Annotated in this window: 418 protein-coding genes, 8 tRNA genes, 1 other RNA gene, 7 pseudogenes and 1 riboswitch (2 of these 435 running past the window's edge); of the genes and pseudogenes, 220 read left to right on the plus strand and 214 right to left on the minus strand. The window is 50.6% G+C overall.

Going from position 1 to position 461,373, the window contains the following annotated elements:
* Positions 1–925 carry the 3' portion of a sigma-54-dependent transcriptional regulator gene (locus CEK71_RS07600; RefSeq protein ID WP_088618829.1) on the plus strand. Its footprint begins 467 nt before the window's first position, so the window shows 925 of its 1,392 coding nt (coding positions 468–1,392); its start codon lies beyond the left edge, outside the window; it ends in the stop codon at positions 923–925.
* A gap of 18 nt (positions 926–943) precedes the next feature.
* A complete protein-coding gene (locus CEK71_RS07605) occupies positions 944–1,150 on the plus strand; it encodes a hypothetical protein (RefSeq protein ID WP_088618830.1) in 207 nt (68 codons plus the stop codon).
* Positions 1,151–1,205: 55 nt separating this feature from the next.
* Here the strand turns inward: CEK71_RS07605 and CEK71_RS07610 are convergent, their stop codons facing one another.
* The 3 genes from CEK71_RS07610 to CEK71_RS07620 form a co-directional block, all read right to left on the minus strand.
* On the minus strand, positions 1,206–2,144 hold the full coding sequence (locus CEK71_RS07610) for a 5'-nucleotidase (RefSeq protein WP_088618831.1): 939 nt from the start codon (positions 2,142–2,144) through the stop codon (positions 1,206–1,208).
* A gap of 37 nt (positions 2,145–2,181) precedes the next feature.
* Positions 2,182–2,658: a protoglobin domain-containing protein gene (locus tag CEK71_RS07615; RefSeq protein ID WP_088618832.1), complete on the minus strand. Its 477-nt coding sequence runs from the start codon at positions 2,656–2,658 to the stop codon at positions 2,182–2,184.
* Between the two features lie 135 nt (positions 2,659–2,793).
* Positions 2,794–3,363 (minus strand): protoglobin domain-containing protein, encoded by a 570-nt coding sequence (locus CEK71_RS07620; protein ID WP_088618833.1) that lies wholly within the window; start codon positions 3,361–3,363, stop codon positions 2,794–2,796.
* A gap of 373 nt (positions 3,364–3,736) precedes the next feature.
* Here CEK71_RS07620 and metG point away from each other — a divergent pair, with 373 nt between their 5' ends.
* From metG to CEK71_RS07640, 4 genes are all read left to right on the plus strand, one after another.
* The gene (metG, locus tag CEK71_RS07625) at positions 3,737–5,761 is read left to right on the plus strand and encodes a methionine--tRNA ligase (protein ID WP_088618834.1); all 2,025 of its coding nucleotides are present in this window, start codon (positions 3,737–3,739) and stop codon (positions 5,759–5,761) included.
* A 34-nt stretch (positions 5,762–5,795) separates the two neighbouring features.
* Positions 5,796–6,170 carry a thiol-disulfide oxidoreductase DCC family protein gene (locus CEK71_RS07630; protein WP_088618835.1) on the plus strand — a complete coding sequence of 125 codons (375 nt, stop codon included), beginning with the start codon at positions 5,796–5,798 and terminating at the stop codon, positions 6,168–6,170.
* A gap of 310 nt (positions 6,171–6,480) precedes the next feature.
* A complete protein-coding gene (locus CEK71_RS07635) occupies positions 6,481–8,517 on the plus strand; it encodes an HsdM family class I SAM-dependent methyltransferase (RefSeq protein ID WP_088618836.1) in 2,037 nt (678 codons plus the stop codon).
* A gap of 20 nt (positions 8,518–8,537) precedes the next feature.
* On the plus strand, positions 8,538–9,611 hold the full coding sequence (locus CEK71_RS07640) for a restriction endonuclease subunit S (protein WP_088618837.1): 1,074 nt from the start codon (positions 8,538–8,540) through the stop codon (positions 9,609–9,611).
* A gap of 62 nt (positions 9,612–9,673) precedes the next feature.
* Here the strand turns inward: CEK71_RS07640 and CEK71_RS07645 are convergent, their stop codons facing one another.
* Positions 9,674–9,886 carry a type II toxin-antitoxin system Phd/YefM family antitoxin gene (locus tag CEK71_RS07645; RefSeq protein WP_088618838.1) on the minus strand — a complete coding sequence of 71 codons (213 nt, stop codon included), beginning with the start codon at positions 9,884–9,886 and terminating at the stop codon, positions 9,674–9,676.
* 112 nt (positions 9,887–9,998) lie between these two features.
* On the opposite strand from CEK71_RS07645, the gene rsxB (CEK71_RS07650) reads away from it, so the two are divergent.
* The 3 genes from rsxB (CEK71_RS07650) to CEK71_RS07660 are packed head-to-tail and all read left to right on the plus strand — an operon-like array spanning position 9,999 to position 12,335.
* Complete coding sequence (gene rsxB / locus CEK71_RS07650) at positions 9,999–10,547, plus strand: electron transport complex subunit RsxB (RefSeq protein WP_088618839.1); 549 nt, start codon at positions 9,999–10,001, stop codon at positions 10,545–10,547.
* A 54-nt stretch (positions 10,548–10,601) separates the two neighbouring features.
* Positions 10,602–11,168 carry an elongation factor P-like protein EfpL gene (gene efpL, locus CEK71_RS07655; protein WP_088618840.1) on the plus strand — a complete coding sequence of 189 codons (567 nt, stop codon included), beginning with the start codon at positions 10,602–10,604 and terminating at the stop codon, positions 11,166–11,168.
* A 9-nt stretch (positions 11,169–11,177) separates the two neighbouring features.
* Positions 11,178–12,335, plus strand: coding sequence for a methyltransferase (locus tag CEK71_RS07660; RefSeq protein WP_408630484.1), 1,158 nt, complete (start codon positions 11,178–11,180; stop codon positions 12,333–12,335).
* A 61-nt stretch (positions 12,336–12,396) separates the two neighbouring features.
* Here CEK71_RS07660 and CEK71_RS07665 read toward each other — a convergent pair whose 3' ends face one another.
* The 5 genes from CEK71_RS07665 to nhaD all read right to left on the minus strand — a co-directional run bounded on the left by CEK71_RS07665 (position 12,397) and on the right by nhaD (position 17,126).
* A complete protein-coding gene (locus CEK71_RS07665) occupies positions 12,397–12,606 on the minus strand; it encodes a cold-shock protein (RefSeq protein ID WP_019867332.1) in 210 nt (69 codons plus the stop codon).
* A gap of 198 nt (positions 12,607–12,804) precedes the next feature.
* A complete protein-coding gene (locus tag CEK71_RS07670; RefSeq protein ID WP_088618842.1) occupies positions 12,805–13,191 on the minus strand; it encodes a 4a-hydroxytetrahydrobiopterin dehydratase in 387 nt (128 codons plus the stop codon).
* Positions 13,192–13,288: 97 nt separating this feature from the next.
* On the minus strand, positions 13,289–14,107 hold the full coding sequence (gene dapB / locus CEK71_RS07675; protein WP_198328496.1) for a 4-hydroxy-tetrahydrodipicolinate reductase: 819 nt from the start codon (positions 14,105–14,107) through the stop codon (positions 13,289–13,291).
* Positions 14,108–14,109: 2 nt separating this feature from the next.
* Positions 14,110–15,249, minus strand: a complete 1,140-nt coding sequence (gene dnaJ, locus CEK71_RS07680; RefSeq protein WP_088618844.1) for a molecular chaperone DnaJ — start codon at positions 15,247–15,249, stop codon at positions 14,110–14,112.
* 542 nt (positions 15,250–15,791) lie between these two features.
* Positions 15,792–17,126, minus strand: a complete 1,335-nt coding sequence (gene nhaD, locus CEK71_RS07685; protein WP_408630487.1) for a sodium:proton antiporter NhaD — start codon at positions 17,124–17,126, stop codon at positions 15,792–15,794.
* A gap of 184 nt (positions 17,127–17,310) precedes the next feature.
* On the opposite strand from nhaD, the gene CEK71_RS07690 reads away from it, so the two are divergent.
* Together CEK71_RS07690 and CEK71_RS07695 are read left to right on the plus strand one after the other, a co-directional pair.
* Positions 17,311–18,963 (plus strand): nitrite/sulfite reductase, encoded by a 1,653-nt coding sequence (locus CEK71_RS07690; RefSeq protein WP_088618845.1) that lies wholly within the window; start codon positions 17,311–17,313, stop codon positions 18,961–18,963.
* On the plus strand, positions 18,950–19,402 hold the full coding sequence (locus CEK71_RS07695; RefSeq protein ID WP_088618846.1) for a DUF934 domain-containing protein: 453 nt from the start codon (positions 18,950–18,952) through the stop codon (positions 19,400–19,402). Before CEK71_RS07690 ends, CEK71_RS07695 begins: the two co-directional genes overlap by 14 nt.
* 152 nt (positions 19,403–19,554) lie before the next feature.
* Here CEK71_RS07695 and CEK71_RS07700 read toward each other — a convergent pair whose 3' ends face one another.
* The 7 genes from CEK71_RS07700 to purE form a co-directional block, all read right to left on the minus strand.
* Entirely contained in the window at positions 19,555–19,764 is a 210-nt protein-coding gene (locus tag CEK71_RS07700) for a formate dehydrogenase subunit delta (protein WP_088618847.1), read from the minus strand.
* Positions 19,765–19,782: 18 nt separating this feature from the next.
* Entirely contained in the window at positions 19,783–20,619 is an 837-nt protein-coding gene (gene fdhD / locus CEK71_RS07705) for a formate dehydrogenase accessory sulfurtransferase FdhD (protein WP_088618848.1), read from the minus strand.
* A complete protein-coding gene (gene fdhF, locus CEK71_RS07710; RefSeq protein WP_088618849.1) occupies positions 20,612–23,461 on the minus strand; it encodes a formate dehydrogenase subunit alpha in 2,850 nt (949 codons plus the stop codon). Before fdhF ends, fdhD begins: the two co-directional genes overlap by 8 nt.
* A 400-nt stretch (positions 23,462–23,861) precedes the next feature.
* Positions 23,862–25,400: a formate dehydrogenase beta subunit gene (locus tag CEK71_RS07715; protein ID WP_088618850.1), complete on the minus strand. Its 1,539-nt coding sequence runs from the start codon at positions 25,398–25,400 to the stop codon at positions 23,862–23,864.
* Positions 25,397–25,873, minus strand: coding sequence for a formate dehydrogenase subunit gamma (locus tag CEK71_RS07720; RefSeq protein ID WP_088618851.1), 477 nt, complete (start codon positions 25,871–25,873; stop codon positions 25,397–25,399). The genes CEK71_RS07715 and CEK71_RS07720 overlap by 4 nt, the downstream gene beginning before the upstream one ends.
* A 263-nt stretch (positions 25,874–26,136) precedes the next feature.
* On the minus strand, positions 26,137–27,231 hold the full coding sequence (locus CEK71_RS07725) for a 5-(carboxyamino)imidazole ribonucleotide synthase (RefSeq protein ID WP_088618852.1): 1,095 nt from the start codon (positions 27,229–27,231) through the stop codon (positions 26,137–26,139).
* A gap of 5 nt (positions 27,232–27,236) precedes the next feature.
* Positions 27,237–27,731 (minus strand): 5-(carboxyamino)imidazole ribonucleotide mutase, encoded by a 495-nt coding sequence (purE, locus tag CEK71_RS07730; RefSeq protein ID WP_088618853.1) that lies wholly within the window; start codon positions 27,729–27,731, stop codon positions 27,237–27,239.
* A 298-nt stretch (positions 27,732–28,029) separates the two neighbouring features.
* Between purE and CEK71_RS07735 the strand changes: the two genes are divergently transcribed.
* A tRNA-Asp gene (locus CEK71_RS07735) sits at positions 28,030–28,106 on the plus strand.
* Positions 28,107–28,219: 113 nt separating this feature from the next.
* Positions 28,220–28,765 carry a TetR/AcrR family transcriptional regulator gene (locus CEK71_RS07740; protein ID WP_088618854.1) on the plus strand — a complete coding sequence of 182 codons (546 nt, stop codon included), beginning with the start codon at positions 28,220–28,222 and terminating at the stop codon, positions 28,763–28,765.
* A gap of 36 nt (positions 28,766–28,801) precedes the next feature.
* Here CEK71_RS07740 and lplT read toward each other — a convergent pair whose 3' ends face one another.
* Positions 28,802–29,968 (minus strand): lysophospholipid transporter LplT, encoded by a 1,167-nt coding sequence (lplT, locus tag CEK71_RS07745; protein ID WP_088618855.1) that lies wholly within the window; start codon positions 29,966–29,968, stop codon positions 28,802–28,804.
* Positions 29,969–30,390: 422 nt separating this feature from the next.
* Between lplT and CEK71_RS07750 the strand changes: the two genes are divergently transcribed.
* Positions 30,391–31,152 carry a Stp1/IreP family PP2C-type Ser/Thr phosphatase gene (locus CEK71_RS07750; RefSeq protein ID WP_157679056.1) on the plus strand — a complete coding sequence of 254 codons (762 nt, stop codon included), beginning with the start codon at positions 30,391–30,393 and terminating at the stop codon, positions 31,150–31,152.
* A gap of 12 nt (positions 31,153–31,164) precedes the next feature.
* Positions 31,165–32,796, plus strand: a complete 1,632-nt coding sequence (locus tag CEK71_RS07755; RefSeq protein ID WP_088618857.1) for a serine/threonine protein kinase — start codon at positions 31,165–31,167, stop codon at positions 32,794–32,796.
* A 12-nt stretch (positions 32,797–32,808) separates the two neighbouring features.
* Here the strand turns inward: CEK71_RS07755 and CEK71_RS07760 are convergent, their stop codons facing one another.
* The 6 genes from CEK71_RS07760 to CEK71_RS07785 all read right to left on the minus strand — a co-directional run bounded on the left by CEK71_RS07760 (position 32,809) and on the right by CEK71_RS07785 (position 39,060).
* The gene (locus tag CEK71_RS07760) at positions 32,809–34,947 is read right to left on the minus strand and encodes an AMP-binding protein (protein ID WP_088618858.1); all 2,139 of its coding nucleotides are present in this window, start codon (positions 34,945–34,947) and stop codon (positions 32,809–32,811) included.
* Between the two features lie 211 nt (positions 34,948–35,158).
* Complete coding sequence (locus CEK71_RS07765) at positions 35,159–35,902, minus strand: GlcG/HbpS family heme-binding protein (RefSeq protein ID WP_088618859.1); 744 nt, start codon at positions 35,900–35,902, stop codon at positions 35,159–35,161.
* Between the two features lie 188 nt (positions 35,903–36,090).
* Complete coding sequence (locus CEK71_RS07770; RefSeq protein ID WP_088618860.1) at positions 36,091–36,417, minus strand: HesB/IscA family protein; 327 nt, start codon at positions 36,415–36,417, stop codon at positions 36,091–36,093.
* Positions 36,418–36,426: 9 nt separating this feature from the next.
* Positions 36,427–37,536 (minus strand): cysteine desulfurase family protein, encoded by a 1,110-nt coding sequence (locus CEK71_RS07775; RefSeq protein ID WP_088618861.1) that lies wholly within the window; start codon positions 37,534–37,536, stop codon positions 36,427–36,429.
* Between the two features lie 4 nt (positions 37,537–37,540).
* Positions 37,541–38,020: a Fe-S cluster assembly transcriptional regulator IscR gene (iscR, locus tag CEK71_RS07780; RefSeq protein ID WP_088618862.1), complete on the minus strand. Its 480-nt coding sequence runs from the start codon at positions 38,018–38,020 to the stop codon at positions 37,541–37,543.
* Between the two features lie 173 nt (positions 38,021–38,193).
* Positions 38,194–39,060, minus strand: coding sequence for a polysaccharide pyruvyl transferase family protein (locus tag CEK71_RS07785; protein ID WP_088618863.1), 867 nt, complete (start codon positions 39,058–39,060; stop codon positions 38,194–38,196).
* Between the two features lie 1,074 nt (positions 39,061–40,134).
* Between CEK71_RS07785 and CEK71_RS07790 the strand changes: the two genes are divergently transcribed.
* From CEK71_RS07790 to CEK71_RS07815, 6 genes are all read left to right on the plus strand, one after another.
* Complete coding sequence (locus tag CEK71_RS07790; protein ID WP_088618864.1) at positions 40,135–40,548, plus strand: PilZ domain-containing protein; 414 nt, start codon at positions 40,135–40,137, stop codon at positions 40,546–40,548.
* 126 nt (positions 40,549–40,674) lie between these two features.
* Positions 40,675–41,022 carry a roadblock/LC7 domain-containing protein gene (locus CEK71_RS07795; protein ID WP_088618865.1) on the plus strand — a complete coding sequence of 116 codons (348 nt, stop codon included), beginning with the start codon at positions 40,675–40,677 and terminating at the stop codon, positions 41,020–41,022.
* Between the two features lie 187 nt (positions 41,023–41,209).
* Complete coding sequence (gene cysM / locus CEK71_RS07800; RefSeq protein ID WP_088618866.1) at positions 41,210–42,100, plus strand: cysteine synthase CysM; 891 nt, start codon at positions 41,210–41,212, stop codon at positions 42,098–42,100.
* A 144-nt stretch (positions 42,101–42,244) separates the two neighbouring features.
* Complete coding sequence (gene rlmD / locus CEK71_RS07805) at positions 42,245–43,582, plus strand: 23S rRNA (uracil(1939)-C(5))-methyltransferase RlmD (RefSeq protein WP_088618867.1); 1,338 nt, start codon at positions 42,245–42,247, stop codon at positions 43,580–43,582.
* Positions 43,583–44,299: 717 nt separating this feature from the next.
* Positions 44,300–45,157, plus strand: coding sequence for an FG-GAP repeat domain-containing protein (locus CEK71_RS07810; RefSeq protein ID WP_088618868.1), 858 nt, complete (start codon positions 44,300–44,302; stop codon positions 45,155–45,157).
* Between the two features lie 116 nt (positions 45,158–45,273).
* Complete coding sequence (locus CEK71_RS07815) at positions 45,274–45,780, plus strand: L,D-transpeptidase (RefSeq protein ID WP_088618869.1); 507 nt, start codon at positions 45,274–45,276, stop codon at positions 45,778–45,780.
* Between the two features lie 54 nt (positions 45,781–45,834).
* Here the strand turns inward: CEK71_RS07815 and CEK71_RS07820 are convergent, their stop codons facing one another.
* From CEK71_RS07820 to CEK71_RS07850, 7 genes are all read right to left on the minus strand, one after another.
* Positions 45,835–46,200 (minus strand): hypothetical protein, encoded by a 366-nt coding sequence (locus CEK71_RS07820; protein WP_088618870.1) that lies wholly within the window; start codon positions 46,198–46,200, stop codon positions 45,835–45,837.
* A 296-nt stretch (positions 46,201–46,496) separates the two neighbouring features.
* Complete coding sequence (locus CEK71_RS07825; RefSeq protein ID WP_088618871.1) at positions 46,497–47,618, minus strand: glycoside hydrolase family 5 protein; 1,122 nt, start codon at positions 47,616–47,618, stop codon at positions 46,497–46,499.
* An 80-nt stretch (positions 47,619–47,698) separates the two neighbouring features.
* On the minus strand, positions 47,699–49,393 hold the full coding sequence (locus CEK71_RS07830; protein WP_088618872.1) for an ABC transporter ATP-binding protein/permease: 1,695 nt from the start codon (positions 49,391–49,393) through the stop codon (positions 47,699–47,701).
* Between the two features lie 240 nt (positions 49,394–49,633).
* Positions 49,634–49,804, minus strand: a complete 171-nt coding sequence (locus tag CEK71_RS07835) for a rubredoxin (RefSeq protein ID WP_088618873.1) — start codon at positions 49,802–49,804, stop codon at positions 49,634–49,636.
* An 88-nt stretch (positions 49,805–49,892) separates the two neighbouring features.
* Positions 49,893–51,035 (minus strand): GNAT family N-acetyltransferase, encoded by a 1,143-nt coding sequence (locus CEK71_RS07840; protein WP_088618874.1) that lies wholly within the window; start codon positions 51,033–51,035, stop codon positions 49,893–49,895.
* A gap of 18 nt (positions 51,036–51,053) precedes the next feature.
* Positions 51,054–51,836 (minus strand): ParA family protein, encoded by a 783-nt coding sequence (locus CEK71_RS07845; protein ID WP_088618875.1) that lies wholly within the window; start codon positions 51,834–51,836, stop codon positions 51,054–51,056.
* A 72-nt stretch (positions 51,837–51,908) separates the two neighbouring features.
* A complete protein-coding gene (locus tag CEK71_RS07850; RefSeq protein ID WP_088618876.1) occupies positions 51,909–52,394 on the minus strand; it encodes a zinc ribbon-containing protein in 486 nt (161 codons plus the stop codon).
* Between the two features lie 82 nt (positions 52,395–52,476).
* Here CEK71_RS07850 and leuS point away from each other — a divergent pair, with 82 nt between their 5' ends.
* The 4 genes from leuS (at position 52,477) to CEK71_RS07870 (ending at position 60,232) form a co-directional block, all read left to right on the plus strand.
* Entirely contained in the window at positions 52,477–55,065 is a 2,589-nt protein-coding gene (leuS, locus tag CEK71_RS07855) for a leucine--tRNA ligase (protein ID WP_088618877.1), read from the plus strand.
* An 11-nt stretch (positions 55,066–55,076) separates the two neighbouring features.
* The gene (locus CEK71_RS07860) at positions 55,077–55,571 is read left to right on the plus strand and encodes an LPS-assembly lipoprotein LptE (RefSeq protein ID WP_088618878.1); all 495 of its coding nucleotides are present in this window, start codon (positions 55,077–55,079) and stop codon (positions 55,569–55,571) included.
* A gap of 1 nt (position 55,572) precedes the next feature.
* Positions 55,573–56,595 carry a DNA polymerase III subunit delta gene (gene holA, locus CEK71_RS07865; RefSeq protein WP_088618879.1) on the plus strand — a complete coding sequence of 341 codons (1,023 nt, stop codon included), beginning with the start codon at positions 55,573–55,575 and terminating at the stop codon, positions 56,593–56,595.
* Between the two features lie 67 nt (positions 56,596–56,662).
* Entirely contained in the window at positions 56,663–60,232 is a 3,570-nt protein-coding gene (locus tag CEK71_RS07870; protein WP_088618880.1) for a transglycosylase domain-containing protein, read from the plus strand.
* A 120-nt stretch (positions 60,233–60,352) separates the two neighbouring features.
* Here the strand turns inward: CEK71_RS07870 and CEK71_RS07875 are convergent, their stop codons facing one another.
* Complete coding sequence (locus CEK71_RS07875; RefSeq protein ID WP_088618881.1) at positions 60,353–61,051, minus strand: TSCPD domain-containing protein; 699 nt, start codon at positions 61,049–61,051, stop codon at positions 60,353–60,355.
* A gap of 206 nt (positions 61,052–61,257) precedes the next feature.
* The gene (locus CEK71_RS07880; RefSeq protein WP_088618882.1) at positions 61,258–62,808 is read right to left on the minus strand and encodes a cation:proton antiporter family protein; all 1,551 of its coding nucleotides are present in this window, start codon (positions 62,806–62,808) and stop codon (positions 61,258–61,260) included.
* Positions 62,809–62,964: 156 nt separating this feature from the next.
* Here CEK71_RS07880 and truA point away from each other — a divergent pair, with 156 nt between their 5' ends.
* From truA to CEK71_RS07940, 13 genes and pseudogenes are all read left to right on the plus strand, one after another.
* Positions 62,965–63,789, plus strand: a complete 825-nt coding sequence (truA, locus tag CEK71_RS07885) for a tRNA pseudouridine(38-40) synthase TruA (RefSeq protein ID WP_088618883.1) — start codon at positions 62,965–62,967, stop codon at positions 63,787–63,789.
* 435 nt (positions 63,790–64,224) lie between these two features.
* Positions 64,225–64,344, plus strand: a pseudogene (locus CEK71_RS24290) (IS701 family transposase); the annotation flags it as partial.
* A 379-nt stretch (positions 64,345–64,723) separates the two neighbouring features.
* Complete coding sequence (locus tag CEK71_RS07890; protein WP_088618884.1) at positions 64,724–65,905, plus strand: glycosyltransferase family 2 protein; 1,182 nt, start codon at positions 64,724–64,726, stop codon at positions 65,903–65,905.
* Entirely contained in the window at positions 65,902–66,867 is a 966-nt protein-coding gene (locus CEK71_RS07895; RefSeq protein ID WP_088618885.1) for a glycosyltransferase family 2 protein, read from the plus strand. Before CEK71_RS07890 ends, CEK71_RS07895 begins: the two co-directional genes overlap by 4 nt.
* A gap of 5 nt (positions 66,868–66,872) precedes the next feature.
* A complete protein-coding gene (locus CEK71_RS07900) occupies positions 66,873–67,382 on the plus strand; it encodes a serine O-acetyltransferase (protein ID WP_088618886.1) in 510 nt (169 codons plus the stop codon).
* Between the two features lie 4 nt (positions 67,383–67,386).
* On the plus strand, positions 67,387–68,595 hold the full coding sequence (locus CEK71_RS07905) for a WecB/TagA/CpsF family glycosyltransferase (RefSeq protein ID WP_088618887.1): 1,209 nt from the start codon (positions 67,387–67,389) through the stop codon (positions 68,593–68,595).
* 3 nt (positions 68,596–68,598) lie between these two features.
* A complete protein-coding gene (locus CEK71_RS07910; RefSeq protein ID WP_088618888.1) occupies positions 68,599–69,321 on the plus strand; it encodes a sugar transferase in 723 nt (240 codons plus the stop codon).
* Positions 69,321–70,757, plus strand: coding sequence for a sugar phosphate nucleotidyltransferase (locus tag CEK71_RS07915; RefSeq protein WP_088618889.1), 1,437 nt, complete (start codon positions 69,321–69,323; stop codon positions 70,755–70,757). Before CEK71_RS07910 ends, CEK71_RS07915 begins: the two co-directional genes overlap by 1 nt.
* Positions 70,758–70,990: 233 nt before the next feature.
* Positions 70,991–71,383: a hypothetical protein gene (locus CEK71_RS07920; RefSeq protein WP_088621539.1), complete on the plus strand. Its 393-nt coding sequence runs from the start codon at positions 70,991–70,993 to the stop codon at positions 71,381–71,383.
* A 221-nt stretch (positions 71,384–71,604) separates the two neighbouring features.
* Positions 71,605–72,093, plus strand: coding sequence for an ATP-binding protein (locus CEK71_RS07925; protein WP_088618890.1), 489 nt, complete (start codon positions 71,605–71,607; stop codon positions 72,091–72,093).
* Between the two features lie 116 nt (positions 72,094–72,209).
* Positions 72,210–72,959 (plus strand): ABC transporter ATP-binding protein, encoded by a 750-nt coding sequence (locus CEK71_RS07930; RefSeq protein ID WP_157679060.1) that lies wholly within the window; start codon positions 72,210–72,212, stop codon positions 72,957–72,959.
* A 421-nt stretch (positions 72,960–73,380) separates the two neighbouring features.
* Complete coding sequence (locus tag CEK71_RS07935) at positions 73,381–74,823, plus strand: hypothetical protein (protein WP_198328497.1); 1,443 nt, start codon at positions 73,381–73,383, stop codon at positions 74,821–74,823.
* Complete coding sequence (locus CEK71_RS07940; RefSeq protein WP_088618893.1) at positions 74,820–76,700, plus strand: hypothetical protein; 1,881 nt, start codon at positions 74,820–74,822, stop codon at positions 76,698–76,700. The genes CEK71_RS07935 and CEK71_RS07940 overlap by 4 nt, the downstream gene beginning before the upstream one ends.
* A gap of 51 nt (positions 76,701–76,751) precedes the next feature.
* Here the strand turns inward: CEK71_RS07940 and CEK71_RS07945 are convergent, their stop codons facing one another.
* From CEK71_RS07945 to modA, 8 genes are all read right to left on the minus strand, one after another.
* On the minus strand, positions 76,752–77,900 hold the full coding sequence (locus CEK71_RS07945; RefSeq protein ID WP_088618894.1) for a VWA domain-containing protein: 1,149 nt from the start codon (positions 77,898–77,900) through the stop codon (positions 76,752–76,754).
* A complete protein-coding gene (locus tag CEK71_RS07950; protein WP_088618895.1) occupies positions 77,893–80,169 on the minus strand; it encodes a DUF5682 family protein in 2,277 nt (758 codons plus the stop codon). Before CEK71_RS07950 ends, CEK71_RS07945 begins: the two co-directional genes overlap by 8 nt.
* 3 nt (positions 80,170–80,172) lie before the next feature.
* Positions 80,173–81,252, minus strand: coding sequence for an ATP-binding protein (locus CEK71_RS07955; RefSeq protein WP_088618896.1), 1,080 nt, complete (start codon positions 81,250–81,252; stop codon positions 80,173–80,175).
* Complete coding sequence (locus tag CEK71_RS07960) at positions 81,245–82,777, minus strand: DUF5691 domain-containing protein (RefSeq protein ID WP_088618897.1); 1,533 nt, start codon at positions 82,775–82,777, stop codon at positions 81,245–81,247. The genes CEK71_RS07955 and CEK71_RS07960 overlap by 8 nt, the downstream gene beginning before the upstream one ends.
* Positions 82,774–84,099 carry an SWIM zinc finger family protein gene (locus CEK71_RS07965; protein WP_088618898.1) on the minus strand — a complete coding sequence of 442 codons (1,326 nt, stop codon included), beginning with the start codon at positions 84,097–84,099 and terminating at the stop codon, positions 82,774–82,776. The genes CEK71_RS07960 and CEK71_RS07965 overlap by 4 nt, the downstream gene beginning before the upstream one ends.
* A 180-nt stretch (positions 84,100–84,279) precedes the next feature.
* Complete coding sequence (gene modC, locus CEK71_RS07970) at positions 84,280–84,924, minus strand: molybdenum ABC transporter ATP-binding protein (protein ID WP_088618899.1); 645 nt, start codon at positions 84,922–84,924, stop codon at positions 84,280–84,282.
* A gap of 2 nt (positions 84,925–84,926) precedes the next feature.
* Positions 84,927–85,619: a molybdate ABC transporter permease subunit gene (gene modB, locus CEK71_RS07975; RefSeq protein WP_088618900.1), complete on the minus strand. Its 693-nt coding sequence runs from the start codon at positions 85,617–85,619 to the stop codon at positions 84,927–84,929.
* A gap of 12 nt (positions 85,620–85,631) precedes the next feature.
* The gene (gene modA / locus CEK71_RS07980; protein ID WP_088618901.1) at positions 85,632–86,390 is read right to left on the minus strand and encodes a molybdate ABC transporter substrate-binding protein; all 759 of its coding nucleotides are present in this window, start codon (positions 86,388–86,390) and stop codon (positions 85,632–85,634) included.
* A gap of 152 nt (positions 86,391–86,542) precedes the next feature.
* Between modA and CEK71_RS07985 the strand changes: the two genes are divergently transcribed.
* Positions 86,543–88,072, plus strand: coding sequence for a porin (locus CEK71_RS07985; RefSeq protein ID WP_088618902.1), 1,530 nt, complete (start codon positions 86,543–86,545; stop codon positions 88,070–88,072).
* Between the two features lie 84 nt (positions 88,073–88,156).
* Positions 88,157–89,008, plus strand: a complete 852-nt coding sequence (locus CEK71_RS07990) for a TOBE domain-containing protein (RefSeq protein ID WP_232463783.1) — start codon at positions 88,157–88,159, stop codon at positions 89,006–89,008.
* A gap of 117 nt (positions 89,009–89,125) precedes the next feature.
* Here CEK71_RS07990 and CEK71_RS07995 read toward each other — a convergent pair whose 3' ends face one another.
* From CEK71_RS07995 to CEK71_RS08035, 9 genes are all read right to left on the minus strand, one after another.
* Positions 89,126–91,741, minus strand: coding sequence for a glycoside hydrolase family 15 protein (locus CEK71_RS07995; protein WP_198328498.1), 2,616 nt, complete (start codon positions 91,739–91,741; stop codon positions 89,126–89,128).
* Positions 91,742–91,790: 49 nt separating this feature from the next.
* The gene (locus CEK71_RS08000; protein ID WP_198328499.1) at positions 91,791–93,659 is read right to left on the minus strand and encodes a galactose oxidase early set domain-containing protein; all 1,869 of its coding nucleotides are present in this window, start codon (positions 93,657–93,659) and stop codon (positions 91,791–91,793) included.
* A 93-nt stretch (positions 93,660–93,752) separates the two neighbouring features.
* Positions 93,753–95,165, minus strand: coding sequence for a Dyp-type peroxidase (locus tag CEK71_RS08005; RefSeq protein ID WP_198328500.1), 1,413 nt, complete (start codon positions 95,163–95,165; stop codon positions 93,753–93,755).
* A 201-nt stretch (positions 95,166–95,366) separates the two neighbouring features.
* Positions 95,367–95,762, minus strand: coding sequence for a YybH family protein (locus CEK71_RS08010; RefSeq protein WP_088618904.1), 396 nt, complete (start codon positions 95,760–95,762; stop codon positions 95,367–95,369).
* Between the two features lie 9 nt (positions 95,763–95,771).
* Positions 95,772–96,812, minus strand: a complete 1,041-nt coding sequence (locus CEK71_RS08015) for a sugar phosphate isomerase/epimerase family protein (RefSeq protein ID WP_198328501.1) — start codon at positions 96,810–96,812, stop codon at positions 95,772–95,774.
* Positions 96,813–96,905: 93 nt separating this feature from the next.
* Entirely contained in the window at positions 96,906–97,967 is a 1,062-nt protein-coding gene (gene iolE / locus CEK71_RS08020; RefSeq protein WP_198328502.1) for a myo-inosose-2 dehydratase, read from the minus strand.
* Positions 97,968–98,080: 113 nt separating this feature from the next.
* Positions 98,081–98,536: a hypothetical protein gene (locus CEK71_RS08025; RefSeq protein WP_088618905.1), complete on the minus strand. Its 456-nt coding sequence runs from the start codon at positions 98,534–98,536 to the stop codon at positions 98,081–98,083.
* A 27-nt stretch (positions 98,537–98,563) separates the two neighbouring features.
* Positions 98,564–99,667, minus strand: a complete 1,104-nt coding sequence (locus CEK71_RS08030) for a ferritin-like domain-containing protein (protein ID WP_088618906.1) — start codon at positions 99,665–99,667, stop codon at positions 98,564–98,566.
* A 55-nt stretch (positions 99,668–99,722) separates the two neighbouring features.
* Positions 99,723–101,585, minus strand: a complete 1,863-nt coding sequence (locus tag CEK71_RS08035; RefSeq protein ID WP_088618907.1) for a GMC family oxidoreductase — start codon at positions 101,583–101,585, stop codon at positions 99,723–99,725.
* A 950-nt stretch (positions 101,586–102,535) separates the two neighbouring features.
* On the opposite strand from CEK71_RS08035, the gene CEK71_RS08040 reads away from it, so the two are divergent.
* Both CEK71_RS08040 and CEK71_RS08045 read left to right on the plus strand, forming a co-directional pair.
* Entirely contained in the window at positions 102,536–103,255 is a 720-nt protein-coding gene (locus CEK71_RS08040; RefSeq protein ID WP_157679065.1) for a DUF3142 domain-containing protein, read from the plus strand.
* Between the two features lie 6 nt (positions 103,256–103,261).
* Positions 103,262–105,505 carry a hypothetical protein gene (locus tag CEK71_RS08045; protein ID WP_157679067.1) on the plus strand — a complete coding sequence of 748 codons (2,244 nt, stop codon included), beginning with the start codon at positions 103,262–103,264 and terminating at the stop codon, positions 105,503–105,505.
* Positions 105,506–105,558: 53 nt separating this feature from the next.
* Here CEK71_RS08045 and nifA read toward each other — a convergent pair whose 3' ends face one another.
* Both nifA and nifL read right to left on the minus strand, forming a co-directional pair.
* The gene (gene nifA / locus CEK71_RS08050) at positions 105,559–107,103 is read right to left on the minus strand and encodes a nif-specific transcriptional activator NifA (protein WP_088618910.1); all 1,545 of its coding nucleotides are present in this window, start codon (positions 107,101–107,103) and stop codon (positions 105,559–105,561) included.
* Entirely contained in the window at positions 107,103–108,722 is a 1,620-nt protein-coding gene (nifL, locus tag CEK71_RS08055) for a nitrogen fixation negative regulator NifL (protein WP_088618911.1), read from the minus strand. The genes nifA and nifL overlap by 1 nt, the downstream gene beginning before the upstream one ends.
* Positions 108,723–109,090: 368 nt before the next feature.
* Here nifL and rsxA point away from each other — a divergent pair, with 368 nt between their 5' ends.
* The 8 genes from rsxA (at position 109,091) to CEK71_RS08095 (ending at position 116,580) form a co-directional block, all read left to right on the plus strand.
* A complete protein-coding gene (gene rsxA / locus CEK71_RS08060) occupies positions 109,091–109,672 on the plus strand; it encodes an electron transport complex subunit RsxA (RefSeq protein WP_088618912.1) in 582 nt (193 codons plus the stop codon).
* A gap of 34 nt (positions 109,673–109,706) precedes the next feature.
* A complete protein-coding gene (rsxB, locus tag CEK71_RS08065) occupies positions 109,707–110,261 on the plus strand; it encodes an electron transport complex subunit RsxB (protein WP_088618913.1) in 555 nt (184 codons plus the stop codon).
* Positions 110,255–111,742: an electron transport complex subunit RsxC gene (gene rsxC / locus CEK71_RS08070; protein ID WP_088618914.1), complete on the plus strand. Its 1,488-nt coding sequence runs from the start codon at positions 110,255–110,257 to the stop codon at positions 111,740–111,742. Before rsxB (CEK71_RS08065) ends, rsxC begins: the two co-directional genes overlap by 7 nt.
* Entirely contained in the window at positions 111,742–112,812 is a 1,071-nt protein-coding gene (locus CEK71_RS08075) for an RnfABCDGE type electron transport complex subunit D (RefSeq protein ID WP_408630488.1), read from the plus strand. The genes rsxC and CEK71_RS08075 overlap by 1 nt, the downstream gene beginning before the upstream one ends.
* Before the next feature lie 28 nt (positions 112,813–112,840).
* Positions 112,841–113,551, plus strand: a complete 711-nt coding sequence (gene rsxG, locus CEK71_RS08080; protein ID WP_088618916.1) for an electron transport complex subunit RsxG — start codon at positions 112,841–112,843, stop codon at positions 113,549–113,551.
* A 15-nt stretch (positions 113,552–113,566) separates the two neighbouring features.
* Positions 113,567–114,256, plus strand: coding sequence for an electron transport complex subunit E (locus CEK71_RS08085; RefSeq protein ID WP_088618917.1), 690 nt, complete (start codon positions 113,567–113,569; stop codon positions 114,254–114,256).
* Positions 114,257–114,267: 11 nt separating this feature from the next.
* Positions 114,268–114,528, plus strand: coding sequence for an RnfH family protein (locus CEK71_RS08090; RefSeq protein WP_088618918.1), 261 nt, complete (start codon positions 114,268–114,270; stop codon positions 114,526–114,528).
* 276 nt (positions 114,529–114,804) lie between these two features.
* Positions 114,805–116,580 carry a di-heme-cytochrome C peroxidase gene (locus CEK71_RS08095; protein WP_198328504.1) on the plus strand — a complete coding sequence of 592 codons (1,776 nt, stop codon included), beginning with the start codon at positions 114,805–114,807 and terminating at the stop codon, positions 116,578–116,580.
* 266 nt (positions 116,581–116,846) lie between these two features.
* On the opposite strand, the gene CEK71_RS08100 is transcribed toward CEK71_RS08095, so the two are convergent.
* On the minus strand, positions 116,847–118,856 hold the full coding sequence (locus CEK71_RS08100; protein ID WP_088618919.1) for a multicopper oxidase family protein: 2,010 nt from the start codon (positions 118,854–118,856) through the stop codon (positions 116,847–116,849).
* 76 nt (positions 118,857–118,932) lie between these two features.
* Positions 118,933–120,072, minus strand: coding sequence for a phosphatidylserine decarboxylase (locus tag CEK71_RS08105; protein ID WP_088618920.1), 1,140 nt, complete (start codon positions 120,070–120,072; stop codon positions 118,933–118,935).
* A gap of 494 nt (positions 120,073–120,566) precedes the next feature.
* Between CEK71_RS08105 and CEK71_RS08110 the strand changes: the two genes are divergently transcribed.
* Positions 120,567–120,941, plus strand: coding sequence for a cupredoxin domain-containing protein (locus CEK71_RS08110; protein WP_232463784.1), 375 nt, complete (start codon positions 120,567–120,569; stop codon positions 120,939–120,941).
* An 8-nt stretch (positions 120,942–120,949) separates the two neighbouring features.
* Here the strand turns inward: CEK71_RS08110 and metE are convergent, their stop codons facing one another.
* Positions 120,950–123,220: a 5-methyltetrahydropteroyltriglutamate--homocysteine S-methyltransferase gene (gene metE, locus CEK71_RS08115; protein ID WP_088618921.1), complete on the minus strand. Its 2,271-nt coding sequence runs from the start codon at positions 123,218–123,220 to the stop codon at positions 120,950–120,952.
* Between the two features lie 105 nt (positions 123,221–123,325).
* Here metE and CEK71_RS08120 point away from each other — a divergent pair, with 105 nt between their 5' ends.
* The 5 genes from CEK71_RS08120 (at position 123,326) to CEK71_RS08140 (ending at position 128,515) form a co-directional block, all read left to right on the plus strand.
* Entirely contained in the window at positions 123,326–124,228 is a 903-nt protein-coding gene (locus CEK71_RS08120) for a LysR family transcriptional regulator (protein ID WP_088618922.1), read from the plus strand.
* Between the two features lie 379 nt (positions 124,229–124,607).
* Positions 124,608–125,243 (plus strand): Uma2 family endonuclease, encoded by a 636-nt coding sequence (locus CEK71_RS08125; protein ID WP_198328506.1) that lies wholly within the window; start codon positions 124,608–124,610, stop codon positions 125,241–125,243.
* Positions 125,244–125,571: 328 nt separating this feature from the next.
* On the plus strand, positions 125,572–126,339 hold the full coding sequence (locus CEK71_RS08130) for a hypothetical protein (RefSeq protein WP_088618923.1): 768 nt from the start codon (positions 125,572–125,574) through the stop codon (positions 126,337–126,339).
* 5 nt (positions 126,340–126,344) lie between these two features.
* Entirely contained in the window at positions 126,345–126,989 is a 645-nt protein-coding gene (locus CEK71_RS08135) for a DUF2621 family protein (RefSeq protein WP_088618924.1), read from the plus strand.
* Positions 126,986–128,515 carry an AarF/UbiB family protein gene (locus tag CEK71_RS08140; RefSeq protein ID WP_088618925.1) on the plus strand — a complete coding sequence of 510 codons (1,530 nt, stop codon included), beginning with the start codon at positions 126,986–126,988 and terminating at the stop codon, positions 128,513–128,515. Before CEK71_RS08135 ends, CEK71_RS08140 begins: the two co-directional genes overlap by 4 nt.
* 60 nt (positions 128,516–128,575) lie before the next feature.
* On the opposite strand, the gene CEK71_RS08145 is transcribed toward CEK71_RS08140, so the two are convergent.
* Both CEK71_RS08145 and CEK71_RS08150 read right to left on the minus strand, forming a co-directional pair.
* Positions 128,576–129,646, minus strand: coding sequence for an alkene reductase (locus CEK71_RS08145; protein WP_088618926.1), 1,071 nt, complete (start codon positions 129,644–129,646; stop codon positions 128,576–128,578).
* 69 nt (positions 129,647–129,715) lie between these two features.
* A complete protein-coding gene (locus CEK71_RS08150) occupies positions 129,716–130,648 on the minus strand; it encodes a hypothetical protein (RefSeq protein ID WP_088618927.1) in 933 nt (310 codons plus the stop codon).
* A 583-nt stretch (positions 130,649–131,231) separates the two neighbouring features.
* On the opposite strand from CEK71_RS08150, the gene CEK71_RS08155 reads away from it, so the two are divergent.
* Positions 131,232–132,551 (plus strand): calcium-binding protein, encoded by a 1,320-nt coding sequence (locus CEK71_RS08155; protein WP_088618928.1) that lies wholly within the window; start codon positions 131,232–131,234, stop codon positions 132,549–132,551.
* A 190-nt stretch (positions 132,552–132,741) separates the two neighbouring features.
* Here the strand turns inward: CEK71_RS08155 and nifS are convergent, their stop codons facing one another.
* From nifS to CEK71_RS08170, 3 genes are all read right to left on the minus strand, one after another.
* On the minus strand, positions 132,742–133,950 hold the full coding sequence (gene nifS / locus CEK71_RS08160) for a cysteine desulfurase NifS (protein ID WP_088618929.1): 1,209 nt from the start codon (positions 133,948–133,950) through the stop codon (positions 132,742–132,744).
* A 10-nt stretch (positions 133,951–133,960) separates the two neighbouring features.
* Positions 133,961–134,863, minus strand: coding sequence for a Fe-S cluster assembly protein NifU (nifU, locus tag CEK71_RS08165; protein ID WP_088618930.1), 903 nt, complete (start codon positions 134,861–134,863; stop codon positions 133,961–133,963).
* A 100-nt stretch (positions 134,864–134,963) separates the two neighbouring features.
* On the minus strand, positions 134,964–135,320 hold the full coding sequence (locus CEK71_RS08170) for a HesB/IscA family protein (RefSeq protein WP_088618931.1): 357 nt from the start codon (positions 135,318–135,320) through the stop codon (positions 134,964–134,966).
* Between the two features lie 201 nt (positions 135,321–135,521).
* Between CEK71_RS08170 and CEK71_RS08175 the strand changes: the two genes are divergently transcribed.
* Positions 135,522–135,785 (plus strand): nitrogen fixation protein NifZ, encoded by a 264-nt coding sequence (locus tag CEK71_RS08175; protein ID WP_088618932.1) that lies wholly within the window; start codon positions 135,522–135,524, stop codon positions 135,783–135,785.
* Positions 135,786–135,909: 124 nt separating this feature from the next.
* Here CEK71_RS08175 and CEK71_RS08180 read toward each other — a convergent pair whose 3' ends face one another.
* Entirely contained in the window at positions 135,910–136,800 is an 891-nt protein-coding gene (locus CEK71_RS08180) for a LysR family transcriptional regulator (protein ID WP_088618933.1), read from the minus strand.
* A gap of 420 nt (positions 136,801–137,220) precedes the next feature.
* Between CEK71_RS08180 and CEK71_RS08185 the strand changes: the two genes are divergently transcribed.
* The 13 genes and pseudogenes from CEK71_RS08185 to CEK71_RS23905 form a co-directional block, all read left to right on the plus strand.
* Positions 137,221–138,804 (plus strand): SagB/ThcOx family dehydrogenase, encoded by a 1,584-nt coding sequence (locus CEK71_RS08185; RefSeq protein ID WP_088618934.1) that lies wholly within the window; start codon positions 137,221–137,223, stop codon positions 138,802–138,804.
* 474 nt (positions 138,805–139,278) lie between these two features.
* The gene (locus CEK71_RS08190; RefSeq protein WP_088618935.1) at positions 139,279–139,977 is read left to right on the plus strand and encodes a carbonic anhydrase; all 699 of its coding nucleotides are present in this window, start codon (positions 139,279–139,281) and stop codon (positions 139,975–139,977) included.
* A gap of 25 nt (positions 139,978–140,002) precedes the next feature.
* A complete protein-coding gene (locus tag CEK71_RS08195; protein WP_088618936.1) occupies positions 140,003–141,724 on the plus strand; it encodes a uracil-xanthine permease family protein in 1,722 nt (573 codons plus the stop codon).
* Positions 141,725–141,754: 30 nt separating this feature from the next.
* A complete protein-coding gene (locus CEK71_RS08200) occupies positions 141,755–142,081 on the plus strand; it encodes an STAS domain-containing protein (RefSeq protein ID WP_088618937.1) in 327 nt (108 codons plus the stop codon).
* 4 nt (positions 142,082–142,085) lie between these two features.
* A complete protein-coding gene (locus CEK71_RS08205; RefSeq protein ID WP_088618938.1) occupies positions 142,086–142,883 on the plus strand; it encodes a tRNA-dependent cyclodipeptide synthase in 798 nt (265 codons plus the stop codon).
* Positions 142,861–144,915: a TonB-dependent receptor plug domain-containing protein gene (locus CEK71_RS08210; protein ID WP_232463786.1), complete on the plus strand. Its 2,055-nt coding sequence runs from the start codon at positions 142,861–142,863 to the stop codon at positions 144,913–144,915. Before CEK71_RS08205 ends, CEK71_RS08210 begins: the two co-directional genes overlap by 23 nt.
* Positions 144,916–144,927: 12 nt before the next feature.
* Complete coding sequence (locus CEK71_RS08215; RefSeq protein ID WP_088618939.1) at positions 144,928–145,770, plus strand: PhnD/SsuA/transferrin family substrate-binding protein; 843 nt, start codon at positions 144,928–144,930, stop codon at positions 145,768–145,770.
* Between the two features lie 5 nt (positions 145,771–145,775).
* On the plus strand, positions 145,776–146,747 hold the full coding sequence (locus CEK71_RS08220; RefSeq protein WP_088621548.1) for an ABC transporter substrate-binding protein: 972 nt from the start codon (positions 145,776–145,778) through the stop codon (positions 146,745–146,747).
* Positions 146,748–149,255, plus strand: a complete 2,508-nt coding sequence (locus tag CEK71_RS08225; RefSeq protein WP_088618940.1) for an ATP-binding protein — start codon at positions 146,748–146,750, stop codon at positions 149,253–149,255.
* The gene (locus CEK71_RS08230; RefSeq protein ID WP_088618941.1) at positions 149,245–150,786 is read left to right on the plus strand and encodes a PP2C family protein-serine/threonine phosphatase; all 1,542 of its coding nucleotides are present in this window, start codon (positions 149,245–149,247) and stop codon (positions 150,784–150,786) included. The genes CEK71_RS08225 and CEK71_RS08230 overlap by 11 nt, the downstream gene beginning before the upstream one ends.
* Before the next feature lie 88 nt (positions 150,787–150,874).
* Complete coding sequence (locus tag CEK71_RS08235) at positions 150,875–151,348, plus strand: ATP-binding protein (RefSeq protein ID WP_088618942.1); 474 nt, start codon at positions 150,875–150,877, stop codon at positions 151,346–151,348.
* A 155-nt stretch (positions 151,349–151,503) separates the two neighbouring features.
* A pseudogene (locus CEK71_RS22475) lies at positions 151,504–152,371 on the plus strand (IS1595 family transposase); the annotation flags it as partial.
* 372 nt (positions 152,372–152,743) lie between these two features.
* Positions 152,744–152,863 (plus strand): annotated as a pseudogene (locus CEK71_RS23905) (IS701 family transposase); the annotation flags it as partial.
* Positions 152,864–152,865: 2 nt separating this feature from the next.
* Here the strand turns inward: CEK71_RS23905 and CEK71_RS08250 are convergent.
* Positions 152,866–154,200: an Ig domain-containing protein gene (locus CEK71_RS08250; protein WP_088618945.1), complete on the minus strand. Its 1,335-nt coding sequence runs from the start codon at positions 154,198–154,200 to the stop codon at positions 152,866–152,868.
* 571 nt (positions 154,201–154,771) lie between these two features.
* Between CEK71_RS08250 and CEK71_RS08255 the strand changes: the two genes are divergently transcribed.
* Positions 154,772–156,277 (plus strand): DUF1800 domain-containing protein, encoded by a 1,506-nt coding sequence (locus CEK71_RS08255; RefSeq protein ID WP_088618946.1) that lies wholly within the window; start codon positions 154,772–154,774, stop codon positions 156,275–156,277.
* A gap of 36 nt (positions 156,278–156,313) precedes the next feature.
* On the plus strand, positions 156,314–157,507 hold the full coding sequence (locus CEK71_RS08260) for a DUF1501 domain-containing protein (RefSeq protein ID WP_088618947.1): 1,194 nt from the start codon (positions 156,314–156,316) through the stop codon (positions 157,505–157,507).
* Between the two features lie 166 nt (positions 157,508–157,673).
* Here CEK71_RS08260 and CEK71_RS08265 read toward each other — a convergent pair whose 3' ends face one another.
* From CEK71_RS08265 to CEK71_RS08280, 4 genes are all read right to left on the minus strand, one after another.
* Positions 157,674–158,015, minus strand: a complete 342-nt coding sequence (locus CEK71_RS08265; RefSeq protein WP_088618948.1) for a DUF2782 domain-containing protein — start codon at positions 158,013–158,015, stop codon at positions 157,674–157,676.
* A gap of 270 nt (positions 158,016–158,285) precedes the next feature.
* The gene (locus CEK71_RS08270) at positions 158,286–158,798 is read right to left on the minus strand and encodes a hypothetical protein (protein ID WP_088618949.1); all 513 of its coding nucleotides are present in this window, start codon (positions 158,796–158,798) and stop codon (positions 158,286–158,288) included.
* Between the two features lie 362 nt (positions 158,799–159,160).
* Positions 159,161–159,523, minus strand: coding sequence for a SirB2 family protein (locus CEK71_RS08275; RefSeq protein ID WP_088618950.1), 363 nt, complete (start codon positions 159,521–159,523; stop codon positions 159,161–159,163).
* A 432-nt stretch (positions 159,524–159,955) separates the two neighbouring features.
* Positions 159,956–160,849: a fructosamine kinase family protein gene (locus tag CEK71_RS08280; protein ID WP_088618951.1), complete on the minus strand. Its 894-nt coding sequence runs from the start codon at positions 160,847–160,849 to the stop codon at positions 159,956–159,958.
* A gap of 251 nt (positions 160,850–161,100) precedes the next feature.
* Between CEK71_RS08280 and CEK71_RS22480 the strand changes: the two genes are divergently transcribed.
* Positions 161,101–161,337 (plus strand): hypothetical protein, encoded by a 237-nt coding sequence (locus tag CEK71_RS22480; protein WP_157679070.1) that lies wholly within the window; start codon positions 161,101–161,103, stop codon positions 161,335–161,337.
* A 24-nt stretch (positions 161,338–161,361) separates the two neighbouring features.
* Here CEK71_RS22480 and CEK71_RS08290 read toward each other — a convergent pair whose 3' ends face one another.
* On the minus strand, positions 161,362–162,204 hold the full coding sequence (locus CEK71_RS08290) for a sulfite exporter TauE/SafE family protein (protein ID WP_088618953.1): 843 nt from the start codon (positions 162,202–162,204) through the stop codon (positions 161,362–161,364).
* Between the two features lie 118 nt (positions 162,205–162,322).
* Between CEK71_RS08290 and CEK71_RS08295 the strand changes: the two genes are divergently transcribed.
* Together CEK71_RS08295 and CEK71_RS08300 are read left to right on the plus strand one after the other, a co-directional pair.
* Complete coding sequence (locus tag CEK71_RS08295; protein ID WP_088618954.1) at positions 162,323–163,246, plus strand: CysB family HTH-type transcriptional regulator; 924 nt, start codon at positions 162,323–162,325, stop codon at positions 163,244–163,246.
* A gap of 140 nt (positions 163,247–163,386) precedes the next feature.
* Positions 163,387–163,713, plus strand: a complete 327-nt coding sequence (locus tag CEK71_RS08300) for a hypothetical protein (RefSeq protein WP_088618955.1) — start codon at positions 163,387–163,389, stop codon at positions 163,711–163,713.
* Positions 163,714–163,807: 94 nt separating this feature from the next.
* Here CEK71_RS08300 and CEK71_RS08305 read toward each other — a convergent pair whose 3' ends face one another.
* A complete protein-coding gene (locus CEK71_RS08305) occupies positions 163,808–164,476 on the minus strand; it encodes an alpha/beta hydrolase (RefSeq protein ID WP_088618956.1) in 669 nt (222 codons plus the stop codon).
* A gap of 159 nt (positions 164,477–164,635) precedes the next feature.
* Here CEK71_RS08305 and CEK71_RS08310 point away from each other — a divergent pair, with 159 nt between their 5' ends.
* The 3 genes from CEK71_RS08310 to CEK71_RS08320 all read left to right on the plus strand — a co-directional run bounded on the left by CEK71_RS08310 (position 164,636) and on the right by CEK71_RS08320 (position 166,543).
* A complete protein-coding gene (locus tag CEK71_RS08310) occupies positions 164,636–164,953 on the plus strand; it encodes a DUF3301 domain-containing protein (RefSeq protein ID WP_088618957.1) in 318 nt (105 codons plus the stop codon).
* A gap of 25 nt (positions 164,954–164,978) precedes the next feature.
* Positions 164,979–165,266 carry a hypothetical protein gene (locus tag CEK71_RS08315; protein ID WP_088618958.1) on the plus strand — a complete coding sequence of 96 codons (288 nt, stop codon included), beginning with the start codon at positions 164,979–164,981 and terminating at the stop codon, positions 165,264–165,266.
* A gap of 416 nt (positions 165,267–165,682) precedes the next feature.
* The gene (locus tag CEK71_RS08320; RefSeq protein ID WP_088618959.1) at positions 165,683–166,543 is read left to right on the plus strand and encodes a hypothetical protein; all 861 of its coding nucleotides are present in this window, start codon (positions 165,683–165,685) and stop codon (positions 166,541–166,543) included.
* Positions 166,544–166,651: 108 nt separating this feature from the next.
* On the opposite strand, the gene CEK71_RS08325 is transcribed toward CEK71_RS08320, so the two are convergent.
* Genes CEK71_RS08325 through CEK71_RS08340 form a run of 4 tightly spaced genes read right to left on the minus strand, consistent with a single transcriptional unit; the run spans position 166,652 to position 171,017 of the window.
* Positions 166,652–167,101 carry a hypothetical protein gene (locus CEK71_RS08325; protein WP_088618960.1) on the minus strand — a complete coding sequence of 150 codons (450 nt, stop codon included), beginning with the start codon at positions 167,099–167,101 and terminating at the stop codon, positions 166,652–166,654.
* On the minus strand, positions 167,101–168,006 hold the full coding sequence (locus CEK71_RS08330) for an endonuclease/exonuclease/phosphatase family protein (RefSeq protein WP_088618961.1): 906 nt from the start codon (positions 168,004–168,006) through the stop codon (positions 167,101–167,103). The genes CEK71_RS08325 and CEK71_RS08330 overlap by 1 nt, the downstream gene beginning before the upstream one ends.
* 33 nt (positions 168,007–168,039) lie before the next feature.
* Positions 168,040–170,211 (minus strand): YgiQ family radical SAM protein, encoded by a 2,172-nt coding sequence (locus CEK71_RS08335; protein ID WP_088618962.1) that lies wholly within the window; start codon positions 170,209–170,211, stop codon positions 168,040–168,042.
* Positions 170,208–171,017 (minus strand): spermine/spermidine synthase domain-containing protein, encoded by an 810-nt coding sequence (locus tag CEK71_RS08340; protein ID WP_088618963.1) that lies wholly within the window; start codon positions 171,015–171,017, stop codon positions 170,208–170,210. The genes CEK71_RS08335 and CEK71_RS08340 overlap by 4 nt, the downstream gene beginning before the upstream one ends.
* Before the next feature lie 341 nt (positions 171,018–171,358).
* Here CEK71_RS08340 and CEK71_RS08345 point away from each other — a divergent pair, with 341 nt between their 5' ends.
* The 7 genes from CEK71_RS08345 to CEK71_RS08380 all read left to right on the plus strand — a co-directional run bounded on the left by CEK71_RS08345 (position 171,359) and on the right by CEK71_RS08380 (position 176,618).
* A complete protein-coding gene (locus CEK71_RS08345) occupies positions 171,359–171,568 on the plus strand; it encodes a hypothetical protein (RefSeq protein WP_088618964.1) in 210 nt (69 codons plus the stop codon).
* Positions 171,569–171,881: 313 nt separating this feature from the next.
* Positions 171,882–172,481, plus strand: a complete 600-nt coding sequence (locus tag CEK71_RS08350) for a CPBP family intramembrane glutamic endopeptidase (protein WP_088618965.1) — start codon at positions 171,882–171,884, stop codon at positions 172,479–172,481.
* Between the two features lie 367 nt (positions 172,482–172,848).
* Entirely contained in the window at positions 172,849–173,607 is a 759-nt protein-coding gene (locus CEK71_RS08360) for a ParA family protein (RefSeq protein ID WP_088618966.1), read from the plus strand.
* 80 nt (positions 173,608–173,687) lie between these two features.
* Positions 173,688–175,136 carry a magnesium transporter gene (gene mgtE, locus CEK71_RS08365; protein WP_088618967.1) on the plus strand — a complete coding sequence of 483 codons (1,449 nt, stop codon included), beginning with the start codon at positions 173,688–173,690 and terminating at the stop codon, positions 175,134–175,136.
* A gap of 390 nt (positions 175,137–175,526) precedes the next feature.
* Complete coding sequence (locus CEK71_RS08370; RefSeq protein WP_088621549.1) at positions 175,527–175,811, plus strand: type II toxin-antitoxin system TacA family antitoxin; 285 nt, start codon at positions 175,527–175,529, stop codon at positions 175,809–175,811.
* Entirely contained in the window at positions 175,808–176,314 is a 507-nt protein-coding gene (locus CEK71_RS08375) for a GNAT family N-acetyltransferase (protein ID WP_088618968.1), read from the plus strand. The genes CEK71_RS08370 and CEK71_RS08375 overlap by 4 nt, the downstream gene beginning before the upstream one ends.
* A 130-nt stretch (positions 176,315–176,444) precedes the next feature.
* Positions 176,445–176,618, plus strand: a complete 174-nt coding sequence (locus CEK71_RS08380; RefSeq protein ID WP_198328508.1) for a type II toxin -antitoxin system TacA 1-like antitoxin — start codon at positions 176,445–176,447, stop codon at positions 176,616–176,618.
* A gap of 295 nt (positions 176,619–176,913) precedes the next feature.
* Here the strand turns inward: CEK71_RS08380 and cysC are convergent, their stop codons facing one another.
* Both cysC and CEK71_RS08390 read right to left on the minus strand, forming a co-directional pair.
* Positions 176,914–177,549 carry an adenylyl-sulfate kinase gene (gene cysC / locus CEK71_RS08385; RefSeq protein WP_088618970.1) on the minus strand — a complete coding sequence of 212 codons (636 nt, stop codon included), beginning with the start codon at positions 177,547–177,549 and terminating at the stop codon, positions 176,914–176,916.
* 37 nt (positions 177,550–177,586) lie between these two features.
* Positions 177,587–178,543 carry an acetyltransferase gene (locus tag CEK71_RS08390; protein WP_088618971.1) on the minus strand — a complete coding sequence of 319 codons (957 nt, stop codon included), beginning with the start codon at positions 178,541–178,543 and terminating at the stop codon, positions 177,587–177,589.
* 155 nt (positions 178,544–178,698) lie between these two features.
* On the opposite strand from CEK71_RS08390, the gene CEK71_RS08395 reads away from it, so the two are divergent.
* From CEK71_RS08395 to CEK71_RS08410, 4 genes are all read left to right on the plus strand, one after another.
* On the plus strand, positions 178,699–179,799 hold the full coding sequence (locus tag CEK71_RS08395; protein WP_088618972.1) for an AI-2E family transporter: 1,101 nt from the start codon (positions 178,699–178,701) through the stop codon (positions 179,797–179,799).
* Positions 179,800–179,882: 83 nt separating this feature from the next.
* Positions 179,883–179,958: transfer RNA gene (locus CEK71_RS08400), tRNA-Thr, on the plus strand.
* A gap of 421 nt (positions 179,959–180,379) precedes the next feature.
* Positions 180,380–180,988, plus strand: coding sequence for an NUDIX domain-containing protein (locus CEK71_RS08405; RefSeq protein WP_088618973.1), 609 nt, complete (start codon positions 180,380–180,382; stop codon positions 180,986–180,988).
* Positions 180,989–181,047: 59 nt separating this feature from the next.
* Complete coding sequence (locus CEK71_RS08410; protein ID WP_232463787.1) at positions 181,048–181,521, plus strand: C40 family peptidase; 474 nt, start codon at positions 181,048–181,050, stop codon at positions 181,519–181,521.
* A 131-nt stretch (positions 181,522–181,652) separates the two neighbouring features.
* On the opposite strand, the gene CEK71_RS23135 is transcribed toward CEK71_RS08410, so the two are convergent.
* From CEK71_RS23135 to plsY, 3 genes are all read right to left on the minus strand, one after another.
* On the minus strand, positions 181,653–181,865 hold the full coding sequence (locus tag CEK71_RS23135; RefSeq protein ID WP_198328510.1) for a hypothetical protein: 213 nt from the start codon (positions 181,863–181,865) through the stop codon (positions 181,653–181,655).
* Positions 181,846–182,289 carry a putative toxin-antitoxin system toxin component, PIN family gene (locus CEK71_RS08420; RefSeq protein ID WP_088618976.1) on the minus strand — a complete coding sequence of 148 codons (444 nt, stop codon included), beginning with the start codon at positions 182,287–182,289 and terminating at the stop codon, positions 181,846–181,848. Before CEK71_RS08420 ends, CEK71_RS23135 begins: the two co-directional genes overlap by 20 nt.
* 108 nt (positions 182,290–182,397) lie before the next feature.
* Positions 182,398–182,970, minus strand: a complete 573-nt coding sequence (gene plsY / locus CEK71_RS08425; RefSeq protein ID WP_088618977.1) for a glycerol-3-phosphate 1-O-acyltransferase PlsY — start codon at positions 182,968–182,970, stop codon at positions 182,398–182,400.
* 207 nt (positions 182,971–183,177) lie between these two features.
* On the opposite strand from plsY, the gene CEK71_RS08430 reads away from it, so the two are divergent.
* Genes CEK71_RS08430 through CEK71_RS08440 form a run of 3 tightly spaced genes read left to right on the plus strand, consistent with a single transcriptional unit; the run spans position 183,178 to position 185,716 of the window.
* Positions 183,178–183,927, plus strand: coding sequence for a sulfotransferase domain-containing protein (locus tag CEK71_RS08430; RefSeq protein WP_088618978.1), 750 nt, complete (start codon positions 183,178–183,180; stop codon positions 183,925–183,927).
* A complete protein-coding gene (locus CEK71_RS08435; protein WP_088618979.1) occupies positions 183,920–184,864 on the plus strand; it encodes a glycosyltransferase in 945 nt (314 codons plus the stop codon). The genes CEK71_RS08430 and CEK71_RS08435 overlap by 8 nt, the downstream gene beginning before the upstream one ends.
* Positions 184,865–184,870: 6 nt before the next feature.
* On the plus strand, positions 184,871–185,716 hold the full coding sequence (locus CEK71_RS08440) for a hypothetical protein (protein WP_088618980.1): 846 nt from the start codon (positions 184,871–184,873) through the stop codon (positions 185,714–185,716).
* An 80-nt stretch (positions 185,717–185,796) separates the two neighbouring features.
* On the opposite strand, the gene CEK71_RS08445 is transcribed toward CEK71_RS08440, so the two are convergent.
* Positions 185,797–186,534 carry a hypothetical protein gene (locus CEK71_RS08445; protein WP_088618981.1) on the minus strand — a complete coding sequence of 246 codons (738 nt, stop codon included), beginning with the start codon at positions 186,532–186,534 and terminating at the stop codon, positions 185,797–185,799.
* A 553-nt stretch (positions 186,535–187,087) separates the two neighbouring features.
* On the opposite strand from CEK71_RS08445, the gene CEK71_RS08450 reads away from it, so the two are divergent.
* The gene (locus CEK71_RS08450) at positions 187,088–187,795 is read left to right on the plus strand and encodes a glycosyltransferase family 32 protein (RefSeq protein ID WP_088618982.1); all 708 of its coding nucleotides are present in this window, start codon (positions 187,088–187,090) and stop codon (positions 187,793–187,795) included.
* A 48-nt stretch (positions 187,796–187,843) separates the two neighbouring features.
* Entirely contained in the window at positions 187,844–190,582 is a 2,739-nt protein-coding gene (gene polA / locus CEK71_RS08455) for a DNA polymerase I (RefSeq protein ID WP_088618983.1), read from the plus strand.
* 83 nt (positions 190,583–190,665) lie between these two features.
* Here the strand turns inward: polA and CEK71_RS08460 are convergent, their stop codons facing one another.
* Positions 190,666–191,199, minus strand: coding sequence for a gamma carbonic anhydrase family protein (locus tag CEK71_RS08460; protein WP_088618984.1), 534 nt, complete (start codon positions 191,197–191,199; stop codon positions 190,666–190,668).
* 156 nt (positions 191,200–191,355) lie between these two features.
* On the opposite strand from CEK71_RS08460, the gene CEK71_RS08465 reads away from it, so the two are divergent.
* A complete protein-coding gene (locus tag CEK71_RS08465; protein ID WP_088618985.1) occupies positions 191,356–194,469 on the plus strand; it encodes an efflux RND transporter permease subunit in 3,114 nt (1,037 codons plus the stop codon).
* 55 nt (positions 194,470–194,524) lie between these two features.
* Here CEK71_RS08465 and CEK71_RS08470 read toward each other — a convergent pair whose 3' ends face one another.
* The gene (locus CEK71_RS08470; RefSeq protein ID WP_088618986.1) at positions 194,525–195,058 is read right to left on the minus strand and encodes a copper resistance protein NlpE; all 534 of its coding nucleotides are present in this window, start codon (positions 195,056–195,058) and stop codon (positions 194,525–194,527) included.
* Between the two features lie 273 nt (positions 195,059–195,331).
* On the opposite strand from CEK71_RS08470, the gene CEK71_RS08475 reads away from it, so the two are divergent.
* From CEK71_RS08475 to CEK71_RS08485, 3 genes are all read left to right on the plus strand, one after another.
* On the plus strand, positions 195,332–195,541 hold the full coding sequence (locus CEK71_RS08475) for an antitoxin (protein ID WP_088618987.1): 210 nt from the start codon (positions 195,332–195,334) through the stop codon (positions 195,539–195,541).
* An 85-nt stretch (positions 195,542–195,626) separates the two neighbouring features.
* A complete protein-coding gene (locus CEK71_RS08480; RefSeq protein WP_088618988.1) occupies positions 195,627–196,874 on the plus strand; it encodes an AAA family ATPase in 1,248 nt (415 codons plus the stop codon).
* A gap of 2 nt (positions 196,875–196,876) precedes the next feature.
* The gene (locus CEK71_RS08485) at positions 196,877–197,539 is read left to right on the plus strand and encodes an RloB family protein (RefSeq protein WP_088618989.1); all 663 of its coding nucleotides are present in this window, start codon (positions 196,877–196,879) and stop codon (positions 197,537–197,539) included.
* Between the two features lie 219 nt (positions 197,540–197,758).
* Here the strand turns inward: CEK71_RS08485 and CEK71_RS08490 are convergent, their stop codons facing one another.
* A complete protein-coding gene (locus CEK71_RS08490; RefSeq protein WP_088618990.1) occupies positions 197,759–198,628 on the minus strand; it encodes a CAP domain-containing protein in 870 nt (289 codons plus the stop codon).
* A gap of 199 nt (positions 198,629–198,827) precedes the next feature.
* Here CEK71_RS08490 and CEK71_RS08495 point away from each other — a divergent pair, with 199 nt between their 5' ends.
* From CEK71_RS08495 to CEK71_RS08510, 4 genes are all read left to right on the plus strand, one after another.
* On the plus strand, positions 198,828–200,072 hold the full coding sequence (locus CEK71_RS08495) for a dicarboxylate/amino acid:cation symporter (RefSeq protein WP_088618991.1): 1,245 nt from the start codon (positions 198,828–198,830) through the stop codon (positions 200,070–200,072).
* Between the two features lie 114 nt (positions 200,073–200,186).
* Entirely contained in the window at positions 200,187–201,230 is a 1,044-nt protein-coding gene (gene purM / locus CEK71_RS08500; protein WP_088621550.1) for a phosphoribosylformylglycinamidine cyclo-ligase, read from the plus strand.
* A 60-nt stretch (positions 201,231–201,290) separates the two neighbouring features.
* Positions 201,291–201,755 (plus strand): Uma2 family endonuclease, encoded by a 465-nt coding sequence (locus CEK71_RS08505; RefSeq protein ID WP_088618992.1) that lies wholly within the window; start codon positions 201,291–201,293, stop codon positions 201,753–201,755.
* A gap of 13 nt (positions 201,756–201,768) precedes the next feature.
* Entirely contained in the window at positions 201,769–202,425 is a 657-nt protein-coding gene (locus CEK71_RS08510; RefSeq protein WP_088618993.1) for a class I SAM-dependent methyltransferase, read from the plus strand.
* A gap of 81 nt (positions 202,426–202,506) precedes the next feature.
* Here the strand turns inward: CEK71_RS08510 and CEK71_RS08515 are convergent, their stop codons facing one another.
* The 4 genes from CEK71_RS08515 to coaD are packed head-to-tail and all read right to left on the minus strand — an operon-like array spanning position 202,507 to position 205,495.
* On the minus strand, positions 202,507–203,205 hold the full coding sequence (locus tag CEK71_RS08515) for a 4'-phosphopantetheinyl transferase family protein (protein ID WP_088618994.1): 699 nt from the start codon (positions 203,203–203,205) through the stop codon (positions 202,507–202,509).
* Between the two features lie 4 nt (positions 203,206–203,209).
* Complete coding sequence (gene acpA, locus CEK71_RS08520) at positions 203,210–204,697, minus strand: acid phosphatase (RefSeq protein WP_088618995.1); 1,488 nt, start codon at positions 204,695–204,697, stop codon at positions 203,210–203,212.
* Positions 204,698–204,757: 60 nt separating this feature from the next.
* Positions 204,758–205,006 (minus strand): YfhL family 4Fe-4S dicluster ferredoxin, encoded by a 249-nt coding sequence (locus CEK71_RS08525; RefSeq protein WP_088618996.1) that lies wholly within the window; start codon positions 205,004–205,006, stop codon positions 204,758–204,760.
* A 3-nt stretch (positions 205,007–205,009) separates the two neighbouring features.
* Complete coding sequence (gene coaD / locus CEK71_RS08530) at positions 205,010–205,495, minus strand: pantetheine-phosphate adenylyltransferase (RefSeq protein WP_088618997.1); 486 nt, start codon at positions 205,493–205,495, stop codon at positions 205,010–205,012.
* Positions 205,496–205,719: 224 nt separating this feature from the next.
* On the opposite strand from coaD, the gene CEK71_RS08535 reads away from it, so the two are divergent.
* The 5 genes from CEK71_RS08535 (at position 205,720) to CEK71_RS08555 (ending at position 211,150) form a co-directional block, all read left to right on the plus strand.
* Positions 205,720–206,511 (plus strand): GNAT family N-acetyltransferase, encoded by a 792-nt coding sequence (locus CEK71_RS08535; protein WP_088618998.1) that lies wholly within the window; start codon positions 205,720–205,722, stop codon positions 206,509–206,511.
* Entirely contained in the window at positions 206,483–207,265 is a 783-nt protein-coding gene (locus CEK71_RS08540) for a lysophospholipid acyltransferase family protein (RefSeq protein ID WP_088618999.1), read from the plus strand. The genes CEK71_RS08535 and CEK71_RS08540 overlap by 29 nt, the downstream gene beginning before the upstream one ends.
* 83 nt (positions 207,266–207,348) lie before the next feature.
* Positions 207,349–208,374 carry a M14 family zinc carboxypeptidase gene (locus CEK71_RS08545; protein ID WP_088619000.1) on the plus strand — a complete coding sequence of 342 codons (1,026 nt, stop codon included), beginning with the start codon at positions 207,349–207,351 and terminating at the stop codon, positions 208,372–208,374.
* Positions 208,364–209,134 carry an alpha/beta fold hydrolase gene (locus tag CEK71_RS08550; protein WP_088619001.1) on the plus strand — a complete coding sequence of 257 codons (771 nt, stop codon included), beginning with the start codon at positions 208,364–208,366 and terminating at the stop codon, positions 209,132–209,134. Before CEK71_RS08545 ends, CEK71_RS08550 begins: the two co-directional genes overlap by 11 nt.
* 471 nt (positions 209,135–209,605) lie before the next feature.
* On the plus strand, positions 209,606–211,150 hold the full coding sequence (locus CEK71_RS08555) for a hypothetical protein (protein ID WP_088619002.1): 1,545 nt from the start codon (positions 209,606–209,608) through the stop codon (positions 211,148–211,150).
* A 347-nt stretch (positions 211,151–211,497) separates the two neighbouring features.
* Here CEK71_RS08555 and truD read toward each other — a convergent pair whose 3' ends face one another.
* Positions 211,498–212,532, minus strand: coding sequence for a tRNA pseudouridine(13) synthase TruD (truD, locus tag CEK71_RS08560; protein WP_088619003.1), 1,035 nt, complete (start codon positions 212,530–212,532; stop codon positions 211,498–211,500).
* 162 nt (positions 212,533–212,694) lie between these two features.
* Between truD and CEK71_RS08565 the strand changes: the two genes are divergently transcribed.
* Positions 212,695–212,904, plus strand: coding sequence for a hypothetical protein (locus CEK71_RS08565; protein WP_088619004.1), 210 nt, complete (start codon positions 212,695–212,697; stop codon positions 212,902–212,904).
* A gap of 43 nt (positions 212,905–212,947) precedes the next feature.
* On the opposite strand, the gene ispF is transcribed toward CEK71_RS08565, so the two are convergent.
* The 7 genes from ispF to CEK71_RS08600 all read right to left on the minus strand — a co-directional run bounded on the left by ispF (position 212,948) and on the right by CEK71_RS08600 (position 221,988).
* Positions 212,948–213,424 carry a 2-C-methyl-D-erythritol 2,4-cyclodiphosphate synthase gene (gene ispF, locus CEK71_RS08570; RefSeq protein WP_088619005.1) on the minus strand — a complete coding sequence of 159 codons (477 nt, stop codon included), beginning with the start codon at positions 213,422–213,424 and terminating at the stop codon, positions 212,948–212,950.
* Positions 213,421–214,131: a 2-C-methyl-D-erythritol 4-phosphate cytidylyltransferase gene (ispD, locus tag CEK71_RS08575; protein ID WP_088619006.1), complete on the minus strand. Its 711-nt coding sequence runs from the start codon at positions 214,129–214,131 to the stop codon at positions 213,421–213,423. Before ispD ends, ispF begins: the two co-directional genes overlap by 4 nt.
* Before the next feature lie 30 nt (positions 214,132–214,161).
* On the minus strand, positions 214,162–215,304 hold the full coding sequence (locus CEK71_RS08580) for a glycosyl transferase family 90 (RefSeq protein ID WP_088619007.1): 1,143 nt from the start codon (positions 215,302–215,304) through the stop codon (positions 214,162–214,164).
* A gap of 224 nt (positions 215,305–215,528) precedes the next feature.
* On the minus strand, positions 215,529–218,582 hold the full coding sequence (locus CEK71_RS08585; protein WP_088619008.1) for an efflux RND transporter permease subunit: 3,054 nt from the start codon (positions 218,580–218,582) through the stop codon (positions 215,529–215,531).
* 6 nt (positions 218,583–218,588) lie between these two features.
* Complete coding sequence (locus tag CEK71_RS08590) at positions 218,589–219,716, minus strand: efflux RND transporter periplasmic adaptor subunit (protein WP_088619009.1); 1,128 nt, start codon at positions 219,714–219,716, stop codon at positions 218,589–218,591.
* 1 nt (position 219,717) lies between these two features.
* Positions 219,718–221,268, minus strand: a complete 1,551-nt coding sequence (locus CEK71_RS08595; RefSeq protein WP_088619010.1) for an efflux transporter outer membrane subunit — start codon at positions 221,266–221,268, stop codon at positions 219,718–219,720.
* A 141-nt stretch (positions 221,269–221,409) separates the two neighbouring features.
* Positions 221,410–221,988 (minus strand): TetR/AcrR family transcriptional regulator, encoded by a 579-nt coding sequence (locus CEK71_RS08600; protein ID WP_157679073.1) that lies wholly within the window; start codon positions 221,986–221,988, stop codon positions 221,410–221,412.
* 278 nt (positions 221,989–222,266) lie between these two features.
* On the opposite strand from CEK71_RS08600, the gene yjjJ reads away from it, so the two are divergent.
* Positions 222,267–223,610, plus strand: coding sequence for a type II toxin-antitoxin system HipA family toxin YjjJ (gene yjjJ / locus CEK71_RS08605; protein ID WP_088619012.1), 1,344 nt, complete (start codon positions 222,267–222,269; stop codon positions 223,608–223,610).
* A 33-nt stretch (positions 223,611–223,643) separates the two neighbouring features.
* Here yjjJ and CEK71_RS08610 read toward each other — a convergent pair whose 3' ends face one another.
* The 8 genes from CEK71_RS08610 to CEK71_RS08645 form a co-directional block, all read right to left on the minus strand.
* Complete coding sequence (locus tag CEK71_RS08610; RefSeq protein WP_088619013.1) at positions 223,644–223,931, minus strand: helix-turn-helix domain-containing protein; 288 nt, start codon at positions 223,929–223,931, stop codon at positions 223,644–223,646.
* Between the two features lie 111 nt (positions 223,932–224,042).
* On the minus strand, positions 224,043–225,098 hold the full coding sequence (locus CEK71_RS08615; RefSeq protein WP_088619014.1) for a DUF4917 family protein: 1,056 nt from the start codon (positions 225,096–225,098) through the stop codon (positions 224,043–224,045).
* A 427-nt stretch (positions 225,099–225,525) separates the two neighbouring features.
* On the minus strand, positions 225,526–226,560 hold the full coding sequence (locus tag CEK71_RS08620; protein ID WP_088619015.1) for a glycosyltransferase family 2 protein: 1,035 nt from the start codon (positions 226,558–226,560) through the stop codon (positions 225,526–225,528).
* Complete coding sequence (locus CEK71_RS08625; protein WP_088619016.1) at positions 226,557–227,249, minus strand: WbqC family protein; 693 nt, start codon at positions 227,247–227,249, stop codon at positions 226,557–226,559. Before CEK71_RS08625 ends, CEK71_RS08620 begins: the two co-directional genes overlap by 4 nt.
* A gap of 261 nt (positions 227,250–227,510) precedes the next feature.
* Complete coding sequence (locus CEK71_RS08630) at positions 227,511–228,386, minus strand: class I SAM-dependent methyltransferase (RefSeq protein WP_088619017.1); 876 nt, start codon at positions 228,384–228,386, stop codon at positions 227,511–227,513.
* A 355-nt stretch (positions 228,387–228,741) separates the two neighbouring features.
* Positions 228,742–229,662, minus strand: coding sequence for a glycoside hydrolase family protein (locus CEK71_RS08635; RefSeq protein ID WP_088619018.1), 921 nt, complete (start codon positions 229,660–229,662; stop codon positions 228,742–228,744).
* Between the two features lie 87 nt (positions 229,663–229,749).
* The gene (locus CEK71_RS08640) at positions 229,750–230,418 is read right to left on the minus strand and encodes an acetyltransferase (RefSeq protein WP_088619019.1); all 669 of its coding nucleotides are present in this window, start codon (positions 230,416–230,418) and stop codon (positions 229,750–229,752) included.
* A 3-nt stretch (positions 230,419–230,421) separates the two neighbouring features.
* Positions 230,422–231,057, minus strand: coding sequence for a class I SAM-dependent methyltransferase (locus CEK71_RS08645; protein ID WP_088619020.1), 636 nt, complete (start codon positions 231,055–231,057; stop codon positions 230,422–230,424).
* 338 nt (positions 231,058–231,395) lie between these two features.
* Here CEK71_RS08645 and CEK71_RS08650 point away from each other — a divergent pair, with 338 nt between their 5' ends.
* Positions 231,396–232,544 carry a glycosyltransferase WbsX family protein gene (locus CEK71_RS08650; RefSeq protein WP_088619021.1) on the plus strand — a complete coding sequence of 383 codons (1,149 nt, stop codon included), beginning with the start codon at positions 231,396–231,398 and terminating at the stop codon, positions 232,542–232,544.
* A gap of 8 nt (positions 232,545–232,552) precedes the next feature.
* Here the strand turns inward: CEK71_RS08650 and rsgA are convergent, their stop codons facing one another.
* Entirely contained in the window at positions 232,553–233,425 is an 873-nt protein-coding gene (gene rsgA, locus CEK71_RS08655; protein ID WP_088619022.1) for a ribosome small subunit-dependent GTPase A, read from the minus strand.
* Entirely contained in the window at positions 233,425–234,672 is a 1,248-nt protein-coding gene (locus CEK71_RS08660; RefSeq protein ID WP_088619023.1) for a M48 family metallopeptidase, read from the minus strand. The genes rsgA and CEK71_RS08660 overlap by 1 nt, the downstream gene beginning before the upstream one ends.
* A gap of 408 nt (positions 234,673–235,080) precedes the next feature.
* On the opposite strand from CEK71_RS08660, the gene orn reads away from it, so the two are divergent.
* A complete protein-coding gene (gene orn, locus CEK71_RS08665) occupies positions 235,081–235,626 on the plus strand; it encodes an oligoribonuclease (protein ID WP_088621551.1) in 546 nt (181 codons plus the stop codon).
* A gap of 2 nt (positions 235,627–235,628) precedes the next feature.
* Positions 235,629–236,342, plus strand: coding sequence for a fluoride efflux transporter CrcB (crcB, locus tag CEK71_RS08670; protein WP_088619024.1), 714 nt, complete (start codon positions 235,629–235,631; stop codon positions 236,340–236,342).
* Positions 236,343–236,444: 102 nt separating this feature from the next.
* On the opposite strand, the gene CEK71_RS08675 is transcribed toward crcB, so the two are convergent.
* Complete coding sequence (locus tag CEK71_RS08675) at positions 236,445–237,104, minus strand: TetR/AcrR family transcriptional regulator (protein ID WP_232463788.1); 660 nt, start codon at positions 237,102–237,104, stop codon at positions 236,445–236,447.
* 376 nt (positions 237,105–237,480) lie between these two features.
* On the opposite strand from CEK71_RS08675, the gene CEK71_RS08680 reads away from it, so the two are divergent.
* Genes CEK71_RS08680 through CEK71_RS08690 form a run of 3 tightly spaced genes read left to right on the plus strand, consistent with a single transcriptional unit; the run spans position 237,481 to position 240,766 of the window.
* The gene (locus CEK71_RS08680; protein ID WP_088619026.1) at positions 237,481–239,145 is read left to right on the plus strand and encodes an ATP-binding cassette domain-containing protein; all 1,665 of its coding nucleotides are present in this window, start codon (positions 237,481–237,483) and stop codon (positions 239,143–239,145) included.
* The gene (locus CEK71_RS08685) at positions 239,142–240,509 is read left to right on the plus strand and encodes an HlyD family secretion protein (protein ID WP_088619027.1); all 1,368 of its coding nucleotides are present in this window, start codon (positions 239,142–239,144) and stop codon (positions 240,507–240,509) included. Before CEK71_RS08680 ends, CEK71_RS08685 begins: the two co-directional genes overlap by 4 nt.
* Positions 240,509–240,766: a hypothetical protein gene (locus CEK71_RS08690; protein ID WP_088619028.1), complete on the plus strand. Its 258-nt coding sequence runs from the start codon at positions 240,509–240,511 to the stop codon at positions 240,764–240,766. The genes CEK71_RS08685 and CEK71_RS08690 overlap by 1 nt, the downstream gene beginning before the upstream one ends.
* Here the strand turns inward: CEK71_RS08690 and CEK71_RS24295 are convergent.
* The 4 genes and pseudogenes from CEK71_RS24295 to CEK71_RS08700 form a co-directional block, all read right to left on the minus strand.
* Positions 240,714–240,836: pseudogene (locus tag CEK71_RS24295) on the minus strand (IS701 family transposase); the annotation flags it as partial. The gene CEK71_RS08690 and the pseudogene CEK71_RS24295 overlap by 53 nt on opposite strands.
* A gap of 100 nt (positions 240,837–240,936) precedes the next feature.
* Entirely contained in the window at positions 240,937–241,161 is a 225-nt protein-coding gene (locus CEK71_RS22490; protein WP_157679076.1) for a hypothetical protein, read from the minus strand.
* A gap of 187 nt (positions 241,162–241,348) precedes the next feature.
* Positions 241,349–241,606 (minus strand): hypothetical protein, encoded by a 258-nt coding sequence (locus CEK71_RS08695; protein ID WP_088619029.1) that lies wholly within the window; start codon positions 241,604–241,606, stop codon positions 241,349–241,351.
* A gap of 527 nt (positions 241,607–242,133) precedes the next feature.
* Positions 242,134–242,769 carry an FMN-binding negative transcriptional regulator gene (locus CEK71_RS08700; protein ID WP_088619030.1) on the minus strand — a complete coding sequence of 212 codons (636 nt, stop codon included), beginning with the start codon at positions 242,767–242,769 and terminating at the stop codon, positions 242,134–242,136.
* A gap of 114 nt (positions 242,770–242,883) precedes the next feature.
* Here CEK71_RS08700 and CEK71_RS08705 point away from each other — a divergent pair, with 114 nt between their 5' ends.
* Together CEK71_RS08705 and CEK71_RS08710 are read left to right on the plus strand one after the other, a co-directional pair.
* Positions 242,884–243,714, plus strand: a complete 831-nt coding sequence (locus CEK71_RS08705; RefSeq protein WP_232463789.1) for a nucleotidyltransferase domain-containing protein — start codon at positions 242,884–242,886, stop codon at positions 243,712–243,714.
* Positions 243,711–244,808, plus strand: coding sequence for a DNA polymerase beta superfamily protein (locus CEK71_RS08710; protein ID WP_088619032.1), 1,098 nt, complete (start codon positions 243,711–243,713; stop codon positions 244,806–244,808). Before CEK71_RS08705 ends, CEK71_RS08710 begins: the two co-directional genes overlap by 4 nt.
* Positions 244,809–244,827: 19 nt before the next feature.
* Here CEK71_RS08710 and CEK71_RS08715 read toward each other — a convergent pair whose 3' ends face one another.
* The 4 genes from CEK71_RS08715 to CEK71_RS08730 all read right to left on the minus strand — a co-directional run bounded on the left by CEK71_RS08715 (position 244,828) and on the right by CEK71_RS08730 (position 249,637).
* Positions 244,828–246,987, minus strand: coding sequence for a zeta toxin family protein (locus CEK71_RS08715; RefSeq protein WP_088619033.1), 2,160 nt, complete (start codon positions 246,985–246,987; stop codon positions 244,828–244,830).
* Between the two features lie 38 nt (positions 246,988–247,025).
* A complete protein-coding gene (locus tag CEK71_RS08720; protein WP_198328513.1) occupies positions 247,026–247,670 on the minus strand; it encodes a sialate O-acetylesterase in 645 nt (214 codons plus the stop codon).
* Between the two features lie 176 nt (positions 247,671–247,846).
* Positions 247,847–248,569: a hypothetical protein gene (locus tag CEK71_RS08725; protein ID WP_088619035.1), complete on the minus strand. Its 723-nt coding sequence runs from the start codon at positions 248,567–248,569 to the stop codon at positions 247,847–247,849.
* Positions 248,570–248,572: 3 nt separating this feature from the next.
* Entirely contained in the window at positions 248,573–249,637 is a 1,065-nt protein-coding gene (locus CEK71_RS08730) for a GSCFA domain-containing protein (RefSeq protein ID WP_088619036.1), read from the minus strand.
* A gap of 108 nt (positions 249,638–249,745) precedes the next feature.
* On the opposite strand from CEK71_RS08730, the gene CEK71_RS08735 reads away from it, so the two are divergent.
* The 3 genes from CEK71_RS08735 (at position 249,746) to CEK71_RS08745 (ending at position 251,097) form a co-directional block, all read left to right on the plus strand.
* Positions 249,746–249,937: a hypothetical protein gene (locus tag CEK71_RS08735; RefSeq protein ID WP_157679079.1), complete on the plus strand. Its 192-nt coding sequence runs from the start codon at positions 249,746–249,748 to the stop codon at positions 249,935–249,937.
* Positions 249,938–250,105: 168 nt separating this feature from the next.
* The gene (gene cobO / locus CEK71_RS08740) at positions 250,106–250,642 is read left to right on the plus strand and encodes a cob(I)yrinic acid a,c-diamide adenosyltransferase (protein WP_088619038.1); all 537 of its coding nucleotides are present in this window, start codon (positions 250,106–250,108) and stop codon (positions 250,640–250,642) included.
* Positions 250,643–250,734: 92 nt separating this feature from the next.
* Positions 250,735–251,097, plus strand: a complete 363-nt coding sequence (locus CEK71_RS08745; protein ID WP_088619039.1) for a hypothetical protein — start codon at positions 250,735–250,737, stop codon at positions 251,095–251,097.
* A gap of 73 nt (positions 251,098–251,170) precedes the next feature.
* Here the strand turns inward: CEK71_RS08745 and CEK71_RS08750 are convergent, their stop codons facing one another.
* Complete coding sequence (locus CEK71_RS08750; RefSeq protein ID WP_088619040.1) at positions 251,171–253,387, minus strand: bifunctional SulP family inorganic anion transporter/carbonic anhydrase; 2,217 nt, start codon at positions 253,385–253,387, stop codon at positions 251,171–251,173.
* Positions 253,388–253,416: 29 nt separating this feature from the next.
* The gene (locus tag CEK71_RS08755) at positions 253,417–255,003 is read right to left on the minus strand and encodes a SulP family inorganic anion transporter (RefSeq protein ID WP_088621552.1); all 1,587 of its coding nucleotides are present in this window, start codon (positions 255,001–255,003) and stop codon (positions 253,417–253,419) included.
* 156 nt (positions 255,004–255,159) lie between these two features.
* Between CEK71_RS08755 and CEK71_RS08760 the strand changes: the two genes are divergently transcribed.
* Together CEK71_RS08760 and CEK71_RS08765 are read left to right on the plus strand one after the other, a co-directional pair.
* Positions 255,160–255,837, plus strand: coding sequence for a response regulator (locus tag CEK71_RS08760; protein WP_088619041.1), 678 nt, complete (start codon positions 255,160–255,162; stop codon positions 255,835–255,837).
* The gene (locus CEK71_RS08765; protein WP_232463790.1) at positions 255,824–257,248 is read left to right on the plus strand and encodes a sensor histidine kinase N-terminal domain-containing protein; all 1,425 of its coding nucleotides are present in this window, start codon (positions 255,824–255,826) and stop codon (positions 257,246–257,248) included. The genes CEK71_RS08760 and CEK71_RS08765 overlap by 14 nt, the downstream gene beginning before the upstream one ends.
* Before the next feature lie 16 nt (positions 257,249–257,264).
* On the opposite strand, the gene CEK71_RS08770 is transcribed toward CEK71_RS08765, so the two are convergent.
* Complete coding sequence (locus tag CEK71_RS08770) at positions 257,265–258,575, minus strand: L,D-transpeptidase family protein (RefSeq protein ID WP_088619042.1); 1,311 nt, start codon at positions 258,573–258,575, stop codon at positions 257,265–257,267.
* A 271-nt stretch (positions 258,576–258,846) separates the two neighbouring features.
* On the opposite strand from CEK71_RS08770, the gene CEK71_RS08775 reads away from it, so the two are divergent.
* The 3 genes from CEK71_RS08775 to CEK71_RS08785 all read left to right on the plus strand — a co-directional run bounded on the left by CEK71_RS08775 (position 258,847) and on the right by CEK71_RS08785 (position 262,133).
* On the plus strand, positions 258,847–260,253 hold the full coding sequence (locus tag CEK71_RS08775) for an amino acid permease (protein ID WP_198328515.1): 1,407 nt from the start codon (positions 258,847–258,849) through the stop codon (positions 260,251–260,253).
* A gap of 163 nt (positions 260,254–260,416) precedes the next feature.
* Positions 260,417–260,911 carry a hypothetical protein gene (locus tag CEK71_RS08780; protein WP_088619043.1) on the plus strand — a complete coding sequence of 165 codons (495 nt, stop codon included), beginning with the start codon at positions 260,417–260,419 and terminating at the stop codon, positions 260,909–260,911.
* Positions 260,901–262,133, plus strand: a complete 1,233-nt coding sequence (locus CEK71_RS08785; RefSeq protein WP_232463791.1) for a (Fe-S)-binding protein — start codon at positions 260,901–260,903, stop codon at positions 262,131–262,133. Before CEK71_RS08780 ends, CEK71_RS08785 begins: the two co-directional genes overlap by 11 nt.
* Here the strand turns inward: CEK71_RS08785 and CEK71_RS08790 are convergent.
* Positions 262,122–263,681 carry a fused MFS/spermidine synthase gene (locus tag CEK71_RS08790; RefSeq protein ID WP_088619044.1) on the minus strand — a complete coding sequence of 520 codons (1,560 nt, stop codon included), beginning with the start codon at positions 263,679–263,681 and terminating at the stop codon, positions 262,122–262,124. The two genes, CEK71_RS08785 and CEK71_RS08790, sit on opposite strands and share 12 nt — an antisense overlap.
* Positions 263,682–263,903: 222 nt before the next feature.
* On the opposite strand from CEK71_RS08790, the gene CEK71_RS08795 reads away from it, so the two are divergent.
* On the plus strand, positions 263,904–264,335 hold the full coding sequence (locus CEK71_RS08795; RefSeq protein ID WP_088619045.1) for a hypothetical protein: 432 nt from the start codon (positions 263,904–263,906) through the stop codon (positions 264,333–264,335).
* A 21-nt stretch (positions 264,336–264,356) separates the two neighbouring features.
* On the opposite strand, the gene CEK71_RS08800 is transcribed toward CEK71_RS08795, so the two are convergent.
* The 10 genes from CEK71_RS08800 to CEK71_RS08845 form a co-directional block, all read right to left on the minus strand.
* Positions 264,357–265,256, minus strand: coding sequence for an FAD:protein FMN transferase (locus CEK71_RS08800; protein WP_088619046.1), 900 nt, complete (start codon positions 265,254–265,256; stop codon positions 264,357–264,359).
* Between the two features lie 6 nt (positions 265,257–265,262).
* Positions 265,263–267,941, minus strand: a complete 2,679-nt coding sequence (locus tag CEK71_RS08805) for a DUF3570 domain-containing protein (protein WP_232463792.1) — start codon at positions 267,939–267,941, stop codon at positions 265,263–265,265.
* The gene (locus CEK71_RS08810) at positions 267,928–268,146 is read right to left on the minus strand and encodes a DUF4266 domain-containing protein (protein ID WP_232463793.1); all 219 of its coding nucleotides are present in this window, start codon (positions 268,144–268,146) and stop codon (positions 267,928–267,930) included. Before CEK71_RS08810 ends, CEK71_RS08805 begins: the two co-directional genes overlap by 14 nt.
* 15 nt (positions 268,147–268,161) lie before the next feature.
* Entirely contained in the window at positions 268,162–268,668 is a 507-nt protein-coding gene (locus CEK71_RS08815; protein WP_088619048.1) for a TlpA disulfide reductase family protein, read from the minus strand.
* Positions 268,669–268,710: 42 nt separating this feature from the next.
* Positions 268,711–269,157, minus strand: a complete 447-nt coding sequence (locus CEK71_RS08820; protein WP_088619049.1) for a hypothetical protein — start codon at positions 269,155–269,157, stop codon at positions 268,711–268,713.
* Positions 269,158–269,197: 40 nt separating this feature from the next.
* Positions 269,198–269,644 carry a hypothetical protein gene (locus tag CEK71_RS08825; protein WP_088619050.1) on the minus strand — a complete coding sequence of 149 codons (447 nt, stop codon included), beginning with the start codon at positions 269,642–269,644 and terminating at the stop codon, positions 269,198–269,200.
* 27 nt (positions 269,645–269,671) lie between these two features.
* A complete protein-coding gene (locus CEK71_RS08830) occupies positions 269,672–270,118 on the minus strand; it encodes a hypothetical protein (protein ID WP_088619051.1) in 447 nt (148 codons plus the stop codon).
* 25 nt (positions 270,119–270,143) lie between these two features.
* Positions 270,144–270,581: a hypothetical protein gene (locus CEK71_RS08835; RefSeq protein ID WP_088619052.1), complete on the minus strand. Its 438-nt coding sequence runs from the start codon at positions 270,579–270,581 to the stop codon at positions 270,144–270,146.
* Between the two features lie 45 nt (positions 270,582–270,626).
* Positions 270,627–271,445, minus strand: coding sequence for a HEAT repeat domain-containing protein (locus CEK71_RS08840; protein WP_088619053.1), 819 nt, complete (start codon positions 271,443–271,445; stop codon positions 270,627–270,629).
* A gap of 218 nt (positions 271,446–271,663) precedes the next feature.
* A complete protein-coding gene (locus CEK71_RS08845) occupies positions 271,664–272,584 on the minus strand; it encodes a hypothetical protein (protein ID WP_088619054.1) in 921 nt (306 codons plus the stop codon).
* A gap of 135 nt (positions 272,585–272,719) precedes the next feature.
* On the opposite strand from CEK71_RS08845, the gene CEK71_RS22495 reads away from it, so the two are divergent.
* Complete coding sequence (locus CEK71_RS22495) at positions 272,720–272,929, plus strand: hypothetical protein (protein ID WP_157679082.1); 210 nt, start codon at positions 272,720–272,722, stop codon at positions 272,927–272,929.
* A gap of 199 nt (positions 272,930–273,128) precedes the next feature.
* Here the strand turns inward: CEK71_RS22495 and secA are convergent, their stop codons facing one another.
* Complete coding sequence (gene secA / locus CEK71_RS08850) at positions 273,129–275,849, minus strand: preprotein translocase subunit SecA (RefSeq protein ID WP_088619055.1); 2,721 nt, start codon at positions 275,847–275,849, stop codon at positions 273,129–273,131.
* Positions 275,850–276,181: 332 nt separating this feature from the next.
* Here secA and CEK71_RS08855 point away from each other — a divergent pair, with 332 nt between their 5' ends.
* Together CEK71_RS08855 and CEK71_RS08860 are read left to right on the plus strand one after the other, a co-directional pair.
* Positions 276,182–276,772: a DUF502 domain-containing protein gene (locus CEK71_RS08855; RefSeq protein ID WP_088619056.1), complete on the plus strand. Its 591-nt coding sequence runs from the start codon at positions 276,182–276,184 to the stop codon at positions 276,770–276,772.
* Between the two features lie 45 nt (positions 276,773–276,817).
* Entirely contained in the window at positions 276,818–277,024 is a 207-nt protein-coding gene (locus CEK71_RS08860) for a hypothetical protein (protein WP_088619057.1), read from the plus strand.
* A gap of 107 nt (positions 277,025–277,131) precedes the next feature.
* Here the strand turns inward: CEK71_RS08860 and CEK71_RS08865 are convergent, their stop codons facing one another.
* From CEK71_RS08865 to CEK71_RS08875, 3 genes are all read right to left on the minus strand, one after another.
* The gene (locus CEK71_RS08865; RefSeq protein ID WP_088619058.1) at positions 277,132–278,136 is read right to left on the minus strand and encodes a class 1 fructose-bisphosphatase; all 1,005 of its coding nucleotides are present in this window, start codon (positions 278,134–278,136) and stop codon (positions 277,132–277,134) included.
* A gap of 228 nt (positions 278,137–278,364) precedes the next feature.
* Positions 278,365–278,634 carry a SemiSWEET transporter gene (locus CEK71_RS08870; protein ID WP_088619059.1) on the minus strand — a complete coding sequence of 90 codons (270 nt, stop codon included), beginning with the start codon at positions 278,632–278,634 and terminating at the stop codon, positions 278,365–278,367.
* A 95-nt stretch (positions 278,635–278,729) separates the two neighbouring features.
* Entirely contained in the window at positions 278,730–280,265 is a 1,536-nt protein-coding gene (locus CEK71_RS08875; protein WP_088619060.1) for a hypothetical protein, read from the minus strand.
* A gap of 886 nt (positions 280,266–281,151) precedes the next feature.
* On the opposite strand from CEK71_RS08875, the pseudogene CEK71_RS24135 reads away from it, so the two are divergent.
* Positions 281,152–281,327 (plus strand): annotated as a pseudogene (locus CEK71_RS24135) (response regulator transcription factor).
* Between the two features lie 23 nt (positions 281,328–281,350).
* Here the strand turns inward: CEK71_RS24135 and CEK71_RS08890 are convergent.
* Together CEK71_RS08890 and hemF are read right to left on the minus strand one after the other, a co-directional pair.
* The gene (locus tag CEK71_RS08890) at positions 281,351–281,830 is read right to left on the minus strand and encodes a sterol desaturase family protein (protein WP_088619062.1); all 480 of its coding nucleotides are present in this window, start codon (positions 281,828–281,830) and stop codon (positions 281,351–281,353) included.
* A 7-nt stretch (positions 281,831–281,837) separates the two neighbouring features.
* Positions 281,838–282,752: an oxygen-dependent coproporphyrinogen oxidase gene (gene hemF / locus CEK71_RS08895; RefSeq protein WP_088619063.1), complete on the minus strand. Its 915-nt coding sequence runs from the start codon at positions 282,750–282,752 to the stop codon at positions 281,838–281,840.
* A gap of 253 nt (positions 282,753–283,005) precedes the next feature.
* On the opposite strand from hemF, the gene CEK71_RS08900 reads away from it, so the two are divergent.
* From CEK71_RS08900 to CEK71_RS22500, 10 genes are all read left to right on the plus strand, one after another.
* Positions 283,006–283,686, plus strand: coding sequence for a DUF2231 domain-containing protein (locus tag CEK71_RS08900; protein ID WP_088619064.1), 681 nt, complete (start codon positions 283,006–283,008; stop codon positions 283,684–283,686).
* A 104-nt stretch (positions 283,687–283,790) separates the two neighbouring features.
* Positions 283,791–284,423 (plus strand): phosphoribosylanthranilate isomerase, encoded by a 633-nt coding sequence (locus CEK71_RS08905; RefSeq protein ID WP_088619065.1) that lies wholly within the window; start codon positions 283,791–283,793, stop codon positions 284,421–284,423.
* Entirely contained in the window at positions 284,420–285,622 is a 1,203-nt protein-coding gene (gene trpB / locus CEK71_RS08910; protein ID WP_088619066.1) for a tryptophan synthase subunit beta, read from the plus strand. Before CEK71_RS08905 ends, trpB begins: the two co-directional genes overlap by 4 nt.
* On the plus strand, positions 285,619–286,431 hold the full coding sequence (gene trpA, locus CEK71_RS08915) for a tryptophan synthase subunit alpha (protein ID WP_088619067.1): 813 nt from the start codon (positions 285,619–285,621) through the stop codon (positions 286,429–286,431). Before trpB ends, trpA begins: the two co-directional genes overlap by 4 nt.
* Positions 286,432–286,434: 3 nt before the next feature.
* On the plus strand, positions 286,435–287,364 hold the full coding sequence (gene accD, locus CEK71_RS08920; RefSeq protein ID WP_088619068.1) for an acetyl-CoA carboxylase, carboxyltransferase subunit beta: 930 nt from the start codon (positions 286,435–286,437) through the stop codon (positions 287,362–287,364).
* 29 nt (positions 287,365–287,393) lie between these two features.
* On the plus strand, positions 287,394–288,677 hold the full coding sequence (folC, locus tag CEK71_RS08925; protein WP_198328578.1) for a bifunctional tetrahydrofolate synthase/dihydrofolate synthase: 1,284 nt from the start codon (positions 287,394–287,396) through the stop codon (positions 288,675–288,677).
* Positions 288,674–289,486, plus strand: coding sequence for an SPOR domain-containing protein (locus CEK71_RS08930; RefSeq protein ID WP_088619070.1), 813 nt, complete (start codon positions 288,674–288,676; stop codon positions 289,484–289,486). Before folC ends, CEK71_RS08930 begins: the two co-directional genes overlap by 4 nt.
* A gap of 27 nt (positions 289,487–289,513) precedes the next feature.
* The gene (locus CEK71_RS08935; protein WP_088619071.1) at positions 289,514–290,005 is read left to right on the plus strand and encodes a CvpA family protein; all 492 of its coding nucleotides are present in this window, start codon (positions 289,514–289,516) and stop codon (positions 290,003–290,005) included.
* 25 nt (positions 290,006–290,030) lie between these two features.
* Entirely contained in the window at positions 290,031–291,539 is a 1,509-nt protein-coding gene (gene purF / locus CEK71_RS08940; protein WP_088619072.1) for an amidophosphoribosyltransferase, read from the plus strand.
* Positions 291,536–291,964 (plus strand): hypothetical protein, encoded by a 429-nt coding sequence (locus CEK71_RS22500; protein ID WP_198328517.1) that lies wholly within the window; start codon positions 291,536–291,538, stop codon positions 291,962–291,964. Before purF ends, CEK71_RS22500 begins: the two co-directional genes overlap by 4 nt.
* Here the strand turns inward: CEK71_RS22500 and CEK71_RS08950 are convergent, their stop codons facing one another.
* Positions 291,965–292,423 (minus strand): EVE domain-containing protein, encoded by a 459-nt coding sequence (locus tag CEK71_RS08950; RefSeq protein ID WP_088619074.1) that lies wholly within the window; start codon positions 292,421–292,423, stop codon positions 291,965–291,967. It abuts the gene before it with no gap.
* A gap of 130 nt (positions 292,424–292,553) precedes the next feature.
* On the opposite strand from CEK71_RS08950, the gene ychF reads away from it, so the two are divergent.
* The 12 genes from ychF to CEK71_RS09010 all read left to right on the plus strand — a co-directional run bounded on the left by ychF (position 292,554) and on the right by CEK71_RS09010 (position 304,450).
* Complete coding sequence (gene ychF, locus CEK71_RS08955) at positions 292,554–293,645, plus strand: redox-regulated ATPase YchF (protein ID WP_088619075.1); 1,092 nt, start codon at positions 292,554–292,556, stop codon at positions 293,643–293,645.
* A gap of 58 nt (positions 293,646–293,703) precedes the next feature.
* Positions 293,704–293,780: transfer RNA gene (locus tag CEK71_RS08960), tRNA-Met, on the plus strand.
* Positions 293,781–294,185: 405 nt separating this feature from the next.
* A complete protein-coding gene (locus CEK71_RS08965) occupies positions 294,186–295,757 on the plus strand; it encodes a class I SAM-dependent DNA methyltransferase (protein ID WP_088619076.1) in 1,572 nt (523 codons plus the stop codon).
* A gap of 337 nt (positions 295,758–296,094) precedes the next feature.
* The gene (locus CEK71_RS08970) at positions 296,095–296,331 is read left to right on the plus strand and encodes a hypothetical protein (protein ID WP_088619077.1); all 237 of its coding nucleotides are present in this window, start codon (positions 296,095–296,097) and stop codon (positions 296,329–296,331) included.
* 121 nt (positions 296,332–296,452) lie between these two features.
* On the plus strand, positions 296,453–296,683 hold the full coding sequence (locus CEK71_RS08975; RefSeq protein WP_088619078.1) for a hypothetical protein: 231 nt from the start codon (positions 296,453–296,455) through the stop codon (positions 296,681–296,683).
* Positions 296,656–296,994, plus strand: a complete 339-nt coding sequence (locus CEK71_RS08980; RefSeq protein WP_088619079.1) for a MazF family transcriptional regulator — start codon at positions 296,656–296,658, stop codon at positions 296,992–296,994. Before CEK71_RS08975 ends, CEK71_RS08980 begins: the two co-directional genes overlap by 28 nt.
* Entirely contained in the window at positions 296,991–298,379 is a 1,389-nt protein-coding gene (locus CEK71_RS08985; protein WP_198328519.1) for a restriction endonuclease subunit S, read from the plus strand. Before CEK71_RS08980 ends, CEK71_RS08985 begins: the two co-directional genes overlap by 4 nt.
* The gene (locus CEK71_RS08990; RefSeq protein ID WP_088619080.1) at positions 298,376–298,969 is read left to right on the plus strand and encodes an AAA family ATPase; all 594 of its coding nucleotides are present in this window, start codon (positions 298,376–298,378) and stop codon (positions 298,967–298,969) included. The genes CEK71_RS08985 and CEK71_RS08990 overlap by 4 nt, the downstream gene beginning before the upstream one ends.
* On the plus strand, positions 298,956–299,150 hold the full coding sequence (locus CEK71_RS08995; protein ID WP_088619081.1) for a hypothetical protein: 195 nt from the start codon (positions 298,956–298,958) through the stop codon (positions 299,148–299,150). The genes CEK71_RS08990 and CEK71_RS08995 overlap by 14 nt, the downstream gene beginning before the upstream one ends.
* A 50-nt stretch (positions 299,151–299,200) precedes the next feature.
* Entirely contained in the window at positions 299,201–300,142 is a 942-nt protein-coding gene (locus tag CEK71_RS09000) for a Fic family protein (protein ID WP_088619082.1), read from the plus strand.
* A 130-nt stretch (positions 300,143–300,272) separates the two neighbouring features.
* The gene (locus tag CEK71_RS09005) at positions 300,273–301,229 is read left to right on the plus strand and encodes a COG2958 family protein (protein WP_088619083.1); all 957 of its coding nucleotides are present in this window, start codon (positions 300,273–300,275) and stop codon (positions 301,227–301,229) included.
* A 32-nt stretch (positions 301,230–301,261) separates the two neighbouring features.
* The gene (locus CEK71_RS09010; RefSeq protein ID WP_088619084.1) at positions 301,262–304,450 is read left to right on the plus strand and encodes a type I restriction endonuclease subunit R; all 3,189 of its coding nucleotides are present in this window, start codon (positions 301,262–301,264) and stop codon (positions 304,448–304,450) included.
* A gap of 123 nt (positions 304,451–304,573) precedes the next feature.
* On the opposite strand, the gene CEK71_RS09015 is transcribed toward CEK71_RS09010, so the two are convergent.
* From CEK71_RS09015 to CEK71_RS09035, 5 genes are all read right to left on the minus strand, one after another.
* Positions 304,574–306,538: a glycoside hydrolase family 18 protein gene (locus CEK71_RS09015; RefSeq protein WP_088619085.1), complete on the minus strand. Its 1,965-nt coding sequence runs from the start codon at positions 306,536–306,538 to the stop codon at positions 304,574–304,576.
* A 128-nt stretch (positions 306,539–306,666) separates the two neighbouring features.
* Positions 306,667–307,062 carry a hypothetical protein gene (locus CEK71_RS09020; RefSeq protein WP_088619086.1) on the minus strand — a complete coding sequence of 132 codons (396 nt, stop codon included), beginning with the start codon at positions 307,060–307,062 and terminating at the stop codon, positions 306,667–306,669.
* 88 nt (positions 307,063–307,150) lie between these two features.
* The gene (locus CEK71_RS09025; RefSeq protein ID WP_157679089.1) at positions 307,151–307,432 is read right to left on the minus strand and encodes a hypothetical protein; all 282 of its coding nucleotides are present in this window, start codon (positions 307,430–307,432) and stop codon (positions 307,151–307,153) included.
* The gene (locus tag CEK71_RS09030) at positions 307,401–307,967 is read right to left on the minus strand and encodes a phage portal protein (protein ID WP_088619088.1); all 567 of its coding nucleotides are present in this window, start codon (positions 307,965–307,967) and stop codon (positions 307,401–307,403) included. Before CEK71_RS09030 ends, CEK71_RS09025 begins: the two co-directional genes overlap by 32 nt.
* The gene (locus CEK71_RS09035; RefSeq protein WP_088619089.1) at positions 307,964–308,173 is read right to left on the minus strand and encodes a phage head-tail joining protein; all 210 of its coding nucleotides are present in this window, start codon (positions 308,171–308,173) and stop codon (positions 307,964–307,966) included. Before CEK71_RS09035 ends, CEK71_RS09030 begins: the two co-directional genes overlap by 4 nt.
* A 641-nt stretch (positions 308,174–308,814) precedes the next feature.
* Here CEK71_RS09035 and CEK71_RS23570 point away from each other — a divergent pair.
* Positions 308,815–309,093: a hypothetical protein gene (locus CEK71_RS23570; RefSeq protein ID WP_232463794.1), complete on the plus strand. Its 279-nt coding sequence runs from the start codon at positions 308,815–308,817 to the stop codon at positions 309,091–309,093.
* Between the two features lie 90 nt (positions 309,094–309,183).
* Here the strand turns inward: CEK71_RS23570 and CEK71_RS09045 are convergent, their stop codons facing one another.
* From CEK71_RS09045 to CEK71_RS09065, 5 genes and pseudogenes are all read right to left on the minus strand, one after another.
* Positions 309,184–310,080: an antA/AntB antirepressor family protein gene (locus tag CEK71_RS09045; RefSeq protein ID WP_157679092.1), complete on the minus strand. Its 897-nt coding sequence runs from the start codon at positions 310,078–310,080 to the stop codon at positions 309,184–309,186.
* A 466-nt stretch (positions 310,081–310,546) separates the two neighbouring features.
* Positions 310,547–311,455 (minus strand): HNH endonuclease signature motif containing protein, encoded by a 909-nt coding sequence (locus tag CEK71_RS09050; protein WP_088619092.1) that lies wholly within the window; start codon positions 311,453–311,455, stop codon positions 310,547–310,549.
* Positions 311,456–311,718: 263 nt separating this feature from the next.
* The gene (locus CEK71_RS09055; protein ID WP_088619093.1) at positions 311,719–312,459 is read right to left on the minus strand and encodes a hypothetical protein; all 741 of its coding nucleotides are present in this window, start codon (positions 312,457–312,459) and stop codon (positions 311,719–311,721) included.
* 215 nt (positions 312,460–312,674) lie between these two features.
* A complete protein-coding gene (locus CEK71_RS09060) occupies positions 312,675–312,923 on the minus strand; it encodes a Mor transcription activator family protein (RefSeq protein ID WP_157679095.1) in 249 nt (82 codons plus the stop codon).
* A pseudogene (locus CEK71_RS09065) lies at positions 312,920–313,668 on the minus strand (terminase gpA endonuclease subunit). Before CEK71_RS09065 ends, CEK71_RS09060 begins: the two are co-directional and overlap by 4 nt.
* Before the next feature lie 131 nt (positions 313,669–313,799).
* Between CEK71_RS09065 and CEK71_RS09070 the strand changes: the two are divergent.
* The 3 genes from CEK71_RS09070 to CEK71_RS09080 are packed head-to-tail and all read left to right on the plus strand — an operon-like array spanning position 313,800 to position 315,325.
* The gene (locus tag CEK71_RS09070) at positions 313,800–314,492 is read left to right on the plus strand and encodes an XRE family transcriptional regulator (RefSeq protein WP_088619095.1); all 693 of its coding nucleotides are present in this window, start codon (positions 313,800–313,802) and stop codon (positions 314,490–314,492) included.
* Between the two features lie 18 nt (positions 314,493–314,510).
* Entirely contained in the window at positions 314,511–314,984 is a 474-nt protein-coding gene (locus CEK71_RS09075; RefSeq protein ID WP_088619096.1) for a DUF2846 domain-containing protein, read from the plus strand.
* A complete protein-coding gene (locus tag CEK71_RS09080) occupies positions 314,981–315,325 on the plus strand; it encodes a hypothetical protein (protein WP_088619097.1) in 345 nt (114 codons plus the stop codon). Before CEK71_RS09075 ends, CEK71_RS09080 begins: the two co-directional genes overlap by 4 nt.
* Positions 315,326–315,673: 348 nt before the next feature.
* On the opposite strand, the gene CEK71_RS22505 is transcribed toward CEK71_RS09080, so the two are convergent.
* From CEK71_RS22505 to CEK71_RS22510, 3 genes are all read right to left on the minus strand, one after another.
* Entirely contained in the window at positions 315,674–315,820 is a 147-nt protein-coding gene (locus CEK71_RS22505; protein ID WP_157679098.1) for a hypothetical protein, read from the minus strand.
* Positions 315,821–316,247: 427 nt separating this feature from the next.
* Positions 316,248–316,853, minus strand: a complete 606-nt coding sequence (locus CEK71_RS09085) for an acyltransferase (protein WP_088619098.1) — start codon at positions 316,851–316,853, stop codon at positions 316,248–316,250.
* Between the two features lie 177 nt (positions 316,854–317,030).
* The gene (locus CEK71_RS22510; protein ID WP_157679101.1) at positions 317,031–317,456 is read right to left on the minus strand and encodes a hypothetical protein; all 426 of its coding nucleotides are present in this window, start codon (positions 317,454–317,456) and stop codon (positions 317,031–317,033) included.
* Positions 317,457–317,533: 77 nt separating this feature from the next.
* Between CEK71_RS22510 and CEK71_RS23910 the strand changes: the two genes are divergently transcribed.
* Complete coding sequence (locus tag CEK71_RS23910) at positions 317,534–317,668, plus strand: hypothetical protein (RefSeq protein WP_269766613.1); 135 nt, start codon at positions 317,534–317,536, stop codon at positions 317,666–317,668.
* A gap of 80 nt (positions 317,669–317,748) precedes the next feature.
* On the opposite strand, the gene CEK71_RS09090 is transcribed toward CEK71_RS23910, so the two are convergent.
* From CEK71_RS09090 to CEK71_RS09100, 3 genes are all read right to left on the minus strand, one after another.
* The gene (locus tag CEK71_RS09090) at positions 317,749–318,201 is read right to left on the minus strand and encodes a hypothetical protein (protein ID WP_088619099.1); all 453 of its coding nucleotides are present in this window, start codon (positions 318,199–318,201) and stop codon (positions 317,749–317,751) included.
* Between the two features lie 247 nt (positions 318,202–318,448).
* Entirely contained in the window at positions 318,449–319,582 is a 1,134-nt protein-coding gene (locus tag CEK71_RS09095) for a toll/interleukin-1 receptor domain-containing protein (protein WP_088619100.1), read from the minus strand.
* A gap of 193 nt (positions 319,583–319,775) precedes the next feature.
* The gene (locus tag CEK71_RS09100; protein ID WP_088619101.1) at positions 319,776–321,731 is read right to left on the minus strand and encodes an AAA family ATPase; all 1,956 of its coding nucleotides are present in this window, start codon (positions 321,729–321,731) and stop codon (positions 319,776–319,778) included.
* Between the two features lie 516 nt (positions 321,732–322,247).
* On the opposite strand from CEK71_RS09100, the gene CEK71_RS09105 reads away from it, so the two are divergent.
* Together CEK71_RS09105 and CEK71_RS22515 are read left to right on the plus strand one after the other, a co-directional pair.
* A complete protein-coding gene (locus CEK71_RS09105; protein WP_088619102.1) occupies positions 322,248–322,907 on the plus strand; it encodes a KilA-N domain-containing protein in 660 nt (219 codons plus the stop codon).
* Between the two features lie 130 nt (positions 322,908–323,037).
* On the plus strand, positions 323,038–323,184 hold the full coding sequence (locus CEK71_RS22515; RefSeq protein WP_198328523.1) for a hypothetical protein: 147 nt from the start codon (positions 323,038–323,040) through the stop codon (positions 323,182–323,184).
* Between the two features lie 89 nt (positions 323,185–323,273).
* Here CEK71_RS22515 and CEK71_RS09110 read toward each other — a convergent pair whose 3' ends face one another.
* The 7 genes from CEK71_RS09110 to csrA form a co-directional block, all read right to left on the minus strand.
* On the minus strand, positions 323,274–324,182 hold the full coding sequence (locus CEK71_RS09110) for a hypothetical protein (protein ID WP_088619103.1): 909 nt from the start codon (positions 324,180–324,182) through the stop codon (positions 323,274–323,276).
* Positions 324,183–324,209: 27 nt separating this feature from the next.
* Positions 324,210–324,671: a hypothetical protein gene (locus CEK71_RS09115; protein WP_088619104.1), complete on the minus strand. Its 462-nt coding sequence runs from the start codon at positions 324,669–324,671 to the stop codon at positions 324,210–324,212.
* Positions 324,672–324,758: 87 nt separating this feature from the next.
* Positions 324,759–325,511 carry a hypothetical protein gene (locus CEK71_RS09120; RefSeq protein WP_088619105.1) on the minus strand — a complete coding sequence of 251 codons (753 nt, stop codon included), beginning with the start codon at positions 325,509–325,511 and terminating at the stop codon, positions 324,759–324,761.
* Between the two features lie 326 nt (positions 325,512–325,837).
* Positions 325,838–325,913 (minus strand) — tRNA-Asn (locus CEK71_RS09125).
* A 15-nt stretch (positions 325,914–325,928) separates the two neighbouring features.
* Positions 325,929–326,005 (minus strand) — tRNA-Arg (locus tag CEK71_RS09130).
* A gap of 72 nt (positions 326,006–326,077) precedes the next feature.
* A tRNA-Ser gene (locus CEK71_RS09135) sits at positions 326,078–326,169 on the minus strand.
* A 10-nt stretch (positions 326,170–326,179) separates the two neighbouring features.
* Positions 326,180–326,368: a carbon storage regulator CsrA gene (gene csrA, locus CEK71_RS09140; protein WP_088619106.1), complete on the minus strand. Its 189-nt coding sequence runs from the start codon at positions 326,366–326,368 to the stop codon at positions 326,180–326,182.
* A 271-nt stretch (positions 326,369–326,639) separates the two neighbouring features.
* Between csrA and CEK71_RS09145 the strand changes: the two genes are divergently transcribed.
* Genes CEK71_RS09145 through CEK71_RS09155 form a run of 3 tightly spaced genes read left to right on the plus strand, consistent with a single transcriptional unit; the run spans position 326,640 to position 330,056 of the window.
* A complete protein-coding gene (locus tag CEK71_RS09145) occupies positions 326,640–328,928 on the plus strand; it encodes a Tex family protein (protein WP_088621559.1) in 2,289 nt (762 codons plus the stop codon).
* Between the two features lie 56 nt (positions 328,929–328,984).
* Positions 328,985–329,596, plus strand: coding sequence for an exosortase system-associated protein, TIGR04073 family (locus CEK71_RS09150; protein ID WP_088619107.1), 612 nt, complete (start codon positions 328,985–328,987; stop codon positions 329,594–329,596).
* Positions 329,597–329,648: 52 nt separating this feature from the next.
* Positions 329,649–330,056, plus strand: coding sequence for a hypothetical protein (locus tag CEK71_RS09155; RefSeq protein WP_088619108.1), 408 nt, complete (start codon positions 329,649–329,651; stop codon positions 330,054–330,056).
* A gap of 105 nt (positions 330,057–330,161) precedes the next feature.
* On the opposite strand, the gene CEK71_RS09160 is transcribed toward CEK71_RS09155, so the two are convergent.
* The 4 genes from CEK71_RS09160 to CEK71_RS09175 all read right to left on the minus strand — a co-directional run bounded on the left by CEK71_RS09160 (position 330,162) and on the right by CEK71_RS09175 (position 335,258).
* A complete protein-coding gene (locus CEK71_RS09160; RefSeq protein WP_088619109.1) occupies positions 330,162–330,758 on the minus strand; it encodes a Uma2 family endonuclease in 597 nt (198 codons plus the stop codon).
* Between the two features lie 167 nt (positions 330,759–330,925).
* Complete coding sequence (gene acnB / locus CEK71_RS09165; RefSeq protein ID WP_088619110.1) at positions 330,926–333,481, minus strand: bifunctional aconitate hydratase 2/2-methylisocitrate dehydratase; 2,556 nt, start codon at positions 333,479–333,481, stop codon at positions 330,926–330,928.
* A gap of 69 nt (positions 333,482–333,550) precedes the next feature.
* A complete protein-coding gene (locus CEK71_RS09170) occupies positions 333,551–334,222 on the minus strand; it encodes a DUF3226 domain-containing protein (protein ID WP_198328524.1) in 672 nt (223 codons plus the stop codon).
* Positions 334,215–335,258, minus strand: a complete 1,044-nt coding sequence (locus CEK71_RS09175; protein ID WP_088619112.1) for an AAA family ATPase — start codon at positions 335,256–335,258, stop codon at positions 334,215–334,217. Before CEK71_RS09175 ends, CEK71_RS09170 begins: the two co-directional genes overlap by 8 nt.
* Before the next feature lie 258 nt (positions 335,259–335,516).
* On the opposite strand from CEK71_RS09175, the gene CEK71_RS24140 reads away from it, so the two are divergent.
* Genes CEK71_RS24140 through CEK71_RS23915 form a run of 3 tightly spaced genes read left to right on the plus strand, consistent with a single transcriptional unit; the run spans position 335,517 to position 336,066 of the window.
* The gene (locus tag CEK71_RS24140; RefSeq protein WP_198328525.1) at positions 335,517–335,645 is read left to right on the plus strand and encodes a type II toxin-antitoxin system HigB family toxin; all 129 of its coding nucleotides are present in this window, start codon (positions 335,517–335,519) and stop codon (positions 335,643–335,645) included.
* A gap of 18 nt (positions 335,646–335,663) precedes the next feature.
* Positions 335,664–335,930, plus strand: a complete 267-nt coding sequence (locus CEK71_RS09185) for a hypothetical protein (RefSeq protein ID WP_198328526.1) — start codon at positions 335,664–335,666, stop codon at positions 335,928–335,930.
* Between the two features lies 1 nt (position 335,931).
* The gene (locus CEK71_RS23915) at positions 335,932–336,066 is read left to right on the plus strand and encodes a hypothetical protein (RefSeq protein ID WP_269766614.1); all 135 of its coding nucleotides are present in this window, start codon (positions 335,932–335,934) and stop codon (positions 336,064–336,066) included.
* 58 nt (positions 336,067–336,124) lie between these two features.
* Here CEK71_RS23915 and CEK71_RS09190 read toward each other — a convergent pair whose 3' ends face one another.
* From CEK71_RS09190 to CEK71_RS09205, 4 genes are all read right to left on the minus strand, one after another.
* Positions 336,125–337,150, minus strand: coding sequence for an agmatine deiminase family protein (locus CEK71_RS09190; RefSeq protein WP_088619114.1), 1,026 nt, complete (start codon positions 337,148–337,150; stop codon positions 336,125–336,127).
* Positions 337,151–337,217: 67 nt separating this feature from the next.
* On the minus strand, positions 337,218–338,897 hold the full coding sequence (recN, locus tag CEK71_RS09195) for a DNA repair protein RecN (protein WP_088619115.1): 1,680 nt from the start codon (positions 338,895–338,897) through the stop codon (positions 337,218–337,220).
* A complete protein-coding gene (locus tag CEK71_RS09200) occupies positions 338,891–339,787 on the minus strand; it encodes an NAD(+) kinase (protein WP_088619116.1) in 897 nt (298 codons plus the stop codon). The genes recN and CEK71_RS09200 overlap by 7 nt, the downstream gene beginning before the upstream one ends.
* 85 nt (positions 339,788–339,872) lie before the next feature.
* Positions 339,873–340,643: an exodeoxyribonuclease III gene (locus CEK71_RS09205; protein ID WP_088619117.1), complete on the minus strand. Its 771-nt coding sequence runs from the start codon at positions 340,641–340,643 to the stop codon at positions 339,873–339,875.
* A 96-nt stretch (positions 340,644–340,739) separates the two neighbouring features.
* Between CEK71_RS09205 and rpmE the strand changes: the two genes are divergently transcribed.
* On the plus strand, positions 340,740–340,940 hold the full coding sequence (gene rpmE / locus CEK71_RS09210) for a 50S ribosomal protein L31 (RefSeq protein ID WP_088619118.1): 201 nt from the start codon (positions 340,740–340,742) through the stop codon (positions 340,938–340,940).
* Between the two features lie 129 nt (positions 340,941–341,069).
* On the opposite strand, the gene CEK71_RS09215 is transcribed toward rpmE, so the two are convergent.
* Both CEK71_RS09215 and CEK71_RS09220 read right to left on the minus strand, forming a co-directional pair.
* Entirely contained in the window at positions 341,070–341,735 is a 666-nt protein-coding gene (locus CEK71_RS09215; RefSeq protein ID WP_232463795.1) for a plastocyanin/azurin family copper-binding protein, read from the minus strand.
* A gap of 18 nt (positions 341,736–341,753) precedes the next feature.
* Positions 341,754–343,388, minus strand: a complete 1,635-nt coding sequence (locus tag CEK71_RS09220) for a multicopper oxidase domain-containing protein (protein WP_088619119.1) — start codon at positions 343,386–343,388, stop codon at positions 341,754–341,756.
* Between the two features lie 384 nt (positions 343,389–343,772).
* Here CEK71_RS09220 and ffs point away from each other — a divergent pair.
* The 14 genes from ffs (at position 343,773) to sbcB (ending at position 355,745) form a co-directional block, all read left to right on the plus strand.
* Positions 343,773–343,869: signal recognition particle sRNA small type (gene ffs / locus CEK71_RS09225), an RNA gene on the plus strand.
* A 38-nt stretch (positions 343,870–343,907) separates the two neighbouring features.
* Positions 343,908–345,536, plus strand: a complete 1,629-nt coding sequence (gene dnaX, locus CEK71_RS09230) for a DNA polymerase III subunit gamma/tau (RefSeq protein WP_088619120.1) — start codon at positions 343,908–343,910, stop codon at positions 345,534–345,536.
* Between the two features lie 20 nt (positions 345,537–345,556).
* Entirely contained in the window at positions 345,557–345,880 is a 324-nt protein-coding gene (locus CEK71_RS09235) for a YbaB/EbfC family nucleoid-associated protein (protein WP_088619121.1), read from the plus strand.
* Positions 345,881–345,892: 12 nt separating this feature from the next.
* Positions 345,893–346,489, plus strand: a complete 597-nt coding sequence (recR, locus tag CEK71_RS09240) for a recombination mediator RecR (RefSeq protein WP_088619122.1) — start codon at positions 345,893–345,895, stop codon at positions 346,487–346,489.
* An 18-nt stretch (positions 346,490–346,507) separates the two neighbouring features.
* On the plus strand, positions 346,508–346,846 hold the full coding sequence (locus CEK71_RS09245) for a histidine triad nucleotide-binding protein (RefSeq protein WP_088619123.1): 339 nt from the start codon (positions 346,508–346,510) through the stop codon (positions 346,844–346,846).
* Between the two features lie 395 nt (positions 346,847–347,241).
* Positions 347,242–348,594, plus strand: coding sequence for a Na(+)-translocating NADH-quinone reductase subunit A (locus CEK71_RS09250; protein WP_088619124.1), 1,353 nt, complete (start codon positions 347,242–347,244; stop codon positions 348,592–348,594).
* Positions 348,594–349,796: an NADH:ubiquinone reductase (Na(+)-transporting) subunit B gene (locus tag CEK71_RS09255; RefSeq protein ID WP_088619125.1), complete on the plus strand. Its 1,203-nt coding sequence runs from the start codon at positions 348,594–348,596 to the stop codon at positions 349,794–349,796. Before CEK71_RS09250 ends, CEK71_RS09255 begins: the two co-directional genes overlap by 1 nt.
* Complete coding sequence (locus CEK71_RS09260) at positions 349,789–350,682, plus strand: Na(+)-translocating NADH-quinone reductase subunit C (RefSeq protein WP_088619126.1); 894 nt, start codon at positions 349,789–349,791, stop codon at positions 350,680–350,682. Before CEK71_RS09255 ends, CEK71_RS09260 begins: the two co-directional genes overlap by 8 nt.
* Positions 350,682–351,362 carry an NADH:ubiquinone reductase (Na(+)-transporting) subunit D gene (locus CEK71_RS09265; protein WP_088619127.1) on the plus strand — a complete coding sequence of 227 codons (681 nt, stop codon included), beginning with the start codon at positions 350,682–350,684 and terminating at the stop codon, positions 351,360–351,362. The genes CEK71_RS09260 and CEK71_RS09265 overlap by 1 nt, the downstream gene beginning before the upstream one ends.
* Entirely contained in the window at positions 351,362–351,970 is a 609-nt protein-coding gene (nqrE, locus tag CEK71_RS09270) for an NADH:ubiquinone reductase (Na(+)-transporting) subunit E (protein WP_019867002.1), read from the plus strand. The genes CEK71_RS09265 and nqrE overlap by 1 nt, the downstream gene beginning before the upstream one ends.
* A 12-nt stretch (positions 351,971–351,982) precedes the next feature.
* Positions 351,983–353,203 carry an NADH:ubiquinone reductase (Na(+)-transporting) subunit F gene (nqrF, locus tag CEK71_RS09275; protein ID WP_088619128.1) on the plus strand — a complete coding sequence of 407 codons (1,221 nt, stop codon included), beginning with the start codon at positions 351,983–351,985 and terminating at the stop codon, positions 353,201–353,203.
* A 169-nt stretch (positions 353,204–353,372) separates the two neighbouring features.
* Entirely contained in the window at positions 353,373–353,753 is a 381-nt protein-coding gene (locus tag CEK71_RS09280) for a DUF2845 domain-containing protein (protein WP_088619129.1), read from the plus strand.
* A 364-nt stretch (positions 353,754–354,117) separates the two neighbouring features.
* The gene (gene nqrM, locus CEK71_RS09290) at positions 354,118–354,294 is read left to right on the plus strand and encodes a (Na+)-NQR maturation NqrM (protein ID WP_088619130.1); all 177 of its coding nucleotides are present in this window, start codon (positions 354,118–354,120) and stop codon (positions 354,292–354,294) included.
* On the plus strand, positions 354,291–355,745 hold the full coding sequence (sbcB, locus tag CEK71_RS09295) for an exodeoxyribonuclease I (protein ID WP_088619131.1): 1,455 nt from the start codon (positions 354,291–354,293) through the stop codon (positions 355,743–355,745). Before nqrM ends, sbcB begins: the two co-directional genes overlap by 4 nt.
* Positions 355,746–355,798: 53 nt before the next feature.
* Here the strand turns inward: sbcB and CEK71_RS09300 are convergent, their stop codons facing one another.
* The gene (locus CEK71_RS09300; RefSeq protein WP_088619132.1) at positions 355,799–356,833 is read right to left on the minus strand and encodes a lytic murein transglycosylase; all 1,035 of its coding nucleotides are present in this window, start codon (positions 356,831–356,833) and stop codon (positions 355,799–355,801) included.
* Between the two features lie 689 nt (positions 356,834–357,522).
* Here CEK71_RS09300 and CEK71_RS09305 point away from each other — a divergent pair.
* The 4 genes from CEK71_RS09305 to CEK71_RS09320 all read left to right on the plus strand — a co-directional run bounded on the left by CEK71_RS09305 (position 357,523) and on the right by CEK71_RS09320 (position 362,856).
* Entirely contained in the window at positions 357,523–359,268 is a 1,746-nt protein-coding gene (locus CEK71_RS09305; protein ID WP_088619133.1) for an acetolactate synthase 3 large subunit, read from the plus strand.
* The gene (ilvN, locus tag CEK71_RS09310; RefSeq protein ID WP_088619134.1) at positions 359,268–359,759 is read left to right on the plus strand and encodes an acetolactate synthase small subunit; all 492 of its coding nucleotides are present in this window, start codon (positions 359,268–359,270) and stop codon (positions 359,757–359,759) included. The genes CEK71_RS09305 and ilvN overlap by 1 nt, the downstream gene beginning before the upstream one ends.
* 48 nt (positions 359,760–359,807) lie before the next feature.
* Positions 359,808–360,824 (plus strand): ketol-acid reductoisomerase, encoded by a 1,017-nt coding sequence (gene ilvC, locus CEK71_RS09315; protein ID WP_088619135.1) that lies wholly within the window; start codon positions 359,808–359,810, stop codon positions 360,822–360,824.
* Positions 360,825–361,167: 343 nt separating this feature from the next.
* Positions 361,168–362,856, plus strand: a complete 1,689-nt coding sequence (locus CEK71_RS09320; protein ID WP_088619136.1) for a glycoside hydrolase family 17 protein — start codon at positions 361,168–361,170, stop codon at positions 362,854–362,856.
* Positions 362,857–362,909: 53 nt separating this feature from the next.
* Here the strand turns inward: CEK71_RS09320 and CEK71_RS09325 are convergent, their stop codons facing one another.
* Positions 362,910–363,317, minus strand: coding sequence for a ketosteroid isomerase-related protein (locus tag CEK71_RS09325; RefSeq protein ID WP_088621561.1), 408 nt, complete (start codon positions 363,315–363,317; stop codon positions 362,910–362,912).
* 191 nt (positions 363,318–363,508) lie between these two features.
* Between CEK71_RS09325 and CEK71_RS09330 the strand changes: the two genes are divergently transcribed.
* Genes CEK71_RS09330 through CEK71_RS09360 form a run of 7 tightly spaced genes read left to right on the plus strand, consistent with a single transcriptional unit; the run spans position 363,509 to position 368,295 of the window.
* A complete protein-coding gene (locus CEK71_RS09330; RefSeq protein WP_088619137.1) occupies positions 363,509–364,246 on the plus strand; it encodes a type IV pilus assembly protein FimV in 738 nt (245 codons plus the stop codon).
* A complete protein-coding gene (locus tag CEK71_RS09335; RefSeq protein ID WP_088619138.1) occupies positions 364,239–365,435 on the plus strand; it encodes a hypothetical protein in 1,197 nt (398 codons plus the stop codon). Before CEK71_RS09330 ends, CEK71_RS09335 begins: the two co-directional genes overlap by 8 nt.
* A gap of 18 nt (positions 365,436–365,453) precedes the next feature.
* Complete coding sequence (locus CEK71_RS09340) at positions 365,454–365,990, plus strand: GTP-binding protein (RefSeq protein WP_088619139.1); 537 nt, start codon at positions 365,454–365,456, stop codon at positions 365,988–365,990.
* Between the two features lie 2 nt (positions 365,991–365,992).
* Positions 365,993–366,640: a hypothetical protein gene (locus tag CEK71_RS09345; protein ID WP_088619140.1), complete on the plus strand. Its 648-nt coding sequence runs from the start codon at positions 365,993–365,995 to the stop codon at positions 366,638–366,640.
* 49 nt (positions 366,641–366,689) lie between these two features.
* The gene (locus CEK71_RS09350; RefSeq protein WP_019867017.1) at positions 366,690–367,052 is read left to right on the plus strand and encodes a roadblock/LC7 domain-containing protein; all 363 of its coding nucleotides are present in this window, start codon (positions 366,690–366,692) and stop codon (positions 367,050–367,052) included.
* 11 nt (positions 367,053–367,063) lie between these two features.
* Entirely contained in the window at positions 367,064–367,537 is a 474-nt protein-coding gene (locus tag CEK71_RS09355) for a PAS domain-containing protein (RefSeq protein WP_088619141.1), read from the plus strand.
* An 11-nt stretch (positions 367,538–367,548) separates the two neighbouring features.
* A complete protein-coding gene (locus CEK71_RS09360) occupies positions 367,549–368,295 on the plus strand; it encodes a phosphate/phosphite/phosphonate ABC transporter substrate-binding protein (protein WP_088619142.1) in 747 nt (248 codons plus the stop codon).
* Between the two features lie 79 nt (positions 368,296–368,374).
* Here CEK71_RS09360 and phoR read toward each other — a convergent pair whose 3' ends face one another.
* The 4 genes from phoR to CEK71_RS09380 form a co-directional block, all read right to left on the minus strand.
* Positions 368,375–369,658, minus strand: coding sequence for a phosphate regulon sensor histidine kinase PhoR (gene phoR, locus CEK71_RS09365; protein WP_088619143.1), 1,284 nt, complete (start codon positions 369,656–369,658; stop codon positions 368,375–368,377).
* A 5-nt stretch (positions 369,659–369,663) separates the two neighbouring features.
* Entirely contained in the window at positions 369,664–370,356 is a 693-nt protein-coding gene (gene phoB, locus CEK71_RS09370) for a phosphate regulon transcriptional regulator PhoB (RefSeq protein ID WP_088619144.1), read from the minus strand.
* A gap of 88 nt (positions 370,357–370,444) precedes the next feature.
* Positions 370,445–371,479, minus strand: coding sequence for an FAD:protein FMN transferase (locus tag CEK71_RS09375; RefSeq protein WP_088619145.1), 1,035 nt, complete (start codon positions 371,477–371,479; stop codon positions 370,445–370,447).
* Between the two features lie 82 nt (positions 371,480–371,561).
* The gene (locus CEK71_RS09380) at positions 371,562–372,512 is read right to left on the minus strand and encodes a hypothetical protein (protein WP_088619146.1); all 951 of its coding nucleotides are present in this window, start codon (positions 372,510–372,512) and stop codon (positions 371,562–371,564) included.
* Between the two features lie 112 nt (positions 372,513–372,624).
* Between CEK71_RS09380 and CEK71_RS09385 the strand changes: the two genes are divergently transcribed.
* Both CEK71_RS09385 and queG read left to right on the plus strand, forming a co-directional pair.
* On the plus strand, positions 372,625–373,926 hold the full coding sequence (locus CEK71_RS09385; protein ID WP_088619147.1) for a PepSY-associated TM helix domain-containing protein: 1,302 nt from the start codon (positions 372,625–372,627) through the stop codon (positions 373,924–373,926).
* Positions 373,923–374,996, plus strand: coding sequence for a tRNA epoxyqueuosine(34) reductase QueG (queG, locus tag CEK71_RS09390; protein WP_088619148.1), 1,074 nt, complete (start codon positions 373,923–373,925; stop codon positions 374,994–374,996). Before CEK71_RS09385 ends, queG begins: the two co-directional genes overlap by 4 nt.
* Before the next feature lie 57 nt (positions 374,997–375,053).
* On the opposite strand, the gene CEK71_RS09395 is transcribed toward queG, so the two are convergent.
* The 4 genes from CEK71_RS09395 to CEK71_RS09410 form a co-directional block, all read right to left on the minus strand.
* Positions 375,054–375,944 (minus strand): hypothetical protein, encoded by an 891-nt coding sequence (locus tag CEK71_RS09395; protein WP_088619149.1) that lies wholly within the window; start codon positions 375,942–375,944, stop codon positions 375,054–375,056.
* A 110-nt stretch (positions 375,945–376,054) separates the two neighbouring features.
* Entirely contained in the window at positions 376,055–377,032 is a 978-nt protein-coding gene (locus CEK71_RS09400; protein ID WP_088619150.1) for an ABC transporter permease, read from the minus strand.
* Between the two features lie 76 nt (positions 377,033–377,108).
* Positions 377,109–377,342 (minus strand): hypothetical protein, encoded by a 234-nt coding sequence (locus tag CEK71_RS09405; RefSeq protein WP_088619151.1) that lies wholly within the window; start codon positions 377,340–377,342, stop codon positions 377,109–377,111.
* A 37-nt stretch (positions 377,343–377,379) separates the two neighbouring features.
* Positions 377,380–379,509 (minus strand): ABC transporter substrate-binding protein, encoded by a 2,130-nt coding sequence (locus CEK71_RS09410; protein WP_088619152.1) that lies wholly within the window; start codon positions 379,507–379,509, stop codon positions 377,380–377,382.
* A gap of 73 nt (positions 379,510–379,582) precedes the next feature.
* Here CEK71_RS09410 and CEK71_RS22520 point away from each other — a divergent pair, with 73 nt between their 5' ends.
* From CEK71_RS22520 to CEK71_RS09440, 5 genes are all read left to right on the plus strand, one after another.
* A complete protein-coding gene (locus tag CEK71_RS22520) occupies positions 379,583–379,864 on the plus strand; it encodes a hypothetical protein (RefSeq protein WP_157679107.1) in 282 nt (93 codons plus the stop codon).
* Between the two features lie 186 nt (positions 379,865–380,050).
* On the plus strand, positions 380,051–380,824 hold the full coding sequence (locus CEK71_RS09420) for an enoyl-ACP reductase FabI (protein ID WP_269766615.1): 774 nt from the start codon (positions 380,051–380,053) through the stop codon (positions 380,822–380,824).
* A 74-nt stretch (positions 380,825–380,898) separates the two neighbouring features.
* A tRNA-Thr gene (locus tag CEK71_RS09425) sits at positions 380,899–380,974 on the plus strand.
* A 456-nt stretch (positions 380,975–381,430) separates the two neighbouring features.
* The gene (locus CEK71_RS09435) at positions 381,431–383,569 is read left to right on the plus strand and encodes a tetratricopeptide repeat protein (RefSeq protein ID WP_088619155.1); all 2,139 of its coding nucleotides are present in this window, start codon (positions 381,431–381,433) and stop codon (positions 383,567–383,569) included.
* Between the two features lie 111 nt (positions 383,570–383,680).
* Complete coding sequence (locus CEK71_RS09440) at positions 383,681–383,947, plus strand: hypothetical protein (RefSeq protein WP_088619156.1); 267 nt, start codon at positions 383,681–383,683, stop codon at positions 383,945–383,947.
* A 344-nt stretch (positions 383,948–384,291) separates the two neighbouring features.
* On the opposite strand, the gene CEK71_RS09445 is transcribed toward CEK71_RS09440, so the two are convergent.
* Positions 384,292–384,786: a DUF3368 domain-containing protein gene (locus CEK71_RS09445; RefSeq protein WP_088619157.1), complete on the minus strand. Its 495-nt coding sequence runs from the start codon at positions 384,784–384,786 to the stop codon at positions 384,292–384,294.
* Complete coding sequence (locus tag CEK71_RS09450; protein WP_088619158.1) at positions 384,783–385,031, minus strand: UPF0175 family protein; 249 nt, start codon at positions 385,029–385,031, stop codon at positions 384,783–384,785. Before CEK71_RS09450 ends, CEK71_RS09445 begins: the two co-directional genes overlap by 4 nt.
* A gap of 672 nt (positions 385,032–385,703) precedes the next feature.
* Here CEK71_RS09450 and CEK71_RS09455 point away from each other — a divergent pair.
* Positions 385,704–386,528 (plus strand): hypothetical protein, encoded by an 825-nt coding sequence (locus CEK71_RS09455; RefSeq protein WP_088619159.1) that lies wholly within the window; start codon positions 385,704–385,706, stop codon positions 386,526–386,528.
* Positions 386,525–387,268: a M15 family metallopeptidase gene (locus CEK71_RS09460; protein ID WP_198328528.1), complete on the plus strand. Its 744-nt coding sequence runs from the start codon at positions 386,525–386,527 to the stop codon at positions 387,266–387,268. Before CEK71_RS09455 ends, CEK71_RS09460 begins: the two co-directional genes overlap by 4 nt.
* A gap of 488 nt (positions 387,269–387,756) precedes the next feature.
* On the opposite strand, the gene CEK71_RS09465 is transcribed toward CEK71_RS09460, so the two are convergent.
* The 4 genes from CEK71_RS09465 to CEK71_RS09480 form a co-directional block, all read right to left on the minus strand.
* Positions 387,757–388,452, minus strand: coding sequence for a phytanoyl-CoA dioxygenase family protein (locus CEK71_RS09465; protein WP_198328530.1), 696 nt, complete (start codon positions 388,450–388,452; stop codon positions 387,757–387,759).
* 75 nt (positions 388,453–388,527) lie between these two features.
* On the minus strand, positions 388,528–390,960 hold the full coding sequence (locus CEK71_RS09470) for an SAM-dependent methyltransferase (protein ID WP_088621563.1): 2,433 nt from the start codon (positions 390,958–390,960) through the stop codon (positions 388,528–388,530).
* Positions 390,961–391,033: 73 nt separating this feature from the next.
* The gene (locus tag CEK71_RS09475; protein ID WP_198328531.1) at positions 391,034–392,929 is read right to left on the minus strand and encodes a hypothetical protein; all 1,896 of its coding nucleotides are present in this window, start codon (positions 392,927–392,929) and stop codon (positions 391,034–391,036) included.
* Positions 392,930–393,005: 76 nt separating this feature from the next.
* A complete protein-coding gene (locus tag CEK71_RS09480) occupies positions 393,006–394,742 on the minus strand; it encodes a hypothetical protein (RefSeq protein ID WP_088619161.1) in 1,737 nt (578 codons plus the stop codon).
* Between the two features lie 416 nt (positions 394,743–395,158).
* Here CEK71_RS09480 and rep point away from each other — a divergent pair, with 416 nt between their 5' ends.
* Entirely contained in the window at positions 395,159–397,165 is a 2,007-nt protein-coding gene (gene rep, locus CEK71_RS09485) for a DNA helicase Rep (RefSeq protein ID WP_088619162.1), read from the plus strand.
* A 33-nt stretch (positions 397,166–397,198) separates the two neighbouring features.
* Positions 397,199–397,275 (plus strand) — tRNA-Arg (locus tag CEK71_RS09490).
* Between the two features lie 92 nt (positions 397,276–397,367).
* Here CEK71_RS09490 and CEK71_RS09495 read toward each other — a convergent pair.
* A complete protein-coding gene (locus CEK71_RS09495) occupies positions 397,368–399,485 on the minus strand; it encodes a RelA/SpoT family protein (protein WP_088619163.1) in 2,118 nt (705 codons plus the stop codon).
* 271 nt (positions 399,486–399,756) lie between these two features.
* On the opposite strand from CEK71_RS09495, the gene CEK71_RS09500 reads away from it, so the two are divergent.
* From CEK71_RS09500 to CEK71_RS24300, 3 genes and pseudogenes are all read left to right on the plus strand, one after another.
* Positions 399,757–401,568 (plus strand): asparagine synthetase B family protein, encoded by a 1,812-nt coding sequence (locus tag CEK71_RS09500; protein ID WP_088619164.1) that lies wholly within the window; start codon positions 399,757–399,759, stop codon positions 401,566–401,568.
* Between the two features lie 34 nt (positions 401,569–401,602).
* Positions 401,603–402,958: a PEP-CTERM-box response regulator transcription factor gene (gene prsR, locus CEK71_RS09505; protein ID WP_088619165.1), complete on the plus strand. Its 1,356-nt coding sequence runs from the start codon at positions 401,603–401,605 to the stop codon at positions 402,956–402,958.
* Positions 402,959–403,754: 796 nt separating this feature from the next.
* Positions 403,755–403,874: pseudogene (locus tag CEK71_RS24300) on the plus strand (IS701 family transposase); the annotation flags it as partial.
* Between the two features lie 397 nt (positions 403,875–404,271).
* On the opposite strand, the gene thiC reads toward CEK71_RS24300, so the two are convergent.
* The gene (gene thiC, locus CEK71_RS09515; protein WP_088619167.1) at positions 404,272–406,146 is read right to left on the minus strand and encodes a phosphomethylpyrimidine synthase ThiC; all 1,875 of its coding nucleotides are present in this window, start codon (positions 406,144–406,146) and stop codon (positions 404,272–404,274) included.
* A 29-nt stretch (positions 406,147–406,175) separates the two neighbouring features.
* A riboswitch (TPP riboswitch) is annotated at positions 406,176–406,276 on the minus strand.
* 528 nt (positions 406,277–406,804) lie between these two features.
* On the opposite strand from thiC, the gene CEK71_RS09520 reads away from it, so the two are divergent.
* Together CEK71_RS09520 and CEK71_RS09525 are read left to right on the plus strand one after the other, a co-directional pair.
* Positions 406,805–408,163: a cytochrome C gene (locus tag CEK71_RS09520; protein WP_088619168.1), complete on the plus strand. Its 1,359-nt coding sequence runs from the start codon at positions 406,805–406,807 to the stop codon at positions 408,161–408,163.
* 236 nt (positions 408,164–408,399) lie between these two features.
* Positions 408,400–409,140 (plus strand): hypothetical protein, encoded by a 741-nt coding sequence (locus tag CEK71_RS09525; RefSeq protein ID WP_088619169.1) that lies wholly within the window; start codon positions 408,400–408,402, stop codon positions 409,138–409,140.
* A 212-nt stretch (positions 409,141–409,352) separates the two neighbouring features.
* Here CEK71_RS09525 and CEK71_RS09530 read toward each other — a convergent pair whose 3' ends face one another.
* From CEK71_RS09530 to CEK71_RS09555, 6 genes are all read right to left on the minus strand, one after another.
* The gene (locus CEK71_RS09530; protein WP_088619170.1) at positions 409,353–409,658 is read right to left on the minus strand and encodes a hypothetical protein; all 306 of its coding nucleotides are present in this window, start codon (positions 409,656–409,658) and stop codon (positions 409,353–409,355) included.
* Between the two features lie 95 nt (positions 409,659–409,753).
* Complete coding sequence (locus tag CEK71_RS23145) at positions 409,754–410,497, minus strand: YecA/YgfB family protein (RefSeq protein WP_198328532.1); 744 nt, start codon at positions 410,495–410,497, stop codon at positions 409,754–409,756.
* 61 nt (positions 410,498–410,558) lie between these two features.
* The gene (locus CEK71_RS09540) at positions 410,559–411,101 is read right to left on the minus strand and encodes a hypothetical protein (RefSeq protein WP_103974154.1); all 543 of its coding nucleotides are present in this window, start codon (positions 411,099–411,101) and stop codon (positions 410,559–410,561) included.
* Between the two features lie 116 nt (positions 411,102–411,217).
* Positions 411,218–412,126, minus strand: coding sequence for a DNA cytosine methyltransferase (gene dcm / locus CEK71_RS09545; protein WP_088619172.1), 909 nt, complete (start codon positions 412,124–412,126; stop codon positions 411,218–411,220).
* A gap of 274 nt (positions 412,127–412,400) precedes the next feature.
* Positions 412,401–415,307 carry a beta strand repeat-containing protein gene (locus tag CEK71_RS09550; protein ID WP_088619173.1) on the minus strand — a complete coding sequence of 969 codons (2,907 nt, stop codon included), beginning with the start codon at positions 415,305–415,307 and terminating at the stop codon, positions 412,401–412,403.
* A gap of 254 nt (positions 415,308–415,561) precedes the next feature.
* The gene (locus CEK71_RS09555) at positions 415,562–418,951 is read right to left on the minus strand and encodes a beta strand repeat-containing protein (protein ID WP_088619174.1); all 3,390 of its coding nucleotides are present in this window, start codon (positions 418,949–418,951) and stop codon (positions 415,562–415,564) included.
* A gap of 653 nt (positions 418,952–419,604) precedes the next feature.
* On the opposite strand from CEK71_RS09555, the gene CEK71_RS09565 reads away from it, so the two are divergent.
* Complete coding sequence (locus CEK71_RS09565) at positions 419,605–420,591, plus strand: L-threonylcarbamoyladenylate synthase (RefSeq protein WP_088619176.1); 987 nt, start codon at positions 419,605–419,607, stop codon at positions 420,589–420,591.
* Positions 420,592–420,719: 128 nt separating this feature from the next.
* Here the strand turns inward: CEK71_RS09565 and CEK71_RS09570 are convergent, their stop codons facing one another.
* The 4 genes from CEK71_RS09570 to tpx form a co-directional block, all read right to left on the minus strand.
* Positions 420,720–421,847, minus strand: coding sequence for a sodium ion-translocating decarboxylase subunit beta (locus tag CEK71_RS09570; protein ID WP_088619177.1), 1,128 nt, complete (start codon positions 421,845–421,847; stop codon positions 420,720–420,722).
* 23 nt (positions 421,848–421,870) lie between these two features.
* A complete protein-coding gene (gene oadA, locus CEK71_RS09575; RefSeq protein ID WP_088619178.1) occupies positions 421,871–423,661 on the minus strand; it encodes a sodium-extruding oxaloacetate decarboxylase subunit alpha in 1,791 nt (596 codons plus the stop codon).
* A 445-nt stretch (positions 423,662–424,106) separates the two neighbouring features.
* The gene (locus tag CEK71_RS09580) at positions 424,107–424,343 is read right to left on the minus strand and encodes an OadG family protein (RefSeq protein ID WP_088619179.1); all 237 of its coding nucleotides are present in this window, start codon (positions 424,341–424,343) and stop codon (positions 424,107–424,109) included.
* A gap of 609 nt (positions 424,344–424,952) precedes the next feature.
* Positions 424,953–425,459, minus strand: a complete 507-nt coding sequence (tpx, locus tag CEK71_RS09585) for a thiol peroxidase (RefSeq protein WP_088619180.1) — start codon at positions 425,457–425,459, stop codon at positions 424,953–424,955.
* Positions 425,460–425,707: 248 nt separating this feature from the next.
* Between tpx and CEK71_RS09590 the strand changes: the two genes are divergently transcribed.
* A complete protein-coding gene (locus CEK71_RS09590; protein ID WP_198328533.1) occupies positions 425,708–426,427 on the plus strand; it encodes a hypothetical protein in 720 nt (239 codons plus the stop codon).
* Positions 426,428–426,443: 16 nt separating this feature from the next.
* Here the strand turns inward: CEK71_RS09590 and der are convergent, their stop codons facing one another.
* From der to CEK71_RS09650, 11 genes are all read right to left on the minus strand, one after another.
* Positions 426,444–427,847 (minus strand): ribosome biogenesis GTPase Der, encoded by a 1,404-nt coding sequence (der, locus tag CEK71_RS09595; RefSeq protein ID WP_088619181.1) that lies wholly within the window; start codon positions 427,845–427,847, stop codon positions 426,444–426,446.
* Between the two features lie 3 nt (positions 427,848–427,850).
* Positions 427,851–429,038, minus strand: a complete 1,188-nt coding sequence (gene bamB, locus CEK71_RS09600) for an outer membrane protein assembly factor BamB (RefSeq protein ID WP_088619182.1) — start codon at positions 429,036–429,038, stop codon at positions 427,851–427,853.
* A complete protein-coding gene (locus CEK71_RS09605; protein WP_088619183.1) occupies positions 429,038–429,685 on the minus strand; it encodes a YfgM family protein in 648 nt (215 codons plus the stop codon). The genes bamB and CEK71_RS09605 overlap by 1 nt, the downstream gene beginning before the upstream one ends.
* Before the next feature lie 400 nt (positions 429,686–430,085).
* Positions 430,086–431,369 (minus strand): histidine--tRNA ligase, encoded by a 1,284-nt coding sequence (gene hisS / locus CEK71_RS09615; RefSeq protein ID WP_088619184.1) that lies wholly within the window; start codon positions 431,367–431,369, stop codon positions 430,086–430,088.
* Positions 431,370–431,387: 18 nt separating this feature from the next.
* Positions 431,388–432,137, minus strand: coding sequence for a type IV pilus biogenesis/stability protein PilW (pilW, locus tag CEK71_RS09620; RefSeq protein ID WP_088619185.1), 750 nt, complete (start codon positions 432,135–432,137; stop codon positions 431,388–431,390).
* The gene (gene rlmN / locus CEK71_RS09625; RefSeq protein ID WP_088619186.1) at positions 432,127–433,239 is read right to left on the minus strand and encodes a 23S rRNA (adenine(2503)-C(2))-methyltransferase RlmN; all 1,113 of its coding nucleotides are present in this window, start codon (positions 433,237–433,239) and stop codon (positions 432,127–432,129) included. Before rlmN ends, pilW begins: the two co-directional genes overlap by 11 nt.
* Positions 433,214–433,645 carry a nucleoside-diphosphate kinase gene (gene ndk, locus CEK71_RS09630; protein ID WP_088619187.1) on the minus strand — a complete coding sequence of 144 codons (432 nt, stop codon included), beginning with the start codon at positions 433,643–433,645 and terminating at the stop codon, positions 433,214–433,216. Before ndk ends, rlmN begins: the two co-directional genes overlap by 26 nt.
* Before the next feature lie 120 nt (positions 433,646–433,765).
* The gene (gene secF, locus CEK71_RS09635; RefSeq protein WP_088619188.1) at positions 433,766–434,689 is read right to left on the minus strand and encodes a protein translocase subunit SecF; all 924 of its coding nucleotides are present in this window, start codon (positions 434,687–434,689) and stop codon (positions 433,766–433,768) included.
* Positions 434,690–434,780: 91 nt separating this feature from the next.
* Positions 434,781–436,634, minus strand: coding sequence for a protein translocase subunit SecD (gene secD, locus CEK71_RS09640; protein WP_088619189.1), 1,854 nt, complete (start codon positions 436,632–436,634; stop codon positions 434,781–434,783).
* Positions 436,635–436,698: 64 nt separating this feature from the next.
* Complete coding sequence (gene yajC, locus CEK71_RS09645) at positions 436,699–437,049, minus strand: preprotein translocase subunit YajC (protein ID WP_088619190.1); 351 nt, start codon at positions 437,047–437,049, stop codon at positions 436,699–436,701.
* 257 nt (positions 437,050–437,306) lie between these two features.
* On the minus strand, positions 437,307–438,152 hold the full coding sequence (locus CEK71_RS09650; protein ID WP_088619191.1) for a DUF817 domain-containing protein: 846 nt from the start codon (positions 438,150–438,152) through the stop codon (positions 437,307–437,309).
* Between the two features lie 292 nt (positions 438,153–438,444).
* Here CEK71_RS09650 and CEK71_RS09655 point away from each other — a divergent pair, with 292 nt between their 5' ends.
* Entirely contained in the window at positions 438,445–438,819 is a 375-nt protein-coding gene (locus CEK71_RS09655; protein WP_088619192.1) for a hypothetical protein, read from the plus strand.
* A gap of 188 nt (positions 438,820–439,007) precedes the next feature.
* On the opposite strand, the gene hisD is transcribed toward CEK71_RS09655, so the two are convergent.
* Complete coding sequence (gene hisD, locus CEK71_RS09660; protein WP_088619193.1) at positions 439,008–440,312, minus strand: histidinol dehydrogenase; 1,305 nt, start codon at positions 440,310–440,312, stop codon at positions 439,008–439,010.
* Positions 440,313–440,536: 224 nt separating this feature from the next.
* Here hisD and CEK71_RS09665 point away from each other — a divergent pair, with 224 nt between their 5' ends.
* The 4 genes from CEK71_RS09665 (at position 440,537) to gorA (ending at position 446,101) form a co-directional block, all read left to right on the plus strand.
* Positions 440,537–441,181, plus strand: a complete 645-nt coding sequence (locus CEK71_RS09665) for a TIR domain-containing protein (protein ID WP_088619194.1) — start codon at positions 440,537–440,539, stop codon at positions 441,179–441,181.
* Positions 441,182–441,184: 3 nt separating this feature from the next.
* Positions 441,185–443,725, plus strand: a complete 2,541-nt coding sequence (locus tag CEK71_RS09670; RefSeq protein WP_088619195.1) for an NB-ARC domain-containing protein — start codon at positions 441,185–441,187, stop codon at positions 443,723–443,725.
* Between the two features lie 179 nt (positions 443,726–443,904).
* On the plus strand, positions 443,905–444,426 hold the full coding sequence (locus CEK71_RS09675) for a peroxiredoxin (protein WP_088619196.1): 522 nt from the start codon (positions 443,905–443,907) through the stop codon (positions 444,424–444,426).
* Positions 444,427–444,745: 319 nt separating this feature from the next.
* Complete coding sequence (gene gorA / locus CEK71_RS09680) at positions 444,746–446,101, plus strand: glutathione-disulfide reductase (protein ID WP_088619197.1); 1,356 nt, start codon at positions 444,746–444,748, stop codon at positions 446,099–446,101.
* Between the two features lie 44 nt (positions 446,102–446,145).
* Here gorA and CEK71_RS09685 read toward each other — a convergent pair whose 3' ends face one another.
* From CEK71_RS09685 to CEK71_RS09720, 8 genes are all read right to left on the minus strand, one after another.
* Positions 446,146–446,439, minus strand: coding sequence for a carboxypeptidase regulatory-like domain-containing protein (locus CEK71_RS09685; protein WP_088619198.1), 294 nt, complete (start codon positions 446,437–446,439; stop codon positions 446,146–446,148).
* Between the two features lie 158 nt (positions 446,440–446,597).
* Positions 446,598–447,899, minus strand: coding sequence for a PepSY-associated TM helix domain-containing protein (locus tag CEK71_RS09690; RefSeq protein WP_088619199.1), 1,302 nt, complete (start codon positions 447,897–447,899; stop codon positions 446,598–446,600).
* A 143-nt stretch (positions 447,900–448,042) separates the two neighbouring features.
* On the minus strand, positions 448,043–450,454 hold the full coding sequence (locus tag CEK71_RS09695; RefSeq protein ID WP_088619200.1) for a GNAT family N-acetyltransferase: 2,412 nt from the start codon (positions 450,452–450,454) through the stop codon (positions 448,043–448,045).
* 33 nt (positions 450,455–450,487) lie between these two features.
* Positions 450,488–451,648, minus strand: coding sequence for an MFS transporter (locus CEK71_RS09700; protein ID WP_088619201.1), 1,161 nt, complete (start codon positions 451,646–451,648; stop codon positions 450,488–450,490).
* Between the two features lies 1 nt (position 451,649).
* Positions 451,650–452,951, minus strand: a complete 1,302-nt coding sequence (locus CEK71_RS09705) for a lysine N(6)-hydroxylase/L-ornithine N(5)-oxygenase family protein (protein WP_088619202.1) — start codon at positions 452,949–452,951, stop codon at positions 451,650–451,652.
* Positions 452,944–454,527 carry a pyridoxal phosphate-dependent decarboxylase family protein gene (locus tag CEK71_RS09710; RefSeq protein WP_088619203.1) on the minus strand — a complete coding sequence of 528 codons (1,584 nt, stop codon included), beginning with the start codon at positions 454,525–454,527 and terminating at the stop codon, positions 452,944–452,946. Before CEK71_RS09710 ends, CEK71_RS09705 begins: the two co-directional genes overlap by 8 nt.
* Positions 454,528–454,554: 27 nt before the next feature.
* Entirely contained in the window at positions 454,555–456,768 is a 2,214-nt protein-coding gene (locus CEK71_RS09715) for a TonB-dependent siderophore receptor (protein WP_088619204.1), read from the minus strand.
* Between the two features lie 149 nt (positions 456,769–456,917).
* Positions 456,918–457,403 carry an RNA polymerase sigma factor gene (locus CEK71_RS09720; RefSeq protein WP_088619205.1) on the minus strand — a complete coding sequence of 162 codons (486 nt, stop codon included), beginning with the start codon at positions 457,401–457,403 and terminating at the stop codon, positions 456,918–456,920.
* A gap of 182 nt (positions 457,404–457,585) precedes the next feature.
* Between CEK71_RS09720 and CEK71_RS09725 the strand changes: the two genes are divergently transcribed.
* Positions 457,586–458,827 carry an amidohydrolase family protein gene (locus tag CEK71_RS09725; protein ID WP_088619206.1) on the plus strand — a complete coding sequence of 414 codons (1,242 nt, stop codon included), beginning with the start codon at positions 457,586–457,588 and terminating at the stop codon, positions 458,825–458,827.
* A gap of 39 nt (positions 458,828–458,866) precedes the next feature.
* Here CEK71_RS09725 and CEK71_RS09730 read toward each other — a convergent pair whose 3' ends face one another.
* On the minus strand, positions 458,867–459,208 hold the full coding sequence (locus tag CEK71_RS09730; protein ID WP_088619207.1) for a helix-turn-helix domain-containing protein: 342 nt from the start codon (positions 459,206–459,208) through the stop codon (positions 458,867–458,869).
* A 317-nt stretch (positions 459,209–459,525) separates the two neighbouring features.
* Here CEK71_RS09730 and mlaE point away from each other — a divergent pair, with 317 nt between their 5' ends.
* The 4 genes in view from mlaE to murA are tightly spaced (at most 45 nt apart) and all read left to right on the plus strand, a layout consistent with a single transcriptional unit that may run on beyond the window.
* Positions 459,526–460,308 carry a lipid asymmetry maintenance ABC transporter permease subunit MlaE gene (gene mlaE, locus CEK71_RS09735; protein WP_088619208.1) on the plus strand — a complete coding sequence of 261 codons (783 nt, stop codon included), beginning with the start codon at positions 459,526–459,528 and terminating at the stop codon, positions 460,306–460,308.
* A gap of 1 nt (position 460,309) precedes the next feature.
* On the plus strand, positions 460,310–460,777 hold the full coding sequence (mlaD, locus tag CEK71_RS09740; RefSeq protein ID WP_088619209.1) for an outer membrane lipid asymmetry maintenance protein MlaD: 468 nt from the start codon (positions 460,310–460,312) through the stop codon (positions 460,775–460,777).
* Positions 460,774–461,082, plus strand: a complete 309-nt coding sequence (locus tag CEK71_RS09745; RefSeq protein ID WP_088619210.1) for an STAS domain-containing protein — start codon at positions 460,774–460,776, stop codon at positions 461,080–461,082. Before mlaD ends, CEK71_RS09745 begins: the two co-directional genes overlap by 4 nt.
* Positions 461,083–461,127: 45 nt before the next feature.
* Positions 461,128–461,373, plus strand: the 5' end (the start) of a protein-coding gene (gene murA / locus CEK71_RS09750) for a UDP-N-acetylglucosamine 1-carboxyvinyltransferase (RefSeq protein WP_088619211.1). The gene runs 1,020 nt beyond the window's last position; only the first 246 of its 1,266 coding nucleotides appear in the window; its start codon is at positions 461,128–461,130; its stop codon lies beyond the right edge, outside the window.

Below are 461,373 nucleotides of genomic sequence, written 5' to 3' on the forward strand. Positions count from 1 at the left end.
GCAAATTCTCGGTAAGCTCACCCAAGTGCCGTTCAGTGCCTTAATTATTGGCGGCGAAAGCGGTACGGGTAAGGGCTTGGCGGCGCGTATCCTGCATTATGGCGGCTCCCGCGCCCAGCAACCGATGATTGAAGTCAATTGCGCGGCCTTGCCGCGCGAGTTGTTGGAATCGGAATTGTTCGGCCACGAGCCGGGGGCCTTTACGGGGGCATCTGGCCGGCACCGTGGTTTATTGGAACAAGCCGATGGCGGTACCTTATTCATGGACGAAATTGGCGAAATGCCTCTGGATTTGCAGGCCAAATTATTAAAGGTGATTGAAGACCATAAAGTCCGCCGCTTAGGGGGTGAGAAAGAAATCAGTGTCGATGTGCAAATCGTCGCCGCCAGTAACCGTGATTTGGAACAAATGGCACAGGACAGCACCTTCCGTTCTGACTTATACCACCGCCTGAGTGTGTTTAAGGTCATCTTGCCGCCATTACGCGAAGCGGTTGAAGATTTGGACGAGTTGGTGCCTTTATTTGTTGCCGAATACAACGCCAAAGCGGGTAAGCAAGTGCGGGCGATTCCTGATGAAGTGTGGAAGCAACTTAAAGCCTATCATTGGCCGGGTAATGTCAGGGAATTGCGCAATGTCATCGAACGTTGCGTGTTATTCGCCGACAGCCCGATTTTCCCCGGCCAATGGCTGCAACTGCCCGGGCAACAGCTTAATAAAGTGATCCCGCTTAGCAGCGGCGATAGCCTGAACTTGCCCTTAGACGGCAGTATGGCCTTGGATGATATGGAACGCTTTATTATCAAAACTGTCTTAGACAGGGTTGATAACAATCTGACCGCCGCTGCCCGAATGCTGGGCGCGACCCGCGAGACCTTGCGCTATCGGGTGAAGAAATACAATCTGAAAATGGTCGATGGTTAAGCAGCCAAGAGGTGTGATATGGCGGATGAAGCGTTACTGCTCTGGGGCGTGGTGTTTAGCTCATTAGGCTTGGGCTATTTTATTTACGGCAAAAAACAAGGTGCGCCCGTGCCGCTGGTGTGCGGCTTGGTGCTGATGGTTTACCCTTACTTTATCTCCAGCACCTTGGTTCTGGTTGCGCTGGGTATGGTCTTGGCGGCGATACCTTATTTTATCCGTCTGTGAGGTCTTCACAGACTTGCCGATGGCCTAATGGTGTGTCCTAACCTATAAATGGCCATTATCGGGTGGGTTTATTGGCAATCCCAAACGGAATATGCACCATCGGGATATTGCTGGCGGACGCTTGCAAATGGCTGAGCTGGTCATCAAAAAAGATATGCGGTTTTAGTACCGATAAAATCCGCGCCTTGTCCATGCCGCCTAAGAAAAATGACTCGTCCGCCGACACGCCCCAGCTTTTTAGCGTGGTGACCACCCGCTCATGCGCAGGGGCATTTCTGGCGGTGACAATGGCAATGCGGATGATTTTTTGGTAAGAAGGGTCTTCTTGGCGCTTAGCCTCTTCCAGCCGCTGCATAAATGCGAGATTTTTAAACAAACCCGCCAACGGCCCCGGCTGGTGGGGTATGGCTTGCTTTTCGGTTTCGTGGGCGACAAACTCGGTCAAGGAATGGTTTTTTTTATAAACCGCCTCGGCCTCATCATCGGCAATCACACCGTCAAAGTCGAAAGCCACCCGCAATTCCGCATCTTGCCCATCATCATAAATCACCGAAGGCAATACGACCCCCGCCGGATAACCGGCATTAATCGCTTGTTGCACATCGTTTTTATTGGCGCTTAAAAACAGCGAGGCATTAAAAGCGGGGACATACTTATGCGGCGAATGCCCGGCCATAAAAGCCGCACGCGTAATGTCCAAACCATAATGTTGAATCGAGCGGAAAATCCGCAAGCCCGTTTCAGATGAATTGCGCGACAACATCACCACCTCAACCGGGCATTGCTCAGGAAACGCCTTGTTAATGCCTAAAAACCGCCGGATAAACGGAAACGCCACCCCGGTCGGGAAAGGCTGGTCTATATGTGCCTCCTGATGGCGGCGGTAATCGTTATAGCCTTTATCCAAATAGATTTGGTGCGATTCGGATAAGTCAAACAAGGCACTGGACGACACGCCGATGACAAACTTGCTTTCGATAGCGTAAGCGGACATCAGAAAATCCAAGCCATCTGTTTGGGGCAGGGGCTTATCAAGCCCACAGCCCGTAAGATTTTTGCATAACGATTAAAGAAAACCCCAGCACGGCATTAATGGCTTGCAGGGCTTTGGTGCATTGTTGTTTGTCATCACCAAACTCTTCAATGACAATGGCAAATAATTCTTTGCTCATTAAATACATGGAGCCGGTCATAAATTCAAGTGGCAATTGGATGGCGACATGGGCATCTCCGACATTGCGCATTTTTTCGGTGAAGTCGGCATCGATGTCTTGGGTGAATAAGCTGTTGAGCCAATTCAAATGCGTGGTTTTCAGATGCTCTATCCGCTCACTATGGGCTTTTAAAAAATAAAACGTATCTGATGTGGTGAGCAGTTTAACGTAAAACGCATCGGTCACTTTGGGCAAGTGTGGCGTTATAACAGGTGCTATTTCTTTTAGGCGGCTTTCAAGCTCACTGCTTAAGCCAGAAATGGCTTTACCGCTGGTCATTATTTTGTTTATCATAAAAGTATCGCCTTTGTTTTTATTGTTGTTTTGGCAATGATATAAATTATTATGTCATTTGTTCAGGTTTTATTTATCGGGTATTGTGTGCCGTATAAACCATTAATTCCCGTTTCCATTCGGGGGGAAATCGACTTAATTGGAAGGCGTGTAAGCGGAGCTAAGGTTTGAAAATAGCGTTTCGCTTATGCCGGTCATTTTCAGGAACGGTTCAAGTTCCCGTTGTAAAAAGGATGTCTGATACGATTGTTGCATGATTAAAAGACAGAAGCCTATGGCTGAAATGACCGCGTTAGTCAGTTCCGCTTTTTTTGTGCTGTCGAGGGTTAATGTTTCAATTTCGCTGATGATTAAATTCGACAAGAGCGTCATCGACCCCGCCATAAATTCAACAGGCAAATTAATTTTTACATGCACATCGCCGACTTTATACATGGCTTCGGTGTAATGGCTATCAAAGGCTGAAGAAAATAAGCTTTCAAGCCATTTGCTATGGGTTTTTTTTAATTGTTCTATTCTTCCTTCCAAAAATGGCTTGGTTTTCTCTATGGTTATGAGTTTTGCGTAAAAAGCATCGGTAATGTTAGGGATTCTTTGAAATATTTCGTCTTTTACTGAAGCAAGCACTTCTTCGTGCCCATCCGTCAAGCCGGAAAAACTTTTTGCATATTCTGTTAATGCTTGAAAGTTAATGGTATTTTTCATGGTTTTTATATTCAAAGTAGATGCAGCTTAAAGGGTAGTTGAATAATCCGTTGTTGGTATAGCATAAAGCAATTATGGCCTGCTTAGATGTTACACATCAGGCAGTATAAGGGTTACACAGAACGGACAACAGCCCCTTTTCAAAGTTTACTAATTCTCTTATATTCATTTCATAAGTGCAATCGAAATTAAACGGCTATGAGAGGCTATTATCCTGACTGTGGCGGAGCACTGTCGGGCTTCTGGCCAAAGGCAAGCCTTTGCGTAGCTATTCCATAAAAGCTACGTTTTCCCACTCGACGCACCCTGCGGCCTACGCTGTTTTATGGCATAATGCCATTATTTATTTTCCCTACATCTTGTGCATTTATCCATGTCGAATAGAAAAATTCTTGTCACCAGTGCCTTGCCTTATGCAAATGGCCCGATTCATTTAGGCCATTTGGTTGAATATATCCAGACTGACATTTGGGTGCGTTTCCAAAAGCAACGCGGCCACCAGTGCCATTATGTCTGTGCGGACGATACCCACGGCACGCCGATTATGTTACGCGCCGATAAAGAGGGTATTACGCCGGAGGCATTGATCGGCAAGGTCTGGGAACAGCATTTTGCCGATTTTAACGAGTTTGGCGTGGCTTTTGACAATTATCACAGCACCCATTCCGAAGAGAACAGAGTCTTGTCGGCAATGGTGTATACCCGGCTGCGCGATGCCGGGCATATCAGTTCGCGCACCATTACCCAGGCCTTTGATCCGGTAAAGAATATGTTTTTGCCTGACCGTTTCATTAAGGGCGAATGCCCTAAGTGTGGCGCGGCTGAGCAGTATGGCGACGGTTGCGAAGTGTGCGGGGCGACCTATTCGCCGACGGATTTAAAAAATCCGGTGTCGGCCATTTCCGGCGAAAAGCCGATTGCCAAAGATTCGGTGCATTATTTCTTTGATTTGGCCAACTTTACCGAAATGCTGAGCGCGTGGACAAACGCCGGGCATTTACAACCGGAAGTGAGCAATAAGCTCGCCGAATGGTTGGGCGGCGGTTTGCAGCAATGGGATATTTCGCGCGATGCGCCGTATTTTGGTTTTGAGATTCCTGACGCGCCCGGCAAATATTTTTATGTCTGGTTAGACGCGCCGATTGGCTATATGGCGAGTTTTAAGAATCTGTGCGATAAGCAGGGCTTGGATTTTGATGCGTTTTGGGCTAAGGACAGTACGGCGGAACTGTACCATTTTATCGGTAAGGATATTATTTATTTCCATGCCTTGTTTTGGCCGGCGATGCTGAGTGGTGCGGGTTTGCGCACGCCGTCGGCCATTTTTGCGCATGGCTTTTTAACGGTGAACGGCGAGAAAATGTCCAAATCACGCGGCACGTTTATTACCGCGCGGACGTACCTGGAGCATCTGAACCCTGAATATCTGCGCTATTATTTTGCCGCCAAACTAAGTGCGGGGGTTGATGATCTGGATTTAAATTTTGATGATTTCAGCCAACGGGTCAATGCGGATTTGGTGGGTAAGGTGGTGAATATTGCCAGCCGTTGCAGCGGCTTTATCACTAAGCGTTTTGCTGGGGTATTGTCGGCAAATTGCGCGGAACCTGCGCTGTTCGCCGATTTTCTCAGTGCCAATGCCAGCATCGCCGACTTTTACGAAACCCGCGAGTTTGGTAAGGCAATGCGCGAGATTATGGCCTTGGCGGATAAGGCCAACCAGTATATCGACGAGAAAAAGCCGTGGCTGTTGGCAAAAGCCGAGGGTAAAGAGCAAGAACTGCATGAGGTGTGCTCAATGGGGCTGAATTTGTTCCGGGTGCTGGTGTTGTACTTAAAGCCAGTGCTGCCGGTATTGGCGGCAGAAGCGGAACACTTTTTAAAGCTTGCGCCGCAAGCGTGGACGGAGGCGGTACAGCCGTTGTTAGCCCATGAAATTAATGAATTTAAGCCACTGATGACCCGTGTCGATGCCGATAAAATTACGGCAATTGTCGATGCGTCTAAGGAAAATCTGGAAAAGACGGCGGTGGTGGCCGCACCTGTCGCTAAGCAGTTTGAGCCTATCGCGGAGACGATTGATTTTAATGACTTCGCCAAGCTGGATTTGCGTGTAGCCAAAATTGTTAAGGCCGCTGCGGTCGAGGGTTCTGATAAGCTGTTGCAGTTGACGGTGGATATAGGCGATGAGACCCGGACGATTTTTTCCGGCATTAAGTCGGCCTATCAGCCGGAAGATTTGGAAGGGCGGTTGACGCTGGTGATTGCTAACTTGGCACCGCGCAAAATGCGTTTTGGGGTGTCCGAAGGCATGGTGCTGGCGGCAGGGCCTGGGGATAAGGAAATTTGGCTGCTCAGCCCTGATAGTGGCGCAGTGGCGGGGCTACGGGTTAAGTAGCTTTTTGGGTCATCACGCATTTATTGGGCAGGTTATGGACACTAACGATAAGACAATCAAAGTGTATTACAACTCGGCCTGTCCGGTGTGTAAGGCGGGTATAGAAGCGCAACAAGGCGAGCTGCAAGCTTGTCAGATCGCTTGGCAAGATGTCCATGCCGATAACAGTTTAGCCGCCGAAGTGGGGGCGGAGCTTGAGTTTGTCCGCGAACGCCTGCATGTGGTCGATGCGAAGGGCAGGGTGTTGGTCGGTTTTGCTGCCCTTTTGGAAATTGGGCGGCATTCGCCTAAGCAGCAGAAGTGGGTCAAGGTGCTGGGTTTACCGGGCATCCGCCAGCTTGGTGGGTTAGCTTATAATGGCTTTGCCGCCGTCTTGTACCGTTGGAATAGGCTAAAAAAGCATTGGTAAAGTCCCAGTTTAATGGCTTTTGCTTACCAAGTAGCACAACCCCATCCCCAGCATAACCCCTTAAAATGCAGCCATTTCAAACAGGAAAGTAAATGGCAGAAACCCACGTCATAAGCGCACTGGTGGCGAAGCATTCAGTGCTTGCCGGGCTGGTCGATCACCACAAGAAGGAGGTTCCCGGCTCTTGCAGGACGTTAAGCTTTTGGACGTAACCATCCGACTATCCGAGCCGGATTCAAAGCCAATTGAAAAAAGCTACCAGCATTCTATAAATTCTCTCAAGAAACACAAACAGATAGCAAGGACAAAGATGGCACAATCAATAGAGCCAAATATTGCTGATTTAGCTAATAGCTGGCTTAAATCTTACAAGTTAGATTACAAATTAGAACAAGAATCTTTAAATACAGAAATAGACAAAGCACTGTTTGATTACTTTACTAAAAGTGGTGGAACAGGGGCAAATCGTCCTGATGCAAAACTACTATTGCAAGATAAAAATCTTAGATTTTTTCCAATACTGATTGAATACAAAGGATATAAAGATAAATTGGAAAAACTTGACGCTAACGGACAAGTTGAAAACCGAACTTCCAAAAATGAACCCCATTTCAAAAATATCAAGTCGTTTGCGGTAAACGGCGCGGTACATTATGCAAATGCCCTGCTACATCACACCAGTTATACCGACATAATCGCTATCGGGATGACGGGTTATAAAGATGAAACAGGAAAAATCCAACATGAAATGGGTGTATATTATGTTTCAAAAAGCAATTTTGGCGCAGGGCAAAAAATTGGCGAATATTCAGACCTTTCTTTTTTAGCACCTAAAAATTTCGATGCCTTTATCGAAAAAGTAAAAACCTTGAGTCTGTCGCAAGAAGAAATAGATAAACTTAAGGAACAACGGGAAAGAGAAATTGATGCCAGTTTGGTAAAGCTCAACAACGATATTTACCGAAACGAACAAGGCTTGGGAGAAAATGACCGTGTTTATCTCGTTGCCGCTGCTATTATTGCAACCATTGGCATACCTGGAAAAGTGACACCGCTCGAAAAATCCGACCTAAAATCGTCTACCGAACAAGGCAATACTGACGGTGAAATCATAGTAAGGAAAATAAAAGCCTTTTTGAGTGAAAAAGAACTACCAAAAGAGAAAAAAGAGCTTATTGTAAGGACGTTACAAAATACACTTTTAACCGAAAATATCAACAAAGTTGAAAACGGCGAAAGCCAACTCAAAAGGGTTTTTACAAAAATTGTCGATGACTTGGGCATATATTACAAAATAGGCTTAACCACCGATTTCACAGGAAAGCTCTTTAATGAAATGTATGGCTGGCTCGGTTTTTCGCAAGACACACTCAATGATGTTGTTCTGACACCTGCCTATGTCGCTACACTTCTGGTAAAACTGGCAAGGGTAAATAAAGACTCTTATGTATGGGATTTTGCTACAGGTTCAGCAGGCTTGTTGGTAGCCGCCATGAACGAAATGCTAATCGATGCCAAAAATACCCTTACTTCACCCGAAGAACTTACTCAAAAAGAAATCACAATAAAAGCGGAACAATTGCTAGGTTTAGAGTTGCTATCAAGCGTCTATATGTTGGCAATCTTAAATATGATTTTGATGGGCGATGGCAGCTCCAACATTTTAAACAAAGACTCCATAAAAGATTTTGACGGAAAATACGGTTTTGGCAAAATTGACAATCAATTCCCTGCTGACGCATTTGTACTTAATCCGCCGTATTCTACACAAGGCAACGGGATGATCTTTGTGGAAAAAGCCCTTGGAATGATGAACAAGGGCTATGCGGCTATCATTATTCAAAACTCGGCGGGTTCGGGAAGGGCGAAAGAATACAATAGAAGAATATTAGAAAAGCATACGCTATTAGCAAGTATCAAAATGCCGATTGATTTGTTTATCGGTAAATCTAGCGTACAAACTAATATCTATGTGTTTAAAGTAAACGAAAAACACCATAAAGATGAAATGGTGAAATTTATCGATTTTTCTAATGATGGCTACACCCGCACCAACCGCAAAAAAGCCAGTAATAACCTAAAAGACACCGACCGCGCCAAAGAACGCTATGAAGAGTTAGTAAATTTGGTGCGCTTTGGGAAATCGAAACTAAAAATATTTATCGATAAAGAATATCATGAAGGTGCTATTGATCCCAAAAACGGCGCTGACTGGAACCAAACCGCACAGATAGATACAAAACCAACTTTGCAAGACTTTAAAAAAACGGTAAGCGATTACTTGGCTTGGGAAGTAAGTAGCCTTCTGAAACAGCAAGGCGGAGAGGATGAACGTCTGGGAAAGTAATCACCCCACTTAACGAGAAATTGAAAAAAGTTAAGTGGGGAAAGCATAGAATTGAAAAGTTATTTGGAAAATCTACTCGTGGAAAACGACTAAAAAGTGATGACAGAATTTCTGGAACTTTACCTTTTGTGACAGCGGGAGAAACCGATGAAGGAATTTCTGCATTTATCGGAAACGATGTTACTGTTTTTTCAGAAAACACCACGACAATTGATATGTTTGGTTCTGCAAAATACAGAAATTACAAATATGGCTGTGACGACCATATTGCTGTTGTCCATACCGAGAATTTGCCAAAATTTGCAGCCCTTTTTGTAACAGCGGCCATTCATAAATCGTCGTATACAGGAAAGTTTGATTATGGAAGAAATTTTTATGCGAAAGATGCAGATGAATTAAACATTTTACTACCAACGAAAAATGGCGAAATAGATTTTGAATTTATGGAAAGCTTTATAGCGGAGCTAGAAGCGGAGCGTATAGCGGAATTGGAAGCGTATTTATTGGCTACTGGGCTAAAAGATTACACCTTAACTGCCGAAGAACAACAGGTTTTAGATGATTTTGAAAATGTAAAATGGCAAACCTTTAATCTTGAAAAACTATTTGGAAAATCAACTCGCGGTAAGCGCTTGAAAAGTGCAGACAGAATTTCTGGAACTTTACCTTTTGTGACAGCGGGAGAAGCCGATGAAGGAGTTTCTGCATTTATCGGAAACGATGTTACTGTTTTTTCAGAAAACACCACGACAATTGATATGTTTGGTTCTGCAAAATACAGAAATTACAAATATGGTTGTGACGACCATATTGCGGTTGTCCATACCGAGAATTTGCCAAAATTTGCAGCAATTTTTGTAACAATGGCAATTCATAATTCATCTTATACTGGAAAGTTTAATTATGGAAGAAATTTTTATGCAAAAGATGCGGATGAATTAAATATTTTACTACCAACGCAAACCAACCAACCAACCAACCAACCAAATTATGCCATCATGGAAACTTTTATCTCCGCTATTCAAAAATTAATTATAAAAGAGGTGGTTTTGTATGCCGATAAAAAAATAGCAGCTACTAAAGAAGTCGTATAGACTAATTAAAAGCAGTAAAATGACAAAAATTACAGGCGGGTTGTAAGTTGCAACCCGTTGATTTAATTATTTATGTGCCTGCTACATAATGCCGGATTTTTGAGCAAATAGGCGGTTTCTTCCAATGCCTGATAATCTTCCAGTGAGATCATCACGACAGCATGGACGTGACGGTCACGGTTTTTGGTGATGATGACGGGTTCGTGATTGTCACAAACCTTTTCCATTGTTTCGGCTAAATGCGCCCGTGCAAAAGTATAAGTGGTTGCGTCCATAGAAAAGGCATGAGTGCTTGTATAATAGGCGGCCTAGCTTACTGGAATGTTCGGGCGGATGCAAATGTCCGCCCTCTCTACTAATTGACGATAAATTGAAGCCGATAAGACCGTGATAGAAGACATTAATAATCTCTTGCCGCAAACCCAATGCGGCCAGTGCAGTTTTAAAGGTTGCCGTCCGTATGCCCAGGCGATGGCTGAGGGTAGGGCGGATATTAACCAATGCCCGCCCGGCGGTGACGAAGGCATTGCGGCTTTGGCGGCCTTGTTGGGTGTGCCGCCTAAGCCGCTGAATCCGGCGTTTGGTGAGCATAAGCCGAAACAGGTGGCCTTTATTATTGAGCAGGATTGTATCGGTTGCGTCAAGTGTATCGCCGCTTGTCCGGTCGATGCCATTTTAGGGGCGGCTAAGTTTATGCACACTGTGCTGGCGGCGGAATGTACGGGCTGTGAGTTGTGTGTCGCCCCATGTCCGGTCGATTGTATCGTTATGCAGCCTGTCGCAGCAGATGCGCACAGTTTGGACAAGCGCGGGCAGGCGGCTTTGGCAAAACGCCGTTATGAAGCACGGCAATTGCGTAAGGCGCAAGAGGAAGCCGAGAAGGCGGAACGCGCTAGGCTGAAAAAAGCGGCGTTGTTGAAGGTAAAAGCGGTTTAAGTGACCAGATTTGATATAAACCAAAGTTTGATATAAACCAAAGAGGATTAAAGCGTGGCAAAGGCAAGTGATTTAAAACGGGGTATGGTGGTGGAGATTAACGGTGTGCCGCATATCGTTAAGCATGTGGATGTAAAAAGCCCGTCATCGCGCGGGGCGAACACTTTGTATAAAGTCCGTTTTAATAATATGAAGACCGGCTTGAAGCTGGATGAATCGCTAAAAGGCGATGATATGTTTAAGGATGCGGAATTGGTACGCGCTAAGGTGCAGTATTCCTACAAGGACGGCGATAATTATATTTTTATGAACGCCGAAGATTATAGCCAATACACACTGGCGGCTGAGGATTTGGAAGGGCAGGTCGAGTATTTGACCGAAAGCCTGGAAAGTATCGTCGCATTGTTGATTGACGATGAAATTCTGGGGATTGAGTTGCCTGCCACGGTGGTTTTGGAGGTTATCGAAACGCCGCCGCCGATTAAAGGCTCTTCGGCTTCGGCGCGGACAAAAACGGCGCGGTTAAGCACAGGTTTGGAGGTGCAGGTGCCGGAGTATTTGGAAACGGGTGAGCTGATTAAGGTCAATACCGAAACGGGCAAATATTCGTCCCGCGCCTGATGGGTTGTGATGATGCACGATAACGGGCAGGTGTTAAATGTCCCCCAAGGTCAATTTGAGTTGGGGCGGTTGCCTAAGCGTCCTAAGGAATTGTTACGCGCTTTTGATGCGGCGGACGAGTATCTGCTGGCGCATCTCGCCGCGTCTGCGCCCGCCCAAACCGCCCGGCTATTGGTGCTGAACGATAGTTTCGGTGCGTTGGCGGTGGCGTTGGCGGCATGGTGGCCTTGTGCCCTGTCGGACTCGTATTTGTCGCAACAGGCGACACGGCTGAATCTGGCGGCTAATGGCATGGATGAGGCGCAAGTGGCTTTAATCAGTAGCCTGGCACCTTTAACAGGCCATTTTGATTGGGTGTTGATTAAGGTGCCGAAGACTTTGGCGTTGCTGGAAGACCAGTTGCTGCGTTTACGTCCGCATCTGAGCGAAACCAGCCAAGTGGTGGTGGCCGGCATGATCAAGGCCTTACCGGCTAATGTCTGGAAATTGTTGGAGCGTTTGCTGGGGCCGACCACGACTTCTTTAGCGCAAAAAAAAGCGAGGTTAATTTTTGTCCGGCCTGATGGGGCGAAAGTGTTGCCGCCTAATCCGTATCCGGCTAATCCGTATCCCGTCTATTACACGCTGGAAAATACCGCCTATCGCTTGGCTAACCATGCCAATGTCTTTTCGCGTGACAGCTTGGATATAGGCACACGGTTTTTTCTCCAGCATTTGCCCGCTGCTGCGGATGCTTTGGATATAGTGGATTTAGGTTGCGGTAACGGGGTGGTGGGTTTGTTAGCTGCCGAACGCAATCCGGCCGCTAGGCTGCATTTTATTGACGAGTCTTTTATGGCGGTGGCTTCGGCTGAGGAAAACTTCCGGCGGGCGTTTGGCGGGGGCAGGGCGGCGACGTTTCAGGTGGGAGACGGTTTGACGGCCATGGCTTCCGCCTCGGCTGATATGATTTTATGCAATCCGCCTTTTCATCAGCAAAACACCATCGGCGACCATATTGCTATGGCGATGTTTAAGGAATCGCGCCGCGTATTACGCAAAAATGGCCAACTTTGGGTGATAGGTAATCGCCATTTGGGTTATCACGTTCCGCTTAAACGCTTATTCGGCAAAGTGTCGGCAGTTGCCGGGAATGCCAAATTTGTGATTGTTAAGGCGGTGGTTTAAACGCTTGCGCAACGCTAAAAAGAACCCAAAAATAAGCATTTTTGGGTTCTTTTAAAGATAGTTACGCTGGGGTTACGTTCTCAGCTTGCGGGCCTTTTTGACCTTGAGTCACCTGCATGGTCACTTTTTGGCCTTCGCGCAAGGTTTTGCGGCCGGTGCCGTTAATTGCGCTGTGGTGAACGAAAACATCTTTACCACCTTCTTGTTCAATAAAGCCGAAGCCTTTTTCATCATTGAACCATTTAACGGTACCTACAACTTGATCTGACATATGACACTCTTTACTTAAAAAATCGCCAACATGAATTGGCTTTATAAATCCCAGCCCTGTAAAAAGGCTGGCTCAATCTCGAACTGCAACTCATGTTAGCACTAAAAATACAGCTAGGGCAAAGACATTTTGGTTAAACTCCGATTATTTTTAAGGTAATGAGACTTGCATCACGTCTTTGTTAATTGGACTTGCCTGTTAATCATATTTCAGGTATTTAAAGCGCGGGTCGTCTGGCGTACCCGTTAAGGAGCCGCCTTCCGTTTTGCCGGGTTGCCACTGGATCACGTCTTCGATTTTCCTTGCTAATTCAAAATCTTTGTTAGTGATGCCTTTAGCGGCATGGTTCATTAATTTAACGATGACAAAGGCGTAGGAAACGCTCAGGTCAGGATGGTGGAAAGCGGCTTCCGCCAAATGCCCGATAGTATTGACCACCATTAGGGTGCTTTTCCAGCCGCTGGTTTTATATTTGCGGCGTATCCAACCATTTTCCAGATACCAATGTGGCAATTCTGCCGCCAACCGCGCTTCGGTTTCGGCATCGCTGTAGGTTTCATCGTGCGTGTGTTCTCTCCAGCCCATAACATAACCTCTTTGGTGTGTTGTCAATAACCACCCGGATGGTAACGTCCGGGTGGGTCGGATTTAGTCTGCTTAAACCATTCCGCAAAACCTTGCGTCAGAGCTGTTTTAAATTCAGCACATCCTGCATGTCATACAGGCCATTCGCTTTGTTTTGTAGCCAGATGGCGGCTCTGACCGCCCCGTTGGCAAAGGTCATGCGGCTGCTGGCTTTGTGGGTGATTTCGACGCGCTCACCTTCGTCGGCAAACATGACGGTATGCTCGCCGACAATGTCACCCGCACGGATGGTCGAAAAACCAATGGTTTTCCGGTCGCGTTCGCCGGTATTGCCTTCGCGCCCGTAAATGGCGCAGTCTTCTAAGTTGCGTCCTAAGCTTTGGGCAATGACTTCGCCCATTCTTAAGGCCGTACCTGAGGGTGCGTCAATTTTGTGGCGGTGATGGGCTTCTATGACCTCAATATCGGTATAGTCGCCCATGACTTTGGCGGTGATTTCCAGCAGCTTTAGCGACAGGTTTACCCCGACGCTAAAATTAGGGGCCATGACGATGGCAATCTCCGCTGCGGTGCGGTTAATCAGGTCTTTTTGGCTAGTGTTAAAGCCTGTGGTGCCGATGACCAGTTTTTTTCCGGCACTACGGCACAGGTTCAGGGTTTGTATGGAGTAATCAGGGCGGGTAAAGTCGATCACGACATCAAACTCATCGATCACTTTTACTAAGTCATCGACTATTTTTAGGCCGGATTTACCCATGCCCACCAATAAGGTGGCATCCTGCCCAATATGGCTGCCCGGGCGGGCAATGGCCGCCGTCAGCTTGGCTTGCGCCGTACCGGTTTCGGCCAGTTTGGCGGCTTTTAGCAAGCATAGCCCCATGCGTCCTGAGGCGCCGACAATTGCGATCCGGTTCATGATTATCCTGTCAGTTTATCGAAAAAATTTTTCACCCCATCCAAGAAGGTGTGTTCTTGGGGGCTATGGTGTTTGCCGCCGCCCGTCAAAGATTCACCGAGTTGTTGCACTAGAGCCCGTTGCTCTTTGGTCAGGTTGACTGGTGTTTCTACTTGTACCTTACACAATAAGTCACCGACCGGACCGCCGCGCACGGGCTTAACCCCTTTGCCGCGTAGGCGGAAGGATTTGCCGGTTTGGGTTTCGGGCGGAATTTTCAGCATGACTTTGCCGTCCAGGGTAGGCACTTGTATTTCGTCACCCAAACAGGCAGTGACAAAGCTAATAGGTACTTCGCAATATAAATGGGCACCGTCACGGGTAAAGATTTCATGGTCTTTGACCTTGATTTCGATGTATAAATCACCTGCGGGGCCACCGCGCTCGCCCGCTTCGCCTTCGCCGCCTAAGCGGATGCGGTCGCCGGTATCAACCCCGGCCGGAATTTTCGCCGACAAGGTTTTAGATTCTTGGACACGGCCTTGGCCGTAGCATTTGCCGCACGGGTCTTTAATCTGTTTGCCTGTGCCCCGGCACGTCGGGCAGGTTTGTTGCACCGAGAAAAAGCCTTGCTGCATCCTGACTTGGCCGTGGCCGTGGCAAGTGGAGCAAATCACTGGAGATGAGCCTTTTTTCGCCCCTGAACCGCTACATTCGCTGCACGAGACTAAGACCGGAATGCGGATTTTTTGTTCAGTACCCGCTACAGCTTCTTCAAGGGTTATTTCCAGGTTATAACGCAAATCGGAACCGCGCTGGACACCGCCGCCGCGTTGCTGTCTGCCGCCGCCAAAAATATCGCCGAACACATCGCCGAAAATATCGCTAAAGCCTTCCGCGCCAAAACCGCCGGGCCGGCCACCCATAGACGGGTCAATGCCGGCGTGGCCGAACTGGTCGTAAGCGGCACGTTTTTTAGGGTCTGACAGAATTTCGTAAGCTTCTTTGACTTGCTTAAATTTAGCTTCCGCCGCTTCGGGGTTGTCGGCGTTTCTGTCCGGGTGGAACTTCATCGCCAAGCTGCGGTACTTTTTCTTAATTTCGGCATCGCTGGCATTGCGCTCAATACCCAGTACCTTATAAAAATCTTCTTTATCTGCCATGTGTATATTTGACCTTTATTTTCTGTAAGTTCGATAAATTGGTTGTGAAATTGCTATCCGGTTGCCGCCATAATCCGCTGCAAAGAGTTGCCTAGGGGGCATGAAATAAATTCGGCATTTACCAGATAGACCTTTCAGGATTCTAAAATCAGTAAGGCCTTAATTGACGGGTTTATTTCCTACCCCTGCCTTATTAGGCATTAGGATAATGCGGCGCGGTTTTTAAACAAGATGTAAGGGCGATTATTGAAAATTAAATCTCTGGGTGAAAAAAAATCTGCCTTAACGGGCAGTTTATAGCTATGCGGTGGCCACCACCAGTACGGTGTTTAGGGGTGGGCGAACCGCCATTAAGTTAAGCCGCTCGTCGGCGTTAGGTAGGAAAGGCTTGGCTTAATGGCTAGCGAAGTGGCTAGGCCTTATGGGGCGTTGCCTAATGAAAGGGTGTGCCTTAATGGAAAAGGCCTTATGCCAGTTAGCACCGTCATAAGGCCTTGTTCTAGCAATCGCACCGCGCCACTGGCGCGGTGCAAAGCCGCCTATCAGCCATTAATCAAATAATGGGTGAAAATACTGGCGGCATAACCTGCGGCAATCGCAGGTGTCCATTTCAGATGGCTAAAGAAAGTGTACTTATGGTCAGACTGACCCATTAAGGCAACTCCAGCCGCTGAACCGACCGATAATAACGAACCGCCGACACCAGCGGTTAATGTCACCAATAACCATTGGTACAAGTCCATATCCACGCCCATGTTCAAGACCGCGAACATAACGGGGATATTATCGACGATGGCGGAAATCAAACCGACCATAATGTTGGCGGTGGTAGGGCCTAAGCCTTGGTACATGGCGCTGGACAACAATTCCAGATAACCGATATAACCTAAACCGCCGACCGCGAACACCACACCAAAGAAGAACAATAAGGTGTCCCATTCGGCATGACGGACTTTGTTGAAAATATCAAAGCCTTCTTCGCCTTCTGGTGTGTGTTTGACTTTAATGAAATAGCCATACAGCATCAACGCAGACAAGCCGACCATCATACCCATGAAAGGCGGCAAATGCAGGGCTTGTTTAAAGCTGACCGCAGTCGCGATGGTGAACAGGAACATCACGCAGATTTGGATCGCGCCATATTTCAATTGCACAGCTTCTTCGGTGGTGGCTTTGGGCTGCTCATCAGGTACGGCAAAGTACATGACGGCCGCAGGTACGGCATAGTTAACCAATGAAGGGACGAACAGTCTGAAAAAGTCAAAGAACTCCGCGTATTCCGCTTGCCAAACCATCAGCGTGGTAATGTCGCCGAACGGGCAGAACGCGCCACCCGCGTTAGCGGCAATCACCAAGTTGACAAAGCCGATGCTGACGAATTTAGGATTGTCAGAACCCACTGCCAGAACCACCGCACCGACTAACAAGGCCGCAGTCAGGTTGTCGGCCACTGATGACAAGAAGAACGTGATGATACCGGTGATCAAGAACAATTTACGGTAGCCGAATTGTCTTCTGACCAGCCAAGAACGCAGCGCTTCAAACACGTTACGTTCGGCCATACTGTTGATATAGGTCATAGCGACCAGCAAAAACAGCATCAGCTCGGCATATTCTTTCAAATCATGCTCAAAAGCCGCGTGCATTTCTTCAGCAGGCACACCTTTTTGCTGTGCCAAAATCGCCGCGTGCGCCCAAATGATGCCCGCCGCCAGAATAACTGGCTTGGACTTGCGCAAATGGGTAAATTCTTCTGTCATTACAAAGCCGTAAGCAATGACAAAAATTAATACGGTATAGATGCCGCGCTGCGTGCCGGTCATGTCGAGATTCGCAAATCCCTCCGTTTCCGCCATCGCCAGTTGCGGTACCAGCATAACCAGTAACGTCACTAATAAAAAACGAACCACAAAATCCCCCTCTCTCTTAATATAATTGAACAAATACACAAAATTTAACAGTTAATGGTATCACCATCCAATAAATTTTGTCATTTTATGACGCACAGTATATGATGGACAACTACGAATTTTTGCCTGAAAGGTAGCCCAAACACGCATCATGTATCAGTATAACGAAATAGACCAAACCCTTGTCAATGAACGGGTCGCCCAGTTTAGACGGCAAACCGAAAAATATTTGCAAGGTGAGCTGACTGACGACCAGTTCCGCGCCTTACGTCTTAGAAATGGCCTGTATATCCAAACCCACGCGCCCATGTTGCGGGTCGCCATCCCTTACGGTTTGCTCAGTTCCGCGCAAGTGCGCAAATTCGCGCATATCGCCCGGACGTATGACAAAAACTATTGCCATTTCACCACCCGCCAAAACGTCCAGTATAACTGGCCGAAATTGGAACAAGTACCCGATATTTTGGCGGAGTTGGCGACCGTGCAAATGCATGCCATCCAAACCAGCGGCAACTGTATGCGCAACACGACATCCGACCATTTGGCCGGGGTGGCGGTCGATGAGTTGGAAGATCCGCGCCCGTATTGCGAAATTATCCGCCAATGGACAACGTTACACCCTGAGTTCGATTATTTGCCGCGTAAATTTAAAATCGCCGTCAGCGGCTCTTTAAGCGACCGTGCGGCGACGCAGTTCCACGACATTGGCGTGCATCTGGTCAAAAATGACGCGGGCGAAACGGGTTTTAGGATTTTGGTGGGCGGCGGCTTAGGCCGTACCCCGATTATTGGCCAAGTCATCCGGCCTTTTTTAGAAAGGCAGCATTTGTTGTCTTATCTGGAAGCCATCCTCAGAATTTATAACCTGTTTGGCCGCCGCGACAATAAATATAAGGCGCGTATCAAGATTTTGGTTAAAGAAACCGGTCTGGATACTTTTTCCGCAATGGTGGAAGCGGAGTGGCAACAGATTAAAGACGGTATGGAATTATCCGACGCGCGTATTGAAGCCATTAAAGGCCATTTTACCCTGCCGGATTATGACCAGACCGCTGCGGCAGATGAGACCTTTAACCAAGCCATACAAGAAAATCCGGCCTTTGCGACGTGGTATAAACACAATACCGTCAGCCATAAAGTACCCGGCTACCGCGCGGTGTTCTTGTCGCTCAAAGCCCCTGAAGTGCCGCCCGGCGATATGACCGATGCCCAATTGGATGCTGTCGCCGATTTGGCGGACTGCTACAGCTTTGGCGAATTGCGCACCACCCACCGCCAGAACTTGGTTTTTTCCGATGTCAAGCAAGCAGATTTGTTGGCTTTGTGGCAACAGTTGCAGACGCTGAATTTAGCCACGCCCAATATCGGCACGGCTACCGACATCATTTGCTGCCCAGGTCTGGATTTTTGTTCGCTGGCGAATGCCGGATCTATCGGCATTACCAAAGAAATTAATGACGTGTTAGATGACATGGATTATCTGCATGATATTGGTGATGTCAAAATCAACATATCCGGCTGTATGAACGGCTGTGCGCACCAAAGCGTCGGCCATATCGGCATTTTGGGGGTCGATAAAAAAGGCACCGAATGGTATCAGCTCACCTTGGGTGGCTCTTCCGAAAACGAAGCGGCTATCGGCGAGCGTTTAGGGCCTGCGGTTGCCAAAACCGAAGTTACCCAAGCGGTCACGACGATATTGTCCGTTTACGTCCAGCAACGTCTGGAAGACGAAACCTTTTTGGACATGGTAAAACGGGTAGGCATCGACCCTTTCAAGGAGCAAGTATATGCAACTCATTAAAGACAAACAGATTGTTGACGATAATTGGCAAGATTTGGCGGATGATGCCGAGTTGGCGGCGGGCGATATTAGCGTATCCTTAAGCCGCTGGCAGACCGAAAAGGCGCAACTTTTGGCGCATGAAGGCCAATTGGGTATCCGTATCAGCCCCGCTGACAGTGTCGCCGATTTTGCCGCTGATCTGGACAAAATTGCCTTGGTGGAGCTGGATTTTCCTGACTTTGCCGATGGCCGTCTGTTTTCCCACGCTTGGCTGTTGCGTAGCCGTTATGGTTTCCAAGGCGAAATCCGTGCGACCGGACACTATATGCCCGATCAGGTGTTTTATTTGGCGAGGGTAGGGGTGAATGCCTTCAAACCCGCCACCGCCGAGCAGTTGCCCGTGCAATTGGGCTATTTGCAGGATTTTACTGTGACGTATCAGGCTTCGGTGAATTAGCCGCTAGACTGTTATCGCTGGTCGCTTTAGAGCCCGCTAAGCTGTCCGGCTTAGCGGGTTTTTGCATTTTAAGGTAAGTTATGTAGATTAACCGACGGCTTTTCCTGTCCACATAATACCTGCCATTGTGACTAATGGCAGGCTGTTAATCATTAAGCCAATCTACCCACCGCCACTTTCGCCAGCTCACTCAAACCGTCGCCGCCGTTTTGGTAATGGGCAATAATGGCTTGGCGCATTCTCGGCTCCCATGAGCGCATGAGGTGGTTTTTTACGCCTTCTGCGGCGACTTCCTTATCCGGTTCGGCATTAAAAAAATCGCTGATGTCATTAGCCATTTTGATGAGTCTGTCTGTTTTCATGGTCTGCTGTGTAGTTTTTTAAGTATGATGGGGATGGAGTAAACGTTGCGGATGGGTATAAACGACATGCTGTTGGTCACGCGCGAAACCGATGAGGGTGACTCCGGTATCGTGCGCCAAACGTATCGCTAAGCCGGTCGGGGCGGAAATGGCCGCCAGTAGGGTGATGCCGACAAATGCCGATTTTTGCACCATTTCGTAACTGGCACGGCTCGTGACAATCACAAAACCCGCGCTTAAGTCGCGGTTACTTTTTAGCAATAAACCGATCAGCTTATCTAGGGCGTTATGCCGTCCGACATCTTCACGCAAATCAACAATGCCTTGTCCCGGTACAGCCCAAGCGGCTGCATGGACGGAGCCGGTCAATTTATTGAGTTTTTGCCGCTGTTTGACTTCGGCCAAGGCACTGATCAGCTCTTCGGAAGTGACCGACAGCTTACCCTGCACAGGCGGCGGTTGGCGGATAGCCTGTTTTAAGGTGGTCGCGCCACACAAGCCGCAGCCTGTCCGTCCGGTCAGGTTACGGCCTTTGTCGGACAAACAGGAAAAGCGTTGTTCAGGAATTTTTAGCTGCACTTCAATGCCATTGGCGCGGTTGAAAACCCGGCTGGACAATAACTCTTGCGGGTCGCCAATAATGCCTTCCGTGATGCTAAAGCCTAAGGCGAACTCTTCCAAATTGGTAGGCGTTGCCAGCATGACGACATGCGGCACGCCATTGTAGACCAAGGCGATAGGGACTTCTTCGGCAATATAATCAAGCTCTTCGGAACGCTGGTTGTTATGCCAGCGTTCAACAGTGCTTTGTTGGTAACTGGGCCATCCTAAATCTAAGGACAGTCCGTTAGCCATTGCTCATGCCTTGTGCCAGCAAATCCAGTTGGTTGTCCGAGAAGGCTTGATAGTTTTCTTGCCATTGCGACGTTTGGTTGACTTTGGTGACTTGTACCGCCGTGACTTTATACTCAGGGCAGTTAGTCGCCCAGTCGGAGTTGTCGGTGGTGATGACGTTCGCGCCGGATTCGGGGAAGTGGAAGGTGGTGTAGACCACACCCGGTTGTACCCGGTCGCTGACCAAGGCGCGTAACACGGTTTCACCGGCGCGGCTTTTAATGCCTACCCAGTCGCCGCTGCTCAAGCCACGGTCTTCAGCATCGTGCGGATGGATTTCCAAACGGTCTTCCGAATGCCATTGGTTGTTCTCGGTACGGCGGGTTTGGGCACCGACGTTGTATTGCGACAAGATACGTCCGGTGGTCAGGATTAACGGGAACATCGGCGTGACACGCTCTTGCGTAGCGACATAATCGGTCAGCATGAACAAGCCTTTGCCGTTGTCGCGCATAAACTCTTCAACGTGCATGATCGGTGTGCCTTCTGGAGACTCCTCGTTACAAGGCCATTGGATGCTGCCCAGTTCATCAATTTTTTCATAGCTGACCCCGGCAAAGGTTGGGGTCAGGCTGGCGATTTCCGCCATGATTTCTGACGGGTGGCTGTAGTTCATCGGATAGCCCATTGCATTGGACAGCAATTGGGTGATTTCCCAGTCCTGATAGCCCGCTAATGGGGTCATGACTTTGCGGACGGGAGAAATCCGCCGTTCGGCGTTGGTGAACGTACCGCTTTTTTCTAAGAAAGACGCGCCGGGCAGGAACACATGGGCGAATTTGGCGGTTTCGTTCAAGAACAAATCTTGGACGATGACACATTCCATAGACCGTAAGGCGGCATGGACGTGTTGGATATCAGGATCAGATTGGGCGATGTCTTCACCTTCGACATACAGCCCCATAAAGGTTTTGTCCATGGCCGAATCAAACATATTAGGGATGCGCAAGCCCGGATTCAGGCTGAGTTCGGCATTCCACGCTTGTTCAAACAATTGGTTGGTTTCTGGGTTGCCGACATGGCGGTAGCCAGGGTATTCATGCGGGAATGAACCCATATCACAAGAACCTTGGACGTTGTTTTGGCCGCGTAATGGGTTAACGCCCACGCCGTCGCGGCCTAAGTTCCCGGTCGCCATCGCCAAGTTGGCAATGCCGATAACCATTGTTGAGCCTTGGCTGTGTTCGGTTACGCCCAAGCCGTAATAGATCGCGCCGTTACCTGCTTTGGCATACAATCTGGCGGCTTCCCTGATTTGTGCCGCAGGTACGCCAGTAATGGCTTCTGTGGTTTCTGGGGCGTGTCTAGGATCGGCAATAAAGCTTTTCCATTTGTTATAAGAAGCGACATCACAGCGTTCGGCGGCAAACGCATCGTCAGTCAGGTTTTCGGTGACCACGACATGGGCTAAGGCGTTAATCAAAGCGACATTGGTGCTGGGGCGTAATTTCAGATGGTAAGACGCTTGGACATGTGGGGTTTTGACCAAGTCGATTTCGCGGGGGTCAACTACAATCAGTTTTGCGCCTTGGCGCAAACGTTTCTTCATGAAAGAGCCAAACACGGGGTGGCCGTCAGTCGGGTTGGCACCGATAACCATGATGACATCGGCTTTCATGACCGAGTCAAAATCTTGGGTGCCTGAGGATTCGCCAAAAGTCTGTTTCAGGCCATAGCCGGTCGGGGAGTGGCAAACCCGTGCGCAGGTGTCGACATTGTTGTTGCCGAAGCCGGCGCGGATCAGTTTTTGCACCAGATAGGCCTCTTCGTTGGTGCAGCGTGAGGAGGTTATACCGCCAATGGCATCTTTGCCGTATTGGGCTTGGATACGTTTCATTTCGCTAGCGGCGTAGCTGATCGCTTCATCCCAGCTGACTTCCCGCCAAGCATCTTTAATGCTGGCACGGATCATCGGTTTGGTGATGCGGTCTTTATGGGTTGCATAGCCGAAGGCAAAACGGCCTTTGACGCAAGAATGCCCGTGGTTAGCCTTGCCGTCTTTATTCGGTACCATACGGATGACTTGTTCGCCTTTCATTTCGGCGCGGAACGAGCAACCGACACCGCAATAGGCGCAGGTAGTGACGATGGCGTGTTCTGGCTGGCCGTTGTCGATGACCGATTTTTCCATCAAGGTGGCGGTCGGGCAAGCTTGGACGCAAGCGCCGCAAGATACGCACTCGGATTCCATGAACGGTTGGTTTTGGCTAGGTGAAACCTTAGAATCAAAGCCACGGCCATCAATGGTCAAAGCAAACGTGCCTTGGGTTTCTTCACAGGCCCTAACGCAACGTGAGCAAACGATACATTTGCTGGGGTCGAAAGTAAAGTAAGGGTTGCTGGTGTCTTTAACGGCGTTTAAGTGGGTTTCCACTGGGTTATAGCGCACTTCGCGCAAACCCACCGAGCCTGCCATGTCTTGCAATTCGCAGTCGCCATTGGCGGCGCAGGTCAGGCAATCTAACGGGTGGTCAGAAATGTACAGTTCCATCACGCCACGGCGTACTTCCGCTAAGCGTGGGTTTTGGGTAGTGATTTTTTGGCCTTCGGCAACGGGTGTGGTGCAAGAGGCGGGCATACCGCGGCCGCCTTCTATTTGTACCAGACATAAACGGCAGGAGCCAAACGGCTCGATGCTGTCGGTCGCGCACAGCTTAGGGATGTCTATGCCGATGCTCGATGCGGCACGCATGATAGATGTGCCGGCGGGGACGGTCACCTTAAAGCCATCAATTTCAACGTTGACAGTGGCGGTGGCGGTACTGGCGGGGGTGCCAAAATCTTGTTCTTTATTCATGCTCATGGTGATGTCCTCTCGCTGGGCGTGTGTTCGTTGTTACTGCTTAAGTTAAAGGGGCGCTACAGATAAGCAGCCCGACGCTAGGCTATGGATTATTTGCAGGCAGTGCCTTAATTATAACCCATTACGTTGGGTAATGCGCTGGTCTAGTGGGCCGGTTTTCTGTTCTGGCGTTAAGGCTTTCCCTGCTAGGCAATTCAATGTTATCTACGGCAATATGATGTGCATAAACCTTTTGGGCAGATGCCTTAATCTTCTGTAGCGGTAAATTTCTTATCTGTTTTAAAGACTGTTAGCTAACCGTTCATTAACGCTGACTAAAGCCAAGTCACCTATGCCGCTTTTACAAAAACTTCCCATCGTAATGCGGCGTAGGTGTTACACATAGTATTGCCTTTAATCCTTACGCTTCAACCCCAAAATCTTGCGGGAAATGGTTTAACGCGCTAAGCACAGGGTAGGGGGTCATGCCACCTAAGGCGCACAGCGAGCCGTTCAGCAGGGTGTCGCATAAGGAACGTAACAGCGGTACATTTTTACTCAAATCGTTACCAGCGATAATGTCGTCCATCAGTTCCATGCCACGGGTCGAGCCGATCCGGCAAGGGGTGCATTTGCCGCAGGATTCAATGGCGCAGAATTCCATGCTGTAACGGGCCAGTTCCGCCATGTCGGCAGTGTCGTCAAAGGCTACCACACCGCCGTGGCCGACCACTGCCCATATAGCCGCGAAGGACTCGTAATCTAACGGGGTGTCGAATTGTGATTCGGGCAGGTAAGCGCCCAAGGGGCCGCCGACCTGCACCGCTTTAATAGGCCGTCCGGTAGCGGAGCCGCCGCCGAAGTCATATAGCAATTCGCGCAGGGTCAGGCCGAAGGCCAATTCGACCAGGCCGCCGCGTTTGAGATTGCCCGCCAATTGGATAGGCAAGGTGCCTCGTGAACGCCCCATGCCAAAGTCGCGGTAGTAGTCGCCGCCTTTGTCGAGGATGATCGGTACGGAAGCCAAGGAAATGACGTTGTTGACGACGGTAGGCTGGCCAAATAGGCCTTTAATGGCGGGCAGGGGCGGCTTAAAGCGCACTAAGCCACGTTTGCCTTCCAGACTTTCCATTAAGGAGGTTTCTTCGCCGCAGACATACGCGCCTGCGCCTAAGCGCACTTCAAGGTGGAAGGCTTTGCCGCTACCTAACACGGAGTCGCCCAAATAACCTGCCGCATAGGCTTTGTCAATGGCGGTGGTCAAGGCTTTATGGGCATGGGGATATTCCACGCGCAGGTAAATATAGCCCTGGCTTGCGCCGACCGCTAGCCCGGCGATGGTCATGCCTTCAATTAATACAAACGGGTCGCCTTCCATGACCATACGGTCGGAGAAAGTGCCGGAGTCGCCTTCGTCGGCGTTGCAGATGATGTATTTTTGCTCGGATGGGGTGTTTAGCACCGTATTCCATTTGATGCCGGTCGGGAACGCCGCGCCGCCGCGTCCGCGCAGGCCGGAGTCGGTCACGGCCTTGACGATGTCGGCTTGTGCCATGTTGAGGGCGTTGTTCAGGCCCTGGTAGCCGTTATGGGCTATATAGCTGTCTAGGCAAACCGGATCGGTGATGCCGATACGCGCGAAAGTCAGGCGTTGTTGTCTTTTCAGATACTCCAGCTCTTCGGTTAGGCCTAAGCTTAAGGCATGATCGCCGCCGTTGGCAAAGTCGGCATCGAACAGGCTGGCGACATCTTTCGTTTGCACGGGGCCGTAGGCAATGCGGCCTTGGGCGGTGTCTACTTCAACTAAAGGCTCCAGCCAGAACATGCCGCGTGAGCCGTTGCGGATCAGGTTGACCCTGATGCCGCGTTGCTGGGCTTCGTGCAGGATGGCGGCGGCGACGCGGTCGGCACCGAGGGAAATGGCACTGGAGTCACAAGGGACGTAAAGGGTCTTAATCATGCCGCTGCCTCCGTGTTGGCAATTAATTCATCAAACAGTTCAGGGGACACCCGGCCATAAATGTCCGTGCCGATTTGTAGGGCAGGGGAGCAGGCGCAGTTGCCTAGGCAGTAAACGGGTTCTAAAGAAAACGCGCCGTCAACGGTGGTTTCATGGAAATCAATGCCCAACTTGGCTTTGACGTGGGCTTCCAACTGCTTGCTGCCCATAGATTGGCAGGATTCGGCGCGGCACAGTTGGATGATTTGCTTACCTGGCGGAGTCTCACGGAAATAATGATAAAAACTGATGACACCATGAACTTCTGCCCGCGATAAGTTAAGGGCTTTGGCAATAACCGGGACGCTATCGGCAGGGATATAGCCCAGCGTGTCCTGCACACCATGAAGAATCGGTAAAAGTGCGCCGGGTTTATCTTTAAGGGCAGTAGCGATGGCCTGCACTGTTGATAGCATAGTGCTTGTGTCTGTCATAATTCTCTCACGGTAGTGAATCCCTGCTTAAAGGCAGCATCCGTCCTGATTGCTGCGTAATAAAAAAGCGCTGTAGAAAAGGGCGATGTAACAAGATTGTAATCCCCTAGCATAGCATAAGAAATTTTATGTGTAAAAGTCACAAACATGCTACCTTCGCTGGCTATAAAGTTTTTGGCAACGCCTTGGCGACCTTGATATTTTTGAAAAAAGTCAGGCTATAAAGTTCATTGTTTTTTATCTGCAATGGCTTAAGGTAGGGTTTAGCTGTCATCGGTCTGGTCGGCTAAACGGGCCAGTTGGGCGGTTATCGCCGCCAGGTTTTCCGCCGTTTCGGTGCGTAAGGTGGCATGGGCGATCTTACGGCCTTTGCGCGGCTCTTTGCCATAAAGGTGCAGGTGTACGCCGGGGATGCTTAAAATGTCGGCACTGGCCGGCAGGCCGCCGATAAAGTTGACCATGGCCGCTTTATTGACGGCGGCGGTCGAACCTAAGGGTAAGCCGGTTATTGCGCGGAGATGGTTTTCAAATTGGCTGGTTTGCGCCCCTTCAATTGTCCAATGTCCTGAATTGTGGACGCGCGGGGCAAATTCGTTGGCGATCAGTTGCCCATCCACTTCAAACAATTCCAAAGCCAAAATTCCGACATAATTTAAGGCTTCGAGCAGGCGAGTGACATAAACTTGTGCTGATACCTGTAGGCGGTCATCGGTGGTGCATTCGGAGACCCGTAAAATGCCGCCGCGATGGCGGTTTTCGGACAAGGGGTAGTAGACAATTTCGCCAGCGGCATTGCGGGCGGCAATGACCGACACTTCGCGGCTAAACGGCACGAACGCCTCGACAATGGCGGGTACGCCGTCCAGCACCGTCCAGGCAGCGGCTAAATCGGCGGCAGTCCGCAGTACCGATTGGCCTTTGCCGTCATAACCTTGGGTGCGGCTTTTCAGTACAGCCGGATAGCCTATCGTCGCCATGGCGGCTTGGAGTTCGTCAAGGCTGTTGACGGCGGCATAAGCCGGAGTGGCGATGCCGATGCTATTAAAGAAATTTTTCTCGACCAAACGGTCTTGGGCAACGGCCAAAGCCTTAGGTGAGGGGTGTACTTGGGTGTGCGAGGATAAAAAATCCGCCACGTCGGCGGGGACGTTTTCAAATTCATAAGTGACGACATCGGCGCGTTCCGCCAATTGCGCCAGCAACGCCAAATCGTTGTAGTCACCGTGCAGATGTTCGCCTAATGGATTGGCGCAAGCATCAGCCGAGGGGTCTAAAAAAATAAACTCCAGACCTAGCGGATAACCCGCCAAAGCAATCATGCGGGCGAGTTGTCCTGCGCCCAATATCCCGACTTTCATAAATCTTAAACCTCGTGTCTTGGGTCGTCATGGGCTAACACGGCTTCGGTTTGCTCATGGCGAAAACTCACTAATGCGTCCCGATAATGGGTATGTTTGTTACTGATAATAGCCGCCGCCAGCAGGGCGGCGTTAATGGCCCCGGCTTTGCCGATGGCTAAGGTGCCGACCGGAATGCCCGCCGGCATCTGCACAATCGACAACAGCGAATCCATGCCGTTAAGGGCTTTGGATTGCACGGGTACGCCCAAAACCGGTAAGGTTGTTTTGGCGGCGGTCATGCCGGGTAAATGTGCCGCGCCGCCCGCGCCGGCGATGATGACTTCAAGGCCGCGGGCCTCGGCGGTTTCGGCGTAATGGAACAGCTTATCAGGTGTGCGGTGCGCTGAAACGACGGCCACTTCATAAGGGATACCTAGCTTAATTAAGGTTTCCTCGGTAAAGCACATGGTGTCCCAGTCAGAAGTCGAACCCATGATAATGCCTATTAATGCGGTCATGCTGACTCCTTGTTATTTATTTTTATCATTAAGGGGGGCTGGTCTGGACAAAATTTAAAGTCGCGTAGTATCGCATAAAAGGCCGCTAAATGCGTTCAAAGTTGTCAACAAAATGATGCGATGCAGTGTCAACAAAAAGCATCCTGAAGGGTTGGCAGTACTCTAAAGTGAAGCGTTAACCTGTTTTAATGGGAGGGCAGGATGTCAGGCACAGGCCTAAGGCGCTCTTTTTGGCGCATCAATTGAAAATAGCAGTTGCTTTTATAAAAAATAAAGGTATACTATTCGGCTCTACAGTGGAGCGGTAGTTCAGTTGGTTAGAATACCGGCCTGTCACGCCGGTGGTCGCGGGTTCGAGTCCCGTCCGCTTCGCCATTACGTTTTCTCAGAGTGCCGTGTCGTTTACGGGTGTCGGGAAAAATGTAAATCCCCTTTAGAGCCTTCTGTAATATCCCCCCCTTTTCTTTTGGCCATTCGCTTATATTGACATGGCAAGACGCAACCAGCACAGTTTGGAAACCATTAAGGCAATGGTCTTATCAGCCGCCGAAACTCTGGTTATCGAGCAGGGCAGTTCCGCGTTGACTATCCGCAACATCGCCGCGCAAATCGGCTATACCGTGGGCAGTATCTATATGGCGTTTGACGATAGGGCTGATGTTATTGGCCACATCAACAGTCTGACCTTAGCCGAGCTAAACCGCCATTTACAACCCGTTCCCAAACCGGATGTGCAAGCGCTCTGTCTGGCTTATGTCAGCTATGCCCATAGCCATTACCATCGCTGGCAGTTATGGTCAGAAACCCAAGCCCAAGATCAGGGCAACAAGCCCGTGTGTGTCGGCTATCAGGCGCAGGTTGATGCCTTAGTCGGGCTATTTGCGGCGCATTTGCCGGCAGGCTCTTCCCCATTATCCGCCAGAACCTTATGGGCGGGCATGCAGGGCGTATGCACTGCCTTATTGACGGCACACGCAGACAGCGTTAAAGACACCGAAGCTTGTGCATTGCTGTTAGCCGCCCGTTTTTGCTAACTCTGCGTATGCTTGGGAATTCCTGGGATGGTTTGCTTAAAGTGCCTTTAAAGTGCGGTGGCGCAGGCTGAGCGACACTAGGAACGTCCCGACAAAAACCACCCCGCCCAACACTAACATGGCGGCAACCGGCCCGGTATCACGGGCGGCGGCCAACGAATAGCAGCCGACCCCAAGTAACATGGCGAGATTGTTAAAAAAACCTTGTAAAGCAACTGCACGTCCGCTGCCGATGGTTTCTTTACCCAATTCCTGCAAGATAGCGTTCACAGGCACAATAAACATTCCCCCCATCATACCGATAACCAGCAGGGCCGCCCGTGCCGTCAGCATGGTATCAGTAAAGCTTAAAGCCACCACGCCCAAGGCCATGCAATAAGAAGGGATTCTGGCGCGTTGGATATGGGCCATAGGGATTAGCCGTGGCACTACCGCCGAGCCGATAATAATGCCTATTGCCAAAAATAGGGTGAGGGTAGCGATTTCTGTGGTGTTTTGGGTCAGTAGCACCAACGGTGCCCAGGCAATCAAAATGACGCGCAAGGTCGCCGCTGCCAGCCAAAACAGGCCGCTGCCCAGCACAGCGAACGATGAGCCGGACAGGGTGAAAAACTGGCCGATTTCTTGGCTAAATGCGATGATTTTCGAGCCGGAGACGGATTTTTTAACGTCCCCTTTGGGTAGCAGCACGGTGACTAAGGCAGAAATGATAAATAAGGCCACACAGGCGAGCAATGCCCAATGGACTGAATAATCGGCTAGCTTTGCCCCTGCGAGCATTCCCAGCAAGATCGCCAGTATAGTGGAGCCTTCCATCAGGCTGTTAGCCTTAACTAACTGATCGTAATCCGCCAGTTCGGGTAAGATGCCGTATTTGACGGGGTTATAAATGGCCGCGCCAATGCCGACGACACTATAGGCCAAGATCGGTTCGACATCAAACAACAATAACGCGGCACCGCAGGCCTTCAGTAAATTGGCCAGCAAGAGGATTTTCGGTTTAGCATGGGTGTCGGCAATCTCGCCCGCCCACGGTGCAAGAATGACATAGGCCACCGTGAAGGCGCTTTGCACGGCGGGGATATACCACGTTTCGGTATGGGCGGATTTCATGACAATGGCAATCACGGTGAACAGTACGGCATTGTCGGCCAAGGCCGATAAAAATTGTGCCAGCAATAACGGGTAAATATGTTTATTCATGATGCTTGCTTTAACCTGTTGCGGTAGACTTTCGGTGGGAAGGGGGGTCATGGGTTGCCGGGTATTATGGGCATGGCATTTGCTAGATAGTCTGGCGTTAAGTGGGCGGCGCAACAACGACACAGGCTAACAGCCGACCTTGAAGCCAGATGGGCTTGTGTTGATTAATTGGCGGCGGCATCTATACTTATGGCTAGCTGTAAGATTTTAACGTTTACTTTCATCAGAGCAAATAGTAGCATCAATGGCTGTTTAGATAAGACTGCTATTTTTGTCTTGGCCAAGCCTGGGGCGGCGGTGTCCAAGCAGCGTCTACCGGATGCGGAAACCTGCCAAAAATTAAAAAATTCTTATATTATTTCATGCATTTATTTACACTTCTGGCGAAAACGCTGAAACGCTTTAAAACTACGGATCAACCAATGACGATTATTCAGGACTATGTCATTAGTGTCGCTTTAGCCAGTGATATTGGCTGCCAACGGCAAAATAATGAAGACGCCTTACAGTATCTTGCCTCCTCCACTGACCCGCGCACCGGTTTGGCTATTGTCGCCGACGGTATGGGCGGGCATAAGGCGGGCGAGGTGGCCAGTCAGGAAGCGGTGAGCGTTATTGCCCGGCACTGTCAGGACGGGTATTTTTTGACCCTTCCGCAAACCTTGGTGACGGCTTTCCAAGAAGCCAACCAAAAGATCAACAACTATGCCAATGAGCATTTTGAATGTCGGGGTATGGGTACGACAGCGACGGCGCTGATGATCAGCAATGGCTTGGGTTGCTATGGGCATGTCGGTGATACCCGCCTGTACCGCATTCGGGACGGGCAAATGGAGCAGCTGACCCAAGACCATACTTTGGTCGCACAAATGCAAGAATATGGCATGATTACCAAAGAGCAAGCGCGGATACATCCGAAAAAGAACATTTTGACCAATGCGTTAGGGACTAATCCCGATATTTTGGTGGATACCTCCGATGCGCCGTTCCCGATCCGTATCGGTGACATTTACCTGTTGTGTTCTGATGGCCTGGTCGATAAAGTGACCGATGAGGAGATGATGCTGATGTTAACCGATAACAGCCCCGAACAGGCGTGCAAGCTACTGGTTGATGCCGCTCTTGATAATGGAGGCAATGATAATATTTCGGTCATTGTTCTGGTTATTCAAAATAAGCATTGAGGTTAACCCGGCATGGTTATCAAAGATCTTGATGATTTATGTATGGGCTGCATGTCCATTAATAAAACGGCCTCCGTCTGTCCTGAATGCGGCTTTGACAAAAATACCCCGCCCAGTGCTTTCGTTTTGCCTTACCAGACCATTCTCAACAAAAAATTTTTGATTGGTAGGGTATTAGGCAAAGGCGGTTTTGGCATCACTTATCTGGCTTGGGATTTGGTTTTGCAAACTGCGGTGGCCATTAAGGAGTATATGCCGTCGACACTGGTAGGCCGTGAAAATAAACGGCTGGCAATTGTGGCGCATTCGCCGGAAGACCAAACCGAATTTGAGTATGGCCTTAAGCAGTTTTTGCAAGAAGCGCGTACCTTAGCGCAATTTAGCCATGCCAATGTCGTGCGTGTCAGGGAGTTTTTCCCCGCCAATAACACGGCGTATCTGGTCATGGATTATTATCGGGGCGTATCGTTGCAGCAGTTCTTGCAACAGAAAAACCAAAAACTGACTGAAGAAGAAGCCTTAAAGATTATGTTGCCGGTTTTAAACGGTTTAGGCCAGGTACATAAAAAAGGCTTTTTACACCGCGACATTAAACCCGACAATATCTATCTGGTGGATAAGGAGCATCCGGTGTTATTGGATTTTGGCGCGGCACGGAGCGCTTTTAGCCAAAAAAGCCTGTCGCTTTCGGTGATTCTGACACCGGGTTTTGCGCCATTTGAACAATACCTGTCGCGTAGCCATTTTACGCCTTCAACCGATATTTATTCGGTGGCGGCGACCATTTATTATATGGTCAGCGGTGTCAAGCCGCACGAGGCGACAGCTAGGCTGCAAAATGATCCGATGAAACATTTGGAAGTCTTAGAGCCGGGCTTAAGCCCGCAGTTTACCAAATCGATTATGTTGGCCTTGGAGGTTTATCCCGAAAAAAGGCCGCAAACTATTGAGGAATTCGAAAAACAACTGACCGAAAAAGCCGCCGCGCCGCCGCCGCCATTTGTGATGCCCCACGCCCCCGCTTATAAGCCTGCGCATAAGGCGGCACCGCCGCCGCCTTCTTCTTTAGAATCGGCAGGCTTACAATTGGATTTGGCACCGCTTGACAATACTTATCAGGGGGCGGGTAGCGGCAAGTATGAAACCTACTATTGTCCGCATTGCCAAACTAAAAACCTGATCCGTGAAGGCAAAACGTTTGCTGATGTCAAGTGCATCAAATGCCGTAGGTCGCCTAACGAAAAAACCAAGAAACGCTTGCCGTTGGTGACTTCCCTTAAAATAGGCGCGGTTATTTTGGTGTTATTGGTCGCCTATCGCTTCATTACCAGTGAGGTGTTGACCAATCCGACGGTACAAAGCCTAGTGGGGCCGTTGCTTTCCGATAGTGGCGGCAATTCGCCAGCCCCTTACTATAATCCCCCAGAAACGGTAAGGCCCTCTGCGCCGCCGACTAGAGTCGGGCAACTATTGCCCCCTGTAGAGGGTTTGCCTAGGGTGGCGCCGCAGTTTGCCATCACCGCTTGCGAAGGCAAGTCAGTACATGATAAATGTGTCGCCAATTCCCCCCGGCGGACATTGGCGGGTATCTGCGAAGAAGTTCGGGGCAGGCTGGCGTGTATCCCTAGCGGCCCCGACCATTGATGCTGCTTTTGCTTAGCCCGCTTTTGCCAACGCCGTAACCGCCGGATAGTTGACCTTCCCTGTCGCTAACACCGGTATCGCATCAATTACCCGCACTTGCTTAGGCAGGCAAATTGCCGCCACACCGCTGGACAGCCGCGCCAGTTCATTAGCCGTCGCTTGTTTCTGGGTAGTCAACAAAATAATTTGCTCGCCTTTTTTTGCGTCCGGCAAGCTGACTGCTGCGTGCATGGCATCAGGCCATGCCTTAGCGGCGATTTGTTCAACAACCGACAAAGACACCATTTCTCCGGCGATTTTGGCAAAGCGTTTGCTGCGTCCGCGAATGCTGATAAAGCCATCATCATCGACTTCGACAATATCGCCCGTGTCATGCCAGCCTAAGCCATAAATGGAGGTGGTGGGCTTTAATGTGCCGGGTGTTTCCGCCAACAAATACCCTAACATGATATTGGGGCCACGGACATGGAGCTGGCCGGCGCCGCTAATGCCTTCAATAGGTTCTAGGCGATATTCCATATCGGGCATAAACCGCCCTACCGTACCCGCCTTATAATCCATCGGGGTATTGACCGCCAATACGGGCGCTGTTTCAGTCACGCCATAGCCTTCCAAAATACGGATGCCGAATTTATCGGCCCATAGCGCACGGGTGCTTTCTTGCAATTTTTCCGCCCCGGCCACCACATAACGCAAATTGTAAAAATCATAAGCATGGGCTTTTTTGCCATAAGCCGCAAAAAAAGTATTCGTCCCGAACATAATGGTGGCGCTGATTTCATAAGCAATTTCAGGGATCACGCTAAAATGCAGCGGGGTAGGATAGAAAAATGTTGTCATACCGCTGAGCACCGGCAGTAAAGTGCCGACGGTGAAGCCAAAAGAATGGAACATCGGCAAAAAATTCAGCACCACATCTTGCGGGTTAAAACTGATACGCGCGGCGATTTGCTGGTGGTTTGCCAGGATATTGCTGTGCGATAACACCACGCCTTTAGGCGTGCCTTCCGAACCGGAGGTGAACAGCACCACTGCCGGATCATCCGGGCTAAATTGCTGGTGTTTGTACCAAAGCCCTGCCGTTTTACTTTGCAGCAAGGCTTTAAGCTTAGCCAACTTAGACATTTGTTGGGCGACATCTTCCAGATAAACCAATTTGACGTGGCTTGCCAGCTGCTCGGCCTCGGCAGAAAAATGCCCTAGCTCGATAAACCGCCGTGAAGTCAGCACCGTTTTAACATCGGCGACCGCACATGCCGATACCATGCCTGCCGAACCGGTCGAATAATTCAGCATCGCCGGAATTCGCCCATGTAACTGCAAGCCTAAGACCACACATAAGGTTTTGGTGGAGTTGGGCAGAAAAACCCCGACATGCTCGCCCGTCGCCGTTAAGCCGAGCAGGGCATTGCCTATGGCGATAGTACGCGTAATCAAGGTGTCATAAGATAGCGGTATCCGCTCCAAATCTTCGGCCATGGTATGTTTGCCGCCGTGGATAGTCCGCGCTTCTAACAAACGGGCGAACAGCGTTTGCCGATAAGGGCTAGTCTTAAACATCATGTCGGTCATGATGTCGGCAAGGATATGGCCGCTGTATTTGCGGCGGTTTTTGCCGCTGAGTTCCCGTTGGGCATGGATATGGGTGGGCGGTAAAATGTGCAGGGTGATTTTCGGAAACAGCCGTAAGCGGAAGATATTGCGCAGTTTGGAAAAATGCGTGTACTGTGCGCCTTCAATCCGTATCGGCAAAATCGCTGCGCCTGATTTGTCGGCGACCATACCGGTGCCGTCATAAATTTTCATTAACGATCCGGTGGCGGTAATCCGCCCTTCCGGAAAAATCACGGTTTTGCTGTTGGTTTGCAGGTATTGGATCAGGTTTTTTAAGGATAACGGGTGGGTAGGATCCATGGGAAAGACCTTGGACAACCCTAAAAACGGTTTTAGCCACCAGCGCTGGGAAATATGGGTATTAATGGCAAAGGTAATGTCATCGGGTAAAAATACGCCCAGTAACAACGGGTCTAAAAATGAAGTATGGTTGGCGATAATTAGCACCCGCTCACCCGCTTGGTGATAATGTTCCAAACCGGTTACTTCCACTTGGTAAATCAGGGTCAGTAGCTTATGTAAGAATTTTTTTAGCATTAATGGTCTCCTCCTCGGCACATTCTAGCAGATATTTGGGCTGGAGTTGGGGGAGTGTGTCGGGGTGGGAGGTTGGTGCGGCGTATTTGGGGAGCAGTAATGGGAGGATGGGGGCAGTTGCCAAGTTCCGTAAACAACGCTTAGGCAAAGACCGTAAAGGCTCTGCCTACGCGTTGATAACGTCAGAAAACTCAGCTAAAGCAGAGTGAATTTAGCTGCCGGCTTTAGGGAAGTTGTCGGCAATGTCTTTAGCGGCTTGGCTGCATACCGGGTGGCCCCAGCCGCTGGCGCTGGTGGAACCGGTGATGTCATAAACGATATTGTCATCACTGTGGGTTGGATTGACACCTTTATAAACATGGTCAAGGTTTAATAATTTGCGGGTCTTCCAGGCAATATTGTGATCAGCGCAAGAAGAATCGCCGCTGACGCCGATACCGCCTAAGAGGTTGCCGGTCGCATCATAGAGTGCCAAGCCACCACCAAAAACGTTAACGCCGCCTATTTTCTGCCCAATCAATGGGTCGCTGACCGTGCCATAATTTTTCGAGGGGCCTTGATAAGCGGCAACCACATTCACAGGATTGCTTTCTTGTAAGCCAAACAAGCTGCCGCCGGGTTGGGTGGCGGAGTACAGATTGGCGGTGGAAAGCGCTAAGTGCGCTAAGCTAAACGCATTGGCCGTGTTGGCTTTTTGTGCGGAAATGACACGGCTGCCCGGCCATTGCCCACCTCGGTTAGGTGCGGTCATGGTGACTGCACAGACAATGCCGTCCCTATCGACAATGGTCGCCCACATGTTCAGGGAAAAACCGCCATTGGCTTCTTTTTGTGCCGTTGATAAAGCACTGCTTAAGGTAGTGTAATCAGGTAGGCTATTACAGCCTGCTAGGACGGCATTAGATGTTAAGGCCAACGTGCCGACAAGCAGTAAAGAGCGGATAGTTTTTTTCATGATAGTCCTCGCAATAGGTTAACTTTATTTTTTTTATTAAAACTATGGCCGGAAGTTATGACCAGGCGATAGAGTGAAGCATTTTTGGATGGCTTCACCATTAAGTCTAGTGTCTGGCCGGGCATTTGTCTATCGGCCTTAGCGCAATAAAAAATAACCTGATAACGGGGGAAGAATAGTGGTGCGGCTTATTGCACGGAAAAACTTTCACCGCAGCCGCAAGTGCCGGTGACATTGGGATTGTTAAATTGAAAAGCTTCGTTAATGCCTTCGCGGCGGTAATCCAGTTCGATACCGTCTACCAAAGGCAGATCATCGGCCCCGACGATGACTTTCACGCCAAAACCTTCAAAAATAACATCATTTTCGGCCAGTTGGTCGGCATAGTCGAGCGCGTAGGCGTAACCGGAACAGCCAGATTTTCTGACCCCCAGTTTCAAGCCGATACCTTGGCCGCGTTTCGCCAATTGTTTTTGGATTTGCCGGGCGGCACTTTCGGTGAGGGAAACAGACATAACAAACTCCTATGCTTGGCGAACCAAGTCTTTTAAGACACTAATAAAATGAAAAACTTCCGCGTCGGTATTAGTTTTTCCTAAGCTGATACGCAAGGCACTTTTGGCGAACTGGGGTTCGACCGCCATTGCCAGTAACACCGGGCTGGGTTGGCCGCCACCGCTGGCACAGGCCGAGCCGCTGGAAACAGCGATGCGGTGCTTGTCCAGCTTCATCAGCAGCATTTCCCCATCGCTATCCGGCAGGCCAAATTGGACGGTATTGGGTAGCCGTTCCGCCGCTTGGGCAAATACCGTTAAGCCGGGTATCTCAGCAAGGCCGGCTTCCAGTTGTGTGCGTAACGCGAAAAGCTGGCGGCTACGTTCGGCCAATTCAGCTTTGGCTAATTCGGCGGCTTTGCCAAAGCCGACAATGGCCGCGACATTTTCGCTGCCTGAGCGCAGATTGTATTCTTGGCCACCGCCAACCAGTAAAGGCGTTATGGGGACGGCCTTATCAAAAACCAATGCCCCACAGCCTTTGGGGCCGTAAATTTTATGGCTGGAAAGGGATAGCAGGTGTACGCCCAATTGCCTAAACGATACGGGTATCTTGCCGACGGCTTGTACGGCATCGGTATGGATAATCCGCCCCTGATCACGCCATAATTGGGCATAACGAGCAATATCTTGGATAACGCCCGTCTCGTTATTTGCTAGCATTGCCGAAACCCATTGCGGTTGGCGGGCGGTGGTTAAGGGTAGGGCATGATCAAGCAACAGGCCTTGGCCGTCAACCGCCAAGCGCGTCAGTGCATGGCCTTGGTGGCTGAGCCGTAGGGCCGGTTCGGTGACAGACGGGTGTTCGGTGCTGGCAATTGCCAGTCCGGCACCGTTAGGAAGACTACCCAAAGCCAAGTTATTGGCCTCGGTGCCGCCGCTGGTGAAGATGACCGAAGCGGCCGGCGCGTCGACCAAGGCCGCGACCTGTTCACGGGCCGTATCGATGGCGCTTCTGACCAGCCGCCCTTGACGGTACAAGCTGGAGGGATTACCGTAAAACGTGGTCAAGAACGGCAACATGGCCGCCAGCACCCGTTCGTCCAGCGGGGTGGTGGCGTTATGGTCGAGATAGAGCATTTACTTAGGCGCTGGCGCTTAAGCGGTGGATCTCGATAATATGCTGCACATCTTGGTCTTGGCGTTTGGCAATTTCTTGGACTTGATGTTTATCCAGCAATTCCGCCAAGGTGATGCTTTTTAAATATTCCCTGATTTGCTCGCTCAAGCCCATCCATAAATCATGGGTCAGGCAAGCCTGATGTTGTTGGCAATTTTCTTCACCGCCGCATTTGGTGGCGTCGACTTGCTCATCCACAGCGGCAATAATATCGGCGATATTAATATCGGCGGCTTCCCCGCACAGGGTATAGCCACCACCCGGGCCGCGCACCCCTTTGACCATGCCGGCCCGGCGTAAGCGGGCAAATAATTGCTCCAGATAGGAGAGTGAAATGGTTTGGCGGGCGGCAATTTCCGTCAACGTGACAGGCTTGATTTGGCTGTGAAAAGCCAAATCAAGCATAGCCGTCACTGCATAGCGACCTTTAGTAGTTAAGCGCACAAGACTATCCTTTTATGAATCCAGTTATGATTGGAGTTACTATACTTAACCTAGTGGAATAGTCAACTATTACCCTGCCATAAGTATGTGAATAAATCGCTGTCCGCCACTATTTTCGGGATTGGCATTGCTGTCCCAAGCCAGACCGTTAACATAAAAGACTTGATATACAGTTAATTAACTTTAGATAGCAATGACTTAAGCGCGTCTATATGGTTTTCTATCTGGGCTATTTTTTGGCCGGAAACCCGGTCGTCGCTCAAATAGGCTTGTGGTTGCCGGAGAATTTTTTTGAACGTTTGTAAGGCGAATTGTGTCTTAATCGCATTAATGGCTTTTTTATCGGGGCGGCTTGAGGCATAGAATTCGCCGATACGGATAGGCTTATATTCCAAACCGAGAGACAGGCACCAGTCCGTCCATTTAAAGTTGTTGATATGACGGGAGCAAACAGGCACCCAAGGAACGCGTAAGGTATCGGCAACAATTGCCCCGTGCATGGCTTCGGTAATGAGCAAGTCTGATGCGGCGATCGCTGAAGAGATAGCCGCCACGTCCTGGCCTCTTGGCGAAATATAATGAATATCCAGCTTTTGGCAAACGGTTTGCCAAAAATCACTCGCCGCTACCGAGTCGATATGGGGCATAAAAGACACGCGATGGATCTTATGGGCGGGTTCGATATAATTGCGTAGCAAGATGGCGGGGTCGGTTACCGCATAAGAAGGGTCTATTCTCAGTGCCTTGGCCGTCAACGGGCCGCGGACAAAAGAGATGGCATACTGGCTGTCGATCAGCACTGGAGATCCGTAACCTGTACCTACGCCGAAAATGATTTTTTGCGGCGCCGGAGGGATACGGTCATCAAGAATAGTGCCGATACCATAAAAAAGTCGGGATTCTTGATTGTTAACTTGTTGAAACTCAATCCCATGCAAACAGTAGCCACGGATGAGCCCGGTAAATATTTTTGGCCATAGCCATTTATTTAATTCGTCGCCATAATTGCCATTTAGGGCTTGATAATGAACTATTTTCATCTTTCGCTGCGAGACAGGAGTCGAGTAGTCCCCAGAAGCGATAGTGCCTGAGTTTTCACGAAGCGAAGCGGAAGTGAAAATGCAGGCTATACGAAATCGCGTCGAGTCATTGGAGAGCATGTGAGCCACCCCTTGTTGGGTGGCGAGCGAGTGACCAGGACGGCTGGGGCAGCCGAAGGCATAAGCGGTCGCGTGATTTTTGCTGATTGACCGGCAAGGATGCCGAAGCAATCTTTCGCAAAAATAGCGACTCCCCTTCTGTAATGTACCTTCGGTCGTGTTGTCAATGATAACGGCTAAATGAGGTTTTTTCTTAAGTAACCATTTTGGAAAAGCGCATAAAATAGCAGCAGGCCAGCATTGCTTGTTGCCTGTGCAACAGCGGGTTGTAAAAAAAACGCAATTTCTTTAATAAAGACAAAAAGATAAATTTCGGCCTATAAATTGATTGCTAAAAGTTGTATCATTATTCGATACGGATAAGGCGCGGCCAATTCATAATTTAAGGGCAGAAAAAAACATAAAAGCCGGCCTGTTTTTGTGTCCCTATGTTAAAAGCAGCTTGTTTTTAGTTGATGTTAAACCTCATTGATTATGAAAGCCATAGTTTTAAGTGCCCTAACCATAAAAAATATAGGGCTTATTAAGCTTTAATGCTATTAAATAGAATTATGGCTTTCATATTGGTCTTGATGATGTTGCCCGTTTAGATGTTTTTTTCGTAAAAATAAGGCAGAATCGGCTATTTTGTGAAATATATCACTACTTTTTAGGTGATATTTAATATTTTTTGGCATTTTTTTTTGTTAACATGGCTACGGCTGGATTGAGCCAGAACATGAACATAAGCAGGCTAATTAGGGAGGTGAGCATGAAATGGCAAATTTATTTCATGCGCCGTGCGAAAGTCAAAATGCTTTCAAATGGCCTCTATTGAATGCTGCCTTCAGACTATTTTGACGCTATCTTTAATGGCATTTGCCCTATCTGGCACAATAATGCCCTGTAACTCCCCAATAAAAACAGACTTTGCTGATAAAGCAAAGTTGTCTCTGAATGTATGAGGACAACGTTATGCAAACTCCTACCCATACCCAATCCCAGCCGACTTATCATCCTGACACCGCCGTTATCGGACTGACTTACCAAATGGTCATACAGGGCCGCAGTTATACAGGGACAGTCGAAAATATCAGCCTAAACGGCGCATTTTTAACACACCCCGGCGTTGAGCTGACGCTTAGGGAGATTGCTGATGTCGGCGATATTGAAATTGTGTTTAACGTAGAAAGATTAGCGTTGAAATGTGAAGCGGTTTACACCTCACCTTTAAGCAATAAAACGTTTCCGGCAGGTATCGCCGTGGTTTTTTGTGATCTTGACGCGGCAACTAACCATGCGGTGGCAAAATTAACTGCTTTAGTGGGTCGCTTTAATATTAAAGAATACCTGTGTTCATTGGAGAAAATCCCCCCTGAAGATTTCTGATGAGCCATGTTGACTCTATTTTCGTCTGAAAATTAATAGTATTATTTGATTTTATTGGTATTATGTAATAGCGGCCAATAATATTGGCCGTATCCCCGCCTTTCCTTAACTGCCCAGGATACTGTCATGTACTCTATACTCGAAGATTTGAACAATGCCTGTAGTAATATTGAAGCGTCTGCCCTGATCTCAACTGATGGTATGGTGATTGCCTCGGTTTTGCCTAAGGGTATGAATGAGGATACCTTTGGTGCGGTGAGCGCCGCGCTCAATTCGGTGGGCATCCAAAGTATCCGTGACCTTGCCGATGGCGTTTTGGAGCAAATTATGGTGAAAAGCTCCAGAAATTACATCCTGATGACTCAAGCGGGTGAAGAATCGGTATTGACCGTTATCATGAAGTCACATACTGAATTGGAGCATGTTATATCAAATGTTAAAAATGCCGTTGAAAAAATGCTGCTCGTTGCCTAATCACACTTTGGAAAACGTTTTATTATGATCGGTTCGGTTTGGACGGCAACTTCGGGCCTTTCGGCTTGAGGTTGCTTTTTTTTGCCTGTTGCCCAGGAAATACTCTCTTGCCTTAAGAAAACACAACTTTTATCCCGCGCTTTTATGGGATAATCTGGGCTTTCCATTTTTTACGTTGTGACCAGCCATGAATTATCCTACCATCGAATCTTTTGTCGGCAATACGCCTTTAGTCAGGCTGCAACGGTTGCCGGGTCTCACCTCCAACACTATCCTTGTTAAACTCGAAGGCAATAACCCCGCCGGCTCCATTAAAGACCGTGCCGCTCTGAGCATGATTAAATATGCCGAGGCGAGGGGTGACATCAAACCAGGCGACCGCCTTATCGAAGCGACCAGCGGCAATACCGGTATTGCCTTGGCGATGGCGGCGGCAATCAAAGGCTATAAGATGACCTTAATTATGCCCGATAATATGAGCGAAGAGCGCAGGGCCTCAATGAAGGCTTATGGGGCGGAGATTATTCTGACGCCTGCGGCGGGCAGTATGGAAGCGGCAATTGATTTGGCCAACAGCATGGAAGCGCAAGGTCTGGGTAAAATTCTTAACCAATTCGCTAATCCCGACAATCCGCGTGCCCATTATGAAAGCACAGGCCCTGAAATTTGGCGCGATACCCAAGGGCAGATTACCCATTTTGTCAGTGCCATGGGCACGACAGGTACTATTATGGGCAATTCACGTTTTCTTAAAGAGCAAAACCCCGCTATTCAAATCATCGGTGTGCAGCCAGAGGGCGATGCGAAAATCCCCGGCATCCGCCGTTGGCCGCAAGCGTATTTGCCCAAAATTTACCAAGCCGATAGGGTTGACCGTATTATTGGTATGGGACAAGCGTTGGCCGAACAAACTACCCGCGCTTTGGCCGCTGAAGAAGGTATATTTGCGGGCATCTCTTCGGGTGGGGCGGTCGCGGCCGCGTTACAATTGTCCGCCGGGCTTGAAAATGCGGTGATTGTGGCGATTGTTTGCGACCGTGGTGACCGCTACCTATCGACAGGCGTGTTTCCTGGTTGACGGTTGCCCATCTTTTGCATGGTATTGCCTCCCGCTATGGCTACTTGTAGGCACAGCGGGTATCCTCAGAAGCCCTTCTTCCTAAAACTTCCCTAAAGACTTCTAAAATCGCTTTTCCCACTAACCTATCCGTAAAACTTAAGCATGGCCCGTACCCGAAACAAAACCCGTAAATTACCCGATCAGCCCGTTACCGTCACTATCGAATCGTTAGCCCATGATGGCCGTGGGGTCGCCCATGTCGATGGCAAAGTGATTTTTATTGATGAGGCTTTGCCTGGCGAAGCCGTAGAGTTTATCTATACCGACAGCCGTAAAGACTATGCCGAAGGCAAGGTGGTTACGTTATTAAGCCGTGCCGCTGACCGTGTCGAGCCTCTTTGTGCGCATTATGGCACTTGCGGCGGCTGTAGTTTCCAGCATGTCGAATCGGCGGCGCAAATCCGTATTAAGCAGGATTTGCTGCTGGAGCAATTCAAACGGATCGGTAAAGTGACCATCCCCGAATTATGGGAGCCTTTGCAAGGCCCGCATTGGGGTTATCGGCGTAAGGCACGGATGGGGGTTAAATATGTTGCCAAGAAAGGTCGGGTATTGGTCGGCTTTCGGGAAAGGCGGCATCAGTATTTGGCGGAACTTGACAGTTGTGTAGTTATGCACCCCTTAGTAGGGACGCGCTTGCTGGCTTTAGGCGAGATGATAGCGGGGCTGTCGATACGCGAGCACATTCCGCAAATAGAAGTCGCTATCGGTGATGACAGTTGTGTTTTGGCGGTACGCGTACTTACCCCGCCCAGTGCGGAAGATATTGAAAAAATGCGCCGCTTTGCCCATGCCGAAGGCATTAGCCTGTGTTTGCAAAGTAAAGGCCCCGATACCATAACGCCTCTGCCGGGAGAGCCGGAAATCCCTTTAAGCTATCGGCTTCCTGATCAAGGGTTGGAGTTTCTCTTTCGCCCGGCCATGTTTACCCAAGTGAACTATGACATTAACCGGCAAATGATTAACTGTGTTTTGGCGGCATTGGATTTAAATGCCAACGATCAGGTGTTGGATTTATTCTGTGGGTTGGGTAACTTTACGCTGCCAATGGCGACCTTGGCAGGGCATGTGGTCGGCATTGAAGGCGACCAGCCCTTAGTTAATCATGCCAAAGCCAATGCTGCCCATAATGGCATTGCTAATGTGGAGTTTTATGCTGCCGACTTAAGCAAAGACGTTAGCGACCAGCCGTGGGCAATGCGCAAATACAATAAGATCCTGCTGGACCCTTCGCGGGCGGGTGCGTCTGAGGTGTTGCCTAATATTGCCAGATGGCAACCGGAGCAAATTGTTTACGTCTCTTGCAACCCATCAACGCTGGCCCGCGATGCCGGTATTTTAGTTAATGAGCTGGGTTATCGGTTAATTAGGGCCGGGGTTATGGATATGTTCCCGCAGACGGGACATGTCGAGTCTATGGCATTGTTTAAAAAGGCCTAGTTGTTTTTAGAAAACCGAAAACGCTCTGCGTATCCTGACGGAGACGCAGATTTTAGCCAATAAAGGCTTTTTTTGACCATTCTTAGTGCGCTTAGTGCGCCAATATAAAGCGTATGCGTGTTTAATGCCTATTTGTCTAAAAATGGCGACGAAATGAATTTGGCATTTATCCGGCTCAGCCTTGCAAGCTTCCGATGTGTTTTATGCCCGTTCCTTGCGGTAACTTACCATAGGAACATTGGCCATAGTTGCTTAAGTGTTGGTCGGGTGTTTGTTAATATGCAGTTGCATGAAATAGCGCGGAATAATCTTTTTAGAGTTTCGCCTAATTAGTCGCCAAAATAATAACGTTAGGTTGCTTGGCGGCTTTTTTGCCGATTTTCTATGCTTGTAAAGGAATTGTCATACTTAACAAGTAGTCTATAACGCTAAAAGATGAGGGAAACGCTAAGGTAAATCGTTTGGTTTGAGGTTTTTATGGCCTAAATTTGGTTAGGCTGTTGGTTTTGCCATTCCATAACATGATGGAATGTATATTGCTTTGTCATTTACGCGCATCCTAATTTTCACAATTACCTCCCATTCAAGTCACCGGGCTTTTTTGATGCTAACCTCGCTTGCGACATCTCCCCCTCGTCAAGGATACTGCTAGTTTTAGTGCCATTGGGATGCCCTTAACATGCTTCGTTTTCTATTTTTTGTAATTCACGATATTTTATGGCTGCAAATTTTCAAAATTATCTTCTCCAAACGGGTACCGCTTTACATGAAACTGATGATACGTTTGCCTTTGCCTTAGCCGATTGGAATGGCGATGGTCGGCCTGATTTGTTTAATATCAAAAAAAGTAATACGGGTACGGGCATGACCGAAGTCAGTATTTTATCGGGCGCTTCCGGTTTTCAGGAGTATCTGCTGCAAACCGCGACAGATTTACATCAAACCGACCATACCTTTGCCTTTGCCGTTGCCGATTGGAATAACGATGGCTGGCCAGATCTGTTTATCATTAAAAAAAGCAACACGGGTACGGGCAGTACCGAAGTGAGCATTTTATCTGGTGCCAGCAATTTTCAGCGGTATTTATTGCAAACTGGTACACCTTTGCACCAAACCGATGACACGTTTACTTTCGCTGTGGCGGACTATACGGGTGACGGCAAACCAGATTTGTTTATTATCAAAAAAAGCGGGACGGGTACGGGCCGCACCGAAGTGAGCATTTTGTCCGGCGCATCCAACTATCAGGAGTATTTGCTGCAAACCGGTACTCCCCTGCATCAGACCGATGCTAATTTTGATTTTGCGGTGGCCGACTGGAACGGCGACGGCTGGCCAGACTTGATTATCATCAAAAAAAGCCATACGGGTACGGGCAGCACCGAAGTGAGTGTTTTGTCCGGTGCCAGCAATTTCCAACAGTATTTACTGCAAACCGGTACGCCCCAGCATGAGACCGACCATAAGTTTGCTTTTGCCGTGGCGGCTTGGGATAGGCAAGGCAACACCGATTTGGCGGTGATCAAGAAAAACCAAACCGGTACCGGCAGGACAGAGATTAGCATAATGCGCTAAGCGTACAGAAAGCGGAAAGGGCAGGTGGTGTCGGCGCATGGCCTGATGAAAAGGTTTCGGTCGCGCCACGGATGGGTGATAATAGCCACCTTCCACCACTTCCCAGACCGAGCGTTATGGCTTATCTTTCGTCATCCCCGCCCGATAGCTTTATTGATATCGCTATTACCAGCCAGCAACTACGGCTGATCGAAAACCAGCAAATCATCCGAACGTATCCGGTCTCCACCGCCCAAAAAGGCCTGGGGGAACTCAAGGGCAGTTATTGTACGCCTAGAGGGTGGCATAAGATCCGCGCCAAAATTGGTGCCGGGCAACCGCTGAACGCCGTTTTTATCGGCAGACGCGCCACTGGCGAAATCTATAACGATATACTTAAACAACAGCACCCGGAACGCGACTGGATACTCACCCGCATTTTGTGGTTAGGCGGTTTGGAACCTGGACGTAACCGCTATGGCAATGTCGATACCGCTTGGCGGTACATTTACCTACACGGTACCCCTGATGAACGGATGAACGGCTTACCGGAATCTCACGGCTGTATCCGTATGTACAATGCCGATATCGTCGATTTATTCGATTGTGTCGAAGCTGGCATTTACGTTTATATTCATGAATAAGCCGCTAGGGTTTAGGCGGGTAAGGCCATCCGCACCGTGTGGGTAGCGTGGTTTTTAATGCCTGGACGATAAGTTGCTGGGCAACCAGTTTGATGAGGGTTGATGGCCTGTGCCGATGGCTGTTTTTATATGGTTTTTTACCTTGCTGATTGCCTTGGAAACGGCTTCGCCCTCTGACATTGACCACACTTTTGAAGGCATGCAAGGGCCTGCTTCGGTAGGTATATGGGCATGATGGCTGACCTCAAAACCGTAGGGGGTGTTGATGCGGACAGAACTTTTATAGAGTTTGATTTTAACGATGGGCTGTAAATGATTTTTACCCACATCCAGAACCACCACCATTTCTTTTAGAAAGCGGCAAGAATCTGTTACAGTTTCATTTTTGTCGGTTATCGTCAGCACTTTATAACCTGCCATAATGGCCTCCCGAATACTGATGGTATTCTCTTAATGCCAGCATTTAGCTAGCTACAAATGTCTCCCCATTAGGTTAACAATAAAATAGCCGAAAAAATATTAAGTAGTACCTATAAAAAAAGTAATTTTTCACAAAATTGTATTAAAAAAATCGAAAAATAACGTCATATAGCTGTTTTTAAAAGAAAAATTTAATTTTTTGGCATAAAAAAAAGAACCCTAAAAATAAGCTTTTCGGGTTCTTTTTTATGAATTTATGCTTGTTTTTTCAAATAACGCCTTACTTAGCGGTTTAATCAGGCAAATTTGTCGGGTAGCCAGCCGCGTTCCACGCTATCCCGAAAACACCACGCCGGCGTCGTTTCAGTTTTGTAGCTCCAGAAAAACCAGCCCAGATATTTTTCAAAGGTGATCAGTTGGGCGCTGGCGTGGGCGCGGTAGGCGACATCGCTTTGGAAGCTGTCAAGACCTTCTAATGCATGGTTAAAAGGCCCGGTTGCCCATAATGACACCACCCGCAAATCGATGCCTAAGCTCCATTCGCCGACCACCGTCGATATGCCACGGTCACGGTTAATCGCGTCGGCTTCATTGTTCCATTCGACCACGGACTTTTCGATATGGCCTTGCACGTCCAGGTCAATGTCTTCACGGACAAAGCATTGGTAACGGTGGATGTCGAAAATCACGTTGGAAAACGTCGGCTCGGCCATAAAGCCGCTGTACTCGGTATAAGACCGGAAACCGTCATGGAACATCACCGCCACCTGTTCGGGCGGGCAATGGCTGCGGATGCGCCGGTAGGCTTCGGTGTTGTAGTGTTGCAAAAATGCGGTAGGAATGTCCCAACGCGGCTCATTTAACACTTCAATGGCATGGAGGGCAGGGCTGTGATGGTAACGTGCCGCCAGCCGTTCCAAAACGCTTAAAGAATGGTCTATATAAGCGGTTTGGGTATGCCATTCGCACACATCTTTGATGCCGCCATTGTCAAAGCCATTTTGGCAACCTGGGGCGGCATGTAGATCCAAGACAATATGCAGGCCAAGTTCTTCGGCCCAAACAAATGCCTGATCCAGTATGGCAATGCCGCCTTGTACAAAGGGGTATGGCTTATCGCCGTAAGCGGGATGGTACGGGTAGTCGGGGCCAAAAATCCAATGCCCCACCGGAATACGCACGGCGTTAAGACCCCGCGCGGCTATCCAGGCAAAATCGTCACGGGTGATGAAGGTGTTCCAGTGCCGGGTCAGTGCGGCTTCGGCCTTATCGCCTAATTCAACACAATACGAGGTTTCGTCGGTAGCGGCTAGTCCCTCAAAGAGGCTGGGTACCATCCATTTTTCAATGACCAGCCAACTGCCAAGATTAACCCCGCGCAATTTTTTGCCCAATGGGTTGGTGAAAGTGGTGTGCATGTTAACTCTCCTCATCATTTAGGGCGGCTATGCCCAAGGCTTCGCCGCATTATTCACCGCCGTTGCCGGCTTTAAGAAGGCTATAAAGTGATCCGCCGCTGATGGAACGCGTGGGCGGTCGGCTGGTTGCTGATGGTCAGCAGGGTCGCGTCCGGCAGTTGCTGGCTGATGAGGCGGTACATATCGGTTTCGCCATCAGGCGGCAAAGAATCAAAAGCTTCTTGTAACAAAATCCATTTGGGTTTTTTTAGCAACAGCCGCACCACGCCTAGGCGTTGCTGCTGTTCGCGTGCCAAAGCGTTATACCAAATGTCGGTTTTTTCGAGTTGTTCGGTCAGGTTTTTAAGGCCGACCCACTCCATGAGCTGTTCCAATTCACCCGTTTTCAGGGTGTCCGCTTCATCGGGGTAGCAAATGGCATCACGCAAGCTGCCCGTGGGCAAATACGGGCGGGGCGGCATAAAAAACATCGGTTCGTCATCGGGCAGTTCAATACGGCCTTCACCCCACGGCCATAAACCGGCGACCGCTTTAAACAGTTTCGCGCCGGTCGCGGTATCGCCGGTAATCAGCAGGTGTTCGCCAGGGCGAATGAATTCATCAAAGACCGACATGCAAACCATGCGGTCGAGTTTGCCTATGCACAGCTTGTGGAAGCGCAGGATGGGTTGCTCGGATTTTTCCAGGACAATGCGGTAAGGGTCGGGGCGGGCGAGCTCTTGCTCCAAGTCCTCCAAGGCTTGCATCAGGCTGAGTACCCGCTCGACCGAAGCCCGCCATTGTGCGACCGCCGACATATTGTCAACAGGCCAGGACAGGGCTGAGGTGGTTTGTTGGAAGGCTTGCACCGCTTGCATCAGGCTACCCAAGCTAATGTTGCCCAAGATGTAACGTGGCGCGGAGACCAGTACCGGGAAGGCCATCGACAGTACCGAGTAGCCGGACGAGAACAGGATGATGTTCGCCATGGCTTGGGTTTGCCGATGATAGGCACGGATAATGTCGTCGAACAAATGCCGTAGCCGTTTGCGCTCTTGGGCTTCGCCTTTAATCAAGGCAATCGCTTGGGAGTTTTCGCGGACGGTGACCAAATCGAAACGGAAGTCGGCTTCGACCGTCTGCCGCGCATCGGTTGCTTTCGTTAACGGGCGGCCAATCCGCCAACCCAAGAAAGACGCACTGACGGCATAAATGATCGCCACCCATACCAGATAGCCGTGGATGGTGAAGGTGAACAGGCCAAAATCCAAGGTAACAGTGCCGGAAATGCCCCAAAGTATGACCGAAAAACTGGCCAAGGACAGCAGGCTGTAAAACAGCGTATGGCATAGGGTAATGGCATCTTCGGTGGCGATGCGGATATCCTCGGCAATGCGCCCGTCCGGGTTGTCGTGTCGGGCGGTTTTGATGTGGGTAACCTGATAATGCCGCCCTTGGTGCATCCAGCGTTCGGTGACTTGTCCGGTCAGCCATTCCCGCCAGCCGATTTGCAACTGCCGTTTGATTTTCAGGTGCTTGACGGTAACGGTCATATTGGCGATAAAAATCAGCACCAATAAAGCCATTTCTTGCAGTAGGCCCGACATGGAATGCTGCTCTAGGGCATTAAACAGAGCCGCGCTCCATTCGGTAATCAGGACAGCGATGACCATTTGCAAAATGGTCAGGCCAATCAGAAACAGGGTTTGCCGACGGACTTCGGTGCGGTTTTCCCCAGACCAGAACGGCCCTGCCAGGTGTAAAAATTGCGTGAAAAATCCATTTTTAAACTGCATAAGCCTTACTCCAAGTAAAGGTAGCATCTGCACAGGCTTGCTTGTCGGTTATTATTGATCCTGTGCGGTGCTGAATGAAGGTAAAAACGTAGCGTGTGCTGGTTGGCGTTTATTTATTGTTGTCAAGGCCGCATCTGCACTGCGTTTAGCTATTTTTATCAAGGTGTCGTCTTTTAAATTAGTAGGCTATGGGTTTGCATTTTTTTTGCAGGATGGCGGCAAACCCATGCCGTTAGCACGTTAAGCCATTAACACAAAATCTTCTTTGCCGACCCGGCAGTCTGGGCAACGCCAGTCTTCTGGCACATCTTCCCAGCGTGTGCCGGGGGCAATATCAGAATCTGGATCGCCTTCGGCTTCGTCATAAATATGGCCGCAGACTTCACATTCGTATTTTTTATAATCAGACATGTTGTTTCCTCATTATGGTTTAAAGAACAGGCCACCGCAACGGTGGTGGGCTTATTTGAATGTAACATTTCCTGTGTGATTTTCAATGTTAATCTGTGCCGCACTTTTTGAAAGGCAAGTAAGTGCTTGCCTCGGCTTTATAAACCTGTACTGCCGCCTGCTCGCGCCGGACAAAATCGTCGACGGCTTCGGCAAAGGCTGCGTCTTGTAGCCAATGGGCGGAGGTGGTGGTGACGGGGGTAAAGCCACGGGCGATTTTGTGTTCGCCTTGCGCCCCTGAATCGAAGCGGGCGAGTTGGTGTGCTATGCAGTAGTCTATGCCTTGGTAGTAACAGGCTTCAAAATGCAGGGAATTGTATTCTTCGTAACAGCCCCAATAGCGGCCATACAGGGTGTCGGCACCGATAAAGCTTAAGGCCGTGCCGACGGGGTTACCGTCTTTAAGCGCGATTACCATTAGGAGCTGTTCGGGCATGGTCTGGGCGATTTGTTGGAAGAACGCCAAGTTCAGGTAGGGTTGCGAGGCTTTTTTCAGGTAGGTGAGGGCGTAGAATTGAAAAAACACCCGCCATTGCGCGTCGCTAATGTCGGCCCCAGCTAGTTGTTGCAGCACCACGCCTTGTTCGCCGACCCGGCGGCGTTCGCGTTTGAGCATTTTGCGTTTACTGGCATTAAGGGTTTGTAAAAATGCCTCAAAGTCAGCGTAACCAGGGTTAAACCATTGGAATTGTACGCCGGTACGGATACTGACGGGCAGGCGTTGCAGTTGCGCCAGTTGTCCCGCTTCGGGAAACAGGCAGTGCCACGAAGAAATGCCCTGTTGTTGGGCTTGTTGTTGGCACGCGGCCAAGAGCAGTTGCAGGGCGCGGTCTGGGTCAATATCCGGCCTGACCGCAAAGCGCGGCCCTGGGCAGGGCGTGAAGGGGATCGCGGCCAGTAATTTCGGATAATAGTTCAGGCCGTGTTGGCGGTAGGCATTCGCCCATTGTTGGTCGAAAACAAATTCACCCCGCGAATGGTTTTTCAGGTACAAGGGCATAATGGCGCACAGCCCGTCCGCGTCGCTGAGCAATAAGTGTTGGGGCTGCCAGCCGGTGCTGTCGGACACGGCTCCCGACTGTTCTAGGGCGAGCAGAAACTCATGGCGCAGGAACGGATAGGCCGTGCCCGCCAGGCAGTTCCAGGCGGCGGCTTCGACGTGGGCTAGGCTATCTAGCTGCTGTATCCGCATGGCTTGGCCAACAAGAACTTACAGGCTATGCAGTTCGGCATAGAGGGCGCGGAATTCGTCGCTGAGTTTATGGGCAGGCGCGTAATGGATGAGCGGTTGCGAGGCGGAATGCGATTCCCTGACTTTCACCGATGGTGAGATCATCGCCGCCAAGACGGGTAGGCCTTCGGCGATCAGCTCTTCGACCAATTGCCGTGGCAAGTTCGCTTGTTTTTGGTATTGGTTGACGACTATGCCCTCTACTGACAAGTTTTGGTTATGGTCGGCCTTGACTTCGGCGACCGATTGCATCAACGTGTACAACGCTTCTCTGGCAAAACTGTCGCAATCAAACGGAATCAGGCATTTTTCGGCGGCAATCAATGCCGATTGGCTATAGAAATTTAAAATCGGCGGGGTGTCGATAAAAATATTGTCGAAGCCTTGGAGTTTTTCCAGAGCTTCTTTGAGTTTAAAGATTTTAAACCGGGCTTCTAAGCGGCTTTGTAGGGGATCAAGCTCAGGGTGCGAGGGGATAACGAACAGGTTAGGGAAGGGGGTCTCATGGATGATGGTTTCCAAACCCGAATCGTTATTGCCGCCGCCGAATAGGGATAAGCTTAGGCAGTTTTTAAAGAACAGGGCGATGGTTTTGTCGCTCTCGCTGACTTTCGCCCCTAACAGGTATTGCGTAGAGTTGCCTTGTACGTCTAAATCAATCACTAAAGTCCGTTTGCCTTCAACGGCGCTGATTGCCGCCAGATTACAGGTGATGGTGGATTTGCCGACCCCGCCTTTTTGATTGAAAATCACTCTACGCATGGTTGTTCCTGTTTTAAATTAATAATTTGTGCTTTAAAGCCCCCGCTGGAGGGGGCTTGCTAAGGGTTTAGGTCAGATTCTGACAAAGGTATTGCTATGGCAAGCCGGGCATTCGGGGATTTCGCTGGCGGCCTTAAAGGCGATTTCTTTGCCGCACGCGTCACAGATAAAAGTGCCCGGGCTGGTGATGTCACCGCTATGGTAAATGTGTTTGGTCGCTAACTGCTCCAGCTTGGCCAGTTCGATGCGGGTTTTGTCGGCCAAACCTAGAAACGCATCCAAGGTGAAGTTTTCCAACAGTTGCACGTCAAATTTAAACCACTCGCTTAAGGATTCGTTATCCGCATCGCCCGCTAAGCCTTGTGCGGCATGTTCCACGTCGCGCTTGAGGAAATGCCCGACCTTGTCCAGCTCTTCATTAGTCAAGTCGCTGACTTTGCTTATCTTTTCTTTGGCAATATCCAAGCTGTCGGCAAACGAATGCAAGGTATCGTCCATGACTTCGTAAAGATGTCCCATTAAATCGAGATATGCATTGATAAGATTATTTTTATTCATAGTCCAACTCCTGAAAATGACGCTTTAGATTTAAGCAACTGTACGGTATTCTAACGCTTTTGATCGGTAAAAGACGAGAAGGATGCAAGAAAATTATCAACCGCTCATCATTGAGCAAGACGCACAAAATGTCTGGGCCGCCTCAGGCGTATTTAAAGCTTCGGAATCTTCGCCTGCGGATAAGTATTACTGCCTATCCATGTTCCCGTATCCTAGCGGCAAACTGCACATGGGCCATGTCCGTAATTACACGATAGGCGATGTGATTAGCCGCTATCAACGGATGCTCGGCAAAAACGTCTTGCAGCCTATGGGCTGGGATGCCTTTGGTTTGCCTGCCGAAAATGCCGCTATGCAAAACGGCGTACATCCTGCCGATTGGACGTACAGCAATATCGACTATATGCGCGACCAGCTCAAACGCTTAGGCTTCGGTTATGATTGGGATAGGGAAGTCGCCACTTGTGACCCTGAATACTATAAATGGGAACAATGGCTGTTCTTGAAATTGCTGGCGAAAGGGCTGGTCTATAAAAAGACCGCTCCGGTTAACTGGTGTCCTAACGATTTGACGGTCTTGGCGAACGAGCAGGTGATAGACGGCTGTTGCTGGCGTTGCGACACTCAGGTCGAGCGTAAAGAAATTGCCCAATGGTTTTTAAAGATCACCGATTATGCGCAAGAGCTGTTATCGGCGTTAGAGACGCTGGATGGCTGGCCTGAGCAGGTCAAGACCATGCAGGCGAATTGGATAGGCCGTTCGGAAGGCGTGGAAATGGATTTTGCCTTGCCGGACAGTGATCAGGCGGTGCGGATTTACACCACCCGCCCCGATACCTTAATGGGGGTGACGTATCTCGCCATTGCTGCCGAACACCCGCTGGCGTTGGCGGCGGCTGCCGATAATGCGGACATCCAGGCGTTTATCGACGAATGCAAGCTGATGGAAACGTCAGAAGCGGCCATGGAGACCATGGAAAAACGCGGTATCGCTTCCGGCCTCTACGCCCTGCATCCCATCACTGGCGAACAAGTGCCGGTATGGATTGCCAATTTCGTCCTGATGGGCTACGGCACAGGTGCGGTGATGGCCGTACCCGCGCACGACCAACGCGATTATGAATTTGCGCAAAAATACGGTATTGCCATCAAACAAGTGATTTTCGCCAAGCCGGGTGACGACGAGGCCGATTGTGCACAGCAGGCCTATACCGCCAAAGGTGTGTTAAAAAATTCCGGCCCGTTTGACGGTTTAAGCTCTGAACAGGCCTTTGTCGGTATTGCCGAAACCCTTGAGCAAGCGGGTAAGGGCTTGCGTAAGGTCAATTTCCGTCTGCGTGATTGGGGCGTGTCGCGGCAACGTTATTGGGGTGCGCCGATTCCGGTCATCTATTGTGACGGCTGTGGCACTGTGCCTGTGCCTGAGCAAGACTTGCCTGTCACTTTACCGCGCGATGTGGTGTTGGACGGTTCGCAATCGCCGCTGGTGGCGCATCCGACCTTTTCCAAGACCACTTGCCCGACCTGCGGCCAGCCCGCACGGCGCGAAACCGATACCTTTGACACGTTTATGGAGTCGTCTTGGTATTTTGCCCGTTTTGCCAGCCAGCCGGATACGGCCATGCTGGATGCTAAGGTTAACCATTGGTTGCCGGTCGATTATTATATCGGCGGTATCGAACATGCGATCTTACATCTGCTGTATGCGCGGTTTTATACCAAGTTGCTGCGTGACGAAGGCTTGGTGGCCTGTGATGAGCCATTTAAAAAATTGCTGACCCAAGGCATGGTGGTGGCGGAAACTTTTTATCAAATCAACAGCCACGGCCATAAACAGTATTATAATTTGACTCAGGTTGAGGTCGAATGCGATAAGAAGGGCAAGATCATCAGCGCCAAATTGGCGGCGGACGGTTCGGAAGTCACGGTGGGCAATATTGAAAAAATGTCCAAATCGAAAAATAACGGTGTTGACCCGCAAGTGCTGATTGACCAATACGGGGCCGATACCGTGCGCCTGTTCATCATGTTTGCCGCGCCGCCGGAACAGTCGTTAGCGTGGTCTGATAGTGGTGTCGAAGGCGCATCACGGTTTTTGAAACGGCTGTGGCGGCAGGTTTACCTGCATGTGAGCGCTGGCTTAAGCCAGGTAGTGGTCGATAAAGCCGCCTTAACCGCCGAGCAACGCGCCGTTCGGCGGCAATTGCACCAAACTATCCAAAAAGTCAGCCATGATGTCGGTGTGCGTACCATCTTCAACACCGCCATTGCCGCGAATATGGAACTGATTAACACGCTGGCGAAATTTACCGACGATTCGGCCAATGGCAAAGCGATTAGCCAAGAAGTCTTGGAAGCGATCGTCTTGATGCTGTCGCCTATCGTGCCGCATATTTGCCACCACTTATGGCAGGCTTTGGGCCATGACGGGGCGGTGGTGACACAAGCGTGGCCGCAAGCGGACGAATCGGCGTTGGTGCAGGATGAGTTGGAGATTATGGTGCAAGTTAATGGTAAGCTGCGTGGTAAAGTCACCGTGTCGGCCAATGCCGCTAACGACGAAGTGCAGGCCAAAGCCCTTGCCGATGAGCATATAGTGCGTTTTATTGACAATGCCCCGATTAAAAAGGTGATTGTCGTGCCTAAAAAACTGGTGAATATCGTTATTTAAAGGATAAAGTGATGGCACCTAAAGCCTTTATTGTGGTCGTAGCCTTACTGTTGGCCGCCTGTGGCTATCATTTGCGCGGTGCGGTCGATTTGCCGGACAGCCTGAAAAAAGTCTATCTGAACGGTGCGTCCATGCAGTTGCGTGAGCAATTCAGAAAAGTCTTGCGTGGGGTTTCCGGTGAACTGACCACAAGCCCAGAAGCTGCCGGTGTCGTCATTAATGTGGCTAATGAAATTAGCGACCAACGGGTGTTGTCGCTCAGTGCCAGAGGCCGCTCTAATGAGCTGGAATTGTACTATCGCCTGCAATATACCCTGGTTAAAGCCGATGGGGCGGTCGTGCTGGAAGGCTTGCCTGTGGAGATTAAGCGCGAATATTTTAATAATCAGCAAGATATTGTCGCCAAGGATAACGAGCAGCAGGTTATCCGTAACGAAATGCTCCAGCAAGCGGTGCGGATAATGCTAGACCGTATCCGGCTCAGTTTGGCTACCGACAAAAAATAAGATGCAGTTACGGCTTGAACAACTGAACCCCGCCTTACAAAAAAGTTTGGCGGCGGTGTATTTTATCAGTGGTGACGAACCTCTCCAGATAGGCGAAGCGGCCGATGCCATCAGGGCGGCGGCCCGGCAGGCCGGATTTACCTCACGCGAAGTCTTTTCTGTTGATGCGGGTTTTGCTTGGGGACAGCTCAGCTTGGCGGCGGATTCCATGTCCATTTTTGCCGATAAACAAATTATCGAGTTACGGTTGTCCGCCAGTACCCCTGGCATGGAAGGTGCGAAGGCGTTAATGGCCTATTGTGAGCGTTTGCCTGACACCTCGTTATTACTGATAACCGCCGGTAAACTCAATAAGGAATCGGTGAAAACAAAATGGTTTCAGGCGTTAGATAAAGCGGGTGTGGTCATGCAAATATGGCCTTTAGAAGGCCAGGATTTATTGCGCTGGCTGCAACAGCGCTTGGCACAGCGGGGCTTACAGGTTGAGGCGGCGGGCCTGCGCTTATTGGCTTCGCGCATTGAAGGCAATTTACTGGCGGCGGCGCAAGAAATTGAAAAATTGTATGTGCTGTATGGCAATGGTGCGCTGACCGTCCAACAAGTTGAAGCCGCTGTCGCGGACAGTTCCCGTTATGATGTCTTTAAGTTGATGGACAGCATTTTGGCGGGTAAGGCCAACCGGATTTTAAAAATGTTGGCAGGCCTGCACGCCGAAGGGGTCGCCCCTCAAGTGGTGTTATGGGCTATCCTGCGCGAAGCCAGGACACTGATGAAAATAAAATGGGCGTTGGCGCAGGGGCAGAGTTTGGAGACGGCGTTTAAAAACAATCAAATCTGGGATAAACGCAAGGCCTTAGTGGGCGAAGCCTTGCACAGGGTGGCTGAAAATGAGTTAAGCCAAGTGCTGGTGTTAAGCGCCAGGGCAGATCGGCAAAGCAAGGGCCAGCAAGCGGGCGATGTCTGGGAAACGTTGCGGGCGTTAGCGCTGATGTTAGCGTCAATCCCCGTTATCCAGCAACAATAGGATGGGTTTATGGGGGGTTATGGCAAGTGAAAAAGAACCTGTTCTTTCGTTGTAACGGAAAAGGCGCGTGAAGCAAAAAAAACACTCATTAGTTAAGCGGGTTCTGACAATTTACATTGTCGTTGTGTTGGTCGTTGTGATAGCGGTTATCGCCCGGTTGGTGCAGCAGGAAGTGAAAACGTCAAAATATCAGGCGCAGTATCTTTCCCAGATCAGCAAACAACTCAGTTTTAAACTCGTCAACGGATCGAGTAATTCCGTGCGCTATCCGAAATCTGGCCCTTATGACCAACGGCTAGGTTACACCTTGTTACCTGAAACCATTGATGGCTTAAAAAAAGCCGGTTATGACATCACCGCCCAGGCAGATTTTTCGCCCATGATGGCGGAACTGGTCGACTATGGCTTGTTCACCATTTATCATGAAAAAACCCAAGCAGGCCTGCGCATTCTTGACCGCCGTAACCAATTGGTGTTCAAAGCGATGTATCCGGCTTATGGGTATCCGAATTTCGACGCGGTGCCGCCTGTCATCCTCAATACCTTATTATTTATTGAAAACCGTGAGTTGCTCAATGAGCAGAACGTTCAAGTCAATCCGGCCATTGAGTGGGATCGGTTGGGTTTTGCCAGTTTGCAACTGATGGCGCATAAGCTAGGGGCGAGCAGTACCGTGCCGGGCGGCAGTACCTTGGCGACACAAATCGAAAAATACCGCCATTCCCCAAACGGCTATACCAATTCTATTGTCGATAAATTCCGGCAAATGGGCACGGCTTCGGTACGCGCTTATCTTAAAGGCCCTGATACCCGCGCCATGCGCCAAGAAATCGCCTTATCTTACCTAAACTCCATGCCGCTGGCGGCAACACCAAAATCCGGCGAAATCCATGGCTTAGGTGATGGTTTGGCGGCTTGGTTTGGGGCGGATTTTAACGAAATTAATAAATTGCTGTCGCCTAGGGCTTTAGCGGCAAAACGTGTCAGCCCACAACAGGCGCAAGCGTATCGGCAAGTGTTGGGGATTTTGTTGTCGCAACGGCGGCCTACTTATTTATTGGGGCCAGGTTTTGATGCCCTGCAAAACCTAACCAACAGCTATTTGCGGATTTTGGCGGAACAAGGCCTAATTTCCAATGCCCTGCGCGATGCGGCATTGCGTGAGACGACGCTGCGTCCGAGTAAAGCCGCCATCATTCCCAGCAAATTTGCCGCCGAGAAAAAAACCCAAGCGGTGTTGCGTAGCCGCTTGGGGAAAATGTTAAGCGTCAAATCCAATTATGATTTGGACAGGTTGGATTTGACCGTGCAAACCACGCTGGATTTTAATACCCAACAGGCGGTCAATCAGGAGTTGCGGCGCTTGGGCGAGCCGGAATATGCCCAAGCGGCCGGGTTGTTAGGCAAGCGGATGCTGAACGAAAATACCAAGCTGGCCCCGATCGTCTATAGCTTGATGCTGTTTGAGCGCGGGCAAAGCGGCAATCTGTTGCGCGTCCAAACCGACAACTACGACCAAGCTTTGGACATTAACGAAGGTATCCGCATAGATTTAGGCTCCACCGCCAAATTGCGCACCATGGTGCATTATCTGGAATTGCTGGCCGACATTTACGAAAATTATAAAAACCGGCCCGCTGCCGCCTTACGCCAAATTCCCTTACATCCGCGTGACTACCTCTCCCAATGGGTTATCGAGCAACTGACCGCTAACCCGCAAATTGACCTACAGACTTTGTTGGATAAAGCCTTAGACAGGCGTTACTCATCCAGCCCTGGGGAGAGCTTTTTTACTGGCGGCGGGCTGCATACCTTCAGCAATTTCAGCAACACCGACAACGGTAAAATCATGTCCATCCGCGACGCGTTGCGGGATTCGGTCAATTTAGTGTTTATCCGGCTGATGCGCGACGAAGTGTACCATCACCTCTATAAGCCCGACGGTTTGGCGCGTTGGCTGGAAAGCCCTGACGACACGCGCCGCAAAGAATACCTGCACCGCTTTGCCGATAATGAGGGCAGCGTCTACTTGCAGCGTTTTTATAATAAATATCAGGACAAAACCCCGGAAGAGGCTTTCGGAATTTTGGCCAATAGGGTGCTTGCCAAACCGTCGCGGCTGGCCATGCTGTTCCGTGCGGTTTACCCTGATGCCGATGAGCAGGCGTTAAAAAAGTTCTTGCTCCAGCGGCTTGAAGGCAGCCAGTTATCCGATGACGATATTTATAGCCTGTATGACAAATATACGGTTAAGCACTTCGATTTGCAGGATCAAGGCTACATCACCAAAATCCATCCGCTGGAATTGTGGTTGGTCGGTTATTTGGTGCAAAACGCTAAAATTGACCGTGATGACATGATGGCGGCCAGTGCCCAACAACGCCAGGATGTCTACCGTTGGTTATTTAAAAATGGCCGCAAAAACGCCCAGCAACGGCGTATTATGACCTTATTGGAAATTGAGGCGTTTCGGGAGATCCACAAGGCGTGGCAAAAAGTCGGTTATCCTTTTGAAGAACTGACCCCCTCTTATGCGACTTCCATCGGTGCGTCCGGCGACCGTCCCGTCGCGTTGGCGGAACTGATGGGCATTCTGCGCAATGACGGCAGAAAATTGCCGATAGTGCGTTTTGACAGCCTGCACTTTGCCCAAGGCACACCGTATGAAACGGTTTTGCATAAAACCCTTGGCCAAGGCCAGCAGGTGTTTGCCCCAGAAATCGCCATTGCCGCACGAAAAGCCCTCATCGGTGTAGTGGATGGCGGTACGGCTTCGCGCTTGAGGGGTGTTTATACTAATCTCGCCGGACAACCTTTAGCGGTGGGCGGTAAAACGGGTACGGGCGACCACCGTAAAGAAGTATGGGGGGCAGGCGGGCGCTTAATCGAATCGAAGTTTGTCAGCCGCGCGGCGGTGTTTACGTTCTTTATTGGCGAGCGTTTCTTCGGGGTCATTACCGCTTATGTGGCCGGAGAAAATGCGGGTAGCTATCATTTTACCAGTTCCTTGCCCGTGCAGATCATGCGCCACCTTAAGCCGACTTTATCGCCACTGATTAATACCTCCCCTGGAGGTGAAGGCCTGAAAACTGAAGAGGGGATGAGCGTACCTGTGGTGTCTGAGGATATGGATGCTAAAACTATCACCGAAGCGGCCAAACCCGCCGCCGTGAAAACCGTGCAGCCCGTGGAAGCCACCAAACCGATACATAAACCGACAAAGCCTAAGCCGGTAAAAGTATCGCCACCTAAGGCATCCTTAACGCCTTCCGCCACTCCGGCGGCAGTTAAGGCGAGCCCTAAGCCAGTGACAGCCAAGCCTAAAACCGTTAAACCCTCTGTACCGGAAGTTGATGCTAACGGTGAAAATAAGCCGCCTGTAGTCAAGCCTAAAGTGGTGAAACCGACAATCCCGGCCACACCAGCGGCGACTAAACCCGTGGTGAAACCGTTGCCCAAACCACCCAAGCCCAGCCCGACGGTTAACATCCCTGTGATTGTGCCTAGCCGTCCGGCAGTGAAGCCCGCCCCTAAACCTGTTAAGCCGCCAGCAGCCACACCAGCCCCGGCCAAACCTGTCGTTAAGCCACCTAAGCCGCAGCCAGCGGCAGTGCCGCCCGCTGCACCAGCGCCTTAGGGCGGCAGGGGCGGTTAGCGTTTATGGTCAAGAGACCGCAAACCGAACCGCCGTTGACCTTTCAGGTTGCTAAAACCTGAAAGGTCAGGCTGCTTAGTTAACGCGTTTTGTAGCCTGTCTTTAACCGCATTTGCTCTCGCCGCAATTCAGGCAGGTCATGCAGCCGTCCATCAGCACCACGGCTTTGGTTTGGCATTTGCCGCATAATAAGGCTTTAGCAGGAAAGCTGGAATCGTCCTGGTTAGCGGTTTCGGCATGGAGTGTGTTAAATTCGCGGCGTTTTTCCGCCAAAAACTGTTTTTGGTGGGCATCTAGCTCGGTGTCTTTTAACATGCCGATATTTTTTAAATGCGACTCGATGGCGCAACCGATTTCCGCGACCAGCGACGGCATAAACACGCCGCCTTTTTTAAAATAGCCGCCGCGCGGGTCGAACACGGCTTTAAGTTCGTCCACCAAGAAACAGGCATCGCCGCCTTTGCGGAACACCGCCGAGATGACCCGTGTCAAGGCCAATACCCATTGGAAATGCTCCATATTTTTCGAGTTAATGAACACCTCATAAGGGCGGCGCTCTTCATGTTCGCTGCCTAAGTTGAGAATCATATCGTTAATGGTGATATACAGCGCGTGTTCCGACTGCGGGGTTTTGATTTTGTAGGTCGAGCCGTACAAAATCTCTGGCCGCGCCATGTTTTCGTGCATACTTTCCAGCCCGGGTATGGATTCTTGGACCGGATTCTCGTCTTCGTTGCTTGCCGGTGTGTTAGGGGTTAAGACTTTATAACCGGTGATTTTTTTATTAATTTGCTGGATCATAATATTGTCGGGATCAGTTATTAGGGTTTAGCGGGCTATTGATAAGCGGACTTGCTGGTCTTTAGGCCAAGCTAACACTGCATATAGTTAAAAAAACAAAGATTAACACAAAATATAGATTATATAGAGTAAATTTCAAGGCAAAGCCTAAATTATGCCTATTATTTTGCTGTTATGGCGGGCGGTTTTATAGCGTAAACCAAGGTTTAGGTTTTGTCCGCCGCCGGACTGCTTAACAGTTGCGCCGCCAGTTGCGTACCCGCTTCAATAAAAGGGTGTATCACAAAGTCAGCGCCTAAGGCGCGTAACTTTGCCTCTTCATCATCTAGGAGACACACGGTGCCGATATGGCCTTGGAACTGGCGTAATTGCAGTTGGGTAATTGCTAAGGCGCGTAGCTCAAAATCGGGGACAGCAAGGATAATCCCCCTGATTTTGTTTAGGGGTAGGCTCTCCCAGAGCGCGTTATCCTCCGCATCGCCATAAATGACCCGGCGGCCCTCCGCTAATAAGGCTTCCAAAACGGTCGGGTCGGCATCCAAACCCAAAACCCGCTTGTCTTGTTGGCAAAAGGCCTGATATGCCGATAACCCGGTGCGCCCCATGCCGATAATTAGCCATTCGGCAATGCCGACACTGCCCGGTAAGCGGTCGGGGTGGTTGGTTTGGCGCTCAAAGCGCGTTAAAAAAGGCGCGAGCAGGGCAAATAAGCGATGGGAAACGCGGTTTAAGGGCGCAGCGACCGCCAGCGACAACGCGACCGCCAAACCAATGGTTGCTTCCCAAACCGGCGGCAACCAATGGGCATCAACCACTGCCGAGGCGGTGATTAAGGCAAACTCGCTGTACGTCATCAAAGCCAGCGAAGAAATGAAGGCGGTGCGGGCGCGTAGCCCGACCAGCAAAAATAAGGTGAAGAACAGCAAGCCTTGTAAAGGCAAGGCCGCCAACAGCCATAAAGCTTGTATCAGTTCGTCATAACCGGGCAAGTCGGTCAAACCGATTTGCAGGAAAAACGCCACCAGAAAGGCCTCTTTTAAGCCCCATAATTTAGCGGCCAGCTCATCGGTTTTAGGATGTCCCGCCAACATAACCCCCATCAGTAACGCGCCAATATCGCTGGAAATGCTGACTTTTTCCGCCAACATGCCGCCCGCCAACGCTAAGGAAAACCCCAGCAACAATTTCAGTTCGGCGGCGCGGCTGGCATTCAGGAAGCGGTAAGCAACAGGCCGCAATAAGGGCAGCAGCAACAGCCCCAATGCCCACGGGGTCGGTTGTTTGCCGCTGGTGACAGCCAGCAGGCCAATGGCGACAATATCTTGCAAAATCAAAATGCTCAGCACATCCCGCCCGTACAGGGTGGACAATTCGCCGTTGTCTTCCAGCACTTTAATCGCCAACACCGTGCTGGAAAATGCCAAACTAATCCCCAGCACCAGCCCGCCGGACAAATGGCCGCCTAAGGCAAAGAAAATGCCCACCGACACCGCCGTTACGATCAGCAAATGCAAACCGCCGACACTCAGCACTTCGCGCCTTAATAATGAATGTAGCTTCAGTTTCAGGCCAACGGTAAACAGCAGCAGTTGGATACCAATATCTGCCAGATGCGCCAAGGTAGCGTCGGGGTGGATGCCTAGGGCGTGTAAAACATAGCCGGCGATAAGGTAGCCGACCAAGGGCGGGAAATATAAGCGGCTGGTGATTAAGCCTGCCAGATACGCCGTACCTACCAAAATTAACTCTAATTCCATAGTGACTGCTCCTGATTCGGGTAAGTGATACGGTGATTATAGCGTGAAGCCACAGATTTGGCTGGCACTAAAAAGCGCGGCTGAATTCATCGTCACTGCTAGGCTTGGGTGGTTTAAAATAGACGGTTTTAACTTTCCCCTCTGATTATCTGATTAATGCGTATTATCCTCGGCATAGAATACAACGGCAGCGCTTACTACGGTTGGCAGGCGCAAGCCCATGCGTGTAGCGTCCAACAAGTGTTGGAGCAGGCGTTAAGCAACATCGCCCAGCATCCGGTCACGGTGTTATGCGCCGGACGCACCGACTCCGGCGTACACGCCTTAGAGCAGGTAGTGCATTTTGACAGCTCGGCGGAACGGCCTTTGCAGGCTTGGCATTTGGGCGGTAACAGCCATTTGCCGAATGATGTCAGGATTCTTTGGGCGCAACCCGCCCCGGCAGATTTTCATGCCCGTTACAGCGCCATCGCCCGCTATTACCGCTACATTATCAGTAACCGCGCCACCCAATCGGCCTTACTGTATCAGCAGACGACATGGTGTCCGCAACCTTTAGATGCGGAAAAAATGCACCAAGCGGCACAAGCCCTACTGGGCGAGCATGATTTTACGTCCTTCCGGGCGCAAGGTTGCCAATCGAAAAGCCCTAGGCGGATGCTGTATTTTATTACGGTTTATCGGCAGGGCGACCAAGTGATTATGGATATTTCCGCCAATGCTTTTTTGCACCACATGGTCAGGAATATTGCCGGGGTGCTGATGGAAATAGGCATGGGCAAGCAACCCGTCACTTGGACGCAGTTTTTACTGGCCGCCAAAGACCGCAAACTGGCCGCCCGCACCGCACCGCCCCAAGGCTTATATTTGGGTGGGGTGTATTACCCGGAACAGTTTGGTTTGGTAAAAAATCCGGTGTTCGCACAGTTACCCGACGATGCCAAACGCTTTGATGACGGTTGGGCTAACAAATCTCTTTAAGGAACGTGCACGAAATAAAGCCTGTTGTAGAGATGAAGGGCTGTTCCCTGAGCGGAGCCGAAGGGAGCGGCCCTTCGGCTCCGCTCAGGGACTGAAAGGTAGAATCGGACACGCTAAGGTGTCATGAACGCCTACTTAATTTTATGCACGTTCCTAAAGAGGGCTGGTACAAGCCAGCCCATCCCTAAATTGTAAAAAGTGCTTTAAAATTATGGAAAATGTGAAGCAGTTAACAGCTTTTATCGCTTAAAGACAGTAGAATCACGGCTATTTGTTAATCTAGGGCGTAAAAATGGCAAAATTCTTAACTGATGTTACGCACCCCATCCCAAAAAGAGTATCATTGACGGATGGAAAAAGAAAAAATAGAACTCTACACAGACTACCTGATCTGCAATCAAGGCTTTGCAACGGCGACGGGCTTGTCGGCGATGCTTCAAGCTCGAATGCCTGAAGATAAAACATAAAACCAATCATTTCGCTATGCGGGCCAAGCTGTTCGTCAAGGCCAACCAAATGGCTTATGAAGAGTTGCAAAAACTAAGGGCTGCGTAACATCAGTTATTTAAGAAGCTGTCATAACAAAATGAAAGAGCTGGGTGCATGATGTAATTAATAAATAATCGCGACAGACGTAACGGTGTAGAGGATAATGCCTTTCGGATAGGCGGTACACTGTCAACACTTAAGCTTTTAGTCCTTACCGCGTTCCTTTACGATACGCGTACCCATTTGGATATAAAGCGTATATTAAAAATAATAATAAGATCAATAAAGCAGGTAGGCTTTTATGCCTAATTTAGGTGCGGCGTACCCTTAGGAATGTAGCAAAGTGCAGATAAGGGGATGTTTGCAGGGCAAACCCGTTAAACGGCATAAGCAACACCTGTTTATTGGCTATCAAATCCACTCCTTAAAGGCTTATTGAGGTTTTATGATCCAGGCATTACTTTCACTGCTGGCATGGCTCCTGTTCCTTTTAACATTACCCGGTACGTTGGAGTTGTTGGTCTTAACGGGTGCCGCTATTGGGTATAGATCCCGACCGCAAAGCCTTTCTGAGTCTCCTGCGGAGTTGCCGCGTCTGGCTGTGGTCATGCCGGCCCACAATGAAGCTGACGGTATTAGTGCGTGTATCGCCAATCTGAATGCCAGCCTTCAATACGCCCCCGGTTGCCAACTGGTCGTCATCGCCGATAATTGCCAAGACGATACCGCCACGCTTGCCGCCGCTGCGGGGGCAAGGGTATTGGTGCGGCATAATGAGACGGAACGCGGTAAGGGCTATGCTCTCGATTATGCGTTTAAAACCTTGTTGGCGGAAAGTCTTGCCGGTTTTATTGTGGTTGATGCCGACAGCCGTGTCGATACCGCTTTTGTTCATACCTTTCAACTCGCTTTTGCCCAAGGCAAGCAAGCCCTACAATGCCGTTACCGTATCGCCAATCCCCAAGCCTCACGCCGCGCCCGCCTGCAATATATCGCGTGGTTGGCATTTAATGAATTACGGTTGGTAGGCCGCGAAAAGCTGGCCGTTTCGGTCGGGATTTTAGGTAACGGTTTTGCCCTTAGCCGTACTGTGCTCGAAGCCGTGCCTTATGAAGCGGGTTCTATAGCGGAAGACATGGAATATCATTTGCGCCTTGTCGACGCGGGTTTTCAGGTGCGGTTTCTTGATGCCGTAACGGTATTGTCCGACGCGCCTAACCAAGGGGCTAATGCCGCCGTGCAACGTAGCCGTTGGGAAGGCGGACGCTTCCGGCTCATGGCCGAACATATCCCTCTCTTATTTATGGGGGTGTTACAAGGCAAATGGCGTTTGTTGGAACCGTTGGCGGAATTGTTGTTGTTGCCGCTGGCTTATCATGTGCTGTTGCTGGCGGCGGCTTTATTGCTACCATTGCCTATTGTGCAGTATTATGCCTTGGCTGGATTACTGCTGGTTGTTGGGCATGTGCTGCTGGCAATCCGATGCGGCGGTGGCGGCCTTGCGGAAATCAAAGCCTTAGCGATGGTACCGTTTTATATTTTCTGGAAACTGACCTTAATGCCAAAATTGTGGCGTAATGCCCGGCGCAACGCCCAATGGCAACGGACAGATAGGGAGGGATTATGAGTGAATTATCGGTGCTGATCGTCACTTACAACAGTGCGCCGTTGTTACGGTTGTGCTTAGATAGCTTAATGGCGCAAACGTTAGCCGATTTTGACATTATCGTTGTCGATAACGCCTCGCGGGACGGTACGGCGGATATTGTCCGCAGCGACTATCCGCAGATCCGCTTGCTTGCCAATGACACCAATTTAGGCTTTGGCAACGCCAACAACCTGGCGTTAGCACAAGCACAAGGCCGCTATTTGGTGCTGCTCAACCCCGACGCGGTATTACCGCCCGATACCCTGGCAAAGGCTTTGCAACATAGTGAAGCAACCGCCGATGCGGGCATGGGCGGTGGGTTATTGCAAGGTACGCAGGGCGAATGGCAACCGTCGGCACGGCAATTTCCGTCTTTATTGAATGATGGCCTGACGCTGTCCGGTTTGGCAAACCGTTATCCGGGCTCGCGTTTTTTCGGCAAATTCGACCGCTCTTGGGCCGACCCGTTGCAAGCCGCCGATGTGGATTGGGTGCCTGGGGCGTTTGCGATTATACCGCGTAGCTTGGTGGCTCAAATCGGTCTGTTCGATCCGCGTTTTTTCCTTTATTATGAAGAAGTTGACTTGTGCCAGCGCATCCGTAAAGCGGGTTTTAAAGTCTACTACTGGCCGGATTTGCTGATTACCCATGTTGGCGGTGCATCGTCGGAAACGGTTGATGAACTGGTGTTTTCCAGTGCCGGTAAACAATTGACCTTATGGCGTATGCGTAGCCAACTGCTTTATTACCGTAAATGGCATGGCTGGGTTTATAGTTGGCTTGCTAAAAGTCTGGAACAAAATTGGCATCGGCTGCGGGCTTGGCGCAATGCCCACCGCACCCCCGAAAAAGCCGCCGAATCCCGGCATATTGTGCAACTATGGGCGCAAGCTTGGGTGGAAACCCAAGGCGGTTTGGTGTCCCCACCCCAACCTTGGTGAAGCGTATGTTTGAACTGATTAGAGAAGATTGGCGGGCTTATGAGGGTGACATTTGCCGCCAAGGCCTATGGGTGATGGTGGTCTACCGTTTTGGCCGCTGGCGTTATAGCATTCGGCAACGTTGGCTGCGCTTGCCGTTTTCCTTGTTGTACCGTCTCTTAAAATTAGCGTCGCAAATTCTGACGGGCATTGATTTGCCCTGTGAAACCCAAGTCGGACGGCGTTTGGTCATTGAGCATTTTGGCGGCATCATCATCAGCGGCGACACAGTCATCGGTGATGATGTGGTGATCCGCAACGGCGTGACTATCGGTCTGAAACACACTGGGATAGCTGGGGCACCGGTGATCGGCAACCGTGTCGACATCGGCACAGGTGCGAAAATATTGGGCGCAATCCGCATCGGCGACGATGTCGCCATCGGTGCGAATGCCGTAGTGCTGAAGGATGTGCCTGCCAACTCGTTGGCGGTGGGGGTTCCCGCCGTGATTAAGCCGCGCAAACTTCAGGAATAAGGCCATGACCCGTTTATTCGATGTGCTGGTCAGCGGTGTGTTGCTGCTGTTGCTGTCGCCTTTTTTGCTTTACCGTGCCGTGGCCGGGCAGATAAGTACGCATCAGGTCTTTATCCGTATGCCGCAACTGGGTTATCGGCAACGCCCGTTTAACCGCCTCAGTTTCGCTAGTGCCGCTAGTGGCAAAAATTTAGCGGTGCTGATCAATGTGTTGGCAGGTGATTTGGCTTGGGCAGGAGTCCGCGCCTTATCGCCCGCCGAAGCCGAACAGTTAGGCGCTAAGGCCAGCGACCATTTTAATTTTCGGCCCGGTGTCCTGTCTGCCTACAGCCTTAAGCGGCAAGTAGGCTTGGCTTATGATGGCGAATTTGCCACTGACCATGCGTTTTTCACTCATCTGTCGATTAAAAGCTATATTGGCTTGTGCTTGCGCGGACTCATTGCTTGGGTCTTAGAGGGTGATGCCGACCGGCCTACTGCGCCCTTGCTGCATTTTTGGGGGGTCGATATTCTCAATACTACCATGACCGAAGCCTTAGATTGGCTTGAGGCTTGCCTCGACAAGCCACACACTTCGCTGCTGGCTTTCGTCAATCCCGCTTGCCTGAATATCGCTTATACCCATGAAGACTACCGCCAAGTCCTGCAAAATGCCGAATGCGTGTTGCCGGACGGCATCGGCATTAAAATCGCCTGCCGTTTGCTGGGGCAGCACTTACGCGAAAATGTCAACGGCACGGATATGTTCCCGCGTTTGTGCGACCGCGCCGCCAAAGCAGGCTACAGCCTGTTTTTGTTGGGCGGTTTGCCGGGTATTGCCGAACAGGCGGCAACCGCCATGCAGCAACGCTTTCCTGGCTTAAAAATCGCCGGTGTCCAAGACGGTTTTTTTTCTGATGCGCAAGAACCGCAAGTGCTTGCCGCCATCAATGCCTCTGGGGCGGCCGTTTTGCTGGTCGGTTTTGGTGTACCTAAACAGGAGTTATGGTTGGCGCGTTACCGTGAGCAATTGCGGGTGCCTGTGTGTATGGGGGTGGGTGGCCTGTTCGACTATTATTCTGGGCGTATTCCTCGCGCCCCGGTTTGGATGCGCGAAATCGGCATCGAATGGACGTGGCGTTTGCTGCAAGAACCTGGACGTATGTGGCGGCGTTATTTGATCGGCAACCCTTTGTTTCTCTATCGTGTTTGGCGACAACGCCAACAAGGATGAACTATGAACGACGATGAATTGCAGCATGAATTGCTGCACCGCTATAGCCGCCTGCGGTATCTGAACAGCGGCATTTCTCCCCGGATGTTGCTTAAACGTTGGTTATGGCATGGCGTTATTAGCGGCACTTATTTTGTCAAGCGTCTGATCGACGTGCTGGCTTCGGTCATATTAATGATTTTACTGATACCGCTGTTTGCAGTGATTATGGCGTTGATTTACAAAAGCTCGCCAGGCCCGGTATTTTATAAGCAGACCCGCGTCGGACGTTGGGGCAAGTTGTTCACAATGTGGAAATTCCGCTCCATGTATCTTGATGCCGACCAACGCCTAAAAGAAATCAAGGCGCAAAATGAGATGGCTGGCGGGGTGCTGTTTAAAATGAAAAACGACCCGCGCATCTTTCCGGTCGGTAAGTTCATCCGCAAAGCCTCAATAGACGAACTGCCGCAATTATGGAATGTTTTTAAGGGCGATATGTCTTTAGTCGGTCCGCGTCCGGCTTTGCCGTCCGAAGTGAACCAATATTCCCTGCAAGACCGCCAACGTTTGGAAGTTATTCCAGGGATTACTTGTATCTGGCAAGTGTCGGGGCGTTCTAATATCCCCTTCCCGCAACAAGTTCAGTTGGATGTACAATATATCCAATCGCAATCGGTGTGGCTGGATATCAAGCTGTTGCTGAAAACCATTCCGGCGGTGCTGTTAAGCCGAGGAGCTTACTGATGGACGTTATTATTTTAGCGGACAGAAAAGGCCAAGAATTATTGCCGCTGACCGATAATACCTGTATCCCGTTATTGCCGTTGGCTGGCAAAAGCGTTTTGGAACATACCTTGGAAGCTTTAGTACAAGCTGGCTTACGCCAAGCCCACATTGTGCTTTCGCCCCATGCCGAAGCCGTGAAAGATTTTTTTTGTACTGGCGAACGCTGGGGTATGGCGTTGACTTTTAGCACCAGCCGTGGCGAAGAGACTCCGCAGCAAGTGTTGGCAAGCTTAAGCATAGCACCTGAACCGCCATTTCTGCTCTTACGCGGCGACGTGGTGCGTAGCAGTATGGTCGGTGATTTTGTCGCGCAAGCACAAGTGCTGGCCGCCCCTTGCGTACAGGCCCGATGCGGCGGAGACAATGGTTTTATGTTGTTTTGCCGCGAACTGCGTCCTAACGTTTTAGCCAATGCCGACTGGACATTGGCCGAGGAAGCCATCCCTTCGGTTGACGTGGTGGGAGGTGTGGCCAAACTGGATTCCTTGGCTGGTTTCCATCAAGCGAATCTGGATGCCGCCGCAGGCCGCATCCCGCTGTTATTGCCCGGCTTGCAAACCGCTTTGGGCATGACGCAAGGCCGTAACAGCCAAGCTTACCCACAAAACATCAAACAGGGTATTGCCCTGATTGGCGCTTATTGTAGCTTGCATCCGTCTGTGGAATTGAGCGGTGAGGTCGTGATAGGCGATCATGTCATCATTGATCGCCGTGCCAGCATTGCCGATAGTGTTATCCTGCCGCATAGCTATGTCGGCGAATTGGTGGAAGTCCGTAACGCCATTGTGCGCGGTAATGAACTGATTCGCGTGGACAGTGGGGCGATACTTAAGATAACCGATACGTTTTTGCTGGCTGATTTGACCACCAATCCCCTGCACCAAGGCTTAGGCGATGCCTATAACCGTAGCGCAGGTGTGGTGTTATTGGTGCTCAGTTTACCGTTGTGGCTATTGGCGGCGGTTTTGCTTGCCGGACAAAAAAACGCCACACCCCTAGCCTGTCGCTTGCGCGGTAACAAAATAAAATTGGATGATTTCGGTTTGCCGCAACGGGCGGAATTTGCGGCATGGGAATTGCCGCTGGGTTTTCCGGTGTTGCGTTATCTGCCGCGTCTATGGGCGGTTATCAGCGGTGATTTGCGTCTAGTGGGGGCATTGCCTGTCAGTCTTGAAACCTCGGCGCAACGCACCGAAAATTGGGAGCAATTTGCTGACCAAGCTCCAGCCGGATTATTAGGCCCTACCCAATTGCTTATCCCCGCCGATGCGCCCGAAGAGGAAAAATTGCTCAGCGATTCGTTTTACTGGGCAAATTTCAGTATCCGGCAAGATTTCCGCTATCTGGCCCTCGCGTTACGCGGCCTGCTATCGGCCAAAGCATGGCGCGGCTAAGTCCTTAAGTGCACAAAAATAATCATCGGGGTCACGCAATATACTGGCGACTACTATACAATAGAAAGGCAGTGCTTGCAGTATCCGATCTATACGGTTGGAAGCTTAGCCTTTACCGATGCCCTAAAGCGGTACATCCCTTAAAGACTTATGTTTGTCCTGTAAGCCAAACATAACAACATCTATAAACGGTGTTCTTATCTATTTTCAACCACTATAAAAATGAGCGAACCGTGAGCTACAAAACCCGTTTAATAAAAATGGCCATAAAATGGACACCCACAAAATTGATTTTATGGGTCGCCAATATCAACCTCAAAGGCATTGCAGAGTTGACCGATTTTAGTGTCGACCTAGATGCGCAAACAGCCTTCGTTCAACTAAAATTGGCGGGTGAAGACGAAGCGATTGAAATCTGTTTGGAAGGTTTTGGTGTCGTAAGTGATGGGCAATCTTGCCAAGTTACCCTCCGGTACGCCCAAGCTAATCGGCTCTGGCTGGATAATATACTTGCGCGTATCGTCGGTAAAACGTGGACAATTCCTGTGCCGCCCCAACTTGCCCCCCATATAGGTTTAGTCACTGACTTATTTAAGGTTGAGGAACCCAAGCCCGAACAAGATTAATTGGCGTAGGGCAAGGGACTGGGCGTTTTGCTTAAGCCATTTGCAGGTGCTTTGCCCTACAAAAGCATAAAAAGCCGCTGTTATGCTTAAGTAGTTTAAGCCGTTCCCATAATCCGTTACAATCATCATAAAAAATGCACATGCTCGCTGTGCCTTCTGTCATGCAGGCGTTTTTCTATGCCGCGCCCACGGTTTCTTTGGTAACTTAAGGACTTTTTTCCATGTTGGCAACATTCAAACCCGGCAATGGCATAACCTTGACTATTAGCAGTAATGCCGAGAAAATCTCTTTGGTTTGCGAAGCCTTGCACGCGCTATGCCTGTATGCCAGCGGTAGCCCGGCTTGTGCGCTTGAAGTCCAACATGCCGCCGTTGAAGCTTTAAACAACGTTATCATCCATGCCTACCACAACCAGCCAAATCATGAAATTATCGTGCGCTGGAGTCAGGAGGAACGGCTATTGCGCATTGAAATTATCGATACCGGCACCTCCATGACGTTTTTGCCCGAACCGCTATTGCCCGACTTTGCCAAGGAAGGCAGTCGGGGCTGGTGGATTATCAATGCCTGTGTCGATGATTATTACTACCAAACCATCGGGCAAAACGAACAAGCCCCGCTTTTACGTCCGGGTGAAAAATACCCCGCTATTGCCGCACTGACGGCCCAACCGCATCAAAATATTTTGACTTTTATGAAGCGTTTTTAAGCGTTAAAAAAATGGCAGTTTACCCTTAGCCAGCAATGTCGCAAATAATTAAAAAATTGGCGATTGGTTTTTTGCGGTCACTCGCCACCTCCCTAATTTATATAGCACAGGTTTTCATGGAAGCGATTGAATATGTGATGAAATTGGAATCGGTCTCTTTGTTATATGAAAAAAATATTGGTATAAAAAACCTGACTATCAAGCTTCCTAGGGGTTGTGTGTATGGCTTTCTTGGACGCAATGGCGCGGGCAAATCGACCACTTTACAAATCCTCAGCGGGGTTATACAGCCGCATAAAGGCCAAATTTCCTTCCACAATGAGCAATCACCTTTCGTTAAAACGTCTTGGAAAAAACGCATTGGTTATGTAGCCCAAGACCCGGTTTTTCCGCACAACGTTAATGGTGTGCAAACGGCATGGTTTTTGTCCCAACTATACCCTAAATGGAGTAATAGCCGATTTATTGAAATGGTCTCAGCCTTTCAACTGCCGCTGACGCGAAAAACAGAAACTTATTCGTTTGGTATGAGAACGATGTTATCAATGGCTTTGGCTTATGCTTGCGACCCCGAAGTCTATATTTTGGACGAACCGACCGCTGGTCTTGACCCTGTTTCACGAAGGATTGTGCTGGATCTGCTTAAACAAGAAACGGCATTGGGCAAATCGGTTATTTTTTCGACACATATCGTTGATGACTTGTTCGATAATTGCCATTATCTAGGCATTATTGATTACGGGCAGATGCTTGATGAGGGGGCTATAGTGAAATTTGGCGAGAGTAAAAATAGCCTGGAGGAGGCGTATTTTCAATTGATTAAACACAATAAACCATCAGGACATGTTGCTATTAACAGTCGTTAAGTATCTATGGGCCAGCAACCGTTCTTCCATAATCGGGTATTGCCTGGTATCAATTGCCTTGACGGCAATTATTTTTTACCGTGGGCATGAGAGCTCGGAAGATTTCAATGCAATTGCGCTGGTTAGTTTTTTAAACATTACTTTTTTCATTTGCGGTACTTTCCTGTGCCGACAAGTTATCTACAAAAATTTCCAAAATGGCGGGCGGTACTTTTTTGCGCCGTTACCTATCGCGCCTTTGAGGATGCGCCTTTACGAACAGGCTTCCTTTTTTCTTATCGCCTTACTGCCCTATATTTTGGTGTTGCCGACGCTCTTATTTGCCGTCTATTACGCCGGACTCTGGAGTTCTGCCCAAACCGTAAATTTCTTGGGGTTTCAGGTATTTTTCTGGATAGTGTTTGCTAATTTCGCGCTTTGCTTGGCGATGACAGGCCGCCTTTGCTGGTATCTGTATTCGGGCGCCATTATTGGCTGTAATCTTTACACGCATTACAACGGGAACCACGCTTTACTGTTTTTAAATTTCTTTGACGTTGACAAAATACTCTACAAATCCGAAGCCATAAATAGCGGGCTGATAGTCAATTATGGAGGGCTTTGCGTAATCTTGTATGCAATCGCTCTTGCATTGAGTTATTCGGCCAATAAAAACGGCTTTGCATGGCTCCATGCTAAAGAAACAAGCCTATCCGGCGGGCTTTTTGGGCTATTTTTGGTGTTTGCGCTTATCGGCAATTTTTATTTTACTAATAAGCTAGACGCGTCTGAGGCTGAATTCAACGGGCTGCATTTAAGCAAGCTTGGCGGTGCGGACAAGGCAAAAGGTTCTGCCAACAGCCGCCAACAGCCCGATTCATTTTGGAGTTCATCAATCCCTTTAAAAGATGCCGAAATAGCGGTTTACCAGCAGGCAATCAGCCAACTTCATGGCGATGTCTTGATGTTTGCCGACACCTATCAATTGCGCCTGCCAGCCATCCATTACCAAAACAAACCGGGGCAATATTCTGTAAAGCCCCTAAAAATTCATGCCGATGGGGATAATGCGCTTGAAATCGAATTTGATTTTAAGCAATTACAGGTGCATTTTGCCGATACTGAACGTGACATTCTTGTCGAAAACTTGATTAATCTCTCGCGGGGTTGGCTTCTGAAAGAAAACCAATTCATTTTTTTGCGCGGCTTAGCCGCACATTGGAGTCAACGGCATTTAGACAAAGCTTTGAGCCACAAAAGGCTGGTGGCATTAACCAAAAGCCCGGCATTCAATAAACACTATGCCGCTCGGGCATGGCTTAGCCTTTATCAAGATAGTGGGTCTTGCTTGTTTGATACACTGGCGGCAAACACGGTTGACGGTATCAGCGCAACGCTCCCAAAAGACGAGTGGATAACTCATATCCAGACCGGACTTAATCTGGATAATTCTTGGGTGCCGTTCCATCTGTTCCGTTCGCTGTTCAAATGGTCTTCTAACGTTGAGATGGGCATCTCAGTGTGGGTTTTGCCTGAGCTTGCCAACAGACCCTACCAGGCTACAGGGACTGCAAGCCAGTCAGAACCAGTGAGTTATGAATTAGCCTCAACAGAAATTTTTCCTAAAGTCTTCCAACCGACTTATAGCATCCATTACCCAGGCTCTGGGTATAGCGACGTACAAGTCCATATTTATGAACATCAAACCCCCGGACGTTTAGTTGATCTTTTGACGATGGAGTCGGAGATTCTTGCCCCCAATAAGACGGCGTATACCGCACAGTCACTTATGCTTGAGAAAGACAGATTTTCGACCACGTTATCTTGGTATGACAAAGACTTAGATTGTCGGGTCAATTTGCCTTGGCGCTATGTCGAATTATGAAAGCCATTATTCAGTCGCTGCTATTAGAAACTAAAATAGGCTTAATACGGAATCTGCTGTTTGTCGTCATTAGTGCCTTATTGGTTTTTTTTGAGGCATTTACGGATTTCCCATTTAGCCCTCATGCCCAAGCCCAAGAGTATACTTCCAAGGATGAGCAATTACTGGATATTTTGATTTACTGGATTCTTTTGCTCGCTATTTTTCGGCAATGCGTACTGAGGGATCTGGATAGCCGCATCTATTTCGCCCAACATCCCCTGAATTATAAAAGCCATTTTATTGGCAAATGTATTTTTCTTTGCTTGATATTCGTCCTGGTTGATCTGCTTGTTTTTGCGGTGCGCGGGTTTTGCGGGTTTTACTATAGTTATTCGCTAGGAGCGTTTACGTTAAATCCTTATACAGATAGATTAGTGGCCGATATAGCCGGCAGCTTGTTTTCTGGCGGATTTATTTTGTTAATAAGCTTGTTTAGGCCGCTGCATTTTGCACTGCTGATTGTCATTGTGACAGGTGCTTTTCTTCTGGTTGATGCCCAGCCCAACTCAGCAAGTTATGTCCCTTTGTTTGCAGAAAGTTTCCGGCCCAGTTTATTTTGGGCGCCCGTGCCTTGGTTGTTGGGTATGTACCTTTACGAATGGAAAATGACCCGAACGCCTGTTGCAATAGTAGGGTTTGTTCTGCAACGTTATCCTCGGTTACAGAAACTACATCTCACTAAAATTGTGCCCGTGTTGATTACGTCAGGGTGTTTAGGGTTTGCCATCTACTTAAATTGGCCGGAGCAGAAATTGTCACCCATCCAGAAAGTCAGGCAGGAATTGCTCGGTGCTATACGCCAACTCAGGCATCAAGACAGTACCGAAACTAACTATTTTTCTTTCAAGTTTCAACAAGAGCATCAATGGATAGCAGACGAATTGACCCCATTTGCAGACCAGGAATGGCAGCATCTGCATAAGGAATTTGGTATTCCTTTCAAGGAAAAGCCACGCGTAGAAGTGTTCATAAAACCCTCTGACGAACATACTCTGGGCTCAACACGGGGAACTTTCATTATCATTAATTCGGCAACTACCCATTCTGCTGATGACCAAGGCGAAAACCTAAAAAAGACGTTTCGGCACGAACTGACACATGTCATAATTAATCGCTTATCTGATTTTCAATTTATAGAAAATGCCGATATTCTTGGCGGCTTTTTCCATGAAGGTTTGGCCGAGTTAGCCGAACACAACTGGAATACCGACGACCCCGTCTTGTTAGGCGAAGCTGCCCTACACTATAAAGCCTATGATGAAGGCTTAATGAGCCTCTTACCCAAACTGGGCCAGTTCAGCGACTATGATTATGATGTCAATTACAGTTTGGGTTATGTTTTTTGGGGCGAGTTCGTCAAAATATATGGCCGTGGCAAAGTCAAAGATTTTCTTTATGCAATAGGAGACATAGATGCGCAAGATGGTGAATATAAAGGCATCCAATTTTTGTTTCATCAGGCCAATTTAGCTAAAATCGACTTGTACAAAGTTTTTCAGGCCAGCGAGTTGACAATGGCGAACGTTTTGAAAGGCTTAGATCCTCAGCTTTTAGCCCAAGTACAGGCGCTAAAACATTTTAAGGCAGCCCGGTTTGAAACCGATAAAATACTGATCCCTTATCTGTTTGAATCCCCTGCCCACGCGCTATGCAAATTTAGGCAAAATGATTCCCTACATACGCAAACCGAACGCATTGTAAAATGGAGTTACCAGGGAAATACCGGGGGCTTATGCAATCTACCCAAACATAACGGGGATGAGCTGCAATTGCTCATTTATTTTGATAGTGGCATCGTTTTCCGTTCACGATGGATAGAAACGCCAAAAATATAGTGTGGGGCTAAAGCCGAGGCCATAAAACGGGGTTTAAGGTGAACCTAAACATCAGCCCTGCCGCTGCATCACCACCTCTTCCTTAGCCGCCCACAGTCCTATGTCGCCGCCATTTAACGCTGTCGCCATCAGGTCAGGGAATTTGTCCGGCGTACAGGCAAAAGTGGGTACACCTAAGTTGGCGAAGGCTTGTGCCAGATGTGGGTCGTAACTGGGCGCACCGTCGTCATTGAGGGCTAACAGGGTAATGACTTGGACACCGTTGTTTTTCAGCTCGGCGATACGGGCGACTAAGGCTTTGGCATCGCCGCCTTCGTATAAGTCAGTGATGAGGATAAGCGAGGTGGCGCGGGGATTGCCGATGCGTTGCTGGCAGTAAGTGACGGCGCGGTTAATGTCGGTGCCGCCGCCGAGTTGGACACCGAACAGCACTTCTACAGGGTCGGCAAGTTGTTCGGTCAAGTCGACGACGGCGGTGTCGAAGACCACTAATTGGGTTTTTAAGGCCGGAATGGAGGCCATGACGGCGGCGAAGATGCTGGCGTAAATGACGCTGGTCGCCATAGAGCCGGATTGGTCTACGCACAGCAGCACTTCTTTCAGGTTTTGGGGCTTTTTGCGCCCGTAACCTATCAGCCGTTCGGGGATGATGCTTTTATAGTCGGGCTGGTAATGTTTCAGGTTGGCGCGTATCGTCCGCCCCCAATCAATATCGCCGGGTAAGGGGCGGTTACGCCGCGCCGCCCGGTTAAGGCTACCGCGCAAAGCCTGTTCGGTTTTACTGCGCAAGCGTTGCAACAGTTCGTCCACCAATTTTTTGACCAATTGCCGGGCGGTGTCTCTGGATTGTGCCGGCACTAAATGCTTGAGGCTGATAAGGGTGGCGACTAAGTGGATATCCGCTTCGACCCCCGCCAACATTTCCGGTTGCAGCAACATGGCCCGCATGTTCAGACGCTCAAACGCATCCTTTTGTAAGACCCGTACGACATTGGCGGGGAAACGCTTACGGATGTCGCCCAACCAACGCGACACTTTTGGGGCGGAAGCGCCCAAGCCTGCCGAACGCGGTTCGGAGCCGTCCTGGTATAGTGCGTTCAGCAAGTTATCTAGCTGAATGTCATCCTTTCCTAAGCCGGTTTGGCTATCACCGCCCAGCAATAACCGCCAGCGTTTTTGTCTTTCGTCCAGTTCAGCCATGATTGTGCGTAACCCCCAAAATGCAGTCCAGCAACGGCAACACTAAAGCCGCCTGGGTGTGGTCAAAATCCGGCTCAGCAAGGCTTAGGCCAGTGGCAGGCGCGTCATACAACACCTTATCCAGCAAAGACCGCCGTTCGCCGAAAGCAAACGTAGCAAACGTGCGACGTAATAATGGCGTAATGGCTTCAAAACGCTCCCGCGTCAAACCGCAAATATAAGTGTCCAACACTTGCCGCAAACTGTCATCATGCAACAAGGCCAAACCGGCTCCGCTCAATAAGCCTTCCAGCCAGCCAGCGGCTTGCGTCGGTTCTTCCGCACGGGATAACGCTAAGGATAGAGCCTCGGCGACCGCCTCAGCATTAATGACGTGGGCATTTTCCAGCAAACGGTAGCATTTGCCGCACAACACCCCTTGGATGCCGTCCGTCGCCGCTAAGCGCACTAGCACTTGCTGCCAAGCCGTGTTCAGTTCCGCCTCGTCCAACAGTTGCAGGGCACTATTGACGGTCGCCAAAGCGTCGGCCATAGTCCGCGCGGTGTCTTCGTCGAGTTGGCGGCATTGGTTGATCAGGCCGATATTGATGCGCACCGTCAGGCTGACTACCAATTGTTTGAGGGCGGCGGTATCGGTGGCTCTGACATCACCATAACGGACGATCCGCACCAAGCCCGGCAGGGCTAACATCAGTTCGTCAATTTGGTTGGTTGTGGCGGCGCGGGCTTGTAACACACCCATTGCCGAACTGACGGCGGCGGGCAAATCGGCTAGCAACAGTTGCTGCAAACCTTCCAATAACAACGCCAAGGAACCGGCTTGGCTTAGCTCGGCAAGCGCGAAGGTGGCGGCGGCACTGGCGATAGCCGTACCCCAGAGATTACGCTCAATCAGTGATAATTCAAATTCAGGCCGCCATTGGAGCTGCCACGTTTCTTTAAATGTCCCTTTGCTGCGGCTGTCTTTACTGACGCTTCCCCAAGCGATGCCCAGCAATTGCAAGCGGTACAGCAGCACCGAGCGGTTACGCCCGCTATCGGTACGCAAATCCAATTCCAAAAGCTTTTCCACCGCTTCTTTCTGTAAACGCAAGCTTTTCAATTGGTGTTGGAAGTCCTGTTGCAGAGGGGTTTGCGGCATATCATCCGGCACTTGCCCTAAGCGTTCGCTGACCCATAAGCGTTCATCCAAGAGCTTTAAGGCGGTAGGGTCGCCCAAGCCGAACAGGGTTTGCATGGCTTCCGTCATGTCGCTAGGATTGGGTGGGTGGCGGTCGCGTAACGTCGCCAAGGCTTCCGCCAAACGCACGGCATCAATGACGCTGGCGGGCGAAATGTCCAAGCCTTGTGTCCGCAGCAGGCGGGCGGCGCGGGTAATCCAGCCGCTACTGACCGCATAATGGCTAGCGCCAGTTTGGTTACGTTCCCAAAGATAATCATACCAACCGGGCGAAGCCACACCCGCCCCATAGCCGCTGTGCCTGCTGATGCGGCTATATGTCCACGGTATCCAAGTGGCGTTGATTTTAGTTTTGGGCAGGCCTTTTAATAAAGCGGTATCCTGCTTGGCGGTTATCGGTTGCACTAAGGCGGGTACATGCCAAGCCCCGCACACTACGGCGATCTTTTGGTAGCCGTCTTTACGCGCTTGGCGTATGCAGCGCCGCATCCAAGCTTCGCGGTATTGTTCGCGCAGACTTAAGGGGCGTTCGGCTTCAATGGCGGTACGCACGACGCTCATGGCTTCGGCAATGGCGGTAAAAATCTCCCCTTCCTGAGGGTTTTGCTCGACCATTTGTTCCCACCATTGCTCGCCGTCTTCAAATCCGGCCGCATGGGCGAGCAAATCCAAAGGGTCAAAATCCAGCGTTAAGCTGTCTATATCATCAAGGGGTGATTGCCCTTCTTCCGCTTCCGTTTCTTGGACGGATCCGTTACGCTTTAAAGCGAGGGCGTGGGTTTGCGGTAAGTCGAAAAATTCCAGCGGCGTTTGCGACGCTTGCGCATAACACAGCGTCTGCCATTCCGGTGAAAAGCGCGTATAAGGATAAAACACCGCCTCAGCGGGCTGGTCGGTAGCGTAGAACAGTTGCGCGACGGGCGGCTGTAATTGCGGATGGTTAATTTGCGCCAGCAAGGGGGCGGCTTCTGCCGGGCCTTCCAGCAAAATTTTATCCGCCGCAAAGCTGGCTAACGCCCGCAGGACACTGTTCGCCGAGCCGGGGCCGTGGTGGCGTATGCCCAGGTAAAAGACCTTGTCGACTAACATCGCTCAACTAAGTTCGCGGCAAGCACGGTAAAGGTCTTGCCATCCGGCACGCTCTTTAACGACGGTTTCCAAGTATTCGCGCCAAACGATAGGGTCTTGCACGGGATCTTTGATGACCGCCCCGATCAGGCTGGAGGCCAAGTCGGCGACATTCAACTCGCCGTCACCAAAATGCACCGATAGGCTAATGCCGCTGTTCATAACGGAAATGGCTTCGGCAGTGCTTAAGGTGCCTGACGGTATTTTCAATTTTTCTTTATTGTCTAAGGTCACGCCCATGCGTAATTCGCGGAAAATGGTCACGACCCGTTGGATTTCCCGCACCGCACTTTTTTCCAATGGCAGTTCCAAAGCCCGCCCCAATTCGCGTACCCGCTGTTCGACAATTTCCACTTCTTTGGCCAAGCTGGCGGGGGTCGGCAAGATTACCGTGTTAAAACGCCGTTGCAAGGCGCTGGACAGTTCGTTAACGCCTTTATCGCGGTTATTGGCGGTGGCGATGATGTTAAAGCCTTTCCGCGCTGAGACTTCGGTGTTGAGTTCGGGGATAGGCAAGTGCTTTTCCGACAGCACCGTGATTAACGTGTCTTGGACATCGGAGGGGATGCGGGTCAGTTCCTCAATGCGGGCGATTTTGCCGACTTGCATGGCGTGCATCATCGGACTGACCACCAGCGCTTCCATGCTCGGCCCTTTCGCCAGCAATTGCGCGTAATTCCAACCATAACGGATTGCCTCTTCGCTAATCCCCGCCGTGCCTTGGATGACTAAGGTGGAGTCGCCGCAAATTGCCGCCGCCAAATGTTCGGATACCCAAGATTTTGCCGTGCCCGGTACGCCGTAGAGCAATAAGGCGCGGTCAGTGGTTAACGTGGCGACGGCGATCTCCATCAGGCGTTGGTCGCCGATGTATTTTGCCGACACTTCATAACCGTTGCTTAAGGTGCCGCCCATCAGGTACTGTACCACGGCCCACGGCGATAATGCCCAATTGGTAGGCTTTTGGCGGGTATCGACGGCTTGCATGGCCGCCAATTCTTCGGCATATTGCTGTTCGGCGTGCCGTCTTAACACCTCATTCATGAGCAAACTCCTGATGTAGCGCCTGGCGCTGGGAAAAATGGGTTAATAAGTCAAAAAACTGCGGGTTGTCATCTTGTTGTAAGCGTCGGCTCAAATGGTCATAATTCGCCAGCGGCAATTTAAAGGCCAATTGCGCTAAGCTTTTACGTTCGTAACCGTAAAAGACGGGCGGGGTAGCCTTGGCGGCTGCCAGCAAAACGTCGATGACGGCTTCTGCGAAAGGTTCGGATAAAGTGTCTTGCTGGGCGGTAAAATTGTAGATAAACCCCAGCGCTTGGCCGGCATCCAGTTGCTGGAAATGGGCAATGGCTACGGGTTCGATGCACGCGGGCGGATATGATGGGGCAAAGTGCTGTAGCCAAAAACCCTGCTCCCTCGTATTCAGTAAAGGCATACGCAGCGGCACAAATTCCGCGCAGCTATGCAGGGCCGCGCCAAAATCAAAACCTGATAATAAAGCCGCCGAAAAATCCGAGCGCAGAGCGGCATCAACTAGCGTTGCCAAGCTTAAACCAAGTTGTTCGGCGAGTTTAAGAGGATTGCTTAAGCTTAGCCATTGATAAAGCCAGCCCGCCTTATTGCCGATTTTAGCAGAGCCAGTCAGGACAGGCAGGTATTCCAGTTTTTCTTGCAAACCGCGTTTTTTCCAAATTTCGGCGAGCGCATCGGGTAAATTGACCCGTAGTTGCTCGTGACCCAATAAAGGCTTATGTATTTCCAGCACGGCTAAAAGACTGTCCTGCACTAAACGGGTCAGCTCAGGGTCTTGCAATTGTGCGAGCAGGCGGGTGGTTCTCTCGCGCACCCCTTGGCTACGGTCTTCGGTGATAGTTTGCAAAAAGGGCAACATATCCGCCGTGGGTTGCCCGGCTAACACATCTAAAAAGGCTTGCCGGTCTTTAGCGTTGTTTACAGGCCATTGAGCGGCCAATTGGCTTAAGGCTTGGTGGCGGTCTGCCGTTAAGGCTTCGGCAAATAGGGCGAACCGCGCCGATCCGATGGCCTCCAGCCAAGTATCGGTGGTTTCCACTGCGGTGGCTAAATTGCCCGGCAATTTCTGCCAAGCGGGATTGAGTCCGCATAACCATAAGCCACGGTTACCGATCACAGTCCTTAGCTGGGCGGCGTTAGGACGTTGGCTTTCACTCCATGTTAAAAACGCCGCTAACAATTCAGGGGGTAACAGTTGTTGCCGCTGACTGAGTAGGCCGAGGGCTTCTTTCACCAAAGCATGGTTTTCTTCGTGCAAGTAACGGTGCAGGCATTGGCTGATATGGGCGCTGCAATAGGCCGCTGTTTCAGGGACGGCGGCGGATAAGGGTGCAGGGCTAGCCGCCGCCCAGATTTTACCTACCGCCTGATAAGATTCGACCAAGGCCAGCGCGTTAAGCAATTGCTGTTCGGTGCTTAAATCTTGCCAATGGTGCTGGCGGCTTTGTAAGTCCGGTGGTGCTAACACGGGCAGTTGGCTGTGGCGCTGAGTGCCGACAATGGCGTGTTTGACTAAGTCTTGCCAGATCTTCATGTTACTGCCCTAGCCGTTAAATTGGCGTAAGTCTGTCCGTACCAAACCCCTAAGGCCTGGAGGCGTTCACCATCCCATTCGCCAAAGACACTGACGGTTTGCCCACCGCTCATTGCCAATAACGGCCACGGCGCAGTGCCACGCGTATCGACTGGAATGGCGGGGCCGCCAGGCAGTTGCAAGTATAAAAAAGGTTCTTGGTATATCGGTATAGCGGGCGGTGTCAGCACCGGATAAGCGCCTAGCCACGGGTTGCGGATTTTTAATTGGCTGTAATCCTGCCAAAAAGTGCTATGTTGCGGGGCAGGGCCGATGCCCGCTTGTTGTGGGCTGTTTTGATAGTCGCCTAATACGGCGCGTAATGGGGTCGCTGACGGGTAGAAATGCGCATTGCCCCGCAAACGGTTGCCGGTCAGCCATAGCGTTTGTAAAGTTTGCCGCTGGCTGGCATGGGCGAAATGCAGTAATTTGGCGAACTGCCCGCTAGTGGTGCCTAATAACCACACTTCGCGGGTCACTAAGGCGTTTTCTTCGCTAAAACGGGTTGCTAACACCAGCCATTCGTCATTGACCGCCGGGGCTTGTAATACCTCGTCTTCACGCATTGCCAAGCCCAGCACTTGGTTAATGTCGGCACACAGTCCGGCGGGTAACTGGTGGCGTTGCGGATACGCCTTGACCAACAAATGCAGGCGGGCGATTTCTTGCGCGAACAGGTGCAGGTTGTCGCCTTTTTGCAGCAACACCGCGCTTAACTTTCTGATCCGCCCTGCGAGGCCGGGTATTTTGGCATCGACCATCCGCGCCGCCCATTCATCCCAATAGCGCAAAGGTTTGGCGGGCAATTCTGCGAAGCCGATACGGACAATATCCTCCAGCCATAGCCCCAATTCCGCCAGCCCTTGCGCCATTTCCCCATCCCGCTGTTGTTGGCGTTTGGCTTGGGCTTTGGGGTCTACAGGTTTGGCGGCGGCGGGTGCTTTTTTGGCTTCTGCCCGTTGCCCGCGGCTTGCCAACCATTCCGCCACCCAAGGCGGCTCCGCATCGGTCTGGGTAAAATGCTGCAATTCCTCGGCATATAATAAAAACAACGCCAAGCCGTGTTTACAAGGAAACTTACGGCTGGGGCAGGAACATTTAAAGGCATTGCCGCTTAAATCAATCCGCGCTTGGTAAGGGTTGGCGCCACTGCCTTTACACTCGCCCCACACCGCCCGGCCACTATAGCCCAACACACCCCAAACTTTGGGGTTACCCAAGCTTTTGGCGGCACTGATGGATGCGGTATCTGGAGCTAGCGCGAGGATTTGTTCCCTGTTCATACAGGTATGGCCTGTTATTGTTGTTGTATGGACGTACCTTAATTATATATCACAATTAATTTCTGTTAAGTAGGCGAATAAGAAATAATTTTAACCTCGGAGTATTCAATAAGCAGATAGGCAATTAAATGTTGGGAAATATGGTTTTTTTGGCTATAGAGAAACCACAGATCCCTACCCTTATTGCGCCGAAACAATCTGCCCTTTATCAAGAAAGGCCACGCTATCGGTCAAGTAATGGATTTCCGCTAAAGCGTGGCTGACGTAAAGCATGGGCAGGCGCAATTCGTCACGGGTTTTCAGCAAAAACGGCAGGATCTGTTGTTTGAGGCGCTCATCAAGGGCGGCCAGTGGCTCATCAAGCAGCAGCAGGCGGGGACTGGTAAGCAAGGCGCGGCCTAGGCCGACGCGTTGTTTTTCGCCGCCGGAGAGTTTTTGCACGGACTGCCCTAACAAATGGCCGATTTCCAACAGCCCCACTACCATATCGAGATGAATTTGCCGTTGGTCGGGTTTAAGCAAGTGGTAGCCGTATAATAGGTTATGGCGTACCGATAGGTGCGGGAACAGCCGCGCATCTTGAAACACCAGGCCGATCCGGCGCCGGTGTGCGGGTAAGTTTATGCCTTGGCGGGAATCGAATAAGGGCGTACCGTCGACAATGATATGCCCTTGTTGGGGGGTAAGCAGTCCGGCAATCAGGTTCAAGACACTGGATTTGCCTGCGCCGGAGGGGCCAAATAAGCCGGTGACCAAGTGGCTGCTTTGAAATTGGGCGTGCAGTTGAAAGCTGCCGTGGTTCAGTTGTACATCAATATCTAACATAATTAACGCCCTGCATTACGGTATAGCTTACGGTTGAGCAGGTCACTGATGACTAAGGCAAGCAAGGCCAACAGCACCGACAAAATCACCAACCGCGCCGCCGGGCCGTCGCCGCCCGGCACTTGGGTGGCGGTGTAAATGGCTAAAGGCAAGGTGCGGGTTTCGCCTTCGATATTGCCGACAAAGGTGATGGTCGCGCCGAATTCACCCAGGCTGCGGCTAAAGCCCAACACCGCCCCGACCAGAATGCCGGGGGCCGCCAATGGCAGGGTGATGGTAAAAAACACCCGCAACGGGGATGCCCCCAAGGTGCGGGCGGCATTTTCCAGCCCCCGGTCTATCGCGGTGATTGACAAACGCACCGAGCGGACGATTAACGGCAAGGCCATGACCATTGAGGCCAATACCGCGCCTTTCCAATTAAACGCCAGACTGATGCCAAAGCTTTGGTACAGCCATTTGCCGATAAAGCCATTATGCCCGAAACACAGCAACAATAAATAGCCTGGGACAATCGGCGGTAATACTAAAGGCAGATGCACTAAGCCATCCACCAAGGCTTTGCCGAAAAATTCGTAACGGGCCAACCACCAACCGATGATAATCGCCAAGGGGCAGCTTAACAAGGTGCTCCACCCGGCGATTTTTAACGATAACAACAAAGCCGCTATTTCTTGTTCACTCAGTTCCAGCATACGTTACCAGGGTTAGGGTTGCAGACGGGTAAAGCCATAATGGGCAAACACCTTGCCCGCTTCGGCTTGGCTTAAATAATCGAGAAAAGCCCGGGCTTCTTGGGATTGGCTAATCAAGGCCATTGGGTAAACTATCGGCGCGTGGCTGCTCTCAGGAAAAGTGCTGACCACTTCGACCTTAGTGCTGATCAGGGCATCGGTGGCATAGACAATGCCAGCGGCACATTCGCCACGCTCGACAAACGCCAACGCGGCCCGGACATCTTCGGTACCGACGATACGGGTTTTAATGGTGTCCCACATCGCCAAATTTTGCAAGGCTTCTTTCGCATATTTGCCTGCGGGTACGGTGCTGGTTTCGCCAGTGCATAATTTGCCGTCAAACGCGTTAGCTAAGGCTTCGCCTTTCGCCAACTTAACAGCAAAGCCTTGGCCTTTTGGTGCGATCAGCACCAAGCTATTGCCCAAAATCTCCTTACGCGAGGTCGCGTCGATCTTACCTTGCTCATACAAGGTATCCATCCATTGCTTATCGGCGGAAATGAAAATGTCCGCCAGTAAGCCGTTTTCGATTTGTTTGGCCAGTACCGACGATGAGGCAAACGAGGTTTTTATCGTTACGCCCTGTTGTTTTTGGTAGTGTTTGATAATGTCGGTGAGCGCGTTGGTCAGGCTGGCGGCGGCCAGCACGGTTATTTCCGCTTGCGCGGCGGGCATAAAAACGCTGCAAATTAAAAAAATCAATAATAAACGTAAGGGTTTAAAAGTCATTGGCGGCTCCTTGGAAGCGAAGAAAATAGATGTATTGGCAAAACGCTATTACGGTTGCTATACTGCGCTTGCGGTGTTTTCTTGTCAAGCGGTGGTCATTAGCGAATTAATGATGATAGAATTTAGTTTTTATCATTTTTGGAGATATTCAGATGGTTAACAAATCGGCATTATGGTTGGCAATGACGACCATCGGTTTTGCTAATACCAGCCAAGCCATGAGTGTGGAACAACGGATGGCGGCGATGGAAAAGAAAATGGCGCAGATGGAGAGCCAATTAAAACACGCCGCAGCCGAAAACCGACAACTGAAAAGCTATCTGGCCGGACAAGCCCAATCTGTCCAAGCCGCCCCTGTCAAACAGCTGGAAGACAAGCTGTCCGTCATTAGCCAACGTCTTGAAACCGACAAAAAAGCCGCCGACGAACAAGCCAAAAAAGCCCCTAAAATTGACGTGTCCAATAAAGGCGTGGTCTTGAAGTCCGCCGATGACAATTACAAGCTGAACATTCGTGGTTATGCACAAGCAGACAGCAATTTTTATGCCGATGATGCGCCGTTGTCTTCGGGCGAATTTGATAAGTTTTTGATCCGTAGGGCGCGATTAACGTTTGACGGCACGTTGTTTAAAAATGTCGATTTTCGCATCGCGCCTGATTTTGGCGGCGGGCAAGTACGCCTGTTTGATGCCTTTGTCGATTTGCACTATTTTACTGCCGCCAGCTTGACGGCGGGAAAATTCCGCCAACCCGTCAGCTTGGAACGGATGCAAACGGCGACTAATCTGACCTTTATTGAACGCGCCTACCCTGCTCAGTTAGCACCTAACCGTGACATAGGTTTTATGCTGCACGGTGCAATTGCTTATCCTGGCTATAAAGCGCAATATACACTGCGGCCAGTTTTTAAGGAGTTTATCGGTTACGAGGTCGGGGTATTTAACGGTGTCCGCGATAACCAAGCGGTACAAAATGCGGATAGGGACACCGATAACAATAAAGAAGTCGCCGCGCGGTTGTTCTCGCACCCTTTTATGCACAGCGGTACCGCTTTGGCAGGTTTAGGTTTGGGCGTGGCGGGTACTTGGGGGCAACCACAACAAAATGCCTTAGTCTCCTTGGTCAGTGCCGGGCAGCAAGCCATCGTGACCTATAATAGCGCCGCCACTTCATCCGGCGAACAGTATCGGATTTACCCGCAAATGTATTGGTATTGGAAAACCGTTGGCATAATGGGGGAATATTTAGTATCATCACAAAACCTATATAATGCAGGGTTGAATAAACATGCCCTACAAAACAACGAGGCTTGGCATTTCAATGTGTCTTATATGCTGACCGGTGAAAATAATAGCTTTTTTGCCATTAAACCTAACAAACGCTTTGATCCGGCAGCGGGTTCTTGGGGGGCATGGCAACTTGCCGCACGGTGGTCTGAACTGAATATCGACAAGTCGACGTTCCAAAACATCGGCTCGGTGGCAAACCCTTATTCTTTCGCCAGCTTAAGCAATTCCATCAGAAACGCCCAATCGTGGGCATTAGGGGTCAACTGGTACTTAAACGACAACCTGAAGCTGATGACCGATTACGAAGAGACGGTGTTTGTCGGTGGTGCTGCCGGCAATACTGACCGGACGACCGAGCAGGCGGTATTCTCGCGGGTTCAGGTGGCATTTTAAAGCGGCGCTTAGCAAGGTTAGCGTCTGGGCCACTTATTTTGTCAGGCGCTAATCCGGCTTGGCTTATTATTAAGGAGACTTATTTTGTCTAATCTGCCTATTAAGGCCGAGCTTTGCGAAACGGCAGACAGCGCGGCAACACCCGCTGAGCCTGTCGCTTTGGTCAGCGGCCAAATCCATTTGTTAAGTAGCCTAGGAGAGCGGCTATTCGGCCTACTTTCTGCCATCGGGCAAACGGGTTCCATTAATCAAGCCGCGCGGGCTGTGGGCTTAACCTATAAAGGTGCGTGGGAAATGATAGAACGCGCCAATAACCTGTCGCCCAATATTTTGGTGACAACGGCTATCGGCGGCAAACAGGGCGGCGGAACCCAACTGACGCTGGCGGGTAAAGCGTTCTTGGCGGTCTTTCAGCAACTGCAAAGCGAACATGCTATTTTTTTGCAACAACTCAACCAGCGTTTAAACACCCATCAAGATATTGTTTTCTTACTCAAGAGGTTAATTATGAAAGCCAGTGCGCGTAACCAATTTTTTGGCAAAGTGACCGATGTTGCCGTCGGTGCCGTCAATGCCACCGTTACTCTCGATCTGAAAGGCGGCGACGTGATTGTCGCTTCTGTGACGAAAGAATCTGTGGAAAGCTTAGGCATTAAAAGCGGCCTTGATGCCATTGCCCTGATTAAAGTCTCGCAAGTTACGCTCGTGACCGATTTCGGTGGTTATCGCCTGTCGGCGCGTAACCAACTGAAAGGTACAGTGACCCGTATCCAAAAAGGCTCGGTCAATACTGAAGTCGTGATTGCCTTACAAGGCGGCAATGCCATCGCTGCGACCATTACCAACGAAAGCGTCGACACCTTAGGCCTGACCGAAGGCAGCGAAGCGACTGCGGTCTTTAAGGCAGGTGCGGTATTGTTAGGGGTGGCTTCTTAATTTGCCGATAAAGCACAAAGGAGGTGGAGGACACGGTTGCGTGTCCTCCGTGGTGAAGTGCTGTTTAGATAAGCTTTACGGTGCAGGCTGGTGGCTAATTAGCCTTGGTTTGTCGTCCTAAGGTTGCCAGCCCTGTACACTATCTGTCCGCACGATAGGCGTATTATTCGCCGCCGTTGTAAATGTATGGTCGGCATTTTGCTCCCATAGCGTATTGCCTTTGCTGTCACGTTTGACATATTTATACTTAAACGCGGTATTCGTCGGTAAGGAAATGCGCGTACTCCAAACTGGATAGCCTTTTGCCGATAGTTTGATGCCCGAAGCGGGTATCCAGTTGCTCAGTAAAGGGCTGTCGCCTACCAGATAAATATTTTCTCCCCACTGGGTTTGCGCAGTGGCATTAAAACTGACGGTCACTTGCGGTTTATCGCAGGCATAACGGTCACACACCACTTTAGGGGCATCGCCTTTCCCAGACTTAATCGCAGCGGTCAGGTTGATATACTCGCCCATCGCCCAACTTAAAGGCTGCATGGAACGGGTCGCCGTGCCGGGGACATAAGGGGCTGGCGTGATGGTTTCCCAGCCCGTAATGGTTGCGGTCTGATTCCAGATTTGTTCGGGGATAAAGCCCGCAGGTGATGAGAAGGCTTTCAGGGCACTCAGATACGCCGTGCCTTTACTGCCGTCGCCGCTTTTGGCGATTTCGTAAATACCCCGTTCCGCCGTAAAAATAGGCCATAAACGTCCGCGCCCCGTGCCATTGTAACTGCCGCCTTGGTTATTTTCGCCATAGCCGTCATTGTTATAACGGAAAAAAGCATCACCTTTGCCAGGGAACGTTTGCTTCAGAAGTTCATCATATTCGGGCAGGGTGTCCAAAATCGTCCAATCGTTCGGACTCATCGCCCCCATACGCACCAATTCTAAGAAGCCGCCGTCAATAATCGACTTTTCTTTATGGTTGCCGCCACCGTTACCGAAAGTCAGGCTATCTTCGTCGTCAGGGTTTTGGTTGCTGTCGATACGGACATAATATTGTTTATTGCCATAATAGCCTGTGGTGGTAAATGTCCAATTGGCGATATTGTTGCGCCATTCGTCAGCTTTTTGCAGATAATACGCCGCCGCACCCGGATCGCCCGCCGCCGTCGCCAAATCGGCGGCACAGACTAGTCCGGCAATTTCGGCGGCAATGGTCGAAGGTGAGTACCCGCCCATTTCTTCCCAGCGCTCTTGCCCAGTATGCGGGCCGGTTTTGGCGACAAATTCCGCCGCCAATTTTATTTTCGGCCAAAGATCGGTGCGGTTAAGTTTCCACGCCAAAATGATCGGCATCGCCGCTTCGTCCATTTGGGTGCCGTTCCAATAAGGTTTGCCGTCGACAAAACTGTTTTGCGGAAAACGGCCAGCTGTAGCCCCCGTGGTTTCCATTTGTACATTGAACAAAAATTCGACCGATTTATTGGCGGTGTCTTTATCGCCCGCTGTGATTAAGGCGCTGGCAAATTTGAACAAATCTCGCGCCCAGACTAAATGGTAGCCGCCTTGGTTGCTGTCGTTGCTGGTATCGCCCCACGGCGTACCGGGACCTGCCACCATTGCGCCGCTACTTTTGTCTTGGATGCTTTTTAAGGTCATTGCCGCCAGATAATACTGGTTATCCGCCGTACCGCCTTGGTTGTCAAGGCCTTGGGTATAGGTTTTCCATTGGTCAGCATAGGTTTTTTCGATTGCCGCCAGATCGTTTTTCAGGGCGGCGTTGGCGGTGTTCATCGCTTCGTTTTCGCTGGCGCCAAAGCCCAGCACCACATCAAAACTGACTGAACTGCCGGTTGCGGCGGAAAAATCCAGCCAGCCCATTTGCGCGACGTTACCGCCTAAAGCATTGGCATAATGCCAGTCCATGGTTCTGTCATGAACGCCTGCGAACAAATCGGTATAACCGTCGTTAGTGCCGACAAAGCCGTTAGATACCATTGGGTCGCTGCCCGTTACCCGCCAAGGTAAGGAGACCGCTAAGGCGGATACTGCCGAATTGGCTTTGCTTTCCGAAGCGACCAAGAAAGTGCGCCCCGATGTGCTTAAGGTTTTCGAGTTATCGGCGCCATCAGTGGTGCTTTGTTTGCCGCTACATTGTGCCTTACCCGCCCCGGAATTGTTAATGGCGGGGTTGTTCAGCAAATAGACGTTATAATCTTTCACACTTTTGCCCGCTTCCAAGGTTTGGAAAGTCACGCGCTGAATGACCACATTACTGTTCGGGTCGGTAAATATTTTTTTGCTGATTTTCCATTTGCCGTTATCGGCGGTAGTCGCCGCATTCCAAATCATCGCGCGTGGATCGGTTTGGCTGATTTCATGCTTGGCTTGTTTGCGCTCTTCATCGCCCCAGGTTTTGGCGGCATCGGTGACCAAAAACTGCATATCGACATTTTGCACGGTGTCGATGGTCGGATAGAACACTTCGGTTAGGATACCTTCCGCCCCCGTAAAATAAACCCGTGATGTAGCACCTAATGATGTGCCGAGAAAGTCTTTAGCGGCAGGTCCCCACGTTGAGGAATAGCCGGGCGGGCAAGGGGCATCTTCGGCATGAAGGGTCGCGGACAAAGGCATTAACAGTAACAGCGGCCAGCTTTTTTTGATCTGGCGGGTAAAGGGTTGCGGTAATGCCAAGCCGATTAATTGGGCAATGGCGGCGGCTAGGGTACGGTTTTTTTGTGGCATGGTATATTCCTCAGAAACTGAACAGTGGTGGTTTGGGGATAACATCACATCAGGATTCCAACCTGACCATTTTGGCATGTGAAGGCTTACCTGCGGCATTCAAATAAAACATCATGTAGTAACCGGGCGGATACAGATTGGCATTGCTGGGGGCATTGAATTTAATAAGGGCGCTACCTGCCTTATGCTCTTTAATCGCTATAGGCAAATCCACCAGACGTTGCCCGTAATCAAAAGAATGCGTGACCGAACCGAGCTTGACCAGCACCAGATCGCTTGCCGCCTCTGCTGCACTAACGGTGACTAGGCCAGTTTGACCATATTTGATAAACTCCGGCGCTTGGATGATTTCGGGGCGCGCACCCGGCTTAAACAAATAAGGTGGGCTGAAAATTTCCGCTTGCCAAATCTCTGCCGGCACGAAAGGTTGGGTATCGCCCTCGGCATAATAGCTTTGCGGATGCTGATAAAACTCGTCCAGATCAAAGGCCTTGGGTTGTCCCGCTTGGTCGGTCAGTTTGGCGAAGACGTTAAATTCTTTCGCATCGCGGATGGTGTCCACGCGGACGTTGCCGACACTGTCACGGGCAGCCCTGTTGGCATTGCCGCCGATGATTAATACCCGTGCGTCGGGCAATAGCAACGCACCGTTATGGTACAGCCTAGGCAAATGGGCGGCTTTCATGCGTTTTATATCGTAACCGCCGTTAGCTTGCGGGTTAGGCGACAGTAATAAAGGCTCATAGACGGGGCGGTATTCGGGATACACGCCGCCACTCACGACCAGGACTTCTTTATCCGGCAAAATGACCGCTTGCAGATTGGCCCTAGGCTCCGCAAGAAACGCGGGGGTTTGCGACCATTGGCCTGATGGGGTGTCGGTTTTGCCTGGCGCTTGCCAACGTTGTAAACTGGAGGCGACGCTAGCGCCCGGAATATCCGGCTTATTAGGCAGGCCAAAGCCAATATCATTGGTCCCCGTCAAACCGCCCAGCAACACCACGTCTTCGGAATTGGGCACTTGAAACGCAGTACCGTAAGCTTTTGAGGTTTCGGCTTTATCCGCACCGACCTCAAAACTGACCGACAGCTTACCGCCCGTGTCTTTCGCCACCGCCATCAGATACGATTTTTTGCTGCTATGCGGCGTCAAGACATTGGCGATGCCCGCCTCGTCGCCAGTAATCAGCAATTTGCCTGTGGCAGTAGGGAAAACGCGTGGATACAAGTCGATGCTGTCATAAACCGAACTGCCTTCCAGTTTGGTGTTAAACGGGCTATCGGCAATTTGTGCCAAGTCAAAATAATCTAACTTGTTCAGTAAGGGGTCGTAAATTTCTAAGCCCTGATTGATTTGATTGGGTTCATTTAATTTCAGGCCAGAAAAAATGGCGATTTTGCCGTCGGCCAGCGGCACTAAGCTCGGATACCAACGTCCTTCTTTAAGCTGCCCTTTATCCGACCAAGTATTGTCACGCCAATTATATAGGTTGAGCTGCCTGGAACCTGTAAAGCGTCCACCCGGATAATAGCGGCCAGTACCGCCGACAAACAGGACATTGCCGTCAGCTTGCTGTAAATGGCCCGCGCAAAACAAGTCATTGTTCTCTTGGTGCTGTACCGCTGGTGGCGACGGAATTTTGACAAATTCAGCGGTTTGGGGGTCAAATAGGACGGTATTGTTAACGGAATCATAGTCGCCTGAATCCACGCCTTCTTGGATTTTTTGGGTGTCGCCTTCGGTGACAATGGTATTACGGAAGCTGCTGCCGTTCGCTATCAGTACCTTACCGTTAGGTAACAACACCGAATGTACAGCTTGGGCTAGGGTTTGCTGGCTGGGCATAGGAACACTCTCCCATGCTCCCGCCGTTTGCGGATCTTCTTCAGCCGTGGCGGCATTAACGTTCGCGCTCATAATGACAGCGCTTAGCATTAACGATAAGGCCGTTTGATATATAGGTTGTTGGGTCAGTACGGGCATTAGGTCAACCTCTTAAAAATGAGTGGCTTAGCTTAACAGGCTAGTCAGGTTGGCTAAGAAACTGATGCTGGGGGCAAAAAAGTATTCGCCGCCTTGCAGAGTGATACACAGCGGCATCGACACCGCTTCCCTAGTGGGTGCGCCCCATTGGCTAGGCCATTGTTGGGTGCCTTGGGGTTGCCCGATCACAGGGTCGGGGCCGACAGCGACTTTGACAAAATTCGCCGAATTCGACCAACTGGCTTGAATAAAATTGAATTGGTTTTCGATATTTGCCTGAAAGCATAAGAACAGCAAACCGGAACCGGTTTCGGGAGCGGCAGTCAGGTCGGCATTACCGTAACTGACGGCCCGCCGGGCGATACGGTGCTTTTTTTCCATCGCTAACGCTTGCGCGACATCATCCGATGACACAACCCTGCCGGTATCGCCACGCGGGTTGGTTTTACGCAAATGGGAATGGAACGGGCATTTGTTCGCTGCCGTATCGGCATCGTAATTAAAGTTATTGGTCGTCGGGTTATCGGGTATCGGCGTGTCGGATAAAACCACAGGACTGCCGTCTTGGAAGCGACCCATCATCATCGCCCCCGCCAAACCGTTATCCACTCCCAAGGTTTGCGCTAAGGCTTGTTGCGAGGTATGGAACTTTTTGACATTTTGTTCCAGTTTCCGGTATACCAGATAACTGCCAAAACTGTCTTCGGTTAGGCCATTAGGGTCTTTGGTGACGATAATATCTAACGAAGCCCTAGGATCCCATTGATCGAATCCACCATCTTTTTCTTTAGCGGCATCAATATCGCTTTTCATGAACAGGGGTTGGCTGATGCCATCGACAAAGCCAAAATGCTCTATCACTTGGCCAGCGGCGTTTCTTAAGATGAAGCCGTCATCCCGCTGGACAATATCGGCTATTTGCTCTAAGGTGTCGGCAATACCGCTGACCACATTCTGTAAGTGTTGGCTATCATCATCTGCCAACAGTAACAACGCGTGAATGTCGCCTTGAAAACCGTTTTCCCATTGGGAAGCGGACGGATCGCCTAACGTTTGGGCGATATCCGGATTTTTTATCCCTAGACGGAACGGCTTGTCGGTAGGGATTTTAAACGGCGGGATACCCAGATATTCATAACCTTGGCAGGACAGCAAGCAGTTTGCCCACACCCCGCCAGATAGCCGTTCGGCTTTATAACGCGCAGTCTCCTGCCATTGTTGGGCGGCGGATTTGACATATTGTTTGGTAAAGCCCTCCAGCCATGCCGCCACTTCAGCGGGTGTGGCCTTAAAGCGCAGTAACAGGTGGACGCTATAATCGCGGCCATGGCCTTTGAGGATATTGCCTTGCAGATCGTCAAGAAAAATCTTGAAAATATCAGGATTACCCGGGTCAATCCCCGTCTCTAACGTAGTTGATAAAATGTCGTCTGTTAACATCACGTCTCCGGCAAATGCCATTACACTGTTTGAAAAAATCCGCTACAAAAACATAGCTAGCCAAATTGATGGCTTTGCTTTATTACATATAAAGGGTGCGAAGCGTTTGCTGGTACGCGTCTTCGTACCCTTCGCGGCTAACCGCTTTCATAATAGCGGGCCACTTGGGGCCGTGGCTTTATCCCAGCGGCAAGTCCTTTCCTAAGGCTTGTTATTCCATAATTGTCTGGAAATGAGCCATTCGCCGTTGTCAGGGCTGCATTCGACAATCCACAAGGCCGTATATTTGGCGACCCGTATCGCTCTTGTGCTGTGGTCAGTGATTTGGGCAACCGAGTTGCCTAAAACATAAGCCGTAGCGCCAAATAATCGGATTTCCTCGGCAGTAAATACGGGATCGATATCGGCATTGGCGATTTGTCTGGCAAAACCTTCGGCTATTTCGGCTTGGCCACGGCAATCTGCCGCATTGGGCGGAGACCAAAAGGCATCGGCGGTGTACATAGCAATATAAGCCTCAATATCCCTACCCCTAACCCTATCGGCATACGTTTGCTCAAACAGGGTCTGTATCGCTTCATAATCTGACATGCTCATAAGTAAACCCTATTGGTTGGCGGCGGGAGGCTGATGCCCTCTTAATACAGATGCGGGCACATTAGCGTGGATGGCCGCCAGTGCCTCGGCGGCAATAGTGTAAGCACTGGGATAAGGTGGTTTAGCGGGATCTTCTCCAGGTATCCAAAATTTCCGTCTGGATAAGCGTAGTGAATCTAAAAACGCCGGAATGGCATTAAAAATCTCCACCGCAATAGGGCCTTGATGGGCGTTTAACAGTGGTTCGACCAAGGTTTGCCAAGGTATCCAACTGTCTTGGACATTACCCCGATCCGGTGGGGAAATTTGCGCATAATGCAGACGGCCTTCCTGTACCAGCCAGTCGAGCTGTTCTTTAAACAGTAAGGGGCCGGCACCGTCGAGGGTTTCGTGGGCCGTGTCGAGGCATACCCCGACCTGCTGACAAGGTACCCCTTCTAAAAAGCCGATCAGTTGCGCCAAAGTGTTAGGGCCTGGCGTTTCCCAATGCGTGATCGGTTCTATCGCCAATTTGACGGCCTTGTCTTGTGCATACAGGCCTAATTCGTTCAGTACGGGCTGGGCGTTCAGATAACGTTGGGCCATATAATCTTGCAGCGCGTCGCTCCAGATGCCTTGATTGTCGGCGGTTACCGGAAAGCGCCCATAAGGGTAGACAATCGGCCCCATCATAATAGTTCCCCGTAACGCGGCGGTGATGTCCACCCGCGACTTTAAATACACCAAAGCGGCGTCGCGTTGCGCCTGATCTTCGGAACTGGGGTCAAACGTGGGCGTAGCCCCGACATTGGTAGCGACTTTCATATCCTGCAAGCCGCTGGCATCCATCGCTTGCCGCAATTGTGCATAGTCGGCAATTTGCTGGGCATAATCGGTGTCTTCAGTAACGGCCAGCGGGAATTCGAAACCCGAATAGCCCAGCTCTTTTAAAGCCTGCATGTGGGTGATGATGACGTTTCTATAGGCTTCGTCGCTGGGCTTCATATCTGTGGTAAACATGAAAAAGCTGATGTAAATGTCTCTGGCAGTCTTATCAGTGTGGTGATTCATTAGCTATCCTTTGTGTCCGATAGGGTTAAAAATACGGGTAACCATAAGGGTTATAGTTACCCCTACATGAACCTCAGTTATCTGAGGTTGGCTTTAAAACCCTATGGTTTCACGAAGATATTGGCGGGCCATTTGGGCATAGACTAAAGGATTGGCTTTTTTGGGGTCTTGCTCGGCTTCGACGACCAGCCAGCCTTGATAATTGGCGGCCGCTAAGGTTTCTAAGATTGGTTTAAAATTAATCGCTCCCGCACTGTCACCGGGTACGGTAAACACCCCGGCACGGATGGAGTCTAAGAAACTGCTGTTACTGGCAACCGAACTGTCCAACACGGATTTGCGGATGTTTTTCAGATGGACATGCTTAATCCGGCTAGCATATTTTGTCGCAATCGCTAAAGGGTCAACGCCGGCATAAAACAAATGCCCGGTATCTAACAATAAATGGACATATTTAGGGTCAGTACCCGCCATCAGACGGTCAATATCCGGCGCTTTTTCCACACCCGTGCCGACATGGGGGTGATAGCACAAACGCATCCCTTCTTTTTCCGCCAAGGCACCCAACATATTCAAGCCGTCCAGCAACGCTTTCCATTGTGCGTCGGTAAATTCCGGCTTATTTGGCAATACCGCCACCGGTTGCTGATGTACGGCATTGCCTAATTCCGCGACCACGATATCGGTACCACCCATGGTTTTGATAAAGGCCATTTGCTTTTTGAAGGTTTCTAGGGTCTGCTCATCCATGGCCTTAATGGTGTAATAAGTACCTACCCAAGGCTCGGAAATTTTCAAGCCGCGTAAGTTCAGCTCGTCAGTCAGCACTTTGGTGTCGGTCGGATATTTATGGCCGACACTGGAGCCTTGAAAGCCCGCCAAAGCCATTTCGCTGACGATTTGCTTAAAGCCAATATCATCATCAATGGTCGGATCGTCATCATTAACCCAACCCGTTGGGGTAATACCCAAAAAAACTTTGCTGGGGTCAAACAGGGTTTTGGTGGTGGGGGCGGTTATTTTGGCTTTAGCATAAGCGCTTTCGGCGACCGCAGCAGGACTCGCCAATACCATGCCTCCGACCATAGCGGCCAGCAAACAATGGGCAATGGCACGGCGAAGCGTAATGTTTGCAAAATAGTTACTATTGTTCATATCAATACCTTTTACTGAGATAAAATCATGTGATGTATCGTTAGGAAAACGGCGCAGCTTTGGGTCTTGCTGACATGAAATCCAGCAAGGCCTCCAGCCGCCGCTAGATTTGCTTAGGAAAATACCGGGGCGTTAACCCAACTGTCATATCCGGGGGCTTTGGCACCGGCGGGGGTTACCCCGACAGTAGGCCATAGCAAACCTTCAGTATAGGCGGCTGGACTGACGACAAAGCTGTCGCCCTGTTCTCCGGTTCCGTAAGCGCCCCACCAGTCTTTTGGTAATTGATACCAAGTGCCGACAAACCAGAGCTTAATGATATTGCGGGTGACCGGGCCGAATTTCGGATCGTTGAAAATGGTATTGCGCAACAGGTTATCCAGCGTTGCGGCATCACCGTTTGCGGTGGCAACAATGGCTTGATATTGCAACAGCAGCTCATCTAAAGTGGCCGGGCCGATAATCTTTTGCACGGTCTCAAAATAAGGTGCCGCCATGCCAGTACCTTGTAGCCTAAAGGTACTGAAACCTGTCAGTGTCACGGAAAAATCGATAAATAAATCAAACATGTAGGTAGCTCCCGTTAATTCTTTAGGTTATGCCGCTCTCGAACCAAAGGTAGGGCCGGCATTAGTGCTCTCACCTTGGATAGGATTAGGGTTTCTGACTAATTGGCTGGCCAGTTCTTTTAAGCGGAACATACCGCCCACCGCCGGGATCAGGTATTCTGGTTTACCGTTATAAGCGTCAGTGATGTGGCGTAAAAAGTCATAATAAGCCGCTTCAAAGTCGCTGGCCGCCTGATAGACTTCAGTGCCTTGCGGATAATCCGTCAAATGCGCATTGCTTTTCAGGTCATAGACGGCATCCCAATCGACCGTGAAAAAGTCGCCGCTCGGTTGGTTAACTGGGTCACCGTGGACGTAATAGCGCCCTTTTTGGATTTGTTGGAAACGGTAATAGTGGCCAATTTCGCCGCTGCTGCTATAAACAGAGTCTGCGTAACCCTCGCCCTGTTCGATAATCAAGTTAAGGGCCGCTTTGGCTGTTTCTAAGTTGTTGACGACGATGATGTCGCCGCCCCCTGAATAGTAATATTTGGGGCCGATTTGTAAGGCTTCATCGCCAGAAAACAACGCCTCGCCGAGTTGCGCATAAACGGTATCCAAACCGTCAATAATGGCTTCATAAAACTCGCCGATACTGTAAAAGTGCATATCCGCAGATTTGCCGCAAGCGATCAGAGCCTTATCAAGGATGCAATGGCAATGCCGGTCTTTATGTTTATGGACTATATGGCCGCGTAAGCCGTGCGGGAGATGCACAGGCCTTAAGGCTGGGCGCTCGATATTCAAAAAAGTTTCGATAGCTTGGAGGGAAAACTTTTCCGTACTGACCTGAAAATCCGTTTCCCCACTAGGTAAATAGGTCGGGTAGAGAGGGATAAAATCGGCTGCGGCCAAATCTGGTTTGCCGCCAATCGCATTTAAGACATTGGCCGCCAAGGTCAGATGCAACATCTCTTCAACCAGAGCGGCGCGGAGAATCAATGTGGCATCCAGGTTAGTACCCGGATGGATGGAATAAAGCGCGGTCAGGTATACGGGTATAGTGGAGTGTTCAAGCTGTAATGCCGTTTGCAGATAATGCTGCAACTCTTCTTTGCTGTTAATTTTGGCGCAGGCTGTGGTATGGTTCATGTATGTCCTCTTCAAATAAAAGTAGGGTTATCAATAGCGCGTGGATATATCCGGCCTAAGCCGTTTGTAAATCCCGCAAAATTTGCTCGACGCTCATATAGCACATAGCGGCTAAGGTGAGGGTGGTATTTGAGGTTGCGATGCTTGGCAAACTGCCGCTGCCTACCAGATAAAGGTTGTCGTGGTCCCAAGAACGTTGGTTGCGGTCTACCACAGAATCGGCGGAACTGCTGCCCATGATATGGGTGCCTGAAAAATGGTTACCGCCCCGTGCGATCATCTCTTGGCCGTTATAGATCAAGTAGCCGAAAGAACTGGGGTCGTAATAGGTGTGATCTTCAACGCCGATCTGCGCGAAAATTTCCTTGGACAATTTACGCCCATACGCCATCCCCGCTAAGCTATAATCGGACAGGCTATAAGTGATGACCGGACGGTAATTGCCGATTTGGTCGGTGTAGCTTGGATCAATAGTGATGCGGTTATTGGGATCAGGCAATTGCTCGACCATGAATGCCAGCAACAATTGGCGCGAGACGTTATTAACCAGTCCGTTGCGTAGGTCAGTCCCATATTGCTGCTGATTATCGACCAGATCCAGCAAGTCCGTTGTCGGTGAGCCGGTTGCCCAGCCCCAGCCTTCGTTATGGATGTCGATACGGAAGCCTGCATGTTGGCTGCGGAACTGCCCGCTACGGATCTCTTCGATACCCGATGTGCCTTGAGGGCCGCGCATTGTGCCGGAAATTTCCGGCATCAGGCCCCAGGCATGGATATACGGATGATCCATTAGATTTCTGCCAACCATATCGCTGCTGCTGTTTAAGCCGGAGGCCAGCATCAGCTTGGCGTTTTCTATAGGGTTGGCGGCCAAGACAAATACCCGCCCTTGTACCGTGCCTTCGGTATATTCGGGTAAAGCGGGGTCTTGGTAGGATTTATAATGGATACGCGTGACCCGTTGGCTATCAGGATCTATGTCTATTTTGTGGGCGACCGCTTGGGAAATGATCTCGGTATTGCCGGTTTGTAAGGCTTTATACAGGGTTTTTCTGGCATCATATTTGGCTTGTACCGGACAAATGGGCACACAGTTGCCGTTACCTTGGCAACGCTCGCCCATTTCTTCTTGGTTAGTGCCTAGTGCGCCAACGGGTACATAGCCCTTGCCGCCATCATAGTTTGGGTTGGGGACACCGTTACGCGCTTGGGGGATACTGCGCACCAACAAACTCCGCGCTTCGCCGCTTTCGAGTGTGATGGTCATGCCATCGACATGTTTAGCGACCATCTTGTCCAGATAGGAAACCGGAATCCTTTCCATAGGAAACACATAATTGGGGTCAAAGGTAATATCAAAATAGCGTTGGTCGTCAACATCGGCAGCTACGCCCAATTCCCGTTCCGCTATATTGTAATAAGGGTTAAGGGTTTCATAATCGTAAGGCCAGTCGCGGCCTTGTCCGAATAAGGTTTGCATTTTAAAGTCTTCCGGCAACATACGCAGGCAAGTGGCTTGCCAATGCAAGGTCGTACCGCCCAAGACGCGGGTATAAGTGCTTTCTAAAGGCAAGGTGCCCAATTGCACAAAATAGCCTTTGGTGTCAGGTACGCCGGGAGTGAGCTTGTCGACATCCAGGCTACTGGGGCTTTGCGCGTTGGCGTTAAAGGGGTAAGGGGCGTTGTTGTCTTTGTTGATATTGCCATAAAAGGTTTCGATATACTTGTTGTAACCGTTCATGGTGTAAATGTTTTCCGGACCGGCTTCCAAGATCAGCACCGACTTGCCTTGGCTGCTGAGTTCTTTGGCAATAATTGCGCCGCTAACTCCCGACCCTACGATAACGACATCATAGATTTTTTCCGCAAAGCGGGCATGATCGCTTTGGCAGCGGCATACATGTGAATACTTCGGCATTGCATGACTCCTTAAGGTTTATTAATGGACATCTAAAAGAAAAGGGTGGTACTCATGTTAGGCTGCCAAAACAGCTGGCCACCCTAAAAAAACAACAACGGATACTAACTTTTATATTGAGTTGACCCGTCAAGCTGAAAGCCCTTAAACTAAGAGCTTTGCCCGAAAAATTAATCTGTTCAACAGAAAATAAATTGGGGTATAAGCACTTTTTTCTGCATAAAAGCCAAGCGCCTATTACCCATGATAAAGTTATTAACGTTTAAGCATCACAAATAGATAAAAATTAACGCATAAAATAATAAGACACTAATAGTTAGTTGCCTCGATTTTTTAAATCCTGAGAATTTATAACAAAATAAAAAAATAAATGAAATTAATTATTACCTATAAAAAAGTGAATATTCCACAAAAATTGTTTAACAACAAAAAAGTGCTTGATTTGAAAAAGAAAAACATTTGTGTACTGAAATAAATTTTTGCCTGTTTTTATTATGTGGCGCCAATATTAGCTTATCTGCTTGGCAAGCAGTACCCCGTTGGGGCTACCCATTAAGTACCTCCTCATCGTGATAGCAGACAACGCTTTTATGGTTGCTTGGCGGTAACTAACTGAACAAAGCCCACCGGTATGGATACTATTTGTCGGCAAACTATTTTGCCTATACTAAAGGGTGCTATGATTTTTATAGATGCGGCGCATCGGTGTAAGTAGTGGTTCATAAGTCTTTTAACATTTTTATCTCCGACTTGCTCCTAAGCGAAGCCCCGTTCCCTGAGCGAAGCAGAAGGGAGCGGGGTAAAATTCACAAATGTTAAAAAATATATGAACACCTACTTATTGATTAACATGAAACCCGTACTATCCAGAGGTATCCCATTTGCGCCATACTACTATGCTAAACCCTTACACCTCTTTGATAATTTTGGCTTCATTGGCCTGTTTGCTAATGCCAAAACCTGTTTGGGCGGCGCGGATGGACGGTTTTCCCGCTATTATCTTATGGGCATGGGAGCGGGCAGAAGATTTGCGTTTTTTGCCTAGCGAACGTTTTGGGGTGGCTTTTTTGGCGCAAACCCTGCGCTTACAAGAAGACACACTGCTGGTGAACCCCCGCCGCCAAGCTTTGAAAGTGTCGCCCACCACCCGTTTGATAGCGGTAACACGCATCGAAACCCATAAAAAAAGCCACCAGCGGGCGGCTTTGTCAGCGGCACAACGTGAAGCGATCATCCAAAGGGTGTTGCAGACCGCCGCCCTTAAAAATATTTCGGCAGTACAAATAGATTTTGATGCCAAAGTCTCGGAACGGGAATTTTACCGCCAATTTCTCATTACCCTGCGTAGCCGCTTAGCGGCGGATATTGCCTTATCCATAACGGCGTTGGCTTCTTTCTGTCTCGGTGATGGTTGGATTAATGGCTTGCCCGTAGATGAAGCGGTGCCGATGATTTTCCGTATGGGAATTGACGCGAAGAAAGTGCAGCACTTTTTGGCTGAAGGCAACGATTTTTCTGTGCCGTTATGCCAACAAAGTTACGGCATCGCTACCGACGAAGCCGAACCGCCACAGCATTTCGTTAAGCTTCGGCAACGCCGTTTGTATGTATTTAAGGGACGGCATGATGGCTGGAAACTCTCTGACCTAGATTTTTTAATACACCGCTAACCCTTCATGCCCCCCGATCACCAAGAATCCGCCATGCACATCTTATCAAGACCCACTGTTAAACTAGCCTGGAGCATCGTCCTGCTCATGTCGGTTAGCTTACCGATACGAGCTGGCTCGTCATTGCCGCTGCCCATTTTTACTATAGCGGAACGCCCCGAAAATTTTGAGGAATTCAGCCAAGGTAAGCTGGGCATTATCCATGGCCAGTTATACCGTCCGGCGTTATTCGCGGCTTATCGGTCGTTAAGCAGTCAGCCCTTTTCGGCCACCGAACAACAAGCGTTGCTCCGCAGTTGGCAAAATATTTATGAGAGGACAGACGTAAAGCAAGACCAAAACACCACCGCGCTCAACAATTGGTTGGCGGCGCGGCAAGCCGTGTCAGCCGACGCGCCCAAGCCGGATATTAATGCGTTCAGACAAGGCAAAGACTATGCGTCTTATGCCAATTGCACCCCCGGCGCATTCGATAACGCCCGCAAAATATTAGCGGCTAGAATAAGCCGCTACACTGCCGCCAACGCCTTTGTTAAAGAGTGGCTGCAAGGCCAAGACCAAGTGTTTGCCAATTGCGCAAAAAACCAAGCCCTGCCCAACCCCGCACCCGCCGACGCACCTGCTTGGCTAAAGCAGGATCGGGCTTACCAAATAGCTGCCGCGCATTTTTACGCCGAGGATTATACCGCCGCCCAAGCAGACTTTAGCCACATCGCCCAAGACCCCCATTCCGAATGGCAACCGTTAGCGGCGTATCTATTGGCCAGGGTCGCGGTGCGCAAAGCCGCTGACCAAGCCGCCATCGATCAGATTAATGCCGTCTTGGCCAATAGCCAATTGGCGGCTTACCACAACGCCGCCAAGCAATTGGCAAACTACGTCAATTTCCGCTTGCAGCCCCGGCAACGGCACGCCGAACTGGCGAAACTACTGGTGCAGGCCAAAGACAACCCCCAGTTTTACCAAGACCTGACCGACTATCGGCGCTTACTGGACAAAGCTGAGCTACACGATGATGAAGACAATACTGAAGCGTTAAAACGCCAGAACGAATTTCGCCAAGACAGTGACTTAAGCGACTGGATTTTTACCGTACAGGCTAAAGATGACGACAAAACCGCCTTCAGCCATGCCTTAGTGCGTTGGCAAAGCGGCCGCACTCTGCCTTGGTTAGTGGCCAGCTTGCTCAAAGCCCCCGCTAAGGCCGCCGCTGCCGCCGCCCTGATCGCCGCCAGCGCCAGCGTCGGCCGCGAATCGCCCGCCTATCTGACCGTCAATTACCACGCCGTCCGCCTGCTGATGGCGCAAGGTAAAAATGCACAGGCACGGGCAAAACTCGATGCCTTACTCGCCAAGCCGTTGCCGGGTCACGCCAAACTAGCAGCCAACCAATTTTATGGCCAACGCTTGCTATTGGCGCAAACCCCCGACGAATTTGTCAAATACGCCCAACGGCAAACGCCGTTTTTGGCGTTAGAAGACAGTTATGAACTGGTTGACCCTAAAACTGACGGTGGCGCGATGTTCGATGCCGATGCCACCAGTATTTTCAATGTGCTAATGCCGCTATCGGTATTAAAAACCTTCGCCTTACACCCTGCCCTGCCCAAAGACCTGAAAAGCCGTCTGCTGATTTCGGTATGGACCCGCGCCGTGTTACTGGGTGATGATGCCAGCGCCGTAGCATTTGCCCCGCACCTAGGCAAATATCTGCCGACACTAAAACCGTTTCTCAAGCAATACCAACAGGCCAACACCCCGGAGCAACGCCATACCAGTGCGCTGTGGTTAATACTCAACAACCCTGCCATGCGCCCGCTGGTGAACAAAGCTGAGGGCCGTTGGGTGGAGATTAACGAAATTGACGATTTTCGTGATAACTGGTGGTGCGACAACCAGGCCGACCAATACCCTTCAGGTAGCGCCGATAACCTGCCTGTCGGGCCGCCCCCGGCTTTTCTGACCGCCGCCGAGCTTAAGCAAGCCGCCAAAGAAAACGCCCAAATCACCGCCTTGACCGGAGCAGCCAATTATTTGACCGCCCAGACCCTACAATGGGCCAAAGCCTCCGCTACCGACCCGCGTATACCCGAAGCCCTGTATCTGGCAGTACGGACAACCCGCTACGGCTGCACAGATTGCGCCACCAAAAACTATTCCAAAGCCGCATTTGAGCTATTGGCGCACCATTATCGGGGTTCGGTATGGCAACGCAAAACTCCTTACTGGTTTGGCCGATGCGATCAATAAACGGATGCTAACCCTAAAATTTAGAATGTGGCATCCAAAGAGGAACCGCTTTTTTAAATCTGCTTCATCGTAATATCCAAAGTGGAAATCCGGTAGGCGATTTGGCGGGGGGTCATGTTCAGCAAACGGGCGGCTTTGGCTTGTACCCAACCGCTTTGCTCCAACGCGGCGATGACCCGTTCGCGGTCATCAAGGTTTTCATCATTAAAATCAACGGATGGCAGTTTTTGCGGCTTGGCGTTCAGTCCGGCTTGTGCGACTACATTTTCCAAGCCGGTATTGACCATCACATCACGGTCGATGCTACCGTTAGGGCTCATAATCGCCGCCCGCTCCAAGCAGTTGGCCAGTTCCCTGACGTTACCAGGCCAATCATGCTTCATCAGAATACGGATGGCGCTTTCTTTGATCTCCAAAGGCCGCCCGCCCTGTTGCTCGGAAATGCGGCGCAGCAAAAACTCCGACAGTTCGGGGATATCTTCGCTACGGTCACGCAAAGCCGGCATGTGAATAGGCATGACGTTAAGACGGTAATATAAATCCTCACGGAATTTGCCTTGGGTTACCTCTTCTTCAAGATTACGGTTGGTCGCGGCAATAATGCGCACATTGACCTTAATGGTTTGCGACCCGCCGACCCGCTCAAACTCGCCTTCCTGCAGGACCCGCAGTAACTTGGCTTGGAAAGAAGCCGATATTTCGCCAATTTCATCCAAGAATAAAGTGCCGTTATTGGCCAGTTCAAAGCGGCCTTTGCGTTGGCTGATCGCCCCGCTGAACGCACCTTTCTCATGACCGAACAGTTCCGATTCCAACAAGGTGTCCGGCAAGGCGGCACAATTGAGTTTGAGGAATGGCCCGCTGGCGCAACCGGAATTGAAATGGATGGCGTTGGCGACCACTTCCTTACCCGTGCCGGATTCGCCGCGCACTAAGACAGTGGTATTCCATTTGGCGACTTGCCGGATCAGGTCGAACACTTTCAGCATCGGTGGCGAATGGCCGATAATATTCTCAAAGCGGTAGTTTTTTATCAGTGCCTGTTTAAGCTGGTCGCGCTCGCTTTGCAGATGCAGTTGCTTGCGTTCGATAACCCGCAAGACTTTGACGCTTTGCGCAATCAGGTTAGCGATCATCTCCAAAAAGCGGGCGCGTTCGCCTAAAAACAAACTGTTATCGGGCTGGGCCGCCAACACGCCAATCGTGTCGCCTTGTTCGATGTAAATAGGCGAGCCGATAAACGGCAGTTCCGGGTCATATAAGCCTAAACGGCCTAAGAAACGCGGCTCGTCTGCGACTTTCTCTACCACCAGGGTACTGCCAGCATCCAGTATTGCCCCCATTAGGCCTTCACCAGACTGATAACGGATAGGCTGCTTAAGCGGGCTGCTCGCATCGGTGTGTACCACACTGACAATCAGGCTGTTACTTTCTATTTCCTTAAGGGTGATCATGCCAGAACGCATCCCCGAGCGTTTATGCAACAATTCCAGCACGGCTTGTAATTTGGCGTGCAGATCATGGGTGCTATTGAGGATTTGGCTGATCAGATACAAGGTATCCAGCTCCGCTTCAATCAGTTGGGTGCGATCAAGCATCAGATTAGTCCTCCAAGCTCCTGTCTATGTAAAGGGAAGCTGATTTTGAAGCGGCAGCCTTGCTCATAATTAGGGTCTATATCAATAAACCCCTGATGTTGGCTGACAATTTCCTTCGCTATCACCAAGCCCATGCCCGCTTTTTGTCCGCCCATTGCCCGGGTCGTGTAAAAAGGCTCAAAGACTTTACTGCGTTTTTCTACAGGAATGCCCGGCCCTGTATCCTCAATATGTACATAGATCAGATCGGCATCGGCATAGGTGCTGATTTTTATACGTTGTTCGGTGGAGTTTCCAAAACCGACCGCCTCAATGGCGTTATCTAATAATTGGTTGAATAATACCCGCAAACGGCTTTCAGAACCTAAAATATTCGGCAGTTCCGCCAGCGGTTGCCAATGCACGTCAATGCCGTTACTCCAGATACGTTGGTCGCTGAGCAATAATACTTCATGAAGAATCTGGTTAAGGTTGACCGGAATGATAGCGGTTTGGAGGATTTCAGGGATACAGTTTTGCATGGTCGCAATCGCTTCTTCACCCGATTGCTGGATTTGTTGCAAAATTTGCAGCAGTCCAGGATTTTGCCCATCACCTTTGTGCCGTAAAATTTGCTCAGCGGCTTTGATTTGATTCATCGGCATGTGGATTTGATGGATAGCCCCCAATAACGTTTCACGGATGCTGCGTACCCGTTCATCTTCGGACATTAAGGTTTTTAAGGTTTGGATATTCAATTCCTCCATTTGTCGCCGTTGCCGGGTAATGTCGGTAATAGTCAGGATAAGATATTGCTTAGAAGCGTTTTCAAAAAAACTGTCGGCATGGACTTCGTTTTCCTTAAACCAATTGCCCGCGCAGGAAAACCAGCGCGACCTACGCCCAGCTTTGCCTTCCACCCTGAATTCACGGTTATTAAAACCTTTCTCGTTCGCTTGCAGGTCTGTCCATAAGCCGCCCATTTCCTCACGCAATAACTGTAAAAAATAGGCGGCAGGCTCACCTTTGTCCAGGTCGCTGACTAGTATTTTATAATTGTGATTGTCCAGTATCACCTTGTCTTGATCATCAATGACCACCATGGCAATCGGAGAAGAATTAATCACCGATTCTATCAGTAATTTTTGGTTAATGACTTTTTTATCCGCTTCATGAGCCTGGGTAATATCATGGTGCATCCCGATATAATGGCTGACCGCACCTTGGGCATTGAGCATAGGCGCGATGGTCAGGTTGGCTATATAGCGATGCCCTGACTTATGGCGGTTACATAAAGTGCCACGCCAGACTTTTTTGCTGCGGATGGTATGCCATAAGTCGTAGTACACCGTTCTGGGTGTGCGTTTGTCGGAGAGTATAGATTCGTTTTTGCCGAGAATATCTTCTGGCTGGTAGCCCGTGACTCTGGAAAACTCTTCATTGACGTAAAGGATTTTGGCTTTTTTGTCGGTGATGGAAATGGCGATGGGCACTTGCTCCACCGTCTCGACAAACAAGCTGTAAGGCATGGTGCCACCATTAAGGCCATCCGCATCGGTAAACAAATCAGGGATCAGTTCGCCAATGACGTTTGCCATATTGGTATGCGCCTGTAAAAACAGTAAAGAGGATTTTTTCATATGACGGCCTAGTCTGAAGAAGCTATAGATAATTATTAAGCAATTTTAACGCCAGTAACGGCATGGTGATGGCCATAGCGTAAGCTAGATGGATGACTTTTGGGTGTTTGTCAAGCAGATAAGCTTGCCAGTCTTGCCCCCTATTACTCTGCCCTTACTTGCACAATTATTCAAGCACTACTTATAGTTTGTCGGGTTTGCGACAAAAACTTTCTTTCCGTCTTGTCCGGTGTCCTACTTAGAACAGCTGAACCCTGCCCATTATCAGGCTTATGTAGCTGTTTAGCGGAGCAAATGGAGTTTTAACCCTATTGGCATGGTTACTGCTTTTAATTAAGCAAAGCCCTATCAATCGTCTGGACACTACAGTGAGTGAATATCTGCTTCTTCTATTAGGCACAGCATTGGTGAACAACGTCGTGCTGGTCAAATTTCTAGGTTTATGCCCGTTTATGGGGGTGTCGAAAAAACTCGATTCCGCTTTAAGCATGGGGTTGGCGACGACTTTTGTGCTGACCTTGGCGGCCATGACCAGTTGGTTATTGGAACATTTTATCTTAGCGCCGCTGCATATTGAATTTTTGCGCATCTTAGCCTTTATTTTGGTGATCGCCGCCGTCGTACAGTTTACCGAAATGGTTGTGCATAAGACTTCACCCGTACTCTATCAGATTTTAGGCATTTTTTTGCCGCTGATCACCACTAATTGTGCGGTATTGGGCGTGGCGTTACTGAATGTGCAAGAGCAATACGGTTTTATGCAAAGCCTGATTTTCGGTTTCGGCTCCGCCCTAGGCTTTACCTTGGTGATGGTGTTGTTTGCAGGCTTACGCGAGCGTCTGGCTGTGATGGCCGTTCCGGTATTGTTTGCCGGCACCCCTATCGCCTTTATCACCGCCGGGATCTTATCTTTGGCTTTTATGGGCTTTGCAGGGCTTTATACTAAATGAGTACACCGTCAACAAAAAGCGACAGGAAAACAGCATGTATGTGTTATACGCCATTGTCAGTTTGACTTTATTGGGGCTGGTGTTAGGCCTTGCGTTGGGGATTGCCGGCAAATATTTAAAAGTTGAGAGCAGTCCGCTGGTGGATGAGCTGGAAGCCATGTTGCCCGGTTCGCAATGCGGGCAATGCGGCTTCCCTGGTTGCCGTCCCGCTGCCGAAGCCTTGGCGGAAGGTAATGCGCCGGCGACCATTTGCCCGCCCGGCGGCAGTACCTTAGCGGAACAGATTGCGGCACTTTTGGGCTTGGATCTGGATTTAAGCGCGGTCAAAGAACCGGAATTGCTGGTCGCTAGAGTCAGTGAAGCCACCTGCACGGGCTGTACCCGTTGCTTTAAGGTTTGCCCCACCGATGCCATTGTCGGTGCCCCGAAACAAATCCATGCCGTGGTTGCCGATGCCTGCATAGGCTGTAAAAAATGTGTTGAGGTCTGTCCAACCGAATGCCTGCAAATGCACCCGATCGAAATCACGTTGCGTAATTGGCGCTGGGCCAAGCCCACCATCAACCCTGCGGGTAACGCCTTATGTTAAGCTTCTTTACCAAACCGCGTATCCGTGGTGGTGTCCATGCCGAAGAACACAAAGCCATTACGGCGACCCAAGCTATCGTCACTGGTTTCCCGTTGCCGAAAACACTGTATATTCCCCTCCAGCAACACGTCGGCAAACCTGCCGAACCGCTGATTAGGGTAGGCGAACAGGTTTTGAAAGGGCAATTGCTTGCCTACAGCCAAGGCTTGATCTCTGCCCCTGTCCACGCGCCCAGTTCCGGGGTGATTCTGGATGTCAATGACTACCCTGCCCCGCACCCGTCCGCTCTGCCTATCCGCATGATTGTACTGGAAACCGATGGCAAGGATCAATGGCTGGAGCTACCTGCCGTGGCTGACCCGTTCCAGTTAGCCCCCGAAGACATCAGCTTGCGGGTGGGGGCGGCCGGCATTGTCGGCTTGGGCGGGGCAACGTTCCCGACTGCCGTCAAGCTGAATATGGGGCGGGAAAACCATATCGACACATTGATTATCAACGGTGCGGAATGCGAACCCTATTTAAGCTGTGATGACCGTTTGATGCAGGAGCGTAGTGACCAGATCATTGACGGGGTGCGGCTGATGCTGCACGGCATGGAAACCGGGCAGGCCATAGTGGCGATTGAAGATAATAAACCGCAAGCTTTTAATGCTATGCTGGCATCGGCGCAGGCTTATCCTAAAATTACCGTGATACAAATCCCTACCCGTTATCCTATGGGCTGGGATAGGCAACTAATCGGTTATGTGACAGGCCGCGAAGTGCCGGTAGGTTCACGTTCTTCAGAAGTCGGCGTAACCATCCATAATGTCGGCACCGCTTATGCTACGCATAAAGCGATACGCTATGGCCAGCCTTTGGTTAGCCGGGTGCTGACCGTCTCCGGCGGCGCGGTGGGGCGGCCTATGAATGTGGAAGTGCCTTTGGGGACATTAATCTCCGAAGTGTTTGACTTTTGCGGTGTCGATGCCGGGCAAACTGCCCGTATCATTATGGGTGGCCCCATGATGGGCGACGCCTTGCCGCATACTGGCTTGCCGACCGTCAAAGCCACCAGCGGCCTGTTGGCCCTAACTGCCAGCGAGCTTAAAAATACCGATGAACAACCGTGTATCCGTTGCGCCAGTTGCGTCAGCGTCTGTCCTGCTGGATTGCGGCCTTTAGATATGGCGAATAATATCCGCGTCAACCAACTGGATGCCGCTGTTGATATAGGCCTGAAAGACTGTATCAGTTGCGGTTGCTGCTCCTATATTTGCCCGTCCAATATCCCTTTGGTGCAGTATTTTAAATATGCGTCCGGCGAAGTCGCCGCCCGGCAACAAGCCCAACACAAGTCTGAACAAACTAAACGCCTGATGGAAGCGCGTAACACCCGTCTGGAGCGTATCGCCGAGAAACAGCGCGAAGAAGAACAGGCGCGTATCGCCGCCAAATTGGAACGGGAACGCCTGAAAGCCGAGCAGGAGGCCAGCGTATGATGATACTCAGCAAACCTAACAGCGGTGCCCACATTGGCGCTAACAGAAGTGTCCGCCAGATTATGTGGCAAGTCATCTTGGCCTTATCGCCCGCCACCGTCTTTGGGCTGTGGTGTTTTGGCTGGCCTGCCCTCAACCTGTTTATCATTACCGTCACCTCAGCACTATTTTTTGAAGCGTTCTGTATCCGCTTGCAAGGCCGGGCGGCTAAGCCCGTGCTGATGGACGGCTCGGCATTACTGACCGGATGGCTGTTGGCGATGACCTTGCCGCCGTGGGCGCCGTGGTGGATAGGTGTGGTCGGTTCCGGGCTCGCCATCATTTTAGGCAAGCAAGTCTATGGCGGCTTGGGGCAGAATTTGTTTAATCCGGCGATGTTGGCGCGGGTGGCCCTGTTAATTTCCTTCCCTATTGAAATGACCACTTGGGCGAACGTTTCGCCGCTGTTCTTTAGTCATTCGCCGGGGCTGGCCGAGAGCTGGCATATCACTTTTTCAGGGTTGGATAATCTGGACGCTTACACCGGGGCGACCACCCTAGGCTATATTAAAACGGAATTTTCGCAAAACCGCGTTTTAGCGGACATTATGCAAGATTATTCGCCGATTCTGAGCTTTATTGGCTGGAGCCGTGGCAGCTTGGGCGAAGCCTCAACGCTATTGCTGGCTTTAGGCGGTATCTGGTTGATCCGCGCCAAAATCATCACTTGGCATATTCCGGTGGCCTTACTGGCGACTGTCACCGTCTTGGCCAGTATTTTCCATTTGGCCGATAGCCAACATTATATCAGCCCCTTTGTGCATCTGAATTCGGGGGCAATGATGTGTGTGGCTTTTTTCATCGCCACCGATTATGTCACCTCTCCTAACACCGCTACCGGGCAATTGGTGTTTGGCGCGGGTTGCGGCTTATTGATTTTCGTTATCCGCACTTGGGGCGCGTATCCCGAAGGCGCCGGTTTTGCGGTGTTGCTGATGAATTCGGCGACCCCGCTGATCGACCACTATATCCGCCCGCGCATTTACGGACGTGACCGCAAAGGCAAGCCGCTGGAAATCCCCAAACCGTAACGTCCCCCTTGCTGACAGAGCGCACACCATGAAACCAGAACCCTCCCTGACCGAACGCCTCACCGTGCAAGCCGCTTACTATTGGGAGTGGCTAAAGCGTTGGCTGGAACCTGCGCACTTGGCACAGTTACGGCCTTTGCTGACTTTTCAAACCGGCATCTTGGCAGGTTTTGCCTTGCTTGCCAGTGTGTTGTTGGGTTTGACCAATTGCAGCACCCAAGACTTGATCCAACAGCGCTTGGACGATGATTTAAAAGCCTCGTTGGCCGAAGTGCTGCCTGCCGACATGTACGATAATAACCTGCTGCAAGACACCAAGACCATCCCGTCCGACACCTACAATATCGCCGCGAATGAGACTTTGGTGTATCTGGCGAAAAAATCCGGCAAAGTCACCGCCGTTTGTTTCAAGCTGACCGCCCCCGACGGTTATTCAGGGGCAATCAACATGATTATGGGCATAGACCGCGACGGCGCTGTCTTAGGGGTGCGTGTCTTAAGCCATAAAGAAACGCCGGGCTTAGGCGATAAAATAGAAGTCGGCAAATCCAATTGGATACTCGACTTTGTCGGGCGTTCTTTAGAAAACCTGAACGCCGCACAATGGGCTGTAAAAAAAGATGGTGGCGTGTTCGATCAATTTGCCGGTGCCACCATCACCCCGCGCAAATCCGTCCAAGCTATTTATCGTGGCCTGCAATTGTTTAAAGCCCACCAAGCAGAACTTATTAACCCTTAAGTCGAGGACTAGGCCATGTTTCTATCAGAAAACTACCGAAAAATCGCCAGCGACGGTATATGGAACAATAATATCGTCTTCGGGCAAAACTTGGCCTTATGTCCGCTGTTGGCGGTCACAGGAACGGCAACGAATGGCTTAGGCATGGGGTTGGCGACTCTGGTGGTCATTACCGCCTCGAACGGGCTGATTTCCCTGACCCGCCATTTAATTCCCAGCGAAATCCGCATCCCGATTTTTGTCTTGCTGATTGCCGCCTTAGTGACGCTGGTGGATATTTTAATGAACGCCTGGGCGCATGAGTTGTATAAGGTGCTAGGCTTATTTATTGCCTTGATCGTTACCAACTGCGCCCTATTAGGCCGTGCCGAGGCCTTTGCTTCCAAACAACCTGTCAAAGAGTCCTTATGGGATGGCCTAATGATGGGCTTAGGTTTCACGCTGGTGTTGGTCGCCTTAGGGGCGGTGCGGGAAATCAGTTCGGCAGGTACTTTATTCGCCCATGCCTCGGTTTTGCTGGGCGAATCGTTCCGGTTTTTGGAAGTGACGGTCATCTCCGACTATAAAGGTTTTTTACTGATGGCCTTACCGCCCGGCGGCTTTATTATGCTGGCGTTTTTAATTGTCGGCAAGCGCCTGATTGACCAAAAGCTTGCGCAAAGAAAAGTGCCTGCCGAGGTGTTAACCCCAGCGATTATTGATTAAGAGGTGCCATTATGAATGTCGGAGTCTGTTACGCCGAAGTGGATAGGCAATTATGGATGCGTTTGGAAGTACCCGAACACAGTACCGTTGAAGAAGCCATTAACTTGTCGGGCGTATTAAAACTTTATCCAGAAATAAACTTAGCCACCCAAAAAGTCGGCATCTTCGGCAAAATCGCCACCCTGAGTACGCCTGTACAAGATGGTGACCGTGTAGAAATCTATCGGCCTATCACCGCCGACCCGCAACAAGTGCAGCGGCGGCGACGTTAGTTTTTGCTTACTTTAAGCGAAAAATATGATAACTAGCCCGCAAAAGTAAAAAAAATTATCTTAAACCGCTAATAAAAAGATACAATCCTCTTTAGCGACTCAAAATAAACCGTAAGTTGTTAATTATTAACATGAAAAATGGTATTAATCCACAAGATGCCAAACTTGTTTTTTAGCGTCTGCCCGGAATTAGTTGAGTCTGCTTAAGCGCATATCCAGGATAAGGCCCTGCCGCTTTGTCCTAGAGTGCCCATAATAATTAGAGGAGTATAAGCGATGAAAGATAAGCGATTTGATTTTAAGGCCTTATCCAAGGCGACAGCTGTGGCCGCACTCATGGCCGCACCATGGTCTGCCGACGCAACCGTCACCACCTTCCCGCAAGGTTGGTCGGTCAGCGACAAAACCCAGTTTTATAGCCTAGACCAAGGTTCCGAACTGATGCCGTTAAACTGGATGGTCGCGTTAAAGCAAGCCGATGGCCGCCCATTTATGGCGGACAGCCTTAGCCGTTACGGGTATTTGCCTAATGAAGCCAGCGTCCAACATTTACCAATAGGCTTTACCGTAGCCCACGCGGGTGACCAAGGCCAAATGTTGGGCATGACCTGCGCCGCTTGCCATACCCGGCAGATAGAGGTTAAAGACAGTACCTACCGTATTGACGGTGGTCCGGCTATTGTTGACTTCCAAAGCTTCGCCGCCGATTTGGACACTGCGGTCGGCGTGGTGGTCAATGATGACAAGGCCTTTGCCGAATTTTCTCTGACGGTGTTAGGCCCTGATGCCGACCAGGTTGAACAGCTACAGCTAAAAGCCGATGTCGCGGCGTGGTATCAGCGTTATCATACCTTAATGGATAGGGCTTTGCCTAAAGACAAGCCTTGGGGGCCATCGCGTTTAGATGCCGTGTCCATGATTTTTAACCGCCTGACCGGTTTGGATATCGGCACATCCGCCAACCATATTATCCCCGAAAACATTTATCGTGCCGATGCCCCGGTACGCTACCCTTTCTTATGGAACGCCCCTATCCAAGACATGACCCAATGGCCGGGCTTTGCTGATAACGGCAATAATATTCTAGGCCTAGCGCGTAATTTGGGCGAAGTGTATGGCGTGTTTGGCAGCTTTTATCCGAAAAAATCCAGTTGGCGCTTATTAGGTGTGGATTATCTGCACAAAAACTCTGCCGACTTTAACGGCTTGGATAATGCCGAAAGCTTGATCCGCAAATTGCAGCCGCCTAAATGGCCGTGGGCAGTCGATAAAGACTTGGCAGCGGCGGGTAAAAAAGTATTTGATTTGACTAACGATCAAGGCGGCTGCGTCGGGTGCCACGGCATTACCAAAGGTAAGACCCGCTTTTTGTTACAACAAACGTGGGCGACACCTATCTTAGATGTAGGCACCGATACCAGAGAATATGCCGTCCTTGCGCGTACAGTTAACACAGGCGTGTTGGTCGGTGCGAAAATCCCCGCCCTGACCCCACCGCTCCAGCAAACTGATACCGCCTTTAATGTCCTCGGCCTGTCGGTGATAGGGGCTATTTTGCAACATTATGAATCAGTGGCGGTCACCCCGGCGGTACAAGCGCACCTGACAAAGGATGTGACAAAAGTGGAAGGGCTACTTAACCATATAGAGGCCGACATTTCACCGTTCACGCCGATGACTGCTGATCTTAAAGGCGCGTTCCATCAGTCCGCACCGCAAGCCACCGCCGCCGCTGCGCCTTCTTATGCGTATGAATCACGCGTCTTGCAAGGGATTTGGGCGACCGCGCCGTATCTGCATAACGGTTCGGTACAAAGCTTGGCCGATTTGCTAAAACCTGCTACCGACCGTACGGCGGCATTTGCCATAGGGCCTGAGTATGATCCGGTCAATGTCGGTTTGGCCAGCAAACAAACCAAGTTCGGCTATACCTTGCAAACTACCGATTGCAGCCACCGCGATTCCGGCGACAGCCGTTGCGGACATGAGTTCGGTACCCAACTGTCAGACAGTGATAAAAAAGCCTTATTGGAATATTTGAAAACGCTGTAGGTTTTATCGTCCCAGACTGGCGGATGTCATCTGCCAGTCTGGTTTAAGGTGTTGTTACAAAAATGAGAAATTACGCAGTGAGATAGGCCGAAATTTTGGCTTGAGATGTGTGCGATGGTTGGTATCTATCACTGAAGTTAAGCTTGAGCGGTAAATTAATTCGTAATCTGTATAATTAATGCTTTAAATTCATATGGTTTTGTCTGGCTAAAATAGCTAACAGCCGGATGGAGCTAGAAATTCCGGCTGTTATTTTCCACCCCTAATTAATGATGACTGGTGGCCGTACCGCCTTTGCCATCAGGAATACCGATACTGACGTTTTGCATCATGCCTTGGTCTTCGTGGTCAAGAATATGGCAATGCAGGACGAATTCGCCGATATAACGCTGATAACGGGTACGCACAACAATCGTGTATAGGCCGTTTTGTGCGGTATCAGGCGGAATCAGGCTCTTTATCCACAGCGTATCTTTCCATACACCTTTCAGGCCGGGATATTGTGGGTCTACCGTACCGCCCCCGTTATCGACCGACCCCAAAGCGCTGACATCTTTACCGCTAGGATCAAGGATTTTAACGATTTGGAATGGATTGACATGGATATGGAACGGATGGCTGACAAAATTGGACTGCAATGTCCATTCATCAACACCGCCCAATATCAGGTTACGGTCAATCCGGACCGGATCATAAGGTTTAGGATCAAATTGCGCACCAATGCCATTGCTAACCTCAAATTTAGTCGGGGTAGCGGATGTGTCGATGAAAAATGACAAATCTTGTTTGCCGGTCACTTCGCTATCTTTAATGTCAGGATGAGGGATGAAGCTAGTCAGTTGCAGATTGTTTTTAAGATCGGCGATGATTTTAGGTTTAACGGATGCGGGCATGGTGTATTCGGCGGCGGCCACTAAGGCTGTCGTCAGGTAGTCATGGATGTTAGTAACTGGAATGCCAGAACCTGCCAACACGATACCCAACAATTGTCGGCTTTCTGCGATTTGGCCGGGGCTGCTGCTTGCCGGTGCCGAAGCATCGACCACGCAATAAGAACCGGCTTCTGGAAATACGACCAGCGCATCGTTACGGTAACCGGGCTGTAAGGTGGCCAGGGTCGTTTGTTGGGCGCCTGCCATAGTCAGGCCGTCGGCGGCGATGACGTGATAAGGCACCGGGTCGCCTACGCAATAATCACTGATATAGCGGTCAGCATCGGCAGCTTTTAGGCGATTGGCAGAAGGTGCGCCGACTTTCAGTTTACGGAATTCTAAGCTGATGGTATTGCGTACCCCGGCATGGATAAGCCGCCAGCGTTCGATTTCTCCGGCTTTAGCGTTAAACAAAGGCAAGACCTTGCCGTTAATGCTGGTGTAGCGTCCTGAGTCCGTCCATGAACTTGGGCCGAAATTAGCATAAGACTCAATCACTCCCGTGCTGTTTGTGCAGTCCCAAATATTGCTGGTATTATCGGGGCAGTAATACTGGATTTGTTGTAAAACCAGAATGCGTTCGCTTAAGGAAGCGCCATCCGGTTTTTTCAGCAAGGTATCAATATCGCCGTTAGTTTGTTCGCTAGGTAAACGGTTGCCGCGCACGATCAGTGCCCCGGCCATACCGCTGGAGACTTGCAGGGCAGTAGAGCCATGCCGATGGCTGTGATACCAGAACGTGCCCGACGGGTGGTCAGGGGGGATGTTGTATTCATATTGGAAGCTAACCCCTGGATTGATAGACAGCAGTACGTTATCGCTATTGCCGGTTGGGCTGACCCATAAGCCATGCGAATGCAGGTTAGTGCCGTTGAAGCAATGTGGCGTGTTAACATCGCCCTGTGCATCGGTACAGCTTGGATCGTTAGGCAATTGGTTATTTAAGTTGACACGCACTGTGTCGCCTGGGGAAACTTCTATCGTTGGAGCGACAAACGGGACGTTCGGATTAGTATCCGTCCCCCGGTAGCTGCGCAAATGCACCTTATCGTTGGTGCCGGTCGCCGGATTGTAAAGCATACCATCCGTATAGACGATATTGAGGTCAAGCTGCTTTTCCGTTATGGCGGATCCGGCGGCTTGCGGCACAGCCATTAAACCGAGGCGCGGCGGGGCTTTTCTAAACTTAAGTAAGGGCGGGTTTTCTATAACCCGCTCCCCGTCGGCCCATGAAGGCAAGGCGGATAGGGTAAGATAAGCGGCCATGACCGCAATCATCGCTTTAACTGGCAGCGGTCTGTCAGTTAACGTACTGTTGGGGTTTTTCTTCAGTGTTCTCGACATGTTAATAACCTTTTTATTATGGCCTTTAAAACCATGGCGTTACCACGGCATAAGGCTCTATTAATTATGGAGCCGTTTATAGGACGGGGTAAGCTTGGGCAATTTTTGCCCCCTGTTTATAATGGACATTCGGTTGGGCGGTAAAGCTAACATTACTGGCAGACTCAAACAGGACGATAATGTCAGAACCGCCAAATTGAAAATATGACAGTTCTTCGCCTTTGCGTAAGGTCACGCCCACTTCGGCGGTAATGATGACGGAGGACACTTGCGCCATGCCTATCGGCAGTACCGCCACTAGACCAATCGGGGTATCCAGTACTACTAAGCCACGGGCTTGGGCAAACTGATAGCCGGCATTATCGGGGGCATCGAAGGCACGCTTTCCCACCAAACTACTGCAACCTTCCGGATCATCTTGTATAGGCACTGCCTGCACCTCCAGATAAACCTGCCCTGGAATAACCCGCGCTTCCACAACTTTACCGCCGACTGGGGCATGTTGGCGATGGTAATCGCTCGTGTTAAGAAAGCTGTGCATAAACATACCGTTGGTAAAGCGGTCTTTATAGGGGCTACCTTCCAGCAATTCTTCTATGCGCCAATGCAAATTTTTCACAGTGACTTGTGAATCGGTACGGATTTCCCATTGCCCTGCAAAAGTGGCATCGGCAGGCGAGACAATGACGTGATGGTCGCACAGGGCGGCAACAGGGCGGTAGCCTGGCTTGTAATTGCGGGCAAAAAATTGGTTAAAAGTTTTCCAATCACCGTGCGGACGGAGATAATCGCCCATATTGTAGTTAGGCGACTTATAAAACGAGGCGAGAGACTCGGGGGTCAGCGAGTCTGGGGTATCTAAGAATTCGCCCATGGCTTTGGCATAGTTGACCATCCATGCCGACAAATCCGTCAGAGGAGGCGCTGTATCATGCGGCAGGACTTTATTTTGCAGCCCTAGCACAGGTGGCTGATCAAGAATGAAATAGAATTCGCACAGGCGGTTATAGATTTCTTTGCCAGGGTAGTTTTCGCTTGGGACCCAATAGAGTAATTCGTTCATCCAAGCCAAATAATCTTCGAGGTTTTTTATGTCTCTAATTTGCCTGACGTTTTGTTTATGGGCATTGTTAATAGCTTCATTGAACTGGTCGGCCCACTGGTGGGTGGCGATGAGTTCGGCTAGTTCTTTAACCACTGGGTGTATGGGCTGCATTGCCATATTCTCCTAATAGAAGTAAAAGTTACCAGAACCTTAATAACGAATGCCGAATGGTCAAGGTATTAAGCGTATTAAGGTAGAGGCACAGTTGCCAAAATGACAACTGTCTTTTACATTAGCAATTTATTTTTATAAACTCTATTAGTTATTACCGAATAAAAAGGGAATATTCAACACAATTGTTTTTATTGTCTATATCTTATTGATTTTTATTGTTTGTTCTGTTCGCAATAAAAGCAAAAATAGGTAAGCTTTAGTCAGAGAGTAAAAAAATATTTTGTAACCATTCACCTACCCCCACCTTTCGAAAGATGGCAATCTTCCGAAAAGCACCGTAACCTATTGATATTTTCTTTCATAACCACAAAAAAGAGTCAAAATCCGATTCAAATTTTGAAAATTACGCTCAAATAGGAGATGGGAGTAGGTGAACGGTTACGGCATAATTACTGTCTCCAAGAATGCTCCATGGCCGCAATGGTGACATCATGAACAGATTGCTGAGAAACGGGCCGTTAAGCTTACTTTTGCTCGCCCCACTACTGACTAATGCCGCCGCCAGTACGGATGCTGCTACCCAGATTATTGTCATCAAAGCCAGCCGTTTTGCCTTCCAACCCGCCAAAATCGCGTTAAAAAAAGGCCAGACCGTCATTTTAGAGCTGAGCAGCACCGATAAGCGACACGGATTTTTCCTGCCTGATTTTGGTATCCGTGCTGATGTGATGTCAGGCAAAACAGTCCGTATTCGCTTTACGCCCGACAAAATAGGGACATTTATCTCCGTTGCGATATTTTTTGCGGCGATGGCCATGAAGAGATGGTGGGGGAAATTATCGTCCGGCAAGAGCTGTAGGCAGTAATTTAGGCCTTACGTTCCCACGCGGCTTCTTAGCACTTTGGCGGCTTCAACCATACGCGTTAAAGAGGTTCTGACATCCTGCCACTGCCGGGTTTTTAGCCCACAATCGGGATTTATCCATAACTTATCCGCCCCGATCCGCTCCCCGGCTTTTTCCAGTAGGGCGATCATGTCTTCGGTGCTGGGTATATTGGGGCTATGGATGTCATAAACCCCCGGGCCTATTTCGTTTGGGTAGTCAAAACCGATAAAAGCTTCCAATAATTCCATATTAGAACGGGACGTTTCAATGGTAATCACGTCGGCATCCATATCGGCAATGGCGGCAATAATGTCGTTAAACGCCGAATAGCACATGTGGGTATGAATTTGGGTACTGTCGCTGACCCCGCTGGAGCAAATGCGGAACGCCTGCACAGCCCATTCCAGATACGCTGGCCAGCGCGATTGCTTAGGCGGCAAACCTTCCCGGAAGGCTGCTTCGTCGATTTGGATAATTGGAATACCGGCCCGTTCCAAATCGGCCACTTCCTCGCGCAATGCTAAAGCCAATTGGTAGGCGGTAGCCGAGCGCGGCTGGTCGTCACGCACGAAAGACCAGTTCAGCAGGGTCACGGGGCCGGTCAACATGCCTTTCATGGGTTTGTCGGTCAACGCTTGGGCGTATTGGCTCCACCGTACGGTCATCGCCCGTGGACGGCTGACATCACCGTAGATAATCGGCGGTTTGACGCAACGGGAACCGTAAGACTGCACCCAACCATGGGCAGTAAACAAAAATCCCGCCAATTGCTCGCCGAAATATTCCACCATGTCATTACGTTCCGCTTCGCCATGCACCAAGACATCCAGGCCTAAAGCCTCCTGCTCGCGCACACAGAATGCAATGGCTTGCTCCATCTGGTCGATGTAATCAGCCTCGCTAAGCAAGCCGCGCTTAAAATCGGCGCGGGCCTTGCGGATTTCCGGCGTTTGCGGGAAAGAGCCGATGGTGGTGGTCGGATAATCGGGTAATTTAAGCTTAAGGCGTTGTTGCCCGCGCCGGATTGCGAACGGTTGCGCCCGTTGTGCCAAGCTACCATTAAGCGCCGCGACGGCGGCCTGTACGGCGGGATTATGGATAAGCACCGATGCGCGGCGGGTTTGCTGGGCGTTAGCCGCAACCGCCAATTCGGCTTCTGCCGCCTCCGGTTTTGTTAAGGCCAAGCGTAAGGTCGCCAATTCGGCCAGTTTCTGCCGGGCAAAAGCCAACCACGCCTTAATGCCCGGCTCTAAAGCCGTTTCGGCTTCCAGATCAATCGGCACATGCAGCAAAGAGCAGGATGGTGCCAGCCATAGCTCGCCGTGAAAACGTTCCCTAACCGCCGTAATGGTGTTAAGGGCGGCGTTTAAGTCGGTGCGCCAGATATTGCGCCCGTCGATCAGCCCTAAGGACAACACTTTATGGCTGGCGATATTGTCTAGCACCGCCGTTAACTGTTCAGGAGCCCGTACCAAATCAATATGCAGCCCGGCAACAGGCAATTTGCAGACGAATGAAGTCTGCGCCCCCAAGTCGCCGAAATACGTCGCCAACAGCACTTTGACGGGAGCGCTTTGCAGACGGTGGTACACGGTTTCAAAGGCATTGATCCAAGCAGGTGGCAAATCCAGCACCAGAATCGGCTCGTCGATCTGCACCCATGTTACGCCTTGCCCGGCCAGACGGCGCAAAATGTCGCCATAAACGGGTAGCAAGCGGTCGATTAAGTCCAGCTTATCAAAATCGCTGGTGGTTTTTGCCAGCCATAACCAAGTCAATGGTCCTAATACAACGGGTTTCGGTGAATAACCCAAACCTTGCAATTCGGCAGTTTCGACAAACAATTTATCGCTGGACAAGGTGAAGCGTTGCTCCGGCTGCACTTCCGGGACCAGATAATGGTAGTTGCTGTCAAACCATTTGGTCATTTCGCAAGCGCGATAAGGCTTGCCGTCCGCCGCCTGCCCGCGGGCCATCCTGAAATAAGTGTCCAAGCCGCTGGCTGTACCGAAACGTTCAGGAATGACCCCCAACATGACGCTGGTGTCTAAAACTTGGTCATAATAGGAAAAATCCCCCACGGGGATAAAATCCAGGCTGCTCTCGGCTTGCAGATGCCAATGCCGTTCACGGATGGCGGCGGCGACCCGGCTTAATTCCTCCTGACCGCATTCGCCACGCCAATAGCTTTCCAAGGTGAATTTTAACTCACGGTCCGCGCCCAATCGCGGGAAACCGAGGTTGTGAATAGTAACCATCAATAATGCTCCACTTAGTATTTACAAGGAAACACTATTCTAGGACTTGTCATCTGTGAAAAATATTGATAGTTTCTCACTATTTCATGAGGAATATTCATCGGTATGGAATTAATCCATTTGCGCATTTTATTGGCCTTGAAACGGCGCGGCACTTTGAATGCCGCAGCCGAAGAGCTGCACTTGACCCAATCAGCCTTATCCCACCAGATGAAAAATTTGGAGCAACGCCTAAAGGTTGTGCTGTGGCGTAAACAAGGACGTACTTTAGTGCTGACCCAAGCAGGCAGATACCTGTCCGAGGTAGCCGAATCAGTCATTGCCACCGTGACTTCCGCCGAACAGCACCTGAATTTGTTGGCGGTGGGCAAAACCGGGCAACTGACTATCGGCATCGATTGCCATGCCTGTTATGAATGGTTCCGCACCATACTCCAACCGTACCTGCAAGCTTGGCCAGATTTGGCGATTGAAGTGACTTCCCGTTACCGTTTCAATGCCTTCGAAGCTATCCGGCAGTACAAGCTGGATGCGGTGTTGACTTCTGATCCTTTATTTAACGGTGGCCTGCATTACCAGCCTTTGTTTGACTTCGAGCTGGTGCTTATCGTCGCTAAAACCCACCAGTTCGCCGGACTTGGCGAGATTGAGCCGGCCGATCTGCAACAGGAGACCATTTTGACGTATCCGGTCGCCCGTGAGCGCTTGGATATGTTCAGAAAAGTCCTGCAACCTGCCGGTATTGAAGCGCTTGCCCATGTCACCGTCGAAGAAACCGATATTATGCTGCTGCTGGCCGCCAGCCAGCGTGGCGTTTGCCTGTTGCCGGATTGGCTGCTCGCCGATCAGGCCAAACATCCCGATGTGGTGAGTTTACGATTTAAAAACCTACCCTTAACCAAAACCATGTATTTGGCAACACGTCATGAAGACGTGCAACTGGACTATATCCAATGGCTGATTGGCCATGCTGCCCGGACTAGCGCGACGGTCAGGCCAGTGGCCTAAGGAAAGTAAGGGCGGCACTGTGTCAAAATGGCTATTTCATCCCTCACCTATTCGTGACATGATAGCCACTTTTACTGTAACCAATGGGCGTACTGCTTTGCTTCGTCGGCGAACGCAAACATACCCGTTATGTGCTTAAGCTTGAAATATAGATGCCGTCACTCATGAAGCGACATAGAGCGGAGTGCAAAGGTCTTTAGCCTTTTTTGTGAAAAATACAGACTAGCCATGATTTAAAGGAAACCTATAAATTTAAATTTTCAATATATTGATTTTAAAAAGTAAAAATTTTTACATCACTCCATATTGGCATGGTTTTCAAAAAGTCTTTTCTGTCAATGCGTAACTTCTATAATGGTACATTCTTAAAGAGGCCTTTATGATTACCTCAACCGCGACTAAAAATAAAAACTCGACTCTGTTGATCTATCCTTCAGAGCCGTTGGAAATTGATTTCGGCGATCTGCTGAAACCAATGAATGGCGATGATTTTTTCTATTTTTGTCAGCGGCACAAAGATTTGCGGATTGAAATGGATCAGTTTGGAGAAATAACCATTATGTCACCCACAGGCAGTGAAACTGGCGGAATAAACTTTGAGTTAAGTGTAGATTTTGGCGTTTGGGTACGAACAGACGGCACAGGCAAAGGCTTTGATTCTTCAACAGGCTTTATTCTGCCCAACGGAGCCAAGCGTTCGCCAGATTTGTCCTGGATAAAACTGGAAAAATGGCTTGCCATACCCGCCGAAAAACGCAAAAAATTTGCGCCGATTTGCCCTGATTTTGTCGTCGAAATCCGCTCCGAATCCGATTCGCTAACCAAATTGCAAGGAAAAATGGCGGAATATATCGAAAACGGCTCAACGCTTGGCTGGCTGCTCGACGTGAATGATAAAAAAGTCTACATCTACCAACAAAATGTACCCATTCAGATACTGGACAACCCAAGCGAAATATCCGGCGAACCGTTGCTAAAAGGCTTTAATTTGCAGATGAAAGGTATTTTAGGTTAGAAAAACAAACGGACAGAAAAGCATTGCCCGCTTTGCATTATTACAATTTTCTGATTGAACCGGATTATGAGGTATGCTCAATGTTTTATATCCAATTGAGTTGGTATCAACGAGTTTTTGACCACCCATAATCCGGTACAATCAGTTTTTATCGATGCCCTAACTTATTGAGAAGTTACTTTTTATGCTTGTATAAAATTGATTTTAAAAGCTTTTAATTTATATGCGTTTGCCCTGGGGGCAGCGCCAATCCGCTGCAATGACACTATCTTAAACTAGGCTAAATATTGTCTGGACAATGGGGTCTCACTTAACTGAGCGAATATGGATGACAAAAATAATTCTTACCACTGAACAAGATTACCAAACAATTCAAGCTGAGCTCAACGCCGGCAAAAAACCTTCCAAAACCTTGCGGTTTATGGTGCAGGCCTTAGAAAATTACCGCCAAGCCAGAAAATACGGTTGGTCAAGACCTTGGAACAAGTACGGTGTGGTCAATTTCCAAAGCTTTCGCCTAAATGATAGTGATGCTGAACTCCGTCAGTTGGCGGTGCAGGTGATTATGGCCGAATGGCCGCAATTGCCCGATGCTCCGCGCCACTTTATTGATGAACTGTTAAACAGCGCAACAAAGCCTTTAGGATTTATTTTTTTCCAGGAATACACCGACAACGGCCAGCACTTTGAAGGGGTAGTAGTGAGTTATGGGCGCATCAATAAAGACAGTCGCAGACACCGCGACCGCTTGGATCTGATACTAGAATCCCCTGTCAGTCAGGGTATCAGTACCGGCTTAGCCAGATTGAGGATTTATGTCGATCCCTTTAATGACGAGGGCAAAGAACCGTTATGGCAAGGGCATATTGATAAGCCAATACAGCCGGACACTCAGAGGTTGTTTGCCTATCTGGCGGATTTGTCTTGGGTTTGGGCGGAGGATAAGAGCCGTATCTGGCAACATTGGATAACCGATTATATTGATTACTTCGGCCCTAGGCAGTGGGTGATGCAAAAAAGTTATTTCCATATTCCGGGCAATTCTGCGGCACGGGCGGTTTTTGCCGATACGCCTTACGAAAACGAGGCGGCATAACCGGTATGGATTTTGTTATTTCGGTCATCCATCCGGTGGCAGACTTTGCCGAAGCCACGGCGTTTCTCTGCGACACTCTAGGTTTCCAATGCCAACAGGCAACGGCGGAAGCGGTTATTGTTGATAATGGTAGCCTTGCCGTCAGGTTAGTGCCTGCTAAGGATGCTGTACAAAGTAGCTTGCATCTGGAATTGCACAGCCAAAATCTGGCGCTAACCACCGACGCGTTGCTGTCCTTGCCAAATGTCAGCCTGATAACGCGCGACATTACTATCAGCCCGCAACGGCTTGAGAGCCGTATCCAAGGTCCGCAGGGCATTGTCATCATTGTCGCCCAAGCGTTTAACGAAGACGAATTGGAGATTATGCCGCCCTTGCCCATGTCGTTGCTATGGGATGACGATGCGGAACAGTGTGTCAAACAGATGTTACGGCTGACACCGCTGGGTTTCCGCGAAGCGGCAAGAACCCGTATAACCGAGCAAGCGGAAATGTTGGCAGGCGAAGAGGCAGCCATTACTGTCACTATCGCTAACGCCGTCCGGGCTTTGGCGGAGGTCACGCCAGCGTTCCAGCATCCTGCTTTGGTGTCGGCATTGCAACAACACGGCATTGAGCCAGCCCCGCATTTTAATGGGATGGCACAATGATACCGCGTTTATTAAACAAAACCTTACACTGGTACCGTATAGCGTTAGCGATGCGGCGGCTAAAGCGGGTGGACTCACCCACCCGCAGACATGCCCAGCAAACGTTAGCCTTACTCCTTGCCGATTCGCGTGGCTTGGCGATGAAAATAGGCCAAGTCATGGCAGGCAGTGCCGACAACAATGCTTTTCAAACACTGGTCACCAGCATCGAGCCTTTGCCTTTAACCGCCGTACAAAATAGCTTGGGAAAGCCTTTGGCACAAGCCCTACAAGCGATAGAGGAATCGGTAGCGGCGGCTTCCTTAGGGCAAGTCCATCGTGCCCTACTTCATAATGGCACGGAGGTCGCCATAAAAATCCGTTATCCGGGTATTGTCGGCAGTATCAAAGCGGAACTCAAACTCAGTGCTTGGCTACCTAGTGTCGGCCCCCTCAAACGTTGGCAATTTAATGTCAACGATTACAAAACCATCCTACACCGCCAACTCCTGCGCGAAACCGATTACCGCCTTGAAATGCACACCCAGCAGCGTTTTCAACAAACGCTCAGCGTGCCGGGCTTGTTTATTCCGCCAATCTATCCTGAGTTCTGCTCGGAGGCGGTGCTGGTGCAAGCCTGGGCAACAGGCAGCCGTTTCAGCGAGGCGTGTACTTGGTCAAAACAACATAGGCTGGAAATTGGCCGAACCTTATTGATGCTGTTGTGGCAAAGCCTGTTTGTCCATGGCGAAGTGCATGGCGACCCGCATCCGGGCAATTATCTGTTTCGGCTGAATCCGCAGGGCAACGCCGAAACGGTCTTATTGGATTATGGTTGTACGGTAGTGGTCGCCCCGCCACGGCGGCTGGCGTTATTGAAGCTGATGGATGCCTATCATAGCGGCCAGCCGATTGATGCCTTCCGCTGTTTTGTCGCAATGGGCTTTAACGCCGAAAAACTGGCACATTTACAGGTAAAAATGCCCGGACTCTGCCAGATTCTATTGCGGCCCTTCTTATCGCCACGGCCTTTTCAGATGCAAGAATGGCAGTTAAGCACGTCTTTACAGGCTTTGCTGGGCGAACAGCGTTGGTGGTTTAGGGCGGCGGGCCCGGCTGACCTGATGCTGTTGTTACGCGCGTTTCACGGTGTCAGCCAACAATTAGCGCAACTGGATGTCGCCCTGCCGTGGTGGCCGTTGTTGCAAAACGTGGTCGGGCAAGAGCTGTTGGCACAAGCCCGCGCTTTCGAACTGCCTCCCGTTAGTGCGGACAGCCGTTTAAGCGCTAATAGCCACAGCCATGCGCAACGCTTATGTATACGGATGACGGAACACGGAAACACGGTTATCGCTATGGATTTACCCGCCGAAACCGCCGCCGATCTGGAGTCGATTATCCCGTTGTCGGTGCGGGAACAGATAGCGGCTACGACAACCGTTGACGTTGCCGGACTGAGCCGCCGTTTGCAACGTGAAGGCATTGTGCCGCAAGAGCTGTTTAGTGTAAGGCTTGGTCAGCAACATTGCCGGGTTTGGCTGGAGTAAAGGCTAAAAGCCGTTCGGTTCGGCCATAAACGGCTTTAGCCCCCTTAGATTACTAGTGGCTTAACCGCCTAATGCCGGATAATCGGTGTAGCCTGGCGCACCCGGTGTATAAAAAGTCGCGGGGTTGGCCGCATTCAACGCTGCACCCGCTTGGATGCGGGCCGGTAAATCGGGGTTCGCCAAGAAAGCTCCGCCAAACGCCACGGCATCGAGCTTCCGGTCAGTAATCGCGGCGGCGGCTTCGGCGGCATCATAGCCCATATTGCCGATCAGCGTACCTTGATAATGGGTGCGCACCGGGGTCATGACATCGCCGCTTTGTTGTTGGAAAAAATCCCCGCGCATGACATGCAGATAGGCCAGGTCAAACGCATTCAGACGTTGCGCCAACCACGTCACTAAACCCACCGGATCACTGTCGATCATGCTGTTATAGCTGTTCAACGGGGAAATGCGCAAACCTACCCGGTCGCTGCCCCAAACCTCACACACTTGCGCCAGTACTTCCAATAACAAGCGGGCACGGTTTTCCAGTGGGCCACCATAAGAGCCGCTACGTTTGTTCGCCCCGTCGCGCAAAAACTCATCAAGCAAATAACCGTTCGCCCCATGTACTTCAACCCCGTCAAAACCCGCCGCTTGGGCATTTTGCGCCGCCTGCTTAAAGCCTGCGATGATGGCGGGCAACTCATCATCATGCAGTTCGCGTGGCAGCACATAAGGCTGTTTCCCTTCGGGGGTGTGGACTTCGTCACCCGTAATGGCAATGGCGCTGGGTGCGACCGGTTGCGCTCCGGCATTTAATAAGGGATGGCAAGCCCGTCCGCCATGCCAAATTTGCAGGAATATCCGCCCGCCAGCGGCATGGACGGTATCGGTCACATTACGCCAGCCGTCAATTTGGGCGGGGGAATAAATGCCCGGCTCATGCCAGAATGACGAATTACCCGCCATTGTCATGGTCGCCTCGGCAATGATCAGTCCGGCACTGGCCCGTTGGCTATAATAGGTCGCCATCAATTCGCCGGGGATATGTTCGTCTTCGGCGCGGCAACGGGTTAATGGTGCCATCAAGATACGGTTAGGTAGCGTCAGGCTACCGACTTGCAAAGGCTCAAACAAAGTGTGCATAGTTTACATCCCGATTGTGGTGAAAAGTTGGGTAAGAATACGGCGGGTAAATCCCTGTAACCCACGGCCTTAGCTTTTGCTGCTTAAATTCTTGATGATTTCTTCCAATGGCACTAGGTTAAGCTTAATCCTAAACAGCACCTCTTTGTTCTCCAGCAAACCAAAACACTCATAAGTGCGCAGGAGGATGCGGGTATGGTTAAGGGTATTGTCTTTAGATTCGGGTAACTGTTTGACCAACACATGGACTTTATCATTATTTTTTAATTGCTTGACCAGCAGACGGTCAACTGAAATGTCGTGCGAGGTGTACACCATCGGATTGGCTTTAAAATCATGCCGCTCCAACCGGGCTTTTTCCAGCAAAACCCCCGAAGTCAAACTGCACGGAAAAATTTCCGGATAATGGGTAAACTGGGTCAACTCGTCAAAATAATCCGATTGCTCGGCTAAAGAGCCGGACAAAAAGTTTTTGACGTTACCGTTGTGCAGCCATTTACGCTTTAGAAAGAACTCGCTATCCGGTACAAAGGTTTTGTCGGGTAGGCTATTCAAATCCGGCAAGGCACTTAAATCAGTATCGGTCAAAAACAATGGCTCTTGGGTTTCTTTTTTATAACCCAGTAAAATGGTTTTGCCTTGCGATTTTATGCTCACCCGATTGGTCAAGGTCAGCTTAGGGATAGTGCTGATGAGGGTTTTTTTAATGTCTAACGACATTTCTTGCCTAGGTCTTAGGGCATTAACAAAAATGGTCTGGTAATTACTGAAACGTAATTGTTTGTCGGCGATAATCTCATCTTCATGATGCGCTTCACGGTACAAGCGCATTTGGTATTCGATCAGGGTGTTCAACTGAAACCCCAACACTATCGGGCCTTTAAAGGGATTATGGGTAATCTCCAACCATTTATGCTTGTCGTGGAAGAGGTTAAAATCGTCAGAAGCGTTACGGGCCACTTCGATGTGTATTTGTTCAAACGTAAACAAGTTTTCTTTCATCGTCTAATTGTTATTAATTATGGTGCCGCTACGGCTAGGTTGAATTTAGTGGACACTCGGCAAGTTTTGCTTCATCAGGAAGCTATAAAATCACCAGAATTTGGGATTGGCCAGCTAATCTAAATAGTAGCTACCTTAAGGTTTTATAGGATGGAATTATAGCGTGATAAGGTGTTCTGGCATAGGTCATGCCTAAGCAAACCAATCTCTTTAGGCGAAATAACCTTATTTTCTACTCAGTGAAAAGGCTATGGGGGGTAAGAGGTATGTTTTTAGGCCTTACGCTAAGTGCGCAGCTTTTCAGTATTGCATCCACTGTTATACTTTACTTTGCCATTTGCAATGGGCTTCCACGCTACAATAATAGGCGTTTTTTCTACTCTGCAATAATTGTTACCCCGCTACCGCATTACCTCACAGAAATTGCAGCACATCCTGCTGTCATCCGTTAATAAAATAATAGTTTAAATAAAAACAACTGCTTGCAAATAAAATAAACTTGGTATGTTTAGTGCTTTACTACGGATAAGCGGAAACTACCGCCTGCAACAGACGTAAATATTAAAATAAACGGAGCATCAAAATGACTTACTATACGACTAATAGTACACAGGACAGCATTGGCAGCAATGAGGATTTCCACGGTAACGATGGCAATGATGAGCATCATGGTGGTTCAGGCAATGATCATCTGGATGGCGGCACTGGCGATGACAGGTTAAGCGGCGGGGATGGCAATGATGATCTGATCGGTGGCTTAGGTCTCGACTATCTGTATGGTGACAATGGTGACGATACCTTGTCAGGTGGCGATGGCAATGATGCCTTGGTCGGCGGACTGGGTACTGACAAGCTCTATGGCGGCAACGGTGACGATGGCTTGGCTGGTGGGGATGGTAATGACATATTGTCCGGTGATATGGGAGCCGACAAACTTTATGGTGGTAACGGCGATGACGTCTTGGTAGGCGGCGACAACAATGACATTTTACTAGGAGAATTGGGTATTGATAAGCTCTATGGCGATAATGGCGATGATACACTGTCAGGTGGCGAGGGTAATGATGCGTTGATCGGTGGGATTGGTCTCGACAAGCTTTATGGCGGCAACGGTGACGATGGTTTGGCTGGTGGGGATGGTAATGACATATTATCCGGTGATATGGGAGCCGACAAGCTTTATGGTGGTAATGGTGATGATGTCTTGGCAGGCGGCGGCGACAACGATTTTTTACTAGGAGAATTGGGTGTTGATAAGCTCTATGGCGATAATGGCGATGACATTCTGTCTGGTGGTGAGGGTAATGATACGTTGATCGGTGGGGTTGGTCTCGACAAGCTTTATGGCGGCAACGGTAATGACGGCTTGGCAGGTGGGGATGGTAATGACATATTGTCCGGTGATATGGGTGCCGACAAGCTTTATGGTGGCAACGGCGATGATGTCTTAGCAGGTGGGAGTGATAATGATCTGCTGTTAGGGGATTCAGGTAACGACAAGATCGTTGGCGGCTACGGCGATGACCAATTGCTGGGAGGTGATGGTAATGATTTGCTGATAAGTGATGCAGGACATGACCAGTTAGTCGGCGGCACTGGCTCAGACACGTTCAAATTTCTTAGCGAGAGCATCTATCTTGACGATATTATTAAAGATTTTACCAAAGGCCAAGATAAAATCGACTTGTCGGCAATAGATGCCAAAACAGCTACCCTTACCGTCAATGAAGGCTTTACTTTTATAGGTTCACAAGCCTTTAGTAGTGCCAATGCAAGCGGTCAACTACATTTTGATGCCCTTACCCATACTTTATCAGGCAGCACCGATGCCGATAGCCAAGCTGAATTTTCTATCCAATTAACAGGCATAAGCAGCCTATCTGCTAGCGATTTTATTTTGTAACCTACCCAAAAATAAACTCAGTGGACAGCCTGTTGCAGGCTCTCTGCGGAACTCTGGCACTTAAAGCTTTTCGGATCTGCAAATAGATAAGGCCAGCCCATTCTTAAATGAATTCTTACCTTACAAACAACTTGCCAACTGGTGGTTTCCGGTAACATCGTACCGGAAACCACCTTTAGCCTTACCTTACCTACGCATACGTCGGCTTAAACGCCTGTTCTGGATTAGCCACAGGACCGTTACCATCCCAGTACGGTGACAATTTACGCAAGGTGGCGACCACACCTGGCATGACTTTCAGCACTTCGTCGACTTCGTGCATGGAATTATAGCGGGAAAACGAGAAGCGTATTGTGCCGTGAGCGGCTGTGTAAGGAATATCCATCGCCCGCATAACGTGCGAAGGTTCCAAAGAACCGGACGTACAGGCCGAGCCGCTGGAAGCGGCAATACCCGCTTTATTCAGCAACATCAAAATCGCTTCGCCTTCGATGTACTCAAAAGCAATGTCGGTGGTGTTGGGCAATCGGTTATTCATATCCCCGGTGACGAAACAATGTGGGATCTGTTCGGTAATGCCGCGCTCCAAACGGTCACGCATGGCTTTGACATGGGTATTTTCGTATTCGATATGCTCTAAAGCCAGCTCGCAGGCCTTGCCTAAACCGACAATAGAGGCGGTATTCTCTGTACCCGCCCGTCGGCCACGCTCCTGATGGCCACCCCGTAACAGTGGACGGTAACGGGTGCCACGGCGCAGATATAATACGCCAATACCTTTAGGGGCATGCAGTTTATGGCCGGACAGCGACAGCATGTCGATTTTAGTGTCCTGTAACATCATCGGGATTTTGCCGACTGCCTGCACGGCATCGGTATGGAACATCACGCCTGCCGCATTAGCCAGTTCCGCCATCTCCACGACCGGAAACAGCGTTCCCGTTTCGTTGTTGGCCCACATGACCGAGACAATGGCGACTTGCTCGGACAACAGTTTTTTGTAGGCTTCCAAGTTTAGGCGGCCCGCTTTATCCACAGGCATCCGATGGATGGTGTAACCTTCTTTTTCCAGTGCTTCGCACAGGCTTAAAATCGCCGGATGCTCAACGGTGGTGGTAATGATTTCTTTTTTGTTCGGTTGGGCTTTAATGGCGGACAAAATCGCGGTGGAATTGGATTCCGTGCCGCAAGACGTGAAGATAATTTCCGAATCATGCTCACAGCCGATCAGGTTTTGCACTTGTTGGCGGGCCTGTTTAAGGCCACGCGCCACACCGTCGGCAAATTTATGGATGGATGAGGGGTTGCCGTATTGCTCCAGAAAATAAGGGATCATCACATCAACCACAGCATGATCCACTTTGGTGGTGGCATTGTTGTCCAGATAAATATCGGTCATGACAGTTGTCCTATGCTGTTGCTATGTTGACAAGTTTGGCCATTTCCGAAGCAGGGACGACTTTAATAAACTCGCCCATCACTTCCATCAGCCGTTGTTGGATACCCGCTATGGTCATTGCCGCCATTTGGCAACCGCTACACGCACCTGTCATATTGACGTAGGCGGTATTGCCTATCACTTCGACCAATTCGACATCACCGCCGTCGGCCATTAGCGAAGGCCGTAACGATTCCAGCACTTGTTCGATTTTTTTGATGCGTTGCAGATTAGTCAGCGGGCCTTTGACCTCGGCGACTACCGGTTTGCTGACCGGCGCGGCTTCGGGGTCAAATTTCTCGCCTTTTTCCGCCAAGACTTTTTCCAGAATCGCTTCAATGTCTTCATGGCAAGCCGCGCAACCGCCGCCCGCTTTCGTAAAGTTAGTCACATCTTGGACGGTACGCAATTTATTGGCCCAGACCATTTCCTCAATCATAACGGCATCGATGGCGAAACATTTGCAGATTAACGCGCCTTCCGCATGGTCATCCGCCCATTCTTCACCCCGATAATTGGCGATCGCCGCTTGTAAGGCTTCCCTTCCCATGACCGAACAGTGCATTTTTTCTGGCGGCAGACCTTCCAGATGGTCGGCGATGTCTTGGTTAGTGACTTTTAAGGCTTCGTCCAGCGTCATGCCCTTAACGATTTCGGTTAGCACCGAGGACGAGGCGATTGCCGAACCGCAGCCGAAGGTTTGGAAACCGGCATCAAGAATCACTTCCGTCGAATCATCGACTTTTAAGGTCAGGCGCAAGGCATCGCCGCAACTGATGGAACCGACTTCACCTATGGCATTGGCATCCGCCACCGCTCCGGCATTTTTAGGGTTAAAAAAGTGTTCTTTTACTTTGTCTGAATAGTCCCACATGGTGTTATTCCTCGAATTGGGTAGGGCGGACAACGCTGTTTTGTCCGCCTTGGGTCGGGTTCCGGTGGGCAAAACAGCGCTGCCCGACCTGCCTTAAGGGTTAAGAACAGGTTTTGGTTCCCGTACCGCTAGCACTGGTGTTGAATGAAGAACCGCAAGCGCAACTTTTTGCCGCATTGGGGTTAATAAATTTGAAACCGGAACCTTCTATACTGTCTAGGAAGTCCACGGACATGCCATCCAGCATCGTCATACTGGTGGGGGCGACAAACACCTTGACTGTGCCGCAATCAATCACGGTATCTTCGGGGGTATTTTCAGTCTCTAGCTTCAGCCCGTATTGGTAGCCGGAACAGCCCCCATCAGTGACTTCGATACGAAGCCCTGCTGTGGGTGTTTCCGAACTGGCGATAAAGCGACCGACAGCGTTAATAGCTTTTTCTGTTAAGGTAATCACAACAAGTCTCCTGAAAGGGTTGGCATCGTTCTTGTAAGAACATAAAGCAACCTATGTGCCAGACTATTTTTATTTTTATAACAATATGATTTTTATAAAATAATATTTTTTATAGCCCCTGTAAAAAAGATTACAAACAAACAATCCAGCGGGTTTTGTCAGGTTTCCTACAAAATCCCCAGCCACTAAAGAGGAGATGCCATGAGAGTAGAAGACTTGGATATAGGCGATATTGTCTATGCCGCCACCACGATTATTGATGACGGTTCAATGCCTGAGGGTATGGAAGGCGAAATATTGGCGGAAGCCGGTACGCGCGGCGTTATCACTATGATAGGCCATGTCGAAGAACAGCCGGAACGTAGCGTTTTCTTAGTACGTTTTGAAGACAAAGAGATGAATCTGGGCAACCCGATAGGCTGTTGGGTTGACGATCTGATGGTAGAGCCGAAACTGATTAATTAGCCATAATTTCCGTTGATTTAAAAATCGGATTATTTGCCACGGAGTACGCGAAGCGGCTTGTTGGTAAAGGCTTCGTGGCCTTTGTGGCAAATGCTGGTTAAGGTTAAGCGGAGGCTGCCGTGCCTTATTGTAAAGCCGGGGTTGTTCTGAGCCGCACCGCAAGCAAGTCAATAAATGCCCTGACTTTGGCATTTGCATGACGGCTCTCACGGTGTAGGATATGGATAGGCATCGCAGCGGGTTCATAGCCGCTTAATAACGTTGCCAATTCATTGGCGGCCAAATAAGGGGCGCACTGGTAGGACAGCAAGCGGGTAATGCCAAAACCTTGGATTGCCGCCGCAATAGCCGCATCATTGGTGGTGACGGTAAGCCGGGGAGCGGTCTTAACCGTCAAAACCTCAGGGTCCTGGCCGAACTTCCATTCCACAGCCGTACCGACTGAGATAAGGGTGTGTGCAGGCAATTCCAACGGTGTTTTAGGGCAGCCATGGTGGGCCAAATACGCGGGTGAGGCGCATACTACACGCCGCACTGAGCCGACCCGCAAGGCCTTCATGCTAGAATCGGGCAATACGCCGATACGCACCCCAATATCCAAACCCTCTTCCAATAAATTCACTACCCGATCCAGAAATACCGCCGACACACAAATTCCGGGATAACTCTGCAAAAACTCCACAATGACAGGCAAGACATAGAGCTTACCAAACAGTACGGGGGCGGTAATCGCCAAATGTCCGCAAGGCGTACCGTTAATCCCCATAGCCGCTTCATCGGCCGCGTCCGCTTCGGCAATAATACGGCGGGCATCTTCCACATAACGCTGACCTGCCTCGGTTACCCGTACATAGCGCGTCGTCCGGTTTAGCAGCTTTACCCCTAAGCGCTCTTCTAACATGGCAACGGCACGGGTTACGGCCGGAGGGGACATCGCCAAACGCCGCGCCCCACCCGCAAAGCTTTCTTCTTCGGCCACGGCGACCAACACCGCCATTAAATGTAACCTGTCCATCTTGTTTCCTATGGGTGTTAATAATTTGCCAACGCCTACACAACCCGCTTCCGCTTCATAGCCTATGAGCCATCGGCAAAACCTTGAATATCTTGGCTATGCCAAAAATCGGCTGCGAAAGCCGCCATCAAATACACCATGAATCTGCGCATCCGTATCTGTCCGGCCATTATTCCAATAAGATTAGGCTATTTCAAGTTAACTGAGGCATGAGATTTATTAATGGGTGGGGGTTAATATAATTTATGGCACTATTTTTGATGAGAATTTAGGGCAATAAGCTTGGCCTGTTCTAAAATAAGGCCATATCAGCAAAAATGGGCAGCTTAACACCTTAAAAAAGCCCGAAAAATAAGGATAAACGTCAACACCCGGTAAACAACCCAGTCCACCATTTCTATAAGCAACCCGACAATCTTTATGACACCATTAGCTGAAACCTTACTAAATTATCATCACCGCACTAAGCACACCCTACAGCGTTATGCTAAAGGCCCAGAAACTTTAGATTGGGATGACCAGCCCGACCCATTCCGGCATTTTTCCGGTTGCCAGATAGTGGCTTTACCTAAGCCTGGGCGCGAACTGGATGTGTTGTTTAGCGACTTGGACAAGCCGGACACCGTGCCTATACAGCCGTTGGATTTGGCGAATATCGGCCTGTTGTTGGAATTGGCCTTTGGCTTGTCGGCATGGAAGCAATATGGCCCAAACCGTTGGTCTTTGCGTTGCAACCCTTCCAGCGGCAACCTGCATCCTACCGAAGCTTATTTGCTCTGTGCGGATGCCAACATTGTACCTGCTGGGGTATACCACTATGTCAGTTATGACCACCATCTGGAGCAGCGTTGCCAATTTACCGAAGCCTTGCCTGAAGGGGAGGTGCTGATAGGTTTGTCATCTGTGCATTGGCGGGAGGCGTGGAAATACGGTGAGAGGGCATTTAGATATTGCCAGCATGACATAGGTCACGCGTTGGGGGCGTTACGTTATGCCGCCGCTACGTTAGGCTGGAAAATAGAGCTATGTTCAGGGCTGGCCGATGCCGACCTTGCCCAATTGCTAGGGTTGGATCGGGCGGCGGATTTTAAGGCCAAAGAGCAGGAAAGCCCGGATGTGCTGTGCCGTATCCTTACCTCCGTCACGCCAGCAGCCTGTACGGATACGGCATTAATGGCGTTATTGCCGAGCGCGGTGTGGGTAGGTGCTGCCATGAGTTTAGGCGCGTACCATTTATACCATTGGCCAGTGATTGACCAAGCCAGTGCTGCTGCCATCAAGCCCCGCACCGAAGCGTCAAGCCGTCCGGTGGTCGCGCCCGTAGTGCCGTCCCCTAGTTCTGGCCAGCACCTTGCTACCCGACTCATTCGGCAACGGCGCAGTGCACAGCAGTTTGACGGTAAAATGCCCCCGCTGCCCATCACAGATTTTTACCGCTTGTTAAACGCAGTATTGCCCGATACCGCTACGTTTGGCTTTTGGCAGTCGCCGCCGAAAGTACATTTATTTATTTTTGTCCATCGTGTCGAGGGCTTAACACCCGGTTTATATGCCCTGCTCAGGGACGAATCGGCATTACCTGCTTTACAAGCGGCAATGTTAAGCTCATTCACTTGGCAAAAACAACCTGGGGGATTGCCTTTTTATCATCTGTATGCCGGCGATTTGAAGCAGATTGCAAAAACTTTATCTTGCCACCAGCCAATTGCCAGCGATAGCGCCTTTAGTTTGGCGATGGTGGCGGAATTTATGGCCACGATCGAAGAGCAGCCGTGGCGTTATCGGCAGTTGTTTTGGGAATGCGGCCTGATTGGTCAGGTTTTGTATCTGGAAGCGGAAGCGGCGGGTGTCCGTGGCACGGGTATAGGCTGTTATTTTGATGACAGCGTCCATGAAATTTTAGGGCTTAAAGATGACGCTTTTCAGAGCCTATACCATTTTACTGTCGGTAAACCGTTGGAAGACAGCCGGTTACAGACTTTTCCGGCGTATGGGCATTTATAGCCTTAAACCGTTTGCAAATCTAATCATCTGCTTTCCGTATCTTTTATCCCAGCTATAAACCCTCTATTATATTGAAGGTTGTCAGCCTATTATTTTGCTGCAAAGAACACAAAAAAACGGATTGAAAAACGATTGTGTTCTTGGCAGTAAATAAGGTTAAAACGATGGATTCTAATGTCGCCGACGTTTATGTGTGCTGTTGAGTGAAAAAAGACGGCCACAACTTATCCTTAACTAAAAAATTACAAACACTGCTGCGTAATTACCTCTCATATACAGTGTTTGCAACCTCATCTGCCCGCAAGAAATTTTACAGCTGCCGCAGGGCCAATCCGTCGAAGCCTGCATTTCCTGTCAGGTTGGTACGGCCTGTGTAGCAAAGGCTTTATTTAGGGATTTGTTTCGCATAGAATGGAGCCGTAACAAACTGGCCTTTTCTTAAAGCATTATAACCTTTCACATTGGCACTATAACATGGAAGCGTTTATCCACCCGACCTTAGTCAAACTTTCCAAAGGCATCAAAAGTTTTCAGCAACGCGCTTATGCCTCTGATGATGTCAAAATGAAACGCCTGATCGATTATGGGCAACAGCCGAAGATTTTGGTCATTTGCTGTAGCGATTCACGGGTAGACCCCGCTTTGCTAATGGATGCGGAGGCAGGCGATTTATTTATGTTGCGCCATGTCGCCAACTTGGTGCCGCCGTATGCTTTGGAAGGCAAATATGATGGAGGGCGGGCGAGCATTGAGTATGCTGTCCGTGATTTGCTGGTCGAACATATCATAATTTTAGGCCATGCCCATTGCGGTGGCATTAAAGCTTTGCTCAAAAGCCTAAAAGGCCACAAACCCCCGCGTGATTTTTTGGCTGATTGGGTGTCTATCGCTATGGATGGCTGCTACCGTTATGTGCTTGGGCCCTTGGCCGAACCCAAGGATGACTGCGGCTGTGCGGTACGCGAGCTTGATCTGGATGGCTTGTGCGACCATCAGCATCTGGTTGAGCGGGCGGCGATCCGGGGGTCTTTAGATAACCTTAAAACCTATCCTTGGTTAAACGAACGCCTTGAGGCCGGAACCCTCCATCTGCATGGCTGGTGGTTCGACTTGGAAAACGGTGATTTATGGGCGACCAGTGCTGACCATAGCGCCTTTTTGCCCGTCCTTTGATTAAGCCCCGTTAACGGTCAGGCCTATGCGTACCCCCGCCACGATTATTTACGGTACTGATGATAAGCCGCCCTTACGCATTTTGTTGGGTCTTGCCTTGCAACAAATGTCCTTTTTGGGTGTGTATTTGGTCATATCGCCGTTATTTGCCCGCGAATTAGGCTTAAATCCCGAACAATCCCTGCAATTGGTTTCGGCGACCCTACTGGCTTCGGCACTCGGTGTCGTCTTGCAAACCGCAAGAGTTTATGGCATAGGTTCGGGCTATTTCTGCCCGTTGCAGGCAACCTCATCAACATTTGCCGGACTGCTCTTAGTCAAGACCCATAGCGGTCTGGAAGCGGTTTTTGGTATGGTCGGGGTCGTGGGGGCTGCGCAAATGGCTTTTGCTTGGCTGTTCCAGCGGCTTAGAAGCGTCCTGACTGTGCAGGTGGCGGGTTTGGCCGTGCTGTTGATCGGTCTAGGTTTAGGGCATTACGCGCTAAAGCAGATGTTGGATACCGGCACAGGTATGGCCGGACAGCAACAAGGACTCTTATGCGCACTGACCTTAGGCACAATGGTGGCTTTTAACGTTTGGTCGTCGGGTGTGCTACGCTTATTCTCGGCGTTTTTGGGGCTGTTGGCAGGTTTTATCAGCAGTTGGCTGATGGATGCCATACCCGCGTCTGCTTGGGCGACTTTTTATGACGCGCCGCTGTTTTATTGGCCCAGACCGATGAATATCGGCTGGTCGTTTGACCGCCAAGCCTTATGGCCCGCCATTATCACGGGCTTATTTCTCGCCCTGCATGGTTTTGGCGCCTTGGTGGCGGCACAACGCTTTAATGATGCCGACTGGAAACGCCCTGACCTGCAATTGGTCAAACAAGGCATCCTCGCCGAAGGTCTTACCAATATCTGTAACTCGTTCCTGAACGGCTTGCCGCTTACTTCCAGTGGCGGTGCGGTCAGTCTGGCGGCTTCCACAGGCTGCACTAGCCGTTATTTGGCCTATTGGCTGGCGGTCATTATGGCGGTTATTGCCTTTATGCCCAAAGCGATGGTCTTTTGGCAGATTTTGCCCTTGCCTGTGATGGGGGCGGCACTGATTTTTCTGGCCTCGTTCACGGCCTTATCAGGTTTGCAAATGGTCGCGTCAAGGCTATTGGACAACCGTAAAATTCTGGCCTTGGGTATCGGCTTAATTTTTGGGGTCAGCTATGAGGCTATATTGAAGCCCTTACACCATGATGCGTGGATTCCCCTAAAAGCCTTGTTATTTTCAGGGGTAAGTCTGGGCATTTTTGTCGCGGTGCTGCTGTCGGCGGTGTTCCAAATCAAAAACCATACCCATAAACAACGCCGCTTTGATCCTTTGCACAGTTCGCTCAATGAAGTCATTGCTTTTTTGGAGGAACAAGGTGAAAGTTGGGGCGCACGCCCGGAAATTGTCCGCCGAGCCGAACATGCGACTTGGCAAGCCTTTGAAATTTTGACCGAATACGGATTATTGGAGATAATCGACGGTAAAGCGGATAAAATTCATCTGCAAACTATCTTTAATGAGTATACTTTTACCGTCATTGTAAACTACACTGGTAAACCCTTTGCGCTGCTGACCCAACCGCCCAGCCACGATGATATGCTCTCGGATACCGACGCAGTATTGGAAATGGCGGGCTATATGCTGTACCGTTTGGCCGACCAGGCCAAACTCCGCGTTGATGGTGCAGAGTGCGAACTACGGTTGATATTTAACGATTAACTAATTAAAAAATAGAGGAAACTATACGTTATGCTAACCATTTCATCGGCACCTCAGGGCAACTCTCTGGTCATTGCTCTGGCAGGGCGTATTGATGCCGCCAATGCCAAAAATCTTGAGCAATACTGTCTGGAGCAGATAGACGGCGGGGCGATTCGCCTAATATTTGATTTTACTGCCGTCAACTATATCAGCAGCGCCGCATTGCGGGTCTTTTTGGTCATTGCCAAACGCCTTAATAGCTTGCAAGGCTCGGTGAAACTGTGCGCCCTCAACACCCTATTGCGGGATGTCTTTGACATCAGCGGTTTTGCCAAATTGTTTGTGATTACCGCAACCGTACAAGAGGCGCTCTAATCCCATGAAAGCGTACCTTGCCGAGCAACAGGATGGGGAGAGCCATAGCGTTGTGGCAAACCCACGTTACCGGCCTTTTATCGGCATTAGTGTCAGTAAGCGTGTCTTGCCGCTGGAACAGACGGTAAAGATCTTGTCTTGGCTGTTGCATAGCCCGTCACCAGTTTTGCCTATTCTGATCGCTGACGAAATCGCTGTTATCAATTATAAAGCCTTTAAGCGTTATAGTGGCGGTAGTTGTGTCAAAAAAGTCCAGCAAGACAGTGATTTGCAAATTAGCCACTGGCAACAAGCAGCCGACTGCCTGCCGCCGGAACAAAGCCGCCGTATACGTTTTGTGCGCTGGTCTGAAATAGTTACCGATTTATATGGGCGGCAAGTCGCGCTGGTACGCAGCGAGTTTGAACAAAACCCCTTGTTGCAGGATACTATTTTGGCCTTGGTGACCAGTTTTATCCGTTCTACCGGCAAAACCGTCACTACGCAACGCTGTTGGGCTTTGGCCGAGTATATTATCCAAGAATTGCCTTCGCTATTGTTTGGTATCGAAGTAGATACGATACAATATCAACTGTTGGTATACCCGACCCATTATCCGACTGAAATGTACCGCTTGGTTATCGCCATTCGCCGCCATCCGGCTTTTGCTGAGTTTTTTACCCAGTTGCAAAATCCGCCTTTAGAAAATAATAAAATAATCCAGCTCATTATTACCGGGCAACGGTTTGATAAGCCATCACAACCTCTAGTAACACCTAGCCATTATGACCGGGCGGCACATGAACTTACTATTACCGCATAAGCTGATGGATTTTAGCGGCCTTATTGGCCGTCGGCAACGCTTGCGCAATGCCATAGGCTTGTGTTTGGCATTAGGTACGCCGCAATTGGCACAAGCAGGCGGCTCTGATGCCGAATTGGAAAGTGAATTGCAATTTCTCGCCGCCGAACGGCACATTGTCGTCACTGCATCGAAATTGCAAGAAAGCGTTGACAAGACGGTGGCAACAACTTCCGTCATCACCCAAGACGACATCCAGCATATCGGAGCCCGCAACTTATTGGACGTGCTACGTTTAGTGCCTGGTCTTGGCGTTACCCAGACTATGCTAGGGGTGCGGGAAATCGAAGTGCGCGGGGTCAAGACCTTATTCTCCGATAAGGTTTTGTTTATGCTCAACGGCCACCCCTTAGACCATAACTTGCAAAATGCCGGCAGCACTTGGGTCTACGATGACCTGCCCGTCGACACCATCAAACGGGTGGAAGTCGTGCGCGGTCCAGGTTCCGCCTTGTATGGTGCAAACGCGTTTATGGCGGTCATCAATATCATTACCCAAAACGCCAAAGATTTAAACGGCCTACATGCCTCGGTAGGAGCCGGCAGTTTTGGTGCCCAACAATACCGCGCCTCTTGGGGCAAGCAATATGACAACACTGCTGAGGCGGCGCTGCATTTTAACCATACCGATACGGACGGCATCGGCTCACCGGTTCCGCAAGACAGCATGAGCATACAAGGCTTGGAATCGTTGGCTCCCGGCAAAAGTCAGCTTAACGAAGGCCGTAATGATATGGAATGGCAATTGGGCTATCAAGGCTTTAAGCTCGACGGGCGGTATATCAGCAAGCGCACCGGCACGTTTGTCGGCGCGGCGTTCGCGCTCAGCAACCGCACCGTGCAGAATTATGAAGATTACTTTATCCGCCTAAGCCGCAATTGGCGGCTCTCAGAAAGTTTCACCGTCGATACGCAAGTCTATCATGACAGTTTTAGTTTCGACAATCTCCTGCAACTAGCGCCGCATAGCTTTGGTCATGTTGGCTTACAAAATATGCGCAATGGCGGCGAGGTGCAAGGCAATTACCAGCTCAGCGCCAACCAAACCATCATCAGTGGCGTGTCATATAACGAAGACGAACAAAGCGACGTGACCGCCGAAAATGGCAGCGACCCCAGCCAACTGGAACCCACCCTACCCTATGGTAAGTCCAGAAAGCGCACCCGTTGGGGCGTTTATGCCCAAGACGTTTGGGATCTTTGGCCTAACTTGCGTATGACCCTAGGCGCACGCTACGACAGGTATAATGATTTTGGCGGCACATTCAACCCGCGCCTAGGCTTTAACTGGGAGTTTATCAAAGACTATTCGCTGAAATTTTCCTACGGCACAGCCTACCGTGCGCCTGCGTTCGGCGAGTTGGATTTGATTAACAATCCGATATTGTCAGGGAACCCGAACCTCTCCCCAGAACAGGCGGAAACCTTTGAAAGTGGTATCGTCACCCATCCTGTGCAGGGTCTGACCGCCCAAGCGACTTACTACCACACCCATATCAGCGAGCTGATCAGTCAAGTGCCCGCACAGACGACCTTTGTGCAATATGCCAATAGCGGCAGTATGCTTTCGGAAGGGGTCGAGTTAGAAAACCGCTACGATTTCAGCGGTAGTTTACAAGGCTCTTTTATTGCCGCCAATATCGTCTATCAACATACTATCCAAAACAATCTGGCTGTCGCTGATGTCCCAAAAGCCCGTGCCAACCTATTGTTAAACTGGGCTTTTAATAGCCATTGGAGCCTGTATGGTCATGTTCTCATAAAAGATGCCACCGGGCGCGGCGTAGGTGACAGCCGCCCTGATGTACCCGGTTACGCCGTCTTAGATATGAGTATGCTGGGTCAGCACTTTTTCTCCAAACGGCTGGATGTTAGCTTTACTGTCTACAATTTACTTGATAAAACTTATTTTGACCCCGCCCCGACCAGCGTTCCTGGCGACTACCAACAGGCAGGCCGGGCTTTTTTTGGACATGTCAATGTCCGCTATTAATCCTTTAATGCCATGATGATTAAGCATCCAACTATTTTTCGGCAGTGGCGGGCCTGGATTTCGGTCGTTTTATGGGCATTGCTGTCTATCCCCATAGCCCCCGCCGGTACGCCCGAAACGGTGTTTTTTTATAACCCGGAAAGCAGTGTCGACAATTTTGCCGCCTTAAAAGCCGAATTTGACGATTACTTGTCCAAGCAGGGAGCTTACAGTTTTCAACCGTTTAGCGAACGTAATACCTTTGAAGTCATGTTGGCAGGCAAGCCCCAGGGGGTCTATCTGTTATCCAGTTGGCATTATCTACAGCTCAATGCCAAAACTCCCTTAGAAGCTAAGCTGGTCGGCACAGCGAAAGGCGAACCGCAACAGCGGAAAATCTTAACCGCCAAAGATATCGATAATATCCCGGCCTTAGCGGGGGCGACTATCGCCGGAGCGGGCAGCGAAGATTATCTGCGTAGCCAATTACAGCAAATGCTTGGTGCCAGTTATGCGGCACTGATGCCCAAAATAAAACTGCTCAGCGTCCCTAAAGATATTGATGCGCTGATGGCGGTCAGTTTCGGCATGGCCAGTGCGGCCCTCTCTTCGGAAAACAGCCTGAATAAACTGGCGCTGATCAACCCGAAACAACATGCTCAACTGAAAACCTTGGCTAGTGGCGAAAAAAGCTTTTTGTTGATTGCTGCCGTCGCCAAACCATCGCAAAGTGATGCACAGCCGCTACTGAAGATCATTGAAACCATGCAGCAACAACCCGATGGCGAAAAAAACCTCAAAATGTTGGGTCTGGACGGATGGAAACGGATTGATGCCTTGGACACCTCGCTTGTCAAACAATTGCGCTTACCCTAATGCCTATGTCATATCCTAGCCTTTTGCAAACCCTGTCCACCCCGCTCCTTAAGTCGGTCGCTCCCTTATTGTTTGGGGTTTTATGCGGGCTGTTAGCGGACACCGTCCAGGCCCAAAGCCCGGCGAAAATATTAATTGTCAATTCTGATGCCACCGTCAATAAATACCGGCAAGTAAAAGAGGCGTTCACCCTGCAAATCGGGACTTATGCCGGGCGTATCATTAATTTTGACGTACAGCAATCGGGTCATCCTGAATTATTGGAAAAATTGATTAAAGACGAAAGCCCTGACCTTATCTACAGCATCGGCTCACAAGCCTATCAGCTTGCCAGCCAATTTGGCGGCAGTAAGCCCGTGCTGTTCTCTTCGGTCATCAATTGGCAACGTTTTGAGCGGCGCGACAACAGCTACGGTATTGCCAATGAGTTATCGTTGACTCAAGAGCTGTCGCTGCTCCGCTTCCTTTTACCCGGTTTACCGCGTATCGGAGTCATTTATGACCCCCACTTCAGTGCCGAACGCATCAACGAAGCGCGGGCGCAAGCCAAGGAACTTGGCTTGGTGCTAGTCGAACAAACCGTGGACGACGAGCATCCGTTGGCACAGCATTTGGATAGCCTGTTGGATAAAATTGACATTTTATGGCTGATTGCCGACCCAGGTGTGTTGGCCGACCGGGTTACGGTCGAAACTATCTTCAGCTATAGCAGCCGCCATAAAAAACCAGTTTACACCTACAGCGATGCCTTTATGAACTATGGTGCAAGCTTGGTAGTGGCAGCGGACACCCCAACAATGGGACGCCAAGCCGCCAATATGGCACAAGCCATATTGTTGCGCGAACCGCTGAAAGAAACCGTGCAGTCTCCTGCTGGTTCGCACATTACCCTTAATGCCTGTCAACTCGGTAAGCTGGACACCCGTTACAATGCCGATGCCTTGGATGCGGTTAACCAATTGCTCGAATGCCATTAAATGATAAAGTTCAGGCGTACCGCGACGATAAAAAAATCGGCTAAACCGCAGCCTGAATCTAAACTATCGCGCCACAATAAAACGGAACGCACGGCGGCGACCCGCCGTCGTGCCCGCAACAGCATCCGCTGGCAATTGCTGACCACTATGATCGGGCTGATAATCGGGCTGGTAGTCACGTTGACTGTCATTGAGCTGGTGCTGCAAAAACAGTCATTGGAAAATGAGCTGTCTAAACGGGTTGACCTGATGAAGGCCAATTTGCTGGAGCGTGGTTCCACCATGTCAAATTTGATGCTCACCCAAGTTGAAAATGATGTCGCCGCCTTCAATTTTTCCCATATCACCGAAAATTTGCACAACACCATCAAGGAATCGCCGTTACTGGCCTACGGGATATTGACAAACAACGATGGTGTGGCCTTTGTCCATAGCAGCCACCCCGAACTGCAACAGGAAACCTTAACGGACGAAGCCAGCCGTTACGCCTTGACGCAACAGCATCTGGCGCATGTCGAGTACCCTGCCCTCAATGTCACTGAATTTATCTTACCGATACATTTCGGCAACAAACCCTGGGGGGTCTTACGCCTAGGCTTTACTATGCAGGAGTTGAATAAGGAAATCGCCCGCTCCCAAGCGGATATTGCCACCAAAACCCGCGACCTGATTATCTCCACGGCTCTGATTGCTTTGGTGTTTGTCTTGATAGGCTCGGCTGTCGTGCTAGTCATTTCCACCACTTTATCCAAACCGCTCATGCGTTTGACCGAATCGGTCAAAGAACTTGCGCGGGGCAATTTTGAATTGGCGACCGAATTATTGGACGAAAATGCGCAGGGACAAAAAGTGCGTTTCAAAGCCCAAGGCGAAATAGGCCAATTAGCTTATTCTTTTATCGAAATGGCGAATGAAATCCGTCGGTCACAAGATAAATTGGCGGACTATAACCGCACCCTAGAAGCCAAAGTCAAAGAGCGTACTCAAGAACTGGAACGGGCTAACGAAAAACTACAAGAGTTGGATCAAATGAAGACCAACTTTCTGTCCACGGTTTCCCATGAGTTGCGTACGCCCTTAACGTCGGTCATGGGGTTCGCACGTATTCTCCAGAAGAAATTTGAAAGTACCTTGTTTCCGCCCTTATCGCAAAGTGAAGACAAAAAAGTCCAAAAAGCCATGCGCCAAGTGATGGAGAACGCGCAAATCATCGTTGATGAAGGCGAACGGCTGACGACGCTGATTAATGATGTGCTAGATTTGGCTAAAATGGAGGCGGGTCGGGTCGATTGGAATATGCGCGAACTTTCTGTTGAAGAGGTTATTGACCGTGCGATTGCTGCCACTTCGGCACTGGTCGCCAACAAACCAGTACAGCTTTGCAAGGCTATCGGTGAGGCATTGCCGCTGTGTGAGGGTGACCGCGACCGCCTGATCCAAGTGGTCATCAACCTGATATCGAATGCCGTCAAATTTACCGACCGGGGCAAAGTGATTTGTCGGGCGCAGCTTAAGGACGGCGAGTTAGTGGTCAGCGTCACCGACAGCGGCTGCGGCATCAAACCGGAAGACCAGCCGCTGGTATTTGAAAAGTTTAAACAAGTTGGCGACACCCTGACTGACAAGCCCAAGGGCACAGGCTTAGGCTTGCCTATCTGTAAGGAGATTATCGAACATCATGGCGGACATTTATGGCTGGAAAGCGAACTGGATGTGGGCAGCACGTTCTTGTTTTCATTGCCGTTACCGCAACAATACGACCCCGATGCCACCCTAATGACCCAAGACGGCGAAGCCATCAGCTTAGTTTGGCAGAGTAACCGCCAAGCGTTGGTGGCGGCACTGCAAGCCGGGCTTAAAGTTACCGCCGACCCTTTGCAAAGCCCAAGCTACAGTATTTTAATTATTGATGATGATGTTAATATCCGTGAATTTTTGCAGCAAGAATTAAGTGCCGAAAACTATGCCGTCCGCGAAGCCAGCAGCGGCAGTGAAGGCTTGGCGATTATTGCCGGGCAACAGCCCGATTTGATTTTGCTGGATGTCAAAATGCCGCATTTGAACGGTTTTGCTGTCGCGGCGCGGCTGCACAGCAACCCTGCTACCCTGCATATCCCGATTATTTTACATACCGTTGCCGAAGACAAATTTTTGGCGGAACAATTGGGGATCGATTACTATTTGACCAAACCCGCTAAAGAGATGGACTTATTGGCTACCGTGCGGCAAGTCTTGGCGACCGTGCCGCCACGCAAAAAAATCTTGCTGTTTTCTGGCGGTGATGCCCAACAGGACAGTTGGGCCGTCGGTTTGGAAAGCTACGGCTATCAAGTCCGTATCGCCGCGACGGTCGAAGAAGGTGTGGCTTTGGCAGTAAGCCTACAACCACACCTAGTGGTCGCCGACGCAACACTGGCTACCGAACACCAGCTTATCAAACGTCTGCGGGTCGAATTGGGGCTGGACAGAACCTTTTTCACCCTTTTGGACAGCCCGGATGAACCCTGAAATCAAACTGAAACGCCTTTGCCAGAAAGGCCATGCCGCCAAACTGATCCAGCACTTTCTGGCCGACCGGAAACAACCATTAACGATACTTGACCTGAACGGCGACTGCTTACTGGGCGACAGTAACACGGGCGAGCGCCATGCCATTACTGTTGAAGGTAATCCTTTGGGCTGGGTGTGCGGTTCGTCTGAGGATGCGGCGCTATTGGCGGCTTTTGTCAGCTATATGGCGCAAAAAGAGTTGGAAAGCAAGCTGCTCGCTCAAGAAACACTCAGTAAATACAAAGAATTGACGTTGTTATATGAGCTGGGTGAAAAAATCGCCGCCTGTTTGGACATTGACGAACTCGCCCATTTAACGCTGGCCGAAGCGCGGCGGTTTCTGCCTGACGGTCAGGACATCCATCTGGGCATACTACTGGAAGGGACGGAAGCAGGGCAATTGACGGTCTGTGCGGGACAAGGCGAATTATTCCCGACTGGAGCAAAATTATTGGGTATCGACGGTATCACCCAGCAAGTTTTGGCTTCAGGCAATACCGAAATTGTCAACGAAGTTTGGCAAGACCCGCGTTACCAAGCCTGTGCCGGGGTCTTAAGCGATATTAGCGCCATGTTATGCGCCCCACTGAAAACCCGTGACAAAACCTTTGGTGTCCTTAGTGTCATCAGCCGCGAGGCGGTTTCTTTTAGTGCCGCTGAAGCTAAGGTACTGAACTTATTGGCTACCCAGGTCGCCCTGGCGATCGCCAGGGTACACCTGATCCACGAGCGGGTCGCCCAAGAACGCTTGCAAGAATCGCTCAAACTCTCCCATAGTATCCAAATGGGCATGTTATCGACAGCCTTCCCGCGTTTTAGCGATGGCCAGCCGATTGACTTGTTTGCCTTTATGGAGCCGGCCCGCGAAGTCAGTGGCGACTTTTATGATTTTTTCCATCTGGATAATAAAACCTTACTGTTAGTGATTGGCGACGTGTCCGATAAGGGTGTGCCGGCCGCTCTGTTTATGGTCATGGTCAAAACCCTGATCCGCGCCATCGCCAAACAATATACCCAGCCCCACCAAATTTTGGCGGCACTCAATCCCGAATTATGCCGCGATAACGAAGCGTCAATGTTTGTCACCCTGTTTTTGGCCACTCTGGATCTGGATACTTATAGCCTGAACTATAGTTTTGGCGGCCATAACCCGCCGCTGCATTTGTCGCGCTATGGCATTGTTACCATGCTGACGGGTGATTCGGGTACGGCCTTGGGCATTATCGACGGCATCAGCTTTAGTAGCCAAACTCTTCAGCTTAGCTTAGGCGATAGCCTCTTGCTGTATACCGACGGCATTAGCGAAGCGATGGACAAAGATTACAACGCTTATGGCGAAATACGCCTGTGCGGCCTTTTGACCGGGCTGGCCTATAGTAATGCCCAGGAACTCATCGGCACCATCATGACCGATGTCCTTGCCTTTACTGCCGGAGCCGAGCAATCTGACGATATTACCCTGATGGCACTGCAAATAGGCCGGCCTTAAACCATCCGGGTACGTTTGGCGGTGACTGTTACAAGCATCCATAAAACAAGGCTATTTAATCCGCTTTTATTCTGAATGGGCAGAACGCATGAACACAAATATGGCACACAAATATACCGATATACCCGCCCCTAACGGGTATTTTGCCAAACAATTGCCTAATAATATTGACTCACTAGCGCTGTTGACGGAAGCCTTGGAAATATTTGCCGAACAAGAGGGTTGGAATGATGCCACAGTTATGCAAATTAATTTGGTGCTGGAAGAATTATTGGTCAACGTCATTGACAATGGCTATGCCGACGGACGGTACGGTACGATAGACATCCAAATCCACAGCGATGCGCAGACCATCACCATTTGCATTAGCGATGATGGCGATGCCTTCGACCCTTTTGTCATGGCGGATCCGGATCTTTCTTTAGCTGTTGAAGATCGTCCTATTGGCGGCTTGGGAATCTATCTGGTACGCAGCTATATGGACGGTTACGCATATTGTTATAGCCAACAACACAACCAGGTGACCCTAACCAAGCATTTGCCGTTATCGACTGCACCATAATATGTACCAATACTTTTCCGGACACAAGGTTAAGCAGCTTTCACTGCAATTCGTAGTCTACGGGTGACAAATAGCCGTCCTGATTAGCAAGCTGCTTCAGCCAAACCCAGTATTACGCGAAAGGACGGCGTATACTAAAGGCCATATCATTTAAGGAGGCCGAACTTGAGCAAGCCCGCTGGCCTGAGGGTTTTGTCTGCCCCTGTTGTGGTGAAACCGGCCATAGCGTGCTTAACCACAAAACTTTCCAGTGCAAAGCCTGCCGCCGCCAAACGGCACTGACCGCCGGGACGCTCTTCCAAAGCACCCGCCTACCGCTGACGGTTTGGTTTCTGGCGATCTATTTCACCCGTGCCTGTGCGGGTATCAGCCAAGCTAAGACCGGGCTGTCCGCATTGGCTTTAAAGCGGCTGATTGGCGTCAGCTATCCCACGGCTTGGCAAGCTGATGGCGGCGATGTCCAAGCGTGACGCGGACTACACACCTTCAGCGGCAAGGTCGACATTGATGATGCTTATCTTGGCGGCGGCAAGCGAGCCGGGGTCTGAAAACAAAGTGCCTTTTGTGGCCGCACTGTCGCTTGACGGCGACGAGCATCCTTTATACATCAAGTTGTCCCTCATTCCGGGCTTCACCTGCGAGGCAATTTCCGACTGGGCGAAAATCAACTTGGAACCCGGCAGCACCGCCTTATCTGACGGGCTGGCCTGCTTCGCGGCGGTGACCCGGACGGATTGCCGACACGGGGCGATCATTGTCGGCGGGCGAAAACCTAAAGACATGCTTGAATTCCTATGGCTCAATACTATACTCGGCAACCTCAAGACCAGCCTTGGCGGCGCTTATCATGCGTTTGGGTTCGCAAAATAGGCATCGCGTTATCTGAGGGCGTTTGCCTATCGTTTCAACCGTCGGTTCCAACTCGACAAACTTCCCATACGCCTGCTCGTTGCCGCCACCGCCGTTGGGCCTTGTTCAGAGGTTTGGTTCCGCTCGGCTAAAGCATCTTGCCAATCAGGATAAATTTTGGGCGACTTTATGAAAAACTTGATGATCGAGTTATAGTTATCCGGCGGGGATGTTACGGTAGGGATGATCGTGGTTTTTTTGCTAATGTTGTTGTTTATGAGGTTGGCGGTGCTGACATTAAAGTTAATATATTTATATTAAAAACTAAAATGTTATATTATGCAGAATAATGGTCAGGAAAGTCATTCTTCCCGACCATTTTGCTTATTTTAGAAATATCAAATAGATTGCAATTTTTTTAACCAATTATAGGAAATCCCCCGGCTCTGCCGGGGAGACAGCAAAAGTTTGACATTAAGAGGAGTCCATCAGGACACTTGAAATCGTGAACCGCCAAGTACACGATTGAGGAGAATCCTGATGAACTTCAAGCTCGAATGCCTGAAGATAAAACATAAAACCAATCATTTCGCTATGCGGGCCAAGCTGTTCGTCAAGGCCAACCAAATGGCTTATGAAGAGTTGCAAAAACTAAGGGCTGCGTAACATCAGTTAATCACTAAGCTCTTGGCTAAGACAATGCCGGTGGCCTTGTCGCGTAGCCCTTTCCACTCGGCTATCATGCCGACTTTGATTTGTGCGGCATTTAAGGTGTAGCTGGAGGTGCTGTTCCAGATGATTTTTTTAGTGCCGACAAACACATAATGGTCGCCAAACGCGGTGATTTTTTTGCGGCCTTCATCCTTAACGGTATAGTTACCCACTGTGGGGGCTGGTTTGACGGTCATGCTGGTGGCATAACAGCCTGCTACTGGATCTAACGTGCCAGTAAAGTCAACCAGTTCGCCGGTCAAGAATCCGGTGGTGCCGCCCGTAAAGGTGGTGCCTGCCGCTGATGGTGTGTACCAGACATGGTCGGCCAGGTTCAGGCCACCATTCACGACAATAAAGTTGCGTCCTACCGAGGTGATGACGGCATCTTTGTTAGAACAAGTGGCGACGGCGGGGTTAATCACTACCGAGTAAGTATGGCTGGCACTCGCTTGGGTGCTGTCGCTTAGGCCAATATTGACGCTATAAGTGCCGGGGGTGGTGGGTGTGCCGGAGATGCTGCCATTACTGAAAGTCAGGCCGTTGGGCAAGCCGGTTGCTGTCCATACATAAGGCGGTGTACCGTTGGTGACGGTCAGGCTGGTGCTGTACGCCGTTCCGACGGTTCCGGCAGGGAATGTGCCGTTAAAGTTGATGGTGGCGGGCGGCGGGTTGGAGTTGTCTTGGCTGATTTGCCACCATGAACCGTTGGTGTGGGCGGGGTTGATGATGCCGCTGTAGGAATAGCCATAAGGTTGCCCGTTACCCGCTAGCGTACAGTTAGTGCCTGCGGGTGCGTTGGCACAGCTGCTATAAAAGTTAACAATGGTGGCTTGTTCGTAATTGTACGCGCCCGTGACCAAGCCGACCGCGCCGGGAATGTCCGAGCCGGGGATGAAGACTAGCGTGTTCATGGAGTACGCTTGGGTGTCCGTGCCTTGCATGGTCGGCGCTAACCCGGTTAAGGTGCTGATGCCGCCGAAGATGTTCCACGCGTCGATATTGCCGGCGCTGTCGGTATGCACTTGTAGCGATTCGATAGGCGTGTTCAGGCCGGGGACGATGCCGTTAGTGTTCATGACCGTGACATAGCCGCTGACGAAATTGGCCGAGGGTAGGGTGATGTAGCTTTTCGAGGGCGCTAAGGGGGTGGTCGTGGTAAAGCTGATGGACAAATGGTCGCCTGTGCCCGTCAGATTCGGGCCATTATAAGTATAAATGGTATTGCTATAGGCCAATGCTGACATGCACAACAGTACAGGGGCAAGGCAGAGGGTCGTGGTTTTTTTCATGGCAAATCCTCGTGTTATGGAACCGTTGTTAGCGGTAGAGCAGCAACTATGCCAAGGCCTGTGACGCTAGGGAATACGCGGGGTTAAGATAAAGCCCGCCTGTCTTTTCCCGCAAAATTGGTAGGGTTTATGGTGGTGGCATACTTATTTTGCAGGCATGGTTTTGAGGGATAGGGGATGGTGCACTGCTAAAGGTTAAAAAGACGCGGCTGGCCTGTCTTCGGTCAGGCTATCAGCAGAAAGTGTCTGTAAATCAGCAATGGCCTATGGGTAATTTGGCTGGCCTGTTGGGGGTATGATTGGCTTTAAGCCCTGTTCCAACAGGTTTGGCGGCACTTTACCCGTGTTGCGGAGGCGGCAGTTAATGCTTGTCCAGACAAGGCTTGCAACTTGCTTGTCATTTGTTAGGCGCGTGTGCACCTATGATGAGGTGATTTTCTGGGAGTGCGGACATCTTACCCGCAAGTGGCGGATAAGATGCCCGCGCTCCTAAGGGTTTTAGGGGCGGTCGGCCTGCAACTATCTTGGACGGCAAAGGTCATAAAGGCCAGGACACTATTTTGGGGACGTTATGATAAAGCCGTTAACACTAATCGGGTTACTGTGGATTTTGTTCAGTTCGACAGGGCGGGCTGCGCCGTTGTCAGGGGAGGATGTCAAATGGCTTAACCGGGTGACTTACGGTATAGACAATGCGACGGTCACTGCTTATTTGGCGCAGGGCAGGGCGCAGTATTTGAACCGGCAATTGCAAAAATATGTTGATGACCATGTACCCGCCCCAGTGGCTGATCTTATCGCGGCGATGCGCATTTCCCAAGAGCCGCCAAAAATGGCGGCGCTGGCGATGCAGGACGAGAACCGCCGTGTGAATAAACTGCCGATTGAGGAGCGCCAGCCCGCCAAATTACTGCTTAACCAGCAGGTCGGCGGCAAAATGCTGGAGGCCATGCAGCGGCATTTGTTACGCGCGGTGTATTCACCCGCGCAACTGAAAGAGCAGATGGTGTGGTTTTGGTTTAACCATTTTAATGTCGCGAAGGACAAAGCGCCGATGGTGAAAATTCTGCTTGCCGATTATGAAGACCGCGCCTTGCGCCCGAATGCCCTAGGCCGTTTCCGTGATTTGGTCATGGCGACCTTACAGCATCCGGCCATGCTGGTGTATTTGGACAATACCCAAAATGCCGCCAATAAGATTAACGAAAATTATGCGCGGGAGTTGATGGAACTGCACACCCTAGGGGTGGACGGCGGTTATGTGCAACAGGACGTGCAGGCCTTGGCGCATATCTTAACGGGTGTGGGTATGAACTGGAGCGACCATTTCCCGCATTTGAGCGAACAGATGCAGCCTTATTACCGCCATGACGGCGGTTTTGAGTTTAACCCGAACCGCCATGATTTTTCGGACAAGGTGTTTCTGGGCAAGACCATTAAAGGCAACGGTTTCGCCGAGGTGGAGCAGGCCGTGGATATGTTGGTGCGCCACCCTGCCACGGCGCGGTTTATCTGCCACAAGTTGGCGGTCTATTGGGTTGCCGATGCGCCGCCGCCCGATTTGGAAGTGCGGATGGTAAAGGTCTTTAGCGCCACCGACGGCGACATTGCCGCGACCTTGCGGGTGTTGTTCGAGTCGCCGGCATTTACCGCTTCTTTAGGCACCAAGGTGAAAGATCCGATGCACTATGTGGTCTCGGCGTTGCGCTTTGCTTATGAAGACCGCCCCATGAGCTATATGCAGCCTGCCGCCAATTGGCTGAACGATTTGGGCGAGCCGTTGTTCGGCCATGACACGCCGGACGGTTACGGCATGACCGAAAAAGACTGGCTCAGCCCAGGGCAATTGACGCGGCGGTTTGAGATTGCCCAGCGTATCGGCGGTGGCAAAGCCCCGCTGACCGGACAGGGCGTTGACCCGAAAACCTTAACCGCGCCCGTACTGACCAACCGCTTGTATTATCAGGCCTTTGAGCCGTATTGGTCGGCACAAACCAAAGCCGCCTTGGCAAAAGCGACCTCACAACCGGAATGGAACGGGTTTTTCCTGTCTGCACCTGAGTTTATGTATCATTGATGGGCGGGTCACTACCCCCTGAGATTGGAGATTATTATGCACCGTCGGTTATTTCTTAAATCTGTCGCGGCGGCAGCGGGGGCTTTGTCTTGGCGTTCCGGGCTGTATGCCGCACCCGCCACCGATACGCGGTTTTTGCTGGTGTTTTTGCGCGGCGGCTACGATGCCGCCAATATTTTAGTGCCGTACAGCAGCAGCTTTTATTACGAATCCCGCCCCACCTTGGCGATTGCCAAACCCGACCCCGCCGACAGCAAAGCGGTGTTGCCGCTCACCGCCGACTGGGGTCTACATCCGGCCTTAAAAGACAGCCTGTTGCCGCTGTATAACCAAGGCCAAGCCGCGTTTATCCCGTTTGCCGGGACGGATGACCTGACCCGTAGCCATTTTGAAACCCAAGACAGTATCGAATTTGCACCGCCGTTAGGGGGGCATAGCAATTATAGCTCCGGCTTTTTAAACCGCTTGGCGGGGGTGTTGACGGGGGCGCATCCGGTGGCCTTCACTAATGCCTTGCCGATCAGTTGCAAAGGCGATGTGATTATCCCTAACGTATCTTTAAAAGGGGTGGCGAAGAAAAACTTCGCCGACCGTCAGGCGGCGATTTTGGCGGAAATGTACCAGAACCACCCGTTGCAAAAATATGTCCAGGAAGGCATGGAAACCCGTCAGGATGTGGTGCAAAACTTGGCGCAAGAAATGGAAATGGCCAGCCGGGGGGCGATTGCTTCGCAAGGCTTCGCCAGCGAGGCGCAGCGCATGGGCTTGCTGATGCGCGATAAGTTTAATTTGGGCTTTGTCGATGTCGGCGGCTGGGACACGCACTTTAACGAAGGTGGCGCGGAAGGCCAGTTGGCGAATAAAATGGCGAAGCTGGGCGAAGGCTTGAACGTGTTCGCCACCACCCTGGGCGGGGCGTTGTGGCAAAAGACCGTGGTGTTGGTGATTTCTGAATTTGGCCGCACCTTTCGGGAAAATGGCGACAAAGGCACCGACCATGGGCATGGTACGGTGTATTGGCTGTTAGGCGGCGGCATCAAAGGCAAGCAAATCGTCGGCGAACAACTGCGGGTCGAGCAGAAAATGCTCTTGGAAAACCGCGATTATCCGGTGCTCAATGATTATCGGAATATTATGGGCGGGTTGTTCCAGACTCAGTTTGGTTTGTCTGCCGGGCAAGTACAGACGGTGTTTCCTAATGCCAAGCCTGTGCAGTTAGGGTTGTTGTAGGCTAAGGTCTAATTTTTTCAGCCTTTGCGCCGATGGCTTAGGGGAGTGGTGCACCGCCAAACCATCGCCGTTTTTAAAAGCAAGCATACGCTGCTTGGAGGCCTTCGGCAAAAGCTAATCGCTTTCGCGCTCTTGTCTGGTAGGTATTCCCTTTATCTGCCTGCCGTTACCACTCAAACAATTTCCACATATTAACATGGCTGCCCCGGTCTAAGTCGCTGTTGCGGCTGTCGAACAGGCCGTCGCCATTGTTGTCGAGAAAATAGTAGGCAGGACCTATATCGGGGACAATTTTGATCATATATAAGCGGCCACCGCGACGGTATTCTTGGATGATCTTTTTGCCGCTGCGCAGGATGGTGATTTCCGGTTCCATGTTTTCGCCGCTTTCTACCTGTGCGGGCGGTTCGGGTACGTCCGGCACGTTTTCGGGTGTGGGCGGTGGGGTATCTTCCGCCAGCGTGTAGAGCGGGTAAACGGTCAGGAACAGTAGAATAAGACGGCGCATAAGGTAAGCCTCCAGCAGGGTTAATCAGGCTTATCTTAGTACAGTTTTTAGTTATTTGCTGAACTAAACCCTAATTAACCGCAATGCACTGGGTTAAGCGACGGTTTTTTGGTCGCCCGCTAGTCAGGATGGGCAGAAAATCAGCGTGTTAGGTTGGGTTGCTGGCGATATTTAAGCGTGTGGATAAAATGGCCTCGGCGCGGGTGGTTTCGCTGGAGCGCGGGCATCTTGCCCGCTACTTGCGGGCAAGATGCCCGCGCTCCGGTTTTGTTATAAGCAATCGCCGTATTGCATGATGAGCAGGCGGCAATCGAATAGGGTGTTCGGGTGTTGGCTGCTGAGGTAAATCCGTAAGGCTAAGTCCAGATACAGGGCGATGGTCATTGTCCGTGCCAGTGCACCATACACTTTATAGCGGCTGTGGCGGGTGCACTGCCAGACCGATACAGTCCACCAAATAATCGGCAGGAACAGCATACCCTGCACGGTTTTCCAACTGGCGATGGTGTAGGTGACGGCGGCGATGCGGTAGTCGGCGTAATAGAGTACACCGTTAACGAATAGGAAAAATGGCCAGAACGCCCGCCAGAGGCGCAATTCGCCCAGCCAGGCGGCTTTGAGGAATTGGTACCAGTTTTTGCCGGGTTTTTCTTGCCAAGTGCGTTGCGGTTCGGGCGTATACACATACACCAAGCCGCCGATTGCCGCCAAGAACACGACAGCTTCTATGGCACTGAAGAGGTGGATGTAGGTAAAAATAATCGGTAATGTGGTGATAAACATGGTTTGCCATCCTCCTTGGATTAGTGGGTCTACTAAGGGTGTTTGATTTATTGTCAAGTGAATGGCTTGTTTGGTGTCGGTCTTGGCCGGAGCTGTTCGGTTTGCCGCCGCTTTTAAGCGGTAAATCTTAAAGCGGGTCTGTTGAAGCGGACGATAGTGGGAAATGTCGGGCAGAAAAGCGTGCCCGACCTACCAAGCAGGTCGGCTTCTATTGTTATTAAGAGATTGATTTTTTAGTAACTATTTTTATGGCAGTTTGGCAAAGCCACCGATTTTTTGCTTACCACGAAGGACACGCCGTCCGCTTCTTCTAAGCTTAGTGTCCTTCGTAGTTAAGGTTTGTCAATGCCGCTGTTTTGGGGTTACAGGAAAAAGAACGGGTTTTTGGTGACGGCGACAATGCCGATATAGACAAAACAGGCCATTGCTCCGGCAAAGGCCAGCCAGCGGTCGCGGCCACGGGTTTTCAGGGTGATGATACCTAAGCCGATGTAACCCAGCAGGGCGATGACTTTCGCGATTAACCAGCCTGTTTCGCCTGCTAACCAAGGTCCTTGGAACACTAAGATAATGCCGCTGAGCAGCAGTAGGGTATTGATGACGTGCGGGGCGATTTTTAAGAACGGTTGTTTGAGGAAAGCCGGGTGGGTTTCCGATAAGATGACCCGTCCGACAAAGCTGACAATCGACAGCAAGATAAAAGTAAGGTGGATAGTTTTAATCATGGGGTTCTCGGTTTGGAAGCATAAGCGCTTCGGTTAAAGGGTGCGCTAGGGCCGCGTCGTCGGCGGTATAGTGCGGCTTAATGTTAGTTATCAGTAACAGCGTTCACCTATAGGTGCGCCTGGCTTTTGTTCTTTCCCCCCTTTGGCAATGCCATCACAAAGGTGGTTTAGCGACAGATGAGCGGGATGTTAGGTTTATTATCCGTTTGGGCTTGGTACAGGAGCGGTGTATTGCCATTATACAGCTTACTGCCTGTCTTATAGGTCTGCACTTATCTTAAGCCTTCGGCAAAGGCCGCCCAGCGCCAGGGCTGTTAGGCGTTACGGATGCTGGCTTTCTATCTGCCAGTAGCGGCTGTTTATCCCCAAGGTGTTTTTATTTTCTCTAAATCAATCGCTATCGGTAAGTTTATCCCTTTCGCTTGCGGTTTGTCACTTGATTTCCGCTAATAGTTTTGCCGCCATTTGTTCGGCTTGCCGGGCGTAGCCGCCGCCGAACAGGTTCAGATGGTTGAGGATGTGGTAGAGATTGTAGAGGGTTTTGCGGGTGCTAAAACCGGGGTCTAGGGGCCAAGCGGCTTGGTAGGCGGCGTAAAAATCGCGGTCGAAGCCGCCGAACAATTCGGTCATGGCCAAATCGGTTTCGCGGTCGCCGTAATAACAAGCGGGGTCGAAAATGACGGGCTGGCCGTGACTGTCCACCGCGCTGTTGCCGCCCCATAAGTCGCCGTGCAGGAGGGATGCTTGGGGTTGGTAGGTGCTAAAGAACGCGTCCAGCCCCAGACACAGTTGCTCGCCCAGTTGTTGCAGGCGGCCGCCGTAGCCATTGGTTTGGGCTAGCCGCAATTGGTGGCCTAGGCGTTGGTCGCGCCAGAAGTTGACCCAGTCGGTGTAAACGGGGTTGGGTTGCGGGGTGCTGCCGATGGTGTTGTCGCAGATCCAACCAAAATGGTTTTGGCGTTGCCGATGCAGTGCGGCTAGGCCTTGCCCCAGCAAACGGCTGGCGGCGGGGCTGGCGCTGCCCCAATCGATATGCTCTAGGACTAAAAACGCCTGTTCGGCGGTGACGCCACAGACAATGGGGCGGGGGACGCGCAGGGTGCGGGTTGCCGCTAGGGCCTGTAAGCCCGTTTGTTCGGCGTTGAACATGGGCAATAGGGCAGGGTGGTTGAGTTTGACAAAATAGCGCTGGGATTTGCCGTGCAGGCAGTATGCGGCGTTGATGTCGCCGCCAGACAGCGGTTGGGCAGAGAGAAGGGTGAAGGATTCGCCTGTGCAGGCACTGATTTGTCCGGCGATGTGCCGGAAGGTGTCGGTGTGGTTCACAGTGGGAAGTCCGCTGGCAGTAAAGGGGTGCGGATAGTATAAAGCGGTTGGCGGCGGATAACAGCCTTGTGGGCGTTGTTATCCACAATGAGTCGCTGTCGCGACGGTTTTTTTAATCGGGTTCTCGCACCCGAAGGCGAGATACTTTCTTTTGCTCCGCCTCGGCAATTGCTCCTGCATTGCTCTACCTCCTGCATCCTTGCAGTCGAAAAGAAAGTATCCAAAGACAAATCCGCCGGGAGCGGATTTGGATGCACCGCACACGAAGTGCGAGTGCCAGGACGGCACGAGTCAGAAGGCGGCCCGATTGCCGCTTGATCCTGCGCTTCTCGGTTTTGTCGGGGGTCGGCAGAGAGGGCTTCCTGCCTTTATGCCCTTTGGGTACTCCTGCCGACGCGCGGCATCCCTGCCGCGCCCCTTTATGCCCTATGGGTATTCGGGCTAATCCCGACAAAACCTGCGATGCTCGGCGCGGCAAACGGGAGTAAAACGGCGTTACTGCGTAACGCCAGTTAGGAAGCGAAGACGAATTTCACGCCGATCAGCAATAACACGGTTGCCAAAACGGGCCGCAGGAAGCGTTCGGGGATTTTCGCGCTCAGGTGGCTACCGACCCAGATGCCGGGGATGGAGCCGACCAGCAAGCTGCCTAACAGCACCACGTCAACGTTGCCTAAAGCCCAATGGCCTGTACCCGCCACGGCGGTTAACGGGATGGCGTGTGCCAAGTCAGTACCGACAATTTTGACGGTTTTCATTTTTGGGTATAAGAACAATAAGGCGACCGTACCCAAAGCCCCTGCACCGACTGACGACAAGGTGACTAAAATCCCTAAGACCGCTCCTGTTAAAATAGTGGCGGGGATTTGCATCCGTTTAAAACGGCCTATAGCTTGCAGGTCTTCGTCTTGCGGTTCGTCGTCGGCGATTTTGTCTTCAATGCCCGCCGCCTCTTTAAGCTGTTTGGCGCGACGCATCATGATGCTGCGCACCAGCAAGGACGTGGCGGTCAGTAACAAGGCAATGCCTAAGGTAAAGGTAATCGCGCCAGTGATTTCTTTGCCGATTTCCATCAGATGCTTAAGCACCAGCAAGGTGGCGATGGCAAACGGTAAGCTGCCTGCGGCCAACCATCTGACCACTTTCCAATCGACTGAGCTGTGTTTGGTATGGTGTACCCACACGCCGCCGGTTTTGGTGATGGCGGCGAACATCAAGTCGGTGCCGACCGCTACCGAGGGCTTAAAGCCGAACAAGAACACCAATAAAGGGGTCATTAAGGAGCCGCCGCCCACACCCGTGATACCGACCAGCAGGCCGACCAGCAAGCCAGAAAGAGAATATGCCAGATTCATAAAAAATAGTCCATGCCATGATTAAAAATGATATGGCTGCATATTAACAGGGCTTGGCTATAACAATTAATGATATGTTATTCTATGTTTATCTTATTTGATTATATAGAATGGGTTTATGAAGTTGCATCAGTTGCGGTATGTGCGGGAGATTGTCCGCCAGAATTTGAATGTTTCCCATGCTGCCGAGACCTTGCATACCTCGCAATCGGGGGTCAGCAAACAAGTCCAGTTGTTGGAAGAAGAGCTGAACCTGCATATTTTTGAGCGTCACGGCAAGCGCCTGACCGGGGTGACCGAATCCGGCGGGCTTATTGTAGCACTGGCGGAGCGGGCGTTGCGGGAAATTGAAAATATTAAGCGCGTCAGCGAAGAATTTAGCCAGAAAGAAACCGGGATTTTGACTTTAGCGACCACCCATACCCAAGCCCGGTATCGCTTGCCGTCGGCGGTGCAGGCGTTCATCCGGCGCTATCCTGATGTTAAGCTGCATATCCACCAAGGCACGCCCACCCAAGTCGCCGAGCAAGTCGCCAGAGGCGAGGCGGACATCGGCATCGCCACGGAAGTGATTAATGGTTTTGAGAAGCTGCTGTGCTTCCCCTGTTATGAATGGAACCGCTGCATCATTGCCCCGCACGCGCATCCCTTATTTGACGGTGAGCCGTTGACCTTAGCAAAAATAGCCCTTTATCCGTTGGTGACGTATGATTTTACCTTTACGGGCGGGTCGTTGGTTAACCGGGTTTTTTCCGAAGCGGGGCTGACCCCCAATGTGGTGTTGACCGCGATTGATGCCGATGTGATTAAGACGTATGTCAATCTGGGGTTGGGTATCGGCCTGCTGGCGAATATCGCTTATGACCCTGAACGCGACAGTGGTTTGGGGATGGTCGATGCCAGCCATTTGTTTCCGGCCAGCACCACTTACTTAGGCATCCGCCGCGACACTTACTTGCGCGGCTATATGTACGGGCTTATCCACCTGCTCGCCCCGCAATTTGACCGCAAGGCGATAGATGCGGCCTTGTTGGCGGGGTAGGGGGGATTATCCATAGTCCGCGTAAGAAAAATAAAGAATTATCGCTTCATTAAGGTATAATCGCCCACTTAAAAAAGGGGGCATTTAAGCAAGAATAACCACCCCCCGGGCATCTTAAAGTTATTCGGAAATTGAGAGTTATGAAAAAAGTTAACGTTGCGTTAGTCAGAGTGCTACAGTTCGTGGTGTTTGTGTCGTTCACCTTTATGGTAATCGCCTATTTTGGGGCAATGGTGTTGTTGCCGCTGGACATTATTGTCCTGTTGACCAAACTGATGGGTGTTTTCGGCCTGAATGGCTTTATCGCCGCCTTTATCGCGGTGCCAGCCGTCGGTTATTTGTGCATGATGGTGTACAAAACCCCCGGTTTAAGCCAAATGATTGTTGATACGGGTATTGATCTGGTGCAAACCGGCAAAACTCGTGTCGAAGCGTTTAACGGTATTGTTGAAGCCGTTAAAGCCTAAGGGCGGACGCGGGTAGCCCGCTGTAAAGCGGGTGGGCAATAAAAAAGGGCGTGCCTTGGGGTACGCCCTTTTTTATTGCTTGGCGTTTGGGCGTTTACTGGAAACGCGCGTTAATAAATGCGGCAATGTGCTGGATTTCTTCGATACACACCGAATGTTCCATCAGGTAATCGTGCCATTTGACGTGGTAGGCTAGGGCATTGAGCGCGTCATAAGCGGCTTTGGCGGTTTCAATGGCGACGACGTTATCGAGGATGCCGTGCGCCATAAAAATGGGGGTGTTGTAATTGGCGGCGCTGCCTTCGGTTTTTAATTGCCCGACGGTGGGCAGGTAGGTGGACAGGGCGACGATGCCGGCCAGTTTGTGCGGATAGCGCAGGCCGGTATGCAGGGCGATGACCCCACCTTGCGAGAAGCCCGCCAGCAAGATATGGTCGGCGGGAATACCCTTGTCGATTTCTTTCTGGATCAGCGAATTGATGGCGGCGGCGGATTGGTAAATGCCGTCGGTGTCGACTTTTCTGTCTAAGGTCGCTTCGAGGATGTCGTACCACGAGCGCATTTTCGCGCCGCCATTGATGGTCACGGCCTGGATAGGGGCGTTAGGGAAGATAAAATGGATATGGGCGGCGGCGTGCAGGTGCAGTTCTGGGACTATCCCTTCAAAATCGTGGCCATCTGCCCCTAAGCCATGCAGCCAGATCACAGAATAGGTATGCGCCGCTGTCGGCAGTATTTCAATACAGGTGAGTTCAGAAGCCATAGCAAAGTCAGGTAAGTGGGTGAAAGATGGGCTTAATTTACCATGCCTGTTAGGCAAAGCAATACGCCAGCGGTGCTTGTGTTAAGGCGGCTGCGGCTTTTGTGAAAAAATCTGGGTACAATAGCCGCTTAACCTCCGTTTATTTTTTGTCATTCTGCCATGATAGACCATTTTATTTTCATTATGTTGCTGTTGTCGGGTTTCTTTTATTGGTATCACGGGCAAAAAGTCAAAGAACTGGCCTATAAGGCGACCCGCGAGCATTGCCAAGCGGTGCAGGTGCAAATGCTCGACGAGTATGTCGCCGGGCACAGTTTATGGTTTAAGCGCGATAAGTACGGCAAAATGCAGCTGCGGCGTACGTTTACCTTTGAATTTGCCTCAACGGGGGAGCAGCGCTATAACGGCAAGATCATCATGCTCGGCGAGCAGGTCGAGTCCATCGTCATGGAGCCGTATCGGGTCGATTGGGGGTAAGGTTATGGCTAAACAGGAGACTATCATGCAACATTGCCCTTCATGCGGTCACGAACGGGATTTGACCGCCATGCGCTGCCCGGAATGCGGCAGCTTTTATTCCAAAGTCATCGAACTGATCGAGCAGGAAGCCGCCGCCGAAGAGCAGGCCAGCTTAAAAGGGCGGTGGTGGCGGATCATCGGCGCGGCGGACAAACGCCATGCTATTGCTGAGGAGTATCGGCAATTTAAGGCGGGCTTGACCTTAACGGCTAAATTTACCTTGTGGGTGATTGTGGCGTTTGTGTTTGCGCTGGTGGTGACGGTGTTGTGAGTGGGGTAGGGGTAATCGGTTAGCTTAGGTTGTCTTACTATGGCGGGTGTTGCGGGCAAGATGCCCGCGCTCCAGCCCTATCCATTCTATGTTACTGGCCTTATGACCTAAGCTTCTTAAGCTCAGGGGCTAATTTTGCCATTAAGGCCAGCATATAATGTTGGCGGTTAGCATTAGGAATGACTTGGCCGTTCGTTTCATTGAATTTTATCAAGTCGGCGTAAGCAAAATGATCGCCTTTTTGTGGCTTCTCAAAATCATGACCATCTGGCTTAAAAAGTTGCAGCAAGCCAAGTGATGCCCAGAAACCTTTATGCTAACCGGATTACAAAAGTTTTTTATCGGCTATACTCTTTAAGGGTGGCGGCATAAAACCATCCGTTAACGATTTTTCAACCCACTTAAAGAGTCTGATTATGAAACTGTCCCACGTTTGGCCGTTGTTCTTGTTACCGCTATCAGGCATTGCCCTTGCCACCCCCGATCCTTTGTTAAGAGTCGTGGTCGCCTCACCCGCCATGCCCACGAACAGCAACAGCAATAGCTGCACCATAGATGGCAACGGCAAAGTGATTGTCCAACACACGGTCAATATCTCCACCTCAGGCCCTAGCCTGACATCCAGAGAAGTAAGGGCCGCCAAGTTAAGCGTGGCTGAGATAAAAGCCGTCATTGCCACCGCCGCACAAGGCACGATAACCGGCAAGGCCACCACTGGCGGCTATACCCATCAGTATTTCGCCTACCAAACCCAAAATAGCCACACCCAGAAAATTTTCCTATTGGATAAAGTGGGCGGCGGCTTAATCAACGACTCGCTGGCGGTAACGCCATTGACTAAATTTATGGACAGCGTCTGCGGTGACTTATCGTTCGTGCCGTACCAAGACACGGCCAAAGCCAAATTCTCCGAAGTGGTTTTTGACACATACGGTGTTAAAGCGGCCGCTGAAGTGTGCGGCCAGGCCAATAACGGCTTTGGCACACCCGGTTCGGCGGGCGCGTGTGACGGCACACCAACAGGCGACTACTACATGCATATCACCCTAGATCAAATAGCCCAAAAAATTGCCGCAACCCCACCCGCTGACGCGACCACAGCGTCCGTCACCGTTGTCCAACTCGATAACAATCATATGACCATTACGGCCACTGCCGCTACCACCAATGGCCTGAATGGCGAAACCTATATCCTTAACGGCACGTATTACAACAGCGGTTTCCTTATTTGGAGTGTAGATCCCGTCTCTACCTGCAAAGGTGTGGGTATTTGCTGATGGCCTGTTGCATAAAATAACCGCGTCGCTTGGCAAACGGCAAAAAATTGTAGAGACGTTGCAGTGCAACGTCTCTACAACGGGTTATATTTCATGCACCATCCTAACCTAAGCCGATGCTTTCGACATGGCCATCAGCTCGGCCAAGTTTTCGCCAACAATGGGATCTTGTAACATCAGGGCTAAGGCGTTTTCCAAAGCGACTTTGTCTTCACAATAATGCTCTTTAGTGCCAAAGCTGATTTTACAGGGATAGCCCGTCCGGTCTTGGCTCCAGGTAGCAATTTCTTTTGTTGGTGACACGGGGAATGGGAATAGTGGATTTATGGCGCAGATAGCCTGATATTTTATGTTTCGAAAATCTATGCGGCTACCACCGAGTGGATTAAAATCAGGTGCTTTTTCACATTCTCTTATTTGAATGTTTACATTCCCCTTGGTCGCGTTAGCAAGCTGTTTGTTCAACTCATCGAAAACCGAGTTTATTTCACGTTTATTTTTTTCGGCTATTTGGGCCGCATCCAAGCCTTTATTAAAGGCGGCAATAAAATCTACCATTATGGTTTCCTCGCAAATGTGGCTATGACGGGAAGATGGTCAAAAATTGACTTATTTTTTACCATCTGTAAATAACCAGGAATATCTATAATCCCCGTTGATGCTTCATTCAAAGCCCATCCTATCTCACCCAAAAACGCCGATGACACCATGATTTGGTCGAAAGTGTGCCATTTTGTCGTAGATCCCTTTTTGTAATAATAGGTTCCGGCATAATCTAAGGCTTGCAGGTTTGGATAACTTAAATGCCGCCAAAAGGGATTATAAAGCAGTTGCTTTTTTCTTTGCTTGATGACCCATGCTTTATCGCGGGTCGCCATCAGTTGGCGGCTTAACGGAACATCAAAAGGTTCGTCATTATAATCACCCAGCAAAATAATATACGGGGCGGATTCAGAGTTATCGATAATATCATCCACGGCATCACGCAAACGTATTCCCAGCAAATGGCGGTCTGCATCACTTTCGGGACAATAACGCCGACTTTGCCAATGTGACACCAATAGATAAAACCAAGTGCCATCGATTAGTTGCACGCCGATTTTTTGGGCGATTTTCATCCTCTTACCACCTCTTGCATAGTCGATGTCTATAGGGGTGCTAATTTGTAATCTATCAGGCCGATAAATAAAACAAGTATCAAAGATGACCTTACCTGATTGCGACACACCGCTTTCAATGCGGTAGCCCTCTAATCCATCTAGCGATCTTAATAGGGTAACATCATCTTTTGATATTTCCCCTAAGGCTAGAAAATCAATGGCAAAATCGAGTAACAGGCAATAAATCACTTTAATGGCGATTTGTTTTTCTTCATCACTGGCGCGGCGTACCTTCCTCAGTGTTGGTGGTGACAGGCTGGTGTTCCACCAAGCAAACGTTAACGGCTCAACAGTAATGTTCAACGGACAAACCCCTTAGCATAAAGCAGATAAAAATTACCGCGCTTTGCCCCGATTCCCGCCATAAACTTTCCCCTTGCTAACCCCCGGTTTCTGCTTATCCAACCCCGTATATTTAGTCTTAAACGCTTGGGTCTTGCCCGTCTCCGGTACGGTGCCTTTGGGTTGGAACGAGGGGATGAGGTGGTGTTTGCCGTTGCCGATCAAATCCGCACGGCCCATGTCTTTTAAAGCTTCGCGCAGCATCGGCCAGTTTTTGGGGTCGTGGTAGCGTAAAAAGGCTTTGTGCAGGCGGCGTTGTTTGACGCTTTTGGGGATGTAGATGTCGGGGGCTTTGTGGTTGACTTTGTGCAGGGTGTCTTTGCCGGAATGGTACATGGCGGTGGCGGTGGCCATCGGCGAGGGCAGGAAGGCTTGCACTTGGTCGGCACGGAAACCGTTGCGTTTTAGCCAGAGGGCCAGGTTGAGCATGTCGGTGTCGGTGGTGCCGGGGTGGGCGGCGATAAAGTAGGGGATCAGGTATTGTTCTTTGCCCGCTTCTTTGGAGTATTGGTCGAACATTTCCTTAAAGCGGTCGTAAGTGCCCATGCCGGGCTTCATCATTTTTGACAGCGGGCCTTGTTCGGTGTGTTCGGGGGCGATTTTTAGGTAGCCGCCGACATGGTGGGTGACCAGTTCTTTGACGTATTCGGGCGACTCGACCGCCAAATCGTAGCGCAGGCCGGAGGCGATGAATATCCGTTTGATGCCGGGTAAGGCGCGGGCGCGGCGGTACAATTTGATGAGCGGGGTATGGTCGGTGTTAAGATTCGGGCAGATGCCAGGGTAGACGCAGGAGGGCTTGCGGCAGGCGGCTTCGATTTTTTCATCCTTACAGGCCAAGCGGTACATGTTGGCGGTGGGGCCGCCCAAGTCGGAGATGTGGCCGGTGAAGTTGGGCGAGGTGTCGCGGATGGCTTCAATCTCGCGGATGATGGAGTCTTCCGAGCGGCTCTGGATGATGCGGCCTTCGTGTTCGGTGATGGAGCAGAAGGTGCAGCCGCCGAAGCAGCCGCGCATGATGTTGACCGAATGTTGGATCATTTCAAACGCGGGGACGTTCGCGCCGCCGTAAGCTTTGTGCGGCAGGCGGGAGTAGGGCAGGTCGAACACGCCGTCCATTTCTTTGGTGGTCAGCGGGATGGGCGGCGGGTTGAGCCAGACTTGGCGGTTGCCGTGCTGTTGGATCAGCGGGCGGGCGTTGCCGGGGTTGGTTTCGGCGTGCATCACCCGCGAGGCGTGGGCGTATAAAATTGGGTCGTCTTTGACGGCCTCAAAAGCGGGCAAGCGCAACACGGTCTTGGCGCGTTGGCTGCGCATCAGCAGTTTGTCGAAGCGGATGGCGTGTTCGCCCGCGTCGAGGAGGCTGCTAGGCGCGTCGGGTTTTAGGTCGCAGGCGGGCTCTTCTTGGTAGGGGTTGACGGGCGGCATTAATGCCCCGGGCTTGTCGATGTCGGTGGAGTCTTTGACGGCGTAGCCTTCGGGGATGGTTTTGACGAAGTGCGCGGTGCCACGGATGCCGACCAGGTCGCCGATGGCTTCGCCGTTGGCGAGGCGGTGGGCGATTTCGACGACTTGCCGCTCGGCGTTGCCGTAAACCAGCAGGTCGGCTTTGGCATCGAGCAGCACTGATTTGCGCACGGTGTCTGACCAATAGTCATAATGGGCGATGCGGCGCAGGCTGGCTTCAATGCCGCCGATGATGATCGGCACGTCTTTAAAGGCTTCGCGGCAGCGGTGCGAGTAGACGTTAACGGCGCGGTCGGGGCGTTTGCCCGCTGCACCGTCGGGGGTGTAGGCATCGTTGGAGCGGATTTTTTTGTCGGAGGTGTAGCGGTTGACCATCGAGTCCATATTGCCCCCGGTGACGCCAAAAAACAGGTTAGGGCGGCCTAGGGCTTTAAAGTCGGCGGCGGATGTCCAATCGGGTTGCGAGAGGATGCCGACGCGGAAGCCGTGCGACTCTAATAAGCGGCCTATCAGCGCCATGCCGAAGCTGGGGTGGTCGATGTAGGCATCCCCAGTGACGAGGATGATGTCGCAACTGTCCCAGCCCAGTTCGTCCATTTCGGCGCGGGTCATCGGCAGTAAGGGGGCGGTGCCAAAGCGTTGCGCCCAATATTTGCGGTAGCCGAACAGGTAGGGGGCGGCTTGAGTGGTGTCGGTCATGGTTTTATCACTTGTTTAAGGGTGCTGGCGTTATGCTTGTTTAAATCCCGCAAAAACGCCGGAAAATCGATGTGTAATTGCTGCTCCAGCGCGACGGCGCGGGCACGCAGGCTTTTTAAGGAGATGCCCGGCACGGCCTGCTTAAAGGCCAAGCCGATGATGTTGCCGCGCCCGACCACGGGCAGGAATAATAACTTCCAGTCGAAGGCTTTGCCCAGCCACAGTGCGGCGGCTTGGAACAAGGGGTTGCTGGTGCCACCCCAGAGGTTAATGACCAAGATGCCGTCGTCTTTTAATAGGGCTTGACAGGCATCAAAAAACGCTTGGTTGCTGATCGAAGCCGCCATGCCTTCGTGGTCGAACGCGTCCACCACCAGGAGGCCATAGCGTCCGTGGTGGCTGTCGGCACGCTGGCGGACATAATCGCCGCCGTCGCCGATAATGATTTTTAGGCGCGGGTCTTGCGGCAGGCCGAAATGGCTGCGGGCGACCCGCACCACGCTTTTGCGGCTTTCTATGACGGTCAGGCGGCAATCGGGGTGGTGGTGGAGCAGATGCCGGGTGATGGAGCCGCCGCCTAGGCCGATGAGCAGCACGGGGTCGGCCAGCGTCTCCTTAAAGAGCTGCCAACTGGTCATGCTGCGCACATAAGCTAAGGCCAAGTGTTCTGGGTCAGTTAACAGTATCGCGCTTTGGATGGAGGATGAGCCAAAGTGCAACGATCTTACGCCTGCCGCTTCCACCACTTCGATGATGCCGTCGTCATCGTGGCTTTCGTGGATCAGCAAACCATCATATTTTTGCATAGGGGGCCGTGTCAAAAAACTAACCCGTTATTATACAGGCAAAAAGTGTTTTTGCAGGCGTTAATCGCTTGACTTTTTAACGGTTTGCCTAAATTTGGGCAGTTGCTGCCAGCACTTGCCCATTAATGGCTTCAAAAATCTTGGGCTATGTCGGCAAGGCTTGGCTTTAGTGCGCTATTTCCTTGTTTTTTGTGGCAAAATAAAATTGATGGGCAATGTTATGTTTTGGTGCATGGCATGGTGCATCGTTTAACGTTTGCTGTATAATTGGCCGTTTACCCAGTATGCCCTTATTAAGACGGTAACGGGGCTGTTGGCCTTTTTCTACAATAGAGATAAATATGATTGAAATCACTGCGTTAGGTTTATTGGCTTTAGCGGTTGTCGCCATTATTTTTGCACCTTCCCAAAAGTCTGCCGCCGCTAAGTTGGCGGCTAAATTGCACATCCCGGAAGATTCAATGTTAAGACGGCATTTCCTTACCCATGTGCGCCACCAAGAGCCTTTGCTGGCTGATGCGTTGGAAAAACGCTTGGCTAAAGCCCGATAAGCCGCCGCCCGATTTTGCCTTCATGCCGTAGGCCGTAGCGTTGGCCTACCGAAGGCCGGATAAGGTTTTACCGCCTTATCCGCGCATCCCTTGATTTCCCCTGCCGCTGCTTGCGCGGCTTTTGCCTGTTTTTGCCCGCATTAGCCATTTTTCTCCCACCGCCCATCCCGTTTGGCGGAAATGTCCTACGTTTAGGTTTTTCAAGGCTAAAAAAGCCTGCCGTAAAGGTATTTTCCTGTCTTATACTATTTTTAAGCATTTTTTTTACAGGGTGGTTTAGAATGTCTGTTTTAAATAGATTCTAGCTGTGCCGATGACTAAAGTGCCCTTAAGATCCGATAATTTTTTTAAAAAAGCCTGTTACTTTGAGGCCTCGCTAATTCTGGTGGCGATGCTGTTAGGCTGGATCGCCCACCTCAACCCGTTCGCCAACATTCACTTTACTTTCGGCAGCTTGCTGTATGGTGGGGTGGGGACGTTGCCGCTGTTTATGATGTTTTTGGCGATGGAGAAAGTGCAGGGGCATTCGGTGGCGCAAATCCGCCAGTTTTTGCTCAGAACCTTAGGCCCCAGCCTGCACCGTTATGATTGGGTTGGGCTGTTGGTTTTGGCGGCGGTGGCGGGGATTTCCGAAGAAATTCTCTTCCGTGGCGTTATTCAGCCTTGGCTGGAAGTATCGTGGGGGCTGACGGCGGGGTTGTTGCTCAGTAATGTGTTATTTGGTTTGGTACATTCGGTTACGCCGCTGTATTCGGTACTGGCGGGGTTGGTCGGCATTTATTTGGGGGTGATGATGGATATTCAGGGCGACCGTAACTTGCTCACGCCCATCATTATTCATGCCTTGTATGATTTTTTGGCCTTTCTCGCCCTGATGCGGGCGTATCGGTCGGGGTTGGCGACACAGGTTTAAATATCTGATATTAAGCGGATATTTTCTGATAATGAAAAAAATAATGAGTCGCTGTCGCGACGGTTTTTTTTAATCGGGTTCTCGCACCCGAAGGCGAGATACTTTCTTTTGCTCCGCCAAAAGAAAGTATCCAAAGAAAAGGCGGCCCGATTGCCGCTTCTTCCTGCGCTTCTCGGTTTTGTCGGGGGTCGGCAGAGTGGGCTCCTGCCCACCTGCCGACGCGCGGCATCCCTGCCGCGCCCCTTCGGGCTGATCCCGACAAACCCTGCGATGCTCGGCGCGGCAAACGGGGGTAAAGCGACGTTACTGCGTAACGTCAGTTAACTATGGCTTAAGGTCAGGATGCGCTTAGCGCAGGGAGGGGGGGATGAAAATAGTCGCGCTGTATAGCATTAAAGGTGGGGTGGGTAAAACGGCCAGCGCGGTGAATTTGGCTTTTCTCGCCGCACAGGGCGGCTACCGTACTTTAGTGTGGGATCTTGACCCGCAAGCCGCCAGCAGCTTTTATTTCCGCATTAAGCCGAAGCTGAAAGGCGGTGGCAAGCAATTGTTCGCTGGTGACAGCGAGTTGGAAGACTTGATTAAGGCCACTGATTTTCCGGGTCTGGACTTATTGCCCGCCGATTTTGCCTTCCGCAACCATGATTTTTTATTGGATGCCAAGAAAAAACCCACCCGCCAACTGAAAAAACGCCTCAAACCCTTGGCGGAAGCCTACGATTTTGTGTTTCTGGATTGCCCGCCGAACCTGTCTTTGTTGTCGGAGGCGGTGTTTGTCGCCGCCGATGTGATCTTATTGCCGCTGATCCCCACCACTTTATCGCTGCGCACCTTAACGCAGTTACAAGACTTTATGGCCGGACATGAGTTGGCTAAACTGCCTTTGCTGCCTTTTTGTACTATGGTTGACCGGCGCAAATCTCTGCACAAGGATATGATGCGGCAATTGTCGGCGACTGTACCCGAACTGTTGCAGACGGTTATCCCTTACGCCAGCGATATTGAGCGCATGGGCTTGGAGCGGCGGCCCTTGGGGGCTTTTTGTAAGTCCGGCCCATCAGTAAGGGCCTATAATGAACTCTGGCAAGAACTATTGGCTCGAATCGGCGTAGTGCCTAGACCCTAAAGCCTGCTGTTAAGGCACTATTCAGGCGATTAACGATAGGATGCAGATGCACCGCATCCCTAGACCCCGGACAAACTACGATGGAAGCCACTGAAAAACTACATACTGCGCAGTTTTTGCAGCACCAATTGCACGAAATCGTTACCTTACTGGCCAAACAGCAATTGGAAATGTCGCTGGTGCAGCGCGGCCCCGCCACTAACCATGAGTTGGTGGAGACGGTGCTGCATAAACAGCATCATACGCGCTTGCGGGAAAAATTCGCGCTGTTGCATCCGGCGGACATCGCCTTTATCCTCGAATCGTTGCCGTTAGACCAACGTAAGGCCGCCTGGGATGCCATTAAGGCCGACCAAGACGGGCAAGTTTTGTTGGAAGTGTCGGATGCGGTCAGGCATAGCCTAATTTCTGGTATGGCGGCGGACGAATTGGCTTCGGTGGCGGGTAATCTGGACGCGGACGAACTGGCCGATCTGGCCGCCGATTTGCCGAAACGGGCGATGTTGCGCATTTTGCGTTCGCTGAACAGTACCGAACGCACCCATCTGAACGCCATTTTGTCTTACGAGGACGATGAGGTGGGGGCGTTGATGGATTTTGGCATGATCACCATCCGCGATGATATGAGCCTGAAAGCCATTTCCTCGTATATCCGCAAGCTGGGCAAATTGCCCAGCCATACCGATAAGCTGTTTGTGGTGGACGGCCATAACCGGGTTAAGGGGGTGTTGCCGTTGCAGCGCTTGCTGACCCATGCCCCATCTTTGCATGTCGCCGAGGTGATGGTCACGGATTTTGTGGTGTTCCAGACTGACCAAGATACCGGCGAAGCGTCCCGCGCGTTTGAGCGTTACGATTTGATTTCCGCGCCCGTAGTCGACCAAAACGGCGAGTTGCAGGGGCGGTTATGCGTCGATAGCATTATGGATTTTATCCGCGAAAAATCCGATGAGGATTTGCTTAGCCAAGCGGGGGTGACGGAAGAGGAGGACTTGTTCGCCAGTGTCTGGAAAAGCGCGAAAAACCGTTGGGGCTGGCTGTTGATTAATGTCGCCACCGCCTTCGCCTCGACGCGCATCATCGGCCTGTATGAGGATGTGATTTTGCAGTTGGTGGCGTTGGCCTCGTTAATGCCGATTGTCGCGGCGATGGGCGGCAATACGGGTAATCAGACCAGTATGCTGATTATCCGCTCTTTGGCCTTAGGGCAGATTACTGCCGCCAATGTGCAGCGGCTTATTAGGAAAGAATTGACCCTGGCGGCACTGAACGGGACGTTCATCGGCCTGATTATGGGCTTGCTGGGGTTTTTGCTGTATCACGACCTTGCTTTGGCGGGGGTGATGGCGACGGCGATGTTCATCAATTTGCTGGTGGCGGTCATCGTCGGTTTGAGCATCCCGTTGCTGCGCTATAAGTTTGGCAAAGACCCGGCAGTCGGCACCAGTGTGATTTTGACTTCCATCACCGATTCGATGGGGTTTTTTATTGTCTTGGGCTTGGCTAGTTTGTTTTTGTTGGGGAAGTGAGTGGGCTTAAGTGGCAATTATCAGTCAAGAGGCTAAAATTTGCACGGTAACGTCTTGAAGCCTCTAGGTCCCACCATCGCTTGGAAAATAGAAATATAAGCCAAAATAATACAGGAATTAAAGACCAATGAGGAAAACTTGCGCTAAAAATCAATACTTTTAACGCGGTAAGGTGCAATAGGAGAAGCCGTATGGCACCGTATGTTAAGTTGCAATCATTCGGCGCATTACGGCTATCGTCTAATAAGCCATTATAAGTTTAATAAAATTCTTAAACTTATAACCTATTGTTTTTGCTTGTGTCGCTATTTGTCTAAAACCCCTTCGTTTGTTAGGCAATCCGTGATTTACCTGTTGACACCATACGGCATATTGCCGTATATTCATTACATGAAAGAATCAAAACCACCAACAGCCCGTCTTGAAGCCCGCTTGCCCCCTCATATCCACGCGATGCTGAAACGCGCCGCCGAGATAGAAGGGCGGACGTTGACAGATTTCGTTATCGCGGCCTCCAGTGAGGCGGCGCGGCAGACAATAGAGACCACCGACATCATCCGCCTTTCCGTAGATGATCAGCGTCTTTTTGCCGAAAGCATCCTTAATCCCCCTGAACCGACAGACGCTTTACGCCGGGCTTTTGAGAAACGCCGTGAATTGTTCGGTGTTGAGTGACCGCTCTTTTCCGCCTCGAAGCCTTAGCCAGCCAGCATGACCGATCCGCTTTTACCAGCGGGGACAGCAGGCTTGACCTCTATCTCCAAACACAAGCCACGCAGGATAGTCGCCGCCGCATAGCCAATTGCTTTGTGGCCGTCGAAACAGCGACCCAGCAGGTAGTGGCCTACTACACTATTGCGTCCGCCAGCGTATCCACAGCGGATTTGCCCCCTGAAGATGCCAAACGCCTGCCCCGTTATCCCACCATGCCAGCCGTCCGCATTGGGCGTTTAGCCGTAGACAGGCGGTATCAGGGGCGTGGTTTGGGGAAATCCTTGCTGGCCGATGCCGCCGTAAAGGCGATTGCCGCCGCTCCCGCTTCGTTTGCCCTGCTCGTGGATGCCAAAGACGATCAGGCCGTGAATTTCTATAAGCATCACGGATTCCGCCAGCTTGTCGGTATGCCCAGAGTTCTGTTTTTGCCTTTAGCCACGGCTGAAAAACTGTTGCTTGCTTAACGTCTACTTGCCCACGTCAGGCCTTTTCGCGTACCGCACCAGACAAAATTGGACAATTGCAAACAGTCCTTTACCGTCCTGACAATGTGTGTCATATATTGCTTTCAGATTTAACTGGCCGGAAGAGCCAATGATGCACCTTGAACAAGAACCGAAATCCGAGCGGATCGACATCCGCACCACACCGCGCGTAAAACGCGCCCTGCAAGACGCGGCGACCGTCACCAGCAAGACGGTTTCCGAATGCCTGCTTGACAGTGCCTTGACCCGCGCCGCCGAGGTCTGTATAGCCAATACGATATAAATTGATGATGCCAAAAAGGCGACAGGAAGGACTGTACGTCCTTGAAGGACGGGCAGTCCTTATCGGCTTATATTGGATTAGCTATATTGATTAAGATGAACATGGACTTAGCCCCTCTATCAATAATGGAATTACACGGCACCGGACAAAGGCTAAAAAACAGCCCATTCCCCGTTATTCAAGGCAGAAAAAAGCCGCCATCCGGTCAAAGATACAGCGGCTTTTCATCACATCGCCCAGCCTACTCAACACCACCGCTTAGTCATAACCTAAGCGGTGGCTTAGCCGTTTACCCTCAATCCGCGTCATCAGGTAACGGGGTATCCTTAATGATACCCCGGTCTATCAACAGGTTAATCACGCAACGTACGCTTTCGGCTAAGGATTGGTCGTGGGTGTTGACTGCTAGCTCCGGCTTTTCAGGGGCTTCGTAAGGCGAGTCGATACCGGTAAAAAATGGGATTTCCCCGGCGCGGGCTTTTTTGTATAAGCCTTTCACATCACGTTTTTCACAGGTTTCAATCGGGCATTGGCAATAAATTTCTATAAAATCACCGTGTGGGACTAAGCTCCGTGCCGCATTACGGTCGGATTTGAACGGTGAGATGAATGCGGTCAAGGTGATTACGCCCGATTCGATAATCAGCTTGGCGACTTCGCCTATCCGCCTGATATTTTCCACACGGTCGTCATCGCTGAAGGTCAGGTCGCTGCATAAGCCATGACGGACGTTATCGCCATCCAAAACAAACGTGGAGATGCCCATCTTATGCAAATAGTCTTCCACCGCATGGGCCAGGGTGGATTTGCCGGAACCTGACAAACCGGTAAACCAGATAATCACACTTTTGTGTTGATGGAGTTTTTCCCTGTCAGCGCGGGTGATAGTGGCATGATGCCAGACAGTATTGGTGCTTTTTGTGGTAGTCATACTCTTTATCAGGTCTAATGGAGGATAGGGAATAATCTTAACGGTATTTTTCGGCAAATGCTGTGATAAATGCACCTAGCTGGTCTAAGGGCAAATGGTTGATACCCGCCGCGCTTTTGCGGCCACCGCCCGTCGGGAATGATGAGCATAATTCATCCGCACCCGTTTTGTTGGTTAAGGGTGCACGGACGCTGATTTGGTAATCGCCTTTTTCGGTGAAGCTAAACACGGCATGGGCGCGGCCGGGGTTACGGTTAGCCAGCTCATTGCCGAACACGCCGCTGATGCGCCGTGCCCAAGCGACATCCGGTAAAATGTACACGCCGATGGCGGCGGTCTCATGCTCTGGTTTAATCTGCAAAGCTTGTGCCATATCTTCCGCGTAACCGCCCAGCAGTTGTTGGTAGCTGGCGCTGTTGTCGCTCATGAAATCGAACGGCGAGGCATAAGGGGCCAGTTCCCGGAACAGTACATCAGGGGCAAAATGCAAATCTTCCAAGCTGCCGCCGTAGCCGTTATAGTTGATACACACACCTAAATCGTTGAGCTTGTCGAGTTGGGCTTGTGACAAACCTAAGGGTTTGGCGGCGGCTTCGGCACTGGCGATGAGATTGTCGCCAAAGGCGGCGGTGACTGCCCATGCACGGTATTTGCCTTGCAGGTGTTGGTCTACTAGCAGGCTGGTGCAGATATTGGCATCGGTATTGATCAGCGTGGTCAGGTTGGGGTGTTCTGGGATAATGCCGGGTTGGTGGTGGTCAACATAAAACACCCGCGCCCCTAGGCTTAAAATGCGTTCCAAAGCGGTGCAGTTTTTTTCTAAGGAAATGTCCAAAACGGTCACTTGGTCGCCTTCTGCGGCGGTGACTTGGTTAAGCAACTGAATGTCCCGTTTGATACCCGTGACTAATTTTGCGTCGGCGGGCTGGGCAAGGCGCAGTTGCACCAACGCACATATACCATCGGCATCACCATTAAATACATCAATTTGCATCTGTTTATCCTGCTGTGGTTGTGGACTTGTATTGTAGGGGAAGGCCGCCAATAATTCAAAAGCCTGTTATTGGCATTTGTAAATCAGATGGGGCGAAAAAGGCTATTGGATGTAGAATATCGCTAACACCACATAATAAAAATAGCCGATTCTGCATGATAAACCAAGATAAATCCGCCAATCTCCGCTTTTTGAGCAACGCACTACGGCATGTTTTGCCCAATAATCAAGCGGTTTCGCTGGCCGTTTTGCTGGTGGCGATTTTTTTGCTGGTTTATTTTTTGTCCGACCTGCTGATGCCGGTATTCGCCTCCATCGTCATTGCTTACTTGTTGGAAGGTTTGGCAAGCAATGCCGAAAAATTCCGCTTGCCGAGGTTGTTGGCGGTATATCTGGTGTTTTCGGGGTTTATGGCGTGCCTGATTTTTTTGCTGTTTTATCTGATGCCTATTGTCTCGCAACAGTCGGTCGAATTGGTGCAGCATATCCCCGAAATCATCAGCCGCGCCCAGCACGGTATCATGCGCCTGCCGGACATGTATCCGAAGTTCATTTCCGAAAACCGTATTCTTCAGATTATGAACGCCGTGCAAAAAGAGTTGCTCACTTATGGGCAGAACGTGCTGTCGTTGTCCGCCGCATCAGTGATAGGTTTGGTCAGTGTCATGGTCTATCTGTTTTTGGTGCCGATGATGGTGTTTTTCTTTTTGAAAGACAAAAGCGTTTTTATCAATTGGTTTTTGCAGTTTATGCCCACAGACCGTTACTTGACCGTGCGGGTTTGGACAGAAGTGGACACCCAAATCGGCAATTATGTGCGCGGTAAGTTTTCCGAGGTGTTTGTGCTCTGGGCCATCAGTTACATCACGTTTGCCGCGCTGAACTTAAATTACGCCATGCTGTTGGCGGTGCTGATGGGCTTATCGGTTATCATACCTTATATCGGTGCGACGTTGGTGACGTTTCCGGTGCTGATTGTCGCTTATTTCCAATGGGGTTTGGAAGGCGACGAGTTTATGTATATTGTCATCGCCTATTCGATTATTCAAGCCCTGGACGGCGTGGTGTTGGTGCCGCTGTTATTTTCCGAGGCGGTTAACCTGCATCCTGTCGCCATTATCATCGCCATCTTGTTTTTTGGTGGCTTATGGGGTTTTTGGGGGGTGTTTTTGGCGATTCCCTTGGCCACGGTGGTCAAGGCGGTTTTGAGTGCGTGGCCGCGCCTTGGTGATGCGGAAACCACCATTTGTCCTTAGGGCGGGTTAAGGTGATTTACAAGCGTATGCGGACTCCTTTATAATCGTCGGCTTTACCGTTATTTCCCTCTCCCACAGTTCCAGCCGGTGTAGCTCAGCAGGTAGAGCAGCGCACTCGTAACGCGAAGGTCGTAGGTTCGATTCCTATCATCGGCACCATTAATCAATCAGTTGCAAAGCCTTACGCTTTGTTGTTTTGCCCTTCATGGTAAATTTTCCCCATCCGAAATAGGCTAGTTTTCTGGTTTCTCAACTGCTGTACGCCGCCCGGTATTTCGGTACACGCACCAATCTCTAAATGGTGGGGGTTGCCGTACTTTCGCCTCTACAACAGATTTTATTTCATGCACGTTCCTAAGGTCTTTGCGCTCTGCTTGAACAGGCCGTATTCTATGAAAGGTTGCTTATCACGGAAACACGGCGTGATTTTTTACAACGCGCTACAATGTGCGATAGTGAGGGGCTGCCATGGAAGCAATGCCGTCAAGCCTGTCAGGTTTTAACAAGCCAGAAGGTTTAGTCTGTAAATGTCGGTGCTAACCTTTAACTATAAACTTTTCCATTCCTTATCCGTCCTATTATGAGCCAAGCCTTCAGTATCTTAAATCATGAGATCCTTTATAACGGTTTTTTTCGTTTGGAAAAGTATCGCCTTAAACATACCTTATATGCAGGGGGATGGAGCGCTGAGCTAGACCGGGAGCTGTTTATACGCGGCGAATGTGTGGGGGTGCTGTTATATGACCCCAACACAGATCAAGTGGTGCTGATCGAGCAGTTTCGGGTCGGGGCATTAGTGCAGCCGGACCGTGCTTGGCTGGTGGAGATTGTCGCCGGGGCGATTGAAGAGGGCGAAACCGCCGCCGAAGTCGCCTATCGTGAGGCCTTGGAAGAGGCGGGTTGCGCCATTGAAGAATTGCTGGAAATCAGCCGCTTTTACACCAGCCCAGGCGGCACGGCGGAACGCCTGACCCTATTTTGCGGCAAAGTGGACAGCACGGCGGTGGGCGGCGTTTATGGCTTGGCGGAAGAACATGAAGATATTTTGGTACGCGCCGTAGACTTTGCCGATGCTTACCGGATGCTGGAAACCCGCGAGATAGAATCGGCGATACCCATTATTGCTATCCAATGGTTGGCGCTTAACCGGACAATGCTCAGGCAACGCTGGGCGGCCACACCCTTTTAACAGCACGCCCCCTTATGACGAGCTATCCGAGAGTATTATCCTGTTTGCGGCTACTCAGCGTGAGTTTACCCATTCTGCTGGTTGGCTGCGCCGGTACGCCAGAAAACCAAGCTCAGCCGCCCCAGGCGGTCGCCCCTTCTGGCCGTCGCCCGCCTGCCGTCAATTATGCCCTAAGCCTGCAAGGTGCACCTTACCGTTACGGTAAGGAATCACCCGAAGAGGGCTTTGATTGCAGTGGCTTTGTCCGCCACGTCTATCGGCGGCACGGTATCGTTCTGCCCCGCACCACCCGGCAAATGGCGGCGGCCTTACCGCCCATTTCCAAACATGCCGTACAATCGGGCGACTTGGTGTTTTTTAATACTGACGGCAATGCCTTCTCGCATGTCGGTATCTATATCGATGATAGCCAATTTATCCACGCGCCTAGCGAACGCACGGGTTCAGTTATAGTGTCTAACCTGAAAAACCATTATTGGAAAAAACATTTTACCGGTGTCCGAAGGCCATCTTTACACCGCGCCGCCAATTGACGCGAGCCATTAGGGTTTCTAGTCCTTAACGGACAGGTGCTTAGGTCTCTTTCCCCACTAACAGGCGTTCGATATTGGCTTTATGCCGCCAGAGCAATAATGGCCAACATCCGGTGCAATCAGAATTTATCCTAACGATGCGCAACTTTATCCAGCAATGCCAAGCCCCGTTCTGGGTTGCCCCGTGCAGCACGTTCCCTAAAATGCTGTTCGGCTTTTATTTGCTGGATGTTATGCCGTGCCATTTCGACCAACAGCGATTCGGTCGAAATGTGGTTCTGGGTTGCGGCTTGCTGCAATTCGGCAAACAGCGAGTCGGGTAACTCAACAGTCATTGTGGTCATGGTAAAGCTCCTCTAGCCAGTCTTTAGGGTGCAAAATTTTTAAATGGGGAAACCGCAACTCACCGCGCTGAAAATCACGGACGTTTTGGGTAACAATCGTTGTGGCTCCACCAGCCAGCGCAAGTTCCAATACATGGTTGTCGGCCTCGTCCGGCAAGTTGGGCCGGAAGGTGAAATAAACCGATTGCCAGCGGCAAACCGCCAAGAAGTCATCTAACAGAGCTTCCCGGTCTTCTGGGGCAAGCAGGTATCTAGGCTCCAATTCTGGGCGGTGCAGCAAGGATTCGTATTCGGCTAACAAAGCGGAACCCACCAAAGGCGTAGCCTGCCGCTTAAAGCAAGCGGCTAAAGCCTGATGTGCCGAGCCGGTTTCCATCATAGCCGAAACCAGAATATTGGTGTCCAAAACAATTAAGGCCGACATTTAAAACGCATCCGGTGAATGCTCCAACTGGCGCAGCACAGTGAAGGGCAAAATAACCTTACCATGATGGACGGGGTTTAGCATTCCCAGCCCTTAACGGGCAGGGTTTTAGGTTTCTTCCCCTGTTAACAAGCGTTCGATATTGGTTTTGTGCCGCCAGAGCAAAAAGACCGTCATCACCGCTGTGGCGCTGACAATAGCGGGATCGCCAATCAGGAACCACGCATACAGCGACGACAAGACCGAGGCGACCAAGGCCGACAGCGAGGAAATTTTACCGATTTTATACATCAGCAGCCAAGTCGCCATAACCGCGCCCCCCAACAGCCAAGAAAAGCCCAGTAACACCCCAACCGAGGTAGCGACACCTTTACCACCTTTAAAGCCAAAAAACACCGGGTACAAATGTCCCATAAATGCCGCCAAGCCAATAATGGCCAGCAACTCCGTCGGTACGCCCAACATTTTTCCGGCATAGACCGGCAGCAGGCCTTTGAGCGAATCGCCCAGCAGGGTAATCCCCGCCGCCTTCTTACCGCCAAAGCGCATGACATTAGTCGCCCCCGGATTACCCGAACCCTGCTCACGCGGGTCAGGCAGACCCATTAAGCGACAGACAACAATCGCACTACAAACAGAACCCACGCTATAGGCGAGCGGCACCAACAACCATTCCATCATTCTTTACCTTTACCCTTAAAGACCCGTAAGCCGGAAGCACCTCCGCCGCTTACTGTTTAAAAAAAGGTAATCATACCGGAAATTGGCTGGGCGTATTATTTTTTGGCTTTGGTGTTGGCGGGAGGATAGGCTTATTGTTATCATGGCCGAATCGGCCAGATGCCACCCAATCCCCATGAAGCCCCATAAAAATGTCTAAATGATTGCATGGAAATAAAAGTTAATTTTTTAATCGCCGGCACCCAAAAATCAGGCACAACCGCATTAGATGCCTATCTTAGATTACACCCTAATCTCGGTATGGCCAGTGAAAAAGAGGTGCATTTTTTCGATAACGAAACCTACTTTACTAATGACCCGATAGACTATTCTCCATATCACCAAGCCTTTGCCCCAAAGCCAGAACATCGGTTATTTGGCGAATCCACCCCCATCTATATGTATTGGCGCACAGCCTCCGAAAGGATTTGGCACTATAACCCCGACATGAAACTCATCCTTATTTTAAGAAACCCCATCGAGCGGGCATTTTCACATTGGAATATGGAGTGCAGCAGAGGTGCCGAGCAACTGAGTTTTTGGGAAGCGATCACTAACGAACAGCAACGTTGCCAAGCAGCTTGGCCTTTACAGCACCGGGTCTATTCGTATATTGACCGGGGATTTTATAGTAAGCAGTTGGCCGACATCTGGCGTTATTTCCCCCGCCAAAATACCCTACTGCTCAAACATGAAGAGCTAAAGGCGAGCCCTCAAAAAATTGTCAATCAAGTGTTTGATTTTTTAGGGGTTGATAGGCTGATTGACATCAAGCCCCATGAAATATTTGCCATACCTTATGGACAAACAATAAGCCCGAAAGAAAAAGCCTTTCTTCTGGAGCGTTTCGCCGAGGAAATCAACACGCTCGAACAACAATTAAATTGGGACTGCACTGACTGGAAGAACAATGGCTGAACAAAAAAAGGTTTTATTTTTTAGGGATTATGAAGGCTTTAGCGGCGGACATCTAAAAGTCTGGAATTATTTCAACCATTTTATTGCAAGGGATTATGCCCCCTCTATCTCTTTTTCAGAACAGAGCTTATGGGATAGCAACAATCCGTGGTTTGCGGCAAAAGACAAGGTTTTATCTGACATCGGTGCGATCACACCTGATATTGTGTTTCTTGCGGGTATGGATTGGCTAAGAAAGCCTGAGATTAAAAACTGTCCGGCCACAACTCCTATCATTAATTTAGTGCAAGGCATCCGGCATAGGGAACCCAGCACGCCGCTATATTCATTTTTAAAAAATAAAGCCATCCGCATTTGTGTCAGCGAACAGGTGGCGGAGGCCATTCGCCAAACCCAACAAGTTAACGGGCCGGTTTATACGATACCTAACGGCATTGATTTGCCGCCGTTACCGCAAGCCATGCCCTTTGCAGACCGCCCCATAGACATCTTAATTTCCGGTTTAAAACACGGCCTATTGGCGCAGCAGCTGGCTGAAAGCTTAAGGCCGTTACATAAAAACGTCACGGTCTTAACGGGCTATCAGTCGCGTGCAGACTATCTAAAACAAATTAGCCAAGCCAAAATAGCCGTTTTTTTACCGCTGCATGAGGAAGGTTTTTATTTGCCCCCGTTAGAAGCGATGGCTATGGAAACACTAGTTATTTGCCCCGACTGTATCGGTAACCGTTCTTTTTGTCTGCCGGATTACAATTGCTTCCGTCCCCAACATGATTTTGTCGCCATTTTAGATTCAGTTCATCAAGCTGTCTCGCTTTCAATGCATAAAAGACAACAATTATTATCTAATGCGAAACAGACAGCGCTTAAGCATAACCTTCATACTGAACAACAAGCATTTTTTGAAATTTTAGACAATCTACCTAACATTTGGTGAGACAAAATGAACCATTCAAACATTATCTTAACAGGCCTGCCCCGATCAGGTTCCACATTAGTTTGCCATTTATTAAATAAGGTCAATAACACGATTGCCCTTAATGAACCCATGGCGGGCAATTTTCCTGAAGGCGCAACACAGCAGGAAATTTGCGGTGAAATAGCAGAATTTTTTGCCAGTAGCCGCCAATCAATTTTAGAAAAAAAACAAGTATTAACCAAGCATATCAAAGGCAAGGTTCCAGATAATTCATTTGGGCCTGAAAAAAACAGCAGCGGCTTAAGAACAAACCATCAGATGGAAAGGTCTTTTATTGACATAGAAAATGAGGTCTCTGATAATTTTACACTGTGCGTCAAGCACAATGGCTTATTTGCATTGCTTTTAGGTGAGTTAACTTCATTTTTTCCCTGTTATGCCATTATCCGAAATCCATTGGCCGTGTTAGCCTCATGGAATAGTGTTGATATCCCTGTAAATTATGGGCATATCCCCGTTGCCGAAAATGCAGACCGAGAGCTTTTCCAGGCATTAAGCGCGATACCGGACAGGTTAGACCGGCAGTTTCACATCTTATCTTGGTTTTTTGGCCAATATAAAAACACCCTTCCTAAAGAAAAAATAATCCGTTATGAAGAGGTGATTGAGTCAGGGGGGTCGTCGCTAAAAATGGTAACTTCTGGTGCAAGCAAGCTTGCCGAGCCCTTGGTTAATAGAAATGTAAATGATTTATACGACAAAGCACTGATGCTTTCATTGGGGGAGAGGTTGCTAAATACGGAAGGAGAGTATTGGCAATTTTATACCCCTGAAGATGTAAAAAGCCTGCTGTCTAAAATTATCGGGTAGAATCGACAGCATTTCAGCGGAACTGGAAATGATCCATTCCGCTGAAATGCTTTTATTCTGTAAAGAATACTGACGGGGGGTTAGTTTTTACGGCGACGTGTCGCAGTCAAAGCTAACATGCCAAGGCCTAAAAGTGCGATAGTCTCTGGCGCATCTATGGGTGAAGCGTCTGAAGTAAATTCAACACGAAGACCCGTAGGATTAGATGAAGGATCAGTTTGGCCTGCCAGCAAGGCATTATTGACAACAAAATCAATATAATTAGAGCCGCTAGTAAAATAGGCGCTTAATGAAGCGAGCGTAAACGCATGTAAGACACTTCTTTGGGTCGCCGCTGTGGCATAAGTTGCCGTTAAAGCGTCGCCTGCTATAGTGTGTCCATTTAAGCTTATGCTTTGTAATTGGTTGTCACTTGCCCACATCCCAGTAATGCTCGCGCTATTCGCGTGATAGCCACTTAAATCAAATGTGACACGGTAGGTATAGTTAGCAACTGCTACGCCCATGTGATCGGCTGCCGATGAGATCCAAGAAGAAGTCTGACCGCTAGGATTGGTACTGCCTACCCAGTAAGTTGTGCCGCTAGGAGGGTTGGACAGGACACCCGAACCGCCAGCAGACGCACCATAAGCCGTGCCTCCGCTATTGACTGTCCAATGGCTGTCGGCAACGCCATTAGCAACCAATGTCGTGCCGGACACTACACCCGTATTGAACAATGTTGAGATGCTGGCCGCTTGTGCACCATCCGCCCAAAGGGAAAAAGCGACAACCGCTAAGGCCGAACAGCCAAATATGCTTTTATTTATTTTTTTCATTACTTATTTCCTCGTATTCATCAGAAAAATAAAATTCAGTGGCTGCTAAGAAATCACGATTTATAACAACAACACACAAGCGAACCAAGCATATTTCATACCACTCAAAAATAAATATTAATTGCTTTATTTTTTAATATATTAGGGGTGTGTGAAAAAAGACATTCATTAGCTATGTAAATTTATTTGACGCTATAACCGTCATTTCTCCGCGTCCATTCATTTTGGAATTACATGCCTCCCCAGTCAGATTGGGATCCGTGGCTTTGGTTTTTGCCCTTTTTTTGCCTCTTTTAGAGGAAGGGGCAAAATGCCTATAGCACAGACATATAAAATAAGGCCTAAACCGCGTAGTGATGATTTGTTAAGACCGTACCCCATAAATACACCGCCGTACTATGGTTATGATACCAAACTATAAGGCGGTTTGCCTACTGAGACGGGAAAGCATAGACAATATAGGCTATTATCAAATAGCCATAAGCAAGCACAACGCATTATAATTATTTACATATTTTCTTTATGGCTATGACCAAAATACACTACAACGCCAGTGAATACGCCCATTATCCCCAAAAAAATCATTCAGTTTTGGCATAGCTTCCCTGTGCTTCCTGACGTTTACCAGCAGGCAATGGCTGCTAATAAAGCGAATAATCCTGATTTTGAAACACTGTATGTAAATGACGAATTTATGCTTAATCTAATAAAAGATAAGTTTACCCCCTGTTTATTAGACTTATATAAAGCCAATAAAATTGCCGCATCAAGATCGGATATGGCAAGGCTTATCCTATTATATGAATACGGCGGCTTTTATTTAGATGCGGCGCTGCAATTAAACGCCTCGCTGAACGCCTTTATCGGCTTGCAAGCAGAAATCCTTTTGTTACAACGCGATGATATGCCAAGATACCAAGACTGTCCCGATAAAGCCCATGTCTGGAATGGCATGATCGGTGCCAAACCCCAATCCGAGTTTATTAAACGGTGCATAGAAACACAAATCCGCAACTTGCTGGGTGGCGATTATAACTATGATGTCCGCGCCGCTACAGGCCCTGTTGTCCTCAATAGAATGATAGATGCGAGCCCCGATTTTCCGCTTAAAAAACTTAGCTTTAAAACACTCAAGAATGGCTTTCTTAGTCATATTAGGATAGCAGGCTTAGCTAATTCTTGGATTCCGTTGCAAGAAAAGGGGATTATTGACGGCGGGCAATTAACATTATTAAAAACAATGTATCCTGATTTTAGGTAACATAAAAAATACAGAATAATTTCACTTTTCCTTATCTTAACGCCACTCATGTCCACCCCCCAACGCCACATTCTCGTAGACGGTTCATCCTTTCTGTTCCGCGCCTACCATGCCGTACCGCCGCTAAACAGCCCTGACGGCAAACCGACCAACGCCATTTACGGGGTCAGTAACATGTTGCGTAAGCTTATGGCCGACTATGCGGGTGATGTGGTGTCGGTCATTTTCGACGCGCCGGGCAAAACGTTCCGCAATGACCTGTACAGTGAGTACAAGGCCCACCGTCCGCCGATGCCGGATGATTTGCGGGTGCAGATTGAACCGTTGCACCAATTGGTCAAGGCGATGGGTTTGCCTTTGTTGATGGAGTCGGGCGTGGAGGCCGATGATGTGATGGGCACCTTGGCTTGCCGCGCCCAAGCCTGCGGCCATCAGGTCATTATCGTCACGGGCGACAAAGATATGGCGCAACTGGTCAACGCCGACATTATCCTAGAAAACACCATGTCCAATACCCGCATGGATATTCAAGGGGTTGTCGATAAATTTGGCGTAAGGCCAGAGCAAATTATCGATTATCTGGCTTTAATGGGCGATAGCGTCGATAACATCCCTGGTGTGCCGAAAGTCGGCCCAAAAACCGCCGCCAAATGGCTGGAGCAATACGGCACACTGGAAAATCTGATTAGCCATGCCGCCGAGATTAAAGGCAAAATTGGCGAGAACCTGCGCAATGCCTTAGCGCAATTACCGCTGGCCAAGCAACTGACGACCATCCGTTGTGATCTGGAACTGCCTTTTGGCGTCGATGATTTAAAACCACAGCCCATGGATAAGGCGGCGTTACGGGCGTTACTGACAGAATTGGGGTTTCTATCGTGGCTAAAAACCTTAGATAACACGGTTACCGATACTCCCGCCACACTTGACCCCGAACCCGAACCCGAACCCGAAACCGAAACCGAAACCGAAACGGCTCCAGCCCTTTACGAAACCATTTTCACCGAAACCCAGCTTGACGATTGGCTTAAACGCTTGGAAGCCGCCGACCTGTTCGCGTTTGACACCGAAACCACCAGCCTGGACTACCGCCAAGCGCAAATTGTCGGCGTGTCTTTTGCCGTCACCGCCGGCCATGCCGCGTATCTGCCTTTAGCGCACAACTACCCGGAAGCCCCTGCCCAGCTAGACCGCACGGCAACGCTGGCAAAACTCCGCCCGCTGTTAGAAAACCCTAACGTAGCCAAGCTGGGGCAAAACCTGAAATACGATAGCCATGTTTTGGCTAACCACGGCATTTGCTTACGCGGCATTGCCCATGACACCATGCTGGCTTCTTATGTGCTGAACAGCACGGCAACCCGCCATAATATGGACGATTTGGCGAAAGTGTATCTGGGGGTGGATACCATCCATTACGAAGCTGTCGCGGGCAAAGGTGCGAAACAAATCGGTTTTGAACAGGTGGCGATTGACCAAGCCACGCCTTACGCCGCCGAAGATGCCGATATTACCCTGCGCCTATATCAAGTGCTGGTAGCCAAGCTGCAAGCGTTGCCGAGTTTATGGCAGTTATATAAGGACTTAGAAGTGCCGTTGCTGAGCGTCTTAGAACGTATTGAAGCCAACGGCGTGTTAATCGACACCGCCATGCTTGCCCAGCAAAGCTTGGAGCTGTCCAGCCAGATTATTTCGCTGGAACAACATGCCCACGATTTGGCCGGACGCGCTTTTAACCTGGGCTCACCCAAGCAAATTCAGGATATTATTTACACCCAGCTAAAGCTGCCCGTGCTTAAGAAAACCCCCAAAGGCCAGCCGTCCACGGATGAGTCGGTTTTGCAGGAATTGGCGGAAGACTATCCCCTACCGAAAGTGATTTTAGAATACCGCAGCCTCAGCAAGCTGAAATCGACGTATATCGACAAACTGCCGCAACAGGTGGATGCAAAGACCGGGCGTGTCCATACCTCTTACCATCAGGCGGTCGCCGCGACCGGACGGCTGTCCTCATCCGACCCGAACCTGCAAAATATCCCGATCCGCAGCGCCGAAGGCCGAAAAATCCGCCAAGCTTTTATCGCCTCACCCGGCCATAAAATCGTCGCCGCCGATTACTCGCAAATTGAGTTGCGCATTATGGCGCATTTGTCGGCTGACGAAGGTTTGTTACGCGCGTTCAGCCAAGGCGAGGACATCCACAAAGCCACCGCCGCCGAAGTGTTTGGAGTTGAACTAGGGCAAGTCACCCAAGAGTTGCGCCGTTCCGCCAAAGCCATTAATTTTGGCCTGATTTATGGCATGTCGTCATTTGGTTTAGCCAAACAACTGGGCTTGGGGCGTAACCAAGCGCAAGACTATATCGACCTGTATTTTGCCCGTTATCCAGGGGTGAAACAGTATATGGATAACATCCGCGCCCAAGCGCGGGAGCAGGGCTATGTCGAAACGTTATTTGGCCGCCGTTTGTATTTGCCGGACATCAACGCCCGCAACGCTAATATCCGCCAATACGCCGAGCGTACGGCGATTAACGCCCCCATGCAAGGCACTGCCGCCGATATTATCAAACGCGCCATGCTCGCCACTGACACTTGGCTATGCCAAGACCAGCCTGCGGCAAAAATGATTATGCAGGTACATGATGAACTGGTGTTTGAAATCGCCGAAACCGAGCTGGAAGCCTGCACGGCGAAAATTAGGGAACTGATGAATGCCGCCGCCACCCTTAAAGTGCCGTTGGTGGTGGATATTGGTATTGGCGACAATTGGGATGAGGCGCATTAGGGCGGGCCGTATTGGAGCGAGGGCATCTTGCCCGCTACTTGCCGGCAAGATGCCCGCGCTCCAATCCCCATACCTTAACGAGGCTATGCCTTCGGCAAATGGCGGTTTTTCAGCAGCACATAATGCGCGGCGGAATATTCTAAAAACTCTTTTTCCGTCGCGCTTAACGGGCGTGCTTGTTTGGCGGGGGAGCCGACATACAAAAAACCAGAAACCAAACGCTTGCCGGGCGGTACTAACGACCCGGCCCCCAGCATGACATAATCTTCCAGCACTGCGTCATCCATAATGATGGCACCGATTCCGATCAGGCAATAATCGCCGACCGTACAGGCATGGACGACCGCCCGATGGCCGATGGTCACGCCTTTACCGATGGTCAAAGGATGCCCCAGCGGGGAAAACTTACCCGCATGGGAAACGTGCAGCACTGCGCCGTCTTGCACATTGGTTCCCGCACCGATGCGGATACGCTCGACATCGCCACGGATGACCGTCATCGGCCATACTGACACATCATCCCCCAAACTGACATCCCCAATCACCACGGCGCTGTCATCAATGTAAACCGCCGCTCCTAACTGCGGATAGTGGTCTTCAAACGCCCTTATTGGCACAACTCTCTTTGGCACAATCCTCTCCTTCGCTTATGCTAGTACGCACCTTTTATAAACGCCCAGCATACTGGCATAGCCCTGTACAGGACAATAGCCATACCTAAAAATGCTGGTGTCTGAAAATTAACACTCTGACTTGTAAACCTTTTTTCCGCTATGCTCGCAACCCTAGTCCGCTTTTCCCTCCGCTTTCACGGCATTGTCATTGCCTTAGCCTTGCTGATTTTAGTCTATGGCGGCTACCGTTTTGCCAATGCGGGCTTGGATATTTTCCCTGAATTCTCGCCCAAGCGGGTGATTATCCAAACCGAAGCCTCTGGCTTGGCGGCGGAACAGGTGGAGGTGCTGGTGACGCGCACCATTGAAACCGCGATTAGCGGCCTGGCAGGCATGGAATCGGTACGCTCGGAATCCATCCAAGGCCTTTCGGTCGTGACCGCGACTTTCCACGAAGACAGCGACATTTACCGCAACCGCCAATTGGTCAGCGAACGCCTCAGCACCCTAATTACCCAATTGCCCGCCGGGATAACCCCCATTGCAATACCGTTATCGTCCTCGTCAGCAACGGTGCTGACTTTGGGGCTACATTCCGACCATAAAGACTTGATGGCGGTGCGCAGTCTGGTAGATTGGACGGTCGTGCCGCGTTTGCTGGCGGTGCCGGGGGTGGCGGATGTCAATGTCTTTGGCGGCGAAATCGCCCAGTTACAAATCCAAGTTGATCCGGTACAGTTGCAGCGCTTTAACCTGACCTTGGACGAGGTGATCCAAGCCACCACGCTGGCCACGCAACATCTGGGCAGCGGCTTTATCGAAAACAGCAACCAGCGTTTAACCCTGCAAGTGGCAGGCTTGCCGTTAAGCCCCGAACAATTTGCCGCCATCCCATTGCCACGGGTGGGGGCAGGGCGTAGCGTCACCTTGGGCGAAATCGCCGCTATCCGTTACGCGCCAGAGCCGCCTATCGGCGCGGCACAAATCAAAGGCAAAACCGGGGTGGTGCTGATGGTCATCGGCCAATACGGCGCGAATACCTTAACGGTGTCGCGGCAAGTCGAGCAAGCTTTGCAAGAATTGCAGCCGATGTTTGCGCATGAGGAAGTGACTTTTTACCAGCACCTATTCCGTCCCGCCGATTACATCGAGCGGTCGCTGTCGAACTTGTCCGGGCATTTATTGATCGGCGGCCTGTTCGTTTTGATAGTGCTGTATCTGTTCCTGTTCAATATCCGCACCGCCCTGATTGCCGCCGTAGCGATTCCGGTGTCGCTGGCGGGCGCGGTACTGGTGTTGTTGGCCTTGGATGTGCATCTGAATATTATGGTGCTGGGCGGTTTGGCGATTGCCTTGGGCGAAGTAGTGGATGATGCCATTATTGATACCGAAAACATTTTCCGCCGCCTCCGCGAATACCGCGCGGACCCGGCGCAGGCCGAACCACCCGCTCCAGCATCCGGCCTGCCGTCAACCATTGCCAACATTATCTATAAGGCTTCGCTAGAAGTGCGCAGTTCGGTGGTCTATGCCAGCTTTATCGTCGCCTTGGTGTTTGTCCCTCTGCTCACCCTCGACGGCGTGGCCGGGCGTTTGTTCGCTCCGCTGGGTTATGCTTATATTTTGGCAATTTTGGCCTCATTACTGGTCGCGTTGACTCTAACGCCTGCGCTATGTTATGCCTTGCTCGGCAGTAACACCGGACGCGCCGCCGAACCGCCGCTGCTTAAGTATCTGACTCCGTTATATCAAGGCCTGTTAAGGTGGGTACACCGACATTTTAAAGCGGTTTTGGCGGTCAGTATTGTGCTGTGTGCATACAGCTTTAGCGCCTTCTCGCAATTGCACAGCCAATTTTTGCCGGAATTGCGCGAAGGCCATTATATGGTCCACACCACCAGCCTGCCAGGTACGTCGCTGCAAGAATCGCTGCGCATCGGCAGCCGCCTCACCGAGCAGTTTTTACAGATTCCCGGTGTGGAATCGGTATCGCAATGGGCCGGACGGGCGCAACGCGGTGCTGACACCTATGGTAGCCATTACAGCGAATACGAAGTGCGCTTAGAGCCGCTGTCCGGCACGGGGCAACAGCACATTATGGATCAGCTCCGCGCCATCTTGGCAGAATTTCCGGGCATTTCCTTCGAGGCCAACACCTTTTTGACCGAACGTATTGATGAAACCCTGTCGGGCTATACCGCCGCCGTTGTGGTCAATTTATACGGCAACGATTTGGACATGCTAGACAGCAAAGCCCAGACTATCGCCGACATCATGCGCGGCATGGCTGGGGCGACAGATGTGCAATTGCGCTCGCCCCCCGCCACACCGCTGTTACAAGTCCAGCTCAACCTCGACCAACTGGCTTTTTACGGGCTGTTGCCCGCGACCGTCGCCGAGACCTTGCAAGCCGCTTATGAGACCCGCATTGTCGGCAAAAACGTGCAAGGCAATAAAGTCCTTAATGTCGCCGTCACCGTTACGCCAGAACTGCGCCAACAACCCGACGCCATCGGCGATTTGCCGTTACGCGCCAAAGACGGCAGCTTCATCAAACTGCACCAAGTCGCCGATATTCGCCACACCACCAGCCGCTATTCCATTTTGCACCAAAACGCCAGACGGCGGCAAAGCGTCACCTGTAATGTCTTAGACCGGGATTTGGATGCCTTTATGCAGGAACTGAAAACCCGCGTCCACCAAGCCGTTCCGGTCACGCAAGACGGCTACCCGGAATTTACCGGGGCGGCGGTCGAACAGGCCACGGCGCGGCAAGCCTTAATTATCCATGCCTTACTGGCGGGTACGGGGGTGCTGATGTTCATTTATGTGGCTATCGGCAGTGTGCGCCTGATGCTGTTGACCTTATGCAACTTGCCTTTTGCCTTAATTGGCGGCGTAGTGGCGGTACTGCTCACCCATGCCAGCTTATCGGTCGGTTCGGTGGTCGGCTTCGTGACCCTATTCGGCATCACCGTCCGCAACAGCATCATGCTGCTGTCGCATTACCGTTATCTGGTCGAAACGGAAGGCCGGGCGTGGGATTTGGATACCGCGCTGTTAGGTGCCCAAGAGCGCTTGCCGTCCATTTTAATGACCGCCTTAGTCACCGCCCTGGCCATGTTCCCCATCGCCTTTAACAGCGACAACCCAGGCCGCGAGATTATGGGGCCGATGGCGGCGATTATTGTCGGCGGCTTGGCATCGTCTACGGTGTTGAATTTGCTGTTGTTGCCGGGGATATTGTTGCGCTATGGGCGGTTTGGTAAGTAGCCAAGTCCCTTAAGCCGTTTATTAGCCGCCACGGACGGCTTAAGGGATTTTAAGCCTAGTGGATATGGACTTCGCGGGATTTGACCGTGTCACTTCTGCGCAACATGTAGCGGTCTGCCCGTCCGTCCGCTATCTGCGAGCCGTCGCTATTGAGCTGGATCAGCGTGCCTTCATCTTCAATGCGGTACTGGCGGGTGCTGGCATCTTTACGCGCGGTCAACACCACGATGCGGGTGTCTTCGTTCCAGGTGTATTTGCCTTTTTCATAATACTCGCGCGAAGATTCTTTCGCAGGCTGGGTCACTAACAGATAATTGTTGTTTTGCTTCAATGCCAAGGTGGCTTTAATCCCGTCACAATCCTTGCAAGGCAGGTAGCCATAAAACACCCCATGAAACTCCAGAGCTTTTTCGACGGGTTTAAGATGGGCGGAGTGGTCGCCTTTTTTCTCATTATTGAGCACCCGCGCCTCTAGCAAGCGTTGTTGGGAAGCAAAATCAGTTTCCGCCAGCACTTGCTGGGTTAAAAGCAAACTGCCGAAGCAAAGCAAAGCCATTTTTTGTTTTAATTGTTGTGTTAATGCGTGCATATCGAGTATCTCTTAATAGGTCGGACAAGTTGTTTCGTCTGTCTGGTAGACGGCATCATAAAAGATTAACAGCATTATCTGTTACGTCAACCATAAGTCAGCCAAAAACCAAGACCACTTAAGTGTCTGCCGTTATCCAGGCAATATTTATCCCCATTTTAAGGTAAACCATCGTAAGCCTTACCGCCCTAGTTTCAGGATAAACCTTTAGCCAGTTTGAAATTTAGCGTATACCCTATGGCTGTACATTTCAGGCCAGCCGAGGAGAGTGTTATGCAAACTGCCCGTATTTTTACCGATGGTAATAGCCAAGCGGTTAGCCTACCTAAAGGTTTCCGTTTCGAAGATGACGAAGTCATCATCAAGAAACTGGGTGACATCGTCGTGCTTTTGCCCAAACGCTACCGGGCAGAAAGCCTAATGGCTATGTTAGAGGAAATTGGGTCGATGGATGTTGAGCGTCAACAGCCGACCGGAACTTAGGATTAGAAATGCAGAAAAACTGCAACTCAGCCTAAAAAAGGTTATAGTAAACTATTAAAATGCCGTTTTAATACGAGTTTTCTGCATGTTAATAGAATTTTCCGTCAGCAACTTCCGGTCTTTCCGTGACAAACAAACCTTTTCTATGGTTGCCGCCCCGCGCCTGAAAAAGCGTGGGAATGTTTTTAAGCCTGATGTAAAAGGCGAAAAATTGCCGGATTTGTTAAAAGTTGCCGCTATTTATGGCCCTAATGCTTCGGGTAAGAGCAATTTAATTAAGGCGCTTAATATTGTTAGGAAAATTGTCTATAGAGAACCTAGTAGCCAATTTAATCCATTTCCGGTTGCCCCTTTCCGTTTTGACCCAGAATTGGCAGACCAACCCAGCTGTATCGAACTACATTTTATATTTGCGGGACTGCGTTATCAGTTTGAGCTAGGTTTAACCGAACAACGGATAGTCCATGAACGCTTACTGATGTTTCCGCAAGGCAAAGAAACGCTTTTATACGAACGCCGGCATTTATCTACTGGAGATCATTACACTTTTGGCGAGCAACTGGAAGGCGGTGATGATTTGCATAAGCTATGGCAAAAGGCCACCAGCCCACAAGTGCTATTTCTTGCGCAAGCGGCAGCCAACAGCAGCGAAAAACTCAAGCAACTGACACCTCCATTGACATGGTTGCAATCTGGTTTTTTGGTTATTGATGGCAAAGGATTAGAAAATCTTAAGCACTATAGTCAGCAACAGGTAGAAAAATTCCCTGCTTTCTCGGAAGGGCTTGCGGCTTTTCTGCAAGAAGTGGATGTTCCTATTGCCAATATCCGTACCGATAAGATCAGTATTTCTTCAGCCAGCTTAGAATTAATAGACACTAAAAACATCAAGAGCAAAACCCTATTAACCCATTGGACAGAATTAGGAGAAGCAGAATTTAATTTTGAAGAGGAGTCAGAAGGCACTAAAAACCTGATCGGCTTCTGGTCTGCATGGGATTTTCATGCACTGGCAAAACGTATATCCCCTAGCGTAGGAGCTCTCATTGTAGATGAACTCGACACCAGCCTACACCCTGAAATTGTTGTGTCTCTGGTAGAAAAACACATTAACGCCGCTTCACCCGCACAATTGATCTTCACGACCCACAACACCCACTTAATGGACTCGAAACTCTTACGCCGCGACCAATTCTGGCTAACCGAACGCGACGCTAACGGTGCGACGCAATTGCGTTCTATCCACGATTTTGCCGGACGGGAAAGCGAAGATTTAGAGAAACGCTATTACGAAGGCCGCTACCGCAGCCTGCCTTTTATCCGCCGAGGCTAAGCATGGCGCGTACTGCCAAATCATTCAGCCGCGCCAAACCCAGCCTTTTGCCGCAACCTACGGTATTGGTGATTTGCGAAGACAGCAAGTCCGGCAAGCGTTATCTGGAAGATGCCAGCGTCCATTTTAAGGTTAAAGTGCAAGTCGAAATTTGTCATTGCGGCAAAACCGACCCGCTGAATATCGTTAAAGAAGCCATTCGCCGCCAAAGCAAATTCGACCGGGTTTTTTGTGCGATAGACCGCGACAGCCACGAAACGTTTACCGCCGCGCTCGGTTTGGCGCGTGACCACAAGAAAATCCACCTGATTATCTCCTATCCCTGTTTTGAATTTTGGCTCTTGTTACACTTTGGCTATCACCGCAAGCCTTATAACGCCACGGAAAAACAGTCGGCGGCGGCATTGCTGATTAAAGACTTACGCGGCAAGCCAGGGTTTGAGAATTACGAGAAAGGTGATACCCAAAGCATAAAAAGCGATACCAAAAGCCTCTTTAAGTCACTTTTGCCGCAACTTGCCACAGCACAACACATCGCCCCGAAAATCCTCGCCGAAGCCCAAGCCAGCGGTGAGTTAAATCCCAGTACCCAGTTACATGAGTTGCTGAATGATTTTGCAGAACTGGCTAAACCGCAAAAAATTGCCCGTAGCAATCAACATTAGGAAGGTGCATAAAATTAAGTAGGCGTTCCATTGCATCTCTGCGTATTAAACCCCACCCCAGCCCTCCCCTTAGCAGGGGAGGGAGCAAATGACTTTCCCGTCGTACAGGCGAAAATCAGGGGGAAAAACGCTCCTCCCCCTGCCAAGGGGGAGGCTGGGAGGGGGTTGCCGTACTTTCGCCTGTTCAACAGATTTTATTTTATGCTCGCTCCATAACGATTAGCGCACCGTCACAAAAGGCCCCGGAATAATCCAAAACCGTTGCGCATTCGCTGTATCCGGCACTTCCACCTGCATACGGTACTGGGCGGGTGGCCCTTGGAGGATTAAGCGGCCTACTGCCGCGCCATTTTGGGGTTGTAGCACCACGGATGCCATTTCCCAGCCCCGTGCGTCGACTTGCAGCAAGCGGGTGGGCAGAGGTTGGTGGTTATGGGGGCTTAGCCACACTTCTACGGTTTGTCCGGCGTTGACGGTGGCGGGGAGTGGCTGTGCCAAGCTGGCGTAGACGTTCATGAATAATTGGGTGCAATAAAACGTCTGCATCCCGCCTTCGACGGTTTGGGCGCAACCTACCCCCAAGTCGGTGCTGTCGGGGCGTAGCAGATTGGCCTTATGGCCGGGGCTGTGCATCCAGCCTTGGATAAATTCCTCGGCCAAATTCGGGCGGTCGCTCATCATCGCCAGATTTTCTGAAACTAGGCCAAACAGGGTACGTACATAAAGGCCTGTGCGCTCGGCGGAACCGAGGCCATCGGGATTATCATGGGCGAAGAACCGACGCGCCACCATATCGCGGCTATGGGCGGCCGCCACTTCGGCCAAGGTTTCATTGCCCAGTAACGGTGTTTGCCCTGTTTGGCGGCGTTCACGGTTACTGGCGACTAAAATGTTTTGTTCAAGCCCAGACAGGTTGGTATCGCGCATTGTCCCCGCTACGGCTAATGCGGCGGGCAACTGCGGCGGCGGGTTGGCGTTTAACGGTTCGGCGATGGCCAGATCCGTCCCCCAAAGCCATGCCAGCAATGACAAAAAGGTTAACGCCAAGAACCAAAGGCTTGGCGAATATCTGGCATAAATTCGGAACATAAGGTTCTATCCTGCGATAAGTGTTAGGTATAACTAACAGTAAACCGAAAAGCGGCCAAATACAAACAATGGCGTTTTTTTCTTCGACATAAGCCAACTCTCAAATACTAGGCGTACAATGGCCTATAGATACGCCATACATACCCCTTCTTACCACAACCATTAGCCATTGCGCCGTTAATGCTGACCAGGATGACTTATGACCCCACATACCCAAGCGCCTAACCGCCAAACCCTTTATGTCGGCATTGCCCTGTTGCTGGGCATTGCCTTCGGCGAAGCCTTGAATGTGAGTCTGGGCGCGGCGGATCCGTTGCTCAGCCAAATTGTCGCGGTGCTGTCTGTCCTGACGGATATTTTTCTGCGTTTGGTGAAAATGATTATCGCCCCGCTGGTGTTTGCGACGCTGGTGGTCGGCATGGCGAAAATGGGCGACATCCAGACGGTCGGGCGCATCGGCCTGAAAGCCATGCTGTGGTTTTTTTCGGCCTCCTTGCTTAGCCTGCTCTTAGGGATGCTGCTGGTTAACCTGTTCGAGCCGGGCCACGCGCTGCATATCGCTTTACCGCCTGTTGAAGCCAGCAGCGGCTTGCCGAACGTTAAGCCGACACTCAGCAATTTTGTCGCGCATATTTTCCCCAAAAGCATTGCCGAAGCCATGGCCGCTAACGAAATCCTGCAAATTGTGGTGTTTTCGATGTTTTTTGGTATCGCTTGTGCGTCCTTAGGCGAATTGGCGCATCCGGTCGTTAAATTGCTCGATTCGCTGGCGCATATCATGCTGAAAGTCACCAGCTATGTCATGCACTATGCCCCGGTGGCGGTGTTTGCGGCAATGGCGGCGGTCATTTCCCAGCAAGGGATTGGCGTGTTGCTGTCTTACGGCAAGTTTATCGGCGAGTTTTACTTTGGCCTGTTTGTGCTCTGCGGCTTGCTGGGCGGCTTTGCCTGCCTATTTTTGGGGCGGCGGGTGCTGTCGCTGTTGCGCCATATCCGTGAGCCGATGTTATTGGCTTTCGGCACTGCCAGTAGCGAAAGCGCCTACCCGAAATTATTGCAGCAATTGGAACGTTTCGGTTGCGATGAAAAAGTCTGCGGTTTGGTTTTGCCGTTGGGCTATTCGTTCAACTTGGACGGCAGTATGATGTATATGACCTTTGCCGTGCTGTTCATTGCCCAAGCTTACGGTATCGACATGCCATTACCCGACCAATTGCTGATGCTGCTGGTGTTGCTGTTCACCAGCAAAGGTGTGGCGGGCGTGCCTAGAGCGTCGTTAATTGTGATTGCCGCGACCTTATCGCTGTTCAAAATCCCTGAGGCGGGTTTATTGTTATTATTGGGCATTGACCAAATTCTGGATATGGGGCGGAGTGCGACTAATGTGTTTGGCAACAGTATCGCTTCGGCGTTGGTGAGCCGTTGGGAAAAGGCCTTGCGCTGATCGTAAAGGGAAAACAGCGGCAAAATGGCCGATACCTTAGCCAAGCATACACACAAAAGCAACGTTGTCTTGTACAATAGCCCTATTTTATTTTTCCCAAGAGAGAACACGATAGTGAGCGCGAAAAACCCAGAGAGCCTGAATTATAAAAGTGCAGGCGTTGATATTGCCGCCGGCAATGAATTAGTCGAACGCATTAAGCCGATTGCTGCCAAGACCCGCACGGCGGGGGTTATGGCGGGGTTGGGCGGGTTCGGCTCCTTGTTTGAGTTGCCGCTGGACCGCTATCAACAGCCTGTGCTGGTATCGGGTACGGATGGGGTCGGCACTAAGCTGAAACTCGCCATCGACCTGAATATCCACAATACCGTTGGCATTGATTTGGTGGCGATGTGCGTTAACGACATTATCGTCCAAGGTGCCGAGCCGCTGTTCTTTTTAGATTATTTTGCCACGGGCAAGCTGGATGTGGACACGGCCGCGCAAGTCATTGAAGGCATAGGCACAGGCTGTACCCAAGCCGGTGCGGCGTTGGTGGGCGGCGAAACCGCCGAAATGCCTGGCATGTATGCCGATGGCGAATATGATTTGGCGGGGTTTTGTGTCGGTATTGCCGAAAAAAGCAAAGTCTTGGACGGCAGCCAAGTCAAGTTGGGCGACAAGCTGATTGCCATTGCGTCGTCCGGGCCGCATTCCAACGGCTATTCTTTAATCCGTAAAATCATCAGCCATAGCGGTGCGGATCTGGCCGACCCGTTTGCCGACACGACCTTAGGCGAAGCCTTACTGACCCCGACGCGCATTTATGTTAAGCCGCTATTGGCCTTGTTGGCACAAGTGCCTGTCCACGCCTTAGCGCACATTACGGGTGGCGGTATTACCGAAAACCTGCCGCGTGTCCTACAACCGGGCCTTAATGCCGAAATAGACCTGCAAAGCTGGACGTTCCCGGCGGTGTTCCAATGGTTGCAAACCCAAGGCAATGTGCCTTTGGCGGATATGCTGACCACCTTCAATTGCGGTGTCGGCATGATTGTCTGCGTAGCCCCCGAAGATGAAGCGGCAACTTTGGCGGCGTTGACCGCTTTAGGGGAAACGGTGTTCAGCATCGGCGAGTTGGTTGCAGGCGAAGGCAAGCCGATGGTCATTTACCGTTAGATAGTGCAGTCCGGCTAGCCGCCCTAGTAGGGCGGCTAGCCCTTTAGCGGAGCAGCAATTATGCAATGGTCAGATGTAGTCGATAACCCGTATTTACAAAACTTACCCTTTAAAATTGAGCTGAACCGTTACGGAAAAATTGAAATGCCCCCGGCTTCTAATAAACACGGGCGTTTACAAATAAAAATTGGGGCTTTATTAGAACGGAAACTGAAACAAGGGGAAGCGCTCAGTGAGTGTTCCATCCAAACCGGCGAAGGCGTAAAGGTCGCTGATGTCGCGTGGTGTTCTAAAGCTTTTCTCAAGCTCTATGGTTATGCCACACCCTACCCACGCGCCCCTGAGATTTGTGTCGACATTGTTTCGCCAGCCAATTCGACATTAGAAATGGCCGAAAAAGTGCAACTCTATTTACAAGCAGGTGCCAAAGAAGTCTGGATCGTCTGGGAAAATGGCGCGGTGGATTATTACGGCAACACGGGTAAGCTGATGCAATCGGCTTATAACATCAGCGTTATAACGTAACAAGAAGGCGTTTATGGACACCGATTTATACGAAAGCAAAACCTGCGCAACTTATTTTTCTGACCCCAGAAAGGAGATGTTGGCATTTTTGCCGCAACAATGCGCCCGTTTATTGGATGTCGGTTGTGGCGGCGGTCATTTTGGCGCTTTAGTGAAAGCGGAAAAAGGCACCGAAGTCTGGGGTGTCGATCTCAGTATCCGGGGCATAGACAGCGCCAAAGGCAAGCTGGATCACGCCATCTTAGGGGAATTTTCGCCCGCCACACCCTTACCTGACGGCTATTTTGATGTCATTACCTTTAATGACAGCCTTGAGCATTTCGCCGACCCGAAACCGGCTTTGGAATTATGCAAAAGCAAATTGGCTCCAGGCGGGCGTATCATCTGTTCTTTGCCCAATGTCCGCTATATTGATAATATTCTCCATTTATTGGTCGATATGGACTGGCAATACTGTGATGCGGGTATTTTGGACTATACCCATCTACGGTTTTTTACTAAAAAAAGCATGGAACGCTTGTTTATCGAAGCGGGTTATAAAGTCGAATCCATCACGGGTATCAGGCCGCACTATTGGACGGGTAAGAAAATATTTCTCCTGCGTTTACTGTTCGGCAAGTATGTTGCGGACATGAAATACCTGAACTATGTCGTGGTTGCCACGTTGTAGCTTATTGCTTATAGGCCTATTGGGGCTAACACAAACCTGCTAGTGTGGGGTTGGACTGTTTAAATGGCTGGATAAAGCGATTTAGTCTTTAACCAGCCGTTCCCAAGACACTTGCGCCAAGCTATCCACCACCACCGCCCCGCACAGCCCGTGTCCCTCCAACTGTTCCGTAGCCGTCAAATCAATAATCCGCCATGTTGTTGCCTCGCCATAACCGTCGGGCAGCCTTAAAAAAGTCTCCGGTTGTTCGGGATTGATGACGCAATGCTTTAAGCCTAAGGCAATGCCGCGTCCGGTGGCTTTGACAAACGCTTCCTTCTTGGTCCAGAAGCGATAAAACTCAAGGGTCTGTCGTGTTGGCGGCAAGCCATGCCAGTAGGCGGCCTCTTCGTCGGCAAAGCATTTTTTCACTAAGGCGGCAAGATTGGGGCGGGGGGAGGGCAGTTCAATATCGACACCTAACTGGCAGTGTCCGGCAATGGCGACGATTAAATGCCGGGCGGTATGCGAGATATTGAAAACAGTTTGCGGATGTGCCGGCAAGTAAGGCTTGCCCGTTTCGGTACGCGCAATGCCGATGGCGGCGGGGGCTTGTTGGAGATAATCCGCCAGCAACAGGCGTAGATTGCCGCGTACCGCTAAGTAACGTTGCCGTATCAGCGGGTGGCTGAGGGTATGGGCGTGTGCCAGTTCGGTGTCATCCAGCAACGGCAGGTAACGGTCAGCATCTGCATCTTTCGCCAGTTCGACATGCCATAAGTGGATATTAGGGTCAGGCACGGTGTTAAGGCGGGAAGCTAAACGCGTTGCTTAAATCGCCGACATCGGCGCGAACACCGGGCAATGCCGTCAGGCCATGGCGGCGGGTTAGGAATTTGATAATGGAGGTGGTGTCATAGAGGCTATGGTCAACTGTGCCGCGTTTGGCGAACGGTGAAATAATCAGGGCCGGAATCCGTGAACCGGGTCCCCAGCGGTCGCCCTTAGGTGGGGCGACATGATCCCAGAAACCGCCGTTTTCATCGTAAGTGACGATAATCGCCATGTTAGGCCATTGTTTGCTGGCGCGTAGGCGGGTCAGTAAATCGGCGATGTGGGCATCGCCGTTCAGCACGTCGGTATAGCCGGGATGTTCGTTAAATTGGCCGGGTGGTTTGTAAAACGCCACTTGCGGTAAAGTGCCATCGGCGATGGCTTGCAGGAAGTCGCTGCCGTCTTTTAAATGTTCGGCACGGTCTGGGCTATCCGGTGCAAAGCGGGCGTAATAGTTAAAAGGCTGGTGATGGGCTTGGAAATTGACTGATCCTGGGGATTCGGCATAAATCACTTGGCGTTGCGGTTTTTGCAGCCTACCATCGGCGACAGCTTGGTGCCAGCCGCCCGCATACCACGCCCAGCTAATGTTTTTCTCAGACAGGGTGTCGCCGACAGTCTTTTGGGTTTGCGGCGGCAAATGGTAAGCGTGTGTACCCGCTAAACGTGGGTCGCCGTTCGGATCGGGGGAAATGCCGGACGGTTGGTAGAGCGGTTGGGCCGTGTTGACGGAATAGCCGTCGGGGCTGAAGGCACCGTCAAAAAACGTTGGCGGGCCTTGTAGTGCCGAGGCAGGGCTGTCAGGTTTGCGTTTTAAGTGTCCTTGTCCGTCTAATTGGGCGCGAAGGGTGGGTGGGGCATTTTCATCGCGTGGGGTACAGGCACACACTAGCCATTGATGGTTAAGGTAAGAGCCGCCGAACGCGCCCATAAAAAAATGGTCGGCCAAGACATAGTCCTGCGCCCAACGCCACAAGGCCAGTTTGCTGCCGTCATAATGGCCCATGGTCAGGCCGCCTGCATCGGACAGGGCGGCGAAACGGTTATTCAGACCACCGTTGATTTGTTCGATTTGCTGATAATAACGGTGGGTAAGGTCACGGGTCTCTACCGACAGCGGCAGGTTAATGGGGGCTTGGTCGATGGCGAAAGGCCGGTTAGGCAGTTTAGCGGCAATGAGCGGGGTGGTTTTGCCCGCCCAGATCGGCGGCAGTTGTGCCAAGGGCTTACCGTCATGGTCAAGTTGGGTAGTTTGTTCGGCGGTCGCTTGGGCGATGCCGTCCGCGCCGGGGAATAAACCATATAAATTATCGAAGCTGCGGTTTTCCGCATAAATCACGACGACAGTTTGGATGGCTTGGAGCGGGTCAGGCGGTGGGGTTTGCGCCGATGCCGCGCAACCCGACAAAATGAAGGCGGCGATTAATCCGTTAGCACAAGGGATGAAGGGAGTATTCATGGAGATGGTCGCCAGCGTCAGGGTGTCGGTTGCGGGAATGGCGGGCTTTGCCGTTCCGGCCTATGGTTGGGTCAGTTTTAGATATTTTTGGTATAAGGCCTCTTGGTTTTCGACAAATAAGGCATCTTTGTCGATACATTCGACCGGACACACTTCCACGCATTGCGGGGTATTATGGTGGCCGACGCATTCGGTGCACAGGGCGGGGTCGATGACATAAATGTCTTCACCTTGCGAAATCGCCCCATTCGGGCATTCGGGTTCGCAGACATCGCAGTTGATGCAGGCATCATGGATAATCAGTGCCATAACTTACTCCTTAGAAAATTTGTCAATTAAAGTTTGCCGTACCAGTTCGGGGACAAAGCTGGACACGTCACCGTGCAGCATGGCGATTTCCCTAATCATGCTGGAAGAAATAAACTCATATTGTTCGGCGGGGGTTAAAAACATGGTCTCCAATTGCGGGGCCAGACGGCGGTTCATACCGGCCAATTGGAACTCATACTCAAAATCGGACACCGCGCGTAAGCCGCGCAGGATGACATTAGCGCCCTGTTCGCGGGCGCAATCGACCAATAAATTGTCAAAGCCGATCACTTCGACATTAGGGAATTCAGGGGTGACCGCCTGGGTTAAGGCCACCCGTTCGGCCAAGGTAAATAAGGGAGCTTTATTGCGGTTAACCGCTACGGCGACGATGACTTTATGGTACAGTCTGGAGGCTCTGGCGATCAAGTCCAGATGCCCGTTGGTAATCGGATCAAATGTACCCGGATAAATAGCGATGATTTGCATAATGTATGGGTTGAAAAAAGCGGTACGCGACCGAAAACACAAATAAAGGCCTATTATAACGGCATTTGGCAGCAAGGGCGCGTCCGTTGTGCCTGGACATGACGCTTTTGTTAAAAAGCCAGTCATGTACGCCGTTTGTCATTTAACTTTAATCTACCTGTCATTAAGCTGACACGTTCCTTAATTATTCTGTGCCGAAGATACTCTTCAACACATGGATACTTATGATAAAAAACACTGCTGAGGTAAACGTCAAACCGACTAAACGGCTGGAATGTTTTGTTGCCCATTCGGAAGCCTTGATTAAGGAGGCACAAGTATTACGGTACCGTGTTTTCGCGAAAGAAATGGGCGCTAAGCTAAAGTCGGAATCGGAAGGCCTAGATTACGATGACGTTGACCAATATTGCGATCATTTAGTGGTTTATGACAACGTTAGCCAAAAAGTGGTCGGTTATACCCGTTTATTGACCCAATACCAAGCGGATCAGTTGGGGCATTTTTATTCGCAAAGCGAATTTAAGCTGGATCAAGTGTTGGCATTGCCTGGGCGTTTTCTGGAAATTGGCCGTACCTGTGTTGACCCGGATTTTCGCGGCAGCGCGGTCTTAACCACCTTGTGGTCGGCTTTGGTCGAATATGCCTTAAAAGGCCAGTTCAACTATTTATTGGGCTGTGCCAGCATCACCCCAGGCCCTAGCGGCTTTGCGGTCGATGCCGTATACCGTAATATCGACGCGAAAAACATCGCCCCGTCAGCATTGGACGTAACCCCGACTATTCCGGTGCCGCAGGCTTTGCGTTGTAACCGCGACGAATCCGGCATTCCGCCGTTGCTGAAAGCCTATTTGCGTTTCGGTGCCTTAATCTGCGGCGAACCGTGCTGGGATGAAGACTTCAATTGTATGGACTTGTTCGTATTATTGCCTTTAGATCAATTACAAGAACGTTACAGCAAGCATTATATGCGGGATTATCAGGCCAGTAATGAAATCGAAAAGTCGGCTGTATTATAAGCTGTTGAGTGTCGCGCTGTTGGCGGTTGCCGGGTGCTTTATCTCTGGGGTCATTTTCCCCACATTAAACCTTGTGTGTCCGCCCAACACGGCCAGAGACTACCGCGATGCCCTGAAAAAACGCTGGCTGTGCTGGTTCAGCGCCATCGTCAAACTGGATGTCACCTTAGAAGGCGCATGGCCTGAACAGCCCGGCCTGATTGTCAGCAACCATGTGTCATGGCTGGACATTATCCTGCTCGGCCAATACCTGCCCGCTTATTTTGTCGCCAAAAGCGACATCGCCAGTTGGCCTATCTTCGGCTTTATGGCGAGGCAGTCCGGCACTATCTTTATCCGGCGCGGCGAAAAGAAGCATGTTTTTGAGACCGCCGAACAGATGGTCTGGCTGTTAAAGCAACACCGTAACATCTTCGCCTTTCCCGAAGGCACCACCACGCGTGGCGACGATGTCGCGCATTTCCACGCGTCGCTGTTCCAAGCTGCCTTGTTGACCAAAGTCGCGGTGCAGCCCGTCGCCATCCAGTACCTAGGCGCGGCCAAAGACCTTGCCCCGTTTGTCGATGACGATGATTTGTTGCCGCATCTGATCAATATGCTGAAACTGGAGCGCGTAGAAGTCCGTCTCAGCATCCTGCCACTGCTCGACACCAACGGCAAAACCCGCCAAGCGGTGAGCCAAGAGGCGCGTGGCCTGATTCGCGGCGCGTTCATTGATAATCTGACGGCTGCTAGCCAGTCTGCACATTCTTAAAATAGCGGCATCTGTGTTATTGTTGCGCTTTTCTCATCCAGAAAAGCGTACCTATCTTGCAACATCAACTTCTTAGCCCCGCCATGACTGGCTTTAAATTCCCCGAACTTGCACAACTCGAAGGCCTGATCGAGAAGTTTGGTACGCGTGCGCGTACCGAAGTGATCGACCGTGTCCGCTATAAACATTTGGAATTCCCCATCTATAGCCTAACGCTAGGCACGACTAAGCCTGATGTGCCGGTACTGGCGTTTTTTGGCGGGGTGCATGGTTTGGAAAAAATCGGTTCGGAAGTGATTTTGTCGTATCTGCAAACCATACTGCACTTGCTGGATTGGGACGAGGAGTTGCAGCAACGGCTGGAAAATTCGCGGCTGGTGTTTGTGCCTATCGTCAATCCGGTCGGGGTGTATCTGGGGCGGCGCTCCAACGGCAATTGTGTGGATTTGATGCGCAACTCGCCTATTGAGGGCGAGGGTGAGGGGGCGAAGAAAATTTATAGCGGCCAGCAATTGACGCGCTATCTGCCGTGGTATCGCGGTGATGTCACGCAGATGGAACAAGAGTCCTTGGCCTTATGTAAGGTGGTGCAGGAGCAGTTATTTACCGCACCGCTATCGATGGCGTTGGATTTGCATTCCGGGTTCGGCATTAAAGACCGTTTATGGTTTCCTTATGCCTCACGGCAAGTGCCGTTTGCCTATATCCCGCAAGCGATGGCGTTAAAAGATTTGTTTGACCGTTGTTATCAGAACCATGTCTATAAAATTGAGCCGATGTCGCAGGAATATGTGATTAACGGCGATTTATGGGATTATTTGTTCGACCAGTTTGTCGGCCAGTTTGGCCAGCAGAAGTTTTTTCTGCCCTTGACCTTAGAAATGGGCTCGTGGCTATGGTTGCGGAAAAACCCGCTGCACTTGTTTTATCGGCACGGCTTGTTCCACCCTATGCTGCCGCACCGCCAACAGCGGGTGTTGCGCCGCCATTTCGTCCTGTTTGATTTTCTGCACCGGAGTTTGTTGTATCCGGCGCCGTGGGCGCGGCTCACCCCGGAACAACAGGCCGCTAACCAAGCGAAGGCCGAAGGCTTGTGGTATGGCCGATAAGCGTGGGCAGCAATGGGTGTTATTGCGCGGTCTGGCGCGTGAATCGGCACATTGGGGGGATTTTCTCCCGCAACTTCAGGCGCAGTTTCCCGCCGCGACGATAACCGCTTTGGATTTGCCGGGGACAGGGCAATTTTGCGCCCAGCCCAGCCCCGATAATATCGCCGCCATTACCGAACATGTCCGCGCCCAAGCGATGGCGCGGGGGCTGTTGGCGCAACCCGTCACGTTGCTGGCGGTGTCGCTGGGGGCGATGGTGGCGTGGGAATGGTTACAGCGCTATCCTGATGACTGTTGCGGCGCGGTGTTGATGAACACCAGCTTTGCCAGTCTAAGCCCGTTCTACCAGCGTTTGCGTTGGCAAAGTTATCGGCAATTTGCGGCGGCACTGATGCAGCGCGACGTTTATCGGCGCGAGTTAGGGATTGTCCGCTTGGTGGGCAATCGGTCTGGGCAGTATGAAGCCGTGGCGAAGGCTTGGGCGGCTATCCAAACCGCGCGGCCTTTGCGGGTGCGCACTGCCATCAGGCAATTACGCGCCGCCGCCAGCTACCGCCCAGCACTGACACCGCCCTTAGCCCCGGTGCTATTGCTTAACGGTCTGGGCGACCGCTTAGTGTCCCCGGCGTGTACCGAGGCGATCCACCAGCACTATGGCTTAACCTTGCGCCGCCACCCTTGGGCTGGGCATGACCTGACCTTGGATGATGGCGGCTGGGTGCTTGGGCAAGTGTGCGAGTGGTTAGCGGAGCCGGGTTAATGGCCGTTAATCGTTGCAGTAGCTGGCGAGTCGGATAGGCTTTTATAAAAAGCATAGCCGTATATAACACACTTCGTTATTAGACCTTGCCAAGAGGTTATTTCTTGCGCATTCCTCAGTTTTTTTGTGTTTTTCGTGAGCAAAAACACCGCCGCCTACTATGCAAAACGGCATCGCCAAATTACGGAAATCACCTTATTGCTGGCTGGGCCTATTTCCTTTTATACTGGAATCCCGCGACATTATTGTTGGGCCTTCAAGAAATTAGGATAAAACCCTGCGAAAAATAAAAGCAACCGTAATGAAGTGCCTAGCCATTATGGAAGCAGATAAGGTGGAGCCGCCATTCAGCCGGACGCTTACATTATCGGACAATTTTTGGGTGATTATCCCTATGAGTACGCTGACTTGATTGTCAATTTTACCAACTTTTGGCGGCAGCCTTTTCATCCATTTCAACCGAGGTGTCTTATGCGCACTAATGCTTTTTTTTGTCTTAGTTTAATCAGCGGTTTGTTGGCCGCCAACATCAGCCATGCCGATGTCTGGCAAAATCCGGGGTTAGCGCCCAATAGCGGCAATAACATCCATAACGACTCGTATATGAGCGACAATTACACACTTCCGGGGCCGACAACGGCGGCCACCCAAGCGGAAGTCAAGCAAGTCAATTTCTTTCTCAGTTTGGATTTGAGCACTAAGCAAGCCGCGTTTCGCGGTTTAGGCGAATGCGCGGCGCAAACATTTGATGCGTCCGGGCATTTGTACACGATTTGTGCAGGGATACCCGTCAACAACACGCCGTCAAAAAAACTGCTGATGGCGTTTTCTGCTAATTTGCAACCCTTGGCGTGGCATGAATTGCCCAGCAATGGCTCTACCAGCCTGACTGATTTTGGCGGTGGCGGTTATTTTTTCTTGGATAACCAATACCGGCCCGTGGTCGTCCAAAATGACGGCCATCTGGTGGTTTACCAAGCCACCTTAGGCACGCCGCTGAGTTTAGGTAGCTTCACCGCTGTGCGCGATATCGATTTGAGCGGGTATTTGCCGGACGGTGACAAACTGTATTCAGCGATGCCGGACAAAGCCGGGTATATCTGGTGGGTTAGCAGCCAAGGCATAATAGGCACAATAGCACCGGATGACAGTGTCAAGCGTGTTGATTTGAATGACCCGGACGGCGATGGTATCCGTGTTGCCGCCGATGCGTCTAATTTTCAAAAAATCGCCAATTCATTGGCGGTGGACGAAGGGGATAAGGCAAACGGCTACAGCGGCGTTTACATTGTATCCACACATCGCTTATACCGCTTTGCTACCAACGCCGACGGTACGCCCGTTAAACGCTGGGCGGCGCATTACCAACGCGGTACGGCGATTAAACCCGGCCAAGTCAGCCAGGGTTCGGGCTCCACACCTACTGTATTTACGATGGCTGGCCGCCGCTATGTCGCCATTACCGACAATGCGACTCCGATGCACGTTAATATTTACCGTGCCGAAGTTAAGTTAGGCGCAAACGAAACCCGCTTGTTCGCACAAGCCGTGCCGTTTGCGACGGACAAAAGTGCCGATGAAAACAGCCTGATAGCCTATCCTACCGCAACTGGCGTTGCCTTATTCGCCGAAAATAATTACGGCTATTCGGCGCCGCAAAGCGTAGGCGGCAACCTGACGACTGAACCCGGTTTTGCGCGTATAGAGGTAACGCCGGACGGTGCGGCGGTCAGCAGCGTCAACAATACGATTTCGGTGCCGTCCATCGTATCCAAAAGCAATTCCGCCGATGGGGTTGTTTATACCTATGAAAAACGCACGGACGGTTATTGGTATTTAACCGGCTTGTCGGCGGATGATGTTAATCAGGTGTTGTTTTCCGTTAAGATAGGTAACCCTAGCGAAAACCTGCTGGAACAACAATACAATAACCATTACTCGGCACTGAGTTTAGGTGCGGACGGTTCGATTTACTACGGCACGGTATTTGGCATCACGCAAGTTAAGCTGCATTAAACGGTCGCCGGGATGGCGGTTGAAACTTACGCTGCTCGTTCCTAAGCTTCAGTTTCACTGCCATTAAGTTAGGAAATGATTATTAATATTCAGGTTGTTACGATTATATTTTGTGATTCATATCAATCGTAGGCCATCCCGAAACGGCATCAGGTCATTTGCGCAGGCAGCGGCGCGCAGTGTACCGAAGGGGTGGGGGTACTGTTTGCGGCCGGAGCAGAACGAATGTAGGCAGCCGAAGGCAGTATCGCCAGGAAAATTTTTCGCCGCTAAAATCGGATGTATCCCATTTTAGCTTTCGCGAAAAATCCTGGCGTGCCTGTGTTGATGGTTTAAATCCCGCGCTATTATTCACCATACCGCACCACCTCCCGCAATACCGCTGTCGCATAGCTGCCCGCTGGTAAGCTAAAGGCCAATTCCAGCACGTCTTCACTAAGGAACGTCCACTCTAAATCAAAGACATTGACCCGTAAGCTCCGGCGGTTTCTGTCCGCGCCAGCGGCGATTAGGCCGTCGGCGAGTTCGGGGTAGGCGGCGATGATGTTTTGTTCGGTTTGCAAGGCTTCGTCTGCAACATCGGCAGTGCCTTTGCCCCAGAGTACGCCGCTGGGGTGAATGTCGCCCGTACTGAGGCGGCGGGTGATGTCGTCATCGGCTTGGCCGGATTTAAAGCAACTGTTGGAGCGGTCGAAGACGTAGGTGTCGCCGCTAAGGGCTTGGTTCCACGTTTGGGTGCGGACGCGTTCGGCGAGCAGGTGGTTGAACAGAAAGGAGCGGGCGGCGGACAAGTAGAGGCTGCGCTGTTCGCGGCCCGTTTTCGCGCCTTGGAAGAGGCCTAAAGCTTTATTGACGTTTTGGCCGTTGTGGCCGAAGCGTTGCTCGCCGTAATAGTTAGGGATGCCGTGGGCTTTAATCTGGGCGAGTTGCTGGTGCAGCATTTCGGCATCGCCTTGCCAGTTGCGGACAATGATTTTAAATTGGTTGCCCGCGAGAACACCACGTTTGAGTTTTCGGGCATGGCGGACGGTGTGCAGTATCCGCAGTTGCGGGCTGTTCAGCGGTGTCCAGTCCGGTTCAAGTTCCGGCTTGCCGGGAATCCAAACGCTAAACCATTGGCGGGTGATGGCATGGCGGTCTTTCAGTCCGGCATAGCCTATGTCGCGTTGCCTGACATTGGCGTGGCGGGCCAGGAGCCGGGCGATGTATTCGGTGTTTTCGCCAATTTTTTCGATGAACAAAAACACATGTTCGCCCGTGCCGGAAGGCTCAAAAGCCAGTTGTTCGGTGACGGTGAAGTCTTCCGGTTGGCAGCGTAGGGTTCCGGTGCTGGTGGGTTGTCCGTAGGCGTAAGGCCAAATGGGGATTTCAATAGAGGGCATGGGGTGCGGAAAAATGGCGGAAAAATGGTTGCCATTTTGGCACAGTTAGGAAGGGGGTGGGAACCGTTTTTTTTAGGTGTTTGGTTTAGATGCCAATGCGTGTGGTTAATGGTTTTTCGATTATGGTATGCTAAAAGCTTAGTTAATTTAGGAGACAGTCTTATGCCAGCCAAAATACAAACCGGTTTGATTGTTGTTAAACAAGACTTGCCTTGTGATGTCCTATTGCCGAATGATGAAAGTAAGGCGGCTATGCTGGATGTCCGGGCAAAAAATAATCTGGAAACGTTGTCGCTTGAGCAACTCCAGCGTGACATTGCGACAAAGTCCTCAGCAGTTACACACGCGGTTAGGCCATCGTGCAAAGGCTAAAGCCTTTGCACTCCAAGTTTAGCGTGAGGGCTTGCCCGATGTTTCAAACCGCCGCAATCAACACAACCGCCTGTACGGCAATGCCTTCTTTACGGCCTTCAAAACCGAGTTTTTCGGTGGTGGTGGCTTTAACGTTGACGCAATCGAAGGGGACTTGCAGATCTTCGGCGATGTTATGGCACATGGCGGTGATGTGGGGGGCCATTTTGGGGGCTTGGGCGATGATGGTCAGGTCGGTATTGACCAATTCATAGCCTTTTTGTTGGACGATGCGGTAGACATGGCGGAGCAGGACACGGCTGTCCGCACCTTTAAATTCGGGGTCGGTGTCGGGAAAGTGTTTGCCGATGTCGCCCAATGCCGCCGCGCCGAGTAGGGCATCGCACAGGGCATGGAGGACAACGTCGCCGTCAGAATGGGCTTCTAGGCCTTGTTCGTAAGGGATGCGTACCCCGCCTAAAATAATGTGGTCGCCGTCGGTAAAACGGTGGACATCATAGCCTTGTCCTATTCTTATCATGCTGTCGTCTCCAGAGTTTGTTGCGCCCTATAGAATTCGGCGAGCGCCAAATCTTCGGGGCGGGTTATTTTAATGTTATCGGGGCGGCCTGCAACGATTTTAGGTTGCCAGCCTTGCAATTCTAAGGCGCTGGCTTCGTCGGTAATGGCCGGATTGCCCTGTTGGGTTTGCAACGCCGATTTTAGCAAGCCGTAGCGGAACATTTGCGGTGTCAACGCCCGCCAAATGTGGCTACGGTCTAGGGTGCCGATAATGCTTTCGCCTTGGACATTTTTTAAGGTGTCATGCGAGGCTACCGCTAAAATACCGCCGATAGGGTCGTCGCGTAGGGTGGCGATCAGATGGTGGATGTCGGTGATGGTCAGGCAGGGGCGGGCGGCATCGTGTACCAATACCCAATCATCCGTCGCTGCTTGCCCGGCTAAGGCGTGTAGCGCAGATAATACCGAATCGGCGCGTTCTTTGCCACCTGGAGCGCGGATAATTTGCGGATGCCGGGCAATAGGCAAATCCGGCCAATAACCGTCCTCTTCGGAAACTGCCACGGCAATGCCGCGAAAAACCTCGGCTTGTAAAAGGCGGGCCAGGGTCTGTTCTAAGACGGTCTGCCCGCCCAGTTCCAGATATTGTTTGGGGCGGTTGGCGTTCATGCGTTTGCCTACGCCGGCGGCTGGGACAACCGCCCAGAATGTTTGTGTATCGGTCATGGTAAAAGAGTTTCCACCTCGTTTTGGGGTTTATGTTTGAAGCCTGTGTTCATAGCGGCTAATCACCGCCCCTAAGATTTTTCTTCTTAAGTCGCGGCTGAGCAATTTCCGGCACACCGCTTGGGCGTTGGCGACGATGGCTTGGCAGTGCTGGGGGTTGGCCTCGCACCATTCGTACTTGGCGATAATATCATCAAAATCCGGCGAGATGGGGATGTAATGCACCCAAGCTTGGAAATGGCAATCGGCGAAGGCCTCGTAGGGGTAGTCTTCTTTAAAGACGAGGCTATTGGTGCTAAGCATCCAATAAAACGAGGTGGCGACATCCCAGCCTGATAAAGCCAGCAGATACTTAAAGCGGCAATGGGCCAGTTTGCTTAACGGGGGTTTTAGGTAGGCGGCTAAGGGAGCATAATCAGCCATAAATTGTTGGGCGGGATTGCTGATGGAGAAACCGACATCAAAAAGCTCATGGGCCGCGAAGGCGCTAACGAATCGGTAGCGCGGTATCAGTAAAAGCTGTTCGCACAGTATGTCCGTATTGATACGGCCTAAGGCGAAGTTGGCGAGTATAGACTGTATCCCGACATCGGTTTGCCGTATCTCATCAAAACCGCCGCCAGTCGGTATGCCCCGCCAACAAATTTTGGCTTCTTTATCTTCAAAGCGCGTGGGGTCAGAGAATTGCCGTTCCAAAAAATAGGGATTATCTATGGTATGGTAATTGTGAAGCGGCCATAAAATGGCGTTTCTGTTCTGGCTGATGCGGTTATATTGGAAGACGGGGAATGCTTCGCCTGCATACCAAGTGCTGAGGATATGATCTGGCCTACCGTCCCAAAAATCGAAAGCGTAGCATTTTTTTGCCGAATATAAGCGGATGGCGTTTAAAAATCCGGCAATCCTGGCCTTTTTATTGACGGATGTTTTGGCAGGATTGACATTCCAAACCTCTTTAGCGGCAGTAACGAGCTGGTCGCAGTCATTGATGCTGAGGACTTGGTTCAGGTGGGCATCAAAAACCCCAAAGATGGGGCTGGGGAATGTTGTTGCCTGATACAGCGCGTCAATCGGCACTGAAAAATCTTGATAGCCGAACGAGCCTAGCTGGAACTGGATTTGGGTTTCGATAAAGTCGTCATCAGAAACAGGGCATCTATCGGTATTAGCCATTGGCCTGTTGACCTTGCTTTTGGAGAGGAGTCGTCATTTAAGTTACCTGTCGGTTGCCGATGGCCATGTTTATATAGCTAAAGCACAATAAAATGATGTCGTTCGTGGCGAGCCTGTCGAACCATCATAGCCCTTCGACAAGCTCAGGGCGAACGGTTTTACAATCAACTTATACTGTATTAGCTATAGTGTGCCGGACAGCGTTTAAGCTGTCCGGCTTGTGCTCAGCTTTCTGCGGCAGTCTTATGGTGGTCTTCGCCCAACATCAGATACACGGCGGGGACGACAAACAGGGTAAACAAAGTGCCGATGGCAATGCCCGTGGCAATGACCAGCCCCATACTAAAGCGCGATACCGCTCCCGCCCCAGTTGCCAAAATCAACGGCAACACGCCCAGCACCATGGCGGCGGTGGTCATTAAAATAGGCCGCAAACGGATACTGGCGGCGGATTCTATGGCTTCACGCTTACCCATGCCGTGTTTTTGCATATTATTGGCGAATTCGACGATCAATATACCGTGTTTGCTGATTAAGCCCATCAGCGTCACCAGACCGACTTCAGTATAAATGTTCAGGGTTGCCCCGCCTATGCCCAGGGCGATAAAAATTAACGCCCCGGCAATCGACATCGGCACGGAGACCAAAATAATCAGCGGGTCACGGAAGCTTTCAAACTGCGCCGCTAACGCTAAGAAAATAATAATCAGCGCGAACATAAAGGTAAACAAAAAGCCGCTGGATTCTTTGATTAACTGGCGCGATTGGCCCGCATAGTCAATGCTGTAAGTGGGTGGTAACACCCGTTTGGCGATGTCTTGCAGGGTCGCCAAGGCATCGCCTAAGGTCACGCCCGGAAACGGTACGCCGCTGACCATAACATCGTTAATGCGCTGGAAATGGTTGAGCAGGCGCGGCACGGTTTCGGTGCTGAGCGTGGCGATGGTCGACAACTGTACGCTTCTGCCGTCGCTGGTGCGGATGGGGTAATCCAGCAATTGCTCAGGGTTAAGCCGGAACTTTTGTTGCACTTGCGGGATAACCTTATAAGAGCGGGCATCCAGGCTGAAGTAGTTGACATAACCGCCGCCAAGCATGGAGGCTAAGGACGCGCCGACATCTTGCATGGTCAGGCCTAATAGGGCGGCCTTATCGCGGTCTATGTTCAGGCGGGCTTGTGGCTGGTCGTAACGCAAGTCGCTATCGACAAACAGGAACCGCCCGCTTTTACGCACTTCGGCCATAAATTGCCCTAGAACGGTGTTGAGCTGCTCAAATGATTCGTTAGTGCCGATGATGAACTGCACAGGCATTCCGCTGCTGCCGGGCAGGGGCGGCGGTTGGAAGGCGGCAGCTTTGACCCCGGCGATTTTGTTCAAATCCTGTTGCACGGCGGGCAGCATTTGCGTGGCGGTTTGCAGACGCTCATGCCAAGGTTTCAGCACCATACCCGAAATGGATTGGCCCGGGGATTCCAACTGGAAAACGTTGTCGGTTTCCGTGTAGCGGTGGAAGGCTTGGAAAATTTGCTCGCTGTACAGCAGGCGTTGCGCTAAGGTCGCGTCAGGTGCGGTATTGGCGAGGCTGATAATAATCCCTTGGTCTTCTTGTGGCGCCAATTCGCTGTTGCTGTGGGCATATAAAAAATAAATGCTGCCGAGGATGATCATCGCAAACACGGCGGTGACGGGCAGGTAGTTTAAGGAGCCGTGCAGGGCGCGTTCGTAGCTTTTACTTAAGCTGCTGAAGCGGCGGTCTATCCAGTCCACCAGACGTTCTTCCCAGCCGCTACGGTCATGCTTGTGGGCTTTGAGCAGGCGTGAGCTCATCATTGGCGACAAGGTCAGGGCGACAAGCGCCGAGACAGTGACCGCACCGACGACGGTAAAGGCGAATTCGGAAAACAGCGCCCCCGTCAGGCCGCTTTGGAAACCGACCGGGACATAAACGGCGATCAGGACGATAGTCATGGCGATGATGGGGCCGGTCAATTCCTGCGCGGCACGGAGCGCGGCAGGGATAGGTTCCATGCCTTCTTCCAGATGGCGGTTGACGTTTTCGACGACGATAATGGCATCGTCAACCACCAAGCCTATCGCCAGCACCAAGGCCAGCAGGGTCAGCAAGTTGATGGAAAAACCGAACATCAGCATCATAGTGAAGGTGCCGATCAGTGACAAAGGAATGGCGATAACCGGAATCAGGACTGAGCGCGGCGAACCAAGGAAGGCGAACACGACTAGGGTGACGATGATTAAGGCCTCAATCAGGGTATGGATAACCTCATGGATGGAGCTATCGACGAATTTGGTCGAGTCATAGACAATTTTGCTGCGTATGCCTTGCGGCAATTGCGCTTGGATTTCTGGGAATACATCACGCACCCGGCCAATCACTTCCAGCAAGTTGGCGCTGGGGGCGATTTGCAGGCCGATATAAACCGCCCGGTCGCCGTCGAAAGAGACGCTGGACTCGTAATCGTCCGCGCCTAAAGTGACGTTAGCGACATCTTTTAAGCGGATAATCGCGCCTTTATCCTGTTTGATAATCAGCTCGGCGAATTCGGCCACCGAGTGTAAGCCTGTGGAGGCGGTCAGGTTAACTTGTACCATTTGGCCTTTGGTCGTACCCAGCCCGGCAATGAAGTCATTACGCGTCAAGGCGGTGCTGACATCGGTGGCGGTCAGGGAATAAGCCATTAGCTTGTCGGGGTCTAACCAAGCGCGTAAGGAGAAGTTTTTGCTGCCCAACAATTCGGCGGTTTGGATGCCCGCCACCGATTGCAGGCGCGGCTGCACGGTGCGCACCAAATAATCGGTGATGTTGTTGGCGGGCAAGCTGTCGCTGGAAAAGCCGATGTACATGGCATCAATGGTCTCACCCATTTTGACGTTCATAACAGGGCGTTGCGATTCCGGCGGCAATTGGTTAATGACCGAATTGACCTTGGCGTTGATTTCGGTCAAGGCTTTGTTCGGGTCAAAGTTTAGCCGCAGGTTGGCGGTAATGGTGCTGATGCCGTTTTGGCTGATGGAGGAAATATAGTCAATGCCATTGGCTTCGGCGATGACTGTTTCCAAGGGCGTGGTGATAAAGCCCGCGATAATGTCAGGGTCGGCGCCGTAATAGGCGGTGCTGACGGTGACCACGGCATTTTCGGTGCGTGGGTATTGCAGGACGGGCATACTGGTCAAGGAGCGCAAGCCCAGCACCAGCAACATGATGCTGATGACCATCGACAAGACGGGCCGGCGGATAAAAATATCGGTCATGTTCATGGCGGTTTATTGGTCTATGGGTTGAGGGGCGGGGTCGTTGCTGGGCTGTTGGCTGTTGTCAATCAGGACGGTGCTGCCGTTATGCAGCTTGATTTGTCCAGACGTGACCACGGTCTCGCCCGCATTAAGGCCTTTGGCAACGCTGATTTGGTCGCCCCGGCTTGCGCCTGTGGTGACCAGGGCTTGGCGGGCACTGCGTTTAGGCTGGCCTTTGTCATCTTTTTGCTCGTCGACCACAAAGACGGTCGCGCCAAAGGTGTTAAAGCTGATGGCGGTGCGCGGCACGGTAATGAAGGGCTGGGGCGTACCTACAACCACTTGGACTTTCGCATACATGCCCGGCAACAAGCGGTGGTTGGGGTTTTTAAACGTTGCCCGGACTAGAACGTTACGCGAGTTGCTGTCCACTTTTGGGTCGATGACGCTGATTTCGCCGCCAAACTGCTCGCCCGGATAGGCATCGGTTTGCAGATGGACAGCTTGGCCCGTTTTTAGCACCGCCAAATCTTGCTGGGGCAAATAAAAATCGGCATACAGGATGTCCAAATTTTGCAAGGTAGTAATGGCGGTGCCGGCGGCCAAGAACTGTCCGGCATCAATGGTACGGATACCTAGCTGGCCGCTAAAAGGGGCGCGGAGGGTTTTTTTGTCGATTAAGGCCTGTTGCACGGCGACATTCGCCAAAGCGACGTTGAGGTTGGCGCGGTCAATGTCGACAGTCTGCTGGCTAATGGCTTTGGCGTTAAATTGCGCCTCGGAACGCCGGAAGGTGATCCGCGCCAATTCGGCGGTGGCGTTTAGCGAATTGAGCTTGGCGATTTCGTCATCGGCACGCAGTTGCAGCAATGGCGTATTGGCGGCAACGTTATCGCCTTGTTTAAAATGGATGGCACTGACCGATCCGGCGACTTCCGAGCTGATCTCAACCCCTTGCGCGGCGCGTAAGCTTGCCACGGCTTCCCGTTTGGGTAGCCAATCCTGATAGCTGGCGGTAATGGTGGAGACGGTTTGCGGCGGTTCACCTTGCGAGGCCATGTATTGCTTTATCATGCGCCCTTTGAACTCGATAAAACCAAACACTCCCCCCAGCACGACACCGACGGTGATGAGCATAATGAGCATACGCTTAAACATATTATTTTCCTTTGCGAAATTGTTCGAATTGTTCAAGTAAGGACCCGGCTTTCTTGGGTTTGGGCTGGTTGTCTTGCAGCGTGGCCGGCAAATCGCGTTGCCACCAGCCGCCCCCTAACGCCAGAAACAGCGCCGCCGTGTCGGAAATTTGGCTGGCTTTCGCCTTAATTTGGCCTAAGCGGGCTTGCTGATAGTCGTGTTGTGCGGTCAATAAATCCACATAACTGATGGCGCCGAGCCGGAATTGGCTGCGGGTCAGTTCTAAACTGTCATTAGCGGCCTTAAGCGCGGCATCTTGGGCTTGCAGGGCATCGGCATCGTAGCGCAGGGCGCTTAAGCTATCGGCGACATTTTCAAAAGCTTTTAAAACCGTGCTGCGGTATTGTTCGGCGACCTGCTGATAAGCGGCTTTGGCGACTAAGCGTTGGTGGGTCAGTTGCCCACCATGGAAAATCGGTTGCGCCAAGTTGGCGGTCATATTCCAAATATCGCTGCCGGGTGCGAACAAATTGCCCGCTTCGGTGGCGATGGTCGAAACATTGGCCTTAAGGGTAAAGTTAGGGAAGACGCTGGCGATGACCACGCCAATTTGCGCACTGGCGGCGTGTAGCAAGGCTTCTTGGGCGCGGATGTCGGGGCGTTGCCGCACCAATTGCGAAGGCAGGCTCAGCGGCAAGCTATCTGGCAGTTGCAGTTCGTCCAGCTTAAACTGTGCCGCCAAGTCGGTGCTGGGATAAGTGCCGACCAAGACTTTTAGGCGGTTACGCGCTTGTGCCAATTGCTGTTGCAAAGGTGGCAAGGTCGTTTTGGTTTGCTCCAGCAAAGATTGTTGCGCCAACACGGCAGTCTTGGCGATGCCGCCTAAATCAAACTGCTGTTGCAGTACGGCCAGTTGCTCGGCCTGATCGGTCATCATGGCTTGGGTCGCCGTGATTTGGGCGCGTAGCGACGCTTCCAGTACGGCGGTGGTGACGATATTCGAGGCGATAGTCAGAAACGCGCCTTCCAGTTGGAAGCGTTGGTATTCGGCTTGCGCGTCCATGCCTTCGATTTGCCGCCGGACAGACCCGAATGCGTCTAACGTATAAGATACCCCGATTGAGGTGTTGAACAAGTTAAACACCGAACTGCCCCGGCTAGGGCTACCGAATTGCGCCCCCGACACTTGTTGGCGGGTCGCGTACCCGGTCGCGTCCAGCGCGGGCCATAACGAGCTTTGTTGGGATATGGCATTTTCGCGTGCCTGCACCAAAGTGGCGTAGGCCGACTGTAAATCAGGGTTATGCTTGATAGCCTGCTCAATTAAGGCCGTTAGTGGCTTAGAATGGAACAATGTCCACCATTTGCTGGGCATTTGTTTGCCGAAGGCCAGCGCGTGGACGGCCTGTTCGGTTTCGCCGTGCGGGCTGTAGGTTTTGACATCCGGTGCAGCGGGGGAGGTAAAGTCCGGCCCCATAGTGCAGCTGGACACCGCCATCAGGCTAGCGATCAGCCCTAGGCGGAAGCCAAACCGGGCGGTACTGGCGGGAGGGTTCCGTAGTGTAAAAGCCATGTAATGTGTTCCCCTTGGGTAATTTAGCGGTGCCGAAGCGGGCCAGCGGGTTTTAAGGTAAGTTAGGTTGAAATGTGGGCTGAATCGGCTGCGGATGGCAAGCCCGCAGCGGGTTGTGCTAGTATTATTGGGCGGTGCGGATTATCGTGGGGTTAAGCCATTAAGCAGTAAGTTGCTGATATGGCTGGCGATTATTTTAGGTTGTTCATAATCGGATTGCCAACCAGGAAAATGCCTGTTTAAGGGCCGATGGTCAACATGGATTTTTACCAAACCAATGATGGAAGTCGCCACCAGATAAGCATCCTGTTGCGGTGCCAGTTCCTGCACCAGTTGTAGTAAGCGGTCAAACTGGTTTTTAAAGACACTTTGCGCCAGAAATTGCATCCGTTCGGTGTCGGCCTCCATAATTTCCCGCTGTACCAAACGGCAAAAATCGTTATCCATAGACATTACGGTGATGATGGCCAAGATGAGACGTTGCAGCCGTTCCGCTGGCGTACACTCCGCTGCCCACACTTGCGCAAAAACCGATTCCTTGCCTGCAAACGCATAATGGGTCGCCGCCAGATATAAGGCGTTTTTATCAGGGAAATGGTGGTAAATCGCCGCGACGCTCATATCCACCGCACAAGCCAATTGCCGCATCGACAACCCGGTATAGCCTTTTTCCGCGAACAAGATAATGGCCGCATTTAATATTTTTTCTTTGGAAGTCACTTTTTTATTAATCCTAACGAACGTTCGGTAAAGATAGTAGCATTAAATTTTAGTTGGGGGAATTATTATTTTTGGGTTTTTTGTTGGAGAGGGGCTTAATATGGGTGGGCGCGGGTAGTTTGCCAAAACAAAAGCTTCGGTCTGTAAGCTGCTGTGCTGGGTGTTGGTTGGTAGCTGTGGCGGATGATGGTGTAGGGGCGGTGTTTGACTTTTGTAAAAGTCGGGGTGATAGGCCTATACTATCCATTCACTTATCTATTCATTAATTCATTCGCCTAATGACGCTTCACGCTGAGCATATCCGTACACAACTCGCCTCAGGCCCTCTGTCGGCGGCGCAATTGCGGGGGAAACTCGGTGTTAGCCAGCCGACCATGTCGCGGGCGGTGGCTGAGTTGGGTGGCGATATTGTTCGGTTTGGCGCGGCGCGATCCATTCACTACACGCTACGCAATAACGCTCGCGGCTTACCCGATATACCTATCTACCGGGTTAATGCAGAAGGTGCTATCCGGCAATTGGGCGTGTTGATTCCGGTTCGGCCAGAGGGGTTTGTCATGCGCCAAGAGGATGGCGTAGCCCTGCACAGCGACGGACTGCCGTGGTGGTTGTACGACATGCGGCCACAAGGCTATTTGGGGAGGGCTTATATTGCCCGGTATGGCGCGGAACTGGGGTTGCCGGAGCGGCTGAAAGCGTGGACAGACACCCCTATTTTGCGGGTGCTGTTGGTGCATGGGCATGACACTATAGGCAATATCCTGCTAGGGGAAAAGGCAAGGGCCCGTTTTCTTACCACGCCTATTCCTGAGCCGATTGCATTGAGCCGAAAGGCAGAAGCGTATGCCCTGGCGGCACTTGAAGCGGCGCGTGGTGAGACACCCGGCTCATCTGTCGGGGGCGAACAGCCAAAATTTACCGCCTATACTGAGACTGCCGAAGGGGCGCGGCATGTTATTGTGAAATTTAGCGAATTGGAAGCTAGCCCCGTCAGCGAGCGTTGGCGTGATCTGTTGCTGGCCGAACACCTGGCGCTTGAGGTATTGCGCGACGCGGGCATTGCTGCCGCCAAAACCCAAATCATCGATCATGGCGGTCAGCGCTTTCTTGAGGTGGTGCGTTTTGACCACATCGGCAGGCTTGGGCGGTGTGCGTTACATTCGTTGACCGCGCTTGATGCGGAGTTTGCTGGCTTAGGTATCGGCAGTTGGCCGGATATTGCGCGTGTCCTAGCTAATGTGCGGCAAATCAACGCCAAAGCCGTCGAGGGCGCGGCTATCTTATGGGCATTTGGCACATTAATCGGTAACTCGGATATGCACAACGGCAATTTATCCTTTATCGCCGAACACGGTCGGCCTTATGGCATTGCCCCCGCTTATGATATGGCCCCCATGGCGTTTGCTCCGCGCACAGGCGGCGGTCTGCCTGATACCTTACCCGACGCGCACCTTCATGGCAGCGTACCCAATGAAACTTGGCGGTATGCAGAAGGGTTGGCGCGTGTGTTTTTGGCGCGGGTTAGGCAGGCATCTGGGTTTAGCCGTCGCTTTGAAGCGTGCATAGCCGCACTGGAAGGCCATATAGAGAGGGCTAGTGTTAAAATTAAGCGTTTGGAATGATATCCTTTTTCCGGGTATATCTGCATTTTTTGGCTACACCAGCCTAACGTCCAATTGCTTACCCAAGGCTTTTGCATATTTGCGTAAAGTGGCGATGCTGGGCGAATGCTTGCCTGAAACCAAAGCGGCTTCCAACCGTGCCACAGCGGCGGCTTTTGTACCCATGCGTTCAGCTACTTGTGCCTGTGTTAGCCCTGCTTCTTTGCGGGCTGCCAAAATGGTATCCAGCATAGGCATTTCTTCGCGTTCGATACGGTCGTATTCGGTTTTAACTTCGGGATTAGAGAGGGCAAGTGCTTTTAGTTCTTCATAAGTACGCATTTTTAATGTCCTTCAAACGGCTTTCCGCAATCCGCAACTCATGGACTGGGTTTTTTTGGGTCTTTATGATCATTTCGCCCCTGATTGATTTAATTTGGTATCAATGAATTTTTAGCTACTCCATAATTTGGTACGATCAGTTTTTTCTTCATCTTGTCTATCATGTGGTATGGCGTGAATCCAACATCCAGGGCTTTCGCTATCAAAGAAAGTCACATGAATGGGCCCCAAATGAGACTGAATGACTTGGTGCGCGTAGTTGCAATAGTACTGATCGTAACGAAAAACGGAAACAGCAACCCGTTGGATTCCGGTTCCGTGCATCCTTTTCAGCAGATGTTGATCATGTTCCCCGAGTCCCCAGCCGTACAGCGTCAAGGTTTCTCGCGGCGAAGTAAGCACCTCCCTGTATACAGTAGAAAGGTAGTAACTGCTTTGAATCGAGGACACCTTTTGCTGCATTGTTCCCTCACTGACAAACAGCGGCACGCATAGCTCGCTGCGCCACTCCTCAATGATCTTCTCCAGTAAGCCGCCTGCCCCTGTATTATGGATCTTGAATTCCTGCTCCACTGCATTCCGGTACAGTGCCAAACTTCCATGAGGGTAAAATACTAAAGTGTTGCTTAGCTCATTGAGAGGGAGGCGAAATCTCCGCCAGGTATCGTCGAACGCTCCGTTCCCCAGAAAGCAATCCTTGAACTTATGGTTGTCCGGGACGTTGAGTCCATAGGTCATAGTCCAGTAGACCAGCAGGTCGTAGTTCAACGACAGAACTGTATCAAAGCTCCTGAGGAACTGATACATGCTAGGCAATTGGTCGCTAATCTGTCCGTAATCAGGATGCACATCACGAACAGCCTGGATCAGGCAGTCTCTGACATTCAGGTAGGCTTGGTGTGTGCGGTAGTCTGGTATCCGCAGTGACTTGTTGACGTTGAACGCCTGCCAAACCAGTCGAAGGATGAGCTCGAAATCGGATGTTCTAAAGAATTGGAAGAGGCTATTCACATCATCTGTGAGCAAGCCTCTATTCTGAACGTGTTTCAGCAATGAATCGTAGGCGAATCTCGACGACACGGCAATGCTCGCTCCATTGCCCAGTACAATAGTGCCTCGGTGGTAGTTAGTAGCAATATCAGCCCACTGCATAATAGGGTATGGCATATCGTATCTCTCCTGATTTTTTCGCTTGCATGACGATATTTCAACAGATTGCCATGGGATTTAATTGGTCTGTTTTGGCTGCTGACCAGATGTTGGCTGGACGTACCGTGAAAGACCGCAAAGGATCGCTATGTTAAGCTCAATGTTAAAGCTAAAGCTAAAGCATGATTATATAGTCGTTAAATAATATTATGAATACTTTTTGTTTATGTGCAATAGGGGAAATATGCGTATGGTATACCTCGTCTCGACCAAGCAGATCGCCAGTGTAGCAACTCGGAATCCGCCATGCTATGAACTATTACCATTTTCATAAAATATTTAGAAAATAATCCGTTTGCCCCCCCTATTTCTTTTAATGGCGTATGCTTTGAGCTGGAATGCCGAAACTCCACAAGAAGCGAATACCGCATCATCAAGCCTGCCCCTAATCCCGCACAGCCCGTCCCGCCAACATCGCCTTAAGCTCGCTAACATCCATTTGCCTAACCGCTGCAATCGCCTCGGCCTGTAAGTCGCTGTGTTGGCTGTCAGTAGCGGGCGGTTGTTGGTAGATGTGGCGGATGATGGTGTAGGGGCGTTGTTTGACTTCTGTAAAAATGGTGGCGATGTAGATGCCTTGGATGCCTAGGAAGAAGATGATGAGGCCGGAGAATAGCCAGAGGGCGGCGATTAGGGTGCTGGTGGTGGTGGGTGGGGTGTTTAGGGCGCTGGCGCAGAAGGTCAGGTAGGCGATATAGGCTAGGGCTGTGCTGGTGAGTAAGGTGCCGGCGTATAAGGTAGCTGTTAGGGGGCGGTTGCTGAACGATACCACGGCGGTGACGAAGTGGCTGAGTTTGCGTCGGAACGAGTAGGTGGTGGGGCTGGTGGCATGTTTGCGGACGGTTTGGTGGCATTGTTTAAAGCCCGTAGTAATCCATAAGCCGCCGATGTTAATCTCGCGTTCTTGATGGCTGAGCAGGGCGTTGACGTAGCGGCGGGTCATGAGGCGGGCGGTGACGATGTTGTCCGGTTGCGCTAGGCCTGTAACGGCCCGGAAGGTTTTGTAGAACAGGCTGCCAGTCAGTTGTTCCCAGCGTGTGCCTTTGCGTTGGCCTTGTACGCCATAGACCATGTCGGCGGCTTCGGCGTTTAGTTGTTCGGCAAAGCTAGGTAGCCATTCGGGTTCTTCTTCCAGGTCGCTGTCGAGCAGGAATACCCGGTCGCCTTGGCTTTGCGCTAAGCCGGTCATCATGGCTTTGTGGTGGCCGAAGTTACGCGCCAGGTCGATGACGCGTAGCCGGGGGTCGGTTTCGGTCAGGGCTATGGCGAGGGCTAGCGAGTTATCTGGCGAGCCGTCGTTAACTAGGATGATTTCATAATCTGTGCCTGCCTGTTGTTGGGCGACGGCGCTGCTCCGCGCGTAAAATTCGTTGAGGTAGGGGGCGGTGTGGTAGAGGGTGGCGACGATGGACAGTTTCATGGGCGGACGTATTTCATATAATGGGGGGCTTGGGGGCCACAATTGAACAGTAAGTCGAGGATGGAGACGTAGTGGGTGAAGTCGCCCCACAGTTGCGGGTAGTCGGGATAGTCCTGATAGTCGAACCAAGTGAGTTTGATGCCCCGGTCGGTGAAGACGTTTTCTTGGAGGTAGTTTTTGGCGGCGGGGCCGGAGAGGTATTCGCTGCCGCCCGCTTGTGCGCACAGGTCGGCGAGCCGTTCGGTTTTGCCTTCGGGCAGGTGGTAGTCCCAGGAGTTGCTGATGACGGTGTTTATGCCCAGATAGGCGCAGACAGCTTCGAGAAAGCGGCGGTTGAGGGTCGATAGGTGGCTGTCTGGGGTGTGGTAGAGCGGTTCTAGCCACGCGGCGATGTCTTTGAAGTGGGGGGCTTGGCGGTAGTTGTGGGTGAGGGTCTGCCAATGGTGTTTGTGCCAGGTATTGCCGTCGATTTGGGTATCGCGGATTTTTTGTAGGTATTTGCCTTTGACTTGTACGGGGACGGACAGCCATTGCCCGCCTGTCGGAGTTTTGATCTGGTTGCGGTTGCGCCAGTCCCGTCGGGTGTATTGCATATCGTCGTAGAGGATGAATTCATCAACGGCGGCAATTAGGTCAAAGTATCCTTTCCAGGGAATGTAGTTGGATTGTAGGATGGCGACTTTTTTCATGGGGGGGCTTGGGTTGTTTGGGTAAGGAAGGTGCGTAAAATTAAATAGGTGTTTCATTGCATCTCTGCGTGTTAAACCCCACCCCAGCCCTCCCCTTCGCAGGGGAGGGAGCTTATGCCTTTCCCGTCGTACAGGCGAAAATTAGGGGGAAGGTGCATAAGATAACTTTGGCTATTCAGTATCATGAGGCGGTTTCTTCTTTGGAGCGCGGGCATCTTGCCCGCTCTTGCGGGCAAGATGCCCGCGCTCCAAGATGCGTATTCATTCCCGTTTTTGGGCAAGTATAAACCGGGAGCCGCCGATGGGGAGGTTGAGGCCGATTTTAATGGCCGCCAGTTCAACGCGCAGTATCGCCGCTAAGATGGTATTTAGCCAGCGGGGGATTTTCAGTTCTGCCGATGCGTTTAGTGTGCCGTGGGGTTTGCGGTGCTGTAGCCAGCGGGAGAGCATCATGGCGGGCAGTAGGGTTGAGACAAAAGAGGTGCTGCGGATCAGGGTAAATCCGGCGGCGGTGATTTTTTGGTGCAAGTCGTTGGCCTCATAACGGCGGGCATGGCAGGCATAGTCATCTAGGTGGCTCCATAACCAGGGATGCTGGGGGACGGTCAGGATAAGGTAGCCTTGGGGTTTGAGGGCGGCGTGGATTTGCGCCAGTACGCGGCGGTCATCGGCGATATGTTCTAAGACATCGAAAGCGCCAATGGCAGCGAATTCTACGTAAAACGGGATGTGTTGGGCATCCATTTGCATGAGGTTGGCGGCTGGCACGCGCTGGGCGGCAAAACTTAGGCCGTCGCTGAATAGGTCACTGCCGTGCAGTTGGGCTTGAGGGAAGGCGCGGGCGATGGCGGTTAAGACAAAGCCGGTGCCGCAACCGATTTCTAAGAAGGATCGGATGTTGGGGCAGTAGGTTTTTAGTGCCCATAGGATGAGGCGGTTGCGTGCGCAAAACCAAAAATTGCCTGCTTCTAGCTGGGCCAGTGCGCTGAAATAGCTGGTTTTAAAGCCGTTGCCGTTCTGCGCGGATTCGGGGCTGTAGGCGGTGAATCCGGCGATGGCGGCGGGGGTTGTCCCGCAATGCGGGCAACTTAGTGCTGGCGCGTCGAAATAGCCGTTACAGTTTAGGCAACGTTTCATTTTTAGTCCTTTTGGGTGGGCGGAATGGTTAAAACGTCGGGCAGAACCGCTTGCCCGATCTGAATCCTATTAAAAACGCTGGTTCCCAAGCTCTGGCTTGGGAATCAAGCTTTCCGAAGCTCTCGCTTCGGGAATTTTGGACGCTAACATTTCTCAGCGCCGTTCGGGTAGGTTCGTAAGCGGTTTTTGGCGCAGCCGCTGATTTTTTTTAGAATTCTCGAAGCAAGAGCTTCGCGTAGGCTGGTTCCCAAGCGGGAGCTTGGGAACCAGCACAAGTTATTTTATGCACGTTCCTTAGTGAATCTGGCGGAATGGTTAAAGTGTCGGGCAGAACCGCTTGCCCGACCTACGGGGGTTAGCTTTCCAACACCGCTAAGCCGAAGCCGCTTTTGCCGTAGCCGTTACCATTATAGAGCATATAGGTTTGGCTTTGGTGGGTGAAGACAAAGGGGTATTCGATCATGTCCGCATCCCAACCGCTGGCGGATACGTCTATGCCGACGGTGTCTAAGGCGAGTTGCCAGTGGTGGCCGTCGGGGCTGGTGGCGTGGCCGATGCGGTAGCTTGTGCCTGTGCCGCTGCGGTAAGAAAACCACATCTGGTAGCTGCCGTCGGCGGCTTGTATAGCGGTCGGTCTGGAGAAGGCTTGGGCTATGCCCAGTGCGTAGGGGATGGCTAGGCCTTCGCGCTGCCAGTGTTGGCCGTCGGGTGAGGCGGCGGTGTTGATGACGTGGAGCATTTCGCCATTGCCTGCATCCCAGCTTTGGGTGGAGCCGTACCACATCCGGTAGCTGCCGTCGGGGTGTTGGTGTACCCACGGGTAGGAGAAGCTGAGCGGGTCTAGGTGGTTGGCGGTGAACAGCGGTGCGGGGTTGGCTAGGCTTAGGCTGCCGTCGGGGTGCACGGTCAGTTGGCCGATGTCGCCGCGCCAGTGGCTGTGTTGGGGCGTTTGCCAGCCCATGAACAGCATATAGCGGACTCCGTTAGCGGTGTAGCAGTTGCCGATGCTTACGCCGTCGGCATAGAAGCTGCCTGCCGGGCCGTGGGTAAAGAGGGGTTGTTCATGTTCGTAGATAAGGGTACGGCGGACAATGTCGATATCGACTGCGCCTACTGAGGAGCGGTTTTGGGCATCCCGCCCGCTGAAAAAAATCCGGTAGACATCGCCGCCGATCAGGACGGGTAGGGGGTTAGCGGCATGGGTCAAGAGTTTGGGGTGGCGGTTATCTCCCGCTGGGCAATAGAGCAGCCCTAGTTTGCGCCAAGTTTGGTTCATGTAGCGTCTGATGTTAAGTAAATGACGATTAACCTGGTTAGGTTATTGTGCAATGGCTAAAGACCATTGCAGGCCGTATAGCTTGGATCATAGTTTTCTTAGCCGGGTGCTGGGTACTCTGGCGCGTTCGGTGGCGTTGCCGATATACACGCCTTCCGCTTCGGCATCGGCCAGTAAGAGTGCCCCCGCGCCGATGACGCAGCGGTCGCCGATTTTAATGTGGTCGCGCAGGGTGGCGTTGACCCCGATAAAGCATTGTTCGCCGATTTCCACGCCGCCGGACACCACGACATGGGAGGCGATGAAGCAATGGTCTTTGATGACGGAATGGTGGCCGATATGGTTGCCGCTCCAGAGCGTGACATTGTTGCCGATGCGGACGAAGGGTTGAATGGTGTTGTCTTCAAAAATAAAGCAGTTATCGCCGATCTGGCCGTCATTGAGCAAGCTGGCGCGGGGGCTGATGAAGCTGGCTAAACTGTAGCCTAAAGCTTTGGCGGCGCGGTATTTGTCCCGGCGCACGGCGTTAAGTTGCGCGTAGCTGAGGGCGACAAACAAGTCGTAGGTACTGGGCGGGTAGTGGTCGGTCAGGCTGTCAAAGGCGATGACGGGTAGGCCGCAAAACAGGCCGTTCGGCGGCAGATAAGCCCGGTCGACGGTGAAGGCGGTCACGTCGTAATCGGATTCGCGGCTGAAATAGAAGTGCGCCAGTTGGGCGATGTCGCCGGTGCCAAAAATAACCAGTGGTTTGCCCATAGTTTAGCTTTTCCTGACTAAGAGGGTGAATTCGTATAAGTCGTAGTCATGCAGTAAGGCGACGTTGCGCGAATATTTGCGCTTGCACAGGTCGAAGAGTTGGCACGGGTCAGCGTAGTACAGGTTGGCTTTCATTTTGTCGGCATCGGCGTAACGGGTCAGGCAATTGAAGGCAAAACCTCGGCTGCTGCTGCGGTCTAGGCTGTCTAAGGTGGTTTCTAAGTAGGCCTGCCATTCTGAATCTGTCCGGCCAAAGCGGACATTAAAAATGCCGCTGGTGACGGCATAGTCGGCGGTTTGGTCGGGGCTGTCGGCGCAAATGAAGCGGGCTTGGGTTTGTCCGGCATGGCGTTGCTGTGCCGCTTCGGTCATCGCTTCACAGATGTCGATGCCGATGTAGGCGGCATGGGGATAGTGCTGGCTGATAAAATCATAGAATGCCCCATAGCCGCTGCCTAAGTCGTTGACGGAAAAGTGTTGGTTGCCGTCAAACAATTTGGCGAGTTGGTGAAAGCGTAGCCATTGGCCTGCGGCGCTGTTCCAGTCCACACCTTGCGGGGTTTGCCCATGCTGGCGGAGTTTTTCGGCATAATAAGCGGCCACTTCTTCAAGCAATGCCGGGGTTGCGGTCTTAGCCATTTAATGTTGTTCTCAATCGCGCGGGTGTGCCTCGAAATACAGCACGAGGGCGTGTTCGGCTGCTTCTAACGCCGTATCGGGGCGGTTTTGCTCAAGAATACCGTAACGGGTAGCAGGGATATGATGCATGGTGATAATTAGGTTGTTTCTGCGTCGGGAACACTTGCGTCTTGGAAAAATTATAGTATAAATGACGGAATTTGCATAAATGATTGTGGAAATTATGGCCAAGGTTTATTCTTTGCCTGGCACATTCTTAAAGCTGGATCTTATGGCCTTAGTGTGTTATCTGGCGCATAATTTGACTGGCTATGAACGTCTTACTTGATTAATCTTACATGGAATTTATAGAAGCATCGCCGTCTTTTGGCAAAAAAGCCCGCTTAATAGCACTTTATCTGCCCCAATACCATCCTATCCCCGAAAATGACTTGTGGTGGGGCAAGGGCTTTACCGAGTGGACGAATACCACAAAGGCTAAACCGTTATTTTGGGGGCATTATCAACCCCATATCCCGGCTGATTTGGGCTTTTATGATTTGCGGGTACCGGAAACCCGCGCTGCCCAAGCCGATATGGCCCGCCACTATGGCATTGAGGCGTTTTGTTATTATCACTATTGGTTTGCCGGAGAGCGGTTATTGGAACGGCCTTTTGAAGAGGTGTTGGCATCGGGGCAGCCGGATTTTCCGTTCTGTTTGTGTTGGGCGAACCAGACTTGGTCGGGCATCTGGCATGGTGCGGCGGATAAGGTGTTGATAGAGCAGACTTATCCGGGCATGGCAGACCATCGTCGGCATTTTGAGTATCTGTTGCCGTCGTTTTTGGATAAGCGTTATGTGTGCGTCGATGGCAAGCCGGTTTTTGTGGTTTATAACCCTAAGGAATTGCCGGACGCGCTGCAAGTGACGGATTTTTGGCGGGAGTTGGCGGTGCAGGCGGGCTTGCCGGGGTTGTTTCTGATTGCGGAAACGCGTTTCTCGCCGTGTTGGGACCCTAAGCAGGCCGGGTTTGATGCCAGCATTGATTTACATTTTCCGCTGGGTAAACAATGGCTGTCTTGGCGGCAGCCTTGGCGTAAGTTGACGGCAGTGTGCCGGAAAAAGCTGTCCCAATGGTGTGGGTTACCGATGGTTTACGCGTATCAAAAAGTCAGCGAGGAATTTATTGCGCCACCTGTCAACGGTATTGAGAGCTATCCTTGTGTGATCCCCAATTGGGATAATACCCCGCGTAGCGGCAAACGGGGTATAGTCCTAAACAATTCGACCCCGAAATACTTTCGCCGCCAGTTGAAAAAAGCGTTGCTGCGGGTCAGTAGCTTGCCTGAGCAGCGGCGGTTTGTGTTTGTCAAATCATGGAACGAATGGGCTGAGGGCAATCATCTGGAACCGGATTTGCGCTTTGGTCATGGCTATCTTGAGGTGATTAAAGAAGAGTTGCTCGCAGATACTGGCGGGGAGGGGCGCAGTTCGCCCGCCCCCTAAGCTAAGCTTTACATTTTCTCGCGTAGTTTCAAAAAGCGTTGGTAGCGGGTTGGGGCGATGGTGCCTTGTTCGGCGGCGGCGCGGACGGCGCAGCCTTTGTCGGAGACATGGCTACAATTGTTAAAGCGGCATTCGTCCTGCAAGGGTTGGAATTCGCGGTAGCCGTAAGCCAGTTGTTGTAGGCTCATATCCGCCAAGCCAAAAATCGCCACGCCGGGGCTGTCGATCAGGTCGCCGCCGTCGGGCAGGTGGTAGAGGGTGGCGGCGGTGGTGGTGTGCCGCCCGTGTTTGGTGGTGGCGGAGATGGTGTTGGTTTTCAGTTCTTTGTCGGGGATCAGGGCGTTGGTTAAGGAGGATTTGCCTACCCCGGATTGGCCGACAAAAATGCTCAATTGCTGGTTCAGGACGGCTTTCAGTTCGTCCAGGCCGTTGCTGGCGGCGGCGCTGACGCGGTACAGCGGGTAGCCGAGTTGCCGATAATGCGCCAGTTCGTGTTCAATATCTGCCGAGGCGGGCAGGTCGGTTTTGTTCAGCACCAAGGCGGCGTTGAAATTATGGTTTTCGCAAATCGCCAGATATTGGTCGAGCAATAAAAAGTCGCAAAACGGTTCGACAGCAAAGATGATGAACACGGTGTCGATATTGGCGGCGACCGGGCGGGCTTTGTCGCCCCGGGCAGGCCGCAGCAGCACGGAGCGGCGCGGCAGGATTTCTTCAATACGCCCTTGCAGGGGCGCGGCTTCTGAGACCATCACTTGGTCACCCACCGCGACGGTGTCAATCTTCCGGCGCGTTTGGCAGAGCCAGATAGCGCCGTCGTGTTCGACGGCGATACCTTGGCCTAAGTGGGCGATGACCAAGCCTTGAAATACCGCCGCCATCAGGCTTTGGCGGTCAGGTGGGCGATGCGGATGGCCGCTGGGGGGTGGCTGTAGTGGAACGCGGAGTAGAGGGGGTCGGGGGTCAAAGTGCTGGCGTTCTCTTCGTAAAGTTTGACTAAGCCGCTGATCATTTTGCTGGCTTGGGCGTTGTTGGCGGCAAAATCGTCGGCCTCAAACTCGAATTGGCGTTGCCAGAAGGCGGTGATGGGCTGCATAAAAAAGGTGAAGGTGGAGGATACCAGCATAAACAGCATTAACGCCGCTGCATTGGATTTTTGCTCCAGGCTGACCCCTAGGCCGGTATAGAACCAGTCTTGGTTTATCAGCCAGCCTAACACGGCGAAGCCGATCAGGCTCATAACGGCGCTGGCGACCAGCATTTTTATGACATGCTTGCGTTTGAAGTGGCCCAGTTCGTGGGCTAAGACCGCTTCCAGCTCTTCTTCGTCTAAGGAATTGACCAAGTTATCGTAAAAGACGATGCGTTTGTTATTGCCTAAGCCTGTGAAGTAAGCGTTGCCGTGGCCGGAGCGTTTGGAGCCGTCCATGATGAAAATGCCTTGGCTTTGGAAGTCGCAACGCGCCAGCAAGCCTTGGATGCGGTCTTTTAAAGAACCTTCTTCCATCGGGGTGAATTTATTGAACAGCGGCGCGATGACGGTCGGGAACAGCCAACTCATCAGCAGCGAAAATCCCATTAATATCGCCCAAGCCCACAGCCACCAAGAGGAGCCGATGCTGTCCATCACCCATAAGATCAACGCCAGCAGCGGCAAACCAATCGCCGCAGCCAAGGCCAGTTGTAGGGCTTGGTCTTTGGCGAATTGTTGGACGGTGCTTTTGTTAAAGCCAAAGCGTTCTTCAATGACGAAGGTTTGGTAGAGCTGGGTGGGGATTTCCACCAAGGTCATGATGAGAAAAACGGTCGCGGTGGCGAACAGCCCGGCCAGAAACGGCGAGCTAAGCAGTTGTGACCAGCAGGCAAACGCCAAGTTGATGCCGCCGCCTAAGGTCAGCGCCAGCAAGGCCACGGCACTGATGATGCGGTCAATGTCGCCGAGTTTGCCTTTTGCCAAGGTGTAATCGGCGGCTTTTTGGTGTGCTTCTAACGGGACGCTGTTACGGAAGGCTTCCGGCACGGCGGGGCGGTGGTCGGCGACATGTTTGGCTTGGCGCTGCGCCAGCCAGTATTCTACCCCGAACGACAAGCTCAGGGCGAAGAGAAAAAATAGCGTAAAGGTGTTCATTAATAGTCCTTTTTAATTGGTAACAGGTGTGGGTTAAGCGCTAAGGAACGTGCGTAACATTAAGTAGGCGTTCCATTGCGCCTCAGCGTGTTAAACCCCACCCCAGCCCTCCCCTTGGCAGGGGAGGGAGCTTATGTCTTTCCCGTTGTACAGGCGAAAGTCAGGGGGAAAGCCCCTCCCCCTGGCAAGGGGGAGGCTGGGAGGGGGTTGCCGTACTTTCGATTTTATTTCATGCACGTTCCTAAGCGTCGTTGACGGCACGGGTGGTGCTGTCGTTCGGCACCGTTCATTTAGGCCTGCATCCGTCCGCCGTCAATTGTGGGTGGTTTTACGCACAAGCTGCACAAAGGTGCGGATTTAACTGCCCAATGCTACACTAAGCGCCAGATTAAACACAACGGAATTGACATGGCACAAGATTCTTCACATCTTATTTGGATAGACTTGGAAATGACCGGTCTTAACCCTGATATAGACCTTATTATTGAAATGGCAACTATTGTCACCGACAAAGAGCTGAATATTTTGGCGCAAGGGCCGGTTATCGCCGTGCATCAGTCTGAGGCGGCTTTAGCGGCAATGGATGACTGGAACCAAGCGCATCATGGCGCGTCCGGCCTAATCGAACGGGTTAGGGCCTCGACGATTGGCGATGCCGAAGCCGAAGCGATGACGCTGGATTTTTTGCGCCAATGGTTGCCTGAGCGGACATCGCCGATGTGCGGCAATACCATCGGCCAAGACCGCCGCTTTTTATACCGCTATATGCCTACGTTGGAGGCGTTCTTCCACTATCGTAGCATTGATGTCTCGACCTTGAAAGAACTGGCGGCGCGTTGGGCACCGGAGCTTAAGCAAGGTTTCCAAAAACAGGCCAAGCATCAGGCCTTAGACGACATCATCGAGTCGATTGAAGAATTGCGCTATTACCGGACACATTTTCTTAAATATTAAGCATGAACCAACTGTTTGCAGTCGCGTTGGGCGGCGCTTGCGGGGCCGTGTTACGCTTTATGGTGTCGACTGGCGTTTATCACTGGTTAGGGCGCGGTTTCCCTTACGGCACGTTGGCGGTTAATGTCATCGGCTCCTTGCTGTTGGGCTTGCTGACCGAAGCCCTGGTGCTGAACCGCATCGCTTTTGCCTTGGATTATCGGGCGGCGATTCTGGTCGGTTTTATCGGGGCGTTCACCACGTTTTCCACCTTCTCCTTAGAAACCGTATACTTGCTGCAACAAGGCCAAGCCGTTAAGGCTTTGCTGAATGTGGCAGTGAGTGTCGGTGTCTGTCTGCTGGCCATCTGGTTGGGCTTGCTTTGCGGCAAGGCCTTGGCGGGGCAAACCCTTCCCAGCCCCGATGGCCTGTTCCCTTACGGCATTATTCTCGTCAATGTGTTTGGCGCGTTTTTAATCAGTGCGGTCGCTACGGCACTGTTACCGAAAGTGCCGCTGGCTATCGAACAGCAACTGACGTTAATGATTGTGCTGGGGTTTTCTTATTTGGGGCTGTCGGGTTTGTATGTGTTGCTGTATTTGTTGGAACACGGGTCTGCATATCCTGCCCAAGCGCGGGGCTTGGCGCTGGGTTTTACCGCCAATACGCTGGCTTGTTTGTTGGGGCTGGGCTTGGGTTGGTGGGCGGTACGGCAACTTGCCAAGTTGGGTGGGTAGGTGTGCGCATTAGCTAACTTCGGCAATTCTTCTGCTGTTGCGGGCAAAGATGCCCGCGCCGCAATCGCCGTGCCTTTTGGCGTTTTGCCGGACTGTTCCGGTTTAGTTTTCATTGCAGTTTAAGACGCGAAACAGCATGTCCTCAAGAAAAGCGACGGTGTCGGATTCGTCTTTTTTGTCGCCAAAATCGGTTAAAGAAGGCAGGTGGTCTTTAAAGAAATTCTGAAAGTGCGCCATTTCAATAATGGTGGAGGCTAAGGATTTTGGGTATCGGTAGTTGGGGTTATATTCCAGAATGACTTGGGCGATATGGGCGCATAGGTCTTTGTAAGGTTTAAATAATTTGTCGTTGTTGTCTTCCGATACCCGTTTCGTCAAATAGGTTTTAGAGCCTTCCGTGATAATGATTTGATGCAACAGGTTTGCATCGACATAGCTGGTTTGGACTCCCTCTTTTACGGTGGTCGCCAATAATTTGATGATCATTTTCAATTTAACGACAGGGTCGTGAATATTATTGGTCTGATACATGACCTGATATTCCAGCCATGCCCAGTACCAAGCGGCAATGTAAATCAACAAACGGTGTTTGTTTTCGAAATACCGATAAACGCCCGCCTCAGTCGTGCCTACTTCCTCGGCCAGCTTTTTAAAGGTAAAGGCTTCAAAACCGTTTTTATGTATTAGCCGAATGCTGTGCATAATTATTTTCTTGCCCAGTTCGGATTGTTCTGGGTTTCTGAGAAACAATTTCTCATTCATCTTTATCTGCAATTCTATTTCCATAATCCTGGTTGCGTGCTGATTTTATGTTGTTGATGGTGACTATGCTGGCACATGACGGCAACTGTCTTTTGCAGCAGAAGCCGCTGGCATGGCCCTCTTTGCGCGACGCTGCGCCTGCTTTCCAAAACGGCCCGTGTGCCGATATGTCCGGTAATTTTTTGATTTAACAATAGTTTATTTGTGAATTTGGTTTTGTCATGTCCAGAGGCCATGAGGGTTCTTTTTGTCCGGCAAAAATTTCTTTACAATCTATATTGATAGTAATACTATCTTTTATAAATAGTATCTTATTGCCTATGATTGTAGGTTTCTTATTTAAAAAAGTAAATGATTGTTTTAGGACTGGCATCTTATGAATAGTGCGCATAGCCCCTTACAGCGGTTGCAACAGCTTATCGCCCTTGAGCGTGAAGACATCGGCACGTTGATTATTTATGGTCTCGGCATTGGGGTGCTGTCGTTAGCCACGCCGGTTGCTGTGCAGGCGTTGGTCAATACGATTGCGTTTGGCGCGTTGTTTCAGCCATTGTTGGTGCTGACGGTGGTGTTGTTGGTGTTGTTAGGCTTTAGTAACAGCTTGCTGGCCTTGCAGTTTTATGTGGTGGAGATGCTGCAACGGCGGGTGTTTGTCCGCTTATTTGGCGAAACGGCGGTGCGCTTACAGCAAATCCGCTATGCGGCTAAAAACGATTATCACCTGCCGGAATTGACCAATCGGTTTTTTGATGTGGTGACGTTGCAAAAAACCGCCTCTGTAATGTTGTTAGAGTTGTTGGGCTATGTGTTGCAGGCGGTTATCGGTATGTTGTTGTTGGCGTTTTATCATCCGTTGTTACTGGCTTTTGATTTGTTTTTTGTGTGCGTGTTGGCGTTTATTTTGTTTGGGATGGGTAAAAATGGCTTAGCGTCCGCCATTGAGCAATCTAAGGCCAAATATAAGGCGGCAGCTTGGTTGGAGGAGCTAGCCGCCAATCCTTTGCTTGGCAAGTCGTCGGAAAACCGGGCGTATCTTAATGCCCAAACCGACCAGATTGCGAAAAATTATGTGGATGCTTGCGCAAAGCATTTTAAGGTGTTGTCCGGCCAAAATATCAGCGCCTTAATTTTGCACGCGCTGGCCAATACCTTGTTGTTGGGTATGGGCGGTTGGATGGTGATTTCTGATCAGCTGAGTTTGGGGCAATTGATTGCGGCGGAATTGGTGGTTGGGGCGATGATTTACGGCTTAACGCGCTTGGGTAAGGCATTGGAGAATTTCTACGATATGTTGGCGAGTGTCGATAAGCTGGGTTATTTGTTGGATTTGCCGCAAGAAAAAGACCACGGCGAAATGCCGGAGCAGATAGACGCGCCCTATACGGTTGCGGTTGAAAATCTCTGCTTACCTGAAAGCATGTACTTGGACGCGCTTAATCAGGTCAGTTTTCAGCTTGCCCCAGGCGAACGTCTGGCTGTTAGCGCAGGGATTGCTAAGGGCAGTTTGTTAGATGTTATCTATGGTTTGCGCGAGCCTCGGTCGGGGCAGGTTTGTTTGAATGGTCAAGACTTGCGTGACCTTAATCTGGGACAGTTACGCAATACGGTCAGTCTGGTGCGGGAGGCTGAGATTTTTTCCGGCACGTTGGCGGATAACGTCCGGTTGGGGCGGGCGCTGGGTTTAACGGAGGTTAAGCGGGCGTTGGCTTCGGTTGGTTTGGCGGACACGGTTTCAATATTGCCTGACAGTGTGGAAACCCTGTTGCTTCCGAATGGTTCGCCATTAAGCCATGAGCAATGTTTGCGGTTGACTTTGGCGCGGGCTTTGATCGGACGGCCCCGCTTGTTGTTGTTGGATAGGGTGCTGGATCGGCTTGATAGCCGTGTGTTACCGACGGTTATGGCGGCTTTGCTGGCCGAGGATGCGCCGTGGACGTTGATTGCCACTAGCCAGCGTGCTGACATTATTGCCCAGTTCCAGAGGCACATCAGGCTTGATGACAACCGCTTTTCAGGCAATAAAAATGAAGGTGGCTTATGAAATACGATGAAATAAACCAGCCCTTATTGTCGGTAGTGACGACCTTAAAAGCGGTTGAGACGGCACCGGTTGCCAAGCGGATTGCGCGGAGCTTGCTTAAGTTGTTCTTGCTGTTGCTGTTATGTTTAGGTTTTACGCCGTGGCAACAAAACGTGCGCGGTGTTGGCCGTATCGTCGCTTATACGCCTGCTGATCGCCAACAATTGATTAGCGCCCAAGTGGAGGGCCGCATTGCGCGGTGGTTGGTTAGGGAAGGCTCACAGGTTAAGCAAGGCGAGGTGTTGGCGGAATTGTTGGATAACGACCCTCAGTTATTGCAACGGTTGGCGGCTGAGCAGGTAGCGGCTTTGGCAAAGCAAGAAGCGACCGACAGCCGGGTGAATACCTTTCGTGAGCAATTGCGGTTGGCGGAACGCGCCCGCCCCCAAGCCGTAGCGGCGGCACAATCGCGTGTGGCTATGGCGGCTGAGCGGCGGAAAGCGGCAGAACAAGCTGTGCAAGCGGCGCAGGCCGCTAAGCAGACCACGGCTTTAAATCTGTCCAGACAGCAACAGTTGAGGGCGAAAGGGTTGGCTTCGCAACGGACGCTGGAGTTATCCCAACTCGATATGGCGCAACGTGCTGCGGATACCGAAAGGGCGCAGGCGGCATTGGCGGCGGCAACCAGTGAAGTGGCGGCGTTAACGTCGGATCAGCAAAAACTGGCGGCGGATGCCGCCGCTACGGTGGAAAAATCCCGCGCGGAATTAAGTAAGGCGATTGAAGACCAAAATAGCGTCCGTGCCGATATTTTAAAATTGCAAACCCGTTTGGCTCGGCAACAAACCCAAACGGTTACTGCACCGCGTGATGGGGTTGTGTTGCGCTTATTGGCGAACCCAGGGGCAGAAATGGTCAAGCCGGGACAGGCATTGGCCATTTTTGTCCCGGATACGCAAGATCGGGCGGTCGAATTATGGGTGGACGGTAACGATTTGCCGTTGATTGTAACGGGTAGCCCTGTCCGCTTGCAGTTTGAAGGCTATCCCGCGATACAGTTTGGCGGGTGGCCTGAATTTTCTGTCGGCTCTTTTGGGGGGCGGGTGGCGTTGATTGATGCAACCGATGACGGTAAAGGCCATTTTCGGATTTTAGTGAGGCCTGACGGTGATGACAAAGCGTGGCCTGGTACGCGGTTCTTACGCCAAGGCGTTCGGGTTAATGGTTGGGTGTTGTTAGGGCAGGTCACTTTGGGTTATGAGTTGTGGCGGATTTTTAATGGCTTTCCGCCTTTGATTTTGCCCGAACCTTATGGGGCAGACGCTGCAAAAGACGCTGTAAAAGAAGAGGGTAACAAGGCGAAAGATGAAGGGGGGAAAGGGTGATGGTTAAAGCCGCTATATTTATGATTTTGCTGTTGCCTGCTTTGGTGTCGGCAGCAGGTGCCCCGCCGATACTCACCCTGGATAGGGTGGTCAGTTCGGCGCAACAGTCGTTTCCGGGGTTGTTGGCCGCTGAGCAGCGCAAGCAAGTCGCCGCTGGCGAACTGACGGCATCAGAAGGCGGCTTTGATACGTTATTAACTGATGTTACGCAGCCCTTAGTTTTTGCAACTCTTCATAAGCCATTTGGTTGGCCTTGACGAACAGCTTGGCCCGCATAGCGAAATGATTGGTTTTATGTTTTATCTTCAGGCATTCGAGCTTGAACAAGCGTTTTGGCGATTACGTTATCGATTCAAATGCCATTCCGGAGCCTATAGACCCGACATTGCCGATATAATCAACTGGGTTTGGCCGCTATGTCCTATTTTTACATGTATGTCGGCTGTACCCGTTTTACCCAAGCCGTTACCGCTTGGCCTGTGCCATTGACGGCTACTTGTTGGCCACTGAGCGCATCACCATTGGCTTTAAGCTGTTGGGTGGAGGCGATTTTCACTGGCTTTGCCGACCATACCGGCGTTACCGCCGTCGCCGTGCCAGAGAGTAGTGTACAGATAACGAGACTGCTGAGGGCGGATAAGGGTAGGCGCATAAATTAGCTCTTTATGGAAAAGGGTGTCTAAAAGGATGCCGTCAGGTAGAAGCCAGCCATAAAGCCCGCCGCTATAGCCGGCATTGTCTTATTTGGCCGGGCTTTTTTTAAGGTGCTGGCTCAGCTTTGTCCTTGCGGGTCTTGGGGGTCTTGTCGGCGTTGCGGATGCCTTTGGCCTCCAACTCCCCTATTTTCTTCTTAAGGCCATCATTTTGTTGCCGCCGCTGCTTATAACCACAACCGGTAAAATATCCGCCTTAGCCAGCAATTCATGCAGTTGCGCCTTTTCTTCGCCCGTCAAGCCGCTTTGGTTCAGCAATTCATCCAATTCGGCTAACCCCCCGTCAAGTGCCAAGCCCATTTGAAATAAGATATTGGCTAATAGGGCTTTTTTAGCGTTATCTAAGCGGTCAAAAAAAATTTTAAATTGGCGTGCTATGGACATGGTTAGTCGATGGAGACAGAAAGCCTACGGGCTTGATAGGTTATTTTTATTACTGGGTTTGTGCCGCTGTACACGGCTGGCATCGGTAATGGTTGCAGTTTGGGTTTTAGGCGGCGTGCCTGAAATTAAAACCGTTAATTTGCTCATGCCGTCATGTTTGTGACCGTATTAGGACGGGTGCGCCCATTATCCAAAAAAGCCCAATATCATCTATACAATAAAGCAAATGCTATGCCATTATTTTTGTATAAAATCATCAATGCACCACGCTTGCTATATATCGGGACCTATTGCCCTGATGCTAAATTATATTCATTTATAATCAATTAATTATGATTATAAATAATGCTGTTTTCCGTGTGGGCCCGGCATACCTATTGGGTATGGCAGCTAAGCATAACCCTATCTACGGCAAAATTATGTGAATGTATACCCGCAAAAAATGTCTTGACCCTGCAATACCTGTTGTAGGGTAGTTAAAAAATCAGCTATTCGGCTATGGCGACAAATTTTCCATAGTACCCGGTCTAATCTGCACCCTTCCCGCCAGCAGCGACCAAGTCCGCCATCGCCATTTGCCCCGTACCCTGCAAACCCGCCATGACACTGGCTTGATTAACAGCAGGTTGGTTTTGGCTGACTTTCCATTTGCCGGACAAGCGGGTAATGACCAACTCAATGCCGACAATAGCGGCCAGCAACTGTTCCGTAAATTCAGGTGGGGCATCGGCAACCGCCCAAGGCTCGGCGAAGCCCGCTTCGTTATGGTCGGTTAAGGCGGCCAGTTGGGCGCGTAGCCATTGGGCATCGTCAATCACCTGTAAATGCCCATAAGCTTGGACAACGGTATAATTCCACGTCGGCACGACCCGCCCGGTGTCTTGCTTAGTAGCATACCAAGACGGGCTGATGTAGGCATCCGGGCCGTGAAAAACCGCCAATACCTCGACAGCGGGGTTGATGTCCGTCCATAGCGGATTAGCGCGGGCGACATGGCCGCGTAACGTGCCGAACGGTGTCGGTGCGTCACTCAGATGCAAAGGGATAAGGTTGGCGTTGAGGCCGTCACTGGCAAGCGTCACCAGCGTCGCTAAAGGCCGTTGGCGCATCAGCTCGTGCATGACGGCAATACTGGGTTGGACAAATTGGGTGGGTTGGTACATAACGTCGGCTGAGTAGGTTAGGTTTGAAAATAGCTGTTATCATCGTCCGTTTCCGGCCATGCCGCAAATTGTTTCGGGATAGGCAAGCCCTGTTAGTTTATGAGAAGATGTCCCTTGTCTATTACAGCCTATCACACCGCCATGTCCATACCCTTATCCGAACCGCCCGCCTCCGCCTTAATCAAAGCCCGTCTGGCTTCCTTGGCCGCACAACATCAGGTGACTATCCTTTATGCTTGCGAATCGGGTAGCCGGGCTTGGGGCTTTCCGTCACCGGACAGCGATTACGATGTCCGCTTTATCTATGCCCATCCGCAGGATTGGTATTTGGCTTTGGAAGAAGGCCGTGACGTGATTGATTTGCCGTTAGAAGACAGCGCGGCGGGGGTATTGGATGTTGGCGGCTGGGATGTGCGCAAAACCTTACGGCTGGCGCGTAAGGGCAATCCGGTGATCTGGGAGTGGTTGCAGTCACCTACCATTTATCATGGTTTGGAAGCCGGGTTATTGCAGACCTTAACGGCGACTTTAGCCCCATTTTATTCGCCGATTGCCGCTTGCCACCATTATCTTGCCTTATGCCGTGGCACTATGGCGCGTGAACTGACCGGCCCGACGGTGAAAATAAAAAAATATTTTTACATGCTCAGGCCGTTGTTAGCGGCGGCATGGATTGAGCGTTATCAAAGCATTCCGCCTATGGCGTTTACGCCGTTACGCGCCTTGCTGGACAATCAGGCGGCTATTCAAGCCAGTATCGACGATTTGCTGGCGCGTAAACACTACACCGACGAACAAATCCCGATTGACCGGATTGCCCTATTGGATGAATTTTTACACGCCGAACTCGCCCGCGTCCAGCAAGCGGCGGCGAAGCTCCCGACCGCCACTGGCGATCCGGCCAATCTGGATAAGCTGTTCAAACAATTCCTGATAAGCCTATGACCCTGAGCATAGCCGACCTGAAACAACAAAACCTTATCGTGCTGGACACCTTAAGCGGCAGCCGCGCCTATGGTTTGGATACCCCGCAATCCGACACCGATTTGCGCGGTGTGTTTATCCTGCCTGCCGAGCGTTATTTTGGGTTTACCTATACCGAGCAAGTGTGCAGCGAACGTAATGACCATGTCTATTACGAACTTGGCAAGTACATGAAGTTGCTGGCCAAGAACAACCCGTCCAGTATCGAACTGTTGTTCGCGCCTCAAGAAAGCATCTTCTACCGACACCCTTTATTGGCGATGATCCGGCCAGACTGCGTGGTGTCGCGTTTATGCCGGGACAGCTTTGCAGGCTACGCCTTAAGCCAAGTCAAACGCGCCAAAGGCCTGAACAAAAAAATCTTCAACCCCATCACAGGCGACCCGCCATGCCCGCTGGACTATTGCCATATTATCGGCAGCGACCAAACCTACCCTGCCGAAACGTGGCTGACCCGGCAACATTTGCAGGCAGAGCGCTGTGGGCTAAGCGTTTTGCCGCATGTGCAAGGCGGCTATTGGCTGTTTTATGCCGACGATTGCCAAGAACCTATTCGCTTTAATGGCCTGTTCCGTACCGACAACCCCGCCGCGCCCTCGCAAGATGTTTGCCTGTCATCCATCCCCAAAGGCCTTAAACCTAGGGCATGGTTGGTGTTCAATAAAGACGGCTACGCGCGTAGCCTGCGTGATTACCACGCGTATCGGCAATGGGAGCAAGAGCGCAACCCAGCACGCTATCAAGGTACTCTGGCACACGGTAACGGTTACGATGCCAAAAATATGATGCACACGTTCCGGCTGTTACGCATGGCGCAAGAAATCGCCACCAGCGGCCAACCGCTGGTGCGCCGCCCCGACCGTGCCGAATTGCTGGCGATTAAATCGGGGCAGTTCGATTATGATCTGCTTATGGCAAAAGCCGCCGCCGAACTGGCGGCAATAGATGCAAGCTTCGCCACCAGCACCCTACCCGCTAGCCCTGATAGCGGACAAATCGAAGGCTGGGCGGTGGCGATACGCAAAGCCTGGTATGCGGAACGGGCGTGTGCGTAACCCTACTTTATGCCTGCCCCTAATCCTGTAATCGGGTCATCCAAGGCTCTTGGGCGGACGGGTCAACATGAAACGCCAAGGCTTCGGGTTTATGCAGCAAACCTTCCTCGCCTGAGGCATTGGGGTTAAGTTGGCGTTTTTCGACAAAATCGACCATGCGTCTGGCATTGTAAATCACTAGGACACGGTTGCCGTGGCTGCTGTGGTAAATCTGGTAGGCGACATTGCTTTCATCAAAGCCAGGGTTGCGGCTGATTAAGGCGGCAATGGTGTCGGGGTTGTGGTTGGCGAGGTTTTTTAACACCGAATCCGCATGGTAAAACATGATGTCGCGCAGATGTCCGGCCAAAGATCCGGCGGTTTGGTGGCGGTGTAAGGCACGGACTTGGTCGTCAGTACAGATAAAGCTTTCGGCGACCAGATAATGCTTGTCACGCTCGCCATCATTGGCGAACAACGACAGTTTTGCTAAGGCATGATGCTGTAAGGCGGCCAGAAAAGAACCGGGAGCGCGGATGTGTTTGTCTACCGTCACCACCCACGGCAAGGCGCGGCCGGTTTTAGCGAAGCGGTCTTTAACGCTGCTGATGACTGCGGAGCGCGGCAATTCATCTTCGCGGCCTTCAGGTTTGACAATAAAAGCATCGACGGCGGTGATTTGGGTGTGGAAACCGGCGGTTTTAAAACTATCGATAATATCGGCGTAGCGGGGTTTGTAAGGGATACCGGTACCATCGTATAACAGATTGATCTGTAAGGCTCTGGCGTATTGGGACACGACCCCGCGCAGGCGGTTGGCAAACGGTTCGACAAAGACATAATCGTCGCTGTGGTGGCTGGCGGCGGTCAGTACCGTGTATAAATCGCTGAGCTTGCGGAATTCATCTAATGAAGCGATGACAAAATTCGCGCCGCATTGGGCGGTGGCGATTTCTTCCACGGCAGTCTTGCCGGAACCGGCCCCGCCCATACTCATAAACAGCTTGGGCTGAGCGGCGGGGGTTTTGCCTTCAAAAATCCGTTTGCGGGCGTTTTCCAGTTTTTGGGTCATCCGGCTGACCCGCTCGTAGGCAATCTCCACGCCACGGTACAAGCGCTCGTCACCTTCCGCCGCCTGTAGCAATTCGCCTTTCAAAATTTCGTTATGCGCCAGATTGTAAATTGTCACACCCTCGCCTGCACATTGTTTGATCAGTTCGACCAACTCGGTATGGCCGGGAGCCCGCAGGCCACTCAGGATATTGACATCCAGACAGAATAGCGGCGCCAAGCCTGACGCGGGGATACTGATACCGTCAATTTCGGTGGCATGGGGCGGGCGTAGGGCTTCGGTGTCGGGCAAGTAGTCAATCACCCGCTCGGACAGGCTCAGGGGATAGTCGGCAAATTGCTTGCCGGGCAGAAACAGCTCTTCTCGGATGCTGGACAGCGGCACTAGCCCACCGTTGACCGTCACTAAGCAATCGATGCCATCGGGGGTGCGGTGCGAGAGAAACGGAATACCTAAAACAAACTTTTTATTTTCCGGCCATTTACCATAACCATTAGCACTGTTTTGCAAACAGCGGCTACGCAGAGGGTCTAAGGCTTGCCGAAAGGCTTGGCTAATATCGGCAAGATGGCTGTCTTCGTGGTGCAAAGCCCACGGAGCATTTTTAGCCAATCGCCGAAAATCAATACCTTGTTCATAGACGGCTTTAAAAGCCGGCAATTTACCCAAGGCGACCATAAATAAGTCTAGCGTGATGCGGTTGCCGTAGGTGAAGGGTCTGACGGCACGCATTTTTTGGTAAAACACGCTGAGGCGTTCGGCAATATTGTCGGTTTGGATAACAAAGCCGTTATTGTCAAAAATGGCGGTGTCTTTATTGTCATCGCCATCTAAAACTAAGCGCTCTATGGTTTCCCGAAACAGTTTACGCTTGGCGGCATCGGGCATGTTGCCCGGCCTGTGGCTGACGGTGGCTTGGTCTTTCCAATCAAAAAAGATTTCCCGATGGATACGCGAGAATAGCTCGGTCAGATAAGTTACCCGTTTGGCTTGGTCTTGCGATACGGTGCTTTCAATTTCGCGTTGTAAGGCGCTTAACAGCACACAGCCTTGGGCTATCGCCAAGGCGGTACGCAATTTTTTCAGTTGCCGATAAGCGGGGATTGAATGGAATGCTATGTTGTTCATACTGTTATAGAAGTAAAATTCCTTAGCCGTAGAGAACCTTAACTGCCATTTTTCTTAATCAGAGTAATTGCCGCCTGCGCAAACCTTTCGCCCAATGTTTTATAACCCTCATCGGTATAATGCAGCCTATCCATCCCGCCATTAAGGTCATCGGTATCGACCCAAGTGGCGTGGTTATCGGTTTCGGCTATATGGACTTGGGCATTGCGCACTTTCTCCCAATCGCTTTTTTTATCTTGCCGCTTGAAACCAAAATCACTAATGCGTCCCACTATCACATAAAGGTCATCCCGTTGCATATCCTGCTTGAGCTGGCCAATAACTGCGCGTAATTTACTTTCATATTGCTCCCCTTGGCGCTTGTTGGCATCGCTCTCCCCTTGCATCCAAACAAATGTCACCGTATCAAAATGGCCGTCGGCTGAACTGACTTTGACGGTACTTAGCAATCTGTCATACAAATCGCCCACCTTCGATTGCAGATTCCCTCCAGATGATGCGGAAGGTTTAGTCCAGCGGCTAATCGGTTGTCCGCCTTGGGCATCTTTAATGACAACAACATGATCGTTTGGAAAAGCTTTTTGCAGGGTTGGCGTAAAGGTGTCGTCTGGGTTAAGGCGGGCCATATTTGATTGCCCGGAAAGAATGAACAGGCGGTTTTTATGTAGGGATTGATTTGCCATGGATACACCGCCCCAAAACAACATAGACCCCATGACTATTGCTTTCATCATAACTTTATGACCCCACTGTTACAGTGATTAGGTTACCTTGAGGAATCGGACTGACTATCAGCAAGCCATAACCCATTCGACATTTCATGCCGTCGACAACTGGTATAAAAGGCCAGAAACCCTAATCAGCTTTTCGATTGTAAAAATTTAAGGACTTCATGGATCATCAATACACCAAACTCTTCGTTGCCATGCAACATATCCGTTTCTGATCTCCCCCTGAATTGGTCGAGCATAAATCCTTCTTCATCATAACACTCCTTGGGTACTTCTATAATAGCTATATCTTTTGACGTTAACCATTCTTTGATGAGGTTCTTATAAAAGGTGTCGATATACATAACGGTTTCTGGGGGCACCTTAGACAGTATCTTATGGTGTCTAAACGGCCTAGGCGCTTCAACAACAAACAGCTTAACACCTACGCGTTGCAACAATTGAAGCAATTGGATAGTATAAGCCTGTTCTTGAAAAACCGCTTGCTTCAACAATGCTGTTGACACGGGAATTAAGCCCTGATCCCCGTCAGCTTTGTCTGCAAAAGGTGTGAAACCAGGCCAATAGTTTTGCTTCCGCCATAAATTGCTCGCATGTAACGGTGCGCACAAGCCATAGTAGTCATAGTGGCCTTCTTCTGCCGTAACCGGCAAGCTCTTTACATATTTTTGATAGATAAGTTCAGCGCGGTCACCCCGATCAACAAAGTAGGGGACAAGCAAATTATTAGCCCCATCTATCCTTGTTATTTTCATTTCCTGTGCTGTAGGCCAATTTTCTTGGGCGATTAAAATATCCAAACCTTTTTTCAATGCGCCGGCATGCGAATCGCCTGTAATCATCGTTTTCATAGATTAATCCCCAAAAACAGCCAATAATTCTTCATCACAGCGCACGTCATCCTCATCCCTCGTGTCAGCCTGCTTAGCTTTGTTGACATCAAGATTTTTGGGCTTTTGCTTTTTTTGATGTTCTTTAAAGAATTGCTTCATAACGTAGTCAACGCCATAACCAGATACCGTTCTCATATCAGGATTATAAAATTGTCCGCGCATAACCGGGGAAGAAATAATCTCATAAGAAGGAAAGTAATCCACAAAACGATATTGCTTTTCGAGAAAACCGGCAGCGGCACGCAATACTGATTTAGAATACATCGTTGCGACAACCACTTGCTCATCAGTGGCTGTCGCCATCAACGGAACGGGGGAAACGGTCAGAATGAAACGCATTTTTTTATTAACGCGGCGAACCATTTTCAAAAAGTTAGTCATGTCCTCAACAACATCTTCATAGGACAAATTCACCAACTGGTATTTGTTAGAGTCATACACGCCCCCGGAAACACCGGGCGCTATCGGATATACCGAACCATCTTGTGTAGACACCCAAACTTCTGTTAGCCCTAACGTAAAAATAAAAACCTGCGCTTCTTGAAATAGTTTTCTGACACACTGCAAATGATAATCCCTATGAACAGTGAGCTCTTCTATGCTAACGAAAGGTGTTGGTTCAATCGTTGGCCGGAAAGGGTCAACATAGCCACCCTCTTTAGGCCAAGCATTTTCTTCAGGCACAAATTCACCAAACGCCCGTTGAAACAACTGTAGCAATTGCCTGGAACTGTACACATTTCCATAACGTGCCGAATACATTCCATAACCGAAATCAAGATGGCTTGCTTTATCCAAAAACGGCGGGGCAGGTTCCACGTCCATAAAGTTAAATCCTTGATCTTTTAGCTGGTTGCCGATATGTTGGGCAAAACAACTACCTGATGCCGCAATAAGCTGATTTGCAATAGGAAACTTTTTCGAATACCAGCCTTTTATATCCAAAGGATATTGGTCGCTAACCGTTTTTTTCCAAAAAGCTTTATCTGGCTGTTCTTTATAAGGATGTTTGGGACTCGCGTTCATAGACTGTTTCTCTTACAAATTTAAAAAGAAAGGGGGGAGATTAATCGTCTTACCCAAAAGATTATGTCATTTAGCGATAGGCATTATAACTAATACTTCGGAAAATTTTTGAAAATAGAAGAAAATATAATTTCAGCCCTCCATGATAAAGAAGAGACCCATGCCGCTACTGGATACAATTTTAGGAAAAGTATCCACGCTGTCCAAACCGCAAAAAATGTTCAGTGCGCTGCTGGTTTACCGGATGAGTTTTCGGGGCAGAGCCAGTTGCATCGCAAACTTGGCACACTGCCTGTCTAAAAAAGCCTGCCGCCGTTGGTTCCCTTCCCGCTTCAAAACGGGTTTTATGAAAAACTTGATGATCGGGCCTTAATAAAAATCTAAAACCACACAGAATATGATAACTTTACCATGATTGAAAGTGCCTGATGCGTTAGAATGGCGGCATAACCAACTAAGGGAACAATGATGAAATCCAGAGACAGACGGCAAGGGGTGGTATTGGTCAATACCGGAGAAGGTAAAGGCAAGTCCTCCAGTGCCTTAGGCATGGTGTTCCGGGCTGCCGGGTGGGATATGAAAGTCTGTGTCATCCAATACATTAAAGGCCAATGGCAAACCGGCGAACAAAAAGCCGCCGCCCGTTTTGACAATATCGAATGGCACGCCTTAGGCGACGGTTTCACCTGGGATACCAAAAATCCTGAGCAAGACATTAAGACCAGTCGGGCGATATGGGAATTTAGTCAAGAGAAAATCCTCTCGCAAGCGTTTGATGTCGTGCTATTGGACGAAATTAACTACTGCTGCGGCTATAACTGGATTTCCGGGCAGGAAATTGCCGATTTTATCCGTGACCATAAGCCGCCTTGGATGCACCTGATTTTGACCGGACGCAATGCCGCCCCCGAAGTGTTGGCCATAGCGCATACTGTCACCGAGATGGGCAAGGTCAAACATGCTTATGAGCAAGGCATTAAAGCCGAACAAGGCATTGAGTTTTAAGCTTCACGGCATATCCCCGCAGGTTATGCCTAACCTTGTCGGTAACACGACATCCCTGTTCCAACACAGAAAATAATAACGAGGAAACACCCATGTCTGAGACGATGAAAGTTATGTTGGCCGTTGCCGCCGTATTTGCTGCCGGGTTCATTATGGTCGGCACCAATAAGCAACAGTCCAAAGAAGAAATGGAAGCGGCATCTATGATCAGGAATTACGTTGCCATCCAAACCATGGCCAGCCAAAAATGTCCGGTGGAAATCAAAAAAGCCACGGGGGAACAAGTGTTTTTCCCTTCCGAAACTGTCAGCGATAAAGAAACATATATCACCTTGAAATGGGTCGGGGAAAACAGCAAAACCGGCGGCTTTAAAACCGCCAGTTGCACCTTAAAAGCTGCCTTAGGCGGCATTTCTGAATTGCTTATCGACGACAAAGCCATTATCAAAAAATAATCCTGCACAAAATCAGCGTATCCGCAGGCCTTGCCGCTTGAGACAAGCGGCAAGGCCTAGCCGGACAGAGGCACTACCCGTTAAGCCCATCACCCTCATAAAACTGCACTTTTCCGGTTTCAATATCATACATACCCCCGACAATACCCAATTCGCCACTGGCCAGCATCCCGTTCAATAAAGGGCTACGCGCTTTAATTTGCGCGACCGTCAATAATACGCTTTTATCGGCGACTTGCTGCACCAAGTCAGGGTCGGCGGCACTGACTGTACGGCCTGTTTCGGCACTGACCGCCGTCACGGCGGGTTGGATTTTTGCCAATAAGCCCGTCAAATGGTCAAGCTGGACGTGGTCGCACGCGCCTTTAATCGCCCCGCAATGCGAATGCCCTAACACTACAATCAGTTTCGATCCGGCGATTTTACAGGCATATTCCATACTGCCGAGAATATCGTCGTTAATGACATTACCCGCCACTCGGGTGCTGAAAATATCGCCCAAGCCTTGATCGAAAATCAATTCGACCGAAGTGCGCGAATCCATGCAGCTTAAGATGATGGCAATAGGGAACTGCCCTTGACGGGTATCATTAACCTGCTCCAGCAAATTGCGGTTGGATGCCAGATTATTGACAAAATGCTCGTTGCCTTCTTTTAATATCGCCAATACCTGAGCGGGTGTTAAGGCTTGTTGGTCATTATAGGTGGTCGGCCCTGCATTAGTCACTGGCGGCAATGAGCCGTAACCGCGCAGGTTTTGCAACGTCAAGCCGATATGCCGGAGCGGGGCTTCTTGCCGGAACCGCTCAAGAATTTCGTAGACATCATAATCAATGTATTTTGAGCGCGTCGCATCAATGACCACTTGTGAATGGGCAGGCAAGGCTTGTAAGGTTTTTTGGATATTGGCTTTGTTCAAAAATGAGACATGTTCAGACAGACGCAGGATAGTTTTGTTACCGACGCGCATTTTCTGGAAATAAAACGAGTTTTTATGGTTTTCCAATAAAATCGACACTAACGCGATAACCAGGCCAATCGCTAACCCGATTAAAATATCGGTCAATACCATGCCGATAATCGTCGCACAAAAGGGGATAAAATGATAAAGCCCAGCTTGATACATGGCTTTGACCGTTTGCGGACGGGCCATTTTGTAGGAAACCACCAACAAAATGGCCGCCAAACATGCCAGCGGAATTTTGTGTAACAGCGTCGGGATTAATATGACGGTCAGTAACAACAACACCCCTTGGATAAAGGCCGATACCCGCGATTTCGCCCCTAATTGAACATTGAACGAACTGCGCACGACGACCTGGGTCATGGGTAAGCCACCTAACAACGCGGCACTGATATTGCCGATCCCCTGCACCATCAATTCCCGGTTAGAGGGGGTCGAACGCCTGTAGGCATCGAGCTTGTCTATCGCTTCGACCGCCAACAAGGTCTCCAAGCTTGCTACTATCGCCAACGTCACCGCCGCCTTATAGACATTCGCTTGCCGGAAAGCGCCAAAATCAGGGGCATTCAGTTGGCTGATAAAATCGCCGAGCGTGTTCATCATCGGTAAAACCACCAGATGCCCGCCCGTTAACGCCCACTCTGGCCGATAAACCAACAGCCCTTGATTAAGGCCAGTAGCGACAATAATGGCGACCAGCACTCTCGGCATCCATTGGCAAAAATGGTAACGCTGCATAAAGGGCCGTTCCCAAAGGATCAGTATAAGCAGCGACACTAAAGCAATGACCATAGCCGTCGGTGACGTAGATTCCCACATGTGCAGCAATTCGCTGAACGACGAATAGCTGTCACTTTGGACAAAACGAAAATCCCCTTCATAATCGCGGTCATAACCGACCGCATGGGGGATTTGTTTCAGGAACAAGATAATGCCGATACCCGACAACATGCCGCTGATTACCGAACTCGGAAAATACCCCGAAATGCCCCCAGCCTTAACCAGCCCCATAAGGATTTGTAAGCATCCGGCAATAATGACCGCCAACAAAAATGCATGAAAGCCCAGCTCTTCAATAGATGACAAGACCAGCACCGCCAAGCCTGCCGCCGGACCGCTGATGCCCAATGCCGATTTGCTTAATGGGGCAACCAACAGCCCACCGATAATGCCGGTAATCAGGCCAGAAAAAAGCGGTGCGCCGGACGCTAAGGCTATGCCTAAAGAGAGCGGCAGCGCGACCAAAAAGACCGCAATCCCGGCAGAAACATCGTCTTTTAAATGCGCCCAAATAGAATGGGGGCGGGTTAAGTGTGGGTCAGTCATTGGGTAAAATCCTAGGGTTACTTAGCGGGTCAGCCTTTAATGACAATCGCTTGGTGCTGGTGTATTTTTTCTTTGCCATATAAGTCTATGATCTCGACGCTAATACCGTCATCCGGCGCAGTGGCCAAAAAATTATTTAAAATTTCCATAATATCATGATCAATAAAGCCGGCTTTACGCGCATCAAGCATCACCGTGCTATTGGCCGGAATCCGCAAAATCAACTTTCTGAGCAAGGCCTTATTTAAAAATGACACGTCTTTATTAAACATCAGGGTAAGGAGTGTACCTTCCTGAATGAGGGTAATGGCAGCATGATAATTGGCTTTCATAACAAAAAACAAGCCAATAACCATGCCGATAGCCATACCTGCCAATAAATCCGTGCTTAAAATGGCCAGCACTGTGATCACAAAAGGCAAAAACTGATTCATGCCTTTGCGGTAAAACTGCCTGAACAGACGGGGATTCGCCAGCTTATAACCGGTATGCAGCAAAATGGCCGACAAACAAGCTAAAGGGATGCCGTTCAGATATTCCGCCAAAAACACGACACTTAATAATAAGAGCAAGCCATGGGAAAAGCAGGCGATACGGGTTTTACCGCCCGCATTAATATTCGCGGCACTGCGTACGATGACCGCCGTAATCGGCAAGCCCCCCAATAAGCCGCTGAGGATATTGCCGACCCCTTGCGCTTTCAGCTCACGGTTAGTGGGGGCCAAACGTTTCAATGGATCTAGCTTATCCGTCGCTTCCAGGCTCAACAGCGTTTCCAAACTGGCAATCACCGCGATAGTCGCCGCCGTGACGTAAAGTTGCGGATTAGACAAATGCGCCAAATAGCCACTATTTGGCAGGGTGAAATAACTGAGAAAATCACCAGGACTTGCCGACACCGGCAAATTAACCAGATGTTTGGCGCTGACCGCCCATTCAGGGGCAAAGCGTGTACAGATAAGCTGATAAGCCACCCCCCAGACCACCGCCATTAAAGGGCCAGGAATGCGCGCTAATAGGGGCAAACGTTTTAAGGCAGGCAATCCCCAAACAATTAACAAGACTAAGGCCACTGTGCTGATAATGACCGCTCCCGGCGAAATACCGTTTAAGGCGCTGAAAACATCCAAAAAGCTGGCCTGGGCAGTCTCGTCCATATAGCTTTCATCGCCCTCATAATGGCTATCGTAACCGGTAGCGTGGGGTATTTGTTTAATAATCAAAATCAGGCCGATAGCCGCCAACATACCTTCGATAACTGCTGCCGGAAAAAATGCCCCGATAATCCCGGCTCTTAAGTACCCCAAAGCAAGCTGCATCATCCCCGCCAAAATACAGGCCACCAGCAAAGCCTGAAAACTGCCTAAAGTTTGGATGGCGGTCATGACGATGACGGTAAGTCCCGCTGCGGGTCCGGAAACGCATAATTGCGAACCGCTTAACCAAGATACGACTAAGCCGCCGACCATGCCGGCAATCAGTCCAGAAAATAACGGTGCACCCGATGCTAAGGCGATACCCAAGCACAAGGGTAAGGCCACCAAAAACACGACCAGTCCGGCCGGCAGGTCGCTTTTTAAATGCTGTAGGTAATACGCGGCGTGTTTATGTATCATGTTATCCATCCTTAAACTTAAGGCTAGCGTTGGCTATCTTTACTCATTCCCCGTCGGGTTTTTTATGCGCACTCAAGCAGTCACCACATATCCGTTCCGGTTAAGTCTTATCTTAATGGCCCAACCTTTCATAAACCTTTCAGCAGTCCATTGCTCATGAATATTTTATTGATAGAAGATGATGCTGTTTTAGCCGATGGTTTATTACATACCTTGGCCGGCAGCGGCTACTGTGTCAGCACCGCCGCGACGGCGCGGCTGGCCGAGCAATTGGTTGACAGCCAAGATTTTGACCTGATTGTGATGGATTTGGGTTTGCCTGATGTGGACGGCTTGCAATTGCTGCGGCGCTTCCGCCACCGGAAGCTGTCCTTGCCCATCATTATTTTGACCGCCCGCGATAGCGTTAACGACCGGATTGACGGCATTGAACAGGGCGCTGATGATTATTTGACCAAACCCTTCGAACTGCGCGAATTGGAAGCCCGCATCCAAGCCTTGATACGCCGCTGCTATGGCGGCTTTGACCACCACATCCGTATTGGCCAACTAACGTTGGACACCCAGAAGCAAACGATTCTGGCCGATAACCAACCGTTCCTTTTATCGGCGCGTGAATATGGGGTATTGGAGATTTTGCTGATACAAGCAGGAAAAGTGGTCGGCAAGGATCGGCTTGCCCAACGTTTGTCACACGATGCCGAAGGCATCAGCGACAATGCCATTGAAATTAATATCCATAGGCTACGCAAACATATCGGGCCTTATGGCGTGGCCATCCGCACCGTGCGCGGTTTGGGTTATTTGCTGGAGGCCAGCCATGACGGCGCTTAAACTGCAAAAAACCAAAAGCCTGAAAACCAAAATCCTGTTCCGTTTGGTTATCCCGCTGATTGTTTTTGTCGTGGTCGATACCGTACTGTCGTATTTTGTCACCGTGCATTATGTCGATCAGGCTTATGACCGTTGGCTGTTGGATTCGGCACGTTCTTTAGGGCAAGAAATTAAAATCAAACACAATAAAATCGTCGTCGAATTGCCGCCTGAAGCACTGGAAATCATCAAATGGGACGAACAGGACGAAACGTATTTTAAAATCGTCTCCAGCGAAGGGGAAACATTGGCAGGTGACCCGCAAGTTCCCGAGCCCTTAACGGCACCTATTGATTGGTCGCGGCAAGTGTATTTTAACGCCACGCTGTATGGCGAACCGGTGCGTATTGTGTCGATGCGCATCCGTTTTCTTGACAACCCCGGGCAAGTGTTTATCCATGTCGCGGAAACCCTCAACAAACGCCGCGCCATGATGATGGATATTTTATTGGCGGATTTAATCCCGCAATTGGTGTTTGTCATCGTCACCGCCATGTATTTGCTGTCAGGTTTAAAGCGGGGTCTACAACCGCTGCACACCTTAGCCGACCATATTGCCGGCCGCCCATCACGCGATTTAAGCCCTATACCGGAAAGCCACGTTTTTCTGGAAGTGCGGACATTAACCGACACCATCAATGCGCTTTTGGCGCAATTGACCTTGGCGATTGCTACCCAGCAACGTTTTATTGCCAATGCCGCCCACCAATTACGCACCCCGCTGGCGGGTTTAAAAATACAGGCGGAACGGGCGTTGCGTGAGCAAGACATTGCCGCCATGCAGCCTGCCTTAATGCAGGTGCAAAGCAGTGCCGACCGCATGTCTCATTTGACTGCGCAGCTTTTGGTGTTGGCCCGTTCGGAACCGATTAGTGGTGGCCATGAGTTACGCATAGTCGATTTATGTGCTTTAGCTAAAACCACCTGTATGGATTGGGTGCCTAAGGCCTTGCAAAATAAAATGGAATTGAGTTTTGACGGCCAAGAAGACAGCCTGTGGGTACAGGGGGATGAGGTGTTGTTACGCGAATTGTTGGCTAACTTATTGGATAACGCACTCACCTATGGCCGCCCCCAAGGTAGCGTTGTGGTGAGCTTAGAGGCTAGCCCCGACATTTGCCTGAGCGTGACCGATAACGGCCCTGGCATACCCGATACTGAATTAGCGAAAGTGTCCGAACGCTTTTACCGTATTCCGGGCAGCCCCGGCAACGGTTGCGGCCTAGGGCTGGCAATTGTTAAAGAAATTGCCGACTTGCACAATGCGCAGTTGACCTTAAGCGGTACCGAAGGGACATGCGTCCGCTTGTTGTTTACTGGTGGCAGACAGGCTTGGAAAATGCCTAAAAACAACACGTCCAAGCCCTCTTAATGCTGCCGCGCCAACATCAAGACCCGTGATGATAGCCGCCGGGTGAGCCTTTACGCGCTGGAGCCGGTTTAATAGCCGCTACTTTGGTGGCGGCTTTGGCTTTTGGCGCGGCCGCCACCGCTTTAGCCGGGGCTTTGCTGGAGCTGGCCTTAGCGGTGACGGTTTTGCCTTTTACCGATTTGGCGGCGACAGGCAGTGCGTCTATCGGTTTGCCTGCGGCCTTTTTCAGCACTTTTTTATCCGCTTTAGCCAACACGGGCTTGGCAAGATCGGGTTTAGCTTTTACAGGTAACGGCTTGGCGGGTGCGGAAAAAGCGGCTTTGACAGGTTTAACGGGCAAAATAGGTGCCGCTGTCGGCGGTACTGCTGGGGTGGCTTCTTCCAATGGCGGCAAACGTTCGTATAGGGCTACCGGATCGCCGTCCAATTTCGTCAAGGCTTCATTCAAGATGGTTTGGTCGAAATCGGGGATTTCATTGTTGTTGGCTTTTTGGATCAACTGCAAGGCCACCGCATAGCGTTGGTCTTGGGTCATCTCTTCGCCTTCCAAATCAGGGTGCGCTTCGATGTATAGGACGTTATCCAACCAGCCGACCTTAATTGGCTGTTTGACCATATAAACTGGCGTACCCACATCGACCGTTTTGTATAATTCCGCAATATCTTCCGGGTACATCCGTACACAGCCGTGGGTAATCTGCATCCCGATACCGTAAATTTTGTCGATGTCGGTACCGTGGATACGGTATTCGCCCGGTAAATTCAGATACAGCGCGAAAGCGCCCAGCGGATTATGTGGCCCGGCGGGGACAATTTCAGGCAAGGGATCACCATTAGCGGCATGTTCGCGGCGGATGGACTCCGGCGGATGCCAAACCGGGTCTTTAACCTTACGCGCAATGCTGGTTTTGCCTAACGGCGTTTTCCAGTCTTGCCGCCCGATACCATGGGCAAACGACATGACGACACCCGGCTGGTTAGGCGGATAATAGTACATGCGGTATTCGGAAATATTTAAGGTAATGCCTTCATGCGGGGTATCCGGCAAAATCCGTCGGTTAGAAACACGGACAATCTCACCTTTTTTAACACGCCAGCGGTCTACGTCTTGGTTTAATCTGACGATTTCCATCTGACCCAACAGAAATTGTCGGGCGACATCCAGCAGCGTTTCATCTTGTTCGGCGCGGGTCAACGGCATTCCATCAGGATATTGGGTAATGACCCGGTCACCAGGCGTCGGCGGCATGTTGTAGGTGGTTGCATAAGTATTGCCAACAGCGACGGAAAGCAATAACGTACTGGCAAAAAGTGTGCATATTTTCATCAAGATAGTTTCTCAAGTGGGTAAGTAAAGATAAACTCAGGCGGGTGGCGGAAGGAGCCTGGGTTGTTTTATAAAGGCGTGAAAAGCCGTTGAAAAGCGTTAGCTGATTGAAGGGCTTAAATTTTATCATGAGCTATCATATTTAACCATGCCCGTTCTGGCCGATAGGGCGGGTTTTCGCCACAAAATCAGCCTCAAAGCCATAAGGCAAAACAAACATTCATTTTGGTATGCGCTATAATCGCTTATCTTCAATTCAGGGAGCTTTCTCATGACACTGCAAATTTTCCGTACAAAAGAGGTTATTTCACACGAAGAGGCTGAACATGGGCTGAAGCGTTGCCTTTCCGCTTGGGATTTGGCGTTTTTGGGCATAGGGGCGATTATCGGTACGGGCATATTTGTGTTGACCGGCGTAGCGGCGGCGACGCAATCAGGGCCGGCTGTGGTTGTGTCGTTTATCATCGCAGGTTTTGCTTGTGCGTTTGCCGCCCTATCCTACGCCGAACTGTCCGCCGCCATCGGCGGTTGCGGCAGCGCTTACGGCTACAGCTATGTGGCGTTCGGCGAACTTTGGGCGTTTATTATCGGCTGGGATTTGTTGCTGGAATACAGCGTTTCGGTGGCAACCGTGGCGGTCGGTTGGTCGGGCTATTTTAACACCGCCCTCACCGCTATCGGCATACCGTTGCCCGATTTGCTGACCAAAGCCCCAAAAGACGGTGGTATGATCAACTTACCCGCATTTTTGATAATTTTATCGCTGATGGGGCTATTAATAGCGGGGGTAAAGCACAGTGCCAAAGCCAATAATGCCATGGTTTTTGTCAAGCTGATCACCATTACGGTATTTGTCGCGGTCGCCCTGTTCAATATCCACCCCGAAAACTGGCATCCGTTCATGCCGTTTGGCTGGTTCCAAACCCTGCCCGACGGTAAAACCACGGGGGTGTTGGCGGGTGCGTCCTTAGTCTTTTTTGCTTATGTCGGTTTTGATGCCGTCTCCACAGCATCTGAAGAAGCCCAACAACCGCAACGGGATTTACCGATTGGCATTGTTTCGTCGTTGGCGTTTTGCACCATCATCTACATTATTGTTGCCGGCTTACTGACCGGGGTCGTGCCATACACCGATCTGAATGTCCCTTCACCCGTTGCCCATGCGTTGCAGCAAATAGGGATCAATTGGGCTTCAGCACTGATTTCCACCGGTGTCATCGCGGGGCTGACCACGGTCATGCTGGTCTTGTATTACGGCCTGACCCGTATTGTTTTGGCGATGTCCCGCGACGGTTTGTTGTCTTCTTTATTCGATTACGTCCATCCCAGCACCCAAACTCCCGTACGCATTATTGTCGTCTGCGGTGTGGTCATGGCCATTATGGCAGGGCTAATGCCCTTGAACATCTTGGCGGAATTGGTCAATATCGGTACGTTGGCAGCGTTTGTGCTGGTTTGTTTAGGGGTGATTGTCTTACGCATCACCAAACCGGACATGCACCGCCCGTTCCGCGCCCCGTTCGGCTTTACCCTACCCGTATTGGGCATGATCTCCTGTTCGGCATTAATGGCTTTCTTACCCGCCATCACTTGGTTACGCTTTTTCGTCTGGTTAGTGCTGGGATTGATCGTTTATTTCACCTATTCGGCCCATAACAGCAAATTGGCTCAAAAATAACCTATAGCAACGGCATAGACATACAAACTGCCCATGCAAATGGGCGGTTTTCAGGCAGTGAACCAAACTTTAAGAAAACAAGCGCTAATCTTAGCGCCGCCCTTCACCCAAGCCCTGCCGAATTTGCTATCATAGAAGCTTTTTTACCGTTACAGGAATCACTATGCAGCCTCCTTTTGACCCCCAACGCTTACAAGCAGACATTAGGATGCCGTGGCTAAGCGTGGCGGCGGCGGTGCTTGTGTCAATCGCCTTGGTGCTGGTCTGCCAACATTTCGGCGACAGCATCCAACAACCCTTACCCGATACGACCCGTGAATGGTTAAGGACGGCCCTTTACGCCACCGCCATTGTCACCTTCCCTTTTACCAACCTGCTCCGGCACATCCAATTGCGCCTGAACCAAACCATGCCCTGCCCTTCAGACGCTTACCCGGCAACCGCTAAGCGGCGCTATTGGGTAACTGTTACAGTGTCTATGGCGTTGATACAAAGTCCGGTCATCTATGGCTTTGTCATGTTCTATTTCGGCGACCCGGTCAATACCCTGACCATTTTTACCCTGATGTCGGCCTTGGGCTTTTATCTGTACCGCCCAAAACCACAAGAGTACCAAGCACTGATGACGGCACTGGCCAGACAACACCATGATGAATGAGTTATTAAGCGATGCGGATTTGTGCGTTAAATGCGGCCTCTGTTTACCCCATTGCCCTACCTATACCCACACTCAAAATGAAAACGAATCACCGCGCGGACGGATTGCCTTAATCCAAGCGTGGGCAGGACATAAGCTACCCGGCTCGGAAGCCTTATTTGCGCATATTGATAACTGCTTGTTATGCCGTGCTTGTGAACGGGCTTGCCCCGCCGTCGTACCCTATAGCCGCTTGATCGACAATTTCCGTAGCCACAGTCACAGCCACCGTTCGGTACGCGTGGCACTGCTAAAAAAAGTCGCGCATAACCAAAAAACCCGCCGTTGGGCGCAAACTGCTTTGCGCGTTTATCAAAGCAGCCACTTACAACAAACCGTCCGGCGGCTAAATTTGCCGAAACTATTGCGTTTACAGTCGTTAGAACGCCTGTTGCCTAGCCATTCTGAGCCGATTAGTCCCATTAACAGCTATTATCCGGCCACTGCCCCCGAACAAGGCCAAGTCGGCCTGTTTGTCGGCTGTTTGGGCGAATGGCTGGATCAGGAAACCGTCCACGCCGCCATTACCGTCCTGACCGCCGCCGGATTTGCCGTACACATCCCTACTACCCAAGCCTGTTGCGGCGCGTTGGCTTTGCACGATGGCGATTCAACCACCGCCCGCCACTTGGCGGCAACCAATATCGGCAGTTTTAGCGGTTTAACGCTGACGGCCATTGTCAGTATCGCCAGCGGTTGCGGTAGCCAATTACGCGACTATAACAATGCCGGGTTTGCGGGCAAAGTCATGGACATCAGCCATTTTTTAAGCCAATTCGGTGCTGCGCTAACGCCGCGCTTAAAGCCCCTGCCCAAAGCCGTTTGTCTGCATAGCCCTTGCTCGTTAAAAAACAGCCTGCGTACTGACCAAAGTGTGGTTAACTTATTGCAGAAAATCCCCGACTTAAATCTTGTCCCCTTACCCGACAGCGTACAGTGTTGCGGTTCGGCGGGCAGTTATCTGCTCGACCATCCGCAAATGGCCCAGACTTTATTAACTGCTGTCTTAGATCAAGCTTTAGCGCAACCGCCGGACATCTTGGTCAGCTCAAATATCGGCTGTGCCTTACATATAGCAGCGGGCTTGCGGGAACGGGGATTTACGTTGGAAGTCGTGCATCCAGTGGTATTGCTTGCGCGACAATTGACAGCACTAGGGCTGGAGGAGGATTTAACGGATTAACAGTTCAGGCCCAAACCAATCAACAATCACATGCCGGTAATGCTCGGCTTTGGCGGTTTGCAAATGCTCTAAAGGATTCAGGTTATCGGTCAATAACACGCCGTTGCGGTTATCGACCGGAAACACCCGCTCTTTCAGCCAAGCCGATTGGCTGGCTAACAAGGCTTTAGCATCCAAATCAATCGGCTGCTTTTTGGTCGCCAAAAAGATGAAGTCGTTAAAATCGCGGCCCGGCTCGGAGATAAACACCGACTGCTGGGGGAAGACCTCGGCCAAGGTTTTGGAGACGGCGGCTAAAGTATTGCTATGCTCGCCTTGGGCAAAGGCGACAAAATTTAACGCCAAAATGCCTTGCTCGGCCAATAAGCCGTTTAACTGCGCCAAGGTCTCCACCGTCAATAAATGCGCGGGTTCCGAGCCGCCCGTAAAGCAATCATGGATAATCAGATCATAAGGCCCGGTCAGATGGCGGATTTCATAGCGGGCATCCCCGACAATCGCCTTACCTGTCGGCTGAAAGCCAAAATAATCACTGGCGGCTTGCGCCACCGCAGGGTCGATTTCCAACGTATCGGTGATGATACCGTAACGGTCATGCAGGACTTTTGCCATGTGCCCTGCCCCCAGCCCAATAATCAGGGCGCGGGTCATTTTCTTCTCGGTCAAGGCCGGGATCAGGCCGACAATTTCCTGATAACTGAGACGGCTTTGCCCGTCACTGATACTGGACGCGCCAATGGTTGAGGCATCAGCCGTCAATAAGCGCAAATCCCGCGCTTTTTGGTCAATCACCCGCACCCAACCGTATAAGCTTTCTTGCTCAGATTGGATCTGGAATTGGTTGCTGCCCGTATAGCTATGCCCCGCCCCTATCACTTTCGGCAACATCGCCAAACTGATGACGGCAAGCACAAGGCTGGGCAGGATAGCGGTCGGCACTTGCAGTTTTTTCTGCTCATACACGGCAATCGCCAACGCCAGCACCAACAATAAAATCCCCGTACCGATAAGGATTTGCCGCGACCCGAGCAAAGGGAACAAAAAGAAGCCCAGCACTAACGTCCCAACCACACTGCCTAAGGTACTGACCGCATACATAGAGCCGACGCTGTTACCCACCCCCTCCAATTGCGCCGTCGCCAACTTAATCGCAAAGGGGCCGACCATGCCTAATAAGGTCAAGCTGGGGGAAAACAAGATTAATGCGCTGACAAACGCCCCGCCCCGCAAACCCAGCGGATCGGTGGCTAACAAGACCGTCCGCGTCAATAAAGGGATTAACAAGGTACAAATCGCCGCCAGGGCGATAATCAACGACAGCCCGGTACGTTTTGACGTATCCGCCCAGCGTCCGCCAAGATAATAGCCAATAGACAGCGCGATCATCGTCACCGAAATCAGTGACGACCAAACATAGAGGCTAGCCCCATAAAATGGCGCGATCATCCGTGTGCCTAGCAGTTCGATCACCATGACCGACGCGCCGGTAATGAACACAGTAAGAAATAAGCCCGTCCGATGGAAAAGCTGGGTTGTGGTGTGGGTCATGGTCAATCTGCCAGATAGATATTTTGCTATGGATAAAGGAAGGAAGCCCGGCAACCCTGCAAAAACAGTCGCCACCACACATTTTTTGCAGGGTTATCACACAAAGGCTAAAATAAGGAACAACTAACTAATTGATAATATTTGTCTTTTAATTTAAAAAACTGGCTTGCTATTTGCTATGCCTCTTTTATAGCATTTAACCGTCACCCACAAGGAAACGACATGGCTGATTTCAGCACCGCCAATGACATTAATAGGCTCGCTATGGATTACGATAAACTGCTGATGCTGTTTAATACGTTTGCCCAGCGCGTCACCGCCCAAGAAAAACGCTTAGGCATACATTGCACACCGCCGCCTTACCTTGCTTATGGCGAATTCATTATTAAACTGGCCGGACACACCTTGCATTTCACGCTGGCCAGCTATATTAATGGCGGCGGCAAATTAGCCGGAAAAATCAGCTGCTACCAAGCACACAACTATCCCCAGCCGACGAAAGTAAAAATCGGCGCTTTTGCGTTTAACACCCAAGGCAACGCCGACTTAAGCGCTATCGACACTAACAGTCGGGCTCTTAACCTCACCGAAGAAGCGGACACACTGGCGTTAATTATGCCATTTTTGGTAAAAAGCCTTGCCGAATCGGATTAGCCGAACGGACTAAGGGCTTAACTACCCTGCCAACAACGACCCGCCTGCATTGCCTTCAACATCAAACCAGTAATGCGGCAACCCCAAGGCCGCCAACCAAGCAGGGCCTTGGTCTTCTTTAAGCATGGCGATGGTGGCGGCACTGCCGCCAATAACACAAAACTCGCTCACCACACTGACCGCCGCCAAATGCCGGACTGGCCAGCCTGTTTTCGGGTTGAGGATATGGCCATAACGGATACCGTCAATCATCACGCAGCGCTCATAATCGCCGCTACTGGCTAACGCCCCCTGATGCAGGGATAAGGTGTCGAGCAAGGCATCTTGCTGGCGCGGATGGCGGATACCGATACGCCAAGGCGTGCCGTCAGCACGCGGGCCAATGATTTTAATGTCGCCACCCAAATTGACGACCCCATGGCGTATACCCTGCACCGTACACAGGGCCGCCGCGCGGTCAACGGCATATTCTTTGACAATACCGCCAAAATCAAGCTCCATACCCGGCACGGTAAAAGTCAATATCGGCTTGTGCCAACGGATATGATGCCAGCCGATATGTGCCAGCAACCCGGCGATAGCCTGTTCTTCGGGCAACTTACCCGTATCAAAACGCCACGCTTTGCGTAACAGCCCTGAACTGATATCGAACAAGCCATCGCTTTGCTGATAACAGGTTGCCGCATAATCCAGCAAACCCGCCGTTTCGGGGTCGACTTCGATACTGCCGCCGCTGGCCGCAACCCGATTAATGGCGGACAAAAAGCTATCGGGGCGGTAGCGCGAATAGCGGGCTTCCAAGCGGGCTATATCGGCAATCGCGCTATCGGCAACCTGTTTGGCCTGGGCTTGGGTCTTGGCGAAGAGCTGAATGTCGCAAGGCGTACCCATCGCCTTGAAGCCGCACTGATAAAATGCCATGCGCCGTTAAAACATCACACTCCACGTCGCCGATAATGTCCCTTCCCTTTCCAATTGGTAGCCATTGACATCGTCTTGCACCGGTTGTAGCCATTCCACGCCGATATTATTGCCTTTTAACGTACCCGCCGGTACGGTGTAGTTAAGGCCAAAACCGACATCCCAATAACGGCCACCGTAACTGCTAGGATAATCCATAGGCCCGGAACTATAATTGATTTTAGAACCCGGATTGACATTTTTGACCACAACGCCGTCAATCACGCCAGCAACCGAATTAAACCGCCCATCAATCTGCTGTTGTACCGTATAAAGCCCGCGTACCGATGCGGATAAGGCATGCGTTAAGCTATAACTGCCCCACGCTGTCGTTTGAAACATATCACCCAGCGCGTAACCGGCATCATTATGGTTTTGCAGGCGCGTGACCGCGCTAAATTGCCCGCCCCAAGACCAATCGTCCCACTGGCCGGTATATGTCAGACTGGGCTTAAAATCCCAAGTGCCGCTGCCCAACTGCATCCCATAATGCAGATAGCCAGAATCTTTACCGTGCATACGGCGGAGCATAATATCGGTATCGCCTGTGGGCGCACTTAAGCCTAACGTGGCATGGAAATGGTGGTTGCCGTTATCAAACAGCTTGAACAGCGCGTACATCCCCGTATCGCCGATGCCGCCCGTACGGTGACCACCATGTAAATGATCTTGGGTAGGGTTAAAGCGAAGGCCTTGCAGATTCCGCATGTCCATATCCATATCCATAAACTGCGGCATCAGCATCACGTTCAACCAATTGGTAGGCGCGTACATAATGTCAAGCATGTGCATACCCATATCCATATAGGCTGGGGTAACCCGGCAGGTGTGGGTGTAACCTTGCGTACAGCCCTGGCTCTGGATTTGGCTGTCGCTGGCCACGCCAGTGCCATGCAGCGTATCGCCCGCTTGACGGCTATACATATAACGGTAGCCGACCATCACATCGTTGGTTTTATGGAGCATGTGGCCAAACATAATCCCCGCCGGGGCATGGCTATCGTGATGTTCGCCATGATGGGCATGGCTACTGGAGCTACTGCCGCCGCCGCTGTTCAACGCCTCCAAATTGACATTTATGGAGCCATTGACTAAATAATAATTGAAATCGTTGTAGCTGCCGTCACTACCGCCACCGCCTAACCTTAAGGTGCTGGCATGGGTATAGTATTCAAACCCTGCCTCCAAGCTAATAGCTTTAGAGAGCTTTTTATTAATGGTCACACCACCGCTTAAAGCCCCATAAGCCGCTAGCCGCTGGTCACTGGAAAAATTGCTGGGCAATTTTTTAGGATCGTAATATTGTGCCGAATAAGAGCCGTCTGGATTTTGTACTGATTTATAATAACTTTGTTTAGAAATCAGATAAGGGGAGTAAAAGCTAGCCGCATCTTGGCTGTAATAGCGGATTTTAGGGATTACTGTCCAAGTCGAAGCAATAGGCTGTACCCAATCGGCCTCAAACGTGTGGGCATTAATGCCCCAATCGTCATGAAAGAACCGATAATCCAGATGCAGAGCCGCATCGGCAAAACCGATATGCTGAATATAGCGGCTCTCCAACGTCAGTTGGTTGCGTTCTTCAGGCCGTTGCTCCAAAAACGCCCTGACATCGCCAACAATGCTTTGGGGATGGTTGGGGTCATTGCCTATTGTTGTCGGATCGGCAAACACCACCGTCATCACCTTATAAGGGTTGGCCATATAACCTGTGCTATGGGTATAGCCGACATTACCTGTAACCAGTGCGTTTTTGCTAAGTATCTGCGTTAACCCCAAACTGCCCGCCCAATCTTGACGGTTCCCATTTAAGGTTGTTAATCCCGAACTCAGGCTAAGCTGTGAAGCGTAAGCCGAGGTGTTAATATAAGGGACTGCGTCATGATCTAAAATAGCCGACGTATCACTATTGGTATAACTTAATCCTAAGTCCAGCGTCGTTAATTTTTGGTTAAAATCCAAGCGTCCGCCCAGATTAGCAAAACGCGACTCATAGTCATGTTCTATTGATAGGCCACCACCGACACTAATAGCCGCCTCATCCCATTCGTAACCCAACTTGAAATCGCCTTGTTTGCGGGTTTCTGGAGAAGCCATTGCCAAAACATCGACAGCTCTGGTGGTTTTATAAGCAATTTTATCGTTTGCCCCTAAAATTATCGGTACAAACCTAGGGCTTATCAGCATACTAGAATTTACAAGATAGGGCGAAGCACCGACAACAACAGATTTTCCAGATGCGGTATCTTTGGTAATGGGGTTATTGCCGTTAGCCGCCAAAGGTGAGGTGGTAATAGGCGTAGCGCCCGACCAAGTATCTTGGACATAATTAAACGCAAATTTTATCCGATCCGACAAGCTAATCCGCGCTTTGCCAAACACACTATCGACTTCGATAGGATGTAAGGTGCTCTTCGCCCCAGACAAATTACGCTTGCCTTCTTCATAATGGCTGTACTGGAAATCGACCTCGTCGTCTTCCGCCGCCCCTGCCGTCATCGGCAACATTAAGCCCGGCAGTGCCAACGCCGCCACTGTCAACGCTTGTAACGCAGGGCTTGGGGCTGTCGGCAGCTTATCTTTGGATTCTGCCGCGAAGCCGCCCAAAAAACGCCCAATAGCTTTAAAATGTTTAGTAACAGCCACAACCACCCCCGCTTGCCGACGTGCTGGCCGCTGCCGCTTCACGGCTACCATGGGTATGTTCGCTTAACTGCGTTTGCATAGGCGTAGGCTCCACCGCCATAGACGCTTTAGCCAACGTACCGCGTTGCCAAGGCGCTACAGGTGAGCAAGCGCATAAGGCCAAAGCCACTATTATCACCATACCCCGCATTAGTTTACTGTCCATCAACCCCTAGCCCCATTAATGCTCGGCGAGCAATTTAATAACCAACTGTTTTAGTTCTTCGGCTTCGCCCGCCTTAAAGCCCAGATGAATATGCCGGATAACACCTTTGCGGTCAATCAAATAAGACGACGGCATGGCTTGCACAGAAAATAGCGGGGCGCACAGCCCCTGGGGGTCGGCGGCAATGGTAAAATTGGCGGGATATTTAGCCAGAAAACCTTGGGCATCAGCGGGGGTTTCATCCAAGTTAACCCCAACAATCTGCAAACCTTGGCTTTTTAATTCGCTGTTCAGGCTATTCAAAAACGGGAACGACTTGGCGCACGGCCCACACCAAGAAGCCCAAAAATCCACATACAACACCTGCCCCCGCCATTGCTTTAAAGACAGGGGATTATGGTCGGCAAACGCGCCGAGTTGGCAATCTGGAGAAGTGTCGCCCTGCCCGGCAGCAATAGCCTCTTGTCCAAAAAGGCTTGTGAACACTAAACAACACAGCAGGGCTTTAATACGCTTATTCATTTGTTATTATTATTTTGCAGGACTGCATAATTATCATTCAATTTACTGATTTATTATATATATATAATCGGCACTTAAAACACGATTATTAACTGTATAGCAGTAAAATTGCACTTCATACGCTACAGAAGCTGAGCCTATTTTATTAACAGCCATAAGATAATCACCAGACCCTCCTTTAACCCTCGCCCATGGACTATAAATAGCATCACCGTTAACAGAATCAGTAGCATTAAATATTGCATTATTCTTAGAAACTTGGATACTAATTATTGGCGTTCCTGCCGTAGAAACTCCCTTTACAGCGGCATCAAAATGATCCGTAATATCACTTCCATCGTCATGACAAAAAACTAAATAGTAATCTATTGCTGTAGCAACGCCTAATGAAGCACCACTTATTTGATGACCAAAGGCTACATTCGCTTGTCCTATAAAAGCCAAAAATGGCGTTATAACCAAAGCATTCTTTAAAGATATTTTTTTCATAAAATTTTTAAATTAGCTATATTAAAGATATGGATAAGCGCTATTGGTTCTGCACCGTAACGATAGATGTATCCGTAGTTGCACCCGCACTATTTTGACAATTATATTTTAATGTATAATTTTCTACACCAGCAGATGTTTTATCTATTATTACCTGATAAATACCGTTTCCGCCTTGCACAATGGCAGCAGAGCTATAAACAGTGTCACCATCATTAGTATCATAGGTATTTTTACCTAAGGCACCTTTAATAACCTGAATACTTATAATTGGTGCCGCTACAGGAGCCACGTCAGCAAGCGCAACATTAAGCTTATAAGTATCTCCAAAAGAGTTTGTGCCACAGGTAATCCGATAATAATCCGTTGCGCTACTTGCATTCCCTAACGCTCCATTTAAACTTGCGGCCATAGTTAAATTGGTTTGAGCGAAAAAAGCACATAGCAACAAAGTATTAAAAAATGTTTTTTCTATCTTATTTCTCATAAAAATCCTTTAATTTCATCTAAGTGATCACTGGTTTTGCGCCGTAGCAATGGCGACACCTGTCGCTTTGCCCGCACTATTTAAGCAGGCATAGGTCAGTGCGTAGTTTTCTGCACCTGCCCCGGCTTTATTAACCCTGACATCGTATACGCCATTGCCGCCTTTGACAATTGCCGCCGGACTGAGGGTGGTATCGGCATTTACCGCATCGGTGGTGTTTTTCGCCAAAATACCTTTAATGACCTGGACGCTCATCAGCGGTGAGGTGACTGGGGCTAAATTACGCACCGTCACTTTCAGATTATCCGTAACCCCGTTAGTATTGCTTGCGCAAGTGACACGATAAAAATCTATCGCTCCGGCGGCACTGCCCAGCGCACCGTTTAAGTTAACAGCAAATGATGCGGGAGTGTACAGACAAAAGCCTAACAACAGGCTGCTTGCCAAGGTCTTTGTTAAGATGCTTGTGTTCATAAAATATCCTCGTGCTTAACTGGCGTTACTGGTTAATGAGCTGAAAAATATCAGTGCCGTTATGTTGCTGGTCACTGGTTTGGCAATGATACTGCAACGAGTAATTCGCCACGCCTGCCCCCGTTTTATCTACGGACAGATAAAAAAAGCCATCCGTACCCGGTTGATAAATGCCCGGACTATAAGTGGCATTACCATTAACCGCATCAGTAGTATTGGTCGCGGTATTATCACGGATCGCTTGGACGCTGACCTTAGGGGTGTTGGTGGATTTGTTTATGACAGCCACATAGAGATGGGCGGTAGGGCCGCTGCCATCATCGTAACAATGTACCTGATAGTAATCGACCGCCGTGGCGGCTGAGCCTAAAGAACCGGCAATATCATGGGCGCTTGCCATTTTGGCCTGCCCTAAGGCGGTAAATGCTGCCACAGCAGCTAACAACAGCGTGGTTTTTTTCATTATGTTTCCTCGTGGGTTAATTGTCTCATCAGATACACGGGCATTTTATTGGGAAGCTAAGGTTTCTAACTTACTTGCCGCCGCAGCGCGTACCGCCTCATCACTATCATCTAGTGCTTGTTGTAATAAAGCCTGATGATTATCGGCACTATCGACCACCATCAAACGTACTGAAACGTCACTGTCCTGTAAGGCCGTCGCCAGCCCGTCCGCCGCTTCGGCATCATCGTATTTAGCCAAAGCGAACACCGCTTGCGCCCTGACTTCAGCAGATTGGTCGGCTAAGGCGGCCGCCACGGTTTTGCGGATAGCCGGATCATTTTTCGCTGGCTGTACGGCCAGCGTGGCAATAGCATTGGCACGGCTTTCAGGGTCATTAGCCTGTGCTTGGGTAAGCAGTTTGCCAGTATCTATCGCCGCCAACATTTGCATCATCGGGCTACTGTCTGGTTTTTGTTCAGCCACTGGCGGCAATATCTGTATACCATCATGGCTATCGGTATCGCCATACGTCCTAACCACCCAGACTTCTTCAAGCACTTGGGCGCGTTTAGCCACAGGGCCTACCTGTCCGTAACGGAAAACCAAGTCGGCTTTCGCTTCCAGCAGACAGTCAAAAAGTTGTTTCGCATCGGCAACGTTACACGTTGCGGTCACAGAATTTTGCGGCTCATCGGCAATATGGATGACGATGCCCGTTGTGTCGGCAATCGCCTTAAGCACCTCGGTCAGAGGCTTGTGCGCGACCGCCAGTTCAAAGTGCGGGGGCATAGCTTGGCTGACATGAAAATTAATGGCGTTATCATTCGCCGAAACTAGCGAAGAAGCCAATAAGCCGCCGCAGATTGCTATTATTTTATTCATAAACTTATGAATGCCTACCGCCCTTGAAAATAAAAAACCACGGGCCCGAAAACCCGTGGTTAAAATCCTTACACTATAGCAGTTTTTAGAAAAAAATTCGCCCTTCCAGCTTGTCGACGGCGTTGCACCCTCTGCCTGAACGAATAATTTACTGCCCGAAGGCTCGGACAACACACCGGAAAACCTAAGCTAGGGTCGGCGTGAGCTTATGCTGAGAATTAATTAGTAGAAGGCCAGAATACTTTAGGTGCGCCAGTTGGTGCAGGGCCAAATGGAATTGGCAGGTTAGCATCAATATCCGCATCCGCAGGCTCGATGGCTAAGTTATAACCGGCACCGCAACCTGCTGGCAGCGGGTTAGTAGTCAAATTACGCGCAATAGTCATAGTCGGCCAGTAGAATTTACCGGCAGTCATATCGGCTTGGTTATAAGGCATCACGAATGAATCATTGAATTTGGTGGTCATGTGGCCAATCCAAATATCGGCTCTGGCAGGGTCGGCGTTATTGCCTTTGCCGTTTAAACACCAGTTAGCCGTTGCCACCCGCACTTTCAGGCTGATGGCGCAAGAAGTCGGTTTAAAAGCAATCGGCCCGACTCTGAATGGTGCCAAAGAACTGGAACTGGTGACTGATTGATAAATAGGTGCGGAGGCATAAGGTTTTGGGCCGTTGTGGCTGGCAAAACCTCTGTTAATGACAGTACCGGCAGCGTTTGTACCAATTTTAGCAATAAAATTAGGGAACAGGTTAGGCTGAACCAGACCCAAACCTAAGTTAGTGAAGCCCACGCCTGCAACAGAACCGACGATGTCATTTGACAAACCAACCGAAGGGTCAACCGTGGCAAGAACCGCACCTGTTGTAGGGTCTAATTGGGTAATGACCGCCATAGTCGGATCGGGTGAGTTTGGAAACAGCGCTGAAGCACCGATAATATCAAGGCGGGTAGTCGGAGTGCCTTCAGCTACGGCATTGGTGGCGCAACCGTGGCTAATATTGACGGCATTGTAAGACACCAGGCCTTCTTGGACGACATCACGGATACCCGTATGTGCCGATACGCTTTGTGCAGCCATAGCAACTAAAGCCGTTGCCGATACTAGAGCCAGTTGTTTTGCCAAATCATGTTTTTTCATCAAGTCCTCCTGCGGACATTTATTAGTATATTAGAAAAGCAAATAAGAAAGGCGGCGACGCATTTTTTATTCACAATTACAATAAAGCACTATGTATGCCAACAGAAAATTGATTATCGCAAATAACATAACAAATTGAAAACAAATGATATAATAATAAAAAGCTCGCTTTCGGTAGGGTATGCCCATAAAAATAAAGTGGTAATGCGTTGGCTAAAACCCATTGATGGACAGCATAAATCTAAACTGGAAGCTGAAAAAATGTGGCATATCACACACTTTTTTGGCAACGCCCCTTATCCATACCTTGATTTACAAGCCCCAATAAAAAAAATAGGGATATGACACATAAAACTGCGTTAAATAACACAGTTTAATTAAGCGTATGGAGCCGCTTAGCAGGGCTGTCAAAATATCCGGTCAACGTCGCCCCCCCCCAATCTGAACTCCATAAAAAAGCCGTAAACGCTGAATTCGCGTTTACGGCTTTCAATAACAGCTCAGGGGGCTTGGTTTACACCAAAACCCACGCCTGCTGGTCTACTTAGCTGATCTTGCCATGGCATTGCTTATATTTTTGCCCAGACCCGCAAGGGCAAGGATCGTTACGGCCTATGCTAGGGTCAATGCCGGCCAGCAACTGCTCGCCGTTATTCTCATCCATTTCCCATTGCGCGGCGGCATCATCGCCATCAAACATCGGGACTTGAGCATGTTCAAATTGCATGGTCTTAGGGACATACTGCATCTGCTCGTCAAGCACTTCAACATCACGGTCTTGCCTTAGCTGAATCTTAAACAAGATAGTGACCACCTCGTGCTTAATATGTTCAAGCAGGCTGTTAAACATTTCAAAGGCTTCGCGCTTATACTCCTGTTTAGGGTCTTTTTGCGCATAACCCCTAAAATGGATGCCTTGGCGCAAATAGTCCATCGCCGCCAAATGTTCTTTCCAATTGCTGTCCAACACCTGCAACATGATGGTTTTTTCAATATGCTGCATAATATCCAAGCCAATATTCTGCGCCTTGTCCTGGTGGTTTTGTTCCAGTATTTCGACAATTTTCTTGCGCAAAGACGTTTCCTGCAAAGAATGGTCGTCATCCAGCATTTTTCGGATCGGGATCTGGACATCAAACTCTTGCTGGATGTGAGTTTCCAAGTCTTCAACCAGCCACTGTTCCGCCATGGTTTTGGGCAGGATATACTCGGAAATGGCATGGTTGACGACATCTTCGCGGATGGCGGTGATGATGTCGGAAATTTCCGTCGCCGCCATAATTTCGTTACGCTGCGCGTAAATGACCTTACGTTGGTCATTGGCAACGTCATCATAAGCCAAAATTTCTTTGCGGATATCAAAGTTACGGCCTTCGACCTTGCGCTGGGCGTTTTCAATCGAGCGCGTCACCCAAGGATGTTCAATGGCTTCGCCGTTGCCCATACCCAGTTTCTGCATCAGCCCGGCCACCCGTTCCGAGGCAAAAATACGCATCAGATCGTCTTGCAGCGACAGATAAAAGCGGGTCGAACCCGGATCGCCCTGACGGCCTGACCGCCCGCGTAACTGGTTATCGATACGCCGCGATTCATGGCGCTCAGACCCGACCACATGCAGGCCACCGCTGGCGATGACCGCATTATGGCGCTCTTCCCAAGCGGCCCGGACGGCGGCTTTTTGCGCTTCGCTGGCCTCAGGGCCTAAGGCTTTCAATTCCGCCTCAAGATTACCCCCCAAAACAATATCGGTACCGCGCCCGGCCATATTGGTGGCGATAGTGACCGCAAAGGGTTGCCCGGCCTGCTCAATGATATGCGCTTCCCGCTCATGTTGTTTGGCGTTCAGCACTTCATGCTTAATGCCTTGCTGTATCAACAGCGACGACAGCAGTTCGGAGTTTTCGATAGACGTGGTGCCGACCAAAACAGGCTGGCCCCGGCTGACGCATTCCTTAATGTCATCGGCAACCGCCCGGTATTTTTCCTCAGCGGTCAAAAAGATCACGTCGCCCAAGTCGCGGCGTATCATTGGGCGATGGGTAGGGATAACCACCACTTCCAAACCATAAATTTTATTCAGCTCGAAGGCTTCGGTGTCGGCGGTGCCGGTCATGCCCGACAGTTTTTCATACAGCCGGAAATAATTTTGGAACGTGATGGAGGCGAGCGTTTGGTTTTCATTTTGGATGGTGACACGCTCTTTCGCTTCAATCGCCTGATGCAAACCTTCCGACCAACGCCGTCCTGGCATAACTCGGCCAGTAAATTCGTCAACAATAACCACTTCGTCGTTGGCGACAATATAATCGACATCACGCTTAAACAGGATATGCGCCCGCAACGAGGCGTTCAGGTAGTGCATAAGGCGGATATTGGTGGCATCGTACAGGCTGGTACCGCCGATCATCAGGCCGTGTTCGACCATCAACTCTTCGATACGCTCATGGCCTTGCTCGGTCAAATGGATTTGCCGGGTTTTTTCATCCACCGTGTAGTCGCCGTGCGGGCTATCTTTTTCCTGTGCTTTCAGGTACGGGATAATATCGTTAGCTTTGATGTAGATTTCGGTGCTGTCTTCGGTAGGGCCGGAGATAATCAACGGCGTTCTGGCTTCGTCAATCAGAATGGAGTCGACTTCGTCAACAATGCCGAAATACAGATCACGCTGGACTTTTTGGTCCAAGTTAAAGGCCATATTATCGCGCAGATAATCAAAACCGAATTCGTTGTTAGTCCCGTAAGTAATGTCGCAAGCATACGCTTTGCGGCGGCTTACCTGATCCATTTGCCCCAAAATCACACCCGTGGTCAAGCCCAGAAAAGCGTACAGCTTGCCCATGTTTTCGGCATCGCGCTTGGCCAGGTAATCGTTGACGGTCACAACATGGACACCCCGCCCAGGTAAGGCGTTCAGATAGGCGGCAAGCGTAGCCATAAGGGTTTTACCTTCGCCGGTCTTCATTTCGGCAATCCTGCCGTCGTTCAAGACCATGCCGCCGATCAATTGCACATCAAAATGGCGCATACCGAACACCCGTTTGGAGGCTTCGCGGACGGCTGCAAACGCTTCAGGAATGAGGTTATCCAAGGTCTCGCCTGTTGCCAAACGGTCGCGGAATTCTTGGGTTTTGGCGGTGAGTTCGGTATCCGACAGCTTTTCATAGTCCGAATCTAAAGCATTGATCTTTTTGACCAGCTTTTTCTTTTTATTTATTAGCCTGTCGTTACGGCTCCCTACAACAAGTTTAACTAGCTTACCGAGCATGTGTTTTTCCGGTGTGAAAGTGGTAAATGGTTCAATCAAAGCCCCCGATTATATACCCTCTAGCGTATTAGTTACAGCGAAAACGCCCGATTGTTATATTCATCAGATGCTTGTGCTTGGGTCAAATAACGGTATTTATGGACGATAAGCCGCTAACTGTAGGAAATTGGCTTATAATTGGCTAGGCGGGGCTGCGTTTTCGGCAGTGCCCAAACCCCTAACCGCCTGAAGAAAACCCATCTGGATGATGGCAATAACAATTATAAAACCGTCCCGCTGTCCATTGCGGGGCGCACCGTCCACCCTAACGGATATTTTTCCAGAGACGCACCATGCAAAACTACACCAAAACCCTGTTAAACTATTTTTTAATCGGCATCTTGGCGATCATCCCTATCGTGGTGATTTTACAGATCATCATTTTTATCGAAAAAATAGTCTCCGACTTATTTAGCATCGTTTATGATTACGCCGACAGCTATGTCTACACCGCGTTGTTTTTCGTCGTCAGCTTTACCATTGTGGTATCCATCGGGCAAAAAATCGTCAAAAAAGGCCGTCCTTGGGTCATCACCATTTTTGACCGGATTATTGCCAAAATCCCGTTCCTGAACACGGTCTACCGGGTCATCGGTAAACTCATCAATATGTTTTCCTCGCACGACCAGACGGTCGGCAAAGAAGTGGTGTATGTCGAATATCCTAGCCCCGGCATTTGGGTGCCCGCCTATGTCACTAACCACCATGAAGACAGATATGTGCTGTTTATCCCCACTTCACCGAACCCCACGTCAGGATTTACCGTTATTGTCCACCAAGCAAAAATCGTCAAATCGGCGATGAATATTGAAGAAGCCACCAGCTTTATTGTCAGTGTCGGTGTCGATTACAATAAGTCGGCAGAAATGACGCAACTGCCGTAAGCGTTAACGCTTACCGCATGATTTTTTTACAGACCGGAGCAGACCATGAACCTCATCCTTAAAATACTCTTCTTACTCGCCGTATTCAGTATCGCGGGCTGTGATCTTATCGAAGATGATGACCTGCCCCCATTGAAGAAAGCCGTCAAAGGCGACCATGTAGAAAACCTCACGAAGGCCAGAATGGTCGAGCAAGCCCTGGAAGCGGGAGCGGTAAGACAGCGGGAGGCTATCAGCCAGCAAAACCAATAAGCCTCCACATAAAAAACCCTCATATAGTTGGCTATATGAGGGTTTTAGCTTTTTTTGCCTAAGCTAGGCCAGGAACGCCGTCAAAATAACGGCTTGCTTGAAATCTGTTAAGCGTCCTGATGATAACGGATAATCCGCTCCACTTCGTTTTTTGAGCCTAAAATGACCGGCACCCGCTGGTGTACGCCAGACGGTTTAATGTCCAACACCCGTTCATAACCTGTCGTACACATCCCGCCCGCCTGTTCGATAATGAACGCCATAGGATTGGCTTCGTACATAATCCGCAGTTTGGCGGGTTTGGTCGGGTCACGGTTATCCAAAGGATATAAAAACACCCCGCCACGGTTCAGGATACGGTAGACATCGGCGACAAACGAGGCGACCCAGCGCATATTAAAATCTTTACCGCGCACCCCTTCCTTACCTTGCAGACATTCGTCAATATAACGCTGGACTGGGGCTTCCCAGAACCGATGGTTAGACATATTAATCGCAAACTCGCCTGTTTCTTCGGGGATACGCATATTAGGGTGGGTCAGCATAAATTCGCCAATATCCTGGTCGAGCGTAAAGCCGTTCACACCTTGTCCGGTCGTTAAAATCAGCATGGTAGACGGACCATACAAGACAAATCCCGCACAAACCTGCTCGGCGCCTTTCGCCAAGAAATCATCCAAAGTCGGCTCAATGCCTTCACGGCAACGCAATACCGAAAAAATCGTCCCGACCGCCAAATTGACATCAATATTGGACGAGCCGTCCAAAGGATCGAACATGACCAGATACTTGCCCTTAGTGTAATGCGCCGGGATAGTAATGACATCATCTATCTCCTCGGAAGCCATACCCGCCAGATGCCCCGTCCAAATCAACTGGTTAACCATAATATCATGCGTGATAATATCCAGCTTCTTCTGCACCTCACCCTGGACATTTTCCGAACCGGCACTGCCTAACACCCCAATCAACTGGCCTCTACTGACTTTATGGGCGATTTGCTTGCAAGCGGTGACGATATTATTCAGCAGCAAGGTAAAAGTGCCGGACGCATCGGGCCACTCGCGTTGCTGCTCTATAATAAATCGGGTTAATGTTACTTTGTTGCTCATACTGACTCTCTGTTCTGTTTAAAAATGAATGGTCCGGCACGGGTTGCCGAACCCCGCCAAGGCACACTTTAGCTGAGCCCGGCGGGATTTGTCTGTTAACCCGTTAACAAGGGATGGATATAGGGGCACGCAACCGCTAGGCATGGAGACGTTTGCGTTATGGGTCTGGCGGCATTGTTATTAGGGGGCGATGGAGGATAGGGGCAAACACCCAAAAGCTAAGCCAAATTATTTTTTTAAAAAGTGGTTATACACCTTAAACGACAGGATAGTTGCCGCCAGTATGAACGTGACAATATTAGCCAGCACAATAGCCTTGTCGGCGATATAAAGGCCATAGATTAACCAACAAAACACCCCGGCAGTAAACAGGCTGTACATGCCCATGGACAGCGAATCGGTGTCACGCGTCTTAATGGTCAAAATGGCTTGCGGCAAGAATGAACTGGTGGTCAGTACGGCGGCAATGTAGCCAATAATGTCAGGCGTTATTTCCATAGAGTAGGCAGTTTATGCTAAATGAGTTTGGCTGGTAGTCTAGTGAGTCGTTATCGGCCTGTCAATACAGGCACTCTATCCACACGGCAATAGTATCATTTAGTATCTGGCTTTGCTGTTTTGAAACGGACAGAGGCCCCTAAGAAGCCGAGAACGAAGAATGCTGTGCCGACCAAAGTAAAGCGCAGGTTAGTTTCTTGGAGGGTCAAATCGTCGGTTGCATACAGCATGATAATGACGGCGATTAATCCCCAAACAAAAAAACGCAATATAGCGGTTAAAATAAGCTTGCTTAAGGTTTCCGATTCGTCCACCGGCGTGTCCATCCGATAGGCCACAAAACCACAGATGAGCGCGGGCAAAATTCCCCAGCGCATGTGATCTATAAAGCTTGCCAGAAAATTGAAATTATCTTTATAGTACGTTAACTCAAGAATAAGCGTTGATGCCGTCGTGCTGACCATAAAGCCCATGATCATCATTGCCAGATAGAACCCATAGTTTAAGTCAGCTTGCACCTGTTGGTGCCTGAAGGCAAACCTGCGTAGGATAAAAGTAAAGGTTATCGGGAGGACATACATCAAAATGGCGTAAGCGACCCAGCGCAATGTCGTGTAATCAAAGTGCGCCAGCGGTTGGTCAGGAAATAGGAAGGCGTTGTGTAGCGCAACCGAAATCTCCCGTCCCAATATGACCCCAAGGGTCGTCGCCGCCATAAAAATCAGGATATATTTATACGCGTGTTGCAGGCGGGTTTCGTGGACATTGCCGCCGAGCTGTTTTACGGTTGCCCATAGCTCATTTTCGCTGGCGCTCCCGAATACGACCAAGGCGGCGAGCAAGCGGCAGAGCAAGCCGGTAAGGTGGTCCAGTTCCTTTATCAGCTTAAGCGTCTTGGTATAGTGGGGCTCCGCTTCTTTCCAGATGACCACTTTTTCCGACATCGCATTGAAGGAGATACAAATTTCCCCCCATTGCAATGACGGCTCGGCGAATAAGCGCCGAAAAGACTGTTGGATGACATAGCTTTGTATTTGCTCAAAAAGTAGGCAATTGTGCGCCCATTTATACTCAACGGTGGTGCTGGATTTTTCGAAATCGCCCGAATCGATGCTCGCCACCAGCAAGCGCTTGCCGATTTGTGCCTTGAGGCTATCATCGACCGCAGACAAGCGCGCTGCAATGAGAGCGTTATAAACCTCCACCGCTTTTGTCGGTATAGCAAAAGCATCATGGATGCCGTCCCGCAAATTAAGCAAGGGATTGAGCTTACTTTCCCAATCCACAAGAAAAAGAAATAGTCCGGCGGCAACCAAAGGTATGAGGGTATTTCCGTCCAAGCCATTCAGGAGATTCAGTAGCCCTTGGGAACGGAAATTATTCACGATAAGCGTGACAAGCGGCTCTAAAGGCAACCACCGCCAAGTGAGCAAACCGAAAAGGGCCGCCATTAATGTGCAATACGAAGCAATCCCTAGCCAGTAAGTGCTCCTGCGGATAAAGTATTCGGGCAATGTCGGTTCAGAGCCCAATTGGATCCGGCGTTTTTGGAAGGATTGATAGGCAAAGAAGGATACTGCTAAGGCGCCAAGTAACTGCACCCCAAAAAAAATGAATTGTTCGCTAGCCATTGTGAAGGGGTTCCTTTATCTTAGGCGTTGTAAAGATTAACGCCTGTGCTTGGTTGCTATCAGGAGCCGCATAAATGGCACTGATTTTTCACACTACCATTTTGACAACTGCCGCCCAGTATTATAAGGCCCTATATGGGTTTTAGTGTCTTTTTATCCTTAAAAAATAGGCTCATATTGTGTTTTGAGGACAGGTGCAAATAAGGCATTAAAATTTTGGCCCTATATGCTGGTAGAAAACCCAACCCGCCGTATTCAGGCATTGCACCGGATTGAATGAGGCCAAATTCGACAGCCTGCTGCCGCATTTTGAAAAACACGGGTATACACGCTCCGTTGCACACAGAGACGTGCTTAGTTTGGACGTTAATTTGGATATTGTCTAATAGTTAAATGCGTCACTGCTATTAAATTAAGTGCCATAGCCGTTCATGCCGGGCTTATCCCCAAAACACAAGAAGAAGCGGGAGTAAATTAGATTAGAAAATAGAACTGCTTTTATTTGCCTTTGCTTGTTTAGGCCGGAACACGCTGTTTTCGAATTGCTGGTAAAAGATGATGGCGTAGGTTTTAATCAAAACCTTCCCACCGCTGGAACGGGTATCCTTTCCATGCGCGAGCGTACAGCTTCACTTCCCGTTGGCCTGTTTTTAATCGAAACTGCTGTAGGCCAAGGAACAACTATTACAATTACATAGAGGCCACGCAGGCCGGGGCGCTGTCCTATCTACTGAAAGATACCGACCCTGATGAATTGGTCGCGGCAATCCGCGCTGCCGCACGGGGCGAAAGCACTTTAAGTCCGCGCATTGCAACCCTGTTAATGACCGCTATGTCGCGCCGTCACCTTGATCGCGCCCTTCATGAAGAACTCAGTGACCGGGAGATGCAGGTTCTGTTGTTGCTTGCCCAAGGACTTGCCAATGTTTTGATTGCCGAGAAGCTGGTATTGGTGAAAAAACCGTAAAGTCCCACGTCAGCAACATCCTTTCCAAGCTTTATTTAACAGACCGCACTCAAGCAACGGCGTATGCGTGGCGGCACCGTTTGCTGACCCAGTAAGTTTTATGCGCAACACCTGCCGATTACGGCATGTTAATACGGGTGCCGAGCAAATAATCACACCACGGCCACGTCACGCACCAATTGCCGCTACAGGCGGCTTGCTGGCAAAGGTGATGGTCGTAATGCCAACGCAGATGCCGCCGCGCCCAGTCAGGATCCAGATGCCCCCGGCGGTGTTTGTAATAATACAGCGCCAGCGACAGATAAAGGCCCCAAGCCATTGCCGGTAGCAGCAACAATAACGGCAGATGCAACAGCACCAGGCCCAGCAAAACGGCCAGCTCTTTAGTTTGGGTATTCCAAACCGATAGCCTGATCGCCCGATAGCCGGGGTCAACCATAGCGCACCGGGCGCAGACCGCATGATGCTCATGTAAATGGTAAGCCCAAAAACTGGTAGGTTTAGCCCCTAAGCCATGCAGGATATACTTGTGCATCAGCCATTCTCCCGCATTGGCATATAGCAAACCCAGCAAAAACTGCATGGTTAACAGCAACATCGGCGACCTAAATGCCCAACCAATTTTGCGGCTTTAAATACTGCTCATACAGCGCCGCTTCGGGCGTACCTGCTTCTGGGTGCCAATTGTACCGCCAATGCGCCACGGGCGGCATGGACATTAAAATAGATTCGGTGCGGCCATTCGATTGCAGGCCAAACAGCGTACCCCGGTCATAAACCAAGTTAAACTCGACATAACGGCCCCGGCGATACAGTTGGAACTCGCGTTCACGCTCGCCGTAAGGGGTATCCTTACGTTTTTGCACAATCGGCAAATAAGCCTCAATATAATGGTTACCGACACTTTGCATAAAGGCAAAACATTGTTCAAAGCCCCCTTCGTTCAGGTCGTCAAAAAACAGCCCGCCCACGCCACGGGTCTCTTGGCGGTGGGTCAGGAAGAAATACTCGTCGCACCATTTTTTGTAAGTGCTGTACACGTCGTCACCAAAAGGGGCGCAGGCTTTTTGGGCTGTTTGATGCCAATAAATGACATCGTCATGAAACGGATAAAACGGCGTTAAATCAAAACCGCCGCCAAACCACCAAATGGTCGGCTCGCCCGGTTGCTCGGCAATTAAAAACCGGACATTGGCGTGCGATGTCGGTACATAAGGGTTTCTGGGGTGGATTACTAAGGACACGCCCATGGCATGAAAATGGCGGTTTGCCAATTCAGGACGCTTAGCGGTTGCCGAAGGCGGCAGGCTAATCCCCGACACGGCAGAAAAATTGACCCCGCCCTGCTCAAACACCTCACCGCCCGCCAGCACCCGCGTCCTACCGCCACCGCCTTCGGCACGTTCCCACAGCTCTTCGACAAACCGGGTCTCAGGCTCTTGGCTCTCCAGTGCCGAACAAATTTTATCTTGCAAATCAAGTAAGTAGTTTTTTACAGCGGTAATGTCATCAGTTTTCATGGCCGGGCCTGTCAGACGTGTTGAAGAAGGATTGGAATGCTATCAGCTTTCTTAGCAAATTCCCAAAAAATTCCATAATTATTTTAAGGTTAGTCTGGGCGGAAACAGCACAACGCTAGCGGCGTTTTTTTCACTGCTGCCGCAGCCAGTACGGTACGGCATTTGCACCCGCCAAAGCCTTATCATATTGCAATTCCCCCAATATCAGGTAGATTGTGCTTTTTAGCGACACTTTTTTCACTTTCCAACAGCTATGTATAATTTTTTATCTTTCCAAGTCCACGGCGGCGCGGATCATGGTGATAGCGGCGGCTTGGCGGATGGCCTGGTCAGCTTGCTGGGCTTTATTGAAGGGCTTACCGCCCAAAGCCCAAGCGGTATGTTTACGACCTTGTTACCGGGATTATCGGCAATGGCGAACATCCATCCGATGTTAGTGCATTTCCCCATTGCCTTTCTGGTGGCTTTTTTTATGATTGACAGCATAGCGACCCTGGCAAAAAAACCTACCTGGCGCATGGCCGCAACTTGGTTTTTATACTTAGGCACAGTGGCGGCGGGATTTACGGTCATGGCGGGCTTTATCGCCGCCGACTCCGTACCGCACGGCGATAACGTCCACGCCATTATGGAACGCCATGAACATTTTGGCGTCTGGGTCTTAGCCTTAGCCAGCATCCTCTCCATTTGGCGTAACCAAGCGGGAGTCGCCTTACGCGGCGCGGCCAACGGCTTATTTTTATTTGCCTCCGGGGTATTGTGTTTGCTGTTGGCCTTGGGTGCGGACTTGGGTGGCCTGATGGTCTACCACTACGGTGTGGCCGTCGCCGCCGTCCCGGTCACCGAAACGGCAACGGCGCATCATCATGACCATGCGGGGCAAGACCAAGACCATCATGAAGATGGGCATGGGCATGATGAACACCCACAATAGCCTCCCGAAACGTTATCCCAGCCCGCTTAATAGCCTTTAAAACCTTGTTAAGCGCTAGATAACGCTTTTATTGTCATAAATTTTCTAAATTCCCATATCACTTTATGCGAACTCGCGTTAAAATTTGCGGTTTTACCCGTGTCGAGGATGCGGTGGTTGCCGCCCAAGCAGGTGTTGATGCTATTGGCCTTGTGTTTTATCCGCCCAGCCCGCGCCATGTCGGGATAGCCCAAGCGCAGGCAATCGTCGCTGCCCTACCCGCTTTCACTTCGGTGGTGGCGTTGTTTGTCGATGCCCACGCTGAGCAAATACACGACGTGTTAGCACAAGTCCCCATCGACTGCCTGCAATTTCATGGCGATGAGACACCCGCACAATGCCGGCTCTATAACAAGCGCTACATTAAAGCGGTACGGATGCAGGCCGGCACCGATGTCGGCCAACTGGCGCGGGCCTATCACGATGCCGCCGGGCTATTGCTGGATGCCTACCACCCCAACGCTAAAGGCGGTACTGGCAGCACCTTTGATTGGGAGCTGATCCCGCCGCATTGCGCCTTGCCGATTATTTTGGCGGGTGGGTTGGAACCGGGCAACGCGATACAGGCAATACAGGCGGTACGGCCTTATGCGCTGGATGTCAGCAGCGGCGTGGAAGCCGATAAAGGTATTAAAGATGCGCAAAAAATGCGTGCGTTTTTAAAGGAAGTTAACCAAGGGGATACAATAATAATATGACAGATAAATACACCATGCCCGATGCACGCGGACACTTCGGCCCTTACGGCGGTATGTTCGTAGCTGAAACCCTCATGCCGCCGATTCAGGAATTGAACGCCGCTTACCAACAGTATTTGGGCGACCCTGACTTTATCGCCGAACTGGATAAAGACTTACAATATTATGTCGGACGGCCTTCGCCCTTATACCATGCCGAACGTTGGAGCCGCGAATTGGGCGGGGCGCAAATTTATTTGAAGCGCGAAGACCTCAACCATACCGGCTCGCATAAAATCAACAATACCGTCGGCCAAGCCTTGCTTGCCAAACGCATGGGCAAAACCCGTATTATCGCCGAAACGGGCGCAGGCCAACACGGTGTCGCCACCGCCACCGTCGCCGCCCGTTTAGGTCTGGAATGCGTGGTTTACATGGGCGCGGTCGATGTCGCGCGGCAATCGCTAAACGTCTACCGCATGAAACTGCTGGGCGCGACCGTAGTCGCCGTCGAATCCGGCTCCAAAACCCTGAAAGACGCATTGAACGAAGCCTTGCGCGATTGGGTCACTAATGTCGACAACACCTTCTATATTATCGGTACGGTAGCAGGCCCCCACCCCTACCCTGCCATGGTCAGGGATTTTCAGGCCATTATTGGCCGCGAAGCCAAAGCCCAATGCCTAGCGGCAACAGGCGGCCTGCCCGATGCTTTAGTCGCCTGTGTCGGCGGCGGCTCCAACGCCATCGGCCTGTTCTATCCGTTTATTGACGATGCCAGCGTCGCTCTGTACGGGGTCGAAGCCGCCGGAGACGGTATCGAAACCGGACGGCATTCCGCGCCGCTATCCGCAGGCCGCCCAGGTGTCCTGCACGGCAACCGCACCTACTTGATGTCTGATGATGATGGGGAAATTATCGAAACCCATTCCATTTCCGCCGGCTTAGATTATCCGGGTGTCGGCCCCGAACATGCGTGGCTAAAAGATACCGGGCGGGCAAATTACGTCAGCATCACCGATAACGAAGCCTTGGGTGGCTTTTATGCCCTGACCCGCATGGAAGGCATTATCCCTGCGCTGGAATCCAGCCATGCTATGGCTTACACCATGAAACTGGCGCCAACCTTGCGCCCCGACCAAACGATTATCGTCAACCTGTCAGGGCGTGGCGACAAAGACATGCAAACTATGGCAAGACGTGAAGGAATAGAACTGTGAGCCGATTAGCCGCAACTTTTGAAGCACTGGCCCAAACAGGCCGTAAAGCCCTGATCCCTTTCATTACCGCAGGCGACCCGTATCCCGAATTTACCGTGCCGATGATGCACGCAATGGTCGAAGCCGGGGTAGACGTGATTGAATTGGGCATACCCTTCTCTGATCCTATGGCCGACGGCCCGGTCATCCAACGCGCCAGCGAACGTGCTTTAGCCCATAAAATGAGCTTACGCCGTACCTTAGCAATGGCGATGGAGTTCCGCCGCAGCAACCGCCATACCCCGATTGTGCTGATGGGCTATCTTAACCCCATTGAAGCGATGGGCTATGAAGCGTTTGCCAATGCCGCCCAACGTGCCGAAGTGGACGGCATCTTAACCGTCGATTTGCCGCCCGAAGAAGGCGAAGAATGCGCCGCATTGCTGAAAGCGCGGGACATAGACCCTATCTTCCTGCTCGCCCCGAACAGCAGTTCCGAGCGTATCCAAAAAATGGACGCAGTCGGCAGCGGATACCTGTATTATGTATCCCTAAAAGGTGTAACAGGCGCGGGACATTTGAACACCGCCGACGTTAAGACAAAATTGGAACAATTACGCGCCAACACCCGCTTGCCGGTCGCTATCGGTTTTGGTGTCAAAGATGCAGACACCGCTAAAACAATTGCCGCATTAGGCGACGGCGTAGTAGTGGGCAGCGCCTTAATCAGCAAAATTGAGGCGAACCTTGACAGCCCCGAACAAGCGAAAAAAGAAATTATTGAATTGTTGGCCGCCATGCGCCACGCTATGGACAATAACGGAGCCTAAAAAATGAGTTGGTTAGAAAAATTACGCCCAGCTTTTATCAAAACGGATGCGTCCGCAAAGAAAACCACCGTACCCGAAGGATTGTGGAGCAAATGTGCCAACTGTAACGCCATTCTCTATAACTCGGAACTGGAAAAAAACTACAGCGTCTGTCCGAAATGCGACCATCATATGCGCATTTCCGCCAGGGCGCGGCTGAACCTATTTTTAGACGAAGGTACGCGTGAAGAAATCGGCAAAAACGTCAAACCGCTGGACCCGCTAAAATTTAAAGACACCAAAAAATATAAAGAACGCCTAGTCATCGCCCAAAAACAAACCAAAGAAACTGATGCGCTGGTCGTCATGAAAGGCCAACTCCAAGGCCAAGATGTGGTGGTTGCTGCCTTCGAGTTTAGCTTTATGGGCGGTTCTATGGGTTCGGTGGTCGGCGAACGCTTTGTGCGCGGCATTAACAAAAGTGTCGAATTGGGCATTCCGTTTGTCGCCTTTACCTCCAGCGGCGGCGCACGGATGCAAGAATCGTTGTTCTCCTTATTCCAAATGACCAAAACCAGCGCCGCCCTGACCCGCTTGTCTGAACGGGGCATCCCCTATATTTCGATCATGACCGACCCGACCATGGGCGGCGTATCGGCGAGCTTAGCGATGCTCGGCGACATTAATGTCGCCGAACCCAATGCCCTGATCGGCTTTGCCGGCCCCAGGGTCATTGAGCAGACCGTGCGGGAAAAATTGCCCGAAGGCTTCCAACGCAGCGAATTTTTACAAGAACACGGGGCGATTGATATGATTATCGACCGCCGCGACATGCGCGACAAAATCGCCAGTATCCTTGCCATCCTGACCGCAAGCCAACACACCCGGCGCACCGCCGCCCTTGAAGAAACCGCCAGCCCCGTTGACGCTCCGGCTGTTGTCGTCCCTGTTTAAGCAGGGCATAGCAACGTAAGCTTATTTTGATAATGCATTTTGATTCACTACCCGGCTGGTTGCGTTGGCAAGAAGGCTTACATCCCTTAGCAATCGATTTAGGCTTAGAGCGCGTCGCCGCCGTTTATGACGCGCTTAACCCTCAGCGCCTAAAACCTTTGACCATTACCGTTGCCGGTACCAATGGCAAAGGTTCGTGCGTGGCATATCTGGAGGCTTTCTACAAAGCCCAAGGCTACCGTGTCGGCGCGTATACCTCGCCGCACATCCTCAGGTATAATGAGCGCATCAAAATCAATGGCGAACCGGTCAGCGACGAGCTGATCTGCGCGGCGTTCACGCGCATAGAAGCCGTCCGCGCCGGGCATTCGTTAAGTTATTTTGAATTTGGCACCCTAGCGGCCTTGGATATTTTTTGGCGTTCCGACCTTGATATCCAACTGTTGGAAGTGGGTCTAGGCGGACGGCTAGATGCCGTCAATATTGTCGATCCTGATGCCGCCATCGTTACCAGCATCGGTATAGACCATGTGTATTGGTTAGGTGACACCCGTGAAGCGATAGGGCGTGAAAAGGCAGGTATATTCCGCCCCGCCACCCCCGCCATCGTCAGCGACCTGGAACCGCCCGCCTCGGTCATTGCCACCGCCCAAGCACAGCAAGCCCGGCTCTATTGTCTCAACCAGCAGTTCCACTACAGCCAACAGCAGCAAGGCTGGACATGGTCTGCCGAAGGCCGCCAGCTTGACGGCTTGCCTGAACCGGCTCTGAAAGGCGAACACCAATACCGCAATGCTTCCGCCGCCATTTTGGCGACGCAGTTGCTGTCCGAACGTCTGCCCGTCGGTGCCGATGCCATCCGCTCAGGCCTGGCAAACGTCCGCTTAGCGGGGCGTTTCCAACAGCTTCCGGCTGACATGACGGTTATCCTTGATGTCGGACACAATCCCGAAGCCGTGAAAACCTTGGTCGCTTATCTCAAGCAGTATTATCCTGGCCGGATAATACACGCCGTTTTCGCCATGATGAAAGACAAAGACATTGCCAGCGTCTTGGACATTATGCACCCTGTCGTCCATGATTGGTATTTCGCGCCCTTGGCCAACCACCGGGCTATTACCGAAACCGCCATGCGCGAGATTTTTTTACAAAGTCCGGTTAGCAAGGTATCCTTTGGCTTTAGCGGATTTAAGGATGCGTTTGACGCGGCAAAAAGCCAAGCCCATCCAGATGATGTGCTGTTGGTTTTTGGCTCGTTCTTTTTGGTGTCTGATTGTTTGCATGAATTTGAGAAAAGTGAGTTGACAACATGAATCAAGAATTAACCCAACGGATCATCGGGGCCATCGTCCTGACGGCTCTGGCTGCTATTTTCATTCCCATGCTATTTGAAGACCCCGTCGACAATAGCGGCCAGATGGTCAGCGAACTGACCATTCCCGAAGAGCCCGCCATCACTATGGACGACAGCGCCAGCAAATTGCCGCGCAATGCTGACGATATCGCCCCTTTACCTGATGAAACCACCGAAACCCCTGATAAAACCGACAGCAATAGCGGCCTTTCCGACACCGAAAACATGCCGCCGCCGATGGAAGAAGGTGAACTGGCAGGCGATCCTAACGACCCCGAACTGCCCGGTGAAGGCGCAATGCAAAACGACTCGGCGCTGCCTGAAGACAGCCCAATTGACCAGCCGCCCGCCGCTGCCGCCCCTGTAGTCCGCTTGGACACGGGTGATGTCAGCGAAGTCAAAAAACCGGGCAAAAAACCCTACACGGTAAAAGAAACGCCAAAACCGCCAGCGCATGAGCCACCCAAAGCCACGCCTGCCAAAACCCAGCCGAAAGCCCCGCCTCCGCCCCCTAAGCCTGCCAAGGCCACCGGCAGCTTGGGCCGCTACTATCTGCAAGCGGGCACTTTCAGCAAAAGGGAAAACGCTTTGGCGCTCTCCGATACCATCCGCAAACAAGGTATGCCCGTCCAACTGGACACCATCCAAACCAGCAAAGGCACGATGTATCGGCTGCGGGTCGGCCCCGAACTCGACAAAAAGCGGGCAGAAACCATGCGTAGCAAGCTCCAGCAACAAAACATCGGCAGTATGCTGGTCGGCGAGTAAAGCCCCCGCTACCTGATAGGCATAACAATGATCTGGTTAGATTATGCTATCGCCGGAGTGGTCTCCGTTGCTTCTGTCATCGGCACACTCAAAGGCTATAACCAACAGGCCTTCTCCTTAGTGGCCGCCTGCCTGGCCCTGCTGGTCGGCTTAGGGTTTAGCCATGATTTGGCCTATTTATTCCCCCCCGCCTTCAAAGACCCCGCCGCCAAACTGGCGGCGGCTTTTATTGCCCTATACGCACTCACCGTATTCATAGCGGCAATCATCCGGCTCTTATTAGGCAACGTATTAAAAAGTACGCCACCTAAGCTACTGCACCGCTTCGGTGGCCTCTGCTTAGGCCTATTGCGCGGCGGCCTGTGGGCAACTATCATCGTCATCCTGGCCGGTTTGTCGGTGTTGCCCCAGTCGCCGTGGTGGCACCGCACCCAATTTGTGCCGCCGTTCCAAACCCTAGCCTTATGGCTAAAAGATCACCTTCCATCAGTGTTGCTGGAAAACATTCATTATCGCTAACAACTTTAAAATCAGGTCGTAAAAAATGTGTGGTATTGCTGCTATCGTTTCGCATCAAGCTGTTAATCAAGAACTCTATGACGCGCTCACCGTCCTGCAACATCGCGGACAAGATGCGGCGGGCATAGTCACCTGCGAAAAAGGACGCTTGCACCTTCGCAAAGACACCGGATTGACCCGTGATGTCTTTACTAATGCCCAAATGATGAAACTACGCGGCAATATGGGCATTGCCCATGTCCGCTACCCGACGGCAGGCTGCACCAGCTCCGCCGAAGCCCAACCGTTTTATGTCAATTCCCCGTTCGGCCTGACTCTGGCGCACAACGGCAACTTGACCAACACCGAAGAACTCAAAGAGGCCTTGTTTGTCCAAGACCAGCGCCATATCAACACCGATTCCGACTCGGAAGTGTTGCTCAACGTCTTCGCCCATGAACTGCAAAGCCTGGGCAAGCTGCATTTAAGCGTCAATGACGTGTTCGAAGCCGTCAAAGGCGTACACCGCCGCTGTCGTGGCGCTTATGCGGTCGTGGTCATGATCGCCGGGTTCGGCATCTTAGGCTTCCGCGACCCGCACGGCATCCGCCCCATCGTCTACGGGCAACGGCAAAGCGAGTCCGGCACCGAATTTATGATCGCCTCCGAAAGCGTCGCCCTCGATGTACTGGGCTTTGAGCTGATTAGCGATGTCGCCGCAGGCGAAGCCGTCTTTATCGAAGAATCAGGTGTTTTGCATACCCGCCAATGCGCCGAGAACGTTGACCATTGCCCGTGTATCTTTGAATACGTCTATTTTGCCCGCCCCGACTCGATTATCGACAACATATCCGTCTATAAGGCCCGCCTGCGCATGGGCACCAAACTGGCGGAAAAAATCCAACGCGAATGGCCGGACAACGACATTGACGTGGTCATTCCGATACCCGACACCAGCCGCACCGCCGCCCTGCAAATGGCCTATATCTTAGGCGTAAAATTCCGCGAAGGCTTTATCAAAAACCGCTACATAGGCCGCACCTTTATCATGCCCGGCCAAAAAATGCGCGAGAAATCCGTGCGTCAAAAACTCAACGCCATCGGCTTGGAATTTGAAGGCAAAAACGTCTTGCTGGTCGATGATTCGGTGGTGCGCGGCACCACCTCCGAACAAATCATCCAAATGGCCAGAGATGCGGGCGCGAAAAAAGTCTATTTCGCCTCCGCCGCGCCTCCTGTGCGTTACCCCAACGTTTACGGCATCGACATGCCCGCCGCCCATGAACTGATCGCCCACAACCGCACCGAAGACGAAGTGTCTGCCGCCATCGGCGCCGACCGCCTGATCTACCAAGATTTGGACGACCTGATCGCCGCCGTCGGCAAAGGCAACCCCAACATCAGCCACTTCGACACCTCCTGTTTCAGCAATGAATACATCACCGGAGACATCGACGACGATTACCTGGAACGCATCGAAGCCCTACGCAACGATGATGCCCAAAGCGAGCGCAATTCGGAAAATTTTATTGTCGAAATGCAAAATTGTGATTGAGGTGGGGTGATTTTACCTTTGTAGAGACGTTGCGCCGTAACGTCTCTACAGCCATCGAAACCCAAGGCAAAAACTCATGGACAAATGCTGCCGCCAATACCGGATACCATCGGCAACACGCTTGCAACATTTTACCTAACCCTATCGCCATTTCATCCACCCCCTCTATTTCCGATAGCTTTAGTGTTATAGTATCCGCCCTCCCCCCCTCAGACCAGGACAACACCATGCCAAAACGCCTCCTAACCGCCCTGCTCTTCATCCTACTGCAAGGCTGCACCGAGCAACGCCTGTATGATACCGCGCAAGGCGCACGGGTTAACCAATGCACAAAAATCGCCGATAACAGCGAACGGGCGCGGTGCTATGACACCGCCACCCAATCTTATGACCGCTACGAGCAAAGCCAACAGCCTAAGCCTTGATTATTCCAAAGCCAAAATAAACTGCCATTGCGCCGCGCTGACGGGCATGATCGACAGGCGGTTGCCGCGCCTGACTAAAGCCAAATCGGCCAATTCCGGCTTTAATTTCAGCTCGTGCAGGGTGATGGTGCGCGATAACGTCCTGACATACTGCACATCGACCCGAAACCAGCGCGGCTGCTCAAGATTACTTTTCGGGTCGAAATGCTTATCATCGGGATCAAATGCCGACGCATCAGGATAACCCGCTTTCGCCACCGCCATAATGCCGACAATGCCCGGCTCGGCGCAGTTGGAATGGTAGAAAAACACTAAATCGCCCACCTGCATGTCGTCGCGCATCATATTGCGCGCCTGATAGTTACGCACCCCGTCCCAAGGCTCTATCTGGCCTGGGCGTTGCGCCAAATCCGTAATGCTGAACGTGTCGGGTTCGGATTTCATTAACCAATACTTCATAAATGTCCTTAAAATGTTAGTGCCTCGGCAAGAAATCGGCGTTTTGCCGTGTGGATTCGCCCGATAGCTTGTATAATGCTGGGTTTGCTACACCCTGTTCTTAACTTAACCGATTATATAGAAAATTACTATGGCACTGTATTGTGGAATCGTGGGTTTACCCAACGTAGGCAAGTCAACCTTATTTAACGCCCTGACCCGCGCAAAAATCGCCGCCGAAAACTACCCCTTCTGCACGATAGACCCCAACGTTGGCGTAGTGCCGGTACCCGACCTTAGAATCGACAAACTCGCGGAAATTGTCAAACCCGAACGCACCCTGCCCACCACGATTGAATTTGTCGACATCGCAGGCTTAGTCGCCGGGGCTTCCAAAGGCGAAGGCTTAGGCAACAAATTCCTCGCCAATATCCGCGAAACCGATGCCATCGCCCATGTCGTGCGCTGCTTTCATGACGAAAACGTCGTCCATGTCGCGGGTAAAGTCGACCCAATTTCCGACATCGAAACCATCAACACCGAATTGGCCTTAGCCGATATGGCCTCAGTCGAACGCGCCTTATTGCGCGTCAGCAAAATGGCGAAATCCGGCAGCAAAGACGACGTGGCGAAAAAATCCGTCTTGGAGCGGGTCTTAAAACAACTCGAAGCGGGCGAACCCGCGCGTGGCCTGAATCTGGACGCAGACGAAAAAGCCTTAATCAAAGACCTGTGCCTGATGACCATCAAACCGACCATGTACATCGCCAATGTCCAAGATGACGGTTTTGACAACAATCCGCTCTTGGACAAGGTCGTCGCTCTCGCCGCCAAAGAAAATGCCCGTGTCGTGCCGATTTGCGCCGCCATTGAGGCCGAAATCGCGTTGTTGGAAGAAAACGAACGCAAAGAATTCTTGGACGACTTAGGCTTGGCAGAACCCGGCCTGAACCGTGTTGTTAGGGCGGGTTATGAATTATTGGACTTGGCGACCTACTTCACCGCCGGGGTGAAAGAAGTCCGCGCCTGGACCATCCCCGTCGGCGCATCCGCTCCCCAAGCCGCTGGCGTTATCCACAGCGATTTTGAAAAAGGCTTCATCCGCGCCGAGGTCATCTCTTACCAAGACTTCGTCACCTACAAAGGCGAACAAGGCGCAAAAGATGCCGGAAAATGGCGGCTTGAAGGCAAAGATTACGTCGTTAAAGACGGTGATGTGGTACATTTTAGATTTAATGTTTGACAGACAGGCATTATCTATATAAAATTATCGGCTCTTTTAGAGGTTCTTTCAAGAACATGGCGATATAGCTCAGTTGGTTAGAGCACGGGATTCATAACCCCGGGGTCGGTGGTTCAAATCCACCTATCGCCACCAATCAAATCAAGGCATTACATGAAAATGTAGGCCTTTTTTTATGCCCGCAAGAAAAATTGTCCCCATTTTGTCCCTCAAAATGACACCGGACAACAAGCCACCATAAAGCCGCACCCCTTGCCGCTTCAGGCACAAAAAACCACCCGAAAGTAGCTTTCCTAATTCCATCCCCCCCTATCTCGGCCTTGTCGGTCTGCGCCCTTAGCCAAGCTACCCACCATCAAGGGGCTTTTTATGGCATCCCTAAAATATTTCACTGTTTTTAACTGTGTTGTGAAATGGTTCATAGAATCTCAGGCGTTAGCCAGCCTATAATAGCCACTTTGCCACAAACACCGATGCCCGACCCATTGCCAGTGATGGATTAAGCGGCCTTACCTTACCCATCCCTATACCCCTCAACAGATGATTGAAGACATTAAAAAAACCCTGTGGGCGACCGCCGACAAACTGCGGGCCAATATGGACGCTGCCGAATACAAGCATATTGTCCTGGGCCTGATCTTCGTCAAGTACATTTCCGACACCTTCCAGACCCGCCGCGCCGAACTGCTGGGCAAGTTTACCGACAGTAGCGACGACTACTATCTGGAAAGTGCCGACGACCCAGACCTTATTGAGGCCGAACTGGAAGACCGCGACTATTACAAAGAGGCCAACGTCTTTTGGGTGCCGGAAGCGGCGCGGTGGGAAACCTTACGCGCCCTAGCCAAACAGGCCGACATCGGCAAGCGTATTGACGATGCGCTGGCCTTGATTGAAAGCGAAAACCCCAAGCTGAAAGGTATACTCGACAAACGCTATGCGCGGGTGCAACTGCCCGACGGCAAGCTCGGCGAGTTGGTGGATTTGGTCTCGCAAATCGGCTTTGGCGAATCCGCCGACACCGCCAAAAACCATGCGCGGGATTTGCTCGGCCAAGTGTACGAATACTTTTTAGGGCAATTCGCCAGTGCCGAAGGCAAGCGCGGCGGGCAGTTCTACACCCCCGCGTCCATCGTCAAGACCTTGGTCGCCGTTCTCGCCCCGCATTACGGGCAAGTCTACGACCCGTGCTGCGGCTCCGGCGGTATGTTTGTGCAGTCGGAAAAGTTTATCGAAGCCCACGGCGGCAAGCTAGGCGATGTGTCCATTTACGGGCAGGAGGCCAACCCCACGACTTGGCGGTTGGCGGCGATGAACCTCGCCATCCGGGGCATTGACTTTAACCTGGGCAAAGAACCCGCCGACAGCTTTGTCCGCGACCAACACCCCGACTTACGCGCCGATTTTGTCCTCGCCAACCCGCCGTTTAACATCTCCGACTGGTGGCATGGCAGCTTGGAAGGCGACCCGCGCTGGCTGTACGGCACACCGCCGCTAGGCAACGCCAACTACGCGTGGCTGCAACACATCCTGCACCACCTGAAACCCAACGGACGCGGCGGCATTGTCCTGGCGAACGGCTCCATGTCGTCCAGCCAGAACAGCGAGGGCGACATCCGCCGCGCCATGGTCGATGCCGACAAAGTCGAAGTGATGATCGCCTTGCCCGGCCAGTTGTTTTTCAACACCCAAATCCCCGCTTGCCTGTGGTTTCTGGTCAAGGAAAAACGTGCCCGCCAAGGCGAGGTGCTGTTTATTGATGCGCGTAAGCTGGGCAGCATGATTAGCCGCGTCCAATGCGAATTTACCGATGCCGTGATTGACAGGATCGCCCACACCGTCGCCGCTTGGCGTGGCGACGGCACAACAAGCGAAGCCTACGCCGACATTGCCGGATTTTGCCGTAGCGTCAGCTTAGCGGAAATTGCCGAACACGGCCATGTGCTGACCCCTGGGCGTTATGTCGGCGCGGAAGCCGTAGAAGACGATGACGAAGCCTTTGCCGACAAAATGCAAAAACTCACCGAAAAGCTCGGCGAGCAAATGGCGAAGGGCGCGGAACTGGATCAGCTGATACGGCAGAAGTTGGGGGGCTTGGGTTATGAGTTCTGAGGAGGGGGCGTTAGGGTGGCCTACGCGTTTAATTGGGCAGCAAGTTGCTGCCCAATTGCCTTGGCTCTCCTAGGCTTATAGAGTCAAATGACAGGCTAAACGCGGATAAACACGGTTAGGCCATCGTGCAAAGGCTGAAGACCTTTGCACTCCGTTCGGTGCGGCTTCTTCGGTGGAGTGCAAAGGTCTTCAGCCTTTGCCGAGGGCTTTAACCTCGCGCCTAACCCAACAAATCCAGTTGTACCGCTTAAGGTGAGTGATAACATCTCTATCTGTGACCCAACTTTGTGCCACAAGCTGTGGCACAAAGCCATGTAATCCAACAGGAGAATCAAGCATGTATCAAGCGATTAAAGCCGTTTCAAAATCCGGCGTTATCGAATTGTTAGAAGCCGTCGAGTTTGAGGAAAACGAGCCGCTGGTGGTGTTAAGGCTGTCCAAAAAATTGCCTGCACCTGAAATGAGCAGCCCAGCAAAAGACTGGCGGACATTTGCGGGCCAGTTGAAATCATCGCTAACATTCGCTGGCGACCCTGTGCAAATTCAGCAGGACGTGCGTAATGAATGGGATTAAGTTTTTTTTGCTAGACACCAATGTTGTTATCAGCTTACTAAAAGAATCCGAGGCGGCAATCGCGCTTGCCGAAGCTAATAGCAAAATAAGCCAACCTTTTTAAAATCAATCAGGAGCAACGATGCTGCAAACCTACGAAGCCGTGCTAGAGCCAAATGGTCACCTCCAGTTCTTGGAAACCTTACCCACACTAATCACCACCTCCTGCAGGGTGCTGGTCACTTTCACCACGGAAACGCAACCTGCTGACACGGCCTTATGCGGTGCGACCCTTAGCGAAACCGCATTGGCCCAAGATTGGTCACGCAACGAGGAGGACGCGGCATGGGCGCATTTGCAACCCGCCAAGTAATCTTGCTGCCTTTTCCGTTTTCCGACCTGTCCGCCAGCAAACTACGCCCGGCACTGTTGTTAGCGTCAGCGGGCAAAGGCGACTGGGTGTTATGCCAAATTACCAGCAACCCTTATGCGGATTCTGCCGCCGTGGAACTTACCGATGCGGATTTTGTGACAGGCAGCTTGCAACGCACCAGCTACGTCCGTCCTAGCAAACTCTTTACCGCCAATGAAACGCTGTTTAAAGGTACAGCAGGCTTATTAAACGCCAACAAACAATCCGAAGTGGTTAATGTTATCGTAGCTATGTTGCGGGCGGGGCTATGAGTTTAGGTGAAGACAAAATCGTAGGTCGGGTTAGCGATAGCGTAACCCGACTGGCATCTGAATTAAGAAGATATTGGGAAAGTGCGGGAGGTCAAATACCATCAGATTGGAGTATTGTGCCCCTTGAATCGCTATTACGTGACAGCAAAAGCATTGCTGTAGGTGTCATGTATCCTGGCCCTGATACACCCAGTGGTATTCCACTTATAAAAGTTGGGGATATAAAAGACGGTTCCATTCCATTAAAACCTACTTATTGTGTATCGGAGAAAACAAACGAAGAGCATAAACGCACCCAACTTGTGGGCGATGAGTTGCTAATCACGCTTGTAGGTAATCCAGGAGAGTGTGTAGTAGTCAAGCCATCAATGGCGGGTTGGAACCCTGCTCGTGCAATAGCAGTAATTCGCCTACATGATCCGAGTATACGTATATATTTAAAAACAGTATTAGAAAGTGCTGCAAGTAGGCATCTCATTGACGCGGTGTTAAACACTACGGTTCAAAAAACGCTTAATCTAAAAGATATTCGTAAGCTACCAATTCCGATGCCACCAAGTAACACGATAAAGAACATTTCCGCTATTGCTGATGTATTGACTAACCGCATTGCCCTACTACGCGAAACCAACGCCACCCTAGAAGCCATTGCCCAAGCCCTGTTCAAATCGTGGTTTGTGGATTTCGACCCAGTACACGCCAAACAGCAAGGCCGCGAGCCGGAAGGCATGGACACGGATAACGCCATGCTGTTTCCTGATGATTTTGAGGAATCGGCTGTGGGGTTAGTGCCTAGGGGATGGCAGGTAGGAACACTTGGACAGATTACTGTATCAATAAAAAATCAACTTCCCCCCTCGAAACTTCATGCTGACATCTGCTATGTTGGATTAGAACATATTCCGCGCCAGTCTTTAAGTCTTACAAATTGGGATAACGCCCAAGGGTTAGAAAGTGCTAAGGCTGCATTCACGAAGGATGATATTTTATTTGGTAAGTTAAGGCCCTATTTTCACAAAGTGACTATTGCTCCCTTTGATGGTGTTTGTTCGACAGATATTCTGGTTTGCCAGTCAAAAAATCCGGCTTATTATGGCATCGTAGCCATGTATCTTTTTAGTACAGCCTTAGTTGATTATGCAGCCAGACTCTCCAATGGGGCAAAAATGCCCCGCATTAATTGGAAAGACCTTGCCGCATATCCAATTTGCATTCCCCCTGGGTCATTAGCGGCTGAATATACTAAAGCGATTAAACCACTTTTCGATAAAATGACAGAAAATGTCCATCAAGCCAAAACCCTAACCACCCTACGCGACACCCTACTCCCCCGCCTAATCTCCGGCCAGCTCCGTCTGCCCGATGCCGAAGCGGCGGCTGCATGAATCCCCAACCACAATTAGTTATCGTAGGCGGCGCAAACGGTACGGGCAAAACCACCTTTGCCCGCCAGTACGCCCAAACCGAAAACTTACCGTACTTGGGTGCAGACGACATAGCCTTTCAACTCGCCCCAAGCAACCCCGCTGCGGTTAGGGTTGCCGCCGGGCGGGAGTTCAGCCGCCGCTTATCCGTCGCACTCAAAACACAACAATCGTTAGTCATCGAATCCACATTATCGGGTGGCAGTTTGGCGCGGACGATTGCCAAAGCGCGTGAGGATGGCTATCTCATCACGATTGTGTTTGTCTTTCTGGATAGCGAAGCGCTTTGTCTGCACCGCATTGCAGGGCGGGTGCAGCAGGGCGGGCATGATGTGCCGGAAGACGATGTCCGCCGCCGCTTTGGGCGGGTTTTTCCGGTGTTTTGGCATCAGTACCGACCTTTGGCCGAACGATGTTTGGTGGTTTATAACGGTGGCGATAGCTTTGGTGAGGTTGCCGATGCCGAACACGATGAATGGGTCATTTACGATGACGCATTATGGGAAAAATTTAATGGCTTTTTACAGGGTGTAACCGATGAAAACAAGTAAAAACGAAAGATGGTCAGCATCATTTATCCGTATCGGCAATAAAGCCGTCCGGGAAGCGCAAGCGCGTAACCGTGAACTGGGCATTGTCAATTGGTATTCTGTAAACGGGCAATTAGTGAATGATGCGGCAGCACCTGAGCCAAACCCAGACAAAAAACTGCCTGTTACATCGCCATTATGAGCATTCAACCCTGTCCGTTATACCGTGCAGGGCATTAAACCGGATAAGCTATGCGCTATCAACCGCTTTACACCATCACCGCCCAGATACTCCAGCAAGTGGCGGACATTGTCGAATTGCTGACCCGTTGGTCGGTGTCGTCAGGTGGTAATGCCTTGTCGCCACAATTACGGCGTAACCATCGCATCCGCACGATTCAGGCATCGCTGGCTATTGAGAACAATAGCCTGAGCGTTGAGCAGGTGACGGCTGTATTGGAGGGCAAACGGGTGTTGGGGTTGCCGCGTGAAATTCAAGAAGTGCGTAACGCCTTTGCCGCTTATGAACAGTTGCCGCACTGGCAAGCCCATAGCGCGGCGGATTTGCTGGCGGCGCACGGTTTGCTGATGGCGGGGTTGGTGGATGATGCGGGGCATTTCCGCACTGGCGGGGTCGGCATTTACAATCAGCAACACTTAGTCCACATAGCACCGCCCGCCAGTCGGGTGGATACGTTAATGGCGGATTTGTTGGCTTGGGTAGCTTCGGCGGCTGTGCATCCGTTAATTGCCAGTTGTGTGTTCCATTATAAATTTGAATTTATCCATCCGTTTGCCGACGGTAATGGGCGGATGGGGCGTTTATGGCAAACCGTGATACTCAGCCAGTGGCGGCCTGTCTTGGCCTATTTGCCCGTTGAATCGGTCATTAGGGTGCGGCAAGCGGATTATTATCAGGCGTTGGCCGATGCCGACAATTTGGCGGATGCAACGCCGTTTATCGCATTTATGTTGCAGGCCTTGCACGATGCCATGACGGAGGTGTCGCTAAAAACGTCGGGGAAAGCGCTTGCGCTGCTGCGTGAAAATACGCGGCTTACCATTCCAGAGCTGGCGTTGGCTATTGGCGTGACCGAACGCTCAATTGAGCGCAATCTGCAAAAATTACAGCAAGAAAACCGCTTGCGCCGGGTTGGTTCCAGCAAGGGTGGATATTGGGAGTTATTGGAATGAGCGAAGACCAACTGGAACAAGAGACCCTAAGGGTAGGTTATACCGCCATACGCGACACTGTGCTGCCCCGGCTCAATCCGCCTATCGGATTCGGCAGAGATAGTCACCGAAATCATCAAAGGAACATAATATGGCACTGAACTTAGGCAAACGCCTATTTGAGTTTTTACAGGCTAACCCAGATATTAGCTATACAGCCCGTGATATTGCTCAGTCGATATTTGAACAGTTCCCTAACGAATGCGCCGAGAAGAAAGCTGCCAGTACAGCGGATTATATAAAGACTGACGGGGATCTGGTTCAACAGTTGGTTGCTGAAATCAGTGGTTCACGCCCTCGTTGGCAAAAACAACATCCACAACTTAAAACCACCGAAGGCAGACCACGCCGCTATTATTGGACGGAAAAAAATGCCAGCGAAGAGGTTGATTCGGCGGAAGAGATAATTGCCGCTTCGGACAATGCGCTGCTCCAAGTGTCCAGTATAACGGCTAAGCCCGTGTTGAAATTGAGCGAACACGATCTTTATGTGAAGTTAATGGATTATCTTAAGGTAGAGCATACGGTATTTTCTTGCCGCATTGATGAAAAGCGTTCATCCAATACATCGGGCAGTGGCGCTAATGAATGGTTGCATCCAGATATTGTAGGGTTGGAAGACTTGTCTTACGGTTGGCATCGTGAACTCCGTGATTGTGTTAGTGTATTGGCTGAGCGCCGTGCCCGCTTATGGTCCTTTGAAGTTAAGCTATTGATCAATCGGTCTAATGTCCGTAAGAGCTATTTTCAAACCGTATCGAATTCTTCATGGGCCCATTTAGGTTATCTGGTTGCCAGCACTGTAGAAGGTGACGGGACTATGAAAGAACTACGGATGTTAGCCGCCACTCATGGAATAGGTGTTATTCAGCTCGATAGCGAAAATCCGACAGAGAGCCAAATATTGATTCCTGCCCGCGAACGTCCTGATATTGATTGGGATATGTGCAACCGCTTAACCGAAGAGAATTCAGATTTTGTGTCATATATAGAACGGGTAAAGCATTTCCATCAGACGGGTAAGTTAAACGAAAATGATTGGAAATAGTTATCTAGTGCAAATACAAGGGAAGCAAGAGCATGACCGAAGACCAACTGGAACAAGAAACCCTAGGCTGGCTGGCGGATGTCGGTTATAGCGCCGTTTATGGCCCTGATATTGCCGTCGATGGTGTCGCGCCTGAGCGTAGCCATTACGCGCAAGTGGTGTTGGTTGGGCGGTTGCGTAAGGCCATCGGCCAACTGAATCCCTTAGTGCCGATGGCCGCGCGTGAAGACGCGCTGCAACAGGTGTTGAATCTGGACACGCCCGTGTTGTTGGCGGCAAACCGCCATTTCCACCGTTTGTTGGTTAATGGCGTACCCGTTGAATATCAACAAGCGGGCGAAACGCGCGGTGATTTTGTCCGGCTGGTGGATTTTGCCGATGTCGCCGCCAATGACTGGCTGGCGGTTAACCAGTTTGCCATCAAGGGGGCGAAGTATTCCCGCCGTCCTGACATTATCCTGTTTATTAACGGCTTGCCGCTGGTGTTGCTGGAGTTGAAGAATCCGGCGGATGCCAACGCCGATATTTGGCAAGCCTTTAGGCAGCTGCAAACTTATAAGGAGCAAATCCCCGATGTGTTCCAGTACAACGAGGTGCTGGTGATTTCGGACGGCACGGAAGCGCGGCTGGGCTCGCTGTCGGCGGATAGCGAGCGCTTTATGGCATGGCGCACCATCGACGGCGCGGCACTTGACCCGCTGGGGCAGTTTAACGGCCTGGAAACGCTGGTGCGCGGGGTTTTAGCGCCGACTTACTTATTGGATTTCCTGCGCTTCTTTGTCCTGTTTGAAGATGACGGCACCTTGGTTAAGAAAATCGCCGGGTATCATCAGTTCCATGCGGTGCGCACGGCGATTGTGCAAGTGGTTACGGCCTCGCGCCCTGGCGGTTCGCACAAGGGTGGCGTGGTCTGGCATACCCAAGGTTCCGGCAAGAGCATCACCATGACCTGCTTCGCCGCCCGCGTGATGCGCGAACCGGCGATGGCAAACCCGACCATTGTCGTCATCACCGACCGCAACGATTTGGACGGGCAGTTGTTCGGGGTATTTTCCTTGGCGCAGGATTTATTGCGCGAACAGCCCGTACAGGTGGAGAGCCGCCAAGACTTACGGCGCGTGTTAGCCAATCGGCCTTCCGGCGGCATTGTCTTTGCCACTATCCAAAAATTCATGCCGGGTGAAGATGAAGATAGTTTTCCGGTGCTGTCTGACCGCCAAAATATTGTCGTGATTGCCGATGAGGCGCACCGCAGCCAATACGGCTTTGCCGCGAAAATCAAAACCACCCGTGCGGTAGCGGGGGTTAAGCTGTCAGATGCTTTGGCTGTATCGGCTTACCCCCTCTTGGGTGCAAACGCGGCGCAAACCCCATCGGCAGCGATGACCGCCGAACCGCGTCTGGTGTATCAAGTCGGCTACGCCCAACATTTGCGTGATGCCCTGCCTAATGCCACGTTTGTCGCCTTTACGGGTACGCCAGTATCCGCCGAAGACCGCGACACCCGCGCCGTGTTCGGCGACTACATCGACGTTTACGATATGCAGCAAGCCCGTGAGGATGGCGCGACGGTGGCGATTTATTTTGAATCGCGGCTGGCAAAACTGGGGCTAAAACCAGAGGCCTTGGCAGACATGGACGCGGAAGTCGATGAGCTGGCCGAAGATGAGGAAGACGACCAACAAGCCCGCCTGAAAAGCCGCTGGACAGCCCTTGAGCAAGTGGTTGGGGCGCAGCCGCGCATCCGGCAAGTCGCCGCCGATTTGGTGGCCCATTTTGAGGAGCGCGGCCAGGCGCAATCGGGTAAGGCCATGATAGTGGCGATGAGCCGGGAAGTGTGTGTGCATCTGTACAACGCGATTATCGACCTTCGCCCCGCTTGGCATGACGACGACCCCGAAAAAGGGGTCATTAAAATCATTATGACTGGTTCGGCCAGCGACAAGCCTTTGTTGCGCCCGCATATCTACGCTAAACAAACCAAAAAGCGGCTGGAGAAACGCTTTAAAAATCCAGATGACCCGCTGCGGTTGGTGATTGTCCGCGATATGTGGCTGACCGGCTTTGACGCGCCCTGTGTGCATACGATGTATGTAGACAAGCCGATGCAAGGCCATAACCTGATGCAGGCCATCGCCCGTGTTAACCGCGTGTTCCGCGATAAGCAAGGCGGCTTGGTGGTCGATTACATCGGTATTGCCAACAGCCTGAAAGCCGCCTTAAAAGAATACACCGCCAGTAAGGGCCGTGGCCGCCCCACCGTCGATGCCCAGGAAGCCTACGCGGTGTTGGAAGAAAAGCTGGGTATTCTTCGCACCCTGCTGCATGGCTTCGATTACGGCGATTTTTTGACCGGAGGTCATGGCATATTGGCGAAAACCGCCAACCATGTACTGGGTATCAAAGAAGGCAAAAAACGTTTCTGCGACACCGCGCTGGCTTTATCCAAAGCCTTCAGCTTGTGCTGCACATTGGACGAAGCCAAGGCCGTGCGCGAAGAAGTCGCCTTTTTCCAGGCCGTTAAGGTGTTGCTGACCAAGAAGGACAGTACCCACAAAAAGAAAACCAACGAAGAGCGCGAACTGGCGATACGGCAGATCATCGGCTCGGCGGTCGTGTCCGAAGAGGTGGTGGACATTTTTGATGCCGTGGGGCTGGACAAGCCCAATATCGGCATCCTTGACCAAGCCTTTCTGGATGATGTCCGCAACCTACCCGAACGCAACCTGGCTGTGGAATTGCTGGAGCGGTTGCTGGAAGGGGAAATAAAAGCCCGTTTCGCGACTAATATTGTCCAGCAGCATAAGTTCTCAGAACTGCTCACCGACAGCATCAAACGCTACCAGAACCGTTCCATCGAAACCGCGCAGGTGATGGAAGAGCTGATCCAGATGGCGAAAAAGTTCAAGGCAACGGCGGAGCGCGGCGCGAACCTAGGCCTAAACCATGACGAGTTGGCTTTTTACGACGCTTTGGCGAACAATGAGGAATCGGTACGCGAGTTGGGCGACGAGACGCTGAAAAAAATCGCCCACGAACTGGCGGAAAATTTACGCAAAAATATCAGCGTCGATTGGTCGGTGCGCGAAAGCGTCCGAGCCAGCTTAAGGCTGATGGTCAAGCGTATCTTACGCAAATACAAATACCCGCCCGGCAAACAGGAAGAGGCCGTGCAACTGGTGTTGGAACAGGCCGAAAGTTTGAGCGCCGAATGGGCTTAGGCCGGAGTGGCTTGTTCATTGCCAAACAGACCGCGCCCAGCAAATGGGTGCTTTACCGCAAAGGATGCAAGACCGGATAGGCCCCGACTTGCACCCTTGTGTCCGCTAATCTGGTTATTCCCGTTACTGGCACACCCCATCAGTCCCATGCACACAGCCCGGCACGGTAAGTTTCACCGTCGCGCTGCGGTTATCGGCGGATTTTGCATAAAACGTGTACACACCACCATTGTCAGGAAACTCATAATTTGCCGCGAAGATCGGGAAGTTATTGCCGTTTGTCCAGGTATGGCTTAAAGGCAGTATGCGCCCATCCGGCCAGAGGATAGACATAGAGACCACATTCGGATCTTGGGCAGTTACCTCCACCCACCATGTACCGAGCCTAGAGACGGAGAAATTGGGTAGCCAAGGCGTGTTGGAGATGGTGACTTTGGCGGTAGCTTTTTTAGTGGCATCCGCTTGGCTGGTTGCTGTCACCGTACAGATTTGTTCGGTGCTGGGTGCAGTGTAAACACCGTTGCTGGCGATAGTGCCGCAATTGGGCTCAACTATCGCCCACGTCACCGCTTTGTTAGTAGCGCCCGTCACTAACGGCGTGAAATTAATTTTGGCGCTGGTTTTCAGCCAAGTATTGCCCTGCATCACGGAAATCCCCACCGTTTGTTTTATGCCCGGTGTCAGGAAGCCATGGCCTACTGCATCCAACAGGAAATTGGGTTGGCTGTGGGTGGTGACGAAACCTTGGTTAATTGTCCAAATCATCAGGCCGCCATAACCGTTGTCGCGGGAAAACTTGCCTTTTGCCAAAATGGATTGCTCGTCTTCAAATGTAACATAGCGGCAGCCATGGCGTTCGGCTTTGGGCAGGGAGAGATAAGGCTGTAAAGCCACGCTATCCCAATGCCGATACCCTGGGACATATTCGCCACCCGCGCCAAACAATTCTGACAACATATAATCATTGTCGCCGCCCTCAATCGTCACCCCATTTTCGGTGCTTTGGTTAGGGCCGGTAATGCCGCCAGTATAACAAGTGGCATAAAAACTGATACCCATCGCCAGCTTGCTTTTTGGCACACCTGCCGCCGCAAAGCGGTTGAACGAATCGTCAATGGACACGGGCGTAGTCGCTTTAGCACCCTTAAGCGGCGAATTATACCAAGACGACCAACCCGAACCCACCCAAGACGTGGCCGGATAGTAAGACATCAGCGTCAAGCGGTTAAGCTGTTTGGCAATCAGCGGAACATGCGGGTCGACCGTATCGGTGTTCAGGTTTAGCGGCCCCATCGGTACGGTTAAAATGGCTTGAGGAGCGGCTTGCCGCAATTCTTCGACAAACGTTTGGAACAAATCCCAATCAATGGTGTTTTCCCAATCCAAATCCAGCCCGTCATAACCATAAGCCGTCATAACGGCCAACAAATTGGCGATAAATGCCGCGCGGTGGTTGGCGACCGCATCATGTATGTTCGGGCTATTGTCATCACCGCCCAACATCAGAATGGCTTTTTTACCCGCCGCATGAGCGCGGGCGGCAATGTCCTTAGCCAAAATCGGCCCATTCGTGCTATCCCAGTCGAAACTGGTGTCTAGCGTCCCATCGGTATTGGCCTTAACCCGTCCCATGATAATGTGGGTCAAGCCGTTCCAAGCAATCTTATCGGGCGGATACAAGTCACGCTGATAAGCAACATAGTAACCCATCACCCATTGGCTTGAGACCGTAGGCTTAATGAAGACATTAACCGTGTCTGAGGCAGTCGCGCCCAGGTTGTCCTTTACGGCCAGTTGAAAACTCAATGGGGTTTGCACAGGCACCATCGGCGCGGTGAAACTGGCTTGGGCTTGATTAGCACCCGCCAGCGTCACCGCCGGGCCTGCGGTTTGGCTCCACTGATAAGTGACGACAAAGCCATCGGTGTCTTTGCCTTGGCCTTGTAGCTTCACTGCCGCAGTTTCATTAACGGTGACATTAGGGCCTGCATTGGCGGTCGGTGGTTGGTTAGCGGCATAGGCGGGCGGCAAATAATGGAAAAGGCTGAGAGCAACCCCGCAGAAGGCCGTCTTGCGTAACAATTTCATGATTCTGATCCTCTACAGTTAAAAATGGCAATAACAACGTAGTAACAACCTTCTCCATGCAGCTCTACCCGCCAAGCGGCGAGCGGCAAGGTTAACTGAATTGCTGGGAGCAAAGATAACAAATAATTTTATTCATGTATGGTAAATATTACCCTCATTTCGGGGAATTTTGGATCACAACTAAGCAACAGGCGTAACCCAATTAATCCATTGCGCCACCGAGCGCTTAGAAAACTTATTGAGGGGGGGAAGAGGAAGTGGCAAACCACTTCGGCCATCACGCCGTCGGTGCTGACAGAATCGGTGCAGACCATCAACAAATAGTGCTGGTCTTCCTCCAAGGTAAAAACATAATTGTCGTCGACCGCCTTGGCGCAGACCTGCGCGATATAGCAACCGGGCAGTTGCGTCAACACGTCGTTAAACTCCTGCACGACCGATAAACTGTCAACCACCTTAAATGCCGTAACCTGTTCCCTCACCCGCGCGGCAATCAGCGGCAAATCGTCATATAAACCATTCATACCTGAAATTTTTCTTTAAACCGCCGCAAAAGCTCGGCGTTGGCCTCGGCGGCGACTTGGCTGGCGACCGCCTCGGCAGCGACCAACTTTACCGCTTGCTGGGTAAAACGGGCAGGGATTTCGCGCCGTCACGCTTAAAAACACTGACCATGCCGTTTTTCATTTTAGCGACGAACGCGCCTTCAAAAAAATACTGGCCAGCCCACGCGCCGCCCTCACCTTGCGATAAACGGCCAACGTGCCGCGCCATCACATCGTTATAGCCGTCCCAAATCGATCCCGTTTCAATACTGCCGCCGCTGTAGCCGCCCAACAACCTGGTACGGACACGGTATTGCTTAAACACCTTCGTACAGGTAATAGGCGACACGCTTACCCAACGGGTTATATTCGATACCGCGCTGGATATAATTGCCGTTCGCCAACACGCCGTCGTTGTACTCGTACAGGTAATCCGGCTCCAGCACCTGCAACTGGAAAGGCACCGCCAAACCGTCGGACACATAACGCGGGCGCAAACGGATAAGGCACTCGCCGGACTCGGCCACACCGCGCATCACCGCTTGCTGGATGCCGTAAAAATTGGTCAGCCCTTGCGAGTCGCATTGGGTGCTTTCCGCCCATTGTTTCCACAAAGCCCTGGCTTGCTTAGTGGCACGGGCATTTTTGGCCGTCCAGGTCGCACGGATACCGTAACCTATCGTATTGTTAACAATGACCGTCAAGCCTTTATTGGCCCAGTGGTTATTACGCGCCAAATCGCGGGCGCGGTTACGGATAAGCTGCGGGTAAGTAATCGCCGAATTGGCATCCGTTGACGGCGTGTACCAACCGCTGGTACGGCTGGTTTGGCTGGCGGCATCGTAACGGCGGGTCTTAAAATCAATCACCTGTGCCTTTTTCATAAGCCCTTACCCACTTTCAAAACAATAAAACGCCCACGGGTGCTGCGCGGCGAGGCCATACCCAGCTCCGCCCGCATAATGTCGCGTATCCGCAGCATATCAGCCACAGACTGATACGTTACCCGCCTATCGGCGTATTGCACCATCAACACGCCTTGCGACAGCGCGTCTTCCAGTGCGTTAAGTTGGTCGGTTGTGTATGCCATGGGCAATAGGATGGCATGGGCGTTTGGACAAAATAAGGCAAAATTTGGGCGGGGTTAAAAAATAATCGCGGTAGGTTTGGGTGGTAACGGGGCATAAAAAACCCGCCTTTAGCGGTTTTTTTATGCCCCGCCGGAGCGTGGGAACGATAGTGAAAAGTGGCTGGTTTAGTCTTGATAACGGGCTTTATTAAGAGTAAAGTTCAAATATAAACAACTCCTCATCTCCAAAAGCTTCCTTCAACTGTTCGCTGTACCACCCACTGTTGTTTTTATTTATTAAGGAGCAAAAATGTCAACACCACCGCCACTACCACCGCCACCGATAACAACTTGGTTTGACTTTCTAAAATGGTTATTTAGTACACCTAGAGCTTTATTTATGCTATTGATAGCATTAATTTTTCTTTTAATCCTCCTTTTTGGCTCACTTAGATTAATAGGATTTCGTTCAGATCAATTAATTGACGTAGTAGTCCAGTCAGATGCTGGAAAAGCGTTATCCGAAAAGGTGGCAGACGTTTTGGCAACTTCATATAAAGATGCACTGAAAGGAAAGCAAGGAGACCCCGGCCCTCAGGGTAAACAAGGAGACAAGGGAGACACTGGCACTCCGGGTCAACAAGGAAACCCTGGCACTCCGGGTGAAAAAGGAGACCCTGGCGTTCCGGGTAAACAAGGAGACCCTGGCGCTCCGGGTAAACAAGGAGACCCTGGCGCTCCGGGTAAACAAGGAGACCCTGGCGCTCCGGGTAAACAAGGAGACCCTGGCCCTCAGGGTCAACAAGGAGACCCTGGCACTCCGGGTCAACAAGGAAACCCTGGCACTCCGGCTCAACAAGGAAACCCTGGCACTCCGGCTCAACAAGGAAACCCTGGCACTCCGGCTCAACAAGGAGACAAAGGCTAGTAAGGTGCAATAGGCTCAGCCGTATTGCACTGCCGTTAACTTACCTCCCTTCGGCGCATTACGCCTAACACCTAATGCGCCCTACCCCACTGTTAATGCCTTATCACCCCCGCAACGCCATCAGCCTGAACATCCGCTGCGAGGCGGCTTTTAAGAGATCGGGCAACAACGCCTCCGGCAGCAAATAATTGATGAAGTTAACCACGGTGTCGGCGTTTTTGATGGACACCAAGCACATGGTGTCGGGCAAGGTTTCGGAGCGTTCGACTTGGCCGTTGTGGGTAACGTAGAGCAGCACCCGTGAATAGCCGGTCGGGCTGGGGGTGGGCGGCACGGGCTGGCCGCCATAGACGCTGGGGTCAGGCTCGGCGGGGATTAGTAGGGTTTGGTAATCGGGGTGCGGCATCCCGTAGGTGGTGTCCAGGCCATGCAGGGCGCGGGTCAGGCTTAACACATCGGCAAACGGGGCGCTGAGCGGGTGGAACAGGCGGCTTAGGCGTTCTAGGCTGTGGTTGATGGCGGCGGCCTGATCCGGCGGCAACAGGGGGTCGGCCTTGGGCAGCGCCCTGGCGATTTCAGCGCGGATCAGCCCGGCCAAGCCGCTAAGGTCGGGGGGCGTTGGTTGGGCAAGCTGTTGTTGCCATAGCTTGGCCTCGCAGTCGATAAAGTAACGGCGGATTTGCCGCCCCTTCTCGTTGCGCTCGACCATGCCAAGTTCCTTTGCCATATCGAGTGTCAAATGATAGTCTAATTTGTCTTGTCCGTAAGTCTTTGATTCTTGCGCTATATTTTTTTGTATAGCAATAAAATCAATGTCTTGCAAAAAACCATAAGCGGCTATACGTTTTTTAAACCAAGATTGAAATAATTGCTTTGATCCCAAAAACTTATGCAATGCGCGGGCATCGACAAGCTGGGCAGGCAGTCCGGCTATTTCACCAGAAAAAACAGGTACGAGGGATTCTTGCGCGATAGGCGCAACTTGGGCTTGTTCAGTCATAACAGATTCCTTTTCAATGGATTTGAACCATCGACCAGAAGCTGCCAAGCATCTTGGGCGATGGATGATGTAATGGGTTGGCAGACTGGGAAAAGGAACCAGCAAGCCCGAAGGCTTCCCACTACACCACCCATCATAAAAAAACAGGGGGCATAAAAAAAGCTCGGCACCACGTTGGCACAAAGCTATTGCGCCTCTTCTAGCAGGTCTGCCAAGACCCGTGCCGCCAATGAGGGCGACTGGGTAAAGCATACGCCCAAAATAAATGCCCTGTCAAAAGAATATTGCCTTATCGGCAAATAGACTCACACGGTACGCCGTCATTATCCGATCAAGCCGCCCCATACCGCATTGTGCTAAGGGCCGTTGGGGTGAGGTACGAACCCCAACACTACGGGCTGCGCTCTGCGGAAATTTGGAAGTGCTAGCGAGTAAAGTTTCCGTAGCAGTGCCTTGTTAAGTTTTTCTATAGTGATTTTAATAGGAACTTTAATCGATCATCCAGTTTTTTAATTATTCTAAAATTTGGGTCATTCAAAGCCTCTTCTAGGCTAAAATTTCCAGATACATGATTTTCGTTTAATCGTATTTTATTAAGTTTTTCACTAATATATGAATCTTCATCATCTAATAGTAAGTTTAACGCTGAATTAAAGTTTTCTATTTCTATTGAATAATCTTTTCCAAGCGCATTTTTAACTCTTAGGTCAGAGTAACAGCCTGATAAGACTATAACTTTCTTGTCAATACCAGTGGAATATTCGTCTTCAATTTTTGCCAATATGTAATAGCATTTCGCCTCCATTTCTGACCAAGTCAAATCATTATAGCTTTCTACTAATTTATCTACGCAAGCCACAACTTCCTCACTAACCCCTCCCAAAGCAAGGATGTTATGACTTGCATTCACTAAAATATTAGCAACGCTTTCATATGCATTTTGACCATATATCAACGCGCTCATTGGATTATTCTCAAATTCAAAGAAGTATTTTTTCGCTTCATTGATATTTATATACAGGTTAAACAATTGCCAACTGTTAGCTTTCCGTTTTTGACATAATGTTCTTATTCTATTCTCTGCTTCGCGCTTCCAACCATGAAGCAATTCAACGGAGTAATGCCCATCTGGAGACTTATCGATTTTTCGATGGCAAGTGGGGCATAATAATATATGATTTGAATATCCATTACTTCCTCCTCCTTCTACTCCTCTATTACCTTTTTTTGCCTTCGCAATAATATGAGCCATTTCACCTATATGGTAATTTTTAGACTCTAGAATAAAAGTCAGATCATTGTGGCATTCAGGAGCTGAACAAAAACCTCCAGCTCTAGCCCATAAAATTTTAGAATCTATGTCTGATATTGTCATTGATGGCCGTGATTTATTATCCATAACCAGGGGAAACGGTTGTTTTCTCGTTCCCACACGCTGTGTGGGAATGCGGTTCGCCCGCGTAGGGCCGTTGGAGTGAGGTACGTACCCCAACACAACAGCCCGTAGGTTGGGGTGAGGTACGAACCCCAACACAACAGGGTATGGTGGTCGTGTGTGTTGAAATGTTGGGGTTCGCAAGCTCACCCCAACCTACGGGCTTACCGCGTTGAATGTCGGTGAAATGTTAATTTTAACATTTATGGTTGAAGTTGATTACTTGCCACAATACTTTTAGAGACAATTTGTTGATCGAACTCTTCAATTAATGCCGATATGGCCGTTCGTGCATCTTGAATGAGTTTTGCATCAAGTTTAATTTTTTTTCCAATACTAGTGCAAAAATCAGGAAACGCATCACAAAACTTCTTATCCGCCTTACCGTCATTATGAACCAGCAAATGTCTAATTTCGAAATATGGTAATGCGTTATCAATAGTTGTTGATGAAACATCAAGTTTTAATTTAATGTTTATTTTTTCCAATAGCTTTTTAGTATCTCGTTCATTCAAAAGTTTTCTAAAAACTGATTCTGCAACCATTGAAACAACTTTATCCCAGCCCCCAGCTTGCAAAACCTCATTTGCTTTAAAATTCGTTTGATGCTCTCCAATTAAGCGTTGGGGGTCTAGTCCATTTTTCGCCGCTGCATCAATAATTTCTTGGAAATATTGGGTGGTATCTTCGTATATATTTTTTATAAAGGCTTCACATAAAGTTGCTTTCAAGTGTTCTGCCGCATGTCTTCTACTTGTATGTGAAATTTTTCTTTCCGCAAGTCTTGGATGTTTTTCAATATCAACTTTATCGAAGATATATTCATGATCTTCTGTATTCAACATTCCTTGTTTAATTGAAATCATTATGACATCGGCGAGTTCAATATCTACATCAAGGTGCGCCGCACGCGCAAAGAATCTAACGGATGATTTAGTCTTCATTTCTCTTTTTTTTTATAAATCAAAAAATTACAATTCTGCATAAGAAATACTGGAGGTATAATTTTTTCAAATTATTATCACATGCCATTATTCCTTATCAACTAAGAATAGGTATTTACTAAGAGCTTGCTTTGTCTCAACGCGGTAAGGCAAAACCCTATAGCACCGCCCATTAACCTAAAATTCCGGTAATGGCTAAAAACCCCACCCATCACCTAGTGTTCGATAATACGCCGCACGGTCTTAACTGACAAGCGATAATTACCAGCTAGCTGTTCCGCCGTTACCCCCGCGCCGTACAGTGCTTTAATCTCGCGGTTGCGGGCTTGGTAGTCTTGGCTGGGGATGTAGTGGCGTTCGCCGCCGAATTGTTTGATGAGGGCGTAAACGACTTGGGCGGACAGTGACCTGTCGCCGACCACGCCCGCGACTACGTCTTGCATGTCGTCAATAAGTCCGGTCATAGCAGGTAGGTGCTCCGTTTGGGTTGGGCTTTTTTGGGCTTGGCTTCGGCCAAGGGCTGGCCTGTGGCCTTTTTGGGCGGGATGCCGTATTGTTCGTTCAGGGCATCCCATTTGGCCGCTGTGTACAGGTGCAGGCGCAGTTCTTGGTGGTGGGCGGCGGCGTAGGCATAAACCCAGGTGTCCAGCGGTTCGTTTCTTGCGCCGCGCTTTTTGGTGAAGCGGTTTTGTTTGGGGTCGTAGGTCTCGGACACCAGGCCGCTAAAGTAGTCGGGCGGCAGTTGGTCGGAGAAGTGGACGCGGCGGTTTTCTTGGGGTTTGTCGGCATCGGCGGAGAGGTTGCCGAACAGTTTGTGTTTGATGCCGACCGTGCCGACTTGCTGGGTGGTCACGCCGCGTTTTAGGTTTTGGCCTTTCCAGTTGACATCGACGGCTTTGGGTTTGCCGATGACGGGGGCGTTGTTGGCGGTCGCGCCGAAGATGACCATCGGGCGTTTTATCAGGCGTTTGCGCACATAGTCTTTGACCGCTTCGGTGCGGTGGCCGCCATGTCGATGGCGGTGGCGAGGATGGGCAGCAGGTGGCCGGATTGGTGTTCTATGGGGCGGTTCAGCAGGTCGGTCAAGGCGACCCATACGGCATCATCGGCGGGGTCGCCGGGCAGTTCGATATAGTCCAACACCCAGCAGGCCATGCCTTTGCCCCAGCCGGTGATTTGCACGGCGAGGCGGTTGTCTTGGGTGTCCACGCCAGCGGTAATGGCGCATACGCCGTAAGGGGCTAGTCTTTAGGGGTAGGCTTAAGTTATTCTAATTCGTATAAATTCAAGCATACGAATCCTAATTTTATTAAAAATATCCGTTAGCGTATGATTAAGGAATGAGTAATTTAAAAGACAATATCAATAGAGAGCTTCTGAAAAAGGGATGGACAGTCACTAGGCTGGCCGCTGAATCTGGAGTGCCGCAACCAACAATACAAAGATATTTAAGTGGCGCACACTCTGAACCAAGAAGCTCTACAATAAAAAAAATAGCCAACGGCCTTGGGTTAACAGAAGGCGAATTGAGAGGGCTAACAGACTCCCCAAAGATCCTTTCAAACGCCGAATTTATTGGCGGATTTGAGGAATTGGACAACGCCCTACCTTTGCTAAATGACGAAGTGGAGTTGCCACTTTTCCGAGAAACAGAGCTTGTTGCTGACCAAGGAAAACTTCAAATCGAGGAAAGCCATGGCCGAAAACTGAGATTTTCTAAGTCCACCTTAAAAGACAAAGGCGTATCAATTCAAAATGCGGTTTGTGTCAAAGTGAGCGGCAACAGCATGGGGCCAGTCATACGGGACGGTTGCACAGTCGGCATAGATACTGGCACACAAAACATAAAAGACGGCGATATTTACGCCATCTGCCACAGCGGCATGGTGCGAATAAAACGCCTTTACAAGTTGCCAGCAGGCATTATCCGAATAAACAGCTATAACCCCGACTATACAGACGAATTCTATAACGAAAGCGATGGCCTTACGCATGTTATTGGGCGTGTGTTTTGGTATTCGGTGCTAATTTAGGCCATAAATCACTAACTAATGAAAAATAACCGCATATTTATGACAAACGAAAAACATAAAAAACCCAGCCAGTTATTAGCACTGATCATTCTAGCACTAACAGCAACAACCGGATGCTCAGTATCTGGCCCTGCATTCAAGCCGCTTGACCCCATTCCGGCCAATAAAGGAGTGGTATATATTTACCGAGCCCCTAGTTTTGTTGGCGGCGGCACTTATGGCACTGTCACAGCAAACAGCACACCCATTACTAAAATTAAGAATGGCGGATATTTTCCATACATTGCAAATCCTGGCCCTGTACATTTTGAAGTTAGCACAGAGGCCACAAATGAAGCGGATGTAACCGTAGAATTAGGCAAAGAAAAATATCTAAAAACGACAATTGGAATGGGATTTTTAGTCGGCCATTTAAAATTTTCGGAAGTATCGAGTGAAATTGGAAAAAAAGAAATCAGCGAATGCAATCTACTAGAACCCGTTGAACCATGAAAGGAACCCTACGGCTTGCCATATTGGCCATCTTGACCCAATATCTACTTATAGGATGCGTCTCTCATATTTATAAACCCGGCTCAACTGACAATAAATTGAATCAAATTAAATTGGGGCAAACATACGGCGATATGGTAAAAGCCCTTGGTGAGCCGGATCACAGTTCCACAGAAAACCGCATGACCGAAGAAACCATTATCCTTTTCACGCCCTTATGGAATATTATCGAATGGATTGGGGACTTCAATCCAAGTATGGTACAAATTTATACCTACGATCAACTTGGCACAGTAACTGTTGATAACAATAACCATATTATCCGTATCGAAGCGAAATAGCCCATCCTAATCAATCATTAAACGTCCCCACAAAAAAAATAAGGAAGCGGCAGAAGCAAAGGCATGTGCGTACATCATTGCCTCAAAAATTAAAACCATAGCTCACTAACACAGGCCTTACTGCCCATGAAACCGGATTATATCCGGTTTTTTTGTGCCTGATAAAAAGCTATACCAATTCGCTTGTCTTTTTCTATGCGTTTTCGTATTATTAATGCGAATTCATCAACAAAGTCACTTAGCCGCCTCCTCCTGACCTACCCACGCCCTAGAGCGTGGGATTTTTTAAAAGGCCAACCCCATGAAACATAAAAAACGCAAACGCGAAAGCGTACGCCGCTGGCAACGTTAACACACACCATTTTTATTAATGTCGAAGATGCCCACAAACAGCGCGAACAGCCGCTGCGCCAAGTTTTCGTCAGAGTCAAGGTCGTCAGTATCCAGCCATGCGTGGATCGCTTGGACGGTGGTATCGGTAAAGCGCAAAGGCATAACAGACACCGATGGAACGCTAGCCGAAAAAATGGACGCAAGCGGCCATAGATCACCCGGAATGATGAATATCTATAACATAGAGAAAAAAGAAGTCACCCCAACAAAGGGCTAAAAATGGCAAAAAACCGTGCAGTTGCTAATAGCACGGATTTTTAAAAGACTGGACGCGCGTAACACTTTGAATTATATGGTGGGGCGTCAGGGACTCGAACCCTAGACCTATGGATTAAGAGTCCGAAACTTCAATTATAAGTAACTGTTTTTATTAAAAAAATTAAAATCGGCTTTACGTTGCAATGCCCATTAATCCATATATTTTTATATGTGTTTTACCATAAATTTACCATATGCACGAAACGGAAAAACAAAACCATCGTGTCTTGCAAAATCCAGAAATAAACATGTTAAATGATTTATGTCCAGTTTACGGAAGATGCCTAGTCCAATGAATATCCTTGCGCACAACCCGTGCGGGAGTGCCGGCAATAATACAATTTTCAGGATACTGGCCACGAGTCACCAAAGACGACATGCCGATAACCGAACCGCTACCGACAGTGGCGCCTTTCAGCAACTTTACACCATTGCCAACCCAGACATGATCGCCGATGACAATAGGCTGCGCCGGATTAATGCGCACATTATCGGCATCAAAAATAGCGTGCACATCGCTAGTTGAAGCCGTGATGTCAGAAGAAAACATACAATCGGCACCTATCGTAATAGAACTGGCTTCATGGCTAGACAATCTGACCAAACCTTGAAACGTACAGTCAGGGCCGATGGTTATCGTACTGCCGTTCAGCCTGATGGCGATCTGCAAACAACTGATCATAAAAACATTATCGGCAATAATGATCTTGTTGTTATTGCCTATCACACTGACGGAAAGCCTGCCCTTGACGTTGTCGCCAATATCCACCGTATTGTCGGCGCCACGCAATTCTATGACCGAATCATCACGCAATACAGATTGGCCTTTGTTATAACGGCTTTTGTCATCAATCAACAATTTTTCGCCCGAACCCATACCTTAGCCCCGTCTGTTGAAATAATGCGTAGGATAACCCAAAAGGGCGTTTGCCGCACCATAACATCCAGGCCTCCTTTGAGGTGGTGCGCAAGCCCCACATACACAGTTGCAAAAACTAAGGGCAGCGTAACATCAGCCAAGCAATCAGCAGCCATTCGTGCAAGACTACCCTTTTTATTTGAGTGGCTGAGCCCTCAAAATATTGCCATTTATATCCCTTATTTCCATTTCACCACGAATACTTTCATAGCGTGATGGTATAGATGACCAGAATACAGCCTTACAGGCATTAACATCAGCTGAAGTGACGTTTGCGGAAAACGAACATATCTGATTTGGACTTAAGAAAGTCCCGCAAGTGCCGTTTAACGTTAATGACAATGCACTTGATGCGCTGCCCGTTGATGCTACCGAATATATCCTCTTTGATGTTATTTGGACGAATGAAGTGCCTGCATTAAACAAATAACACACAACGGATGCTTGGGAATTACCGCCAAAACCAACAGCAGATAATAACAGATCAGCTGATGCTGGAGCTGAAGTGAAAAGAAGAGACAAAAACGAAGCGTAACAAATGTTTAATACATTTTTTTTCATAAATTAACCTTTAATTAGGGTGCAAAAATAACGGATGCCCTACACTTCCCCCGCCCTAAAAAGCCTATCATCTAGGGATGGAAAAAAAAGCGGAAATCCACACAGACCACCAGGTCTGCAACCAAAGTTTCGCAACAGCGACAGGCTTGTCGGCGATACTGGACGGTGCGCTCAGCTACCACCAGGGCTATGATAGGCTGGCGAACACCTGAAACTCCATGAATTACGGCACGCTGATCGGCAGTCAGGCGACAGAAAGCCACAAACCCTTTTATGCCAGCCCCCAAAAAACCTAATATTGGCAAAGCGATAACGCCAAAGCCGGATTAAGCAAAAACCGCGCGTCGGCCACCTCATCCACCTGAAGATACCCAGACCTGCCGAAGGCCTCCCTATCCGTCACCCCCTTAACGTCAAACGTAAACGCGTTCAAAAACACCCGCTCACCCTTCGGGTACTCCCGTTCCAAATAACACTTAACCCTGCCCTTCAAACACGCCTTACCGCTGACCGAAACACCCGCATACAAACGCGGGGCAAAAACAAAATGCAGGTCATACCCGGCAAACAGCGTGCTGAAACCTGGGCAATGCCCGGTGTCCGGGCGGCTCTGGAGCGTGACGGTGATGGCGGCTTCTTTCGCCTGTTGGCTGACGTTCTTGGCGAACGCGTCAAACAACAAAGCCAGCGCGTCAAAGTCGTTTGATACTTTCTCGAAATCTTGGGGGTTATTTAAGTCAAGCATGGGGTTCCTTGGGATATTTTATGAATGATTTATCAATAATACCTGCCTTATTATAGATGAAAATAAACTTTATAGATAATATTATCGATAAATAATTTACTAAAGCATTCATGACGCGGATAAAAACCCAGATAACCGCCTGTTTTGAAAGGTTGCTGATTATTTTACAAAAGGGGTAATAGTTTATGGCGGGGCGGGGTTTATATGGTCATTCATGCGAAGCATAGTGAAAAATCGCCTTAGAGAGTTATATTGGACGAACTACTTTTAGCAGCTCATCAACTACTTTTGAAATACCTTTTGATGATGAAACAGCCAAACGATCCGCAAGGGTCGGTGATTTTTGACGAATTTCAGCAGCAGTTATTTCGTGCCAGATAGGCAATAAGACTTTTAGCCCATCTTCTTCACGAGCGACCAAACCGTCAAGTTCTCGCTGAGGCCATTCTTTCTCTAGAAAAGCCTTGCTAACGACAACAATTCCGTATCTTGATCTTGCAAGCCCTTTGTCAATTGATCGCCTTAAACTGTCGCCTAGCGTTAATGTAAATTCGTCAAACCAAACACTCAATCCCACAGCATTTAAAGCATCAGCTAATGGTCGGACAAAAGCTTCCTTATCTTCCGAAGCGTGGGAAACAAATACATCCCAAGATTCTGCTGGTGCTTGATGGTTGCTTTTAGTCGGGATATTCGCTGCGGTCTCCTGTTTGAAAGGTTGATTTACGACTTCAATATTTATGGCCGTTTTGACTTCAGGGATGCCGAGCAAGTCAGAAATGCTATCATGCTTCGTGAGTCGAGAGCGACGGCCTGTAATTTCTTCGGAAATTTCTCGGCGCAATTTAGGGATATTTCCGGCTAGATCTTTTTTCTGATGTGAAATATACGATCTTATTTCAGCAAGCCTAGACTCCAACGCAGCTTTAATTTGCTCTATTGGTTCATCCGCTGGTTGTTTAAATGCTATATATAACAGACCTGACAAACTATCTATCTGTCCACGCGGAGGCGAGAAAGTAAAAGTGTTTGGCTGTAGATGCCATAATTGCGGGTTACCCGTAAACGGTACAGAAATAACAACTTTTATCCCTGGAATTAAAATTTTCTCCCGGGTTCTGAATATATTTCTGTATGGGTTATCAGTTACGTCAATGTCAATTTCCTCTTTAGTCATCTGCTTATTACCTTCATCTAGTTCTAAAGGTATCATCTTCAGTTCCTCTACCAACTCCTCGACGAGTTCTGAATCTGGCTTTGCCCGCAGGATTGGCTCAGAAATAGCTTGCACACGCGTTGCAATAGTTTTTGATTGCGCGTTCAACTCTTCCCATAATTGTGCGCGATTAAATAATGGTGATTGATCTGTGCTTATGTTCATAGATGTTCAGATTTGTAGTTTTTTCTGAATAATAAAGTGTCGGAATAATTAGCGTTCTGTGATTCCATTAGCCTTCATTATTTCCATGCGTTGGTATTTCATATTTTTCTCATTCCATAATGAAATATTCTTTTCATCACGGAATTTTTTCCATGGCAATGATTTCAGTGCAAAGACTGTTGCCGAGACTATTTCAACATTTCAACACATCGTTGATTGCTTTAAACGCCTGTTCGAAGCGGTTTAATGTTTCATCAAGTTCAACGCTATCAACCAAGAACGCTGAGTTGCGTATCAGCCAATCCGACGGATGAAAGTGGTCAAAGTTTTGTACATCTGATGGCATCAAATTAAAGATAACTTCGGCTTTTTTGACAATACGCTCTGTAGATGGAACTGCTGCATTCAACTTTTCAATGCTAAGCCTATTTTCACCAGAAAGCTCATAAGCACTATTAAGCAATTTTACAAACAATTCAGGGTGCAAAAAATCTTCAATATCACTCTCTGATTTGTTTGTAAAATCAGCCGCCGTGAATAATTGACTTGCTTTGAGAATTTGGCTGTTTCTCAATCTCTCAATTTTTCCCTTATCACCAGTCGCCAAATCGCAAAGTACCGCAATATTTATATCGTTACCGCCAAATAAAGAAGCAAACGGAAGAATTTTATCTATTCCGCCTGAAGGACAGATAACCCAATGAGTATCCAAACCTTCACGTTGACGACTTTTTAAAGCTGCCGAAAAGGCTTGTAAATAAAGAATGTCTGACGGCCCCTCTACCAGCAGAGTATTTTTGCCAATAAAAAGTGACTGCGTGATTTCGTAACCAAGCGCACCTTGTAATGGAAATAGAGTATCTTTATCGACAGATAAGACATCAGAGGAAACTTTAGTACCCAGTACAACAGGTTTATTTTTATCATATTTAATGACATCTTCAACAATACGAACATCCACCATGCGTTCGGCTGGAATCATAAATGGTGAATGTGTTGTAAAAATAACTTGGTGCTCAGGAAGCAGCCTTTCTTCAATGTAACGCAACAAATCAGATTGGGCTTTTCCATGCAGAGTTAAACCTGGTTCATCCAATAGGATGATAGCATTACCAGCGGTCTTTTTGAGTTGTTTGAACTGTGACAAAAAAGAGAAAAACCAGATAAATCCAGCACTACGTTCAGAAAGAGGGACGCTTACCCGATGATGGTTGTTATAAATACTGATTTCAACAACAGTCCCCCCATTAAATGGCGGCGGGTCGTCTGGCCTTCCTTCACCAATAACAATGTTTACTTTTAATGCTTCGTTTTGGCTCCAAAACTGAAATATTTCATCAGTTATTTCATTTGATGCCTCCTCACACCGAGCGTTTAGGTCTTGTCGTTTAGTCGCCCCTTTTAAGTCTTCAATAGACGTGCCGGCATATTCCAAAAAATCAAGAAATATTTGATCTGAAATAGTTACCCTATGCTGCTGAATGTCACCAGAAATTTTGTTGATGGAAATTTCACCAGACATCCTATAAAAATGGGATGTATAGAAAAACTTAGGCATCATTGGACTAAGAATATCTATCATTGCCGCGTGAAAATCGGTTTCGCTTAGTCCATTTAACTCGTCAAGTAAGTTTTGCAGATTTTCAGAGAGTTGAGGAAGTGAAGATAGTGCCATTACTGCCTCTTCGGCATTTTTAGCATCTTTCAACTGCTTTTTCTCTAATTCATCTAACGCAAATTTATGAATTAAGTGCTTAAGACACGCTTCGCTATCGCAAGGAATACTCCAATATTGATGGTTACAGCCGATATATTTAGAAATAGTAATCTCATCGTTCTCTAACGCATTTATTCCATAACGTTCAATAATTAGTTCTTTATTTTCTTCGGATAATAACCAAAATGTTTCAATGACTTCTGATTTACCATCAGAATGTCTATCGTCAAAACGATTCAGATGGCGGCGCGGATAATCGCGAGTTTTATCGTAAGCAAAATAACCCATAGGATTTAACCCATACAGGGCTTGAAGAATTGCTGTCTTACCTGCTTCGTTTTTTCCGACTAGGCATGTAAGATCACCGATTTCAAATTCGTTACTATCTTCGATTGATCTGAAATTAGTGATATGTGCTTTGAGAAGTTTCATTTATTAGCGGATAAATAGGTAAGGGTGAATAAACAGTAAATGTTATAAAATGCGAAAAAACACAGAAAATAAAATCAATGGGGTTAGACTCCATTGATTTGGACTAATCTTTCAAACTATTGTATAGCGTTGCACGACAGATATTGAACCGTATTAGTCTCGACTTAATCAAGCTTTCAGTTTAGCAACTCGAAAACTGCTTTTCTATGAACTATTACCATTTTCAAAAAATAATTAGAAAATAATCCATTTGACAGCCCGCTCGCTTTTGGCGTATACTTTTCCCGCTACCCCTCATTGGGTAGCCGGGTTTGACAGCTCGAACAGTCAAGGCACAATAGCTTTGTGCCAACAGTGGCGCACGGCTTTTTTTATGCCCGTCAGTTATGGCGTGGCGTATTGGGGAGCTGCGAAGCTCGCCGGTTCCTTGACCCGGTCTGTCAACCCGATACGTCATGCCGCCCTGAGATTGACAGCTCCGGTCGGTGTGTTTAACCACCAGTCAAGGAGTTACCAATGAACACCCAAGCCACGCCCGAAATCCGTCCAGCCACGCTTACTATCTGCGACATACAAATCCGCCAAGACCAAAATGGCAGATATTGCTTAAACGACCTTCATAAAGCCGCTGGTGGCGAAGATAAGCACCGCCCAACATATTGGCTTAAATTACAACAAACAGTTGATTTACAAAAAGAACTTGAAATAGACGGAATTCCGTCTATTCTTACAAAACAAGGACATGGAACATTCGTCGTAAAAGAACTGGTTTACGTCTACGCCATGTGGATAAGCGCAAAATTCCATATTGCAGTCATCCGAGCCTATGACGCATTAGTAACAGGCCAGTTACCCAACACTGCCTACCCTCCAAGCCCACCCTTCCGTAAGTCCCAAAAAGCCCTCCCCGGCTGCCTGACCCCAACAACCCAAGACGAAATCAAAGCCCTGGTCACCGAACGGGCCGCCGCCCTGCCCAAAGACAAACAGGCCATGGCCATAAGACAAATGTGGGGCGCGTTAAACACCCACTTCGGCACCAACGGCAAAGACGCGCAAGGCAAAACCCTAGGCTACAAACACATCCCCGAAGACGCAAGGCTGGACTGCCTGTCCCTAGTGGCAAGATTGCCGCTCCCCGACGGCCTGGTGACCATAACCCGCGCCGCCCATTAGAAAAACTGCCCGTGTGGCCGAATAGCCGCATTGATGAATTGTTGCCTTTGACCCCCGAACAAATAACGGCGATTAAACAAACTTTACCTGAAAAGGCAACGTGGTAGGGACGCACGCTTACGTTTGGCCTATGCAGCCTATGGATGAATTTGTGCTGGAGGCGTTTGGGGGCAACATGGTCACGGCTGGTAATCTGCATGGTTCGCCGCCGTTGGCCTATGAGCCTGCACGTTCGGTTCGCCGTAACGGTCGGGTGATTATGCGGGATGATTTTTAAGGTTGGACAGAAAAAAACATATCCATTAAATGGATATGTTTTTTGTAAAATATCAGGCAGCATAAAGCTGAGGCAAGGCCTAAATAAGGCTATCTTGGAAAAGGACGAAAATCAATTTGGATAGCATATTCTAAGAGAGACAATATATTTGGTAGTTGCGATGCAGCAATTGCCAAATGTTTGTGAATCTTATCCATTTCATCTTCCATTGAATCCGGCTTCAATTTTTCTCTGAGATTTTTATCTAGATGGTTGAAGGCCGACTCAAATAGGGGAGCCTCATCATCCGATTCGATAGGCCGAAGGTGCATACTATGAATTAAAAAATTTCGTCGGCGAAGTAGCCACCCCAATCCGTCAGCTTTATCAGACTTTTGGTAGCATCTTAAGGCATACCATGCAGGCATGTTTCTCAGCGCGGGATCGATAGCTACCCAATTATTATGAATTTTTTCCATCACAGAGGAAAAACCATCGCGTTCAAATTGACGGATACCAAAAAAAGTGAAATCCATGAGCTGACCTACGCGATCCCAGTAGGATGCTAAGCGAATGTAACAGGTTTCTGCATGTTCCCAAAAAGCCGCATCTACTCTGTTTGCTAAAATACTTTGGCGCTTTGTATCTGGATGGGAAGGAATGCTAGGAATTTGTCGATACATACTTGAACCAATGAGGAACATATGTGCTCTGGTCACTGACTTTCGAGTGCGATTAAATAATGCGAACATTTCGTTGAATGCTGCATTAGGGTAGGTATCATATTTCGGTATGGGATCGCTATCAAATTGGATGATTAAAGATGGTGCGCCCCCCAAATCATCTACGATTTTCTCAATACGATGATTGATTGCTTTAAGTGAGCCCTCGGAATCTGCGAACTTCGCAGGTTTGGGTGAAAAATACTCTTCGAGGCGATTAAGAATAATCGCTTCATTTGTAACAAACGCCATAACGTCAGCGAGTATTTCAGCAAAGTCATCATCAGTGGTTGACATAATACTAAGAACATAATGGTTGTTAGATTAATTATTAGAAACTTTCGTAGAATAGAGGTTATATTCGATCCCTGCCACTTTAAGACGCTCAAACTCACAACCTGTCTCGAATGTCCAACCATCCGGCATCCTTTGCCTCAGATTCAGATTGGCTTTTTTATCCAAAAGATCTTGCTCCTCCTTTGAAATCAATACGATCTTTAAGTATTTGCGAATAAATATTGCAACGACATCAACTGACTCGCCTTGTTCAAACATCCGATGGCACTGTTTGCAGATAATTACTCGAGGTACGATATGTTCCTTATGTGTTCCACCGCTCGATTGGCCTACGATAACAAATTGGTCTGGGATGATAGGCTCCATGAATAAACGAGTATCAGAATGCCCGGTTTCTTCCCACATGTGCTTTATGTTCCATGCAAGTCTTTGAAAAGCTCGCTCCATCATTTCTTCTGTTGAATATCTCTCAGATTTCGTACTTACCATAAGCTATCCTGTAAATCTAACGTTAAAGTCTGCGATGCTAACTAAGCAAAAACAAAGCAACCTGACATTGATAAAAGTCGTAGCAATCTAAAGGATAATTTTCCAATCAGTGGCCAAGAAATCCTCAATGAGAAAAATAGGTGATATTGCATCCGCTTTGTTAATTGCTTCGGTGTCACCGTTGGTAAAGACCATCAACGTCATATATTGAGGTAGAATCACAGCCAATGATTCCAGTCTCGCAATGTGTGATCGCTCAATATATGTTGTCGAATTCGCGTCATGGGTCAGTTCATGCCTTAATTCGAAGAGTTGCGTCAAATCCTGCCACCAGTTTGGAAATGCGGAAAGAGGAAATCCGTGAACCAAAGCCGCTCTCGAAGGAATGGCATAAGCTAAGCGCGTAGTTTCGATGGTGGTTTGAAACCCATCTGGTAAGAAAAACAGATCAAAAGCCGCAGCAATTGATCCTGCACTTTGCAACGTCATTGTCTCAGAAACAAAGTCATAACGCGTAACGCCTTCTTGTGCTAAGACAGACTCTTCAGGAACCCGAAGTCGATGCTCCTGAACGATTCGATCGAAAAATGACGCATCCTGTTCAAGCGAAAATCTGAATATATCCCGAAAAAAAGTTTCCAAATGGCCAGCGAGTGCAATTACATACTGACGAATGCTTGTTTGAATGGATGTATCATTGCCAGCGTGCAGTCTAAGCACTTCGTGCATATGGAACACGATTGGGTATAGTCGAGACAAATAACTAATCCCTACTTCTCGAACATTGCCACGCGTACGCACTTTGGCTTTTATGTGTTCTAGTTTTGGATTACGAGCCATGGAATCACAGCGTCAGGATTGTTGCAAGGCACAGTGTCTATGATAGATACTGTATGTATGTTTATGCTAACTGGCCTAAGTCAGCATAGCAAGTTAACTTTTGATAATTTGAAGCTTGTTCCTGCGAGCCCTGAACAGTAACGACTCCATTCCCACGCAATTTCTCCCGAACAGTTTGGCCAATGTTGGCTAAAACGTCACTATATCCGCAACTTTTAAGGGTATCAATCTAACAGCGGGTACAAACCAATAGCCACCCGTACCGGAGGTTGACCGGACGCAAGGCAAAAAAAAGGGTCTGTATTGCTACAGACCCTTGGTTTACTTGGCTCCCCCGGACGGGCTCGAACCGCCGACCTAGTGATTAACAGTCACCCGCTCTACCGACTGAGCTACAGGGGATTAAACTTTTATGAGTGGCGCGCCCGGAGAGATTCGAACTCCCGACCGATCGGTTCGTAGCCGATTACTCTATCCAGCTGAGCTACGGGCGCGTTGTGTTGAGCTAGTTATTATCTTGTAAGTTAATTTTGATGTCAAGAAATTTTTAAAAAAATTTTAAATTTTGGCGGAGAGAGAGGGATTCGAACCCTCGATGGGAGTTAAAGCCCATACTCCCTTAGCAGGGGAGCGCCTTCAGCCTCTCGGCCATCCCTCCTGAAACTGTTTTACTCAGAACCAGCTGACTCTGCTTGTTCTTTTTTTATTCTTTCGTAAATTTCTTCTCTGTGTACAGAGACGTCTTTCGGTGCATTGACACCTATGCGAACCTGGTTCCCTTTGACTCCAAGGACAGTAACCGTCACTTCGTCACCAATCATTAAAGTTTCCCCTACTCGGCGAGTCAGTATAAGCATGGCTTCTCCCTAATGTAATTAAAAACTCACTGTTTCTTACACAGCATCCAACTTACGGGGATCATGATACCAGTTTTTTGGTTAAATAAGAAACAAAACCTGTGCAAAATTGTTTTGGCAGGGGTCTGAAGACGGCATGATTTATGCAATTTTGTTTCATATTCATGAAATTGAGGCAATTTGGCGCGGGCAAAAAAATGTGCGCCAGTTATCAAATTTTGCCGCATTCAGGCTACAATGGTCGCTTTTAAACTGTAGAAAAAGCGAAAAGATGGATGTGATTGCCCGTATTGCCGAAGAATTAGCCGTAAACCCCAGACAAGTCAGTGCGGCGGTGAAGCTGCTGGACGAAGGGGCGACCGTGCCTTTTATTGCCCGTTACCGTAAGGAGGTGACAGGGGGCTTGGATGATACCCAGTTGCGGATGCTGGAGGAGCGGCTGGGGTATTTGCGTGAGTTGAACGAGCGCCGCGCCAGTATTTTGGCGAGTATCCGTAGCCAGGATAAGCTGACTCCTGAGCTGGAGCAGGCGATTAATGCAGCGGAGACAAAAACCTTGCTGGAGGACTTATATCTGCCGTTTAAGCCTAAACGCCGCACGAAGGCGCAAATCGCGCGTGAGGCGGGTCTGGAGCCGCTTGCTGACGGTTTGCTGGCAGACCGTAGCCTGATACCTGAGCAGGTGGCGGCGGCGTATGTCGATGCCGATAAGGGGGTGGCGGATGTGGCGGCGGCTTTGGAGGGGGCGCGGCAAATTCTGATGGAGCGGATTTCTGAGGATGCCCAGTTGTTGTCGGAATTGCGGGAGCGGGTTTGGCATAAGGGGGTTATCCAGGCGACGGTGGTGGCGGGCAAGGAGCAGCAGGCGGAGAAGTTTAAGGATTATTTTGATTATAGCGAGGCGATTAATAAAATCCCGTCGCATCGGGCGTTGGCGTTGTTGCGCGGGCGGAACGAGGATGTGCTGGCGCTGCATTTGCAGCCGGCGGCGGATGAGAAGGCGGAGCATGATATTTGCACCCAGTTTGTCGCTCAGTACCTTAAGGTGTCGGATATGGCGCGTCCGGCGGATGCCTGGTTGGCGGAGACGGCGCGGTACGGTTGGAAGGTTAAGCTGTTCACGCGCATTGATGTGGACTTGAAGCTGCGCTTGCGGGAGGCGGCGGAGCAGGAGGCGATTAAGGTGTTTGCCAGTAATTTGCGGGCGTTGTTGTTGGCGGCTCCGGCGGGCAGTAAGACGACGATGGGGCTGGATCCGGGCATCCGTACGGGAGTGAAGGTGGCGGTGGTGGATGCGACGGGTAAGCTGCTGGCGACTAAGACGATTTATCCGCATCCGCCGCGCAAGCAGTGGGATGAATCTATCGCGGCGTTGGCGCAATTGGCGGCGGACTATGGGGTGGATTTGGTGAGCATCGGTAATGGTACGGGGTCTAGGGAAACCGACCAGTTGGTTGCGGAGGTGATGAAGCTGCACCCTGAGCTGAAAATGACCAAGATGGTGGTGTCGGAGGCGGGCGCTTCGGTGTATTCGGCTTCGGAGTTTGCCGCTAAGGAGTTTCCTGAGTTGGATGTGTCGTTGCGCGGGGCGGTGTCGATTGCCCGGCGTTTGCAAGACCCTTTGGCGGAGTTGGTGAAGATTGACCCTAAGTCGATAGGGGTGGGCCAGTACCAGCATGATGTCAATCCGGTGCAGTTGGCGCGTAGTTTGGATGCGGTGGTTGAGGATTGTGTGAATGCGGTGGGGGTGGATGTCAATACGGCTTCGGTGCCGTTGCTTAAGCAGGTGTCGGGGTTGTCGGCGAGTGTCAGCGAGAATATTGTCGCGTACCGGGATGAGCACGGGCCATTTACCAGCCGCGAGCAGTTGAAGAAAATCCCCCGTTTGGGTGATAAGACGTATGAGCAGGCGGCGGGGTTTTTGCGCATTATGAACGGCGATAATCCCTTAGACGCGTCGGCGGTACATCCTGAGGCTTATCCGGTGGTTGAGGCGATTATCAAGGATACAGGCAGGTCTATCCGCGATATAATCGGGCAAGGGGCGTTTTTGCGTAATTTGGATGCCAGCCGTTATGCGGATGCGCATTTTGGTTTGCCGACGGTGACGGATATTTTACAGGAGTTGGAAAAGCCGGGTCGTGACCCTAGGCCGGAGTTTAAGAGTTTGGCGTTTATGGCGGGTATTGAAAAAATCACTGATTTGGAAGTGGGGATGAAGCTGGAGGGGGTGGTCAGTAATGTCGCCAATTTTGGTGCGTTTGTCGATATTGGGGTGCATCAGGACGGTTTGGTGCATGTTTCCCATTTGTCGGACACGTTTGTGAAAGACCCTAAGGAGGCGGTCAAGGTCGGCGATATTGTCAAGGTGACGGTGCTGGAGGTGGATGTGGCGCGTAAACGTATTTCTTTGAGTATGAAATCGGCTCCTGATGCGCGTCCGGCCCGCCCTGCTAAAGCGGAGCCGCCGCGCGTTAAGCAAACGGCGGCTCCCGCCAAAAAACCGGAGCCTCAGCGCGGCACTATGGCTGATGTTTTTGCTAAGGCATTGGGAAAATAAAATCCCAAGCTCTGCTATACTTGTTCTATCATTAAAAATAACTTACAGGATTTGCCATGATTAAATCTAACCGTTTCTTCGTATCTTTTGTATGCGCCGGACTTATAACGCTTTATCTGCCCCAAGGCCATGCGGATGTGTATGATGATAAAACCACTAATGCCGCTATGTTGGATGAAATCCAAAGCCAAGCACCGTGCAGTTATGGGCAAAGAATTAATGAAAAAGCCTTGCGTACAGTCGCCAATTTAACGTTCGCACCCGCTGAGATACCTAAAAATATCATTAACACAACGAATGATGGCAATATCTTTTATGGCGTGGTCGGCGGTTTTCTCAAAGGGACGATAAATACGATTGGCCGGATAGGTACGGGGGTTGTCGATTTGATCACCTTGCCCATTCCTACCAAGCCGGTTGCCTATCCGCTGTATGTTTGGGAGGATTTTGAAAAAGATACCAGTTACGGTTCTATGCTCCGTTCTGATTCTTGCCCGTATAAAGATGATATGGTTATCGCTTCTCCTGATCCTGCCGCAGCGGCAAAAAAAGCCCCGGCTGGGGGTGTGATAGTGCCTTCCAGACAAGTAATCGATGGTGGCCCTACTTATAATAATCAAACCAATCGTAAATTGGATGGTGTTTTTAAACAGCAAATGATGAAGTAAGCGCACGGGGCGGGCTTTGTTATCATTTTTAATTTATTTTTAAGGATCCTTTATGTTGTTGCAGAAAAATAGCGTTATTGCCTTAGCTTTTGGTTTGTTATCGGGTTGTGCCAGTATCGTTAACCACGCGCCTAATCCGGTCACGATTACCAGTGTCCCTGAACGTGCGAACTTTGTTGTGACAAATCATGACGGTAAGGTCGTGCATAGCGGCATTACCCCTAGCACAGTGACGCTAAAGCCGGATGCGGGCTATTTTAGGGGCGAGAAATATACCCTGAAATTCCAAAAAGAAGGCTTTAATTCACAAGGTACGCCGTTACATGCTCAGTTGAACAATTGGTATTGGGGCAATATCTTGCTTGGCAGTCCGATTGGTATGTTTATTGTTGACCCTTTAACGGGTTCTATGTGGGCGATGCCGGAAACTAAATCGGTGGTGCTGGTGCCTAACCAATAAACAGATTGGCAGGGGGGAAGGGGCAAGTTTTTTTTCCGCCGTACAGGTGTAAATGCTAAGGTAAAAAAGCTCCTGTCCCCTTGGCAAGGAGGAGGTTGGTGGGGGTTAATAAGCGTCTGGATCTGGCAAGCGGCTGCTCAGCTCATCCCAGTGGATGATAATGTCGGGCAACACGCCGACTTGGCTGGCTCCCGTCAATTCGGACAATTCCGGCTTGCCGTATTCGGCTCCGTTTAGGCGGTAGACGGTCAATAGGCGGTCGGTGGGGTGGACTAGCCAATATTCTTTCACTCCGCTCCGCTCGTACAATAGCCGTTTGCGGATCTGGTCATGGCTGGCGGTGCCGGGTGAGAGCACTTCGACTATCCAATCGGGTGCGCCGCGTACCCCGCGTCTGTCCAGTTTGCTGCTGTCGCAAACGACTAAGACATCGGGCTGGACGACGGTGTCAATTTGCTGGTCGGCTTCGTTATGTTTGGGCAGGCGGACATCAACGGGGGCGATGAAGGCGCGGCAGGGTTTGTTCTTTAAAGCTAACCGTGCTTGCAGGTAAATTTCCCCCGCTATATCTTGGTGCGCCAAGTCGGGTGCGGGCGACATGGCGTAAGCTTGGCCGTCGATCAGTTCATAGCGGCTATCATCCGGCCAGGTCAGATAATCGCCGTAGCAGTAGTATTGGGTGTTTTTGAGTGCCTGTCCCATGTCGGTGTCCTTTGGGGGTGGAAGATGCCGAAAGCCATAGCATAACATGCCGGGAAAATACGGTTAAGTATCGCTTTGATTGCTGCGCCTAAGTGGTTTCAAATGGGGCATAAAAAAAGCCGCCCGGCATTGCGCCGGGCGGCTTTTTTCGCTTTAGGGGCTTAGGCCTAACTCAGTGCGGCTTCTTGATATTTTTCCATCAAGTTAAAGTTTAAGTACCGATAGGTGTCATCGGCGGTGGCGTTAATCTGAGCGGCGTAGTGCATGTATTCTTCAACGGTCGGGATTTTGCCCAAGATGGAGCAAACGGCGGCCAGTTCGGCGGATGACAGGAACACGTTCGCACCGTTGCCTAAGCGGTTTGGGAAGTTGCGGGTGGAGGTGGAGACAACGGTGGCGTTTTCCGCTACCCGCGCTTGGTTGCCCATGCACAGCGAGCAGCCGGGCATTTCGGTGCGGGCGCCGACTTTGCCGAACGTGCCGTAGTAGCCTTCTTCGACCAATTGGTTTTGGTCCATTTTGGTCGGTGGGGCAACCCATAAGCGGGTCGGTAAAGAACTCTTATGTTGTTCCAGCAATTTTCCGGCGGCGCGGAAATGGCCGATATTGGTCATGCACGAGCCTAAGAACACTTCGTCTATTTTGGTGCCGGCGACTTCTGACAACGGTTTGATGTCGTCGGGGTCGTTCGGGCAGGCCAACAGCGGTTCTTTGATGTCGTCCATGTTAATGTCGATGATCTCAAAGTATTCGGCATCGGCATCGGCTTCCAGTAATACGGGGGTCGCCAACCATGCTTCCATGTCTTTGATGCGCCGCTCAATGGTACGGACATCGCCGTAACCTTGGGCAATCATCCATTTTAACAGGGTGATGTTGGAGTTGAGGTATTCGCGGATTGGGGCTTCGTTAAGCTTGATGGTGCAGCCGCCCGCCGAGCGTTCGGCGGATGCGTCGGACAATTCAAACGCTTGTTCGACTTTTAAGTCCGGCAAGCCTTCAATTTCTAAGATACGGCCTGAGAAGACGTTTTTCTTGCCTTGTTTGGCGACGGTCAACAAGCCTTTTTGTAAGGCGGCGTAGGGGATGGCGTTGACCAAGTCGCGTAAGGTGATGCCGGGCTGCATGGTACCAGTGAAGCGCACTAAGACCGATTCGGGCATGTCCAGCGGCATAACGCCTGTGGCGGCGGCGAAGGCGACCAGGCCGGAACCGGCCGGGAAGGAGATGCCGATAGGGAAGCGGGTGTGCGAGTCGCCGCCAGTGCCGACGCTGTCAGGCAATAGGGTGCGGTTTAGCCAGGAATGGATAATGCCGTCGCCCGGACGTAAGGACACGCCGCCCCGGTTCATGATGAAGTCGGGCAGGGTGTGCTGCATGGTCACGTCTACGGGTTTGGGGTAGGCGGCGGTATGGCAGAACGATTGCAGCACCAAGTCGGCGGAGAAGCCTAAGCAAGCCAAGTCTTTCAGCTCGTCACGGGTCATGGGGCCGGTGGTGTCTTGGGAGCCGACCGTGGTCATGTGCGGTTCGCAATAGGTGTTAGGACGCACACCCGCCACGCCGCAGGCTTTGCCGACGATTTTTTGCGCTAAGGTGTAGCCTTTGCCGCTGTCGGCTTCGTCGCTGGGGCGGATAAAGACTTCGGAGGCGGGCAAGCCTAAGGCTTTACGCGCCCTATCGGTGAGGCCGCGGCCAATAATCAGCGGAATACGCCCCCCGGCGCGGACTTCGTCCATCAGGACATCGGTTTTTAGGCTGAAGTGGCACACCACTTCGTCGCTGTCATGGCGTTTGACGATACCTTGGTAAGGGAATATGTCGATGACATCGCCCATTAGTAAGCGGCTCACGTCGCACTCGAACGGCAACGCGCCGGAATCTTCCATGGTGTTGAAGAAAATCGGCGCGATTTTGCCGCCGATACAGACCCCGCCGTCGCGTTTGTTAGGGATAAAGGGAATGTCGTTGCCCATATACCATAACACGGAGTTAGTTGCGGATTTGCGCGAGGAACCTGTGCCGACCACGTCGCCGACATAAGCGACGGGGAAGCCTTTTTGTTTCAGTTCGGTAATCTGTTGCTCGGCGTTGGTGATGCCTTCGCGCGGCATTTTCAGCATGGCTTTGGCGTGGAGCGGGATGTCGGGACGTGACCATGCGTCGGGGGCGGGTGACAGGTCGTCGGTGTTGGTTTCGCCTGTGACTTTAAAAACGGTGACGGTGAGCTTTTCGGGTACGGCGGGTTTGCTGGTGAACCATTCGGCATCCGCCCAGGCTTGCAGGACTTGTTTGGCGTAAGCATTGCCCGCATCGGCTTTGCTTTGCACGTCATGGAAAGCGTCAAACACTAAGAGGGTGTGCGTCAGGGCTTTAGCGGCGATGGGCGCCAGCGCGGCCACGTCTAATAGGTCGATTAACGGGGCAATGTTATAACCGCCGAGCATGGTGCCGAGCAGTTCGGTGGCATCTTCGGGGGTTAAGATCGGTGATGTGGCTTCGCTTTTGGCGATGGCGGTCAAAAAGGCCGCTTTGACAAACGCCGCTTCGTCAACCCCGGCGGGGATACGGTTGGCCAGCAAATCGAGGATAAAGGCTTCTTCGCCAGCGGGCGGTTGTTTGATGAGTTCGCACAGGGCGGCGGTTTGCGCTGCGTCCAGCGGTTTGGGGACAACACCTTCGGCGGCGCGTTCGGCGACATGTTTACGGTAGGTTTCTAGCATGGGGGTCTCCTGAAAATTATCTGAAACTGATCTTATGTTGCGGATGAGGGGATTTATAGGGCTAAAGGGTTAATTAAACAGCATTAAATAGTCTTTAAGACCGTCTAGCGAGGCGTGAGTAAAATCCCATATATCTTTTTGGAAGCTGGCTTCCGAATTACATTTTGTTCCTGCCTGTTGTCGTTCTTTTTTGGTGCAACAATCATAACGTTGATACATATTGACCCAAAATTTATCAAAATCTTTATTGCTGATGGCATTATTGTTGGCAATAAGGCACTGTCTCCATAAATCTAAGCAATCGGCATAAGGTGAGGGCTGGGATTTAATGGCTTTTAGAAGAGTTTCCAGTTCGCCTGAGCCGTTGATATTTAAAATATGACAGGAAATGTGTACCGCCAAGGATGGGCTGTGATACCAAGTATTGGCCGCCGATATATCCAGTTCAGGGTCTATGCACTTAATGGCATTATTCACCAGTTCGACCCGCGCCGCTATGCCTTTATTGTCGGCATCAAGCAGGATACCGATTTTATCCCAACCCCTTTTGCCAATGTCGCGTTTAAGCGTCTTTAGTTTGTCTTCAAGCCGTGCTGTTGACAAGCCGTCTAGACATTCATAATCGGCAATATTACAAATTGGCGTATCAATATCAAAATCAGCGGCATTGATTTCGTGCTTAAACCGTTCAATGAAGAATTTATCGTTCTGGCTTTCGACTATCAGCAGGTTATTACTCACCACGCACTCTACCTTCGTGGGTCAACGCATAGTGTAGCTGCTCTTTGTCGATAGCGGAGGCGGCGATTAGGCCGGTTTTTAGGTTTTGATAAAATTCAAAATACTGTGCATAGGCCGTATTATTTTCAAGCTGTACTGCATTGAAGGCACTGATACATTCCTTGGAATGGGTGGTGATGAATAGCTGGCAATTAGCATCGCTACTGACTTTAAAAATGATTTCCCAGAGTTTTTTATAGTTGGTGTAGTGGATGCCGTTTTCTATTTCATCAACTAACAGGAAACCGTCCTTATTGGCCCAGATGGCGCAAAGAATGGCTATGTAACGGTTTACGCCTTCACCTAAGGAGGATAACAAGACTAGGTTGTCTTGATTATTGAGCTTGAGTTTTAAGAGAACGCCCCGTTCGGTTGCTTTTTGTTTTAGCCCGCAAATGTTGCTGTCAAATAAAGCTAATGAGGCATTCAAAAAATCTTCGCGGCCTAGGTCGATTAACGTCCCAAACGAGATAGCTATATCGTATTCGTCCGATTTTGCAGAAGAAATAAAAGGTTTACGGTCTGGGCTTGACCCTATTGGCCGTAGGCTTGCTATTCGGTTGAATAACCTGTCTATGGGTCTAGTGATTTTGTCATTGTTGACGGATAGTGTGAGTATGTTGGTCGGCAAAAGATTATCTGCTTCATCATTGCCTATTGTGGTTTGGCTATCCAGTAGACCAAAGCTGCTTTTAATAGTGCAGGCTTTGCTTGATGAAAGTAGGGTTATTTCTGTTGCTCCCTGATGGAAAAAATCTATTTCTATCAGGTCTCGCCGCCGCGCACCTTGTCTTCTTTCTAACTGTTTACGGATTAAGTCGGGGAGGTCGTAAGCTTTATTTGCGGCTAAAAGTAACTCCACAGCCTCCAGAAACGCTGTTTTTCCGACATTATTTTTGCCACCAATCAGATTGACTTGAGCCAAACCATTAACGTCTAATTGCTTAAAGCATTTGAAGTTGCTGATCTGTAAATTTTCAATGAGTTGTGTTGGCATTAGTATTCGGGTTCAAGTGAAAAGCCTAAATGGTGTTTTTTGTTATCCGCAATATTCCGCTATTTCGCTATAGAAAGCGCGGGGGAGGTCAATAATATCCAAACTTTCAAACGAAATGTCATCTTCTAAAAGATTATCACGATGCTGTCTAATTAAAATGGTTTTTTTCTTTTTTTCACCGCAATTTGTGTTCGTATTGCGCCCGAATAACTCGCTGCATAATGCTGGGCATCAATTAGTCAGCAAAACGGTGACAGTTTGACTGTTTTTAATGTTCACGGCAACAATGTCTGTTTAATCGCCGCCATCCACTACAACCGGAAAACATTATTTGTCAGGCATATACTGACTCATGCCGAGTACGACAAAGGCAAATGGAAGCTATAACACTATAAGGTGTCTGTTATGAATAGCAATTTACAAGCCATGATGACAAGTTGGCAACCCATTGCGCCGTTAGTTTCGGTGCCTTACACGGAAACGCAATACCAAGAGCGTATTGCCTTGCTTAACGAGTTAATCGACGAAGTTGGCGAAAATGAAGACCATCCCTTGGCGACTTTGTTGGATGTAGTCGGGATGGCGGTCGCCAATTACGAGCAGATCCATTATCCGATTCCTGCCGCCCCGCCACAAGACGTTTTGGCCGGAGCATCAGTTAAAACAAAGTGATTTGCCGGAAATCGGTAGCCAAGGTGTGGTGTCGGAAATTTTGCGCGGCAAGCGGCAACTGAATGTCCGGCAAATCCAAGCCCTGAGCCAGCGTTTTAAGGTCTCGGCTCAGGTGTTTTTAGCGGTTAGGGAGTAGGGCAGGGATAGTGCTTTTCTGGTGCGAAAGTGCTATCCCTTTAAACGTGGCGGTTGGTTTAAGCAATCGCCAAGGCCTGTTCAGGGAACTGCATGGTCATGCAGTGCAGGCTGCCGTATTGATGCACCAAGGGGCGGCAAGGGGTGGCGATGATGGTGTGGTCGGGGAAGCAGGTGCTTAAGCGTTGTAGGGCGACGGCATCGTTGGGGTCGTCGTAGACGGGTATCATGACAGCGCCGTTGATGATGAGGAAGTTGGCGTAGTTGGCGGGCAGTTGTTGGCCTTCTTCGTCATAAATCGCTTGCGGCATCGGCAACGGGATGAGCTGGTAAGGCTGTCCGGCGGCGGTGCGGAAGGCCTGCAATTGCCCTGCCATATTTTTCAGGCTGGCATAATGCGGGTCGGCGGCATCGTCGCAGCTGGTGTAGGCGATGGTGTCGGCGGTGCAAAAGCGTGCCAGGGTGTCGATATGCGCGTCGGTATCGTCGCCGGACAGGTTGGGTTGGTCTACCCATAAAATCCGTTCCGCACCGAATTGCGCTTGCAATTGCTGTTCTATGTCTTGTTGGCTGAGGCTGGGGTTACGGTTGGGGTTTAACAGGCATTGGCGGGTGGTCATGATCGTGCCGCAACCGTCGCTCTCGACACTGCCGCCTTCTAAGACGAAGCTAACGTCCTGATGGGGGGCGGCTTGAAACAGCGGGTGGTTTAATAGGGTGTGGTTGAGGGCATTGTCGGCATCGTGCGGGTATTTTTCGCCCCAGCCGTTAAAGGTGAAGTTGAGTAAAGTGGCTTGGCCGTCGTGTTCGGCGGTTAAAAAAGCGCTGTCGCGCACCCAAATGTCGTTGGTACGGGCGTGGTGGAAGCGGATGTTATCGGTGTCGGCCAGCAAGCTTTCGATGTGCTGTTGGTGGACGCTATCCCGGCACACAATGATCAGGGTTTGGTAACGGCTGATGGTGTTGGCGATAAAGGAATAGGAATGTTCGACGGTCGCTAAGCGGTTGCTGAAATCGCCGGTTTCATGAGGCCAGGCGATTAAGACGGCGGATTGTTTTTCCCATTCGGCAGGAAAGCGTTTCATTGATGATCCTTATAAGTTAGGTGGGTGAGGCCCGTTTTGGGGCGTTTGCTAGGAATTTTGGCTAAACTCAGCCCGTTACTGCCGCTTGTTGGAGCATTTCTTCGGCATGGGCGAGGGTGTTGGCGGTGATGTTAACTCCGCCGAGCATTCTGGCGACTTCGTGGACGCGTTCGCTATTGTCTAATAGTCTGACGGTGGACGCAGTAATATCAGTCTGGTTGGTTTTGGCGACGAATAGGTGGAAGTGTGCTTGGGAGGCGACTTGCGGCAAGTGGGTGACGCACAGCACTTGGCGGTTATGGCTGAGGCGGCGCAGTTTTTGGCCGACGATTTCGGCGATACCACCGCCGATGCCGGCGTCGACTTCGTCAAAAATCATAGTCGGCGTAGTTTTATCATTAGCCGTAGTCACTTGGATGGCTAGGCTGATACGCGACAATTCGCCACCGGAAGCGACTTTGCTGAGGGCTTTGGGCGGTAGGCCGGGGTTGGAAGCGACCAGAAACTCGATTTTGTCGTTGCCGTTGAGTTTGGGTGTGCTGTTAGCCTGTGGATTGACGGCGACCAAAAACTCGCCTTGGGGCATACCGAGTTCTTTGATAACGGCGGAGATGTGCGTTTGCAGTTGGCTGCCGCCTTGTTGGCGACGTTCGGACAATTGCGCGGCCAACGCTTGGTAGCGGGCGGACAGTTGCCCGGTTTGCAGGGTCAGCGCTTCGATACGTTCGCTGCTATGGGTCAGCCTGTCCAGTTCTTGCTCCAGTTTGGTGAGTTGGGCGGGCAGTTCATCGGCGGGGATATGGTGTTTGCGGCTGAGCTGGTGGATGACACCGAGCTGGCTTTCTATGGCGTTCAGGCGTAGCGGGTCGGCTTCTTGCGCCTCTAAAAACCGCCGCAATTGTAGGGCAGCTTCTTCGGTCTGGATTTTCGCTTCCGCTAATAGGTTGCTGATTTCGGTTAATTCGGGGGCGTAGCGGGCGATATGGCCCAGTTCCGACAGGCTATGCCCAAGCAGGGCAATGACTGCCAGTTGGTCGTTTTCGTACAGGCTATCGACCACGCTTTGCCCTGTGCAGAGGATTTCCCCCAGGTTGGCGAGTTTTTCATGCTCTTCGTTGATGGCGGCGTAACTGAAGCTAGCCATGTCCAGCTCTTGCAACTCGGCGATTTGGTAAACCAGCAAGGCTTCGCGCTCGGTTTGGTCGGCGGCGGCTTTTTGTAAGGCCAGCAGTTCTTTGTTGGCCTGTTGCCACTGCTTAAAGCAGGTGTTCAGCTCATCCAATAGCGGTTGGTTTTTCGCGTACACATCTAACAGGCGGCGCTGTTCGTCGCTGTTGAGCAAGGTCAGGTGGGCGTGCTGGCCGTGGATTTCCACGAGCTTTTCGCTGAGTTCCTGCAAGGCCTGTAAGGTGGCCGGGCGGTTGTTGATATAGGCTTTAGAGCGCCCGTCATGGTTAATGACGCGCCTGACCAAGCATTGCAGGCCGTTATCCAGATCCTGCTCTTGTAACCATTGCTGGGCCAGCGGCGCGTCGCTTAAATCAAATTCCAGGTTGATTTCGGCGCGTTTGCAATCGGGGCGGACGTAGCCGGCATCGGCCCTGTCCCCTAAAGCCAAGCCTAAGGCGGTCAATAAAATGGATTTGCCCGCGCCGGTTTCGCCTGTCAGTACCGACATGCCTTTATCCAGATCCAGGTCGAGCATTTTGACGACCGCGAGGTCGATAATGGTAAGGTTTACTAACATGGCGGGGATGTGTGGTAGCCACTGCTCCAGTTTAATTTGTTTCTGAGGATGTAGAAGTAGTCGTGACCTTCTGGGTGTAAGATTCTAATCGGTTTAGGTTCCTGTTTTATTAAAATCTTGTCACTGATGAAAACTTTAGGTATCTCAATGTGGTCGCAAGTGACTAAGGCATTGATTTGCTTGGTTTGGCAAAAGCTGATTTCAATCTCCGAACTGGCGGCAATGACGATAGGGCGGTTGGATAAGGTATGCGGGTTTAACGGCACCAGTACCAGTGCGTTGAGTGACGGCGACAAAATCGGTCCGCCCGCCGACAGGGAGTAGGCGGTGGAGCCGGTCGGCGTGGAAATGATCAGGCCGTCAGAACGCTGTGAGTTTAGAAACACACCGTCAATTTTGGTGATGATTTCAATCATGCTGGGCGTGACCCAGCGATGTATGACCACTTCATTGACGGCGGTTTCTTCATGGATGATGTGCCCGTCGCGGATAATTTTGGTGCGCAATAGATAGCGTTTTTCTTCAGTGTAATGGCCTTGCAGGATGTCTTGCAGGCGACCCGGCAATTCGTTGGGGGAAATGTCCACCAAAAAGCCCAGCCGCCCCAGATTGATGCCGATAATCGGGATGTTGTACGCCACCACCGCCCGCGCCGCCGCCAAAAAAGTGCCGTCACCGCCAACCGCAATCACCAAGTCGCAATACAGGCCGATGGTCTCAATCGGACAGGACTGTACATCGCTATCGTTGATAAAGCTTGCACTATCCTGGGCAATCATCACCGTGTAGTGGGCGGCCTTCAGATAGTCATAAAGCAAGGTCAGCGTCGCGCCAATGCGCGGGTCGCTGGGCTTGCCGATAATGCCAATACTCTTGAAAGGAATCTGCATACAAAGTAACAAGGGTTAAAAAGGCTGATTATACAGAAAACTTAGGCGGTAGGGTTTTATCGTGCCGGAAACGGCCTTAAATGGCTTAGGGATAATCATAATCCATAAGCAACGGCGCGTGGTCGGAAAAACGTTGGTCTTTGTAGATGCTGGCGGCTTGCACCTTGTCTTTTAAGGAGCCGCTAATGATTTGGTAGTCAATGCGCCAACCGACATTCTTTGCCCAGGCTTGGCCGCGGTTAGACCACCAAGTATATTGTTCCGCTTCGGGGTTGACCAAGCGGAACGCGTCCCACCATTGCCCGTCGGCGAAGAGCTGGCTGAGCCAGGCACGTTCTTTGGGCAGGAAGCCGGAGTTTTTGACATTGCCGCGCCAGTTTTTCAGGTCAATTTCTTTATGGGCGATGTTCCAGTCGCCGCAGATGATGAGGTCGCGGCCTTCCTGGATGCGGGCTTGCAGGTAAGGGGCGAAGCGTTCCATAACGTTAAATTTGACCGCTTGGCGCTCTTCGCTGGAGGAACCTGAGGGCAAATACAGGGAGATGACGCTGAGCTTGCCGAATTGGGCTTCGATAAAACGGCCTTCGCGGTCAAAATCCGCCCAACCGATGCCGCTGATGACCTTGTCGGGGGCTTTTTTGCAGTACAGGGCAACGCCGCTGTAGCCTTTTTTTTCGGCATCGTGGTAGAAGCAGTGATAGTTTGCCGGGTGGAAAGGGTCGGCGGGGAGTTGGTGCAATTGGGCTTTAGTTTCTTGGATACAGACCACATCAGCGTCTTGTTGCTGCATCCAAGCAAAGAAGCCTTTGCGTTCGGCTGAGCGGATGCCGTTAGTATTTAAGGTGATGATGCGCATAATGTTATTTGTAGGTTGCGGTTTCTGCCATAAAACCGTATTATAGATGGTTCTTTAATAAGTATGTAGCCCGTTTGCGGGTAATGTGAAAGTGATATGAAACCAGATATTCATCCAAACTATAAACAAATTACCGTAACTTGCGGTTGTGGTAATTCTTTTGTCACTGGCTCGGTAATAGCAAAAGACCTGCAAATTGAGGTTTGCTCATCATGCCATCCTTTTTATACAGGTAAACAGCGTGTGGTTGATACCGCAGGCCGCGTCGATAAGTTCCGCAAAAAATACGGCAAATAAACCCGCCGTGTATTCTGGCGGGAAGCTGTTCCGCCGGAAACCGCCCCATGACAGACACGAACAAAAAAAGCCCGCCAACCCGCCGCTTGCGAACGGGGTGGCGGGCTTTTTTGTGGGTGCGGGTTTGGGTTATTTTAGCTTTAAGATAAAAAACGGCACGGCGATGCCCGCTAAGGCGCACAGTAGCAGGATACCGACATTGGTGCGCGTCCAGTCCACGGGGTAGCTGTCGGCTTTAACGGCGGCGCTGATGCCGGGGATGCTGGGCAAGTCGCCGTCGCCGCCGTCCACTTTCAGTTGTGCTTTCATGCCTTTTTCCGCATGTTGTGGCAGTTCGCAATGCACCAGATAGGTTTTTTTCTGGCTGGGCATAATCAGCGAGGCTTTCAACTCGCCCGCGCCGTTGAGTTCCAGGTGGAACATGCCTTCGGGGTATAAGTAGCCGGGCAGGCCGTGGATCATCAGTTGGTGGCGGATTTGGTCGTCATTAATGAAGGTGATGTTGATTTTCGCACAGGGTTTGACATGCCATTCCTGTTGGTCGAAAGCGAACATTTTGCCGTTGAAGCGGGTGGCGTGTTGTTGTCCGGCATGGATGGTGATGTCGACGGTTTCCGATAGCTTTTGGCAGTCACGCGGCAATGTGTCGGGGTTGTCGTTCATGATCATGCCTTTTTCGTCCATCACCATGCCGGCATGGTGGTGCATGGCGGCAGGGGCCGGATGGGCGGCTAACAGCAACAGGCTTAAGATAAGGGCGGTTTTCATCGTTTTGGGGGGCGTTAAGTCAGTCATTGTGGGTGTGTTCCAGGCTTATTTGCGTTTGATGGCAAACACCAGCACCAGGCCGACCAACAGGCCGGCGGCTAAGCCAAAGGCGATGATTTGCCAGTAGGGCGGGGCGATCAGTCCGGCATCACCGAGCAGGTGTTTAAAGTCGCCTTGGTTCCAAGGGGCTTGTTTTTTGGCGTAGTAATCTTTGCTGAACACTTCGCCGAGCATTTCGTCGTGCATTTTCGGCATCCCTTGCTCGTCAACCAGTTGCTTATAAGCCAGCAGCGCCATATTGCCGCCCGGTTCCATGCCGTCGCTGGTCGTGCCGGTCGGGACGTGGTCATGGAACATCCATAAGCCGGGGCCGTAGCTGTTCACGCCGTTATTTTGGGTCAGCAATTTCAGGTCGATGCGTTGCGCGGGGGCAATGTCGAACACGTCGCGGGTCAGACGCAGGCCTTCGGGTTGGTCGACCCCGTCGTAGGCGGTAATGGTGGCTTTATGGCCGTGGAAATGGATGGCGACGGCGGTGCGTTGGGTGTTGGCTATGCGCAGTTTAATGGCTTCGTTATCGCCGACATTAATGATGCTGTCACGCAGGGTGTAGGGAAAGGAATGCCCGTTGAGCATGAAGTAGTTCTCGAATGATTCGGTCATATTGTAGTCGCGGCTCATGCGCTGGGCGATCAGGCGCGGGTCGCTGGCATTTTGGATGATTTGCGCCAATTTTTTGTCGATGGACTGGTAAAGCAGGTCATATTCTTGGCTGTAATCGGCTTTGACGGCTGCGGATGGGTGGCGGACTTGCCCGGCGCCGACGTTAAAGGTTTGTACCCAGTTGTTCGGGCGGTTCTCTTCGACGACAAACATGCCGTTCAGGCCCATCATAAAGTGCTGGGCGGTTTGGACATGGCAATGGTAGAGCATCGTGCCGGCATGGCGGGGTTGGATTTCGTAGGTGTGACTTTTACCGGGGAAAACCGGATGCTCTTCAACGCCGTCGTTATCTTCGCCCGCTGCGGTATGCCACGCATGGTCAACGCCGTGCAGGTGGATGGTGTGCGGCAGGTAATGGGTATTTTCTAAGGTGATGTAGACTTTATCACCTTGCTCGACACGGATAGTCGGCGAGGGGGCGCGCAGCAGGCGGTTGGCGACTTGGGATTGGAAGTTTTTCACCGCCATGCCGCGTGATTTGGGCGCGTACACCCATAAGCCGGGTTGGATGCCGGGGGCGATAGGATAGGTGTCAATGAAAAATTCGCCGTCTGGGCTAGCGCCGTTCAACTCCACCACTTCCAGTTTGATATGGATAATGTCGGGGTCGCCGTCTTGGTCGGTATCTTCGCCCATAATCAGCGCATCTTGCGCCAGATCGGTCTGCATTAACGTCCCCATGGAGATATTGTTGGTACCTTTGACGGAGGCGGCGACTTCGTAAGGGTTGTCGGGTTCGCAGGCGGGGGCGGGGGCTATCTCTACGCCTTCAATGGTTTGGGCCTCGCGCCATTCGGGATGCTCGTTGGAGCAGGGCTTTTCGACACTGCTGGTCTCTTCCGAACGGTTGTAAACCGTTGCGGGCGGAATAACCCCGGCGGTTTGTTGGGTTTGCGGCACCAACAGCACAATGGCGGTTATCAATAAGGCAAATAAAGCAAGGTGTTTTTTAGTCATAACGTAACGTTGGCTAAAGAAAGGTAAGTGCGGGAAGGGCGTTCATGGGCAATGGGTTGGGTGTGCCGCCGTTACGCCTTTATCCCCCTATGATACACCAGTTACACGGGTAAGCCGTAAGGGCTGTTGGTAATGCGGCGTAATTGCTTGGGCGACCAGTGCCGCCTTGGCGTTTTTCCGTCAGTTTGTCTGGGTGGGTTTTTTGAGGGTCGGGTATATGGAATCATCTTGTTTAGATAAGGGTTTTGCCGGCTTGCAGGAAGGTTTATGGAAGCGGCTAGCCTTAGGCTACGCAGAAATTTGCCGATAGTGCTTGTGTTTCGGTTAAAGCTGACGCATAATAGCCAGCCTTAAGCCGATAAGGCTCAAGCATTATGGTTGTCGTGCCGGTCCTCCCGCAACGATACGCTGTGAACCCCGCCAGGTCCGGAAGGGAGCAACGGTAACAGCAGATTCGTGTGCCGGGATGTGGCTGGTACGACTTCCGCCCAATCCAGCCTAATCAATTTCGAGCCTGCAATGAATTACCAGGTTCTCGCCAGAAAATGGCGTCCCGCTAATTTCACAGAAGTTGTCGGACAAGAGCATGTCGTCAAGTCGTTAACCAACGCACTCGCCCACAATCGCTTACATCACGCCTATTTATTTACCGGAACCCGCGGTGTCGGCAAGACCACACTGGCACGGATCTTGGCTAAAGCCATCAATTGCGAAAATCTCCAAAACTTTAATCCCTGCGGCGTTTGCCCCATTTGCGTTGCCGTCGATGAAGGCCGTTTTTTAGACCTGATCGAAGTCGATGCCGCGTCCCGCACCAAAGTTGAAGATACCCGCGATTTACTTGATAATGCCCAGTATGCCCCCAATCAAGGCCGCTATAAGGTCTATTTGATTGACGAGGTGCACATGTTATCGGGGCATAGCTTTAATGCCTTATTAAAGACCTTGGAAGAGCCGCCGCCGCATGTCAAGTTTCTGCTGGCGACCACCGACCCGCAAAAAATCCCTGTCACCGTCCTGTCCCGTTGTCTGCAATTTAACCTTAAACGCTTATTGCCGGAGCAAATCCTTGCGCAAATGCGTTTCATTTTGGCGCAGGAAGCCATTGCCTGTGAAACCCCCGCCTTAAAATTGCTTGCCCGTGCCGCCGATGGCAGTATGCGCGACGGCCTGAGTTTGCTCGACCAAGCGATTGTCTATGGCGCGGGCACGGTGATGCTGACGGAGGTGCAGGCGATGCTGGGGACGGTGGCGCAACAGCCGGTCGCGGATATTTTACAGGCGTTGGCCAGCCAAGATCCGGTTGCCATTTTCCAAACCATTCATGAAATGGCCGATTTGACCAGCGACTTTAGCGAGGTGCTGGCGCAAGTGCTGCAAGTCTTGCATCGGGTGGCTTTGGCCCAGTATGTGCCGGGGCTGCTTAGCCAAGATTTTGATGCCGAGATGCTCGCCGATTTGGCGGCCAAGCTGGCACCGGAAGATGTGCAGTTGTACTACCAGATCGGCCTGTTAGGGCAGCGGGATTTGGAATTGGCGCCTGATCCGCGCAGCGGTTTTGAAATGGTCATATTGCGGATGTTGGCTTTTAAGCCCGTAGCTTTGGCTACCGCTACCGCCAAACCTGTTGTCCGGCCTGCCGCCGTGCCATCTGTGCCACTGCCTGTTACCGTTGCGCCTTCGCTGTCCGCACCGCCGTCCCAGCCTGCTATGCCAACGTCTGCCATAACCGTGGCGAGTCCGGTCGCTGAAGCGGTAATGGCAAGCCCGTCCGGCGACCAATGGGTGGATATGATTGCCGCGATGCGTTTGGGCGGTATGACCCGTGAGCTGGCGAATAATTGTGTGCTGGAGCGTCTGGATGACACGAGCTGTGTGTTAAGGCTGGATCCGGGGCATGTGCAGTTGCGCGGGGCGGTCGCCGAAGAAAAACTGCAAAAGGCCTTGCATGCCTATTGCGGGAAGCCCGTCAAGTTGGTCTTCAATGCCGAAAAAATGACCGTCGCCACGCCCGCTATGCAGTTGCTTAAGGAGCGGGAAGACCGCCAGCAAGCGGCAGTCGGGGCGATTAATGCCGATTCTAACGTGCAGGCTTTAAAAGATCAGATGGATGCCAGGATTCTGTCCGGCTCCATTGAGCCTGTGTAGCCATTATACAAGGAGAAAAAATGAAGAACCCTTTAGGAAATCTCATGCAGCAAGCGCAAAAAATGCAGGAAGATTTTAAAAAAGCGCAGGAAGAAATTGCTGCCATGCAGGTGCAGGGCGAATCCGGCGGCGGCTTGGTCGCCATCATCATGAACGGCAAGCGTGAAGCTTTAAAAGTGACGATTGACCCGTCTTTAGTCGGTGATGATAGAGATATGTTGGAAGATTTGGTGGCGGCGGCGATTAATGACGCGGTGAATAAAGTGGCAAAAATGAAAAAAGAAAAAATGTCCGCGTTAACGGCAGGTATGCCGTTGCCACCCGGTTTTCAAATGCCGTTTTAAGCATCGCTTAATATGTCCAAAAAAGGCCTGTTAGGGCAGTTGATACAAAGCTTTTGCTGTTTGCCTGGGGTCGGGGCAAAAACCGCGCAGCGTATGGTGTTTTACCTGTTGCAGCGTGACCGTCAGGGAGCCAGGCGGCTGGCCGAATTGCTGTTGTTGGCTATCGATAACATTAACCACTGCCCGCAATGCCGGACGCTGACCGAAGACGCGCTCTGTGTGATTTGCGCCGACCCTGCGCGTGATAGGGGCTTGGTCTGCATTGTCGAAAATCCCGCCGATGTTTGGGTGGTGGAGCAGACTGCCGTGTTCAAAGGCGGGTATTTTGTCCTGCATGGGCGGCTGTCGCCGCTAGACGGTATCGGCCCTGATGAATTGGGGCTGGATTTGTTGCGCCAACAATTGGCGGCGGGGCAGGTCAAGGAATTGATCTTAGCGACCAATTCCACTGTCGAGGGTGAAGCCACGGCGTTTTTTATTGGCGAACTGGCGCGTAAGCACCAAGTCAAGGCTACCCGTATCGCCCATGGTGTACCGATGGGCGGCGAATTGGAGTTTACCGACAGCGGCACGCTGTCCCATGCGTTTAATGACCGGAAGGTTTTTTAACTAGAGAAGGTATCTATCATGTCGGATTGTCTGTTTTGTAAAATGGTTGCTGGTGTCATCAAGCCGGATGTCGTGTTTGAAGATGATAATGTCTTGGCGTTCCGGGATATTAACCCGCGTGCGCCTGTGCATGTGCTGGTTATCCCTAAGCAGCATGTGCCGACCTTAAACGAATTGGCCAGCCCTGAGCTAGCCGGGCAGCTTTTGCAAGCGGCGGCGGCGGTCGCCAAGCAGGAAGGTTTGGCCGACAACGGCTACCGCGTCAATATCAACTGCAATAAGCACGGTGGGCAGGAAGTCTATCATCTGCACCTGCATGTTTTGGGTGGCCGGCAAATGGCTTGGCCGCCCGGTTAAAAGCCTGTATCTGAATTGTTTAGGGCAATCGCCCCCTGCCTTCAAATCCACAGTTTAAACAGCTTTCGCCACGGAGCTCGCAGCGTTTTTCAGGCGGCTGCTCCGTGTCCTGTGGGTTCTTCCTAGTGAAATAGTCGGTTAAACCTTACTACAGCTTTCAATGTGGCTGGGGTTTATTATGACCATAATGCACTGAATTAATAATGCTTTTTTACAGTAAAAAGAGTGTCTTACCGACGGCATAAGGACTGTGTACCGCTTTTGTGGAGTTGAGAAAACCCTGTTTTTATGATGTAATGAAAGTGTTACACATCTTAATGCGCCCCTTTATTTTTGCAGTTTTTAAAATAACGGGATGGTTTCGCCGCAACTTGTTGGGAGAGTAGGCTTCAACTATGCAATTTACTATTAAAAAAGGTTTAGATATACCGATTACAGGGGAGCCTAAGCAAGTGATTGATAATGGCAACGCCATTAAATCGGTCGCTGTTCTGGGTATGGATTATGTAGGCATGAAACCTACCATGTTAGTCAGTGAAGGGGATAAGGTGCAATTAGGCCAGATCCTGTTCAGTGACAAAAAAAATCCTGGGGTCAATTTTACGTCTCCAGGCGCCGGTATTGTTAAGGCTATTAACCGTGGTGAGAAACGGGTCTTACAATCGGTCGTTATTGAGTTACAGGGTGATGACGAAATCACTTTCGCCAAATATCACGAAGCAGAACTGAACGCCTTAAGCGTTGGGCAAATCAAAGAAAGTTTGCTTGCCTCAGGTTTATGGACGGCTTTCCGTACCCGCCCTTATGGCAAAACGCCTGCCGTTGATAGCCAGCCCAGTTCCGTTTTTGTGACGGCCATCGATACCAGCCCTTTAGCGGCGGATCCGGCGGTCATCATTAAAGAACGCGCCGCTGATTTCATCAACGGTTTGACGGTTATCGCCAAATTGACCGAGGGCAAGACGTACGTCTGTAAAGCCACGGGCAGCGATATTCCTACCGGCAATGCGGCGGTGCTGACTGCCGATTTTTCCGGCCCGCATCCGGCCGGTTTGCCCAGCACCCATATCCATTTGCTCGATCCGGTCAATATCGACAAGTTTGTCTGGCATTTGGATTACCAAGCCGTTATGGCGATTGGGGCGTTGTTCACGACAGGCCGCTTAAATGTTGAGCGCGTGGTGTCCTTAGCGGGGCCTACCGCAAAAAATCCGCGTTTGCTGCGCACCCGTGTCGGCGCTAATGCCGATGATCTGGTCGCTGGCGAATTGGCTGACGGTGTTGAAAGCCGCGTTATTGCCGGTTCGGTCTTGTACGGTCATGAAGCCAGCGGTTGGGCGGCTTATCTGGGTTTCTACAGCAACCAAGTGTCGGTCTTGCAAGAAGGCCGGGCGCGTGAATTGTTTGGCTGGATTGTCCCGGGTAAGGATAAGTATTCTGCCCTTAACGTTTACACCTCCAGCGTTGACCGTAAAGATAACCGTAAATTCCCTTTAACAACCGACAAAAACGGCAGTAACCGTGCGGTCGTTCCTGTGGGGATTTATGAAACGGTCATGCCTATGGATATTTTGCCTACCCCGTTGTTGAAATCGTTGCTGGTGGGCGATTCGGACCAAGCGCAATTATTGGGTTGTTTGGAAGTTATCGAAGAAGATATGGCTTTATTTACCTTCGTCGATCCGGGCAAACATGATTTCGCGCCTGTGCTGAGAGCGAATTTAACTAAAATTGAGAAGGAAGGATAATGTCGGCTAGAGATTTTTTAGATAGCATAGAGCCGCATTTTACAAAAGGCGGTAAGTTAGAAAAGTATTACGGTCTCTATGAGATGGTCGATACCTTTATCTATACGCCCGCTTCTGTAACACGCGGCACTACCCATGTTCGTGACGGTAACGACCTGAAACGGACAATGACGTTTGTGGTGATTGCTACCTTGTTTTGCGTTTTGATGGCTGTGTATAACACGGGCTATCAGGCCAATTTGGCAATGGAAGCAATGGGTTTGGAAAAAATCGGCAATTGGCGCAGTTTGCCGATGATGATTTTCGGCTATAACCCGTCTAACCCACTGTCTTGCATCGCCCATGGCGCGTTGTACTTTTTCCCTATTTATTTCGTCACCTTAGCGGTGGGCGGGGTTTGGGAAGTGTTGTTCGCCACGGTGCGCGGCCATGAAGTCAATGAAGGCTTCTTGGTGTCATCCATGTTGTACACCTTAATTATGCCGCCTGACATGCCGTTATGGCAGGTCGCGTTAGGCATTTCTTTCGGTATCGTTATCGGTAAGGAAGTGTTCGGCGGAACCGGCAAAAACTTTTTAAACCCTGCTTTAACAGGTCGGGCGTTTTTGTATTTTGCTTATCCGGCTTCCATTTCCGGCGACTCCGTCTGGGTGGCTGTTGACGGTTATACGGCGGCAACCCCACTGGGCTTGGCGGCAAACGGTGGCTTGGAAGCGGTTTATAACGCCCATTACACTTGGTTCCAAACCCTGTTCGGTTTTGAGCCGGGCTGTTTGGGAGAAACCTCCACTATCGCTATCTTAATCGGTGCGGCGTTTCTGTTATATACCCGTGTGGCTTCGTACCGGATTATGGCGGGTGTGTTTTTAGGCATGGTGGCAACGTCATTGTTGTTTAATATGATCGGTAGCGACACCAACCCGATGTTTGCCTTGCCTTGGTACTGGCATTTGACTATCGGCGGTTTTGCTTTCGGTATGGTGTATATGGCGACTGACCCCGTCAGTGCCGCGATGACTGACACAGGCCGCTGGATATTCGGCGCTTTAGTCGGCGGTATGACCGTCTTAATCAGAGTCGTGAATCCTGCATTCCCAGAAGGTATTATGTTGGCAATTCTGTTCTCTAACATGTTCGCGCCTACCATTGACTACTTCGTCATTCAGGCCAATATCAGAAGAAGGATGAAACGCCATGCTTAATAAAGAAACGCTGTGCCACTATTATGGAAAATTTACTGTCTACCGCGATAAGGTTTTGGCCTTAGGCAATGACAGCTTAGAAAAGACGTTCGCTATCGCTTTGTCTTTGTGCTTGGTTTGTGCGGTGTTTGTCGCTATGGCGGCGGTTGCTTTAAAGCCTCTGCAAGTCATGAACAAAGAAATGGACATGAAGAAGAATATTCTTGATGTGGCGGGTCTTTTAGAACAAGGCAGCGATATTGACGCCGCTTTTGCCGAAAAGATCGAAGCGAAAATTGTTGATTTGGAAAGCGGCGAATACATTGACAGCATTAATGCCGCCGACTATGACCAACGTAAGGCGGCGAAAGACCCCGCCCAAAACGTTGCTATTCCAAAAGACAAAGATATTGCCCATATCAGAATCAAAGCCAAATATGCGAAAGTGTTTTTGGTGAAGGAAAAAGGTACTATCAAATCCATTATCTTACCGATTAACGGTTATGGTTTGTGGTCTACGCTCTATGGCTTCTTATCGTTAGATGCCGATGGTCAGACCGTACAAAGCATCAACTTTTATGACCAAGCAGAAACTCCGGGGCTGGGTGGCGAAGTCGTTAACCCTAACTGGCGGGCGCTGTGGAAAGGTAAAAAAGTCTATGCCGAAACCGATCAGCCTTCGCTTGATAAAGGCCTGATTACTGAAGCCGATATCGGCGAACCGGCTTTGACCTTGATCAAAGGCGTGGTGGACAACAGCAAGCCGGGTTCGCAATACCAAGTGGACGGCCTTGCCGGTGCAACTTTAACCAGTACGGGGGTTTCTAACTTAGTCAGATACTGGATGGGTAAAGAAGGTTTTGCCCCGTATTTGAGCAAAGTCAGAACCGTCAAAGGAGGTGCCTAATGAGCGCTGTATTGAATGACGAAACAAAAAAAGTATTAATAGAGCCGCTGGTCAGCAATAACCCTATCACCTTACAGGTCTTAGGCATTTGTTCGGCGTTGGCGGTCACCTCGCAAATGTCCACGTCGTTGATTATGGCGTTGGCATTGACCTTGGTCACGGCGTTTTCTAGTGCCGCGATCAGCGCGATCAGAAACCACATCCCCAGCAGCATCCGTATTATCGTGCAAATGACGATCATCGCTTCGCTGGTTATTGTGGTTGACCAGATCTTGAAAGCCTTCGCTTACGATGTCAGCAAGCAATTGTCGGTGTTTGTCGGTTTGATCATCACCAACTGTATCGTTATGGGCCGCGCCGAAGGCTATGCCATGAAAAATCCTCCACTGGAGAGCTTCATGGACGGTATCGGTAACGGTTTGGGCTATAGCTTGATTTTGGTTATCGTCGCTTTTTTCAGAGAATTGTTCGGCTCAGGCAAGTTATTGGGCAATGAAATTTTTCACCTGACCAAAGACGGCGGCTGGTATGATCCTAATGGCTTGATGTTATTGCCGCCTAGTGCGTTTTTCATCATCGGTTTGATTATTTGGAGTGTCCGTCAATGGAAGCCCGAACAAGCCGAAAAAGTCGAATTTAAAATTATGCCGATTGCGCATGGTGAAGGAGGGCATCACTAATGGAAGCCTATATTAGTTTATTTGTAAAAGCCGTTTTTATCGAAAACCTAGCCTTGTCCTTCTTTTTGGGCATGTGTACGTTTATTGCGGTCTCCAAGAAAATTTCCACGGCGATGGGCTTAGGGGTTGCGGTTATGGTGGTACAAGCCATTACCGTTCCTGCCAATAACTTGGTTTATCACACCCTGCTGAAAGAAGACGCTTTGTCTTGGATTGGCATTAAAGGCGTGGATTTGAGCTTTTTGGCGTTGTTAAGCTGTATCGGTATGATTGCCGCTTTGGTACAAATTTTGGAAATGATCTTAGATAAGTTCTTTCCGGCTTTGTATTCTGCCTTAGGTATCTTCTTGCCGTTAATCACCGTAAACTGCGCCATTTTGGGCGGTAGTCTGTTCATGATTGAGCGTGACTACAACTTCGGCGAAAGCGTCACTTACGGTATCGGTAGCGGCTTAGGCTGGGCTTTGGCGATTACCGTTATGGCGGGTGTGCGCGAAAAGCTCAAATACAGTGACATTCCGGCTGGTCTGCAAGGCTTGGGTATCACCTTTATTACTGCGGGTCTGATGTCGCTTGGCTTCATGGCTTTCTCTGGAATCCAACTATAGGAAGGTGTCGTAATGTTGGAAATTATTTTAGGCATTATTATTTTCACGGGTTTCGTGATTGCATTGGTATTTCTCATTATCGGTGCCAAAAGTAAGTTGGTGGCTGCCGGTGATGTGGAAATTCTGATCAATGACGAGAAGAAAATCCATGTGCCGGTCGGGTCAAAACTGTTAGGCGCGTTAGCCGATAACGGTTTGTTTGTGTCATCAGCGTGCGGCGGCGGCGGTACTTGCGCACAATGCCGCGTGAAAGTCCATTCAGGCGGCGGCGATATTCTGCCGACTGAAACCTCGCACATCACCAAACGTGAAGCGGCGGAAGGCGAACGCCTTTCTTGCCAAGTCACGGTCAGAAACAATATGTCGATTGAAGTGGAAGACAGTGTTTTTGGGGTGAAAAAATGGGAATGTACGGTTAAGTCTAACCATAACGTTGCCACGTTTATTAAAGAGTTGGTGTTGGATTTGCCGGAAGGCGAAGCTATTAACTACCGTGCGGGCGGTTATATCCAGATCGAATGTCCGCCGCATGTCGTTAAATATAGCGATTATTTGGTGGAAGAGCGTTTCCGTGACGATTGGGATAAATTCAATCTGTGGCGTTATGTCTCCGACGTGAAAGAACCCGCGTTACGCGCCTACTCTATGGCTTCATACCCTGAAGAAAAAGAGATTATGCTGAACGTGCGTATTGCCACGCCGCCGCCACGCGCCGCTGAAAATGTCCCGCCTGGGATTATGTCATCGTACATTTTTGGCCTGAAACCTGGCGATAAATGTATCGTGTCCGGCCCTTACGGTGAATTTTTCGCTAAAGAAACCGAAGCGGAAATGGTCTTCATCGGTGGTGGTGCAGGTATGGCGCCGATGCGTTCGCACATTTTCGACCAGTTACGCCGTTTGAAATCCAAACGTAAGATTACCTTCTGGTACGGTGCGCGGAGCAAGCGCGAAATGTTCTATGTTGAAGATTTCGATATGCTGGCCCGTGAAAATGACAATTTTGAATGGCATGTGGCGTTATCTGACCCGCTGCCGGACGATAATTGGGACGGTTATACCGGATTTATCCATAACGTGGTTTATGAACATTATCTGAAAAACCATCCGGCACCAGAAGATTGTGAGTTTTACATGTGCGGTCCGCCAATCATGAACAGCTCAGTGATCAAAATGCTGTTAGATAACGGTGTCGAACCCGAAAACATTATGTTGGACGATTTCGGCGGCTAAGTCGCTTACGGCAAAACAATCCTCTTCCGCTTTGGTCTGTCCTTGCGGAAGGGGATTTTTTTTATAAATTCAGTACCCATTCATTTTGTATAGGTTACAATCGTCAGCATTGGCAGCGTTGTTTATCATCGGATAAAGCCGCTGTGTGCTGACTGTTTTGGAGCTTCCTATGCGACCATCAAGATTATTGCTACTATTTTTCTGTCTGCTCATTTCCCAGTCTGTGTTTGCCTTACGTTGCGGGCATGAGTTGGTCGAATTGGGCAACAGTAAGAACGATGTCGTTTATAAGTGCGGCGACCCTGATTCTATTGATACCCATCTCGAAAGGCGTAGCGTCAGCCATTATGCCAGTGAGTCGAATTATTTTGGTGACGGCGCGACGGTTTACCCGAATACCGCCACCAATATAGGTTTGCAGCAATACGCCGAAGTGGATGTGGTGGTTGAGGAATGGGTTTATGATTTTGGCCGCAGACGTTTGCAGCAGTATTTACGTTTTGAAAATGGCCGCTTAAAGGAACTGAAAACCTTAGACCGTGGCCATTGAGGTAAGCAGTGATGTTATGTAGTCATTTTTTCGATATTGAAAAATGTAGAGATGAGTCGCTGTCGCGACGTTTTTTTTAATCGGGTTCTCGCACCCGAAGGCGAGATACTTTCTTTTGCTCCGCCAAAAGAAAGTATCCAAAGAAAAGGCGGCCCGGTTGCCGCTTGATCCTGCGCTTCTCGGTTTTGTCGGGGGTCGGCAGAGTGGGCTCCTGCCCACCTGCCGACGCGCGGCATCCCTGCCGCGCCCCTTCGGGCTGATCCCGACAAAACCTGCGATGCTCGGCGCGGCAAACGGGGGTAAAGCACGTTACTGCGTAACGTCAGTTAAGAAGTGATTTTTTAGACATGTTGAGGATAAGACAATGACGTATTTTTTAGTGACATTTTGTGTCATGCTGGCGGTAGTCGGCTTAATGGCAATTGGGGTGATCTTTGGCAGAAAAGCCATTAAAGGCTCTTGTGGCGGGGTTAATAGCGACTGTGTCTGTGTAGAGAAATGCGATAAACGTAAAAAACTTGAAGCAGAAGGGCGTGCTTGAGTTCACCGACCCTGTACTGGCATGATTATGAGACGTTTGGTGCCGACCCGCAACGGGATCGACCCGCGCAATTTGCCGGTGTCCGTACCGACAACGATTTTACTATTATTGACGAGCCGCTGGTGGTGTATTGCCAGCTTGCTGCCGATAGCCTCCCGCATCCTGACGCTTGCCTGATTACCGGCATTACCCCCCAAATAGCGGCCAAAAACGGTGTGTGCGAGGCGGAATTTATCCGCCTCATCCATGCCCAATTGGCGCGTCCGCATACTTGTGCCTTAGGCTATAACAGCATCCGTTTTGACGATGAAGTAACGCGCAATAGCCTGTATCGGCATTTTTACGACCCTTATGCACGGGAATGGCAGCATGGCAATTCGCGCTGGGATTTGCTGGATGTGGTCAGGGCGGCTAAGGCCTTGCGTCCTGACGGTATCCAATGGCCTGTTGACGGGCTGGGCAAGCCCAGTTTCCGGCTCGAGCACTTGACCGCCGCCAACGGTATCGGCCATGCCAATGCCCATGACGCGCTGGCCGATGTTTATGCCACTATTGCCGTCGCTAAACTGCTTAAGACGAAACAGCCGAAGCTGTACCAGTTTTTTTGGCAGCACCGTAGCAAGTATGAGGCGTTAAACTTGTTGCAGTTGGGGCGGTTTGTGCCGTTGTTGCATGTTTCGGGTATGTATCCGGCCTTACGGCATTGTTTGGCGGTGATTGTGCCGTTATGCCAGCATCCGGGCAATACCAATGGTGTGGTGGTTTATGATTTGGCGGTTGATCCTACGCCGCTGTTAAGCTTGTCGGTGGAGGAGATTCGCCAGCGGCTGTTCACGGCGACCGAGGCGTTGCCCGAAGGTACGGCGCGGATACCGCTAAAAACGGTGCATATCAATAAATGTCCGGTTTTAGCGCCGATGTCGGTACTGCGGCCTGCCGATAGGGAGCGTTTGGGCGTGGATTTGCCCCAGTGCCAAGCGCATTTGGCGGCCTTACAGACGGCACCTGATATTGCCGCGAAAGTGGCGGCGGTGTTCGCGGCGGTCGGCGATGCGCCGGGCGTTCCCGCCGATCCTGATCTGGCTTTGTATAGCGGCGGATTTTTTAGTGATGCCGATAAGCGGCAAATGGCGAAAATCCCCACGCTGCCCGCTGAGACGTTGGCGGCGGCGCGGTTTCCGTTTGCCGACCCGCGCTTGCCGGAAATGCTCTTTAGGTATCGGGCGCGTAATTATCCGCACACTTTGTCGGCAACCGAGGCGCAAGCGTGGCGGCAAAGCTGTGTTGACCGTTTGACGGGCAGGGCAGGGGCGGGGAGCTTGACGTTTAGTGCGTTTTTTCGCCAATTGGAGAGCTTACGCGCCCTGCCGGACACGAATGCCGACGTGTTGGAAGCTTTAGCGGCTTATGCGGCGGATAAAATGCAGGCTTTGGGGTTGGCGGCGGATTGACGGTTCTGGGCTTAGGCGGCGTAGGGGCTTATTTGTCCCTACGCCGGGCTTGGCTAGTAGTAGCGGTCTTTAATGGCTTGGGCGAGTTGGTGTACGGCCATGGCGTATTTGTTGCTGTTGTTGTAGCGCTTGATCACCTTGAAGTTTTTCTGGATAAACCAATATTCGCTGCCTTCGTAGGTGCTCAGCTCAATGACTGCCGGGTCAGTGGAGGGGCTGGTCTGGTAGGTGACGGGTTGGTTAAGTTGCCAACCGTTTTTGGAGAAATAGTGGGCGACACTGCCTATCGCGTCTTCGGGATGCCAAATGTCGCGGCGGCCATCGCTGTTAAAGTCCACCGCCAAATGCCGGAAGCTGCTGGGCATGAATTGCCCCAAACCCATTGCCCCCGCCCAAGAGCCGACGGGTTGGCGCGGCTCATAACCTTCTTCGCGGGTCATCAACAAATAATGTTCCAGTTCTGACATGAAATACTTCGATCGCCTTTCGGTATAAAAGCTTAGGGTGGCGAGGGCATCAAAAATGCGGGTTTTGCCGACATTTTTGCCGAAGTAGGTTTCTACGCCAATAATGGCGACAATGTATTCGGGGTCAACGTGGTACTGGAGGCTGGCCCGCTCGACGGCATCGGCATGGCTGCGCCAAAATTCCACGCCATTGCTGATGTGGGCTTCGGTCAAAAATTTATTGCGGTAACGCGTCCAACTGCCAAGATGCGGTTTGGTGGGCATGGTAGATGCGGCGACCGGGCTTTCCAGTTTAATCACCGAATCCAGACGCTGGGCTTGCGAAAACAGGCCATTAAGGTAGTTTTGCGAAAAACCATGCTTTCTGACCATAAAATTGATAAAGTTTTGCACCGAATAGAGGCCGGCATAATCGCCGGTGATCCCCATAGCGGAATAGTCGCCCCCGTTCATATCAGCTTCGGACGGGCTGTTGTAGTTTTCTAGCTTTTGTGGTCGGGCTTCGGGTATGGGGGTGATGGCGATAGTTTTGGGGGTAGGATTGGTCGGTTGCGGCGGTTCGCTGGCACAGCCTGCCAGAAATATGACGACGAGGGAGGGGGCAATAAGTTTATGGGTCATGGCTGTTACGGGAACCTCTTGAGTTACTTAACTGGTGTTACGCAATCATTTTTCGATATTGAAAAATGTAGCGATGAGTCGCTGTCGCGACGGTTTTTAATCGGGTTCTCGCACCCGAAGGCGAGATACTTTCTTTTGCTCCGCCAAAAGAAAGTATCCAAAGACAAATCTGCCAGGAGCAGATTTGGATGCACCGCACACGAAGTGCGAGTGCCAAGGACGGCACGCGTCATAAGGCGGCCCGGTTGCCGCTTGATCCTGCGCTTCTCGGTTTTGTCGGGGGTCGGCAGAGTGGGCTCCTGCCTTTATGCCCTTGGGTACACCTGCCGACGCGCGGCATCCCTGCCGCGCCCCTTTATGCCCTATGGGTATTCGGGCTGATCCCGACAAAACCTGCGATGCTCGGCGCGGCAAACGGGGGTAAAGCACGTTACTGCGTAACGTCAGTTACTTAAAAATAGCGGCATCAGCACTGGCCGTGCAAATAAGCCCGCCTGATTAGATGAACGTTACAATTTTACTAAGAACCTAGTAGAATACCTAAGATTATGTTGTGGAAAAGTGACAGCATTAAATAAAAAATTATTGAGCCGTTTTCTGGCGGAAAATTCCCCTCATTGGGCGATTTTTTGGGGGGGGCGGATATAACTCGATATCCATCGACAAAACATGTTTATTTTGAGGTGAGCGTGGAGCTAAGTGGTGCACAAATTCTCGTCCAAAGTCTGAAAGACGAAGGCGTAGAGTATATTTTTGGTTATCCTGGCGGGGCGGTTTTGCATCTGTATGATGCCATTTTCCAGCAGGATGCTGTTAAACACATTCTTGTCCGTCATGAGCAAGGGGCAACCCATGCGGCGGACGGCTATGCCCGTGCCACGGGTAAGCCTGGCGTGGTATTGGTCACATCAGGGCCTGGGGCGACCAATGCCGTGACGGGGATTGCCACGGCGTATATGGACTCTATCCCTATGGTCATCATTTCCGGGCAGGTGCCGTCTCCGGTCATCGGCAGCGATGCCTTCCAAGAAGTCGATATGGTGGGGATTACCCGCCCGTGCGTAAAGCATAATTTCTTGGTGAAGGATGTCACGAAATTGGCCGAGACCGTCAAGAAGGCGTTTTATGTGGCGACGACAGGCCGTCCGGGGCCAGTTGTGGTCGATATTCCTAAGGACATTACCGACCCTAACATTAAAGTCCCTTACAAATACCCGAAAAAAGTCGTGATGCGCTCTTACCAACCTGCCGTGAGCGGTGATAAGGAGCAAATCAAAAAGGCCGTCGAGCTGTTGCTGGGGGCCCGCAAGCCAGTCATTTATTCGGGCGGCGGCGTGGTGTTGGGCGAAGCCAGCGCAGAACTGATTGACTTTAGCAAGCTGTTGGGCTTTCCGGTGACTAATACCCTGATGGGTTTAGGGGCGTATCCGGCGACCGATAAGCAATTTATCGGTATGTTGGGGATGCACGGCACTTATGAGGCCAATATGGCGATGCACGAAAGCGATGTGATTATCGCGGTCGGGGCGCGTTTTGATGATCGGGTGACGGGCAAGCTGGATATGTTCTGTCCTTATGCGAAAATCATCCATATTGATATTGATCCGGCATCAATTGCCAAGACCGTCAAAGTCGATGTGCCGATTGTCGGCGACGTGAAAAATGTCTTGCAGCATATGATCAGTCTGCTGAAAGACCATAAAGACTATAAAAACAAACCGCAGAAAAAGGCCTTGGAAGCATGGTGGCAACAGATTGCCGAATGGCAGGCGGTGGATTGTTTGGCGTTTGACCGTGGCAGCGAGCTGATTAAGCCGCAGTATGTGATTGAACAATTGTATGAAGTGACCAAAGGTAACGCTTATGTCACTTCCGATGTCGGCCAGCATCAAATGTGGGCGGCACAATACTATAAATTTGACAAGCCGCGCCGCTGGATCAATTCGGGCGGTTTGGGGACAATGGGCTTTGGTTTGCCGGCGGCGATTGGGGTAAAATTGGCGTTTCCTGACGCGGAGGTCGCCTGCGTTACCGGCGAGGCCAGTATCCAGATGTGCATACAAGAACTGTCCACCGCTTTACAATATAAAACGCCGATTAAGATCATTAATTTGAATAACCGGTATATGGGCATGGTCAGGCAATGGCAGGAATTCTCTTACGAGAGCCGCTATTCGCATTCTTATATGGATACTATCCCTGAATTTGTCAAATTAGCCGAGGCTTATGGGCATGTCGGGATGCGTATTGACAAGCCGGAACAGGTGCGCGGGGCATTGGAAGAGGCGTTTGCCTTAAAAGACCGTACTGTGTTCTTGGACATTATGACTGACCGGACGGAAAACGTTTATCCGATGATTGAAGCGGGTAAAGGCCACCATGATATGAAATTACGGGTTGCCACCGGCACCACAACGGACAGGGAGTTGGCATAATGCGGCATATCATTTCCTTATTGATTGAAAATGAGTCCGGTGCTTTATCACGGGTAGCCGGGTTGTTTTCGGCGCGGGGCTATAATATTGAATCGCTGAACGTGGCGATGACCGAAGATGCCAGCTTGTCGCGCATGACCTTGGTGACGAACGGCAGCGAACAGGTGGTCGAGCAAATCGTCAAACAGCTGAATAAGCTGATTGATGTGGTTAAGCTGATTGAGTTTGCCGAAACCACCCATATCGAGCGCGAACTGATGATGGTCAAGGTAAAAACCAGTAGCTCGACCCGCCATGAAATCCGCAGCCTTGCGGAGATATTCCGTGGCAAAATCCTGGATGTGACGGCGACGACCTACGTCATTGAGGTGACGGGGCCGTCCGAGAAACTGGATGCGTTTGTCGCCGCAATTGAGCCTTCGACCATTATTGAGGTCGTCCGGTCCGGACCTACGGGTATCTCCAGAGGCGAGAAGGGCTTAAGCGTTTAACTCCCTATTTATTTTTAACAAACTGATAACTAAAAAACAGGAACAACAATGCAAGTTTATTACGACAAAGACGCCGATTTATCTATCATCAAAGCCAAAAAAGTCGCCATTATCGGTTACGGCTCGCAAGGCCACGCCCACGCGCTTAACCTGAAAGATTCCGGCGTTGAAGTGATCGTCGGTTTACGCGCAGGCTCGCCTTCAGTTGCCAAAGCCCAAGCCTGCGGTTTAGTGGTGATGGAAGTCGCAGAAGCGGTTGCCGCCGCCGATATCGTCATGATTTTGACCCCTGATGAATTCCAGGCGCAGTTGTATAAAAACGAAATCCTGCCTAACATTAAACAAGGCGCGGCGTTGGCTTTTGCCCACGGCTTCTCGATTTTGTATAACCAAGTCGTGCCGCGTGCCGATTTGGATGTCATTATGATTGCCCCTAAAGCACCGGGTCATACCGTGCGTTCTGAATTTGTCCGTGGCGGCGGCGTGCCTGATTTGATCGCTGTCCACCAAGATGCTTCAGGTACGGCTAAAGCGATTTGTTTGTCGTATGCGTCAGCAATTGGCGGTGGCCGTTCAGGCGTTATCGAAACGACTTTCCGTGACGAAGCCGAAACCGATTTGTTCGGCGAACAGGCGGTATTGTGCGGCGGTGCCGTTGAGCTGATCAAAGCGGGTTTTGAAACCTTGGTTGAAGCCGGTTACGCGCCGGAAATGGCTTATTTCGAATGTCTGCATGAGTTGAAGCTGATTGTGGATTTGATGTATGAAGGCGGTATCGCTAACATGAACTACTCCATTTCCAACAATGCCGAATACGGTGAATATGTCACCGGCCCTAAAGTTATCAACGAAGAAAGCCGTTGGGCGATGCGTGAAGCGTTAAAGAACATCAGAAACGGTGAATACGCGAAACAATTCATCGTCGAAGGTATGACCAATTATCCTGAAATGACCGCTAAACGCCGTTTGAATGCCGAGCATCCTATTGAAGTGGTCGGTGCGCAATTACGCAGCATGATGCCTTGGATTAAAGCTAACCAAATCGTTGACAAAAGCAAGAACTAAGTAGGTTGCGCCGCCCCGCCGCCGCTCCGGTGGCGGGCGGCTAAGAGCATCCCTTAAAACCGTCAGACATTTCTTGTAAAAGGGGTGCGGCGGTTTTTTTATGCCGTCTGGCTATTAAAAAGACCCTATTTTAAGCGAAATTGCCCTATAAGATGTTAGTATCTGATAATATAGTCACTGGGTAGGGTTGGGCTAGCATCGGGGAGTGTGTCATCGGCAAATACAAAAAACTGTCGGGCATTGCTTATCTGAAAGTGGTGGTGCCGGGTTTTTTTAACGGTATCTGAAGACGGCATGTTTTGCTTGTTCTGTTCCCTCCTGTTTTTCTGAGTCCGGCGTTTATATGAAACTTGTTGTCACTGTTATATTGATTATTTTGTTGGCCGCGACAGGCGGTTGGCTGGCGAACCAGCCCCAAGATGTTGGGGCCGATGTGCCGCAGGGTAAGCTCAATAGCCTATCTTTTGCGCCGTTTTGGGAAGGCCAAGGGCCGATGGATGGGGTGTTTCCTAATGTGGCGCAACTGGATACGGATTTGCGCCTAATGAGCGAAAAAACCCGTTCTATCCGTACTTATGCCAGTGCTGAAGGTACGATGCCGGAAATCCCTGCTTTGGCGCGTAAATACGGTCTGGCGATGATCCAAGGAGCCTGGCTAGGGGGTATCAAAAAAGGCAACCAATTGGAGATTGACGGGCTGATCCGCTCCGCCAACGCCAACCCCGATGTGGTCAAGCGCGTGATTGTCGGTAACGAGGTGTTGTTGCGTGGCGATTTAGAGATAAACGAGCTGATCGGCTATATTCGGGCGGTCAAGCAGGCGGTTAAGCAGCCCGTTTCTTATGCGGATGTTTGGTCGATGTATATGAAGTACCCTGAGCTGATTAAGGAAGTGGATTTTATCACTATCCATATTCTGCCCTATTGGGAGGACGAACCGATTCCGGTTGATGAGGCCCCTGCACATATCGAACGCATTTATAAGCATGTCCAGCAGCAAGCGTGGGCAATGGGGGCAGACAAGGCGATTTTGATCGGTGAATCGGGCTGGCCCAGCGAAGGCCGCCAACGGGGTTGGGCAGTGCCCAGTGTCGTTAACGAGGCGAAATTTATTAGGGGGCTGATTAGCGTCGCCAGTGCCAATGGCTTTGACTACAACATCGTCGAGGCGATTAACCAGTCTTGGAAAAGCGAGTTGGAAGGCGTGGTGGGCGCTAATTGGGGGCTGTTTTCGGTCGATAGGGAAGAGGTGTTTCCGTTGACGGGTAAGGTGTATGAAGACCCGCAATGGTATAAAGGGTGGCTGGCGGCGTTAGCCCTATTTCTGGCGGCTGTTTTGGTGTTCCGTAAGCCTTTGCAGGCCTTGCCGATAGTGCCGATGGCCGCGTTGGTGTTGGCGGTGCAAATCATGGTTTTGCTATGGACACAGCAAATAGAGTGGCTATGGTATACCAGCTATACGGTGTGGCAACGGTTGCTGACCTTAGCGGTGGTCGGCGTTAATGCGGCTTTGGCAGGATTGATGTTGCAATACGCTTATACGCTATTGGCGGGGCAAACCATGAATGTCCGGCTGGCTGATTGGCTGCATCGGCTGTATTGGCTGTTGGGCGGTTTTATGGCGTTTAAAGGCTTGTGTTTGGCGGTCAATGGCCGTTATATTAGCTTTCCTGTGTTAACGGCAAGCATGGCGGTGGCCGGTGTCTTAGGTTTAATGCTGATAGCAACTGGCCAGCGGCGGGATGTGCTGAAAACCGGGCTGTTGCCGTGTGGCCGCTATTACGCCCAAGCGCATTGGTTGGGGTATGCCTTATTGGCGACGGGCTTAGGCTTGATTGTGGGCGAGACGTGGGAGTTTTGGCGAAGCCGCGATTTGATTTTGGCCTATCCGGGCGGGGGCGGACGTTTGTTGCTGTCGTTACGGTTTACTTTGACCAACCAACAGTTAGTGCAGTGGCTGATGTGTTTGCTGGTGCTGGCCGCGCCTTTATGTGTGGGCGGGTACAAAAGTGTGGCAAACACGGCCAAGTAACCCTGCCGCCGCCATCTTGCCACAGGATCGGCAGTGATGGCGGCGGTTCCCCGTTACGCGCTGACCTGGGCGATCCAGTCTTGCAGGTTATAATAATTGGTGATGCGGGCGACTTTGTTGTCACGGATATCAAAAAATGCCCCGGCGGGTAAGCGATATTTTTGCCCTTGTGCGACGGGCAGGCCTTCGTCAGTTTGCAAATATTCGCCCAGCACCGTAAATTCGGCGGCGGCACGGCTACCGTCGGCAGTCGCCATGATGACCATGTCGACCAGTTGCTCTTTGTAGTTGTGGTTCATGCAGGCCATAAACTGAGTGAAAGCTTCCTTGCCGATTTCCCGCTTGCCTTGGTTAATGTCGTGGATGACATCATCGGTGAGCAAGTTTAAAAAAGTTGCCATGTCGGCGCTATTAAAAGCGGCATAGTATTGTTCTATAAGGTTTATGGTGTTTTGGTTCATAATATGTTCCGTCATCAAAAAACAAGTTTAAAAAAGCCTATTTTATAATTAATTGCCCAATTGGCGCGGATTATTTTGTAGGAAGTGTAAATGTGCAGATTCCGCAACGATTTTGTTGGTCAATGCGCTTGTAAAATGATAATTTAGAGCTATTCTCTAAACCTAACCTTAATCAATAAAGTAATTTATTAATGATTGCTGATGCTGACTTGATCGTTTGCCATGACGAAGATAAAAATGGGCCGCCACCAGAGCGGCACTTTTTTTATTTACAAGATAACAATACCCTGAATTCCTCAGAATTGCTGGCGTATGTCGATATTTTAGAAAAACTGGTTTTCCGGATAGCCAGAAAACCTAAGCATCTCATATCGCATTTGCAACGGATTTACTTTTGTTTCCATAAGGATCTGAACGAACAGCTCTTTGCGGCCATTGTCGATTTTTTGGTCATCTTGAACCGGCACGGACAAGCGATCAGTTGGCGGATGTTAGCCGGCATCAAACCAGGCTTAAGCAATGAGCAATTTATCTTGATTAAAGAGTATCTTAAAGACGAGCAGGCCAGCCCCTTTTTATTGGCAGGTAACCGCTATTGTATCCTGACGCGGGGCATAGTCGGCACCAATGCCTTAGTCAGGCAGGTGGTCGCCGACCAAGCTAAACCCGACCACGATCCTTTGGAGATAGCGCGTGACCATATTGAATACAGCCAGTTGGAAGAAGCCAAGCAGGTACTTGAAAACGCGCTCCTTAAGCATCCGGCAAGGGTCGAGCTGCAACACGAATTATTGGCTCTCTATAAATCGACCCGCGATTCAGAAGGGTTTTACACAATGTTAAATGAGTTAAATCGCTCAGATTTCGATATAATTGCTGAATGGGATCAATTGAACAATTTCTTTAAAGGGCGAAATAACAATGGATAAAAATAAAAATCCATTAAAGGTTGCGTTACATGGCATGGACGAACGTAGCTATAAAATGATGGCAATGTATTTGCAAGGCCCTTGCAAAGGCGTTGCGGCGGTGGTGAATCCCCCTAATGCAGAAATTGATATTTTTGATGCCGATTCGGTTACCGGGCAGCGGCTGCTGCGTGAGCGTATCGACGGGCAAGCCGCTAGGCCTTTAATTGTATTATCTTTGAACGCATCGAGTATTGAAGGGGCTTTTCGGATCGGTAAACCGGTTAAGACCGAAGAAATGCTTAACGCTTTGGCAAAAGCCAGGGCGCAGCTTGAGCAAACGGCGAAAGCGGCGCAGCCCCCTAGAAGCAGTTTTACCGCCGGCACGGAAGCGCCGCCAGTCGCCGAAGCGGATAAGCCGGTACTGAAAAATTATGTCATGGAAACCGACGAGCAAAAGAAAACCTCGAAACATCAGGCGGCTATGCAGCTGAATGAAAAAGGTTTTGGGGCTTTTATCGGTAATGTTCCCGGTATTGATGTCAATGATCCCAGGCAATTCGCCAGAGCCAGCTATAACCCGAAAGAATATTTTCAGGGTTATGTCGAATCGGCCTATAAAGTGAGCCGTGAGAAAAATCAGACCCGACAGCTTAATTCCGGTTGGAACCCCCTCATTATCCTGCCCGACAATGATGAGGTATGGCTGGATGTCGATGAAAACCAGCTCCGCGCTTTTGCAGGGTTGGCGATTAACAGCACCTTAGGCTCAAAAATGTCGGTTACGCCATTAAGCCCTGATTTGGCCGATGCGGAACGGGCTTTGGACAGGTTCCACAGCATGGACGCTTTTTTATGGAAGGTGGCCTGCTGGGCATCAAAAGGCCGTTACCCTTCGACGATTGATATTAAACAGCCCGTTTACCTGAAAAGTTGGCCTAATTTTACCCGTTTGTTAGTCACCCCCCACGCATTGCGTATTGCCGCCTTATTGGTACAAGGGCCTAGAACCCTTCCCGATGTTGCTGAAGTGCTGAATATCAAGCCGCAGTACGTTTTTGTGTTCATTAGCGCAGCCTGTTCTTTGGGGCTGGCTGCCCAAGTAAGAAGAGAAGCTGACGTATTAGTACAGTCACCTGAAATCAAACCCAACAAAAACCAAGGGTTACTGAAGCGGATCCTCAGTACATTGCTTGGCAAGAAAGCATAGCGGAATAAATATATCAATATGAGTCAGTATAAAATTATTTTTACCGGGCCCGTGGGAGCTGGCAAGACGACAGCTATCAATTCAATCAGTGATATGCCGCCGATAAAAACTGATGCTTCTGCGAGCGATATGACCAAATCGCGTAAAGCATCGACAACCGTTGCGATGGATTATGGTATTATGAACTTGCCGGGCGGGGAGAAACTGCATCTTTATGGCACGCCGGGGCAAGAGCGCTTTGATTTTATGTGGGACATCTTGGTCAATGGCGGTATCGGCCTGGTCTTGTTGCTGGATAACACCCGTGCCGACCCTTTTCAGGACATGAAGTTCTTTTTGGACACGTTTGATAAATTTATATCCACTACAACAGTGGCAATCGGGGTAACGCAAATGGATTTGAGTTCGAAGCCGACTATTGACGATTACCATGTGCAATTGCGTAACATAGGGCTAAAGCCGCCCGTTTTTGCCGTTGATGCCCGGGTGAAGAGCGATGTGTCCTTATTAATCCAAGCGTTATTGTATACCCTGGATCCAGGGTTAGAGGAATAGCGATGAGTGGCGACTATTCTTTAACGGAAGGCCTCTATTTATATCCTACGCCAGCCGGGGCCTATTATGCGGTTTGTTCCATGGAAACGGATAAGCCCCGCCAGTTTTTAAGAAGACTCTTATTGCAGCCGCAAACGCCCGCCCTCACGCTAGATAATTTGCAGGATTTGATGAACCATGATGACCCTGAAAAATGTTTTGAGTTATTGCACCATTGCCAAAAACTACGTTGGATACAGGGCGTGGCAGAACCTATTGAATATCCCATCGGCTCCCTTGAAAGCTTGCTGCCGCAATTGTTGAGCAAGCTTTCTGAAAACGGCAAGGTATTGTTGGCAGAAAAACAAGGTTTTTATCTTGCAACTCACGGCTTCCCGCACGAGGTTGCCGAAGAGCTGTCCGCGTTGAGCGCGGAAATCGCTACCGTTCATGACCGCCGGGCAGGCCTGTTGGCCAATAATATGGGGCTGATGAGTCAGGCGTGGTCTATTGTTGACGTTTTTGGTAATAGTGAAGTGGGGTTTTGGCCGTTATTTATATCCAATAACCGGTTCGTCATTGCCGTTTATGGCATACCCCATTTTAACCAACCCGAATTTGTGTCTTTGGTTTGGGCATTGAGCATACGTTATGCAACAAAGGAGAGTTAAATTGAACGTTAACATTACATTTTTAAAAAGTAAAAGAGGAAACTAAATTATGCGTGCAAACATGTTGACTTCTGTATTGACAGAACTTAACGGTACTTCGGCTGATATTGAAGCATCGGGAATCATTTCAACGGATGGCTTGATGATAGCGTCGGTTTTACCTGCATCTATGGATGAAGACAGAGTGGGTGCGATGAGTGCGGCAATGTTGTCATTAGGGGATAGAACGGCGCAGGAATTGGCAAGAGGCACCTTAGAGCAGGTATTGATTAAGGGCGCTAACGGGTATGTGTTAATGACGTATGCCGGCTCAGAATCGGTTTTGACGGTGTTGGCCAAGCCTAATGCGAAATTAGGCCTGATTTTCCTTGATGTTAAACGTGCAGCGGCCAGTATCGCTGATTTCCTGTAGACCTTTAAAAAATGCGCGACTTTAGACCCGAAGATGTGGTAGGTGACTGCAAGGAGGCGGTGCTTAATTTGTACGGCGGTTTGCGGCGGACGGTTTTATATTCAGAAATTGAAGTGCCTTATCCTGACGGTAAGCTGATTGTTTCGACCACGGACAAAAATGGCATCATTACCCACGTTAACAAGGCGTTTGTGGAAATGTCGGGCTATACCGAAGAAGAATTGATTGGTTCGCCGCATTCCATTCTCAGGCATCCTGACATGCCTGCCGTCGCATTTAAAGACTTATGGGATACGGTTAATAAGGGCGTACATTGGCAAGGCATTGTTAAAAATTTGCGTAAAGACGGTTGCTTTTATTGGGTAAAGGCGACGGTGATCCCGAATGTCCGGCAAGGCCAAGTGGTCAGTTATACGTCTGTGCGCCGCAAGCCTTCGCGCACCCGGGTTGAGGAATCCATAAAGCTTTATGCTTCGTTACGTTAGAGACAAACACCATGACTTACCAGTTTACCGTTAGCCCTGATTTTCCCCCCGACCATTTGTCGGGATGGTATATTTTTAATACGTGGCTACAGAAACAGACAGGTGAAGGGATTCATCTGGAAATGTACAACAGCTTTCAAGCCCAGCGGTCAGTCATTGAGAATGACGGCATCGATCTGATTTACGCCAACCCCTTTGATGCCGCCATGTTAGTCCGCGACAAGGGTTTTTTTCCGTTGGTGCGCCCTAGAGGCATTACTGACGAGGCAATTATCGCCGTCAATGCCGATAGCGCGGCCCATGATGTCGCAGATTTGTCGCCTGGCACCACGATTGCCATGACTGATGACCCGGATGTCCGCATGATGGGTATGATCTTGCTGGAAGCAGGCGACATTTACGCAAATAATTCCCAGACCATCCCTTGCGATGCCTATATTTTAGTCGCTAAGCAGTTATTGCAAGGCCATGCTGATGTCGGGGTGTTTCTTGCCGAGGCTTATGATAATTTGTCCGGCCTGATTAAAAGTAAATTACGGGTGCTGGTCAGAAGCGAAATTAGCGTTATTAACCATTCATTGATGCTAGGCCCTAAATTGGCGCATCGCCAGCACGAGTGGCAGGAACTGCTAGTGGCGATGGGTAGTGACGATAAAAGCACGGCTGTACTGAAAAGCCTGGGCTTTTCGGCATGGGAGAAAATCGAATATGAAGAAATGGAATTTATGATTGATTTAATGGATACCTTAGCGGTATAGGGGCCATTAGCCTGATAGCGGTAAACAAGCCCGTTCCTGCTGATGCAGGAACGGGCTTTTTATTGTATGCGGGCGGCGATTAGCCGCTGCAACAGACCCGCTTCAGCGGGAAGTGACAACTAAAGCAACTGCCTTTACCCAATTCACTGGTGATTGCTAAGGTCGCTTCATGACGCATCAGAACATGTTTGACAATCGCCAAGCCCAAGCCGGTGCCGGGTATCTTGCTGCGGCGCTTGTTCTCGACCCGATAAAAGCGTTCGGTGACCCTAGGAATATCAGACGCGGCGATGCCTTCGCCAAAATCTTCAATATCCAGGACAATTTCGTCTTTACCTTGATACCAGCGCACTTTCACCACCGAATCGTCAGGCGAATATTTTAGCGCGTTGCCGAGCAGATTGGTAAAGGCGCTGCGCAAGTCTTGTTCTTCGCCGTACAGATGGGCGGCGGTCTCCAAGGTCAACTCAATGCGTCGGGAGGCGTTTTCCATGGTGTCGCCTTCTTTACAGATCTGGCCTAATAGGGCCGGCACATCAATGCACTGGGTTTTTTTCTGTTGCGTCTCCAAACGGGTCAAAAGTAACAAGTCATCGACTAGATGTTGCATCCGCTCGGTTTGCCCGCGCATTTCCTTGAAAGAATTGGTCAGCAGCGGCGAGGTGTCGTCGTCCATATCCTGCAAAGTTTCCAGATAGCCTTTCAGGACGGTCAGCGGGGTGCGCAGCTCATGCGAGACATTGGCGACAAAGTCTTTGCGCATAATTTGCATTTTTTTCAATTGCGTCACGTCTTGCGCCAACAATAAGCGCAGGCCGGAGCCGTAACAGATAACCCGCACTTCCAAGGTGATGCGGTTATTTAACGGCGACGGCAAGATGACCGGTTCGCTGTAGTTGCCCGATTTCAGATAACGGATAAAATCGGGGAAACGCAGTAAGTTGACGATACGCTGGCCTTTGTCCGATTGCTGCAAGCCCAACACCAGCCGTGCCGCCTTATTGGCCCATTCAATCTCATCATTAGCCCGCAACACCACCGCCGCATCGGGTAAGGCTTCGGTGGACTGGCGGAACTGCTCGATCATTTTGCGCAATTTTTTCTTGCGCCGCTTATCGCTTTTTTTAATCCGGTAGATATGATAATAAATTTCTTCCCATATTCCGGTAGTTTTGGGATAGATGCCTTTACCCCCAGCACTGATCCAGCGTTCAAAACGGCGGATTTGCAACAGCTGGCAAATCCATAAGAACAGTGTGACCAAAAATAGGGCAGAGAACACCGCTCCGGTAATGGAGCCGATAATACAGGCGGATAACAATAGCAGTGAAGCGGTGATTAATTCTTTTCGCCAAACACTCATGCAGGTTATTCCATTAGGGAAAAGCGGTAGCCAAAGCCGCGCACGGTCTGCACCAAGTCTTCCCGCCCGTGTTCGCCGAGAATTTTGCGCAGGCGGCGGATATGCACGTCAATCGTGCGCTCTTCAATATAGACGCTACGCCCCCAAACTTGATCGAGCAATTGGGTGCGGCTGTAGACTTTGTCGGGGTGGGTCATAAAAAATTGCATCAGGCGGAATTCGGTCGGGCTGACCTCCAATTGCTTATCGCCGATGCTGAGCCGGTGTTGCTCGGTATCCAGCACTAAATCGCCCAAGGCTATTTGCGCCAAGCCTTGGATTTTGCCGCTACGGCGCAGCACCGCGCGGACTCTGGCCACCAATTCTTTCGGTGAGAAAGGTTTGGTGATGTAGTCGTCAGCGCCGATCTCCAGGCCTCTGACCTTATCTTCCTCTTCGCCGCGGGCGGTCAGTAAAATAATCGGCAAATCCCGGTAAACAGGCTCTTTTTTTAAGCGTCTCGCCCATTCGACACCGCTAATGCCGGGCAACATCCAGTCTAATAAGATCAAATCGGGTGAAATATCATTTAAGGCCTTCTGGGCATCTTCAGCATCTACGGCGGCAATGGATTTAAAACCCGCTTGCTCAAGCACCATCATCAGCATACCCCGGATGGCATCTTCATCTTCAACAACAAGAATATTCAATCTCGACATAAGTTATACAGCTAAAAAATAAATGATTATATCGTAACAAGCCCAGCATTGCTTTTTGATGACAACGCCACCGCTGCTTGCCACGCGTTTATTTGATGGTGATGGTATGCAATGCTTCCAAGGCAGCGCTGCTATATTCATTGAAGCTGTTATCTTGATTTTCGATAAACAAGGCGGCAATCCCGGCTTTATTGGCGGCGGCAAGGCCAGCCTCACGGCCCAGGCATAATAAGGCGGTGGACCAGGCATCGGCTTGGGTGGGGTCGTTATGGAGGACAGTGACCGAAACGGTGTTATGTTCTACGGGTACGCCTAAGCGGGCATCTAAGATATGGCTGTAGCGTTTGCCGTTGACATCAAAATAGTGCCGATAAGTGCCTGAAGTCATCACCGATAACGGCTCAGATTGGTTAATGGTGATGATTTTTTGCATGGTGCGCTCCTCGGACAAGGGTTTTTCCAACGCGATGCGCCAGGCTTCACCACTGGGCTTTTTGCCGCGTGTCTGCAATTCTCCGCCGATTTCCACCAGATAATTGTTAATGCCTTGCTGTTCCAATAACGCCGAGATACGCGCCACGCTGTAGCCTTGGGCGATGGATGACAGGTCTATGCGTAAATGGGGGTTGAGCTTGCGTAAATGGGTTTTGTCCAGCACTTCGATTTTGGCAAACCCGACTTCTTTTAAGGTGGCCTGTAAGGCCGCTGGGGTAGGGGCGGAAAATTTGTCGGCCTTAAAGCCCCATAAGTCAAACAGCGGCTTAATGGTCAAATCATAACAGCCTGCGCTGGCGGCACTGACGGTACGCGCTTGTTCAATTAGGCCGATGATTTCCTCATTGACGGTTTGCGGTTCGCTGCTGATCGTGGCGTTGAGCTGTTCAATCTCCGAATCGGGGCGGTAATTCGACAATAGCTTATCAAGGCGGCTAAATTCGGCATCCGCCAAAACCTTAATAGTGTTGGTGTCCAACGGCTGGGTTGTCCAAAAACTGACATGATACGTCGTGCCTTGCGCTGCGCCGGCGAATTTTTGTAGCGGCGGCTCCGAACAGCCGGACAATATGGCGGTTAACAAGAACAGTAGGGCGAGGGCGGCGTTGCGGTAGGGATAATGGCTCATGGGGATAGGGGGTTAATTTAACGGTAAGGGGGCATTATACCAAGCTGGCGGGGCTTCTAGGTAAAAGGCTGTCGCCATTTCATCAGGTGGCTGACGTATCTATCACCTTAATATATTCCCCTTTAGCCTCTCTGGTCGCCCCCACCACTAGCCGTTGCTGGCCGTCCGCCGTTTGTTCCAGCATTCCGGCGGCTTCGACGTTTTCTCCGGTTAGGGCTTGGCCGCTATAAGTGGCGGTGAAGCAGATAATGGTGGGGATGGTCGGGTGGTCGGTGCTGAACTGTGCCGGATAATCAAAGCTGTAGGTATCGTCGGTAATCCGGCAGTGCAGGGTCGCCGAGCCTAATTTTGTACAATCGCCGTCTTCGGCTACGCTGTCATGCACGAGGCTGAGGTCAAATTTACGCCCGTTAATCAGGCCTTTGTTATACTTACGCCGTTCATGCCAGAGGTATTCCGGGTAGCTTAACGCCGCTTCGCGGCGTTGGTAGGCATCTTGCCAGTCGGCTTCCGCCAATTCCGCCAACAGGCCTTGCAGGGTCAGTTCGCCGACCAACAAACGGCAGTGCTTGAAAACGGCGCGGTCGTAGCATACCAAGTCAATATCCGAGGCAGGGTTATGGGTGTCGACCAGTACCGAGCCGGTAATGCCGACCTCGGCTAAATTCACCCCGTGGCTTTGCAATAAATTGCCCAGTTGATAAGCGTCTTCTAACACGGCATCTGTCCGGGGGCTATGCAGCAGGGTTTGCAGGCGTTGGCGCGGGGTGTGGTGGCGGATGATCTGGGGCAGGGGGACAGCGTGCAGATGGGCGGCGAGGTGCGGCGAAAAATGCAGATACTGGGGATGGTGGGCGTGTAAAAACGCATTGGCGGCGGCAGTGGGGTATTTTTTCCAGCCGGACGCTTCCAAGACATAGCGCAGAAAGCACAGCACCTTACCGTTTTCTAGGCCTTGGCTGACGACGGCAAATAATAGCCCTTCAGCAGTGGCAATAAAATCTTTCGGGTAAAATAGCGGTGGTTTATTCATAAAATGGCAAGCACAGTAAGCACGGGTTTGCTGTTATTATGCCAGTTTCGGCTTGGGCGGGGGCTAAAATCTGCCCAGCTTGGCTTTTTTTATCGTTTTCTTATTAGTTGTCATGCAGATACTTTCACGCTATTTGACCCGCGCCGTTTGGCTTAAAATTCATCTCTATCTGGCGTTGGGCGGCGGCTTTTTTTTCGCTTTGATCGGCCTGACGGGCAGCCTGAATGTTTATCGGACTGAGCTGGATACTTGGTTGAACCCGCAGTTGCAGATTGGGCAGCCACACGGGCCATACCAGTCTTTAGATAAAATGCTCGCCGCCGTTAAGGCCGCGCACCCGCAACGCTATGGGAGTTGGACGCTGGAGTTGCCGGAGTCACCGGACAGGATGGTCATTGCGTGGTATGAAAAGCCTCAAGAGACTTATTTTGCCTATTACGCGCCGCTGATGGTGGCGGTCAACCCTTACACCGCTGAGGTCGTCGAAAGCCGTTTCTGGGGGCAAACGGCTATGACGTGGTTGCTGGATGTCCATACCCAGCTTAGGTTGGATCGGTTTGGTTGGCAATGTGTCGGGGTGTTGGGCGCGTTGCTGATGGTGTCGGTAATGACCGGCCTGTATTTGTGGTGGCCTGTAGGCGGCGACTGGCGGCGGGTGTTTGCCTTGCGCCTGACCCAAGGCATGATGCGCTTGCTGATGGATGTGCACCGTTGGCTGGGGCTGTTAAGTGCCGGGGCTTTATTGGTGTTGGCGTTTACCGGGCTGCAATTAAGTTATCCGCAGATTTTGGAGGCGTTGACCGGGGCTGAGGACATGGGACATGGCAATAATGGCAAGCCCGTATTGAGTACCGCCCGAACTAACGCGCGTCCGGTGCGTTTGGAAGAGGCCGAGTTTATCGCGCGTGGGCCGTTCCCCCGCGCCACCCTCAGGCGGGTAACTACGCCCTTGGGTGAAGACGGCACTTACCGGGTTAATGTCCGTCAAGCGGGCGAGGTTAACCAAAAGCATCCCTTTACGATGGTTTGGATAGACCGTTGGAGCGGGCATATTAAAACCGTCCGTGACCCTAACCGTTTTACGCGTGGAGAAACCTTGATGACGTGGATGTGGCCGTTACATACGGGCGAGGCCTTAGGGGCGGCGGGGCGGTTTGCTTGGTTTTTGGCGGGGCTGTGTCCGGGGTATTTTTATGTCAGTGGTGTGCTGCATTGGCTGCACCGCCGTGGCAAAGTCCAAGATAGGCCAGTGCCTTGGCATAAGCTGCGGCAAGCGGGGGTAATGGGGTTGGCGGCGGCGCAAGGGCTTTGGCGGTTCGCTTTGCCGTACGCGCAAGCGGCAGTGCAACGGGCTAGGCCTTTCGTCCAAGCACTGTGGCTAAAAGGTCGGCAGTGGTGGGCGGCGCGGCGATGAGCGAAGCCGATACCGCTATGGTTGAGTTGGCGCAACAGATCAAGCAATGGGGGCTGGCGTTAGGGTTTCAGCAAGTCGGTATCAGCGACACGGATTTGGCGGAGGCCGAAGGCCATTTGCAGGGCTGGTTAGCCCAGGATTTTCATGGCGATATGGACTATATGCAGCGCCACGGCCTGAAACGTAGCCGCCCGGCTTTGTTGCAAGAAGGTACCCGCAGTATCATTTCGGTGCGCATGGACTATTTGCCGGAAGCGGCGGCCGCCATGCACTCGGTTTTGGCGGACCCGGCGGCGGCGTATATTTCCCGCTACGCTTTGGGGCGGGATTACCATAAGGTGTTGCGGAACCGCTTGCAAAAACTGGCCGATAGAATCCAAGCCCAATGCGCCGACTTAGGCTATCGGGTGTTTGTCGACAGCGCCCCGGTGTTGGAAAAAGCCATTGCCGAAAAAGCGGGTTTAGGCTGGATAGGCAAGCATTCTAATCTACTGAACCGCAAAGCGGGCTCGTGGTTTTTTTTAGGGGAAATTTATACCGATTTGCCACTGCCCGCTGATACGCCCACAGCTAACCATTGCGGGGTGTGTACGGCCTGTTTGGCCATTTGCCCGACCCAGGCGATTGTCGCCCCTTATCAAGTCGATGCCCGCCGCTGTGTGTCGTATTTGACGATTGAACTGCATGGCCCTATCCCGGAAGACTTGAGGCCCTTGCTGGGCAACCGCATTTACGGTTGCGACGATTGCCAGTTAGTCTGCCCGTGGAACCGTTTTGCCCATTTCAGTAGCGAAAGCGATTTCCACCCTAGGCACAGGCTTAACAGCCAGCAATTGCTGGCGGTGTTTGCTTGGGATGAGGCCGAATTTTTACGCAAAACCGAAGGCTCGGCGATACGCCGGATCGGCCATGAGCGTTGGCTGCGCAATATTGCTGTGGCTTTGGGCAATGCCCAGCCCAGTCCGGCCATTATTGCCGCCTTAACGGCACGTTTGGCGCATCCCTCGGCATTGGTCAGGGAACATGTGCAATGGGCTTTACAGTGCCAGACAGGCCTTAATGATGGGTGATGCTAAACTTGCGGGCAAGATGCCCGCGCTCCAAGGCTTGTACCTTTTAGCCTTTGCTTAAGGCAATGGCTGTACCGGGTAAACTGTCCATTGCGCTCCATTAGCGGATTTTACGCCACCCGCAGTGGTATGGACAACCATGAAGTTATTGGTGACGGAACTGACCAATGCGGATGAAATGCCGTAGCAGCGGACAACGCGTCCCCATGAGGATTTGTTATTGACTTTCATAATGGCTTGTTGGGTGCTACAGCTAGAGGTCAGGTCATCTTTGTTGAGCTTGACTTTAAGCGTGCCACCTTTTAGCAGGGTCGGATCGGTTGCGGTTAAAATAATGTCAACATCAAAACTGCTGTAAATCGGTAGTTGCCCCGAAGCGGGGAATATGGCGAGGTCTACGACGTTGCGTTGATAAATGACGCGTTCAAAGGCATCGCTTTGCTCTAGTCCGGTATTTGCGCCGCACCGTCCGCCGTTAGTGATAGTGTCGTTAGCGGTTTGCCAGCATAAGCGGGTGCTTTGTCCGGTTGCGGAGGGGGCGTTGTCGCAAGCGTTACGGGTTAACAGATCCCCTTGATTGGCGAAGCCCCAAGAATAGTTGTTGTTGAAGTACCAGCTTGTGCCGTTGGCGTTGTGCGGAGTGTTGCTGGTGCCGGTGTCAAATAACACGTCAGCGCGTAACGCTTCCGACAATAATTGTACGGTATCGCTACCCGTCGGACGGCAAGCCAGCATCAAGTTGGAACCTGGGCATTGGTTTTGGATGGTAGCCAAGCCTGTTCCGGTAGTTTTATAGGTTTCACGGTAGCACTCATGCCAGCGGCTATTGGCGAGGGTGGCAACAGGGACATTGGTTTGTGGGCCGATAGGGTCGTAAGCATAGGTCGTGGTACTGGCGAAAGCCGATAATGCCAGTACCATAGCAATGTAATGTTTGTTTGTGTTCATGAAAACCTCATCCGATTAGTTAAAGTAGCTTATGTTTAAGCATAGAAGCTAAGTGCCCGCTATTCAACCTAGGCGAACGTTTTTGTGAAAAACTACCCAAAGGCAAGGTATCAGGATAATCTGACCCTAGGGTCAACCAACGTATAAGAAATGTCGGTCAGCAACAGCCCCAGCACATACAGCAAAGAGCCTAAGAACACCATCGCCCGGACAGTGGCAAAATCTTGGTTGTTGATGGCATCAATCGTGTAGCTGCCTAGGCCGGGGATGCTGAAAAACGACTCCATCACCAAACTGCCCAGAAATAAGCTTGGCAACACCACGACCACCCCGGTCAGGATCGGGATCATGGCATTGGGTAAGACGTGCCGGAACAGGGTCGCCGTTTCGCTCAGGCCTTTGGCGCGGGCGGTGCGCACATAATCCTTACCGACCTCTTCCAAAAACAGCGTCCGGTACCAGCGCACCCCCGAACCGATACCCGAAAACACGCCGATGATAATCGGCAAGATTAGAAACTTAACCGCTGCCCAGCCGTCGTCATAACCGGAAATAGGCACTAGCCTTAACAGCTTGCCGGCAAAAAATTGCCCGCCGATAATATAAAACAGCGACGACACCGACATCAGCAACACGCACAGCACCAGCCCCGCCTGTTCTAAATAGCTGTTACGGAACAGCACGATCAGTAACGCCAGACAGACATTGAGCAATAAACCCACGGCTAAGGTCGGCAAGGCCAAGGCCAAGCTAGGCAGCGCCCGTTCTTGAATATCCGCGCCAATATTCCGGCCACTGTCGGACGTGCCGAAACGGAACACAAATAGGCTGGCCGACTTTTGGAAGAAAATGGTCTGGGTCAGTTTTTCACCCCCTGGCGCGTGGCTATCCCATAGCAACGGCAAGTCATAACCGTGCTGGTGTTTCCAGTTGTCGATAGCTTGCTGGGTGACATGTTTTTGCCCCAGTTGTAGCCGTGCCATATCGTCGGGGCTATTGACGATAAAAAACAGCACAAACGTCAGGATGTTAACCCCCAGCAAAATAGGGAAGGCGTATAAAATGCGGCGGATGATATATTGGATCATGGGAGGTTGGGTGTCCTGGGGGAAGCTAAGGGCGGTTCGCCGCTATCATATCAAGGGCAAGTGTCTAAAACGCTATTCATGCCCATTCATCGCGAATAGTTTGTTGAAACTCTAAGGGATCTTGCGTTAAGGCCAGCTTTCCGGCATGGCGGTTTATGGAATGGAGGGCCGCGGGCCGGGCATTTTCTTCCGTGGCTTCATCCACCAGCACAATGACTTTAACGGACTTGCCTTCTTGCCAATTTTGGTAAGCCATGGGAAGCTGGATTAGGCCGTTATGTAAATGGGTTTCAAATTCTATGGCTTGCATAATTTTTCCTTCAAAATCTACATTAAATATCTGGGCATCAATTGCCCCGCAGCTTGCGCCGATAAGCCCTGGCCGCAGGTAAGGCCAGCAACACCAGCCCTGCCGCCAGCACCCCTAAAGGCCAGAAAATAGGGCGGTTCCATTGCGCCCGTTTTTGTGCCCGCTCTTGGGCATCAATGCGCGTGTATTTAAGCTGGTTATTCGCCATTAAATTGGGTTTCAGGTTTTTAAACCAGCTATGGTATAGCCCGAAGCTTTTCGGGTGGAGGCCGAACAGCCAAGGGGCATCATGGCGCACTTGCACTTCCAGTTGCTGGATCAGTTGGTAACGTTCTTCACTGTTGTCCATATTGCGCATTTTCTCAAACAGGCGGTCGAAGTTGTCGTTTTGATAATTGCTGGCATTTTCGCCGCCGAATTTTACCTTGGCATTGGCGCTGTAGAACAGGAACAAAAAATTCTCCGGGTCAGGATAGTCGGCATTCCAACCCCAGACAAAAATTTGTGCATTGCCGGTGCGGACTTTTTCTTGAAAACGGTTGTAATCCGTGACCCGGAGGACTAAATCGATACCCAGCTTGGCAAATTGTTTCCGATACCAGTTCAGCAGCGGGCGGTCATCGACCCCAGCCGCCATAGTATCAAAATATAAAATCAACGCCCGGCCAGTTTTCGGATCCACACCGTGGGCATAACCCGCTTCCGTCATCAATTGCTGGGCGACGGCGAGGGGTTTGCGGCGCGGCTTGCCGTCGCGCCATTCGTAAACGTTAGGGTTAATGCCTTGCTCGCCCTCGGCAAAACCAAAAATGCCCGGAGGAACGGCCCCTTGCGCCGGTACGCCCCGGCCATTGCGGAAAATCGAGATCATTTCTTCATAATCCACGGCAATGGCAATGGCTTGACGTAACTTGCGGGCATTTTCGCTGCTCCCGCCTATGGTCGCGTCCAGCATATTAAAGCCCATATAATAGGTCGACGTTTCGACGCTGGTCTGCAACTGCATCCCTTTAGCTTGCATGGCCGGCGTTAACGCCGCTTCGCCGCCGCCAGTAAATTGCACGGCTTGGTCGAAGTTATCCGAGGCAATGCCCGATAAATCAAAATAGCCTTGCTGGAACTTACTCCAATAGGGGATGGTTTCCTTCTCCAACATAAACACCGCCTTGTCGATAAACGGCAAAGGTTTGCCTGCATCGTTTAATAGGCCTTTGGCCTTGTCGTCCGGCTCGCCCTCAGTCGGGTAGGTTTCGGGATGGAAGTTAGGATTCTTCTGCAACACCATGCGCCGGTTCGGATTGTTTTCCGCCAGATAATAGGCTCCCGTACCGATAGGGAACCAATCTAAGGTGATGTTTTTATCTTTTAAGCCTGCTTGCCCATAAAACACATCGGCCTCCCAAGGCATCGGCGCGAAAAACAGCATCGCCAACCAATAACTGAACTGCGGATATTTGCCCTTAATGCGGATACGGTATTGCGTCGGGCTGGTGGCCTGTACGCCCGCCATGGCGATGTCCTTAATGGCGGTTTTGGGCTTGTCGGCGACTTGCTGGGCAAAGTCGGCAAAACCGACAATATAATTCTTCATAATCTCAGCAATCGGCGATTGGTTTTTCGGGTGCGCCAAGCGTTTGATCTGATAAACATAATCTTCGGCCAGCAACGCCCGCGTCCCCGTTTGCGGCAAATCGGCCAAAGTTTTTAGCGGCGCAATCTCATCAGGGTTTAGCTGATGATACAGATAAGTGCCGTCGGCTTTTTTCGCCAGGGCAGGGTGGGGCTGGTAACGCACCCCGTCTTGCAGGGTGATGACATAATCGGTAAAGGCAATGTCCTGCTCGGCAGCCGTGGGCGGCAAGGGTTGGCCTTGGGCGTTGATATAGTCTATTTGCGGTAAGCTCTTGGCGGTCAGCGGCGTTAGCTGATAAGGCCGTTTTAAGTAATGGTATTGCAGGGGCGGCTCATAAATCTGCGCGATAAACGTGTATTCGTTAGACGCGTACGACATCGCCGGATCCAGATGCTTCGGGCGTTCCGAGAAGGATTGATATAAAATGTTCTGCTGATCGTCAGCATCACTATAAGGATTATTCAATTGTGAGGGCTGGCAAGCCGTCAAGACAAGGGCGGCGGTCAGCAAAACGGCACAGCTTGATATTTTCATCACGGTTCGGTAGGTCTAAAGCCTCCCCAAGCGGGGATTGATTAACTGATATTACGCAGATATTTTCTGCGATTTGAAAAAACAAATAATGAGTCGCTATCGCGACGATTTTTTAATCGGGTTCTCGCACCCGAAGGCGAGATACTTTCTTTTGCTCCGCCAAAAGAAAGTATCCAAAGAAAAGGCGGCCCGATTACCGCTTCTTCCTGCGCTTCTCGGTTTTGTCGGGGGGTCGGCAGAGTGGGCTCCTGCCCACCTGCCGACGCGCGGCATCCCTGCCGCGCCCCTTCGGGCCAATCCCGAAAAAACCTGCGATGCTCGGCGCGGCAAACGGGAAAAAGATGTTACTGCGTAACATCAGTGATTAACATTGACAACGATAGCTTGGCATCGTTATCCTTCGCAATTGATTTTCCGCTTAAGGGCCGCCTGCTACAAGTGGTGGCTAAAAAGCAGTTACACAAGCCTCTTTATATAGCGGCTGTGCCAATAGAACAAACTTATTTTAACAATAAAAAGACGAGGCGATGATATGGGATTCATGCAAGGTAAACGAGTGTTGATAGTAGGCTTGGCGAGCAATCGCTCAATTGCCTGGGGGATTGCCAAAGCCATGCACCGCGAAGGTGCCGAACTGGCGTTTACCTTTCAAAATGAAAAATTAGAAAGCCGGGTGCAGGAAATGGCCACCGAATGCGAATCGTCCATCGTGCTGGAATGCGATGTCAGCTATGACGAGCATATCGACAACGTTTTTAAAGCCCTGGGCGAGCATTGGGACGGCCTGGACTGCATCGTCCACTCGGTCGCCTACGCCCCGCGTGACGCACTGGACGGCGATTATGTCAACGCCACCACCCGCGACAACTTCCGCGTCGCCCACGACATCAGCTCGTACAGCTTCACCGCCTTGGCAAAAGCCGGACGCGCCATGATGGCAGGCCGCAACGGCTCGTTAATGACGTTGACCTATCTGGGCGCAGAACGTGCCATCCCTAACTATAACGTCATGGGGGTCGCCAAAGCCAGCTTAGAAGCCAACGTCCGTTACATGGCGATGGCCTTAGGTCCCGAAGGCACCCGCGTCAACGCCATTTCCGCCGGCCCTATCAGAACCTTAGCCGCTTCCGGTATCAACAACTTTAAAGCCATGCTCAGCAAAGCCGCCGACACCGCGCCGTTAAAACGCAACGTCAGCATCGAAGAAGTCGGCAACGTCGCCGCCTTTATGTGTTCTGATTTGGCCTCCGGCGTTACTGGTGAAATCACTTATGTGGACTGCGGCTACAATATCGCAGGCTTAGCGGCATCGTAAAAACGCCGTGAATTAAAAAAAGATTGAAAACAGGCTATGCAGACGCAAAAAATTGTGTATAATAGCCGCTCTTTGCTGGTGTAGCTCAGTTGGTAGAGCAGCTGATTTGTAATCAGCCGGTCGCGGGTTCGAGTCCCATCTCCAGCTCCAAAGAATTCAAAGGCTTAGGCGGTTTCCGTCTAGGCCTTTTTTATTGCTTGTGCCAAAACTTTGTCCAAAACTTTTTCATTTTGGCCGATTTCCCCCCGAAAAATTCCTATTTTTTTGCCTAAAAATTTGGCGTTTCCATAGTAATGGACATGCTAAAAATCAACGATTATTCTGGCTGCTTAAGGGCATAAGATAACAATATTATCTCCAACAAATACCATGCTAAGATGACAGCTCTTTAGTTTTATCAGAAGGGTTAAAGCGTATGATTGATTATTTAATAGAACATAAATCATGGGAATGGCTATTCAGCGGGATAGGCGTTGTTGTGGTTGGCGGATTAATTGGCTTATTGTTTAGAAAAAAGCAGCCGCCGCAAACGACAACCCTAAACCAAACCGTAAACGGGTCGCATAACCACACAGCGCAAGCGGGCGGTGACATAACGGAAAGCAAATGAACCTGTTCAGATGGTTTAAAAAGCCATCCTTTGCCGAACAATCGGTAATAGGAAGTCATAACACAGCCCTTCAGGCAGGCCGTGATATTCATTACGGCATCACGCCAGAAAAATTTGAGGCACTTGCCAAAGAACTGGGAGTTACCCAAAACGCCTTGGCAAACTTTTTTAAAATCCTCGAAGAACAGGCCGTCCCTTATCAGGATTACGACCACACTCTACGCACCATTGCCGAGCGTTACCTGAACGCCTTAAAAGAACTCGCCAGCTTCCAATCGGAAGACCTGGAGATAAAGGCATTGTTGACCCAAGCGGAACAGGTTTTGGAACAAGGCGAGTTTGAACAGGCGGAAGTGTTCATTAACCAAGCGAAAGACAAGAATTTGTTGGCCGCAAAAAACCTGCTGGACAACGCCAAGAAATACCTGTTGTCCGCAGCGGCAAGCGCGGTACACAATGGTAGATTAAAGCTGGCGCAAATCAAATATGCCAAAGCCGCTGACTATTTTCAGGAAGCCGCCGATATTTTGCCGTCAGAGTTTGTAGAAGAATTAGCGTATTGCCTAAATCAAGCTGGAAGTGCTTGGTATAATGCTGGAAAATATGCAGAGGCAAAACCCTTTTTTAAGCGTAGCCTTGCAATTCGGGAAACGTTTTTAGGCAACGAGCATCTTGATGTCGCCGATAGCTTAAATAACCTGGCAGGACTTTATCAAACTCAAGGCAAGTACATCAAGGCGGAGCCCCTATTTCAGCGTAGCCTTACGATTCGGGAAAAGGCGTTAGGAGCAAATCATCCTGATATTGCTACCCTCCTAAATAATTTAGGAGGGCTTTACGGCATTCAAGGCAAGTACAGTGAAGCCGAGTTTTTGTTTCAACGTAGCCTTGTGATTGTCGAAAAGGCATTGAGCGAAGATCATCTTGATGTTGCTGGCACATTAAATAATTTGGCAGGACTTTATAAAGACCAAGGTAAATACCTCGAAGCGGAGCCCTTGTTTCAACGCAGCCTTGTTATTATAGAAAAGGCATTAGGTAAGGATCATCCTAATGTTGCCGTTAGCATAAACAATCTGGCAGTGCTTTATCAAATTCAAGGCAAGTATGGTAAAGCGGAGCCCTTGTTTCAGCGTAGCCTTGCGATTATGGAAAAGGTATTAGGTGAAGACCATCCTAATGTTGCTGCCGGCCTAAACAATCTGGCGGAGATTTACCTCATTCAAGGCAAGTATGCTGAAGTAGAACCCATGTATGGCCGCAGTCTTATTATTATAGAAAAGGCATTAGGCAAAGACCATCCTGATGTCGCCGCTAGCCTAAACAATCTGGCAGAATTTTTGCGTAGCCAAAGCAAGTTTGACGAAGCCGAACCCCTATTTCTTCGCAGTCTTGATATTAGCGAAAAAGCTTTTGGCAAAGAGCACCCTTCTATTGCTAACATCCTAAATAATCTGGCAGGACTTTATCATGACCAGGATAAGCTCCTTGAAGCGGAATCCCTGTACCAACGCAGCCTTGAGATTAAAGAAAATGCTTTGGGTAAAGACCACTCTGATGTTGCTATCAGTTTAAACGATTTAGCTGAGATTCTGCGTAATAAAGGCAAGTACACCGAAGCTTACTCCTTATTTCAGCGTAGCCTTTCAATTAGGAAAAAGGCCTTTGGCAAAAATCATTCTAATGTTGCCGACAGCCTGAACAACTTGGCAGAGCTTTATCAAGATCAAGGTAAGCATGCCGAAGCGAAATGCCTGCATCTCCGCAGTCTTGCAATAAGGAAAAAGGTCTTTGGCAGAGACCATCCTAAAGTAGCTGTAAGCTTAAACAATCTGGGAAATATTTACCAGACTCAAGGAAACCTTCCTAGAGCCGAACTTATGTACCGTTGCAGCCTTGAAATTCTTGAACAAATTTTTGGTAATGATAGTGCTTATTTATGTGCTTGTCTGAGCAATCTGGCACATATTTACCAAACTCAAGGTAAGTTTCCCGAAGCCGAACGCATGTACCGTCGCAGCCTTATAATTGTGGAGAAGACATTTGGTAAAGATCATTCATCTGCTAAAGCCATAAAAAGCAATATGCAGAAATTACAAGCGGGTATGTGCCAATATTCCTACAAAATAATTTAGTCCTTAGGATTGGCAGGCTATTTTGTCTTCTACAGCAGCGAACGTTACCGCCACGTTATCAAACAGAAATCGCTTAACAAGCCCCAAAAAAAATAAGCAGGAGATTTTACCATGCCCACCCTCAGCGAAGAAATACTTCATGATTTGGCCGGATTGCCCCCAGAAATGCAGGTGGAGACACTCGACTTTATCCGGTTTCTTAAGGCTAAATGGGCAAAAAACAATGCCCTGAACACAGAGGCCAAGCCCAATGGCTTTGCGGTTGCCGAACTGTTGGACAACGCCGCAAAAAATAATTTGTTTGCAAGCATTGATGACCCTGCCGCTTGGCAGCGTGAAATTCGCCAAGACCGTCCGTTACCCGGGAGGGAAGAATAATGGGTTGCTTGCCGTAAGCAACCCGGTGAAAGGCTTGCGAAGGTGCTGGCTCAGGGGGTATGCGCTTAATGATACAAATTCATCTAAGTAGGTGTTCATATATTTTTTAACATTTGTGAATTTTACCCCGCTTCTTGTTCCCTGGTCGAAGCCCCGCTCCCTTCGGCTTCGCTTAGGGAACGGGGCTTCGACCAGGGGCAAGTCGGAGATAAAAATATTAAAAGACTTATAAACCACTACTTAGGTGGAAATATGCACCGTTTGGTGGGGTTATCCGCTAAAATTTTAATGCGGACAATTTAAACGTTAGATTTTTATGAGTTCGTGAATTCACCTGTGATAAATTAGTGTCTATTCACAGCCGAACAAGCGGCTTCAATCAAATCATTGGATAAATAATAGCCAGCCTGTTTTAGCGTAATCAAACTGGCGCGTAAATCGCTTATTTCGCCGTGCCGTGCCGCCTCAACCAACAAGCCGACCGAACCTTTTACAGGCAACTGATAGACATGCTGGGCAATATGCCGCCCGCGCTTTTCATCGATAATTGCCATGCACGGATAATGCTTGCGGGCTAATGCGATGACCGAGGCTTCGCCAATATCTAATTCAGCAATCAATAGCGGGTCTAGTTCCGGTGCTGGAGCAAGATGCCGCTGCCAGATTGGGTTGCGTAAATCATCGGCCCCTGTCCGGCCAATACCCGCGATTGCGACTTCTTGATACACCGCATCGGGTATCCAAAATTCTTTGAATACCAGCGGCAAAATATCCAAACGGCCCAGTAACGATAAGGCAATCAACGGCCCGGAATTGATCACGGCCCGATCCAGCATCATGGCGCGAACTCGTCGATCATTTCCTCGGCGCTTAAATCGACGACTGGCACACCCGCTTTACCAACGGCCATTAGAAATTCAACGCGTGACTGGTTACAGAGTTTGCCTGCTTTACCCGAAGAGATGCGCCCTTGTTCAAACAATTTCAAAGCTAAAATAAAACGGGCTTCATCAGCAAAGTTACCAGGAATACAGGCATCTAGCGGCAAACCGTCCACGGGTAATTCGAGTGCGATGGTTTTCATATTTGACCTCGGTGAGTGAATGGATTAACGCTTATAAGTAGATGTGCATATATCTTTTAACATTCGCGAATTCAACCCCACCCCACCCCAGCCCTCCCCTTCGCAGGGGAGGGAGCATCTTCCCCGTCGAACAGGCGAAAAAGCGTTTGAACGCTGTTTGTGGTTCAGGGGCTTTCTCATTGAGATGGTATTTTTAGATAAGAAATCCGTAAAAATCAATTAACTCAAGTTGCAATTGCGAGGGCAATCCGGTGAGGTTGATTTGGGCCAACTGGGGTTGGCTGACTGCGGTTTTTTCATTATTCAACATAAATCACCTGATAGTCCAATGGTTTTTCCGTGGCTTAGTTTTCATGGCACACACCTCCAAAGTTCTGGGGTGAAATTACGCCACTTAGGCAACAAAATCAACAAAATTCCCGATTTATACGCACCCCATAATCCGGTACAAGCAGAAAATCCTAAGAAAAATGGTAAATAAAACAGTTGTTTTTATAGGTTAGTGGAAAATGCACTATTTTTTAGGTACTAGTTAATATCTTTCATGGGGGCTTAAATGCTATTGTTCGAACCGTTTTTGGGAAGTCAAAAAGGGAATGGCGATGATTGCCCTGCAAAGGATAAAAACCGCCAAGATCAATTGGCGAATTCTAGTCACCTTTAGAGGATATTATGAGAAAAATAATAGTGTATTTTTTGTTAACACTAGCAAGCTTTTCTGTCGTAGCAGAAGAAATTCCTAGTATTAAAGGCATTTATGGTGTTGCTTGGCGGGTTGGATTCATAACTTATCGGGGTCTTTTAGCTATGGAGGGCAGTAAAGGTGAAATGTGGGTTAGCTTTTTTGATACATCCCTTAATCAAACCCGAAAAATTAAAATGAACATGCGGTTTATTAGTTCGTCATCGGGTCATATTTTAGCCGGATACGATCCTATAAACATTGATGCTAATACAATGGATACCAATTATTCTCCAGATAATTTGATGTTCAATGTTTTACCGACGGGTAAATTTGAATTGTTCAATGTTAATGATAATGGGGTGGCTGCAAAAATCACTTATGAAGAAATAACGACCAAATCAGAGCTAAATGAAGTTCTTGGGGAAATGGGGGTGAATTCTGAAACCAGTAATGTACCCATCAACTTATTTAAAAGCGAACCCAAACGAACTGCATCTGTTTTATCAGAAGAAGCAAGTGAGAGTTATGTGGCCCGTCTTGGGATAAAAGACCACTTTAATAGCAAAGGTGAGCGTTTGAGTTCGGTCGCGGCAATTATCCGTCAGGATAGGGCTAATTTTCATGATTTAAACGTCCGTGATAGTGAGGATGAATCCGATAGCCTGTTCGGCAATAAAACGAATCGTGAGCATTTGGAAGGTATGTTGAATAGGGGATCTGTCGAAAGTAGCGCTAAAGAAGATATTCTTAACGGCACGCCGCTTATTTTGGTGAAAATTTACAAAAACTCTATTAAAGTGTATGCACAGTGAGAGCCCTAATTGCCCTTTTTCTTAGTTCTTTGCTGACGGATGCGTATGCAGTTTGTGATAAAAATGCCGACATTTTAGTCAGAGCTTATCCTGAGCATTTGGTTACCTGCAAAGATAATTATATTATTTGGCGTTCGGGTGAGCGGCAACTCTACGATGACCAGAAGAAAAAAGATGTTGACCAATTATTAGAACATCCCGATTTGGAAGATATGTTTACCTACTCCTATCCGGTAGGCATCCATTCATTCGGGGCACCTGCTGTCAATGTTGATCCGGGGCGCATAAGAAATGAAGCATTTTTTAAGCGCCTTTACGGCTCAAGTGCCGCAGAGGTCAACAGCCATTTAACCGCGCTGAGATGGATGCCAAAATCAAGTAAGCAAATTATTAAAATTCAACGCATCAATGGCGTTGCGGGTAAGCTAGAGCAAATTTCCCAAGAATTGGACGGGCTGCCTGCTGAACTGAAAAAATTTGTTAGCAATACTTCGGGTACGTTTAATTGGCGTGTCATTAGCGGGACAAAGCTATTAAGCAACCATTCGTTTGGGATAGCGATAGATATAAATACGAAATTTTCTAATTATTGGCAATGGTCCGGAAAAATGCAGTATAAAAATGCGATTCCGCAGAAAATAGTTGAAATATTTGAGAAGCACGGTTTTATTTGGGGTGGCAAGTGGTATCACTACGACACTATGCACTTTGAATATAGGCCTGAATTATTAATGAAATGATAAAGTTATCACTCGATCATCAAGTTTTTCATAAAGTCACCTCTAAATAGTGGAAAAGATTAGCGAAGAGCCAAGGCTTGTCAAGGTAGACGGCTCCCTCCCCTGATGGGGAGGGTTGGGGTGGGGAGAATAAAATCAATGACTTATACATATAGCTCAGAGATTTTAATCAGACTGATTTCAGTCCGTTTAATGAAAAAAGCCTTGTTTAGATTCTCCCCACCCCAGCCCTCCCCATCAGGGGAGGGAGCCGGATTCCATTGCAACTTGTTGTTTTAAATTAATTTGTTAAAACTTTCAATACCCAGTAGCTGAACTATTTATCCGAATGTTAAAAACTTGATGATCGAGTATCAGGATTTGTTGTGTCTTCTTGACAGCCTTTACTACGCGATAAAGCAAGTCTATGGATAGGGAGATGACTGGCACACAACACGTTGGAGGTGGTAGTAGGCTTGCGGCAAACGGGAGAAAGATATTCTCTAAAATCAATACTTTTGCCCTGTACACGGACTATCCCTATCAGCGGGGAGTAAATTATCTGGACGGCTGGCAAATATGGCCCGTACTGTTTCCGGTAGGTCAGCACCTACAATAGCAAAACGAAAATCCAAGCTGACCCTCGTCGTATCCGTGGTGTTGCTCACCGTGCCATGATCTAGGAAACCGCCGTCAAAAATCAGGGCTTGCCCATAAGCAACCGTGACAGGCCGATAGTCAGCACGGCCATAATAGGATTCTAGCCATAAACTGTTGCCGTCGTGGGTGTTGGTAAAAGGTAGCCAGACATTGATTTGTTCGGGCCTGCCAGTAATGTCGGCATCACGGTGCCATTTGCTGACTGTCGGTGTCCCTGCCAGATGCACCCGCATTTTCGGATGGCTGGAATAGGAAATTTTGCGGCCAAAAGCCGGCCCTATCACTTGCCGCACAAAGCTATGGTAGACCTTATAGAAAGCCGATTCGTCATCCAATTTTTGCAGCATGGCACGGAGCAGTAAGTTGTCGTTATAACCCAGTGCGGCAGGTTGGCCACGGCGGATTTTATGCCGCCGCCAATCTTCATGCAGCCGTTCTAGGGCATTGACTTTGAAAACCGAAGCCGCCAAGTTTGCAAAGGGGAAACATTGGGTGTCATAAGCCAATAATTTTGCGGTAGTGATACCGTCAATATCTGTCCACACTTGCGCCTTCACCTTTTTTGTATTATGGGGGATAGGTAGGCTAATAGCTAGCCTACCGCTTTCTTAAACAAGCCTTTAAGGTAGCCGTCGGCTTAGGTAGGCGTTGACAATCGTGGCTGCCAGATTAGCTTTTTCAACCTGGTACCACAGCATAGACCCGCCTGATTGGTCTGGGCGCATGGCAAGATTGACCAGCCGCTCCCAATGCCATTGGCTTAAGCCCATTTCCGGGCCAGCACGGCTCAAACCGGCGGCAGGAGGTACGAAACCGTGGCAGCGTGTCCGAACACCAAGCTGGTTTTCCACCGTACCAAATAAAAAAGGTAACAGGGTGATCGGATCCAGCAATAATGTCAGTTGGCCGCACCGCGCTTTTTCAGGGCCACCTGACCAGCTTACCTGTCCAGAAGCCAATTCCATGGTTATTGGCCGCACCCCATCGATAAGGATCTCATCTGGGCTAAGTTCCAGCAAATACCGTCCGCCACCTAAAATTTTTGTTGCATAAGCCCCGCACAGATCATAGGGGATAGCGTTATCTTTTTGCCAGACTGGCTCTAAATGGCCGTTTTCAGCCAAGGCGGTGCTGCCGGCCATTAAAAACGCCTGGCCGTTTACCGTCAGTTTCCGTCCTTCTAAACATAAAGCACCTTCCAGTATATCCCCATTCAACCGGATACCCAGATGGCGGGACTGTTCGTCCGCTGCCATGACCATAATATCCAATTGCTCGCGTTTGCCATTAACGTCACGGATATGGGTACCGACCAAAGAGGCCGGATGCTGATGGCCAAGCGGCACTTCGGTCAAGACTAAGCGGTGTTCGGCCGGAACCGTTTCGCCCTGTGGCCAGATACTGCCGATCAAGCGGCGGTGGCCACGACTATCAACATCAACACGCAAATAGCCGTTATCTACCCTGCCTAAGGTAGATCGCCATTCCAATGTCCCGCGTTTAAAGGTAAACCGCCGTACAGGTTCGCCATCAATGGACAAACGGGCTTTTTTACCGTCCCCGGTCAAAACGATCAAGCGCCGATTTTGCTCCACGGCATTGTCGCCGCTGGTTTCCGCACAATAAATGCCTGTCCAAGGAAATAAGCAGTCACGCAGGCACAGGTCAATATCGGTACGCATACGCTCCCAATCAGCAGGTAGGCCATTACGCTCTGACCACTGTTGCAATGCGGAAATAAGATTTTCGGCGGGTGCCTGACGGACATGCTTCAGTAAGCCCAATTGCAGGGTCTTTCTCTGGAATAATGTGGTCAGCATTGTCCTGTTAGTGATTGAGGCGACAAAAGAGCCTTTCGCCGCCACTTGGATAGCCCCCGGATCGCGGGTAATCAGCAAGCCGCGTTCGCGTTCGGTTAGGTTAGGAAAGGCCGCCGGGGATAAGGTTTCCCGTGGATTATGGGTATAACGCCGACATAAATCCAAGTCTTGGCGTAAAGCAATCAAAAAGCGGCTGGCACCGGTATCTTCCTGCCATTGGTAACCTTTGGGTACTTGAAAACGCCGAAAAGCCCGGAAAGCCTTCCGTTCACGGGAGCCATATTTGCCGATTTCCCGCAATGGGCCTTCCGCGACACGCAATTCTTGTCCCGGTTTCAGCAAGCCTAAACGGTATAGCATGTCGCGGTCTGCTTCGGCATTATCTTTCGGCGGCAAATAAAAAGTAGATACGCCCGTTACCCGTACTTGCACCCGAGGATCATGTAATTCAGATAACGGATAGCTTTCGATCAGCGGATCGATGGTAGGGTAGCGTGAAGCCACATAATGGATAATCGGATAATCGTCACCATAATATTTTTGGAGATATTCAATAAAAACGGAAAAATTCTCATTGATGTAACCCTTACGGCGAAAACCCATTTCACCAATTAAGCCGACTTGCCATAGCACGACATGCAAACTGGTGTCAGGGACGCGCCCACGGATCAACATATCTGTCGCTTCGTGGGTTTGCATTCCCGGATGGCAAGGGTCGACACCCAAATCGGCGCATAAGCAATCCAAGGCACAAACGCCGGGGCGCATGACGGCGCGGTGCCCTTCGCGTTTGGCGATTAAGATGGCGCGATGCGTGGACAAGACAAAAATGCCGGGATGGCCATAGAAAATCGCTACCACCCGCTGGCCTTGCCGGACAAAATGCAGCATGGCTTCGGTCATTTGCATATAAGTGGTGTACCGTACTTTATTGTCGTCATAAAGCACATATAAGTCATAAGCGTCAGGACGGATGGATTTCAGCCAGACGACGGTCGCAGGATCGGCGACGCAGAAAAAAACCGCATCGGCGGCACGGATCAGCGCTTCGTCGCCGAGGGCGAAACCGACGGTTTCAATGCCGGAGCCTATGATGGTCAAGTCACCACGCACAGCGGGTGGGGTAGCCGCCGTTTCGGCAATAGTATCGCTGTTGGCGGCGATAGCGTGGGCCAGCTCTTCCCATGCACGGGTATGGGCGGCTCTGCTCGGAAATAGGATTGGGTCAGTCACAGAATATTCCATTTGTCGTCAAAAAGTGGGGGATTTCCCCCGCCAAACAGTCCCTGGTTGGCGGGGGAAATTATCAAGATGCCGGAGTGATTTGGTTCAAGTAATCCAAGGCAACATCACAACCTACTTTCACAGGCAATACCGCGCCGTTGTAAGTCGCACTAGCCAACAGCAGATAGGCTTGATACTCATCGGCACTGGTATTGTATTGGGCCATCTGGTTAACCAGAGCCGTTTCGGAAGATGAAGGCCAGTTCCAGCTATTAGCGGCATTGTCAGCGTCCGTATTTTGGGTCATAACGATAGTCGTCAATAACATTTGCTGGGTGCCGATGTCCGGCAGGGTCTGCTGGACAAAGTCGGCAAAAGTTGTCCAGCGCGTCTGCACCGAATTATTTTCGTTCAGCATGTAATTGACCAATAACCCTAACCCTGTGCTTTGTGCCGGTTGCATGTTTTGCAGGTCTTGTTCGTCAGACTGTTGCCATACTTGCAGCAGTTTTTGGGCGGAGGTCATCGCGACAATAATCGCCAGATTTTTTACCAAAGCCGGGAAGGCTTTGGCCATAATCCAGTTACCTATTTTTGAGACTAAGCCATTGACCATGCCGGGTTCGACATTCACGTCCGTGTCAATATCGGTGTCGGTATCAACATCGGTGGCATTGTCGGTGTCGGTGACATTATCGGTATCCGTCACCACATCCGTATCAATATCGATGTCTACGTCCACATCTACGTCCACGTCGATGATGGCAAACACATCATCATCAATATCAATGTCTATATCAATGTCGATGTCCACATCCACATCCGTGTCGGTGACATTGTCGGTATCTTCGACATTGTCGGTATCGGTATCGACATCGACATCAACGTCCACATCGACATCGACGTTAATGGTTTCAATTTCTTCGCCCACATCTTCGGCGACAGAATCGGCGCTGCTGCTGACCTCATTCAGGGCTTCATTATTTGAAGAAATGAACTGGCTGATTTTAGATGACAAATAAGAAATGCCATTGGCGACGCCACTTAAGACCTGTATGGCCATGTTTAAGAGCATGGCCAATTGTACGGTTTGGAAAGAGACGTAAGCCAAATTATAAGCGGCTATCCACCACGGCATCGTGGGGTTTTGGTAAGGCTGGGCCGTCAAATCGCTACCGTCTAGGCTACCGACAAAACACAGTACGACTTCTGGAGACTGGCCTTCCCACGTCAGGTTGCGGGGTACGGCGTTCGCATAAAAACCGCTGCTGGAACTTGCTTGCGGGGAACTGAGCAAGCCATTGACAAAACTGAGCGCCCCGACCCCCGCAGTGCCGCTTGCCGGAACATAGCTGGCTTGGCCACCCGTAACCGTCAGTGTGCCGCAAGGGCTGTCCGGCACGATAAACCCGCTGCTGTTGGTTTGTGGCAGATAGCAATAATAAGTGCCTTCCCAAGCATAAAGCGAATTGGTGGCCCAGAAACTGACAATGCTGAATTGGTCGTATGTGCAACCTGGCAAGCCGTTATCATTGAAAAAGGTGGCGACGCTATCTTCTAAGGTGCCGACATCAGTGACCCCTATAAAAAGCTCATTAAATTGCAATGCTTCAGGCGAATAAGGCTGGCTAAATAATTGTTGGTAAAACGCCCAAACGTTCTGGCAATCTTGTAAATCGGTTGCCGTGACCGTCGTAGAAGCGGTCATGGCCAATATAGGCGGAATAAAAAGCTGCACGGGAAAATCGTCGCTTTCTTGGCAGATGACCAAACGGCTCAACGCGTCGGGTGTTGTGAAATCCGTGGAACCATTGGCGGCAACCGTCGCTATTTGTGTATAAACGGGCAAATAATCCAGCGCATTGGTGCTGGGCGGATTGGCGGGCGGTGTGGGTGTGACTGAATTGTAAACAACCAATTCAACATCCAATTGGTTAATAATGGTAACTGGAATACCAGTTGACTCGGTACTTGACATAACAAACCCCTTCATATTTTAAGAAATGGTGCCCCCCCGCTGCCGCTAATTGACAGCGGGGTAAACACGAGTGCTGTTACAGATCTTCCAGATCCTCCAAGTCATCACCCTCTTCGGCCTCGCTTTCTTCTTTTTCTTCTTCTTCCTGCTCCTGCGCTTCTTCTTCTTGGGCTTGCTCGGCCTCATCAATGCTTTCTTGTTCCGATTCAGAAAGCTCACTGCTATCTTGTTCTTCTATGTTCGCCAAACTCTCGCTGTCCGCTTCATACCCTTCATCAATTTGCTCCAATTCATTTTGGGCTTCTTGGATATCCTGAGGGTTAATATTCTCCAGCTCTTCCATTTCTTCCCGTTCGTTGTTGGCAACCTCTTCCATTTGCTCATTAACCCCCACTTCGGCCAATTCTTCCAACTCTTCGGCCTGGTTGTTCAGTTGCTCTTCCTCTTCTTGGATTTGTTCTTCAACTTGCTCCTCTTCTTGCGCTTGTTGCAGCTCATTTTGCTGGTCAGCAAGCTCGTTTTGTTCAGGGACTTGGACATTATTTTCAGGCCCTAAGCGGTCGGCGATCTCCTGTTGTTCGCCTTGCATCTCCACTTCGGCATCTTGTTGTTCTTGGCGGTCTTGCTCGACTTGCTGCTCATTCGGATCTTCACCGTTATTTTCCTGTTGGTTTTTGGTGAACTTACCTTTTAGCCAACTCAAGCCTTCGTAAAGCAATTTGAGCCCCATGATGACACCCAGAATTTGCATCAGCAATTGCATTCCCGAGGAATTAAAGAAATTTTCAATGGATGTCAGCCAGTTAGAATTATCGGGTTCTTCGGTATAAATGCCGATGGCCTGCACGCCGTTGATACTGCCGGCAAGAATGGGTACTATGGTGGCGGCATCACTGGCATTGCCGCTAAATTGGCTAAGTTCCACATAACTGCATTGCAATGCGATCAAAGGAATGTCTTCGGTTGTGCTGGACACGAGCTGTCCGGCTGAAAAATACAGTGTGGTTGTATTTGAATCGGTATCGGTATAAACAATTGTGTAACCGCCGTTATAGTCGGTGAGCGAAGGTATCCCGTCACCCGCCGTTTGGGTAAAAGTGATAGTGCCCAGAGAAGTCGCGCTAGGGTTCGTGCCGCTACTGGGGGCGTTGCCGCTACTTTTATACATATAATAAGTATAAGATGCGGCAAAGTTTGCCCAGGCAAAAGCGAAGGCGGAAAGATAGCTGGTAACGGCAATGTAGCTATCGAAAGTGACATTTTGATAATCTTGGGTCCCGGCAAAAAATTGGTTCACTGATGAATCGATGCCACTGGCTGAGGTGGATGATTGGTTAGTGCTGTTAAGGACTTGGGTAAAGTTTTTCGCCAACGTCGATGATGGGAAAGCGCAGATATTTTGGTAAAAAAGCAAGGCGTTCGCACATGAGCTGCTGCTGGCAGTCGTGACGGTAATGGGCGGGTAGCTATACGGTTGCACAAACCCCAGCATTTCTGAGGTATCAAAGGCCGGAAACAAATTATTGGCCTGTGCAAAAATCAAGTCATAAAGGGTAACGTCTATGGTTTGGTTGTTGTCAACGATAGTTTGGTCTAAAGTGATAGTGCTGGTGCTGCTCTCTGGAAGCGTTGAGCCGCTAGCGAAAGGCAACAATGCTAGCGTTTGGGCATATCCCTGATAGGTATTGCTGCCTGTATTATAGGCGTTAATGGCGACAATACTGCCATCCCACCCTGTTTGGGCGCTGCTGGCATATTCGACAGGTATGCTAATGCTGTTAGTTACTGTGCAACTGGTATTGGTATTACTCATAGGGGTCTCCTTTATGGTTAGCCATTGGCTCCGAAATATCTTTAAAAAAAGGCGGTTGCGGCAAAGACAGCTTGCCAAGTCCGTAATCGCCTGTGTTACTGCATTACTCAAACCAACTGTTCTCAACTATAACGTTTAAATGCCCTAAAAAATATTAACTATTACCAAAAAATGAGTGACTATTTCACTTTGCAGACTTTTGTAATATCATATTATTGATTTTTAAAAAATTATTTTTCTACCCAATATGAAAATAATTTGCCAGCCAATTTTTTTACAATCTTGCCCAAGAAAGCAAAAATAAGCGGCGGTGAGTTATGCTCACGGCAGACACGGAAAGAATGCCTACCGACCAAAAAACCGTTATTTCCTTAGCGGCTTCCTTTATTGCCCCAAACCCACGATAAAATACCCCTATGTCCAAACTCAATCCCCAACAACAAGCCGCTGTTAAGGCCATCGACCATCCGCTGTTAGTGTTGGCGGGGGCAGGTAGCGGCAAGACGCGGGTGATTACCGAAAAAATCGCTTATCTGGTCAAGCAGGGTTTGCCGGCGCGGCATATTGCGGCGGTGACGTTTACCAATAAGGCGGCGCGGGAAATGCAAAGCCGGGTGGCGAAATTGCTGGACGACAAACTCAGCCGGGGATTGCGGGTGTCTACCTTCCATTCTTTGGGCTTGGACATTTTGCGCAAGGAGCATAAGACCTTGGGCTATAAGGCGGCGATTACGCTATTTGATGAGCAAGACAAGCAAACTTTGTTAAAGACGCTGATTAACCACAGCGTTAAGCAACACGATATAGACCACCTTGACCGCTATAGCCTGCACATTGGGCAATGGAAAAACGCTTTTGTCACGCCGGAGCAAGCGGTGGCGGCGGCTACTGCCGAACAATTACCATCCGCGACTTTATACGCCGACTACACCCGCAGCCTGAAAGCCTATAACGCGGTGGATTTTGACGATTTGATCTTGCTGCCCGTGTTGCTGTTCCAAGCCCATCCGGCGGTATTGGAAAAATGGCAAAATAAGATCCGTTATCTGCTGGTGGACGAATATCAGGACACTAACGTCACCCAGTACCAATTGGTCAAACTGTTGGCGGGCAGGTTGGGCAAGTTTACGGTGGTCGGGGATGATGACCAGTCAATTTATGCCTGGCGCGGGGCGCAACCGGAAAATCTGGCGCAATTGCAAAAAGACTTTAGCCGTTTGCAGGTGATTAAGCTGGAGCAAAACTACCGCTCGACCGGGCGCATCCTAAAAGTCGCCAACCAACTCATTGCCAACAACCCCCATGCTTTTGAGAAAAAGCTGTGGAGCGAGTTGGGTTATGGCGACCCGTTGCGGGTGTTAAGCCATAAGGACGAACTGATGGAGGCCCAGCAAATCGTTTCGGAAATTATCCACCACAAATTCAGGACGGGTAGCCGTTATCAGGATTATGCGATTTTGTACCGTGGCAACCATCAGTCACGCCTGTTTGAAACCGCCTTCCGCGAGAACAACATCCCTTATTTTATCAGCGGCAGCACCTCGTTTTTTGCTTATGCGGAAATCAAGGACGTATTGAGTTACTTGCGCCTGTTTGTTAACCACGATGACGATGCTGCGTTTTTGCGCATCATCAACACGCCGCGCCGCGAGATTGGCCCTACGACCTTAGAAAAACTCGGCGCTTACGCTAATGAGCGCCATATCAGCCTGTTTGCCGCCAGCAGTGAATTCGGCCTGACCCAAAAGCTTTCGGAAAAGTCGCGGCTGCGTTTGGGCAAGTTCCATGCTTGGGTGCTTGATACTGCCGGGCGTATCGAACGCGAAGACACGTTTGTGGTCATGGAAAACATGATCGACCAATTAGGTTACGCGCAATGGCTACGCGAAAACAGCAAAACCAAAGAATCTGCCGACCGGAAAATGAAAAACGTTTTTGAGCTGGTCGAATGGCTGAAACGCATCGCCGATAAAGACAGCAACGGCACACCCAAATCACTGGCGGAAATCGTCTCTAAAATCATGCTGATGGACATTATGGAGCGGAACCAGGAAGAGGAGGTGAACGACCAAGTGAGCTTAATGACCTTACATGCGGCTAAGGGCTTGGAGTTTCCGCATGTGTTTCTGATCGGTATGGAAGAAAATATCCTGCCGCACCAAAACAGCGTCGAAACCGGGGCGATAGAGGAAGAACGCCGCTTGGCCTACGTTGGCATCACCCGCGCCCAGCGTACCTTAACGTTTAGCTATTGCACCCACCGCAAGCGTTATGGCGAAATCAACGAATGTGAGCCTAGCCGCTTTTTAAGCGAATTGCCGGAAGAAGATTTGGAATGGGTCAATAAAAAGCAATTGGCCCCTGAGGTTGTCAAAGCGCGGGGCAAAGCCAGTTTGGCTAGCCTTAAAACAATGTTGTCGTAATTTTAAAATGGTTAGGGTATAATAATCGGCTTCGCGCCCGTAGCTCAGCTGGATAGAGCGCAGCCCTCCGGAGGCTGAGGTCAGAGGTTCGAATCCTCTCGGGCGCGCCATTTCCGCTTATGTCCCCCTATCCTTTTTAAGGTTGCTATTGCCCACTTTGTTGTAAGGTGGTCAGGCACTTTTCGCACCTTCTTTTTTCACGCTAAATATTACGCTTCACATCAATCACGTTCGCCAAGCAGCCGATTTTTCTCAGAATCCGGCTAAGTTGGTCGGTATTTTTGATTTGTATGGTCATCTTTAACAGAGCATAGCCGTCCGGGTGGGTGTCCATGGCTGCGTTGGAGATATTGATTTTCTCTTCGGCAAGCAGTTGCGACACTTCGTTGAGCAGGTTGCGGGTACTATAGGCTTTAACGATGATCGGCACAAAATAGCTGTTGGTTTGTTCGCCCCAGGCCACGCCGATTAGGCGGCTTTGCTTGTCGTGGTTTAGCTCCAGAATATTCACGCATTGTTTGTTATGGACAATAATGCCTTTTTTTAAAGAAATGAAGCCGATAATGTCGTCGCCCGGCACCGGGGTGCAGCACCGCGCTAATGTGGTTAAAACTTGATGGAGGCCATCAACGGATATTGCCGATTGGCCGGCCGCTTTTGCGGCATTGGCAGGCGGCGTTTTCGTTTTGGCGGCTTCCAATTCGGGTATTTTGAAAAAAGCCGCAAGCTGGCGGGTGTTAATGTCGCCGCGCCCGATAAATTCTAATAATTGCTCGGTATCCGGTTGGTGGAAATGCTTGGCAAGCTCGTTCAGGTTTGGGGTTTTAATGCCTAGGCGTTGGCTTTCCTTGTCTAAAATCGCTTTACCTGCGGCAATGTTCTGCGCTTCTTGCTGGTTTTTAAACCAGCTTTTGACTTTGCTGATGGCATTAGCCGATTTTAAGTAGCCCAGATTCGGGTCTATCCAGTTACGGTTCGGGCCGCCTTCCTTGGTGGTCAGAATTTCCACTTGCTCGCCTGATTTTAACAAATACGTCAGCGGCACAATCCGGCCATTGACTTTCGCGCCCCGGCAACGGTGGCCAATTTCACTATGGATGGCATAGGCAAAATCCAGCGGGGTCGAATTTTTGACCAAATCAATGAGTTTGCCTTTCGGGGTCAGCACATAGACGCGGTCATGGAACAGCTCATTGCGGAAATGTTCGCTAAGGGTTTCGTCATCGTCTTTTTCTTCCAGCAATTTGCGTAAGGAGCTGATGCTTTTTTCGACCGCCGCATCATGTTTGCCGCCTTCTTTATAAGACCAATGCGCCGCCACCCCGAATTCGGCAAAATCGTGCATTTCTTGGGTGCGGATTTGCACTTCGATACGTCGGCCATCCGGGTCAATGATAACGGTATGCAAGGATTGGTAGCCGTTTTCTTTCGGGTTGGCGATATAATCGTCAAACTCTTTCGGGATGGTTTGCCAGAGGCTATGGACAATCCCTAAGGTGGTGTAACAGGCGGTCAGGTTGTCGACTATCACGCGCACCGCCAACAGGTCGTACAGTTCTTCTATGCCCAGTTGTTTGCGCTGCATCTTTTTCCAGATACTATAGATATGCTTGGGTCGGCCATAAATGCTGGCGCTGATGCCTTCGTTGCCGAGCGTAGTTTTTAGCGTTTCTATAAAGCGGCCTATGCAGTTTTCCCGTCCGATACGGTTGTCGTTTAAGGATTTGGCGATATGCAGATAAGATTGCGGTTTCAGGTAGCGGAACGCCATATCTTCCAACTCCCATTTGAGTTGGTGTATGCCCATGCGGTTGGCGATGGGGGCGTAAATGTCCAGCGTTTCTTGGGCGATAAAACGGCGCATTTCATAAGATTCTTTCGGCAACACTCCCAGGCGCTTAATGCGGTAGGCAAGCTTAATCAATACCGCCCGCACATCTTGGGTCATCGACAGCAACATCCGCCGCAATATCTCCGATTGGCTGGGCTGGTCGGTCATGTCCAACGAGTAAATGGCGATGGTATTGAGCCAATTGACATCTTGCACTAAAGCCGCTACCGTTTCGCCAAATTGGGCCTTAATCTGCGGCAACAGCTTGAGGGCGGTCAGCCGGGGGTCGCTTAAGATAGCCGCCAGAATGGTGCTTAAATCGACGTTAAAGTCCATGAGTATCGTGGCGACTTCGATACCCTTAGGGCGATAATAACGCGGGTCATCCGCCAGTTGCCCAACGATTGCTAAGGCTTTGTCAATTTGTAGGCGGTCCGGTTCGGAAAAATTGCTAAATATAAGTTTGTCGGTGTTGATATTTTTTTTCATCAGAAGAATGTCGCCGATTCAGGAGCTTTAAATTTAAAGATAGTCATTATTGTGTGTGCCATGCGCTATTTGGGGGCAAAATCCGCCAATACCATGGTATTGGCGGATTTTTTAACCAGATCGCATCTTCAGAATAAGCTATATCCATGCCATTATTATGGGTTTATAAGCAATTTATGAAAATAACCCGTGCTGATAGCTTTCATTAAGTCGGGTTACAATGACATAATAACAACGTTTTTTGCTGCCTTATCACTATTAGAGACCTACTATGAGTTCCATTTATGGTTGGCTGTCAACCACGGCAACCGCCGCACCGCTCCCATTGCTGGATGCCCAGCGTCATGCCACCCGTGGTTTAAAAGCCGATGCCCCCAGTGTCCGCCGCCATTATAAAACGGCGGGGCTGGGCGGTCATGGCATTAATGCCGCGCCGAGCATTTATCAAGAGGATGGCTTGTTGGTCATCGTAGACGGGGCACCGCACTGGCAAGACCCCGAACTGGCGGCACTGGCGGGTAGCCATGATGCCGCTTATGCGCTGGCCCAGGGTTTTTTACGGCAGGGGCGGGCGGTGCTTGAGCAAATGACCGACGGTTTCGCCGCTTGTGTGCTGCACGCTGACCAGCATTATGCCTTGCTGGCTGTCGATAGGCTAGGTTTGCGCCCCTTGGCTTTTTATCAACAAGACGGGCTTTTGGTGTTTGGCAGCCAATTGGACCAATTGCTTGCCCATCCTGACGTGCGCCCGGAAGTGTCCCAGCAGGGTATTTTCAATTATTTGTATTTTCATGTGATTCCCAGCCCCGGCAGCATTTATGCGGGCATAGAGAAATTACAGCCTGGCGAATGTTTGGAGATCAGCCAAACGCAAAGTCAACGCCGCTTTTATTGGCAAAGAAGCTATCAGGATAGTTCCCTAAGCCGCCAAGATTTGCTGGCCCAACTGCATCATGAGTTGGAGCAAGCGACCCGACAATGTCTGCCCGACCAACAGACCGGGGCTTTTTTAAGCGGCGGTTTGGACAGCAGCACCGTGGTTGGCCTGTTCCAAAAACTGTCGGCGCAACCCATAGACACTTTTAGCATCGGCTTTGCCGCCGAGGGCTATGATGAAATGGCCTATGCGCGTATCACCGCCGCGCATTTTAAGGCTAAGCTGCATGAATATTATGTCACCCCCGCCGATGTCCTCGCCGCCATCCCGCTTTTGGCGCAGGCCTATGATGAACCGTTCGGCAATGCCTCTGCTGTGCCGGCCTATTATTGCGCGAAATTCGCCCATGAGCACGGCATGACCCGCTTGTTGGCGGGGGATGGCGGCGATGAGATTTTTGCCGGCAACGCCCGCTATGCCAAGCAAAAAATATTTGACCTTTACCGCCATATCCCTGACTTTGCCAAGGCGGTGCTGGCTCCTATCGCCGCGCACCTGCCGCCGCTACGCAAAGTGAACAGTTATATCGAACAGGCTACTATCGCCATGCCGGAACGCTTGGAGACGTATAATTTCCTGCATAGGACACCGTTGGCGGACATTTTTGCCAGTGACTTTCTTACCCAAATCAACCGTGACGCACCTTTAGAACTGCTGCAAAGCACTTACCGGCGCAGTGATAGCGATTTGCTGAAAAAAATGCTCTTTTTAGATAATAAGTACACCCTAGCCGATAATGACCTAAGAAAAGTCAACCGTACCTGCGAACTGGCCGGAGTGACGGTACAGTATCCCATGTTGCAGGAAAATCTGGTCGCCTTTGCCGCCTCAGTACCCTCAAAATGGCTAATGCAAGGCTTTGAACTGCGTTCGTTTTACCGCCAAGGCATGAAAAACTTCCTCGCCAAAGAGACCTTGGCAAAAAGCAAACAGGGTTTTGGCCTGCCGTTCGGGGTGTGGATGGGCAGTGATAAAGACCTAAAGGAATTTGCCGAAGCCAATTTACAAGGTATTGCCCAACGCGGCTTTTTAAACCCAGCTTACATCAAAAACCTTATCCAATTGCACCAAACTAGCCATGCTTCGTATTACGGCGTGATGATTTGGTTGTTGGTGATGTTGGAACAATGGTTACTAACCCATTAAGTCAAGCAGTGCAAACACAAGAGGCGGGATAAACGTGGCCGAGAAAAGAGTGCTATTAATTGTGGAAGACGACCAAGGCCTGCAAACGCAATTAAAATGGGGCTTTGACCGTTATCAAGTGGTTTTGGCAGGTAGCCGCGAAGAGGCGATTGTCGCTTTGCGGCGGTTTATGCCCGCTGTAATCACCTTGGATTTGGGCCTGCCGCCTGATCCCGCCAATGCCAGCGAAGGCTTGGCGACTTTAAAAGAGATTTTGCAATTGGCACCCGCCAGTAAAGTGGTGGTGGTGACGGGTAATGACGACCGGGACAACGCCATTAAGGCGGTGGCATTGGGGGCTTATGATTTTTACCAAAAGCCGATTGATTTGGATGTCCTTAATTTAATCGTGGAACGGGCTTTCCAGTTTGCCGAACTGCAAAAAGCCCATGCCCAATTGCAGCAGATTAACCAAGAGCCATTGGCGGGGATTATTACCGCCTGCAAAAAAATGCAGGAGCTGACCCGTATGGTCGAAAAAGTCGCCCCGACCAATGCGACTACCTTACTGTTAGGGGAAAGCGGTACGGGTAAAGAAGTCTTTGCTAAAGCCATCCACGGCTTAAGCCATCGCGCCAGAAAGCCGTTCATTGCCGTCAATTGTGCGGCCATTCCTGAAAACTTGTTGGAAAGCGAACTGTTCGGTTACGAAAAAGGCGCGTTTACTGGCGCGTCGCAACAGACTAAAGGCAAAATTGAATATGCCGACCAAGGGACTTTTTTTCTTGATGAAATTGGCGATTTGCCCATCGGCTTACAGTCTAAGCTGTTGCGTTTCCTTCAGGAGCGCAGTATAGAGCGCATTGGCGGGCGCAAAGAAATTCCGGTTGATGTGCGGATCATTTGCGCCACCCACCAAAATTTGCAGGTTTTGATTGACGAAGGCAAGTTCAGAAGCGACCTCTATTACCGTATCAGTGAAATCACCTTGAATATCCCGCCCTTACGCGAACGCGCCGGGGATGCCATCACCATTGCTAATGTCTTGTTAAAGCGCTTTAGCGAAGCGAATAACAAGGTCTTGAAAGGTTTTAGCCAAGAGGCTGTGCAGGCTATAGAAAGCTATCCATGGCCGGGCAATATCCGCGAGTTGGAAAATAAGATCAAGCGGGCGGTGATTATGGCCGACGATGCCCTGATCGGTTTTGATGACTTGGAATTGGGCGAAGTGACCGACGAGGCGATGCCGTTCAACCTGAAAAGCGTCCGCGAAGTCGCCGAAACCTTGGCGATTAAGCGGGCCTTGGCATTTTCCCACAATAACATCTCCAATGCCGCCAAACTCCTAGGCGTAACCCGCCCGACTTTGTATACCTTGTTTGAAAAGTATGGGATTAAGGTGAATGATTAGCTTTTGTCCGGCATAGCCCGCTATCAGCATTTTCGGCAGTTTTTTTTACAGCGTCAGAATGATGGCAAAAAACGTGAACTCCGTCACAAAAAAACAATAATGCCAAAAAAATTTTGTTAAAGTAATTTTCTGTATTAGACTTAAGGGCGATAATGACCGTGGTAGCGGTTTTTTTTATGGCTTATAGGGGCGGAATCGGATATGCGGACAATTTTGATGCGGGTGTTTGGAGCGGGCTGTTGCCAGTTGGCGGGGCTGGGTTTTGGTTTGGCTCCAAGCGGGGTGATGGTTGCCATGCGTCGGGAGGTGGCTTATGTTTGATCGGTTGACTCAGATGATTTTATTGTTTTTTTTGGGGTTGGGCGTTAGTCCATTAGCGAGCTCTCAAATTATCGGTTTTTATCCCCCCCCCCCTTTGTCTGGATCACTCCTCCTTTTTCCGGAGGAGATAGTAATCTTTTTGGTTCTGCGAGTACACCATATGCTGGCTGCGAAAGATCCATAAGTATTAGTGCCGCGAGTAATGTCAATATCACCTATGGTTCACCTATTGTTGAAGCTACTTATTATGGGTTTTACAATTCTGGTATACCGGAAGTACTTTATACTTGTAAGGCAGATGCTTTTGTCAAAAGCACAGGGGAAGCACTTCCAATTAGAATTATTTCTCTGATGTTACGCACCCCATCCCAAAAAGAGTATCATTGACGGATGGAAAAAGAAAAAATAGAACTCTACACAGACTACCTGATCTGCAATCAAGGCTTTGCAACGGCGACGGGCTTGTCGGCGATGCTTCAAGCTCGAATGCCTGAAGATAAAACATAAAACCAATCATTTCGCTATGCGGGCCAAGCTGTTCGTCAAGGCCAACCAAATGGCTTATGAAGAGTTGCAAAAACTAAGGGCTGCGTAACATCAGTTATTAAAGAATTTCATTATCCATCCCCTGCCGCAAAAACTGCGCAAAGCCCAGCAATGTCGGCACTCGCTTCATCAGCAAAACAAGCCTATCTGCGCACTATTTTTTTCTACCGACAACGGCAACGCTTGCCGACAGCCTTCGATTGGCGTAAACAGCCTTGGCAAATAGAGAGGAAACAGCGCAGAAAACAGCAGCAACAGACACTAAACCGCGCCCCGCCCCATTTTTTATGGCTTAATCGGAGAAAAGGCGAAATCACAGCTATCTATATAGCCAAAAGGAGGATTGCCGTTAACCAGCAAATGCAGACAAATCCAGAGCGGATAAGAAAATAAGGGGAGATAGCCGGACGCGCTAACGCATCCGGCTAAAATGACACGGCAGAGGACTATACCTTATGGTAAATGTCCGCACCTTCTTCAAGGAATTGCTTGGACTTTTCATCCATACCCGTCTTTAAGGCTTCCGCCGCATCTTCAATGCCTTTTGCCGCCGCATAATCGCGGACATCTTGGCTAATTTTCATCGAACAGAAATGCGGGCCACACATTGAACAGAAATGGGCGACTTTCGCCGATTCTTTCGGCAGCGTCTCATCATGGAATTCACGGGCTTTTTCAGGATCAAGGCCGATATTAAACTGGTCTTCCCACCGGAACTCAAACCGCGCCTTCGACATGGCGTTATCCCGCGCTTGCGCACCCGGATGGCCTTTCGCCAAATCAGCGGCATGGGCGGCGATCTTATAAGTCACAATCCCCTCACGCACGTCTTGTTTGTTAGGCAAGCCCAGATGCTCTTTCTGGGTGACATAACACAGCATCGCGCAACCGTACCAACCAATGTTCGCCGCGCCTATCGCCGAGGTGATATGGTCATAGCCGGGGGCAATATCGGTGGTCAACGGCCCTAAGGTATAGAACGGGGCTTCGCCGCACTCTTCCAACTGCTTTTCCATATTGACCTTAATCATGTGCAAAGGCACATGGCCAGGGCCTTCAATCATGGTTTGGACATCATGCTGCCAAGCAATTTTAGTCAACTCGCCCAAGGTTTCCAACTCACCAAATTGCGCCGCATCGTTAGCGTCGTAAATCGAACCGGGACGCAAACCGTCACCTAAAGAGAAAGACACGTCATAAGCCTTCATGATTTCGCAGATTTCTTCAAAATGCGTGTACAAGAAGCTTTCGGTATGGTGCGCCAAGCACCACTTCGCCATAATCGAACCGCCACGCGAAACAATACCCGTCATACGTTTGGCAGTCAGTGGCACATGGTGCAAACGCACCCCGGCATGGATAGTAAAATAGTCCACACCCTGCTCCGCTTGCTCGATCAAGGTATCGCGGAAAATCTCCCAGGTCAGGGCTTCGGCTTTGCCGCCGACTTTTTCCAAGGCCTGATAAATCGGCACCGTACCAATCGGCACCGGCGAGTTACGCAAAATCCATTCGCGGGTTTCGTGAATATTTTTACCCGTAGACAAATCCATAATGGTATCGCCGCCCCAACGGATGCCCCACAGCATTTTCTCGACCTCTTCCTCTATAGAAGACGTCACCGCCGAATTGCCCAAGTTACCGTTAATCTTCACCAAGAAATTACGGCCAATAATCATCGGCTCCAGTTCAGGGTGGTTGATGTTGGCGGGGATAATGGCGCGGCCTCTGGCGACTTCGGAGCGGACAAATTCAGCGGTGATCACCTCAGGGATGGATGCGCCAAACGAATCGCCCGGATGCTGGCCCTTCCACAACTCGCGCATTTCTTCCATCTTTTGGTTTTCGCGGATGGCGATATATTCCATCTCCGGTGTGATGATGCCCTGACGTGCATAATGCATTTGTGAGACGTTATGGCCGGCCTTAGCGCGGCGCGGCTTACGGATATGCTCAAAACGCAAGTGTGCGGTGGCCGGATCGGTCAAACGTTGCAAACCAAACTCTGAAGAGGGGCCAGTCAGCTCTTCGGTGTCGTTACGCTCAGCAATCCAAGCGGCACGCACGGAACGCAGGCCTTTTTTCAAATCCACATCGACATTGGGGTCAGTGTACACGCCGGAGGTGTCGTAAACATACAGCGGGGGATTTTTTTCGGCCCCAAAATGCACGGGGGTGTCCGATAGGGTAATCTTGCGCATCGGCACCTGAATATCAGGACGGCTACCTTGCACATAGATTTTTTCTGAGGCAGGGTAAGAATCTATCTTGACACTGCTGGCCGCCGACTCGGCGGGTTGTTCTTTGAGAACTGCGCTCATTTTCTTCTCCAAAACATAAAATAAAGCGCAGGAAGTCTTGCGGGCTTTCCTACGCTGGTATTAACCAGAGTCAGGTTCAAAGGGTTTATCTCAGCCGCTTGCTAAACAAGCAGCACCCCTAGCCTTTACCGATGTTAGCCTAAGTTAAAGGAAAAAATAACAGATTGCAAGTAGGGCCCAAGCTTAGGCCTATAAATGTTATCAAACCGTATAAAAAATAGCGTATTGGACAAATTTTCAATAGCTCTGCTGACTTACCGGCAGCCACTATGACTAAGCTAGGCACAGCACAACCTAACCCTGCCAGAACAGGCATTTTATATGCCTATCCCAACGACCCTGCAATAATCGTCAATCAAACCTTAAAAACCCTACTTATTTTGCAGACTTTATTATGACCTAACCGAAAAAATGCAAAAAAATAATTATATATCAATATGTTATAAAAACGGCATAGTTAATGCTTTTAGGTGGGTATCGTATTATCCCCACAACACCTGACGCAAGCCCATTCCATTCATGCCCGCTTGCAAAGATCATCACAAAAGCGGCCTATAGGCAGGTGAGCGGAACCAAGGCCAGCACCACTGAACTTGTCGGCGTATGGGGGGATTAACTCAACAGTATTTCGCTTATTCCTCCTACTTAAGGCTATATTATGCAAAACACACTTAAATCCCCCCTACGGCCACAACCGCTATTGGCCGCGTGGCTGGTAATGATGTCGGCGATTGTCCTCAGTATCAGCGATGCTAAAGCGGTACCGAGCTTTTCCAGACAGACCGGCATGTCATGCAGCCAATGCCATACCCAATCTTTTGGCCCCAATCTGACCCCGGTCGGGCGGGATTTTAAGCTCGGCGGCTATACCATGACGGGCGGCAGTGGCCCCAATGCCAAATTGCCCCCCATCAGCGCGATGATAGTCGGCTCCTTAACCCATACTGACAAAGCCCAAGATCCGGCTAATCTACAACCGGGTTACAGCAAAAACAATAACTTCACCTTTGACGAAGCCTCATTATTCTACGCCGGACGGATTTTTGACAAAGTCGGCGCGTTTAGCCAATTCACTTATGATGGTTATGCCGATAGCGTTGCCTGGGATAATGCCGATTTCCGTTTTGCGGATCAAACCGAAATCGCCGATACCCCAGTAACTTACGGTATCTCATTAAACAACAGCCCAACCGTACAAGACTTATGGAATACCACCCCGGCGTGGGGCTTCCCTTACACAGGGTCTGGCGTACAACCCGGCATAGCCACTGCCGCATTGATTGACGGCGGCTTAGGCACAGCCCAAGTGGGCGGCGCGACCGCTTACACCATGATTAACAACCTGGTCTATTTGGAAGTCGGTGCCTATGATTCGTTCTCCAGAAACTTGCAACGCGGGTGGGCAGGTGTGTTAAGCGACTCCTACATCAAACTGGACGGCCCCGCGCCCTACTGGCGTACCGCCTTGCAATACGACACCAAAGGCCACTTTTTTGCCGTCGGCCACTACGGCATGAGCGCGGATGTGTTATTGCCCAATTCGTTCGGCACTCCCAGCAGCGGCGCTGACCATTATACGGATGTCGCCTTTGATGCCACTTACCAATATATGGCCAATCCTAAGCATATTTTTGAAGCCAAAACGACCTACATCTACGAAGACCAAAACTTCGCGGTCAGCCGGACGGGCGGTACGGGCAGCACGGGGCTTAACACCTTTAAATTCAACGCAGCCTATACCTTTGACCAAACTTATGGCGTAACCTTTGCCTATAACAAACTCACCGGCTCACGCAACAGCAATGTTTACCCTGACTTTGCCTCCTATAAGCCTAACAGCGAATACTTCACCGCCGAACTGGTCTATGTGCCGTTTGGTAAAGCTAAATCGCTGTTAAACCCCTGGCTAAACTTACGCACCAGCTTACAATATATCGGCTATTCGCAATTTGACGGCACCAGCCAATATGTCAACGGCAACAATACCTTTATGGTGAATGGCTGGTTGGCTTTTTAAGCACTGGACCCTGAGCGGCAAGCATACGCTGCCCAATCAAAAAACCTTTGGGGCGTATTTTTCGCAGTGTTGAAAAATACGCCCAGACACCAAGCCCGTTACCCCGTTTTATAAAACCCATAAGCGCGTAACCCAAAACCAGACGCAGGCACTAGCACAGGAACCAATCGCCCCGCGCCCCATCAAAGTTGCTAGCTACCCCCATCTAACCCCCTTCTTTCCCTTCAGGCATTACCATGGCTCCAGAACGCTTCCGACGCTTTAAAGACATTTCCGTCAGTGAACGTATTTTAAATACCGTTTTCCTGCTCACCATCGGCCTCGGTTATCTGGCGGCCCTGGCTAACCTGTATTACACCCACCAAGGCCTGGACGGCAAAGCGGGGCTATCGATAGAAGATGTTGTTATCAGTTACCACGGCTCCACCACCCAAACCCGTTTAGGCACGGCAATCAAAGGCATTATGAAGCCCAATCTGAGATATGCGTCCGACGGACAAGTGATTGAAGAATGGATTAGGGCGGGCGCAGAAGAACCTGAGTACACCGATAAAATTGCCCCCATCTTAAACCGCGATTGCGTCATTTGCCATACGCCCAGCATCAACCCTACCCTACCCGATTTGACTAACTACAAAGGCGTAGCGGAAGTTGCCCACGGCGGCGGCGCCACCATACCGACTTTAGTACGCGTCTCGCACATCCATCTGTTTGGCATCGCCTTTATCTTATTTTTTATCGGCAAAATATTTTTATTGTGCGACATCAACATGTATCTCAAACGCATCGCCGTTGTGATCCCCTTTGCCGCCATGCTCTTGGACGTGGTGTCTTGGTTCATCACTAAATCCACCCCCTCATTTGCCTATGTAGTGGTTATCAGCGGAACGCTTATGGGGATTTCTATGGGAATGCAGATCGTCATCAGCATTTATCAGATGTGGTTTTATTCGCGGAAATCTGAGGTAGGATGTTAATCGCGGTCTAACATCTGACAAGAGGCTTAAAGCCCAAAAGGCAAGCGATGCCAACGTCAAAAAGCCGTTCGTGGAACTCCTGTCGAACCATAAGCGGCTTGTAGCCTTGGCCACTTGTAGAACTCGCCAGCAAAGCTTAAGCATGAAGCGGGCGTAGCCCGCTTCTAAACGTCCTTGGCAGTACACCGTACTGGGTTTTAAGCATTGGCTGCCTATTCGCGGTCAACCGGATCGCCCGCTTCCGGGTTAGGCACACTACCCGCATCAGTGTCATACGTTTCGGCATCCCTATCAGGGACGGCTTGGGCGGGCTTACCCGTCGCATCCAAATCCTCCGCCGCATCTTGGGCATCATACTGGGGATTAGCGGCAGGCTCTGACCGCGCTGACAGTTTCGGCTCAACCGCCTTAGCTGCCCTTGCCGATTCTTGTCCTGCCGCTGGGCTGTTAACCCCTTCCTCGGCATTGTCACAACCGGACAAACACACCAGCAACACCCACATCGCAGACATTTTCATACCGTACCCCTGCTTAACTAGCCAACCCAAAGAAAGGCAAAGCCAAGGCCGGGCCAGCAAAAGCCATTGCCCGACCCTTTACCGCCACTAACGCCTTACGCTGCCCCGCAGCATTTCTTAAACTTCTTACCACTACCACAATGGCAAGGCTCATTCCGCCCCAGCTTCACCGCACTGACCACCGGTGCGGTTTTCGCCGCCTTCGCCACCATCACCTTAGTACCATACAACTGCAAGGTATTAACGGCAATCGGCACATTCGGGAACAGCGACGCGGCCAGCATATCGTCGTTAGGCTCTTGGCCTTGTTCAACAATCAGCTTTTTCAGCTCAGCGACTTTCAACGGATCAAAGTTACTGAAATCCTTAGTGACCATACAGACAAACAGCTTCGCGCTATTGCGTACCGCCAACAAGTCCTGATCGCCCGCGCGTAAGCGCTCGCCTTTCTTGCCCAACCAGAACTCTTCATTAATCAACAGGCCGATATAAAAGCCTTGGCACCAACCGAATGCCGATTCCGCCATCGCTTCATCTAACTGCTCAAAATCGTAAGGGAACACCAATTGATTATTGACAAACAGCTCATGGTACGCCTCATGTACCGAGGCCGCCGTCGCGTCCAAACCATTGATCTGGTCTTCGGTCAAAGGCGGACGCTCACCGTAAAACAACGCCGACAACCAGACTAAGGGGTTGCTTTTATTCGGTGTAATCATCTGCGCGAAGAACAGGCCACGGATCTCATCAATGCCCAGATGGCTGTCTTCGTCAACAATAGAAGCCAAACAGTTCGCCAAACTCCCTTCAAGGTTGCTCAATAAGTCTTTATCAATCATAAGTCTTTATTTTAATTATTATAGGTCTATTAAAAAATCACCGTCTGCCAAAGCCAAGCGCTTACTGCAAAGTCGGTTTTGAATACAAATTCGTAAACAGGCGCACCACCACAAACAACATGGTTTTAGTCAAATCCACTGTACTGTCATCACTTTGCGTGTCAGCCGCCAAATCGTCAACGCCTTCGTTTAAAAATTGCAACAAGGCATTTTGCGCTATTTCGTTAGCCTTGGGCTTAAAAAAATCTTCCTTCATCTTTTGGCTGCGCTTGTCATTGACAAAACGGCCTTCCATCAACGGCTTCAACTCCTTATCCAACAAGCCCGCCTGACGCTCCATCCAGGTCGGGTCATCCTTAAACTTCGGCATCGCCCCGAACACTTTCTTGTAAACGCAAGCGACATCAAAACATAAATCCATAAACAAATTCGCCATATCTTCATTGCGTTCGGCAATAATCGACGGAAAAGTTTTGAACACCGTTTGGAAAAACATCGGTTGGTCAATCTCCATCTGAATCATCGTGCGCTTGCCGCTCTCCTGATCCTGGCTTCTGGCATATTCCAGAGCTTGATAAAGCTCCTGTGTATAAAGTGAGTGCATCGTTATCCTGTCATTTATAGGTAAAATAAACGCCTATCATATCATGAGCGGCAACGTTTCCTCTTTCCCACACGCCTCGTCACCGCCAATAAATTAGCGGGGGAACCTACCCTCACCTAACTCCCCTGCAAAGCCCTCAGCATCTCCCCCGCAATCGCCTTGATCACCGGCACCGACACCGAATTGCCCGCCACTTTGCGCAGCCCCGAATACGGCAAATTAATCGTAAAATCTTCAGGAAAGCCCTGTAACCGCAACATCTCCCGCGCCGTTAAGCGCCGCACACCGTTCACCACCAAATAGTTATAACTGCCGCCCGCGCGTAACGCGCAGGAATACGGTAACGCCGAGATATTGCCGCCGATATTTTGATGCCAGATTGACGGATACGGCGGCGTACCCTTAACTAAGGCAAAACGCTGCCGCCGGATATGCTCGGAGACAAAATAACAGGCGGGGATGTCGGCCTCTGGCTCCAGCAGTTCCGCCAAAGGCCGATAATAGCCCAAGGGCTGAGGAAAACCAAACGCCAACGGCTGTAAAAACCCGACAATATAAATACGCTCGCGCTTTTGCGGCACACCAAAATCCAAGGCATTGATGATTTTATGGTAAACCGTATACCCCAACGCCTGTAGCGTTGCCAGAATCACCCTAAACGTCCGCCCTTGGTCATGGGTCGTTAAGCGCCGGACATTTTCCAATAAAAATGCCGCCGGGCGTTTAGCTTTTAAAATCGCTTCAATATTAAAAAACAACGTGCCACGGGTATCGGCAAACCCCAAGCCCTTGCCCGCAATACTGAACGGCTGGCAAGGAAATCCCGCCAACAAAATATCATGGTCGGGAATATCGTCAGGGGTAATCAGATTAATGTCGCCATGCGGCTTCTCGCCAAAATTGGCCTCATACATTTTCTGGGCATCTTTATCCCACTCGGAAGAAAACACCGTCTCACACCCATAAGCGGCAAAGCCCAAACGGATACCGCCGATCCCGGCAAAAAGGTCGATGGTTTTATACATGTTGGCAGGTCACTAAAGCCGCCGCTTAACTATCAGGCCGCATTTTAAACCTATTGGCATAACAGTAAGCGGGATTAGGTCTAGCCGGGTGATGTTAGCCATTACGGAGACAGTTGATTAGTTTATGGCTTAAGGGGCGGTAATTTATGCAGGAGGGAGCGACGATCCTATCATGAGGGTTAAAGCTTGAATCGTCTATCGGGACACCAAAGGCCTTCCAGGCTGTAGCACCTGAAAGGCCAAATGGATAATATAAGCCGCTATACTGGCCGCATTAGTTAAACTTAAAGTCGCTCAACGCAAACACAGTCGAGGTATTGCCCGTCAAAACAATACTGAAATCGACGGTCGTATGGCCGGTCGTATGGCCATAGATAACCGTATCGGAGCCAGAAGTGACATACCTTAACTCCCCTACCGTCGAACTGGCAAAAGCCGCCCCACGGGTCGTCAATAATGTTGGTGCGACACCGCTAAAGTCTACCGTCAAGTCAATAATATCTGTATCCGATTGCTTAAAATCGGTAATGACATCGGTTGAGGTTGACGTGGCGCTCGTTTCGGTCAAACCAGTAAAGGTGAAGTAATCTTTGCCGCCGCCGCCTGTCAGGATGTCTTTGCCGCCATTGCCGTCCAAAATATTCGATGCCGAATTGCCGATAATGGTATTAGCTAACGAATTGCCCGAACCGTTAATAGCGTTAGTTCCGGCTAGGGTCAAGTTTTCCACGCCGACACTGGCGGTATCGTTCAGCGCATAGGTGGCAGTGGATATCACGGTATCCGTACCTTGACCGCTCAATTCACTTACCGTATCGGCAATGTTATCGACATAATAGGTGTCATTACCCAAACCGCCGATCATGGTATCGGCACCTAAGCCGCCATCAATAATATCATTGCCGTCACCGCCTGATAAGACATTACCGCCGGTATTGCCATTAAGATTGTTATCCAACGCATTACCGGTACCCGAAATGCCGTTAGAGCCGTTCAAGACCAGATTTTCGACATTGGCCCCCAAGGTAAAGCTAATGGCGGTTGAATACACCGTATCCGTACCGGCACTGGCGGCTTCGGTAACCGTATCGCCAACATTATCGACATAATAAGAATCGTTACCCAAGCCTCCGAACATAGTGTCGGCACCGATGCTGCCGTCGATGACATTATTGCTGTCATTACCCGTTATGGTATTGTTCAGGGTATTGCCCAGCGCAGAAGCAGTCAGAACCGCAGCCCCCAAAATCAGATTTTCGACGTTAGAAGCCAAGGTATAGGTAATATTACTGGTCAGGGTTACCGTATCCGTGCCTTCGTTCAGGTTTTCGGTAACTACATCAGCCGTGGAATCCACAAAATAACTGTCATTACCTTTACCGCCCACCATAGTGTCACCACCCGTACCACCATCTAAGGTATCATTGCCTGCACCGCCATATAAATGGTCGACACCATCCATGCCGTATAAGATGTCGCCGCCCGTCGCGTTGGCGGTCAGCGTATTGGCACCGCTATTGCCCGTACCCGTCAAACCTGCCGCAGTCATGGTCAAATTTTCGACATTAATAAAATTGGCAATGCTGTAATTACTGCTGGCAAACACCGTATCTGTGCCTTCATTGGCGTTTTCATTGATCACATCAGTCTGTTTGCTGACATAATAGCTGTCATTATTGGTGCCACCGACAAGGGTATTAATCCCAGTGCTTTGGCCTCTGAGAATATTCGCCAACGAATTGCCTGTCGCCGTTATAGATCCGCTGCCTGTTAAAGTGATATTTTCTATATTGGGTGAGTTTACAAGCGAATAACTGACGTTTACTTGGATGGTATCATTGCCTTGGCCGCCCAGCTCCGTAACCGTATCACTGGCATTGTCAAGCACATAGGTATCATCCCCCAGACCGCCAATCAAGCTATCGGCACCTGCCCCACCGATCAGCGTATCATTGCCGGCACCGCCATCAATAATATTGACACCGCTACCGCCCGTTAAGGTATCGTTATAAATACTGCCCGTCAGATTTTCAAAACCTGTTACCGTATCGGTGCCGGAGCCGCCTGTCACTTGCGCAGTGGTCAATCCCAAATTAATTGTTACCCCGCTGCTGGCCCCATAGCGGTAAGACAGGGTATCGCCTACAATGCTATTGGTGCCGCCATCCATCACATTATTGCCTTTATTGGCATAAATGATATTATCCAACGCATTACCCGTGCCATTGATCGCCGCCGTACCATAGGCCAGTTGCAGGTTTTCAACATACGTCGCCAAGGCCGTAATGCTGACCGAGCTGATAATCAGATCCGTGCCTTGACTAAAGAGCTCACTGACAACATCGCCGACATTATCGACGATATAAGTGTCATTACCCAACCCGCCGATCAGCGTGTCTGCACCAGCCGAACCATCTAAGGTATTATTGCCCGTATTGCCCGTCATGGTATTGGCGGCACTGTTACCCGTCGCATAAGTACCGCCGACCAACACCAGATTTTCGATATTCGTCGGCAAGGTATAGTAATCGACGCTGGTGATGATAGTATCAGTCCCGCCCGAATCGGTAACGGTATCGCCAGCCGTGACATAAAATGTGTCATTGCCTGTGCCGCCTTTCATAATGTCAGCCCCTAAGCCACCATCAATGGTACTGCCGACCGTCGCCAAGCCAATCAACACATCGTTATAGGCCGAGCCGATGATATTATCCATATTGAGCAGCTTATCGTTACCCGCCGCCCCATCGGTGGTGCCGACGGTGGTGCTTAAGTCAACCGTTACGCCATAAGCGGCAGTTGCATAACTCACGGTATCAATGCCGCCTGCCCCATCCATATAATCATTATATTCAGTCCCGGTCAGCGTATTATTCATACTGTCATTAGCCGTCGAAGTGCTGCCGTCACCGATTAGTATCTTACTGCCATCGTTAAAAATAAAATTGGTCGAGGCTATTTGGGTATTCAGAAAACTCGATGCCGCTGTGCTTCCTATTAATTTTAAAGAGACGGTGGTGCCGCCACTCGTATAGGAAATCGTCGTAGCACCGTTAGCAGTGTTGATCGTCAAATCCGCCGCACGGATGCTACCGCCAAACGTTAAAGTGTCAAGGGTAAGAAACACTTGGCTAGGGACGGTGCCAGTGCTAGCTAAAGTTAAAAAATCGTAAGAAGCCATAGTTAGAATCTCAAAAAAGGAAACTGCCAGATAAAACCAATAGAGGGATACGGCAACGAGACAAATATCTTGGGTTGCCCAGGCTAGTTAACACTAGCCCCTTATCATTTATTATAGAGATTGCCAAGCATTTGTAAATGCGCCGTTCCGGTAACTGTCTGCCACAAGGCAAAAACCTCCATTCGGTTACCCAAATGGAGGTTTATTGTCACACCCAAAAAGGGCTTAGGTGAATATTGCCTTTGACTTAGGGCTTATAAGACAAAGTCGGTAGCTGCCAAGACACCCGTGAAACCAACCAGATCTACTTTAAAGTCAATGCCACCGGTAGCGGAGGTATCATTGGCAATAATAAAGGTATCAGGCCCTAAAGTGTAATACTGTACGGTAAACGCCCCTAGCGTGGTAGGGATAGCGCCACTGGCAGCCCCCCCCCAAGACATAACGGTAGCACCACCCAGACCGCTGATGTTAATTTTGTCACCTGCGGTAAAACCTTGTATCTGATCAAAACTGACGGCCGATGAATCGCTTGCCAAACTAAAGGCAAATGTGTCAGTTCCGCCGCCGCTGATCAATGTATCCTTACCCGCACCGCCATTGATCGTGTCATTACCCGCCCCACCTGTGATGGTATTGACGGCACCATTGCCTTGCAATGTATTGCCGGCAGCGTTACCGGTAGCGTTAATAGCGGAGGTTCCGGTCAAGTTGAGGGTTTCAACACCATCACCTGCGGCAAGCACATAAGTTACCATACTGTTAACTACATCGGTACCCGTAGTGCCGGTATCGCTAATCACATCATTGGTGACAGTGACATAGTAAGTGTCCGAACCGTTGCCCCCATCCATTGTGTTAAAGAAGGCAGCACTAGTATTCGCCGGAAAGATATCGGCTACTGTAGCACTGATGCCGTCATACAAAGTATCATTACCTGCGCCACCATATAAATGGTCGGCACCCGAACCGCCGTAAATAATATTAGCTCCCGCATTGCCGGCGATGTAGTTGTCTAACACATTACCTGTCGCATTAATTGCGTTGGTGCTGGCTACATCTGAGACATTACCTGCGGCAGTTGTCGCATCAATCCCAGAACCCACACCTGAATTGTTCAGCACCGCCGTACCGCCAGTTGTTCCTAAGACCATGTTTTCGACATTAGCCGCCAGCAGATAAGTACCCACCACGGCAGGAGTTCCGTTAGCGGAAACATTCACAAATACCAGATCAGTACCGGCACTAGTGGCTTCGGTGATCACATCACTAGTGCTGTTGATAACATAAGTGTCATTACCAAAATCACCCGCCAGCAGGTCAGCAGAAGTGTCCGCCGCAGTATCGCTGACCAAGCCGGAGATTAGCGTATCATTACCCGTACCGCCTTTCAGAGTGTCCACACCCGCATCGCCAATCAGCGTGTCGTTACTGGTGTTAGCCACAGTAATGGCATTGTTTAGCGTATTGCCTTGGCCTATAACAGCACTAGATCCGGCCAGGATCAGGTTTTCAATTTGAGCCGACAAGGTGTAGTTAACAATCGTGCTGACCACGTCAGTGCCGCCAGCAGATAACTCGGTAATCGTATCACTTGTGTTGGTGACATAATAAGTGTCATTGCCCGCACCACCCGTCAGCGATGAAATACTGCTATTGGACGTATTCTTGTCACTGCTGTCATACAAAGTGTCATTACCCACGCCGGCCTTTAAAGTGTTGGCACCTAAGCCGCCGATCAGTATGTTATTGCCACCCAAAATATCCGTTAAGGTATCATCACCGCTACCACCAGTCAGGGTATTGTTGCCGCTATTGCCTATCAAAATATCGCCAGAATTATTTGCCGTCGCATTAACGGCAGCGGTTCCGGTCAGGGTAAGCTGAGTAATGCCACCGGAAGCGTTGGCGCTTAAATCGTAGGATACGATACTGCTAACTAAGCTAGTCGCGTTGCCGACAATAATATCGTTGCTATTAGTGACGTAAAAAGTGTCATTGCCCGCACCGCCAGTCATCGTGTTATGGCCGGAGGCTATAACATCGGCCACTGTCGCGGAAGTGCTGTCGTACAGCTTATCATTACCCGCACCGCCAGTCAGCGTGTCCGCGCCATTGCCACCGATCAAGGTATTGTTGGCCGTAAAGCCCGTTGTCAAATCGACGCTGATAGTATTATTTTGGGCATTGCCGGTAACGGAAATCCCAGTCGTGTTGGTGTTATGGATAATCATATTGTCAACACCTGCGCTACTGGCATCATTCAGGGCGTAACTGACCGTGCTAATGACCGTATCGCTAGTATATAAGGCATTGACTGCTTCATTGATGGCCACTTTTGAATAATTGACATAGTAAGTATCATTACCCAGCCCACCCGTCATAGTGACTGCATTGGTATCACCCACAAATTTGGCGATAGCCGCAGTTGCCCCGATACCTGCTATCAACGTATCGTTACCTAAGCCGCCAATTAAGACATCCGTACCCGTAATTGTGCCACCGCCACTGATTAGGGTGTTATTTCCTGTTTTTCCGGCTTCAGTCAGGGTGTCGTTGCCTGCACCACCATTCAAGGTATCACCACCGCCGTTACCGACAATTTTGTTACTCAAGTCGTTGCCTATACCGGCTTGTGCGGTACTGCCCACCAAAACCAAGTTTTCTACGCCTGATGCCGCCACTAAGGAATAAGAGGCAACATAGCTATTAACTTGATCGATACCGCCCACGTCGGTAATAGTATCATTGGCACTGTTAACAATGTAGGTATCATTACCACCAAAACTGTCAAGCATATTATTGACGTTAGTGGATCCTGCAGTATCTCCATCGTTCAATACATTGGAGGCCGAGTTACCGGTAATGGTGTTCGCCCCAGTGCTGCCTGTGCCATAGATGGCCGCAGCACCTGTCAAAATCAAATTGCTGACATGGCTAATATCTGTCAATATAAAATCTACCGAGGACTTGACCGTGCCGTTGCCAGCAGCCGTAGACGTTTCAGTTACAGTGGTATTTGAAGTGGAAACAACAAACGTGTCATTACCTGCGCCGCCAATTAATGTATCAACCCCGCCGTTGCCGGTAAGGATGTTCGCATTGCTATCGCCTGTCAAGGTGTCGTTGAATTTTGAACCGATAATATTTTTGATATTAAGCAGCGTGTCTGACCCGGCAGCGATAGTATCGGTAGTCGCGGCCACGCTAAGGTTACTTGTCGTTAACCCCAAACTAGCGGTGACTCCGGCACTGGCATTAGCATAAGAGGCGGTATTATTAGATCCCACACCGAACAGATAATCGTTATTGTCCGTGCTAAGCAAAACGTTGGCGCTGACGGCATCGGTCGTAGTCGAAACCCCAGAAACCGTAGTAGCGGCAAGACCGTCACCAACCACCAAGTTACTGCCATCGGCGAATGAGAACAAGCTAGTGGAAATTCCGTTAACGCCACCCTTAATGCCTGTAAAATTAACGGCTTGACCGCCAATCGTAATGATGACATCCGTAGCACCAGCACCCGCAACAATACTGGTAATGAGAGAAGCGCTCTGAGCGGAAAGGTCAAAGCTAAATGTAGAGGCGGTCAAATCAATAGGGGTAGCAAAATTGGTAATAGCAGAATAAAGTTTAGTAGCCATAATTGTTCTCTTGAAATTGAAAGTGGTGAATCAAGCCGAGGGTTAATCTTACGCCTGGGAAGTTTAAAATAAAAACTTTAAATGATTGTGAAAACGGCTTTTACAAGCGCTTCCCAAGCATTTTCAATGGTGGAGGGGAGATTAGACCATCTGCTTAACCCTACCCATCATCCGCATCAGATCACGGTAATGTTTATTTAAACTACATGCCGTGATCTTTTTAAGCAATATTTATACCCGGTCCATCAAAAAATCGGGTAATTTTTCACGTTTCCTTCATCCTGCTTATTTTTAAGGCGTTTTTTGCCGGGAGAATAAATGGACATAGGCCTTTAGATGACACGTTTAGGATAAAGCCTCGGCAAACACTAATCCATGACAAATAACGGCTACCCTTTTTTGGGCAAGGGCTGACTTTTTTTGTCACAAATTGACAAAAAAAGCTTATGTCTTGCCGTGTTAGGGCATCCCCTGCCAGACCGATAAATAGTTTGTGTTCTGGCTCCCTGCGCTTTATCATTAAAAATTTGCAGCGGCGTAAAGGCCTGTAGCATAGCCGTACCCTTGCCGCCGACAGAGCCTGCAAATCGCTTAAAAGCCATTATACTCCAAAAGCTTAAGCCGCCACCCACTATCAACAACAGGCAACCATCATGCAATTAAAACAAGCTGACGCTTCGGCAATTGCCGAAGCGGCGGCGCTCTTACGCCAGGGGCGGCTAGTCGCGTTTCCGACTGAAACCGTCTACGGATTGGGCGCGGATGCGCATAACGCCGAGGCGGTGCGGGGCATTTTTGCCGCCAAAGGCCGCCCCGCCGACCATCCGCTAATCGTCCATATTGCCGAAGCCGCACAATTGGACGACTGGGCAACCCATATACCACAGGCGGCGCGGCAGTTGGCGGCACAGTTTTGGCCGGGGCCGCTGGCATTGGTGCTGCCCAAGCAGGCAGCAGTACCGGAGGTGGTGACTGGCGGTCAGCAAACGGTCGCTTTGCGCGTCCCTGGGCATCCGGTCGCCTTGGCTTTATTACGCGCCTTCGGTGGCGGCATTGCCGCGCCGTCCGCCAACCGCTTTTGCCGCATCAGCCCCACCCACGCCGCGCATGTCGCCGATGAACTGGGCGACGCGGTGGCGATGATTTTAGACGGTGGTCCCTGCCAAGTGGGCGTGGAATCGACGATAGTGGATTTAAGCGGCACACAGCCGCGTTTATTGCGGCCTGGACATATCAGTCCGGCAGCGTTAGAGGCGGTGCTGGGCCAATCCTTGCTGTTGCCGGAAGCGGCCCCAAGCAGCGACATCCGCGCCCCCGGCATGATGGCGGTGCATTACGCGCCCAGCACCCCCGCCCTGCGCTGTGCGCCCGAACGGTTGCAGACACAAGCCCAAGCTTTGTTGGCAACACACCCCCACATCGGCGTATTGGCTTATCAACAAAACTTACCCGCTGATCCGCGCCTGCATATCCTGACCCTACCCACGGCAGCGGCAGACTACGCCCAAGCCCTGTACGCGGCGTTACGGACACTAGATGCCCTGCCCTTAGCACGGATTTTAGTTGAACAGCCGCCCCAAACCGAAGCTTGGCGGGCGGTGAATGACCGCTTAAACAAAGCCACAACGTGGCTGGATTAAGCTTGGCTTATGGAGGATTTATGAAGTAGGCCGAGCCTTCGGCTTCGCTCAGGCAACGGCCTACCCCCGCTCCCTGAGCGAAGCCGAAGGGAACGGGAGCGCGGGCAAGATACCCGCGCTCCTAGAGCTTACTTAATCAAACTCAATAACACCCCGGCGGCCACCGCCGAGCCGATAACGCCCGCGACGTTCGGCCCCATGGCGTGCATCAGCAGGAAGTTATGTGGGTTGCTTTCCAAACCTAGCTTATTGGCTACCCGTGCCGCCATTGGTACGGCGGAGACTCCCGCCGCGCCGATCAGCGGGTTAATCGGCGTATCGCTGAACTTGTTCATAATCTTCGCCATAATCACCCCCGAAGCCGTACCGATAGCAAAAGCAACCGCCCCCAAGGCCAAAATGCCCAAAGTTTGGAATTGCAAAAAAGCATGGGCACTCAGCTTGGAGCCGACCGACAAGCCTAAAAAGATGGTGACGATATTGATCAGCTCGTTTTGCGCGGTTTGGCTTAAACGCTCGACCACGCCGCAAGTGTTCATCAGATTACCCAGCGCGAACATGCCGATCAACGGGGTCGCTGACGGCAACAACAAAATCGACAAAAACAGTAGCATCAACGGAAACACAATTTTTTCGGTCTTGCTAACCGCCCGCATTTGCTGCATTTCAATCCGGCGTTCGGCCTCGGTGGTCAGGGCACGCATAATGGGTGGCTGGATCAGCGGCACTAAAGCCATGTACGAATAGGCCGCGACCGCAATCGCCCCCAGCAAATCGGGGGCCATTTTTGACGCGACATAAATCGCCGTAGGGCCGTCCGCCCCGCCGATAATACCTATCGCCGCCGCATCTTTGAGCGAGAACTCCAAACCCGGCACGGCATTTAAGGCCAACGCGCCCAGCAAAGACGCAAAAATCCCAAACTGCGCCGCCGCCCCCAGCAGCAAGGTCTTAGGGTTGGCCAGCATAGGGCCGAAATCGGTCATCGCCCCTACGCCCATGAAGATCAATAAAGGGAAAATCCCCGCCTTAATGCCGAAATACAAATAGTACAGCAAGCCACCCTCTTCGGCGATACCCGCAATCGGAATGTTGCTGAGAATAGCCCCAAAGCCTATCGGCAATAATAATAACGGCTCAAAGCCTTTTTTAATTGCCAGATACAAGAGCAAAAACCCGACCAGCATCATAAATGCCTCACCGCCGGTAAAGTTATAGAGCCCCGTACTGTGCCAAAGTGAAATGAGATTTTCCATAAATATCCGTTATCTATACAAGGTTATAAGGAAATCAGGGCATTGCCGCCAGCGACTGCACCGCCTTCCTTGACATGGACGGCACTAACAATGCCCGTATATTTGGAACGCACTTCAGTTTCCATTTTCATAGCTTCCATAATGACGACAATTTCGCCCTCAGTCACCACACTGCCCTCACTGACCAAAATCTTCAGGATATTACCCGCCATCGGCGCATACACCACCGCCCCGTCATGGGCGACCAGCACTTGCGGCGAGGCTTCTTCAACCGCCGCTTGAATAGCCAATGCAGAACCGCCCGGCCCTACCGCCACTTGGAAATTCCGGCCATCGACATTAACGGTATAGCTTTCGATGCTCTTTTCGGCCACCGGCTCAGCTTTCGGCGCAGCGGCGGCAGCGAAAGCTTCGGGGTTAGGCGCGGCCTCAAAAGCGGCGGGATTGCCACGGTTGGCAAGAAATTTCCAGCCCACTTGCGCAAACATGCCGTTAATCAGCGCGTCCTCTTCAATATTTGCCGCCAGCTTCACGCCTTCGGCTTGGGCTTTTTCCTGCACCTCGGCAATCAGCTTGTGCATTTCCGCTTCCAACAAATCCGCAGGACGGCAGACAATCGGTTGCGCCCCATTCAGCACCCGCGCTTGCAGCTCGGCATTGACGGGCGCGGGGGTCGCGCCATATTCGCCTTTTAGCACCCCAGCGGTTTCTTTGGTGATAGTCTTATAGCGCTCGCCGCTCATGACGTTAATCACCGCCTGCGTACCGACAATTTGCGAGGTCGGCGTCACCAGCGGAATAAAGCCCAAATCTTCGCGGACACGGGGGATTTCTTGGATCACTTCGTCAAACTTGTCGGACGCGCCCTGCTCTTTGAGTTGGCTTTCCATATTGGTCAACATGCCGCCCGGCACTTGTGCAATAAGAATCCGGCTATCGACACCTTTCAAACTGCCTTCAAACTGGGCGTATTTTTTGCGGATATCGCGGAAATACGCGGCGATCTCTTCCAGCTTAATCAAATCCAAGCCAGTGGCGCGTTCGGTGTCTTCTAAGGCGGCGACAATAGTCTCGGTGGCGCTATGCCCGTAGGTCATGCTCAGTGAGGAAATGGCGGTATCGACATTATCAATGCCCGCTTCCGCCGCCTTTATGATACTGGCGACGCTTAAGCCGGTGGTGGCGTGGGAATGCAGGTGGATGGGGATGTTGGTGCTGGTTTTTAGGCGGGAGACTAACTCGAAGGCTTCATAAGGCTTTAGCAAGCCCGCCATATCCTTAATACAAATGGAATGGGCGCCCATATCTTCAATTTGCTTACCCAAATCTACCCACGATTCCATGGTATGTACCGGGCTGGTGGTGTAGGAAATAGTGCCTTGGGCATGGGCATCGGTCACCAGCACGGCTTTGACGGCATGTTCGATATTGCGCATGTCGTTCATGGCATCAAAAATACGGAACACATCAATGCCATTGACCGCGCAACGCTCGACAAACTTATCGACCACATCGTCGGCATAATGGCGGTAGCCTAAAATATTTTGTCCGCGCAACAGCATTTGTTGTGGGGTCTTAGGCATGGCCGCCTTCAGCAGGCGTAAGCGTTCCCAAGGGTCTTCGCCCAGATAGCGGATACAGGCATCAAACGTCGCCCCGCCCCAAGATTCGATAGACCAATAACCAATATCATCCAGTTTTGCACAAATCGGCAACATATCTTCGATACGCAACCGCGTCGCCAGGATAGACTGATGCGCGTCCCGCAGGACGACCTCAGTAATCTTTAAGGGCATTGTTGTGGGTTTGACCATGCTGTGTTTCTCCTAGAATACTTTTATGAGTCTTTAATCATTTGACCGCCAAGGTCGGTTGAATACTGAGCGTAATGCGTTTTCTAAATAAAATCAGGTGGGGATTGCCTAAGATGAAGGCGTAAAAATAAGCGTGTGGCTACGCTAAGGATGGAGGTGGCGACAATTCAGCCGTCACTTAAGCCAAGTGACAAACTTATTTCATGCCCGCCCCTAAGCCACACTTGCCCCAACCATCCCAGCCTGTTAGGCTCTCATCAAAGGTATGGGCGGCATCCATTTAGGTAAGCACTGGGAATAAGTCGGCCACTTAAGGCCTTGCAGGTTTGCTTTCTCCCTTTATGCCGCCGAGGGCGTAAGAGACAAAGCAAAAACGTGAAAGGCCTGACGGGTAGTACCCTTTATACCCCATGCCTAGCCTTTAAGCCAATAGCCGTACCAGCGTTTATTTGGGCTGGCGGTACTGGTGTACAGCAGCAGTGATCGCCGCCACAGTCGCCTTGTCAGGAACATTATTGGTGGCTACCTGGGAAATTGCAGGCACGGGCGGCGCTTCGGGAAAAAAACGTTGCACCAGTGCGGACATTAGGTTAATGGCAAACACCAGCATCGTCAAAAATAAAAAGACAATACCCATTCCCGCAAACATCAGCTCAACGCCACTACTCATTAATTCTGCCATATCGCGTCATCCTTTTATATAACTTAATCTATTAAAGACACATTATCCATAAATCGCGGGGCGAAACAAACTTATGTGACGATTTGGGGAGCTAGAGACGGCGAAAGCGAGGTATTGATACTTAGGGGGCGGCATGGCAGAGGAATTTTACAGGCGATAAATCGGCTATTTTATGGCGAATACCCTATAAAAATGGTTTTGTGCCGCTCTCTTCTGCCGGGACTATTACGCCGGACTGGGCGGCCTTCGGAACGCACTGCATACCCTATTTAGGCCCAGCCGTAGCGGCAGGATGCGGGTTAGGGTGCGCTTATAGCCTATTACCGCAGAAACGGTGTAAACTCTGAACGGTCAAGTTTTCGGTTAATCCGTTTGTGGTGAGCCCGTCCCACAGGGACTTCCGCTGGTCGTCGAACCATGGGCGGATTAACCGTCCACCTTTCGAATTTCAGGCCGAACGGCTAATCCTAAAACCGAAAACTTGATCGTTTGAAGTATAAACTCAATTTGCCGATTACGGCTGTTCAGCTTTTAGCAACCCGAAAAATTCGGTCAGCTTCCGCCAAACATCATCGCCCGCCCTTTCTTTAAGAGGAAACTACCTAAGCTTCACCCCACCGCCGCCAACACCTTCAACACACTGTCATAATCCGGCTCATTCGCCAACTCTGCGACCAATTCAGTGTACAGGACGCGGTCATCTGCATCTACGACCACTACGGCCCGGGCGGTCAGGCCGGCGAGGAGGCTGTCGGTCAGGCGCACGCCGTAGTCGTCGGCGAAGCCGGAGCGGAAGGTGGACAGCGGAATGACATTATCAAGGCCTTCGCTAGTGCAAAAACGGCATTGGGCAAACGGCAGGTCGGCGGACACCAGCAGCACCACGGTGTTGGCGATAGCGGCGGCTTTTTGGTTAAACATCCGCGCGGAGGCAGCGCAAGTGGGGGTGTCTAGGCTGGGGACGATATTGAGGACTTTGTTTTTACCCACATAAGCCGCTAGGCCCACGTCTTCAAGCTTGCTGTTGACGAGTTTAAAAGCGGGGGCGATAGAGCCGACGGCAGGCAGTTCGCCATTGGTATGTACAGGGTTTCCTTGGAAGCTGAGAGTGGCCATAGTAGGGGGGATTGTCTAAAAAAGAAGTCTTTGCCAAGCGCAAGGGTAAACCTACGGTAACGCGCAAAACACTGATGAGGCCAAAACGGCTTCGCCATAACAACAACGGGGTATAGCACAAGGCAGCAACACTGGGCTAGGTAAATACATCACACCAACACGGTAAATAGAGCGCAGTTTTTTTCAACCCGACCCTATAAACTAAGCACCATCAAACCATTGACCTTTTATTGTATGGATCCCCAGCTATGAACACGATTTCAACTTTTAGCCGTCTCTTATTCGCCGCCAGCCTGTTTTCCGCGTCTGCCGCCTACGCCGACCCTGCCCATGTCGCCTGGGCCGACACCTTGGTCAGCCATATCACACCCGACAAAAACGAGTATGCCAACAACCCGACGTATGTCTATTGGGCAGGCGTGAACGGTGCCTTAACGTATGAAAACCGCACCCAATGCAGCTCTTTTGTGACCCGGCTGTTAAAACAGGCTTATGGCTGGACGGATAACAATTTCAGCCAATGGTTCGGCTCCACCAGCCCCTCCGCCGCCGCTTACCATACCGCCATCAACAACCAAAACGGCTTCACCACCGTTTCTGACATCACGCAGATTCAAAAAGGTGATATTTTCGCCATTGAATATAATGATGAAGATGCCACGGCCACGGGCCATGTCATGATGGCGGATGATGTCGCCAAGGCGCGGGTTGCCAGCGAACCCGTCATTGCCAATACGCAACAGTATGAAATAAAAATTATTGATTCGTCCAAAACCGGCCATGGCGCAGGCGATACCCGCTTACAAGCGGATGATACCTGGGATTCTGGCGTCGGACGCGGCAAATTACGCTTATACGCCGACAATAACGGCACGGTGGTCGGTTATGCGTGGAGCGCCAGCAAAAGCTCGGTGTATTACAGCTTACAATCAACCCGCCATTTGGTGATAGGCCGTTTAGCGAACTAAAGCGGAGCCGCCAACCCTAGCCTTTCTGCTTATTTTTCACCCGCTGCAAGATTTTCTCGCGGCGTTGCACTTGCCAGTCTACCTGTTTCTTTTTCTGCTCACTAAACGGATTAGCGGGCGATTTAAACTCCAAGCGGATCGGCGTACCGGACAGCTTTAACTGTTCGCGGTAATAGTTGGTCAAATAACGCTTATAAGAGATCGGCAGGGCATCCGTCTGGACGCCATGGACAATCACCACCGGGGGGTTACGGCCACCTTGGTGGGCATATTTCAGTTTGATGCGGCGGTTATTGACCATCGGCGGCTGGTGCGCGTCGGTGGCCTCTTTGAGGATGCGCGTCAAGACCGGGGTGGACATGTTAATCATCGCCGACTCGTACAAGGTGTTGACGACATCGAACAATTTGCCGACCCCGCTGCCGTGCAGCGCAGAAATGGGGTGTTTTTCGGCGAATTCCATAAAGGACAGCTTCACTTCCAATTGGCGTTTGACGGTCTCTTTTTGCGCGTGGTCTAAGCCGTCCCATTTATTCAGGCCGATAATCAGGGCGCGGCCCGCCTCAATGACCAACCCCAACAAATGCGCATCCTGATCGGTCACGCCTTCGCTGGCATCAATCAAATATATCACGACATGAGCTTTTTCAATCGCTTGCAGGGATTTGATGACGCTGAACTTTTCGATGGTTTCGGCAATTTTTGAGCGCCGCCGCATCCCGGCAGTATCAATCAAGGTGAACTGCTTGCCGTTGCGCTCGAAAGGGATATAAATACTGTCGCGGGTCGTACCGGGTTGGTCAAACACAATGACCCGCTCTTCGCCAAGCAGGCGGTTGACCAAGGTGGATTTGCCGACATTGGGGCGGCCAACCACAGCAATGCCCACGCCCTTGCGCTCACCCTCATCATCGACCAACGCCGAGGCGGGAGGTAGCAATTGGTTGACGCGCTCCAGCAGTTCCGGCACCCCCCGCCCGTGCGAAGCGGCAATTTGTGACGGCTCTCCCAAAGCCAAGGAATAAAAGTCGCTGGTGGCAATAGCGGCATCCAAGCCGTCAATCTTATTGGTTACTAAGATAATGGGTTTGGCCATTTTTCTCAGGGTTTCGGCAATGGCTTTATCGGAGGCGCTCAGACCTTCCCGCGCATCGACCATAAACAACACCACATCCGCCTCTTCTAAGGCGACTTGCACTTGTTTTCTGGAAAAGCTTTCGATGCCCTCGGCATCGTCGGCAATACCGCCCGTATCGACCACCAAGCAGGGGCGGATACCGTGTTTAACGCGCCCGTACTGGCGGTCGCGGGTCAGACCCGGCATGTCCGCCACAAGGGCCTCACGGCTGCGGGTCAAATAATTGAATAGGGTCGATTTGCCGACGTTAGGTCGGCCGACCAAGGCTATAACAGGTAACATAATTTATTGGACAGTTAAAGCGGCAAGTGTGCCGTCTTTGGCGTAGACGTAGACAATATTGTCCACGACCACAGGCTTAGCCTCGATAGGGCTATTAGATATTTGCACCCGTGCCATTTGATGGCCATCGGCGGTGCTTAACCAATGGACGTAACCCTCAAAATCGCCGACCACAACATAGTGGCCGTATGAGGCCGGTGCGGAGGTACGCCGTTGGTGCAAGTCTTTTTGCCGCCACAGCGACGCGCCGCTACGCAAATCTAACTGCCAGACATCGCTGTCGTTGTCTGACAAGTATAAATACCGCCAATCGTTGCTCAAGCCCGTAGAGGAAGACACCTCCTCATTGCGCCAGATGACATCGCCATCAACAGCGGACACCGCGCTGACCCCACCATGGAATCCGGCAATATAAACCACGCCCGCCGCTTCCAGCGGGTCGGTGTCCAAATCCACTAAGCGGTCGACTTCGGAACGGCCTTTCGGTACGGCGATGCTGCTTTCCCAGATATAGCGCCCGTCTTTTAATTCTAAGGCAATCAGTTTACCGTTGTCATAACCGCTGATCAGCTTATCCTCGACCACCACAGGACTGGCAGTACCACGGATGCTTAAGGCCGGCACCGCGACTTCGTAGCTCCACAGCTTCGCGCCCGTGGCTTCGTTAATGGCAGTGACTTTGCCGTCGGTGGTGTGGATAATGACGATGCCGTGGGCAATCGTCGGCACGGCCAGCACTTCGCTGGTGACTTTAGCCTTCCAACGCTCAGTACCCGTGTCGGCGTTTAATGCCAACACTTCGGCATCGCTAGTGCCTAAAATAGCGGTGTTATGGCCGATACCGGGGCCTGCGGAAAACGGCAACTCAGTTTTGGCTTCCCAGTGTTCCTTACCCGTCAGCAAATCCCTGGCTTGGACACGGCCTTTATGGTCAGCGGCGATGATCTGGGCACTGCCGATGCCGGGCACCAATTTTAAGGTTTGTTCGTCCGCCCCTGCGCCTACCGACTCTTTCCACAGCACTTGGATTTTTAGCTCTTGCGTATACTCGCTCAAGGGTTTGGGCGGATCGGTGTTATCGGCGCCGCCAGTAAAATAATCGCTGACCCCCGAAAAGGTTTCGCCAACGGTATCCCAAGCGGCACAACCCACTAGGCTTAAGCACAGCAGTAGCAACGTAAATAGGCGCATTATTGGGTCTTTTCCAGCTTTTCAGGCGCAGTCAAATCGTCAATTTTCATTTGCAACAGCGGCGATTGCTGGCCGTTGTGCAAGGCGTTTTGGTACGAGGTACGGGCTTGGTCGGGACGGTCTAGGGCGACGTAAATATCGCCGACCAATTCGTCATAGTGCGCGGAAAAACTCGCCGATTTCGCCGGATCAATATCATTAATCAATTTCAACGCCGCCTCAAATTCTTTGTTCGCCATCAGCAAATGCACCAAACGGATTTTGGCGATATTGCCCAATTCCTTATTGGATGCTTGCGCGACTTTTTCCAGAATGGTTTTGGCGGCTGCCAGATCACCTTGATCGACTTTCAGTTTAGCGACCGTCAGCTCGCTGAACAGGGCGTAATCGCTGGCACTAAAACGGCTTTCCATCTGCTCATCCAACTTGGCGACCGAGTCTTTTTGGTTAGCTTGCGCGGCCTTAGTCAATTGTCCGTATAAATTGGCGGCCTGCTCAGTTTGCCCGCGCTGATAATCCTGCCAATAGTTCCAGCCTAAAATGACCACAACACCCAGACCTAAGCCGACCAAGGTTGCCTGACCATTTTCTTTCCACCACGCTTTCAGCGCGGCAAGCTGCTCTTCTTCTGTTTCGTAAATTTCCACAATAACTCTCTTGTACGATGGGTTTTGTTGATTCTTGTGTTAACGCCAGCTATTTAACTGACGTTACGCAGTAACGTCGCTTTGCTCCCGTTTGCCGCGCCGAGCACCGCAGGTTTTGTCGGGATCAGCCCGAAGGGGCGCGGCAAGGATGCCGCGCGTCGGCAGGAGGGCAGGAGCCCTCTCTGCCGACCCCCCGACAAAACCGAGGAGCGCAGGATCAAGCGGCAACCGGGCCGCCTTTTCTTTGGATACTTTCTTTTGGCGGAGCAAAAGAAAGTATCTCGCCTTCGGGTGCGAGAACCCGATTTAAAAAACTTCGCGATAGCGACTCATTATTTGTTTTTCTAAACCGCAGAATATGTCTGCGTAACAGCAGATATTTAATATGTTACGCGCCGCGCTACTTTACCAACAAATAATCGCGTAAAAACTCAATCGCTTGGGTTTGCGATAAGGTTTGCTGGCCTTCTTGTCCGTTGCGCAAAGCTTTTAGGCTGACTTGTCCACAGGCCGCTTCATCATCACCGACGATAATCGCATAATCCGCACCGCTTTTGTCGGCTTTTTTAAACTGGCTTTTAAAACTGCCGCCATCGGCGTTCATTTGCAGTTTGAGCGCAGGCAACGCCGTGCGTAAGGCTTCGGCAAAGCGCAGGCCCACGCGTTCGGCTTCGCTACCGACCCTGACCATATAGACATCCACGGGCTTAGCCAACGGCAAATCCGGCACCGTTTCCATTAAAGCCAACAGCCGTTCCATACCCATGGCAAAACCGACCGCAAAGTTAGGTTTGCCGCCCAATTGCCCGATCAGACCGTCATAACGGCCACCTGCACAGACCGTACCTTGCGAACCGAGTTCAGTAGTGACCCATTCAAACACGGTCTTGCTGTAATAGTCCAGCCCCCGCACCAAACGCGGATTAATCGTGTAGGGAATCGCCAAATCCGCCAAAATATCGGTAATGGCGGTAAAATGTTGGCGACTATCTTCACCTAAATACGCCAACAACTCCGGCGCATTCGCCACCACTTCGGCCATCGCCGGATTTTTGGTGTCAAGGATACGCAAAGGATTGGTCAGCAAGCGGCGTTGGCTCTCTTCATCCAGCAGGGCAACATGTTGCTGGAAGTAGGTCACTAGGGCTTCGCGGTAAACATTACGCTCCTCTATCGTGCCTAAGGAATTCAATTCCAGATGTACTTTAGCGCGGATACCCAAGCGTTTCCAGAGGCGATCCATTAAAATAATCAGCTCCGCATCAATATCGGGCGCCGCCATGCCGTAAGTTTCCACACCCAGTTGGATAAACTGGCGGTAACGGCCTTTTTGCGGACGCTCATGGCGGTACATAGGGCCGCTATACCATAAGCGATGCACCTGCCCGTTCAGCAAACTATGTTCTAAACAGGCCCGCAGACATCCTGCCGTGCCTTCGGGACGCAAGGTCAGCGAGTCGCCATTGCGGTCGTCAAAGGTGTACATTTCCTTTTCGACGATATCCGTGACTTCGCCGATGGAGCGTTTAAACAGCTCGGTCTTTTCGACAATGGGCAAGCGGATTTCGCTATAACCATAAGAAGCTAAAACTTCGCGGATAATGCTTTCCGCATATTGCCAAAGCGGGGTTTGGTCGGGCAGCACATCGTGCATCCCGCGTATTGCTTGTATCGTATTTGCCATGCTGGGTTTATTTGCCTGTTACTGCACAGGCTCGGCTTTTTTAGCTTCGTCGGAAAGCGGAAACTTTTCCAACAACAAATTTTTATATTCTTGCGCCAGGCCAATATTGCCTAAAGCGCGTTCGGTTTGCATCCCGTACCACAACGATTGGGCGGTATGCGGAACACCGCTGGCCAGATAGCGTTGCAAATAACTTTTGGCCGGCCAATATTCACGGTTTTGGTAACAGATTTTTTGCATTTCCAATAGAGCCGGCGAATAATCGGGCTTGAGCAGCAGAGCTTCCTTAAAATACGCCTTGGCGCGGGAGTTCTGCCCGTCTTTTAACTCGCATAAACCGGCGTTAGTCACCGCCAACCATTGCCTATCATTGAGCAAATTGCCCATCGCCTTGCTTAACAGACCCATACCCTGACGGGTATCGCCATGATCGCACAAAAACCGCCCATAATTGTTTTGCGCACCCAGATCGTCAGGGGCAATCTGCAAAGCCTTTTTGTAATGCGCTTCGGCCTCCGGGAATTTTTCGATTTTCTCGAACAAATACGCCAACGCGTTATGTACCGCTGCATTGTTCGCATCATTCGCCAAAGCTTTTTCGAGATTTTCCTTCGCCAATTCCAAGCGGTTCATGTTCATATAACGGATACCCAACTGCAAATAGGTATCGGTCTTTTCCTTTTTTTCTTCCGTACCGGCGCAGCCCGCCAAAATGGCGACACCCACGCACAATAAAAGATAACGGCTTACGCTTGTCTTACGTCTCATGCTCAGTACCTGCCAAGTGCAATTTTAGGTGGCGGCGGCTTTTATCCTTTACTTGCCCGACTAACTGCCCACACGCGGCATCAATATCTTCGCCACGGGTTTTTCGGACAGTAGTGACAATACCGGCATCGTTCAACAAGGTTTTAAACTGATGGATGCGGTTATTGCTGGAACAACGGTAAGATGAATTAGGAAATGGGTTAAACGGTATCAAGTTGATTTTTGAAGGCACAGTTTTTAACAGCTCGACCAGCCCGTAAGCATCATCTAGGGAGTCATTCACGCCATCAAGCATCACATACTCAAAAGTGATGGTGCGGCGCGGCGCCAATTTGGCGTTCTCACGGCAAGCTGCCAACAGCTCTTGCAGCGGATATTTCTTATTAATCGGCACCAGCTCGTTACGCAATTCGTCAGTGACCGCATGTAAGGACACCGCCAAGCTGACATCGCAAACCTCGGTCAGGCGATACATAGCCGGCACAACCCCTGATGTACTGATGGTGACGCGGCGCTTGGATAAACCATAAGCGAAATCGTCCATCATCAAATTCATCGCGGCAACCACATTGTCGAAGTTCAACAACGGTTCGCCCATGCCCATCATCACCACATTGGTGATTTTGGCACTGCTACCTAAACGGTTTTGCGCAGCATACACTTGGCCGATGATTTCCGAGGTACTTAAATTACGGTTAAAGCCCTGCTGGGCTGTCGAACAAAACGTACACGCCAAGGCGCAACCAATTTGCGAAGACACGCACAGCGTCCCCCGCCCCTCTTCGGGAATGAACACGGTCTCGACGCGGTTACCGCAATGGGTTTGCAGCACCCATTTATGCACCCCGTCACTGGCAACCTGCTCGACCACAATTTCTGGGGTTTCGATACGGCAATGCTCGGTCAGATAACTGCGCAAAGGCTTGCTTAAGTTGGTCATCAGGCTGAAGTCAGTGACCCCTTCCTGATACAACCATTTGAGCAATTGCGTGGCGCGGAACGGTTTTTCGCCTAAGCCGACAAAAAAAGCCGCGAGGCCTTTTCTGTCGAAATCAAGCAAATTAGTTTTGTTAACCTTAACGGGTTCTGGCACAAAGTTCATCGGCTGAGAAGAAATAAGCGATTTCGCGTTCTGCGGTAGCTAAGGCATCGGAACCGTGCACGGCATTTTCGTCGATGCTGCTGGCGAAATCGGCGCGGATAGTACCTGCGGCAGCGTCTTTCGGGTTAGTCGCACCCATAATTTCGCGGTGTTTCAGGACAGCGTTTTCGCCTTCCAACACTTGCATGATTACAGGGCCGGAAATCATAAACGCGACCAGGTCATTGAAGAAACCGCGGGCGCTGTGTTCAGCATAAAAACCTTCTGCTTGTTCTTTAGTCAGATGCAGCATTTTTGCGGCAACAATTTTCAGGTCGTTTTTTTCGAAACGGCTATAAATTTCGCCGATAACATTTTTTGCCACTGCATCAGGTTTAATGATTGAGAAGGTACGTTCGATTGCCATTGTTTACAAAGCTCCAATAGGATTGATAAAAAGTGATTGCCAATTATAGCCGATTCGGGTGACGAATGTGATTAATCGTAAGCCCCAAGCCTTAAAAAGCCCCCAAGCGGGGGCGTGTTCCTAAGGCAAATTATCCAAATGCTCTTCCCTGACCACCGGAATTAAATCTTGTGGGCTAACCCCTAAAATCAACGCCATAGGGCTGGCGATGAAAATGGACGAGTAAGTGCCAAAAAACACCCCGAACAGCAACACCACCGAAAACCCATGAATAACTTCGCCGCCTAAGAAAAACAGCGACACCAACACCAAAATCACCGTCAACGAAGTCATAATAGTACGGCTTAACGTGACATTGACCGATATGTTAATCATTTCCTCAGTGCTTTTGTTGCGCAACTGGATGAAGTTCTCCCGAATCCGGTCATAAACCACGATAGTGTCGTTCAGCGAGTAGCCGATTAACGCCAACACCGCCGCCAACACCGTCAGGTCAAACTCCATCCGCAGCACCGAAAACACCCCTAAAGTCACAATAACATCGTGCAGGGTGGCGATAATCGCGCCTAAGGAGAATTTCCATTCAAACCGCCAAGCGACATAAATCAAAATGCCGATAGTGGAGTACAGCAAGGCCAGGAAGCCGTCTTGCGCCAAATCGTCGCCGACTTGCGGGCCGACAAACTCCACCCGCCGCAAACTGGCCGGTTCGGCGGTGTCTTTGTTAATCGCCTCCAGCACCTTATTGCTTAAATCGGCGCTGCTCACACCTTCTTGCAATTTCAGGCGGATCAACACATCTTTAGCCGTGCCAAAATTCTGCACAGTGGCATCGGCAAAGCCGGAACTGTCCAGCGTCGCGCGTAAAGCCGTCAGGTCGGCGGGCTTTTGGTAGCCGACTTCAATCAGCGTACCGCCGGTAAAGTCGATACCCATCTGCAAGCCTTGCACCGACAGGGAAATAATAGAAAGCAGCGACAAAATGCCGGAAAAAATCAGGGCGATATTGCGGTTGCCGATAAAGTTTATATTAGTTGTTTTCATCGTTTTGTTTGGGTAAAAATTTTCAGGTGAACAACGCCAAAGGAGCGGCCTGTTAACGCGGTGGCGTTAACTTAGAGCCGCCCACGCCAGCCTAAATAGACAACTTATCGACCCGACGGTCGCCATAAATCCGGTTAATCACCATCCGCGTACCTGTAATGGCGGTAAACATGGATGACAAAATACCGATGATTAAGGTCACGGCAAAGCCTTTGACCGATCCCGTACCAAAGACGAACAGCACGATAGCCACCACCAAGTTAGTGACATGCGAGTCTAAAATGGTCGCGAAGGCTTTTTCATAACCGATAAAAATACTCGCCTGCGGGGAGTTACCGTTTCTGATCTCTTCTTTAATCCGTTCAAAAATCAAAACGTTAGCATCAACCGACATACCCACGGTAAGGATAATCCCGGCAATACCCGGCAAAGTCAGCGTCGCTTGCAACAGCGACAAAATCGCCACCACAATCACCACGTTAAACGCCAGCGCCAAGTTGGCGATCATACCGAACAGGCGGTAATAGCCTGCCATGAACAGCACGACCAGCACGAAGCCGACGATGAACGACAAAAAGCCTTTATCGATATTATCTTGGCCTAAGCTAGGGCCGACAGTGCGTTCTTCAACAATATCGACCGGCGCAGCCAACGCGCCCGCCCTTAACAATAAGGACAAGTTGCGGGCTTCTTGCGGGCTGTCCAAACCGGTGGTTTGGAAGCGCTTGCTGAACACGCCTTGGATGGTCGCCACACTGATGACTTTTTCAACTTTTTCTTTATGGCGGACTTTTTCGCCGTTGACGATGCGGTTTTCCGATTTATATTCGATAAACACCACCGCCATCGGCTTACCGACATTGGCTTGGGTCATTTTACCCATTTTCGCCGCACCCGCGCCATTCAGGTTAATCACCACCGCCGGACGGCTGTCTTCATCAACGCTAGAAGAAGCATCCAAGATTTGGTCACCCGTCACGATCACCTGACGGTTTAACAAGATAGGCCGGCCGTCTTTCTCGTAATACAAGCGGCTACCGACCGGAGGATGGCCCTCAACGGCTTTTTGCACATCATGTTCGACATCAACCAAACGGTATTCCAAGGTGGCGGTGGTGCCTAAAATATCCTTAGCACGGCCTGTGTCCTGAATACCCGGCAATTGCACCATGATACGGTTTTCGCCCTGTTGCTGGATGACCGGCTCGGCTACGCCCAGTTCATTAACGCGGTTGCGTAAGGTGGTCATGTTTTGCGCGACGGCATTTTTGCGGGTGTCTTTCAACTCGCGTTCGCCGATTTTCAGCCATACTTCATCCGGTGTACCGTCCGGCTCGGTCACTTCCAAGGTGCGGAAGTTTTTGTCCAACACCTTAAACAAATTGGGCTTGTCGGCGGCTTCTTTCAATTTTATTTTGATGAAACCGTTATCTTTGGCGACCGACTGGTAACGCAAGTTCGCCTCGCGCAACGCCAGACGCAAATCGTCGTTATAGCGCTCTTCGGCCTGTTTCACTGCCGCGTCCATATCCACTTCGAGCAAGAAATGCACCCCGCCGCGTAAGTCCAGACCCAAATACATGGCTTTTGCGCCCAAGGCACGCAACCAACCGGGCGTGGTAGGGGCCAGATTTAAGGACACCGTGTAATCATTGCCCATTTTCTCGCGCAACAAATCGGCGATTTTCAATTGGTCGTCGTTACTGCCCAGACGCGCCAGCACCCGCCCATCGGCAACTTCAAACGCTTTCATCGGCGTATTGCTGTCTTTAACCAGTTTTTCTATGGTGCTCACCTGCGTTGGGGTCAGCGCGGTACCGGCGTGGCTGGACACCACCTGTACAGAGGGGTCTTCGTTGTATAAATTAGGTAATGCGTAAATAATCGAGACCAGAAAGACCAGCAAGATTAAGACATTTTTCCAAAGAGGGTAACTGTTATGCATTATGTTATTCCAATCATTAAAACCGCGCCGGAGGCCGTCGGTGGTTGCCGTTAGCGGAGAGCGGTTATTCTTTTATTATTTTTTTCGTGACCGCTTTATAGGTTCCCTTAGGCATCATGTTCTCAACACTTTGGCGTTGGACTTGAATAAACGTATTGTCGCAAATCTCAATTTTGACAAAATTGTCGTCCACATCGACCACTTTGCCTAAAATGCCACCAGCAGTGACCACTTCGATACCTTTTTTCAAGGTCGACATCATTTCTTTTTTCTCTTTAGTACGTTTGGCTTGCGGACGCAAAAACAGGAAATAGAAAAAGACTAAAATGCCCAGTGGGAACAGCATCCCTTCAATACCGGGTTGGGCGGCTGCGGCGGTGCCTTCAGCCAGCGCGTCGGAAATAAAAAAACTCATGGTCGTCCTCAATTATAATTGTTAAATAAAAAATCCCGCCATTATGCCATAATCGGCTTGGGTTTTCCTCGTAAACATTTATGCGCCCGAAAAACAAGGCTTTTTTTGGCAAACAAAGAAGACGGGAGACCACAGGGACAAAAGCACCAACCCCCACCCGCAACAAGCCAGCCTAGATGTGGAGGCGATTTTGCCAATATCAAGCCACAAGCGTTTGGTAAGCTGCGCTTTATACCACAAGATCATGATTTTTATTATTATAAGGGAATGTGTATCCGTTCCTTAACATGCTTAAGATAGGTCACAATGGTAAAAGTCATCACCACCAACAACGACCAGGAACTCCATTTGCCGACATGCACGGCAGACCATGCGCCGAGCTGGTTCGGGTACTGCCAAATGCCGAAAAACGTGCTGAGGTTTTCCGCCAGCCAAATAAAAAACCCGATCAAAACAAAGCCCAGCAATAAAGGCATCTGCCGCACCTTGTCGAAAGGCCGGAACACCACCGTCGTCCGCGCATACAAACCCAAGGCCGCCGCACCGATGTAGCCACGGTAATCGCCGATATAATGCTGGGTGAAAAAATTGCCATAAATCAGCAACGCGACCAAAGTCGCCATCCAATAAGGCGGATGGTGGCGCACCCTCAGATCCAACATCCGCCAAATCTGAATAATATAACTGCCCACCGCCGCATACATAAACCCCGAAAACAGCGGCACAGTCCCTATCTTGGTATAGGCAAAATCGTGATAGCCCCAAGATTTTATACCGCTGGAAGTCTTAAACAGCTCCAGCAAAAAACCCAAAACATGAAACAGGCAAATCGCCTTAAGCTCATCCCACGTTTCTAGCTTCGCCCACACCATCCACAACTGTATAACCAAGGCAATCAGCAATAACGCATCATAACGGGGTATGCCAAACACGCCCTGCCTGGGCAAGGCAAACACCGCCAGAAAAAACAACCCGGCAAACAAACACGCCCGCGCCTCTTTAAGGCCAAAAAATAACAATTCGGTAAAAAATCGTGGCAGCCCGCGTAGTTCCGGGCGGGCAGGCCTATCGCTAAGCCATTGGTCGAATGCGGAGAAATTCATAGGAGAAGGCGAGATAGTGGCAAAGCCGCCCGTTATACCTGTTTAGGGGAAGAAGCTCAAGGGAGAGTTTTGGTGTGCCGATTAATTTATACCGCCACCAGCCACCGCATAAAATAGCGTTGTTTTTATGATGACAGAAATTCGCAAGTTATGTATATTACCGACAAATCATGACTACGATTACTTTCGCCGACTTTCATCGGCATTTTTGACATTACCAGGATATAGCCATACCTCTTGATGCCAATAGCAACCCAACATCACGTTACTTAATTGACCTTAGGGGAAAGCAATGAAATTTCGGTTTTTTTTAGGCGTAATTGGCCTACTGTTGATGCAAGCCGCACAGGCGAATGAAGTATCGGGCAAGCAATGGAAGGCGATGATAATCACACACTTTCCCCCTGCATTTTGTGAAGATGACTCTTACTTTAGGCAATGTTTAAAGCTAAGTTCTAATGTTTGCCAAAAAGCAGCCCTCTCCGCGACAAAAACCTGCCTTACCACCCTTAAAGAGCGGATACCGACAACTTTCACCTCTAAAGAGCAAGCGACAGAAGTGGGAACAATGCTTGGGAAGTGCGTTGGCCTATCCTTGGACCTTAAGTTTGCCCATCAAAAATCGGCGGACAGTCAGTGCGCAGATGCTTCAAACTGGGAACAATAACGCTCAGGGCGATGGCGCATCCCTGCACACATTAAGGGTTACGACGAACGCCTTGGGGAAGAGCTTTTTCCCTTGATTTTTGCCTATACCACGAGGAAAACGCTCGCTCCCTCCCCTGCGAAGAACCCCTTCGGTTTAGCTAAGGGACCGAGGGGTGGGGTTTAACACGCAGAGGCGCAATGGAACGCCTACTTAATTCGATACTCCGCCGACCGCGCATGGGCGGTCAAGCTCTCACCCCGCGCCAGTACCGAAGCGATTTTACCCAAACTGTCCGCACCCGCCGCCGAGCAGTTAATCAAACTGGTGCGTTTTTGAAAATCGTAAACACCCAGTGGTGACGAGAACCGCGCGGTGCTGGAGGTGGGCAAAACGTGGTTGGGGCCGGCGCAGTAGTCGCCTAAGGCTTCGGCGGTGTAGCGGCCCATAAAAATCGCCCCGGCGTGGCGGATTTTCGCACATAAGGCTTCGGGGTCGGCGACCGACAACTCCAAATGCTCCGGCGCAATCACATTAGCGACATCAGTCGCCACGTCCAAATTATCAACCTTAATCAAGGCCCCGCGTGTGCTTAAAGACGCGCGGATAATGTCGGCGCGTTCCATAGTCGGCAACAGCTTATGGATGCTTTGCTCAACAGCGGCCAAAAAGTCGCCGTCATCGCTAATTAAAATCGCTTGGGCGTTTTCGTCATGTTCAGCTTGTGAGAACAAATCCATAGCAATCCAATCAGGGTTGGTTTTACCGTCGCAGATAACCAGAATTTCCGAAGGCCCAGCAATCATGTCGATACCGACTTGCCCGAACACCAGTTTTTTCGCCGTGGCGACATAAATATTGCCGGGGCCGACGATTTTGGCGACCGCAGGGATAGTAGCCGTACCGTAAGCCAAGGCCGCGACCGCTTGCGCCCCACCGATGGAAAAAGCGCGGTCTACTCCGGCGATATAAGCGGCAGCTAGCACCAGTTCGTTAGTCTCGCCGTTCGGAGTCGGCACCACCATAATCAATTCGCCCACGCCTGCCACTTTAGCCGGGATGGCGTTCATCAATACCGAAGACGGATACGCGGCCTTACCGCCCGGCACATACAGACCGACACTGTCCAACGGGGTGATTTTTTGCCCCAACACCGTACCGTCCGCTTCTTCATACTGCCAAGACGCAATTTTTTGGTGTTCGGCATAGGCGCGGACACGGTCGGCGGCAGTTTGCAGGGCATGGGCTTGCTCGGCAGGCAGATTCTCCCACGCGGCTTGCAAGGTCGCCTTAGGCAGTTCCAACTCACTGGCATCGGCAATGGCGCGGTGGTCGAAGCGGTTAGTATAGTTAATCACAGCGGCATCGCCATTGCTGCGGACATCGGCCAGAATCGCCAAAACCCGTTGCTGGATGTCCAGATCGTCGCTTTCATCCCAAGCTAACAGGTCTTTTAATTGCTGGGAAAAATTAGCGTCGCTGGCGTTAAGGTGTTTAATGGTTACGTTGGACATATCAGTTAAATTAGACAGAATGTTACAAAAGCAAAGAAGTCACTTAGACCAAATAAATGCGCAGTAGTTTGGACACAGTTTTACAATTGGGCAAGCGAATCTTTTTCCCAGTCTTTTCCGGTTACAGCAAATGACTTGGCGACACAGTTAATCCCAGACAATTTTCAACCCCGATATTGCCTTAGTGTTAAAATCTGCCCAGTCTTTTTGCCTGAGGCACTATCATGCGTACCATCCAACTTTTTCTGGCTTCTTCGTCCGAACTCAAAGCCGACCGTGAGCAATTCGAGCTGTTTATTAGCCGCCGTAACAACCAGTCGGTACCGAAACAGGTTTACCTAAAACTGATCATCTGGGAAGATTTTCTTGATGCCATGTCACGAACCCGTCTGCAAGACGAGTATAACCAAGCCATCAAAGACTGTGATATTTTTGTCATGCTGTTTTGCACCAAGGTCGGCATGTATACCGAAGAGGAATTTAACACCGCCTTCGGACAATTTCAGGCCACACAAAAGCCGCTGATTTACACTTACTTTAAAGATGCGGCGATAACTGTCAGTGCGGTTAACAAGAACGACTTAACTAGCCTCTGGGCGTTTCAGGAGCGGCTTGAGGCTTTGGGGCATTTCCAGACCACTTACACCACCACCGAAAGCCTGTTATTGCACTTTGGCCAGCAATTGGACAAATTGGCGGATCAGGGCTTTATCCCCTTAAACAACCTCGCCGCCGCCACTGCCGCGTCAGGGGTTAGCCAACACCATAGCGGCACAGGCGATAACATCGGCCGCGACCAGACCAAAATCGGGCGGCAAATCATTATGGGGCCGGGTAGTGTCTACCATGAGAACAAAGGCAAGGGGTAGCTTATGGAGGGGCAGGTGCATCGGGGTACGGGCGATAATGTTGGGCGTGATCAAACCAAGATCGAATTGCAAATCAATCAAAGTGCTGGCAGCAGCTACATCGGAAACCAATACCTTCCGCCAGCCGAAAAACCTATTCCCCATCACCTGACTTCCACGCCCTTCATTCCCGATGTGTTCCAAGGCCGTGATGCCGATTTAGCCGCGATACGCGCAACGCTGGAGATAGGTAACAAACCCTTGCTGTTAGTCAACGGCGAGGGCGGTATCGGCAAAACATCACTGGCGGCGAAGTATTGGCAACGCTACAAAGACGAATATAAACACACCGCGTGGCTCTACGCCCCTAGCCGCTTGGACGATGCTTTGCTGAGCTTGGCAAAAGCGTTGAAAGTGACTTTCCCCGACACCATGCCCACCGAGCAACGACTAGAAGAATTGCAAAGAGCCATTGCCAACCTACCTGAATTCTGCCTGCTCATCATCGACAACGCCAACAATGCCGAGGAGTTGGCGACGCAGTGGGGATTTTTAAGCAAATGCTCCAACTGCCATATCTTGCTTACCAGCCGCATTAATAGTTTTGACGATGCGGCCTGTTATCGTGTTGAAGCTTTGTCGGAAGCAGATGCTTTAAATGTGTTCAAAACGCATTATAAGCGGCATCGAATAGAGGATGACGAATTGTTTGGCAGTATCTACCAAGCGGTTGGCGGCAACACGCTAATGCTGGTGCTGTTGGCGAAGAATTTGGCAGCGGTGAATGACAACTCAGTGTTTTACTCGCTTAGTCAATTGCTTAAAGACCTGCAACGGCAAGGGCTGTTGCGATTGTCCAAAACTAAGCCCGTTCAAATCATGGGCAAAGGCTCACAGCCAGCCTTAGAAACCGTCGACCCCACTAAAATCATCGCCGCCCTATATGACGAATTGGAACAAATCAAACCGCTAAGCGAAAACGAACAATGGTTATTGTGCAATCTGGCGGTATTGCCTGCGGAAAACTTGGCTTACGGATACTTGGCGGATTTGCTGTTAATGGAGAGGGATGAAGGTACAGAAGAAGTATTTTCTGACATCCTTAGCGGCTTAGCGAAACGTGGCTGGTTAGAGCGTAGCCATCAGGATGGAATTAGCCATTATAAAATCAGTCCTGTGGTGCAGGATATTACCCGTTATAAAAATCTAGGCCGCTTGCAGAGCTATTGTGCTGGGTTGGTCTATAAGCTGGGAGAAAAACTGATTTTTGAAACAAACACCGGGCATTTGCTCAACGCTAGCTACGCGGACGCTGTGAATTACTGCCGCTATGCCGAAACGGCTACGGCTTTGCTACCGAAGGATGATAATATTGGTTTGTTGTGTGGATATATAGGCAGTTACCAATTGACATTGGGAGAACTGGACAAGTCATTAAGTTACTTTAAGAATAGTTATGATATTATGGCGGTACTTAAGTGCCGAAAACTGAATGATATTGACTGCAAAAGCCACTTGGCAGTTGCCTGTCAAGACTTAGGTATCATCTATACCACACTGGGCGACTTGAAACAAGCCTTGCGCTGGCATGAAGAACGCCACTCTCTGGGAGAGGAAATTCATTCCGCCGCCCCCGACCACTTTAGTTTTAAACACGATTTAGCGATTGCTTGCCAATACTTAGGCAAAACCCACTCCGCACTCGGCGATCTGGAACAAGCCTTACGCTGGTATGAAGAACACCACCGCTTGGAACAGGAGCTTTATGCTGCTGCCCCCGACCATCCGATGTTTAAAAATCAACTAGCGATTGCTTGTCAATATTTAGGTATTACATACGCTGCTCTCGGTGATCTTGAACAGGCCTTGCTCTGGTATGAAAAGCACCATAGCCTAGAACAAGAACTCCATGCTACCGATCCAGACCATCTGGGCTTTAAAAATCAATTGGCGATTGCCTGCCGATATTTAGGAATATCCCACGTCACTCTGGGGAATCTGGAACAGGCCTTGCGCTGGAATGAAGACTACTACCGCTTGGCACAGGAACTCCATGCTACCGATCCAGATCATCTGGATTTTAAAGATGGCTTGGCGACTGCCTGCCAATATTTGGGCGTTACCCATGCTACGCTGGGCGACCCGGAAAAAGCCTTGCGCTGGTATCAAGACTACCACTGTCTCGAGCAGGAGCTTCATACTGTCGCCCCCGACCATTTGGGTTTTAAAAACGGATTGGCGGTTGCTTGCCAATGGTTAGGCATCATTCATACCACACTGGGCGATTTGGAACAGGCCTTGCGTTGGAATGAAGACTACTGTCGTTTAGCACAGGAACTCCACACCGCCGCTCCCGACCATCTAGATTTTACTTACTGCCTGGCTGCTGCCCTCAATAATTTAGGCTGGAATTATGAACAACAGGACAATCTCCCCTTAGCCTTGAACCATTATCGGCAAGCCCAAGTCCTATTAGCGGAACTGGTCGCCAAATCGCCGCTTCATGTGGAGCTTAAAGAAACGTTGGACTGGCTCAATAGACGCTTAGAAGCATTAGATACCTAAGACCGCCCCCAAACTCATAGATAAAATCAATCGTTCCCATAAAAACAATCAATTTTCCAAGTCCCTCCACCCCCGCTAAACTATCCCTGTGCTGAACGCTAAGGGGGATTTTTCCAGCGCAATACCGCCCCACCCGCCGCGTCGGCATTACCCTATTATCTTAAAACCGGAGAACTGCAATGCCTTTAACTGTACCTCATGTTGTGTTTAAAACCCGTGTCCGTGACGAAAGCATCGGCGGGGATAACCCGTTCCGTTGGCAAGATGTCAGCACCGATGATATTTTCAAAGGCAAGCGCATCGTGGTGTTAGCGCTGCCCGGCGCGTTTACCCCAACTTGCTCCAGCACCCATTTGCCGGGTTTTGAAGCCCAGTACCAAGCCATCCTTGACCAAGGGGTTGATGAGGTGTACTGCTTAAGCGTCAATGATGCCTTCACCATGTTCCAATGGGGCAAGCATTTGGGCATTAAACAAGTAAAAATGCTCCCCGACGGCAACGGCGACTTTACCCGTGGCATGGGCATGTTAGTCAAAAAAGAAAACGTAGGCTTCGGCTACCGCTCTTGGCGTTACGCCATGCTGGTGGACGATTTGAACATTGTTAAAGTGTTCAGCGAACCTGGGCAGGCGGATAACTACCCTGAAGACCCGTTTACCGTAAGTGATGCAGGGACGATGTTGGCGTACTTGCAAGAGTAGGCTAACTATCACCCTTATTAAGAATAAGTGCTGGTTCCCAAGCTCCGGCTTGGGAATTTAAGCACGAGAAGCTCCAGCTTCGGGAATTTTGGACGCTAAGGAATGGGTAGGAAATAATTCAGGCAGATACAGGTCTTGGAGCGCGGGCATCTTGCCCGCCCTTGCGGGCAAGATGCCCGCGCTCCAAAAATGAGGATGCCGAGGTTATTTTATGCACGTTCCTAGCGTTAATTCCCGAAGTTAGAGCTTCCCGAATTTAAGTTCCTAAGCCAGCGCTTGGGAACTAGCGTCAGAATGCTTACCCAACAAGGAACCCAACATGATACCTTACGATTATGATTTATTTGTAATAGGCGCAGGCTCCGGCGGGGTGCGGGCGGCGCGGATGGCGGCGGGCTTGGGGGTGCGGGTCGCGGTTGCCGAGAACCGCTACTTAGGCGGCACTTGTGTCAACGTCGGCTGCGTACCGAAAAAACTCTTCGTCTACGCCGCGCATTTTCACGAAGACTTTAAAGCCGCACCCGGATTCGGTTGGACATTATCCGAGCCGCAATTTTCCTGGCAGCATTTACGCGCCCAGAAAGACCAAGAAATCACCCGCCTGCAAGGCATATACGGCAACTTGCTGGCAGGTTCCGGCGTGACCGTCATCAACGGCCAAGCGCAAGTCATCGATGCCCATACCGTGAGCATCGCCGGGCAACACTACCGTTGCGAACGGATTCTGATCGCCACAGGCGGCTGGCCAGAGGTGCCGGCATTTCCCGGCAGCGAGCATGTCGTCACCTCTAATGAAATGTTCGCCTTAGAAGCCTTGCCGAAACGGCTGCTGATTGTCGGCGGCGGTTATATCGCCGTGGAATTCGCGGGCATTATGCACGGTTTGGGTGTGGAGACGACCTTATGTTATCGCGGCGACAAGCTGTTACGCGGTTTTGACGAGGATATCCGCGACTTTGTCGCCCAAGAGATGCAGAAAAAAGGCTTGCGGATAGTGTTCAACACCGACATCGAACGCATCGAAAAAACTGCCGAGGGCTTGGTGGCGCAGACCAAACAAGGCCAAACCTTAACCGCTGATCTGGTGCTGTATGCGACCGGACGCAGCCCCAACACCGCTGGCTTAGGCTTGGCCGAAGCCGGGGTGGCACTGGACAAACGCGGGGCGGTTATCATTAATGACGGCTACCAAACTAACGTGCCGTCAATCTATGCTTTAGGCGATGTCACGCACCGCTTCAGCCTGACCCCCGTCGCCACCGCCGAGGCGATGGCGTTGGTGAATTTGCTCTATACCGACCAGCGCAGCCCGGTCGATTATGACCATATCCCGACCGCCGTGTTCTGCCAGCCCAATGTCGGCACGGTAGGCTTAAGCGAAGCCGAAGCCCGCCGCCGTTATGACGATATTGTGATTTATAAATCGGTGTTTACACCGATGAAGCATACCTTATCGGGCTTAGGCGAGAAAACCTTGATGAAAATGGTGGTGCGCCGGACTACCGACCAAGTGCTGGGTTTGCACATGGTCGGCGCGGAAGCGGGGGAGATTATTCAGGGCATGGCGGTGGCGTTACGCGCCGGGGCAACTAAGGCTGTGTTCGATTCTACCTTAGGCATACACCCCACCGCCGCCGAAGAGTTTGTGACTATGCGCAAGCCTGTGGGGGAATGATAACAGCACAGAAAAGGTACGCACAGTGTACCCTGGGCTTAGGCTTATTCGCGCGGCATTAAGTCGATGTCGTTAATGGTGTCTTTACCGATGGTTTTGGTATAGAGGAAATAGCCGGGGGCGTTGACGATCATCGCTTGGTCGGTGTCGGAGACTTCTAGGGTATAGCTGCCCATCGCATCGGTAGCGGTACTTTCTTTGCCGACGCTGACGGTTGCCGAGGAAATCGGGTTGCCAGTCGGCTTGTCGCGGACGACACCTTTAATTTCAACACCGGAACAACCTGCCAATAACATCAGGGTGGCGGCGGCAAACGTGGCTTTTACAGGGAAGTTCATAGCGGATTTTCCTTTGCAGGTCAGTAGTGGGGAGAGAAAACAGTTGGCGGCACTTAGACAAGGCTATCCGGCCTCAGTTCGGTAAGCCATTTTAACCGCTTATGCCCTGCATCGAAAATTTATCATCAACCGACTAGGCTTATTCGCAAGCATAGCACTCACACAATGCGGCGGGCGAATAAGGCGATAATCGGCACACTTAAGGCCAACCATGACAAGGTATCACCCAGGCCATCGGCTAATAAGGCCGCGCATAAGCCGATGAGGCTGCTTGCGCAAATGGCGATGGGGATAGGCCACGGCTTGGGGCGGATGGGGCGTAACTGCCGTTGGGGCTTAGCGGTTTGGGCGGGGCGGCGGCGGTGTTTCTTGCCCCAAAGGTATAAGCCGCCCACTAAAATCCCGATGCTGAGCAAGTCTAACATTGCCCAGAGAATTTTTAGCGGCAAGCCGCCGTAATCGCCAAAATGCAGGGGCTTGGACAGTAACAAGGCACTGACATAACCGGGCAGTTCCACCGTGGCGAGGACTTGGCCAGTTTGGGCATCCAGCACGACGGGCTTAAGCAATTTTGCCGTTAACGGGGTGTCACCCTGCATAAACGCGACAAATTGGTTAGGCCCTGCGAAGGGATTGCCCGGAAACGCCAAAAAACTCAACGCACTGTTTGGCACCGCCCGATAAGCGGCGTTAACGGCTGTTTGCACCGAACCGATAGGCCGGATAGGCGCCGCCGCGTAGGGGGCAAGCAGTTGCGCCAATTGTTCGCTTTGCCAGCGGCTAAAAATCGGCGCGGCAACCGTGTTAATGACCCCAGTGACCGTCACTACCGACAGCCACACCACAGTGACGATGCCGAGCAGATTATGCCAATCCAACCACGCCAAATACCCTTGCCGGACAGTGCCGAACGCGAGTTTGCGCATAAACGGGGCATATAACATCACGCCAGACACTATCGCCACCATCAAGAATACCCCCATTAAGCCTAGCCACAAACTGCCCCATAAGCCGGCAAACAAATCGACATGCAGCCTTAACGCGATATTCATCAAGCCTTGGTTGAGCGGATAGGCCTGTAAATACGCCCCGGTGCGGGCATCCATGCTATAAAACGCGGATGGCTGCGCCGCCGCTATGTCCGCCCCCATGCGCACAAACCACAGATCCGGCTCTTGGGGTTCGGCAACGAGAAATTGGACGCTATCGCCTGGGCGGCGGGCTTGGGCGGCGGCGATAACGGCATCCAGATTGGCGCGGGGTGGGATGGCGCTATCCGGCCAAGGCGGCGGGCTTATGCGGTAACCTAAGGCATGGTCGATTTCGTCGGCAAAAATCAGCGGCAACCCTGTCAGGCATAGCAGCAAAATAAAGCCCGTACAGATGAGGCTACTCCATTTATGGATAAAAGCCCAACGCTTGAGGGTGCGCGGCGTTAAGCCGATGCTCACGTTTTTCATAAAGTAACCACCAAAAGAAAATCACGCATAAAACAACAGCGGCAACGTTATTATGCTCTTGGAGCGCGGGCATCTTGCCCGCCCTTGCGGCCAGAATGGCCGCACTCTAAGGCCTGCGCCATTTTTATGCCCACACCGATTCGTTATAAGCAAGCCTCAGTATCCGCTTCCCGGTTGGTGCTTTTAGGACTAACAGGCCTAAACGCGGCGATAGGGTTGGCAAGTGTGCCGACAAATTGCAGGCTTTGCGCAGGATTAGCCAAGTCCACCATTTGCTGGTTATTGCGCAATTGCAAGCGGTTTAGGCAAGAGCGGATAAATTCCGGTGCGAACAGGTCATGGCGGGCGAATTTTTCGGCCAGTTCGGGGTGCGCCGCTTGGTAGTCGAGGATGCAGGCGGCGACCAGTTGCCAGAATTGGTGTTCGGGAAAGCCGTTATGGACGTACAAAATCTCCGCCAAATAGCGGAAAATCAAGTCAAAACAATCGGTAAAAATCGATAACAGCTTCAATTCTTCCGGCACATCTACCGCCAAACGTTGCACTTTGTCGGATAACAGCACATTGGGGTTCATAATAGCGGCTTCTTCGGCGATGTCTTTCATAATGGCGCGGATCGGCACTTGATTTTCCAGCACTAAAATGAGATTTTCGCCATGTGGCATAAACACCAGATCATAGGCATAGAAGCAGTGCAGCAACGGGCTTAAGTAGCAGTCCAAATAGGCGTGCAGCCAAGCATGGGTACTCAGGCCTGAGGCGGCTATCAAGGCGGGCAATAAGGCCGCACCTTGTCCGTCAGTATGCAGCAAAGCCGCCATGGTCATTAAGCGTTGCCCAGCTTGCAGTTGCGGCACGGGGCTGTCGCGCCATAAGGCGGCAAGCATTTTTTTATAAGGGCTATCTTGGCGTAAAGCGGCCTCGTAGTGGCTATGGCGATAGCCGATGGCGGCGACTTCCCGCAAAATACTAAAGCCTTTGGCGCTAAGATAAGGGTCTTGGCTAATCAGGCCGTTAATGCAGTCATTAATGGCGGGAGTGGTGCTCATATAATAAGGTGACAAACCACGCATAAAGCCCATGTTCAAAATCGATAAGGCGGTTTTGACATAGCGTTTATGCGGCTGGCTGATATTAAAAAAGGTGCGTATCGACTGTTGCGCCAGATAGGCATCGTCGCCATAGCCTAAGCACAGTAAGTGTTTAGCCGCCAAATCGGCGGCGAACAGTTGCACCAGTTTGTTATACCATTGCCAAGGATGCACGGGCAGCAGGTAATAGTCCGCCGCCACCAAGCCTTGTTGTTCCAATATGCGGGCAAAATTCGCCAAGGCCGCCGCGCCCAGCTCTTGCACCAGTAGATCTTCATAAGTCAAATCTTCACTACAGGCGAATTCCACTTTGCTTTTATGCGCCGCCAGCCAAATTAAGTTCACTGGCGTTGCCGCTTCGGGAGCGTAGGCCTGATAGTCAGCGGCATCAAAACCGATGCGGCCATTATTGGCGATAAACGCCGGATGCCCCGCCATCATCGCCGTTTCTAGCGTTTGAAAATCCGCTCCGACCAGTTCGGCCACCTTGCCGCTCTGTTTGCACAGTTTATAGGCGCTGCCATATAAGGTACTGGTGATTTCTTCCATATAGATAGGCAACAAAGCGGGGGCTATGCCCAAGCTGGCTTGATTTTCGGTGATAAAAGCCAATGCGTCCAAGGCCGCCAGATTGCCGCCCGCCCATTTTTCTAAAGAAGCCGGATCGATATGCCAGTGCTCTAAGCTTAAAAGCTGCGCCCGGAAGCGGTATTCGACAGCCGCTTGGTCGGTCGGCAAGCGGTAATACCCCCATTCGCCTTCCTGGTACTGATGTTCGGGGACAATCACCAGTTCATGGGCGAGTTCGCTGATAGCCTTAATCAACAATAAGGTGTTGGCCTGCGCCCAAGTGTCGGCCTGCAAATGCGCGGCACTGTGCTGCGGTGGGCTTTGGCGGCTGGCCTTGGCGAGGGCGGCGTAATAATGGTTACGCGTGCAAAAGGCCAAATAAGCAGTTTTATTCGGCAAGTTGATGGTCTTTTGATAGACAAAACCGGCACGTTTGTTCAAGGTATGGATGTCGGCGTTGCGGATGTCCGGCTCCACCACTAAGCGTTGCACACGACGGTCATCGAAGATAAACGCCATGATGACGGTGAACACTGTCCAAGTAAAATCGGCGACCCGTTGCTCGGCGGGGGCAACCAGAATGTGCATCCCCGCATCACCCGCTTGCCAAGCATAATGCTGATCCAGCGCATATTGCCGGGGGTCGTAACATTCCAATAAAAAGGCCGGGGCATTATTGCAAAAGCCCAGATAGACCTGCGCCTTGGTGCTGATGTTACGGTATTCCGCCTCCACCTCCGCCAAAGCCATACCCTGCAAACCCCAATAACGCGCATAGTCCAAATTAACCCAACGATGGATTAAGGCCATATCATCGGGGATTTGCAAAGGGCGTAACGAAAAGCTGCCGATAGCCGGAATGTGTTTTTGGAAACAAACAGGTGTTGGGTTCATAAAGGATACCTATAGAGAATAAGATAAGAAAGCTTACGGTTTACTGACAGCCAGGCTATGCAATGCCCTAGGCCGGAACAGCAACAGATAAATTAACAAAGTCGGTAAGAGTGCTGCCGCGCCGACCAGAAACGGGGCTGACAGCGGATAATCGGCGACTAAGCGGCCTGCCGCCAAAGCCGCCAGTAACGCCCCCACGCTTTGGCAAAAGTAAATTTTGCTAAAATCGCGGGTATAGGTGCTGGGGGTGCTGATGGCGAAGACGCAGACATCTAAGTACACCGTGGCTTGAAACAATCCCCAACCATAGAGACAACGCCCCACCAGCACCACAGCGGGATGTGGGATGGCTTGGCAAGCCAAGCCAATGGCGCATAAACCCAGTGCGGGGCTTACGCCATGCAAACCGCCCTTATTTTTGCCCAGGCACAAAGCCACTAAGGCTATAGCGCCGGGCAGGGCAAATACCAGCCCGGTAACGGTTTCGCCCTGCCAAGGGCTAAGCGTCTGCCAGTAGGAAGAAAAAAATGGCCGCCCCAAACTGACACTAAAATAAAACAACAACATCACCATACCCAGCGGATACAAGCCGACAGTGCGGGGCGGGTTCGCCATAGCCGTTTCGGGAAGTGGCACGGGAACCATGCGGACGGCAAGCAAGCCGCAACAGATCAGCATCTGCATAAAATCACCCGCCGCCATCAGCAAAAACGCTTGCCTAGGTGCTAATAATTCCAATACTAGGCCACCCGCCGCCGCACCCAATATCGCCCCCAAATGAACCAGCACCGCCAACAAGCCTACCGTGCCGCCATGTTTGTCTTGCGTTTCTAAGCTCATGATATACGGGTAAATCAGCAAGTAACTGCCTTTAAAACCCAGCATCAGTAACGACAACAGCCAGAAATCCGCCAAGCTTTGCGCCCCGTAACAGGCGATACTCAATAGGCCGGCGGCACATTGGGTGTACACCAGCAAGCGCAATACAGGAATGTGTTTGGCCACGCGGGCCCATAACACAAATGCCAGCATCACCACCAAACAGGTCGCGCTGAGATAGAGGCCGATATGCCACGGGTCATCCATGGCGAACGCGGCACGAAAAAATTGCGGATAAAACGGCAATAACAGGGCATCACTGACTACCGACACCGTAATTAACGTCACCAGAAAACACTTGAAGGGGTTCGCCATGCTAAATTCCGGTGGCCTCAGGGACGGCAAATTGCTGGAAGGCGATGCGCCGCTCAATGGGATAATGTGCCGTACCCGTAATGGCTTCAATAATGCAGGCATTGCGGTAACACACCATGCCTAAATCAGGGGTGGTGAAGCCGTGGCTGTGCAAGCCGACATTCTGGACAAACAACTCGTTGCCGTTCGGGTCGATGCTGTAATTGCGGTTGACGGCAAAACGGCCCTGCCCATCCCATTGGATGCGCTGTTCGATACCCGCCAAGAATTCCGGCAAGCGGTAATGATAGCCCGTCGCCAATACCAGACCGGCACTGTGGTGGCGAAAACTGGCGGCCTGCTCCTGATGCTCAAAATCCAAGGTAAATTGGCCGCTGGTGGTATCGAAAGCCGCCGCCGTTAAAGCGGAATGGGTCAATAAATTGGCCCGAATGGCATGGTTTAGGCTTTTGGCATAGAGCAAATCATAAATATCGTTAATCAACGCGCCGTTAATGCCTTTATAAAGGTTATGCTGTCCGGCGATAACACGGTCGCGTTGCCCAGCGGGCAGGCCATGAAAATAATCCACATACTCCGGCGAGGTCATTTCCAAAGTCAGCTTGTTGTATTCCAGCGGAAAAAACCGCGCCGAACGGGTAATCCAGCTCAATTCATAGCCATATTTATCAATATCTTGCAGTAAATCATAATAAATTTCCGCCGCGCTTTGCCCGCTACCCAACACGGTAATCGAGGCTTGCCGCTGTAAATCCACCTTAACGTTCAGATACTGTGACGAATGCACTGCCGCCGCCAAGTTTGCGCAGCACGGCGGCGTGTAAGGTACAGTCCCCGTGCCTAACACTAAGGCTTTGGCACGGTAAGTGCGGCTTTGCCCGGTTTGCGTACACTGGCTATGGATAAGATAACAACCTAACCCAGCGTGGTAATCCACTTGCTGGACATGGCTGTTAAAAACCACGTTATCCAGCTTAGCCACCGCCCATTGGCAATACTGGTTATACTCGCTACGCAACAGGAAAAAGTTTTCGCGGATATAAAACGCATAGATACGCCCTTGTTCTTTCAGGTAGTTTAAAAAGCTGAACGGGCTGGTCGGATCGGCTAAGGTCACTAAATCCGATAAAAACGGCGTTTGCAAATGCGCCGACTCCAACATCATGCCCGGATGCCAATTAAAGCCCGCACTGCTATCCAAAAACACACTGTCCACGCCTTTAATGGGCTGGAGCAAACACGCCAGACTCAGGTTGAACGGGCCGATACCGATGCCGACCACGTCATAAATTTTCTCAGGCATCACAAGCCTCCTTAACAAAATCATCGTTAACGGCATTGGGCAGGTCATCGGCATGGCCGTACTGGCGACCATAAAACAGGATCAATTTCAGCACCGCCTGCAAATCTTGGATGGTCGTTAAGGGATTGAGCAGGGTAAATTTAAGGTATTGTTGGCCATGCACTTTTGTCCCCGCAATAACGGCCTCGCCGGAACGGAACAAAGCCTTGCGGATAGCGGCGTTGGCCTTGTCCAACTCGGCGCCGTCGGCTTGCCGGGCGGGGCGGTAACGGAACACTAAGGTGCTAAGTTGCGGATGATGCAGCGTTTCGATAGACGGCTCCGACAGCAGCAACAAATAGGCTTGTTTGGCCAAATGGATGCAGGCATCAAAAGCCGCGCCCAATTGTGCCGCCCCCATCACCCGCAAAGTCAGCCACAGTTTCAATGCGTCAAAGCGTTTGGTGGTTTGGATACTTTTATTGACCAGATTAGGCACACCGTCGTTAGCTTGGCTTAAAGGGTTGAGATAATCGGCATGATGAGTCACTACCGCCAAATGGCGTTTGTCCTTCACCAAAAACGCGCTGCAACTGACAGGTTGCAAAAACGCTTTGTGATAATCGACCGTGACCGAATCGGCACACTCAATACCCGCTAACCAATGCCGGAATTTAGGCGACACCAATAGGCCGCAACCATAAGCCGCATCGACGTGCAGCCACAGGCCATAAACTTGGCAAAGCTGGGCCAGCTCAGGTAAAGGGTCGATACTGCCAAAATCGGTAGTGCCCGCCGTCGCCACCACCGCCATGGGGATCAGGCCATTGGCTAAAGCCCTATCCAGCTCATGCGCCAACGCCGCCACATCCATTTTAAAATAGCGGTCACAAGCAACCGGCACGACTGCGTCATAGCCCAAGCCTAAAATAGCCGCCGCTTTTTGGATGCTAAAATGGCTGGCTTGCGAAGTGAAAATCCGTAACTTGCCAAAATCAACGGGTAAACCGTGGGTTTTGGTGCTGTAACCCGCATGTTTGGCGCAACAGCTATCGCGCGCCAACAGCATCGCCATTAAGTTGGATTGGGTACCGCCGCTGGTAAAAATGCCGTCCGCCTGTCCGCCCAAGCCGATAATCTCAGTAGTCCAATCGAGCAATTTTTGTTCGATCAATGTACCGCCCGCACTTTGGTCCCAAGTATCCACCGACGAATTGACCGACACCAGCAACAACTCCGCCAAAATGGCGGGTATCGCTATCGGGCAATTCAGGTGCGCGACATACTGAGGATGGTGGAAGTACACGGCATGGTTAAGATATAACTGCTCCAGTTCCGCCAAGGCTTCGGCCAACCCGCAGGTCTGGCGTAAATCCACCGCGCGGAACTGTGCCGCCAGTTCGTGCGGCAAAATGCCGCTAAAAGGTTTATTGGCGGCGGCAACGCTTTTTTGGATCAGGGCGATACCTTGCAGCAAACTGGCTTGATAGTGGCCTAAGTTGCGCTCATTAAAGATAAAATCCGGGTTTAATAAATGGCCACCGGACGGTTCTGGGCAACATTTAACGGTTTGTAACATAACGGTTTCGTTATTCATAAACATCTCCAAAGTGGGAAGGAAGCCTTAAAAACTGTATTTAACCGAGCCAATAATGACCCGCCGCGCCCCGTAGGTGGCAAAGTCGCCGCCGCTGGTAAAAGCGGTGGCGACATATTCCTTATCGAGGGCGTTTTGCAGGTTGACGGCAAATTGGAAGGGTTTGAGGTTGAAATGCACAGCCGTGTCGAACAGCACGACATCGGGGATTTCGATGGTGTTTCTGGCGGCGTAGCTGTTGCCGACTGAGGTGCCGATATAGCGCGTCCCCGCCCCCACACCCCAGCCTTTCGCTTGGCCGGACGGCACGGTGTAATCCGCCCATAGCGTGGCTTTGTGTTCAGGCGTGTATTCCAAAGTTTCGCCCACTTCGGCACTGAATGAGCTTTTGGTGACATGGGCATCGGTATAGGCGTAACTGGCCGTGACATCCAAACCGTTATCCAGGCTGGCAACCCCTTCCAACTCCAGCCCTTGCGAACGCGCTTCACCGCGTTGCACATTGGCGAAGGTAATCGGGTTAGGGGTCAGGAAGCTATGCCGGGTCAAATCAAAATACGCTAAGGTGACAAAGCTATTGGACTGTTTGGGCTGGAACTTCACCCCCACTTCGTATTGCTCGCCCGTTTCCGGCGTAAACGCCACCCCATTGGCATCCGTACCTAACACGGGCAAAAACGATTGCGCGTAGCTTAAATAAGGGGCAAGGCCATTGTCAGCCAGATATACCAACCCAGCGCGGCCTGTGGCGGCGTTGTTGCCCTGTTGGGTAGTTTGGCCGCTCAGGCGGTCTTGGGTTTCGCTATCGGCCAAGTCATAGCGCCCGCCTAAAGTCAGCCGCCAGTGTTCGGCCAATTTAAGCTGGTCTTGCAAATACAAACCGATTTGGTTTTGCACAGCCGCTTGGTTCTTAAACACTGGGGCTGCCGCGACGGGGCTGCCATAAATCGGGTTGTAAATGTCCAGGTTAGGCGCGTCGCCATAGGTCTGCACCGTCGTCGAATGGACATGCTGGAAATCTAAGCCCGCCAGTAAAGAGTGGCTCACGGGCCCAGTGGTAAAGTTAAACTGGGCTTGGTTATCCAAGCTAACGCCCTGCACCTTGCCGAAACTTTCATATAAGGCGCGGGTGATAGTACGTTGGTCAGCCAGCAAGGCGGTGGTGTAAATCGTCCTGTCATCAACGGCATTATCGTAGTAGCGGCTTTTTTGCCGGAACGTCACCGCTTTGTTCAAGCGATGCTCCAATTCGTAGCCGACAGCAAATTCTTCACGGTTATAGCTATCTACAGTGGGTTCGCCAGTAAAGCGGTTGGTGGGAATTTTGCCGTTGGGATTGCCATATAAAGTCCCGACGGCAGGCAGACGCTGCGAGGGCTGGGTCTGATCTTTTTGATAGTGGCTTAATAACGTCAGGGTGGTTTGGCTGTTGGGCTTCCACGTCAGGGCGGGAGCGACATAGATATGCTTGTCTTGGATGTAATCGACTTGGGTATCGCTGTCGCGCACAACCCCGGTCAGGCGATAGGCCAAGGTTTTTTGTGCGTCCAATGCCCCCGTGGCATCCACCGCGCCTTGTAAACGCCCATAAGTACCCGCATCAAACTTAATCTCGCGGAACGGGTCGAACTGCGGGTGTTTGGAAATGTAATTCACCAAGCCCCCGGCACTGCTTTGCCCATATAACACCGAAGCGGGGCCGCGCGGCACTTCAATACGCTCCGCCCCGTAAGGCTCCAAACTGTAACCGACGACAAAGCCGGGATTGGCCAGTTTTAAGCTATCTTGGTACAGCCCTGTTTCAGTCGCATCGAAGCCGCGCATTTTAAGGAACGTGGTACGCGGCTCAAAGCCGAAAGTCTCGCTTTGGATGCCCGGCGTATAACGTAGCGTTTCCGCCAAGGTGGTGGCATTTTGCGCGGCTATTTGCTTGCGGGTAACGACCGAAACCGATTGCGGTGTTGCCAGCAACGGGGTGTCGGTTTTGGTGGCGGCGGTACTATTAGGCGCGACATAACCGACATCAGCCGATTGTTCCGCTTCGGCGGTGACGTTCACGGTGGGTAAGGTAGCCGTTTTTGCGGTAGTGGCTTTGGCGGCGGCTTTATCTTCCGCCCTACCCTCTTCAGTGGTTTCTGACGGCTGCGCCAATCCTGGCGTGGGTGCGGCAAGCAACAGGGCGACGGCTAATGCTAGCGGACGGTTGGTGTGCCGATGCGGCAATAGTAATGAATAAGACATCTGCTTGTCTCCAATAAGAAATGATAATCGTTCTCATTTGTAGACGCATGGCAATGGCTAATCCTGATATGGCGGGGAAAATAATTTTTTGCGGGCGATGCTAATGGCCGGCAGGCAAAGGCAAAATCATCAGCGATAAGCGATAAGCCCTAATCTTCTCGCGCATAAGGGCAATTCTTACAAGCCAGCATCCCCGTATTGATATGTTTTTCGACCATATTGGCCGATATGCCCATACGCACGGCGATGGTGGCTTGCGGTAAACCGACTAACTTATAGAGCACAAAAGCCTCTTTACAGCGCGGCGGTAACTGGGCAATGATTTGCAATACCGCCTCGGCGGCTTGTTGCCCAGCGATAACCGTTACCGGATCACAGGCTTCTGAAGCCAGCAAGCCGATTTCGTCAACATTATCATAGCCGCGTACCGTTTCTTGCCGATAGCGGTCAATGACGATATTTTTGGCGGTTTTAAACAGCCAAGCACGCGGTTCCCGGATTTGGGTTTCCGGCTTGGCGGCCTGGGCTTCCAACACCCGCACAAACGCCTCTTGGGCAATATCTGCTGCTGTGTCGCGGTTGTCGGTAATACGGAGCAAATAATTTAACAATTCGTGATAATGATGTTCTAGCACTGTAGTAAATAAAGGCGTTATTGATAATGATTATCAATTATATTATTGGCTATGACGTATTGGCAATGTTTTCCCGCCAATTTGCCCAACAGCACTTACTATGGGCATAAAATAACGGGTGGATTTATTGATACCAGTACCGTAAGGTATAGCGTTCCGCCGTCCACCAAACCTAACCGTTTATGCCGCCCACCCCAAGCCCATATTTTACCCCTACGCTCAGCCGCCGCCATTTTCTCCGCCTAGCCGCCACAGGCCTTAGCGTCACCGCCAGTCAGCCGCTACACGCAGACTGGCTACGCCTGAAAAACCACTGCCTAGACCCGGCGGCAAGCCCAGCTAGCGCGTTAGAACAAGCGGCATGGCAAGGCATTAACCCGGCCGATTGGTGGGATTGCCATGCCCATATCGTCGGCTCCGGTGACGGGGGCAGCGGCATTAGCCTAAGCCCCGATTTACAGTCGCCGTTTTGGCATCCCTGGCAATACTTGCAACAGCGGACGTTTGCCAATGCCGCTTGTGCCGAAACGCCGGGGCATCAAGACGAAGCCTTTGTCACGCGGCTGCGGGCTTTAATGGCAACCCTACCGAAAGGGGCGAAAGTATTGCTGTATGCGTTTGATAAGGCGCACGGGGCCAGCGGTGAGCCGGATGATGCCCATACCGCCTATTTTGTCCCCAACGCTTACGCGCAAAAACTGGCGCAGCTTTACCCTGATAGCTTTGAATGGGTCGCCAGCATCCATCCCTACCGTGCCGATTGTGTGGACGTATTGGCGGATGCGGTCGCGCACGGGGCGCGGGCGGTCAAATGGCTTCCGTCCGCTATGGCGATTGATCCGGCCTCACCGCAATGCGGGCGTTTTTATCGGGCGGCGGCACAGCTTAATATCCCCATCATTAGCCACGGCGGCGAAGAAAAAGCCATGCACGGTGCGGCTCAGGCCGCATTCGGCAACCCTTTGCGCTTGCGCCGGGCCTTAGATGCCGGGGTGAGAATAGTGGTCGCGCATTGTGCCAGCATCGGCAACGATACCGACGACAACGGCAAAACTGTCCGAAGTTTTGACTGTTTCGCCAAGCTCATGGCGGAACCACAATGGCAAGGCCGCTTATTCGGCGACATCTCCGCCATCACCATGCTTAACCGCGATATTAACGTGCTAAAAACCCTACTGACCGAAACCGCGTGGCATAACCGCCTGTTATATGGCTCAGACTACCCCTTGCCAGCGGTACTGCCCCTCATCTCCGCCCGCGATTTTGCCCACGAAGGCCTGTTGCCGGAAACGGCAGTGGCCCCATTAGAAGCCCTGCAAGACTACCATGCCCTACGCTTTGATTTTGTGTTAAAACGCCATTTAAGCTGGCAGGGCAAACGCTTTGGGGATAGCGTTTTTGCTACACGGCAGTTTTTTACTTAACAAGCGGCGTAAGGCATTCTGTCGATAAGTGACTACCTATTAGCCGACGATTAATCTTACAGGCTTGCCGATACGGGCTAACATATTGACCAATGCGTCCAAAGTGAATTTATTGGCTTTTTTGTTAACCAAATCAGAAACCCGTGGGCGGTTAATCTTCAGTATGGCGGCGGCTTCGGCTTGCTTTAGATGTTGTTCGGCAATCCAGTCTGATAACTCCCCCATTAGCTGCTCCTTAAGCAACAACGCAACCTTAATGCGCTGTTGCGAATCGGTGTGCAATAGTTCGGCTTCATCCGGTGGGAAGCCCACTTCCAAGAAAAGATTGCTTCCTGGGAGCGTGACATGGCGGATTTCAGTATCTATTTTTGTTTCTGCCATATTAAAGCGTACGCATTCCCTAGTCGTTTTGACTGCCCAAAATTGTATAAAACTTTATACCAAGCCGTTTTTTTGTCAAGCCATAACCCTCGCTAATCTCTCCCACCCTATTATCTCTTTTCATCAGAAACCCAGCCCTTTTATGAAATAATGTATAATCGTGGGTCACTATACGATTAACGGGCGGTTTTTACCCGACCGACACGACGGGGGCTGCGCCAAGCCGTAAAGCAGGGCGTTAGTCAGGGCAAGTCTTGTGATTTTGCCGACAAGATCAACGTAATATCGACAGTACAGCCACCATCAGCCATTCAATCATGACGTACTTTCTACAGAATTTGGGTAAATCCACCCGCTCCTCCTTTACCAAACTGGGGCGGGCGACGTTTTTTTTATTGCAAACCTTGGCGGGCATCCCCAGTGTATTGCTCAGGCCGCGCTTATTGCTTAACCAGCTCTATTCGGTCGGGGTATTATCGTTTTTGATTATTACCATTTCCGGCCTGTTTGTCGGCATGGTCTTAGGTCTGCAAGGCTATAATATCCTGTCCGATTTTGGCGCGGAAGCCACCTTAGGGGTAATGGTCGCCGCGTCGTTAGTGCGCGAATTGGGGCCGGTGGTATCGGCACTGTTGTTTGCAGGCCGGGCCGGGTCGGCACTGACAGCGGAAATCGGCCTGATGAAGGCGACCGAGCAGCTTTCCGGCATGGAAATGATGGCGGTTGACCCGATTAAACGCATCATTTCGCCACGCTTTTTGGCAGGCTGTTTGGCCATGCCATTACTGACAGCCTTATTCAGCGCCGTCGGGGTGGTCGGCGGCCAGATGATCGGCTCCGGCCTGTTAGGGGTCGATGAGGGGGCGTATTGGTCACAAATGCAGGCCAGCATTGATTTTTGGGACGACATTGTTAATGGGGTCATCAAAAGCGTGGTGTTTGGCTGGGTAACGTCTTGGATCGCCTTGTTTGAGGGTTACGACACTCTGCCCACTTCGGAAGGGGTTAGCCGCGCCACTACGCGTACCGTGGTCAATTCCGCATTCAGTATTTTAGGGCTTGATTTTATTCTTACCGCTCTCATGTTTGGAGACAATTAACATGCAGCACACCAATACCCAAGACACCCTAGTCGGACTTTTTGTCGCGGCCGGGATTGCCGGGCTGTTTTTTCTCAGCTTCCAAGTCAGTAACTTAAGCTCGTTCACGCAGAAAGCCACTTATACCGTGACCGCCCGCTTCGACAATTCCGGCGGCTTAAAAGTCAAATCCCCAGTATCCGCCGCCGGGGTGAAGATCGGCCAAGTCAGCAGCATCAGCTTTGACCCGAAAACCTACCAGTCGGTTGTGGTCTTACAGATTGAATCGCAATACAACACCTTACCCGACGATACCACCGCCAGCGTCTTTACTGCCGGACTGTTGGGAGAGCAATACGTCAGCCTAGAGCCGGGCGGCTCGGAGACGTTTTTAAAAGATAACGGCACTATCGACATTACCCAACCCGCCATTATTTTAGAAAAGGCGATTGGCCAATTTTTGTTTAAAGCGGCGGAAGAAAAAAAGTGAGCGGCTTGCAGATTCTTGACCAAGGTGGTGGCCATATCCTCATCGACGGTGATTTGACTTTCGCCAGTTTGGATAAAAATGCCGGGCAGCCCTTGGCCTTTTTACAGGCAGGCCAACCCATCACCATCGATTTGAGCCGGGTCGCCAATGCCGACAGTGCCGGACTGGCGTTGCTGATCGAATGGGCGAAATACGCCCACCGCCACCAGACCCTGCTGAGTTTTGCCCAAATCCCCCAGCAGTTGCTTAACCTTGCCAAGCTGAGCGGCTTGGAAGACACACTCTTATTTCACCCGTCAGCCTGAGTGCTGATTTAACCACTGACCGCATCTAGCAGGAACCTCAAAAGCATGGATAAATTAATCATTACTGGCGGCACGCAGCTTTCAGGACAGTTGCGCATTTCCGGCGCGAAAAATGCCGCCTTGCCGATTTTGGCGGCGACATTGCTGGCGGAACATCCCGTCAGTGTCGGCAACATCCCGCATTTGCACGACATCACCACCACCATGGAATTATTGGGGCGGATGGGCGTGCATTTGCTGGTCGATGAAAAAATGAATATCGAAGTCAATAGCAGCACCATTAACAGCTAC

The sequence above is a fragment of the Methylovulum psychrotolerans genome (assembly GCF_002209385.1).
Taxonomy (GTDB): Bacteria; Pseudomonadota; Gammaproteobacteria; order Methylococcales; family Methylomonadaceae; genus Methylovulum; species Methylovulum psychrotolerans.

Coding starts and splice junctions, on each gene's coding strand:
- CEK71_RS08010 (WP_088618904.1), bottom strand. CDS start 95,762: ATGAGCATGTCAGATTATGAAGCGATACAGACCCTGTTTGAGCAAACG.
- CEK71_RS09110 (WP_088619103.1), bottom strand. CDS start 324,182: ATGTCAACCACTGATGATGACTTTGCTGAAATACTCGCTGACGTTATG.
- CEK71_RS23910 (WP_269766613.1), top strand. CDS start 317,534: ATGGAAAAAAAAGCGGAAATCCACACAGACCACCAGGTCTGCAACCAA.
- CEK71_RS09340 (WP_088619139.1), top strand. CDS start 365,454: ATGAGTCAGTATAAAATTATTTTTACCGGGCCCGTGGGAGCTGGCAAG.
- CEK71_RS09540 (WP_103974154.1), bottom strand. CDS start 411,101: ATGCACTCACTTTATACACAGGAGCTTTATCAAGCTCTGGAATATGCC.
- CEK71_RS22480 (WP_157679070.1), top strand. CDS start 161,101: ATGCACCGCACACGAAGTGCGAGTGCCAGGACGGCACGAGTCAGAAGG.
- CEK71_RS09690 (WP_088619199.1), bottom strand. CDS start 447,899: ATGAAAAACGTGAGCATCGGCTTAACGCCGCGCACCCTCAAGCGTTGG.
- CEK71_RS09325 (WP_088621561.1), bottom strand. CDS start 363,317: ATGAACCAAAACACCATAAACCTTATAGAACAATACTATGCCGCTTTT.
- CEK71_RS08275 (WP_088618950.1), bottom strand. CDS start 159,523: ATGATTAAAACTATCCACCTTACTTTTATCTTGCTGTCGATTGTCAGC.
- CEK71_RS08840 (WP_088619053.1), bottom strand. CDS start 271,445: ATGAATAAAATAATAGCAATCTGCGGCGGCTTATTGGCTTCTTCGCTA.
- CEK71_RS08610 (WP_088619013.1), bottom strand. CDS start 223,931: ATGCGTACTTATGAAGAACTAAAAGCACTTGCCCTCTCTAATCCCGAA.
- CEK71_RS08535 (WP_088618998.1), top strand. CDS start 205,720: ATGATAAAAAACACTGCTGAGGTAAACGTCAAACCGACTAAACGGCTG.
- CEK71_RS09565 (WP_088619176.1), top strand. CDS start 419,605: ATGCAATTAAAACAAGCTGACGCTTCGGCAATTGCCGAAGCGGCGGCG.
- CEK71_RS09185 (WP_198328526.1), top strand. CDS start 335,664: ATGAATAGCAATTTACAAGCCATGATGACAAGTTGGCAACCCATTGCG.
- CEK71_RS09120 (WP_088619105.1), bottom strand. CDS start 325,511: ATGGCTCGTAATCCAAAACTAGAACACATAAAAGCCAAAGTGCGTACG.
- CEK71_RS07610 (WP_088618831.1), bottom strand. CDS start 2,144: ATGTCCGCTTACGCTATCGAAAGCAAGTTTGTCATCGGCGTGTCGTCC.
- nifU (WP_088618930.1), bottom strand. CDS start 134,863: ATGTGGGACTATTCAGACAAAGTAAAAGAACACTTTTTTAACCCTAAA.
- nifA (WP_088618910.1), bottom strand. CDS start 107,103: ATGCTTGATCGCACCCAACTGATTGAAGCGGAGCTGGATACCTTGTAT.
- CEK71_RS08370 (WP_088621549.1), top strand. CDS start 175,527: ATGAAAGAATCAAAACCACCAACAGCCCGTCTTGAAGCCCGCTTGCCC.
- CEK71_RS08855 (WP_088619056.1), top strand. CDS start 276,182: ATGCAAAACTACACCAAAACCCTGTTAAACTATTTTTTAATCGGCATC.
- queG (WP_088619148.1), top strand. CDS start 373,923: ATGAGCGAAGCCGATACCGCTATGGTTGAGTTGGCGCAACAGATCAAG.
- CEK71_RS08650 (WP_088619021.1), top strand. CDS start 231,396: ATGGAATTTATAGAAGCATCGCCGTCTTTTGGCAAAAAAGCCCGCTTA.
- CEK71_RS08495 (WP_088618991.1), top strand. CDS start 198,828: ATGACCCCACATACCCAAGCGCCTAACCGCCAAACCCTTTATGTCGGC.
- CEK71_RS09070 (WP_088619095.1), top strand. CDS start 313,800: ATGAGTAATTTAAAAGACAATATCAATAGAGAGCTTCTGAAAAAGGGA.
- CEK71_RS08475 (WP_088618987.1), top strand. CDS start 195,332: ATGCAAACTGCCCGTATTTTTACCGATGGTAATAGCCAAGCGGTTAGC.
- CEK71_RS07815 (WP_088618869.1), top strand. CDS start 45,274: ATGGCTTATCTTTCGTCATCCCCGCCCGATAGCTTTATTGATATCGCT.
- CEK71_RS08125 (WP_198328506.1), top strand. CDS start 124,608: ATGATTACCTCAACCGCGACTAAAAATAAAAACTCGACTCTGTTGATC.
- CEK71_RS08035 (WP_088618907.1), bottom strand. CDS start 101,585: ATGCCGAAGTATTCACATGTATGCCGCTGCCAAAGCGATCATGCCCGC.
- CEK71_RS08875 (WP_088619060.1), bottom strand. CDS start 280,265: ATGGCTAGCGAACAATTCATTTTTTTTGGGGTGCAGTTACTTGGCGCC.
- rlmN (WP_088619186.1), bottom strand. CDS start 433,239: ATGAACTTTGTGCCAGAACCCGTTAAGGTTAACAAAACTAATTTGCTT.
- CEK71_RS09255 (WP_088619125.1), top strand. CDS start 348,594: ATGTCGGCTAGAGATTTTTTAGATAGCATAGAGCCGCATTTTACAAAA.
- CEK71_RS09715 (WP_088619204.1), bottom strand. CDS start 456,768: ATGTCTTATTCATTACTATTGCCGCATCGGCACACCAACCGTCCGCTA.
- CEK71_RS09400 (WP_088619150.1), bottom strand. CDS start 377,032: ATGATCCAATATATCATCCGCCGCATTTTATACGCCTTCCCTATTTTG.
- plsY (WP_088618977.1), bottom strand. CDS start 182,970: ATGATGGAATGGTTGTTGGTGCCGCTCGCCTATAGCGTGGGTTCTGTT.
- CEK71_RS09525 (WP_088619169.1), top strand. CDS start 408,400: ATGGCTCCAGAACGCTTCCGACGCTTTAAAGACATTTCCGTCAGTGAA.
- ndk (WP_088619187.1), bottom strand. CDS start 433,645: ATGGCAATCGAACGTACCTTCTCAATCATTAAACCTGATGCAGTGGCA.
- CEK71_RS08950 (WP_088619074.1), bottom strand. CDS start 292,423: ATGAAGTATTGGTTAATGAAATCCGAACCCGACACGTTCAGCATTACG.
- CEK71_RS07830 (WP_088618872.1), bottom strand. CDS start 49,393: ATGCAGTTTAAAAATGGATTTTTCACGCAATTTTTACACCTGGCAGGG.
- CEK71_RS09085 (WP_088619098.1), bottom strand. CDS start 316,853: ATGGGTTCGGGCGAAAAATTGTTGATTGATGACAAAAGCCGTTATAAC.
- CEK71_RS09725 (WP_088619206.1), top strand. CDS start 457,586: ATGCCGCCCACCCCAAGCCCATATTTTACCCCTACGCTCAGCCGCCGC.
- CEK71_RS08620 (WP_088619015.1), bottom strand. CDS start 226,560: ATGAAACTGTCCATCGTCGCCACCCTCTACCACACCGCCCCCTACCTC.
- CEK71_RS07740 (WP_088618854.1), top strand. CDS start 28,220: ATGGCAAGACGCAACCAGCACAGTTTGGAAACCATTAAGGCAATGGTC.
- CEK71_RS08190 (WP_088618935.1), top strand. CDS start 139,279: ATGGAAGCGTTTATCCACCCGACCTTAGTCAAACTTTCCAAAGGCATC.
- CEK71_RS09410 (WP_088619152.1), bottom strand. CDS start 379,509: ATGAAAATATCAAGCTGTGCCGTTTTGCTGACCGCCGCCCTTGTCTTG.
- CEK71_RS08965 (WP_088619076.1), top strand. CDS start 294,186: ATGATTGAAGACATTAAAAAAACCCTGTGGGCGACCGCCGACAAACTG.
- CEK71_RS09530 (WP_088619170.1), bottom strand. CDS start 409,658: ATGAAAATGTCTGCGATGTGGGTGTTGCTGGTGTGTTTGTCCGGTTGT.
- CEK71_RS08970 (WP_088619077.1), top strand. CDS start 296,095: ATGTATCAAGCGATTAAAGCCGTTTCAAAATCCGGCGTTATCGAATTG.
- CEK71_RS07960 (WP_088618897.1), bottom strand. CDS start 82,777: ATGAAGATCTGGCAAGACTTAGTCAAACACGCCATTGTCGGCACTCAG.
- CEK71_RS09650 (WP_088619191.1), bottom strand. CDS start 438,152: ATGAATTTCTCCGCATTCGACCAATGGCTTAGCGATAGGCCTGCCCGC.
- CEK71_RS08480 (WP_088618988.1), top strand. CDS start 195,627: ATGTTAATAGAATTTTCCGTCAGCAACTTCCGGTCTTTCCGTGACAAA.
- CEK71_RS08420 (WP_088618976.1), bottom strand. CDS start 182,289: ATGTCGGCCTTAATTGTTTTGGACACCAATATTCTGGTTTCGGCTATG.
- CEK71_RS09265 (WP_088619127.1), top strand. CDS start 350,682: ATGAGCGCTGTATTGAATGACGAAACAAAAAAAGTATTAATAGAGCCG.
- CEK71_RS08395 (WP_088618972.1), top strand. CDS start 178,699: ATGATAAACCAAGATAAATCCGCCAATCTCCGCTTTTTGAGCAACGCA.
- CEK71_RS09220 (WP_088619119.1), bottom strand. CDS start 343,388: ATGACTAAAAAACACCTTGCTTTATTTGCCTTATTGATAACCGCCATT.
- yajC (WP_088619190.1), bottom strand. CDS start 437,049: ATGAGTTTTTTTATTTCCGACGCGCTGGCTGAAGGCACCGCCGCAGCC.
- rsxG (WP_088618916.1), top strand. CDS start 112,841: ATGAAACCAGAACCCTCCCTGACCGAACGCCTCACCGTGCAAGCCGCT.
- dcm (WP_088619172.1), bottom strand. CDS start 412,126: ATGTATAAAACCATCGACCTTTTTGCCGGGATCGGCGGTATCCGTTTG.
- CEK71_RS08785 (WP_232463791.1), top strand. CDS start 260,901: ATGATGAATGAGTTATTAAGCGATGCGGATTTGTGCGTTAAATGCGGC.
- CEK71_RS09670 (WP_088619195.1), top strand. CDS start 441,185: ATGGAGGGGCAGGTGCATCGGGGTACGGGCGATAATGTTGGGCGTGAT.
- CEK71_RS08860 (WP_088619057.1), top strand. CDS start 276,818: ATGAACCTCATCCTTAAAATACTCTTCTTACTCGCCGTATTCAGTATC.
- polA (WP_088618983.1), top strand. CDS start 187,844: ATGTCCACCCCCCAACGCCACATTCTCGTAGACGGTTCATCCTTTCTG.
- CEK71_RS09145 (WP_088621559.1), top strand. CDS start 326,640: ATGGATGTGATTGCCCGTATTGCCGAAGAATTAGCCGTAAACCCCAGA.
- CEK71_RS08440 (WP_088618980.1), top strand. CDS start 184,871: ATGAACCATTCAAACATTATCTTAACAGGCCTGCCCCGATCAGGTTCC.
- CEK71_RS08815 (WP_088619048.1), bottom strand. CDS start 268,668: ATGAATAAGCGTATTAAAGCCCTGCTGTGTTGTTTAGTGTTCACAAGC.
- CEK71_RS08680 (WP_088619026.1), top strand. CDS start 237,481: ATGAATAGTGCGCATAGCCCCTTACAGCGGTTGCAACAGCTTATCGCC.
- secA (WP_088619055.1), bottom strand. CDS start 275,849: ATGCTCGGTAAGCTAGTTAAACTTGTTGTAGGGAGCCGTAACGACAGG.
- CEK71_RS08470 (WP_088618986.1), bottom strand. CDS start 195,058: ATGCACGCATTAACACAACAATTAAAACAAAAAATGGCTTTGCTTTGC.
- CEK71_RS08120 (WP_088618922.1), top strand. CDS start 123,326: ATGGAATTAATCCATTTGCGCATTTTATTGGCCTTGAAACGGCGCGGC.
- CEK71_RS08445 (WP_088618981.1), bottom strand. CDS start 186,534: ATGAAAAAAATAAATAAAAGCATATTTGGCTGTTCGGCCTTAGCGGTT.
- CEK71_RS09200 (WP_088619116.1), bottom strand. CDS start 339,787: ATGCAGATTCCTTTCAAGAGTATTGGCATTATCGGCAAGCCCAGCGAC.
- ilvN (WP_088619134.1), top strand. CDS start 359,268: ATGCGGCATATCATTTCCTTATTGATTGAAAATGAGTCCGGTGCTTTA.
- CEK71_RS07985 (WP_088618902.1), top strand. CDS start 86,543: ATGGTTAACAAATCGGCATTATGGTTGGCAATGACGACCATCGGTTTT.
- CEK71_RS08525 (WP_088618996.1), bottom strand. CDS start 205,006: ATGGCACTGATTATCCATGATGCCTGCATCAACTGCGATGTCTGCGAA.
- CEK71_RS09205 (WP_088619117.1), bottom strand. CDS start 340,643: ATGCGCATCATCACCTTAAATACTAACGGCATCCGCTCAGCCGAACGC.
- CEK71_RS09010 (WP_088619084.1), top strand. CDS start 301,262: ATGACCGAAGACCAACTGGAACAAGAAACCCTAGGCTGGCTGGCGGAT.
- nqrM (WP_088619130.1), top strand. CDS start 354,118: ATGACGTATTTTTTAGTGACATTTTGTGTCATGCTGGCGGTAGTCGGC.
- cysC (WP_088618970.1), bottom strand. CDS start 177,549: ATGACTACCACAAAAAGCACCAATACTGTCTGGCATCATGCCACTATC.
- CEK71_RS08645 (WP_088619020.1), bottom strand. CDS start 231,057: ATGGCTAAGACCGCAACCCCGGCATTGCTTGAAGAAGTGGCCGCTTAT.
- CEK71_RS09280 (WP_088619129.1), top strand. CDS start 353,373: ATGCGACCATCAAGATTATTGCTACTATTTTTCTGTCTGCTCATTTCC.
- CEK71_RS09095 (WP_088619100.1), bottom strand. CDS start 319,582: ATGAACATAAGCACAGATCAATCACCATTATTTAATCGCGCACAATTA.
- metG (WP_088618834.1), top strand. CDS start 3,737: ATGTCGAATAGAAAAATTCTTGTCACCAGTGCCTTGCCTTATGCAAAT.
- CEK71_RS08150 (WP_088618927.1), bottom strand. CDS start 130,648: ATGAAAGAAAACTTGTTTACGTTTGAACAAATACACATCGAAGTGGCC.
- CEK71_RS08565 (WP_088619004.1), top strand. CDS start 212,695: ATGCCAGCCAAAATACAAACCGGTTTGATTGTTGTTAAACAAGACTTG.
- CEK71_RS09035 (WP_088619089.1), bottom strand. CDS start 308,173: ATGGCATACACAACCGACCAACTTAACGCACTGGAAGACGCGCTGTCG.
- CEK71_RS07715 (WP_088618850.1), bottom strand. CDS start 25,400: ATGATTAAGACCCTTTACGTCCCTTGTGACTCCAGTGCCATTTCCCTC.
- CEK71_RS08030 (WP_088618906.1), bottom strand. CDS start 99,667: ATGAACCATACCACAGCCTGCGCCAAAATTAACAGCAAAGAAGAGTTG.
- acpA (WP_088618995.1), bottom strand. CDS start 204,697: ATGAATACTCCCTTCATCCCTTGTGCTAACGGATTAATCGCCGCCTTC.
- CEK71_RS09355 (WP_088619141.1), top strand. CDS start 367,064: ATGCGCGACTTTAGACCCGAAGATGTGGTAGGTGACTGCAAGGAGGCG.
- CEK71_RS07700 (WP_088618847.1), bottom strand. CDS start 19,764: ATGAAAACAGACAGACTCATCAAAATGGCTAATGACATCAGCGATTTT.
- CEK71_RS09375 (WP_088619145.1), bottom strand. CDS start 371,479: ATGAGCCATTATCCCTACCGCAACGCCGCCCTCGCCCTACTGTTCTTG.
- CEK71_RS08270 (WP_088618949.1), bottom strand. CDS start 158,798: ATGTTTATCACCACATTACCGATTATTTTTACCTACATCCACCTCTTC.
- CEK71_RS09190 (WP_088619114.1), bottom strand. CDS start 337,150: ATGAAACGCTTTCCTGCCGAATGGGAAAAACAATCCGCCGTCTTAATC.
- recN (WP_088619115.1), bottom strand. CDS start 338,897: ATGTTAGTAAACCTTACCATTATCGACCTCGCGGTCGTCAAAATGCTC.
- CEK71_RS07995 (WP_198328498.1), bottom strand. CDS start 91,741: ATGCCACAAAAAAACCGTACCCTAGCCGCCGCCATTGCCCAATTAATC.
- CEK71_RS07890 (WP_088618884.1), top strand. CDS start 64,724: ATGATCCAGGCATTACTTTCACTGCTGGCATGGCTCCTGTTCCTTTTA.
- phoR (WP_088619143.1), bottom strand. CDS start 369,658: ATGAGTGTTTGGCGAAAAGAATTAATCACCGCTTCACTGCTATTGTTA.
- CEK71_RS08545 (WP_088619000.1), top strand. CDS start 207,349: ATGACTGGCTTTAAATTCCCCGAACTTGCACAACTCGAAGGCCTGATC.
- CEK71_RS08870 (WP_088619059.1), bottom strand. CDS start 278,634: ATGGAAATAACGCCTGACATTATTGGCTACATTGCCGCCGTACTGACC.
- CEK71_RS09475 (WP_198328531.1), bottom strand. CDS start 392,929: ATGTCAAGTACCGAGTCAACTGGTATTCCAGTTACCATTATTAACCAA.
- CEK71_RS07665 (WP_019867332.1), bottom strand. CDS start 12,606: ATGTCAGATCAAGTTGTAGGTACCGTTAAATGGTTCAATGATGAAAAA.
- CEK71_RS08185 (WP_088618934.1), top strand. CDS start 137,221: ATGACACCATTAGCTGAAACCTTACTAAATTATCATCACCGCACTAAG.
- CEK71_RS08835 (WP_088619052.1), bottom strand. CDS start 270,581: ATGAAAAAAACCACGCTGTTGTTAGCTGCTGTGGCAGCATTTACCGCC.
- CEK71_RS09055 (WP_088619093.1), bottom strand. CDS start 312,459: ATGAAGACTAAATCATCCGTTAGATTCTTTGCGCGTGCGGCGCACCTT.
- CEK71_RS09685 (WP_088619198.1), bottom strand. CDS start 446,439: ATGAACTTCCCTGTAAAAGCCACGTTTGCCGCCGCCACCCTGATGTTA.
- phoB (WP_088619144.1), bottom strand. CDS start 370,356: ATGTCGAGATTGAATATTCTTGTTGTTGAAGATGAAGATGCCATCCGG.
- CEK71_RS08235 (WP_088618942.1), top strand. CDS start 150,875: ATGAACACAAATATGGCACACAAATATACCGATATACCCGCCCCTAAC.
- CEK71_RS08085 (WP_088618917.1), top strand. CDS start 113,567: ATGTTTCTATCAGAAAACTACCGAAAAATCGCCAGCGACGGTATATGG.
- CEK71_RS07775 (WP_088618861.1), bottom strand. CDS start 37,536: ATGCTCTATCTCGACCATAACGCCACCACCCCGCTGGACGAACGGGTG.
- CEK71_RS07620 (WP_088618833.1), bottom strand. CDS start 3,363: ATGAAAAATACCATTAACTTTCAAGCATTAACAGAATATGCAAAAAGT.
- CEK71_RS22515 (WP_198328523.1), top strand. CDS start 323,038: ATGCAGCCTATGGATGAATTTGTGCTGGAGGCGTTTGGGGGCAACATG.
- CEK71_RS08825 (WP_088619050.1), bottom strand. CDS start 269,644: ATGAGAAATAAGATAGAAAAAACATTTTTTAATACTTTGTTGCTATGT.
- dapB (WP_198328496.1), bottom strand. CDS start 14,107: ATGAACCGGATCGCAATTGTCGGCGCCTCAGGACGCATGGGGCTATGC.
- CEK71_RS09405 (WP_088619151.1), bottom strand. CDS start 377,342: ATGCAAGCCATAGAATTTGAAACCCATTTACATAACGGCCTAATCCAG.
- CEK71_RS08175 (WP_088618932.1), top strand. CDS start 135,522: ATGAGAGTAGAAGACTTGGATATAGGCGATATTGTCTATGCCGCCACC.
- csrA (WP_088619106.1), bottom strand. CDS start 326,368: ATGCTTATACTGACTCGCCGAGTAGGGGAAACTTTAATGATTGGTGAC.
- CEK71_RS09060 (WP_157679095.1), bottom strand. CDS start 312,923: ATGACCGGACTTATTGACGACATGCAAGACGTAGTCGCGGGCGTGGTC.
- CEK71_RS08790 (WP_088619044.1), bottom strand. CDS start 263,681: ATGACCCACACCACAACCCAGCTTTTCCATCGGACGGGCTTATTTCTT.
- CEK71_RS08980 (WP_088619079.1), top strand. CDS start 296,656: ATGGGCGCATTTGCAACCCGCCAAGTAATCTTGCTGCCTTTTCCGTTT.
- CEK71_RS08975 (WP_088619078.1), top strand. CDS start 296,453: ATGCTGCAAACCTACGAAGCCGTGCTAGAGCCAAATGGTCACCTCCAG.
- CEK71_RS07905 (WP_088618887.1), top strand. CDS start 67,387: ATGACCCGTTTATTCGATGTGCTGGTCAGCGGTGTGTTGCTGCTGTTG.
- CEK71_RS08615 (WP_088619014.1), bottom strand. CDS start 225,098: ATGCCATACCCTATTATGCAGTGGGCTGATATTGCTACTAACTACCAC.
- CEK71_RS08485 (WP_088618989.1), top strand. CDS start 196,877: ATGGCGCGTACTGCCAAATCATTCAGCCGCGCCAAACCCAGCCTTTTG.
- CEK71_RS08865 (WP_088619058.1), bottom strand. CDS start 278,136: ATGAGCAACAAAGTAACATTAACCCGATTTATTATAGAGCAGCAACGC.
- CEK71_RS07895 (WP_088618885.1), top strand. CDS start 65,902: ATGAGTGAATTATCGGTGCTGATCGTCACTTACAACAGTGCGCCGTTG.
- CEK71_RS08405 (WP_088618973.1), top strand. CDS start 180,380: ATGAGCCAAGCCTTCAGTATCTTAAATCATGAGATCCTTTATAACGGT.
- CEK71_RS08930 (WP_088619070.1), top strand. CDS start 288,674: ATGAATCAAGAATTAACCCAACGGATCATCGGGGCCATCGTCCTGACG.
- tpx (WP_088619180.1), bottom strand. CDS start 425,459: ATGGCCACTCTCAGCTTCCAAGGAAACCCTGTACATACCAATGGCGAA.
- CEK71_RS07820 (WP_088618870.1), bottom strand. CDS start 46,200: ATGGCAGGTTATAAAGTGCTGACGATAACCGACAAAAATGAAACTGTA.
- modA (WP_088618901.1), bottom strand. CDS start 86,390: ATGACTTTTAAACCCTTACGTTTATTATTGATTTTTTTAATTTGCAGC.
- CEK71_RS08580 (WP_088619007.1), bottom strand. CDS start 215,304: ATGGCTAATACCGATAGATGCCCTGTTTCTGATGACGACTTTATCGAA.
- CEK71_RS08845 (WP_088619054.1), bottom strand. CDS start 272,584: ATGAAAAAACATGATTTGGCAAAACAACTGGCTCTAGTATCGGCAACG.
- modC (WP_088618899.1), bottom strand. CDS start 84,924: ATGTTAGATATTGATGTACAACTGAACCACGGCAGCTTTCAACTGCAC.
- CEK71_RS08710 (WP_088619032.1), top strand. CDS start 243,711: ATGACCCTGAGCATAGCCGACCTGAAACAACAAAACCTTATCGTGCTG.
- CEK71_RS08505 (WP_088618992.1), top strand. CDS start 201,291: ATGCAATGGTCAGATGTAGTCGATAACCCGTATTTACAAAACTTACCC.
- rlmD (WP_088618867.1), top strand. CDS start 42,245: ATGGCCCGTACCCGAAACAAAACCCGTAAATTACCCGATCAGCCCGTT.
- nhaD (WP_408630487.1), bottom strand. CDS start 17,126: ATGCTGGTACCGCAACTGGCGATGGCGGAAACGGAGGGATTTGCGAAT.
- purF (WP_088619072.1), top strand. CDS start 290,031: ATGTGTGGTATTGCTGCTATCGTTTCGCATCAAGCTGTTAATCAAGAA.
- CEK71_RS08990 (WP_088619080.1), top strand. CDS start 298,376: ATGAATCCCCAACCACAATTAGTTATCGTAGGCGGCGCAAACGGTACG.
- CEK71_RS07825 (WP_088618871.1), bottom strand. CDS start 47,618: ATGCACACCACTTTCACCAACCCATTGGGCAAAAAATTGCGCGGGGTT.
- CEK71_RS08675 (WP_232463788.1), bottom strand. CDS start 237,104: ATGAATGAGAAATTGTTTCTCAGAAACCCAGAACAATCCGAACTGGGC.
- CEK71_RS09020 (WP_088619086.1), bottom strand. CDS start 307,062: ATGAATGGTTTATATGACGATTTGCCGCTGATTGCCGCGCGGGTGAGG.
- CEK71_RS08725 (WP_088619035.1), bottom strand. CDS start 248,569: ATGAAAACGATGATTACAGGCGATTCGCATGCCGGCGCATTGAAAAAA.
- mlaE (WP_088619208.1), top strand. CDS start 459,526: ATGACGTACTTTCTACAGAATTTGGGTAAATCCACCCGCTCCTCCTTT.
- CEK71_RS08155 (WP_088618928.1), top strand. CDS start 131,232: ATGACTTACTATACGACTAATAGTACACAGGACAGCATTGGCAGCAAT.
- CEK71_RS09320 (WP_088619136.1), top strand. CDS start 361,168: ATGAAACTTGTTGTCACTGTTATATTGATTATTTTGTTGGCCGCGACA.
- CEK71_RS07945 (WP_088618894.1), bottom strand. CDS start 77,900: ATGGCTGAACTGGACGAAAGACAAAAACGCTGGCGGTTATTGCTGGGC.
- CEK71_RS07750 (WP_157679056.1), top strand. CDS start 30,391: ATGACGATTATTCAGGACTATGTCATTAGTGTCGCTTTAGCCAGTGAT.
- metE (WP_088618921.1), bottom strand. CDS start 123,220: ATGGTTACTATTCACAACCTCGGTTTCCCGCGATTGGGCGCGGACCGT.
- CEK71_RS22490 (WP_157679076.1), bottom strand. CDS start 241,161: ATGCGCCTACCCTTATCCGCCCTCAGCAGTCTCGTTATCTGTACACTA.
- CEK71_RS08260 (WP_088618947.1), top strand. CDS start 156,314: ATGCACCGTCGGTTATTTCTTAAATCTGTCGCGGCGGCAGCGGGGGCT.
- CEK71_RS08290 (WP_088618953.1), bottom strand. CDS start 162,204: ATGAATCTGGCATATTCTCTTTCTGGCTTGCTGGTCGGCCTGCTGGTC.
- CEK71_RS08730 (WP_088619036.1), bottom strand. CDS start 249,637: ATGAACGCGAGTCCCAAACATCCTTATAAAGAACAGCCAGATAAAGCT.
- hisD (WP_088619193.1), bottom strand. CDS start 440,312: ATGTCCAACGTAACCATTAAACACCTTAACGCCAGCGACGCTAATTTT.
- CEK71_RS07915 (WP_088618889.1), top strand. CDS start 69,321: ATGGACGTTATTATTTTAGCGGACAGAAAAGGCCAAGAATTATTGCCG.
- CEK71_RS08360 (WP_088618966.1), top strand. CDS start 172,849: ATGAAAATAGTCGCGCTGTATAGCATTAAAGGTGGGGTGGGTAAAACG.
- mgtE (WP_088618967.1), top strand. CDS start 173,688: ATGGAAGCCACTGAAAAACTACATACTGCGCAGTTTTTGCAGCACCAA.
- CEK71_RS07760 (WP_088618858.1), bottom strand. CDS start 34,947: ATGCTAAAAAAATTCTTACATAAGCTACTGACCCTGATTTACCAAGTG.
- CEK71_RS08315 (WP_088618958.1), top strand. CDS start 164,979: ATGCAACATTGCCCTTCATGCGGTCACGAACGGGATTTGACCGCCATG.
- CEK71_RS07840 (WP_088618874.1), bottom strand. CDS start 51,035: ATGCGGATACAGCAGCTAGATAGCCTAGCCCACGTCGAAGCCGCCGCC.
- secD (WP_088619189.1), bottom strand. CDS start 436,634: ATGCATAACAGTTACCCTCTTTGGAAAAATGTCTTAATCTTGCTGGTC.
- CEK71_RS08105 (WP_088618920.1), bottom strand. CDS start 120,072: ATGCAGCCCATACACCCAGTGGTTAAAGAACTAGCCGAACTCATCGCC.
- CEK71_RS07930 (WP_157679060.1), top strand. CDS start 72,210: ATGGAAGCGATTGAATATGTGATGAAATTGGAATCGGTCTCTTTGTTA.
- CEK71_RS08760 (WP_088619041.1), top strand. CDS start 255,160: ATGAATATTTTATTGATAGAAGATGATGCTGTTTTAGCCGATGGTTTA.
- CEK71_RS07615 (WP_088618832.1), bottom strand. CDS start 2,658: ATGATAAACAAAATAATGACCAGCGGTAAAGCCATTTCTGGCTTAAGC.
- CEK71_RS09550 (WP_088619173.1), bottom strand. CDS start 415,307: ATGGCTTCTTACGATTTTTTAACTTTAGCTAGCACTGGCACCGTCCCT.
- CEK71_RS08230 (WP_088618941.1), top strand. CDS start 149,245: ATGAACCCTGAAATCAAACTGAAACGCCTTTGCCAGAAAGGCCATGCC.
- CEK71_RS09710 (WP_088619203.1), bottom strand. CDS start 454,527: ATGAATAACGAAACCGTTATGTTACAAACCGTTAAATGTTGCCCAGAA.
- CEK71_RS08325 (WP_088618960.1), bottom strand. CDS start 167,101: ATGGTAGATTTTATTGCCGCCTTTAATAAAGGCTTGGATGCGGCCCAA.
- CEK71_RS07810 (WP_088618868.1), top strand. CDS start 44,300: ATGGCTGCAAATTTTCAAAATTATCTTCTCCAAACGGGTACCGCTTTA.
- pilW (WP_088619185.1), bottom strand. CDS start 432,137: ATGAGACGTAAGACAAGCGTAAGCCGTTATCTTTTATTGTGCGTGGGT.
- CEK71_RS09420 (WP_269766615.1), top strand. CDS start 380,051: ATGCAAGGTAAACGAGTGTTGATAGTAGGCTTGGCGAGCAATCGCTCA.
- CEK71_RS09570 (WP_088619177.1), bottom strand. CDS start 421,847: ATGGAAAATCTCATTTCACTTTGGCACAGTACGGGGCTCTATAACTTT.
- CEK71_RS09700 (WP_088619201.1), bottom strand. CDS start 451,648: ATGGCGAACCCCTTCAAGTGTTTTCTGGTGACGTTAATTACGGTGTCG.
- CEK71_RS09500 (WP_088619164.1), top strand. CDS start 399,757: ATGAGTTCCATTTATGGTTGGCTGTCAACCACGGCAACCGCCGCACCG.
- modB (WP_088618900.1), bottom strand. CDS start 85,619: ATGCTGGAACTGAGTGAACAAGAAATAGCGGCTTTGTTGTTATCGTTA.
- CEK71_RS08265 (WP_088618948.1), bottom strand. CDS start 158,015: ATGCGCCGTCTTATTCTACTGTTCCTGACCGTTTACCCGCTCTACACG.
- recR (WP_088619122.1), top strand. CDS start 345,893: ATGTCCAAAAAAGGCCTGTTAGGGCAGTTGATACAAAGCTTTTGCTGT.
- CEK71_RS09160 (WP_088619109.1), bottom strand. CDS start 330,758: ATGGGACAGGCACTCAAAAACACCCAATACTACTGCTACGGCGATTAT.
- CEK71_RS09495 (WP_088619163.1), bottom strand. CDS start 399,485: ATGAAAAAAAATATCAACACCGACAAACTTATATTTAGCAATTTTTCC.
- CEK71_RS08795 (WP_088619045.1), top strand. CDS start 263,904: ATGGCTGATTTCAGCACCGCCAATGACATTAATAGGCTCGCTATGGAT.
- CEK71_RS09000 (WP_088619082.1), top strand. CDS start 299,201: ATGCGCTATCAACCGCTTTACACCATCACCGCCCAGATACTCCAGCAA.
- CEK71_RS07695 (WP_088618846.1), top strand. CDS start 18,950: ATGCAACTCATTAAAGACAAACAGATTGTTGACGATAATTGGCAAGAT.
- nifS (WP_088618929.1), bottom strand. CDS start 133,950: ATGACCGATATTTATCTGGACAACAATGCCACCACCAAAGTGGATCAT.
- CEK71_RS07860 (WP_088618878.1), top strand. CDS start 55,077: ATGGCACCTAAAGCCTTTATTGTGGTCGTAGCCTTACTGTTGGCCGCC.
- CEK71_RS08685 (WP_088619027.1), top strand. CDS start 239,142: ATGAAATACGATGAAATAAACCAGCCCTTATTGTCGGTAGTGACGACC.
- ilvC (WP_088619135.1), top strand. CDS start 359,808: ATGCAAGTTTATTACGACAAAGACGCCGATTTATCTATCATCAAAGCC.
- CEK71_RS08555 (WP_088619002.1), top strand. CDS start 209,606: ATGCGCACTAATGCTTTTTTTTGTCTTAGTTTAATCAGCGGTTTGTTG.
- dnaX (WP_088619120.1), top strand. CDS start 343,908: ATGAATTACCAGGTTCTCGCCAGAAAATGGCGTCCCGCTAATTTCACA.
- CEK71_RS08700 (WP_088619030.1), bottom strand. CDS start 242,769: ATGTACCAACCCACCCAATTTGTCCAACCCAGTATTGCCGTCATGCAC.
- CEK71_RS08340 (WP_088618963.1), bottom strand. CDS start 171,017: ATGCAAAAATATGATGGTTTGCTGATCCACGAAAGCCACGATGACGAC.
- CEK71_RS07955 (WP_088618896.1), bottom strand. CDS start 81,252: ATGAATGAGGTGTTAAGACGGCACGCCGAACAGCAATATGCCGAAGAA.
- holA (WP_088618879.1), top strand. CDS start 55,573: ATGCAGTTACGGCTTGAACAACTGAACCCCGCCTTACAAAAAAGTTTG.
- CEK71_RS07605 (WP_088618830.1), top strand. CDS start 944: ATGGCGGATGAAGCGTTACTGCTCTGGGGCGTGGTGTTTAGCTCATTA.
- CEK71_RS07660 (WP_408630484.1), top strand. CDS start 11,178: ATGATGCACGATAACGGGCAGGTGTTAAATGTCCCCCAAGGTCAATTT.
- CEK71_RS07965 (WP_088618898.1), bottom strand. CDS start 84,099: ATGAACAGGGAACAAATCCTCGCGCTAGCTCCAGATACCGCATCCATC.
- truA (WP_088618883.1), top strand. CDS start 62,965: ATGCGTATTATCCTCGGCATAGAATACAACGGCAGCGCTTACTACGGT.
- CEK71_RS07785 (WP_088618863.1), bottom strand. CDS start 39,060: ATGAAAATAGTTCATTATCAAGCCCTAAATGGCAATTATGGCGACGAA.
- purE (WP_088618853.1), bottom strand. CDS start 27,731: ATGACCGCATTAATAGGCATTATCATGGGTTCGACTTCTGACTGGGAC.
- CEK71_RS08000 (WP_198328499.1), bottom strand. CDS start 93,659: ATGAGCGCGAACGTTAATGCCGCCACGGCTGAAGAAGATCCGCAAACG.
- CEK71_RS07835 (WP_088618873.1), bottom strand. CDS start 49,804: ATGTCTGATTATAAAAAATACGAATGTGAAGTCTGCGGCCATATTTAT.
- CEK71_RS07910 (WP_088618888.1), top strand. CDS start 68,599: ATGAACGACGATGAATTGCAGCATGAATTGCTGCACCGCTATAGCCGC.
- CEK71_RS09445 (WP_088619157.1), bottom strand. CDS start 384,786: ATGATGCTGGATCGGGCCGTGATCAATTCCGGGCCGTTGATTGCCTTA.
- CEK71_RS09395 (WP_088619149.1), bottom strand. CDS start 375,944: ATGAACACAAACAAACATTACATTGCTATGGTACTGGCATTATCGGCT.
- CEK71_RS07645 (WP_088618838.1), bottom strand. CDS start 9,886: ATGGACGCAACCACTTATACTTTTGCACGGGCGCATTTAGCCGAAACA.
- CEK71_RS07770 (WP_088618860.1), bottom strand. CDS start 36,417: ATGTCTGTTTCCCTCACCGAAAGTGCCGCCCGGCAAATCCAAAAACAA.
- CEK71_RS08660 (WP_088619023.1), bottom strand. CDS start 234,672: ATGAACACCTTTACGCTATTTTTTCTCTTCGCCCTGAGCTTGTCGTTC.
- CEK71_RS07925 (WP_088618890.1), top strand. CDS start 71,605: ATGTTGGCAACATTCAAACCCGGCAATGGCATAACCTTGACTATTAGC.
- iolE (WP_198328502.1), bottom strand. CDS start 97,967: ATGAACAATAGTAACTATTTTGCAAACATTACGCTTCGCCGTGCCATT.
- orn (WP_088621551.1), top strand. CDS start 235,081: ATGGCACAAGATTCTTCACATCTTATTTGGATAGACTTGGAAATGACC.
- CEK71_RS08350 (WP_088618965.1), top strand. CDS start 171,882: ATGACTAAAGTGCCCTTAAGATCCGATAATTTTTTTAAAAAAGCCTGT.
- CEK71_RS08550 (WP_088619001.1), top strand. CDS start 208,364: ATGGCCGATAAGCGTGGGCAGCAATGGGTGTTATTGCGCGGTCTGGCG.
- CEK71_RS08045 (WP_157679067.1), top strand. CDS start 103,262: ATGCCCCCCGATCACCAAGAATCCGCCATGCACATCTTATCAAGACCC.
- CEK71_RS08905 (WP_088619065.1), top strand. CDS start 283,791: ATGCGAACTCGCGTTAAAATTTGCGGTTTTACCCGTGTCGAGGATGCG.
- CEK71_RS07790 (WP_088618864.1), top strand. CDS start 40,135: ATGCAAACTCCTACCCATACCCAATCCCAGCCGACTTATCATCCTGAC.
- CEK71_RS09015 (WP_088619085.1), bottom strand. CDS start 306,538: ATGAAATTGTTACGCAAGACGGCCTTCTGCGGGGTTGCTCTCAGCCTT.
- ispD (WP_088619006.1), bottom strand. CDS start 214,131: ATGACCGATACACAAACATTCTGGGCGGTTGTCCCAGCCGCCGGCGTA.
- CEK71_RS08695 (WP_088619029.1), bottom strand. CDS start 241,606: ATGTCCATAGCACGCCAATTTAAAATTTTTTTTGACCGCTTAGATAAC.
- CEK71_RS08100 (WP_088618919.1), bottom strand. CDS start 118,856: ATGTCGAGAACACTGAAGAAAAACCCCAACAGTACGTTAACTGACAGA.
- CEK71_RS09105 (WP_088619102.1), top strand. CDS start 322,248: ATGAACACCCAAGCCACGCCCGAAATCCGTCCAGCCACGCTTACTATC.
- CEK71_RS08630 (WP_088619017.1), bottom strand. CDS start 228,386: ATGAAACGTTGCCTAAACTGTAACGGCTATTTCGACGCGCCAGCACTA.
- CEK71_RS08435 (WP_088618979.1), top strand. CDS start 183,920: ATGGCTGAACAAAAAAAGGTTTTATTTTTTAGGGATTATGAAGGCTTT.
- CEK71_RS09555 (WP_088619174.1), bottom strand. CDS start 418,951: ATGGCTACTAAACTTTATTCTGCTATTACCAATTTTGCTACCCCTATT.
- CEK71_RS09100 (WP_088619101.1), bottom strand. CDS start 321,731: ATGAAACTTCTCAAAGCACATATCACTAATTTCAGATCAATCGAAGAT.
- cysM (WP_088618866.1), top strand. CDS start 41,210: ATGAATTATCCTACCATCGAATCTTTTGTCGGCAATACGCCTTTAGTC.
- CEK71_RS08130 (WP_088618923.1), top strand. CDS start 125,572: ATGACAAAAATAATTCTTACCACTGAACAAGATTACCAAACAATTCAA.
- CEK71_RS07900 (WP_088618886.1), top strand. CDS start 66,873: ATGTTTGAACTGATTAGAGAAGATTGGCGGGCTTATGAGGGTGACATT.
- rsgA (WP_088619022.1), bottom strand. CDS start 233,425: ATGGCGGCGGTATTTCAAGGCTTGGTCATCGCCCACTTAGGCCAAGGT.
- CEK71_RS08300 (WP_088618955.1), top strand. CDS start 163,387: ATGAAAAAAGTTAACGTTGCGTTAGTCAGAGTGCTACAGTTCGTGGTG.
- CEK71_RS08305 (WP_088618956.1), bottom strand. CDS start 164,476: ATGGCTTCTGAACTCACCTGTATTGAAATACTGCCGACAGCGGCGCAT.
- CEK71_RS09345 (WP_088619140.1), top strand. CDS start 365,993: ATGAGTGGCGACTATTCTTTAACGGAAGGCCTCTATTTATATCCTACG.
- CEK71_RS07950 (WP_088618895.1), bottom strand. CDS start 80,169: ATGTTAGTCGACAAGGTCTTTTACCTGGGCATACGCCACCACGGCCCC.
- rsxC (WP_088618914.1), top strand. CDS start 110,255: ATGTTAAGCTTCTTTACCAAACCGCGTATCCGTGGTGGTGTCCATGCC.
- CEK71_RS09360 (WP_088619142.1), top strand. CDS start 367,549: ATGACTTACCAGTTTACCGTTAGCCCTGATTTTCCCCCCGACCATTTG.
- yjjJ (WP_088619012.1), top strand. CDS start 222,267: ATGACGCTTCACGCTGAGCATATCCGTACACAACTCGCCTCAGGCCCT.
- CEK71_RS08215 (WP_088618939.1), top strand. CDS start 144,928: ATGATGATTAAGCATCCAACTATTTTTCGGCAGTGGCGGGCCTGGATT.
- CEK71_RS08540 (WP_088618999.1), top strand. CDS start 206,483: ATGAAATCGAAAAGTCGGCTGTATTATAAGCTGTTGAGTGTCGCGCTG.
- rpmE (WP_088619118.1), top strand. CDS start 340,740: ATGAAACCAGATATTCATCCAAACTATAAACAAATTACCGTAACTTGC.
- CEK71_RS09050 (WP_088619092.1), bottom strand. CDS start 311,455: ATGACAATATCAGACATAGATTCTAAAATTTTATGGGCTAGAGCTGGA.
- CEK71_RS08025 (WP_088618905.1), bottom strand. CDS start 98,536: ATGTTTGATTTATTTATCGATTTTTCCGTGACACTGACAGGTTTCAGT.
- CEK71_RS08690 (WP_088619028.1), top strand. CDS start 240,509: ATGGTTAAAGCCGCTATATTTATGATTTTGCTGTTGCCTGCTTTGGTG.
- CEK71_RS08135 (WP_088618924.1), top strand. CDS start 126,345: ATGGATTTTGTTATTTCGGTCATCCATCCGGTGGCAGACTTTGCCGAA.
- fdhD (WP_088618848.1), bottom strand. CDS start 20,619: ATGGCTAACGGACTGTCCTTAGATTTAGGATGGCCCAGTTACCAACAA.
- CEK71_RS08040 (WP_157679065.1), top strand. CDS start 102,536: ATGCCAAAACCTGTTTGGGCGGCGCGGATGGACGGTTTTCCCGCTATT.
- CEK71_RS07725 (WP_088618852.1), bottom strand. CDS start 27,231: ATGAAAGTCGGGATATTGGGCGCAGGACAACTCGCCCGCATGATTGCT.
- CEK71_RS08205 (WP_088618938.1), top strand. CDS start 142,086: ATGAAAGCGTACCTTGCCGAGCAACAGGATGGGGAGAGCCATAGCGTT.
- CEK71_RS09175 (WP_088619112.1), bottom strand. CDS start 335,258: ATGCCAACACAACTCATTGAAAATTTACAGATCAGCAACTTCAAATGC.
- CEK71_RS08720 (WP_198328513.1), bottom strand. CDS start 247,670: ATGGCAAATCAATCCCTACATAAAAACCGCCTGTTCATTCTTTCCGGG.
- leuS (WP_088618877.1), top strand. CDS start 52,477: ATGCAAGAAAATTATCAACCGCTCATCATTGAGCAAGACGCACAAAAT.
- CEK71_RS08390 (WP_088618971.1), bottom strand. CDS start 178,543: ATGCAAATTGATGTATTTAATGGTGATGCCGATGGTATATGTGCGTTG.
- CEK71_RS09380 (WP_088619146.1), bottom strand. CDS start 372,512: ATGAATAAACCACCGCTATTTTACCCGAAAGATTTTATTGCCACTGCT.
- CEK71_RS08180 (WP_088618933.1), bottom strand. CDS start 136,800: ATGGACAGGTTACATTTAATGGCGGTGTTGGTCGCCGTGGCCGAAGAA.
- CEK71_RS09045 (WP_157679092.1), bottom strand. CDS start 310,080: ATGACTGAACAAGCCCAAGTTGCGCCTATCGCGCAAGAATCCCTCGTA.
- CEK71_RS08625 (WP_088619016.1), bottom strand. CDS start 227,249: ATGAAAAAAGTCGCCATCCTACAATCCAACTACATTCCCTGGAAAGGA.
- ispF (WP_088619005.1), bottom strand. CDS start 213,424: ATGATAAGAATAGGACAAGGCTATGATGTCCACCGTTTTACCGACGGC.
- CEK71_RS09150 (WP_088619107.1), top strand. CDS start 328,985: ATGATTAAATCTAACCGTTTCTTCGTATCTTTTGTATGCGCCGGACTT.
- CEK71_RS08250 (WP_088618945.1), bottom strand. CDS start 154,200: ATGAAAAAAACCACGACCCTCTGCCTTGCCCCTGTACTGTTGTGCATG.
- CEK71_RS09335 (WP_088619138.1), top strand. CDS start 364,239: ATGGATAAAAATAAAAATCCATTAAAGGTTGCGTTACATGGCATGGAC.
- CEK71_RS08220 (WP_088621548.1), top strand. CDS start 145,776: ATGTCATATCCTAGCCTTTTGCAAACCCTGTCCACCCCGCTCCTTAAG.
- CEK71_RS08210 (WP_232463786.1), top strand. CDS start 142,861: ATGAACTTACTATTACCGCATAAGCTGATGGATTTTAGCGGCCTTATT.
- CEK71_RS09455 (WP_088619159.1), top strand. CDS start 385,704: ATGAGAAAAATAATAGTGTATTTTTTGTTAACACTAGCAAGCTTTTCT.
- nqrF (WP_088619128.1), top strand. CDS start 351,983: ATGTTGGAAATTATTTTAGGCATTATTATTTTCACGGGTTTCGTGATT.
- CEK71_RS08765 (WP_232463790.1), top strand. CDS start 255,824: ATGACGGCGCTTAAACTGCAAAAAACCAAAAGCCTGAAAACCAAAATC.
- CEK71_RS08750 (WP_088619040.1), bottom strand. CDS start 253,387: ATGACTGACCCACACTTAACCCGCCCCCATTCTATTTGGGCGCATTTA.
- trpB (WP_088619066.1), top strand. CDS start 284,420: ATGACAGATAAATACACCATGCCCGATGCACGCGGACACTTCGGCCCT.
- CEK71_RS08820 (WP_088619049.1), bottom strand. CDS start 269,157: ATGAAAAAAATATCTTTAAAGAATGCTTTGGTTATAACGCCATTTTTG.
- CEK71_RS09155 (WP_088619108.1), top strand. CDS start 329,649: ATGTTGTTGCAGAAAAATAGCGTTATTGCCTTAGCTTTTGGTTTGTTA.
- CEK71_RS09030 (WP_088619088.1), bottom strand. CDS start 307,967: ATGAAAAAGGCACAGGTGATTGATTTTAAGACCCGCCGTTACGATGCC.
- CEK71_RS08145 (WP_088618926.1), bottom strand. CDS start 129,646: ATGCACACTTTGTTTGAGCCTTTGCAAGTCGGTAGCCTGACGCTACCT.
- gorA (WP_088619197.1), top strand. CDS start 444,746: ATGATACCTTACGATTATGATTTATTTGTAATAGGCGCAGGCTCCGGC.
- CEK71_RS09480 (WP_088619161.1), bottom strand. CDS start 394,742: ATGAGTAATACCAATACCAGTTGCACAGTAACTAACAGCATTAGCATA.
- CEK71_RS09675 (WP_088619196.1), top strand. CDS start 443,905: ATGCCTTTAACTGTACCTCATGTTGTGTTTAAAACCCGTGTCCGTGAC.
- fdhF (WP_088618849.1), bottom strand. CDS start 23,461: ATGAGCATGAATAAAGAACAAGATTTTGGCACCCCCGCCAGTACCGCC.
- CEK71_RS08585 (WP_088619008.1), bottom strand. CDS start 218,582: ATGAACATGACCGATATTTTTATCCGCCGGCCCGTCTTGTCGATGGTC.
- hisS (WP_088619184.1), bottom strand. CDS start 431,369: ATGGCAAATACGATACAAGCAATACGCGGGATGCACGATGTGCTGCCC.
- CEK71_RS09385 (WP_088619147.1), top strand. CDS start 372,625: ATGCAGATACTTTCACGCTATTTGACCCGCGCCGTTTGGCTTAAAATT.
- CEK71_RS09580 (WP_088619179.1), bottom strand. CDS start 424,343: ATGGCAGAATTAATGAGTAGTGGCGTTGAGCTGATGTTTGCGGGAATG.
- CEK71_RS08095 (WP_198328504.1), top strand. CDS start 114,805: ATGAAAGATAAGCGATTTGATTTTAAGGCCTTATCCAAGGCGACAGCT.
- nqrE (WP_019867002.1), top strand. CDS start 351,362: ATGGAAGCCTATATTAGTTTATTTGTAAAAGCCGTTTTTATCGAAAAC.
- CEK71_RS07795 (WP_088618865.1), top strand. CDS start 40,675: ATGTACTCTATACTCGAAGATTTGAACAATGCCTGTAGTAATATTGAA.
- CEK71_RS08590 (WP_088619009.1), bottom strand. CDS start 219,716: ATGTTTAAGCGTATGCTCATTATGCTCATCACCGTCGGTGTCGTGCTG.
- CEK71_RS07720 (WP_088618851.1), bottom strand. CDS start 25,873: ATGACAGACACAAGCACTATGCTATCAACAGTGCAGGCCATCGCTACT.
- CEK71_RS08780 (WP_088619043.1), top strand. CDS start 260,417: ATGCAGCCTCCTTTTGACCCCCAACGCTTACAAGCAGACATTAGGATG.
- CEK71_RS09300 (WP_088619132.1), bottom strand. CDS start 356,833: ATGACCCATAAACTTATTGCCCCCTCCCTCGTCGTCATATTTCTGGCA.
- CEK71_RS08490 (WP_088618990.1), bottom strand. CDS start 198,628: ATGTTCCGAATTTATGCCAGATATTCGCCAAGCCTTTGGTTCTTGGCG.
- CEK71_RS07670 (WP_088618842.1), bottom strand. CDS start 13,191: ATGGGCTGGAGAGAACACACGCACGATGAAACCTACAGCGATGCCGAA.
- CEK71_RS22510 (WP_157679101.1), bottom strand. CDS start 317,456: ATGAAAAAAAATGTATTAAACATTTGTTACGCTTCGTTTTTGTCTCTT.
- CEK71_RS08745 (WP_088619039.1), top strand. CDS start 250,735: ATGTCTGAGACGATGAAAGTTATGTTGGCCGTTGCCGCCGTATTTGCT.
- CEK71_RS08755 (WP_088621552.1), bottom strand. CDS start 255,003: ATGATACATAAACACGCCGCGTATTACCTACAGCATTTAAAAAGCGAC.
- CEK71_RS08595 (WP_088619010.1), bottom strand. CDS start 221,268: ATGGCTTTTACACTACGGAACCCTCCCGCCAGTACCGCCCGGTTTGGC.
- CEK71_RS08810 (WP_232463793.1), bottom strand. CDS start 268,146: ATGGACAGTAAACTAATGCGGGGTATGGTGATAATAGTGGCTTTGGCC.
- CEK71_RS07875 (WP_088618881.1), bottom strand. CDS start 61,051: ATGATCCAGCAAATTAATAAAAAAATCACCGGTTATAAAGTCTTAACC.
- CEK71_RS09695 (WP_088619200.1), bottom strand. CDS start 450,454: ATGAACCCAACACCTGTTTGTTTCCAAAAACACATTCCGGCTATCGGC.
- secF (WP_088619188.1), bottom strand. CDS start 434,689: ATGAAAACAACTAATATAAACTTTATCGGCAACCGCAATATCGCCCTG.
- bamB (WP_088619182.1), bottom strand. CDS start 429,038: ATGCGCCTATTTACGTTGCTACTGCTGTGCTTAAGCCTAGTGGGTTGT.
- CEK71_RS07845 (WP_088618875.1), bottom strand. CDS start 51,836: ATGCGTAGAGTGATTTTCAATCAAAAAGGCGGGGTCGGCAAATCCACC.
- CEK71_RS08090 (WP_088618918.1), top strand. CDS start 114,268: ATGAATGTCGGAGTCTGTTACGCCGAAGTGGATAGGCAATTATGGATG.
- CEK71_RS09655 (WP_088619192.1), top strand. CDS start 438,445: ATGAAATTTCGGTTTTTTTTAGGCGTAATTGGCCTACTGTTGATGCAA.
- CEK71_RS08640 (WP_088619019.1), bottom strand. CDS start 230,418: ATGGGCAAACCACTGGTTATTTTTGGCACCGGCGACATCGCCCAACTG.
- CEK71_RS09260 (WP_088619126.1), top strand. CDS start 349,789: ATGCTTAATAAAGAAACGCTGTGCCACTATTATGGAAAATTTACTGTC.
- CEK71_RS09245 (WP_088619123.1), top strand. CDS start 346,508: ATGTCGGATTGTCTGTTTTGTAAAATGGTTGCTGGTGTCATCAAGCCG.
- ychF (WP_088619075.1), top strand. CDS start 292,554: ATGGCACTGTATTGTGGAATCGTGGGTTTACCCAACGTAGGCAAGTCA.
- CEK71_RS08005 (WP_198328500.1), bottom strand. CDS start 95,165: ATGTTAACAGACGACATTTTATCAACTACGTTAGAGACGGGGATTGAC.
- oadA (WP_088619178.1), bottom strand. CDS start 423,661: ATGGTCAAACCCACAACAATGCCCTTAAAGATTACTGAGGTCGTCCTG.
- CEK71_RS08775 (WP_198328515.1), top strand. CDS start 258,847: ATGACACTGCAAATTTTCCGTACAAAAGAGGTTATTTCACACGAAGAG.
- thiC (WP_088619167.1), bottom strand. CDS start 406,146: ATGAGCGCAGTTCTCAAAGAACAACCCGCCGAGTCGGCGGCCAGCAGT.
- CEK71_RS08075 (WP_408630488.1), top strand. CDS start 111,742: ATGATACTCAGCAAACCTAACAGCGGTGCCCACATTGGCGCTAACAGA.
- CEK71_RS22505 (WP_157679098.1), bottom strand. CDS start 315,820: ATGCCTTTGCGCTTTACCGATACCACCGTCCAAGCGATCCACGCATGG.
- mlaD (WP_088619209.1), top strand. CDS start 460,310: ATGCAGCACACCAATACCCAAGACACCCTAGTCGGACTTTTTGTCGCG.
- CEK71_RS09330 (WP_088619137.1), top strand. CDS start 363,509: ATGATTGCTGATGCTGACTTGATCGTTTGCCATGACGAAGATAAAAAT.
- CEK71_RS09090 (WP_088619099.1), bottom strand. CDS start 318,201: ATGCTTGACTTAAATAACCCCCAAGATTTCGAGAAAGTATCAAACGAC.
- CEK71_RS08380 (WP_198328508.1), top strand. CDS start 176,445: ATGATGCACCTTGAACAAGAACCGAAATCCGAGCGGATCGACATCCGC.
- CEK71_RS08110 (WP_232463784.1), top strand. CDS start 120,567: ATGAACAGATTGCTGAGAAACGGGCCGTTAAGCTTACTTTTGCTCGCC.
- CEK71_RS09250 (WP_088619124.1), top strand. CDS start 347,242: ATGCAATTTACTATTAAAAAAGGTTTAGATATACCGATTACAGGGGAG.
- CEK71_RS07635 (WP_088618836.1), top strand. CDS start 6,481: ATGGCACAATCAATAGAGCCAAATATTGCTGATTTAGCTAATAGCTGG.
- CEK71_RS09115 (WP_088619104.1), bottom strand. CDS start 324,671: ATGGTAAGTACGAAATCTGAGAGATATTCAACAGAAGAAATGATGGAG.
- acnB (WP_088619110.1), bottom strand. CDS start 333,481: ATGCTAGAAACCTACCGTAAACATGTCGCCGAACGCGCCGCCGAAGGT.
- accD (WP_088619068.1), top strand. CDS start 286,435: ATGAGTTGGTTAGAAAAATTACGCCCAGCTTTTATCAAAACGGATGCG.
- dnaJ (WP_088618844.1), bottom strand. CDS start 15,249: ATGGCAGATAAAGAAGATTTTTATAAGGTACTGGGTATTGAGCGCAAT.
- CEK71_RS08900 (WP_088619064.1), top strand. CDS start 283,006: ATGTATAATTTTTTATCTTTCCAAGTCCACGGCGGCGCGGATCATGGT.
- CEK71_RS09215 (WP_232463795.1), bottom strand. CDS start 341,735: ATGACTGACTTAACGCCCCCCAAAACGATGAAAACCGCCCTTATCTTA.
- CEK71_RS08935 (WP_088619071.1), top strand. CDS start 289,514: ATGATCTGGTTAGATTATGCTATCGCCGGAGTGGTCTCCGTTGCTTCT.
- CEK71_RS09590 (WP_198328533.1), top strand. CDS start 425,708: ATGAACACGATTTCAACTTTTAGCCGTCTCTTATTCGCCGCCAGCCTG.
- CEK71_RS08195 (WP_088618936.1), top strand. CDS start 140,003: ATGCGTACCCCCGCCACGATTATTTACGGTACTGATGATAAGCCGCCC.
- CEK71_RS23145 (WP_198328532.1), bottom strand. CDS start 410,497: ATGATTGATAAAGACTTATTGAGCAACCTTGAAGGGAGTTTGGCGAAC.
- CEK71_RS08465 (WP_088618985.1), top strand. CDS start 191,356: ATGCTCGCAACCCTAGTCCGCTTTTCCCTCCGCTTTCACGGCATTGTC.
- CEK71_RS09350 (WP_019867017.1), top strand. CDS start 366,690: ATGCGTGCAAACATGTTGACTTCTGTATTGACAGAACTTAACGGTACT.
- CEK71_RS08890 (WP_088619062.1), bottom strand. CDS start 281,830: ATGTTGCTGTTAACCATGCAGTTTTTGCTGGGTTTGCTATATGCCAAT.
- CEK71_RS08800 (WP_088619046.1), bottom strand. CDS start 265,256: ATGGCATTTTATCAGTGCGGCTTCAAGGCGATGGGTACGCCTTGCGAC.
- CEK71_RS07755 (WP_088618857.1), top strand. CDS start 31,165: ATGGTTATCAAAGATCTTGATGATTTATGTATGGGCTGCATGTCCATT.
- CEK71_RS09665 (WP_088619194.1), top strand. CDS start 440,537: ATGCGTACCATCCAACTTTTTCTGGCTTCTTCGTCCGAACTCAAAGCC.
- CEK71_RS09075 (WP_088619096.1), top strand. CDS start 314,511: ATGAAAAATAACCGCATATTTATGACAAACGAAAAACATAAAAAACCC.
- CEK71_RS09520 (WP_088619168.1), top strand. CDS start 406,805: ATGCAAAACACACTTAAATCCCCCCTACGGCCACAACCGCTATTGGCC.
- CEK71_RS07940 (WP_088618893.1), top strand. CDS start 74,820: ATGAAAGCCATTATTCAGTCGCTGCTATTAGAAACTAAAATAGGCTTA.
- coaD (WP_088618997.1), bottom strand. CDS start 205,495: ATGCAAATCATCGCTATTTATCCGGGTACATTTGATCCGATTACCAAC.
- CEK71_RS08430 (WP_088618978.1), top strand. CDS start 183,178: ATGGAAATAAAAGTTAATTTTTTAATCGCCGGCACCCAAAAATCAGGC.
- CEK71_RS08345 (WP_088618964.1), top strand. CDS start 171,359: ATGATTGAAATCACTGCGTTAGGTTTATTGGCTTTAGCGGTTGTCGCC.
- CEK71_RS09435 (WP_088619155.1), top strand. CDS start 381,431: ATGAACCTGTTCAGATGGTTTAAAAAGCCATCCTTTGCCGAACAATCG.
- hemF (WP_088619063.1), bottom strand. CDS start 282,752: ATGAAAACTGATGACATTACCGCTGTAAAAAACTACTTACTTGATTTG.
- CEK71_RS09450 (WP_088619158.1), bottom strand. CDS start 385,031: ATGAAAACCATCGCACTCGAATTACCCGTGGACGGTTTGCCGCTAGAT.
- CEK71_RS08995 (WP_088619081.1), top strand. CDS start 298,956: ATGAAAACAAGTAAAAACGAAAGATGGTCAGCATCATTTATCCGTATC.
- CEK71_RS23135 (WP_198328510.1), bottom strand. CDS start 181,865: ATGACCACAATGACTGTTGAGTTACCCGACTCGCTGTTTGCCGAATTG.
- rep (WP_088619162.1), top strand. CDS start 395,159: ATGTCCAAACTCAATCCCCAACAACAAGCCGCTGTTAAGGCCATCGAC.
- truD (WP_088619003.1), bottom strand. CDS start 212,532: ATGCCCTCTATTGAAATCCCCATTTGGCCTTACGCCTACGGACAACCC.
- CEK71_RS08200 (WP_088618937.1), top strand. CDS start 141,755: ATGCTAACCATTTCATCGGCACCTCAGGGCAACTCTCTGGTCATTGCT.
- CEK71_RS08140 (WP_088618925.1), top strand. CDS start 126,986: ATGATACCGCGTTTATTAAACAAAACCTTACACTGGTACCGTATAGCG.
- CEK71_RS07630 (WP_088618835.1), top strand. CDS start 5,796: ATGGACACTAACGATAAGACAATCAAAGTGTATTACAACTCGGCCTGT.
- nifL (WP_088618911.1), bottom strand. CDS start 108,722: ATGAAAAAATCCTCTTTACTGTTTTTACAGGCGCATACCAATATGGCA.
- CEK71_RS08985 (WP_198328519.1), top strand. CDS start 296,991: ATGAGTTTAGGTGAAGACAAAATCGTAGGTCGGGTTAGCGATAGCGTA.
- CEK71_RS09005 (WP_088619083.1), top strand. CDS start 300,273: ATGGCACTGAACTTAGGCAAACGCCTATTTGAGTTTTTACAGGCTAAC.
- CEK71_RS09705 (WP_088619202.1), bottom strand. CDS start 452,951: ATGCCTGAGAAAATTTATGACGTGGTCGGCATCGGTATCGGCCCGTTC.
- CEK71_RS08295 (WP_088618954.1), top strand. CDS start 162,323: ATGAAGTTGCATCAGTTGCGGTATGTGCGGGAGATTGTCCGCCAGAAT.
- lplT (WP_088618855.1), bottom strand. CDS start 29,968: ATGAATAAACATATTTACCCGTTATTGCTGGCACAATTTTTATCGGCC.
- CEK71_RS08320 (WP_088618959.1), top strand. CDS start 165,683: ATGAAACTGTCCCACGTTTGGCCGTTGTTCTTGTTACCGCTATCAGGC.
- CEK71_RS08830 (WP_088619051.1), bottom strand. CDS start 270,118: ATGAACACAAGCATCTTAACAAAGACCTTGGCAAGCAGCCTGTTGTTA.
- CEK71_RS08715 (WP_088619033.1), bottom strand. CDS start 246,987: ATGAACAACATAGCATTCCATTCAATCCCCGCTTATCGGCAACTGAAA.
- CEK71_RS09730 (WP_088619207.1), bottom strand. CDS start 459,208: ATGGCAGAAACAAAAATAGATACTGAAATCCGCCATGTCACGCTCCCA.
- crcB (WP_088619024.1), top strand. CDS start 235,629: ATGAACCAACTGTTTGCAGTCGCGTTGGGCGGCGCTTGCGGGGCCGTG.
- CEK71_RS08255 (WP_088618946.1), top strand. CDS start 154,772: ATGATAAAGCCGTTAACACTAATCGGGTTACTGTGGATTTTGTTCAGT.
- CEK71_RS07880 (WP_088618882.1), bottom strand. CDS start 62,808: ATGGAATTAGAGTTAATTTTGGTAGGTACGGCGTATCTGGCAGGCTTA.
- CEK71_RS07850 (WP_088618876.1), bottom strand. CDS start 52,394: ATGAATAAAAATAATCTTATCAATGCATATCTCGATTTAATGGGACAT.
- CEK71_RS07765 (WP_088618859.1), bottom strand. CDS start 35,902: ATGAAAAAAACTATCCGCTCTTTACTGCTTGTCGGCACGTTGGCCTTA.
- der (WP_088619181.1), bottom strand. CDS start 427,847: ATGTTACCTGTTATAGCCTTGGTCGGCCGACCTAACGTCGGCAAATCG.
- CEK71_RS08510 (WP_088618993.1), top strand. CDS start 201,769: ATGGACACCGATTTATACGAAAGCAAAACCTGCGCAACTTATTTTTCT.
- CEK71_RS08335 (WP_088618962.1), bottom strand. CDS start 170,211: ATGACCGACACCACTCAAGCCGCCCCCTACCTGTTCGGCTACCGCAAA.
- cobO (WP_088619038.1), top strand. CDS start 250,106: ATGAAATCCAGAGACAGACGGCAAGGGGTGGTATTGGTCAATACCGGA.
- CEK71_RS07690 (WP_088618845.1), top strand. CDS start 17,311: ATGTATCAGTATAACGAAATAGACCAAACCCTTGTCAATGAACGGGTC.
- CEK71_RS08635 (WP_088619018.1), bottom strand. CDS start 229,662: ATGAACCAAACTTGGCGCAAACTAGGGCTGCTCTATTGCCCAGCGGGA.
- CEK71_RS09080 (WP_088619097.1), top strand. CDS start 314,981: ATGAAAGGAACCCTACGGCTTGCCATATTGGCCATCTTGACCCAATAT.
- CEK71_RS08225 (WP_088618940.1), top strand. CDS start 146,748: ATGATAAAGTTCAGGCGTACCGCGACGATAAAAAAATCGGCTAAACCG.
- CEK71_RS09440 (WP_088619156.1), top strand. CDS start 383,681: ATGCCCACCCTCAGCGAAGAAATACTTCATGATTTGGCCGGATTGCCC.
- CEK71_RS08015 (WP_198328501.1), bottom strand. CDS start 96,812: ATGAATCACCACACTGATAAGACTGCCAGAGACATTTACATCAGCTTT.
- CEK71_RS08310 (WP_088618957.1), top strand. CDS start 164,636: ATGATAGACCATTTTATTTTCATTATGTTGCTGTTGTCGGGTTTCTTT.
- CEK71_RS08770 (WP_088619042.1), bottom strand. CDS start 258,575: ATGAAAATATGCACACTTTTTGCCAGTACGTTATTGCTTTCCGTCGCT.
- CEK71_RS09235 (WP_088619121.1), top strand. CDS start 345,557: ATGAAGAACCCTTTAGGAAATCTCATGCAGCAAGCGCAAAAAATGCAG.
- rsxB (WP_088618913.1), top strand. CDS start 109,707: ATGTATGTGTTATACGCCATTGTCAGTTTGACTTTATTGGGGCTGGTG.